This is a genomic window from Pseudomonas sp. AC252 (genome assembly GCF_979258105.1).
In genome coordinates this window covers 4,063,387-4,506,926 of sequence record NZ_OZ409837.1, presented here as the reverse complement: position 1 = coordinate 4,506,926, position 443,540 = coordinate 4,063,387, and the positions used below count along the sequence as shown (strand labels likewise).

Genomic DNA, 443,540 nt, shown 5'->3' with positions numbered 1-443,540 from the left:
ACTCCTTGATCCCCCGCGCATTGAGCAGGCCGATAGCCAGAAGAAAGACCAAGGCTGCATTCTGCGGCGATACGTCGACAAAGGCGTTCAAGTAATCACCGGCAAACGCCAGCGACAAACCCGCAGCGCTGGTGACCGCAGCCGCCAGCATGCAAAAACCGACCAGGAAGGAAATGAGCGATGATTTGAAGGCCTTTTCCGCGAACACCGAAGCCGCGCCGGCGTGGGGATATTTGGTCACCAGCTCTGCGTAGGAACCCGCCGTCAACATGGCGAAGAACAGCGCAATCAGCAGCGGCACCCAAATCGCGCCGCCCACCTCCCCTGCAATCGTTCCGGCGAGTGCGTAAACACCCGCGCCGAGTACATCGCCGAGAATAAACAGAAACAGCATCGGGAAAGTGATAGCCCGGCGCAGAGCAGGTTTATGAGTGGGAGCCGTCACGGTCATTCCTTGGTTCAGGTGGGTAGGAGCTGGAGGGTTGTCACCTCAAACAATGGAAATGGCGCCGAAAGCAAAGTTCAAAATGTGTGATGGGGCTTGTCGGCACGACGCTATAAACATTGCCAACTCGACACCTGTGGGAGCGAGCCTGCTCGCGAAGACCCCAGCCCGATCAACACAAAACCTCAGCCCAAACCAATTCCCTAAACACCTCGTTTAAAAGCGATACCCAGACTATGCCAGCAAGCTACAACGCCTTGCGCCATTGCCTACGACTACGCCAGAATCCGCCGGCTTGTGCGCCTCGGGCCGTGGTTCTATCGTTGGCCGGTCACTGAAAACAGTGATCGGGTTTGGTAGCCCGTGTATATGAGGTGCGCAATGACACCATTTGGCGAAGTCCTCGCCTGGCTTTCATGGTGGCCATGCGCAGGGCGCTTTCGAGCGCGCCGGTTTTCCTCGTGTCCCGGTCTACCAACCTGCGCATGGCCGCCACCCTTCGTTTGGTAGCGAACGGGTGATGGCTCCTTTTAAAGCGGCACGAGGAGAAAGATCATGTTCAAAGTCACGCCAAACCCGCCACAGTTAGACCCAACCTCCCCCTACGAATCCCTCGACTCAAAAAACTCCACGAAGCCGCCGACCGCGCCCTCGACCACTACCTCAAACCCAGCGACACCATCAAAACCACGCCCTACCAAACCAGCAGCATGTTCCTCGCCAACCCGAAAACCGCGACCGAAGAATTGCTGGTCAATGCCAGCGAATCGCTGGGCTCGGCCTCGGTGATGTTGAGTGATGTGATTGGAATGGTTGAAGGATCTGCGCGCAAGACACTGCAAGGTATCGCGCAGGTAGTGATGCTCGGGGAGCTGGCGGTTAATCAGGCGTTGGATAACGTCGTGCCGGTGGAGTAAACGAAGATGCCCTGTGACGGCTATGGACCGCGTCCCTGGACGCCAATCGCGTTAGCCGGCAGGGCAAATCATCGGCTCGACACCTCGACCGCCCTGCGCAGCCGCCAGGCGTCCTTCGCTGGTGGCATACCGAACAAGCGGGCGTAGTCTCGGCTGAACTGCGAGGGACCTTCGTAACCGACTGTATATCCCGCCTCTGCGGCATCTACTGCTTCGGTGACCATCAGTCGGCGTGCTTCCTGTAGCCGCAACTGATTACGAAATTCCAGCGGGCTCATTGAGGTAATCGCTTTGAAATGCACATGAAACGAGGAACGGCTCATCCCGGCGATACCGACGAGGTCATCTACCCGGCATGCTTCGTTGTAGTGACTGCGCAGCCAGGCAATAGCCTTCGCGATCTGGTTCAAGCGGCTGTCTGCTTGTGCCATCTGCCTGATGATGCTGTTGCCATTCTCGGTTAGAAGGCGATAAAGCATTTCGCGAATCACCAGCGGAGCGAGCGCTTCGATATCCCGTGGCCTGTCGAGCAGCCCGGCCAGCCGAACCGCAGCATCCAGCAGTTCTGGAGTCGTATCGTTGAGCGTAATGCCTGCCGGCGGTGCACTGACGCTCTCTTCTCTTAGCGGATGGCGCAGCGCAAGTTCACTCAATACAGCGGTATCGAGATCCAGCGCCAGGCACAGATAGGGAACAGCCTCACTCGCCTCGATGACCGAGCCCATCACCGGAAGGTCTACCGATGCAATCAGGTACTTGGCCGCATCGTAAACATAGGCGGTAGTGCCCAGCATCGCTTGTTTCCGTCCCTGAGCCACTAGGCAGAGTGTCGGCTCGTACACCACCGGCATAGGCATCGTGGGCGAAGCCGAACGAATCAGGCTGACACTCGGAATTGCGGTGCTGTGAATGCCGTCATTCTGGGCGTGACGACCAACGATATCGACAAGCTTTGAAAGGGAATTCAAACACAACTCCATAACGAGGGCATGCGGCGGTTCGACATCTGGTATCGGATGATCAAGCAAGAAATCAGGACGATCCTGCAACAGCCCTCCTCCGCTCATACGTCACACTTCAGATGAGGCCCAGAGATACTGCCGTCCACACCCGCGCCGATTCTTTGCCAATGCCTCATATAGAACAACGGGTGTGTGGAAACGCAACTAGCGGCTTACAGATAACAACAACGGCCCATCCAACTCGACGGGGCTCATCGGACAGATCAAGGAGCACAGCAAATGACGTTTGTTCAACGCCTCTCTACAGCGCTAGCACTAGTTCTCACCACACTCATTGCAGGGCCGGCGCCCGCCGTGGCCAGCGAACCGACTACGGAACGCAACCGCCAATTCATTGCGCAAGCGTTCAACCAGTGGGCTCAAGGCGGCCGGACGTTCTTCACAGATGTGCTGGCTCCCGATGTGATCTGGACAATCAAGGGGACGAGCCCTTGGGCAGGTACTTATCGGGGCCGAGACGACTTCCTGAAACGCGCAGTCCAACCCTTCGCAAAACGGCTCGCCTCGCCCGTTCGCCCGACGGTGACGGATATCTGGGCTGAAGGCGATGACGTCGTTGTCCACTGGGACGGCACCGCCACCGCAGCCGACGGCGCGCCTTATCGCAACAGCTACGTATGGATCATGCGCATGCAAAACTCGCAGGCAGCCGAAGTCACTGCCTTTCTCGACCTGGTGCCTTACGATGACGTTATCAGGCGGATTCCCCTTCAAGCTGGCGATGTGGAATAGATAAGCCCGCCAGGATCGCCTGAAGGATCTGCTTGCAAGAAGCTGCAAGATATACGGAGGGGCCAGCTACCGAATGTCGGGTTTCGGCCAATAGCCGCCATCCATGAGAGGCTACTTGCGTCTCAATGAGTTACGGCTCTTTGCTTGGGGAAGAACGCACTGTTATCTCACCGTAGTCATGGACTGATGTAGATACTTCGTAGCGTTTTCCATGCAGCGCTGTCAGATAAAAAGCTTTTAACGACTGGCTCTGGGTCGGCTCAAAATCTTCGCGTATAGGGTAGCCTTTAGGGTTGCGTTTACGCTTTAGCCACAGAGAAAAGAAATAGAATGCCGAGATCACTGGTATGAGTATGCCTAGGTATAGCATCGCTGATAGAGTTTTTGGTAGTTTGTCAGGCTGATGAAAAACTTCTGCCAATGTGTAGTCCTCGTATATCCACCATAATGCAAAAAAAGGCAGAACGGGCTACTAACGATCATCGCGAACGCAATCAAAGCAGTTAGTCTTTCATAAATAGTAGCCTTGGAATCATCAGTGGTTATAGCAAAATCTGAATGCTGTCCGAACACACGGCCAGTCCCTTTTATTACTGCTCTGGGATTGCCAGCCGTGTAAAAACCGATTTGCACCCATTCGTCTTGATTCAAACAGTCAAAACCAATTTGATATCTGTTCTGATCTACTAAATTGATGGAAAAATCCATCGCCTGATGAGGTTTAGTCACACGGGGTGGCCCAATAACTTTGATATCGTCACCCAAGTCAATCGTGATAGGTGCACTGGGTGAAATTTCATCGCCTCGCACTGCTTCTCGACCTCTATTCCACACGCGCACAACGATAAAGTAAACGTTGTCCAGCGGCTCACCAGCGAGATCGACAATCCGAAAAGGACAATATTCAGTGGCCTCTGCAACGATCTGGCGCCCTAAGACTTCCAATACCAAGTCTTTCTTTTTCTCGGTTTGTTTGGCGGCGATAAGACTGAGCAAATATCCGAGAACTCCCCTAGCCCCAGCAAAATCAAGTCCTTCGTATCAAGAAGGGTTATTGACTCTAAGATTTCTTGCATTTTTATCCTAAAAAAACATCGTATTTAAAATGGTGAGTCTTGATTAAAGCCGCGATGAGGCACTTTTATTCGAGTAGAGACTGTGCTCGGATCATCGGATCGCTCCAAAATCTGTAGGCATAATAAACGACAGCTCTTGGCCGAAAGCAGCCATCGAACTGTGCCCTACTTTTGACCGAAGCAGAGCTATAGCTATCGCTATTCAAGATCCAGAGTCAACTCTAGGCTCCTGATCCACTCCTCAGGTGCGGAATATCTTGCGTAATAAGCAGTTCTTTCTGCTGGACTTAGCGATGAAAAAAACGGAAAGAAATAGTTGTCGTTGTAAAAACCTTGTGCCCCCTGCATGTCACCTCCCCACCAAGACGCCTCGTATCCATCGAAGACCAACCACGGAGGAGGAGCCGCAATTTTTGTTTCGCTTAACCGGGACAATAGCTGAGAACTGTTGGTGACCAGCCGAATCGTAGCGCTATTGAATTCTTTATATGAAATAGACAATATAAGCTGCTCACCACTCAGCCGATGCTGAAAGCGAGTTACGACCAATCCATTGAACACTCTTTCATTGACGGGTGAGAACCGTTCGTTAATAAGGTTTTCAACACCAGCCACCTCAGCTTTGTCGATGACAAAACTTGAGTAATAGGCTTGTATTCCTGCAGGAGTCAACGCTGAGTAAACAGGGTAATTTCGATGCCCTGCTACAGCCTCAGTGATCGTGATTCCAAATATAGATTTTAACTCTACAACCGAATAACCAACGATTTGCTCCTCAGGGGTAGTCTTGAACACCTTCTTCATACGACCTAACCAGCTCATATACTTTTTCACTCTTGTAAGTAGTCAGCGAGCCAGGTCGCGCCCAGGTACCCTGCAGTGCCAAATATTATTCCACCGATTGCACCACTTACAAATGCACCAGGTCCGGTTTCTATACCAACCGCAGCACCTGCAACGAACCCTATCCTTGCACCGGCCATCGCGCCTCCCCAGCCGCCTGCTTGTTTCACCACTTCGACAGAAATAGGTTTAACGCTTTTCTGCTTAATTGATTCTTCTGTGGCTAATTTTAGGTCATACGCAGTAAATCCAATGGCGAAAACCCTTACGACTCTTGCACCCTTCATGAGCGTATTGGTCACTTGATAAGACCTTGGTGTGAAAATCGCATTAGCTGGTACTTTTTCTGCTTTCACCAGTACTTCTTTGTCGATATCTCTCACCCAGCTAGCAATCTGGTCGATTCTCGCCGAGTTCTTCGGAGCTACTTTTTTATAGTCTTCTAACGACTTAAGGATTTCCTCCGTCGTAACTAACTTTGCTCCAGCCGCCTTCGCTTTCTCAATGTCGATATAGACAACTTTACCGTCGAACCTTGGAGAGCCGCTGGGAAACTCGGAGCTTGTTGAAAGATAGCTTGATGGATATTTCCTGCTGCTGAATACATGTTCTGCTACGGTGGCATTTGAGTTCGGAGCGACGGGGCGCATACCATATTTTTCGGGCCAGACTTCGTGTTTCATCTGGAATTCCGGTAAATTTTTTGCAACAAGATGAGGATTGTCCGGAGACGAGTAAATTTTTCTAACTAAAAATCCATCCTTTCCGATTTCATCGACTGCGACGAAAAGATGAATATTCGCCGGCATCGCATAGCCTGGTACGTTACTTACCGAGCCGGCTTCCTTGTTTGTGGGTACTTTGCAAGAAAACTCCGTCATGCTTCACCCCACTTTTCAAGGGCCGCAACTCCTGTAGTAATTTCCAGAGTTTCTTGTTTGCTCGTAGCAATTCTCGGAGTACGTCCTGACTCATCCGAAAACCCGGTATAGACCATTCCTGACTCATCTTTGATGTGGTAGGGAACGTTAGCTAATGGCTGACCATCAGTACCAACGATACGAAACTGCTCATCGAACACCAGTGCCCAAAGCGGCATTGCGGAAGGAGGTGTGAAATCCGCTGGAGTATGCGAGTTACCAATTATTACGGTACTGGAGCCAGTGATGACGTTATTCCCATGGGCGCCAGTGCTACCAACGGTTGCTGCAGGTAACCCATTGATGAGCACCGTCGAAGCTACATCTCCGACGATAGGGCTGCCACATGCGCTCTTATCAGTTTGCCGAGCGGCAGCTAACCCATCGAAGAAAACGTCTGGAGACCCAGAGGCAATTGGATTAACGCCATGACCAGGCAGAGGGCAAGAGGTAGGATCGGTAACGCGAGCGGCAGGTTTGCCTGACATCTTTAACATCCTTGTAAAATTAGAATCGGAAGAATTCTGGCATAAAAGGAGGGTCGCCAACCATATGTACCCCAGATTGGGGCATTGGGGGTTTGATGCAGAGTTCAATTGAGGGGTGATTGGCCTTACGAAACAGCGCTTCAAACACCTGAACTCTCCGCAACCTGCCCTTCCCCCCGCAAAAAACCCACAAACGCCCTGAGCGGCGAAGGCATGTGGCGGCGGCCGTGGTAGTAAAGAAACGGGCCGTCGAAGGACTGCCACCAGTCCTCGAGAATCGGCACCAGTCGACCATCGGAGAGTGGCTCGCGCAGGAAGTCCTCGAAGGTATAGACGATGCCCAGTCCATTGATGGCAGAGCGAATTTTCAGATCGTGCGACGACGTCAGCAGTTGCCCCTGAGGCGGGAGACGCACGATACGGCCGTCTCGATGAAACTCGAATACGCCGACTTTGCCACTCTCGAACCGATGGCCAAGCAGGTCATGGCCCGGCAGTTCTTCGGGGTGAGTGGGCGTACCGCGTTCAGCCAGATAGCCCGGGGCGGCCGCCGCAACGAAACGCTGGCGACGCGGGCCGATGGGCACGGCGATCATGTCTTTGGCCAGGCTCTCTTCATAGCGCACGCCGGCGTCATACCCGCCAGCGTTGACGTCGACGAAGGTGTTGTCCATGACGACTTCGACACTGACCCCTGGATAAAGGCGCAGAAAACGCGCCAGCAGGTCGGGCAACAGAAAACGTGCCACCGGCACTGGCACATTGAGCTTCAGCGTGCCGACCGGGCGCTGAGCGTCGTCGTCCAGATCGTTGAAAGCGGCATCGATTTCTTGCAAGGCCGGGCGCAGGCGCTCGAGCAATCGCTCGCCGGCTGCCGTCGGCGTGACGCTGCGCGTGGTTCGATTGAGCAGGCGCACGCCCAGGTCGCTTTCCAGCCGACGCATGCAATCGCTCAGCGACGAGGCGGACAGACCGCGTATTTGCGCGGCAGCACGAAATCCCCCGCCTCGACCACCGCAGCAAATATCGACACATCGGTAAGGTTTGGTTTACGCATGGACGCTCCCTCCGCAAGCGACTGACTGTACGCCATACCGTACGGGCCATCCACCAATGCCCGACTTATCCTCGCGCACTCGTACACCGATACTGCTCACTCGCCCCGCCAAGCGGGAACCTGTCACGCGAATGAGAATCCCCCGATGAGCCATTCACCCGCTACGCCGAGCAATACCGCGACCCAACGCCTTCTCAAGGCCACCCGAATGCTGTTCGCCATTTCCGCGATGGCCGGCACACTGGCTGCGCAGGCGACTCCCCGAACGGAGCCGAAGCCGGACTGGTCAACCCACGACATGCCCAGCCAGAAAGGCCGCATCGTGCTGGTCACCGGGGGAACCAGCGGCATGGGCTATGAAGACGCGCTGGCCCTGACGCGCGCCGGTGCCGAGGTGATCATCGCCGCACGCAACGCCGAGCGCGGCCGCGAAGCAATCACGAAGATCAAGCAAGCCGTGCCCGACGCACGTGTGCAATTCGAAACGCTGGACCTTGCCAATCTGCAATCGGTGCGCGACCTCGCCAACCGTCTGCAAGGGCGCCTGCCGAGGCTCGACGTGCTGATCAACAACGCCGCGATCATGTCGCCGCCTGTTCGAGGCGTTTCGGCGGATGGCTACGAGATGCAGCTGGCGACCAATTACCTGGGGCATTTCGCCTTGACCGGCCTGCTGATGCCTCTGCTACGCAAAAGCGACGATGGTCGGGTGGTCAGCCTGTCGAGCATCGCCGCCGGGCGCGCAAGCCTGAACTTCGATGACCTGCAGGCTGAGCGCAGTTACGACCCTTTCGCCAGCTACAGCCAATCGAAACTGGCGGTTCTGAAGTGGAGTATTGAGCTGCAGCAGCGCAGCGATGCCGCCGGTTGGGGGATACGCAGCATCGCCGCTCACCCCGGCGTTGCCGTGACCGAACTGATCGCCCGTGGGCCTGGCCTGGACAGTCAATTCGGCAAACAATGGGCTGTAGAGCGGGACCTGTATCATTCCCCAGCGCAGGGCGCACTGCCCACGCTGTATGCAGCGACAGCACTGGAGGCGGTTGGCGGTGCCTACTATGGGCCCACCGGAGATAACGAAAAGCGCGGGCCGCTGGGCTTCGCCAAGATGCCGCCGGCCGCTGCCGATCGCTCGAATTCGGCCACGCTGTGGCAACTCTCCGAGCGACTGACCGGCGTCACCTACCGCTGAGCGCCCGGCACGGGCAGGCCCCGTGCCATTGCCTCGACCCTCCTACAGGAGCGCAACATGGATACGTCTCTTCTCGCCCACCGCGCCGGCGCCATCATCAATGCCGAGGCTCATGAGCTGCGCCCTGCGCTCAACGGTTTTCTGCTGTTCGTTTGCCTGTTCGCCGGCTATTTCATGCTCCGTCCGATCCGCGAATCGATGGGCATCACTGCCGGCGTCGAGAACTTGCAGTGGCTGTTCACCGCGACCTTCCTGGTCATGCTGGCGGCCGTTCCGCTGTTCGCCTGGCTCAGCGCACGCGTGCCGCGCCTGCATTTCGTGGACTGGGTGTACGGATTTTTCTGCACCAACCTGCTGTTGTTCGCTGCCGTGTTCCTTGGCGAGGAAAGCCCGTGGCTGGCGCGCGTGTTTTACGTGTGGATATCGGTCTACAACCTGTTTGTCGTATCGGTCGCCTGGAGCCTGATGGCCGATGTATTCGACAGTGCCCAGGCCAAACGCCTGTTCGCTTTCATCGCGGCGGGCGCCAGCGTCGGTGGCCTGAGTGGCCCTGCGCTGAGCGCCTTGCTGATCGGTCCGCTGGGCGAGTCCGGCCTGATGCTGCTGGCCGCTGTTCTGCTCGCCGCTGCGATGTGGTTCAAGCGCCAGCTGATGCGCTGGCGTGAACGGGGTGGCGCAGGACGCCCCGATGCCGCGCCGAGCGAAAGCCCTCGCAGGCCGTTGCCGGGCAATCCGTTCAGCGGTATGACGGCCGTTTTGAAATCATCCTATCTGCTCGGCATCTGCGGCTTTGTGGTGCTGCTGGCGACAGTCTCCACCTTCCTTTACTTCGAGCAGGCACGCGTCGTCGCCGAACACTTCCCGGATCGCGAGGCGCAGGTGCGCGTGTTCGGCATCATCGACTTTGTCGTGCAGGCGGGCGCCCTGCTCTGTCAACTGTTCATCACTGGACGCCTCGTCCAAAAACTAGGTGTCGGCGTGCTGTTGGCCATGGTGCCGCTGGTCATGTGCGCGGGGTTTATCGGGCTGATCTTCGCGCCCGGCTTCGGCCTGATCGCCGCGCTGATGATCGTGCGCCGGATCGGTGAGTACGCCCTCGTGCGCCCAGGTCGGGAAATGCTGTTTGCCCCGCTCGATGCCGAAAGCAAGTACAAGGCAAAGAACTTCATCGACACCGTGGTCTACCGCGCCGGCGACGCCATCAGTGCCTGGGCGAAAAGCGCGCTGGACGCCCTCAGCCAGGGAGCAGGCATGGCAGCGCTGGTCGGCGCGTTGTGTGCACTGCTGTGGGGGCTGCTGGGATGGCGGCTCGGCGAGCGAGCGGACCGCCGAGCCAGTGTGGCGGGAGTGCGGCAAACCCACGCATAGCGCAGTCGAATCGGGAGGCGGGGATTTTTCTCGCAAACGTTGACCATTCCAATGGCCAGGCTTTGCAGACCGACTGACGGCTGACCGCTCCACCAGGGAACTGCCGGTGCCAGGTATCGTCCGAGCTTAAGCGTTTAAGCAAACAGCTCGTCGCGAGGTTTCCGTTTGAAAGCTGCCATCGTCAAAAAATACCGTCTGATCATCAAGACCCTGGGTTACGTGGGCTGGTCTTTGTTCTGGTTGCTGCTCTGGGACATCGCCGTCACCGTCGACTTCATGCTGTTTCTCAACGCCAAGCTGAACCTGCCGCTGATGCCGCTGACCTTGCTCGGCTCGGCGTTGATCGTGTTGATCAGTTTTCGCAACAGCAGCGCTTACAACCGTTGGTGGGAAGCGCGAACGCTGTGGGGGTCGATGATCAACAATTCGCGTAGCTTTGCGCGGCAGGTGCTGACGCTGCTGGACGATGCCGGCGGCGAGGTGAATCCGGTCAAATCCACGCTGTTGCGCCGCCACGTGGCCTACGTGAATTGCCTCGCCGCGCACCTGCAAGGTCAGCCGTGTCCCGACGAGGTGCGGGCGTTTATTCCCGCCGATGAGTTCGCGCGCAGCGGCACGACTAACAACTTTGCCAACGATATTCTCACCGGCTCGGCGACTTTGCTCGCTCGCGAATACAAGGCCGGGCATCTGGACAGTATTCGCCTGGCGCGGCTTGAGTCGACGCTGGTGGACCTGTCCAACAGTCAGGGCGGCATGGAGCGGATCGCCAATACCCCGCTGCCCTACCCTTATGTGTATTTCCCACGGCTGTTCATTTCGCTGTTCTGCCTGATCGTCCCGATAGGTCTGGTCGAATCCCTCGGTTGGTTCACGCCGCTGGCGTCGACCGTGGTCGGGTTCATGCTGCTGGCCATCGAGCGCATCGGCACCGATCTGCAAAGCCCGTTCCGCCACAGCGAACACCAGATTCAGATGGAAGCGCTGTGCGAAACCATCGAAAAGAATTTACAGTCGATGCAGCGTGATTCGTTGGGGGATGTGCACAGGGTTGAAGAGCTCGCTTGAGGCGCTGCTTTAGCAGCAGCGCTTTTCCTCAGATGCGGAGCGGCTATTGACGAGTGTCCGCCGCCTCGGCGGGATAAAACTCGCCCTGCTTGCCCATTTCTTCCAGTCGTTCGCGCGCGATCGCCTCAACACGGGCCACTGCGTCTCGATCGTCAGGGTCAATCAACTGCAAGCACAGGCGTCGAACATTCTGATCATGTGTCCCCTCGCTAAGCATTTCGTGGGTGAAGACCTGTTCAGCACGCCATAGACATAACTGGGTATGAGTTCCGCCGAGCCATATCTCGTTGATTGATCCAAGATCAGTGGTTGCCAGTTGATCCGCGGTGATTGTCTTATCCATTGCGCCGTACCTTGAAAATGCTTGTACAGGTAAGACTGGCAGGCATAGCGAGTCGTTCAAGTCGTCGACAGTCCACCCACGCCTCACTTTCACTTATTCGGAAGATTTTTATGAAATCGCCAAAAATCGAAGATTACATCGCTCAATGGCCATTACTGGGCGTGGACTCCGCTGCCCCTTGGGCGGTGGTTGAGGATTGCGAGAGCCGGATTCTGAAATTGCTTGAAACGCTCGGCCCGGGATACCGGCGCCACAATAATTGTGCGATTCATGAAACCGCCATCGTTGAGCAAGGCGCTGTGCTGAAAGGCGCAATCATCATCGGCGAAGGCTGCTTCGTCGCGGCGGGGGCTTATCTACGGGGAGGTGTATACCTCGGCAAAAACTGCATCGTTGGCCCCAGCTGCGAGCTGAAAAGTACGTTCATGCTCGATGGCAGCAAGCTTGCCCACTTCAACTTCGTCGGCGACTCATTGATCGGCGAAGCGGTCAATATTGAAGCCGGCGCGATCATCGCCAATTACCGGAACGAACTGGACGGGGCCGATATCAAGATCCGCCATGAAGATCAGGTGATCGAAACAGGTGTCAGCAAGTTTGGAGCGCTAGTGGGTGATGGCTGCAAGATTGGCGCAAACGCCGTGATTGCTCCTGGCGCTTTGTTGCGGCCCCACACACGTGTTCCTCGCCTGGGACTGGTTGACCAGTTCGCCTACGATTAAAACGAAATGTCCCCTCCGGAACTGAATCGCTATCGCGCGGGGCTGCACCACTCAGCAAATTCCCATAAAAAAAGCCCGCAAAGCGGGCTTTTTCATGCGCAGATAAAAGCGCTGATCACCTGTTCCTCAATAGTACATACGTCTCACCGCCCTTGCGGTCGTGCTGAAGAATGAAGTTGTTGTCCTGAATACTCACCTTGGTCGGCACACGATCAGCAACCGGCGTTTGCGAATAAGTCTGCGCGGCACTCAGCAATTGCCGGGTCAGGCTGTTATCCGACTGACTATCAGTGGCGACGACGCACTCCTTTTCGGATAGTTGCACGGAGAGATTTTTGTCTGCGGTGAAGCCGATGCGTGTAAAGCCCATGTCCACAAGGTCGGTGATGCCATTGCTCTTGGCTGCTTCAGCCGAGCCGGCGAACGACGGGGCGGTCTTCAGACAAATGTCGATAAAAGCTTCAATGGCTTTGGAAGTGACAGGTGTCGGTGCGGTTGGCGTTGCAGTGGTGCAGCTGGCGAGCACGAACAGACTGGACAAAGCCAGTGTGCGGAACAACGTATTGGACATGACGCGGGAATCCTTCCATTGCAATTTGGTAATGCAGCCGTTGGGCTGAACGCCGCCGGAACAGGCGACGTGCGAATGGTAAATGAAAATGCGATATCAGGCGGGACACCATCGCAGCTTACTGTTCGCGTGTCAGATCACCTTGTAGTGCCCCGAGACCCGCCGGGCTTGAATAGAGGTTCTCCAGAGCCGATATCTCAGCCAGTTGCTGCGGCGTAAGTGTTTTCTCTTCTTTCTCAAGTTGCTCACGCATGGGGCCTGCAATATCGCTCGGCAACGTCTGTTTGAGCGCCACGCGCAACAATCCACAAGCCTTGAGCTTGTTACGGCTGACGCCCTGCCCATTATCGAAATGAACGGCGAGGGTAATCTGCGCCACAGCGTGACCTTGAACTGCCGCCTGCAACAGCCAGTGATTGGCAAGTGGATAGTTCACCGGTACATCCCCGCCACTGCTATAGAGATAGCCGAGGACGTACTGGGCGTTGACCCGGCCCTGATCGGCGGCACGGGTATACCAACGCAATGCGGCGCGTACGTCTTTAGGAGTACCAGTGCCTTGTAAAGTGACCGCCCCCAATAATTCAAATGCAAAGCTATCGCCAGCATTGGCCGCTTGGGTGAGCAATTTGACGGCGTGTTGAGGGTCGGCTGGAATTCCTTTACCGGAAAGATAGAGTGTGCCTAATAGCGTCAGAGCCTCGGCATCTCCATGATCGGCTGCCTTGCTAGCCCATTTGAACGCCTGTTGGTCGTTTGCCTCAACGCCGTAACCTTTGTCATAAAAGATAGCGAGTTGTCGTTGAGCCTTGGTATGACCTTGTTCTGCTGCCTTGCTGAACCATTGCGCGCCTTGGACAAAATCACTGGCCACCTCTCCACCCGCGATGCTTGCAACCCCCATGTAATATTGTGCGTCGGCGTATCCCTGATCGGCCGACTCCGTTATCCACTGCATACCTTTTGGTCGATCAACTTCGACGCCTCGACCGTAGTATTGAATGATGCCAATCTTGTATTGCGCCACAGGGTCGCCTTTTTCCGCAGCGCCCAAGTACCAGTCTGCGGCTTTGCCAGGGTTGCGGCTGACTATCAGCCCCTCCTCATAGGCTGAGGCGATCAAGACAGGAAGGCTATAAGGGCTCCGCCATAGTGCGATCACGAAGGTAACAAGAAAAAAGCCAAGAGGCTGAGGCATAGAGCAATCGAGAACTTGCGCAATTTTGAATCCGTTCATAAATGGGAGGACAACGTTCGGGGCCGGGTCGCCCGACAGGTTATCGCCAGTTTCATGATTAGCTTTATGACATCGCCTTTACAAAGTGCCAATTACTCTCGCCGACTGCCACTCTTCGTGTCAGATAAAAAACACCGAAGTCAATTTTTCCTCGCCCAACTCCCAAACATCACATCCCCAACATAGACGCCTGAAGAGACTGAACGCTCCTGATCCAGACGCGCCTGCAACGTTTCAATGTCGACCTCTTCTGCACTGGCCACCCCTAACGCAATGATTCGCGGCAAGCAGGCACGAACAATGGCACCAAGGTTGTAGGGCGCGTCAGGCGTTTGTACCAGGCACTCAGCGCGCACGCTTTCAACGGTCAAGCCTGCCTGGGTGAAAATGCCGTGCAGGTTGAATCCGATGTGCAAATCCGCCCCTTCGCGTCCGAAGGTACGACCTTCAATGCGCTGCTCAACGAGGCAAGGCGTCAAGTGGGGTTGCACTTACTGGCTGATACCAGTCTCGAGCTCAAAGAGGTTGCGTCTCTTTTAGGGTACGACGACGTTAACTCTTACTATCGGGCGTTCCGGCGATGGGAAAAGGTTTCGCCCAGTCAGTGGCGACGTTTCCGTGCCTGACGTATGGAGATGGCCATGCCGGGACTGAATTTTTTGCTTTCGGCCCCAGGCTACCAGTGGTAGCTCTAGTTGCTTCGACGCTTTTCAATGCACATCATGAAAACTCGACAAGGAGACGTCTCTCATGCCCGAACCAATACTGCACCTGATGGCAGGCAAGATTGCATCCGGCAAATCGACATTGGCCAAGTCCCTGGCATCCGATTGTTCGGCCATTCTGCTCAGTGAAGATCATTGGCTCTCACAGCTCTACCCTGATCAGGTCGAATCAGTGCTCGATTACGTACGGCTTTCGCGGCTGCTGGAGTTCCCCACTGTTTCCACTACATCGAACTGGATGATGAGACATGTCGGGCCACCTACTACAGCATTGGAAGCATTTGCGGATTGAACACGATCTCCCACAAGTGCCCATCCGGGTCAGCGAAATAGGCCGCATACCCTCCGTAGAACGTTTCTGCCGCCGGCTTGACAATCTGCGCTCCGGCTTTCCTCGCTTCTTCTAGAACCGTATCGACTTCATCCCTGGAAAAAACGTTGTGCCCTATGGTTGAGCAAACATTCCCGTCCAGAAGCGGTATTCCAGTATCCGAGGCAATGCTTTTCGTCGGCCACAAGGCGAGTTTGATTCCACCGTGCAGATCAAAAAATGCGACGGCACCGTTCTCGAACTCAGTACCAATAATGCCTTCCGTGACAAGGCCAAGCCCGTCGCGGTAGAACCTGACGGAGCGCTCAAGATCTTGTACACCGAGGGTAAGAACAGAAATTCTAGCTTGCATGACGTTCTCCAATTTAAAAGGACTGAACATCACCAATCGGGATCGCTGTGCAGTGGGACACACGACCACCATCCTGAGCCCGTAAAGTCAGGTGAAGGTCGCGGGGTTGGACTGATGCCAACGCAGAGCTCCCGAGGGAACGGCCGGACTAACCATACCGGCCCGTCTTTTTCGACAGCTGAATGCTACATCGCATTGAACACTTTGTCCGCTTTTGGCCGTTATCCGCCCTCTTTAGGTAATTTGCGTTCAATCAGATTGAGCGCCTCCTTCCAATATCTCAAACCCGTCATCAACGGGGGCATACCCGACAACTTTTCTGCTCTGATCAATAGAGAGACGCTTATATCGGTTATCTGAGACCCCATGGATAACGTGAAAACCCTTCAGCTCGGCTTCAACGCAATTATTGAGAAGTGCGACAACATCCCTAAAACTGATGAAGGCCGCAACGTCTCTGGGACTGTGGGTTTGCCCTTGTTGAAATTTGGCTACGTTGGCAATCCGGACTGCGATGGTCGTCATCTGTCCATCGTTTGCATACAGCGAAGCCAAAGCTTCTCCGAACGCCTTGCTGACTCCGTAGAGATTGCCTGGTTTAGGTGCCATGCATTCCTGGACCTGAACATCCGTTGGATATCCCTCAATCACTTGGGCACTGCTTGCAAATATGAAGCGCTTGCAACCTTGTGCCTTTGCGGCAAAAAGCATGTTGTAAGTGCCCACGATGTTCACTGGAAGCAGTGAGTCCATGAAATCGGCGTCTGGGTCAGGGTCAGCGGCAAGATGGATGACGGTATGGATACCTTCGCAAGCTCGAAGGCAACTGGCTTGATCCCGGACATCCAGAGCGAAACGCTGTGCCGAGTCCGGGAGTTGAGTTACGTCTAGATCGGCCAAACGCAAATCGGATTTATCGTCGCGCTCTTGCCAAAAAGCAGTGCCGATCTTTCCTGCCGCACCTGTGACGAGGATTTTCCTTGAGCTCATTTCGGCATGTCCTTATGGTAAATGTCACGCCAGCCTCCCAGCCTTGTGATCGGTTTACAACCACCGATATGAGCAATCGAGAATTCAGACAAGCGCTGTAGCTGGCAATGCTTTCGAGCTGACCAGGCCATTGACAAATTGAACGGCTCATACGTCACTCCCTGCAGTCGTTGAACTGTAGCCGAACGCTGGTCACTCTCCACCTGTCACCGAGGGCTCAGACGATTATTGCCAACAGAAGCTGTTTCGCCTCGGCATGGAGGCACAGAAGGAGATTTCTGAAGATTTTCGAGCGTTGGAGGCTACTTAGCGGTAGAGCTGTTCCCTTCTACCGGTCGACCATCAAGGGCAGGCAGCGGATCGGTTGAAATGCCAGTGAGTATGGACGCCCATGCTGCGTAAGCTTGCTTGTGGCGAGACACAGCTTCATCCCAGCGGTGTCCTGTCACTTCGTGCGCCACGACGAGCATCATTAGATGATTTGTGGCTGCATCCAGATCAAGCAAGAGGTGGTGGGCGTTGAAACGGAAATCGTCGGTCGCAGGCATAGGATCACGCATATTGTGAGTGAGTGGGTAAACGCATTGGCGCTCCCCACATGACATCATTATGACATTGGACTGTATAGTTAGTGCGGACACCCGGACGACCGGTGAAGTCGGTATCTCTGCTATCGATATAGCCCCTGCAACTCAACCGTATTGGCAAGAGGTAATTGGCAGACCTCGGCTCAGGCTGTGAGCGGCCACCTTAACTCGAGGCCGCGGTCTCATTGCGTCGAGCCGTCTGGAGTGGAAATCTGATAGACCCAAAGCTACCGTCTCGATGAATTCGGGAGGCGGTGCAACAACTCTTGGAGCTCCCCGCTCCTCTCCCGCAAAACCTGCGTCAGTTGCGCGATAACGGGCGCTTATTCAACGTCTTTCTGAACGCGAAAAATCGTCCAACCCGCGATCAAGATCAACAGCATTCCCGCCCATGTAAAGCCGTCTGGCACTTCGTGAAATAGTAGATTACCCCACAGGCAAGCGAAGGCCAGGTAAGCATAGTCAAAGGTGCCGACAAGTACGGGAGGTTCAATCTGGTAGGCCCTGGCGGTAGCTGTATTTATCAGAATCAGCATGCAGGCATAACAGGAAATGAAGGCTATCTCCTGCCAACCGAGTGTCTGCCATGGAGATAGTAAAAACGGAGCGCGAGCAACCGTTGCCTCGCTGACGTTCAGCGAGGCGATACCTCCCATGCAGGCGGCAAAAAGGAAAGCGACGTTCAATCCTAGCGCCAGTACGAGAGGATGTTCACTGCGACAATTTCGGCGCGTCACCACCATCGCGAGTGCGTAAAAGACAGCGCCGACGACAGGCAGCAACGTCGCAAGCGTGAAGATTTCCGAACCCGGGCGCAGCACCAAGGCTACGCCGGCAAAACCTGATCCCACTGCAGCCCACCCGGATGGAGACAAAGGCTCACCGCCATAGCAGGTGGAGAAAAGGGCTATAAAAATCGGTGTCGTGTAGATTGCAACGGCAGCGACCGATAGTGGGATTAACGGCAGTGCCGAGTAGTAAGTCACCCACATCAATAACAGCAGAAGACTCCTGGCCATTATCCACGGAACGGAAGTAATTCTGAGACGGCCTGTGCGGATGCGTCGGCCAAGCCAAGTGCCTAGGGCGGGAACCGAAAGGCAAGACACGATCAAGAATAGCTGCCACAGGGGCAGCTTCGCGCTGAAGTATTTGACTGCTGCATCGGCCAGGGCAAGCAAAAACACAGCGCCGACAATGAGTGCTATACCCTTGGGAGCGTTATCGATCCGAGTACCGTATTCGTTCATGAATTGCTTCCCTGCCCAATAAGCTCTAAGCCTACCCACTTCGTAAAACTTCACCAAGGCACGGGGTGCGGCCGATGGAGTAGGTGTCATGATGAGGATCGTAGCCGTGGCTGCCGAACCACGCTTCAATACGCTCGATTCCTCCTGGTTGAACACTGCGAATGACCCAGTCAGTGCTGTCGGGTTGGCCTTTTTTCCTATCCATGAATGCGTACGTTCCCGAGTCCGTTCGGTCGTGGTGATCTGTCTGCCGGGATATACAAGTGCGAGTATTGGCTGTCTGCTTTTGCCTGAAAGCAGTCCATGGCTCCAGTCTTGTCACTGAACCGTCACGCCTGCTCCTTAGGCTCTACCAGTCCCCGCCATCGCCCCAAGAGCCCGCATTCCAAAATGCTGCCCATCACCGCCACCTCCCCAACCCGCCAAAAAATCATCCTGCGCTCCGACAACCTCACCTCTTCCGACTTCGGCGCCCTGTTCTCCAGTGCTCTTCGGCAACCGCTACGCCGATACTCCGCCGCCGCCCTCCAACATCATCATCGGCGGGGTCTACGGGCGGCACGACGGGGTGAGTTTTCGGCGTATGCATTACCACGGCGACTTCAGCGTCACCCTCCCCGATCCGCAGAACGAAATCACCTTCGTCATCCCCACCGCTGGCAAGATCGTTTTCAACCACGCCACCGAGTCCATCGGCATGGCGCATGTCGGTCTGGCGATCGACAAGGCGGATATCCGTTCGATGCGCTTTGTTGATGATCACGCGCATCACGGCATCTCGATCAATCGTCAGCAGCTCACCGAGCGGTTGGCGGCGCTGCTGGAGAAGCCGATTGTCCAGAGGATCGTGTTTGAGCCCAGCGTTGATCTGAATGCGCCAGCTTTCAAGGGCCTCAAGGCGTTGATTGATCTGGCCACGGGCACTGAGTTCGATGCCTTGATCAACAGCGGTACGCTGATGCCGTCGCGCTTGCGCGAGATGTTGATCGATGCGGTGCTGGAGGCGTGGCCGCACAATTTCACCGAGGCGCTGCGCCAGCCGGCGCCATGTGTGGCGCCGCGACATGTGAAGGTGGCGATGGAGTTTATCCAGGCGCATCCGCAGCAGTTGGTCAGTGGTGTGGATCTGGCGCGGTTGAGCCATGTCAGCCAGCGCGCCTTGCAGGAAGGCTTTCGGCGTTTTGTCGGGATGACGATTGTGGCTTATCAGCGTCAGGTGCGTTTGCAGCGCGCCTATGAGGCGTTGGCGCGCGGGCATGCAGGGTCGGTGACGGAGGTGGCCTTGCGGTTTGGCTTCAGCAATGTCGGGCGCTTTTGTCAGTATTTTCAGAGTGCTTACGGCGTGAGCCCGGCGGAGTTGAAGGCCAGGCGTTGACCATTCGGTCCGGCGAAACCTGCATTTGATTGAACAGCAGAAATCTCAGGGCGACTAACCCCAGACAGGCCACTTGGCAAAAAGGGGGTTTTTATGACCGAGGATTTCATCGGCTTTTTCACAGCACACACGATTTTAGGCATTTCACTGGCGAACTGGGTACTGGCGTTTCTCGCCGCGACGCTTAGTTATCTGCTGACCACCACGGCGATCCGTTTCGTGTTCCGCAAGGTGCAGGCGCGGGCCAGCGCCGGCAATGGGCATCTGACCTACATGGCCAGCGAAGTGCTGGCGGCGACCAGCACCACGCTGCTGCTGTTGGCGTCGATTCTGGTCGGCATCGGTTTGCTGGATTTGCCGGAGCGCTGGCTCGGGCGGGTCAGCAGTTTATGGTTCGTGGTGGCGGCGTTGCAGGTCGGCCTGTGGACCAACCGCGCGCTGGCGCTGGGGTTGCATCGCTATTTCTCGCGGCATAACGCGACCGGCACTTTTCAGGCGAGCGCATTGGCGACCCTGAGCCTGTGGGGCGTCAAGGTGTTGCTGTGGGCAGTGATTCTGCTGGCGATGCTGTCGAACCTGGGCGTCAACATCACTGCGTTCGTCGCCAGCCTCGGTGTCGGCGGTATCGCTGTGGCGCTGGCGGTGCAGAACATTCTCGGCGACGTGTTCGCCTCGCTGTCGATTGCCGTCGATAAGCCGTTTGAGGTGGGCGATTTCATCGTCGTCGGCACGCTGGCCGGTACGGTCGAGCACGTCGGCCTGAAGACCACGCGCATCCGCAGTCTTGGCGGTGAGCAGATTGTCATGGCCAACGCCGACATGATCGGCAGCACCATTCAGAACTACAAACGCCTGCAGGAGCGTCGGGTGGTGTTCGAGTTTCGTCTGACTTACGAATGCACCACCGAACAGATTCGCCAAATCACCCAGCGCGTAGAAAGCATCATCAAGAATGAAAAACAGGCACGCTTCGACCGCTGCCATTTCCGCAGTTTTGGTGAAAGCGCGCTGGAATTCGAAACGGTGTACATCGTTCTGGACGCCAGCTACAACGTCTACATGGACGTGCAGCAACGCATCAATCTGGCAATCATGGAAGCGGTGGCCGAGCTGGACGCGACGTTCGCCTTCCCGGCGCGCACCGTGCATGTCGCCTCGCTGCCCGAACCCACCGCGCAGCCGGCACGCACACAGCAACCTTCGCGTGCGCAGCATGCTTGAACTGAAGAGCCCGGCAATTTGCCGGGCTCGCTGTGTTCAAAACGCGTAACTGGCCTTGAGTCCGCCATTGAAACCGTGGCTGTCACCGCCACCGTTGGCCCCGACCTCAGCGCCGACACTCAGGGCGCCGAGGTTTGCCATCAAGTTGGCGCCGCCACTGAACTGATCGCGGTTATCGAACGCCGCGCGCTGCTCGATATCCAGCCCCAGCAGGTGGCCTTCGCTGTCGACGTGCTGATCGCCGAGCGCACGTTCATAGCCCACGCGAACGCCCGGGACCAACTGCCACGCGCCCATGGCCACTGGGGCAAATGACACGTCGAGATTGGCAACCGCGCTGCGGCGGGTCTGCTCGATGCCATCGACGTCGAGTGCCAGCTCACTGCCCTTCTCTTTGAAACCTTGCAAGTCGAGATGACTGACGCGAAAGCCCAGACTCGGCTCGAGAATCACACTGCTGAGCGGCAGGCGATAACCCAACGCCACGGTCGCGCCAGTGAGATTGCCGTGAGTGTCGCCCTTGGCTGTGCCGAGGCCACCGCCGAGCTCGCGTTTGCTGTCGTAGTCGACGTAACCGGCGCTGGCGTTGGCATCGACAAACATACCGCGCTCAAGGCTGATGAGGCCGTAACGCGCACCAAGGTTGAGGAAGGTCAAGTCAGTCTCGGCCTCGCCACCCGCCCCGCCGACGCTGCCCTTGCTGTAGCCGAAACCGCCGCGCGCGCTGAGTTGTTCGTTGAAGCGCTGGGTGATGCCGAGCATCAGGCCCTGGCTGTGTTCGTTGCTGCTCTCAACATGGGCCGAGCCGTCAGTGCCGAGGTAGCTGGCGAGCGCGGTGCTCCAGAGGCGGTATTGGCCGGCTTTCAGATCGCTGCCGCTGGCGAACGCTGCGGCGGCCTGTTCGATCATCGCGTTCTGCCGCAGCAGGTAGCTGGCCGCATCAGCGTGGACCTGCCCGCCAACTTGAGACTCGACACCGCCCAGCGTGCCGGCGTCGATCGCGGATTGCAGGTAATAGTTGTAGGCGCTGTAAGTGCCGGACAGCTCGGAGTTCTGCAACTGCCGCAGCAACTCGGCGCCAGCAGCGGCGTTGCCGATCAGCCCGGCCTGCCCCGGCAAGCTGTTGTACTCGACCAGCTTGCCGCGCAGCACGTAAATGGTTTCCTGGGACAGACCGAGGCCCTGCTTGAGGTAATTGTCCATGCTGCCGTACTCGGCGGCGACCTGGTCGAGACCGGCCTGCAAGTAACTGGCCTGCACCCCGAGCAACGGCTCGTAGACAGCGGCCATGCTCGGCGGCAGCGCTTTCAAGGTCGCGGCGACACGGGCGGCGGTGTAGTCGTTGGTCGCCAGATAATTGGCCATGATCGTAGCCTCATCGACGCCAGCGATGCTCTGCAACACAGCGGCGGTCCAGCCGGTGCGATCCTTGCCGGCGGTGCAGTGGAACAGCTGCGCGGCGTCGACACTGGCCAGCTCATTGAACAACTGGCCGAACTGCCCGCGCATGCCGGCATCGCTGACGAAAGCGCGGTTGGTGTCCTCCATCATCGCCACCGCTTCGGCGGCGCTGTGGAACGAGATATTGGTGATGTTCGCACCCGAGGTGGTGCTGCCGATGATGTCGATGTTGCGATAGGCCGCGCCGCTGATCATCGTGTCAGGCGTGGCGGCAATTTCGCTGGGCGTGCGCAGGTCGTAAATGGCTTTGATGCCGAGACCATTGAGTGTCGCCAGATCCGCCGCCGATGGGGTCAGCGCGTTGGAGCGGTAGAACACGCCACTGCGCATCACGCCGTCGTGGGCGGTGGAGTACGCAGTAGTGATGCCGGCGATGTCGCGGAAGTTGTCGATGCCGGACAAGCGCGGCGTGTCGAGGGTGACAGGCTCGGCCGCATGGGCAGCGGCGATGGACAGGCTCAGAACGGACAGCGAACACAGAAGACGTTGGAACACAGTGCAGCCTCATGAAATCAGCGTTGGGCTGGTCACTATGGTCAGGCGAGTGGGAAGGAATATGACAGTTTCGGCTGGCTACAAAATGCCTGCGCGAATGGGCCGTGGGGTGCGTGATCGGTCCATCAATCCTGCTTGAATGTGTTGACGATCCCTGTGGCGGCGAGCCTGCTCATGAAAGCGGCGTGTCAGCCGATTATATTCAAACTGAAAAAAGCTTTCGCGAGCAGGCTCGCTCCCACAGGGTTTGGGAAAGTATCCGTTTTTTCAATTTGTCGCGCGCAATGCCAACCCCTTATAAGACTGCCATCACTTTCAAGAACAAGAGGCTGTACCCATGAGCAACGCCTGGAACGAAGGTTATTTCACCGACGAAGGCTACACCTACAGCTATAGCCGGGAGATCAATCCGGTGTTCCTGCGTTACTGCCTGTTGTTGCGTGGGTTCGCCACGCTGGAAAGCAACGACGGCGTGCACTGCGAACTGGGCTTCGGTCAGGGCGTGTCGATCAACATCCACGCCACGGCCAACCCGGGTTCGTTTGTCGGTACGGACTTTCACCCGGGTATGGCCGCCCATGCCATCGACCTCGCGACTGCCGCCAACAATGGCGCGCGTCTGTATGACGACAGTTTCGAACAGCTGCTGGCGCGCAATGACCTGCCGCAGTTCGACAGCATCAGCCTGCACGGTATCTGGACCTGGGTCAGCCGCGACAATCAAAAACTGATCGTCGAATTCGCCCGCCGTCACCTTAAACCGGGCGGTATGCTTTACGTCAGCTACAATTGCTTCCCCGGCTGGTCGCCGTCGGCGCCGCTGCGCAATCTGTTCAGCCTGCATGACCGATTCGCCAACGCCTCGGCGCGCTCCGATGAGCGCATCGACGCCGCACTGGAGTTTTCCGAAGCGCTGCTCGCGGCCAATCCGAAGTATGCCGCTGCGGCGCCGAGTCTCGGTGCGCGGCTGCAGAGCATCAAGGGCCAGGATCGTCACTACGTCGCCCACGAATATTTCAATCGCGACTGGAATTGCATGTACTTCGCCGACATGGTCGACGCGCTGGCCCCGGCCAAACTCGACTACGCCACCACGGCAGTGCCGCTGGACTCGGTCGACCCGCTCAACCTGAGCGCCGAAGGCATGGACTTTCTGGAAACCATCGAACACCCGATCATGCGCGAGCAAGCGCGGGACTACTTCGTCAACCAGCACTTCCGCCGCGACCTGTACGTGCGTGGCGCGACGCGCCTGTCCGCTGCCGAACGCCGGGCGAGGATGCTGCACAGCCGTTTCGCGTTGCTGCAACCCTGGAAACCGTGGCGGGCTCGGTCACCGGTCCTGCCGGCGAAGCGACCCTGCAAGCGGAAATCTACGGCCCGGTGCTCGATGCCTTGGCGGCGCAGAACTATGCGGCCAAATCAATGCGCCAATTGCTCTCCGAGACTGCGATGGCTTACGACGACCTCGAACAAGCCCTGGCCGTGCTGATCGGTATGGGCGCTGTCGCTCCGTGCCAGAGCGAGGCCGCCGAGTCGCAGGTCAGCGGTCGCTGCGCCGCGCTCAATCTGCAACTGTGCAAACGCTCGCTGTACGGCGCCAACATCCAGACCCTGGCCAGCCCGGTCACCGGTGGTGGCGTGACGGTCAGCCGCTTCCAGCAGCTGTTCCTGATCTCGATCAAGCAAGGCAAACAGCAGCCGGCCGAATGGGCGCAACTGGCGTGGGGGGTGATCAGCGAACAAGGTGAAGTGCTGATCGACAATGGCCAACCGCTGCTCACCGCTGAAGCCAATATCGCCGCACTGACCGCACAGGCGCAGGTGTTCGCCGAGCAAACGCTCCCTGTGCTCAAGGCGCTTAAAATCGCTTGATCGCAAACAGACCCATGTGGGAGTGAGCCTGCTCGCGAAAGCGCCAGGTCAGCCGCCAAATCGGTAACTGACGTACCGCATTCGCAAGCAGGCTCGCTCCCACGCTGCTCGTGAAACAGGGTCAAGCCAACCGTCCTGTTTTCGGAACTTTCCGCCCTCTGCCGTCCGTCCAGCCACCCTGCAATAAACGAAATTTCTGCTTCGCCGACTCCTCACAAACTATGCATGCGCTGACGCCCACACGGGCTGATGCGCGATAGCTGGTCTGAGGAGTTTTTGAATGTTCATACATAACAAGCGACTTCAGTACACCGTTCGAGTAGCCGAGCCCAATCCGGGCCTGGCCAATCTGCTGTTGGAACAATTCGGCGGTGCCAATGGCGAACTGGCCGCAGCAGCGCGCTATTTCACCCAAGCCTTGGCCGAGGAAGATCCGGGGCGCAAAGACCTTCTGCTGGACATTGCCACCGAAGAGTTGAGTCACCTAGAGGTGGTCGGCTCGATCATCGTGATGCTCAACAAGGGTGCCAAAGGTCAACTCGCCGAGGGCGTGCAGGAAGAAGGCGAGCTATACCGCGCGTTGAATGGCGCCGGTAATGACTCGCACATCACCAGCCTGCTCTATGGTGCCGGCGCACCTCTGGTCAATTCGGCTGGTGTGCCGTGGACGGCGGCCTACGTTGACTCGATCACCGAGCCGACCGCCGACTTCCGCTCCAACATCGCCGCCGAAGCACGGGCGAAAATCCTCTACGAACGCTTGATCAACATCACCGACGATCCGGGCGTGAAAGAGGCGCTTGGTTTCCTGATGACTCGGGAAATTGCCCATCAGCAGTCGTTCGAAAAAGCCCTGCATTCGATCCAGCCCAACTTCCCGCAAGGCAAGCTGCAGGGGATGCCCGAATTCACCAACAAGTACTTCAACATGTCCGGCGAGCCCAACGTTCGTGGCCCCTGGAACGAGGGCGGTGCGTGGGAGTACGTCGAGAACCCAGAACCTGCGGTCGATGGCGGCGATGGTCTGGCGACCGTCTCCCTTCCGGCTGAAGACGCACAAGTGCTTGAGGCGATGAAGACCCGCACGGCCTCCGACCCACTCAGCGAACCGGTGACCGGTGCTGATCTGGGCTCCGGTTACGTGCAAGGCAAAGATGTCTGAGTCCAGCCCGGCGGCCCCGATCCGGGGTCGCCACTTGCTCAAGGTGAACAACATGAAAAGCAGCAAAGTCTCGGCAATGACCACTGAACATTTTCAACGCTTGATGGAGCATGCATACGCGTGTTTTGAGCTCGACTGCAAACAGGCCTGTCGGGGGCTGAAAGTCAGCATGGCCGTCAATGTATTTGGCCTGGGTACGCTGCTGCCGAATAACTTCGCCGAGGAGACCACCGTCCCGCCAGCGGACGAACATCCAGCCGTCGACGACGCCTTGCCCACGATGCCGGTATTTGCCAAGCGCGCATTGGCATCGCGCAACCGTTCAATCGAGGTGGCTGAACCATTCCATCGGTAAGAGGAGCGCGACATGAGAACACGTAAAAATCCGGGTTTGCCCTCAAGGCCGATCATCGCCCCCGGCCTCCTGTTTCTGCTGGGCTGCGCGATATTCGCCGGCGGAACGCTGATCATGATGAGCGAGCTGGCGGGGAAAGTCGTTGCGATGTGAGCCTGTCGCTGATGCACATTCAAAACAGCACCGCAGCCGCTTCCCTCATGAAGATCTCAACGGTCTTCGGCCCTATCCCCTCGAACTCGGACAGGCGCTTCTCCAGCGCCTTGCGATCCGCGCTCGCTGCGACGATGTTACTGACCTTACCGGCGTACTCGCTGTTGAGCTTGCTGGCCAACGCGAGTAATCGCGACGCCGTACTCTCGTCATAGCGCACGTAACGCGCTTGCCCCAGCATGGACACCAGCTGCCGATGCGTACACTGCGCGAGTCTTTGCGGCGTGTCTTTCTGATGCTGCTCTACTATGACCTGATACGCCTTGGCGGCGATCGCGCCCTGTATCCTTTTGCCCATCAGAAAACTGGCCAGCAGCCATTTGAACAGGCCGGATTCGTTGGCGTTTCGCAGGTCGATGTTCAGGTCACCGGCCGTGATGATTTCACTCACAAGTCTCACCCCAAGGCGCGCGTTATTGCACATGTTGACCCGGCACGGCTTTGAACGATCCAATGGCCGCCGCCTGACCAGGGCAATAAATTGAATCCCCAGTGGAAAAGGATGGTCATCTTTCAGAGATGCGAGATGACAAGCATAAGGATCTTCAAATGCTCGGCCGCAAACTGCCCGACAGCCAAGGGCATGACGCTGCACAAACCGCTCCCGTCAAAGCTTCCAGCGAGATAGCCGCTTTCCGCCTGACCGTGATCTTCATGCTGACGGTGATTCTGGCGTTTCTGGGAGTGGAAGGATGGCGGACGTGGCGTGACTACCATTCGGCGTTTTCGTCCGCCCGGGATTCGGTCACCAACCTCGCGCGGGCAACGGCGCAGCACGCCGAAGACGCCATTCGCCAGGTCGACGTATTGACCGCCGCGCTGGGCGAGCGCGTCGAAGGCGATGGCTTGCAGAACATCGATGTGCCCCGGATTCACAAATTGCTGGTCCAGCAGGCCAGGCTGATGCCGCAGTTGCACGGCCTGTTCATCTACGGCCCGGACGGGCACTGGATCGTCACTGACAAGGAAATCATCCCGGACCCGGCGAACAACGCTGACCGCGATTATTTCCAGTATCACCGCACCCACACCGATCGCAACGTGCGCATCGGTGATGTCGTCAAAAGCAAATCCACGGACGACCTGATCATTCCGATTTCCCGCCGCTTGAACAACCCGGACGGCTCCTTCGCCGGCGTGCTGCTGGGGACGATCAAGGTCAGTTACTTCGTCGACTATTACGGCGATTTCAAGATCGACGACAAGGGCGCACTGGTACTGGCGTTGCGCAACGGAACGATTCTTGTACGTCGCCCCTTTATCGCCTCGGTGATCGGTCAGAGCCTCGCCGACAGCGAGGTTTTCAAGAACTACCTGCCCTATTCCAATCAAGGCATCGCCGAAGTCAGAGCCGTCGTCGACGGCACCCAGCGTCTGTATGGCTACAGGGCTTTGAGCACCTATCCGTTGGTGGTAGAAACCGGCCTTTCCCGCGAATCGATCATTGCGCCGTGGCGCTGGGACCTGATCAAAACCGGCTTCGTGTTGATGTCGGTGATCACCGCTTTCACGATCTTTGGGTGGATCGTCTTGAGGCAACTGCGCCAACGGATGGTCATGGAAAAGGACTTGCGCCGTGCACACCAGGCCATGAAGGACATGGCCCTGACCGACAGCCTGACCGGGCTGGCCAACCGCCGCCGCCTGGACACCGCGCTGGCTGACGAAATCCGTCTGGCCAGACGCCAGGGCTCCTCGATTTCACTGATCATGATTGATGTTGATCACTTCAAACTCTACAACGACACCTACGGACATGCGGCGGGCGACGATTGCCTGAGCGCTGTCGGCCAAGCGATTGCGCGAGCGGTCAAGCGACCGGGTGATCTGGCCGTGCGCTATGGCGGCGAGGAGTTTTCCGTGTTGCTGCCCAACACGGATATTCGAGGGGCGGCGCTTGTGGCAGAGGACATACTTGAGACCATTCGCTCATTGCAGATGGAGCACAGTGCTCACCCGCTGGGTCACGTCACTGCCAGCGCGGGCATTGCGGTTGGCCAGCCAGCCGAACAGGACGTGTCCCCCGCCGTGCTGATCGAATCGGCTGACAAGATGCTCTATGCGGCAAAGCAGCAAGGCCGGGACCGTTATTGCAGTGGCGGGGACAGTGGCCTGGAATGTGATGGACCGTGACGGTCAATTAGTCCGGCTGACCACCCGGATATGTGTAATCCCCACCCGCTCTGCCTGCTCGAGAATCTGCTCTGGAGTCGAATCCGCGGTGGGCATGACCAGGCTGTTTTCGGCATCGCCCAGGTGCAGTTCCAACAGATGCATCGCCGCGTCGTGCTCGGCCAGTTGCGCTTCCTTGAGCTCGAGCAGATAGGTACGGGGCTCGCCGTTGAATCGGTATTCGATGTGATAGGTGTACATGATGTCGTCCGCGTCGGTGGGAAAAGGCAGTGTTTATCCTGACGCAGCGGTCAGCTTTTAGTTCAACCTCACTGCCAAAATGCATTTGCAACAAACTTTTTGCGCAGCGAAGCGTCCTCTTCTTAACTCTCCATAACAGCTGATCACAGCTAAGGACCGGCAATGACCTTCTTCATCTTCCTCTTGGCCTGCGCGGCGGCGGCAACCACTGGCGTGATGTTCAAACCCGGCCCGTGGTACGAATCACTGACCAAACCCTCCTTCACCCCGCCCAACTGGGCCTTTCCGGTAGCGTGGACGATCATCTACCTGCTGCTGGCCTGGGCCGGTTATCGCCTGAGCCTGATCCCAGGCAGCCAAACGGTGCTGGCCTTGTGGGCCGCGCAAATCGCCCTGAACACGCTGTGGACGCCGGTGTTCTTCGGTGCGCATCAGGTGCTTGCGGCGCTGGTGATTCTGGCGGTGCTGTGGGTGGTGGTCGCAGTGATGGTGGTACTCGCGCTGCAACTGGACGTGGTCACCGGGCTGATTCTGTTCCCGTATCTGGCCTGGCTGTGCGTTGCGCTGGCGCTGAACTGCTCGATCCTGATGAAGAATCGCCTATGAGCGAATTTCCATGGCCACAAGGCGAGCGCGAACTGGCGCAGGTTCGCGCGTTCAACAAAAAGCTCGCCTGGCTGCCGCGTTTCAAGGTGCGCAATCGAGTCACCCCACGGCTGATTCAGGCGTTGCTGCGGGCGGGTCAGCTCGGCGGCGCCGGCAAGTTGCGCCAGCATGGGCTGACCGCCGAACGGAAGATCATCGACACGGTGCCGGTACGCATCATCCGTCCCAAGGGCAAAGCCAAAGGCGTGGTACTGGATTTCCATGGTGGCGGCTGGGTGATCGGCAATGCGCAGATGAACGACAACTTCAACATCGCCATCGTTAATACCTGCGACGTGGCGGTGGTGTCTGTGGATTATCGGTTGGCCGTGTCGACGCCAATCGAGGGCTTGCTGGAAGACTGTCTGCGCGCCACGCGCGGCATCTTGAACGATGCTGAATTTGCCGGATTGCCCGCAGTCGTCGTCGGTGAATCGGCCGGCGGGCATCTGGCGGCGGCCACCCTGCTCGCGCTCAAATCTTCGCCCGAACTGCTGCAACGGATCTGCGGCGCGCTGCTGTATTACGGCGTGTACGACCTGACCGGCACGCCCAGCGTGCGCACCGCACCCGCCGATACGCTGGTGCTCGACGGCCCCGGCATGGTCGACGCGTTACGCCTGCTCACGCCGGATATCAGCGACGAACAACGACGCCAGCCACCGCTGTCGCCGCTGCATGGCGATTTCAGCGGACTGCCACCAGCGCTGCTGTTTGCCGGCGACCTCGATCCGCTGCTGGATGACACGCGGCTGATTGCTGAGCGCTGGCACTACGCGGCGCCAGTGGAGATGTACGTGCTGCCAGAGTGTCCGCATGGCTTCATTCACTTCCCCACGGCCACTGCTGACCATGTGCTGGCTTACAGCAGGCAGTGGATCTCGGCGCGAGTGGCGAGCTACTCAGTGAAATCCGCCGAAATCAGCCCGGCACTTTCGTAGCTGCCGATCAACTCATCAAACAACGCAATATCCCCTCGGCTGCGCGCAATCAACTGCGCGCCAGCCACCGCCGCGTAAATCGCCCGCGCCCGCGCCTTGCAGCTGTCTTCGTCGGCAGATCCAGCAGCGATCAACACTTGGGTCAGCCATTCGATATTGACCTCTGCGAATTTCTTTACCTGATCCTTTACCGCATCTGGCAAATCTTGATATTCGGCAGCCATGAAGCTGACCAGGCACAGCCGATTACCGTTTTCCAGCGAAGTGCGGAAGATCGACGGGTACAGCTTCAGGGATTGTTGCGGCTCGGGATTGGCTTCACGAATGTTGTCCAGCGCCTTGGCCGCGTCTTGCCAGTAACGCTCGGCAACTGCCGCGCCGAGGTCGGCCTTGCTGGGAAAGTGGTAGTAGATGCTGGCGTTCTTGATACCCACCACTTCACCGATGCTACGGAAGTTGATGCCGTTGTAGCCGTGGGTCTGCGCCGCTGTTTTGGCGGCGTCCAGAATCGCTTCGCGCGCGTTCACGCTCATGTCTGTGTCCTTGATGACCATCGATCAATTGGGCGGAGTGTACCCGCGAAAGATTTACCTGCCAATTGGCAGGTAGGGGATTGACAGCAATAAATTCTGACCGCAATCTTTGCCTACCAACTGACAGGCAGGGAACTGAAATGACCGCTAACTCGACTCAAAACGACGCTCACTCCATTTCCGCATTGAAAATCTACGACTGGTACAACGGCCCCTACCCGGCCCGCGTACGCATCGCCCTGGCGGAAAAATCGCTATTGGCCCGCACCGAATTCATCCCGGTAAATCTGTGGAAAGGCGAACACAAGAACCCCGAGTTCTTGCGCTTGAACTACTCCGGAACGCTACCAGTGCTGGAGCTGGAAGACGGCACGCTGCTCGCCGAGTGCACCGCCATCACGCAATATCTTGACGTCCTCGACGGCAACCCTGTACTCACCGGCCGCACACCGATTGAGCAAGGACGAATCCACATGCTGACCAAACGTGCCGAGATCGAATTTCTCGATGCCGTCAGCGTGTATTTCCACCATGCAACCCCGGGACTTGGCCCGGAAGTGGAGCTGTACCAGAACGCCGAATGGGGCATGCGCATGCGGGACAAGGCTGTGCGCGGCATGCGCTATTTCGACAAATTGCTGCGTGATCAGCCGTTTGTGGCCGGCGCCAGTTTTTCCATGGCCGATATCGCCGTGTTGGGCGGGATGATCTTCTCGGCGCTGGTTGAGTTGGACGTCCCGGAAGATTGCACGGCACTGCGCGAATGGCACGCGCGCATGCAGCAACGTCCGAGCGTGCAGCAATGGCGCGCGATGGTTGAGCGCGGCGAACCGTAAACCTAGCGAAAGCAAAAGGCGCCCTTACCGGCGCCTTTTTTGTTTGCGCTGAACCCTGCGCGATCGTTCACCACATGCCGATTGTGATTCAAACCGTAAACAGTCTTTACCCGATCCGCGCCTGTTTCCCCCGCCAGCCGCCGCATAGAGTTTGTTCCAGCAGCACACTCAACCAGCAAAGGAAAATACTCATGAAAGTCTCAATGCTCGTCCTCGCACTCTTCGGCTTCAGCTCGGTGGTCATGGCTCAGGACTCGACTACCACGCCTCCCGTCGAGCAATACACCTACGCCAGTCATCTCGACGTCGCCAAAATCCTCTCGGAAGACCCCGTGCCGGATGTCTGCGCCGTAGTGCCGGTGCACATGACCTATCAGGATTCCCAAGGCAAGCAGCACATCCTGCAATACGAGGTCATGGGCAGCGGCTGCAGCAACGGCTGATCAGGTCAATACCTCGCACACCCATTGCGTCTCAGAGTTGGCTCGCTGAGACGCAAATGCCTCTACCGCTTCAATCGATAAGCGCCTGAGCAGTGCTCGCCAACTGCGCGCCGACCCGGGTTTTCAAGGTGTCGATGAATCGCGTGATCTTCGCATCGACAAACTGGCGAGACGTGTAGACCGCATAAACATTGCGCTCATAGGTGTGGTAATCAGGCAGCACTCGCACCAGCCTGCCGGCACGCAAATCGTCGATCGCCGTGAAGCCTGCCAACAGACCAATCCCCGCCCCTTCGCGAATGGCCACGGCCATTGCGTCCATATCGTTCACGCTGAAACTCGGCCCGCTCGGGATGAACGTCGCGTCGCCTGCCTTGCTTTTGAGCTGCCATTCATCGCGCACGTAATCGACGGTACCGAGCAGCAGGCATTGATGATCGCAAAGCTGCTCCGGCGTTTCGGGTGCGCCATGCCGCGCCAGGTATTGCGGAGAGGCCACCAGTACGCAGTGACTGACGCCGATCTTCTGGCTGACATACGCCGAATCCGGCAGCGTTCGCGCGATCAGAATGGACACGTCCAACTGATCCTCAAGCAGATTGGGCATGCGTTGGGAGAGCATCAAATCGACGGTCACTTCGGGAAACGCCTGGCGATATTCCAGCACCGCGCCGGTCACCAGTTGCCGGGCCAGTCCGGGCACGCAGTGCACCCGTAACGTCCCTCGTGGTTGCAAGGCGGCATTGCTCGCCTCGGCTTCGGCGCTTTCCAGGTCAGCGAGAATCTTCACGCAGCGCTCATAAAACCGCCGGCCCGCATCGGTCACCGAGAGACGCCGGGTCGAGCGCTGCAACAGGCGAGTGTCGAGCACGTTTTCCAACGCCGAGACCGCACGCGATACGTTACCGACGGTGGAGTCGAGATGGTTGGCCACGGCAGTGAAACTGCCCATCTCGACTACCTTGATGTACACCGACATGTTTGAAAGTTTGTCCATCCTGATCGTCCTGTAAACCTGCAGCCCACTGCGGATAACGTCGGATGCTACACGCTCGCTCCCGCGCTCGATATTACCTTCTGGGACAACAATGATTCCCTCGTGGCCGGCTAAATCAAACGGCACGCCTTCCATAGACTGGATTCCACGGGACGCCTGAACCACTGCGTACAAGGCGCCGAATGAATCCTCAACCATGAAGGCGACATCCATGAACACTCCTTACGATCCGCTCTATCTCTTCATCGGTGGTCAATGGCTCACCGCCCAAGACCGCGCGACCGCTGCCGTGGTCAACCCGGCAACCGGCGAGGAAATCGGTCAGGTGCCACTGGCCACCGCCGAAGACCTCGATCACGCCCTCGAAGTGGCCCGACTGAGCTTCGACCAATGGCGCCAGACCGTGCCGGACCAGCGCGCAAAAATCCTCAAGCGCGCCGCCGATCTGATCCTCGAACGCGCCCCGCACATCGCTGCGCAAATGACGCTGGAAGAAGGCAAGCCGCTGCGCGAAAGCCTCGATGAAGTGACCCGTGCGGCGGAATATTTCGAATGGTTCGCCGAAAGCGCACGACGCATCGACGGCCGTGTCGTACCGGCCAATCGTCCGGGTGTACTGCAACTAGTGAAACGTCAGGCGATCGGCCCTGTGGCAGCGTTCACACCGTGGAATTTCCCGGCCATCACCCCGGCGCGCAAGCTCTCGGCAGCGCTGGCCGCCGGTTGCAGCGTGGTACTCAAGCCCGGCGAGGAAAGCCCTTCCACCGCGCTGGCCCTGGCCCGTGCGCTGGACGATGCCGGCTTGCCCAAAGGCGTGCTGCAAGTGGTGTTCGGTGTGCCGGATCAAGTGTCCAGCTATTTGATTGCCTCACCGATCATTCGCAAAGTGACCTTCACCGGTTCGGTGCCGATCGGTCGGCTGCTCTCGGCCCGCGCTGCCGAAGGCGTCAAGCCGATCACTCTGGAACTGGGCGGCCACGGTCCGGTGCTGGTGTTTGCCGACGCCGACATCGAAAAGGCTGCCGTGGAAGGCGTTGCCAATCGCTTTCGCGGCACCGGTCAGGTGTGCATTTCCTCGACTCGTTTTCTTATCCAGCGTGAGGCCTACGCCGAGTTTGTCGAGCACTTCGTTGCGGCCACCGAGGCACTGAAAATCGGCGATGGCATGGATCCGCAAACCCAGGTCGGCCCTCTGGCGAACCCACGGCAGCTGGCGAAGATGGAGCAACTGATCGCCGACGCCGTCGAGAAAGGCGCACGGGTGCTGGCCGGTGGCGAGGCGTTGCCGGGCGCAGGCTTCTTCTTTCAGCCCACCGTTCTGGCCGATGTGCCGATGAGTGCGCGAATCATGCACGAAGAACCCTTTGGCCCCATCGCGATACTGATGCCTTTCGATGAGTTGAGCGACGGCCTGCAAGAAGCCAACCGCCTGCCCTACGGCCTCTCGGCCTACGCGTTCACTTCCAATGCGCGCACCGCGATCGACGTCGCCGATGGCCTGGAAGCCGGAATGATCGGCATCAACCAGTACCGCATCGTCGCCACCGAACTGCCCTTCGGCGGCATGAAGGAAAGCGGCCACGGTTCCGAAGGCGGCATCGAAGGCATCGAGCACTATCTCACCAACAAATTCATCAGCCAGGTTTAAGGGGATTTCCATGTCGACTATCGATTTCAGCAGCCCGCGTGAAGCCGCCCGCGCCTTCACCCCGAAACTGGCGCAATTCGTTGACTCAACGCTGTACCCGCAGATCTGGAGTGACCCCGCCTTGGCACCCCGCGAGCGCAGTCTGATCACTGTCGCCGCGCTGATTGCCGGCGGCCACTGTGAAGAATTGCCCGCGCACCTGCGCCGCGCTGTCAGCAATGGCGTGAGCCATGAAGAGTTGTCGGCGGCGATCACTCACCTGGCCTTTTACGTCGGTTTTCCGGGCGCCATCACCGCCTCGGCCATCGCCAATGCCACCCTTGCCGACACGGAGCAACGCTGAGATGAAAGCCATCAACCTGAAAGCATTCGGTTCGGCAGAAGTGCTGCAACTCGGCGAAGCGCCCAACCCTGAAGTGCGCCCGACCGACCTGCTGGTGCGGGTCTATGCGGCCGGCGTGAACCGTGCCGACCTGACCCACCGAACCGGCGGCTACGGCCATGCGAACTTCGGCGACTCGTTGATCATCGGTCTGGAGATTGCCGGGGAAGTGCTGGAGACCGGCAGCGAGGTGAGCGGATTTGCCGTCGGCGACCGGGTAATGGGCGTGGTCGGCGGCGGCGCCTACGCCGAACTGGCGCGCATCGACTACCGCATGGCCATGCCGATTCCGGCACAGCTCGACTATGTGCACGCCGCGGCGATTCCCGAAGTGTTCGTCACCGCCCACGAAGCGATGCTGCACCTGGCCCGACTCAAGTCAGGCGGCTCAGTGCTGATTCATGCCGCCGCCGGCGGCGTCGGCTCCGCTGCCGTGCAACTGGCCTACGCCACAGGCGCCACGGTGTACGCGACCACCGAAGGCAGCAAATTGTCGCGCGTCGAACACCTGGGCGCCGACGTGGCCATCGACTACAAGACCGAGGATTTCGCCGCAGTCATCGCCGACAAAACCAACGGGCGCGGCGTCGACGTGATCATCGACTTCATCGGCGCGCCCTACTTCGCCCGCAACATCGCCTCGCTGGCCCACGGTGGTCGCCTGGTGCAGGTCGGCATTCTTGGCGGCGGCGGCAAGGTCGACGTGGAGCTGGAGCACATCCTCTACCGGCACCTGCAAATCATCGGCACGGTGATGAAGTCGCGCACCCAGCCGGAGAAGCACGCGATGATCCAGCGCTTTCGCGACCACTGGCTGGAGCGCTTCGCCGGCGCCGCGAGTCTGGAACCGGTGGTGGACAGCACCTTCCCGCTATCCCGCGCAGCCGATGCCCATCGGAGGATGGAGTCTTCGCAGAATGTCGGGAAGATTATTCTGACGATGCAGCCCGAGGATTTGCGTTAAGGCCGGTCGATCAAATCTGGCCTTGCACCGTCCTGTTGCAAGGTCAGCGGCCAGCGCACTCAAGACTTAACACTGATCCCGCGAGCAGCAAAGACTTCACGCGCAGCCGTTATACCGTTCAAGGCACTGGGAAACCCTGCGTATACGGTCATTTGCAAGATCACATCGACCACCGCCTCCGGTGTGCACCCGACGTTCAGGGCTCCGCCGATATGCACTTTCAGTTGTGGCTGTGCGTTGCCCAGTGCGGTCAATGCCGCAACGGTTGCCAGCTCACGAGTGCAGTGGTCGAGGCCGGGGCGGGCGAAGACATCGCCGTAGGCAAAACTCAGAATCCAGTCCGCAAGCTCGGGAGCAGTATCCCTCAATGAATCAACCACTGCCTGACCAGGTCCGCCAGTAATCTGCGTCAGCGCGGCTTCTCCGCGCGCTCGACGATCAGTCATCTCCACGGGCGCTGCGACACTGGTCACACTGGCGCCGATCAATGTGGCGGACAGCAAGCGGTTGAAACCGGGAAATTTACGGATCATGGTGATGCTCCTTGTGCTCGAGTTGGTGATAGATCTGAATCTTGTTATCCAGAACCTCCAGGGACTGGCTCAACTGGCTGATCTGCGCTTGCACGTCCCGGCGATGCTGCTCGAGAAGTTCGCGGCGTTCTGCCAGGGTCGAGTCGCCTGATCGACGCAATTCGGCATACCGCAGCATTTGCTGGATCGGCATTCCGGTCGCCTTCAGCCGGAGCAGAAACTCGGCCCACAGCACATCCTTCTCGGTGTATACCCGGTGGCCATTGCCACCGCGCCCAACCGGATCGAACAGCCCGATGCGCTCGTAATAGCGGATCGTGTGAGCGCTCAAATCAAGGCGCTTGGCCAACTTTGAAATTGTCAGTTCTGGATTCATGTCATCACCGTAAAGGTTTGAGTGCGCTCTAAGTCAATGGCTATTTTCCATCAAGCAGAATCAGGCAAATCGCCGACAGTATCCGCCTAACGCCGACACCGCCCTGCCCCCTAATCTGAACCCATGCAGAACACACCACTGCAACGGGTTAACCAGAGACTGATCTGAACGACCCGGACCTCAATCGAAATTTGACCGGAGTCACCGCCATGAAAACTGTAAGCCAACTGATCGCCGTCGCCACCTTCGCCCTCAGCGCCAGCGCATTCGCCGTACCGAGCAATCAGGAAGATCGTTTCTTCATCCAGGTCAACGAACCACAGCAGACGCTTGCCGCCGACGGTTCTGACCGCACCCCACTGGGTGAGGCTCTCGCCGCTGATGGTTCGGACCGCACCCCGGGTCGTCGCGCAGCCTAAGCGCGTGCTGCCAAGACGAGGAATTGATAGGAACAGGCAATACTCGAATCCGATTCGGCATCGTCCGCCAGCGTTATCCGCCCTAGCATGACTTCTCTAATTGCCTGCTGGAGTACAGATTCATGAAGACCCTTTTCATCACCGGTGTCAGCAGCGGCTTCGGCCAGGCGCTGGCCAAGGAAGCGCTCGCTCAAGGTCACCGGATTATCGGCACAGTGCGCAGTGAATCCGCGCTGGCAGTTTTCGAAGCGCTGTCGCCCGAGCGCGCTCATGGGGTGCTGCTGGACGTTACCGATTTCGATGCCATCAATGGGGTGGTTGCGGCAGTGGAGGATCGTCACGGCCCGGTGGACGTGCTGGTCAACAACGCAGGTTATGGCCATGAGGGGATTTTCGAAGAGTCATCGCTGGAGGAAATGCGCCGCCAGTTCGACGTCAACGTGTTTGGCGCAGTGGCGGTGACCAAGGCTTTCGTCGCGTATTTCCGCCAGCGCCGCGCGGGGCATATCCTCAATATCACTTCGATGGGCGGCCATATCACCATGCCCGGGATCGCGTACTACTGCGGCAGCAAGTTTGCGCTTGAGGGCATCTCCGACACCTTGAGCAAAGAGCTTGCGCCCTTCAATATTTTTGTCACCGCTGTGGCGCCGGGGTCATTTCGCACCGACTGGGCAGGCCGCTCGATGCAGCGCACGCCGCGTAGCATCAGTGACTACGACGCAAGCTTCGATCCGGTGCGCAAGGCCCGGGAGGAGAAAAGCGGCCATCAGCTGGGCGATCCGCAGAAAGCTGCACGGGTCATGCTGACGATCATCGACAGTCCAAACCCGCCGGCTCACTTGCTGCTTGGCAGTGATGCGCTGGCGTTGGTGCGTGACAAGTTGCAGCTGACGGCGGAGAGTATTGAGCAATGGGCAGCGCTTAGCCACTCGACTGATGGCTGAGCAACGCGGAGAACCTCAATGCGGAAACCGAAAGACCCCATCACAGCGCGCATGGTCCAGCTAATGAGCCGGCTCGCCCCGCTGGAAGGTTACAACCTGAGCCCGCTGGACGATGTGCGTTTCCTGCGTTCCAACCGACCGCTGACCCGCACGCCGGTGTTGTACGAACCGGGCATCGTCATCCTTTGTCAGGGCCGTAAACGCGGCTATCTCGGCGATGAAATCTATGTCTACGACGCCCAGCACTATCTGGTGGTGTCGGTGCCGGTACCCTTCACCATGGAAACCGATGCCAGCGAAGCCGAGCCAATGCTCGCGGTGTACGTGCGTCTGGATTTCGCCTTGGCCGGCGAGCTGATTCAGCAGGTCGATGAACGGTGGGATTTCCCCAGATCCCAACCGATGGGCATGTACGCCTCGCCTCTCGACGAACCGCTACGCCGGTCAACCCTGCGTTTTCTCGAAGTGATGAGCAACGATGCCGACGCGCGAATCCTCGGCCCGGCGATGCTGCGCGAGCTCTACTACCGCATCCTCACCGGCGAACAAGGCGGCACCCTGCGCGCCGCCATCGCCCAACAGGGTCAGTTCGGCAAAGTGACCCGCGCCATTCACAAGATCCACAGTTGCTATCACCAGCATCTCGACGTAGAAACCCTGGCCGAGGAAGCGCAGATGAGCGTGCCGAATTTTCATCTGCACTTCCGCAAAGTTACCGACTCCTCGCCGATGCAATACCTGAAGTCGACGCGGCTGCACCAGGCGCGATTGCTGATGCTGCGTAACGACCTGACCGCGGCAAAATCGGCATTTCTGGTCGGTTACGAAAGCGCCTCGCAATTCAGCCGCGACTTCAAACGCCTATTCGGCCGCACACCGCTTGCGGAAGTGGCGTGGATGAAACAGGCCTATGCGTTGCCGGCACCGACGACTGCTTCGCCGTTTGTGTCTTCGCACTGACTTCACCCGCGTCTTGAACAAGCAGAAATCCACATTGAAGGGAAGAAAGTGAATCTGAGAGCTGAGATCGAAAACGCATTTGGACCCCAGGCATTCGCCCGCCCGCTTTTCTATTCCTGGCCGGGAGGATTGCGTTTCGAACTCTCCGAAACGGGCGGAATGATCGAGCAATTCCTGACCGCGATGCGCAAAGCCATAACCATCTGCGGCGACATTTTCCAAGGGGACGCATCGTTTGTCGCATGTCTGCGTATTCATTCCGGTCGCAATCGATTCGCCCACCGCAGCACTCTTCGCGCCCTTAAATCTGCTGGCATCGATACTCCATCAGAGCTGTGCATCTGGAGCGAAGAAATAGACAACGAGGAATGGTTCACCGAGGAAGAACCGGAATACTGGGTCAACGTCGCCTTCGAAGCGTCTATGGCGAGCATTCAAGCATTACTCTGGTGCGCATTGGCCAAGGATTTCGCCGATATCCAACCGCGTGCGAACTGTGCTGTCTACCTGTTCAATCTGCCCAAGCGAGTCATCGTCTTTCCCTATGACGACCGAGGCATGGACGTGGTTGGAGCCAACACCGAACTACTTTTGCAGCTTTATCAACGACATCATGCCTGGTTGCTCGACCATGACCGGGCAGCGATGGCAGCCACATTCGGCAGGCTTAAACGTTAGGTGAACGCTATCGTTTCAACTTCTTCGCCATGATGATCGTGCGCTCCGTCTGATGAAACTCATCTCTGATTTTCTCGAAGCCGAGCGAAGCATAGAAGCCTTCTGCGGTGACTGAGGAAGGAACGCGCAGCAGATTGAAACCTGTGTCCATGGCGAGTGATTGAATGCTCTTCATCAGCTGTCTTCCAACACCCATTCCTTGAAAGTCCGGGTCGACAAATACGCTTCGAACAATGTTTTGATCGAGACTTGCCGTTGCGACGATTTGACTGTCGAGCGTAGCGACCAGCACCTGACGCTCAGTCAAAAAACGAAGGATGTTCGAGGGCGAAAAACTTTCAATCACTCGATCAATGATATCGGGTGGATAGTCGCGAGCATTGCTCTCACGGAGCGTCTTGATGATCGTTTCACTGATAGCCGATGCATCCGCATCCCTCGCAATGTGAATTTGAATATCCACCCAGTAGCTCCTTGCTTGTCCGCTCCGTGTACAGCACTTATCGCAGCAAATTCCCCATGCGCATAGTGCTTGCCTCCTTCTGCGATTCCTCGCCCAATCACACAGGTCAGCCACCTGCATCAGGATGGGATCATGAACACCACGGCCATTCCCGAAGGTTTCACTCCATTCACCCGCAGCAGTCCGTTGCTGGATCTGCTCGGCCCGATCTACGCCAGAGGCCACGGCCTGCAATTGGAGTTGGGTTTACTGACCGACTCCCGCCACGCCAATGGTCGCGGCACTTTGCATGGTGGTGTATTGGCGACTTTGGCCGATGTCGGCATGGGCTACGCCATGGCTTTCTCCAGCGAACCGCCGCAGCCGTTGATCACGGCGAGCATGACCCTGGATTATCTCGGTGCGGTGCAAATCAACGAGTGGCTCGAAGTGCGTCTTGAACACTCCAAAAAGGGCCGCCAACTGGCGTTTGCTGGCGTCAGTCTGCACGTCGGTGAGCGAACGGTTGCGCGCGCCAGTGCCGTGTTCGCGGTGCCGCTGAGCTGAAGCGCGAAACCTCAGTCTGACGCTTCAGAATCATCCCGCGCTGGAACAGGAATTTGCCATGAGGGTTTCTTGCCGATCTGGCTATCGAACGTGCGTCGCGCTTGGCGGAAACCCTCGACGTTTTCCACCACCCAAGTCCAGATCGGCGACATCCGCACCAGCAAGCCCATGCCCAATGGCGTCAGCTCGTACTCGACGTGCGGCGGCACATGGTCGAGCTCGCGCCGGGTCAGCAGGCCGTCGCGTTCCAGCGCACGCAGGGTTTTGGTCAACATGCGCTGAGTCACGCCGGTCATCTGCCGTTTGATCTCGGCGTGACGCATCGTGCCGTACACCCCCAAGGCATGCAGGATGCCCAAAGACCAGCGACTACCGGCGTGCGCAAGCACTTCGCGGCGCACGCCATCATCGTCTCGTCTGAGCGTCTGGCAGATTGCTTCTGCCTCACTGAGCGCTTGCTGATCAGTCACTTCTTCACCTGGTATCACGCGTGTGCCTTCTTCTGAGTGCTGCCCGATCGTGCCAGCATTTGCCGATCTTACATGCAGATCTCAGGAGACATCATGACCGAATCGAACCACCCTTCCCCGCAATCCATTCTTGTCCTTGGCGCAGGCGAGCTCGGCCTGCCGGTTTTGCGCAACCTTGCGCGAGTGGCAAAGCGCTCGCCAGGCAGCACGATCAGCGTCCTGCTCAGGGCCTCGACGATCAATAGTCAGCTGCCGGAAAAGAAAGCCGAAATCGATGAACTGCGCAGTCTCGGCGTGCAGATGGTGGCGGCAGATCTGGTCAACGATTCAATCGACCAACTGGCCGAAGTCTTCGCACCGTTCGATACCGTCATTGGCTGCGCCGGCATGGTCGCTGGTCGCGAGACGCCGATGAAGCTGGCGACCGCCGCTCTCCAGTCCGGCATCAAACGCTACTTTCCCTGGCAGTTTGGCGTGGATTTCGAGGTGATCGGCCGGGGCAGTCCGCAGGATCTGTTCGATGCTCAACTCGACGTGCGCGAACTGCTGCGCGCGCAGGACAAAACCGAATGGGTGATCATCTCGACCGGCATGTTTACCAGCTTCCTGTTTGAGCCAGTATTTGAAGTCGTTGATTTCGACAACGCCACCGTTAACGCCTTGGGCAGCCTGGACACCAGTGTGACGCTCACGACCCCGGACGACATCGGCAAGCTGACCGCAGAAATCGTTTTCTTCGAACCGCGTTTTCGCAACGAGATCGTGTATCTGTCGGGCGACACGCTGACCTATGAACAGGTCGCGGGCCTTCTCGAACGCGTGCTCGGACGGCCCTTCAAGCGTAACGTCTGGACAGTGCCGCACCTGATGCAGGAACTGGAAAAAGACCCCACTCACCACATCAAAAAATACCGCGCGGTGTTTGCCCAAGGTCGAGGTGTGGCGTGGCCTAAAGCAGGCACGTTCAATGAGCAGCGGGCGATTCAGGTCACGACGGCTGAGCAGTGGGCGAGGGAAAATCTTGGGCTGTCTGCAACCTCGTAAAGCTTAGTAGCATGTGGCCACTTTTCGGTATCATCTGCTTCTGAAAAGTCCGATGGTATCCAGGAGCAGTACATGTACGGGAATGGCAGATTTGGTTTGACGCTTTTGGCTGGAGCATTGGCACTTAGCGGTTGTACTTCACTGTTTCAGGGTAAACAGTATCAATTTCCCCGGCAGGATGAACCCTCGGCGACGGTCAGGCTTAAATATGAAAGCGGCACTAACCTCGATGCGATGACCTTCAACGAATCGGGATGTTACGCAGGCTTCACGCCTTTGCCCTATACCGAGGGTTTTATCCAATCGCCGGTAGCTGTCGACAAAGAGCTGGTTTTGACTTACCGGCAAACAGTTGGTGGAAAGTTTTGCCAGATACCCTTCTCTTTCACCCCTCAGGCTGGGGCCAGCTATACGTTGAAGTCGGGCTACTGGACTGAACCCAAGGCTGGCCTTCTCCCGATCTTCACCTTCAATCAACAATACTGCGGCCTGGGCGTAGTCAAAAAAATCGGATCTCAGGAAAGCATCGAACCCATCAAGCAACTGCGTATTAAAACCGCTTTTGCATGCCTCAGATTCGTCGAGTGAAAACAACAACCTGTCTCGCTCAGCGCCCAGTAAAGAACATCCTGGTCCATCATTCTGCGGTGGCCCTTTGTAGCTGGGAGCCGACACTCGACAATACTTCGCTGGCGACCGTTTACTGGCTGGAAACACCTTGGCGCTTGGCATATTCCTGCGCGAGGCTCTGGGCGGTCTGTTGAGCATATTCAATACAGGGTTCAATTCTGCTTCGCACCCCAATCTCCTCGATAGCGGCTATATACGCACTCTCGGTCAGGCACTTTTCAACCAGGGCGCTCGCAAGCGGCAAAGACACTCCTGGCAACGTCGGAATAAATTCCCGGACAAAATCGGCAGCACTGGCAAGCCGGTTGGCATCGGTTGCAAAGGCCCACTCGCGCAGACTCACGTCATGCAGGTTGCCGCCTTGATCCCAGCCGTCGGCAAAACGGTCTGTTTTTCCGCAAGCGCCCAGCACGCCGCAAATCAATAAGAAAAGCAACCCATTCAGCGTTTTCACGAACATCGGTACTCACTGTATTCAGACTGAAAAATGAAGAGCTGCAAATGATAGCAATATGATCGCATTTGCGTGCACAGAATCAGATCCGATGAAAAGACGCCACCTCTTACATCCGATGCTGCTCCAGCAAAAAATCCACAAACAACCGCACCCGCACCGGCATCGCCGCGCCGCCGACGAACACCGCATGAATCGGTTCCTCATCGCCCGGGTTAAACGTTTGCAGCAGCGGGATCAGCGTGCCGCGCTGCAAATCTTCCCTGACGGTGAACTCGCCAATCCGCGCAATTCCGGCGCCGAGTCTGGCGAACTGGGCCAGTGCTTCGCCGCTGCTGCATTCGATGTTGCCGCTGACGTTCAGTGAGAACTCCTTGCCGTCGCGGATAAACGGCCAGTTGGCTTCGGCGCGGCGGAAGTTGAAGCGCAGGCAGTTGTGCTTGAGCAGGTCTTCGGGTTGCTGAGGCGTGCCATGACGTTGCAGGTAGTCGGGCGATGCCACCACGACCTGGCCGGTGTGGCCGAGCCGGCGCGCGGTGAGTGGGCTGTCGGGCAAATGGCCGAAGCGGATGGCGACGTCCGCCTGACCGGCGAGGATGTCGACGACTTCGTCGCCGAGGCTGAGGTCGACGACGATGTTCGGGTAACGGGCGGCGAACGCTGCGACCAGCGGCACAATGACCAGCCGTCCATGGCCAAGGGCGGCACTGACACGCAAGCGGCCCTTGGGTACGCCCTGATCGGTGATGGCCCCTTCCACCTCGTCCATGTCTGCCAGAATCCGCCGGGCACCGCGCAGGAAGGCCTCTCCCTCGGCGGTAAACGTCAGCGCGCGGGTGGTGCGTAGCAACAGACGAGTGCCGAGTCGCTGTTCGGCGCGGGCGATGATCCGACTGACCGCCGAAGGCGTCAGCCCCAACGCACGCGCAGCCGCTGAGAGGCTGCCCTCCTGCGCCACGGTGACGAACACGCTCATTTCCCCTGACCTGCCGTTGAAGTCCATTCGTGCCTCTTACGCAAAGGTGATTGCCAAAATCGCCATCTACCGCCTGAAAACGATGGATCGTAGCATTGGCGGCATAGATGAGGAGACTTTCCATGCGTATCAATCCACCACTTGTTGCACTCGCTGTCGGCGCCTTTGGCATCGGCGTCACCGAGTTCGCGCCGATGGGCATGTTGCCCGGCATCGCCGCCGATCTCGGCGTTTCCATTCCCGCTGCGGGGTTGCTGGTCAGTGCCTACGCCTTGGGCGTGCTGCTCGGCGCACCACTGATGACCCTGACCACTGGCAAGATCCCCCGGCGCTATCTGCTGATCGGGCTGATGGCGATTTTCACCTTGGGTAATCTGATGTCGGCGCTGGCCACCGACTACTACAGCCTGATGGTCGCCCGGGTGATCACCTCGCTCAACCACGGCGCATTCTTTGGGGTCGGCTCGGTGGTGGCCGCCAGCGTGGTCGCGCCGGAAAAACGTGCCGGCGCCGTGGCGGCGATGTTCATGGGCCTGACGTTGGCGACCATCGGCGGTGTGCCGCTGGCGGCGTGGTTTGGTGAGCTGTTCGGCTGGCGCACGGCGTTCTGGGGCATTACCGGTCTCGGCGTGCTGACCATGATCGCCTTGTGGTTCGCCCTGCCCAATCTGAAAGCAGAGCAAGGCGCGGGTGCGCTGGCGGAAATACGTGTATTGGGCCGCGGTCCGGTGTTGGCCGCGCTGGCCCTGACCGTGGTCGGTTCAAGTGCGATGTTCACCGTGTTCACCTACATCGCGCCGATTCTCAGCAGCGAAACCCACGCCTCCGCCGCGTTCATCACCGCCATGCTGGTGTTGTTCGGAATCGGTTTGACGCTGGGCAACGTGTGGGGCGGCAAGGCCGCCGACCGCTCGATCGACCGCACACTGATCGTGTCGCTGAGCGCATTGATCGTGGTGTTGCTCGCATTCACGGTGCTGATGCGCTGGCCGCTGCCGGCCGCCGTGGCCATTCTGATCTGGGGTATCGCCAGCTTCGCTCTGGTGCCGCCGCTGCAGATGCGCGTGATGGAAGCCGCCAAGGACGCGCCGAATCTGGCTTCGGCGGTGAACATCGGTGCGTTCAACTTCGGCAACGCGATCGGCGCGGCGCTGGGCGGTGCGGTGATCAATGCCGGGCTGGGTTATCCAGCGATTTCCCTGGCCGGCGCGGCGATGGCTGGTCTGGGCCTGCTGATGGTGCTGACGTTCGCCTGGCGCTCCAGAGCCAGTGCCGCTGCGCTGGCGTGAGCCATTCGCAGCACTACGCTCCGCCCTGCTGATATTCGCGGGGCGTGCAGCCGAACTCGCGACGGAACACCGTGTGCAGATATTGCGCAGACTTGAAGCCGCAGGCCTGGGCAATGTCGGCAATCGCCGCATCGGTGTTCTTCAAACCGCTGGTAGCCGCCGCCAGTTTGAAACGCAGAATCTCGTCATGCACGCTGCATCCGCGCTCGGCGCGAAAATGCGCTTCCAGCGATGAGCGCGACACGCCGACATACGCCGCGACTTGCGCGGTCTTGATGCCCTGACAGGCATATTGGCGAATGAACAGCAGCGCCTGCATGACGTAGGGATTGCCCAGTGGTTGGTGCAGGCTCGACACCTGCACGTTGACCGCGTCAGGCGGAATCAGGATTTGCGTACCGGTGGACGGCATGCCGTGGAGCATCTGGTGCAGCAATTGCGCAGCGGTGCGGCCCATGGTTTCGGTGCCCTGAATCACCGAACTCAGCGGCACACGGGTCAGGCTGCGGGTCAGCGGGTCGTTGTCGATGCCGATCAGCGCGACCTGCTCCGGCACGGCAATGCCGGCGGTCAGGCAGGCTTGCAGCAACTGGCGGGCGCGGGCGTCGCTGACGGCGATGATGCCGATCGGTTTGGGCAGGCTGTGCAGCCAGGCGATCAGCTTTTCGACGGCGCTGTCCCAGAGCGGCGCGCTGGTGCCCATGCCGCGATAGATCTCAGCGTAGAGGCCGTCGCGCTGCATCAGTTTGCGAAAGGCCTTTTCCCGCTCCTGCGCCCAGCGATTGGCTTGTGCCTCGGGCAGGCTGAAACAGGCAAAGCGCTGCAACCCCGCCTCGACCAGATGCGAGTAAGCCAGCGTGATCAATGCGTTGTTGTCAGTGGCAACGTAGGGAATCGCTTTCGGATAGGCGCGTGCATCCTCGTAGGAACCGCCCACCGCTACCACCGGCAAATGAATGTCGGCCAGCGCCTCGCCGATCAGCGGATCGTCGAAATCGGCAATGATCCCGTCACCCTGCCAGCGCTCGATGCCTTTCAAGCGGCAGAGAAAGTCCTCTTCCAGAAACAGGTCCCAGGAAGCGCGGGTGCTGCTCAGGTAGTTGCCGATACCGCTGATGATTCCACGGTCGTAGATCTTGCTGCCGTTGAACAACAGGGCGATGCGGTGCACGGGCGGTAGGCTCTTCATTGTTTTTAGACTGTTCCGGGTCGCTTCGTCGCGGCGACGATGGACACAGACTAGGCGTGCGAGCGTATAAGCTCAATACGCAAAATCGCACTCGCAGTTGAGGCTTTTCATAATCAGCGGGCACGGGGCCGTTGCTAGTATCGAGACACCGCCAAGAACAACAAGGACAAGGTCCATGCAGTATTTCCCCAATATCGAGCCGGTTCGCTACGAAGGCCCGAACAGTGATTCGCCCCTCGCTTTCCGCCACTACAACGCCGACAAGCTGATCCTCGGCAAACCCATGCGCGAACACCTGCGCATGGCCGCGTGCTACTGGCACACCTTCGTCTGGCCGGGTTCCGATGTGTTCGGTGCCGGCACCTTCAAACGCCCATGGCAACGCAGCGGCGAGCCGATGCAACTGGCCATTGGCAAGGCTGAAGCCGCGTTCGAATTCTTCAGTAAACTGGGCATCGATTACTACTGCTTTCACGACACGGACGTCGCCCCCGAAGGCAACTCGCTGAAGGAGTACCGCGAACACTTCGCGCAAATGGTCGACCGCCTTGAGCAACATCAGGAACAGAGCGGTATCAAGTTGCTCTGGGGCACCGCCAACTGCTTCAGCAATCCACGTTTTGCCGCCGGTGCCGCGAGCAATCCCGATCCGGAAGTGTTCGCCTGCGCCGCCGCGCAAGTGTTCAGCGCGATGAACGCCACCCATCGCCTCAAGGGTGCCAATTACGTGCTGTGGGGCGGTCGCGAAGGCTACGAAACCCTGCTCAACACCGACCTGAAACGCGAGCGCGAACAACTTGGGCGCTTCATGCGCATGGTGGTCGAGCACAAGCACAAGATCGGTTTCACCGGCGATCTGCTGATCGAACCCAAGCCGCAGGAGCCGACCAAGCACCAGTACGATTACGACAGCGCCACGGTGTTCGGCTTCCTCCAGCAGTACGGCCTGGAGAAGGAAATCAAGGTCAACATCGAAGCCAACCACGCGACCCTGGCCGGCCACAGCTTCCATCACGAAATTGCCACGGCTGCATCGCTGGGTATTTTCGGCAGCATCGACGCCAACCGTGGCGATCCACAAAACGGCTGGGACACCGACCAGTTCCCCAACAGCGTCGAAGAAATGACCCTGGCGACCTATGAAATCCTCAAGGCCGGCGGTTTCAAGAATGGCGGCTTCAACTTCGACTCCAAGGTGCGCCGGCAGAGTCTCGACGAGATCGACCTGTTCCACGGCCATGTCGGCGCCATGGACGTTCTCGCCCTGTCGCTGGAACGCGCCGCCGCGATGGTCGAGAACGATCAACTGCAAGTGCTCAAGGATCAACGCTACGCCGGTTGGCGTCAGCCGTTCGGGCAGGCGGTGATGGCGGGCGACTTCAATCTCGAGTCGCTGGCCGAGCACGCGTTCACCAACGAGCTGAACCCGCAAGCCGTCAGCGGCCGCCAGGAAATGCTCGAAAACATCGTCAACCGTTACCTGTATCGCTGATCGCCAAGGGAGGCTGCCGACGCAACGACGCTGTGACAATTGCACGACAATTCTGTGCCTGCTGCGTCGGCAGATTCTCTACAGTTCTACCAGCCCGATTCATCGTCAGGCCGTGTCTTTCCAACAAAAATAAAAGGACGCACCACCATGAACAACTTGAAACGTACGCTGTTGGCCAGTGCCCTGGCGTTGTTGGCCCTGCCGGTAATGGCCGACGCCACCCACCCGAAAATCGGTTTCTCCATTGACGACCTGCGTCTGGAACGCTGGTCGCGCGACCGCGATTACTTCGTCGCGGCGGCGGAAAAAATGGACGCCAAAGTCTTCGTGCAATCGGCGGACGCCAATGAGCAGAAGCAGATTTCACAGATCGAAAACCTCATCTCTCGCGGCGTCGATGTGATCGTCATCGTGCCGTTCAACGCGACAGTGCTGACCAACGCCGTGGCCGAGGCGAAGAAAGCCGGGATCAAAGTGGTGTCTTATGACCGGCTGATTCTCAACGCCGATGTCGACGCCTATATCTCCTTCGATAACGAAAAGGTCGGCGAGATGCAGGCCGGCGGCGTGCTGAAAGCAGCGCCCAAGGGCAATTACTTCTTGCTGGGTGGCGCGCCCACCGACAACAACGCCAAGATCCTCCGTGAAGGCCAGATGAAGGTGCTGCAACCGGCCATCGACAAGGGCGATATCAAGATCGTCGGCCAGCAGTGGGTCAAGGAATGGAACCCGACCGAAGCGCTGAGCATCGTTGAAAACGCCCTGACCCGTAACAACAACAAAATCGACGGCATCGTCGCCTCCAACGACGCTACCGCTGGCGGCGCTATCCAGGCATTGGCCGCGCAACAACTGGCCGGCAAGGTGCCGATTTCCGGTCAGGACGCCGACCTCGCAGCGGTCAAACGCGTGATCGCCGGCACGCAAACCATGACCGTGTATAAACCGCTGAAACTCATTGCGTCCGAAGCGGCCAAGCTCTCGGTTCAACTGGCACGCAACGAAAAACCGGCCTACACCTCGCAGTACGACAACGGCAGCAAAAAGGTCGACACCATCCTGCTCACGCCAACGCCGTTGACCAAGGACAACATCGACTTGCTCGAACAGGACGGCTTCTACACCAAGGCGCAGATTGCCGGGAAATAACCAGAGCCCAAATCTCAGTTATGCGAAGAACCCTGTGGGAGCGAGCTTGCTCGCGAAGGCGGTGTATCAGTCAGCGATGCATTGCTTGAACTGACGCTTTCGCGAGCAAGCTCGCTCCCACAAGGGCTTTGTGGTGTTCAGGTCCCTGGTATACGAGCCTTTTCCATGTCCGACTATCTGCTGCAAATGAACGGCATCGTCAAAACCTTCGGCGGTGTCAAAGCGCTCAACGGCATCGACATCAAGGTCCGGCCCGGTGAATGCGTGGGCCTGTGCGGCGAGAACGGCGCCGGCAAGTCGACGCTGATGAAGATCCTCTCGGCGGTCTATCCGCATGGCACCTGGGACGGCGAAATCCTCTGGGACGGGCAACCGCTCCGGGCGCAGTCGATCAGCGAAACCGAAGCCGCCGGCATCGTCATCATCCATCAGGAACTGACGTTGGTTCCCGATCTGTCGGTGGCGGAAAACATCTTCATGGGCCATGAGCTGACGCTGCCCGGCGGGCGCATGAACTACCCGGCGATGATCCACCGCGCCGAAGCGTTGATGCGTGAATTGAAAGTGCCGGACATGAACGTGTCGCTGCCGGTTTCGCAGTACGGCGGCGGTTATCAGCAACTGGTGGAAATCGCCAAGGCCCTGAACAAACAGGCGCGTCTGCTGATTCTCGACGAACCCTCCTCGGCCCTGAGCCGCTCGGAAATCGAAGTGCTGCTGGACATCATCCGCGACCTCAAAGCCAAGGGTGTCGCCTGCGTCTACATCTCGCACAAGCTCGATGAAGTCGCCGCCGTGTGCGACACCATTTCGGTGATCCGCGACGGCAAACACATCGCCACCACCGCCATGGCCGACATGGACATTCCGCAGATCATCACGCAGATGGTCGGCCGCGAAATGAGCAACCTCTATCCCAGCGAGCCGCATGAGATTGGCGAGGTGATTTTCGAGGCGCGCCACATCACTTGCTACGACGTCGACAACCCCAAGCGCAAACGAGTCGACGACATTTCCTTCAGCCTCAAGCGCGGCGAGATTCTTGGCATTGCCGGGCTGGTCGGCGCCGGCCGCACCGAACTGGTCACCGCACTGTTCGGCGCTTACCCCGGCCGCCACGAAGGCGAAGTCTGGCTGGACGGCCAGCCAATCGACACGCGCACGCCGCTGAAAGCGATCCGCGCCGGCCTGTGCCTGGTGCCCGAAGATCGCAAGCGCCAAGGCATCATTCCGGATCTCGGCGTCGGCCAGAACATCACCCTCGCCGTGCTCGAGAGTTATTCGAAAATGACCCGCATCGATGCCGAAGCCGAACTGGGCTGCATCGACCGGGAAATCTCCCGTCTGCATCTGAAGACCGCAAGTCCGTCCTTGCCGATCACCAGCCTGTCGGGCGGTAACCAGCAGAAAGCCGTGCTGGCCAAAATGCTGCTGGCCAAACCGCGCGTACTGATTCTCGACGAGCCGACCCGAGGCGTGGACGTCGGCGCCAAGTATGAGATCTACAAGTTGATGGGCGCGCTGGCCGCCGAAGGCGTGTCGATCATCATGGTTTCATCGGAACTGGCCGAAGTGCTCGGCGTCTCCGACCGCGTGCTGGTGATCGGCGAAGGCCAGTTGCGTGGAGACTTCGTCAACCATGAACTGACCCAGGAACAGGTACTCGCCGCCGCCCTCAGCCAGCCGGGCAGCCATAACAATAATGATCGGAAAACCGCGTAAATGAATCAGGTCAAACAACTGTTCACCCGCTACAAGATGCTCGCGCTGGTATTCGCCGTGGTGCTGATCTGGCTGTTCTTCAGCTGGCAGACCGAGGGCGGCTTCCTCACCCCGCGCAACCTTTCCAACCTGCTGCGGCAGATGTCGATCACCGGAATCCTCGCCTGCGGCATGGTGCTGGTGATCATCAGCGGCGAGATCGATTTGTCGGTGGGCTCATTGCTCGGCCTGCTGGGTGGCCTCGCGGCGATTCTCGACGTGGTTTATCACATTCCGCTGCTGACGAATCTCAGTCTGGTTGCCCTGTGCGGCCTGATGATCGGCCTCGCCAATGGCTACATGGCCGCCTACTTGCGCATCCCCTCATTTATCGTCGGCCTCGGTGGGATGTTGGCGTTTCGCGGGATTCTGCTAGGGATCACCGGCGGCACCACCATCGCCCCGGTATCGCCGGAGCTGGTTTACGTCGGCCAGGGTTATCTGCCCCACGCGATCGGCACTGGCCTGGGTGTGCTGCTGTTCGTGCTGACGATTTTTCTGACCTGGAAACAACGACGCAATCGCGCCCTGCATGGTCTGGCGGCGCATTCGCTGGTGCGTGATGTTGTGCGCGTGCTGGTGATCGGCGCGGTACTGGCCGGTTTCGTCCAGACCCTCAACAGTTACGACGGCATTCCCGTGCCGGTGCTGCTGTTGCTGATTCTGCTCGGTGTGTTCAGCTACGTCACCAGCCAGACCGTGTTCGGCCGCCGGGTCTATTCGGTCGGCAGCAACATGGAAGCGACGCGCCTGTCAGGCATCAATGTGCAAGCGGTCAAGCTGTGGATCTTCGGCATCATGGGCGTGATGTGCGCCCTCGCCGGCGTGGTCAACACCGCACGCCTCGCCGCCGGTTCGCCCTCGGCCGGCAGCATGGGCGAACTCGACGCTATCGCCGCCTGCTTCATCGGCGGCACCTCCATGCGCGGTGGCTCCGGCACCGTCTACGGCGCCCTCCTCGGCGCGCTGGTGATCACCAGTCTGGACAACGGCATGTCCATGCTCGACGTGGATAGTTACTGGCAGATGATCGTCAAGGGCAGCATTCTAGTGTTGGCGGTCTGGGTGGATGTGAGTACACGCACGGCGCGGCGTTAAATGAATGAACTGGCAAGTCAGATTGCACCAAGGAGCCGTGATGACATGGATTTCATTATTGATTTGCTGGCCCATCGCACAGGCGTCTTTGTACTGCGGTTATTGAGCGGCGGGCGGTTCAAGGGTGAGCGTGGCTTTGCCTGGGGTTGGGCAGTGGTGATTGGCGGTGCAGTTTTATTGGCGCCGTTCCTGGCGTTTTTCGCGTGGCTGATTAATCGAGGAGCTTGAACGCTGGTCAATAAAAACGGCAAACCAAAACTGGGGCATCGGCAGTCCGGCGCCCCGCTTTACTTGAAAGCCGACGACGACATCAGCGCTTCGCCGGTGGCTTGAACTGACGATCAATCACCAGCATCTTCGCGGCGCACAGGGCCAAACGCTCGTCGATCACCCGCTCCTGTTCGGTTTGGAGACAGGTCTCACAAAGCCCCGCATGGCCGGCGCTTGCCTTGTAACGCTCTGCTTGCGGCGAGGTTTTGTACAGCTTGTTGCAACTTGTACAAGTTTGACGCAGGTCGTCGTTTTCCATGGCCCTTCTTCCTGTCAAGGCACAATCGGGTCATCAACCATTACATGAGTCGACTCAAATCTGTACAAAAAAATCAATTTGTCGCTTCGTTTGCAAAGCTTCCTAATTAATAGAACCCGCAGACTTACTTGTACTTGCGTTCCAGCTTAGTTGTATCGGCTGCTAATTTGCAGAGTTGTGCGGAATAAACGCAGCGATATTCGTCGTAAAGACAAACAATATCTAAATGCTACCACTAGCCATGTTACTTCATTATATTCCGTCGTTCCGCTTAGTTTCTTTTCTCAAACTAGCTCAGTGAAAAACACGAGCTCCTTATACCGTAAGCGCGGTCTGTATAACTTATTTTCAACCGGTACGAACGCATGTCGAGATGTAGGAAAAATCTATGAATTTCCTGGCACGAGGAACATCCCTCTTTCATGAGCAACAGGAGAGCCTCATGAGCCAGACAGATTTGTACATGATCAAATACCGCCTTCACGGTGTGCCCAAATCCTTCATTATCCGCGCCAAATTGATGAACAACGCGGAAGCCTGGCAGTGGGCAAGTTGCGACGCCGGGTTGACGCCGATCCCCAAGCCCGGCCGGCCTCCGCTGAAGCGTTTCTCAAAGCCTATGGCCGAACGGTTCGGCGTTACCGACGTGCAATGGCACGAATCGAAGGCGGTGTGTTGGGACGAGGATCTGGCGATATGAAAAACCCGCGCCGCCCATCTGCCCCAGAGCAGCACAACGCGAGAAACGCCGGACTTGCGTGCCGTGCGCAAAGCTCTGCCGACCAGGAGATTTGCAATGTGTGAGTACATCGTTCAACACACCGCCCCGCAACAACTGGCGACTCTTCTGGTGACCGGCCAGATGGCAAACGTTGACGCACAAGCCGATACGGCCGGTGACGGCGCTTCCGGCAAATGGACACCTGACGGGCGCCACCTCATCAAACCGGGTATGCAGGTCAATGGCATCTGTCGCCGCGACGGTGCTCTGGACTGCTTGCCCGTGCGCTGGGGCTGGTCACCCACTTGGTCGATGGGCGCCCTGCCTCCGCTGACCCATTTGCCGTTGCATCTGGTCATGCGTTCGAAGGTATTTGACCGGGTCAAACACGACGGGCGCATGCTCGTCGCGGTGGAAGGCTGGTATGAGGCCCTCGACGCCGGAATGTTCATTCATTCGCGCAACCTTGCCTACACCACAGCCCGTGAGCCTTGTCCGATCTTTCTCGCCGCACTCGCTCAGGTCAGCGGAACCCGTAGCGGTTGTGATGGCCTGGCGCTGATCACCCATGAGGACACAAAAATGAAACGTCAGCGTTTGTTGGCGTTCACCGCAAAGGATGCGCTGGAATGGCTGCACCCTGATCTGGAGTGGGCGCAGGCGCATGTATTGGCCGCACACAAAGCCGTGCTCGAACCTCAGCTTGAACAGGTGCTGTCCTCGCAACGGACATCGCGCTTGCGCTGAATCGGGTAAAACATCTGCCCACTGAGCACTCCGCAGCGGGCAGTCGAAACGTGGCAATCGCGCGTTCAAACGTCGCCCACTGCCGGGTAATCCAAATACCCTTCCCAGCCTTGGCTGAACCACGTACTCATTTCGCTTTCCGCCAATGGCAACTGGCGGGCAAATCTAAGCGGCAGATCCGGATTGGCTATAAACGGCCGTCCAAACGCAATCGCATCGGCGAGCCCTGCGTCCAGTTGTGCTTGCGCCCGCGCAAATGCGTAGTCCGAATTGAGGATAAGCACGCCTTTGAATACATCGCGGATCACCCCGGCCAGCGGCGGTCGTTCAGACTTGCCAAAAGTGCCGTCCAGCGGTGGCTCGCGGACTTCCAGATGAGCAATGCCGATCGCTGACAGCACCTCGGCGGCGCGGATGAACAGCGCTTCGGGATCGCTGTCACGGATGCCCTGCTCGTAGCTGCTTGGGGTCAAGCGCACGCCGGTGCGGTCGGCGCCGATGACTTCGGCGACCGCCTCGGTCACTTCCTTGAGCAAGCGGATGCGGTTGTCGATCGAACCGCCATAGGCATCGCTGCGGAAATTGTCACTGTCGCGCAGAAACTGGTCGATCAGATAACCGTTGGCGGCGTGGATCTGCACGCCATCGAAACCCGCCTCGATTGCATTGCGGGTCGCCTGTCGAAAGTCTTCCAGCAATGCGGGGATTTCTTCCAGCGGTAACGCGCGCGCCGGGGTATACGGCTGCTTGCCGGCGTAGGTGTGCGCCTGCCCCGGCGCGGTGGTGACCGATGCGGAAACCGGCTGGCCGCCGCCAAGGAAACTCGGGTGCACGACCCGGCCCATGTGCCACAGCTGCGCGATGATCCGGCCACCAGCGCCATGCACTGCATCGGTGACCTTGCGCCAGCCGGCGACCTGTTCGGCCGACCAGATGCCCGTCGCGTACGGCCAGCCCAGACCTTGCTGGCTGATGCCGATCGCTTCGGAAATGATCAGGCCGGCGCTGGCGCGCTGGCGGTAATACTCGACCATCATCTCGGTCGGGACGTGTTCGCGAGTGCCGCGCGCGCGGGTCATCGGCGCCATCAGGATGCGGTTGGGCAAATCGAGCGCGCCGAGGCGCAGCGAATCGAATAACGAGGTCATGTTCAGGCTCTCAAAAAGGTGGGCTGGATCAAACCAGGCGTGCGCCGCCATCGATGTTGAGTACGGCGCCGTTCATGAAGTTATTGCTCATCAGGAACACCGCTGCCGCGCCCGCCTCTGCTGCTGTGCCGAGGCGATGCAGGGGCAGAACCTGCTCAAGGGAAGCAACGAATGCATCGCGCCCCTCGCCCAGTGCCTTGCCGAGAATCGGGGTGTTGATCGGGCCGGGCGACAGTGTGTTGACCCGCACGGGTGCCAATTCCAGAGCCAGACCGCGAGCCAGTGCTTCCATCGCTGCCGAGGCCGCAGCGAGCACAGCGGTGCCGTAGGCATTCGGGCGATCAGCCAACGAGCCGGAGATAAAAGTGATCGAGCCGTCTTTTGCCAGCCTGTCGCCGAGCACCCGAATCGCATTGATCGATGCCCAGATGCGTTCATCGAACGCGCGGTGCAGGTAAGCGAGATCAGCCGCGAGCACGGTGCCAGCGACAAAAGTGCCGGCGAGCAGAACGAGGTGGTCGACCTGAGGGATATCGGCCAATGCGGTTTCCATAGCCTGGTTGTCAGTCACGTCCGCTGCACGCCAGCCATCGAGGCCATGCTCGCTGGCGGCCTGCTCGGCACGTGCGGCGTTCGAGCCGATCACGATGACTTTGGCGCCAGCGGCCTTCGCTTGCACCGCAGCGGCCAGGCCGATGCCGGAGGTGCCGCCGAAAATGACCACGGTTTTTTTGGTGAGAGTGGAAGGCAGGGTTTGGCTGATGTTCATGCTGAGTCTCCGTCTGGAACACCTGAATGGCGTTCGATGGAAGAAGACTACGGCTTGAAAGCCACGTTGATAATTGGGGCAGAAGTCGCTTTACTAGTGCCATGAAGGCACAAATTGGATTGGATCGTTTAACCGGGCTCATTGCCTTTGCTCGTGCGGCGTCGCTGGGCAGCTATACGGCTGCCGCGCGAGCACTGTCGGTGTCGCCGTCTGCCATCAGCAAAAGCGTACAGCGGCTCGAAGAGCATTTCGGCCTGATGCTGTTCACCCGCACCACACGCTCGCTGGTGCTCACCCCGGAGGGCCGCGACCTGTACGAACGGGCGCTGCGGATTCTGCGTGAAGTCGAAGACATCGATCAGGCCGCCGTCGCCTCCCGTGCTGAGCCATCGGGCGTATTGAAGGTCACCGCACCGTTGCCGATTGGACTGAATATTCTCGCACCGGCCCTGCCGAGGTTTCGCGAGCAATATCCAAAGGTGACAATCGATCTGCGGCTCGGCGATCAGCATGCCGACCTCATCGAACAAGGCATCGACGTCGCGGTTCGGGTTGGCAATCTTGCGGATTCGCGACTGATTTCTCGCCAGCTTGGTCCACATCGAATCGGTGCGTTTGCCTCGCCGGACTATCTGCAGCGCAAGGGCACTCCACTTACCGCCGAGGATCTCGCCGAGCATGAGTGTGTGAATTTTCGCTATCAAAGCACCGGGCAGAGTTTGCGTTGGCCGTATCTGGCTGGTGACAAACAGTTGGAGCTGACACCCGACGCGGCCTTCACCGTCGATGCCAGCGATGCGGTCGCGGCGCTGGTGGCTGCCGGCGGCGGCATCGGCATTTCGCCGCACTACGTAGCGGCGGCGTATGTTCGTCGGGGCGAATTGGTCCCGGTGCTGCCGCAGTTCACCGTGGAACGCTTCGCCATTACCGCGTTGTGGCCGGAAAGCCGTCGCGGTAGCCCGAATGTCAAAGCGTTCACGGCGTTTCTGCTTGAGTTGTTCCCTGCAACGCCGCCTTGGGATCAGATCATCGAGAATGCGGTGAAACACTGAAGGGATCTCGCTCGGCTGGATGCATCGTGCCGGAGCTCAATGCGCGGATCAGCGTTCGACCTTTCGTTGGTGTTTTACCCTTTCTCGTCAATTCCCCGGCAAATCAGATATTTCTGCCTAGACTTGAACATGTCTCGGCACTTGAACGCGTTCAGCGCGTCGAGCGGTCATCACAATAAAAACAAGAGGAATCACCCAGATGCTCAGATCTCTGTTCAGCGCACTTGCCTGCGCTTTGGCGGTAAGCAGCATGAACCCGGCCATGGCGGCAGACCCGGTGATCATAAAGTTCTCGCATGTGGTCGCTGACCAGACGCCCAAGGGGCAAGGTGCGTTGCTGTTCAAGAAACTGGTCGAAGAACGCTTGCCGGGCAAAGTCAAGGTCGAGGTGTATCCCAACTCCTCGCTCTTTGGTGACGGCAAGGAAATGGAAGCTCTGTTGCTCGGCGATGTGCAGATGATTGCGCCGTCGCTGGCCAAGTTCGAGCAATACACCAAGACCGTCCAGCTGTTCGACCTGCCCTTTCTCTTCAATGACATCAACGCTGTCGACCGCTTTCAACTGAGCCCGCAAGGTCAGGGCCTGCTCAAATCCATGGAAAGCAAAAACATCACGGGACTGGCTTATTGGCACAACGGCATGAAGCAACTGTCGGCCAACAAGCCACTGCGTGTACCGGCTGATGCGCGCGGCCTGAAGTTCCGGGTGCAGGCCTCGGCCGTACTGGAGGAACAGTTCAAGGCGGTGCGCGCCAATCCGCGCAAGATGAGTTTTGCCGAGGTATATCAAGGCCTGCAGACCGGTGTGGTCAACGGCGCAGAGAATCCTTACTCGAACATCTACAGCCAGAAGATGCATGAAGTGCAGAAGTACATCACCGAATCCAACCACGGTGTACTGGACTATATGCTGATCACCAACACCAAATTCTGGAACGGCCTGCCGCCCGACGTGCGCAGCGAACTGGACAAAATCGTCGTGGAAGTCACCACCCACGTGAACAAGGAAGCCCAGCAACTGAACGAGGGTGACAAGCAGCGCATCCTTGCCGCCAAAACCACGGAAATCATCACGCTTAAGCCAGAAGAACGTGCGCAGTGGCGCGATGCGATGAAACCGGTCTGGAAGAAGTTCGAAGGCGAAATCGGCCCTGAGCTGATCTCTGCTGCCGAAGCCGCAAACCAGGCGCAATAATCGCAAGGCAGGCGCCGCTGCGTCGGCGCCTGCCCGTCTTCACTCGACGTGAGATGCCATCCATGAAAGCGCTTCGGCGAATCTGGGAACACTTCGAGGAAGGCTTCATCGTCTTCCTTCTGGCGGCCATGACCCTCGTCACGTTTGTCTACGTGATCCTCAACAATTTCTACAGTCTGTTTTACTGGCTCGCCGATCATTGGCCGGCAGCCAGTGTTCCGCTGTTCGCCGTTGGCGATCAGATCATGGGCATGGCGCAGGCCATGACCTGGAGCACTGCCCTGACCAAAGCGCTGTTCGGCTGGCTGATTTTTTTCGGCCTGGCCTATGGCGTGCGCACCGCCGGGCATATCGGTGTCGACGCACTGGTCAAACTGGCGCGCAGATCGGTACAGCGTTACATCGGCATCCTCGCCTGCCTGTGCTGTCTGGCCTACGCAGGGCTGCTCGCCGTCGCCAGCTTCGAATGGATTGAAACCTTGATGAACGCCGGTATCGGCGCCGAGGATCTCGGCCATTTCGGCGTCATGCAGTGGCATGTCGGGTTGATCGTGCCGCTGGGCTTCGCGCTGGTGTTCATCCGCTTCGCTGAAATTCTCCTGCGCATCCTGCTCAACCGTCAGACCGGCCTCGGCCTGGCCGATGAAGCGGCCGACGCGCTGAAACTTGCCGAACACGAGGATGACAAGCCATGACCATCGCCTTCCTGTTCGTGGCCCTGTTCGCCTTGATGTTCATCGGCGTGCCGATCGCCATCTCACTGGGCCTGGCCGGCTCCCTGACGATCATTTTCTTCAGTCCCGACTCGGTGCGCTCGCTGGCGATCAAACTGTTCGAGACCTCGGAACACTACACGCTGCTGGCCATTCCGTTTTTCCTGCTGGCCGGGGCCTTCATGACCACCGGTGGCGTCGCCCGCCGGCTGATCGACTTCGCCAACGCCTGTGTCGGGCATATTCGCGGCGGCCTGGCCATCGCGGCGGTGCTGGCCTGCATGCTGTTCGCCGCCCTCTCCGGTTCAAGTCCCGCCACGGTCGCTGCGGTGGGCTCGATTGCGATTGCCGGAATGGTCCGCTCGGGCTACCCGCAGGCCTTCGGTGCAGGGATCATCTGCAACGCCGGTACGCTGGGCATCCTGATCCCGCCGTCGATCGTGATGGTGGTTTACGCCGCCGCTACAGAAACTTCCGTCGGCAAGCTGTTCATGGCCGGCGTGGTGCCCGGCCTGCTGCTGGGCACGGCATTGATGGTGGCGATCTACATCGTCGCGGTGAAGAAAAATCTCCCCGCCTTGCCGCGTGCGACGCTTCGCGAGTTTCTGAGTACGGCACGCAAGGCAATATGGGGCCTGTTGCTGATGGTGATCATCCTCGGCGGCATCTATTCGGGCATGTTCACCCCGACCGAAGCTGCCGCAGTGGCAGCCGTCTATTCGGCCTTCATCGCTCTGTTCGTCTACAAGGATCTGACCTTTCGCGAGACACCCAAGGTTCTGCTCGACTCGGCCAAGCTGAGCATCATGCTGATGTTCATCATTGCCAATGCCATGCTGTTCGCCCACGTGCTGACCACCGAACAGTTACCTCAACAAATCACTGCCTGGGTGATCGAAGCCGGGCTGACGCCGGTGACGTTCCTGCTGATGGTCAACATTGTGCTGTTGGTTGCCGGCGCGTTCATGGAACCGTCAGCGATCATCCTGATCCTGGCGCCCATCCTCTTTCCTATCGCGATGAAACTGGGCATCGATCCGATTCACCTCGGCATCATCATGGTGGTCAACCTTGAGATCGGCCTGATCACGCCACCGGTGGGCCTGAACCTGTTCGTGACCTCGGCGGTGACCGGCATGTCCTTGCCCGCCACAGTCAAAGCCGCGATGCCCTGGTTGTCGATTCTGCTGCTGTTCCTGATCCTGATTACTTACGTGCCATGGATCTCACTGGTGCTGCCGAACTGGCTGGGGATGAACTGACGTCGTGACGATCACGTTCAGCCGGGACCGGCTAAAGTGCAATCACTCTGCTTACAACCATAACAAGACGGAGAAGTGCCCCCATGCGAGTCAAAACACGCTTTGCCCTGCTGGCCGCCGCCACGCTGACCCTTAGCAGTGCTGCGCAGGCCGCGCCCGTGTTCATCAATATCCTCACCGGCGGAACCAGCGGGGTTTACTACCCGATCGGCGTCGGCCTGTCGCAAATCTACAGCGACGGCATTGCCGGTTCGAAGACATCGGTGCAGGCCACCAAAGCGTCGGTGGAAAACCTCAATTTGCTACAGGCCGGTCGCGGCGAGTTGGCCCTGGCTTTGGGCGACTCAGTGGCCGACGCCAAAAACGGTGTCGAAGACGCCGGTTTCAAAGCACCGCTGACCAAATTGCGCGCCTTGGGCGGTGCCTATCCCAATTACATCCAAATCGTCGCCAGCCAGGAGTCGGGGATCAAAACCCTCGCCGATCTCAAGGGCAAGACCATTTCGGTCGGCGCCCCCAAATCCGGCACTGAATTGAATGCGCGGGCGATATTCAAAGCGGCCGGCCTGACCTACGAGGACATGGGCAAAGTGCAATATCTGCCGTTTGCCGAATCGGTGGAATTGATCAAGAACCGGCAACTGGATGCCACCCTGCAATCGTCGGGACTGGGCATGGCCGCCATTCGCGACCTGTCGTCGGTGATGCCGCTGAACTACGTGGCTATCCCGAGTGAAGTAGTGGCAAAAATCGGCAATCCGGCCTATCAGAGTGCGATGATCCCGGCCAACACTTACGACGGACAGGCCGAAGCCGTGCCTACCGTGGCAATTACCAATATTCTGGTGACCCGCGCCGACCTGCCGGATGACGTCGTCTATGACATGACCCGCCTGCTGTTCGACAACCTGGGGCGCTTGGGTAACTCCCATTCGGCGGCCAAGGACATCAAGCTGGAAGCAGCCGCGAAAAACCTGCCGATCGCGCTGCACCCCGGCGCCGAGCGCTACTACAAGGAAAAAGGCGCGTTATAAGCGCTTGTGCGCAGTGGCGTGACGGCCACTGCAGCGTCGATTCCTTTGCGTGGTCATGAGGAAGGCAGCCAATGAGTGACGAGCATCACGGTATCTCCGCGAACCCACGGGACTGGCCGAAAACCCTGTTTTACGTAGCGTTGCTGTTCTCGATTTTCCAGATCGTCACCGCAGCCTTTTCACCCTCTCCAGCCAGGTGCTGCGTGCGGTGCACGTCGGCTTCCTGCTGTGGGTGGTGTTTCTAAGTTATCCGGCACACGGCACAGACCGTCCGTGGCAACCGCTGGCGTGGCTGCTGAGCCTGGCCGCCATCGCTACCGCGCTGTATCAATGGGTGTTCGAGGCCGACCTGATCCAGCGCTCCGGTGATCTGACGTCGGCCGATCTGGTTATCGGCATCGTGTTGATTGCTCTGGTCTTCGAAGCCGCGCGACGGGTCATGGGCATTGCGCTGCCGGTGATTTGCGGGCTGTTCCTGGCGTACGGCCTGTTCGGGCAATACCTGCCCGGCGAACTCGCCCATCGCGGCTACGGCTTCGACCAGATCATCAATCAATTGTCCTTCGGCACCGAAGGGCTGTACGGCACGCCGACGTATGTGTCGGCGACCTACATTTTCCTGTTCATCCTGTTTGGCGCATTCCTCGAGCAGGCCGGCATGATCAAGTTGTTCACCGACTTCGCCATGGGCTTGTTCGGGCACAAGCTGGGAGGACCGGCGAAAGTGGCCGTGGCCTCGTCGGCATTGATGGGGACGATCACCGGCTCCGGGATCGCCAACGTCGTGACTACCGGGCAGTTCACCATTCCGCTGATGAAGCGCTTTGGCTATCGCGCCGCGTTCGCAGGCGGCGTGGAAGCCACCTCCAGCATGGGCAGCCAGATCATGCCTCCGGTGATGGGCGCGGTCGCGTTCATCATGGCTGAGACGATCAATGTGCCCTTTGTCGAAATCGCCAAGGCGGCGCTGATTCCGGCCCTGCTGTATTTCGGTTCGGTGTTCTGGATGGTCCATCTGGAAGCCAAGCGCTCCAACCTCAAGGGCCTGCCCAAAGACCAGTGCCCCAGCGCATGGGGCGCGGTGAAAGCCCGCTGGTATTTGCTGATTCCTCTGCTGGTTCTGGTGTACCTGCTGTTTTCCGGGCGCACACCGCTGTTCTCGGGCATGGTCGGTCTGGCATTGACCGCCATCGTGATTCTCGGCTCGGCGATCATTTTCCGGGTGCACAGCTTTGGCCTGCGTTGTGCGTTCTGGATTGCCTTGGGCGTGCTCTGCACAGGTTTTTTCCAGCTTGGCATCGCGGTGATTTTCGCGGTCATTGCCGCCCTGGTGCTGGTCTGCGCTGTCATCAAGGGCGGTCGCGACACGCTGCTGATCTGCCTGCACGCGCTGGTCGAGGGCGCCCGCCACGCGGTACCGGTGGGCATCGCCTGCGCACTGGTCGGCGTCATTATCGGCATCGTTTCGCTCACCGGCGTCGCTTCGACGTTTGCCGGCTACATCCTCGCCATCGGCCGCGACAACCTGCTGCTGTCGCTGATCCTGACGATGATCACCTGCCTGGTACTGGGGATGGGCATTCCGACCATTCCCAACTACATCATCACCAGCTCGATCGCCGCGCCCGCCCTGCTGGAGCTGGGCGTGCCACTGATCGTGTCGCACATGTTCGTGTTCTATTTCGGGATCCTCGCCGACCTGACCCCGCCGGTCGCCCTCGCCTGTTTTGCCGCTGCGCCGATCGCCAAGGAAAGCGGCTTCAAGATCAGCCTGTGGGCGGTGCGCATTGCGCTGGCCGGTTTCGTCATCCCGTTCATGGCGGTCTACAACCCGGCGCTAATGTTGCAAGGCGACAACTTGTGGGCGACTGCCTACATGCTGATCAAGACTCTTCTGGCGGTGGGTCTCTGGGGTATGGCGTCTACCGGTTTTCTGCAACAGAAAATGCTGGTTTGGGAACGGGTGCTGAGTCTTGCTGCGGGCGCTCTGCTGATCGTGGCACTGCCGGTGACCGATGAAATCGGCTTCGCACTCGGGATTCTGGTAATCGTGCAACACGTCTGGCGCTCGCGGCGCACCGCAGCGGCCAATGCATGATCGGTTTGTGCCTGGGTCTGGCCGGCAGTATCTGGGCACAATTGCCGGTAGCGAACTTCACCCTGGCATGGAACCACAGCATCGAAAAGATCCGCTGGGAGGAAGACTACCGCGTCACGGCCCAGGGGCTGGTTCTTGAGCAGGCCAGGGTTCGCGGCAACGGCGCTGGCATGGAGATACCCGACGATGCCCGGCTGGAGAACGGCAGTTGGCATTTCCGACGCCACTTGCCGCCGCTGCAACCACTGCAATTGGGCCGAACCCCGCAGGCCGGCGATTACCAGTTATGCATGGATGGCAACTGCGAGTTCATCAGCCGATGGGTTGGGCCGGCTAGTATCAGCCAGCCGTTTTTGCAGTTGTGGGGTTGCGAAATGACCAAGCTATCGCCAACGGATGAACCTCTACCTGGTACGCGGTAAAGGCCTGAGGTCTTACATCCAGCGCTTCGCAATCCACTGCTTGTATTGTCGGGTCCGAAAGTGCCTGGCGTCCTCAACGCTGAACCCGCCTCGTTGGAAGTCTGCGAATTGAGTTTGACAGCCACGGCAAAATCCCTGGAAACCACAGCCCTGAACGCGTTAACAATCTCGGCCAACAGGCGCGCACGATTGTCCAGCGAGCCGCCCCACTCGTCCGTTCTTAGATTGGTCACTGGCGAAAGAAACTGGCTCAACAGATAACCATGAGCTGCATGAATCTGCACACCACTGAACCCTGGGGATTTGTGGCGTGTCAGCACTGGCTGATTTTTGAGGTTGCCAAGGATCTGGGGGAATCATCTATCTACTGTGGGAGCGGGCTTGCTCGCGAAAGCGGTGTGTCAGGCGATGATGGTGTCGAATGTGCCGACGCCTTCGCGAGCAAGCCCGCTCCCACAGGTTTTTGGCATGGCTGGGGATTTGTGGTGTGACAACACAGGCTGGTTTTTGAGGTTGCCAAGGATCTGGGGGAATCATCTATCTACTGTGGGAGCGGGCTTGCTCGCGAAAGCGGTGTGTCAGGCGATGATGGTGTTGAATGTGCCGACGCCTTCGCGAGCAAGCTCGCTCCCACAGTTTTTTCGGCATGGCTGGGGATTTGTGGTGTGGCAATACAAGCTGGTTTTTGAGGTTGCCAAGGATCTGGGGGAATCATCTATCTACTGTGGGAGCGGGCTTGCTCGCGAAAGCGGTGTGTCAGGCGATGATGGTGTCGAATGTGCCGACGCCTTCGCGAGCAAGCCCGCTCCCACAGGTTTTCGGCATGGCTGGTGATTTGTGGTGTGGCAATACAAGCTGGTTTTTGAGGTTGCCAAGGATCTGGGGGAATCATCTATCTACTGTGGGAGCGGGCTTGCTCGCGAAAGCGGTGTGTCAGGCGATGATGGTGTCGAATGTGCCGACGCCTTCGCGAGCAGGCTCGCTCCCACAGTTTTTTCGGCATGGCTGGGGATTTGTGGTGTGGCAACACAAGCTGGTTTTTGAGGTTGCCGGGGATCTGGGGGGAATCATCTATCTACTGTGGGAGCGGGCTTGCTCGCGAAAGCGGTGTGTCAGGCGATGATCGTGTTGAATGTGCCGACGTCTTCGCGAGCAGGCTCGCTCCCACAGGTTTTTGGCATGGCTGGGGATTTGTGGTGTGACAACACAAGCTGGTTTTTGAGGTTGCCCAGGATCTGGCGGGAATCATCTATCTACTGTGGGAGCGGGCTTGCTCGCGAAAGCGGTGTGTCAGGCGATGATGGTGTCGAATGTGCCGACGCCTTCGCGAGCAGGCTCGCTCCCACAGGTTTTTCGGCATGGCTGGGGATTTGTGGTGTGGCAATACAAGCTGGTTTTTGAGGTTGCCAAGGATCTGGGGGAATCATCTATCTACTGTGGGAGCGGGCTTGCTCGCGAAAGCGGTGTGTCAGGCGATGATGCTGTTGAATGTGCCGACGCCTTCGCGAGCAAGCTCGCTCCCACAGTTTTTTCGGCATGGCTGGGGATTTGTGGTGTGGCAATACAAGCTGGTTATTGAGGTTGCCAAGGATCTGGGGGAATCATCTATCTACTGTGGGAGCGGGCTTGCTCGCGAAAGCGGTGTGTCAGGCGATGATGGTGTTGAATGTGCCGACGCCTTCGCGAGCAAGCTCGCTCCCACAGTTTTTTCGGCATGGCTGGGGATTTGTGGTGTGGCAGCACAAGCTGGTTTTTGAGGTTGCCAAGGATCTGGGGGAATCATCTATCTACTGTGGGAGCGGGCTTGCTCGCGAAAGCGGTGTGTCAGGCGATGATGGTGTTGAATGTGCCGACGCCTTCGCGAGCAAGTTCGCTCCCACAGTTTTTTCGGCATGGCTGGGGATTTGTGGTGTGGCAATACAAGCTGGTTTTTGAGGTTGCCAAGGATCTGGGGGAATCATCTATCTACTGTGGGAGCGGGCTTGCTCGCGAAAGCGGTGTGTCAGGCGATGATGGTGTCGAATGTGCCGACGCCTTCGCGAGCAGGCTCGCTCCCACAGTTTTTTCGGCATGGCTGGGGATTTGCGGTGTGGCAATACAAGCTGGTTTTTGAGGTTGCCAAGGATCTGGGGGAATCATCTATCTACTGTGGGAGCGGGCTTGCTCGCGAAAGCGGTGTGTCAGGCGATGATGCTGTTGAATGTGCCGACGCCTTCGCGAGCAGGCTCGCTCCCACAGTTTTTTCGGCATGGCTGGGGATTTGCGGTGTGGCAGCACAAGCTGGTTTTTGAGGTTGCCAAGGATCTGGGGGAATCATCTATCTACTGTGGGAGCGGGCTTGCTCGCGAAAGCGGTGTGTCAGGCGATGATGGTGTCGAATGTGCCGACGCCTTCGCGAGCAAGCTCGCTCCCACAGTTTTTTCGGCATGGCTGGGGATTTGTGGTGTGACAACACAGGCTGGTTTTTGAGATTGCCAAGGATCTGGGTGAATCATCTATCTACTGTGGGAGCGGGCTTGCTCGCGAAAGCGGTGTGTCAGGCGATGACGGTGTTGAATGTGCCGACGCCTTCGCGAGCAGGCTCGCTCCCACAGTTTTTTCGGCATGGCTGGGGATTTGCGGTGTGGCAGCACAAGCTGGTTTTTGAGGTTGCCAAGGATCTGGGGGAATCATCTATCTACTGTGGGAGCGGGCTTGCTCGCGAAAGCGGTGTGTCAGGCGATGATGCTGTTGAATGTGCCGACGCCTTCGCGAGCAAGCCCGCTCCCACAGGTTTTTGGCATGGCTGGGGATTTGTGGTGTGACAACACAGGCTGGTTTTTGAGATTGCCAAGGATCTGGGTGAATCATCTATCTACTGTGGGAGCGGGCTTGCTCGCGAAAGCGGTGTGTCAGGCGATGATCGTGTTGAATGTGCCGACGTCTTCGCGAGCAAGCTCGCTCCCACAGGTTTTTCGGCATGGCAATTGAGGTTGACTTTAAACCTGAAGGCGTCGGCTCGCTAATCAGGCAGTCATTTCCCGATTGATCGCAACCATCTGCTCGCGGGTGAACTCTGTGCCGGGCGCCATGAATCGGGCCATCAAAGCATCGCGGTTCAGCGGCGCGCGGGCTTTGTCCGCAGCTTCGAGCGCCTGTTTGAGTTCCGGCAGGGTCAGCTCGGTGCAGTAAGCGGGGGTCCCGGGTTGTTGACGCCATGAATCCTGAAGACCGCCGGCAGCGAGCGCGGTGAATCCGGTTTCTTCGACCAGATCCTGCGCGATCGCCTCAGCACGCACATCATCGCCGGCGACTGGCAAGGCGATGCGAGTTGCGGATTCGGCAGGTTGACCTTGATCGGCCAGCGTAGCAGCGAGTACGGCGTTCCACGCTTTGATCAGCGGGCGGCCGATCTGCTCGCTGACCCAGACGCTTTCAGGTTTGCCCTCGTCCACTTCCCTGATTGCCCCGTCACGCTGCGGGTAATAATTGGAGGTATCGATGACCACGACTTGCTCGGGAACCTGGCTCAGCATTTGTTTCAAATCAGGGTATCGGGCGAAGGGAATCGACAGGATAATCACGTCGACGTCGGCCACGGCCTGCTCTTTGGTCACCGCCTTGGCACCGACCTCGTCAGCGAGCGTCTGAATGCTTTGCGGGCCTTTCGAATTGGCCAGCTTGACGTTATGACCGCAGGCCGCCAGCTTGCGTGCCAGCGTCGCGCCGATGTGGCCGGCGCCGATAATTCCGATGTTCATTTCAATACCCTCTCTGGTACGTGTGCTATCGCCCGGTTGAGCGCGCGTTTGGATTGAGTCGTCAGCTCAGTCAGCCGCCGGATGGGCAAGCGCATCCAGGGTCAGACGAAGCGCCTCAATCCCCTGCTCATCGAGTTGGCAGGCAGATTTGATTTTGCCGGTGATGGCTCTGATGTCATTTTCCATGGCTCGGCTTTCAGGCGTCAGGTCGATCAGCACGCGGCGCTCGTCTGCCGGATCGCGCTTGCGCGTGACCAGTCCGGCGCTTTCCAAGCGTTTGAGTAGCGGCGTGATGGTTCCCGCATCCATGGCCAGGTAAGTGCCGAGTTCGCCCACCGACAGTGGCGCGCCATCGAGAAGTTGGAGGATCACCAGATATTGCGGAAAGGTTATGCCTAGGGGTTCCAGATACGGCTTGTGCAAACGCACGACCCGGTTGGCGGCGGCGTAGAGTGAAAACGACAGCTGCGTTCCCACGTGATTTCGGTTCGCACTCATTTCATAGTTCGCTATTGTATAGTGCACTATATGTTTCATGAGTACGATAGGAGTGTCAACCCAGGCAGCCCGTGCGGTGTCGATCAGCACCTCTTTCAGCGACCCGGATCGCCAACAGAGGTGCTGATCGCCACGCTTCGGGTTTACTTATGCGCCAGCAACGATTTACGTTCGGCCTTGGCGTGTTTCATGGCGGCGATTTCCCGCTCGCATGCTTCGACATCGAAGGAGTTGTCCCACTTGGCGATGGCAATGGTGCCGATGCCGTTGCCAATCAGGTTGGTTACCGCCCGCGCCTCATTGAGGAAGCGGTCGATGCCCAACAGCAACACCAGGCCCACCAGAGGTATGGAGTGAATGGTGGTGAGGGTCGCCGCAAGGGTCACGAACCCGGCACCCGCCACACCGGCCGAGCCTTTGGAGGTCAGCAGGAATACGCCGAGCAGGATCATCTGATCCATGAACGTCAGCGGCGTGTTGGTCGCCTGGGCGATGAAGATCGCCGCCATGGTCAGGTAGATGCAGGTGCCGTCTGCGTTGAAGGTGTAGCCCGTCGGCAGAACCATGCCGACTACGGATTTCTTGCAGCCGAGCTTTTCCAGTTTGACCATCATTCGCGGCAGCACCGCTTCGGTCGAACAGGTGCCCAGGGTGATCAGGATTTCATCTTTGAAATAACGCAGAAACTGCATCATCGGCATACCCGACCATCGCGCCACCGTGCCCAGTACGACGACGATGAAGATCAGCGTGGTGATGTACAGCGCGACCAGCAACTGCCCCAGCGACAGCAGAGTGCCAATGCCGTATTTGCCGATGGTGAATGCCATGCCGGCCCCCGCGCCCAACGGCGCCAGACGCATGACCATCGCGACGATTTTGAACAGGCCTTGCAGGAACAGATCGATGGTGTTGATCAGCGGTTTGCTGGTTTCGCCCATTTGCACCAAGGCGACGCCCATCAGCACCGACAACAGAATCACCTGCAGCATGACGCCATTGGAGAAGGCGCCGAGGAAGGTATGCGGAATGATATTGAGGAAAAATTCGACGAGGCCGTCCTGCTCGCTCGCCGCCTGGCTGTATTTGTTGACAGCACTGCCATCGAGAGTGCCGGCGTTGATGTTCATGCCGGCGCCGGGCTTGACCACGTTGACTACGATCAGGCCGACCACCAGAGCGATGGTGGACAGAATCTCGAAGTAGATCAGCGCTTTCACACCGATGCGACCGACCTCCTTGATGCTGCCCATCTTGGCGATACCGACCACTACCGTGCCGAAAATGATCGGCGCCAGGAGCATCTTGATCAGTTTGATGAAACCGTCGGCAAACGGCTGCAGCTTGGCGCCGATGTCCGGCACGAAGTACCCAATGGCAGCGCCGATGACGATGCCGATCAGCACTTGCACATAGAGCTGGCTGTACCAGCGTGATTTTGAAGTTTCCACGGAAGCACCTCATTTTATTGTTGTGGTGGGCATGTGGCTTTGGCGTCGAGATGACGCCTGAAAGTGCGGCCTCGGCGAACGAGGCCGCAGGTGAAACCGAATCAGCCCTCGCCCAGTTCGCGCATGACGGCATACAGCGCAGATTTGGCTTCGAAGCCGACGCCCGGGATATCCGGCAGCCCGACGTAGCCGTTCTCCACGCGGATGCCATCGGCAAAACCGCCGAATGGCTGGAACACGTCCGGGTACGATTCGTTGCCGCCCAGGTGCAGACCGGCGGCGATGTTCAGCGACATCTGGTGACCGCCATGCGGCACCACGCGGCGCGAAGACCAACCCAGCTCTTCCATCACTTTCAGGGTGCGCATGTACTCGACGAGACCGTAGGACAGCGCGCAGTCGAATTGCAGGTAGTCACGGTCCGGGCGCATGCCGCCGTGGCGCAACAGGTTGCGGGCGTCCTGGTGAGAGAAGAGGTTTTCGCCGGTGGCCATCGGCAGTTCGTAGTGATTGGCCAACTCGGCCTGGAGCGCATAATCCAGCGGGTCGCCGACTTCTTCGTACCAGAACAGGTTGTACTTCTTGATCGCTTCGGCGTAGGCGATACCGGTCTGCAGATCGAAGCGGCCGTTGGCGTCGACCGCAAGGCGCTGGCCGTCGCCCACCACTTCGAGCACCGCTTCGATGCGGCGGATATCTTCGTCCAGCGGCACCGCGCCAATCTTCATCTTGACTACGTCGTAGCCACGATCCAGGTAGCTCTGCATTTCCGCCTTGAGCTTGCTCTGGTCCTTGCCCGGGTAGTAATAACCACCGGCCGCATACACCCAGACTTTGTCATCGGCCACACCGTTGCGATAACGATCGGCAAGCAGGCGATACAGCGGCTTGCCTTCGATCTTCGCCACCGCGTCCCACACCGCCATATCGATGGTGCCGACCGCTACTGAACGCTCGCCATGCCCGCCCGGTTTTTCGTTGGTCATCAGGGTTTTCCAGATGGCGAACGGATCGAGGTTATTGTTCTCGTGATCGATCAGGGTTTCCGGGTCGGCTTCAGTGATCCGCGCCAGAAAGCGATCGCGCATCAACGCGCCCTGGCCGTAGCGACCGTTGGAGTTGAAGCCGTAACCGATGACCGGTTTGCCGTCGCGAATCACGTCGGTAATGACCGCGACGACCGAGCAGGTCATCTTTGAAAAATCGATGTAGGCATTGGCGATCGGGGAAGCAATTGAGACGGTTTTTTCACGGATATCGACGATACGCATGACGGGTTCCTCTTGTTGTGGTGACCCAACGTTATGCGTTGCGACGACACCCGCCCAATGCTATTAATGCCGCGCCCTATGCACAGGAGGCATTGCCCTTGGAACTGGTTTGGCTTGAGGATTTTTCAGCGCTGGCCGAGTACGGCAGCTTTGTCCGGGCCGCCGAAGCGCGCCATGTAACGCAGCCGGCGTTCAGTCGTCGGGTGCGTTCACTGGAGAACTGGATGGGTGTCGAATTGTTCGTGCGCACCCCGCAAGGCGCGACACTGACCGAGGCCGGCCGGCAGATTTTGCCCAGCGCCCAGGAAGCTGCCAGACGCCTTTACCGCATGCGCTCCGAGGCCCAGGAAGTGGCTGGAATGGCGGCGAAAACCTTGCAGTTCGCCGCCACTCATTCGCTGTCATTCACCTTCTTCCCACGCTGGCTGCGCAGCGCCGAAAATGGCGCACCCATCGACGCGGTTCGCCTGCACTCCGACAGCATGGCCGTGTGCGAACAGATGCTGATTCATGGTCAGGTGCAGTTCCTGCTGTGCCATCGCCACCCCGACGTTCCGCCGTTGCTGGCACCTGATCAGTTCATGGGCAAGAAGGTCGGCGAGGATGTACTCGTGCCGCTGGCGAGTGCTTCAGCGCAATTTGGCACATCGCCTGAAACCCTGCCCTATCTGGCCTACACCCACGAATCCGGCCTGGGCCGAATCGTCGCCCACAGGTTGCATGGCAAGGCTGATTATCTGCACCTGAAACCGCTATTCAGCAGCCACTTGGCCGCAGTGCTGATGTCGATGGCGCTGGAAAGCAAAGGCGTGGCCTGGCTGCCGAAAAGCCTGACCGAACAGGAAATGGCTGACGGGCGTCTGGTCAGGGCACTGGATGAAAGTTGGGATATTCCACTGGAGATTCATTTGACTCGCCCGACGGCACCGATCAGTCCGTCGGCGGAGGAATTCTGGGCGAAGCTGGGGGAGTGAGCGCCGCGATTGTGCGTTTTGCCGGAACCCTCAGCCCCTCACCCCAGCCCTCTCCCGAGGGAGAGGGAGCCGATCTAGGTGCTGTTCAAAACCTGAGTTCGACCCGGTATTTCAGGTCGGCGCATCTCTACTAAACACCTCGGTCAGTCCCCTCTCCCTCCGGGAGAGGGCTAGGGTGAGGGGGCTTTTGGCCTTAGACTCGATTTATGCCACCGTGAGCCCAGTCCATTGCTCCGAAACCGCCCAGAGTCGCTCCGCCAACTCGCCATCCGCCGCCCATTTCGCAACACCCTTGCGGCCGACTTCAGGTTGATTGATCGGCGCAACATTGCAGTCTTCGCAATACACGCCACCCAACTCCGCAAGCGCCGCACTGGTCGCACACCACAACCCCGTCGCGGCGCCCTGCTCCACCGTTTTCAGTCCGTTGTGGGCATCCAGCCGTGGCCGGCCCTGCTCATCCAGCGCATCGAATGTGGCAAGTTCCGCCGTGCTCAAGTGCCGTGCCAGGTCCGTCAGGATCTGCCCCGGATGCAATGAAAATGCGCGAACGCCATGGCTACGCCCACGCTGATCCAGTGCAATCGCGAACAAGGCGTTGGCCGTTTTCGACTGACCATAGGCGACCCATTTGTCATACGGCCGCTGCAAGAAATCGATGTCATCAAAGTCGACCCCGGCAATCTGATGCCCGCGCGAGGACACCGACAGCACCCGCGCCTGCCCAGCCTTGACCAGCGCCGGCCAAAGGCCGCAGGTCAGGCGATAGTGGCCCAAGTGATTGGTCGCGAACTGGCTTTCATGGCCATCGGCATCACGCAGCAATGGCGCGGCCATGATTCCGGCGCAGTTGATCAGCAATGACACTGGCTGACCCGCGCTGACCACGCTGTGGCTGAACGCCGCCACCGACTCGGCCTGCATGAGATCCATGGGCATCACGCTGACACCGTCAACACCCGCCAATGCTGCCTGAGCACGCGCCGTATCTCTGGCCGGCACAATGACTTGCGCGCCCGCCGCCGCGAGGCTTTTCACCGTCAGCAGACCCAGGCCGGAATAACCGCCGGTGACCACAGCGAGCTGCCCGCGCAGATCGATGCCGGCCATGACTTCAGCCGCTGTGCTGGCGGCGTTGAACGGTGATTGCACAGGTTGTTGAAGCGTGGCCATGGGCGTAATCCTGAGTGAGCTATCGAAGGCCTTCATTCTTGGCTAAGCTCTCGGGACGAACCAGTCTGATAAATCCAGGTTTCTGTCGTGATCATCCAAAGTCCTGCAGGCGACCCACTCTCTGCCGTATTGGCACTCTCGGAACTGCGCGCAGCCTGCTCGGTTCGCTTGCAAGCGGGAGGCGTCTGGGCGCTGCGTTTCCAACCCATCGAACTGAAATTCAACATGGTGCGACGAGGCGAATGCTGGCTGCGCATGCAAGGCATGCCGGCGCGCCTGTTGCAGACCGGCGACTGTTTTGTGGTGTCGCGCACGCCGTTCATTCTGGCCAGCGGCGTCGATGTCGAGGCGGTGAACGCTGCAGATGTTTTTGCCCTCGACGGCGCCTCCGCGACGTTCGGCGTCGGCGAGGATGTCGAGTTGCTGGGGGGCAGCGTGTCGCTGTCGGGTCCAGGCGCGACAGAGCTGCTTGAGGTGCTGCCGGCCTCGCTGATCATTCGTGCCGAAACCGCAGGCGCCTCGTCGTTTGGCTGGCTGCTGGATGAACTGGGCCGCGAGTGGCCGTCGCATCAGGCCGGCTCGCAGGCAATGTGCAACGACCTGCTGCGGCTGATCTTCATCCATGCGCTGCGCCATCACATCAACAGCGCCGATGCCGAACAACTGGCGTGGCTGGGCGGGCTGCGGGAACCGGCGATCGCTGGCGTCTTACGCGCCATTCATGCGGCTCCGGAAAAGCCCTGGCGCCTGACGCAAATGGCCGAGATTGCCTGTATGTCGCGATCCGGTTTCGCCGCGCTGTTCAAGACATGCATGGGTGTAGCGCCAGTCGAATACGCCACGCGCTGGCGGATGCGCGTGGCCGCGTTTCGCTTGCGCAATGGTCGAGACACTGTGGCGACTGTCGCCGCGTCACTGGGCTATCTGTCCGACGCGGCTTTTGGCGCTGCCTTCCGCCGCGTGCACGGAATATCGCCTGGGCACTACAGGCGAGATCCGCTCCTGTAGCCCAATGATCGAGGTTATGATCACGACAATCGCCGCCAAGGACATCCGCCGATGCCTGCCATGAAAACCCGCCCTACCCCCGCGCCACTGCTCAAGCCCGGCGAAACCGTGGTGCTGTTCGACGGCGTGTGCAAACTGTGCAACGGCTGGGCGCGTTTTCTGATTCGCCATGACCGCCAGCGCCGCGTGCGGCTGGCGACCGTGCAATCGCCCGAGGGCCAGGCATTGCTGGCGTGGGCCGGTTTGCCGCTGGACGAGTTCGACACCATGGCGGTGATCCGCGACCGGCATTATTGGGAGCGCTCGGATGCATTCCTGGAAGTGGTCGGGCAATTGCCGGGGCGCTGGCAGCCGCTGAAACTGTTGCGCATTGTCCCGCGTCGTCTGCGCGATTGGGCTTACGATCGCATCGCGCTGAACCGCTATCGCCTGTTCGGCAGGTACGACACTTGCCTGCTGCCAACAGCGGATCACGAAAGCCGTTTCCTAAAGGCCCACGGCTAAGTTGATCAGTTGCAGCGGCGTCATTTTCGTCACCATCATCAGCACGATGACAAACATCCCGGCGAACCCGGCGACGCCCATCCAGAACCACCAGCGGTACGTGCTCGCGTAGCGATCATCCAGCGGCTGGTCAGCCTCGCCCGCGCTCAGCGCCATGGTCTGCAAACGCTTTTGCAACACCAGCACCGGCAGCCACAACGCGCCCACACAGAAAAAAATGATCAGCGAAGTCAGCAGCCATTCGGTGCTCATCGCAAGCCCCGAGAGCCGCATCAGCAGATAGCCGGTAATGACCTGCACAAACCCGGCCGGCGTGGTGATCCACGTATCAAAGCGCACCACCATTCGTGCGACATGGGCGATCACTTGCAGGTTGCCGCTGCGGCTGGCGGCGATCAGGTAGAGGTAGGAGCCCATGCCGAAACCAAAGAGGGAAATCGCCGCAATGACGTGCAAGTACTTCAGGCAGAGATAGAGCATCTCAACGATGCCCTTCGGCGAACTGAACCGACAGGCTCAAGTTGGCCGGATCGTTGATCGCCGCCAGATATTCATCGACGCTGATTTCGCCAACACACGGCCGCGCGCCGGCCTGCGGTACATAACCCCGAGCCATTTTGGTTGCGAGAGCGACGGCGGCGCAGCTGGGAATTTCCGGGCCTTTGTCATTCAGTGCGGTGAGTTGCGCGGTCATGCTCAGCGGCTGGTCGTCAAGTCCGATGCCTTGAACATCGATGTACATCGCGCTTTTGCCATCACCGAAGCGTTCGAACCACGTGCCCAAGCGATGCAGACGCGCCGCCCAGCGCACATGATCGCGCACTAGACCAAAGCGCAAGGCTTGCGCGAGCAAGGCGTTGGCGACACCGCCGAGCTTCAGGCCGGCGCCAGCCTTGAAGCGCAGCGTCTGTGCGCCATAGCGGCGTGCGAAAATACCCATGTCCGGCACATCGACATTGGCCAGCACCCGCTTGCCCAGTTGCGGCATGCTGCGCAGGGTCAGATCGAGCCAGCCCAATACTTCGTGAACCTGGCCGTTTTTCAATTGTTTGATCGGTTTGCCGGCATAGGCGAGCACGCCCTCGACCGTGGACAGCCCCGGCATTTTTGCCGAGGAAGAAATGCCATGCTCGATCGAGTCGATTCGCGCAAAACGCGAGCGCTGCTGATCGATGATTGCCGAAGATAAGGTCGGCACCGAACTGCACCCGCTGAGCACTGCGACACCGGCCTGCCTGGCGCGGGCATCAAGCACATCAATGCCGTTGACGAAGGTGCGGCAGTCAGCCAGATCGCAGTAATTGACCCTGGCATCGATGCAGCTTTCAGCCACTGCGTAGGATTGCCCCTGAAACGGCCCGCCGGTGTGCACCACCAACTGGATATTGAGCTCGCGCAGCGCCGCCTGAAAATCTGCGCCCATTGCATCGCCGCACCAGCCTTCGCACGGGCGGCCCGACTGCGCTTGCAGCTCGTCAACCTTGCGCTGCAACTTGCGCGCATCGCGGCCCGACAGCAGCAGCTCAATCTCTGGCATCTGCGCCAGATGCCGACAGACGATGCTGCCGAAATTGCCGTAACCACCGACGACCATCACCCTGAATGCCATTGCCCTGTCCCTGTTCCAGCCCAAACGTGTGGCGCTGAGGATATAGGCCGCAGCGGCAATCAGACATCTATTTTGCAACCGGGTACCACTGCGTCCGCTTGTCCCGGGCAAAAAGAATGAACCCAACGCCCCGCTTGTCGCCTAACGCACAGACCATCAGGAGGTAAGCCTATGCAAATCGAAACCGTGTGGATCGTATTGGCGGTCATTCTCGTGCTGATCGAGCTTTGGGCCATCAACCGGGTGCGTAAAAGCGAGGGGAAATCGAGCAATAAAGGCGTGTGGATCGTGCTGATCGTGTTTGTGCCGCTGTTCGGCCTGATCGCCTGGGCACTGGCGGGGCCCAAGCATGTCGGTCGCATTTCGCCTTCCCAGGCGAACCGGTGAACCACGGGTGCAGGCCCGACTCAAGCACCACCACAGCCCGGCTTATGCCGGGCTTGTTATATGCAATGTCTGCTGCGCGGATATCTTGCAGGCTGCACGAAAGCATTGTGCCTGCTTCGATGCCAGCCCTTGATTTAGAAGGGTTGTGCTTGATCGGCGAGTTGGCATGATTCCTGCGATAGCCTCTTCCTGAATACACAGCAGCGTGAAAAAGAACGCTGTGCTCAATCCGTGAAAAGCAGAGGCCTTAAAAAAATGAATGCCATCGACCTTCTCAAAGCCGACCATGAAAAAGTAAAAGCCATCCTCAGCCAACTGAGTGAGTCCACCGACCGCGCGCTGAAAAAACGCGTCGAGTTGCTGGGCAAACTGGAAATGGAAATCACCATCCACACTCGCCTCGAAGAAGAAATTCTTTACCCTGCCTTCAAGGAAGCCGGCAGCAAGGAAGAAGACATCATGTACTACGAGGCCAAGGAAGAGCACCGCACCGTGGACTCGCTGGTGCTGCCTGATCTGAAAGAAACCGATCCGGGCACGCCGGAATTTGCCGGTCGGGTCAAAGTGGTCAAGGAGCTGCTGGAGCACCACATCGAAGAGGAAGAAGAGGAAATGTTCCCGAAAGCGCAGAAGCTTCTGGGCAAAGCCAAGCTCGAGGAACTGGGCGCGCAAATGGAAGCCTTGAAGGCGAGCCACAAAAGGAAATGGCGGCTAACAAGATCGCCGCGTGAAGCGCTGAAGACACCGAAGCCCGACAGCGATGCCGGGCTTTTTTGTGCGCTCAAAATGAATCTCCCTCTCACACTGGATTTGGGGGTGTTCAGGAATTTTTGAGCAACCACGAAAAATGTGGGAGTGGGCTTGCTCACGAAGGCGTCAGGTCAGCCAGATCATCTATGACTGACACTCCGCTATCGCGAGCAGGCTCACACCTACACTGGATTCGCGAGCGTTCAGGAATTTCCGGGCAAGCCAGGAAACCTGTGGGAGTGAGCTTGCTCACGAAGGCGTCAGGTCAACCAGATCATCTATGACTGACACTCCGCTTTCGCGAGCAGGCTCACTCCTACACCGGATTTGCGGGTGTTCAGGAATTTCCGGGCAAGCCACGAAACCTGTGGGAGTGGGCTTGCTCACGAAGGCGTCAGGTCAGCCAGATCATCTATGACTGACACTCCGCTTTCGCAAGCAGGCTCACTCCTACACTGGATTTGCGGGTGTTCAGGAATTTCCGGGCAAGCCACGAAACCTGTGGGAGTGGGCTTGCTCACGAAGGCGTCAGGTCAGCCAGATCATCTTTGACTGACACTCCGCTTTCGCAAGCAGGCTCACTCCTACACTGGATTTGCGGGTGTTCAGGAATTTCCGGGCAAGCCAGGAAACCTGTGGGAGTGGGCTTGCTCACGAAGGCGTCAGGTCAGCCAGATCATCTATGACTGACACTCCGCTTTCGCGAGCAAGCCCGCTCCCACACTGGATTTGCGAGTGTTCAGGAATTTTTGAGCGACCACGAAAAATGTGGGAGTGAGCTTGCTCACGAAGGCGTCAGGTCAGCCAGATCATCTATGACTGACACTCCGCTTTCGCGAGCAAGCCCGCTCCCACACTGGATTTGCGAGTGTTCAGGAATTTTTGAGCGACCACGAAAAATGTGGGAGTGGGCTTGCTCACGAAGGCGTCAGGTGAGCCAGATCATCTATGACTGACACTCCGCTATCGCGAGCAGGCTCACACCTACACTGGATTCGCGAGCGTTCAGGAATTTCCGGGCAAGCCAGGAAACCTGTGGGAGTGAGCTTGCTCACGAAGGCGTCAGGTCAGCCAGATCATCTATGACTGACACTCCGCTTTCGCGAGCAGGCTCACTCCTACACCGGATTTGCGGGTGTTCAGGAATTTCCGGGCAAGCCACGAAACCAGTGGGAGTGAGCTTGTTCACGAAGGCGTCAGGTCAATCAGATCATCTATGACTGACACTCCGCTTTCGCGAGCAAGCCCGCTCCCACACTGGATTTGCGGGCGTTCAGGAATTTCCAGGCAAGCCAGGAAACCTGTGGGAGTGAGCTTGCTCACGAAGGTGTCAGGTCAGCCAGATCATCTTTGACTGACACTCCGCTTTCGCGAGCAGACTCACTCCCACACTGGATTTGCGGGCGTTCAGGAATTTCCGGGTAAGCCAGGAAACCTGTGGGAGTGGGCTTGCTCACGAAGGCGTCAGGTCAGCCAGATCATCTATGACTGACACTCCGCTTTCGCGAGCAAGCCCGCTCCCACACTGGATTTGCGGGTGTTCAGGAATTTCCGGGCAAGCCAGGAAACCTGTGGGAGTGGGCTTGCTCACGAAGGCGTCAGGTCAGCCAGATCATCTATGACTGACACTCCGCTTTCGCAAGCAGGCTCACTCCTACACTGGATTCGCGAGCGTTCAGGAATTTGCGGGCAAGCCACAAAACTTGTGGGAGTGAGCTTGCTCACGAAGGCGTCAGGTCAGCCAGATCATCTATGACTGACACTCCGCTTTCGCGAGCAAGCCCGCTCCCACACTGGATTTGCGGGCGTCCAGGAATTTCCAGGCAAGCCAGGAAACCTGTGGGAGTGAGCTTGCTCACGAAGGTGTCAGGTCAGCCAGATCATCTATGACTGACACTCCGCTTTCGCGAGCAGGCTCGCTCCTACAGGGATGGTGGTGCCACTGGATGCTGGCTTTGGTCAAACCGCCCACGGCGCCGCCGGATCGAATTTCGCTTCGATCCACTCCTTGAACGCCACCACCGCCGCCGGCGGGAACCGCGACGACGGCCGGACCAGATAGACACCGCCCGCCGAATCCAGATGCCAGTCGGGCAGTACCTGGATCAACCGCCCTGCCGCCAGATCGCGGCTCATCAGCCAGTCGCCGGCGCCGAGTATGCCGGCGTCGGCGCGGGCGGCGGCGAGCAGGGATTCGCTGTCGCTGGCGGTCAGGTTGCCGTGTGGCGTAATGGTCTGCACTTCGTTGCCGCGATGCAGGCGCCACAGCGGGAACGACGCCAGCCCGCTGAAGCGCAGGCAATTGTGTTGCAGCAGATCCTGCGGGGTTTGCGGCATGCCGTGGGCCTCGATGTAGGCCGGCGATGCGCTGAGAATCCGGCGATGGTCACTGAGCTTTTTGCAATCAGGCGATTGTCATCAAGCTCGCCGATGCGAATAGCCGCGTCGAAGCCCTGCTCGATGATGTCGACCAGGCCTTCGCTGTAATCGGCCACCAGCGAAACCTGCGGATGGGCCTTGAGAAACTCCGGCAGCAGCGGCCCCAGCCATAACCGCCCCATCGCCGCCGGCAACGCCAGGCGCAGGGTGCCGCGTACTTCGCTGGCACCCTGCACCGCTTGCTGCTGCGCTTCGTTCATCAACTCGACGGCTGCGCGCAGGCGCTGTTCGAGTTGCAGGCCAGCCTCGGTGATACGCACATGTCGCGTCGAGCGTTCCACCAACCGCACGCCCAGTCGCTTTTCCATCGCCGCAAGGCGCTTGGAAACGATGGTCGGATGGCGCTGCAACAAACGCCCCGCCGCGACGAACGAGCCTTGCGCGGCGACGGCGAGGAAAGCAGCGATTTCATCGCTGTGCGGGTTGCTCAGAACATCCAGATTCATGGTTGTAAAATGATCGCCCCTGATGATCGGCCCGATTCAAGATCGGCGTGCGCTTGTGCCGCGTCAGCCAATGAATAACGCGCGCGGATTTGCGGCGTGATGATACCGGCGGCAACAGCGGCCAGCACATCTTGCGCGCGCTCCTGATATTCGGTTGTCGTGGACGTATGTGCCGCCAGCGACGGCCGGGTCAGGAACAGCGAACCCTTGGCGTTCAGCGTGGCCATTTCCACCGCTGCCGGTGCACCGGTCTGCGCGCCGAACGACACCATCAATCCGCGTGGGCGCAAGCTGTCCAGCGAGGCCTGAAAAGACACCCGGCCAATCGGGTCATACACCACGTCGACCTTGCGCCCCTCGGTGATACGCAACACGTCGGCGGCAAGTGTATCGGCATCGAACACCAGGACTTCGTCGCAGCCCGAAGCGCGCGCCTTGTCGACGCTGGCCTGTTTCGACACCACACCGATCACCGTCGCGCCAAGGTGTTTGGCCCACGGCACCATGATTTCCCCCAGACCACCCGCGACGCCATAAAGCAGCATCGTCGTGCCGGGCCCGACCGGGTAAGTTGCCTTCAGCAGGTACTGCGCGGTGATGCCTTTGAACAGCACCGCCGCTGCATCTTCGAACGACAGCTCATCGGGGATTTTTACCAAGCGCTCTGCCGGAAACAGCCGCGCCGAGGCGTAACCGCCCAACGGGCCAGTGGCATAAGCGACCCGATCGCCGACGCGGACATTGCTCACGCCAACACCGACAGCGGCCACCCGACCCGCGCCTTCCAGACCCAGCCCAGACGGCAACGCTACCGGCACCGCCCCTTTGCGCTGGGAGACATCGAGGTAATTGACGCCAACCGCGGCTTGCTCTAGCCAGACCTCGCCGGGCCCAGGGGTTTGCCCGCTGACACTCTGCAATTGCAGGACGTCCGGAGCGCCCGTTTCGGTGAAGCGGATTGCGTTGGCCATGGTCATCTCCATTCATTCGTTAACCGTTGAGCTCAGTCTGAAAGCTCAGCCTTCAACGAACAAGCCAGTCTGAATGCAGTTCGTTGCTGCACTTTATGCAGCTATGGGTACAAAAAAGAGCGGCACGTGCTGCCACTCCCTTTGAAAAATCAATCGAACGCGCCGTTGAGCACCTCGTAAATGAGCCCGGTGGTCAGCGCAACGAGAATCAGATCGGTGCCCACCTGTTGCCATTCGTAGCCGTCATAGTGCGGCAAATGGCCCAGCAGACGCCCGTCCAGCTTCTTGGCGATGCCCGGTGGCAGCGGTTTGCCCCGCGCCAGATTCTTTTGAATACCCGGCGGCAGCGGCGGTCCCGGATTCCAGTATTCGCCGCGATAGCCGCCGATGATGCCGAGAATATTGCCGCGATCAACGCTCGGACCACCGCCGCGATTGCCAGAGGATGGCTCGCCTTTGTTGCCATTACCCTGGCCACCCCCACCCTGTTTGCCGTGATCCTGCATGTTCTGCGGTTTGCCATTGCCATTGCCCTGGCCTCCCTGACCACCCTGGCCCTTGCCATTGCCGGGGTCGGCCAGCGCCGTAGTGCTGCCAACCACCAGCGCGAGGCAGGACAGCGCGGCAACCAATCTGCGAAGTTTTCTCATGGGCGGTTCCTCAGGTGTGCCGGGCTCTTGTGTCGAGCATTGTGCTCAGCTTAGTGGATTTCCCCTTGCTGACCACTCGGCCTTGCGTCAGGATTCCCACCCTCTCCACCCCTGATCGAAAACTCATGAATCGCCAAAAGAAGCTGCAGCAGTTATTCAAGGAAAAGGCCAAAAAGGCCAACGCCAAACTGGCGCCGAAAAAGCCCAAATACATCTGCAAGGCCGATCGCTTGAAGCTGGAAGCCGAAGCGGCGCAGGCGTCGGCCGAAAACACCGAAAGCTGATTCAGGCCGTCTGCCGCGACGTCAGCCAGGTCATCAGCGCCGCCAGCACGAGCAATGCCGCGCTGGCGAAAAAGGTCAGCCGATATCCGCTGCCGTCGAACAGCAAACCACCGACGGTAGAGCCCGAAGCGATCGACAACTGCACCACCGCCACCATCAACCCACCGCCCGCTTCGGCATCGTCGGGCAGCGTGCGCGCCAGCCACGACCACCAGCCCACCGGCGCCGCCGTGGCAATCAACCCCCACAAGCCCAGCAACACGAACGTTGCGACCAGCGAGCCGCCCAGCCCGATCAGCGCCACAGCAATCATTGCCATCAGCAGCGCAATGGCGATTATCACCCTGTACAGGCCTGACTTGAGCACCGAGCCGATGACCGCGGTGCCGATAAATCCGGCCACGCCAATCACCAGCAGAATCATCGACAACACTGAAACGTCGACCCGCGTCACGGTTTCCAGAAACGGTCGCAGGTAAGTGAACAGCACAAACTGCCCCATGAAGAACAAGCCGGCGCCGAACATGCCGAATGCCACCCGGCGGCTTTTCAACAACGCAAGGACATTGCCTGCGCTCACCTTGCGCGGCGCGGCGGGGAGCGCCGGCAAACTGATCCATTGCCAGAGCAGCGCAATCAGCGCGACCGGTATCAGACAGAAAAACGCCCCGCGCCAGCCAATCACGCTGCCCAGATAACTGCCCAACGGCGCCGCCACGACGGTCGCCAGCGCGTTGCCGCTGTTAAAAATGGCCAGCGCCTTGGGCACGCTGGCCGATGGCACCAGACGCATGGCCAGTGCCGCCGACATCGACCAGAAACCGCCGATCACCACGCCGATCAGCGCGCGGCCGATCATGTACACCGTGTAGTTGGGCGCCAGACCGACCACCAGACCGGAGGCGCACATCAGTGCCGTCAACAGCAGCAACAAGGTCTTGCGGTCCATCGAACCGGCGAGTCTGGCGATCGTCAGGCTGGTCAGCACGGCGAAGGCGCCCGAAATGGCGATGCCGTAACCGGCCAGGCCTTCGCTGATGTGCAGGTCTGTGGCCATCGGCGTGAGCAGACTGACCGGCATGAATTCGGAAGCGATCAGCGCGAAGACACACAAGGTCATCGCGAATACACCGCTCCAGTACGCCGGTTGCTCGCCGGTTGTGGACGCTTCCATGGGCTGGGCTGTCGGGGTGTTGATTACTTGAGCCGTCATGCGAAAACCTGCCTTGAAGAAGAAATCATCGAGGCACTTCTGCCCCGCTACTCAGGCTGCAAAGCTTGACGGATCGGGCTTAACTTGATTAGTAGCGGTAATCTTCATGTGCTTTTGAGAAAAATTCAGCAATGAGCAACGCCAAAGTCAACGACCTGCAGGCCTTTCTGGCGGTGGCGCAGGAGCAGAGCTTCACCAAAGCCGCCGCTCGCCTCGGCGTCACGCCCTCCGCGCTGAGCCATACCGTTCGCGCGCTGGAGCAGCGTCTGGGTATTCGCTTGCTCGCCCGCACCACGCGCAACGTTTCGCCGACCGAAGCGGGTGAGCGCTTGGTGCGTTCGATTGCACCGCTATTCGAGCAGATCAGCGCCGAGCTTGAAGCCCTCGGTGAACTGCGCGACAAGCCCAGCGGCACGATCCGGATTTCCTGCACGGACGATCAGATCGAGTTGTGCATCCGGCCGAAGCTTGCGCAGTTTTTGCGGGACTATCCGGACATCACGTTAGAGTTTTATGTCGATTACGGTTTCACCAACGTGGTCAAGGAACGCTTCGACGCCGGCATTCGACTAGGCGAATCGATCAGCAAAGACATGATCGCCGTGCGCATCGGCCCGGACTGGCGCCTGGCGGTGGTCGCCTCACCCGACTACTTCGCTCGCCATCCGGCACCGGCCACGCCCCACCAGTTGACGGAGCACAGGTGCATCAACATCCGCCACCAACCAGCTGGCGCGATTTATGCCTGGGAATTTGCGCACGAGGGTCAGGACTTCAGCGTGAAGGTCGACGGGCAACTGGTGTTCAACAGCATCATGCATGTGCTCAATGCCGCCGTAGATGGCATCGGCGTAGCGTACGTGCCCGAGCAATTGGTCGCGCCCTATCTGGCGGATGGGCGACTGGTGGAGGTGTTGAGTGACTGGTGCCCAACGTTCCAGGGCTATCATTTGTATTACCCGAACAGACGCCAGGGCTCGGCGGCGTTCGCGGCGTTTGTCGAAGCGCTGAAATACAACCGCTGACAAACGCAACTCTTCAATCAAACTCAAAACCCTGTGGGAGCGGGCTTGCTCGCGAAGGCGCCAGATCAGATACATCTACATTGAATGACACACCGCTTTCGCGAGCAAGCTCGCTCCCACAATGGTCCGGTGCAAGGCCACAATCTTCAGCGCAACCCAAATCCCTGTGGGAGCGGGCTTGCCCGCGAAGGCGTCGGCACATTCAACATCTGCATTGCCTGAACCACCGCTTTCGCGAGCAAGCTCGCTCCCACAATGATCCGGGGCACACCAACAATCTCCATCCCAACCAAAATCCCTGTGGGAGCGGGCTTGCCCGCGAAGGCGTCAGCACATTCAACATCTGCATTGCCTGACACACCGCTTTCGCGAGCAAGCTCGCTCCCACAATGATCCGGGGCACACCAACGATCTCCATCCCAACCAAAATCCCTGTGGGAGCGAGCCTGCTCGCGAAGGCGCCAGCACATTCAACATCTGCATGGCCTGAACCACCGCTTTCGCGAGCAGGCTCCCCCCACAATGATCCGGGGCACACCAAAAATCTCCATCCCAACCAAAATCCCTGTGGGAGCGGGCTTGCTCGCGAAGGCGTTGGCACATTCAACATCACCATCGCCTGAACCACCGCTTTCGCGAGCAAGCTCGCTCCCACAATGATTCGGGGCACACCAACGATCTCCATCCCAGACAAAATCCCTGTAGATACTCTGTTCACGGTCAAGCTTTTTGGACGTGTTTACCGCTAAAAAGCTTGGCCGTGTCGAAGTCTTCTCCGGCCTGCATGCAGGCCCATAGTCCGGTCAGGTATTTGCGCATGACTGCGACGATAGCTTGCATCTTCCTCTTTCCTCGGGCCACCAACGCTTCGTAAAACGCTTTCACGTTCGGGTCGCAACGTATGGCGGTCAGCGCAGGCATGTACATCGCTGAGCGCAAATAGGCATTGCCGCCCTTACTTATCCGGCCGGGTTTATCAATGCTGCTTCCTGATTGCGTGAGTCGGACATCGAGTCCGGCATGGCGGCTAACCTGCGCGGATTTAAGCGTCACCGGTAAGGTCGTCAGTTCAGCCAGCGCTGCAAATACTGAGATCTCACCCATGCCTGGAGCGGCAATCATGTGTCCAAACTGGGCGCTCAACATTGGGCAGTTGTCGATCAATGCCCGACCAGCGACACGGAAACGCTCGATTCGTTTGTCAAAGGCGTTGATGGCCTCTTCTTCATCCTCAATCAGCATCGGGAGTGTTGTTTGAGTAGCTTTTAGCGCATGCAGCTCGTTTTTGGCGCGGGTGCGGTGACCTGTCAAACGATTGATGTGGCGGCCGATAGCACGCAGCTCAAGCTGTATTGAAGTGGGCGGCGTCCACAACCTTGGGCTCATCCGTTCGCCGTATTCAGCTAATAATTGGGCATCGATTGCGTCCGTTTTGCTGTTTTTCAGCATCAGCTTTGCAAAGTTGTGAAAACTCTTCGGATTGATAACCGAGACTGGCAAACCCGCCGCAGCGAGCTCCATGGCCAAGTCCAGGTAGTAGATACCGGTGGCTTCCATCACCACAGATATCGGCTTGAGCTCAAGCAATTTGCCGACAGCAGCCTTGCGCCCCGCCGGCGTCTGGTCGATATTGCACTGACCTGCAAAGCGGCCGCCATTGCGCCAGCCCATCGCTGTAGTGCGAGATCCCACATCCAAACCGACGTGCATGTTCATGCTTTCAACTCCAAGAGAACTGAGTTAAAAATGCTTCCTGGTTCCCCTGACCTCGAACTTCATGCCACTGCAACCTTGTAATGCGAAGTCCGACTCGTCGGCTTCTCGATACTCTTCGTGGTGGGCAATGAGGCGGGGGGACCTCTCTACAGACAAGGTCAGGAGCAAGTCCTGCCTTAAGGAGCGATCGGTCTCCCCCAGAAACACATCTTCGTATGTCGCACCAGCGAGCTTAGATCTCATTCATGCTGGTGTCTGGGGAACATACAAGGAGCGGGCTTGCCCGCGAAGGCGCCGGCACATTCAACATCACCATCGCCTGAACCACCGCTTTCGCGAGCAAGCTCGCTCCCACAATGGTCCGGGGCACACCAACGATCTCCATCCCAACCAAAATCCTTGTGGGAGCGAGCCTGCTCGCGAAGGCGCCAGCACATTCAACATCTGCATCGCCTGAACTACCGCTTTCGCGAGCAGGCTCCCCCCACAATGATCCGGGGCACACCAAAAATCTCCATCCCAACCAAAATCCCTGTGGGAGCGGGCTTGCTCGCGAAGGCGCCGGCACATTCAACACCTGCATTACCTGAACCACCGCTTTCGCGAGCAAGCTCGCTCCCACAATGATCCGGGGCACACCAACGATCTCCATCCCAGGCAAAATCCCTGTGGGAACGGGCTTGCTCGCGAAGGCGTTGGCACATTCAACATCACCATCGCCTGAACCACCGCTTTCGCGAGCAGGCTCGCTCCCACAATGATCCGGGGCACACCAACAATCTTCATCCCAGACACAATCCCTGTGGGAGCGGGCTTGCTCGCGAAGGCGCCGGCACATTCAACATCTGCATTGCCTGAACCACCGCTTTCGCGAGCAAGCTCGCTCCCACAATGATCCCGGGGCACGCCAATGATCTCCATCCCAACCAAAATCCTGTGGGTCTGCATATGAATCAGCGGGCAAAAAACCATCTGAATTTTCCCGCCAATCTGCCCCCTAAAATTGTGGGCGGTCGATACACGTCCGCCGATGCAAGGAGGGTCAGCATGCATGTCGGATAATCAAACGCCTTCGCCGCGCGACACACAGGAATCCACCCAAACACTATTGAGCCGTTTGCTCATGGCACGCGGGCCCGGTGGTCAGGAGGATGAGGTCCGGGCGATCTGCCTGGAAGAACTGCGGCGCCATTGCGACGAGGTCTGGACCGATCGGGCCGGGAATGTCATCGGCCTGCTCAAGGGCCGCGAACCCGATCCCGATGGCCAGCACGCTGTGCGCATCATGGGCCACATGGATGAGATCGCCATGCTGGTCAAACGCGTCGAGCCGGACGGCACGTTGCGGGTGGTGGCGTTGGGTGGGGCGAATCCGGTCAACTTTGGTGCCTGCCCGGTGGATATTCTCGGCGACGCGCAAACCCTGCCCGGCGTTCTCTCGTTCGGTTCGATGCACGCCACCACAGGCTCGCCGCAGGGCAAGGATGTGATGAGCGGCGCGGTGGAATGGAAAGACGTGCACATCATCACCCGCCATGATCAGCAGACCCTGCAAGGCATGGGCGTGCGTCCGGGTACGCGGGTTGTGCTCAGCCAGCACTGGCGCACGCCGTTCCGGGTAGGTGATGCCACCGCCGCGCATTTTCTCGATGACCGCGCGCCTGTGGTCGCCATGCTCCAGGCCGCGGAGCAACTCCAGCGCAGCCGGACCGAATTGGCGCACGACACCTACTTCGTCTTCACCACCCTCGAGGAAGAAAGCAACGCCGGCGCAATGTACGCAGCCGCGCACTTGCCTGGCGATACCACAATCGCCGTGGAAGTCGGCCCGGTGATGAGCGAATACGCAACGCGATTGAGCGTCGATCCGATCATCGATACCGGCGACCAGAAAGGCTATTACTCGCGCGGCGTGGTCATGGCCTTGGCCGACGCAGCCAAGCGTTGCGGCTTCGATCCACAGTTCGCCCTGCTGGTGGATTTCGCCTCCGACGCCAGCGCGGTGATGAGCTCAGGCATCAGCGCCCAGGCCGGATGCATCGCAATCCCGACCGAGAATACCCACGGATTTGAACTGGTCGTGGATGGCGCGATTGAAGCGTGCGCGCAGACGTTGGTCGAATATTTGAAAGGCCTGCAGAATGAGGTATCGACCTGACCCGCAGTCCAATAAAAAGGGAGGCCCATTGCAGGCCTCCCTTGTTTTCACCATCAAGAAGTACCCAACCCCTGTGACAAATCGGAAGACGAAGGCCGCGCCGTTTCCGGCTTGGTCTCCACTTCGGTTTGTTCAGTGGTCCGGGTCACCGTGTCGCGCACGGCTTCGTACCCTTCTTGAGCTTTCTGCTTGGCTTTATCGACCATGCCCGCGCTGGTGCGCCCCATGTAGCGCTGTTCAGTAGACGTAGTCGGCAACGCCGCGCCGAGCAATGCACCGAGTGCGACCCCGGCGGCAGCCACCATCAGCGGTTGCTCCTTGAGCATGTGGCTGAATTGCTGGCCAAGCACTTGCGAATTACGCGACAGTCGATCACTGGCGTCGTGCATCGCATGGCTTAGATTTTCCTTCGCTGCACCGACGTTTTCCCCGAGGTGGCTGGCCTTGCCTTTCAGCGTCTGGTAGCCGTCCTTCAGTGAGTCAGTGGTCGAATGCAAATGCGCGCGGGCGCTGTCGATGCCGTCGGCCAAACCATCGGCCCATTCGCCGGCCTTGTCCTGATCCGGCCCGCTGCGATAGGTCGGTTGCGGCACGGGCGGGCGATTCTGGCTGATCATCAGCCAGAGCAGCCCCACGGAAGTCAGCACCGCTGGCACCGGGTTATTGCGCACGCTGGTGCCGAGGTTGGTGAAGAACGTCGAGCCGTTGCTCTGCATCATCCCCCAGGCCTGATCGATCATCTGTCCGGGGGTGAATTTGCTCTCGAGTTGATCGACGATGTTGCCGATGCTCGCGCGTTGCGCATCGATTTCGCGCTCGATCTGCTCCGGGCTTTTTTCCGCTTCGATATCCAGTTCGCTTTTCATGAGACTTTCCTCCGCAGCGCTTCCTGATCCTTGTTCAAGGCGTCGAGGGTGCGATCAGGTTTGAAGTGAGACGGCTCGAATTGTTTTTTCCCGGATTGCAGCATGACGAAACCAATGACCATCACCACCACGCCAACGATCAGCGCGGCCAGCCATGGCGCCATGAACATGCTCAGGCCATAGACCGCCGACATCAGCAGAATGATGAAGCCGGCGAGGAACACGATTGCGCCACCGGCCACCGCGCCGATGCCAGCTTTGAGCGTGCTGAGGCTGTTCTGCAGTTCGGCTTTGGCCAGCGCCAGTTCCTTGGTGAACAACGCCGGGACTTCGCGCGACAGTTGTCGCAGCAGACCGACCACCGAAGCGTCATCCGTTTGGCCGAGGGGCCTTGCCCCGCTCAGATCAGATTCATCTCTGTTCATCACAGTTCTCCTTTGGCGTCGGGTGCGTGCGGTACGGAAGCCGCGGCAAAATCTGAGGGGTGATCGCTGTCACTCGGCGAGGTCGGAGTGATGCCGGTGGCCAGTCCCGGACTCGGTTGGTTTGAAGACGGCATTGACAATTCATAAGGCCGCTGCGCGCCATAATCGGCTGGCGGTGGCGCGATGTCGTGCCTGCCGCCGGATCGTGTTCGGCGCTGACCGTCGCCGCAGCCGCCGTGCCCGCCTTGAGAAACCGCGACAGGCCGAAACCGATAGCAATGCTGCCGGCGATGAATAGCCCCGGATTGCTGCGCGCCAGATCGGCGGCATCGTGCAGCAACTGCTCGGCGCTCTTGCCGCGCAGATTGCCCGCCAGCCCGGTCATGGAGTCCGCCATATCCGTCAGGTAGTCGGACATGCCCAGCGTGTCCTTGTCCTGCAACTCCGAGACGAAGCTCTTTGCGCCTTGGGCCAGTGCTTCTATCTGTTCGGCCGCGGTGTCACGGTACTGTCCGAATTGCGCGTCAGCCTGTTGCCGCGCGCCGCCAATTGCTTCATTGACGTCGTCCTTCAAATGTTCAAAACCCTGTCCAGGCTTGCTGTTCGGATCACCTGATTCAAAGCCTGCCCTGCTGTCTTGAGTATTCATGTGGCCCCTCGCGTTCTGACTTGAAAACGGAAAATCGGAGCTACACGGCAACATTGCCTCGAGCCCCCACATAGAAGATGACGAAGCAGCTTGCGCGAGAGTTCAAAGAGGTTGATGAGCGTGCCGTGTCAGGTCTGGATCAGCGACGAAAGGTTGCGCTTGGCACGATTACGTTGAGCTTCTGCGCCTGGCTGCGGTCAAGACAAGGCACAAGCATTTATCTGCAACACGACGCTGAAACCCGCAACAACGCCGATAGATGGCAGAATCCCCACACCCTGATCACTTCGGAGACCGCAATGCTTCGCCTGTTTGAAGAAAGGCTCGACCCCTTCCCGCCCGACGAGGCGCCGCCACCGCCAGTCGGTCTGATGCGTTTCTTGTGGGCCTGCACCCGGGGCGCGCGCGGTTATATCTTCGCCTTTGCCCTCCTCAGCGCCAGCGTGTCGATCTATGAGGCGTGGTTGTTTTCCTTCCTCGGGCAAGTGGTGGACCTGCTCTCGACCTGGCAATCCGGCGGCGCCGCCGGTGATGAGGAAAGCCGCATGTTGTGGGGCATCGGCATCGTGCTGGTAGTCAGCATTGGTCTGGTGGCGCTGCGCACGATGGTTCAGCACCAGATCCTCGCGATCAATCTGCCGCTGCGCCTGCGCTGGGACTTTCACCGGTTGATGCTGCGGCAAAGTCTGTCGTTCTTCTCCGACGAGTTCTCCGGCCGGGTCACGACCAAGGTCATGCAGACTGCGTTGTCGGTGCGCGAGGTGCTGTTCACCTTGATCGAAATTCTCCCCGGCATCGGCGTGTACTTCATCGCGATCATCGCGCTGGCCGGTGGCTTTGCGCTGAAGCTGATGCTGCCGTTTCTGGCGTGGATCGTTCTGTTCGGGCTGGCGATGGTGTATTTCGTGCCGCGTCTGGGCAAGGTCGGCCAGGAACAGGCCGATGCACGCTCGTCGATGACCGGGCGGATTGCCGACGCCTACACCAACATCACCACAGTCAAACTGTTCTCGCACTCCAAGCGTGAAGCGCACTTTGCCCGTGCGGCAATGGAAGATTTCAAGCTCACCGGCTTCCGCCAGATGCGCCTGGTCAGTCAGTTCGAAATCGTCAATCAGGCGTTGGTGGTCGCGTTGATTCTCGGTGCCGGCGGTTACGCGCTGTGGCTGTGGCATCAGGGCGAAGTCGGCACCGGCGCCGTCGCGGCGATCACCGCCATGGCGTTGCGCATCAATGGCATGTCGCACTGGATCATGTGGCAGATGACTTCGTTGTTCGAAAACATCGGCACCGTCCAGGACGGCATGGCCACCCTGACCAGCGGCCCGAAAGTCCAGGACGCACCGGATGCCAAAGTGCTTGAGCCTGCCGGCGGCGAAGTGGTTTTCGACAATGTCAGCTTCAACTACAACGGCGAACGCCAAGTGCTCGACGGCTTGACCCTGCATATTCGCCCCGGCGAGAAAATCGGCCTGGTCGGCCGCTCCGGTGCGGGCAAGTCGACGCTGATCAACCTGCTGCTGCGCTTCTATGACGTTGATCGCGGCGAGATCCGCATCGATGGGCAGAACATCGCCGAGGTCACCCAGGACAGTCTGCGTAGCGTAATCGGCATGGTCACCCAGGACACGTCGCTGTTGCACCGTTCGATCCGCGACAACATTGCCTACGGTCGCCCGGACGCCACCGACGAGGACATCCACCGCGCTGCGGTGAACGCCCAGGCCGATGGTTTCATCAGTCAGTTGAGCGACAAGCAGGGCCACAGCGGTTACGACACGCTGGTCGGCGAACGCGGTATCAAGCTCTCCGGCGGGCAGCGCCAACGCATCGCCATCGCCCGGGTGATGCTGAAGAACGCACCGATCCTGTTGCTCGACGAAGCCACCAGCGCACTGGACTCGGAAGTCGAAGTGGCGATCCAGGAAAGCCTCGATGAAATGATGCAGGGCAAAACCGTGATCGCCATCGCCCACCGCTTGTCGACCATTGCGGCGATGGACCGGCTGATCGTCATGGACGAAGGCCGCATCATCGAGCAAGGGACCCACGCGCAATTGCTCGAGAAGAACGGCACCTATGCGCGGCTGTGGCAGCACCAGAGCGGCGGGTTCCTCGGTGAGGATCGCGGTTTGGTTGAGGTGATGGAGGAGTGATCAGGCTGGAGGGCCGGGGCCGGCCCTCCATCGATTGGCCTATATGGTGACGGGGCTTTCGGCATCAATCGGAAGCTTTACGCGAAACACGGTTCCGCCCTTCAGGTCAGAGCTGACTTCGATTGAGCCGGCATGCGAGGCGACGATTTCCGAGGCGATAAACAGGCCCAGCCCGAGGCCAGCGACGGGCCCGTGATCAACTACGGAGCGCTGCGAGAAGCGCCCCATCGGGTTGAAGATGAACGGCAACACGTCTTCCGGAATCGGCTCCCCGCCGTTGTGCACCGTGAACACCGCGCAATCCTCCCGAGCTTCCAGTGCAACCGTAACCGGAAACTGATTATCGCCGTGGGTCACCGCATTGCTGATGATGTTGGAAAAGACCTGTTCCATCCTGGCGCCATCGAACGCTCCCATCACCGCTTCCGTCGCATCGAAACGCATGTTGGCCTGCGGATGAAAGGCGCGGATTTCCTCGATCACCCGCTCGCACACAGGGCTGAGATCGATCAGGGATTTTTTCACCGGAATCCCCGGCCCCATCTGGCAGCGCGTCAGATCCAGCAGGTCGCCCACGATCTGGCTGGCGCGCTGCACGCTGGCGTAGATCTGCCCGGCCACTTTGCTGGTGCGCGGGTCGGTAGCTTCGGTACGACGCAACATATCCGCACCGAGCAGAATCGCCCCCAGCGGCGTGCGCAAGTCATGGCCGAGAATCCCTAGAAACACGTTGCGCGACGCCTCGACGGCGCGCGAGTAGCTGGCAATCGACTCGGCCAGCGCCTGATCGATGGCTTCGTGAAAGCGTGTCATGTCGTCGACATTCACCGATTTGCCATCCTTGACCTGACGCAGCCACTGGCTCAGCACACTGGTGCGCAGCGCGCGGTATTCCGACACCATCTGGTCGATGGTAAAACCGGCCATCAGCCGCGTCACCGCGTGGGTTTCCGCAGCTGTTTCTTCATCGTCGCGCGGCGCCTGGCCCTGGGCTTTGGCGATTTGTTCGCTCATGGTCTGCTTGGTCCGCAGATCGATGACGATGGCGCGCAACATCTGCTCGGCGTGATCGCGCAGCGCGACGTTATCGAGCTCCACCCCGGGCGTCTCGATGGTGCGGGCGAAATCTTCCCAGGCCTGCAGGATCGGCTCTAGGTTTTCGAGAATGAAATCTGGCAGGCGCATGGCTGTAGTCCGCAGGGAAATCCATCAACGCCAGCAATTGAGCCGGCGCAGATTTCGGAAAGGGGAATTCAGGAGTACAGAAAGTACGGCTGAGGGATGCAGCCTACCACCAAAGCGCGGGGCTAACGCGGGAGGAAAATCGGTGTGCTGAAGAGGTCGCGGTCCACGAGATGGCCGCTGCGCCCGCAACGAACGCCTCTGAAGCGACAACGCTTTCGGATCCTTGCGATGAGAGACGTTCGTTTCAAGAGGTTATCCGTTGAGAGTCTTCACTCCAGGCATCGCTTGGGCGTCAGTCGAGTTTGCTCGGTGTTCGGCACCTCAGCACTGACATCTGCCTGTTTACGGCTGCTGAATTCAATCGGATAAGGCCCGGTCTGCGCCAGAGCTGTCTGCACACGGCTGACAAAGGCCGCGTCGTCCAGGGTGTAGAAAACCCACATCTGACGCTTTCCGCCGGTGACCGTGCACCCCCACTTTGCGAACCCATCCGCCGTTACGGCCGCCTTAATCAGGCGGTCCACCTGCATCATCCGCGCGGATTCCTTCGAACTCGGCAGGTAGCGATCCGACACGTATTTCCAGCTGATGCGAGACTTGTAAGGAAATGCCTGGGTATCCTTGAGATTCAAGTCGGAAGACATGCGAAAACTCGCTGGCATTGGCTCGTCAGGAAAATCTGACGGTTGGAAATCGCTGTCGCCTGGCACGGCCACTTGTCGTTGCGGATTGTCAGCAGGATCATCACTGAGCAGTATTCTGAGCGCTTCAGCTTGGCGCTCTTTCCGCTCGCTCATGCATTTGGCGTAGGCCGTTGTATGCGCTGGACCGGCATCCAGACAAGGATCGCGCTCCACCGGTTTTGGAGAATGGGAGCGCGTGCAGCCGGTCGTGATCAGGCTTGCCAGCAGCAATAAAACAACGGCTGGCCAGATTTCAGGGCGCAGGGAAGCGTGGAGAGTGACTTTCAAGTGGCCTTCCTTGGATGAGCAGCAGTACAAGACATATGGAAAACGGCGCATTTTGCCTGCCACCCCTGCCCCATGAACAGGCCGAAGCGGAATTAATGTGGCAATTCATCACAAGCACGCTCGACCAGCCACAGCCGCGTGTGACGAACAGCCACATGCTCCCTCAGATGCCTAAGCTGGCACCGTTGTCCGGTACGCCAAAATCGCCACCCGGAAAAGCACCACCCTCAATGTGGTAGACCTTCGGTTCTGCGGAGAAATAATCCTGCAGCCCCAGCATGAAGCGCTGGTGGTCCTCGCTTTCTTCAAACCCCGGCGAGTGGTCCTCAAGTGACTGCCAGCGCACGATCAAGTTGAATTGCTCGGGGGTTTCAATACCTTGCGCCAGCAAGTGGCCGCCGTATCCCTTGGCGCGGGTGAGCAACGGTTCGACTTCGGCAAATGCCCGTCGAAAGGCTTCAGTCTGTTGCGGGTGAACGGGCAGCACAGCGATCTCGTAAACCATGATGTTTCTCCAAAATCAGTGAGCGGATTCAGACGATGAGCGAAGGCTCGACGGCGATGGCGATTTTTCCCAGCAGACCGTTGTTGGCGCTCTCCAGTCGGGCATGGGCGAGCGGGATGTCGGCGAGCGAATAGACCGCGCCAACGTGGGGCCGCAACTGGCCGCGCTCGACCAACGCGCTCAGTTCATCGAGCTTGCCGCGATTCTGCCGGGTGAAGACGAAGTGGTAGCTGGCGTTCTTGCCCCAGGCCTGAACGAGGTTTTGTGGCTGCGCGATGTCGACGATCGAGACGACACGGCCAAGCTGGGCGAGCGCGTCGGCACTGCGAGACAGGGTATCGCCGCCGATGGTGTCGAACACCACATCAACGCCATGCCCGGCGGTTTCGCGCATGATCGCTTCGACGTAATCCTCTTGGGTGTAATCGATCACCACATCAGCGCCCAGGCTGCGGACGAACTCGGCATTGGCCTCGCGAACGGTGGTAAAGACTCTCGCACCCATGGCCTTGGCCACCTGAATCGCCACATGGCCGACCCCGCCGGCGCCGCCGTGGATCAGAATGCTTTCGCCAACGCGGAGCACGGCGCGCACGGTCAGCGCTTCCCAAACCGTACCGCCGACCAGACTCAGACTGGCCGCCTCGAGGTGGCTCAGCGAGGCAGGCTTTCTGGCAATGATGCTTTCGGCTGCGACGTGGTACTCGGCATAACTGCCCTGCCCGTCGAATATCTGCGGGGTGTACCAAACCTCGTCGCCCGGCGCGAAAGCGCTGACGCCCGGCCCGATGGCTTCAACCACGCCCGACACGTCGTGACCGGTAATGGCTGGCAGCGGCACCAGGTCGGGATAGTCACCGCGCCGAACCTGATAATCCAGCGGATTGATGGAAGTAGCGTGCACTCGGACCAGCACTTGGCCCGCTTGCGGAACCGGTTTTGGAACGTCGCTGAGTTCGAACGAATCAGGACCGCCGAAGGATTTCAAAATCATCGCTTTCATGGCAAAACCTCGTATCGATAAAGAGGGATATCGAGAATTCTCGATATCATAGAGTAAAAAATTTACAGCTCTTTCCCTATGATCTCTGCAAGCGCGCTGATAGCAGCCTCATTGCGTTTGTAGTAGGTCCATTGACCGATGCGTCGCACTTCCACCAGCCCCACCCGCTGCAACGTGGCCAGGTAACTCGACACCGTCGACTGCGACAAGCCGATACCTTCCTGGATGCTGCTGACGCAGACACCCTCGACGAGAACGTCACCCTCATCCTGCGGGGGAAGTTCTTGACGGGATCCTTCAGGCCTTCAAGGATCTTGAGGCGCGTCGGGTTCGAGAGGGCTTTGAAGATTTCGATCAGTTCCATGCGCCGAGGATATCGAGATTTTTCGATATGTCAATGCCCGCGTGCAAAGCGTCCAGATAATAGTGAGCAGTCACACACCAGCCATCAGCAGTGACTACTCTATTTAGGACATGGGAAGCGCGCTGCCTTATCAGTCGAGACCAACGCGGTTCGCTAGTAAATTAAGAGGCCGTTAGCGTTAGGGCCAATCAGGCACTATTTACCATGATCGGTTGGAAGTCGCATCATCATTGACTCTGTAAGAAATATGAAAATTCGCTTTTTGAAACCGGTTTCGACTAACAGGTATGTGTCATTTACGTTCAAAAGCACATGAACCTGCCCTCGAAATCTCTCGCTCTCGAAATTAACCAAATCTTCAGTCATCATTTTGTCAAATCGCAGCATTCCTGTATAAAAACAAATTGCCACAACTGATCCAGCAAGCAAATAACTGTAGTCACGCATTAGCGACCTTCTAAGTGCGATTCTTTTTTTATCAAGGATTCGTTGAACCTGGGTTTTAGGGCGAATAAGTATACCGGACTTCAATATAGACGCTATGACCACACCAATGACACCCATCCATGTTAGTTGGCCGACAGTTGAAAAATCAAAATCCAGATATGCAAAATTGAACGTGACAGTGAATATCAAAAAAAGAAGACCCAGTAAATCAGCTTTTCTGCAATATTGGTTTCTCTGTGCATTTTTTTGGCAGGTTTAGCTAACCATTTGGGAAATCGTTTACTTGCCGCGATTGTTAACGCTGCTAGAGGAGCGAGTGCAGAATAGTAGAACTGAGAAATTGCAAAGGAAAAAACCTTACTAACCATATAGCAAAACATCACATAGAAGGTGAATGTCGCTACAAAGCTCGTAACAAACCTCAGCGAGGCTACTGATACTATCTCAAACGGCACCTCTATAAGAAACCCAATGTAATGAACCGTACCCAATGAGAGAAACGCCATTACTGCCTTTAGCATTGAGATGAAGGTTTTATTTTTCGGTAACTTTGCATGTGCCAAAATCTGTTTTAGCAATGGAAAATCTCTGCAGTCATGAACGTGGTAGGAAATTCGTTAAAAGCGTATTGGGGTTTTAAGCTTCCCTCAGTAGATAACCATTACAACATGGCCGCGCGGCCTTGAGCCATTACCTAGAGCGGTTGTTTTTCAACAGCGGTTGGGGTTGGGGGTTGCGCTACTGGCGGTTCCGCATGCGCCGCTTTACTTGCAGGAGGGCACCCTGGAAAGGGCTTTGCCGGATTGGAATGTCGGAGGCGGGCAGATTTTTTGTATTTTCTCCAGTCAGAAACTGTTACCGGCGAAGGCCCGGGCTTTGGTGCGTTTTCAGGGCAATATCCGGCGCCGTGAGATCAATCAGCAATGATTGCCACTCGGAAATCGCCGGATGCGCTTTCCGGTTTGAATTATCTGTGCAGAAACGGACTTAATACCGCACTTTGAATACTCATGACGAAGACCACGCTTATCGCCGTCTCCGCAACGGTCATGACCAAGACCATTCTAAACACCGCAAGCTTATGGTTTGACCAGGCATTGACTAGTAATGCCCATATCCGCTTGGCACCACCCAGGTCTTCCATAGCACCGATCACGCTTGCTTTGTACCTCTGAACTCCTCGAGCGACTCTTCGAGAAAAGTAGACAAGTTCGCAATTAGCGATATAAAGAATACCAAAAGGCACATCGCAAGTGGCAGCGTACGCTTTAAACCAGCGAGGCTGAGATCAAACTTTTCAAGATTTAATTTACTACCAGCTACTAATGCGATTTTGAGCATAATTATTTGCGACGTGAGATTCCGCAGAAAATCCAACAACGGTTTCCGACCAAGGCCAAAGAACATGAATTCTCCTTGAAAATAACTAGCCCATATTTCGAAAGATGGAACTCCATAAACCATCGATTTACCGTCAATCCTTTTTTTAGCTTTAGGACCGGACGATAAATTACGTCAAATATCGAAATCCAAACGCATATAAAATCGGGGATGAGCCAATGGAATACCCACACTTTGGCCAAGTCGATATCGCGTAAATATCAGGATTCGACAAACTCTTTTTCAATCATGCATGCAATCAACCACACCAACGCCGCAGGCAGGATCCAAGTGAGCACGACAAGGACCAGAATCACAGCAACTTCCAGCGGACTTTGGCTCTGAAAAGAGTTTGAATATGACGAAAACATAGTTGCAGCGAACACAAATAACCCCAAAACGACTTGAAAGAACAGAATTCCAAACGCGTTACCATGCTCCCGCAGATGTCTATATGAGTCCACGATACCCCCTTTCGCGCTCGATCGCTTGTTCGCCAGTTTTTCATAAAAGCCGTACAGGTCTGAGCTTCGCAAAAGACATTTGACTATTATAAAAAACTGCGCCAAAACCACAGCCACTGCCAGAAAAATCACGACAGCAAACCAAATTCTCAGCAGTGCACTCATTGCACTCAATGAGAGAAATGCAACTGGGATGATCAAGGTCAATCCCAGAAACCACACCATCGACTTGCTAGGGCGTTGCAATCGGAGCGTGTAGCGCTGAATAAGGAACCGGCCAGCGTGGAGAACTAAAATAGGTGCACTCGCCACATAAGAGAAAACCAACCCAGCCGCTAGGAAAATTCCGACCTGTATGAGATCGATGGGTTCTCCGGATTTAACGAACACAAGACTTGAAATCGGTTGACTTTGTTGAACGAGCAAAAACAGTATCAACCCGCCTAAAACGGCGCCTACGCTATACCTAAGAGCGTAGAACTCCCAGAATCGTGATGAGCTTTCATCTTTTTGGTCCATTTGTTCCTCCTTGATCAGTGAATACGTTCCAATAGCTCACAATAATGGCATTAAGCCTCTATACAGTAAACCCCCATGCGCACGGCGCTCTCCCAAGCAAGTGATTACGTATCAGCTCTAAAAAAGCGAAATGATAACGACAACAGTGAAGAACAGCCGCGCCTGTGCTCGCTAGCATTTTACGTAACATTCACGTTCATCATTTTGAGGCATCCAGCAACACCCACAACCGCACGATTTTTCCCGCTTTGATTTCTGCCACATCAACGCCACTGACGACTACCGGCCCAGCGCTCGGGCCCGCATGCCAGCGCAGGTAACCCAAGCCATGATGCCCAACCGCCGGCCCCTCGGGAACAAAAGCGAAGTCCGCCCCGAACTGATCCAGCAACGCACCGGCCACCTCTGAAATCGCCGCCCGCCCGGTGACGATGCCAGTCGGTTCGTACATCGTCGGTGTGTCTGCAAAAAGCTCCTGCAACGCCGCAATGCGCTTCTGTGCATCGCGCTCGTTGAACACGCGCTGCAGGTTGGCCCGCAGCAAGGCGTCGTAGTTTTCCACCTCATTGATATTTCGCGAATCTGAGCCAGACATTTTTGAATCCTCGATTGGTAGGTGAAGCCCGGTTGCCCGGGCTCAGCGGTCAACCATGTTTGACCAGGTTCAAGGCTGGCAGCGGTCCGCCCGGGAACTGCGCAAGCATTCCCTGCTGCACACCGCCCAGGTCGATGCCGTAAAAACCCAGTTGAGTAATCAGCTCTGCAACCCTGGTTTTGCTCGCGGCATCTTCACCGGAATAAAACAGTACACGCTTGCCGCCCTCGGCGGTGGGATCGGTCAGCAGAGCCGCGAGCAAATGGTTGAAGGCCTTGACCACGTGCGCACCGGGCAGCATCTGCGCCACCACTTGCGAAGACGGCTGGCCGCCCAGATCGAACGGTTTGAACAGTGGCGCCTCGATCGGGTTGTTGGTATCAATCACGATGCGCCCGTCCCAAGGCCCGAGATCGCGCACGGCATCGGGGATTTTCGACCAATTCACCGCCAGAAAAACGATGTCCGCCTGGCTGGCTTGCTGAGCGGTCACCGCTTGTGCGAGTGGACCCAATTCGTCGACCAAAGCGGCAAGGCTCTGCGGCCCACGGCTGTTGGCCAGACTGACCGGCTGGCCTGCGTTGACGAGCAACCGAGCGATGGCGGCGCCAATGGAGCCAGTACCAATGATGCTGATAGTCATGATGCTCTCCTTACGCGGTGAAGCCGCCGTCGACGATTAATTCTGCGCCGGTGACAAACCCTGCCTCTGCACTGGCCAGGTACGCCACCGCGCTGGCAACATCCTTGCCCTCGCCGTACCGCCCCATGGCGATGTTCGGGCGTAGGAAGTCCGCAATAGGCCCGTCGGCTGGGTTCATGTCGCTGTCGGTCGGGCCAGGATGGACGGTGTTCACAGTGATGCCGCGCGGCCCCAGATCGCGCACCAGTCCACGACTGAAACCGGTCAGCGCGCCTTTGCTCAGGGTGTAGACGGAGGCCGTAGCGAACGCAGCGTATTGCACCATCGAGCTGCCGATGTGAATGATGCGGCCGCCCTGCCCCATGTGTTTGAGCGCTTGCTGAGTGGCGACGAAGACGCCGGTCACGTTCACCGCAAGGATGCGTTGAAAGTCCTCGAAGGCGATGTCCTCCGGGGCACCGAGCACGCTGATGCCAGCGTTGTTCACCAGGATGTCGATCTTGCCGAAACGCTGTGCAACCTCGGCAATCGCTGCACGTACAGCCTCGGGATTGCCCGCATCGGCCGCCAGCGCCACAGCCTGGCCGCCCGCCGCAACGATTTCCTGCACCACCGCTTCGGCGCGATCTGGCGATGCGTTGTAGGTGATGGCGACGGTGGCGCCATCTGCCGCGAGTCGCTCGGCAATTGCTGCGCCGATGCTGCGTGAGCCACCGGTCACGATGGCGATTTTGCCGGTCAGTGGAAGCGTGGAAGTGTTCATGGTCGAGCCTCTGGGTGGTTGGAGTTGATGAGCCTATGAGACGCCTTTTGATCTTCCACCAGTAGTAGAAGCCACCTAGAATCACTTTCAATCATTCGTTGAAGGTGCGCCGATGGAAACGTTAGGCAATTTGCTCTCATTCGTGCGCAGCGCTGAGGCGGGAAGCTTCTCTGCGGCGGCGCGGCGCTTGGGCCTGACACCCGCGGCGGTCAGTCGCAATGTCGCGCAGCTGGAGGCCAACCTCGGCGTACGCTTGTTCCAGCGCAGCACGCGAAAACTCACACTGACGGAGGCGGGAGAGCGCTTTCTGGCCAACGTCGGCTCGGGACTGGAGAGCGTTCAGGCGGCGATCGCCGATGTGGCCGGCAATGCCGGAGAGCCTTCCGGGACTTTACGTCTAAGTGCGGCACCGGGCTTCGCCAAGGATTTTCTGCTGCCGCTGATGCCGGAATTTCTCAAACGTTACCCTTCGGTAACTCCCGAATGGCACGTCGACAATCGCCAGGTCGATCTCATCGCGGACGGGTTTGATGCGGCCATCGGCGGCGGCATCGAACTCGCGCAAGGTGTGGTCGCCAGAGCTATCGCGCCGGCGCATCTGATCCTGGTGGCATCGAAGGCATATCTCTCGGGACACAAGCGCATCCGGCACATCGAAGAACTGTCGACGCTGGATCATCTGGCCATGCGCTCGGTGCAGACCGGCAAGGTGCGCAGCTGGATGCTGCAAGGGCCCGATGGGCAACGAGCACCGCTGGAGTTGGCGCCGCGCCTGTTGGTCAACGACCCGCAAGCGCTGTGTCAGTGCGCGCGCTTGGGATTAGGGGTTGCGCTGTTGGCGGTTCCGGACGTGCTGCCGTATCTGCAGGACGGCACGCTGGAGAGGGTTCTGCCGGGCTGGCATGTCGATGCGGGGCAGATTTATTTGTACTTTTCCAGCCAGAAACTGTTGCCGGCAAAGACCCGGGCTTTTGTGGATTTTCTGGTCGGTCAGGCTCGAGAGGATGGGTGGGCGACTCGGCTTGATGCTCGAGCTTAGCCAACAAGTCATACGACCTCTGAAACTCAAGCAGCATCATGCCTAAGCGGATTATCCAGTCTTTCAAGCTTGCCGCCCCTGCTTGATTACGGTACAAATCGAGAAGTTGTACGACAACATAATAAAAACCTGAGCCGCCCTGAGTGGCTATTATTTTTGAGAACTGCCCATGTCCCGTCCTGAATTTGCCCCAACCGTACCGCCGCCCTTCCCCCGTTATCTCGCCGTGATCATTCTGTTGTGCATGGGTTGTGCCTTCGCCGGCAACCACGTCGCGGCACGGGTGGCTTTTGATGACGGCGCGGGTGTGCTGCTGGCAATTCTGATGCGCTCGGGCGGGACCTTGCTGGTGCTTGCCGTTCTCGTCCTATGGCAGCGGCAAAGCCTGCGTCTGCCGGCAGGCGCGTGGCGTTGGCAATTACTGTTGGGCCTGCTAATTACTGCGCAGAGCCTGTGTCTGTACTCCGCTGTCGCACGAGTGCCGGTCGCGCTGGCGCTGCTGGTGGCCAACGTGTTTCCGATCCTGCTCGCCTTGCTGACCTGGGCGCTGGGCGGCCCACGACCAAGCGCGCGCACCGCGATGTTGATGGGCTTGATTCTCGTGGGATTGGTGTTCGTACTGGACGTCCCCGGACGTCTGTCAGACAGCGCCAGCGTCGGTCCGGAATGGCTACTGGGCGTTGCACTCGCCTTCTGCGCCGCCAGCGTATTCGCCTGCGCGCTGTGGATCACTGATCACAAGCTGTCGCAAGTGCGCGGCTCGGTGCGCAGCCTGCTGACCATCTTCATCGTCTTCAGCAGCGTCAACCTTGCCGGCCTGACCGGCGCCCTCCCCGGCGGACTCAACCTCCCCGCCACCTCAACCGGCTGGCTGGCCCTTGCCACCCTTGTGGTGCTCTATGGAACCGGCTTCATTGTGTTGTTCATCTCCGTGCCCCGACTGGACATGCCCCGCAACGCCCCGGTGATGAACATCGAACCATTGGCGACGTTGTTGATGGGCTGGATTGTGCTGGATCAGATGCTCAGCAGAGGACAGATCATCGGTGGCGTGATTGTGGTGAGCGGGATTGTTTTGCTGACGTATCGGAAGGCTGCGGTGAAGGTTGGGGCGAAGGCTGAGGTTTGAGGGGGTGTGGTAGCGGGACTCTTGTTTGATGAGTCCTGCTTATCGCCCCCGGCTCGATACCGGATCAGCAGAATTGCAGGCTCTCGAGGTCTACCTTGGCATAGCTTCCTATTTCACCCTTGTAGAGATAAATCGCAGTTACCTTCAGCTCCGTTCGTAAAAATTCCGCCAGCGTTCTGAGTCCGGTGCTTGTGGTCATGACAGGGCGTGCAACCGTCGCGCTACCGGGTTGGTCATCGTAAGTTCTGACGAGAAACTCATCGACACCATCCAGAATCAGGTAATTGAAACCTCGATACTCATAGCCTGCGTCGTAGTCGACATCATCGAAACGGTCGACCTTTTCTATTCTCAAGACGCCGCCCCTAATTCAACTCAAATAACTGAAACGGTCTGGCGCCTGGAAAGTAGAAGGAGCTCCATCCACATCATTTACCAACTACCGTACGGGATGCCGAACTTATCAATGTATCGCTTGGCCTTTTCACTCACGGGATAAGCATAGCGCCCGCCATGCTTGCCCTGCTCAGGGCCGAGAGGTTCGAGTTCGCCTTGAGCATGGGAGACTTTTATCGGGCGGTGGCAGGAGTCCCTGACCCATGCTTGAAGCACTCCCCCGGGGCGAGCCCCACAAGCAGCGTTGCGGAGTAACGTGCGGTTCTTTCGGGAGTTTTTGGGCACCGCTGGTGTGTGGACTGCACCATCAGTTGCCTCGCTTCTTCTGGAATCTCTATGAAGCCTTTATAGGTTTTCTGCTCCGATATCGACTGCCAACGGACAAAAATCATTCGAGGAAGGTCAGCACCGGTTACCAAAACTCCAGAACCACCGACTGTTCCCCAACCGCGGGCAGACTCCGTCCCATCTTCTGGTTCGCCTCCGGGAGCAGATTTTCCACCGACTCTGAAAAACATTCTGTTATTGATATCCAGCACCGAGCTGTCCTCAACCCAGATCTTCATGTAATTCGGCTCAACGAATCCTATTTGCCACCAAGGAGACTTGGGGTCATCTTCTCCACTTTCGAAACCTCCTTTCTGGCAGCCCATTAACAATAAAGCGCCAAGCAGAACGATTACAGACTTCATTACCAGAGTTTCCAATCAGCTACGTGAGGGTGTTGTACACGGATCGCGTCTTCCGTCGGGGCGTTGATGTAAACAGCATCAATGCCGCTCCCATCTCTTCTTCCGAGGGGATGATTCCAGTTTGCAGAGGTATGAATGTACTTCAGCTTGAGCAAAGCCTCTTCTTCTGCAGTTGTTCTGTAGTTTCCTGTGAGAAATCGGTCACAAAGAGATTGGAGTTCTGCCGGCACGGAGTATTCGTCATCTTCGGGTATATCAATGAATTGAACACCCTTTTCTTTTGCCAGCTGATACATGACTCTTAAATAAACTCTCGAAAGTTTTCCACTCACCGGACGTTTCAATTGTAGAGCGGCATATACGCGCTTCTGCCCCGGTGAAAGCCTGTCTTGATGCTCCTGCGGAATTTCGAAGGAGGCCGGGGTGACAATATCCAGCAGATGCGCAGGCCATCCTTTAGCAATCCACTCGCTTTTTACACGCGCGGCGTCGTGATAAATCGACGTCGTTGAAACGTCTACGTACCGAGGCACAGCGAGAGTTTGCATAGGGCTGACGAGCACGCATTCTTCGACTTCATCGAGATAGCTGCCGCCAATATCCGAATGAACCCCAGGAAGAGTGTACTCAGGGTGCGCGGGTTTCACTCGGCTGAGGGCAAAATTAGCGCGACATTCATCACGCGCTACGAGATGTACGACATCCATGAAGTATTGACGGTCCAGGTAAAGCCTCACACCGGGAGCTATGGGACTTTTCACCCGGCCGAGATTGGTGAAGCCGGCAATCGAGGGCACCGTGTCAAAGAGCCCGATGAAACCCATTTTGATGCCGTTTCCGTATTTATTATCAAAGGTGCGACTGAAATCTGCGGCGTTCCGGTTTAGGATATCTCCTAAAGCTCCTTGCTTACCCCGCACCACTTCATTTGCGAAGTGCCGTGCAGCAGCAGCCCCACGGCTGAAGCCAAATGTATCGAACGTCAGGGACGCAATTTCACTGTCGGGATTCTTGCAGTGCCTCTTCGATAGCTTGTTTTATCTGCGTGAAGGACGCTTGTACGCGACTCGTAACACCAGTCTCACCTCGCCCCGTTCCAGCACCTACAGCGCTATCCATCTGATTGCTTTCAGTGCCTATACCTTCGACATATATTGGGCTTGAGACGTACTTAAGAAAGCCATCGCCTTCGGCTTTCTGGGTCTTTTTATACAGAGAAAACAATTTCTTGATATTCGTAGGCCCGGCACCATAACTACTATCCGGATCACTCATGTAAGGCATGCAGCTAGCCGGTATATCCTCCGGCGCAATCGGATGCTGGGCACCGCACAACAACCCCGCAGCAGAGTTGTTCGCATTGTTGCCTGTGCCATCAAAGAAAACCCCGATCCTCAACGCAATGCCTATTTTCTCAGGCTCGCGCGCGGGTTCTTTCCCGTGTTTCTCATACTCGGCCCAGTGCTGGGCGTGTATGTCGACGGGTTTGGCTTGTTCGTAGCGGTAGTTTTTCGGCGGGTTTGGAACGTAACCACTCAATCCTTGATTCCTTGTTCTGATCCTTGAAGAACGGCCCGAAGGGTGACAGTCGAGCCCGGGTGGTGCAAGCCGTGGCCGTGTGCCAGCCATCGTGCGCCCGGGGATTGCGACGAGGTTTTGCGCTCGTCGCATTGCGGGTCATTTGGCTATTTCGACTTTATCCAACGCCTGATTTACCGCGATTTCGCCGAGCATGACGACCTGGGCAATGCCCAGCAGCGTCTTGCGGCGCGGGTTGTCGAGCAGCGCGGCGAAGTCGTAGAGCATGGTGGTGGCCGAGCCGAGGGATTCGCTGGCGTTGGCCAGCAGGGATTCGGTGTCGTATTTCGGGTTGGCGAGGAACATCTGTTCCGGGGTGTTGGTGCTGGCCAGGATTTCAGCGGGGCCGAGATAGTGATCGAGGGCACGTTCGGCGGCTTCGTGGAGCTTTTTCGATGCGCTGGACTCGTAGGGCGATGCGGGGTCGGTGGTTGGGGGATTGGGTGTGACTTTGAACATGGTGAAACTCCTAGTTAGCTAAAAGGAGCCTTCACTTTCGCTACCAAACGAAGGTGGCGGCCATACGCGGGTTGGTAGACCGGTAACTAGGAACCGGCACACCCGAAGGTGTCCTGCGCATGGCCACCATTGAGCAGCAGACCTGAAGCAGGTCTGCGAACGGTGCGCGATGCGACTAGTTATGGCGGGCTACCAAACCCGATCACTGTTTTTCAGCGACCGACAGACGATAGAACCCGCGACCTAGACGCACAAGCCGGCGGATTCTGGCGTAGTCGTAGGGAATGACGCAAGACGTTGTAGCCGTTTGCTTGAGGCTGGAGCTACTGTTTAAACGGGCTGATGGTTTTCTGTTTATGTGGCGTGAATGGGCTGCCGTCATCGCGAGCAGGCTCAATCCTACAAGGGGATTGTGCTGAGGTTTCCGGCGATCCTTGCCTGTCATGATCCTGAAATTTCCCGTCTGATCTGAAGAGCAATCACAGCGAAACCTTTACCAGCGCCGCGCTGGGAAACTGCATGGTTCTGAATTGAAGTTACATCTTCCCATCGCTCTACAGTTTCCACGCACTGGTGATCACTGTCGGTGTCAATTTCAAAAGCTATGAACCGTTCTGCTTGGTTCAGGATCAAGCCATACAGCCGTGGCATGCCGGGGAAATCGACTTCCAGTTCAAGTATCACGCTGCCCGCCCAGTCGATGCCCTCGCTTTCGCCATAACCAACCAAGGCGACGGGAAGACCGGCGTTGCGCCAGAATTTTGCGGTCGTCACTAGCCGATGGGCCGTCACAACATTCTGTTCCTGCACATTCAACTGTCGCTTCTTGAGCAGGCGGTTGATTTCCATTTTGCTCCTCAGTCGTTTGCCGCTAGTTGTCCTTGGTACTTCAAAGCCTCAATCAAAAACCCCAGCGCTCGACGAAACACAGGATGGCAATCGCCATACGGCAATTCATCGAGTGAGGCCCAGAAAAACTCGAAGACATGCCCATGATCATCCAATGTCTGGTGAGACCATCGCTCTGGCAGTGGCTCACGCACCTCGCAACGTTGAAATGACCAGACTTGTCCGTGGTGGAAAGACTCCCAGCTGCCTAAATCTTCACAGATTGTCGCATTGTGGATACCGGACTCTTCCGCCAGTTCTCGCAAAGCGGCCTCGGCAGGTGATTCTCCGCGCTCAATGGTTCCTTTTACTAACTGCACCCCAGCCTGTGGATGTCGAAACAACAGGATTCGCGGGCGCTGTGCGAAACAAAGCACAACAGGACAGGCCTTGTCGGGATGCATAAGATTTCCTTATCGGTTTGAACGATCCATCGGGGTGGCATCAACCCTGCGTTACAAGCGTCAACTTCGGCCAGATCTCGAGCCATCTCTTGGACTGCACGCGCTCCACAAACACCGCATTTTTATCACTTTCAAATCGGGCGGTTGGCCGCACTTTCAGCGCAAACAAATCCTCCAGCCCCAACGGCGCCGAAACCTTTATCGCACCATGCCGATCAAGCCTGACCCCTACTGCCGTAGCGGTTTCCGGCCAGAACGTCATTGCATCGGCAGCCGCCCCATAAGGCGCATCGGCGTTCCGCTGGTGCATGCGTGCCTGGTTTTTCACCGACCAGTTCAAGCCACTGCACAGGGCTGCAAGCTCGACCTCCAAGGCCAAATCCGTTTGATGACCGGGACGTTTTCTGTCGAACCATATGACATCAATGTCCTCGGGCAACGGCGAAGGCTGGCGCTGATGCAGATGATCCCAAACCAGGCTGCGCACAAAACCTGCGGCAACCCAGCAGTCCGGCAAATTGAGATCCCTGACCATGCGCAGGATGTGCATACGGACGGGATCCTTATCAATCAGATCCCGCAGTTGCGCTTCCAGATTCATTTTTTCAGTCCATATCCGTTTGCTGCACGAGCCTACCAAAGGTTTCGGGCAAAGGTCGCTGGTGCTCAACATAACGTCACGTAATCAGACGAGCCTCACACCATCCGCCGCGAATCCCGCCGTACCGCCTGCGGCGGCACGCCAAAGCCGCGCATGAACACCTCGCGCATGTGCCGGCGGTCACGAAACCCGGTTTCCCTGGCGACTACATCCAGACTGTGACTGCTCTGCTCGATCAGCAACCGCGCTGCTTCCAGCCTTAGACTCTCAATCGCCTTGGCGGGTGACTGGCCGGTTTCGGCGGTGAACACGCGGGTGAATTGCCGCGGACTCAGGTGCACCACATCGGCCAGTTCTTCGACGCTCAGCGGGCGATTGAGGTGCTTGCGCGCGTAATCCAGTGCACTCTGAATGCGATCGGATTTGGGTGACAGCGACAGCAATTCCGAATGCTGCGACTGCCCGCCCGAGCGGCGCTGGTGCATCACCAGTCGATGGGCGACCGAGCGGGCGATTTCGCTGCCCAGATCCTTCTCGACCATACCCAGCGCCATGTCGACACCAGCGGTCATGCCCGCCGATGTCCACACCGGGCCGTCGATGATGAAGATGCGGTCGTCCTCGACATTCACCGACGGATGCATCCTGCGCAGCGCCGGGGCGAACGCCCAGTGCGTGGTCACGCGGCGGTTATCCAGCACACCGGCCTGCGCCAGTACGAACGAGCCGGTGCAGATGCCGGCGACGCGGCGTGCGCCGTCGGCGAGCCCGCGCACGCTGTGCAGCACGTCAGCATCGGGCGGCGTCAGCGGTGTCAGCGTGCCAGCCACCAGCCAACTGTCGGCCAGCCCCGCCTGCGTCAGTGGCAACGTATCGACGTGCAAGCCCAGCGAGGAGCTGACGATGCCGCCGGCCTGGGAAAAGTTCTGCACCTTGTACACGGCTTTGCCGGTGACGATGTTGGCGAACTCGAACACCGACTGGGTCGCCAGCGCCATGACCTGAAAACCTTCCGTGAGCAGATAGCCGACTCGATGCATGGTCGCGCTCCGTTTGTTGAATGTCCTGAAATACTACCACATACGTCATTCAGGTCGGAGCAGGTTTTCTCCATCATGGCTCACATACCAATCAATCCACTTGCGGGACGCAGCTCATGAAACTTGAAGCCAACACGATCTTCATCACCGGCGGCACTTCCGGCATCGGCCGCGCACTGGCCGAGGCCCTGCATCAGCGCGGCAACAAGGTCATCATCGCTGGCCGTCGCCAGGCCCTGCTGGCAGAGATTGCCCAAGCGAATCCGGGCATCGACACCGTGCAGCTGGACATCAACGATGCGCAGCAGATCAAGGACGTCGCCGCCGAAGTCATCCGCCGCCATCCGTCGTTGAACGTGATCATCAACAACGCCGGGATCATGCCCTTCGACAACGCGGGTTCCGGCGACTACGACGATGCGCAGGCTGTCGGTCTGTTGCAGACCAACCTGCTCGGCCCGGTGCGCGTCAGCGCCGCGTTCGTCGAACACCTCAAGCGCCAGTCCGAGGCCTACATCATCAACAACAGCTCGGTACTGGCCTACCTGCCGCTGGCGACCACGGCGCTGTATTCGGCGACCAAAGCGGCGATCCATTCCTACTCGCTGTCGCAGCGTTTCATGCTGCGCGACACCAGCGTCAAGGTCCTGGAAATCGCGCCACCTTGGGTCGATACCGACCTGATTCACAAGAGCGGCGACGAGCGCGCCATGCCGCTGGGCGAGTTCATCGAGGAAACCCTGATCAAGCTGGAAACCGCCACCACCGAAGTGCTGGTCGACCGAGTACTGCCGCTGCGAGCCAACCAGGGCGCGAACGAGCACGGGTTGATCGAGCAGTTCAACCTGTCGCTGCTGGAAAATCCTATTCCGGTGGCCTGAACTCACCGACAGAAACACCCGGGCTCAATGCCCGGGTAGCCTGGCTGTTGATCATGTTCATTCACAACGCGGCAACTCAAACACCACCCGCGCCCCCTCGGCTCATTGCGCTCGGCCCACAATTTGCCGCCATGTCCTTCAATGATCGTGCGGCAAATCGACAGGCCCATGCCCAGCCCGGTGGATTTGGTCGTGTAGAACGCCGTGAACACCTGCTCTGGCTGCTCGCAGGCAAAGCCCGGCCCCGAATCGCTCACGCTGATTTGCACGTTTTCGCCCAGCGCCTCACTGCGAATCAGCAGACGTCGCTGCCCCGCTGCCATGATCGTCATAGCTTCGAGGCTGTTGATGATCAGGTTGAGCAACACCTGTTGCAGTTCGACCCGGTCCGCCACTACGAAAGGCAAATCTGCCGCCAGCTCAACGCTGACCTCAGCGCCGTGTTTGAGCGCTTCACCCCGGCTGAAACCGACCATTTCTTCGATCAGCAGATTGAGGCTGACAGGCTGACGCTGCGGCGGGGTTTTGTGGATCAGCGCGCGGATGCGTCCGAGTACGTCGGCGGCGCGGTTGCCGTCGAGAATGATGTGCCGCAGGCCCTGCTCCACCTCGGCAACGTTCGGCGGTTGCGCACCCAGCCAGCGCAGGGCGGCGTTGGCATGGGTCACCGTGGCGGCGATCGGTTGATTGACTTCGTGGGCGATCGACGCGGCCAACTGACCCATGGTTGCCACGCGATTGGCGTGGGCCAGTTCCGTTTGCACCTGACGATACCGCCGCTCGCCTTCGCGCACTTGCTCTTCGGCGAGCTTGCGTTCGCTGATATCCAGGACGAAGGCCAGGCCCTGCTGCTGACTTGCTTCGAAGGCGGCCAGACCGACAATCACTGGCAGGCGACTGCCGTCCTTGCGGATGTATTCCTTCTCAAATGGCTGGGCGCGACCGGTGCGGATGGCCGTTGTCAGTGCCACGTCGCTGTTGGCGCGCATCGCCGGCGGCGTCATGTCACGCCAATGGACACTGCCCGAAAGCAACTCATCACGGGTGTAACCGACCATGCGCAGGAACGCGTCGTTGGCCTCGATGATTTCCCCTTCCACGCTCCAGACGATGATGCCGATGATGTTGGCATCGACCAGCCGACGGATTTTCGCTTCTCGCTCCGCGAGGTCGCGATACAGGCGCGCGTTGTCCAGCGAGATCGCTGCCTGCGACGCCACCAGGCGCAACACGGCGAGACGCGCCGGGCTGAACACCCCGGCCGACAGGTTGTTTTCCAGATACAGCGCCCCGACCACCCGCGCCTGATTCATCAATGCCAGGCACAGGATCGAGCGCGCGCCTCGTTGCTGAACGTATGGATCGGCGGCGAACAGCGGATCGGCAACCGCGTCGTCCAGGCACAGGTTTTCGCCGGTGCGCAGCGTCTGGTAGAGCACCGACTCAGCCAGCGCCACCGTGTGCAGCGGCGCGTTGCACAGCTGCGTGGCACCGTCGCCGATGCGGGTTTGCGCAGCGACATAGGGAATGTCGGCATCCAACAAAATGAGCAGGCCATGCTCGGCCCCGGCCTGTTCGATCGCGGTGCGCATCACCGTTTCGATCAAACGGTCCAGGACGATCTCCCCGGACACTGCTTGAGAGACCTTGAGCACCGTCGCCATGTCCAAGTGTTCAACAGGCGTAATGAGCGTGGTGGTCGGATTCGGCTGCGCCTCTTCGGCACGCAGAAAACGGTGACGTCGCTCCAGCTCCCGCACTTTGCCTGCGGCGCCCCAGCGCAGATAGGCGTAGCGTGCGTCGCGCAGGTAAACGCGGGATATCTTGGCCAGACCGCGAGCGCTGTAGAACCGTGCGGCCAGTTCGTTGGCCAGCGCTTCGATATGGAGCAAACCATTGTCCTGAGCCAATTGAATGGCTTGCTCGTACTGCAATTCGGCTTCGAGCAACTGCCCGGTGACGCGCGCCATTTCTGCGCCGACCAGCGCCACCTGACTGGCGAAGGTTTCCGCGCACAAACCCGCCCACACTTGCAATTGCGCATGGTGTTGACCCAGACGCTGTAGCGTATCGGCGTTGGTTTCGCCGTGAGCGGCCAAAGTCAGCGCCGCATAAAAATGATAGTCGGCCTCTTCGAAAAACGCCGAAATCACCCACAACAATCCCTGCGCCTGCGCCGCGCACTCAGCGGCCGCCGCGTAATCCCCCGCCAGGTAGCGCGCCTGCAACTTGCGCACCCAGTATTTGCCGCGCGCCAGCGCCAGATCCGCCGACGCGGCGAGATGCGCCTCGACAGCTGTTTCATCGAAACCGTCATGGTTGAAGCCGCCAAACGTCGGCGTCTGCCCGCGCAGCATCTTGATCAGCGCCAACTGGCAGCGCATGAAATCGGCCACCAGACCGAAACCGACCTTCTCGGCGTAAGCCAGGCCTGCTTCAGCTTGCGCCTGCACCTCGGCCAGCGGCTCGCCGATGAACAACAGATCGGAAATCAGGCTGTTGCCGGCAAACGCCGCATACGGCAGATCGCCGCTGCGATGGGCCGCGTTGAGCGCACGGCGCAGCAGTTCGCGGCACTCGCGCACAGGTCGCATCCAGCGCACCACGAAAATCGAAAAGCACAACCAGGTGCTCGCCTCGTAACGCGTCAGCCCACGTCGCTCAACCAGATCGCAGCCCAGACGGCCAAATCGATAGCCGGCGGCATAGTCGCCAAATCGCGGCCCCGATATGCGCCCGAAGTTGGCATAGAGCAAACAGGATGCATCGCAGTTGCCGTATTGCAGGCTGAGGCTGACCGCTTTGCAAATGGTCAGGCTGGCGAGGTTCAGATCCGACTGCACCGCCGGCGCGAAGAGTTTGCCCAGTGTATCGAGGGTGGCCCGCGCGGCTGGGTCCTCCATCAGCGGCAAGTCGATCATCCGCTCGATACTGCGCCCGCGCAGGCTGGTCCAGACCTGCTGATATTCGTCACGCACCTGAGCATCGCCCGGATGCGCTGACCAATCGATGCCGACCTGACGCAGATAGGCCAGACACACCGCCACCGCCCGGTCGCTGCGATCAAGCAGCAAGTAGACATCCATTTGCAGGCAGGCCACCGCCGCGCGCTCGACGGTGGTCACGGCGCGCTCGGCCAATGTCGCCAGACGCGTGTCGGCGAGCGCCAGTTGGCCGGTGAGAAATTCGCACTCGGCGCGGTTCAGCGCCAAAGCAAAACCCAGCTCATGCCGACTGTCATAACCCTGCTCGCCCAGCAGCTCTGCGCCGGCGCCCAAGTAAGTCAGTGCCGAGGTGTAAGCGGTCGAAGCCTTGGCGCGCTGGCCGGCAAGCAGGTTGAATTCGGCCAGTTGCTCGCGCTCGGCACGCAGGCTGATCAGATGCGCACCGCGATTGAGCTGGCCGACAATCTCGAAGATCGCCTCTTCGCGCCGCTCGCCCTGGGTTTGCAGCGCCAGCAAGCGGCCGATGCGCAGGTGCATTTGCGCCCGTTCGGTTTCAGCGATCAGCGAATACGCCGCTTCATGGATGCGGTCATGCACAAACCGGTAGGCACCGTCCTGACGCTCGACCAGCTCCAGCCGCACCGCTGGCCACAACGCGAGGTGAACGCGAGGGACCGGCACATCGAGGACGGTGGCCAGCGTGTCGAGCCGTGCAACGTTGCCCAGGCAAGCCAGTTGCTGCAGTGCCTGGCGGGTCTCCAGCGGCAGTCGCGCCAGCTTACAAACCATCAAATCGACGACGTTGTCGGTGTAGCCCTTGCCGTTGATCAGCTGCACATCCCAGCGCCAGCGATTGCGCTCAGGCTCGTATGTCAGCAGCTTCTCCTCGGCCAGGGCGTGGAGAAACTGGATGACGAAAAACGGATTGCCGGCAGTCTTGTCCAGCACCAGCCGCGCCAGCGCGACGATACTCGCCGGCGGGCAGCGCAGCGACTCGCTGATCAGTTGTTCAATGTGCGCGCCGGCCAGGGTGCGAGGCGAATCTCGTCAATCCGCACGCCAGCGCTACGCAGCGTGTTGAGGGTACGGCTGAGTGGATGATCCCCATCCACCTCGTTGTCGCGATACGCGCCAACCAGCAGCAGATGAGCAATTTCGGCACGGCTCAGCAAGTCTTCGAGCAGATCAAGGGTGGCCGCGTCGAGCCACTGCAGGTCGTCAAGGAACAGCGTCAGCGGATGCTCGGCCCGGGCGAACACGCCGATGAAGCGCTGCAAAACCTTTAGAAATCGCTGCTGCGCCTGCTGCGGTTCCAGCTCGGGCACGGCGGGCTGATCGCCGATGATCAATTTGAGCTCGGGAATCAGATCGGTGATCAGCCGCGCGTTCGCGTCCAGCGCCCGCAACAGTGCTTCGCGCCATCCCGCCAGCACGTCGGCGCGCTTGCCCAACAGCGTCCGCACCAGGCCCTGAAAGGCCTGGACCAATGTCGAATAGGGTACGTCGCGCTGGTACTGGTCGAACTTGCCGGCGGCGAACAAGCCACGGGTCGGCACCAGCACTTTGTGCAGTTCGCTGACCACCGACGATTTGCCGATGCCGGAATAACCCGAGACCAGCACCAGCGCCGGCGCACCTGTTTGCACTACATTGGCGAAGGCATCGATCAATGTTTGCACGTCGTGTTCGCGGCCGTAGAGTTTTTCCGGAATCAGCAAACGCTCGAGGGCGCCCTGCTCGTTCAGCGTAAACGTCTCGATCTGTCGCGCCCGTCGCCACTCGTCGAGGCAACGGCGCAAGTCATGCTCGACGCCGGCCGCGGTCTGATAGCGTTCCTCGGCAGTTTTCGCCAACAGTTTCATCACCACCCGCGAGAGCATCGGCGGCACCGTCGCCACCCGTTCGCACGCTGGCATCGGCAGCCGTGCGATGTGGCAATGCACCCATTCCATCGGATCATTGGCGCTGAACGGCAGCGAGCCGGTGAGCATCTGGTACAGCGTCACGCCAAAGGCATACAGGTCGCTGCGCGAATCGATCGAACGATTCATCCGCCCGGTTTGCTCCGGCGCCATGTAGGCCAGCGTGCCAGCGATGGTTTCCGGCGGCGTGGGCGCTTGCCGCTCGCGAGGCACGCGCGAGGCCAGGCCGAAGCCGGTCAACCGTGCCGCTCCATCATGGCAATGAACGAAGATGTGCTGCGGTTTCAGGTCTTTGTGCACCAGGCCGCGCTGATGCAGATGGCCCAGCGCCTTGGCAATATTGGCAGCCAAGCCCAGACAGGTTTCGATAGCCAGGGTGCGACCAGCAATCGCGACAACGGCTCGCCGCCCGGATCGTCGAGCAGCAGACGAACCCGAGTGCCCGTGCGCTCCAGGGATGTGGGCTGCAATGCCCAGGCAGGATCGAGATTGTCCCTGAGGCTGTATTCATGCGCGAGCCGCGCAAGGGTCGCCGGCAACGGCTGACCGAGCGCCGGACGCACCGCCAACACGCTGCCCTCGCCCGAACCGCGCTCGCGGGACAACACCCGCTCGCCGTCGTCCCACAAAATCTGTTTGTTGCTGGCCATCTGCGTCGACACTGCTCAAGGTTTTTCTGCCGTACCGGGTGTTCAGCGTTAGCAATGCTCAGGGGCCGCGCTGCACAGGCTCGATGCCCAACGCCTCAGCGATTCGTACCAGATCGGCCACTGAACGTGCGCCCAGTTTGCGCATGACCTGGCCGCGATGGACTTTGACCGTGACCTCGCTGAGCTTGAGTTGCCCGGCAATCTGCTTGTTCATCAGCCCGGCAATGACGTAGCCGAGCACCTCGCGCTCACGTGCGGTCAGCGTTTCGTAAGCCCGACGCAGGACGGCGCCGGAATGTTCGTCGGCGAGCCGCGCGCGGTCGCGGGCCAGCGCACTGGCCACGGCGTCGAGCATGTCCTGATCACGGAACGGCTTGGCCAGAAAATCCACCGCACCGGCCTTCATCGCCTTGACGCTCATGGCGATGTCGCCGTGGCCGGTCATGAACACCACGGGGATGCGCAAGCCGTTTTTCTCCATCTGCTCCTGAAATGTCAGGCCGCTTTCGCCGCGCAGACGCACGTCGAGCACCAGACAACCGGGCACCTCACGTTGCGCTTGCGCGAGAAAATCCGCGGCGCTGTCAAAGGTTCGCACCTGCAGGCCGATCGAGCGCAGCAAGCTGTCGAGCGCCTGGCGCATCGAGGCATCGTCGTCGACCACGTACACCACCGGCTCGCTGAGCGCAGCGGGACTTTGCGCAGGGCTGGAATGCGACCACAAGGTCATCGTGTCTCCTCGGCGAGATCGCAGCACGCATCGGGCTGGTCAATAAATCTAGTTCAGGATGGCGACCGCAGCCAGATACCCCGGGCGGTCAGCGATCAGGCTATCAGTCGACGCCATTGCCGACCGGCCAGAAACCCCTGAAAATCGGCCAGGCTGAGGCAGTCCCGCCGCCAGCGCTGCAAACAGGCAGGCCCGCGATGTCCACTCATCCCGCTTTTACAACGGCTCCGCGCGACGTGGTGTTCATCGCCTACCCACGCCTGAGCCTGCTCGACCTCAGCGGTGCGCAAACCGTGTTCTGGGCGGCGAGCAAAGCCTTGGCCGAGCGCGGGCAGCCCGGTTATCAACTGCACACCGCCAGCCTCAACGGCGGTTTGATCGAGACCGTCGAAGGGCTGGCCATCGACACCCAGGCGTTGACCACGCTCGAGAGCGCCGCGCTGGACACGCTGGTCGTGCCCGGCGCCCCTGACATTTGCGAGAGCCTCGACGAGCACCGCGAACTCACCGACTGGCTGCGCAGCCATGCTCACCTCGCCCGCCGCGTGGTTTCGGTGTGCAGTGGTGCGTTTCTGCTGGCTCAGGCCGGATTGCTCGATGGCCGCCGCGCCGCCACCCACTGGGCGATGTGCGACGCTTTGCGCAATCGCTTTCCGGCGATCGAGGTGGATGCCGATGCGATTTTCATTCAGCAGGACAAGATCTGGACCTCGGCCGGAGTCAGCGCCGGGATCGATCTGGCGCTGGCACTGGTCGAGGCCGATTGCGGCCGCGACGTGACGCTGCAGGTCGCGCGGGAACTGGTGGTGTACATCAAACGCCCCGGCGGCCAGGCGCAATACAGCACGCTGTTGCAATCGCAGGCGCAGGACGCTGCGATGTTCGATGATCTGCACCTGTGGCTGATGGAGCGCCTCGGCGATCCGAATCTGACGGTGGAGCGCCTCGCCGAGCAAGCCGCGATGAGCCTGCGCAACTTCACGCGGGTCTACAAAGCGCGCACCGGGCGCACACCGTCGAAAGCGCTGGAGCTGTTTCGCCTCGAAGCGGCCAAACGCCTGCTGGAAAACTCCCCGCATAAAATCGAACGAATCGCCCGCCTCTGCGGCTTCAGCGATGAAGAACGCCTGCGCGCCTGCTTCCAACGCCACCTGTCGATCTCCCCGCGCGACTACCGCAGTCGCTTCAGCCGCGATGGCTGAACCGCTATACCTACGTATAGTTTTGCCCGCTGGCCATCAGCGTATGGTGCAAGAACGACAGGAGTCACCAGCTCGGCCACCCGGCCCGGGAGCGTTATGCACAAGACGCATGTCATTGCAGTAGTGGACGACGACGAGGCCATGCGCACATCGCTGAGCAGCCTGCTGCGAGCGTCGGGTTATCGAGTGCTCGGCTATGCGGCGCCGGCGGATTACCTTGAATCGGATGGACCGGCGCAGACTGATTGTCTGATTTCCGATATGCAGATGCCGGGCATGAGTGGTTCGCAGATGCTGGATGCACTGCGGGCGCAAGGCTGGCGGATGCCGGTGATTTTCGTGTCGGCGCATCACGGAGATTTGCCTTGCGACAAGTCCCGAGCGACTGATGTCGTTGCCTGCCTGCGTAAACCCTTTGCGGCGGACGAGTTAGTTGCCTGGGTTGAGGTTGCACTGCGTACGCTCCAGGCTAGCGGAACTCAAAAAACTGACCCACCGCAGTTACCCTTGTGGGAGCGAGCTTGCTCGCGAAAGCGATCGCTTGATCAACGCCTCCCTTTGGCCATCTTCCTCTTTCCACGGCGCAACGGCCCTGAGATCGGCCTAAACAGATTCGGGTCTCCTACATTTTGAAAAGGTGAGATGAGCAGGCACGTACAGCGCATAAACACGACTTGGCAATCACGTTTAAATTACACCGACTGTTACTGCAAAAAGCCTACAACGCCTTGCGCCGCTGCCTACCGGTACTTCAGAATCCGCCGGCTTACACAGCTATCGGTTGGGCTATATCGTTTCCCTGTCACTGCAAAACAGTGATCGGGTTTGGTAGCCCGTTTCTTGATAGTTGTACGGCTTCCCCATATGCGGCCTCTATTTCGAGGCTCAGCTCTCTATGGTGGCCATGCGTGGGGCTCATTCGTGAGCGCCGGGGTTAACTATCTTGACCGGTCTACCAACCCGCGCGTGGCCGCCACCCATCGTTTGGTAGCGATAGTGACGGCTCTTCATTCCTTCAAGGTAGAGAGTCATTTATGTTCAAAGTAACGCCAAACCCGCCAGAAGCCGATTCGATCCCGTACGACCCCGCTCTGGAACCCCAGCGAATAAAAGACGCGGCCGCTCGTGCCATCAAGTTTTACCTCGACCCTCAGACGCTCAAAACCACCATCCCCAAGCGCCAGCCGGGCAGGATCTTTCTCATCGACCCCACGGTGGACGAGGAAACGTTGCTCGTCGAAGCCTGTGAATCACTGGCCGCCGCCAATGACATGGCCCGCGAAATCGGTGGCGTGATCGACCATCCACAGCGTCGATCGCTGCTGATGTTGCAGCAGGTGATCATGTTGAGTGAGCTGATCGTCAATCGCGTGCTCGACAGCCGACGCGTGTCGAGCTAGCCGGCAACCCAGGCAGGAGGGGGCATGCTCCCTCACTGCCAGCGGACGCGCCACAGCCGTGGCGCGGCATTCCCATACTCAGACGCTCAAGCGGCTCTCACCGGAGTTTCAGCTGATGTCACAGACACCGTCCCATCCGCCGGTCACCGACCCGGTATCGCCTTACGAATCCTTTCATTCAAAAAACTGCACGACGCCGCCGAGCGCGCGCTCGACCATTACCTCGCGCCGACCAATATCAACGCTACGCCCTACAGTCCCAACACCCTGTTTATGGTCAACCCGGAATCAGACACCGAATCGCTGCTGGTCAACGCCTGCGAATCCCTGGCCTCAGCCACGGTGATGCTCGGTGATTTCGCCGGGATGCTGGAGGGCTCACGGCGCAATACCCTGTTGGGCATCGCGCAGGTGGTCATGCTAGGAGAATTGGCCGTGAACAAAGCGTTGGATAACGTAGTGCCCACCGACTGAACAACGGCATCGGCCGTGCAGGCGTGCTGGCACCCTGCGCGGCGATGTTCGTTTCGAACAACACCTGGCCGGTATTCCCACCTCGCCCCCCATACCTTCGTATACCCCTCTTCCACCCATGCGTACCCCACGCACACCGATGGACAACTGCGCCCGCAGCCTCCCCGCCCTAGCATGGCTTTCGACAGCGAACGATTGAGCGCCAGGCAGTACGGCAACCAGTTGCGGCGGCCAGTGATCGTCACGCCAGAGTCCGCGTCGGGCTCAGGTGTCATCCATCCATCAGCGTCAGGGAGCACATTATGAAACAGCAATTATTGGTGATCGGTGCGGGGTTCGGCGGGCTGTGGAGTGCGCTGAGCGCTGCGCGTTTGCTGGATATGCATGACCGTCAGGATGTCGAGATCACCTTGCTCGCCCCGCAAGCCGAGTTGCGCATTCGCCCGCGCTTCTACGAGCCGGATGTGCACAGCATGTACGCGCCGCTCGACGCGCTGTTCGATGCGGTGGGTGTGCGTTTCGTCAAAGGCACCGCTGACAGCATCGACGCCGAGGCGCGCCGAATCGGTTACCGCGACGAGGCCGGGCGTCCGGGTCAACTGAGCTACGACCGGCTGGTTCTCGCCAGCGGCAGCCAGCTCGCACGGCCGCCGGTTCCGGGGCTCAAGGAGCATGCGTTCGATGTCGATCAGATCGAATCCTCGGCGCGTCTGGAACGCCATCTCATCGCCCTCGCCGACCAACCGGCCAGCGTTGCGCGCAACACCGTGGTGGTCGCCGGTGGTGGTTTCACCGGGATTGAAACCGCGACGGAAATGCCGGCGCGCCTGCGCGCGATTCTCGGTGAGGATCAAGATCTGCGCGTGATCATTGTCGATCGCAGCAAGGACATCGCCGCGACCATGGGCGACGGTATTCGTCCATCGATCATCGAGGCGTCCAATGAATTGGGTATCGAATGGATCGTCGACGCCAGCGTTGCTGCCGTGGATGCCAATGGCGTCACCCTCGCCGATGGCCGCCACATCGAAAGCCACACCGTGATCTGGACCGTAGGTTTCCGCGCCAGCCCGCTCACTGAACAACTCGACGCCGAACGCGATGGCCAAGGCCGCCTGCATGTCGACGGCAACCTCAAGGTGCAAGGCATCGATCATGTATTTGCCGCCGGTGATGTCGCTCGCGCCGCCACTGATGACCTCGGCAACTACGCGGCAATGTCTTGCCAGCATGCGATCAGCCTGGGCCGTTATGCCGGCAACAACGCCGCCGCCGATCTGCTCGGTGTTGCCCCGACAATGTACCGCCAGCCCAAGTACGTGACTTGCCTGGATCTGGGCGCCTGGGGCGCGGTGTACACCGAAGGCTGGGATCGTCAGTTGAAACTGGTCAAGGCTGAAGCCAAAGAGCTGAAGACGCAAATCAACACGGTGTGGATCTACCCGCCCGCCGCCGATCGTCGCGCTGCCCTCGCGGCCGCCGACCCGCTGATCCCGGTTGCCTGATTTCACCCTGCGTTTTAGCCCTGAGAACAAGGAGAACACCATGACCCTGCATCTGGATTCCTTCACCGCCAACCGCGCGGTAGCCCTGCAAAGCCCGAGCGAAGAACTGGTGCCGTCGCGCTACGCTCTGCGCCTGGGCGACATCGATGTGATGGTGATCAGCGATGGCGTGCTGCCGTTGCCGACCCAGACCATGTCGACCAACGCCGATCCCGCCGACCGTGCCGCCTGGTTCAAGGAAATGTACCTGGGCCCCGATGCGTTCGACTGGGCGCTCAACGTGCTGGTGGTGCGCAGCGGCGAGCAAGTCATCCTCGTCGACGCCGGTCTCGGTGGCCAGTTCCCCGGTTTCCCGCGCGCCGGGCAGTTTCCCAAGCGCCTGGCCGCTGCCGGGGTGGACCTCGCTGATATCACCGATATCGTCATCACCCACATGCACATGGACCACATCGGCGGCCTGCTGGTCGACTCGGTGAAAAGTCGTCTGCGTGAAGACGTGCGTATCCACGTCACCGCCGCCGAAGTGAATTTCTGGACCACGCCGGACTTCACCTACACCGACATGCCCGCGCCTGTGCCGGACGTCCTGCGCAGCACTGCCAACGCGTTCATCGATCACTATGAAAGCAAGCTGCAGATCTTTGAAGACGAATGCCAGGTTGCTCCCGGCGTAGTCGCCAAACTCACCGGCGGGCATACGCCTGGCCACTGCGTGGTCTACGTCAACTCCGGCGGCGAGCGCCTGACCTTCGCCGGTGATGCGCTGTTCCCGGTGGCGTTCGATCATCCTGATTGGCACAACGGTTTCGAACACGATCCGGCGAAATCGGTGGAAGTCCGAGTGCGCATGCTCAAGGAAGCCGCCGCCAGCGGCGAACTGTTCGTCGCCACGCATCTGGCCTTCCCATCGGTGGGCCGAGTGGCGGTCAATGGCGATGCGTTCCGCTGGATTCCGGCGATCTGGGATTACTGATTGCGGGTCTGAAAAGCGTCGCCCGGCCACTTGCCGGGCGAAGCTGTTGCGGGCGACCTGAAGTGACTGCGCCGGCAAGGTTTTCCAGATCCTGAGAATCCTTGGAGAACCGCGTTCCAGAGCGTTTCGTTTCGCTGATCACCTGATCAGAAAATCCTTTGAATTTTTTTGTCGGACAAAATCATTTACGTATGAGCGTAAGGAGGAACTCATGCGTAGCACCGATATTTTCGTCATCGAATACAAACTGCACGACCAGCCAAAATCATTCGTCATCCGCGCCAAGAGTATGCGCAACGCCGACGCTTGGCATTGGGCGAGCTGTGACGCCGGTATTGCGCCGATTCCAAAACCGGGCAAACCGCCGTTGAAAGTCGTTTCCAAACCCCAGGCCGAGCGCTACGGCATCACTGATGTGAAGTGGCGCGAAACCGCAGCACTGGACTGGACGGAGGCTTAAACAAACCGAGTCGCTTAACTGAGCTTGCATGTCAGCCAGGCGCCCCAGAACAGACTGCTGAAAAACCGCGTCGCGTCGCCGAACCCCGCGTCATGCAACAACGCCTGAACCGCCGCCTCCGAGTGCGGCGGATCAGCACCCTGCAAAATCTTCCCGAGTTTCACCTGCACCTCCTCGGCGGTGGCGCCCTGCTGTCGCCAGCGCTGGCTCCAGGCTTGCAGCAGCAACGGCTGACTTTCATAAGCGTAATGATTGCCAGCGACGATCAACGGCGCGCCAGGTTTGAGCCGGGCGTGAATGGATTGCAGGATCTGTTGCTTGGCCGTGTCGCCGGCCAAGTGATGCAGGACGCCGATCAGCGTCGCGGCATCGAAGGACGCGTCTGCCGGCAAGTCTTCGACATGGCCGAGATGTATTCGGGTTCTGTGCAGCAAATCATTAGCGCGCAAGTGCTCGGTGGCGGCATCCAGCATCGGCTCGGAAGGATCGACTGCAGTGAAATTCCAGCTTGGCTCCAGCGCGGCCATGGCGATGATTTCCTGCGCGGTGCCACCTGCGCCCACCACCAGCACTTTTGCCGGACGCGACGGGCCGAGGCTGGCGGCCAGCATGCAGGCGGAAAGATCGTGACAGGCATCGTAGCCGGCCAGGGCAATCCGGCTTTGCCTGGCGTATTCATTGGCTCTGGAGTTGTCGAATTTGCCGGCGGGATCGATGGCGGGTTGAGTCATGGTGATTCTCCTTGTCCTTCACGGGCACGCTACGCCATGAGCGAACAGAAGAAAAATCCAATGATTTCATGGGGGATATTCCGCTGGGGAATACGCCGGCCCGCCGTCGTCAGGTCTGCCGGGCCGCTCAGGTGCCTAACGTCAATCCATTGGCCGGCAAGGGCAGCGCAGTTTTGTAGCGCACCTGCTTGAGGGCAAAGCTCGAGCGAATGTTGGCGACGCCAGGCACCTTGGTCAGAAAATCCATCATGAAGCGTTCCAGCGACTGGATGCTCGGCACCAGCACGCGGATCAGATAATCCGGATCGCCGGCCATCAAGTAGCACTCCATCACCTCAGGCCGGTCAGAAATCGCTTCCTCGAAATGCTGCAGCGCCTCTTCCACCTGTTTCTCCAGGCTGACGTGAATGAACACGTTCACGTGCAGCCCCAGCAGATCGGCATCCAGCAGCGTGACCTGTTCGCGAATCAGGCCCAATTCTTCCATGGCCTTGACCCGGTTGAAGCATGGCGTCGGCGACAGGTTCACGGAGCGGGCGAGGTCGGCGTTGGTGATGCGCGCGTTCTCCTGAAGGCTGTTGAGAATGCCGATATCGGTACGGTCCAGTTTGCGCATGAGACAAAACCACCTGTTTTTTATGTTTATGCAGAATTTCTATCTGCAAATGGTCGCCAGCGCAACGAAACACAGAGAAATATTCTTCTTGGCCGCGCCTATGATTGTTGTAGGACAAGATTTCCTCTACCCAGGAATGACTGCCAGCTCACTACAAGAAATTCACAAGATCGAGCGTAGAAGCCATGACCCAAGCGTATGAACCGCTGCGCCTGCACGTCCCTGAACCCTCGGGCCGTCCCGGCTGTAAAACCGATTTTTCCTACCTGCATCTGACCGATGCCGGTACGGTGCGCAAACCTCCAATCGATGTAGAACCTGCCGACACCGCCGACCTGGCGCGAGGCCTGATTCGCGTGCTCGACGATCAGGGCAACGCCCTCGGCCCATGGGCTGAAAACGTGCCGGTCGAGATGCTGCGCAAAGGCATGCGCGCGATGCTCAAGACGCGCATCTACGACAACCGCATGGTCGTCGCCCAGCGCCAGAAAAAGATGTCGTTCTACATGCAGAGCCTCGGCGAAGAAGCCATCGGCAGCGCCCAGGCGTTGGCGCTGAACATTGATGACATGTGCTTCCCGACCTACCGCCAGCAAAGCATCCTGATGGCCCGCGATGTGCCGCTGGTCGACCTGATCTGCCAACTGCTGTCCAACGAGCGCGACCCGCTCAAGGGCCGCCAGTTGCCAATCATGTACTCGGTCAAGGACGCCGGTTTCTTTACCATTTCCGGCAACCTCGCCACCCAATTCATTCAGGGTGTCGGCTGGGGCATGGCTTCGGCGATCAAGGGCGACACCAAAATCGCCTCGGCGTGGATCGGTGACGGCGCCACCGCCGAATCCGACTTCCACACCGCCCTGACCTTCGCCCACGTATACCGCGCGCCGGTGATCCTCAACGTCGTCAACAACCAGTGGGCAATTTCCACCTTCCAGGCCATTGCTGGCGGTGAGGCTACGACTTTCGCCGGACGCGGCGTCGGTTGCGGCATCGCTTCGCTGCGTGTCGACGGCAATGACTTCTACGCGGTCTACGCCGCTTCCGCCTGGGCTGCCGAACGCGCCCGGCGCAATCTCGGCCCGACCATGATCGAATGGGTCACCTACCGCGCCGGCCCGCACTCGACTTCCGATGATCCTTCCAAATACCGCCCTGCCGATGACTGGAGCCACTTCCCTCTCGGCGATCCGATTGCGCGCCTGAAACAGCACCTGATCAAGGCCGGCCACTGGTCCGAAGAAGAGCACGCCGCCGTTAGCGCCGAACTCGAAGCCGAAGTGATCGCCGCGCAGAAACAGGCCGAACAGTACGGCACCCTCGCCGGCGGCCAGATTCCGAGCGCCGCGACCATGTTCGAAGACGTCTACAAAGAGATGCCGGAGCACTTGAAGCGCCAGCGTCAGCAGTTGGGGATCTGACATGAACGATCACAACAACAATATTCAGTTGGAAACCGCCATGACCACGACCACCATGACCATGATCCAGGCCCTGCGCTCGGCCATGGATGTGATGCTTGAGCGCGATGACAACGTCGTCGTCTTCGGTCAGGACGTCGGCTACTTCGGCGGCGTGTTCCGCTGCACCGAAGGCCTGCAGACCAAGTACGGCACCTCGCGGGTGTTCGACGCGCCGATCTCGGAAAGCGGCATCGTCGGCGTGGCCGTCGGCATGGGCGCCTACGGTTTGCGTCCGGTTGCGGAAATCCAGTTCGCCGACTACGTCTACCCCGCCTCCGACCAGATCATTTCCGAAGCGGCACGCCTGCGTTATCGCTCGGCCGGTGAGTTCACCGCGCCGATGACCCTGCGCATGCCGTGCGGCGGCGGCATCTACGGCGGCCAGACCCACAGCCAGAGCATTGAGGCGATGTTCACTCAGGTCTGCGGTCTGCGTACGGTGATGCCGTCCAACCCGTATGACGCCAAAGGCCTGCTGATTGCCTCCATCGAAAACGATGACCCGGTGATCTTCCTCGAGCCGAAACGCCTGTACAACGGCCCGTTCGATGGCCATCACGACCGTCCGGTAACCCCGTGGTCGAAACACCCTGCCGCGCAAGTGCCGGATGGGTATTACACCGTGCCGCTGGATGTCGCCGCGATCACTCGTCCGGGCAAAGATGTGACGGTGTTGACTTACGGCACCACCGTTTATGTGTCGCAAGTGGCTGCCGAAGAGTCCGGCGTGGATGCCGAGGTCATCGACCTGCGCAGCCTGTGGCCGCTGGACCTGGACACCATCGTCAAATCGGTGAAGAAAACCGGTCGTTGCGTGGTGGTTCACGAAGCCACGCGCACCTGCGGTTTCGGCGCCGAACTGGTGTCGCTGGTGCAAGAGCATTGCTTCCATCACCTGGAAGCGCCGATCGAACGCGTCACCGGTTGGGACACGCCCTACCCGCACGCGCAGGAGTGGGCGTATTTCCCAGGGCCGTCCCGAGTGGGTGCGGCGTTGAAACGGGTCATGGAGGTCTGAATGGGCACGCACGTTATCAAGATGCCGGACATCGGCGAAGGCATCGCAGAAGTAGAACTGTCGCAGTGGCACGTCAAGGTGGGCGATCTGGTGGTTGAAGACCAGGTGCTGGCGGATGTGATGACCGACAAGGCGATGGTCGATATTCCTTCGCCAGTGCACGGCAAAGTAATTGCGCTCGGTGGTCAGCCGGGTGAAGTGATGGCAGTCGGCAGTGTGCTGATCAGCATCGAAGTTGAAGGTGCAGGCAACCTTAAAGAGTCCGCCGCGCCTGTTGTTACGAAAGAGCCTGTTGCGCCGACAGTTGAAGCCGTCGTGGAGAGCAAACCTGTTGCAGCCGCGCCGCGCCCTGCCCCTGCTCCTGCCTGCCAAGGCCCGATGGTTGCTCGCGAACCAGACGAACGCCCGCTCGCCTCGCCGGCCGTGCGCAAACATGCGCTGGATTTGGGTATACAACTGCGGCTGGTTCGCGGCAGCGGCCCGGCCGGTCGTGTGTTGCACGAAGACCTCGAGGCTTATCTGGCGCAAGGTCAGTCGAACGCTTCGGCGCCGGCCGCTGCCGCTTACGCCCAACGCAACGACGAAGAACAGATTCAAGTGATCGGCATGCGCCGCAAGATCGCTCAGCGCATGCAGGACGCCACTCAGCGTGCCGCGCATTTCAGCTACGTCGAAGAAATCGACGTTACCGCGATAGAAGAACTGCGTGCGCATCTCAATGAAAAGCACGGCGCCAGCCGAGGCAAGTTGACCTTGCTGCCATTCCTGGTACGTGCACTGGTTGTCGCTCTGCGCGACTTCCCGCAGATGAACGCCCGTTACGACGACGAAGCGCAAGTCATCACCCGTCTCGGCGCGGTGCATGTCGGTGTCGCCACGCAAAGCGATGTCGGCCTGATGGTGCCCGTGGTGCGTCACGCCGAAGCGCGCAGCCTGTGGGACAGCGCCGCGGAAATTTCGCGTTTGGCCAATGCCGCACGCAATGGCAAGGCCAGCCGCGATGAGCTGTCCGGTTCGACCATTACGCTGACCAGCCTCGGCGCATTGGGCGGGATTGTCAGCACGCCGGTGCTGAATCTGCCGGAGGTGGCTATTGTCGGCGTGAACAAAATCGTCGAGCGGCCGATGGTCGTCAAAGGCCAAGTCGTAATCCGCAAGATGATGAACCTCTCCAGCTCCTTCGATCACCGCGTGGTCGATGGCATGGATGCGGCGCTCTTCATCCAGGCCATCCGTGGCTTGCTCGAACAACCTGCCACTCTGTTTGTGGAGTAAGCCTGCATGCAATCTCTGAACACGACGCTGCTGATCATCGGCGGCGGCCCTGGTGGTTACGTCGCCGCGATCCGCGCCGGACAACTGGGCATCCCGACCATTCTGGTCGAAGGCCAATCGTTAGGCGGCACCTGCCTGAATATCGGCTGCATTCCGTCAAAAGCGCTGATTCATGTCGCTGAGCAGTTTCACCAGACGCAGCATCACAGCCAGCATTCGGCGTTGGGCATCAACGTTGCCGCGCCGACCCTGGATATCAGCAAAAGCGTCGAGTGGAAGGACGGCATCGTTGATCGCCTGACCACTGGTGTCGCGACACTGCTGAAGAAGAACAAGGTCCAGGTTGTCAACGGCTGGGCGAAAATCATCGATGGCAAAACCGTGGAAGTCGGCGATACGCGCATCCAGTGCGAGCATCTGGTGCTGGCCACCGGTTCGACCAGCGTCAACCTGCCGATCCTGCCGATTGGCGGGCCGATCATCTCCTCCACCGAAGCGCTGGCGCCGACGTCCGTGCCAAAACGCCTGGTGGTGGTCGGCGGTGGTTACATCGGCCTGGAATTGGGCATTGCCTATCGCAAGCTCGGCGCCGACGTCAGCGTGGTCGAGGCACAGGATCGCATCTTGCCCGCTTACGATGCTGAGCTGACGCAACCGGTACATGAAGCGCTGAAGCAACTGGGCGTGAAGCTGTACCTCAAGCACAGCGTGCTGGGTTTCGATGGCACATTGCAGGTGCGCGATCCCGAGGGTGAAAGCTTGAACCTGGAAACCGATCAGGTGCTGGTCGCCGTCGGGCGCAAACCCAACACTCAAGGCTTCAATCTCGAAGCCCTGAACCTGGACATGAACGGTTCGGCGATCAGGATCGACAGCCGTTGCCAGACCAGCATGCGTAATGTCTACGCCATTGGCGATGTCAGCGGCGAACCGATGCTCGCGCACCGCGCCATGGCCCAAGGCGAGATGGTTGCCGAGCTGATCAGCGGCAAAACCCGTGAGTTCAACCCCACCGCCATCGCTGCCGTGTGCTTTACCGACCCGGAACTGGTGGTGGTCGGCAGAACTCCGGACGAAGCCAAGGCTGCCGGGCTGGACTGCATCGTTTCCAGTTTCCCGTTCGCCGCCAACGGCCGGGCGATGACCCTGGAATCGAAAAGCGGCTTCGTGCGCGTGGTTGCTCGTCGGGATAATCATGTGATTGTCGGTTGGCAAGCGGTGGGCGTTGGGGTTTCCGAGTTGTCGACGGCGTTTGCGCAAAGCCTGGAAATGGGCGCGCGGCTGGAAGACATCGGCGGCACCATTCATGCGCACCCAACCTTGGGCGAAGCGGTGCAGGAGGCGGCATTGCGTGCGCTGGGGCATGCGCTGCATCTGTGACAGATGCAGCCGAATGCCGCTGTGGCGAGGGGATTTATCCCCGCGGGGTTGCCCAGCAACCGCAAAATCGGCCACCGCCGAACGTCAGATATCTGAGCCAAAGGGGCCGCTTCGCAGCCCAGCGGGGATAAATCCCCTCGCCACAAGCTGCGAAACCGCTCAAGAATGAAGTATTGTTGTGCCCATCCAAAAAACGTCAGAAGCCTTGAACCGTTTCGGCGGTTGTTCAGTGATAGAGGGTGTCATGGGTAACGAAAGCATCAATTGGGACAAGCTGGGTTTTGACTACATCAAGACCGACAAGCGCTATCTGTCGTACTTTCGCGATGGCGAGTGGGACAAAGGCACCCTGACCGAAGATAACGTCCTGCACATCAGCGAAGGCTCCACTGCCCTTCACTATGGTCAGCAGTGCTTCGAAGGCATGAAGGCCTATCGCTGCAAGGACGGCTCGATCAACCTGTTCCGCCCGGACCAGAACGCCCTGCGCATGCAACGCAGCTGCGCGCGTCTGCTGATGCCGACGGTCGACACCGAGCAGTTCATCGAAGCCTGCAAAGCCGTGGTTCGCGCCAACGAGCGTTTCATCCCGCCGTACGGCACCGGCGGCGCGCTGTACCTGCGCCCGTTCGTGATCGGCGTCGGTGACAACATCGGCGTACGCACCGCGCCCGAATTCATTTTCTCGATCTTCTGCATACCGGTCGGCGCCTACTTCAAGGGCGGCCTGACCCCGCACAACTTCCAGATCTCCAGCTACGACCGCGCGGCCCCACAAGGCACCGGTGCGGCCAAGGTCGGCGGCAACTACGCCGCCAGCCTGATGCCGGGCTCGAAAGCCAAGAAAGCCAACTTCGCCGACGCGATCTACCTCGATCCGATGACCCACACCAAGATCGAGGAAGTCGGTTCGGCCAACTTCTTCGGAATCACCCACGACAACAAGTTCGTCACCCCGAACTCGCCATCGGTCCTGCCAGGCATCACCCGCCTGTCGCTGATCGAGCTGGCGAAATCGCGTCTGGGCCTGGAAGTGGTTGAAGGCGACGTGCTGATCGACAAACTGGCGGACTTCAAGGAAGCCGGTGCCTGCGGTACCGCTGCCGTGATCACGCCGATTGGTGGCATCAGCTACAACGATCATCTGCATGTATTCCATAGCGAAACCGAGGTAGGCCCGGTGACCCAGCAGCTCTACAAAGAGCTGACTGGCGTGCAGACCGGCGACATCGAAGCGCCAGCGGGCTGGATCGTCAAAGTTTGAATTGACGGTTATTGATGTTGGAAAGCCCTCCATTGAGTGATGAATGGAGGGCTTTTTGCTGGGCTACAGAAGACCAAAAATCAAAGACCGCAGCCTTCGGCAGCTCCTACACGGTCTCTGTGAGCTGCCGAAGGCTGCGATCTTTTGATCTTCTATTTCAAAGCAATCCGCTTTCCGGCTCGACTGGCAATCCCACTCGCCTGCCCATTCTGTTGCTTGCCCATTCGCGCCTGGGTGATCAATCCCGGTATCAACTCCCCCTCCGGCAGGTTCTTCCAGAACCGCACCGGCAAATGCCCTTGCATGACCTTCGGGTTCAACCGCGCCGGGTTGAAGATGTGGCTGTAGTAGGTCAACCACAAATCGCCGTGAGGGTCGTCGACGTTCTGTGCCAGTTGCTGCCATTCGATCGGGCACTGCCGTTCGTGAATCAATTGCTCGCCGTCGTAATAAACGCCGTCACGCGGCGTGGCGATCAACCAGCGATGCTGGCCCATGCGCCCGATGAAGTGCGCGCTGGCGCTGTGCAGAATGTCATGGGCCGGCTCGTGCCACGCCACGTATTGTGGACCGGGCTGATCCTTCGGCCGCTCGATAAAACGCACAAACGCATGCAGATGATGGCCCTCGCGGCTGACCTGTTTGATACGGCGCTGCAATTCGCTGCCGAGTTTATCGCCGGCCATCATCGCCGTGCGGTCGCCGTGACTGACGCGCCAGAGCACTTCATACAACAGGCTCCAGCGCTGTTCACCGCGATAGCGCGACGCTTGCTCGAGGGTGTCGAGCAGCGCACGGGGAATACGCGCCTGAAACGGCCCCTGCCCTTCCGGCACGTGATCATCACTGGCAAACAGATCGCCAACGCCTTCCGCCGCCCAGCTCACCAGACTTGGATCGATTTCATGGCTGAGCAACCAGCGCGCCTGCTGACGCCATGTGTCGAACAGATCGTCGCAATCGAGACTGATCATCCCCACAACCCCATCTGCTGCGGCATCGGCCGGTCGCGCAATTGCTGGTAGAGCATGTGGCTGGTGACTTCCGCCTGCTGCGGATGGTAGTCGCTGGTGATGATGAACGGCTTGGCCTTGGCCAGCACACAGCGCATCCGCGCTACGTCTTCGTAACGGATGCGGCGCTGGCGGCGCAGCTCGACCAGGCGCTCGGTGGTGCGCAAGCCAATGCCGGGGATGCGTGCGATCAATGACGCGTCGGCACGGTTGAGGTCCAGCGGGAACACTTCGCGATTTTCCAGGGCCCAGGCCAGCTTCGGGTCGATGTCGAGCGCCAGATTGCCCGGCCCCTTGAGTAATTCATCAGCGCTGTAGCCGTAGCTGCGCAGGAGGAAATCGGCCTGATACAAACGGTGCTCGCGCATCAGCGGCGGCGCGGCGAGCGGTACGCTTTTCGGGCTGTCGGGGATCGGGCTGAACGCCGAGTAATAAACCCGGCGCAGACGGAAGTTGCCATACAGGGACTGGGCGCTGTGCAGGATGGTGCTGTCATCGGTGTCATCGGCACCGACAATCAATTGCGTGCTCTGCCCGGCCGGGGCGAACTTGGCCGAGCGCGGCTCGTTCAACACCGTTTGCACGCCGGTGTAGATGGTGTTCATCGCTTGCTTGATCGAGGTGATGTCCTTCTCCGGCGCCAGCGTCTGCAGGCTGGCGTCGGTGGGCAGTTCGATGTTGACGCTGAGACGGTCGGCATAACGCCCGGCTTCTTCGATCAAGGCAGGATCGGCTTCGGGAATGGTCTTCAAATGGATGTAGCCGCGAAATTCGTGCTCTTCGCGGAGCAACTTGGCGACGCGCACCAGTTGCTCCATGGTGTAGTCCGCCGAACGAATGATCCCGGAACTGAGAAACAGGCCGCTGACGCAGTTGCGCCGGTAGAAATCCATGGTCAGCGTCACGACTTCTTCCGGGGTGAAGCGTGCACGCGGTACATCACTGGAACGGCGATTGACGCAGTACTGGCAATCGTAAAGGCAGAAGTTGGTCAGCAGGATTTTCAACAACGACACACAGCGCCCGTCCGGCGTGTAGCTATGGCAAATGCCCATGCCATCCGTCGAACCTAGCCCGCTCTTGCCCTCGGAGCTGCGTTTGGGCGCACCGCTGCTGGCGCAGGAGGCGTCGTACTTGGCGGCGTCGGCGAGGATGCTGAGCTTGTCGATGATTTGCATGGCACGGGCTCTTTACTGTGTGCATATACAGTATAGGCTCGACCGCCGCGAAACAAGTTGACGGATGACCCCTCGTCGGCTGGCCATCCAGTTTGCGGCGTGTGGGAGCGAGCCTGCTCGCGAAGAGGCCCTGCCAGTCACCGCAACTCAGTGATCAAACCGCCCACTGCAGGATCAACCAGCAATTCGCCCCGCTGATCAACACAAACAGCCCCCACGCCAGCACCCGCGTCGGCCAGCGATTGACGAACGGCCCCATCAATTGTCGGTCGTTGGTCATGCGGATCAACGGGTACAGGGCGAACGGCAGTTGCAGGCTGAGCACGACCTGGCTCAACACCAGCAACTTGCCGATCGCGCCGTCACCGAGCAGCCAGACGCCGATGAACGCCGGAATCAGCGCCAGGCCACGAGTGATCAGCCGCCGCTGCCAGCACGGGATGCGCAGGTTCAGATAGCCCTCCATGATCACCTGACCGGCGATGGTCCCAGTGAACGTCGAACTCTGCCCGGACGCCAGCAGTGCCACACCGAACAACACACTCGCCAGCGCACCGCCCACCAGCGGATCGAGCAAGTGATAGGCGTCCTGAATGTCGACCACATCGGTGTGTCCGGACTGGTGGAACGCCGCCGCGGCGAGAATCAGGATCGCCGCGTTGACCAACAACGCCAAGGCCAGCGAACCGATGGTGTCGATCCGCGCCAGTTTCACCGCGTCCTGCTTGCTCGCCAGATCCTTGCCGATCATCCGCGTCTGCACGATCGAGGTGTGCAGATAAAGGTTATGCGGCATCACCGTGGCACCGAGGATGCCGATGGCCAGATACAGCGGCGCAGCATCGCCAATAGCCGACAGCGACGGTTTGAAGCCCATCGCGACGTCTGGCCAGTAGGGTTTGATCAGCAACAGCTCAACGAAAAAACACACGCCGATAGTCGCGACCAGCACCAGCATGATCGCTTCGAGACGGCGGAAACCACGGTTTTGCAGGGCCAGCACCAGCAGCGTGTCGAACGCCGTCAAAGCGATGCCGAAGGTCAGCGAACAGCCGAGTAGCAGGTGAAATGCCAAGGCGCAGCCAAGCACTTCGGCGAGGTCGGTGGCGATGATCGAGATTTCCGCCAAGACCCACTGCAAACGCGCGGTCGGCGTGCTGTAGCGCTCACGGGACAGCTGCGCCAGATCGCGCCCGGTTGCGATGCCCAACCGCGAGCACAGGCACTGCACCACCATGCCGGCCAGACTCGCCAGCAACACCACGAACAACAGGCTGTAGCCAAAGCGCGAACCGGCCTCAATCGCGGTGGCCCAGTTGCCCGGGTCCATGTAGCCGATCGACACCAGCAAACCGGGGCCGGCAAAACGCAGCACACGTTTGAAGAAGGAAGCAGTCGGATCGACCGCGACGCTACCGGCGACTTCCGGCGGGCAAAACGGCGCGGTGGCGATTTTGGGCAAACTGAATTTCACGCACACATCCAGAAACAAACACGGGAGCCCGGCAGCTTAGTCGTTTCGCCCAAAGCCTTGAAGAGCAAAGATCGCAGCCTTCGGCAGCTCCTGCATGGGTAAGGCGATGTCCTGCAGGAGCAGCCGAAGGTTGCGATCCTCTGATCTCATCGGTTCCCGCCCAGTAACTGCTCGCGCAACTCGGGACTGCGCGTACGCGGGTCCAGCCAGATATCAAAAAACGCCTTGGCAAACTGCGGATCCTCGATCTCATGCTGGAGCTTCTGGCCGACAAAAAACCGCGCGCCCTGCCCCGGCAGATACACACCGGTAATCCGCGTGCCGGCCTGCACGTCGACAAACGATTGCTGCATTTGCGTCTGCCAGACGGCCAATTGCGCAGAAGTGACCCGAGGACCGGCAAGGCGTTTGATTTCTTCGACGCTGGTGCTGACCAGATCGTCTCGCGAGATTTTGCGCCGGTAGATCAGCTCCAGGGCAAACGGCTGGCCGTCCGCCAGAGGCCGCGCGGCACTCCACAAGCGCGCGCTGTAAACATCGAAGCCGAACACGCTGAAATCGCCGCTGCCAATGATTTGCGCCCCTGGCACTGCGTCCTGCCAATTGGCCCACGTCGGCGTCAGCAACAGTGCCCACAAGCCGATGCCACAACAGCCACGTACGAGCTTGGGTGTTCTGTTCATCGCCGTATCGTCTCCGCTGCGTGCTGATGAGCAAAGCATAGCTGGATTCGCACCTGATTTTTTGTATACAAAAGTTGCGAACATGAGCAGCAATCTTCAGTCGGCAGTGCTAACGTGGCTCATTCTGACCCGACGGAGACACCCGCGTGCTGATCCTCAAACTGCTGCTGATTCCCGGTTTTCTCCTGCTGATTTCCCTGGCGGGCAAACGCTGGGGGCCGAGCGTGGCCGGATGGCTGTCGGGATTGCCGGTGGTGGTCGGGCCGATTCTGTTCTTTCTGGCGATCGAACAAGGGCCGCAGTTTGCCGCGCAATCGGCGGTGGCGGCGCTGTCGGCAATGTTCGCGATGATTGCGTTCTGCATCACCTATGCGCAGGTGGCGCAGCGGGCCAATTGGCCATGGGCGTTGACGATTTCGCTGGCGGTTTGGGGCGTACTGGCGGCGGTGTTGTCGGTCATTCCGGCGTCCTTGCCGTTCTCGGTGATTGCGGCAGCGGTGGCACTGCTCGCTTCGCCTTATCTGTTCCCGGAGGTGCAGCCGGTATTGAACGGGCCAGCACCGAAGTCGGACAAACTGATCTGGCGAATGATTGCCGGCGCGGCGCTGACACTGGTGGTGACGATGCTCGCCAGCACTGTCGGCGAACGCTGGAGCGGGCTGCTGGCGGTGTTCCCGGTGCTGGGCAGTGTGATGGCGGTGTTCTCGCAACAAACTCGCGGTCCGGCCTTCACCGCTGCGTTATTACGCGCAACGGCGACCGGCATGTATTCGTTCTCGGCGTTCTGCCTGGTGTCGGCCTTGACGCTGCCGAGCATGGGCCTCAGCGGCTTCGTGGCAGGCGTAGCGGTGTCGGTAGCGATGCTCGGGGTGACCAGGCGTCTGCTGGCGCGGCCAGTGGCCAAGGCGCAAGCGCAATAACCGCCCGGACGAATCGCGCTGGAACGCCCGGTGTGCTCCGTGGGATGATCGCCCGCCTCGCGCGACCATTTCCCGGAGATTCAGATGTCATTGTTGAGCAAAAAAGCCGTCGTCCTGATGCTGGCGGCCGTCGCCGGTTTCGCCGCGATCAACGCACACGCCGCCAAGGAAAAAGTCAAAACCGAGAAGGTCTCGCTGCTTGACGGCAAGTTTGCCTTCGTCCTGCCCAAAGGCTTTGTCGCCGACCCGCTGCCCGCCAGCCCGAGCGGCGCCAAGGGCACGATGTACACCAACCAGACCTCCAAGACCGTGGTCATCGCCGCCGAAAACCAGATCCCGGCCGGGCAGAACGTCAAGGATAACGACGGTGAGTTTCTCGACGGCAGCGTATCGAGTTTCATCGACGATCAGCGCAAGGCCCTGCCGGACTTCAACAAGCTCAGCGAGAAAAGCCTGACCCAGAAAGGCACCGGTCTCGGCCTGCGCCAGGTTGACAGCACCGCCACCCAAGGCGGTGGCCAAACCCTGGACACCACGCTGCTGGCCGGCTCCGGAACGAAGATGGCGCTGGTGCAGGTGATTTCCCGCGCCAGCGACAAGAAAGGTCACGATGCCCTGGTCAAAGCCATCGTCAAGGATTGAGCCGCTGCAACCAGCCATTCAGATCGCGCAATTCGGCCGAACTGATGCTGTGGCCGACGCCCGGATACGCGTGAAACTCGGGCTTGTAATCGAGTTTCTGCAATAGCGCATTGGCCTCGGTGCCGTGACGGTAAGGCACCGGGTCATCGGCAGTGCCGTGGCCGATAAAGATGCTCAGCGGCAGCGGCGGTTGGCCAGGCTTGAGTTCGGCTTTGAGCACCGGCAACAAGCGCCCGCTCAACGCGGCAAAGCCGCCCACGGCCGCCGGGGCGCGCAGGCCGACTTCGTAGCTCATCATCGCGCCCTGGCTGAAGCCGATCAGGTAAACCTTGTCCGGCGCGGCGTGATATTTCCTCGCCGCCTGGGCGATAAAGTCGCGCAGTTTCTGACCGCTGACCTTCAGATCATCGGTCTCGCCGTTGTAGGCACCTTCGCCCTTCTTGCGAAACCACTGGTAACGTCCTTCACCCAACGTCATCGGCGCGCGCACGGAAAGGTAGTTGTACTGCGCCGGCAGCTGAAATTTCATGCCGATCAGATCGGCTTCGTTACTGCCGTAGCCGTGCAGAAAAATCACCAGCGGACGTGGTTCGGCGTCGGCGTGGACCAGTTCGAGGTACTTGAGTGGCAGATCGGATTGCAGGGTGGTTTGCGCGTGGACGGCGGTGGATGCGAGCAGGGTCAGCAGGGCGAATAGTTTCAACATAAAGCCTTCCTTCACAGAGTGTCGGGTTCGCGGGGAGCCTAACAATCCTCCGGCTGAGGATCCAAATTTTGTGGAGTGGCTGATGCCGCTATCGCTGGCAAGCCGGCTCCCACAAGAATTGCGGCGTCTCCAAATTTTGAGATCAACCGCAACCCTGTGGGAGCTGGCTTGCCAGCGATGGGGTCAGCAAATTCAGCGAAGAGCCATCAGTCGTTGGTCAGCTTCCCGGTTCTAAAAGGCACCCGCCCCGCCACTTTCGCCTGCCAGATCCCCGGCTCGGTATAACGCCCGCGATCAATCGCAAACAGCACCCCGCTGGTGCCGGCGCGCACGGTGGTCACGCGATCCTGCAACGGGTCAACAACCTCGAACAGCGCGTCGCCCTGCTCGACCCACTCGCCAGCATTGCGCAAGAAACTGACCACGCCGTGGTGCGGGGCGAACAGGTATTCGGTGCCTTCAAACGGCAGACCTTCACAACATTCGCTCGGCGCCGCCGGCCAGTCGCCGCTGATGAAGCCCTGCTCGGCGAGAAAGCCCAGAATCGCCTCACAGTTGGCCTGCGCCTGATCGACGCGGGTGTCGCCCATGCTGCCCAGCTCCAGCGTGGTCGCCAGGTTCGCCGGCGGAATCGCCGCATGAGGAAATGCTTTGGCCAGACGCAACCACGGTGTCGAGCACGATTCATCGAACGAGCTGCCGCCGGAATCCTCGCAGAGCAAAGCTACGCCGGCCTTTAGTCGCGCCGCAAGAGACTGCCACTGCGGCCAGTGTTGCGGCAGCGCGTAGAGGTGAATCGCAGCGTCGAAATCGCAATGCAGATCGAGGGTGATGTCGGCGTCGCAGGCGTGGCGCAGCAACAGGCGATGCAAGGCTTCCAGTTGCGAGGCCGGAGCCGGGAGTCCCTCGAAGACCTGAGCCATGGCCTGGCGAATCAGCGCGACATTGGCCTCGGCATCCGCGCCCAGACGCTCGCCAACCAGCGCCGCGACCGGGGCGCTGAGTTCGACGAATGCGCGGTTGAAATTCTTGCCGCTGCCGAGTTCGAAGCGGCCCATGTGATTGCCTTGCAGATGCTGATCCAGACCAATCGGATTGGCCACCGGCACCAGTTCGACAACGCCCTGCAAACGGCCCTGCTGCTCCAGTTCGTTCAAACGCAGCTTGAGTTCCCATGCGGTGCGCATGCCCGGCAGTTCATCGGCGTGCAGGCTGGCCTGGATATAGACTTTTCGGCTGCCAGCGCCGTAACGGAACACGCTGAGCGAGCGCTCACTGCCCAAATGGCTCCAGGGCAGAACATGGTCGATGCGTTGCATTGTTGACTCCTCATATCTGCATCACACAGGTCCCCTGTGGGAGCGGGCTTGCTCGCGAATGCAATGTGTCAGCCACTAAAGATGCTGAATGTTAAACCGCATTCGAAAGCAAGCTCGCTCCCCCAATGGATCTCTATCAGTACAACGAAAACATAAAAAAAATGGCCACCGCGCAAACGGGGCCACTTTTTTCACGGCGTATTAATGGCCGTACACGTCAAAGTCGAAGTACTTGTCCTGGACTTTCTTGTACTCGCCATTGGCGCGGATTTCGGTGATGGCTTTGTTGAACTGCTCAGCCAGCGCGGTATCGCCCTTGCGCACGGCAATGCCAGCACCGCCGCCGAAGTATTTGGCGTCTTCATAAGTCGGGCCGACGAATTCGAAGCCTTTGCCGGCGTCGGTTTTCAGGAAACCGTCGCTGAGGTTGACCGAGTCAGCGAGCATCGCGTCGATACGTCCGGAAACCATGTCGAGGTTGGCTTCCTGCTGCGAGCCGTAGCGCACCAGTTCGATCCCGGCCGGAACCAGCACTTCGGTCGCGTAACGGTCGTGAGTACTGGCGCGCAGCACACCGACTTTCTTGCCTTTGAGTTCGGTCAGCGGGTCTTTCACGCCCGAGCCTTCCTTCATCACGAAGCGCGCCGGGGTGTGGTAGTACTTGATGGTGAAATCGACGTTTTTCTTGCGATCGTCAGTGATGGTCATCGACGACAGGATCGCATCGATTTTCTTCACTTTCAGTGCCGGGATCAGGCCATCGAACTCTTGCTCGACCCACGTGCATTTGACCTTCATCTGCGCGCACAGCGCATCGCCGATGTCCACGTCAAAACCAGTGAGTTTGCCGTCAGGGGTTTTCATCGAGAATGGCGGGTAACCGGCTTCGATACCGATGCGGATCGGCTTGGCGTCTTCCGCCACAGCGGTCAGGGACAACATCGACAGTGCCAGGGCACCGAACATCACTAGCTTTTTCATTTATTACTCCCGTGCGGAGGCTTTTATTGGCAGCTTTCGATTCAGCATTCGGTCATGGCGTTCTAACGGCAAAAACCGAAGTGGCCGGCAGTCTATGGCGACGCGCACGGGGGCAATTGTTTTTAAGCGACAAATACTTACAGAACATCGGCGCACGCATTGACGAGGATCAACGCGTGCGCCGTGGCGGTGCGAAGGCTGTAGGACAAGACTGTTTGCAGAGCAAAAAATGTTGTTTCCCCTGCAGGCGCTGCCGAAGGCTGCGCCTACGGAGAGATCAGCATTCGCAGGCGACGGGTGTGTTGGCGACTGCCGCCGCGTTGAGGTTGAAACCTTCATCCAGCCATCCGGTGACGCCGCCGATCATCTCTTTGACTGGATAGCCCAACGCGGCAAATTTCACCGCAGCCTTGTTCGCGCCGTTGCAATGCGGTCCGGCGCAATAGACCACGAACAAAGTGTGTTTCGGGTAATCGGCCAAGCGCTCCGCCGTGAGCAAGCGGGTCGGGATATTGATCGCGCCGGGCACATGGCCGCGCTCGAACGCCAACGGGCCGCGCACGTCCACCAGAACAAAATCGACCTCCCCGGCCTCGTGGCTACTGAATACGTCGGAACAATCGGTTTCGAAGGTCAGACGATTGCTGAAATGCATCAGGGCAATCGCCGAAGGCGCGGCGGGAATTTCGCGAACCAGGCTGGTCATGCTGTGTTGCTCCTTTGTCTGTGGGGGATGAACGAACTTTATCGAGACGGCGGTTGCCGCTACAGTGGCGCGTAAGACACCGACCGGGAGTTTTCCGCCAAATGCCCACTCAGCCCAATCTGGTTGCCATTCTGGCTTACGATGGCCTCTGCACGTTCGAGTTCGGCATCGCCGTGGAGATCTTTGGCCTGGCGCGGCCAGAGTTCGACTTCCCTTGGTACGCGCATGCGATTGCCGCGGTCGATCAAGGCCCGATGCGCGCCATGGGCGGGATTCAGGTGCTGGCCGATGGTGGCCTGGAACTGCTCGCCGATGCACGCACCATCGTCATTCCCGGCTGGCGCGATCGCAACGCCGCGGTGCCGTCAGCGCTGATCGACGCATTGCGTCAGGCCCATGGCCGAGGCGCGCGGTTGCTGTCGATCTGCTCGGGCGTGTTCGTGCTCGCCGCCAGCGGTCTGCTCGACGGCCACCGCGCCACCACGCACTGGCGCTACACCGGTGAACTGGCGCAACGCTACCCGGCGATCGAGGTCGATCCAGACGTGCTCTACGTCGACGCCGGTCAACTGATCACCTCCGCCGGCAGCGCCGCCGGCATCGACGCCTGCCTGCACCTGGTAACCCGTGACTTCGGCACGCAGGTCGCCAACGCCGTCGCGCGGCGCCTGGTCATGTCGCCGCAACGCACCGGCGGCCAGGCCCAATTCATCCCCACCCCGGTCAGCCCGACGCCGCGCAGCGACCTGTCGCGCGTCATGCAATGGGCCCGCGAACGCCTGCACGAACCACTCGAAGTCCGTGATCTGGCCAGTGAAGCGGCGATGAGCGAGCGCACGTTTCTGCGGCGCTTCACCGAAGCCAGCGGCCAATCGCCGAAAGCCTGGCTGCAACATGAACGCTTGGCGCGGGCACGTGAGCTGCTCGAGAGCACCCACCAACACACCGAGCAGATCGCCCAACGCTGCGGCTATCGCTCGGTGGAGAGTTTTCGTGTGGCGTTTCGTAGCGTGGTGGGCGTACCGCCGTCGGTTTATAGGGAGCGGTTTGGGCGAAGCAACAAGCTTTCGCTCCATCCCACGGCGTTTTAAGCGCTGATGTTGACGGCGAGGACGGCGGAAACGCTCGGCGGGGAAAATTGTAAAACGGAAAAATGCGGCTTGCTTTATATTGGTTCTGATATAACCTGAAAATCAAACGTGGACGGGCATTTCTTGCAATACAACTCACCGTCGCCGCTTACGTTCAGCTATTACGCTTTTCCTTTTGACACAGGACTAGCCGATGCAGAAACACAAGGATGTGGTGTTCGTGGGGAGCGCGTTGAAAGATATCAAAGCGTTTCCGGTTGATGCCCGCAGGGCGGCGGGGTTTCAGCTGGACCTGTTGCAACAGGGTGATGACCCTCTCGATTGGCGCCCTATGAAAACCGTAGGACGCGGTGTCAACGAAATCAGGATCACTGAGGACTCAGGGGCGTTTCGCGTGTTTTATGTAGTCAATCGACCTGAAGCAATCTATGTGCTTCACGCCATGCACAAAACCACACGTAAAACGGAAATCAGAGATATCGAACTGGCCCGGGCCAGATATCAGGAAATAGGTTAAGCCATGAAGGAACATCAAGACTCATCCCAACAATTTTCCAGTGTATGGGATGCATTGGAGGACACGCCTCAGGAAGCTGCCAACATGCGTTTGCGAGCCAAGCTCATGCGTTCGCTTTGCGAGACCATTAGAGCGTGGGAGCTGCCTCAAAAGGACGCGGCACAAAGATTGGGAATCTCGCAGCCACGCCTTAATGATGTACTCAATGGGAAAATCGACAAATTCTCGCTCGATGCACTGGTCAACCTGTCAGCTGCTGCAAGGCTGGAGGTGGACATTTGCTTTCCTTCAGCCCCGTTGCAATGGGCCTGACAATGTCCACCCTAGCATCCGAGCGGGGAAATCGAGGGAGTTGAATAGCATTCAACTTCGTAGCTAACCATCGACATCATCCAGCTGCACAGGCGTTCCGCTGGATGATTCCTCCCCTTCAATCCTCCCGCGTCAAAACCTCCAGCAACTCGATCTCAAACACTAGATTCGAATTCGGCGGAATCTTGCCCATGGTCCGCTCGCCGTACCCCAGATGCGCCGGTACCAGCAGTTTGCGTGTGCCGCCGACCTGCATGCCCATCAGGCCCTGATCCCAGCCTTTGATCACGCGTCCAGTGCCGATCACGCACTGAAACGCTTTGCCCCGGCTCCAGGACGAGTCGAATTCAGTGCCGTCTTCCAGCCAACCGGTGTATTGGGTGGTAATCAGCGCGCCCTTCACCGCGGCTTTGCCGTCGCCCGGTTGCAGGTCGATGATTTGCAGTTCGTCTGTCATGTCGTTGGCTCTGTTGAGATATTTGCAGGCGGCGTTTTTCGCAGAATCCGTTGCCGATGGCAATCCATGGAACCGAAAACACGCCTTACCGCTCACATGTGTATCGACATCGTATGACGACAAGGATGCTTTGATGACCGACTCTCGATTGCTGCGCAGTTTCATCCCGCCCTACATCCTCAACCGAATCATTGCTCACGGTTCGGAGCCGCAGCGCAGCGCCGCGATGCAGACGCTCAACCACGTGCGCAGTCTGCTGCCCAATCCCGGCCGCCCTTCGCAGCCGCCGGCGCGCGCGATTCTGCCGGAGGCGACCAAGCCTGGCCTGGCCCGGCGCAGCGTGCATGATGCGCAGAACAAAATGCTCTTGCCGGGCATGCCGGTGCGTCTCGAGGGCCAGCCGGCGTCGGGCGATCCGGCGGTCGATGAGGCTTACGATGCGCTGGGCGCCAGCTATGATTTCTTCTGGAAAGTGCTCGGTCGCGACTCGATCGACAATCAAGGTTTCGCGCTGATCGGCAGCGTGCATTACGGCCAGGGCTACGAGAACGCATTCTGGAACGGTGCGCAGATGGTCTTCGGTGACGGCGATGGCGAAATCTTCCAGCGCTTCACCCGCTCGCTCGACGTCATCGGCCATGAACTGGCCCACGGCGTCACCGAAAGCGAAGCCGGGCTGATTTATGCCAACCAGTCCGGCGCGTTGAACGAGTCGCTGTCAGACGTGTTCGGTGTCTTGACCAAGCAATACACCCTCGGTCAAACCGCCGAGCAGGCCGACTGGTTGATCGGCGCCGACCTGCTGATGCCTAAGATCCAGGGCAAGGGCCTGCGCTCGATGTCGCACCCCGGCACGGCATATGACGACCCGCTGCTGGGCAAGGACCCGCAGCCGGACCATATGCGCAAGTTCGTCATCACCAGCGAAGACAATGGCGGCGTACACATCAACTCCGGCATTCCCAACCGCGCGTTTTACCTGGCAGCCCGAGCATTTGGCGGCTTTGCTTGGGAAAAAGCCGGACGCATCTGGTACGACACACTATGCGACAACCGCTTGAGCCAAGAGGCAACGTTCGACGCGTTTGCAAAATTGACCATCGACCACGCTGCTCAGCGCTTCGGCGCCGAAGCAGCCGGCTCAGTGCAGCAAGCCTGGGCACAGGTCGGCATCGAATAATCCGAGGAGACCGTATGAAAACGCTACCCGAGCTGGATGACGATTCCGTTTTGCGCGTATCTCGCCAGGGTGGCGTTGCAGCGATTCACAGCCTGAGCCGCCCACGGGAAATTGAATTCGCGCAATGCGACATCAGTCAGCGTTCAAGAATCTGCTCGGTGCTTGAGGGGTGCCTGCCGCTGGACAGCAGCGAATCCGGACGTGGTGATCAACGCTTTTATCAGATTGAGGTGCGCTATCAGTCCGGGGAAATGGTGTTGAAGGTGCCGGAGGACCGTGCACCGGGGGAGCTGGTGCATTTGTGGGACAAGGGGGAGCTGCTCTGATTCATGCTGGCGGTTCTTCTGCGTCGACAACTGACGATGTGCGCGGGCCAAAGCCCGCGGTCTGGCCGAATACGACACCGTTGAACGTGTGCGTACAGCACTCGCAGCTCGGCGTCATGTCCTGCGCCTTCAGTTTCGGATTGACCAGTTGCAGGAGATTTTGCTCGTCGACGTAAAGCCCGTTGAAATAACTGGACTCACCCAGTCGCACGACTTCTTCGCGATCCTTCTCATGGATGGCAACCATCCAGAACACCGGCGCTGATTGATCCAGTCGCGCCACAGCTTCGCTGAAAATGGCATCCCAAGAACCGCCAACCCGAGACAGCAGGAAGCGAAACAACGGCGTGTAATCTCGCCCGTATTGTTTGCCTGGGTGCATCGAACTTCGCATGCCTTCGTCACGGCTTGCAGCTTTGCTGTTGCGCTGATCGCGGTAATGCGCAACTGATTCGTGGCGACGAACACCCCACGTTCGAGTATTCACTTTGCGGTAAAGCGGTTTCTTGTCCAATCCCTTGTTCCTCATCCAGACGTCCGCTGTTTTACCGGAACGGCGTTCGAATGCAATCAGCCATCCGTGGCCAATTGTAAAGCCGAGGCTATTTCTCGACCGGCTGCATCTCGACAATCGTGCCATTGGTGATCATCACCATCACGTACTTGTCATTGATCTGCACCCACTGCGCCTGCTCGATCGGTGCTTTCAGACCTTTGGCTTTCCAGTTCTTCAGCGCCTTGTCTTCGCGCTGGTACATTTCCGGCGCGCGGTCGTTGACCTTCAGCTGGCGATCGCTGGTCGGCGATTGCACAGAGGGGTCGCTGGAGGTTTGCGCCGCTTGAACAATGGGCGTGATCCCGGCAATGCCGGCAACAAGGGCCAGGCTGGCGATTAGGGTTTTGCTGTTCATCGGTGAACCTCTTTCAGATAGGTAGTACCTGAACTCCGACTGTGCGGCGCGGGAAACATTCCTTGTTTTTTGCCAGAGATGGACACTAGAGGGCTTTGTCCATCAGACCGCCATCGCTGGCCAGCCAGCTCCCACAGGGATTGGTGTTTCACCAATTTTTTGACCGGAGCTCCGATCTCTGTAGGAGTGAGCCTGCTCGCGATAACCTTCGACTGGCAAACATCATTTTCGCCTGATACCGCTATCGCGAGCAGGCTCACTCCTACAAGAGCAAGAGCAAGAGCAAGAGCAAGAGCAAGAGCAAGATCAAAAGATCGCAGCCTTCGGCAGCTCCTACAGTTGGATTGGGCACGACCTCATGATCGGGTCGGCTGCCAGGCCGCCTTCGCGAGCTGGCCCGCTCCCACAGAAAAGCAAAGCAGCGCAGCTGCCCGCGGCGAAGCCGCCCCACTCAACAATGAGCGTTAGCTCGAGTGCTTTTGATCCACGGGCGACGTCGGAAGGCTAAGTGGAGGGATTGATCCGGGCGTGGGAGCGCAGCGACCGTCTGGCGCAGCCAGACACAGCGCAAGGAGGTGCAGCGAAGCAAACCGGAGCCGCTGCGCCCGGATCGATCCCGCAGCGAAGGAACCCGAGCCTGCGAGGGCCGAACGCAGGAGCAAGCCTTTTCGGTTACCTTTTCGGCGTTTGGAAAAGGTAACTCGCCGTAAGGGCGAAACCCTAAGCAGCCGTTACCGCAGCAACGGATATGTACCCGGTCAACCAGAACAATTATCGCTCGACAAAAAGCCTTCGCGGGCACGCACGCTCCCACATATGCCGCTAAGCACCGAAAGCATTGATCCGCCCCGCGCATCAATCCATGCCAACAATGCAATTAACAGATTGTTACATCTGCGCCACCATCCACCTCAATAAAAACCGTGCGCCGCTTCTCCGTAGCGCACGTCATAAAAGCGGTGGAGTACTTTTCCTATGACAGCCTCAATCCCTACCAACGGCTCGCGGGCCGGTGCCATCTTCCGGGTGACCTCGGGCAACTTCCTCGAACAGTTCGACTTCTTTCTGTTCGGCTTCTACGCCACGCAGATCGCGGCGGTGTTCTTCCCGGCGAGCAGCGAGTTCGCCTCCCTGATGATGACGTTCGCGGTGTTTGGCGCAGGCTTCCTGATGCGTCCGCTCGGCGCCATTGTGCTCGGTGCATACATCGATGATGTCGGTCGTCGCAAAGGTCTGATCGTCACCCTGTCGATCATGGCCAGCGGCACGATATTGATTGTGCTGGTGCCCGGATACGAAACCATTGGCCTGTTCGCTCCGGCGCTGGTGCTGATCGGCCGGCTGCTGCAAGGCTTCTCGGCCGGTGCGGAACTGGGTGGTGTGTCGGTGTATCTGTCCGAGATCGCCACGCCGGGCCGCAAAGGCTTTTTCACCGCTTGGCAGTCGGCCAGTCAGCAAGTGGCGATCATCGTCGCGGCCGCGCTGGGCTACGGTCTGAACCAGTGGATGGAGCCGCAAGTCGTGGCCGCGTGGGGCTGGCGCATTCCGTTTTTCGTCGGCTGCATGATCGTCCCGTTCATCTTCTTCCTGCGTCGTAATCTGGCGGAAACCGAAGAGTTCGCCGCGCGCAAACACCGTCCGAGCATGCGTGAAGTGTTCCGCACCCTCGGCCAGAACTGGGGCGTGGTACTTGGCGGGATGCTGATGGTCGCGCTGACCACCACCGCGTTCTACCTGATCACCGTGTACGCGCCGACCTTCGGTAAAACCGTGCTGCACCTGAGCACTTCCGACGCGCTGCTGGTGACGCTGCTGGTGGGTGTTTCGAACTTCTTCTGGCTGCCGATTGGCGGTGCGTTGTCCGACCGTATCGGCCGTCGTCCGGTACTGATCGGCATGGCCTTGCTGGCGCTGGCCACGACTTATCCGGCGCTGTCGTTCCTGGTGCAGGCGCCGAGCTTCACCAACATGCTGCTGTCGCTGCTGTGGCTGTCGTTCATCTACGGCTTGTACAACGGCGCGATGATTCCGGCGCTGACCGAAATCATGCCGGTGGAAGTGCGCGTCGCCGGCTTCTCCCTGGCCTACAGCCTGGCCACGGCGATCTTCGGCGGTTTCACCCCGGCGATGTCGACTTTCCTGATCCAGTACACCGGCGACAAAGCCGCGCCAGGTTACTGGATGAGCATCGGTGCCCTGTGCGCGCTGTGCGCCACGCTTTATCTGTACCGCCGTGCCGGTGGTCGTCTGCAACCTGTCGCGGCCTGAGGAAAACTCGCCATGAAAAAACTCTTTACTGTCACTGCCCTGCTCGCCGGTCTCGCTTTCAACTTCGCGGCCCAGGCCGAAGAACTCAGCGTGATGACCTCGGGTGGCTTCACTGCCGCTTATAAGATCCTCGGGCCGAAATTCGCTGCCGCCACCGGTAACACCCTGACCACCAGCCTCGGCCCGTCGATGGGCAAGGCGCCGGAAGCAATTCCCAATCGTCTGGCGCGCGGTGAGCACGCCGACGTGGTGATCATGGTCGGCTACGCCCTCGATGAGCTGATCAAACAAGGCAAAGTCGACCCGGCCTCCCGCGTTGAACTGGCGGATTCGCGGATCGGCATGGTGGTGCGTGAGGGCGCGGCGAAACCGGACATCAGCAATGTCGATGGTCTGAAGAAAGCCCTGCTTGATGCGCAGTCGGTGGCCTACTCCGACAGCGCCAGCGGCGTGTACATCGAGCAGCAGCTGTTCAAGAAACTCGGCATCGAAGACCAGCTGAAACCGAAAGCGAAAATGATCGCCAGGATCCCGGTCGGCTCGGTGGTCGCCACTGGCGACTATCAGTTGGGCTTCCAGCAGGTCAGTGAATTGCTGCCGGTGCCGGGCGTGAGCTTCGTCGCGAAGATTCCGGAATCGGTACAGTCGGTGACGCGTTTTGCCGCTGGCATTCCGGTCAAGGCCGAGCATCTGGAAGAAGCCAAGGCCCTGCTCGCTTACCTCGCTGCACCGGCCGCTCAGGCTGACGTGCAGGCCACCGGGCTGGATTCGGTCAAGCGCTGAGCGTTGGCGGCTGGACGCGCATTTCCACGACCAGCCGCTCCAGTTCCAGTGCCGCCGGGGTCAACGTGCGATCCCGGCGCTTGATGATGCCGACACTGCGCATCACCTGCGGCTCAATCAGTGGCACCCGCGTCAGGATCGGATGATCCGGCCCAGGCATCGCCATCAACGGCACCGCCGCCACGCCCAAGCCCGCCTCCACCAGCCCGATCATCGTCGTCACATGCCGCGTCTCGCAGATGCTCTGCCGCTGCGGCACTACTCCGCCCAAGGCCTGATCAAGCAGAAAGCGATTGCCCGAAGTCTTGTCCAGCGCGATGTAATCCTGCTGATAGAACTCGTCCCAGCTGACGCTGCTGCGCCCGGCCAGCGGATGATCGCGGCGACAGGCGACAACGTAGCACTCCTGCACAAGCGGTTCGAACTCGACTTTGGCATCCTGCGTGCCGAGAAAACTCAAACCGAAATCCGCCTCGCCATTGACCACCGCACTCAACACATCGTGGGCGCTGGAATCGAGGACTTTGACCTTGATCCGTGGAAACTGCTGGTGATAGCGCGCGACCACGCGGGGCATGAAGTAGTACGCCGCCGACGGCACGCAGGCGACGGTGACATGGCCCAGACGCGTCGAGGCGACTTCGCTGATGCCGAGCAAGGCAATGTCGAGATCATCCAGCAAGCGCTCGACGCTGGGCATGAAGCCGCGCCCGGCCTGGGTCAGGCTGACCTTGCGCGTGGTGCGCTCGAACAGTTTCACGCCGAGGGCATCTTCAAGCTTTTCGATGCGCCGGCTCAGCGCCGGTTGCGACAGGCGCACGGTCTCGGCAGCCTTGCGAAAACTGCCCTGCTCGACCACCGCACGAAAGGCTTGCAGGTCGTTGAGGTCGAAGTTGATGGCCATGGCGTTTCCGGAAATTGATGCGCAGGGGTTATAAATGTAACCATTTGATGCAAATTATTACAGGCCTGAAAGAGCTGCCCTTGTGGGAGCGAGCCTGCTCGCGAATGCAGGGCATCAGTCAATGCATAGGTGACTGACCCACCGCATTCGCGAGCAGGCTCGCTCCCACATTGGATCTCGAATGGTCTGGAGACCGCGTACCCCTTATCCTTGTCACCCTCGCCGTACCCGTAGTCAGGAGTCGTTTCAATGCCCCATGAAGGCAATCTGTTGCAAGCCGCTGTCGTGTTTCTGTTCGCGGCGGTGCTCACCGTGCCTTTGGCCAAACGCCTGCAACTGGGCGCTGTGCTGGGTTATCTGTTTGCGGGAGTGATCATCGGCCCATCGGTGCTGGGACTGATCGGTAATCCGCAAAGCGTTGCGCATATTTCCGAACTCGGCGTGGTGTTGTTGCTGTTCATCATCGGCCTCGAGCTGTCGCCGCGGCGCTTGTGGGTGATGCGCAAATCGGTGTTCGGTGTCGGCCTGGCGCAGGTGCTGCTGACCGCGTCCGTGATCGGCGGGCTGGCGCTGTCGGTGTTCGGCCAGCCGCTGAACAGTGCGATCGTGCTGGGCCTCGGTCTGGCGCTTTCATCTACCGCGTTTGGCCTGCAGAGCCTCGCCGAACGCAAGGAACTGACCAGCCCCCACGGGCGTCTCGCGTTTGCGATTCTGCTGTTCCAGGACATCGCCGCGATTCCATTGATCGCGCTGGTGCCGATGCTCGCCGGCGTCGATCACCACACCAGCACCGCCGACGATATTCGGCACAGCCTGCAGGTGCTCGGCGGCATTGCCGTGGTGGTGATCGGCGGGCGATATCTGCTGCGTCCGGTGTTCCGCGTGGTGGCGAAAACCGGTCTGCCCGAGGTATCTACTGCCACTGCGCTGCTGGTGGTGATCGGCACGGCGTGGCTGATGGATCTGGTCGGCGTGTCGATGGCGTTGGGTGCGTTTCTCGCCGGCCTGCTGCTGGCGGATTCGGAATATCGCCATGAACTGGAAGCGCAGATCGAACCGTTCAAAGGCCTGCTGCTCGGGCTGTTTTTCATCAGCGTCGGCATGGGCGCCAATCTCAGCCTGTTGTTGAGCGCGCCGATCACCGTGTTGGGCCTGACCCTGCTGCTGATCGGCCTGAAATTGCCGCTGCTGTTCGTGGTCGGGCGCTTGGCGGGAGGATTGAACAAGATCAGCGCAATCCGCCTCGGCATCGTCCTCGCTGCCGGCGGTGAGTTTGCCTTCGTGGTATTCAAGATCGGTCGCGATCAAGGCCTGTTCGAGCCGCGGCTGTACGACATGCTGGTGCTGACCATCACCCTGTCGATGGCGCTGACGCCGTTGCTGCTGTTGATCTGCGCACGGCTGGTCAGCCCGAAAGTGCAGCCGGTGGAAGTGCCGGAGAAATTCCGCGAAATCGACACCGAAGCGCCGCGCGTGGTGATTGCCGGCATGGGCCGGATGGGCCAGATCGTGGCGCGGATTCTGCGCGCGCAGAACATCAAGTTCGTTGCGCTGGACACCTCGGTGGAAACTATCGAACTGTCGCGCAGCTTCGGCGGTGTGCCGGTGTTCTATGGCGACCCGATGCGCCCGGAAATCCTTCACGCGGCAAAGGTTGGCGAAGCGGAGTATTTCGTCATTGCCACGGACGATCCGGAGACCAACATCAAGACTGCCGAAGTGGTGCACAAGCTCTATCCGCACATGAAAATCATCGCCCGCGCGCGTAACCGTCAGCACGTGCATCGCCTGGTTGATGTGGGCGCGGAGGCGATTCGTGAGACCTATTATTCAAGTCTGGAAATGAGCCGGCGCACGTTGGTCGGCCTCGGGCTGACCCAGGCCCAGGCCGATGCGCGGATCAAGCGTTTCAAGCATCACGACGAACAGGTACTGGAGGCGCAACACGCCGTTTACGACGACGCAGCCAAAGTCCTGCAGACCGCCCAGGAAGCCCGGGCGGAACTGGCCAAGTTGTTTGAATCGGATCAACTGGAAGAGCAAGCGCGCGACAGCTGAAAATCCGGCGCTGCTCAAGCCGCCATCGCGGGCAAGCCCGCTCCCACATTGGTCGAGTCGAACCGATATTTCGTGTGCGACATATAACCCTGTGGGAGCGGGCTTGCCCGCGAAGAGGCCGGCACATTCAACATCAATGCTGCCTGGGTCAGGCCAGTTCCAGCGCGGGCACCGGCTCGACGGCTGCAACTGCAAACCGCTCCGCCAGAAACGGCGTGATATCCAGCGGCAGCGGCTCGTCATTCACCAGTTTGTCCAGCAACACCCCGGTAATCGCCGACGTCAGAATGCCGGTGCGGAAGTGCCCGCAAGCATTCAGATAACCCTCGACCCCGCGCATCGGCCCGAGGATCGGCAATTCATCCGGTGAGCCCGGACGCAGTCCCGCCCAAGTGCGTTTCAGATTGACGTCCACAAGCTCCGGCAGACAGCGCACCGCGCCCTGCACCAGCCCGGCGATTTCCGGGTAGGTGGTGGTGACGTCGAAGCCTTTGTCTTCGGTGGTGCTGCCGATAAGGATTTCGCCGTTGTCCTTTTGCGCCACGTAGCAATCGCTGGTGGTCAGGCAGCCGTTGAGGATCTTCGGCATGCGCTCGGTCAGCAGGATCTGCCCTTTCACCGGTTTTACCGGAATGCGAATACCCGCCGCCCATTCGCTCAAATCCGCCGCCCAGGCGCCTGCGGCGTTGATCAGCGTCTTGCAGTGGAACACCCCCGCCTCCGCCGTCTGCACTCCCGTTACGCGAGTGCCGTGATGCAGCACGCCGGTGATGTTGGTGTTGACGAAGATGTCGACGCCGTTCTGCCGCGCGCCTTCCATGTAGGCATCCGCGAGGCGGAACGGGCTGACCTGATGATCACAAAGAAACTCCAGCGCCCCGCGAGCCTCATGACTGACACTCGGCTCCGCCGCGCGCAACGCCGCTTGATCGAGCCAGCGCACCTGATCGGCCAGATGCGGAATGCAGCCGACGATGTGCTCGGCATACAGCCGATCCTCGTTGTCATAAATCACGAATTTCAGCCCGGTTCTCTCGAACTTGCAATCCATGCCGTGGTTGTCTTTCAGCTCGCGGTGCAACGCCGGGTACAGCGCGTTGGACTGCAAGGCAAAATCGAAAAACGACTGCGGCAAAATGTGCGGCGTACTGGCGTCCACCGCCACCGCTGCGCCCTGGGTTTCGCGCTTGCGATTGGCCGACATCATGCGAAAAAAGATCACCCCACAACCGAGGCCGACCGACTCGCCGATCGCCCACAAACCGCCAGCCGACGCGCGGGTCGCGTTGCCGGGGCGCTTGGCGTCGATCAGCGCCACCTTGAGGTCTTTGCGTTTTGACAATTGGTAAGCGCAGGACGCGCCGATCACGCCGCCACCGGCAATGACCACGTCGTAGAACTTACTCATGGGAAGCGGCCTCCGTGCCGAAGGACTGAAACGCGGAAAACGGCACTGGATCAATCGGAAAGCGTGGGCGCAGCCAGCCGACATCCTGACGTCCGGAGGCCTGGCGCAAGCGATCGCTGCAATAGCCGACGCACATCCGCCCCTGGCAATCGCCCATGCTCACGCGGGTGCGCATTTTCAGGCTGGCGATGTCTTGCACGCCCTGCTCCAGGGCCAGGTCGATGTCGGCGCGGGTCGCATGTTCGCAGCGGCAGATCACCGTGTCGGCTGCGGGCAAAGCAGTCTGGCCGACGCCGCGCTCGGTGTAGCGATCCACCGCTGCGCGGAAGCGCACGATGGCTCTGAGCTTGCTCGCGTAACCGTCGCGCCGAACGCGGGCCAGTCCGGCGTCGAGTACGCCACGTTGCAGCAGAATCGAAGTGGCGGCGATCTTGCCGGCGAGCATCGCCGCTTCACCGCCGCGAATTCCGCCCATGTCACCGGCCAGATGCACATGCGCCACGCTGCTTTGCTGCCAGATATTGGCGTGGGCTCGCAGGTAGCCATCGTCGCTGAAGCCGTGATCAAGACCCATCTGCTGACTCAATTGCGTGCGCGGAATAAAACCGTACCCCACCGCCAACGTCTGCGCTTCGAAGCGTTCGACCCGCGACAGATCCGCCTCCCACGTCGACGAATACGGCGCGACGCTGACGCTCTTCAATTCGCCCTCGCCGTGGGCTTCGACCACCCCCCAACCGTAGTTCATCGGGATGCCGTGCAACTTGAGGTAAGCGAGCATGCTCAAGCCGTCGAGGAACAGCTGCGGTTTGTTCAATAGCGCCAGACTCTCGCGGGCGATCTTGCCGAACGCGCAAGCCTCGTAGACACCGGCGACGCGCACGCCAGCGGCATGCAATTGGGTCGCGACCAGCGGCAGCAGCGGCCCGGTACCGGCGATGATCACCGGCCCTTGCGGCTTGACCACGCCACTCTTGATCTGCAGTTGCAGGCCGCCGAGCAGGATGACTCCCGGCAACGTCCAGCCGGGAAACGGCACGCTGCGTTCATGACAACCGGCGGCCAGCAGCAGTTGCGGATAAGCGATCTCGTGCAGTTGCTCATCGCCGTCGAGCACCACCAACGCGCGGGTGCCTTCGGCGCCGACCACGCGATGGTTGAGGCGCACGTCGATCAGCCCCGACTGTTGCTGAAATTCACCATGCAGTTTGTCCAGTGCTTCGGAATAGCGCGGCCCGAGATAATCCAGTTGCACGCCATCACGCAACGGCCCGCGATAGACCACCCCGCCGAGGCGCGAAGCCTCTTCGAGCAAGGTGCTGCGCACGCCGTGGCGCGCCAGTTCGATGGCCGCCGCCATCCCCGCCGGCCCGCCGCCGACGATCAACGGTTGCAGGCTCATACGACCTCCTGCGCGACGACGCGGTTGACCTGAGTCTCAATCTGCATGCCGTCGCGCACCACGGTCTGGCAGGCCCGGCGTTTGTGGCGACCGTTGATTTTGACCAGACAGCACTGGCACACGCCCATGCCGCAATAGGCGCCGCTGATCTGATCGTGGTCGTTGCGTGCGATCTGGCGCACGCCGAGGGACTGGATGACGCTGAGGACAGTTTCGCCAATGGCGGCGCTGACCGTTTGGCCGTTGATGTGCACGGTCATGTCCGCCTGCACCAAGGGCTGGATATCGAAGGTTCTTTCTAGGCAGTTCATTACGGTATTCGTCCGTGAAGATTCAGTTGAGGTTGTGACAGCTCCTTGCTGCACTACGCCTCGTCGACGCTTTTTTGCTGTGTTTTCAACGTCGACGCGGATACTTCGTCAGCGCAACAAGGTGCGCGAGAAGCACTGTAGCTCATACCTCAGCAAAGGCCTGGGTCATTTACGGTAGGCGACATCGCCACGCGAAATATTGATCCAGGCCAGTGAAAATGGCGGGATGGTAACGATTAGTTGGAGAAGACGAACTGGCCTTTGATTTTCTTTGCGCCGAAGAAACCGAGGTCGGGGAACAGCAGGTTCTTCAACCACGCGACGTAGAAAATCATCGCCAGCGTGATTGCCACGCCGATCACCGTACCGGTCGGGTCATCTCCGTATTCCTTGAACATGCGCGGCACCTGGCTTATCGAGAGCACCACGTACACCGTGTAAGCGTGAGCTGCGTTGCGATAAAAACCCCAGGCAAAGAGCAAAGGCACGCCACCTGCAAACAAACCAAGTCCGATGGCAAAACCAGTGCTGATAGTCAGCCCGAGGAAATAGCCGCCCATCAGACCGATCAGCGCCTGAACATAGATCAGTCCGAGAAGGATTTTGATCTTGCCGGCGTGTCGTTCAATCAGATCCGGATCGGGGCGTGAGCCGATCAGGTAGGCCAGCGCCTTGTCTTTCAACGCACCACCGGAGAATGCCTGGAAAGTCTCGGTTTTCGAGCGACCGGCATCGAGCATTTCGCCGACCTGGCGTTTGGTTTCCTTCTTGTCCAACTGACTCATCCTTAAAGTGATAAAGCGGAACGCCCGCTTTGCGCAGGGATTTTCGCTTTTGGCACCGCAGAAAGCAAAAAGCCGCTTTTACCCGAAGGTAAAGCGGCAGAGGCATCCTGCCTCAGAGGGATCAGTGCACGAACAGGGCGATCAGGATGATGATCGGGATCGGTACGCCGAGGAAGAACAACAGTAATGAGCGCATGGTGACTCTCCTTTTTAACGGACCGGAGTGGTAGTGGTGTAGGTGTCGACTTCAACGTACTCGACCGCATCGCGACGACGACCGCCGAAGGTAGCTGCGAGGCTGGCGAAGAACGCACCGGCCAACAGCGCAACGAACATCCACAGCGAGGTGTAGGCAGCGACTTTGGCGGCGGTGTCGGCAGCTTGCTGGGCTTTCAGTTTGGCGTCAGCGATGGCTTTCTGGGTGTTGGCGTAGATCTCGTCGACACGACGTTCGGCATCGGCCTGGCTCAGGTTGGTGCGTTGCGACACCAGTTGCGCGAGGTAGGTACGGTCTTCTGCGCTGAGCTGACCGTTGGCCAGGCTCTGGGCAAAGATGCGGGTCACGGTGCCGCGTGCGGCATCATCGCTGACAGCAGCAGGACGATCATCGCGAAACAGGCTGTCGACGAAGTAACCGTACTGATCGCTGTCAGTGTTGGCAGCAGCCGAGCCGGCGGCCTGGCTCATCGCACCGGCAGCACCGCCAACGACGTTGGCACCGGCCTGCACGCCGCCACTGACGACGCTGCTGACCGAACCGACCACCAGCACAGCGGTGACCAAGGTGGCGACACACCAAGCAAGGAAACCATGGGCGGTGTCGCGGAAATACACTTCGTCACCGTGCATGTTGGCCCACTTCACACGCAGACGGCCGGCAATGTAGCCGCCCATACCGGAAGCAATAATCTGCGTCACAGCCAGCCAGACAATCGTCGAAATGCCCAGGCCCTTGGCGCTGACGCCCTCTCCGGCCCACGGTGAAACAGCCGAAAAGCCCAGGCCGAAACCGAGCAATACCAGAATCATCGACAGTGCAGCGGCAGCCGCAGCACCGGCGAAGATCGCGCCCCAGGACACGCCTGAAACACTGCTCGACTCTTCCACGGCAGAATAATAGCCATCAGGGGATCTATTCATTGTTGTGCTGCTCCAGGCATGAAAAATGGTGTTACAACTCGTCATGTGAGGAATTGCAGTGACCGTGCCAGGTACAGCGACTGAATAAATCTTTATTTTTCAACGGCTTATAAAATATAAACTTCTTAGGACCTTGCAAATTGCAACAGTTGCCAAATTACAGCGGGTTTTATGCATTGGCAGAGTCGATCATTTTCGCTTGTAACTCTTTTTACCGCTTGGCGTCAGGCAATACACGCCGCCGCGAGGCCCCGTGCAAAACGAGCCAGTACCGCAGGCGCAACCATCGTCGCCTTGCAGGAAGTTTTGCGGACGCATCTGCTGACGCTCGCCAAACATTGCCGCGCAGCTCTTCTTCGAACCGCTGATTGAGCCGTCATTGCACAGGAACAGGTCGCCGTCGCAGCGGTCTATTCCGCCTTTCTTGCCGGAACAAGGCGTATTGGCCGCAAAAGCGAGGCCGCTGGCAAACACCAGCAAGAGCAGGACGATCGGCCTCCAGCCAGAGCTCATCAATGTATTCACCGCGCCACTCCTGTTGGACTTTATGGCCAGATGATATCAATCTTTTGACAAGCAAAGCTTCCGTTCCGGTGAATGGCAGCGGCAACATGAAAGTTAATTTAAAGCGTCACGGCAATTTCTTGGCAAAATGCTGCCATTCCGTTTGAACCGATCAGCAGGCCTGCCTATGACTCGTATCTTGACCATCGAAGACGACGCCGTGACCGCGCGGGAAATCGTTGCCGAACTGAGCAGCCACGGGCTGGACGTCGACTGGGTCGACAATGGCCGCGAAGGCCTCGACCGCGCCGTCAGCGGCAACTACGACCTGATCACCCTCGACCGCATGCTGCCCGAGCTGGATGGTCTGGCCATCGTCACTACCCTGCGCACCATGGGCGTGGCGACGCCGATTCTGATGATCAGCGCCCTCTCCGATGTCGATGAGCGCGTGCGCGGTTTGCGCGCCGGTGGCGATGACTACCTGACCAAGCCGTTCGCCACCGATGAAATGGCCGCGCGGGTTGAAGTGTTGCTACGCCGGCAGAACAGCGTCGCCACCCAGGCCACGACGCTAAAAGTCGCCGACCTGGAACTGGACCTGATCAGCCACGAAGCCCGACGCGCCGAACAGGTGCTGACGCTGTTGCCGACTGAATACAAGCTGCTCGAGTTTCTGATGCGCAACAGCGGCCAGATTCTCTCGCGGATGATGATTTTCGAAGAGGTCTGGGGTTATCACTTCGACCCAGGCACCAACCTGATCGACGTGCACATCGGCCGACTGCGCAAGAAGATCGACGCAGCCGGCAACGTTCCGCTGATCCGCACGGTACGGGGCTCCGGCTATGTCATTGCCGAACCCGTCTGACGGCTGGCGCTCTTCCAGCAGCCGCCTGCTGGCGCTGTACAGTTCGCTGTTCGTGGCGTGGAGCGCGATCCTCATGGGGGTCATGTACTACGAGGTGTCCGGCTACCTCGACAAACTCGCCAAACATTCGTTGATGCAACGTCAGCACCTGTTTTCGCACTTTCGCGGCGAGCAACTGGAGGACGCCCTCGCCGCCAGCATGACCTTCGATATCCGCGGCATCGATGCCTACGGTCTATTCAGCGCGGACGGCGTTTACCTGGGCGGTGCACTCCAGCAAATCCCCGAGGGGCTGCCGCTGGATGGCAAGATCCACATGCTCGCCGAATGCGCCGATTCCGACGATCCGACCCTGCCGAGCGACAGCTGCGATGCGGTGGCCACGCAAACCCGCGACGGACGCTGGCTGGTGCTGCTGCGTGACAATGGCTCGCTGTTTGCGGTCACCCGGATCATTTTGCACGCGCTGTTCTGGGGCGTGTCGCTGACGATTATTCCCGGGATCGCCGGTTGGCATCTGTTGCGGCGTCGACCGTTGCAGCGCATTCGCGCGATCCAGAATAGCGCCCAGGCTATCGTCGCCGGCGACCTGACGCACCGCTTGCCGTTGTCCAATCGCCGCGATGAACTGGACATGCTCGCCGCGATCGTCAACGCCATGCTCGAGCGCATCGAACGTTTGATGAACGAGGTCAAAGGCGTCTGCGACAACATCGCCCACGATTTGCGCACTCCCTGACCCGCTTGCGCGCGCAGTTGTATCGCATGCAGCAACAGGCCGGCGAAGGTTCGCAGCAAGCAGCGCAACTGGATTTGGTCCTGGCCGAAGCGGACACGCTGATGGCGCGCTTTCGAGGGCTGCTGCGGATTTCCGAACTGGAGGATCGTCAGCGCCGTTCAGGCTTCGTCGAACTCGACCCCGCGCAGTTGCTGGAAGAATTGCACGAGTTCTATCTGCCACTGGCTGAGGAAGGCGATCTGCGTTTCCAGCTGAACATGCCGGAAACGCTGCCGCCGCTCAATGGCGACCGGGCGTTGTTGTTCGAAGCGCTGGCGAATCTGCTGAGCAACTCGATCAAATTCACCCCGCCCGGCGGTACGGTGATGTTGCGTGGAGTCAATGCGGGTGGGCAGACGCGGATCGAGGTTCACGATTCAGGGCCGGGGATTCCCGAGGCTGAACGTGAGGCGGTGTTTCAGCGTTTCTATCGCACTGAAGGTGGCCAGCCGCAGAGTGGTTTTGGACTGGGGCTGTCGATCGTCGCGGCGATTGTCAGCCTGCACGGCTTCAGCCTTGAGGTCGGCAGCAGTGATCTGGGCGGGGCGAAACTGGTGCTGGATTGTCGGCAGAGTTTGATCAGCCAGGCCTGACGTCTCGCGCCGATCGTTCCCACGCTCCGCGTGGGAATGCCTCAAGGGACGCTCCGCGTTCCGGCCTTCGAAATGGGACGCAGAGCGTCCCGGGCTGCATTCCCACGCGGAGCGTGGGAACGATCTGCGTCTCAGGTCGGGTAATTCGCCCGCAAGGCTTCGAGACCGCCCTGGTAGATGCCGTTGAACAACGCCACCACTTCCTCATCGCTCACACCCACCGCGTTGAAGCGTCCCGACCACGTCACCCGCGCGCCCTGCCCCTGGTCTTCAACCTTGATCGTCGCCAGGTAATCGCTGGCCGGGAACGGTGCCTGTTCGATCGAATAGCTGTAGGTTCTGGCCGCGTGATCGAAGGTCTGCAGACGTTCGATAATCACCCCGCCGTCAGCGGATTGCAGAGTGCGCACGCGCCCGCCTTCGCTCAGTTCACTGTTGGTAATCAACGGCAGCCACTCCGGCAGCGTGTTGAAGCCGCCGATCAATTGCCAGACCTGATCGGCCGAGGCCGGGATGTCGATGGTTGCAGATGCTGTTGGCATAAAACCTCTCTTTCGGAAATTCAGATTGTCAGGCTGTCGACCACACCGCCATCGACGCGCAACGCTGCGCCCGTGGTAGCCGAGGACAGCGGTGAAGCAATGTACGTGACCAGATGCGCCACTTCCGAAACATCCGCCACGCGCTGGATGATCGAGGTCGGACGGGCCTTGCGCACAAAGGCGTCGGCTTCGTCGCGCAGGTCGCGTCCGGACTTGGCGGCTGCGTCCTTGAGCATGTCCTGCAGGCCATCGGTGAAGGTCGGCCCCGGCAGGATCGCATTGACCGTGACCCCGGTGCCAGCCAGACGCTTGGCCAAGCCGTGGGACACCGCGAGGTTGGCGCTTTTGGTCACGCCGTAATTGAGCATGTCCGCCGGCGTCGCGACCCCGGATTCGGACGACAGGAAGATCACCCGGCCCCAACCCTGCTCAACCATCGCCGGCACATAATGCCGCGCCAGGCGCACGCCGGAAATCACGTTGACCTCATAGAAGCGTGTCCACTCGCTGTCGGGGGTTTCGAAGAAATCGACGTCGTTGAAGATGCCCAGGTTGTTCACCAGAATGTCCGCGCGCGGCTCGGCAGCGAAGAGCTTTTCCGCGCCCTCGGCCGTCCCGAGATCGGCGGTCAGACCACGCAACTGCGCGCTGGGCACGGCTTGGCGAATGCTCGCCAGCGCCTGTTCGACCTTGGCCGTGTCACGACCGATCACCACCACCGTCGCCCCGGCCTCGGCCAGCGACTGGCTGATGCCCAGGCCGATACCGGCGGTGCTGCCGCTGACGATGGCCAATTTCCCACTCAGATCAATCTTCATGCGTTTACCTCATCGATTGGCAAGGGCTCGCGCCGGACGGCCGATGCCTGTGCGGACTCGACCATGGCGGCGATTTCAGAAGCATGGATCAGCGTAGTTGCGATGTTGCATCTGTGAGAGAGCTGCCGACCGTTGACGTGGTTGAGCAACATCTTCTGATGCAGATCAGATTTGCGTCAGACGAAGCAAACCATCAGCGCCGACCCTGACGCTGATCGCATCGTAACTGGCCAACGTAGCATGCGCTGTTTCGATCGGATGCTGGTGCGTGGTGGTGATGATCATCAACGCCGCACCCGCCGCTTCGGCTGCTTGAATGCCAACCGCGGCGTCTTCAAAAATCAGACAATCCGCCGGTTCAACGCCAAGCTTTTTCGCCGCCAAAAGATAACCCGAAGGATCCGGCTTGCCGGCCTTCACATCTTCCGCCGTGATCATCACCGCTGGTTCGGGAATCCCCGCCGCCGCCATCCGGCGCAGGGCCAGGTCACGCGGCGCCGACGTCACCATCGCCCAACCATTTTTCGGCAGTGCGTTGAGAAACGCCGCCGCAGCCGGGATCTCGACAATGCCTTCAACGTCTTCGATTTCGGCAGCGGTGATAAACGCCGCTTGTTCCTCGGCATCCACGCCCGGAAGATTCAGGCGGGTGATGGTGTCGATCGCCCGCGCGCCATGGATGGTCGGCAAAAATGTTTCGACATCAACGCCATGGCGCACCGCCCACGCTGACCAGATGCGCTCGGCGGCGGCGATGGAGTTGAGGACGGTGCCGTCCATATCGAACAGGAACGCGGCGAATGCGCGATCAAAAACCGATGCTTGTGCAGACAAGAGAACAAATCCTCTGACAGATGGCCGGGGCAGACAGGCCCGGCAATGTAGCACTTGTCAGTGCAGCTGCGGGGCCTTGGATTTGAACGCGCTTTCCACACAATCGAGCAACTGACCGATCGCCCAGGGCTTCTTGATGAACGCCACCGAGTGCTTGACCCCAGAGGTCTCGGGCGTTTCATAGCCGGACATGACCATCACCGGTTTGTCCGGCCAGCGATCGCCGAACAGGTTGGCCAGATCGGCGCCGTTAAGCGTGCCGGGCATGGTGATGTCGGTCAGCAACAGCGCTACATCCGCTGCGTGTTTTTCCAGATACAAGGATGCGGCGTCGGCGCTGGTTTGCGGTTCGACCTTGAACCCTTCCTCCTGGAGAATTTCGCAAAGGAACTCCAGAATCAACGGATCGTCCTCGACAACCAGAATCAACCCGCCAGGAAGGTGCGCGCTCGACGTAGGTGTAGGGCACATGAACAGCACTCCCCCGAATTACATTTTCGAATAGCGGTTTTGAATCCGCTGCTTATCAGGTATGAGCAGCGCGCCCTGCAGAAATTCACTTTTGATACAGGAGATTTCGCCAAGGTGTTGTTTTTCGGGCTGCAGCTTCCGTCCAAAATGCTCATTTGTGGTTAAAATGCGCGCCCTTTGTCCGGCCGATCCTGATCCATGAACCCTGAAGCTCTCGCCACCCTCCACGCCCATTTGCTGCCCGCACTGGGGGCGGCACCCTGCGAAACCCGCCGGCTGTTCCACGGCCGCGGGCGCTGCTGGCCGGGACTCGAGCAGTTGACCGTGGACTGGTTGCAGGGCGTGGTGCTGGTGTCGTTGTTCAAGGAACCGGCGCCTGAGCAACTGCAGGATCTGCGAGATTTACTGCTGCACCTCGCCGCCTCGCCGGAATGGCAGCAGTCCGGTGCGCATACCCTGCTGATCCAGCACCGCTATCTGCCGCAGAGCACGGCCGAATGGCTGATCGGCGAGGAAATCGAGGAAATGACCATCGTCGAGGGTGGCTTGCAGTACCGCGTCGACTTGGGCCGCAAGCAGAACACCGGGCTGTTTCTCGACATGCGTTTCGGGCGCAACTGGGTGCGCGAACAAGCGGCGGGCAAACGCGTATTGAACCTGTTCGCCTACACCTGCGGTTTTTCCGTGGCGGCAATCGAGGGCGGCGCCAGCCATGTGGTCAATCTCGACATGTCCCGCGCAGCGCTGAGCCGTGGTCGCGACAATCATCGTTTGAACGGCCATGACTTGGGCAAGGTCAGCTTCCTCGGTCACGACCTGTTCAAATCCTGGGGCAAAGTGATCAACAGCGGCCCGTACGATCTGGTAATCATCGACCCGCCGTCGTTTCAGAAAGGCAGTTTTTTGCTGACCAAGGACTATCAACGCGTGTTGCGCCGCTTGCCGGAACTGCTGACCGCGCAAGGCACGGTGCTGGCGTGCATGAACGATCCGTCGTTCGGTTCGGACTTTCTCATTGATGGCGTGACCCAGGAAGCGCCGAGCCTGCGTTTCGATCACCGGCTGGACAATCCGCCGGAATTTCCGGATGTCGACCCGGAAAGCGGCCTGAAAGCCCTGGTTTTTCAGCGCAACACCTGACACATCAAATTCCCCTGTAGGAGTGAGCCTGCTCGCGATAGCGGTGTGTCAGTCAGCAAATGGTTAACTGACACACCGCTATCGCGAGCAGGCTCACTCCTACAGGGGGCTCAGCTTTCAGCGCGAACCGAGCGCCACGCCGCTTGTGCGAGCACCTCGCGATAATCCGTCGGACTGCCTTTGACCCGCCCCGCCAGCCAGGCTCGGCAATAACTGTCCGCCTGTCCGATGATCAGTGATGGCAGCAGCTCGGCAGGCAAATTCTGCAGCTCGGCAGCACGCCCCGACTCCGCAAGCCATTGGCGCAGACGCAGATTGCGCGTCTTGTTGCGCTCGGCCAGCTCTTCCTTGAACGGGCCTTTGGTCACGGCGAACCGCGCGTGATACTGAAAACGCGCCCACTGCGGCTGTTGCTCGACCCAGTCGACATAGCTGAAGACCAGCGCCTGCACGCCTGCTTCGGTGCTATCGACCGCGTCGAGATACGCATCACGCAAACGCCCCTGATCCTCCAGCGCGGTGAAAAACAGCGCCGCGACCAATCCTTCCTTGTTGCCGAAATGGTGGTAAATCGCGCCGACGCTGGTGTCGCATTCGGCGCGAATCATCTCGATGGTGGTCGCCTCGATTCCCTGCTCGTTGAACAGCTTCAAGGCCTTGCGAAAGATGTCGCGTTTGAGCTCGGCGCGGCGGCCGGGGTAGCTGCGTTCCAGTAGATCGGCGGTGTCCATGCTGCTTGAGGTCCGAAAAAGGTTTGAACAAGGCGAAGTTTGCCCGTGGAAATTGCGCCTAGGTTGACAGATTTGCCGTGAACAGAATACCGTTCCGTTACAGAACATTATTCTGTAACGGAACATCATTCTGCTAAACCACCAAATCGTGAGGCTTCCATGAGTCAATCTCTCAGCATGTTCAACAGCGTCGGTCCGGACGCTTTCAGCAAGATGGCCTGCCAGTTCGCCCCGTATTTCAGCAGCATCAACCCACTGATCAGCGAATTGCGCCCGAACGCCGCCACCGTTCAAGTGCCGTTTCGCAAGGAGATCACCAATCACCTCGGTACAGTGCACGCCATCGCAATGTGCAACGCGGCGGAACTGGCCGGCGGGATGATGACCGACGTCTCCATCCCGGCCGGCGCGCGCTGGATTCCGAGAGGCATGACCGTGGAATACCTGGCCAAAGCGAAAACCGACGTCACCGCCGTGGCCAGCGCTGAAGGCGTGGATTGGCAGAGCGATGGCGACAAGGTCGTCAATGTCGACATTCATGATACCGAGGGCAAAAAAGTCTTCACCGCACGCATCACCATGAACGTCAAACTGGGTTGAAATTGCACGCACAAAAAAGCCCTTGCTGCGCAATGCGCAGCAAGGGCTTTTGATTGGCCGGGTCAGTGCAAGGTCAGGCGCTGACGGACAAATTCTTCGACGTGACGGCTGGTCTGATCCAGATGACGGTCGCGTTGTTTTTCCGCATCGACCATCGCGCGCTTGCCGTTCTTCTGCAGCAGGTAGGTATGAATCTGCTGCACTTCCAGCGAGCGGTAGATCGGCGTGGTATCGATAAAGCCGCGCAAGCCGTTGCTGCGGTAATGCCGCGTGCTCATCAGCACCTGAGTCTCGCGCTGGCCGATCACTTCAAAACCCAACGCTTCGAAGTACGGCACCTTGCCAATGCTGCAGGCCAGTTCCGCATGCGGATAGCGTCCGACCATGTCCGCGAGCATCGCCCGCGCCACACCCTGACGCCGATGCCCTTCGCGCACCGCCATGTAGGCGACGCTGCACGCCTCCCAATCGCCCTGCACCGGCAGGTACAGCAGAAAGCCGATGACCTGTTCCGGATCTTCATTGTCAGTGGCCACCAGCAATTCCACCTCGGTGCCTTTCTGACCATTCAACGCCTCGAGGTACAGATGCACCTCGTAACCGACCGCGTACTGATAAACGTTGTACAGCAGATTGCTCGGGCCAAGTCCCACCGCACTGATGTCGGTCAGGTAGTCGACGACCATTTGCAGGATCTGACTGTTGACGCTCTCGGGGCATGGGGAGGTGTAGTGGGTGATGCGTGGCATGGACAAACTCCGGCGGTAAATAACGTTGCCGATGATCAGAGCCGTCGACGAACCGCGACATCATACCGCGCCGCGGTAGACCACCGTTTAAAGATCCGCTGTCGAAGGCCGATGTAACGATCACCTTTCATTTCACTACCAAGGACCGGGCCATGTATTACCCGCGCGAAGCCGCAAAAGATCATCTTTACAACCGAATCGTCATGCTCACTGTCGCCTGCTGCGTGGTCTTGCTCCTCGCCGGGATGGCGCGCCATCAAGGCATTCTGTATGCGCTGTTGAATTTCAATGGCGCGCAAACCAACGGCACTGTCACGCAGTTGGAAGAGATCCTCATGAACAAGAACGGCAAGATCATTCACTATCGCTATGCCGACGAGCAGGGTCAGCTTCATGAAGGTGATTTTGTCGACGAACGCTACGCCGAACACACCCAGTACGAAGTCAATGGACCGATTGCGCTATTGGTCTCGCCCTGGATGCCGGAAAAAAGCGCCATCGCCAGCCAGCTGCAAAGCTATCGCGCAGGTTTTTACATCATGGCCGGCGGCGTATCGCTCGCCCTGCTGTTCCTGCTGGTTTCCGGCCGGACGTTCTGGCAGATTCAGGCGATGAAGGAACAGGACCGGTACTACTGAACAGTCACTGTTGCGGCGCCACTACTCTGAATTTGATGTTGATGTCTCTGGACACCACGCTGTCAGCCCACTCCCCTGCGCCGAGGCCGAACGCCTCACGGTTGAGCACCAGCTCACCGTCGAAGATGCCGATGGCGTTGTCCGGTTTCAACTGCACCGGCACCTCGACCTCGCGAGTGATGCCCTTGAGTGTGAGCTGCCCGGCGATCTGGTAACGGTGTTCGGCCACCTGGGTGAAACGGCTGGATTCGAACACCGCGAGCGGGAATTTCTCAGTGTCGAACCAGGCCGGTTTTACCAGCTCTGCGTTGGCGTCTTCGCTGCCAGCATCGATGCTGCCGAGATCGATATGCAAAGTCGTACGGGCGTCGGCAAGGTTGTCGGTGTCAAAGTCCAGCGTTGCCTCGAACTTGCCGAAGGTGCCATACATTCGCGAGCCCATCTGCTGGTAGGTGAAGCTGATCTGGCTGGCACTGGTGTTGACGCGAGTGTATTCGGCGGCTTGAGCGACGGTCGAGGCATACAGGTACAACGCGGTAAACAGCAGCAATCGCATCGACATGGAATTCTCCGGGCGGCGCGTGCCGTCGAGGGCCTTGGTTCACTTAAGCAAACAACCCGCCGTCACGCCAGCACCTATATCAAGCGCTCGATCTTCTGGTGCTTCCAGACCAGTTTGTAATAGAGCGTCTGCAGTATCAGCATTCCCAGATAGGCAACCGGAAAAGCCATCCAGACGCCCTGCAAACCGAAGTGCCCGTCCAGCCAATACGCCGCAGGCAACTGCACGCCGACCACGCAGATAATCGAAATGACCACCGGCACCAGCACCGTGCCACTGGCGCGCATGATCCCGCCGATGATGGCCTGAAAGCCAAATACCAGCAGGCTCCAGAGCATGATGTGCAAGAGGTGCTCGGCCATGGCCCGGGTCGAGTCCTCGGTCAGGAACAAGCCCAGCAGCCAGTGCGACAGAAGATAACCCAGCACAATCAAGCCCCCGGTCAGGCACACGTTGATCAACAACCCGGTGCGCAGGATTGGACCCATTCGTTGCAGATGTCCGGCGCCAATCGCCTGTGCCCCGAGAATCGATGCGGTGATCGCAATCGACAGCGCCGGGAATTGCACGTAATTGACGATCTGCGTCACCGCGCCATAGGCCGCTGTTGCCTGAGAACCGTGCTGGTTGACCAGTGCCAGAATCACCAGCTCCGACAGCGACAGCACGATCATCTGCACTCCGGTCGGCAGGCCGATACGCAAAACCTTGCCGAGTATCACCCGGTCCAGTCGCAATGCGGCAAAGAACTCCCGGTCTGGCGCCAGCGGATGGCCCTTGCGGATCAGCCGCCAGGCCAGCCACGCCATTGCCGACAGATTCCCCGCCAGCCCGGCATAGGCCGCGCTCTGAATGCCCAATGGTGGCAAACCGAGCCAGCCGCGAATCAACGCCGGCGTCAGTGCCAGCCCCACCGCGGTGGAGACGATCAGCGCCAGCAACGGCGACAGCGTATCGCTGACCCCGCGCAGCAACTGGGTGAACAGCACGAAGACCAGCAGTGACGGCAGAATCCACAACATGACGTGGGCATAGTCCACCGCATCGTCGAGCACATCCGCCGGCGTGCCCAGCCCCGTCAGCGCCTGGCGCGCAAACACGGTACCGAGCACTGCGGCAACCAGGCCGATCAGCATACCCAGCAGCAACGTCGCTCCGGCAATCGCTTTGACCATGTGCGTTTCCCGCGCGCCCCACGCCTGACCGATCAACACGCTGGCACCCGCGCCAAGACCGATGACCAGGGCGATGAAAAAGAACACCACGGGAAACATGCCGGACACTGCCGCCAGCGCCTGAGTGCCTAGCATTTGACCGATGTAGATGCTGTTGACTGTCCCGGACATCGATTGCAGGAAGTTCGACAGCACCATCGGCGCGAGAAACAATAGATAGGTTTGCCAGAGCGGCTTGGCGAAGGTGGCGCTTTGCATTGAATGGAGGTCCATCTCGACGGCGGCAGGCCTGATTGACGATAGCTTCGGTGAGTTGCGTGCACGGTGCAATCAACATTTCCAATCGGCGTTGATTGTCAGTTTTGCATTTGTGTAAATGCCAGGCATCGCTTTGTGTCAGTGTTCGGCTGTGGTAAATCAGCGATTCTCTCGACACGTACTATTGAGGCTAGGTTCATGCGTAACGTTGCAAATTTTCTGCTCGGCTCCCTTTTCGTGCTGTTCGCGACCTGCGCTCAGGCAGCCGCACCTGCAGCGGCCCCTGATTCATTGAAACCGTTATTGGTCACGCTCAATGAACGCCTGAACATCGGTGATCTGGTTGCGCTGACCAAATGGGACAGCGGCAAACCGATCCAGGACAGCCCGCGTGAGGCGCAGGTGATTGCCAATGCGCGAACCCTGGCAGACGAAAACAAACTCGATCCGGATGACGTCGAACAGTTGATCGCCGCGCAAATGGAGGCCAACAAACTGGTGCAATACGGTTTGCTCGCACAATGGCAGGCGGCAGGTGCGGCACCGGATACACCGCGCCCGGACCTGGCGAAACAGATACGCCCGCGTCTGGATGAACTGCAAAAGCGCCTGTTACAACAGTACGCCGAGTTCTCCCACTATCGGCAAGACCCGAATTGCCCGTCATGGCTGACCACTGTCCGCAGCGGTCTGGCCGCCGATGCGCTGCATGATCTGGCGCTGATTCGTGCCAGCGGCGAGTTATGCATCCGGGCAAAACCGCTCTGAAGCGAGGGTATCGGCAATACATCATCGGCGTCGATGTTCACCATCGCGTCAATGAAGTTCTCATAAAAAAGCACGGCGTAACATCGGCTCCAGACAAACAAACAACTTTCTGGAGCACACGATCATGAAACGCCAAACCCTTCTCGGCATCGCTTTCTCGGTTTTCGCAGTTAACGCTTTTGCGGCAACCCCTGCTCACACCCTGGTCGCTGAAGGCGGCTCGGACAAGTTGATCGAAAGCCGTTTGGCTGAGGGTGGTTCGGATCGTCTGATCGAACGCCGCGTGGCCGAGGGTGGTTCGGATCGTCTGATCGAACGCCGCGTGGCCGAGGGTGGCGCGGATCGTCTGATGGAACGTCGTGTGGCCGAAGGTGGCGCGGATCGTCTGATCGAACGCCGCGTGGCCGAGGGTGGTTCGGATCGTCTGATCGAACGCCGCGTGGCCGAGGGTGGCGCGGATCGTCTGATGGAACGTCGTGTGGCCGAAGGTGGCGCGGATCGTCTGATCGAACGCCGCGTGGCCGAGGGTGGTTCGGATCGTCTGATCGAACGCCGCGTGGCATGAATCAAGTGCAGTACCGCAACCCCCATGAAAAAGCCCGGCCTGATCAGCCGGGCTTTTTGCATTCAGCCGACGCTTATTGCGCGGTTTTCAGCTTGACCACGTCGCCGGAGATGGTGGTGGTGTAGCCGGTCAGGACCCAGGCCCAGAACCAGTTTTCCTGCACTTGGGTGTTGATCAATGCATCGCCACCCTTGGCTTTGATCGCCGCGTCTTGCGCACGTACAAATCGGCTGTTCTGGCGGATCGGAATAATACCGAACAGCAGCAGGCCGGTGGCCGAGGCTTCGCTGTGGCCAACCACGGTGTACTGGTTGCTGTCGTAATGTGCGGATTTCATCGGGGCGCCGGTGCAACCTGCCAGAACCACACCGAACAGTGCGGCGGCGACTACTTTGCTGAGGTATTTCACAGTAAAACTCCATGGGGGAACGCCCGGGATCCATCTCTCGGGCGGCGCGCATTCTAACCAAAATGATGGCTCATTAGCATCAATGTTGTTCTTGTTTACATGAACTTGTTCGCTGGCCGGCCATCGGCGATGTCGCATACCATGGCGCCACTTTAACAAGACAGACACCGCCCCCCATGTTCAAAGCCAGTCTGCGTAGCCATCTCACCCTGTGGTTCGGCGGTTTGTCCCTGCTTACGCTATTGAGTGTGGGCTTTTATGTCGGTCACATCGCCACCGAGCAAATGAAGCAGGCCAGCGGCAATGCCTTGCTGAACACGGCGCGCTCGGCGGCGACGTTGTTGGGTGAGCAACTGCGCGAGCGGCAACTGGAGGTCTACCTGCTCAGTCGCGCTCCGCATCTGGAACGTGGTGATCTGGATAACCCCGCCATTCTCAAATCGATGCAACTGCGCACCCAGGCACGCGCCGAATACGCGTGGATGGGCGTCACCGACGCCGAAGGCAACGTCCGCCAGGCCGTCAACGATTTGCTGGTCGGCCAGTCAGTTCAAAAACGCCCGTGGTTCCAGACCGGCTTGCGCCGCCAGTACACCGGCGATCCCCACGAAGCGGTGTTGCTGGCGAAATTGTTGCCGGGCCTGCCCAATGGCGAGCCACTGCGCTTCATCGATTTCGCCGCACCGATCCATAACGCCGAAGGTCTGGTGATTGGCGTGCTGGGCGCACACGCGCACTGGAGCTGGGTGACCCGCATCGTCGAGTCGGCGACGTTTTCCCACAAGAACTCGGCACCGGATATCCAGGCGCTGATCGTCGACCACGATGGCAAGGTGCTCTACCCCGAAGCGCTGATGGGCCAACAGCTGGCGAGCAACGACCCGGTATTGCCGGGCTGGACGGCGGCCAACGGTTACCTGACCAGCATGGTCACCGTGCCGACCCCATCGGGCACGGCGCTGTCGTGGTCGATCGCCATCCGCCAGCCACTGGAGACCGCGCTGCAACCGGCGCGGACGCTGCAATACGAATTGCTGATCCTCGGCGTTTTCGCTGCCATCGTTTTCGGCCTGGTGGCTTATTACCTGGCGCTGTACCTGAGTCGCCCGATCGAACAACTCGCGCACTCGGCCAAACAGGTGCAGAACAACCAGTCCGGCGCGCAATTCCAGCTCCAGCATCCGGTACTGGAAATTGCCCAGCTCGGCCAGTCCATCGACGCGATGACGCAATCACTGCTCGGCAAGGAACGCGAACTGCAGGAAGCCAACGCCTCGCTGGAAGCCACCGTGGCGCAACGCACCGCCGCACTCACCGAAGCCAATGCCGAGCTGCTGAGCCTGGCCACCCACGACGGCCTGACCGGCGTTTACAACCGTCGCCGGTTTGACGAAAAAATCACTGAATACTCACTGCTGTCCCGGCGCACTGGACGCCCGTTTGCCCTGCTGCTGATTGATGCCGATTACTTCAAACGCATCAATGACAGCCACGGCCACGCGGTCGGTGACGAGGTCCTGCAACAACTGGCGACCTTGATCCAGAACAGCGTACGCAGCACCGATTTCGTCGCTCGCTACGGCGGCGAAGAATTCGCCGTACTGCTGCCGGAAGTGGCGCAACCCGACACCCCGGAAGTCGTCGCCGAGAAGATTCGCGCGGCGGTAGCCGAAGCGGAGTTTCCCGGCGTCGGCCACGTTACCGTGAGTATTGGTCTCGGCCTGGCAGATCCGGCAGACAACAACCACACGGCCCTGATCAAACGTGCCGATCAGCAGCTGTACCAGGCGAAGGCTGCGGGGCGCAATCAGGTTGCGTTTCATGCCCACTGACACCGGCGTAGACAGGTCGACTTGCCGGCCCCATCGCTGGCAAGCCAGCTCACACAGGGATTGAGTACACCTGCTATTCACCAGCGTTTTTGAGATACCTATCGCGAGCAGGCTCACTCCTACAAGAGCAAGAGCAAGAGCAAGAGCAAGAGATCGCAGCCTTCGGCAGCTCCTACAGTCCCACGTTCACCTATAGGCCGAGTGTCAGCTCGCCTGCTCTTGATCTTGATCCACCGGCGACGTCGGAAGGCTGAGTGGAGGGATTGATCCGGGCGTGGGAGCGCAGCGACCGTACGACGCAGTCGTACACAGCGGAAGGAGGTGCAGCGAAGCAAACCGTAGCCGCTGCGCCCGGATCGATCCCGGAGCGAAGGAACCCCGAGCCCCAGCGAGCGGGCCGAACGTCAGGGCGAAGACCTTTTGGTTCCTTTTGGGGCGTTCCCCCCGTGTCAGCCTACCTGTCACCTCTGTTGATTGACTCAACCATTCATGGGGGCGAAGGTGTCTAGCAATGCCGAAGCGTTATGACGATGACTTCAGAGACTGGGCTGTTCTTCAAATGATGCCGCCCTTAAACCGTTCCGTAGCAGAGCTCGCCGTTGCAATCGGCGTCACCCCACAGTCACTGCGAAACTGGAGGCAAATGGCTAGAGATAAAGGATTGATTGTTCCTGGGAATAATAAAACCAGCAATCAGTGGTCCAGCGCCGACAAATTCAACGCCGTTCTGGAAACCGCGCCGTTGAGCGAGGTAGAGCTTTCACAATATTGCCGAATCAAGGGCATTTATCCTGAGCAGATTCAGCAATGGCGCCAAGCTTGCCAGAATGCCAACACTGCGATGGAGCCTCAGCCCAACAAAAAACCGACCACCGAGCAAATACGGATAAAGGAGCTGGAGCGACAACTGCTTCGATCCGATGCTGATTGCAAGGAGGCGGTCGCTTTACTGGAACTCAGAAAAAAAGCCAATGCGATCTGGGGCAAGGACAAGGAAGGCTGATCAGCGCCCCTGATCGTGTGCAGGCTTTGGGCCTGATCGCTGAGGCAGTAGCAAGTGGTGCTCGTCGGTTTCGTGCATGCCAAGAGATAGGGCTGTGTTTGCGGACGGTTCAGCGTTGGCGACACTGCGAAGCCGACAAGCGCCAGATCATCAAGCGCGAAGCACCGTCCAACAAACTCAGCGTCGCAGAGCGTCAGGCTGTTTTGGATGCTGCTAATCAACCTGGCTACGCGAGTCTGACACCGCACCAGATTGTCCCGAAGTTAGCTGACGAAGGTATCTATCTGGCATCGGAATCAACATTCTATCGGGTGCTGAAAGAGGCAAATCAGAATAGCCGTCGAGGCCGAGCCAAAGCTCCGAAGCGCCGAGCTTTGACCACACATTGTGCTGATGCCCCAAATCGAGTTTGGTGTTGGGATATCACGTGGTTACCCACCACCGTTAAAGGTCGCTTTTACTACTGGTACATGGTCAAAGACATCTATAGCCGCAAATTAGTGACCAACGAAGTACACGAATCCGAACGCGCAGAACATGCATGCGTACTGCTTGAAAAAGGATGCTTACGAGAGCGTACGGCGGGTCGTCCGCTGGTACTGCACTCGGACAACGGTCACGTAATGAGAGGCTCGCTTCTTCGAGAAAGCATGATTGCATTGGGCGTCGAACCGTCGTTCAGCCGACCCCGAGTAAGCAATGACAACGCCTATGCCGAAGCGCTTTTTCGTACGGCTAAGTATTGCCCGCTGTGGCCCGAGCGGCCCTTCGACAACCTCACGGAAGCACGACTCTGGGTGCAGAAATTCGTTGAGTGGTACAACGACGAGCATCGTCATAGCGCCTTGAAATACGTGACGCCCAATGAGCGTCACGAAGGCAAGGCACCTGCGTTACTGCAGGCACGGGAGAATCTTTACAAGGCAGCCAAAGCAACTAACCCTAGCCGTTGGAGCGGCGAAGTACGTAATTGGAAACTCGCAAACGCTGTTTACCTGAATCCAGAGCGCCCTGAAACAAGGGCGTAATAGACTCCTAAAACAGCCGTGAAGCGACAGATACGTTGACACGCACCGTTTGTAAAAAAAGTGAGTCGCCGTAAGGGCGAAACCCTAAGCCGCCATTACCGCAGCAATGGATATGTACCCGGTCAAAACTACCAAAACGCCCTGGAACGGCGCGTTCCCGTAATTATTCAGCACTGAACTTCTGCAGATAAGCCAACAGATTCTCCAGCTTCTCCTCATCACTCAGCCCCCAGAAAATCATCCGCGTCCCCGGCACCACCCCTTTCGGATCCTCGAAATACGCCTTGAGCGTCGCCCGATCCCAGGTAATCCCCGAGTTCTTCATCGCATCGGAATAAACATAATTGGCCGAAGTCCCCGCAGCCCGGCCAATGATGCCGTTCAACTGCGGACCAAACCCCGGACGAGCCGACTCGCCAACCTGATGGCAACCGCCGCACAGACGCGGAAAGATTTTCGCCCCGGCCTCAGGATCGCCCTCAGCCTGAGCGCTGGTGCTGAAGAGCAAAGCGAGAAACAGTGTTGTGGTGAATTTCATTGAACAGTCCAAACTGGCTTTTCATGGCGTGGGCGCAGTTTACAGATAAGCGCCGACAATCGTCCTGACAGTGATCAACGCCTGACGCAACACCTGCATGTCCACCGACCCGAGCGCCAGACGAATCGCATGGGGCGTATTGGCAGACAGCGAAAACGGCTCTGCACTGGTAACGGAAATCTGCTGCCGCATAAGCTCGACAACGACCTGATCGGCGCGCACGTCTTCGGGCAACGGTAGCCACAGAAAATACGAGGCCGGATGAGCGATGTAGCGCAGCCCATTCAGCAACTCGGCCGCCAAGGCCTGTCGGGCCATGGCATCGTGGCGTTTCTGCTGTTCAAGCAGTGTCACTGTACCGTCATCGAGCCAGCCGCAGGCGATGGCGGTCATGACCCCGGGCGTGTTCCACGTCGTTGCGCGAATGATCCGCTCCAGTCCGGACACTTGAGGCAACGGCGCGGCAACGAAGCCGACCCGCAATCCGGTGGCAATGTTTTTCGACAGCCCCGATACGTAAAACGTCCGTTCCGGTGCCAGTTCAATCAGCGGACATGGCGGGTTCTCGACCAGAAACGCGTAGGCCGCGTCTTCAATGATCGTCAGATCGTGGCGACGCGCAATCGCGATCAATTGCTCGCGCTGTTCCAATGGCATGACCCAGCCCAGCGGATTGTGCAGCGTCGGCATGCAGTACACGGCGCGCACTGCACGCTGGCGACAGAGTCTGTCCAGTGCCGGCAAGTCCGGACCCTGTTGCGTCATCGGAATCGCCAGCACTTCCAGATGCAACGCGTCGGCCAGCACCTTGAACCCGGAATAGGTCAACGCATCGGCGGCGATCACATCGCCGGGTTTAAGCAGCGCCATCAGCGTTACCGCCAGGCCCTGCTGAGCGCCGTTGACAATCAGCACCTGCGCAGCTTCGACCGTCACGCCGCGTGCCGACAAATGTTGCGCGACTGCGGCGCGCTCGTGGGCACGCCCGGCGTGGGGCTGATAACGCAGCAGCGCTTCGAGATCACCGGACAACGCCAGTTGACGCAACGCAGTACGCAACAGCTCGGCCTGACCGGGCAACGATGGATAGTTGAAATTCAGGTCGATCATGCCGACCGCCACGTCCTTTTGATCGATGCCCTGCCCCGGCGCCAGCGACGTTTCCCGGACAAAAGTGCCACGCCCGGCTTCGCCGCTGACCAGGCCCATCGCCTCAAGCTCGGCGTAAACCCGTGATGCGGTCACCAGCGCCAGTCCTTCCTGCGCTGCCAGTTGCCGATGCGTTGGCAATCGCGTACCCGGCGCCAATCGTCCGCCACGAATGTCCGCCGCGTAACGGTCTACCAGAGTTTTGTAACGGGAACGGGGCATGTCGGCTGTATCCATGACAATTTTTTGATTGTGCTGATTCTCAGCCCTAGGATCACGGCGACACAAGCCACTTCTTGAGCGCGACCGACATGCACACAACATCCACTTCGGCCAACCCGGCGCTGGAAAAAACCAGCGGCTGGATCAACGGTTTTATCGGCGTGCTGATTTTCAGCGGTTCGCTGCCGGCGACACGTCTGGCGGTGCTGGAATTCGATCCGGTATTTCTGACCGTCGTGCGAGCAGCCATTGCGGGAGCGTTGGCGGTGGCGCTTTTGCTGATGTTCAAACAGCGGCGACCGGCGCGTCATCAGTGGCTGTCGCTGTTGATTGTGGCGCTGGGCGTGGTGTTGGGTTTTCCGCTGTTGACTGCGTTGGCATTGCAGCACGTAACGTCGGCGCATTCGATCGTGTTTGTAGGATTGCTCCCGCTGGCCACGGCGATGTTTGGAGTTTTGCGTGGGGGTGAGCGGCCACGACCGGTGTTTTGGATCTTCTCGATACTGGGCAGTGCGCTGGTGGTGGGCTTCGCCTTGTCTCAAGGGCTGAGCGCCTCGCCGACCGGGGACTTGCTGATGCTCGCGGCGATCCTGGCCTGCGGCCTTGGTTACGCCGAAGGCGCGAAACTGTCACGCAGCCTCGGCGGCTGGCAGGTGATCTGCTGGGCGCTGCTGTTGTCATTACCGCTGATGGCGCTGCTGAGCCTGTGGCTGGCGCCCGCCTCGTTTGCCAACATCAGCGTGTCGGCGTGGCTGTGCCTGGGATATGTGTCGTTGTTCAGCATGCTGATCGGCTTCGTGTTCTGGTACCGCGGCCTGGCTCAGGGCGGGATCGCCGCGGTCGGGCAGCTGCAGCTGCTGCAACCGTTTTTTGGTCTGGCACTGGCGGCGACATTGCTGCATGAGCAGGTCAGTGTCGGCATGCTCGGCGTCACACTGGGGGTGATTCTTTGCGTGGCCGGAGCGAAGAAATTCGCCAGGTAATGTTCAGTGTCCGGCTTTCCATTGCCGTGGACTGAGCCCGGTCTTGCGCCGAAACGCCCGGGCCAGCGCCGACGGACTTTCGTATCCAACCTCCTCGGCAATCAGTGCAATCGGGCGGCCTTCGCGCAGGCGTTTCTGCGCGAGGCTGACGCGCCAGCTCAACAGGTAATCGGCCGGCGTCTGCCCGACCACGCGGCGAAACTGCTCGGCGAAACCGGCGCGGGACTGGTTCGCTGCAGCGGCGAGGTCGGCAACGCTCCACGGTTTGTGGGGTTGCTCGTGAATCAGGTTCAAGGCGCGGGATAAACGTGCGTCAGCCAGCCCGGCCATCATGCCCGGCTGCTGATCGCGACTGCCAATCAGATGGCGCAGCAGCAAAATCACCAGCAATTCGAACAGGCGATCCATCACCGCCACCCGCCCACAGTGGCCCTCAAAGGCCTCGCTGAACAACCAGTCAAGGGTGCTGCGCAATTCCGGAATATCGGTGAGTTTCAGTACCAGATAGTCGGGTAACGCAGCGGCCAGGGCATTGCCCGAACCGCCGTCGAAGGTCAGCGAGGCGCACACCACTTGGCTGGCCATGGCTTCGTCGGCAGACATCCGGTGAGTGAAGGGCCGGGGAAAGAAAATCAGTGACGGTTCGTCCAGACGGATCTCCCGCTCGTTGCCCGGTTTGAGCAGCAACGCCCCGGCTTGCAGAACATGCACATGGCCGACCGGTTCGCCTTCGTGAATGCTCACGCCACAAAACGCGCCGCTATGGAAGGTGCCGGCGTTCACGCCGAAATGACTGAGTAATGTGGAAAGGCGATCCATGGCTGACTCCCGAAGGCATATCTGGACGATCTGCCGCATATCCTCGACGATTTGCCGCCAAAGCGCCATTGGCAGCCCCTAAGATCTCTCCATCGCCGCTGCACTTCGCTGCGGAATTTCGGAGAATCACCATGAGCCGCATCCCTGCAATCAGCCTCGACACCGCCACCGATGCCACCCGTCCTGCACTGGAAGGCGTGAAGAAAAAAATTGGTTTCCTGCCCAACGTTTTTACCACCCTCGCCCAGGCGCCGGTCGCCCTCGACACTTACCTGCAAGCCTCGGCCATCCTCGGCAAGACCTCGTTGAGCGGCAAAGAGAAAGAAGCCGTTTACCTCGCCACTTCGCAGGTCAACGGTTGCGACTATTGCCTGTCCGCACACACCGTGTTTGCCGGCAAGGCCGGGCTGTCGGCGGAGGACATCATCGCGGCCCGTCAAGGCGAACTGAATTCCTACGCCGCCCTTGCCCGCCAACTGACCGAAACCCGTGGCCACTTGAGCGATGAACAATTGGCCGCTGCCCGCGCTGCCGGTATCGATGACCGCAAGATCATCGAAGTGATTGCCCTGGTGGCCGTGCAGACATTGACCAACTACCTGAACAACACCGCGCTCACCGATATCGACTTCCCGGCAATCGATGCCTGAGCAGTGGTTCAAAAAACCGCGAAATAACCGCTGGCGAAGGGGCACCCACTTTCGCCAGCGCACATTTTTGCTGCCATCATGCATGTCCAGAGATCCTGTTGCGCAAACAAGTGCCTGCTGTGCTGAAACCAAACACCCTGCGCGAAGGTCTTTGTCTCAGACAGACGCCCGGAAAAGCACGAACCCCATGACAGACTGGTTGCAGGACAATGGCGAGATGGCCGGGCAGATTCGCCGTCACGACTGGGCGAATTCGCCCCTCGGCCCGTTGGAAAACTGGCCCGATGTACTCAAGACCACCGTCTCGCTCAGTCTCGCGTCGCATTTCCCTCAGGCGATCGTCTGGGGCCCACAACTGATCACCCTTTACAACGACGCCTTCGTACCGATTCTTGGCGACAAGCCGCACGCGTTGGGACGTCCTTTCAGCGACATCTGGAAGGAAGCCTGGCATGAGATCAGCCCGATCGCCGAGGCCGCGTATGCCGGCCAGGCCACTTACATCGAAAACTTCGCCCTGCAGATCGAGCGCGGCAAGGGGCCGGAGCAGGCGTTCTTCACTTTCTGCTACAGCCCGATTCGCGACTCCCACGGCAATGTCGTCGGCATGATCGACACCGTTACCGAAACCACCCAGACCGTTTATCTCAACCGCCGCCTGGCCGTCCTCGATGCCATTGGCAACGCGGTAACCAACGCTACGGATGCGCAAGCGATCCTGGCGGCGAGCACGCGGCTGATGGTCGAGCAATTGCAACTGTCCAACTGCGCCTACGCCGATATGGATGCCGACGAAGACGGTTTCACCATTCGTGGCGATTACGCGGCGCAGGGTTCACCGAGCATTGTCGGCCATTATCAATTGCGCGATTTCGGTGAGAAGGCAGTGCGTCTGCTGCGCGCCGGTGAACCGCTGGTCATTCACGACAACCGCAGCGAGTTGCCGCCGGAGGAATCGGCGACCTTCCAGGCCATCGGCATCACCTCCACCATTTGTGTGCCGCTGATCAAGCAAGGTCGCCTTACTGCGTTAATGGCCATCCACGACAAAGTACCGCGCATCTGGTCGGACTTCGAACAGGCGCTGCTCAACGAAGTCACCGAACGTTGCTGGGCGCATATCGAACGGGTGCGTGCCGACGCCAACGTGCGCGAAGGTTTACTGGCGCTGGCCGAACTGAATGCCACACTGGAACAGCGGGTCGAGGAACGCAGCCTGCGTCTGGCTCAGGCCGAATCGGCGTTGCGCCAGTCACAAAAGCTCGAAGCCATTGGTCAACTGACTGGCGGCGTTGCTCATGATTTCAACAATCTGCTGACGATCATTCGCTCGTCGGTGGACTTTCTGCGCCAGCCCAACCTCTCGGAAGAACGCCGCCAGCGCTATATGCGTGCGGTGTCCGACACGGTCGAGCGTGCCTCGAAACTGACCAGCCAACTGCTCGCCTTCGCCCGCCGCCAGCCGCTCAATCCGCAAGTGGTCGATGCCGGCGAACGTCTGGCCAATATCGGCGAGATGCTCGAATCGGTCACCGGCGCGCAGATACACGTGTGCGTCGAGCGCCCGGATCACCCCTGCTACATCCGTGTCGACCTCAGTCAGTTTGAAACCGCGTTGATCAACATCGCCCTGAACGCCCGCGACGCCATGGACGGTCAGGGTGAATTGAAGCTACGCCTGGAATGCCACAAACCGCTGCCGGCGATTCGCGGCCACGCCGGTTCCAACGGCCACTTCGTGTCGATTGCCCTGGCCGACACCGGTGCCGGCATCGACGCACACGCCCTGGAACATATTTTCGAGCCGTTCTTCACCACCAAAGCGGTCGGCAAGGGCACGGGGCTGGGGCTGTCGCAGGTGTTCGGCTTCGCCAAGCAATCCGGAGGTAACGTCGATGTCTCCAGCGTGCTCGGCCAAGGCACCGAGTTCACCTTGTATTTGCCGCAAGTGCCGGCGATCGAGGCAGAAGAGGATGAGGCAGAGGACAATGGCGAGGTGCAGCCGGCGTGCGAAAAACGCCGGGTGCTGGTGGTCGAGGACAATCTCGATGTCGGCCGTTTCGCCAATCAGATCCTCCAGGATCTGGGCTATGAAACCGCGTGGGCGACCAACGCCGAAGAAGCCCTGCAATTGGCCGGCAGCGATGCCATGGCGTTCGACGCGGTGTTTTCCGACGTGGTCATGCCGGGCATCACTGGTGTCGCTTTGGCCAAAGAACTGCGCCAGCGCCGCCCTGATCTGCCGGTGATTCTGACTTCCGGCTACAGCGAAGAGCTGGCTCGCAGTGGTTACGAAGGTTTCGAGTTTCTCGCCAAGCCCTACTCCGCCGAACAGGTCTCGCGAATTCTCGGCAAGACCTGGCTGAAGGACGCAACGCCAGCGGCGTCAGTCGTGATCGACGCCAGCGCGCTTGAGTAATTTCTTGCAGCGTTCCGACAGATGAAACACCTGTAAATGCTTGCCAGCCTTGGCGTAGCGTTCACGCAGGGTTTTCAACGCGGCGATCGCCGAATAATCGACAAAGCTCAGGTGTCGGCAGTCGAGAGTGACTTTGGCCGGGTCGTTGGCCGGATCGAACTGGTTGAGAAACGGCGTGGTCGAGGCGAAGAACAGCGTGCCGTGCAGGCGATAGAGTTTGCTGCCATCGGCCTCCAGATGTTCATCGGCGTACAGTTCGCGCGCCTGCTGCCAGGCAAAGTTGAGCGCGGCGATGATGATCCCGCACAGCACCGCCGTGGCCAGATCGGTGAACACCGTGATGGTGGTCACGGCGATAATCACCAGCACATCGTGCGCCGGCACCTTGTTGATCACGCGCAACGACGCCCAGGCGAAGGTCTGCTGCGACACTACGACCATCACGCCTACCAGCGCGGCCAGCGGAATACGCTCGATCAGCGGCGACAGAAACAGAATGAACAACAGGATCAGCACGCCAGCGACCACGCCTGACAAACGCCCGCGCCCGCCGGAGCTGAGGTTGATCACGGTCTGGCCGATCATTGCGCAACCACCCATGCCGCCGAACGCGCCGGACACCATGTTCGCCGCGCCGAGCGCCACACATTCACGATCCGGGTAGCCACGGGTTTCGGTGATTTCGTCGGTCAGGTTCAGTGTCAGTAAGGTTTCTAGCAGGCCGACCATCGCCATCAGAATCGCGTACGGGGCGATGATGCGCAGGGTTTCCAGGCTCCATGGAATGTCCGGCATGGCGAACGTCGGCAGACCGCCGGCAATGTGCGCCATGTCGCCGAGCGTGCGGGTCGGCAGGCCGAACAGGTAGACCAGCAGGCCGACACCAAGGATTGCCACCAGGGCCGGCGGCACCGCTTTGGTCAGGCGCGGCAGGATGTAAACGATGGCCATGGTCAGCAGTACCAACCCGGTCATCAGGTACAACGGCGTACCGCTGAGCCAGTGCTCGCCGCTCTTGAAATGCTCCAGTTGCGCCAGAGCAATGATGATCGCCAGGCCGTTGACGAAACCGAGCATCACCGGATGCGGCACCATGCGCACCAGTTTGCCCAGGCGCAACAGCCCGAACGCCATCATGATCAGACCGCCGAGCAGCACCGTCGCCAGCAAATACTGCACGCCGTGTTGCACCACCAGCGCGACGATCACCACCGCCATCGAACCCGCCGCACCGGAAACCATGCCTGGCCGGCCGCCGAACAATGCGGTCAGCGTACAAATGATGAACGCGCCGTACAGGCCCATCAGCGGGTTGAGATGCGCCACCAGCGCAAAAGCAATGCATTCGGGCAACAGGGCAAACGAGGTGGTGAGTCCGGCGAGGACATCGGCGCGCAGACGAATCGGTTTCATGGCTTACCTGACTGAGCGGCCGTCGGGCACGGCCGCTGTTTTCGCGAAAAAAGAGGGAGGCGAATGTTACGGAATTGTTCGGCCTCGGGCCAGTGAAACGCTGACACCGATTGGCGCGGGGCTTATCCTTGCCGACTTGCCCATTGAATCGAGTCGCAGCATGTCAGCGTTTTTGTCCGCCCGGGATGTGTGTCAGCGTTTGCGCGAAGTGGCGCTGGGCGTGCTTGCGTTCGAAGTCTGCGAGGTAATGTCCGAGTCCGGGCTGATTGCCGTTGATATCGAGGATTGGCATCTGCTGCTGGACTTCGCCGACGGACATTTGCATCACTGTGAATTCGCTCGCAACTGCGCCGGGGATGAAGCGACGCTGGACACGTGGCAGCGTTATGGCACAGACCCGGTGAGCTTGCTCAGCACGTGGGAACTGGCGCAGATCGAGCGGTTATTGCGTGAGGCGAATCGGCTCGACGTTCAGGGCACCATTTCCAGAATCGGTGAATGATTTTCCTGCATGCGGTCGTACCAGCCCTGCAGCACATCGGGCAAGCGATTCTTCCACTTCGTCACGTTGGTGTAGTACCGCAGATGTTCCTGGCCCTGGTCATCGTAGCTTTTGAAGATCAGCCAGACCTGCGCGTCGGCCGCGCTCATCAGGATGCCGATGCCGCCGAGACCGCGCATCCACATTTCCACGACCTGTGTATCAGGTACATCCTTTGAATCCTCGCCGACCTGCAAGGAACCCGAGGTCTCTACCAGCTTCTGGTAATCATTCTTGAGCAGCGAACGCAGTACCTGGTCTTCTGCGGGTGTGCGAGCCAGACCCAGGCTGAGCAGATCGTAATCCAGGGTCAGCGGTTGTTCGGAGGCGATATAGCGACCGGCGTAATACACGCCCATGCCACCGCCGCAGTCGGAATCCGCACCGGTTTGCGTGACGTTCAGTACGCCATTGATGGGCGTGAAGGTGAGTTTGCAGTCGTCCTCGGCATACACGGCTATCCCATCCTTGAGTATGGCAACGCCGGTCAAGTCTCCGGAGTTGGCGCCCTCGCCTGCCGAGATATCGATGGCGATATGCGTGGCATCACGAGGTTGGGTGACAAGGGTCGCCGAAGTCGAAGTGCCGGGCGGGATCAATTGCCAAGTAGCGTCCCAACTGAACGGTTTGACCGCATGTTCGAGTTCGGTGAGGCGCATCAGATATTCACGACGCAGACACGCGCTCTGGGTACCGCAAGCGTTGCGGTTTTTCAGCCATTGGCGTTGGTCGGTTTTCAGGGCTTTGGGATCGGTAACGTTGCCCAGCGTGGTCCGCCATTGTTCAGCGAGTTTGTCGTCGAGGCTCGAGAGGTACGGGTCGTTGCAAATGGCTGTTTCGGCTTTGCCGGCGGCGCTGGTGCAATCGAAACTGCTGGCGTGGGTGCTGCAGGCCAGCGCGAGCGTTGCCAGCGCCAGGGTGTTACGCAGGGAGATAGCGAACATCGAGAGATTCCATTCTTCGGATGGCGGGGAGTATGCCAGTGCTGCTGCCGTAAATCGCCGTTGTCGTAGAACACTCAGTCACCTTGGAGCGAGCCTGCTCGCGAAGGCGGTGTGTCAGCCACAAATAAATTGCCTGACCTGCCGCCTTCGTGAGCAAGCCCACTCCCACAGGATTACACGCTACACCCGCGATCCCCGGCAACCCACAAAACCAATGTGGGAGCGAGCTTGCTCGCGAAAGCAGTCTGTCAGCCACAAATAAATCGCCCGACCTGCCGCCTTCGTGAGCAAGCTCACTCCCACAGGATTTCGCGCTACACCCGCGATCCCCGGCAACCCACAAAACCAATGTGGGAGCGAGCTTGCTCGCGAAGGCGGCGTGTCAGCCACCGATAAAATGCCTGACCTGCCGCCTTCGTGAGCAAGCCCACTCCCACAGGATTTCGCGCTACACCCGCGATCCCCGGCAACCCACAAAACCAATGTGGGAGCGAGCCTGCTCGCGAAAGCGGTGTGTCAGCCACAGATAAATTGCCTGACCTGCCGCCTTCGTGAGCAAGCTCACTCCCACAGGATTTCGCGCTACACCCCCGATCCCCGGCAACCCACAAAACCAATGTGGGAGCGAGCTTGCTCGCGAAAGCGGTCTGTCAGCCACAAATAAATTGCCTGACCGGCCGCCTTCGTGAGCAAGCCCACTCCCACAGGATTTCGCGCTACACCCGCCATCCCCGGCAACCCACAAGGTGGGGTGTGTACGGTTAGAAAGTGATGTCGGCGGCCGGTTTGACATCGACTCGCGCTACGGAACCGGTGAGCGCAGCGAAGTCCTTGTTGTGTTGGGCAATGATGTCGTCGGCGCTCATGGTGCCGTTGTCGACTGTTGAATGCGCATCTCTCGCAACAACGACGTCGTAGCCCAGCTCATGCGCACTGCGAACTGTGGCGTTGACGCAGTAATCAGTCTGCAAGCCGCAGATGACCAGTCGCTCAAAATCTTCGCTGGGCAGCAGCTTGCCGAGATCGGTCTGGTAGAAAGAGTCCCCGGTGGTTTTGTCTACGTTCAGGTCTTTCGTCGAAGTCAGCAGATCTTTGGCCAGTTGCCAACCGTCAGCACCGCGCACAAACGGACCGTCCTTTTCTTCGTGTTGAATCAGCACCACCGGAACGCCGGCATCGCGGGCGCGTTGGCTCAGACCATTTATCGTGGCGATCACACGGTCGATTTCAAAACACTGATATTCACCAGCACACAGCGCCTGCTGGACATCGATGATCAGTAATGCGGTGGTCATGTCGAGCCTTCCTTGATCAATCCTTGAGAATGGGGCGGACCTGAGCCCGCCCCTTTTTACTCCGCTCAGTAACCCAATGACAAGCCGGTATTGCGCCGTGGATCGTTGGCGCCGTAGAAGCGATTCTTGCCAACCGGTTTGCCTCCCAGCGACGGCGCTCCCACCAGAATTGCAGCAATGTGGTTGGGGTCCTGCGGGCCGGCAAACTTGTGGCCCCAGCTCTCCAGGATCTTTTTCGTATCCGGGCTGGCGGCGAAGTCTTCGAGGTTGGTTTCTTCCGGCATCCATTGCTGATGGAAGCGCGGTGCGTCGACCGCTTCCTGCAAGCCCATGCCGTAGTCAATGACGTTGAGTATGGTCAGCAAGGTTGCGGTGATGATCCGGCTGCCACCCGGCGTGCCGACCACCATTACCACTTTGCCGTCCTTGGTGACGATGGTCGGACTCATCGACGACAGCGGCGCCTTGCCCGGTGCGATAGCGTTGGCCTCGCCTTGAACCAGCCCATACATGTTCGGCACGCCGACCTTGGAGGTGAAGTCGTCCATTTCGTCGTTGAGGATCACCCCGGTCTTGCTCGCCATCACGCCCGCGCCGAACCAGTCATTGAGGGTGTAAGTCACCGAAACGGCATTGCCCCACTTGTCGACAATTGAATAATGCGTCGTGTTGCTGCCTTCGTGGGGCGCGACGCCGGGCTTGAGCTCGGCCGAGATGCCGGCCTTTTGCGGCTGGATGGCGTTGCGCAGTTTGGTCGCGTAGTTCTTGTCCAGCAGATGCTCGATCGGGTTTTTCACGAAATCCGGATCGCCCAGATAGCTGTTGCGATCGACGTAGGCATGGCGCATGGCTTCGATCTGGTAATGCATGCCCTGAGCCGAATGAAAGCCCAGGTCCTTCATCGGATAGCCTTCGAGAATATTCATGATCTGGCAGATCACCACCCCGCCGGAGCTTGGCGGCGGCGCCGAGACCACGTGATAGCCGCGATAATCGCATTCCACCGGGGCCAGTTCGCGGGTTTTGTATTTGTCGAGGTCAGCCTGGGTGATGATGCCTTTGTTGGCCTGACTGGAGGTGACGATGGCATCGGCGACCCAGCCTTTGTAGAAGCCGTCGGCGCCCTTGTCGGAAATCGTTCGCAGGGTTTTCGCCAGATCCTTCTGCACCAGTTTCTGCCCCACCTGCATCGGCTCGCCGTTGCTGAGGAAGATCGAGCCGGAATCGCGCATGTCCTTCTTGAACACGTCGGTGGCGTACTCCAACAGTTCGACATCGCCCTGCTGCAGCTCGAAACCGTCTTCGGCCAGTTTGATCGCCGGGGCAATCATGTCCTTGCGCTGCTTGGTGCCGTATTTGCTCAGGGCCAGCTCCATGCCAGACACGGTGCCCGGCACGCCGACCGCCAGGTGACCGCGCGTGCTCAGGTCCGGAACGACATTACCGTCCTTGTCCAGATACATGTTCGCCGTCGCTGCCAGCGGGGCTTTCTCACGGAAATCGAGAAAGGTCTTGCGCCCGTCTGCCAGTTGGATGGTCATGAACCCGCCGCCGCCAAGGTTGCCCGCAGCCGGATAAACCACCGCCAGTGCATAGCCCACGGCCACCGCCGCATCCACGGCATTGCCGCCGTTTTTCAAAACGTCGACACCCACGTGGGTCGCCAGATGTTGCGCGGTGACCACCATGCCGTTTTCCGCCGCAACCGGCGCCACGGATGCCGCGTGAGCCATGAGACAGCTGAGCGCCAGGGAGGTCGCAATGAGCGATCTGGCCAAAGGTTCGTACTTCATGAGTCGATCTCTTTTTTGTTGTTGAGGACTGCGCCAAACGCAGGGCAACGCTTCAGGAGCAACAAGCAGTATGGTCGGCTTTGCGTATTGCGCCTCCCCGTTCAGCCAGTATGCTGGGCCGCATTAATGCCCAGCTCTGGAGTCGCCATCATGTCTTGCACGTTCATCACCCTGCCCTCGCCGGTCGGTGAGTTGAAGCTGGTCGCGAACGGCAGCCGACTCGCCGCCATCCTCTGGGAAAACGACAAACCGAACCGGGTGAGGCTGGGACCGATGAGCGAAGCCCCGGACAATCCGGTCCTCATGAAGACCGCGCGGCAACTCGATGAGTATTTCGCCGGCACGCGGAATCGCTTCGACCTGGAACTGGAATTTGTCGGCAGCGAATTCCAGAAAAAAGTCTGGGCCGCCCTCCTGACCATTCCGTTTGGCGAGACACGCACCTACAGCCAGATAGCGCTGCAAATCGGCCATCCGACGGCGGTCCGAGCGGTCGGTGCCGCCAACGGGCGCAATCCGATTTCCATTGTTGCGCCGTGTCATCGAGTGATCGGTGCTTCGGGAAAGCTGACGGGTTTCGCCGGTGGGCTGGAGAACAAAGAGCGGTTACTGATGCTCGAAGGTGGCCAATGGTCAACGTTCGGGAAAACAGGCGAGCTGTTCTGACTCAAGCAACGAAGAGGTTATTCATCGCTGCGTACTGCAACAACATGATGGTCTTCGCATCGCAGATCTCGCCGCGCTGAAACGCCGCCAGCGCCTCATCGAATCCCCACTCGAGCACTTCCAGTTCTTCGGTTTCCTCTTCCAGGCCGCCACCCTCGCTGACCTTGGAGGCGGCATCGTATTCAGCGACAAAAAAGTGCAGCTTCTCGGTCACTGAACCGGGGCTCATGTACGCCTCGAATACCTTCTTCACGTCATGCACGCGGTAACCGGTTTCCTCCTCGGCTTCGTCACGAATGCGCTGCTCAGGCGCGGCACCTTCCAGCAACCCCGCAGCCACCTCGATCAGCAATCCATCGTGACCATTGACGAAGACTGGCAAGCGGAACTGTCGGGTCAGCACTACCGTGCGCTTTTCGCGGTTGAACAGCAGAATCGCCGCGCCATTACCGCGGTCGTAGACCTCGCGGGTCTGACGTTGCCATTCGCCATTGTTGCGGTGGTAATCGAAGGTGATTTTCTTCAGCAGATACCAGTCGTGGGACAACACCTGAGTGTCGACGATGTTGACCCGTTCGGCTGTGTTGGACATCGCGTCTGATCCTGTCTTCATGAATGGACGGCCATGGTCGGACAATTGCGCTGACAAAAAAGCCCGGCAGCGCTACCGGGCTCGTTCAGCCGCCGCTGTTACTGGAAGTCGACGTCGAAGGCCTGATAGAACGCGTTGCCGGTGTTGGCAACGATCCACATCAGCACAATGACGTGGTGGCCCTTCTTGTTCGCCGGCAGTTGCACTTGGTGATCGACCTTCGCCTTCAATTCACCGGCATGGCTGTAATACGGCACCTGCGGGTAGAAATCCTCGAAGAACGGCTGGGTTTCCAGTTGTGCACGAGTGATGCGTTGCTGAGGATCCCAGCTGTCATTGGTGATCAGCCAGCGATAACCCCGAGTGGTGTGCGGCGCTGTGTAGGCCCAAGTGACTTTGAGCATCTGCCCCGGATCGACATTAAGCAGCGGCCAACTGAACGAACGACCGAGCTTCTTGCTCATCTCGTCGCTGGTGTAATTGACGCAATCGCGGGCATCGGTCTTGCCGCCGCTGAGAATGTAACCGTCGGCCGGCGGCGCGACGCTGGCGGAGTCTGTCTCGAAAGGTGACGGAAACGGTCCGACTTCCATGGCCGGAAAGTTCTTGCCACCCTCCATTTCATTGACTTGCCAGGCGCCGAGCAAGCCGAGGTCGATGGCGACCGCGCCGCGACTCGCTGGCGAGATGACGCGACCGTGTTTCAGTTGGGTTTGTGCAGTTGCCTGATTCATGTTTTTCACTCCGTTGATTTGAGAACTCTCCTTCCCGAGGAGAGGCCTTCAAGCTAACGGAGGTGGATTTTTGTCCATCGGCGCTTTTGTCGCAGCGCTACCGGAAGGAAGAATGAAATCCTGCAAACACTGAATGGATGAACAGTGCTCGACGAAACTTCGTACTCAACGCATAGCTGAACACCTACACGTCAAGTTGACGAAACGGCTGGAGGCCGATCAACGCAGTTGCGCCTGATACTCCTTTTCGTACTGTCCAGCGAGTTGGGTTTTCTGTTTATCGTCGAGCAACTTGCCGGCCATCTGGAAGAACTTATGCTCTTCTTCCTCGAGGTGGTGATGGACCTTGTCCGATAGCTTCTTTGCCGTTGCCAGCCAGGCCGGGCTGGACATCTCGGTCTCGTCGAGCTCTTCCATCATCTCGTCCATTTCATGGTGCTCGGCGATGGCGTGGCGGCTCAGGTCAACGCCTTCGTCAATTTCCATCAACGGGATGTAGAAGTGCCGCTCTTCGGCGGTTTCGTGCGCTTGCAGTTCGGCTTTCAGTTGTTTGTAAGCCTCGACCCGCTCAGGGCTGTCGCCGCTGGTCGCGATCAGAGCTTTGGCATAAGTGCGCTGGCGCTCGTGGCTTTCGCGCAGGGCTTCAAAAATATTCACGGGATGTCCTCATCAATCGCGCTCAGGGAAAGACGCGATAAAAGCCTAGACCGCAGCGCTGGTTTGACGGTTCCGCTTGTTTGATCGGAGGGTTGGAGGCACCTGTGTGGACGCGGTAGGCTGACCGCTCCATTACACAAGGAAGTCATGCATGAACTTGCGTATCGAGTTGACGCAGAACCCTACCGAAGAACAGCGCGCAGCGATTCTTGCGCCCTTGCGTGCACACAACGTTGCCAAGGCCGGGCCATCCACGTGGGAGCCGATTGCCTTGCTGGTGCGTAACGAAAACGACGAGATCCTCGGCGGCCTGTATGGCCACACGTTCTACCGCTGGTTGTTCATCGAATTGCTCGCGGTCCCGGAGCAAGGTCGTGGTCAGGGTATCGGCACAAAATTGATGCGCATGGCCGAGGACTTTGCCAGGGAGAAAAAATGCGTGGGCATTTGGCTCGACACCTTTTCTTTCCAGGCGCCGGCGTTTTACAGAAAGGTCGGATACAGCGAATGTGGCGAGATTGTCGATTATCCGCTGGGGCACAAGCGGCATTTTTTCCAGAAGCGGCTGATCGATTGACTGTGTCGCTCTTTTGCGCGAGCAGGCTCGCTCCCACACTGGAAAGCATTTCAACTTGTGGGAGCGAGCCTGCTCGCGAAAGCGCCAGCCGCCTCGACACACAGTCAGAGGCAGGTCGCCATCGCCGCCATCCGTCGCATCGCGACAAAATCACTCTGTTGTGCGTAGTAATTCAAAGTCGTACCCGAGGCTTCGGTAAGCACATCGACAAACGACTCTGCCGAACGCGTGTAGACCGTAGTGCCGCCGGACTCGCGCGGCTCCAGATAGGCCGCCGCGTCGACGCCAAACACCGCTTCGTCCTGCCAGGCGAATTGCACGCACCGGGCGACGTCTTTCTCCGGCTTGTCCGAGGTCAGGACCTTGTCCGGGCTCTTGGTGCGAGCCTCGTTCATCACCGAACCGGCACATCCGGCCAACAGGGCCGCCGCCAGCGCTACCATCAGCATTCGCATTGCATTCGCTCATCGAGAAAAAAGCGGACTGTAGCACTGCAAGGCAGCAAATCGTTCTGCTTTACTGTTTTTATGCGCGACACGCGCGAGCAGCTGCGGCACCCTGAGATCTTCAGCCACACAAGGAAATTACATGGCGCCTAGCGACCAGCGACATGAACAGGCTCTGAAACTGTTTCTCGATGCGCGACCCGAATTGCGGGAAACCCTCGATCACCTCAACCCGCTGCTGGCTCAGGCCAAGGGCGAAACTCAGGCACAGTATCGCGAAGAACGCCTGCATGAGGCATTCGAGGCCGAGGCGGAAAGCCAGGGATTATTTGCCTGGGAACTGACACTGCAATTGACGGCTGACTCGCCCGAGGACTATCAGGCGCAACGGCTTGAGGTGCATCGGGAGGTTGCGGAGATGGCCGGGATGGACTGGGTCGAGTATTGCGATCTTTACGGCATTACCCCTAATCGATGTAGGAGCAGCCGAAGGCTGCGATCTTTTGATCTTGATCTTGATCTTGAAGAGCAGAATCAAAAGATCGCAGCCTTCGGCAGCTACTACAAAGGAATCTGCGTAAAACTGGGGTTTCGCGGCTGCCGCAATAAAGCTTTATCATGGCCGCAGTTTCGCTGATCGAGTCCATCATGAAGTTCGCCATTGCGCTGTTTTCCGCCGCCCATGCGCCCTCCTCGCGCCGTGCCCTGCTGTTTGCCCAGGCCGCGCTGGCTGGCGGACATGAGATTGTCCGGCTGTTTTTCTATCAGGACGGCGTGTTCAACGCCTCCGATGCGGTGGTGACGCCGCAGGATGAACTGGACTTGCCCAAGCAATGGCGCGCCTTTATCAACGAAAAGCAACTCGACGGCGTGGTCTGCATCGCCGCCGCGTTGCGCCGTGGTGTGTTGAACGAAGAAGAAGCCAAACGTTACCAGCGAGAAGCGACTTCAGTGAGCGCGCCGTGGGAACTGTCCGGTCTTGGGCAATTGCACGATGCCGTGCAGGACGCTGACCGCCTGATCTGTTTCGGAGGCGCGTGAACATGGCCAAATCGCTGTTGATCATCAGCCGCCAGTCGCCCTGGTCTGGCCCCGGCGCACGGGAAGCGCTGGACATCGTGCTTGCCGGTGGCGCCTTCGATCTGCCGATCGGTTTACTGTTTCTCGATGACGGCGTGCTGCAACTGGCCGCCGGACAGAACGCCAAGGCCTTGCAGCAGAAAGACCTCAGCGCCAATCTGCAGGCGCTGCCGATGTTTGGTGTCGAAGAACTGTTTTATTGCGCACAAAGCGCCAGTGCTCGCGGCCTCGGCAACGTGTCGCTGGAAGAAGCGCAGCCGCTTGCCGCTGAGCAAATCACCGCCCTTATTGACCGTTACGATCAGGTGATCACTCTCTGATGTCGACTTTGCATGTGTTGTCTCATTCTCCGTTCGGCGACGATCGCCTGATCAGTTGCCTGCGCCTGCTCGGCAGCGCCGATGCTGTGTTGTTGTCCGGCGATGCGGTGTATGCGCTGCAACCGGGCACTGTGGCGTTTTCTGCTTTGCAAGAGCGAACCATCAAGCTGTTTGTATTGCTTGAGGACGCACAGGCGCGTGCGATCGACATTCCGGACTGGGCCGAGGCCATCGACTACCCGGCCTTCGTCGAACTGTCGATTCATCACGCCAAGGTCAACAGCTGGCTATGAACTCCCTTACCGTCGGCGCCCGCGCCATCGAACTGGACAAGGACGGCTTCCTCGTTGACCTCAGCGACTGGTCAGCCGAAGTCGCCAGCGCCCTCGCCGCTGCCGAAGACATCGAGTTGACCCCCGAACACTGGGAAGTCCTCGAGCTGCTGCGCAGTTTCTACGCCGAATTCCAGCTGTCGCCGGCGACGCGACCGCTGATCAAGTACACCGCATTGAAACTCGGCGCCGACAAAGGCAACAGCCTGCACCTGAACCGACTGTTCAAAGGCACCCCTGCCAAACTCGCCGCGAAACTGGCGGGCCTGCCCAAACCGACGAATTGCCTATGAACGACTTTTCTGCATTGACCCTCGAAACGCCTGCCGAGCACCCGTTCGCACAATTCGTGCGCATTCTCGGCAAAGGCAAGCGCGGCGCCCGCGACCTGACGCGCGAGGAAGCCCGCGAGGCCATGGGCATGGTGCTCGACGACAAGGTCGAAGATACGCAACTCGGTGCCTTCCTGATGTTGCTGCGGCACAAGGAAGAAAGCGCCGAGGAAATGGCCGGATTCACCGAAGCCCTGCGCGAACGCTTGCAGGCGCCGGCCTTGAATGTCGACCTGGACTGGCCGACCTATGCCGGCAAAAAACGCCATCTGCCGTGGTATCTGCTGGCAGCCAAGTGCCTGGCACTGAACGGCGTGCGCATCTTCATGCACGGCGGCGGCGCACACACGGCCGGGCGCCTGTACAGCGAACAACTACTGGGGGAACTGAACATTCCCCTGTGCCGCACCTGGCAACAAGTCGGCGCGGCGCTGGATAACGGCGGACTGGCTTTCATGCCGCTGATGGACTGGGCGCCGCAATTGCAGAAGATGATCGACCTGCGTAACACCTTGGGCCTGCGTTCGCCGATTCACTCGCTGGCGCGAATCCTCAATCCGCTCGGTGCACGTTGTGGCCTGCAGAGCATTTTCCATCCCGGCTACCAGGCGGTGCATCGCGATGCCAGCGGCTTGCTCGGCGACACGGCAATTGTGGTCAAGGGCGATGGCGGTGAAATCGAGATCAACCCCGATGCCACCAGTCATCTTTACGGCACCAGCGGTGGTCAGAGCTGGGACGAGGAATGGCCACAGCTGTCAGCGCAGCGCCACGTCAAACCCGCCTCGCTGGACATCGAACACTTGAAAGCCGTATGGCGCGGCGATGTGGTCGACAGTTATCCGCAAATGGCCCTGATTGCGACCATGGCCCTCGCCCTGCGCGGCCTTGGTCAAGATCGCGAGCAAGCCTTCGCCACGGCCGAGCAGTATTGGGCAGCGCGAAATACATCGATCTAACCGATCATTAGCGCCCGATCTTTGCGCTTTTTGTTCGAACTCATCGGAATAGACTCGACTCCAACGAATATTGGTTTTCAGGAGTCTTGATCATGGGTTTACTCGTCGACGGCCACTGGCAGGACAAGTGGTACGAAAGCAGCAAGGACGGCGCATTCCAGCGCGAACAAGCGCAACGCCGCAACTGGGTGACCGCCGATGGTCAGCCAGGCCCCAGCGGTGAAGGCGGTTTTGCTGCCGAAGCCGGGCGCTATCACCTCTACGTTTCCCTCGCCTGCCCATGGGCGCACCGCACGCTGATTCTGCGCAAACTCAAAGGTCTGGAAAGCCTGATCGACGTTTCGGTCGTCAGTTGGCTAATGCTGGAAAACGGCTGGACCTTCGACAAGGCGCTCGGTTCGACCGGCGACAAACTCGATGATTTCGATTTCATGCACCAGCGCTACACCGCTGATACCCCCGACTACACCGGGCGCGTGACGGTGCCAGTGCTGTGGGACAAGCAGCTCAAGCGCATCGTCAGCAATGAATCGGCAGAAATCATCCGCATGTTCAACAGCGCCTTCGACGGGCTCACCGGCAACGATCTGGACTTCTACCCGGCGCAGCTACGCAACGAGATCGACGCCCTGAACGAGCGGATCTATCCGGCGGTGAACAACGGTGTCTATCGCGCCGGGTTCGCCACGTCGCAGCAGGCCTACGAACAGGCATTCGATGAAGTATTCGCCGAACTGGATCATCTGGAGCAATTGCTGGGTGCCAATCGCTACCTGAGCGGCGAATACCTGACCGAAGCGGATGTGCGCCTGTTCACCACGATGATTCGCTTCGACGCCGTCTACCACGGGCACTTCAAGTGCAACCTGCGGCGGATTGCCGACTACCCGAACCTGTCGAACTGGCTGCGCGAGATGTATCAGTGGCCGGGGATCGCCGAGACCGTGGATTTCCAGCATATCAAGCATCACTACTATGGCAGCCACAAGACGATCAACCCGACCGGTGTGGTGCCGAAAGGTCCGAAGCAGGACTTCACCGGACCGCATGATCGGTCGCGCTTGAGCGGCAACGGCGTCTGGCGTCGAGGTTGATCGTCGACGAGCTTCTGTGGCGCGTGCTGCACTTGCACGCGGCCACAGGCGTTCGTACTGCCATCAGGATTCAGAGAGCCTTTTGAAACCGCCGAAGATCATCCGTTGGCCATCAAAACCCATCGGATTGACGTCGGGCCGCATGCGCGGGTCTTCCATCATTTTCGCCATACCTGCATCGCGGGTGGCCTTGTCTGGCCAGATCAGCCAACCGGACGAGACGGTTTCACCCTCCCTGAGTTTGACCGCCAGGGGGAACGACGTGAGCTTGCCCTCCGGTACGTCGTCACCCCAGCACTGGACGACATCCACGGCGCCATATTCCTTGAACAGCCTGGCGGCGATCTCACAGTGTTTTTTGTATTGCGCATGATTGGCGTCAGGCACCGGCGCCACGAAGATATCGATGTAAGCCATGTTCATTCTCCTTGCAGGTTGGGTTCGATCTGCTGACTGGTCGATTGCGGCGGGCGCCATTCGACGTGATTGTTTCCCAGCCCGACGGACGGCTCTGCGCCAGCGCTCAAATTGCCCTCGACCTGCCCGGCGATGTGCAACGTGCCCGCCATCACTCCTGTGGTCGGATTCTGCAGCAACTTCTGCCAGGCTTTGTCGAAGGTATTGCCGAGGCTGCTGCGGATCAGTGCTTCGCTGTCCGGACGGTCGTTGGCCTGGATGATTGCGCGGATGCCGGCCACACCGACGGAAATCATCGCCCCGGCCAGTTTCCCGGCGGCCGCCGCCACCGCACTGGCGGCGCCGCGTGGGGCCATTTCCGCTTCGATGCGCTGGCTGGCGCGCTTGGCCACCGGCGCCATCGCCGCGTCGGTGGAGGAAATGCCCTTGGCGCCGCCGTCGGTGTGGATCTTGTCGATCAGCGCGGCGTACGCCGGCAGGGTGTTCAGCGGCTCGGTGCTGATGACTTTGAACAATGAAGCATCCCGTGCCGGCGGTGGGCCGAGGGCAATGGCCGGGATCTGCTGCAAGCGTCCGTTGAGCTGTGCGATCGGCACGCCATGGCGCTGGGCGATGAGCGGCATCTGCTGCGCCATCAATTGCGCGTAGAACGCCGTGGACTGAGCCAGGATCGCGTCCGGATCAATCTCCACTGCCACCGGCGCAAGGACTTTTTCCTGATATTGCTCAAGTAGATACGCCGCCAGGCGTTTCGCCGAAGCGTCCTGCTCGCCGCCAGCACTGATCGTGTACCAGCTGACCTTCATCGACAGCCATTCCTGAGTCCAATAGCTGCTGAACCAAGGGATGAAATTTTCTTCAGTTTGCTGATAGATCCGCGTGCGCCAATGTTCCATCGAGCCACGAGCGAACAGCTTGACCTGCTCGGTGGCCTGCTGCGAGGCGCTGATGATTTCGCGGTCGATCTGCTGCCAGGTTTGCGCCGACACCACCACCGCCTGTGGCGCACTGACCGGTGCCCGGGCCGAGGTGGCGCAGCCAGCCAGCAGAAACAGTGCGGCGACGACCAGCGCGCGCGGGTTCACGGTGGTGGTGTCCTTTGGCTTGGGGAGGTGCAGGTTTGAGTATAGGCATGTGACTGCTTGGCTGATAACCAATGTGGGAGCGGGCTTGCTCGCGAAAGCGGTGCATCAGTCACCACATGTATCGACTGACACACCGCTCTCGCGGGCAAGCCCGCTCCCACAGGGGATCCTGTTCATCATCACTGTCGTCGATAACCACCATCGCCACGATTGCCTTCCGCCCACCCTTCATGAACGGCACGATTGGCACATCCGACACACAACGAGGCGTTCACATCATGACCCACACTCAAGTCACCCTCTCCGTGAGTTTCCCGGTGTTCGGCAGCAACTACTATCAACAGCACGTCGTGCCGCGCAAGGCGCAGACGCTGGTGTTCAACAAGGATTTCGACGATCTGCTGATGCCCGCCGCCAGCAACCACTTCAGCAATGAAGTGGTCGGCATCAACGATCAGTTCCGTTTTCTGAGCGACATCCTCGCCACCCATTTGCTCGATCACGAGGCCTCGGTGCCTGCGCGATCCCGCGTCCAGGCGAACGCTCGTTTTTTCAACTGAAGGCTGATGCACAAAGGGCGTTCCTTTAACGGGAACGCCCTCTTCATTCAATCAGTCGTCATCGCGATCACGGTAATAACGACGGCCATCGCGGCGGTCGTCATCGCGGTCATCCCAGCGTCGGTCGTGATCGTAATTGCGGCCATGGTCGCGGTCGTAATGCCGGCCGTGCCGGTGGTCATCATCAAAATCCGCAATACAGCCGCTGAGCAATACGGCGGCAGTCACAGTGAGCAGCATGGTTGTCGCTTGCTTCATTCAACACTTCCCTAAACCCAAGGTCTTGACGACGGAAATCGCCACGCTGCCCGCGTCTTCAGGACGCCGTGCGCGCAGCCGCAGATACGACCGGGCAAAAGCCTGTTGATTCAGTGGCCACTATCGACCGTTGGTCGGCCCGTTCGCTACGCCCGAACAGCGGCGTAATGCCACCTATACTGCTTGCAACCAACCCCCATGCAATGGATCTGCACCCTCAAATAACAACAAGCAGAGGTGGACCATGGTCTGGCAGCAAATCTATGACCCGTTCGGCAATCCGGTGCTTTCCACGCTGATGGCTGCGGTGCCGGTGGTGGTAATGCTCGCGGCGCTGGCGTTCTTTCACGTCAAGGCGCATCTGGCGGCGTTGCTGGCGCTCGCGTCCGCCCTGCTGATCTCGATTTTCGCCTTCGACATGCCAGCGGGCATGGCCGGTTCGGCGGCTCTGTTCGGCGCGGCGAACGGTTTGCTACCGATCGGCTGGATCGTCCTCAACATTATCTTTCTGCATCGCCTGACCACCGAGAACGGTTCGTTCAAAGTGCTGCAGGATTCCCTCGCGCGCATTACCGATGACCGGCGTTTGCAGCTGCTGCTGATCGCCTTCTGCTTTGGTGCGTTCTTCGAAGGCGCGGCGGGGTTCGGTACGCCAGTAGCGGTGACCGGCGCGATCCTGATCGGCCTGGGTTTTTCGCCGCTGGCCGCATCGGGCCTGGCGCTGATCGCCAACACCGCACCCGTGGCTTTCGGCGCCCTGGGCACGCCGATCATCACCCTGGCCAAAGTCACCGGGCTGGACGAAATGGAACTGTCGATGATGGTCGGCCGGCAGCTGCCGTTTTTCTCGGTGCTGGTGCCGTTCTGGTTGATCTGGGCGTTTGCCGGGTGGCGCAAGATGCTCGAGGTGTGGCCGGCGATTCTGGTGGCCGGGGTGAGTTTTGCCATTCCGCAATTTCTCGTGTCGAACTACCACGGGCCGATGCTGGTGGACGTGATCGCCGCGCTGATTTCCATGGCCTGTCTGACGCTGTTCCTCAAGGTGTGGAAACCGGCAACCATCCACACTTCGGCGGCGCTGTCCGGTCGCGTCGACAACTCCGGGGTCGAGGAAGAAAAAGTCACCGCCAGCGCCGCGTTCAGCGATCAGGCGCGCCCGGCCGTGATGCGTGCGTGGATGCCGTGGATCATTCTCACGGTGTTCGTGTTTGCCTGGGGCACGCAGGGCTTCAAGAACATGTTCGATACGCGCCCGGTGATTGATCCGGTCACGCAGTCGGCCAAAGTCGATGCGCAGGGCAAACCGGTGCGCGAGGCCAATCCGATCTTCGCCCCGGCGGTGACCTTCACCAGCCTGCATCTGCAGATCGAGAAAGTGCCGCCAGTGGTCGCCGCGCCGAAAGCCGAGGAAGCGATTTACAAGTTCACCTGGCTCACCGCGACCGGCAGCGGAATCTTGTTGGCAGCGATTGTCGGCGGTTTGCTGATGGGTTATTCGATCCCGCAGCTGATCAAGCAATACCTGCGCACGTTGTGGGTGGTGCGGTTTTCGTTGATCACCATTGCGGCGATGCTCGCGCTGGGCTTCCTCACGCGCTATTCGGGGCTCGATGCGACCATGGGCCTGGCGTTCGCGGCGACGGGGATTTTCTACCCCATGTTTGGCACCCTGCTCGGCTGGCTGGGGGTGGCGCTGACCGGCTCGGACACCGCTTCGAACGTGCTGTTTGGCGGCCTGCAACGAGTGACCTCGGAACAGCTGGGTATCAGTCCGGTGCTGATGGCGGCGGCGAACAGTTCCGGTGGGGTGATGGGCAAGATGGTCGATGCGCAGTCGATCGTCGTCGCCTCCACCGCGACCCGCTGGTACGGGCATGAGGGCGAGATCCTGCGTTACGTGTTCTTCCACTCGATCGTACTGGCGATCCTGGTCGGCGGGCTGGTGACGTTGCAGGCGTATGTCGCACCGTTTACCTCGATGGTTGTAGGTGGGCATTAGATTCAGAGTGAACGCGTCGGCCTCATCGCTGGCAAGCCAGCTCCCACAGGTTTTGATGTTGTGAATGCAATTGGATTAACAACTCGGAACCCTGTGGGAGCTGGCTGCCAGCGATAGCGGTGTGTCAGTCGAATCAGTATCAACTGACACACCGCTATCGCGAGCAGGCTCACTCCTACAGGTTTTTTGTGTGATCTGCAGATTGATGAGCCCAGCACATAACTCTTTAGCGCAAATCCGACAAAACCTTTTCCCTCCCGCTGCGGTCACTCCTTTTACGAGACTGGCATGCATGCCGGCGCGCCCGTTTGGGCCTTTTGCAATCCTGCCGCCCGATGAGAGACAAGGAATCGAACCATGCCGATTTCCCGACGCAATTTCATGATCCTCGGCGCCGTAACCGCGACGGCGTTCGCCATGCCCCCCTTTATCAGCCTCAAGGCCTACGCGGCCAGTCTGGAGCAACCGGCCATGAGTCAAGTAACCCTGCAAGTCAACGGCAAACCACAAACCCTCGAAGTCGACACCCGCACCACCCTGCTCGACGCCCTGCGCGAACACCTGCACCTGACCGGCACCAAAAAAGGCTGCGACCACGGCCAGTGCGGCGCCTGCACGGTGATCGCCGATGGTCGGCGGATCAACTCCTGCCTGACCCTGGCGGTGATGCACGCGGGCAGTGAGGTGACCACCATCGAAGGCCTCGGCATGCCGGACAAGCTGCACCCGATGCAGGCCGCGTTCATCAAGCACGACGGCTATCAGTGCGGCTACTGCACGCCGGGGCAGATCTGCTCGGCGGTCGCTGTGCTCAAGGAAATCCGCGACGGCATTCCCAGCCACGTCAGCCCGAGCCTGACCGAGCCGCCGAAGCTGATCGCCGCCGAACTGCAGGAGCGCATGAGCGGCAACATTTGCCGCTGCGGCGCTTACTCGAACATCATCGAAGCCATCACTGAAGTCGCGGAGGTGCCGGCATGAGAGCCTTCAATTACAGCCGCGCCGACTCGCCGGCGGCAGCCGCTTCCCGTGCTGCGCAAGTCGAGGGTGCCAAGTTCATCGCCGGCGGCACCAACCTGCTCGACCTGATGAAACTCGACATCGAAACCCCGGTGCACCTGATCGACATCAACCACCTCGGCCTGGACCAGATCGAAGCCACGCCCGAAGGGGGATTACGCATCGGCGCGCTGGTGCGCAACACCGATCTGGCCGCCGACGCGCGGGTGCGCAAGGACTACGCCCTGCTCTCCCGCGCCTTGCTCGCCGGGGCTTCCGGGCAGCTGCGCAACATGGCGACCACCGCTGGCAACCTGCTGCAACGCACCCGTTGCCCCTACTTTTACGACACCCACCAGGCCTGCAACAAACGCAACCCCGGCAGCGGTTGCGCGGCGATCGGCGGCGTCACCCGGCAACTGGGGATCATCGGCGTCAGCAACGCTTGCATCGCCACCCACCCGAGCGACATGGCCATCGCCATGCGCGCGCTGGATGCGCAGATCGAAACAGTGAAGCCTGACGGCAGCACCCGCAGCATCCCAATGGCCGATTTCCATCAGTTGCCGGGCAACACGCCGCACATCGAAACCAGCCTGACGCCCGGCGAATTCATCACCGCCGTGACCCTGCCCGCACCGGTCGGCGGTACGCACATTTATCACAAGGTTCGTGATCGCTCGTCTTATGCGTTTGCCTTGGTCTCGGTCGGTTTGATCCTGCAAAAGGACGGCACCGGCCGCGTCGCCGTGGGCGGCATTGCGCCGAAACCGTGGCGGGTCGAAGCCGCTGAAGCGCTGCTGCCCAAGGGTGCCAAAGCGGTCAGCGAACGCCTGCTTGAAGGCGCGACGCCCACCGAGGACAACCAATTCAAACTGACACTGGTCGAGCGCACGCTGGCTTCGGTGTTGGCGCAAGCGAGGGAAACCGCATGAAATTCGACACGCCCGCCACCACCAATCCCATCGACCGCCTGAAGGTCGTCGGCCAGCCCACCGCGCGCATTGAAGGCCCGTTGAAAACCAGCGGCCAGGCCACTTACGCCTATGAACAACATGAAGCGGCAGCCAATCAGGCCTACGGTTTCATGGTCGATTCGGCAATCGCCAAAGGGCGGATCAAAGCCATTCATCTCGACGAAGCCAAAGCCGCGCCCGGCGTACTCGCCATCGTCACTGCCGAGAATGCCGGCAAGCTCGATAAAGGTGATTACAACGCCGCGCATCTGCTCGCCGGTCCAGAAGTGCAGCATTACCAACAAGCCGTTGCACTGGTGGTTGCCGAGACCTTCGAACAGGCCCGCGCCGCTGCGCAATTGGTCAAGGTCGATTACGAAACCATTGAGGGCAAGTTTGATCTGGCCAGCGTCAAAGACCTCGGCGTCGAGCCGAAAGACGAGCTGCCGGACGTCAATCACGGTGACTTCGACAACGCTTTCGCCGCTGCACCGGTGCAGTTCGATCAGACCTACACCACGCCGGACCAGTCCCACGCGATGATGGAACCGCACGCCACATTGGCCGCATGGAAAGGCGATCAACTGACCGTTTGGACCTCGAACCAGATGGTCGCCTGGAGTGTCGGTGACATTGCGAAAACCCTCGGCCTGCCGAAGGAAAAAGTCCGTTTGGTCTCGCCGTACATCGGCGGTGGCTTCGGCGGCAAACTGTTCATCCGCGCCGACGTGATCCTCGCCGCTCTCGGCGCGCGCATGGCTGGACGGCCAGTGAAAGTCGCCCTCGCCCGCCCGCAGATGGCCAACAACACCACCCATCGCCCGGCGACGATTCAGCGCATCCGCATGGGCGCCACGGCCGATGGCAAGCTGACCGCCATCGCCCACGAAGGCTGGTCTGGCAACCTTGCCGACGGCAAGGTCGAACTCGCCGCGCAACCCAGTCAATTGCTGTACGCCGCCGAAAATCGCCGCGTCAGCATGCGCCTGGCCCCGCTTGACCTGCCCGAAGGCAACTCCATGCGCGCACCGGGTGAAGCGCCGGGGCTGATGGTGCTGGAAATCGCCATGGACGAAATGGCCGAACAGCTGAAGATGGACCCGGTGCTGTTCCGCATTGTCAACGACACTCAAGTCGATCCGGTGAAAACCGAGCGGCCGTTTTCTCAGCGTCAACTGGTGAAATGCCTGCAGATCGGCGCCGAGAAATTCGGTTGGGACCAGCGCAAGGCGCAGCCGGGCACACGGCGTGAGGGCCGCTGGCTGATCGGCATGGGCGTGGCGGCGGCGTTTCGCAACAACCTGCTGGTCAAGTCCGGCGCCCGCGTACGCCTGGAGCGCGACGGCAAGGTGGTTGTCGAAACGGACATGACCGACATCGGTACCGGCAGCTACACGATCATCGCGCAGACCGCTGCCGAGATGATGGGCGTCGGCCTCAAGGATGTCGTGGTGCGTCTGGGCGATTCGGACTTCCCTGTTTCGTCCGGTTCCGGAGGCCAATTCGGCGGCAACTGTTCGACCGCCGGTGTCTACGCCGCCTGCGTGAAACTGCGCGAAGCGGTGGCGGCCAAGCTCGGGCTGGCGGCGGATCAGGCTGAGTTTGTCGATGGCCAGGTCCGCGTCGGCAGCAAGACCCTGCCGCTGCGCAATGCGGCTGAAGGCGGCGCGCTGGTCGGCGAGGACAGCATCGAATTCGGCGATCTGGCCGAGAAGTATCAACAGTCGACGTTCGGCGCGCATTTCGCCGAAGTCGCCGTCGATGCCGCCACTGGCGAAGTCCGCGTGCGGCGCATGCTCGCGGTGTGCGCGGCGGGGCGAATTCTCAACCCGACGTCGGCGCGCAGTCAGGTGATCGGCGCAATGACCATGGGTGTCGGCGCGGCATTGATGGAAGAGCTGGCGGTGGACAAGCGCCTGGGCTTTTTCGTCAACCATGACCTGGCCGGGTACGAGGTGCCGGTGCACGCCGACATTCCGCATCAGGAAGTGATCTTCCTCGAAGAAACCGACCCGATTTCTTCGCCGATGAAGGCCAAGGGCGTGGGTGAATTGGGGATTTGCGGCGTGAGTGCAGCGGTGGCGAACGCGATCTACAACGCCACCGGCGCAAGGGTGCGGGAGTATCCGATTACGCTGGACAAGATTCTGGATTCGTTGCCGGAGATGATCTGAAGAAACGTCGACGTTAAAACACCCCTGTAGGAACTGCCGCAGGCTGTGATCTTCTGATCTCCAAAGCAAGATCAAAAGATCGCAGCCTCGTTGCACTCGACAGCGCCTACAGGGTGTTTTGCTTAACGCGGGTATTGCTCATCACTGACCTGCTCCATCCAGTCCACCACCTTGCCATCCAGCACTTCGGCAATCGCGATATGACTCATCGCCGTTGTCGGCGCCGCTCCGTGCCAATGCTTGGCGCCCGGGGCAATCCACACGCTATCGCCCGGGCGAATTTCACGAACCGGCTGGCCCCATTCCTGTACGAACCCAGCCCCCGAAGTCACGATCAACGTCTGCCCCAACGGGTGGGTATGCCATGCCGTCCTCGCACCCGGCTCGAACGTCACGGTCGCGCCGCTGACCCGCGCATCGTCGGTACCTTTGAACGGCGCATCCACGCGCACCGTGCCGGTAAACCAGTCAGCCGGCCCTTTGGCCGATGGTTGCGAGCCATTTGGCGTGACGGTGACGCGTGGGTTTTCAGTGGCTTGTACCTCACCGGCCAGCAGCGAGAGCGTCAGTGCAGATGCAGCGATCGGGTTCATGGCGGTTCCTCCGAATAAATAATGCAACCACTCTAGCGAATCGCACTCTTTGGATAATCGACTAGAATCCGAAAAAACTTATGCAGGACGATCATCAATGCTTCGCGAAAACGCCACCGACCTGCTCGCCTTTCTCGCCGTTGCCCGTGAACGCAGTTTCACCAAGGCCGCCGCCAGACTCGGCGTGTCGCAATCGGCGCTCAGCCACACCATTCGCAGCCTCGAGGCGCGTCTCGGCCTGCGCCTGCTGACCCGTACCACGCGTAGCGTGTCGCCGACCGAGGCAGGGGAACACTTGCTGCAAACCATCGGCCCGCGCTTCGAGGAAATCGAAGTGGAACTGGCGGCCTTGAGCAACCTGCGCGAAACCCCGGCGGGGAAGATCCGCATCAGCGCCACCGACCACTCGCTGAACTGGATCCTGCGTCCGGTGTTGCAGACATTCCTGCCGCAGTACCCGGACGTCGCCGTCGAGGTCTGCTGCGATTACGGCTTCGTCGATATCGCCGGCCAGGGCTTCGATGCCGGCGTGCGCCTGGGCGAAGACGTCGCTCAAGGCATGATCGCTACCCGCATTGGCCCGGACATGCGCATGGCCGTGGTCGGCTCGCCCGCCTACTTCGCCCGATGCGCTGCGCCGCAGACCCCGCGCGACCTGACCGACCACGCCTGCAACAACCTGCGCCTGCCAACCAATGGCGGACTGTACGCTTGGGAATTCGAAAAGGAGGGCGAAAGCCTGAAAGTTCGCGTCTCCGGCCAGGTCACCCTGAATGGCGTGTACCCGTTGCTCGACGCCGCGCTGGATGGTTTCGGGCTGAGCTACATCCCGGAAAATGTCGTTGCGCCATTTCTGGCCGACGGCCGCCTGATACAGGTGCTTGGGGACTGGTGCCCGGCATTCTCCGGTTATCACCTGTACTACCCGAGCCGACGCCAGGCAGCGCCGGCATTTGCGTTGTTGCTGGAGGCGTTGCGCTATCGCAGTTGAGTCACTTTTTATAGCAGCCGGCAGCCCCCACGCTGCCTTGGCTACCTGGTTCGCCTCCAATAAAGAATTTGCCCGCACGATTGCGATTTGGCCTCTCTGGCTTCCCATGCACACATACTCTGCGGTTTCGCCGATTACCTTGAGGGACGTCAATATCAGGCAGACGCCTGCCAGAAATCTCTGGTGTTTCACATTCATGACTGTTCGGCCGTTTGGCTGGAACCGCATGATTGGCTTCAGGCACAGCTCAGCCAACTGTCAGGGTTGACAGTTTTTTAGAACAATTTGCAATTAATCAGAAGAGCTTCGCGAATTTTAAAGGCTGATCAGCCCAGCAACGCAATCAACTGATGCCGCTGCGCATCGGTCAGCATCGGCCCAAAACCGGCTCCTGCGTTGTCAGCCATGTATCGCGGATTGCTGGTCCCGGGAATCACACAGGTCACCGCCGGATGCGCCAGGAGAAATTTCAGTGCCAGTTGCGGCCAGCTGTTGACCTGTACATCCGAGACCCAGGCCGGCAGCGGCTTGCCCTTGAGCCGGGCGAGCAAATCACCGCCGCCAAACGGCCGATTACAAATCACCGCGACCCCACGCTCGCGGCACAGCGGCAGGATGCGCTTCTCGACCGCACGATCATCCAGAGCGTAGTTGATTTGCAGAAAATCCAGCTTCTCGGCTTTCAGCACGGCCTCGACATCGTCATAGGCCGACGAGGTGTAATGGGTGATGCCGATGTAGCGAATCCGCCCCTGCTCCTGCCATTCGCGCAGGGTCGGCAAGTGGGTTTGCCAGTCGAGCAGGTTGTGAATCTGCATCAGGTCGATGCGCTCGGTTTGCAGCAGTCTGAACGACTGCTCCATCTGCGCGATGCCCTCCTCGCGCCCGCGCGTCCACACCTTGGTGGCTAGAAACGCCGGCGAGCGCGGTTCGTGGATCGACAGCAGTTCACCAGTGGTTTGCTCGGCGCGGCCGTACATGGGTGAGCTGTCGATCAGCGTGCCGCCCTTCCTGAACAGCTCATCGAGCACGGCGGGCAATTGCCTGTACACCGGATCACCGGGCGCGACGTCAAAACCGCGATACGTGCCCAATCCGACCACGGGCAGTGCTTCGGCGGAGCTGGAAGGGATGACGCGGGTCTGCATGGTCTGGTCTCCTGCCATATGCGGCGCAGTGAAGGTTGGTGGCACGCCGCTGGCCAACGCCCGATCAATGGTAAACAGCGCCGCAGCCTCGGCAGCCAGCGTGAGCAGGCGGCGACGGGAATAACCCTCAGTGTGGCGCATGCGGCTCCTCCTGCTGCGCGGATCTGTTGCATCGTGTGTGCGCCGGCTGTCAAGCGAAGTCGCTGAACTACACTGCCACAGCCAACCTTTCTCCCCGTTAAAAGTAGCCGAATGTCCCGAACCCTGATGTCACTCGTCGTTTTCATCGTTACCGTGTACCTGCTGGTGTGCGCCGCGCTGTTCCTGTTTCAGCGTTCGCTGATCTGGTTTCCCCAGCCTGCCGCGGTGGTTGCAGCGGATTCGCGATTGAAATTGTCGATGCCGGACGCCGAGGTCTGGGTGACCAGTCGAGAGCGCAGCGGATCGCGGGCGCTGATCTATTTCGGTGGCAATGCCGAGGACGTCTCGCGCAATCTGCCGGAATTCACTGAGGCGTTCCCTGACTATGCGCTGTATTTCCTGCACTACCGCGGCTTTGGCGGCAGCACTGGCTCGCCATCGGAAGCGGCGATTGCCGAAGATGCGCTGGCATTGTTCGATCAGGTCTATGCCAGCCATCCGCAAATTGCAGTCATCGGGCGCAGTCTCGGCTCGGGCGTGGCGGTGCGCCTGGCCAGTCAGCGACCGGTGCAGAATCTGATTCTGGTGACGCCATTCAACAGCCTTGCGGAAATCGCCGAACGGCAATATCCGTGGGTGCCGGTGAAGTGGTTGCTCAAGGATCGATTCGAATCGGGCAAGTATGCGGCGCATATCCGCGTGCCGACGTTACTGCTTGCGGCCAGTGATGACGAAGTGATTGGTCGCAGCAGCACGCAGCGGCTGTTCGAGAAATTTCCCGCGGGGGTGGCGACGCTGAAGGTGGTGCCGGAATCGGGGCATAACTCGATTTCCGAGCGAGGGGAGTATTTGTGGTGGATGGGGGATGTGTTGAATCGCTGAAGGATGCGGCGATCAAGCAGACGCCTTCGCGAGAAGGCTCGCTCCCACATGAGATTTTTTGTGTGGCCCGGATTTGAGTACAACCAAAAACCCTGTGGGAGTGGGCTTGCTCACGAAAGCGGCGGGTCAGGTGATTTAGCTGTGTCTGACACACTGCCTTCGCGAGCAAGCTCGCTCCCACATGAGATTTGTGGGGTTGCCGAGCTTTTGTGTACAACCAAAAACCCTGTGGGAGTGGGCTTGCTCACGAAAGCGGCGGGTCAGGTGATTTAGCTGTGTCTGACACACTGCCTTCGCGAGCAGGCTCGCTCCCACATCGGATTTGTGGAGTTGTCGGGCATTTGAGTACACCCGCAAACCCTGTGGGAGTGGGCTTGCTCACGAAGGCGGTGGGTCAGGTAATTTAGCTGTGTCTGACACACTGCCTTCGCGAGCAAGCTCGCTCCCACATGGGATTTGTGGGGTTGTCGGGCTTTTGTGTACAACCAAAAACTCCGTGGGAGTGGGCTTGCTCACGAAAGCGGTGGGTCAGGTAATTTAGCTGTGTCTGACACACTGCCTTCGCGAGCAAGCTCGCTCCCACATGGGATTTGTGGGGTTGTCGGGCTTTTGTGTACAACCAAAAACTCTGTGGGAGTGGGCTTGCTCACGAAAGCGGTGGGTCAGGCAAATTATCTGTGTCTGACACATTGCCATCGCGAGCAAACTCGCTCCCACATGAGCTAACGCTAGAGGCTAAGGCTGACTGCGGCTTCGGGCATTTTCATCGCCAGAGGTGGCCGGGCGCGGCATGACGTGTTGATGGCCGGTCGGGTCGTTGAGCTGCACGGCATTGCCCTTCTGCCACGCATCCGCTCCTGATGCGACAGGCGCCGGTTTGATCTCGGAACGGGCCTTTTTCTTCTCGGCACTGTCAATGCCCAGCCGCTGATCGCGCTGCCGGACCATTTGTGCATCCGCTTGACCATCAGCGGTGAAGCCCATCATCAACTGCGGCACGCCCAGCGGGAGTTGCTTGTCCTGGTCGGTGTGCCAGGTGTGCCAGGTCTTGCCGTAGGTATTGGCGAGTTTTTCCATCAAGCGCGTTTCTGCCACTTGCGGGATGCCCGGCGCGACCAGTTGGCCAGAACTGACTTCGTGAGCGTGGCTGTGCCACAGGGCTTTTTCTTTCGCTGGCAATTGCGTGAACAGGCGCTGACTGATGATGTATTCGACGCCCATCAGCTTGGCTTCAGCAGTGTTGCCGTCGTAGATCACGCACTGGAAGACTTCCTCGTTCAGCGCCGAGCAGTAGTGGTGCGCTTCCATCTGCGCGCCGGGGTGGCCGTTGTAAAAATGAAAGCCATCAAGGTACATGTTCAACGCGCGGATCGGCGGTTTGTCCTGCAACCACTGCGCGCCGACTTCGAGCATCTCGGTGTCGGAGGCCTTGGCCTGGCCGGGCGTCTGCACCGGCGAATCGGTATTGCTCATCGCGCAACCGGTCAACGCGGCGACCATCAAACCAACGGGAACCCAACGTCCCTGCGAGGTTGTCGTACGCATGTTTCACTCCTCGAACTTTCAGTGACGGGCGCATGCTGGCCCTGTTCTGCAACTGAAAGCAGGAGAACGGCAGAGTTCGAAAAAGCTGCGCGCGGATCAGACTGGAGAGATCGTCGCCAGCACGCCAATCAGAATGGTCAAGGTCAGGAAACCGCCGAGGAAAATCGCCATCTTGTACATGTTGCGCTCCTTGATGCTGAGTGTGCGGTGCACCGGACGCTGCGGGATGAGGTCGGAGGGTGATTGGCCGCACTGCCGGGGCATTCTGAGCCTGTCGCTGTACTGGATACAGAGGCAGATGAAACAGAAAAATACGGATCAGATACATATCTGATCCGCTTCGCGCATGAACCGGTATTCAGCCTCAAGCTTGAGGATCCGCTTTCTGCCCGGTTGATCTACAGTCATTGCCGACCAACAACAATAAAAACCGGAGTGACCATGCCCGACCTCGCCTTGCAGCCCAACGTCGCCGCGTCCCTTGAGCGCTGGCACGCGATGATCCGCAGCGGCAATCTCAAAGCCCTGCCCGAACTGCTCGATCCGCAAGCTGTGTTCCGCTCGCCCATGGCCCATACGCCCTACCCCGGCGCGCCGGTGGTGGCGATGATCCTCAACACCGTGTTCGAAGTCTTCGAAGATTTCGCCTATCACCGCGAGTTGGCGACGGCGGATGGCCTGAATGTGATTCTCGAATTCAGCGCCGTGGTCGGCAGCAAGGAACTCAAGGGCATCGACATGATTCGCTTCGATGAGCACGGCAAGATTGTCGAGTTCGAAGTGATGGTGCGGCCGCTGAGCGGGTTGCAGGCACTGGGCGAAGAAATGGGTCGGCGACTCGGTGCTTATCTCGCGTCTGCAAAAGCCTGAATCCACCCTGCATAAAAAAACCCACTGACCGTCGCCGGTTCAGTGGGTTTTGTGTGTCAGGGTTCTGCTTACAGAGCCATGTCACGTGCAGCGTTTTCCTTCGGCGCTACGGCTTTGTCAGCCGCAGGTGCCGCCGGAGCAGCTACCTGACCGATCACCGGAGGCGTCGGCAGTTCGAGGATCTTCGCGGTGTAAGCCCACTCGGCAGCCACTTTGGCCGGATCGCTGTTCAGCTGGGTGCCGTAGCTTGGCACGATCTGGTGCAGCTTGGTCTGCCACTCAGGGGATGCGACTTTGTCTTTGAAGACTTTCTGCAGCACGCTCAGCATGATCGGTGCAGCGGTCGACGCGCCTGGCGAGGCGCCCAGCAGGCCGGCGATCGAGCCGTCTTGCGAAGCAACGATCTCGGTGCCCAGTTTCAGCACGCCGCCAGCGGCTTCATCACGCTTGATGATTTGCACGCGCTGGCCGGCTTGCCACAGGCGCCAGTCTTCGGCTTTGGCGTTCGGGAAGTATTCCTTCAGCGCGTTCAGACGGTCTTCATCCGACAGCATCAACTGACCGGCAAGGTACTCGACCAGCGGGTATTCCTTGATGCCGACCTTGGTCATTGGCCAGATGTTGTGGGTGGTGGTGCTGGTCAGCAGGTCGAAGTACGAACCTTCCTTGAGGAACTTGGTGCTGAAGGTCGCGAACGGGCCAAACAGAATGACGCGCTTGCCATCCAGAACACGGGTGTCCAGGTGCGGAACGGACATCGGTGGCGCGCCAACCGAAGCTTTACCGTAGGCCTTGGCCAGGTGCTGCTCGGCAATCGTCGGGTTCTCGGTCACCAGGAACGAGCCACCAACCGGGAAGCCTGCGTATTCCTTGGCTTCAGGAATGCCCGACTTCTGCAGCAGGTGCAGGGCACCGCCGCCAGCGCCGATGAACACGAACTTGGCGTCGGTTTCGGTCTTGGTACCGTCTTTGAGGTTTTTGTAGCTGACACGCCAAGTGCCATCGGCGTTCTTGGTGATGTCTTCGACTTCGCTCGACAATTTCAGATCGAAGTTAGGCTTGGTCTGCAGGTGAGCGGCGAACTGGCGGGTGATTTCGCCGAAGTTCATGTCCGTACCCAGCGGGCTCCAGGTGGCCGCGATTTTCTGGTTCGGGTCGCGCCCTTCCATCATCAGCGGTACCCACTTCTTGATCACTGCCGGATCTTCGGAGTACTGCATGCCGGCGAACAACGGGCTCGCCTGCAACGCTTCGTAGCGCTTTTTCAGGAACTTGATGTTGTCATCGCCCCACACGAAGCTCATGTGCGGAGTGGTATTGATGAACGAGCGAGGATTCTTCAGCACGCCCTGCTGAACCTGCCAGGCCCAGAACTGACGGGAGACCTGGAACGCTTCGTTGATCTCGACGGCTTTCGGGATCGTCACGTTGCCCTTGTCATCTTCCGGGGTGTAGTTCAGCTCGGCGAGGGCCGAGTGACCGGTACCCGCGTTGTTCCAGCCGTTGGAGCTTTCCAGGGCGACGCCATCGAGGCGCTCGACCATTTCCATCGACCAGCTCGGTTCCAGCTCATTGATCCACACACCCAAGGTGGTGCTCATGATGCCGCCGCCGATCAGCAGGACGTCAACTTTCTTGGCTTCGGCAGCATTGGCGGACGACATCCCCATCGCCAAAGCCAGACCGAGCAAGGCTGTGTTCACTTTCTTAAACATCTGTTGCACCTATGATAAAACGCCTTCCGCCCGTCGTTGTTATCAGTCTGCGTTGCGCTTTGCTGACGCTCAGGCTGGCGTCGCGCAATCGGCACACTTCAATATTGACGGGTGGGCACACAAGGCCGACATGTGGCATCGACCTCAGTTAATGTCCCTTCTGAACTGACTTCTTATCATTATTGGCTTCAGCTGCTTGAGCGACAGGGATCCCGTCGGCCCGCCCGAAAGGCCGGCCAACCGAATTAGGTCAAAGCAAATTGGCGCGGAGAATATCACGTCAGGGCGAACTCGGGCGTCTGTTCCCGACTTGAAAGTCTTTTTCCGCTCAGGGACTTATCGGCCATCGCCGAGCAAACATGACTGCGATCAGGCATTGGTCTGCAAAGTTTTTGCGCGATGCGCATCGCAACTTGATAAATCAGTGCCAAACGCGCGTTGTTCATGCAGAAAATAACCTGCTAAGTTGTACGATGACTGACGAACTACACGCCAGTCATCACGATCTCAATAACAACAAGGAAACAACATGACCAAGTCCCGCCTTCTCATCGGCCTGTTTTGCGCCTTCAGTGCCTGCGCCATCGCCGCCCCTGCCCCAGCGGAAAAAGAAGTGGCCCAAGCGGTTGATCACCTGACCCAAGCGATGCTGCACAAAGACATCGCCGAACTGAACGCTCTAACCGCGCCGAACCTGACCTACGGCCACTCCAGCGGCAAGATCCAGGACAAGCAGGAGTTCATCGCCGATATCGAAACCGGCCGCAGCGCATTCAAGACTTTGGAGATGCAGAAGCAGACCATCACGATGTCCGGCGATACCGCATTGGTGCGCCACCACTTCTCTGCGCAGGCGTTGAAGGGGACCGAGGTGATTCCGACCGAGATCGAGAATTTTCAGATCTGGCAGAAACAGGGTGGGAAATGGTTGTTGGTCGGGCGACAGGCGTTCAGGTTCTGATTGAGATTTATCTGGCCTGAATGGATGTTGACTGGGCTGGCCTCTTCGCGAGCAAGCTCGCTCCCACAGGAGAATGCATGCCAATGTGGGAGCGAGCTTGCTCGCGAATACGACAGCCCGGCCTGCACAAATCCACTGACCTTACCGCTACAACCGAAACCGATCCACCGACCGCGCCAACTGCCCCGCCAGATTCGACAATTCATCGGTAGTCGTCGCCGTCTGCCCGATCACCCGGCTATTGCCCTCGCTCATCCCCGCAATCATCTCCACCTGATGGGCGATTTCGTTACTGGCCATGCTCTGCTCGCCAATCGTGCGCGTAATGTCATTGACCAGTTGCGTGGTGCTCAGCGTGGCATCAAGGATTTCGCGGATCGCCCGCTCGACTTCCGCCGTCACCGCCATCCCCTTGTCAACCTGCGCCACGCCCGCCTCCATGCTGCTGACCGCCTCGCGCGTGCTGTTCTGAATGCGCGCGACCATCGCTGCAATTTCCTGGGTCGAGGCGCTAGTGCGTGCAGCCAGACTGCGCACTTCATCGGCGACCACGGCAAAGCCACGGCCCTGCTCACCCGCCCGCGCCGCCTCGATCGCCGCGTTGAGAGCCAGCAGGTTGGTCTGGTCGGCGATGCTCTTGATCACCTGAATGATGTTAAAGATCGCCTCGGATTCCTGGTACAGCGTGCGGATCACCTGCGCTGACTGCTGCGCCGAACGGGCGATGTCGTCCATATCGCTGACCACCTGGTGGATCACCCCGCCCCCTCCTTGGCCAGGTTTTCGGCCCGATTGGCCATGCTCAGGGCACGTTCAGCGTGGCGGGTGATTTCTTCGATGCTGGCAGTCATTTGGCTGGCGGCGGCCGCCATGGTCCCCGCCGCGACGCTTTGCTGCTGGCTGCTGTCGGCGACCTGATGGCAGCCGTGGCTGAGCTGCTCGCTCATGCCGCTGACACCGTGGGCGTTGCGTCGAACCACGTCGATCATGTTGCGCAGGTCGCGCTGCATGGTCGCCAATGTACGGATCAAGACGCTGGCTTCGTCCTTGCCGCCGGGCTCGACAATCGGCTCGCTGAGATTGCCATGGGCAATGCTCTCGGCGATGCGGCTGGCAGACTTCAGCGGCCCGAGGATGCTGCGCATCACCCAGCGGCCCTGAACCAGCAGCAACAGCAAACTGGCGATCAGCACGACGCCGAGGGCGAGATTGGCATTGCGAATGGCCGCTTCGGTGCCTTCGCTGGTTTGCCGGGTGTTGGTTTCGATCAACTCGCTGAGCGCCGCCATTTGCTCTTCGAGCTGAGTAAAGGCGCTATTGAACGTGCCCAGCTGCTGTTGCGCGGCATCCGGATTTTCCAGTGCCACGCCGACGATCTGCTCGGCGGATTTGATGTAGGTATCGAGGCTCGGCTTGATCTGCTCCAGCGCCGTGCGCAACTGCGGGTTGATCGGCAGCTTCAGGTTGTCACCCAGCACTTCACGAAAATGCCCGGCGTGCTCAGTGAGCGAATCGCGCACCTCAGCCGCACTTCCGGTGCTTTTGCCCAGGCCGACCAGCATCGCCGAATAGACATCGGCGCGCAGGGCGTCGTGCATCATGTCGGCTTCCATGTGATTGCGCAGCGCGCTCATGCTCACCGTGTTATCGCCGACCGCCGTGGCCATCCGCAGATTGCCGACGTAACTGACCAGACTCACGATCAGCGCCGTCAGCAGGCTGGTCGCAATCAGCAACACCAAACGCAGTTTGATCGACACCGTGGAATCTCCCGTGGGCACGCTGGATTGCGCTTGTCGGATTTCAGTTAAGCCTATGTACAGGGAACTGCCGACACAGAGCGTATCGGCTGATGTCAGCGGCGACTTGAATCCGGCAAAACTTTTGCATCGAGCGGCCAGTCACACCTTGCAGCACCGCTGGATAACGCCTTCATCGCCGGTTAATCGCGGCAGGCTATCAATCCGGCGTCTCGAACATTCATGCAGCTGAAGGAAACGCTTATGAAACGCGCACTGTGGTTTGGTCTGCTCGGCACCCTGGCAATCGGCACCGCACAGGCGGCAACGGAGAAAGTCGCGATCAATCTGGTCAGCGCCGACGGTGCGCCGCAGGCGATCGGCTCGATCACTGTCAGCGAGACGCCGTACGGTCTGCTGTTCACCCCGGACTTGAAATCGTTGCCGGCCGGCATTCATGGTTTCCATGTTCATGAAAACGGCAGTTGCGAAGCGGGCATGAAGGATGGTGTCAAAGGCGCGGCGCTGGCCGCTGGCGGACACTTCGATCCGGCGAAAACCGGCAAGCACCTTGGCCCGTACGCCGATGGGCACCTGGGGGATCTGCCGGCGGTGTACGTGACGGCTGACGGTGTCGCCAATTATCCGGTGCTGGCGCCGCGTCTGAAGAAGCTGTCAGAGATCAAGGGCCACGCCCTGATGATTCACGCCGGCGGCGATAACCATTCCGACATGCCCAAGCCACTGGGCGGTGGCGGTGATCGCATGGCCTGCGGGGTGATCTGATCCCTCAGCGCGGCGTGCGACGCCAGCGCGTCAACACCAGCAAGGACAGCCCGGCGCCCAGCAGCGCCAGGGCCATGTCCTTCTGCGAATCCCACGGATCATTCTGCGCACCGACGAAAGCCTGGCCGGTGTCATCGCCCAGATAAGCGCCGCCCACCCACTCGATCAATTCGTACAACGCCGACGTCGCCAGCACCACATTCAAGGTCAACAGCGCCAGCCATGCGCCGCGCAACGGTGTCAGGCGCAGCAGCACTTCGCGCATCGGCCAGACCAGCAGCAATCCATAGCTCAGGTGCACCAACCGATCATAGTGATTGCGCTCCAGGCCCAGGACTTTGTTGACGCTGACGCCGGTCAACAGCGTGCTCCATTGATCGTAGGGCACGCGGGAATAGGTGTAATGCGCGCCGACTTCATGGATGCACAGGAAGGCGAAGATCATCCCCAGCGACAGTGTCGACAGGCGAAAACGCCGATGCGTCAATAGCAAGGTCAATACCAGCGCCAGCGCCAGGACATTTTCCAATAGCCAGTCGACACGGCTGCGTGGGGAGATGCCGAGCGCAAAGGTCAGGAAGACGAATCCGCCGAGCAATAGCGCTTCGATTCGCGTGCCTGCCGGGCGGGCTACATTGTCGCTGACGCTGACGAGCATGGGGTCGATTCTCAACAATACGGGCAAGCGGTAGACCTTTCCCGGTTTTGCCCGGTTCCTCGCCGCTGCGTTTTCGACGCTTACGGAACTCCGGTGCACGGCGCACCTCTGAGCTAATGTAGTCCCTTCCCTTTTTGCTTAGCGCTTGTGGAGGAACACGTCATGCGCAAGTTAGTCCTGATTTCTTCTCTTATGCTTTGCCTGCCGGTCGGTTCGGCACTGGCCCGCGTCGATGCGGGTGACGTCGCCACATCGGCAGGTGTTTCCGCGTCGCTGTACTCGACCTTCAAGGACGACAAAATGGTGATTCCGGCCCGTGACGACGTGTCTGCGTTTGTCGCCAGCGGCGGGGCCATTCGTGGGGTTTATCTTGAGTCGGTACTGCAACAGGTGCGTCAGGCCAACCCTGGCTTGAACGCCAGCGATGAAGACCTGGCCAACGCCATCCTGGTGCAATACGAAGGCGTACATCAGTAGTCACCAGGGACGCAGCGGCCGATGGATGGCCGCTGAGTGCGCATAGGCAAAACCGTCCGACGGCCTCTATGATGGAGGCCATGACGACGACCGTACCCTTGCGTTCCCCCTGCCCACCCGGCGCCTGCATCTGCGGGCGCGATCCGTTGCTGGAATCGCCCGGCGCGGATCTGCGCATCCTGCGCCTGACTCGCGCCGAGGAAAAAATCCTCCTCGCGCGCCTGGAACAACTCAAAGATCTCGACGACCTCAAACGCCTGCAACAGCGCATGTACGAGCAACTCGGCATCCGCGTCGACGTTGCCCCTGGTTTCAACGAAGTACGCACCATGCGCGGCATTGCCATTCAGATCGGCGAATTACCGGGTCTGTGTCGCAAGACCCGGGCGGCGATCCCGGCGGCGATTCGCAAGGGCTTGGAAAACCACCCGCAAATCGCCTTCGAACTGCTCAACGCCCACGACTTGCTGCGCGACACCTGATCACTTTTTCATGCCGACGCGTTTGCGCATCTCGGCGGTGATGGTCTGACGGGTTTTCTTCATGTCCGCCCAAGGTTCATCGCCGACCTCGGTCAGACGCTCGTGAACGTTGTAGATGTTCCAGTGATTACCGCCCTTGATTTCAGCGACTTCCTCTCGGTACAGCGGCACGGACACCGGCATGCCTTCCCTTGCCCGTGCGGCGTAGGCACAAATCGTGGTGGCGCCGAGGCCGTTGCGCAGGTAATCGATGAAAATCCGCCCGACACGGTTTTTCGGCCCGGACACTGCGGAAATACGATCCGGCAGCAATTTGGCCATGTGGCTGACGATCGCGTGACTAAAGTCCTTCACTTCGTCCCAGCCGTGCTTGCGGGTCAATGGCACCACCAGGTGAATGCCTTTGCCGCCGCTGGTTTTCAGGAAGGCTTTGAGGCCCAACTCATCGAGCACGGTGAGGGTCAGTGCGGTGGCTTCCACCATGCTTTTCCATGGCAGCGCCGGGTCCGGGTCGAGGTCGAGGACGAAGCGATCGGGCTTGTCCAGATCCACTTTCGTGGCATTCCAGGTGTGCAGCTCCACCGTGCTCATCTGCACCGCGCCCACCAGCGCTTCGGGATTGTTGATCATCATTACCGGCTGGCCGGTAACGTCCTTGTCCAGTGCGGTGATGCCGGGAATGGCCAGGCGGTCGGCGTTCTTCTGAAAGAACAATTCGCCAGCGATGCCGTCCGGCGCACGCACCAGTGCCACGGGGCGATCCTTGAGTTGCGGCAGGATGTACTCGGCGACGCTGGCGTAATACTGCGCCAGTTGCATTTTGGTCGTTCCGCTGACGGCGTCGATCACCCGATCCGGATGGGTGATGCGTACCTTGCCGCCGGCCAGTCCTGATTGCGACGGTGCGGTTTCGGCTTTTTTGCTGGCGGCGGTTTTCTTTGCCGGTTGCTTGTCGGCGGCTTTGGTCTTTTCGGTTTTTTCGGTCTTTTCGGACTTGGCAGCTTTCACAGGCTTCGCTCGCTCCTCTGTAATGTCCTTGGCCGGTTTGTCATCGCGCAAACCATGGAAGACGGCGTGGCGCACCGAACCGTCCTTGGTCATTTCGGCGAATGCCACCTCCGCCAACAATTTTGGTTTGAGCCAGTGCACGCCCTTGGCCTCGAAACCGCTGGGTGGATTGACCACTGCGGCGCTTTTGGTCTGCAACGGCTTGAGTTGGGCGAGGATGCTTTTCAATGTGGTTTCGTTGAACCCGGTGCCGACCTTGCCGGCATAGCGCAACTCGCCGCTGTCACGGTCGTGCAGGCCGAGCAGCAAGGCACCGAAAGCACTGCGCGCACCTTTCGGATCGGTGTAGCCGACGATGACGAATTCCTGGCGATGCTTGCATTTGAGCTTGATCCAGTCGCCGCTGCGCCGCGACACGTAAGGCGAGCCGAGACGCTTGCCGATCAGGCCTTCCATCTGCATCTGGCAGGCGCTGTTGAGCAGCGCGTCCGGGGTTTCCTCGAAAGCTTCGGAGAAGCGCAGCGTTGACGATTCTTTCTGCGCGCCGAGGATGGTGCTCAGCGCGGCACGGCGTTCTTCGACCGGTACGTCGCGCAGGTCGACGCCATTGAGATACGGCACGTCGAACAGGTAATAGACGATGTTGCCGCTGCGCCCGGCATCGAAGGCATTCTGCAGCGCCTGAAAGTCCGGAACGCCCTGCTCGTTGGCCACGACCATTTCGCCGTCCAGCCAGGCCGATTCCAGCCCCAGCGCCGCCAGTGCCTTGGCCTGCTGCGGCAGTTTGTGCGTCCAGTCATGGCCATTGCGGGTGAACAGTTGCACCTCATCGTGATCGATCCGCGCCATGATCCGGTAGCCGTCGAATTTGATCTCGTAGCTCCACTGCCCTTCAGGCGCGCTGTCGACCAACGTAGCCAGTTCCGGCTTGATCAGCGCCGGCAACTTGGCCTTGCGTGCGCCGGTAAGCTGCCCGGACGCCTGCTTGCGCGGCTTGGCCGGGGCTTTCTTCACGGGTTTGGCCTTATCGGCGGCTGTCGCCGATTTGCCGACAATCGTGCGCTCGCTGAGCACGCTGTCGGGCTCGGCGACCAGCACGTCGAAATCATCCTGCGGTCGCGCGGCGTTGTCCTGATGCTTGATCAGGAACCATTGCTCCTTCTTGCCCGGCATGTGCGTGCGCACCAGATTCCACACGCCGCCGAGCTTCTCGCCTTGCAGCTCGAACTTGAGCCGGCCCTTGGCGTAGGCCTTGTGCGGATCCTCGAGCGGAATCCACACGCCGCGATCCCAGACGATCACATCACCGGCCCCGTAATGCCCCTCGGGAATGCTGCCTTCGAACGTCGCATAATCGAGCGGATGATCCTCGACATGAATGGCCAGACGCTTGACCGAGGGATCCAGCGACGGCCCCTTCGGCACCGCCCAGCTCTTCAACGCGCCATCCAGCTCGAGGCGAAAGTCGTAATGCAGGTGCGAAGCGTCGTGCTTCTGGATGCAGAACTGCAACGCATGATCCTTGGCCGACTTACGGCCCGAGCGCTTGACCGCGGCCGGTTCCGAAGTCGCAGAAAAATCACGCATGCGGTTGTAATCGTCGAGGTTCCTGTTCATGAGCACACCGATGGCAGACGGGTTCTGTTATGCAGAAGAGCGACACGGCGGCGGAAAAATTCAATCGACATAAAAAAGCCCCGGACGGATGGAATGGCCGGGGCTGTTGATGTCCGGGATTTTTACAGCGGGTCAGGCTTGCCCTTTGGCCTGCTGTTCCAGATGGACCTGCAGATCCGGATCAATCTGTAAGGCCGCGGCCAGCTCATCGAGATAACTGCGTTCGGCGTCCTGTTGGTCGTCCACCAGCATGACGCTGGCAAGATACATTTCGGCGGCTACGGCCGGATCACCATTAGCCGATTGCGCCACTTCGCTGGGATCCAGCGGCTTGGCGACTTCGGCGTCGAGCCATTGCTGCAACTGCGGGTCGGCGGTGTGTTTGCCGATTTCGCTGCTGATCAAGTGTTTTTCCGCTTCATCGATGCGCCCGTCAGCCTTGGCCGCGGCGATCAGGGCGCGCAGCACCGCGTGGCTGTGGGTTTCGATTTGCGGGCCGGCGAGCAGGTCGGCGGTTTGTGGCAGTTCTTGCGGCGCTTTGCTGGCCTGGCTGCGTTGCCAGGCTTGATACGCCTGGTAAGCCATCATCCCCAGCGAAGCGAGTGCGGCGTAATTGGTGCCGCCGGTACGGCTTCGGCTACCGCCACCAAGAGCGCTTCCCAACCCGCCACCGCCGAGCAAGCCGCCGAGCAAACCACCCAGGCCGCCGAGGCCACCCGCAGCAGCCACGCTGCCCGCTCCGGTCTGACTGCCGCCGCCCAACAGGCCGCCAAGCAATCCGCCCAGGCCGTCGTCGGCTGAAGCCCCACGTTGTTGTCCCGCCGAGGCCTGGCCTCGCAGCAGTTGTTCGAGCAAATCGCTGGTGTTCATGACGTCATCCTCAAGGCCCCGGCCCGATTGCGTCAGGCAACAATAGACCGGCGCGGCCATAGCGCCAGCACCGTTGGGCTGACGCCCGATAATCGATAAATCGCCGCGCGAGAAATTTTCCGCGAGCCAGCTAAGATTCAAGGGTGGTGAACCTTATCCCGGCCAAACCGGTCGATAGCTGCAACCCGACCCGGTTTGCCGGCGCCCTTTCTGACGATGGGCGATACCCGGCTTGCTTCACTTTCTGGAGAACGCCCCCGTGATATCCACCGTACACATCGCCAGGCTCAAAGCATGGGGCGCCCATGGTTTTACCGCGACCGGCGTGGTCACAGCCTTTCTGGCGACCCTCGCCCTGCTGGAAAACCAGCCGATCCATTGCCTGATGTGGCTGGGCGTGGCGCTAATCGTCGACGGCCTCGACGGCGCACTGGCGCGCAAGGTCAACGTGCAATCGGTGCTGCCGAGTTTCGACGGTTCGATCCTTGATCTGGTTATCGATTACCTGACGTATGTTTTCATCCCGGCACTGTTTATCTACCGCTACATTCCCCTGCCCGACTACACCTTGCTGCTGACGGTGTCGGTGATTCTGGTGTCGTCGCTGTTCTGCTTCTGCAACGTCAACATGAAGAGCAAGGACAACTACTTTGTCGGCTTCCCGGCGGCCTGGAACGTGGTTGCGCTGTGCCTGTACATCATTGGCCCGGGGCCGTGGATCACCTTCCTCACCGTGATCGGTCTGGCATTGCTGACGGTGACACGGATGAAGTTCCTGCACCCGTTCCGCGTGCGTCGTTTCATGCCAATCAATATCGCGGTGACGGCGATCTGGCTGTTGTGCAGTCTGTCGCTGGTACTCAATCACCCAGTGATCAACCCGCTGGTGATGGGCTTGTGGTTGCTGATGTCGGCTTATTTCCTGGGGATCTGCATCTGGCGCACGGCGCTGGAGTGGTTTGATCGACCACAGCTGAAATAGGAACCTGGACTGAAATACATATCCTGTGGGAGCGGGCTTGCTCGCTCCCACATTCGATTGTCGTAGCCTGACGAATCGAATCGAACGTCAGCGCTTGGTAATCACCACTTCCAGATACTCACTCGGCACCACCAGTGACGTCTCTCCCGCTCGATTCGATCGGTTGAGCAACTCGGTCAGATCCTCCTCCAGCGCTTGCCCGGCCTCCGGCGACAGCACCGCAAATGCCTTGTGCACCGGCCCGTACCAGTGGCGGAAGATGTCAATGAAATGCGCCGCCGAGCGATAGCGGAAATTGAACTGGCTGCGGGTGACCCGAACAAGAAAATCGCGATCATCGAACTGCTTGTGCAGCCATGCATCCGAGCCCCAGTTCGATGGTGGCTGGGCAACCGCAGGCGGTGGCAGATGCTGGCCGAGAATTTTGAACATCTGCCCGACGAAGCCCTCCGGCGTCCAGTTCGCCATCCCGATCCGCCCGCCGCGACGACACACCCGCCCCAGCTCACTCGCAGCAGTCGCCTGATCGGGCGCAAACATTACACCAAACGTGGACAGTACGGCGTCGTAGCTCTCGTCGGGAAACGGCAGTGCCTCGGCATCGGCTACCTGAAAAATCACCTCGAGATGCTCGGCCCGCGCGCGGTCCTGACCACGCTCCAGCAGTGCGGCGACGTAATCGGTCGAAGTCACCACACAACCGCGCCGCGCCGCTGCCAGGGTTGCGTTGCCGTTACCGGCGGCGACATCCAGCACTTGCTCATCGCAGCGCAGATCGCAGGCCTCGGCGAGGCTTTCGCCGACGATTTGCAAGGTGGTACCGATCACGGCGTAGTCGCCACTGGCCCAAGCAACTTTCTGACGTTCCTTCAGGGCAGTGAGATCAATCGGGGTACTCATGACAGCGAGCTCCGTGGCAGAGAGAAAGCACAGGCTGCGACGCGGACCGTGCTTGCTCACTATCGCGCCGAGGCTGCCCGGCGTCCCTGTCAATCGTCCGGCGACCCCAGAAATAGGGCACTTTGCCGATGAGTGGCGCAAATCTGTCAAGCACCTGATACACCTTGCGCATTGCCAGCGTCGCGGGATTGGTTTCTGATGCCGGTTCGCCTCTGAAACGGATCTGACTGATGGCATTGCAACTGGATTGGCTCGCCGCACACATGCAGCACAGCGATCGCTATGCGGCGTGGATTCACCAACAATTTCATTACGAATACGCCGATCAACCTTTGGCTCGATGGCAACGAGAATTTGCCGAAGGCCAAAGCAATGGCGATTGGTCATGCCTGATTGCCCTCGACGGTGAGCGACTGCTCGGCGGTGCGGCACTGGCGCGGGATGACCTCGCTGATCGACCCGATCTCGGACCCTGGCTGGCCTGTGTCTTCGTGGATCCCGAGGCGCGGGGTCAAGGCCTGGCCGAGCGGTTGATTGAAGGGATATGCGAAGAGGCGAAAAAACGCGGGGTGGCGCGCCTGTATCTGCATACGCAGGACAAACACGACTACTACGGCAGACGCGGTTGGCAGTTTTTGGAGCGTTTCCGGGCGTGGGAGAAAACACAATGGCTCATGGTCCGCGACCTCTGAGCCATTGCGTTGCCTTGATCAGGCGGCCGGCGCCCTGGCCTCCTCCAGCAACTGCTTGATCATCTGCTCCTGCTCGGCATAGCGACCTTCTCCGAAGTGGCTGTAACGCACCTGGCCCTTGGCGTCGATGAGGTAATGCGCCGGCCAGTATTGATTGTCGAAGTGGCGCCAGATCGCGTAGTCGTTGTCGATCGCTACCGGGTAGGTGATGCCGAGCTTTTTCACCTGTTCCTTGACGTTGTCGATGATGCGCTCGTAGCCGTATTCAGGCGTATGCACGCCGATGACCACGAGGCCGTCCTTCTCGTATTTCTTCGCCCAGTCTTTGACGTACGGCAGGGTGTGCTGGCAGTTGATGCAGTCGTAGGTCCAGAAGTCGACCAGCACCACTTTGCCGCGCAGGGATTCAGCGTTGAGCTCCGGCGAGTTGAGCCACTGCACAGCGCCTGACAGCGACGGCATCGCGCCCTGGGCTTGGTCCAGCATCGAATCGGCGCGGACCTTGCTGACAAAGTAGTCGACCACTTTCGGCACGTTCTCCAGAACGTTTTTCTCGACGCTGGCCACGCCTTCCGAAGAGGTACTGGCGAGCAGGGTTTTGTCAGCGCCGGTCGAAATCACCGCGACCGTAGCAAGTACCGCAACCCCGGCCCCACGGCGCAACCAGCCACTGAACGGGATCGATGGTTTCAGCCGATTGACCAGACCGCGCCCGGCGAAAATCAACGTACCCAAGGACAAGGCACTGCCGACGCCATAAGCCAGCAACAACAGGCTGGTCTGCGCATTGGCGCCTTGCAGCATCGCGCCGGTGAGAATCACCCCAAGAATCGGCCCGGAACAAGGCGCCCACAACAGGCCAGTGGCGACACCGAGCATGATCGAGCCCATCGGCCCCGCTCGTTTGCGCGTGTCCTGATCGAGGCGATTGCCCAGCGCGACAAAGGGCCGGGTCAGCCAGTCACCAACCCGGGCCGAGATCAGCGACAGGGCGAACAATGCCATCACGAACAAGGCAATGTGGCGGCCGGTGTTGCTGGCCTGGATCACCCACTCGCTGCTGACCACGGCGAGGCTGGAGATCAGCGCAAAGGTCAATGCCATGCCGGCGAGGGTCAGCAAGATCGAGGAGCGTGTACGGTTGGCGCCAGCGAACAGAAACGGTACCACCGGCAGGATGCACGGACTGAGGACGGTGAGAAGACCGCCGAGAAATGCGATGAGGTACATAGGGGTCACCTTGAAATGGGGGCTGGGCGCGCAACCGGGCAGCGAGGGAAACGCCCCTCGCTAGCCTGCTTTATTTACGCCATGGCTCATGCGGTCTGGCCGTCGAGCAACTGCCCTTGCGGCGTGCGACTGGTACCGTTCTCCGCGACCAGTTGGCCCTGCGGCGTGCGGCTTGAGCCATCAGCGGCAAGCGTCTGTCCCTGCGGTGTACGGCTGGAACCATCAGCGGCAACCATCTGGCCTTGCGGCGTGCGGCTGGAGCCATCGGCTGCGATCAAGGCATCGCTGCCCTCCTTCGCTACCGTGGTCAGCTGGAAGCAGGTGCTGCTGGCGCAACTGCTTTGTTCTACAGCACTGTTGGCGTGAGCGGCGGCACCGGTGAAGGCGAAGGCGGCTGCGGTCAGAAAGCGCGAGACGTTGTTCATGGCAAAACTCCTTGCAGAAAAAGTGGGGGTGACTCAGTTCTGGTTGTTGCAGCCGTCAGCGAATTTGCTGTAATCCAGCTCGCGGGTTTTGCCGGCTGAATCGAGGTAGGTCATGCGCGCTTCGGTGATGCCGCAGGTCACCGAAGTGTCCTCGGTCATCGACAGCACTTTCTGGATATCCAGATGCGTGCCGTAGGTGTAGGTTTGCCGGCTGACGTCAGCTTCGGCGTGGGCCGACAGGGTGCAGATGTTCAGAGCGGCGAACAGGCAGGCGGCGAATACGGATTTGTTGTTCATGGTGTAGTCCTCAAGGCTTCAGTGGGTTTGAGCCGAGGCGGTCTGTGTGTGCCTCGATGGAGCCTATTTGAGGCCTTCGAGGTATCGCGTCTGTGTCAGGAAAGGACGAGAATCACTCGTTGTGTATCCATGCAGTGTGTAGATACACAGGGATACAAAACCCCGAAAAAATCGTGATTTTGCGTCGGTGTGTATCCGCCGTTGCGGCAGATACACTGCAATACAAAGGCAGGCAGGCGTGCGGTCTACGGCGCTATAGACTGCACGGAATTCCCCTTTTATAGAGGCTTGAACCGATGGAACATGTCGATCACATTCTCATTGTCGACGACGATCGCGAGATCCGTGAACTGGTAGGCAACTACCTGAAGAAAAACGGCCTGCGCACGACAGTCGTCGCCGATGGCCGGCAGATGCGCAGTTTTCTCGATGCCAATACCGTCGACCTGATCGTGCTCGACATCATGATGCCCGGCGACGATGGTCTGCAGCTGTGCCGCGAATTGCGCGTCGGCAAACACAAGGCGACGCCGGTGCTGATGCTCACCGCGCGCAACGATGAGACCGACCGCATCATCGGCCTGGAAATGGGCGCCGACGATTACCTGACCAAACCCTTCGCCGCCCGTGAACTGCTGGCGCGGATCAACGCTGTGTTGCGCCGCACACGCATGTTGCCGCCGAACCTGGTGGTCACCGAAGCCGGACGTCTGCTGGCGTTCGGTCGTTGGCAACTGGATACCTCGGCCCGGCACCTGCTCGACAGTGACGGCACCATGGTTGCTCTCAGTGGCGCCGAATATCGCCTGCTGCGGGTGTTCCTCGACCACCCGCAACGGGTGCTCAGCCGCGATCAACTGCTCAACCTGACCCAGGGCCGCGAGGCCGATCTGTTCGATCGTTCCATTGATCTGCTGGTGAGTCGTTTGCGTCAGCGGCTGCTCGACGATGCCCGTGAGCCGGCCTATATCAAGACCGTGCGCAGTGAAGGTTATGTGTTTTCGCTGCCGGTCGAACTGCTCGGGGCGTCGGCATGAAACTGAAGCTGCAATGGCCGCGTACCCTTGCCTCGCGCCTGTCGCTGATCTTTCTGATCGGGCTGATTCTGGCGCAGGGCCTGTCGTTCGGCGCGCAGTATTACGAGCGTTACCAGAGCGCGAAAAGCACCATGCTCGGCAACCTCGAAACCGACGTCTCGACCTCGATGGCGATCCTCGATCGCCTGCCCGCCGCCGAACGCGAAGCCTGGTTGCCGCGTCTGGCCCGGCGCAACTACGGCTACCTGCTCAATGAGGGGGAACCGGGCATGCCGGTGACCTCGGCTGAAAAGTCCGTCGCGATCGCCTCGATTACGGCCGCCATCGGCGACACTTATCCCATCGTGTTTACCGAAGTTCCCGGCGGTCCGAGACAACATTTCCAGGGCCACTTGCGCCTGAGCGACGGCAGCCCGGTGACCATCGATATCCGTCCGGCGATGGTGCCGTTGTCGCCCTGGTTGCCGGTGGTGCTGCTCGGCCAACTGGCGTTGCTGATCCTCTGCACCTGGCTCGCGGTGCGCATCGCCATCCGTCCTCTCACCCGCCTCGCAAACGCGGTGGAAACCCTCGACCCCAACGCCCACCCGATCAAACTCGACGAGCAAGGGCCGACCGAAGTGGTCCACGCCGCACGGGCCTTCAACGCAATGCAGACGCGCATCGCCGCCTACCTCAAAGAACGCATGCAACTGCTGGCGGCGATTTCCCATGACCTGCAAACGCCGATCACCCGGATGAAATTGCGCGCAGAGTTCATGGACGACTCGGTCGAGAAAGACAAACTGAGCAGCGATCTCGGCGAGATCGAGCATCTGGTGCGCGAAGGCGTGGCGTATGCCCGCAGCATTCATGGCGCCACCGAAGAAAGCCGCCGTACCGATCTCGACTCGTTCCTTGACAGCCTGGTCTTCGACTATCAGGACATGGGCAAGGACGTGCAGCTCGGCGGCAAAAGCAAAGCGGTAATCGAAACCCGTCCGCAGGCCCTGCGCCGGGTGCTGGTGAACCTGACCGACAACGCCCTGAAATTCGCCGGCGCCGCGCAATTGCAGGTCGAAGCGCAGGGCAACAGCCTGTCGGTGAAAGTCCTTGATCGCGGCCCGGGCATCGCCGAGGCCGAACTGGCGCAGGTGCTGGAACCGTTCTACCGCGTGGAAAACTCGCGCAATCGCGACACCGGCGGTACCGGGCTCGGATTGGCGATCGCCCAGCAATTGGCGATGGCGCTGGGTGGCTCGCTGCTGTTGAGCAATCGTGAAGGTGGCGGGTTGTGCGCTGAACTGAAGTTGCCGCTGCCGCGCTGAGGAAAAACACCGACTAGACTCATTCATTACCCAGTCGAGGGGGCCGCAGGACTTCTGCTGTGCCCTGCCCCTATCCGTGACCACCGCCCGGTGGCGCCTGCCTCGACATTCAACGCCGCCGGACGGTGATCCTGTTTCAGGAGCACACGTGATGAATGAGGCGAAGCTCAACGAATTCATGGGCAAACTGGTCAACGACATGGGCGGCGCGGCGATGCTGGCCAATGTCATCGTTGGCGAAGAGCTCGGTCTGTACCGGGCCATGGCCGACAGCCAACCGATCAGTCCTGAAGCCCTCGCAGCCAAAACCACCTGCAATCCGCGCCTGGTGCGCGAATGGCTCAGCGCCCATGCCGCATCGGGCTATATGGAACACCTTGGCGGTCAGTTTCGCTTGCCGGAAGAACAGGCGCTGGCGCTCGCCGTGGAAGATTCCCCCGTGTACGTCGCCGGTGGACTCGGCGTGGTGGCGTCGTTTTTCCATGATAAAGACAAACTGGTCAAAGCCATGCGCGGCAATGGTGGTCTGTCCTGGGGCGATCACCACCCCTGTATGTTCAGCGGCACCGAACGCTTCTTCCGCCCCGGCTACAAAGGTCATCTGATCGCTGAATGGCTACCGGCACTGGACGGTGTAGTGGCCAGACTGGAGCGCGGCGCCAAGGTTGCCGACGTCGGCTGCGGACACGGCGCCTCGACGGTGATCATGGCTCAGGCGTTTCCCAAATCGCAGTTTTTCGGCTTCGACTTCCACGCGCCGTCAGTCACGGTCGCCACGCAACGCGCCGAAGAAGGTGGTGTGGGCGACCGCGCCACATTTTTCGAGGGCACGGCAAAAAACTACCCCCGTGGCGACTACGACCTGATCTGCTTTTTCGACTGCCTGCACGACATGGGTGACCCGGTCGGTGCTGCTCGGCATGCTTACGCATCGCTGAAAGACGATGGCACGGTGTTGCTGGTCGAACCGTTCGCCAACGACAAACTGGACGACAATCTCAACGCGGTCGGGCGTCTGTTCTACGCCGCCTCGACATTTATCTGCACACCCAATTCGCTGTCTCAGGAAGTCGGCCTGGGGCTCGGTGCACAAGCCGGGGAAATGCGCTTGCGCAAGGTATTCACCGAGGCTGGGTTCAAGCAGTTCCGTCGCGCCACGCAGACACCGTTCAACCTGATTCTGGAGGCGCGCAAGTAACCGATGCGGATCGCGTGTTAACCTGCGGGCACTGCCCATTCTGGAGTGCTGAGCATGCTCGACAGCCCGATCCGCGAACACTTCGACACGCTATTGCAGGCCATGGCCGAGGATAATTTTCTGGTATTGACCGGCGCTGGCATCAGCACGCCTTCGGGGATTCCGGACTACCGCGACAGCGACGGCGTCCGTCGCGGGCGGCAGCCGATGATGTATCAGGAGTTTCTCGCCGCCCCGGAATCACGCCGGCGCTACTGGGCACGGGCGATGCTCGGCTGGCCGCGCGTGCGCCAGGCCCGGCCGAACGCCGCGCATGAGGCGCTGGCGACGCTGCAGCAGCGAGGCCGGATCAGCGCGTTGATCACGCAGAATGTCGACACCCTGCACGATCAGGCCGGTAGCCACGATGTCATCGAACTGCATGGCAGGCTGGATCGTGTGCTGTGTCTGGATTGCGGGCAGCGCAGCCAGCGCGATGTGATCCAGCAGCAGATGGAAGCACAGAACCCCTATTTGAGAGGCGTCGACGCGATGCAGGCGCCGGATGGCGATACCTTGCTGGATCCAGCATTTGAAGGGCGCTTTCAGGTGCCGCAGTGCCCCCATTGCGCAGGTGAGCGGATGAAGCCGGATGTAGTGTTTTTCGGCGAAAACGTGGCGCAACCGACGGCGGCACGGGCGATGGCGGCTGCCGAGAATGCAGCGGGGTTGCTGGTGGTGGGGTCGTCGTTGATGGCGTATTCGGCGTTTCGCCTGTGCCGGGTCATCGCCGAACGGGGCAAGCCGCTGATTGCGATCAACCTGGGCAAGACCCGCGCGGATGATCTGCTCGATTTGAAGATTGAAGGATCATGCGAAGCGCTGCTGCCGTTGCTGGCACAGCGTCTCGACGCCTGAAACTCTATTGCCAGGGAGATCATGGAAATAGACGTTCGCTCAGGTTTTCCTGCTGGAGAATATCGAACAAGGCCTGCGCCGCCGCCGACAGCTCATTGCCCGGTTCGGTCAACACACCAATTGCCCGCTCGACCGAATCATTCAAGGTCAGACAATGCGCGCCCAGCTCGCGCATTTGCCCCGCACACAACGCGGGCACCGCGCTGACTCCGAGCCCGCTGGCCACCATCCGCCCGACCGTTGCCAATTGGTGACTTTCGAATTCCACCGGCAATTTCATCCCACGCGCCTGCAGATGCTCTTCCAGCATGACCCGCACCGTCGATGGCCGCTGCAGGGTGATGAACGGTTCCTGCAGCAGGGTTTGCCAGTCGATATCAGCGCGCTCGGCCAGCGCTGAATCCGCTGGCACCACAGCGACAAAGCGGTCGACATACAACGGTGTGAAGTTCATCGAAGTGCTTTGCATCGGCGCGAACGCCACGCCAAGCTCGACCTGGCGATCGCGGACCATTTCCAGCACCTGCTCGTTGATCACGTCATTGACCGTCACGTTGACGTTTGGATAACGCGCGCGAAAAGTCTTGAGGATCGGCGGCAGCAGATTGCCGGCGAACGAAGGCATCGCCGCCAGCGTCACGCGCCCCCGTTGCAGGCTGAAACGCTGACGCATTTCGTCTTCGGCGTTGTCCCAGTCGGCAATCAACCGGCGCGCCAGCGGCAGCAGAGACTCGCCTTCCGGGGTCAGCGCGACATTCCGGGTGTTGCGGCTGAACAGTCGACCGCCGAGGCCCTCTTCCAGCGCTTTGATGGTCAGGCTGAGCGCCGATTGCGACAGGTGCAAGCGCTCGCAAGCCACGGCAAAGCTCAGGCTATGGGCGACGGCGAGAAAGGCACGGATCTGTTTGATGGTCATGGTCGCTTTGCTCCAGTTGCAAGCGTCAAGCTTTAAGCTGCAAGTCGTGATTACTGATCGTTCCCATGCTCTGCGTGGGAACGCAGCCCGTGACGCTCCACGTCACTGGACGCAGAGCGTCCCTAGAGGCATTCCCACGCAGAGCATGGGAACGATCATCTCAGCCACTGTTGAGGTCTATCAATCAATCAACCGTAAAAATCAACTTAACAAATATATCCCACAGAGCGACACTCCAGTCATTCGGCTAGCCAGCCGCCCGCAAATAATAAAAGAGGTGCCTATGGCAGGTTTCGACAAGCGTGTGTATTCCTACGAGGAAGCGATGGCCGGGCTGGAAGACGGCATGACCGTCATCGCCGGCGGCTTCGGCCTGTGCGGCATTCCGGAAAACCTGATCGCCGAGATCAAGCGCAAGGGCACCCGTGACCTCACCGTGGTTTCCAACAACTGCGGCGTCGACGGCTTCGGCCTCGGCGTGCTGCTCACCGACCGCCAAATCAGCAAAGTCATCGCCTCTTACGTCGGCGAAAACAAACTGTTCGAAGAGCAACTGCTCAAGGGCGACATCGAAGTCATCCTCACCCCGCAAGGCACCCTGGCCGAGAAGATGCGCGCGGGCGGTGCCGGCATTCCGGCGTTCTTCACTGCCACAGGCGTCGGCACCCCGGTTGCCGAAGGCAAGGAAGTGCGTGAATTCAAAGGGCGAAAGTACCTGATGGAAGAGTCCATCACCGGCGATTTCGCCATCGTCAAAGGCTGGAAGGCCGACCATTTCGGTAACGTCGTTTACCGCCACACCGCGCAAAACTTCAACCCGCTGGCCGCCACTGCCGGCAAGATCACCGTGGTCGAAGTCGAAGAAATCGTCGAACCCGGCGAACTCGACCCGACGCAAATCCATACCCCGGGCATCTACGTCGACCGGGTCATTTGCGGCACGTTCGAAAAACGCATCGAACAGCGCACCATCCGCAAATAATTCAGGCCTACGGAGAACAACAACATGGCACTCACCCGCGAACAAATGGCTCAGCGCGTCGCCCGCGAAATGCAGGACGGCTACTACGTCAACCTCGGCATCGGCATTCCGACCCTGGTCGCCAACTACATCCCCGAAGGCATGGAAGTCATGCTGCAATCGGAAAACGGCCTGCTCGGCATGGGCCCGTTCCCGACCGAAGAAACCATCGATGCCGACATGATCAACGCCGGCAAACAAACCGTGACTGCGCGAATCGGCGCGTCGATCTTCAATTCCGCCGAATCCTTCGCGATGATCCGCGGCGGCCATGTCGACCTGACCGTCCTTGGTGCCTTTGAAGTGGACGTCGAAGGCAACATCGCTTCGTGGATGATCCCGGGCAAGCTGGTCAAGGGCATGGGCGGCGCCATGGATCTGGTGGCCGGTGCCGACAACATCATTGTCATCATGACCCACGCATCGAAGGACGGTGAGTCCAAGCTGCTGGCCAAATGCAGCCTGCCGCTGACCGGCGCCGGTTGCATCAAACGCGTGCTGACTGACCTCGCCTATCTGGAAATCGAAAATGGCGCTTTTGTCCTCAAGGAACGCGCACCTGGCGTCAGCGTTGAAGAAATCGTCGCCAAAACCGCTGGTAAACTGATCGTCCCGGATCACGTACCGGAAATGCAGTTCGCTGCCGAGTGAGGAATTCGAAAATGCACGACGTTGTCATTGTTGCCGCCACGCGTACCGCGATCGGCAGTTTTCAGGGCTCCCTGGCCAATGTATCCGCAGTCGATCTGGGCGCGGCGGTGATCCGCCAGTTGCTCGAGCAGACCGGCCTCGACGGTGCGCAGGTCGATGAAGTGATCATGGGTCAGGTGCTGACCGCCGGTGCCGGGCAGAACCCGGCACGTCAGGCCGCGATCAAGGCTGGTCTGCCCCACGCGGTACCGGCGATGACCCTGAACAAGGTCTGCGGTTCGGGCCTGAAGGCGCTGCATCTGGGCGCGCAGGCGATCCGTTGCGGCGACGCCGAGGTGATCATTGCCGGCGGCCAGGAAAACATGAGCCTGTCCAACTACATCATGCCGGGCGCCCGCACCGGTCTGCGCATGGGCCACGCGCAAATCGTCGACACCATGATCAGCGATGGCCTGTGGGATGCGTTCAACGATTACCACATGGGCATCACCGCAGAAAATCTGGTCGACAAATACCAGATCAGCCGCGAACAGCAGGACGCCTTTGCTGCCGCGTCCCAGCAAAAAGCTGCGGCTGCGATCGAGGCCGGGCGCTTCGTTGATGAAATCACGCCGATCCTGATTCCCCAGCGCAAAGGCGATCCGGTGGCGTTCAAGGTCGATGAGCAGGCACGCGGCGATACCACCGCAGAATCCTTGGCGAAACTGCGCCCCGCGTTCAAAAAGGACGGCAGTGTCACCGCTGGCAACGCCTCATCGCTGAACGATGGCGCTGCTGCCGTGATTCTGATGAGTGCCGAGAAAGCCAAAGCGCTGGGCCTGCCGGTTCTGGCGAAAATCGCTGCCTACGCCAATGCTGGCGTCGACCCGGCGATCATGGGCATAGGCCCGGTATCGGCCACCCGCCGCTGCCTGGACAAGGCCGGCTGGAGCATCGATCAGCTCGACCTGATCGAGGCCAACGAAGCGTTCGCCGCGCAATCGCTGGCCGTGGCCAAGGACCTGCAATGGGATCTGGCCAAGGTCAACGTCAACGGCGGCGCCATCGCCCTCGGCCACCCGATCGGCGCATCGGGCTGCCGCGTGCTGGTGACATTGCTGCACGAAATGCTCAAACGCGATGCGAAAAAAGGTCTGGCGACCCTGTGCATCGGCGGCGGTCAGGGCGTGGCTTTGGCGCTGGAACGCGCCTGATACAGAGTTCAAGGTTGACGGCGGATCCACGACATCCGCTGTTGGCTGGCAACAAAAAACCCGGTGCGATTTGCGTTGCACCGGGTTTCTTTTGCCTGTCCCAAATCGGCGGTGAATGTTCTGGCCCCTTCGCGAGCAGGCTCGCTCCCACATTCTTCAACGCATTTCTCTGTGGGAGCGAGCCTGCTCGCGAAAGCGCTTGTTCAGCCGCCAACCACTCAAGGCTTGCGCAGCAGATAGGTATCCATGATCCACCCATGCTCCGCCCGCGCCGCTTTGCGCACCCGTTCGATCTCATCGGCCACATCCGCCAGCCTGCCGCGGATCAGTATCTCGTCTGGCGTGCCCAGGTAAGCGCCCCAGAAAATCTCGGTCTGCCGATCTGCCACCTGCTGATAGGAATCTTCGGCATCGAGCATCACCACCAGACTGTCCGTCTCACTCACCTGCCCCGCCGCCAAACGCCGGCCTGTGGTGATTTCTACCGAGCGACTAATCGTGTTCAAGGGTATTTTGTGCTGCGCAGCCAGGGCCTGAACGCTGGTGATCCCCGGTATCACCTCGTATTCAAACTCACGGCGGCCTGATGACTGGATCGCCTGAAGAATCCGCAACGTGCTGTCGTACAGCGCCGGATCGCCCCAGATCAGGAAACCGCCGCACTGGCCGTCAGACAATTCTTCATCGATCAGCCGCTCGAAGGTCTGTTGCTTGGCGCGGTTCAGTGTATCGACGCTCGCCGTGTAGTCGACATCGCCGCGCTCGCGCTCCGGACTGCTGGCTTCGACGAAGCGATAAGCGTGATCGGTGATGTAGCGCTCGCAGATCTCTCGGCGCAGATCGATCAGCGTCTGCTTGCTCTGGCCTTTATCCAGCAGGAAGAACACATCGACCCGATTCAGCGCTTTCACCGCCTGCATCGTGATGTAGTCCGGATTGCCGGCGCCGATGCCGATGACCAGCAGCTGTTTCATCAGAATTCCTCTTCGAGGGCCATGCCCGGCAAGCGTAGGCGCCACATGCCATTGAATCGCAGGTCGATCGTCGCCAGCGGCTCGATGTCGATCGCATTGAACGCCGCGCTTTGCAGCACCTGCGTCAGCGCTGCGCGCATGACGAACGGATGAGTGACTGCCACGACATGCCCGGGCGTTGCAGCGATTGTGTCCAGCCATGTCGCTACTCGCTCCGTCAGTTGCGAGACCGATTCGCCGCCATGGGGCGTCGCTTCTGGATCGGCCAGCCAGACCTGCAACGCGTCGGCGTGATTGGCCTGCAAATCCTTGATCGATTGGCCGTGCCAGTGTCCCCAATCGCAATCGCGCAGGTTCTGGTCGATTTCGGCATCGGCCCCCAACCACGCTGCTGTTTGCCGAGTCCGCAACTCCGGCCCGCAAATCAACCGCTGTGGCGGAGCGAACCGCGCCTTGAACACGTCAGACACCTCAGGCAAATCTTCAACAGGCTCATTCGTAGGAAAACGCGCCAGTTTCTGTGCGACGGTTCGTGCATGGCAAATCAATGTCAAACGGCTACTTGGCACAAGCAGGTTTCTCGGTTGAAAGTTGAAACAAGCGACGGCAGAGCCGATCCGCTAGTCATTGTGCCGCAAACCGGAGGCCCTGAGCGTGACCGCCTGCCAGGCGCTCACTCATCTATACGAAATGTCTGACACCGCCATCAGCAATGGACTACAACACTGAGCGACTCCGGCCTAAGCCTTATTAAACGGGCGCCTTGCACGCTTTTGGTGCTCGCTGAACCTGTACAAAAATTCGCTAGACATGTAGCGCACATTACATAAATACTCTTTTAACGGATTGTGAAACGAATTCGACACCCCATCCAGCAGGAGCCCGGATGCCCCCTCTCAGAGACCTGATCACCGACCCCGGCCTGGACTTGACGCCGTCAGAGCGCAAAGTCGTCCGCGCCCTGCTCGATCAGTATCCGCGCAACGGTCTAGGGCCTATGGCGCGGCTCGCCGAACATGCCGGTGTGAGCGACCCGACCATCGTGCGTCTGGTGAAAAAGCTCGGTTTCGGCGGTTATGCTGAATTCCAGGAAGCCTTGCTCAGCGACATGGACCATCGCCTGCGCTCGCCACGCACGCTGTTGCAGCCGCGTTCGCAGCAGAACAAGGACGATGCATGGGCGCACTATCTGGCCGACAGTCAACGCTTGCTGGTCGACACTCAAGCCCTGACCCAACCCGAAGACGTGCGCATCCTCGTGGAGTGGCTGCTCGATAGCCGCCATCAGGTGTACTGCTTCGGTGGCCGTTTCAGCATTCTGATGGCCAATTACCTGCTCAACCACCTGCGTCTGCTGCGTCCCGGCTGCTTCGCCCTCGAAGACAACGCCCTGCTGCCTGATCGTTTATACGATCTGCAACGCCAGGACGTGGTGCTGGTGTTCGACTACCGGCGTTACCAGACCCAAGCCCTGCGCGTTGCGCAGGCGGCGAAGAACAATAACGCGCGGGTGGTGCTGTTCACCGATGTCTACGCCTCGCCGCTGCGCGAATTGGCCGACTTGATCATCAGCGCGCCGGTGGAGTCGGCCTCGCCGTTCGACACCATGGTGCCGGCGCTGGCGCAGGTCGAGGCGCTGATCGCCTGCCTGACCTTGCGCGTGCCGGACCCGGCCGATCGCCTGGAGGGCATCGATGCCCTGCGCAATGACTTTGCGACTCACCTGATGGAGGAAAAATAAGGATGTTCAGCCTTCCCCACCGCTCGCCACGCGACCTGCCGTTTGCGTTCGACCACACCGCTTTGTTGCTGGTAGACATGCAGCGCGCCTGGCTCGAGCCGCAATTCGACCCGCACCTGAGCGGGCCGGAGGCCGAATATTTTCTCCACCGCGCGCGCAGCCAGGTGGTGCCCAACCAGCAACGTCTGCTCGGCGCCTTTCGCCAGGCGCGGCAAAACGTACTGCACACCATCATCGAAAGCCTGACCGCCGACGGTCGCGACCGTTCGCTGGATCACAAGCTGTCGGACATGCACCTGCCCAAGGGCAGCGCGCAAGCGCAGGTCATCGCTGAACTGACCCCGGCCGAGAACGAAATCGTGCTGCCGAAAACCTCCTCCGGGGTGTTCAATTCAACCAATATTGATTACGTGTTGCGCAATCTGCAGACCCGCCATCTGATCATCGCCGGTATTGTCACCGACCAATGCGTCGACATGGCTGTGCGCGACGCCGCCGACCGTGGCTATCTGGTCACGCTGGTGGAGGATGCCTGCGCCACTTACACAGTTGAACGCCATCACGCCTGCCTCAACGCGATCAAGGGTTACTGCTGGATCACCGACACCGACACCGTGCTCGGCCGTTTGCAGGAGATGCAGCCATGAGCCCGCGCCTGACGCCTTTGCCGATGACCACGCTGGTGACAACCGACCTGATCGGCATCACCCGTGGCCGCTCGTTTCCTACCGATGAACTGGAGCACTACCAGGCAGCAGGTTGCGGTTGGGTACCGGCCAACAGTGCGTTGACGCCGCAAGACATCATCGCCTCGAGCAGTCCTTGGGGCGCGTATGGCGACCTGCGGCTGATACCCGACCTGGACAGCCGCGTGACCGTCGGCAACGGCCCCGACGCCAATGCGCCGGTGCTGGATTTCATCCACGCCGATATTCGCGAGACCGACGGTCAAGCCTGGGGCGCCTGCCCACGTACGCTGTTGCGCGATGAAATCGAACGCTATCGCGATGAGCTGGGTTTGCAAGTCAACGCCGCCTTCGAACATGAGTTCAACCTGCACGCGGGCGTAGCCGAACATGCTGCGTTCTCTCTTGAAGCACAGCGTCAAGGCGCCGAGTTCGGCGGCTGGCTGCTCAGCGCCCTGCGCGCCGGCGGCGTCGAGCCGGAAATGTTCCTGCCGGAATACGGCAAGCACCAATACGAAATCACCTGCCGCCCGACCCTCGGCGTAGCGGCGGCCGATCGCGCGGTCAACGTGCGGGAAATCACCCGGGAAATCGCCCGGCAAATGGGCCTGGATCTGAGTTTTGCGCCGAAGATCGCCGCCGAAGCGGTGTGCAATGGTGTGCACCTGCACGTCAGCCTGCTCGATCTGGCCGGCCAGCCGATGCTGTACGAGGCTGGCACCAGCAACGGCCTGTCGAGCATCGGCCAGCACTGGGCTGCCGGCGTCCTGCATTATCTGCCGGCGCTGTGCGCCTTCACTGCGCCGACGCCGCTGTCGTACCAGCGATTGCAGCCGCACCACTGGAGCGCGTCGTACGCCTGCCTGGGGCAGCAGAACCGTGAAGCGGCGCTGCGCATCTGCCCGACTGTGACCTTGGGCGGCAAGTCTGCCGCGCAGCAGTTCAACCTGGAATTCCGCGCCATGGACGCCACTGCCTCGCCGCATCTGGCCATGGCTGCGCTGCTGATTGCCGGGCGGCTGGGCATCGAACAGCGTCTGGCGCTGAACGCGATCACCGATGAGATTCCCGATTCACTCAACGACGAGCAACGCAAGGCCCGGGGCATCGTCGCCCTGCCCGCCTCGCTGGCCCAGGCGCTGGATTGCCTGCGTGACAGTGCAGCCTTCAACGAATGGCTGCCCAAGCCGTTGCTCGACACTTATTACGCCCTGAAAACCGAGGAACTGGCGCTGACGGAACAGCTCTCGCCCGCTGACCTGTGTGAGCACTATGCACGCCTGTACTGAATCCGCCGAGCTGGGGTTGTACACCCGCCCGGTCTACAACCTGAGCCGCGAGGACTCGACGAATCCGTTGATCCTCGTGTGCGAGCACGCCAGTCGTTACATCCCCGAAGCCCTGAATAACCTGGGCCTGGACGAGGCGGCCGCGCGCGAACACATCGCTTGGGACATCGGCGCGCTGCAACTGGCTGAACAGTTGTCGCAACAGCTTGGCGCCACCCTGCTCAGCGCCAATTATTCACGGCTGTTGATCGACCTCAACCGACCGCGCCATGCGCCGGACAGCATCCCGCTGCAAAGCGAGATCTACCAGATACCCGGCAATCGCGATCTGGACGAAGCGGCCCGAGAGTACCGGCGCCAAACGCTGTTCAAACCGTTTCATGCGCGCTTGCAGACGTTGATCGACGAGCGCATTGCCCAAGGCCGGCCGGTGCGGGTGGTCGGCATTCACAGTTTCACCCCGGTGTATTACGGCCAGCGGCGACCACTGGAAGTCGGCGTATTGTTCGGCCAGGCCAAAGACTATGCCGAGCGTCTGCTCGACGGGCTGCAAGCGCACCCGCTGAAGGTGGCGGGCAACCAGCCGTACAGAATTGATCCCTTGGGCGACATGACCGTGCCGGTGCACGGCGACGCCCGCGGCCTTGAAGCAGTGCTGATCGAGGTGCGCAATGACTTGCTGCGCAGCCCCGAAGCCGTATCGCGCTGGGCCGGCTACCTCGCGCCTTTGCTGTAGGAATCGCGGTAAATGATGGACCGATAGAACAACTAAAACGACCGATGGCTGACAAGGAGTTGCGCTTCATGGAAATTGAAGAATTCGGCTACAAGCAAGAGTTGAAACGTAGCCTGACGCTGACCGATCTGGTGGTGTACGGGATGATTTTCATGATCCCCATCGCCCCGTTCGGTGTGTATGGCTACGTCAACGCCGAAGCACCGGGGATGGTGCCGCTGGCGTACATCATCGGCATGGTCGCGATGCTGTTCACCGCGCTGAGTTACGGCAGCATGGCCAAGGCCTTTCCGATAGCAGGCTCGGTGTATTCCTACGCGCAACGCGGCCTTAACCAACACGTCGGTTTCATCGCTGGCTGGCTGATGCTGCTCGATTACCTTTTGATTCCACCGCTGCTGTACCTGTATGCGGCGATGGCGCTCAACCACCTGTACCCGGACATCCCCAAGGTCGGCTTCATTCTGGCGTTCCTGGTCAGCGCGACATTCGTCAACCTGCGCGGCATCACCTTCACCGCGCGAATGAACATCCTGTTCCTGCTGGCACAACTGGTGGTGCTGGGCATCTTCCTGTTCTACGCCTGGAACGCCCTGCACAACGGTGGCGGTAACGGCGAGCTGACCATGGCGCCGCTGTATCACCCGGAAACCTTCAACTTCGCCCTGCTGATGCAAGCGGTGTCGATCGCCGTGCTGTCGTTCCTCGGCTTCGATGCGATCTCGACCCTCGCCGAAGAAATCAAGGAAGACCCCGGCCGCAGCGTCGGTAAGGCAGCGCTGATCACGCTGGCGGTGATGGGCACGATTTTCGTGGTACAGACGTGGATTGCCACCGATCTGGCGGCGGGCATGGGCTTCAAGTCCGCCGACACCGCCTTCTATGAAATCGCTGAAATCGCCGCCGGCAGCTGGCTGGCAACGCTGACTGCGGTGGCGACAGCACTGGCCTGGGGCGTCGCGGTGGCGATCACCTCGCAGGCTGCGGTGTCGCGTCTGCTGTTCGGCATGGCCCGCGACGGCAAACTGCCGAAGGTGCTGGCCAGGGTTCACCCGAAACACAACACGCCTTACCTGAGCATTTATCTGGTGGCGGTGCTGTCGCTGCTGATCTGCTACTTGTTCCTCAATGCGGTGGACATTCTCACCTCGCTGATCAACTTCGGCGCACTCAGCGGTTTCATGCTGCTGCACCTGACGGTGATCAACCACTACTGGCGTCGGCAGAAATCCGGGCGAGTTGTACGCCATCTGCTCTGCCCGGTGATCGGCTTCATCATCGTCGCCGCCATCATGTACAACATGGGCGTCGATGCGCAGAAACTCGGTCTGATCTGGATTGCCCTGGGCCTGGTGTACCTGTTCTTCCTCAACAAGCTCGGCGCTAGCACTGCGCTGCCCGATCCGAGCAAAGGCTGACAAGAAAAAGAGCGGCGTCTGACAACAAATCAGGCGACCGCCGATTCAACGCGTGGAAACCGACAGTGATAGTCAGGTTCGGCGAACGGGCCGAACCTTTTGATACAGGAGTACATCCATGCTGGTCTTACGCCCAGTCGAGCAGAATGATCTGCCCCAGCTACAGCGCCTGGCTCGCGAGAGCCTGATCGGCGTGACTTCGCTGCCGGATGACAGCGAACATCTGCGCGAGAAAATCGCCGCGTCGTGCGTGTCTTTCGACAGCGCCGCGGCAGCGCAGGGGCCGGAGAACTATTTCTTCGTGCTCGAAGATCTCGAACGCCAGCAACTGGTCGGCTGCTCGGAAATCCTTGCCACCGCCGGTTTCAAGGAGCCGTTCTACAGCCTGCGCAACCGCCATTTCACCAGCGCTTCGAGGGAATTGAACATCGAGCACGGCGTGCCGGCGTTGTCGCTGTGCCATGACCTTAGCGGGCATACCTTGCTGCGCGGTTTCCACATCGACGCCACGCTGGTGCGCACGCCGTTTTCCGAACTGCTGTCGCGGGCGCGCCTGCTGTTCATTGCCGCGCATGCGCAGCGGTTCTCCGAGGCGGTGATCACCGAGATCGTCGGCTACAGCGACGAACAGGGGCATTCGCCATTCTGGGATGCGCTGGGCAAGCATTTCTTCGACCTGCCCTACGCCGAAGCGGAGCGTCTGTGCGGTTTGCAGAGCCGCACGTTTCTCGCCGAACTGATGCCGCAATACCCGATCTATGTGCCGATGCTGCCGCAAGCGGCGCAGGACTGTATTGGCCGCGTGCATCCGGACGGCCAGGAAGCATTCGATATCCTTGAACGCGAGGGCTTCGAAACCAACAGCTACATCGACCTGTTCGACGCCGGCCCGACCCTCTATGCGCGCACCGCGAACATTCGCTCGATCGCTGACAGCCAGACCGCCGTCGTCCGCCAACAAGCAGCGACTGACGCCTGTGGCCGTTACCTGCTGAGCAACGACGCCCTGCATGGCTACCGAGCGATCGTCACCGAACTCGACTATCAGCCCGACCAACCGCTGCCACTGACGCCTGCCATCTGCTCGGCATTGAACGTCAGCGACGGCAGTTCGATACGGTTGGTCGCACTGTGAGCCGCGTTTGCCTTCCGTGCCTGCAAGGAGTTGGAGCATGATTGTCCGTCCGGTAAAAGTCAGCGACCTGCCTGCCTTGATGACCCTCGTCGAACAAGCCGGACCGGGTTTTACTACCCTCCCGGTCAACGAGGACCGCCTCGCGCATCGAGTGCGTTGGGCACAGCGCGCATTCGCCGAACAGGTGGAGCGCGCTGATGCCGATTACCTGTTTGTGCTTGAGGACGATGAACAGCGCGTGGTCGGTGTCAGCGCGATGGCTGGCGCCGTTGGCTTGCGCGAACCCTGGTACAACTACCGGCTCGGCGTAACCGTCAGTTCGGCGCCGGATCTGGGCATTCAGCGACAGATTCCGACGTTGTTCCTCAATAACGAACTGACCGGCCAATCCGAGCTGTGCTCGCTGTTCCTGCGCCATGACCAGCGCAACGGCAGCAATGGCCGCCTGTTGTCGCTGGGTCGTCTGCTGTTCGTCGCTGAATTTCCGCACCTGTTTGGCGAGAAGATGATCGCCGAACTGCGCGGCAGTGCCGATGAAAACGGTTGCTCGCCGTTCTGGGACAGCCTCGGCCGGCACTTTTTCCAGATGGATTTCACCCACGCCGATCACTTGTCGGGCCTGGGCAACAAAGCCTTTATTGCCGAACTGATGCCGCGCCAGCCACTGTATACCTGCCTATTGACCGAACAGGCGCAGGCCGCGATCGGCCAGACGCATCCGAACACTCAGCCAGCGCTGAAAATTCTTCAGGCCGAAGGCTTTGCGCACCAGGGCTACATCGATATTTTCGATGGTGGCCCGGTCATCGAAGCGCCGATCCGCAGCATCCGCACGGTGCGTGACAGTCTCGAACTGACACTTAGCCTCGGCACCCCGGACGAGCAGGCGCCGCTGTGGCTGATTCACAACCGCCGCCTGGAAAACTGCCGCATTACCGTGGCCCCCGGTCGACTGGTAGGCAACAGCCTGGTGGTTGATCGTCTCACCGCCAAACGCCTGCAACTTCAGCCGGGCAATTCGGTGCGTGCGGTGCTCCTGCCCCATCAACAGCAGCACGCCGTGGCGGCCTGATTTTTCCAGCGCAGGAGGTTAAACCTTTCAGCCGCCAGTCTCACTGAGCAAATTCGTCATGATTCTTGACCCATTCGCGTGATAGCCTTTTCATTCTTCGGCGTTGACACCTTTGCTCAAGCCTTTCCATTCCTTATGTATTGGTGGAACTCGTATGACCAGGCTTTCCCATCAAGATTTGCGCCGTAATTTCCGTCAGCTGCTGGCCTCCGACACCTGCTATCACACGGCTTCGGTGTTCGACCCGATGTCCGCCCGCATCGCCGCTGACCTGGGTTTTGAAGTGGGTATTCTCGGCGGTTCCGTGGCCTCGCTGCAGGTACTCGGCGCACCGGACTTCGCCCTGATCACCCTCAGCGAATTCGCCGAACAGGCCACGCGCATTGGCCGCGTCGCCCAATTGCCAGTGATCGCCGACGCTGATCACGGCTACGGCAACGCCCTCAATGTGATGCGCACCATCGTCGAACTGGAACGCGCCGGCGTTGCTGCACTGACCATCGAAGACACCCTGCTGCCCGCGCAATTCGGGCGCAAATCCACCGACCTGATCACCGTAGCCGAAGGCGTCGGCAAGATCCGCGCGGCGCTGGAAGCCCGGGTCGACACGGAAATGGCCATCATCGCCCGCACCAATGCCGGCATCCTGCCGAACCAGGAAATCATCAGCCGCACCCGCCAATATCAGGCGGCGGGCGCTGACGGTATCTGCATGGTCGGCGTGCAGGATTTTGACCAACTGGAACAAATCGCCGAGCACCTGACCGTGCCGCTGATGCTGGTCACCTACGGCAACCCGGCGCTGCGCGACGACAAACGCCTGGCCGAACTCGGTGTACGCGTGACCATCGACGGCCACGGCGCCTACTTCGCTGCGATCAAAGCGACTTACGACAGCCTGCGCGAACAGCGGCAGATCTTCACCCAGGCCGCCGACCTGAGCGCGACCGAATTGACGCACACCTATACCCAACCCGAGGAATACATTCTCTGGGCCAAGGAGTATATGAGCGTCAAGGAGTAAACGTTGGCTGGGCCAGCGCCATCGCTGGCAAGCCAGCTCCCACAGGGTTTGCGTTGAACCATCGATTGATGTTTAACGCGCAACCTGTGGAGCCTGGCTTGCCAGAGATGAGGGTAGCCGTCACAGCGCTGAACCGGCGTAAGTAACTGAGCAACGTCTCGGCTAATCGATCAATACCGATAAACCGCTGCCGCCCCCGTCTCAGTCGGCATCGAGCGTTCCGGCGGTACAACCACCACCTCACCGCCCTGGCGGATCACCGCCAGAATCAGTTCGTCGAGTACGTCCTTCGAATGAATTTTGCGGCTATCGGCAGCCTCGCGGTTCAGCGCATTGGCCGCAATGGTCCCGGCAATTTCACGTTCAGCCTCAACCAGCAACAAAGCTACCCTGCCCTCTACCGCTGCCTGGGCAATCTCCGACAAATGTTGCCCCACCGCTCCCTGACCGAGCGCCACGCCATAGCGATCGAATGCTTTGTTCAGCCCATCGTCATGACGCTTGCGCAACACAACCGCGCAGGCTGCCGCCAGTTGCGCGGGCTGAAGCGTCGCCGGATCCCGCTCGATGCCGTCGGGTAACAGAAACGGGTTATGGCTCACCGTACGGAAGACCGTCTGGTTCTCCGGCAGCGCAACGAGCACCAGCGGCAGGCTGGACCGGCGCGAGCAATGCTCGGTGACAGCTTTATCAACCGCGCGGAAAAACCGCTCTCGATCGAGGTTGATTTCATCCTGCTTACCGCCACCACCCGACTCGTGCATCATCGGATCACCACGCTCCCCCACCGCTGAAGCCATCGGGGTGGCCCTGCTGATCGCGTGGCGTGAGCTCGTTACCGAGCGCATCCGCCAGTCGGGTGGGCACCGCTTCGGGCAGCTCGACCTCCTGCATCTGCTGCCCCGTCCCTTGATACATCTGCACGCTGTCACGGGACAGGCACAGCACTTGGCAACGATCAATCACCGGCGCCAGGCGCAGCAACGGCTTGAGATACGGATGGCTGTTGACGATGACCGCTTCGCGAACCGCCTGATGCAGGCCGACCACGATGAAATACTCCTCGCCGCCGAAAACTGCGATGGACTCGGGGCAGGTGTTCCAGAAGGACTGATCGTCCAGCAGCTCATGAAATGGCGCGAGCACGATGTCCCTGGGCGACTCGGGAGAATGTTGTTCGAGCAAACTTTCGAGTTGCCTGACCAGATTCTTGAAACGGATCGGGTCTTGCGAGCGTTCCGGAAAGGTTCGATGCGCCGGCATGTACAGGCTGAGGTTGAGACGGTCATTCAGGGCCAACAGTGTGCTCAGCGTTTCGTGGGTAAAGGTTTGAATCCGGGCCATGGCGACACTCCCTACTCTTTTTCCAGGTCAGCTTGTCTGGCGAGAAACTCGTCTTCGAGCATGGCGTCGATTTCCGCTGGCGAATCCTCCCGGACCGGCGGTGCCGTCAGGCGTCCGGTCGATTCGACGCGCGGCGACAGGCGCCCCACCAGGTGCTCCAGCGCATGGACAATCTTTTTGCCGCTCCGGCGACGGCCAGCTCCAGACTTTCGGCATGATGGCTGGCCGACAGCGAGGTGTGCCCCTTGGGATGCGCCTCGATCTGGCAGCGCTTGTCTTGCGCACCGGATTTCTGTGCGTTGACGTCGCCAACGTGGATCTCCAATCGGGTCAGAAAAGACGAATAGCGGTCCAGTTCATCCACCACCGTACTGCCCACCCAGTCCTGCAGTTCGGCGCTGCCTTCGATATGGTTGCTGTCTACTTGTACTTGCATGGTGAAATACTCCGCGTGCTCTGGGCTTGAGGGGCAATCAGCAGCTTCCCGGCGGGATGCCGTCCTTGTTGAAGTCCTTCAGGTGCTCGCGCTCCTCTTCGGTGGAATGCGCAGGCATGGTGTCGTTCGGCTGATTGTTCGGCGGGTTGTTCGGTTGATCTTTTTTTCATCAGTCATGATGACGCTCCCGTTGGTTGATACACATGCGGCACCTTGCGGTCGCTGAGGCTGTTCGTCTTCGTGGCCTTTCGGTAGTCGAAGCGACGAGATTTTCAGACAATCGCGCTGCTCACGCGCGAGGCTCTCGAGGGTAAATTCACGCGCCTCATCCGCCGCGTTTATCAGCAACTGCCAATCGTCACGAGTGATCCATTCGTGCAGCAGCAATTCGTCGGCACGCTGGATCAGGGTGCGGTGATAATCCTCGGGGAAATCCAGGCGATAGGCGTCGTCCTCCAGCAACAGACGCCACGCTTTCAGTTCCATTTCAAGATCGGTTTCGCTCACGGCGGTGTCCTTCTCGGATCGGTGGTTGCACGTTGAACGCATCGTCGTCGAGCTTGCTGATCGGTTTGCCAGCGAGCTCTCGCCAAGTGAAAATCTGTTTGTCCAGCGGGGTGCCTTTGTTGTCCAGCAGAGTGTCAATTCTTGTCATCTGTCGCTCTCCTCTTCAGTCAACACGCAGCGCCTGTCGAGGCTCACCGTGCAAAGTCGACTGCGCCTATCGTGCGCTCATTCCTCTGCGTCGACGGACGGCGTGATACAGCGAAACGGCCGTATTGAAAGGGCTGCGGTCTCATGGAGATGACAAGCAAGCAATCAGGAAGCTTCGGTTTTTTTGCACTGAAAACCGATGAGCGGTGTGTAGCTTTAATGGGATTGAAGCGCAGCGAGGTTGGCAGAACCGGCACAATCTCAGCGCTTGTGCCGGTTTTCCAGTGCGCCCGGAACCGTCTCAAGCACAGGCGCAGCTCACTCGAGGAGCCGCGCTCTGTTTTTTACCGACTGGTGTTCTGATCGTGCCCACAATCAAGACACCCGTAGCTTCAACGCGGCTTGGCCAGTTCCATGATCATCCGCGACAACAGATAGATCCGCGGCGCCACGCTCGCCACTTCGGCATATTCTTCCGGGGTGTGAATATTGCCGCCGACGATCCCGAAACCATCCAGAGTCGGCGTGCCAACCCCTGCGGACAGACTGGCATCCGCCGCGCCACCACTGCCCTCCTCGGTCAGCTTGCGGCCAATCTCGCCGTAAATTCCCTGGGCCATGGCCATCAGGCGATCCGACTCGGCCGTTTGTGGCATCGGCGGTAAACCGCGCTGCAGGGACGTTTTCACTTCGGTATCGGCGATCAACTTTTCCTGCGAGACCCGCGCCAGATCCTTCTCGATGCGATCAAATTCCTCCGGCACTGCCGCGCGCACATCCGCCTTGGCCGTGGCCTGATCCGGAATCACGTTGGTGCGATCGCCGGCCTTGAGCACGGTGAAGTTGATGGTGGTCTTCTTCGCCTCGTCGCCGAGCTTGCCCAGTTGCAGAATCTGGTGCGCCGCTTCCATCGCCGCGTTCCGTCCCAACTCTGGCGCGACGCCGGCGTGGGCGGCTTTGCCTTTGACTTCGACCAGCGCCGTCGCACTGCCCTTGCGCCATACCACCAGGCCATCGGCCGGGCGGCCCGGTTCGAGGTTGAGGGTCACGTCGTGCTGTTTGGCGGTCTTCTTGATCAGGTCGGTAGCAACGTCCGAGCCGGTTTCTTCGCTGGCGTCGAGCAGAAAAGTGATCTGCGCGTAATCCTTGAAGTCGAGGTTCTTCAGCACTTTAAGCGCATAGATACCGGCGACGATGCCGCCCTTGTCGTCCATCACCCCCGGCCCGTACGCACGGCCGTCCTTGATGTGGAATGGCCGCTCGGCCGCGGAGCCTTCCTTGAACACCGTGTCCATGTGCGCCATCAGCAGGATTTTCGCCTTGCCGGTGCCTTTGAGCGTGGCCAGCACGTGGTTGGATTTTTCCGGGGTGTTCGGTACCAGTTCGATGGTGGCGCCGAGTTTTTTCAGCTCATCGATGACGATGTCGCTGACCTGTTTCATGCCCGGTTCATAACCGGAACCGGAGTCGATATTGACCAGTCGCTCCAGTAACTTCAGGGCTTCGGGCTGGTATTGCTCGGCATCGGCGAGCACTTGTTTATGCGGTTCGGCGCAAGCGTTTACGGCCGAGAACGCGAGGGACAGACCGAGGCTGGCGGCCAGCAGAGAGCGGGGAAATGAGAACGTCATGAAGCAGTCCTTGTTTCGTGTCGGAGGGATTCAACCGTAACCGACAATGGCGCAAGGCTCTATAGCGGAAGCGACACTGATCTAATCGACAACACATAACCCTGTGGGAGCGAGCCTGCTCGCGAAGGCGTCGTGGCAAACGATATTGATTCCGCCTGACCCATGGCTTTCGCGAGCAGGCTCGCTCCCACAGGTATCAGCCCGCCCGTCAGACCGAATCCAGCAGCACCTGCCTCGGTTTGTTGTCGCTATTGCAGATCACCCGATTGCGCCCACTGGCCTTGGCTTCGTACAACGCCTGATCGGCCTCATCCAGCCAACGCGTGGCGTCGGCATGGCCAGGGTCATACGCGGCCAGGCCAATGCTCAGACTGACCTTCAACGCCGGGTTCTGCTCGTAGCCCATCACCGCGAAACGCTCGCGCAAGGCTTCCATGGCCTGGGCGGCATTGAACAGCGGCAGTTCCGGCAGGATCACGCAGAACTCATCCCCGCCGTATCGTCCGGCCACGTCCGTGGCGCGCAGATTCTGTTTGAGCAGTTTGCTCAACTGGCGCAGGACAATATCGCCGGCGACGTGGCCGTAGGTGTCGTTGATCGCCTTGAAGTGATCGATGTCGATCAAGGCAATCGCCGCGCCCTGCTGCTGGCGGTTGCAGCGCTGGAATGCGAGGTTCAGTTGATCCTTCCACGCGCCGTGATTGAGCAGACCGGTGAGGCTGTCGGTACGACTCAACGCCAATAATTCACGCTTGTGCCGACCGAGGGTCGAGGCCTGACGAAAGCAGATCCAGCCCAGCGCCAGCGGATACAGCAACAGCAATGGCAAACAGGCGTAAAGCTGCAGCGCCGTTGTTTGCGGGATAAACGCCGGGGCAAACAGCACCAGGCCCACGCCCATTCCGAAAAGCTGCGCCGCCGACCCGGCGAGCAGAAACCGCCCACCGCCAATGGCGACGTTATTCATTGCCATCATCGAAATCGTGGTAGCACTGGGCAGCGGATTGAACTGCATGGCGGCGACCCAGAAGCCACCCATGAACGCGTCGATCAGCAAATTGCGGTGTTCGGCGCGAAACGGCACGCTCGAACGGCGCGCCCATTGAAAGGCCAGATGTGGCCAGACCAGGCCGTTGAACAGCATCAGACCCCACACCCACAGCGGCGGATCGAGCGCATGCATCGCCACACTGACACACATCAGCCCGAGCAGCAGCCCGAACACCCGCGACGTATACAGCCTCCTGGCCAGTGAAAGTCCCTTTCCTCGCGTATTTCCCATAAGGGCCTCGACCGCGCGATGCATGGTTACACCCAGACACGGTGTGTTCGGAGTCTATCAGGGCACCGTTAAATAGCCATCACCGGCCAGCAGCCTGAATAGAGCGCCATCAGCGCCGCACACGCGGCCCAGACTTGGCTATAAATGAAAGAGGGGAAATGGAAAAACAACTATAAAAAGGGGGCACATGCATACCTATGCTGCGTTGATCATCGGCAGCGGTTTCGGCGGCCAGTGCGCGGCGGTCAAGCTGCTCAAGGCCGGAATCGACGACTTTCGCATTCTCGAGCGACGCGACTTCTTCGGCGGCACCTGGTGTCAGAACACCTATCCCGGTGCAGCAGTGGACGTGCCGTCGCCGCTGTATTCGCTGTCATTTGCGCCCTACCGCTGGACGCAGATGTTCGCCGAACAGGCAGAATTGCAGCGCTATACCGAACAGGTGATAGAGCAGTTCGGTTTGCGCGAACGCGTAGAACTGGGGGCCGATGTCGAGCGCGTCGAATGGGACGATGCGGAAAAGCATTGGTTGGTGCACACCCGTGCCAAAGGTACTTTCCGAACCCAATTCCTCATCAACGCGTCCGGGCCGTTGAGTCAGCCGGTCATCCCACACTTTCCCGGGATGGATCGCTTTCAAGGCAAGACTTTTCACACAAATAATTGGGATCACAGCTACGACTATCGCGGTAAACGTGTGGCGATCGTCGGCAGTGGTGCCAGCGCCGCGCAGGTGATCCCGGCGATTGCACCCCAGGTCGAACATCTGCACGTGTTCCAGCGCACGCCGCATTGGGTGCTGCCGCGTGCCGATCGCAAATTCGGCCGGTTTCAGCGCTGGCTGCTTGGCCTGAAGCCGGCGTACAAGCTGCTGCGCTGGCTGATTTACTGGCAATTCGAAACCCGGGTGATCGCCTTCAAATACTCGAAACCGGCGATTCACCTGGTTCAGCAACATGCGCTGCGTTTTCTCAAACGCCAGGTTCCAGACCCGCTGCTGCGACGGAAACTCACCCCGGATTTCACCATCGGCTGCAAACGGGTGCTGGTGTCCAGCACGTATTATCCGGCGCTGAGCCGCGCCAACGTCACACTGCACAGCCGCGAGCATGGCATCGCTTCGATCGATGAAAGCGGGATCAACACCGTGGACGGCGAGCATCTCGATGTTGATCTGGTCGTCTGGTCGACCGGTTACGATGCCACGGACGGGGTGATTTCCTACCCGGTCAGCGGAAAAAACGCGGTGCAACTCAGAGACGTCTGGGCCGAATACCCGCGCGCCTACCTCGGCACCAGCCTGCCGGATTTCCCCAACCTGTTCATTGTCACCGGGCCGAACACCGGCATTGGCCACACCTCGGCGCTGTTCATCATCGAATCGCAGATGAACTACATCCTCGACTGCATCTGCACCGTGCAGGCCAAAGGCCTGCGCAGCATCGAAGTACGTCATGACGCGGAACGTACCTACACTGCAATGATCCACCGGGAAATGCAGCGCACGGTGTGGAAGTCCGGCGGCTGTCACAGTTGGTACCAGAGCAAGAGCGGTCATGTGATCGCGATGTTTCCCGGCTTCAGTTTCAGCTATCACCTGCTGACCCGGGCGCTGAAACCGGCCGACCATATTTTGTCCTGAACACGTAAAAGGAAGACGTCAATGCTTTTGCTGTTTGTCGCACTTGCGGTTTTCGTGGCCTGGAGCTGGTTGAGTTACCCGGCGGTCGGCCATTGGCTGTACAACCTGGCCATGGCCAGCGAGGCCAAGTTGTACAAACTGCACAAGATCGAAGTGCCGATCGCCGAAATGACCGTGTCGACCTGGCAAGGCGGGCCGTACGAGGCGTCCAGCGCGATCCTGATGCTGCACGGCTTCAGCGCCGATAAAAACCTCTGGCTGCGCTGCGCCCGGCACTTCGTCCGTCAGTATCGGGTGATCATTCCGGATCTGGCCGGCCACGGTGAGACGGGCTTCAAGGCTGGCGGAGGTTACGACATTGCGGTTCAGGCCAAACGCATGATTCAACTGCTCGACGTCTGCGGCGTGGAGAAAGTCCACGTCATCGGCAACTCCATGGGCGGCTACATTGCCGCGTGGCTGGCGGCGACCTATCCCGAGCGCATCGCCTCGCTGGCCTTGATCGACCCGGCCGGCGTCACCGCACCGGAGCCGAGCGACATGGAGCGCCACCTGGCGCGCGGGCACAATCCGTTCCTGATCAATTCCCGCGAAGAGTTTCAGCGCTTCTACGCGATGACCATGGAGTCGCCGCCATGGGTGCCGAAGCTGGTGCTGGACGCCGTCGCCCAGCGCTATGAGCAACAACGTGACGAGCTTGAAGAAATCTTCCGTGACTTCCGCGCCAGCCCGCCGATGGAGCCGAAACTGGCCGAGATCAAATGCCCGGCATTATTGTTGTGGGGGCGCAAGGATCGTCTGATCGACGTCAGCAGCGTGCCGGTGTGGAGCAAAGGCATCGCCAATCTCGAAGTGGATGTGTGGGATCACGTCGGGCATATGCCGATGGTCGAACAGCCGGGAAATACCGCGCGGCTGTACGGGGAATTTCTGGAACGACAGCGATGAACCTGGATATTCGCAATGCCCAAGGTTGCGCAACTGATCGTTCCCATGCTCTGCGTGGGAATGCCTCAAGGGACGCTCTGCGTCCAGTGACGCAGAGCGTCACGGGCTACATTCCCACGCAGAGCGTGGGAACGATCAGCGGAGACAGAAGGTTGGCGCTCCCATGAACATCCTTTACGACGAACGCCTCGACGGTCCGTTGCCCGAGGTGAACAAGGGCGAATTGCTCAAGGCCCTGCAACAAGCCCTGCCGGACCTGGACATCCTCTGGCGCGAGGATGAACTCAAACCCTATGAATGCGACGGCCTCTCCGCCTACCGCACCACGCCGATGCTGGTCGCCCTGCCCCGGCGTCTGGAGCAAGTGCAAACCCTGCTGAAACTCTGCCATCAGAACAACGTGCCCGTGGTCGCGCGGGGCGCCGGTACGGGATTGTCTGGCGGCGCGCTGCCGCTGGAAAAGGGCCTGTTGCTGGTGATGGCGCGGTTCAACAGCATCCTGCACATCGACCCCGCTGCACGTATCGCGCGGGTTCAACCGGGAGTGCGCAATCTCGCCATCTCCCAAGCGGCGGCCCCGTTCGGCTTGTATTACGCGCCGGATCCGTCATCGCAGATCGCCTGTTCGATCGGCGGCAACGTCGCGGAAAACGCTGGTGGCGTGCATTGCCTCAAGTACGGCCTGACCGTGCACAACGTGCTGAAAATCGAAGTGCTGACCATCGAGGGCGAACGCCTGACGCTGGGCTCCGAGGCGCTCGATTCAGCCGGTTTTGACCTGCTCGCCTTGTTCACCGGCTCCGAAGGCCTGCTGGGGATCATCACCGAAGTCACGGTGAAACTGCTGCCCAAACCGCAAGTCGCCAAGGTCCTGCTCGGCAGTTTCGATTCAGTGGAAAAAGCCGGCCGCGCGGTTGCCGAAATCATCGCAGCAGGGATCATTCCGGGTGGTCTGGAAATGATGGACAACCTCGCCATTCGCGCCGCCGAAGATTTTATCCACGCCGGCTATCCGGTCGACGCCGAGGCGATTCTGCTGTGCGAACTCGACGGCGTCGAAGCCGACGTGCACGACGATTGCCAGCGCGTACGGGAAGTCATGACAGCGGCCGGCGCCACCGAGGTGCGCCAAGCCCAGGACGAGGCTGAACGCGTGCGTTTCTGGGCCGGTCGTAAAAACGCGTTTCCGGCGATCGGCCGGTTGTCGCCGGATTATTACTGCATGGACGGCACCATCCCGCGCCGCGAATTGCCCACTGTCCTGCAAGGCATCTCGCGTCTTGGCGAAGAATACGGCTTGCGCGTGGCCAATGTGTTCCATGCCGGCGACGGCAACATGCATCCGCTGATCCTGTTCGATGCCAACCAGCCGGGGGAGCTGCATCGCGCCGAGGCACTGGGCGGCAAGATCCTCGAATTGTGCGTGAAAGTCGGCGGCAGCATCACCGGCGAGCACGGCGTCGGTCGCGAGAAAATCAATCAGATGTGCGCGCAGTTCAACAGCGACGAGTTACGGCTGTTTCATGCGGTGAAAGCCGCGTTCGATCCGCAGGGCTTGCTCAATCCTGGCAAGAACATTCCGACCCTGCATCGCTGCGCCGAATTCGGCGCCATGCACATTCACGCCGGGCAACTGCCCTTCCCCGAGCTGGAGCGATTCTGATGGCTGATTTCGATGCCGCCGAGGCCCTGCTCGATCAGGTCAACGCCGCGCGGGCCAATGCCACGCCGCTGAAGATTCAGGGCGGCAACAGCAAGGCCTTTCTCGGCCGCGAGGTGGCAGGCGAAGTGCTCGACACCCGTGCTCATCGCGGCGTCGTCCAGTACGACCCGACCGAACTGGTGGTCACCGCACGTGCCGGCACGCCGTTGTCCGAGCTGCTCGCGGCGCTGGATGACGCCGGGCAAATGTTGCCCTGCGAACCGCCGTCCTTTGCCGACAGCGCCACGGTCGGCGGCATGATCGCCACGGGACTGTCCGGACCTCGCCGGCCGTGGTCCGGCTCGGTGCGCGACTTCGTTCTCGGCACGCGGGTGATCACCGGCCTCGGTCAGCATCTGCGCTTCGGAGGCGAAGTGATGAAAAACGTCGCCGGTTATGACCTGTCGCGGCTGATGGCCGGCAGTTTCGGTTGCCTCGGAGTGCTCACCGAAGTGTCGTTGAAAGTCCTGCCGAAACCACGGCAGTGCCTGAGCATTCGCCTCGATATCGACTGCGCTCGGGCCTTGAGCAAACTTGCCGAATGGGGCCAGCAACCGCTGCCGATCAGCGCCGCGTGTCACGATGGCCAGAGTCTGTATCTGCGTCTGGAAGGTGGCGAAGGTTCGGTGACCGCTGCGCATCAACGCCTCGGTGGTGAGCCGTTGGACTCGGTTTTCTGGCGCGTTCTCAACGAACAGCGGCTGAGTTTTTTCGACGAAGGCTTGCCACTGTGGCGCCTGTCATTGCCAAACAATCTCGGCCCGCTCGAGTTGCCCGGCGAGCAACTGATCGACTGGGCCGGCGCGCAACGCTGGTTGAAGTCCGACAGCACTGAGATACACGCCCTCGCCCAATCGTTCGGCGGCCACGCGACATGCTTCACCCACGGCGCCGCGGATTCGCCGTTTCAACCCCTGGCGCCAACCCTGCTGCGCTACCACCGGCAACTCAAGGCGCAACTCGACCCGCAAGGGCTGTTCAACGCCGGGCGAATGTATGCGGAGGTCTAGCCATGCAAACCACCCTCAGCGAACAATCGCGGCAATTGCCCCGCGCTGGCGAAGCGGAAAAGATCCTGCGCACCTGCGTGCATTGCGGCTTCTGCAACGCGACATGCCCGACGTATCAAATGCTCGGCGATGAACTCGACGGGCCGCGCGGGCGCATTTATCTGATCAAGCAAGTGCTCGAAGGCGCACCGGCCACCGAACAGACGCAACTGCATCTGGATCGTTGTCTGTCGTGTCGCAACTGCGAAACCACCTGCCCGTCCGGCGTCGATTATCACATCCTGCTCGACATCGGCCGTGCGGTGGTCGACAGCGCGGTGCCACGCCCCGCCGCACAGCGCTTGCTGCGCGAAGGCTTGCGCGCGTTGGCTCCGAATTCGGGTTTGTTCAAAGGCTTGCTGCGCATGGGCGCGACCTTTCGGCCGCTGCTGCCGCGCCTGCTGGAAAGCAAACTGCCGCAGCGCTTGGGTGTTATGGGGTCGCGCCCTGCTCCTCGGCATACGCGCCGGGTGTTGTTGCTCGAAGGTTGCGTGCAACCGGGCCTGTCACCGAATACCAATGACGCGACGGCGCGGGTGCTCGATCGTTTGGGCATCAGCGTCACTCCGGTCAGCGAAGCCGGTTGCTGCGGTGCGCTCGACTATCACCTCGACGCCCAGGCCAAAGGCCTCGACCGCGCTCGACAGAACATCGATGCCTGGTGGCCGCATTTGCAGAACGGCGCCGAAGCCATCGTGCAGACGGCCAGCGGTTGTGGCGCGTTCATCAAGGATTACGGGCATATGCTCGCTGGCGATCCGGACTATGCCGGTAAGGCCCGGCAGATCAGCGAAATGACAAGGGACCTGGTGCAGGTCATCGCACAGGAACCGCTGGAACAAGTGTGCGCCGCCAGCGAACGACGCATCGCCGTGCATTGCCCGTGCACGTTGCAGCACGCGCTGAAACTCGGCGGCGCGGTGGAAGCAGTGCTGACCCGACTCGGCTTCAACCTCACGCCAGTGCCGGACGGCCATTTGTGCTGCGGCTCGGCGGGCACTTACTCGCTGACCCAACCGGTGCTGGCGCGGCAACTGCGTGACCAACGACTTAACGCCTTGGAAAGTGGCCGCCCTGAGTTGATCGTCACCTCCAATGTGGGCTGTCAGAGCCATTTGGCGAGCGCCGGGCGCACGCCGGTCAGACACTGGATCGAACTGGTGGATCAGTCGTTGGCAGAATGAAGTTCGTAGGTTTCTTCGTTTGCCCGCGTGGGCGAAGGCTGCGATCTTTTCCGGCATCCATTTCGTCACCGTGGCAGGAATTTTTTCATGACTGTGCAGCCGTTCGTCAGCCCTGACCTGATCCGCCAACGCTTTTCCCGAGCGATGTCTGACATGTATCGCGAAGAGGTGCCGCTGTACGGCGCGCTGATGGAACTGGTGGAGCAAACCAACCGCGACGTGCTGGCAGGTCAGCCAGACATCGCCGGGCAACTCAAGCGCACCGGCGAAATCGAGCGGCTGGACATGGAGCGCCACGGCGCCATTCGCGTCGGCACCGCGAGCGAACTGGCCACTCTCGCCCGCTTGTTCGCGGTGATGGGCATGCAACCGGTGGGTTATTACGACCTGACTCCGGCGGGCGTACCGGTGCATTCAACGGCGTTTCGTGCGGTGCATGAAGAGGCGCTGCAGGTCAGCCCGTTTCGCGTGTTTACCTCGCTGCTGCGCCTGGAGCTGATTGAAGATGCTGAACTGCGTTCGTTTGCCGAGTCGGTACTGGCCCGTCGTTCGATTTTTACTGAAGAGGCGTTGCGCCTGATTGAACAGGCGGAAACGGCAGGCGGACTGAATGACGCGGAGGCCGTGGAATTCGTCCGACAGGCTCTGGAGACTTTTCGCTGGCACCACAGCGCCACCGTTACTGCTGCGCAGTACCAGAAACTCAGCGCCCAGCACCGTTTGGTCGCCGACGTCGTTGCCTTCAAAGGTCCGCATATCAATCACCTGACCCCGCGCACGCTGGACATCGACACCGTGCAGCAACACATGCCCGCCCATGGCATCACGCCGAAAGCAGTGATCGAAGGCCCACCGCGCCGCAACTGCCCGATCCTGCTGCGCCAGACCAGCTTCAAAGCGCTGGACGAGCCGATCGCCTTCACCGATCAGCCCGAGACCCGTGGCAGCCACAGCGCGCGTTTCGGCGAGATCGAGCAACGCGGGGCGGCTCTCACGCCCAAGGGGCGCGCGCTGTATGACCGTTTGTTGAACGCCGCACGGGATGAACTGGGCGACTTCCCCAATGAAGCCAATGCCTCACGCTACGACGCGCTGATGATTCAGCACTTTGCCGAATTTCCTGACAGCGTAGAGGGCATGCGCGAACAGGGGCTGGCGTACTTTCGTTATTTCGTCACGGAAAAAGGTTTGGCCGCTGGAGGACTTGGTGAGTCGTCCCTGGAGGACTTGCTGCGCGATGGCTACGTGAAAGCGGAGCCGCTGGTGTACGAAGATTTCCTGCCGGTGAGCGCGGCGGGGATTTTTCAGTCGAACCTTGGCGATTCTGCGCAGACGCATTACGCCGAACATTCCAATCGCCAGGCTTTCGAACAGGCACTGGGGCGTTCGACTATTGATGAGCTGGGCTTGTATGCCGAGACGCAACGGCGGTCGATTGAGGAATGTGCCGAAACTTTGGGTATCAAGCTGACCTGACGTTTTCCCTTGTAGGAGTGAGCCTGCTCGCGATAGCGGAGTGTCAGTCACCCCATGCTCTGCCTGACCCGCCGCCTTCGCGAGCAAGCCCGCTCCCACATATTCCGGGGTGGGTTCAATATTGCGGGCAAACCACAGATCCCTTGCAGGAGTGAGCTTGCTCGCGAAAGCGGTGTGTCAGTCGCTGATGTTTTGCCTGAACAGACGCCTTCGCGAGCAGACTCGCTCCCACAGGTGTTGTGGTGGGCTCAAGATTGCGGCTAGCCAAAATCCCCTGTGGGAGCGAGCCTGCTCGCGAAGCAACCACCTCGGTCCCGGCAAATACCCAACTGCGCAAGAAGTTGCGCAGTTGGTCGTAATATTTCAGGGCCTAAATTCCCTGTAGCCCAAGCCGGGCAAGGCCTGCAGCCAAGTGCGCAAGAAGTTGCGCAGTACTGCGCAACTTCTTGCGCACTTTCTCCCGGTTATCGCGGTGAAAATCGCCGCGAATGATGACCAACTACCGCGCCGCCCCCGCCATCCGGGCATCGCACAAAACCTGGCACGCTCCTTGATAACAGTCAGCCACCCACCGGGCGATTTCGCCTCCGGGCACCCTAACTTTATCCGCAAGGAGAGCACCCCATGGCAACACCAGCGTACATGTCGGTTACCGGCGAAAAACAAGGCCTGATCACTGCCGGCGCTTTCACCGCCGACTCCGTTGGCAACACCTACCAGGAAGGCCACGAAGACCAGGTCATGGTTCAGGCTTTCACCCACGACGTGATCATCCCGCGTGACCCGCAATCCGGTCAGCCAACCGGTCAGCGCGTACACAAGCCAGTTGTGATCACCAAGGTCTACGACAAGGCTTCGCCACTGCTGCAAGCAGCTCTGACTTCCGGCGAGCGCATGAGCGAAATCGTTATCCAGTGGTACCGCACTTCGGCTCAAGGCACCCAAGAGCACTACTACACCACCAAACTGGAAGACGCGATCATCGTCGCCATCAACAACAAAATGCACAACTGCCAGGATCCAGGCAACGCGCACTTCACCCACCTGGAAGAAGTGCAGTTCACCTACCGCAAAATCACCTGGACCCACGAAGTATCCGGTACTTCGGGTTCCGATGACTGGCGTGCTCCAGTCGTTTAATTACGGCTGACCGTTACACGCATCGGCCAGCTCTGCTGGTCGATGTTGTTTACGCCCCTCCAGAATTTCGCGTACGTTGAGCCGCTTTTTTGCGGCCGTCGACGAGCGCCGCTGTACAGCACGAGGAACAAGGGATGTTCGCGCCGGCCAATGAAACCCACTTTGCCCTGACCATCGAAGGGCTTTCCGCCGATTTCCAGGTGTTTACCCTCACCGGTCGGGAAGCCATCAGCCAGCCTTTTGTCTTCGAGGTGGAGCTGGTCAGTGAGCAGCCGTCGCTGGACCTCGAAACCCTGCTGCACAAACCGGCCTTCCTGCAGCTGTCGCCCGACGGCAGCGGCATTCATGGCCTGATCTACCGCGCCGCGCAAGGCGATTCCGGCAAGCGCCTGACCCGTTATTCGGTGACCTTGCGCCCGCAACTGGCGTATCTGGCGCACCGCATCAACCAACGCATCTTCCAGAATCTCAGCGTGCCGAAAATCATCGGCATGGTGCTGGAAGAGCACGGCATCCAAGGCAACGCCTACGAATTCAAGACCGGCTCGATCTATCCCGAACGCATCTACTGCGTGCAATACGACGAGTCGGATCTGCACTTCATCCAGCGCCTGTGCGAAGAGGAAGGCATTCACTTTCACTTCCAGCACAGCGCCACGGCGCACAAGCTCGTTTTCGGCGATGACCAGACGGTGTTCCCGAAACTGGCCCCTGTGCCCTATCAGCAAGACTCGGGCATGGTCGCCAGCAACCCGGTGATCAAACGTTTCGACCTGCGCCTGGAAACCCGCACCAGCCGCACCACCCGCCGCGACTACGATTTCGAAAAACCGCGTCTGACCCTGGAAAGCGAAAACCGTGGCGACGCCCTGCCCGACCTCGAAGACTACGATTACCCAGGCCGTTTCATCGACCGCGAGCGCGGCAAGCACCTGGCCAAACGCGCCCTCGAACGCCACCGCAGCGACTTCCAGCTCGCCGAAGGCAAGAGCGATCAGCCGTTGCTGGTCAGCGGTCATTTCCTCGCCCTGACCGGACACCCGAAAGCCAAGTGGAACGACCTCTGGCTGCTCACCGAAGTCCTGCATGAAGGCAAGCAGCCGCAAGTGCTCGAGGAGTCGGTGACCAGCGACACCACCGCGCTGAAAGACGATTTCCACCAGGGCTACCGCAACCGCTTCCAGGCCACGCCGTGGGACGTACCCAACCGCCCGCCGCTGCGCCACCCGAAACCGCGCATCCTCGGCAGCCAGAGCGCAGTAGTCACCGGCCCGAAAGGCGAAGAAATCCACTGCGACGAATACGGCCGGGTCAAAGTCCAGTTCCACTGGGACCGCGAAGGTCAGGCCGACGACAAGACCAGTTGCTGGCTGCGCGTCTCCAGCGCCTGGGCCGGCGCCCAATACGGCGGCATCGCCATCCCGCGCATCGGCATGGAAGTGCTCGTCACCTTCCTTGAAGGCGACCCCGATCAACCGCTGATCAGCGGCTGCCTGTACCACAAGGAAAACACCGTCCCGTACGCCCTGCCGGCCAACAAGACCCGCAGCACCTTCAAGACCCTGAGCTCGATGGGCGGCGGTGGTTACAACGAACTGCGCATCGAAGACAAGAAAGGTCAGGAACAGATCTACCTGCACGCCCAGCGCGACTGGGACGAGAACATCGAGCACGACCAGAAAATCCGCGTCGGCAACGAACGCCACGACACCGTCGAGCAAAACAGCTACACCGAGTTCAAGGCCGAAGAACACCACACCGTCTACGCCGACCGCAAAGTCGAAACCCGCGCCAACGACCACCTCACCGTCGGCGTGAATCAGCACATCAAGATCGGCACCGGCCAGTTCATCGACGCAGGTCAGGAAATCCACCTGAGCAGCGGCATGAAAGTGGTGATGGAAGCCGGTTCGGAGCTGACCCTGGTCGGCGGCGGCAGCTTCATCAAGATCGACGCCGGCGGCGTGACCATGAGCGGGCCGGTGATCAACATGAACTCTGGTGGCAGCCCCGGCAGTGGGACTGGTGCTGCGCCGTTGATGCCGGGCGTGTTGAAACAGGCGGATGCCGACAAGGCTGGTCAGGTCCTGACCCCGGCGCAAATCAACACCCTCAAACGTAACGCGCCGTTCTGCGAAGAATGCGAAAAATGCAAGGCAGGTGCCTGTGCCATCTGAACGAATCACCCCCAAGGACTGGCTGGCGCAACAGCCGCTGCAAAGCGGCGAGCGCCTGTACCTGATCATCAGCGCCGCCAGCGACGCCGATGCGCTGAAAACCCTGTACCTCACCGAACCCACCGCCCAGCTCATCCCGATCTGGGGCGGCACGCCCTACTCCACCTGGCAACCGGTGATGCCCTACCTCACCGAACTCAAAGCCAACTCCGCCTTCCTGCCATGGATCGCCGAAACCGACGCCCTCGACTGGGGCTGGCTGGCGGTATCGCGTTCAGAACCGAACGAAGTGTTCGAACATCTGCGCAGCCTGACGCAGGTGAAAATGCCGGATGGCACCGAGGTGTTTTTCCGGTTTTGGGATGGACGGCATATTTATCCGATTCTGCGGGGACTTGGGGAGAAGGCTGGAGAAGTGCTGCCGGTGTTTGAGCGGTATCTGATTAATGGACAAGCGCTGGAAGTGGGCACGCGGGTGGTGCCGAAGGTGCGGGACTGGCCGTGGTGGGAGGTGCCGAAGGGGTTGTTGGAAGGATTGAGCAAGGACAATCCGGCGACGCTGGTCAGCAACCTGATGCAATGGCTGGAAGAAGACCGCCCGGACCTCTACACCGCGTGGCCCGAGAACAATTTGAAGCTGAAAATCACCCGCTTCGTGCGCCGCCCGGATGCGCCGCAAAATCTTAAAGAAGCATTGATAAACCACCTGATTCTGGAGCAAGGCTGATGGATCGCGTTGCCTTTGTTGACAACCAACTGAACACCTTCAAGGACAGTCTGAAGCTGTATCAGGAGCAAACCAAAACCTGGTATGCACAGGCCCTCGACAAGGGTAGCCGTGCCGCTGACATGCCGTCTTTGCTGGGCATGGAGCGTGTCATCAAGGCGGGCAACACCAGTAAAGCGGTGAGCATGACCGACGGTAGTTTTACGTCGAACGTGGCTCAATGTCCGCTCAAGGGACCGTTGCTGATCGAGAGCAAATTCGAATCGGTTTACGACATTCCCGTCGGCGATATCGAAGTCGAAATCGTGGCGGTGGACGGTGGTGCGATCAGCAAGGTAAAACTCGACGCCCAAGGCAAGGCCGCGTGGACCGGGGGTGTACCCGGCAAGTTCTACACGATTCGCGTCCATAACGAAGTGACCCCGGCGCAGATCGACGCCCTCTTCAGTTCCTACAGGGGTGTGACTGCGGACCTTGAAGGTTTCCTACGCAAGGAATGGGCCGGCTTCAAACCGCAATGGTCGAATCTCTCAACCTCCGGCACAGCCATGGCCATCGGCAACGGCATTCTTGAAGGTGGCTGGGAAGCGATCAAGGGCGTATGGGACGGCATCAGTCTCGTGCTCGACATCCTCCAGGACCCAGGAAAGTTTGCGAAGGATCTCGGCGCTGGCGCAGACGAACTGATCAAAGTCGCCAAAAGCTCGCCTGACATCATGAAAAAAGCCATGTTGCTGGCAAGTGACGAAGCTGCTTTGTTTTTGCTGGTACGCAGTGCGGTGATCTGGCTGGCGGGCTTGCCGCCGATGAAAATGGCAGGCGATGTAGCAAAGATGACCACGGCAATTGTGGTTGGCATTGCGATCGACATCGTGATCGGCGTGGTATTGACCATCGCGGCAGAAGGTACCGGCGTCATCTACCTTGCGGCCCGACTGAAGAAGTACGGAGAGCTTGTCATCAAGGCCGTGATCGGCTTCGTGAAGTCGGTGTTCAAGATCATCAACGGCTTTATGGAGTATGTCGCCAAGTACACCGCAGTGGCCGCCCGAGGGGTGACGGCGAAGGTCAGGAACGGGATTTCCGAGTTGCGTTTTGATGGGAAGAAAAACGCCAGACTTGCTGAAGGCAGAGTCGCTGATGATGTATCGACCCAGGCGACAAATCCCGCCGAAAAGAGCGCAGAACCTGCTGCAAAGACTTGCACTAGCGGCTGCCCTGTTTCGATGGTCACTGGCGAAGAGTTACTGACGTTAACTGATGGCCACCTCGACGGCCTGCTCCCATTTGAATGGACCCGCCTCTATCGCACCAGTGCTGTGGAAATCGACTGCGGTCTGGGCTATGGCTGGAGCCACGCGCTCGCTCATCGCATCGAGATCAACGGCGACGAAGTCATCTGGACCGACCAGGAAAACCGCTCCACGGTGTTTCCGCTTCCAAGTGAGCAGCGTCCGGCCATCACCAACAGCCTTTCACGTGCTGCCATTTTCCTGGGTGACGATCCAGCCGAATTGATTTTGGCTCAGGCAGGCAAGCGTCCATCGTTCTACCATTTCCGTCATGACAGCAAAGGCGCCAGCCTGATCGCCATCAGCGACAGCTATGGCAATCGGCTGCACGTCACCCGCGACATCCACGGCCGCATCAAGCGCCTCGACAACGGCGCCGGTCGCGCCTTGCTTCTGCGCTATGACCGCAAGCACATCATCGCCGTCGATTATCAGCAGTTTCTGCCCGCCGATAATCTGGAAGACGTCTGGACTACCGTGCAAACGCTGGTCACCTATAGCTACGACGCGCAATATCGCATGGTCGAGGCGAAGAACCCCGCCGGCGAAGCCGAACGCTATCGCTACAACGACCAGCATGTCATTCTCGAGCGGCAATTGGCAGGCGGCGCGGCGTTCTATTGGGAATGGGAAAACGAAGGCAAGCTGTCTCGCTGCACCCGTCACTGGGCCAACTTTTCGCAGATGGAAGCGCAGTACATCTGGGACGACAAAGGCAGCGTCACCGTAACCAACGCCGATGGCAGCGAAGAGGTCTACACCCACGACGATCAGGCCCGATTGATCCGCAAGATCGACCCGGACGGCGCCGAGCATCTCAAGGCCTACAACGACAAAGGCCAATTAATCGCCGAAAAGGATCCGTTGGGCGCCGTTACCGAATATCGCTATGACGATAACGGATTGATAACCGCGGTCATCCCGCCGGAAGACGAAGCCACCACTTACGAATACATCAATGGTTTCGTCAGCGACGTTCGTCGCGGCAAAGCCAGTTGGAAGTATCAACGCAACCGACAGGGTGATGTCACTGCGCAGATTGACCCGGACGGCAATGCCACCCATTACAGCTATGACCCGCAGGGTCGTCTGTTGGAAATCCGTCACCCGGACGGCAGCCGTCATCAACTCGGTTGGAACAATCTCGGTCAACTGCTTGAAGAACGTCTTCCCGACGGAGGTCAGCGCAAGTACCGTTACGATGCACTAGGCAGGCAGATCACTCGCCAGGAAGAGTCCGGCGCGATCACTCATTACCAATGGGATGCTGCCAATCGCCTTGCCCAAGTTACGCTGCCCGGCGGCGCCACTCGCGCATTCAGCTACAACGCCTATGGCAATGTCACTGCTGAACGTGACGAACTTGGCCGTATCACCCGCTATGAATATGCCGACAATCTTCACCTCGTCAGCCGCCGCATCAATCCCGACGGCAGCCAACTGCGCTACCGCTACGACAACTCGCGTCTGTTGCTCACTGAAATTGAAAACGAGCGCGGCGAGCACTATCACCTTGATTACTACGCCAACGGCCTGATTCAACAGGAAACCGGCTTCGATGGTCGTCGGACTGGCTACGAGTACGACCTCAACGGCCAACTGCTGAAGAAAACCGAGTTCGGCGACGACGGCAGCGAACTGGTCACCGAATATCAGCGTGATGCCGCAGGCCGGTTGCTTGCAAAAACGCTGCCCGACGGCGAAGAGATTCACTACAGCTACGACGCGCTTGGCCGCCTCGTTAACGTTGACGACGGCCACTGGCCGCTCGCCTACAAATACGACCTGCAAGACCGACTCATCGAGGAGCACCAAGGCTGGGGCACTCTGCGCTACGAATACGATAACGTCGGCCAGCTCAAGCACTGCCGCTTGCCCGATGGCAGCAAACTCGATTACCGCCACCAGCCTGGCGGGCAACTCACCAGCATCGACCTCAACGGTTCTCGCCTGACCTCTCATCAGTTCAACGCCGGTCGAGAGCAACAGCGCCAACAAGGTCTGCTGCTTAGCCAATACCAATACGATGAACAGGGACGTCTGCAAGCGCACAGCGTTAGCCAACGGGACAAGCACCTGTTCCAGCGTCGCTACAACTACGACGCCAACGGCAACCTCGCCGGAATCGACGACAGCCGCAAAGGCAACCGCAGCTTTCACTACGATCCGCTCGACCGATTGATTAGCGTGCGCGGCGCCATGCCAGAGAGCTTCGCCCATGACCCGGCAGGCAATCTGCTAGGACAAAATGACCTGCCCGTTGCGAATCTCGCCAACGTCAAAGGCAATCGCCTGCTCATGCAAGGCGACCGCCACTACGATTACGACGCCTATGGCAACCTGACCCGTGAAAGTCGCGGCACCGGACAAAAACTCGTCACCGAATACCGCTACGATTGCCAACACCGCTTGATTGGCGTCAGCCTCCCAGGCGGCAGCACCGCCACCTACAAATACGACGCCTTTGGCCGCCGCATCGAGAAAACCGTCGACGGCCATACCACTGAATTCCTCTGGCAAGGCGAACGATTGATCGCCGAAAGCGCACAAAATCGTTATCGCAGCTACATCTACGAACCGGGCACCTTCCGCCCGTTGGCAATGCTCGACGGCGAAGGCCCGCTAAAAGCGGCCCCGTTCTATTACCAACTCGACCACCTCGGCACACCGCAGGAACTGACCGACTACAGTGGCGAAATCATGTGGTCGGCGAAGTACCGCGCCTACGGCAATCTCGCAGCGCTGGATGTCAGTGAAATCGACAATCCGCTGCGCTTCCAAGGTCAGTATTTTGACGCCGAGACAGGCTTACATTACAACCGCCACCGCTACTACAATCCGGGTACTGGGCGGTTCTTGACGCCGGATCCGATCAAGCTTGCGGGCGGGTTGAATAGCTACCAGTACGTGCCTAACCCTACTGGGTGGGTGGATCCGTTGGGGTTGAGCAGCAATAACTGCCCTCCCAAGCGCGTTGATACTAGCGATTACCAGACGCGTAAAGATCTACGAACAGATATTTATGATGCGAAACGTCCAGAAGGTAGGCATGCGACAAAGCACACAAATGCACAATCGGCAGAACAAGCGAAATCGCTAAGTCTAGGCCAAGGCACCAGAGACGGAAAACCTGAGGCCTCCTATCTTCCCGATATCGCTAATAATGTGAGCGGATTTGAGAAACAAGCAGCGTACTCAGCAGTGCGCGATGGAAATGTGTTTGATCACGGCGGCTCAAGATATATGTTCTATAGATCAGAAACTCCAGTCGGCTACAACAATGGAGAACTGACAAACTGGGTCAGGATAGAGCTATCCAAAGCCGGCGAGCCTGTCATCCATAGTTTTCCAGCCGCCCCTGAACAGGTAAAAAAATATATGGGCAATGTGAAATGAGACCAAAACTAGAGCACAAGCTTCACCCTATACGCGTGCCAAGCGGTTGGACGATAACAATCAACAACCTATTTGAAGTCGAGCTTACACCTGATACAAGTGAATGGTTCTCCAGCTCGGTTTTGATTGGTGGAGTCCGCCGAAGCACTGGGCACTGTTTTGATTCTAGAGTGGAGCCGGAAGGTGATCCCGAAGGGTATTTTGTAATTGACTTTCTAACAATTGAATATGACCACAAAGGGAAACCGATAAAAAACTCAGAAATTTTCCTTGGAGAATTCAGAACCAAGAGCAAACTTGAATTTATCGAGAAGATCGAATCCTTTATGTTGGAAGTGTAAAAAATTTAGAAAAATGGAGGCAGATTTACTTTTTAAGCACTGAAATAAGTCTGTCCCCATTTGTCTGTGGTCAGCGAAGTACCGCGCCTACGGCAATCTCGCAGCGCTGGATGTCAGTGAAATCGACAATCCGCTGCGCTTCCAAGGTCAGTATTTCGACGCCGAGACAGGCTTACATTACAACCGCCACCGCTACTACAATCCGGGTACTGGGCGGTTCTTGACGCCGGATCCGATCAAGCTTGCGGGCGGGTTGAATAGCTACCAGTACGTGCCTAACCCTACTGGATGGGTGGATCCGTTGGGGTTGAGCAGCAATAACTGCCCTCCCAAGCGCGTTGATACTAGCGATTACCAGACGCGGAAAGAGTTAAGATCCGACGTCTATAACGCGCAGAGGCCAGGAGGCTTCCATAAAACGAAACATCTGAATGCGAAATCTGCCGACCAAGCCAGAGAATTGAGTTTGGGTAATGGATCACGTGGTGGTCAACCTGAAGCTTCTTATCTGCCCGACATCGCAAACAATGTTAAAGGATTCGAAAAACAAGCTGCATATGGGGCGATAAAAGATGGAAACGTATTCGACCACGGTGGCACTCGATTCATGTTTTACAGATCCGAACACCCTGTGGGCTACAACGAGGGACAACTTAAAAACTGGATAAGAATTGAACTAACTGATGGAGGAAATAAGCCTGTGATCCACAGCTTTCCGGCATCACCACAGCTAGTAAAAAAATACATGGGTAAAGCAAAATGAAAAAACTTGAATTCGAACTACAGCCACTCCGAGTGCCTAGCGACTGGACAATAACGATAAATAATTTGTACGAAATAGAACTAACACCGGAAACCGCGCACTGGTTTAGCAGTTCTATTTTATTAGGTGGTGCAAGACAAAGCACAGGCTATTGCTTCGATTCTAGAGTAGAACCTGAGGGAGACCCAAAGGGCGAGTTCGTGGTAGAGTTTCTTACAATTAAATACGATCGAAAAGGCGAACCAATCGGCGACTCTGCCAAAACCTTGGAAATATTCCGAACAACATGCAAAAAAAAATATATTGAGAAAATAGAGCGATACATGCGCGAAAATTGAAAACAACGAGCCAATCATTAATAAACTACGCATGCTATTTTTCATCAAAAACAAAACCAACCTCAACACTGTTACCTACAGAAGCTTTGGCTTCGGAGAGGCTTCAACCCCTACGAATTTAGGAATACAAACTAAATCATTCACGCAGATCAAATGAAAACTGTATAACCGCCAGCTGGCGGTCACCTGACTAGCATCGGCCTCAAGGTTCACGCCTCACGTCTCACCAATTCAACGCCGGTCGCGAGCAAGAGCGGCAGCAAGGCTTGCTGCTCAGCCAGTACCAATAACGATGAACAGGGCCGACTTCAAGCACACAGCGTCAGCCAGCGGGACAAACACCTGTTCCAGCGCCGCTACAACTACGATGCCAACGGCAACCTCGCCGGCATTAACGACAGCCGCAAAGGCAACAGCAGCTATCACTACGATCCACTGGATCGCCTGCTCAGCGTACGCGGCGCCATCCCAGAGAGCTTCGCTCACGACCCGGCAGGTAACCTGCTCAGCCAAAATCAACTGCCCGCAGCCAACCTCGCCAACGTCAAAGGTAATCGCCTGCTCATGCAGGGCGACCGCCACTACGACTACGACGCCTACGGCAACCTGATCCGCGAACGTCGCGGCACCGGCCAAAAGCTCGTCACCGAATACCGCTACGACTGCCAGCATCGCCTGATCGGCGTCAGCCTGCCGGGAGGCCGCACCGCAAGCTACAAATATGAAGCCTTCGGCCGCCGCATCGCGAAAAGCTTCGACGGCCACACCACTGAATTCCTCTGGCAAGGCGAACGCCTGATCGCAGAAAGCGCCGAGAACCGCTACCGCAGTTACATCTACGAACCGGGCAGCTTTCGCCCGTTGGCAATGTTCGACGGCGAAGGCCCGTTGAAAGCCGGCTCGTCTACTACCAACTCAAGCACCTCCGTTTCCCTCAAGGACTCGTCTGCTACACCGGCAAGATCATGTGGTCGTGAAGTACCCGGCCTACGATAATCTCGCGACGCTGCACTCAGCGAACTCGCTAGCATCGCCAGAAAAAATGAACCAGGGAATTTGAGACTGAAAACCCAAATGAATACCCGTCAGATAACGCTTGCAAATCGATGGACCGCAACCTTTCACAACATCGGTGAGTTTCGCATGGGCGTCGAGGGCTGGAGCTTGCTTCTACAGGGTCCGGATGACCAGACGATCAAATACTTCGCAGACCAGATTGTTCTAGCGAACGACGAGGACGGCAACCAGGCCAACACCTGCATTTTGCTCTCGGTCGATGGTGTTTTCGGCTATTTACGTACGGCCGTAGACGGCGACTGGGTGATCGATTTTGCGCGAGGGATGATTGCCCCTCATCGAGTAACGATTCGCCACCATCACGACGCTTACGACGAAAGCCTTGCACTATACGAACAGCCGGCCTTCAAACGTGCGCGCCAGTACATCAGTGTTGTCGGCAAACACATCTATCTGACTTTTCCGCTAACCAGAGATGAGGATTTTCCCAAGGTATGGGACGAATACCTGGCAATCCGCAAACGCCAACTGGATGAGCTTTACTTCGGAACCTGGCAAACGCATGGAGAGGTCCGGTAGTCATCTCCAACCATATACGTCGTCATATTCCCGCAGGTCCAACCCTCCCAAATTAAGCTTCACCTAAGCTTCCCCGCTAGCATCCCGGCTCATCAACCTGTCGTCTTGAGCCGTGGATGAGTCCCTCCGACATGAAAGCCTTCGATCTACCCTCCCAGCCGCAATCCAACTTCAGCCTCGTTCTGGTCAATTACAAAACCCCGGACATTACCCGCATGTGTCTGGAGCTGTTGCGCGAGCATGTCCAGGCGCAGGACATTCCAGTGTGGGTGGTGGACAACGATTCGGCGGATGCCAGCCTCGATTATTTGCGTTCGCTGGACTGGATCAATCTGATCGAGCGGCCGTCGCCGGGTAAGGAAATGGGGCATATTGCCCATGGCAAGGCGCTGGATCTGGCCTTGGCGAAAGTTGAGACCGATTACTTGTTTCTGCTGCACACCGACACCTTTGTCTACGACATGGAAGTGTTCGCGATGATGATGCGCGAATGCGCGAAAAGTGCGGACATGGCGGCGGTCGGTTGTGTTGAGCAGCTTGATCGTGGGTGGCTGCGAGATACCTGGCGGTTAACTTCGCGGTTCTGCAAACATCATGTTCGTCGACTCAAAGTTCGTCTTGGCCTGCGTTCGAAACCGCCACGTCCGTATAAAGAAACCCATCTGAAAAGTTTCTGCACGCTGTGGAATGCGCGTTTGATGAAGTCGCTGGGTTTGCACTTCTGTATGGATGAGGAGGTACCTGGTTACACGCTTCAGGATCGGATGGTCGAGTTGGGCTATGGCGTCAGGTTCCTCTCGCCGCGGAGGATCTTTCGCTATCTGGATCACATCCAGGCCGGCACCGTTGCGGCGGCGGGCACGTATGGCAAGGATCATCGCCGGACAAAAATGTACCAGCAGACCCTCAAACGCTTGCAGGCGCAGCACGGCAAAGCCGGCATGCAAGCTTCGACTTGATCGAAAGCAATAAAAAGGGCGACTGCAAAGTCGCCCTTTTTGTTCTGCAGATTCTGTATACAACTTTTGCAAGTAGTGGAGTTCGCCCAGTGTTACGGCCTGGCAATCCTTGCACCGGTAAAGAGCCCTGACACTGGGCGAACGCCGAGGATTTTAATTCAAACAAGTGGATATGTCGTCCTGGGGAAACATGAAATTTTTGAACTGAAAAGTTAAAAACTGTGTTTTACCGATTTTCCCCGAGAATTGTCTTACAAAAAACTTTACATGATTGCTCTCATACATAAAGCTGTACAAGAGCAATAAACTTGTAGAGCTACTACTCAACTATCGTGCTGACTGGTCACTTTCAAGATATCGGTATAAGTGACAATAACGCTCTGCCCTACTTTCAGATCCTTCAACTTGGCCTGAATCTCCGGCCTCTGCACATCGAGCGTCTTCGATTGTCCCGACGGATTTTCCAAGGTGACCTGATGGGTCTTCAAATCGATTTTGCTGATTTTCAACTGCACCTGAACCTGCCGATAAGCCTCACCGCCCGGGTTGTCGCTGCCCGGAGCCTTGCGCAGTTCGCCGGTACGTTCGGTGGTGCCTGGCAGACCTTTATCCACATCTGTATCGAGATAAGCGGCGACAGATCGCTGCACCTCGATCTTCACCAAGTCCCCTACTTTAAGATTGGCGAGGTTTTTCGCTTTGTCGCTGAGCTGAACGTGGACTTGTCGCCCCTCGGGGCCTTCCAGCACGACTTGATGATTGGCCGGGTCAACGGAGAGCACTTTGGTGGTAACGGAATCGGCCTCAACGGCGGCGGATAACGGAATGTCGGCAGCCAGAGCGCCGAAACTGGTGGCAGAAAGCAGCGTTGCGAGGGTGATGGCCTTGGCCAGAGCGTCGAGCTTCATATGCATTACTTTCCCTGTGATGAAATGGCGACGCCCGCTGCCGAATCGACTTCAGCGACGGGCGTGCCGGTGAGCATAGACGCTGTTCAGGGCTTGACTTGGGTTTGTGGGCCGCGGGTATGTGGCTCGGCGGTCTCTTGCGCCGTGGATTCGCCACTTGGCGTGCCTTTGCCGCTGTCCTGTCGCTGCTTGGGATCTGTCGGGCGTAGGGCGTCGTTATCGCGTTCGGTTTCGCCGGCCGGGCGCGGTTCGTCGGGGTTGTCGTTCTGGCTGATGGTGGTATTCATGGCAGGAGTCCTCAGGCTTCGGGATCGTCGAGTTCGCGGGCGAAGTTGACCTCGGGTGACTGCTTGTGCAGATCGTCGGCTTTGGCGCGTAGCAATTGCCATTGCTCAAGGTCGATCGCGCCTTGGCCGAGCAGGTCATCGGCGATGCGCTGCAAATCGAAATAGTGAGCGTCGGGCGATTGCTGCCAAAGAGTCTGATCGTCGAACAGGCGTTGCCAGGTGTTGAGGTCTGGGAGTTGCACGTCGTCGCTCATGGGTGAGTCCGAAAATGGCGGGTTTCTGGGTAGAGCGTATTGGCGAAGGGAGAGTTCCGAGCGGTTTGATTAGTGGTGACCTTGATGGCGCCATCGCTGGCAAGCCAGCTCCCACAGGGATTGGGGTTAAGCTGTAATTCATCGGTGTTTTTGAGATAGCTATCGCGAGCAGGCTCACTCCTACAAGAGCAAGAGCAAGAGCAAGAGCAAAAGATCGCAGCCTTCGGCAGCTGCTACAGTGATCGCGCCAACCATGAGGTCGAGTGTCAGCTCGCCTGCTCTTGGTCTTGATCCACCGGCGACGTCGGAAGGCTGAGTGGAGGGATTGATCCGGGCGTGGGAGCGCAGCGACCGTCTGGCGCGGCCAGACACAGCGGAAGGAGGTGCAGCGAAGCAAACCGTAGCCGCTGCGCCCGGATCGATCCCGCAGCGAAGGAACCCGAGCCTGCGAGGGCCGAACGTAGGAGATAGCGTTTTTTGCTTACTTTTTTAGGCGCTTGTAAAAAAAGTAAGTCGCCGTAAGGGCGAAACCCTAAGCAGCCGTTACCGCAGCAACGGATATGTACCCGGTCAAGCAGAACAAATCATCGCTCGACAAAAAGCCTTCGCGAGCAAGCTCGCTCCCGCAGGCAAACTGCACCTACCGTTAATACCCGGTCATTTCCAGATAGCCCTGGCCAGGATGGCTGCCATCAATCTTCACCGGACCTTCCCAGTAGGGAATACGCAAATCCATCCACGCATTGCGATTGAGCGCATCAACGCTGATATCGAGTTGCTTGTCAGGAATGCGGATCGACCATTTCACCGGCATCGGTCGATCAGCCACCTTGGCCGTGTCCTGCGGCGCAAGGCTGATCTGCTCGCTGCGCAATGTCTGAATCTGCCCGTCAGCTGCGATCCACGTGCCGGTCAGATAAGGTGCGCCGTCCTTCTGCCGCATGCGATAGAGCATCACATGTTCGCCGCTGTCCAGATGCAGCGAGAACCAGTCCCAGCCGGTCTGATTAGCGGTCAGCGGCTGACTGCTCCACTCGCGATCGAGCCACGCCGGGCCGCTGACGGTATAGGTCTGGCCGTCGATCTGCAGCGTGCCGCTGGCTTGAAAAAACGGCTGGCTGTAGTAATACGAGGCCTGACCTTCTTCAGATTTCTGGCTGAAACCCTGGTCGCCCTGCAGCACCAGCGGGCGGCTTGAGGTGAGGCGCAGTTGATAAGCGAAATTTTTGTCACGAGCACTGAGTTGCATGTCGCGCAACGGATCCTGCGCCTGGCTGGCAAACATCCAGTCGTCGATCCACGCCTCGAACGGCGCCAGCCGTACGCCGGCCTGCCCTACTCCGCCCCGGGCGTAGCGCTCGGCGGCGTGGTGCACCGAGCGCGAAGTAACCGCCGCATGGCCCAGCCAGATTGTTTGATTGCCCCACCCGGCTTGCTCGGCAACCGGTTTCAGGGCACTGCGAAACAGCGTCCATTGCACGCCGAAATCATTGCCTTGCTGATCCTTCAGATTGGCAGTGACGTACCACCACTCGATGCGAAAACCATCATGCGCGCCGTGATCGGCGGGAAAACTGAACACCCGACCGGGCACCACCGGGGTGAAGGATTGCGCCTGATCGCCCATGCCGGCAAAGCCCTTCTCCTCGGGTGCAGGCTGATCGCAGCCACCGAGCAGCAGCACCAGCATCAACACGACGCTGTTAATCCTCATGGGCAAAGGTCCTCAGCAAGTCCGCCGGTTGCGTGCGGTACAGCGAATACAGCGGCCATGCCGAAGCCAGTAAAGTCGCGAGCAAGGCCAGGCCCATCAATTGCAACAACTGCAACGGAAACACCCGCAACGGCAAGCGCCAGCCGAACGCCTGCACGTTGATCACAGCATCCAGGCACCACGCCAAGGCGATGCCCAGCGGCAGCGCCAACAGCAACGTCAATACGGCGAGCAGCCAGGTCTGGCCGAGGTTGAGCAGCATCAATTGTTTGCGCGTCACGCCCAGCGCCCACAGCGGTGCGAGTTGACTGAGCCGACTCTGGCTCTGGGTCAGCAGACTGATGAACAGGGCCACGCCGGCGACGGCCAAGGTCAGGCTGTTCAAGGCTGCCGTCGCGGCAAAGGTGCGTTCGAAGACTTGCACCGACCAGCCCTTGAGCCGGGCCTGATCGACGATGTGGTTGTCATCCAGCTCAAAGCGCGCCTGCAAGGCGTTGAGCAACGCCGGAATCTTTGGCGGATCGATGCGCAGATTGAAGCGGTTCGGCGTGAGCTGCGGCCAGCCGCGCAACAGGTGCTCGCTGCTGATCAGCACGTGCCCTTTCGGATTGCCATAGTCGGCGTAGATGCCGACGATGCGCGGCGACCACGTGCCGTTCGGTGTCGGAATACGCAGATGCTCGCCCGCCTTCACTCTCAGCCGTCGTGCCAGTTGTTCGCTGAGCATCACCGCATCATCCGTCGCCAGTTTGCCCCACGGATCGCTGCCACTGCTGTCGAGCAACGGCCAATGCTGGCGATAGTGCGGGTGGTCGATGATGCCGTAGACATCCGCCGGCCAGCCTTGCAGCGTCACCGAAACCTGCCAGTTGGGCAGCACAGCGGTGACCGTCGGCTGCTGCTTGAGCCAACTGTGCATCTCGCGGGCCTGCGCCGGGTTGGCCGGGTTGATGTACAACTCGGCGCTCAGGCGTTGTTCGAGCCAGTCGTTGAAGGTCTGGCGAAAACCGGCGGTCATGCTGCCAGCGCCGATGTTCGCCGCGAGCGCCAACAGCAGCGCCATCAGCGCCAGACTCAGGGCAGGCAGTTGCTGGCGGCAGTCGGCGAGAAACCACTGGCCGAGCACCGACCGACTGCGCCCCAGCAACGGGTTCAACAACGCGCTGAGCAGCACCGGCAAGGCCAGCGCGGCACCGAGCAACAGCCCGGCCATCAGCACGAAACCGCTGCTCAGGCTGTCGCCCCAGATCAGCGCCGCCAGCGCAATCGCCAGCAGTGCCGTCGCCAGCCAACCCTGCCGGCGCAACCAGCGCGAATATTGTTGATGCCACGCCTGCGGATCGGCCACCGCCAGCAACGGCAGGCGCGCCGCCCGCAGCAGACTGTTGGCCCCGGCCAGCAATGCGCCGAGCAAGCTCAGACCGATGCCGCTGAACCACCACCAGGGACTCAGACGCAACTGCCCCGCCACTTCCGCGCCATACAGACCGCGCAGGCTGGCGGCGACGTCCGGCAGCAGAACACTGGCCAGCCAGTAGCCGCTGATCACACCGAACAACCCACCGATCAGCGCCAGCACACCTAGTTCAACCACCAGACACGCGATCAGCATTCGCGCACTGACGCCGCAAGCACGCAATGTGCGCAGCAAGCCTCGGCGCTGTTCCAGAGCGAGGCCGATGGCGGCGTGGACGATGAACAAGCCGACCAGAAACGACAGAAATCCAAGCGCATCAAGATTGAGGTGAAAGCTCTCGGTCAGCCGCGCCAGATTGTTTTCTTCACCGCTGCTTTTGAGCTGCAAGCGTTCGTTGAAACTCGCTGGTAATTCCTGATGAAAATCCTTGGGCAACAGCAGTCGCGACAATTGCTCGGGTTGTTCGAGCAGGCGTTGCGCTACGCCGATGTCGACCAGCAACAACCCCGGCGCCATGTCCTTCTGCGCGAGCAGCGGCGGCAGGGTCTGGCCGTTCGCGGTTTGCGCTGTATCACCTTCGCGCAAGCCGAGCATTTGCAGGGTGTCCGGAGAAATCCAGGTGCTGCCCGGCGGGCTGAAAAATTCGACGATGCGCTCAATCGGCATCGCCTGCCCGGCCACTGCGGAATCCCCCGGCAACGACACCGGCTCGATGCCCATCACCTGAATCCGCTGGTCTTCGTGGCCCTTGAGCGTTAGCCGGCCCTGCAACACCGGCGACACCGGCCAGCCCTGACGGCGCAGCTCGATAAACCAACGCTGGGGAAATGGAGCACCATTTGGTGTGCTCAGGCTGGCTTGCGGTTCGCCGCCGATCATCTGGCTGGCCCGCGCGTAGCTGTCGCGGGCCTGGCTGTTCAGCGCCTCGACGCCAGTGAGCAGACTGGTGGCCAGCCACAACCCGGTCAGCACACTGAAAAACTGCACGGGATGGCGCCGCCAGTGGCTGAGCAGCGCACGCAGGGTTTGCCGCCAGATCATCAGGCCACCCGCCCGTTCGACAACACCACACGCTGGGCCAATCGCGCCGCGACGCGCTGGCTGTGAGTGACCATCAGCAGGGTCGTCGGCGTGTCATCGAGCAATTCCAGCAACAGCCGCAGCACTTCATCACTGGTCGCTTCATCGAGGCTGCCGGTGGGTTCATCGGCCAACAGCAATTTCGGCTGCGAGGCCAATGCTCGGCCCAATGCGACCCGCTGCTGCTGGCCGCCGGAAAGTTGTTCGGGATACCGCGAGAGCAGATCGCCCAGCCCCAGACGCTGCACCAGATGCGCCTGCCACCGCGGCTCATGGCGCCCAGCCAGGCGCGCCTGAAACGCAAGGTTGTCTTCCACGCGCAAACTGCCGATCAGGTTGAACTGCTGAAACACCAGACCGATTTCCGTGCGGCGCCAGTTCGCCAGTTGCCCTTCGCTCATGGATTCCAGGCGATGTCCGCCGCTGCGAATGCTGCCGCTGTCGACCTTGTCCAGCCCGGCCACCAGATGCAACAGCGTGCTTTTGCCACTGCCCGATTCACCCATCAGCGCGAGGCTGCCACCGGCCTCCAGCGTCAGGTCGACGCCTTGCAGTACCGGCAACGAACCCTGGGGCGTGGCATAGCTTTTGAAAACGTCGCGAACCTCAAGCATGAGCAAACCCGATCATTGAACCTGGGCCAAGGATAGCGGCCCGGAGCGGTATTTGTCCGCTGGTCATCTGTTTCATTGAACAACAGCTGAGAGTGTCGCTGCCTGTGCAGGCCTCTTCGCGAGCAGGCTCGCTCCCATAGGGAGATCGCGTTCCAATGTGGGAGCGAGCCTGTTCGCGAAGAGGCCCGCCCGAACAATTCAAAAACTCACTGCCCCGAAGCCACACTCGCCGGCGCCCGCTCAGGCGTCACGATGCTGCCCAGATCGATATGCTTCCACTCAGGCTTGGCCCCCAGCCGCGCATTGAAGCGGTAGTTGAAGGTGAACTCATCCGCCGTCGGCATGCTCAGCGGTTTGCCATACACCGCCTCAATCCCCGCCAGGTCGTAACCCATCACCTGCAACAGCGTCGGGAAAATGTTGTAGTGGCTGGAGCGGTCCTTGTTTGTCGGCAAATTCGCCGCCCAGTCCGGTGTCTGCAATCCTCGGCCCTGAATCACCACCAGCGGCACCAGCCCTTCCTCTTCCACCGGGTCGCCGCCGCAGTGGGTATTCAAGCCCGGGTTGCCGCGCTCATGCAGATCCTGACCATGATCGGAGGTGTAGATCAGCAGCGCGTTGTTGAGGTTGGCCTGGGCAAACACCCGGGCGAAAAATTCGCCAACGTTCCACAACAGCGTGTTCTTGTAGGCGTTGCGATACAGCACCCAGTCATCCGGCTGGCCATTGAAACCGGCGCGTTCGCCAGTGTCGGCGACTTCGGTGAACTGCCCGCGTGGCAGCGTTGGCCGGTAAGCCATGAACGCGTCCGGGTATTTGTCATGCACCGGAAAATGCGCGCCGACCTTGTTGATCACGATCAGCTCCGCGTGATCGTCGTTGAGCAATTCGATCAGCTTCGCCGCTGCCGCCATATCGCGGTCGCGCACGCTGGTCTGGTCGAATTGCACGAAACTGTCGATGTCGTTTTTCTCGGCAGCGGTCATCAGGTTCTGCAGATTGCCGGCGGTGCGCTGGGCGTCGATGTACACCGTGCCGAGCCCGGCCTTTTTCGCGTACTGCCAGATCGACGGCAGCGTGCTGTTGATGCGCCTGTAATCGGCGCGGGTGCCGCCGTAGCGCAAGGTGACGTTGGTGTCGGCGCTGCAATTGGCAATGGACGCGACATAACCGAAGTTGAAGACATCAACCCCGGCCGGTGCTTGCTTGAGGTTGCTGTGCACACCGAACGGCGCGTTGATATCGAGGTAATTGCCGGAAATGCTTTCGTCGATGATCAGCACGATGTCGTGGTCAATGGCAGGTGCGGAGCGTGTGAGCGTCACTGGTTCACGCGGGCCGACGGTGTCATGCAGCGCTTCGTAGGCAAACAGATTCAGGTAGGCCAGCGGCGTGTACATGATCGGCAGTCCACGCGCGCCCTCGCCCGCCCGTAAAAACAGCAATCCGCTGAGCACTAACACGCCGATGACCGGAGCCGCTACTCGCAACGTATTGGGGATGAACAGCGCATGACGCGGTTTGAGCCCGATGCCGAACAACAGCAACAAGCCACTGAGCACCGCGCGCAGGATCGCATCGCGGTACTGATACGCGGCTTCCTGAATGAAGCCGCCGGAGTACACCAGCGAGACAAAATCGCTGTACCTCAGGTAATCCGCGGTGACCCGGGTGTAAACATCAAAAAAACTGCTGCGGCAAACATCGTTAATGCGAATGCATGTCGAACGAGAGCCTGACGTATATACGCACTTAGATATAACGCGAAAGTAAGCGCCAAAAACATCGCGCCAAAAACAAGTGCATTGCGACCCCACCCGATAGCATTTAACCGATCCAGATAATAGTCGGAAAAGAGCAACAGATAGGCAACTAAGAGCAGTTCCTTGGCGTACTTGAACATGGCGATACCGGTGGTCGGAAAAGGGCAGATGTCAAAGGTTTGTCGGTCAGAACCTGACACTAGCACCCGGCCATCAAAGCGCAAGAAATGACTGATAGCCGGGCAAAGCGTCAAAAAAACGGTGACTCAAATCTGACACACCCTCAGCGCTTAAAGCCTTTAATTTCGGGGACTTAGACCGTCTGTCGGTTAAATTGAATCTGAACAAATCTGTAAAAAAACAACAAATCCAATCGCAGCAATGACTTGATGGCCAATCGCCAAAAACACCTCAAGTGTTATACCCGTGCAACATGTCATTTTGCTGACACGCTTTCCAAACGCTGCGCTATACCCCTTTAACCAACTTCTTCCGAACTTCTTCTTTTCGTTTTATCGAGGGTGCGCAGATGGACGTGAGCGTATTTGGCACTGGCTATGTCGGACTTATACAAGCCGCTGCACTTGCCGATGTCGGCCATCGGGTTTTATGCATTGATATTGATCCGAACAAGATCAAACAATTGCAACAAGCGGTTCCGCCCATTAGTGAGCCAGGCCTGTCCGCGACGCTTGAAGAAAACATCAAGGCCGGTCGCTTGTTGTTCAGCACTCAGGCCAGTGATGCGGTGACTCACGCCGAGCTGATTTTCATCGCTGTGGGCACCCCGGCGGACGAAGACGGCTCTGCCGACCTCAGCCATGTGCTCAATGTCGCCCGGCAGATTGCCGGCCTGATGGAGGCCGATCGCACGCTCATCATCAAATCCACGGTGCCGGTCGGCACTGCCGATCAGGTTCTGGCCACGGCCACCAGCGAATTGCTGTTGCGCGGCAAAACCGAGCTGCAGGTGCGCGTGGTATCCAACCCGGAATTTCTCAAGGAAGGCAGCGCCCTCGCCGACTGCATGCGCCCGGACCGGATCATCATCGGCACCCGCGACGACGCTGCCCGCGAGCAGATGAGCGAGCTGTACGCGCCGTTCTGCCGCAATCACGAAAAACTGATGTTCATGGACAACCGCAGCGCCGAGCTGACCAAGTACGCGGCCAACGCGATGCTCGCCACCCGCATCAGTTTCATGAACGAACTGGCCAACCTCACCGAGCTGCTCGGCGCCGACATCGAAGCGGTGCGTAAAGGCATCGGTTCCGACCCGCGCATCGGCTACCACTTCATTTATCCGGGCTGCGGCTTCGGTGGCTCGTGCTTTCCCAAGGATCTGCGGGCCTTGCTGCACACTGCCGAACACAACGGCATGCCGCTGAAATTGCTGCGCAGCGTCACCGATGTCAACGACAGCCAGCGGCACATCCTGTTCAGCAAATTGCGCGCGCAGTTTCCGCAAGGCCTGGCCGGCAAATCCATTGCGGTCTGGGGCCTGGCATTCAAACCGAACACCGACGATATGCGCGAAGCCCCGAGCCGTTATCTGATGGACGCGTTGTGGGCCGAAGGCGCCAGCGTGCAGGCCTACGATCCGGAAGCCATGTCCGAGTGTCGGCGCATCTACGGCTACCGCAACGACCTGCACCTGTGCGCGACCCGCGACGACACCCTCGAAGACGCCGACGCGCTGGTGATCTGCACCGAATGGAAGAACTTCCGCGTGGTCGATTTCGAGTTGCTCGCCGAGAAGCTGCGTTCGAAGGTGATCATCGACGGCCGCAACCTGTACAACCCGGAACAGGTCGCCGCCGCCGGCCTGCATTACAGCGGCATCGGTCTGCGCCACATCGCCCCCGAAGGGCTGCGGCCATGAAGATTCTGGTGACCGGTGCCGCCGGTTTCATTGGTGCCCATTGCGTGCTGCGTTTGCTGCGCGACGGGCATTCGGTGGTCGGCCTGGACAATTTCAACCACTACTACGACCCGCAGCTCAAGCACGACCGCGTGCAGTGGGTGCGCGAGCAGGTGGGCGATTTTCCGCTGGCCACGGTGGATCTGGCCCACGCTTCGGCGATCGACGCACTGTTTGCCCGCGAGCAGCCACAAGTGGTGATCCATTTGGCGGCGCAGGCCGGGGTGCGTTATTCGCTGGACAACCCACGGGCGTATCTGGACAGCAACCTCAACGGCTTTCTGAACATTCTCGAGAGCTGCCGGCATCACCCGGTCGAGCATCTGATCTACGCCTCGTCGAGTTCGGTGTACGGCGCCAATCAGCACACGCCTTACTCGGTCAAGGATGGGGTCAACCACCCGCTGTCGCTGTACGCCGCGACCAAAAAAGCCAACGAGCTGATGGCGCACAGCTACAGCCATCTGTTCGGCATTCCCTGCACCGGCCTGCGCTTTTTCACCGTGTACGGGCCTTGGGGCCGGCCGGACATGTCGCCGATCCAGTTCGCCCGGGCGATCAGCGAAGGCGAGCCGCTGAAGCTGTTCAATTACGGCGAGCACCAGCGCGACTTCACCTACATCGACGACATCATCGAAAGCATCGCCCGCCTCATCGATCAGCCACCGCAAGCCAATCCGCAGTGGGATCGCGAACAGCCCGACCCGGCCAGCAGCATGGCGCCGTGGCGCCTGTTCAACATTGGCGGACAGCAACCGGTTGCACTGAAAACCTACCTCGCGCTCATGGAAAAACACCTCGATCGCAAAGCCATCGTCGAGCTGCTGCCGCTGCAACCGGGCGACGTGCTCAACACCTGCGCCGAGGCCAGCGATCTGGCCCAGGCCACCGGATTCCAGCCCCGGATAGAACTGGATGAAGGACTGGGCCGCTTCATCGCCTGGTTCCGCAACTACTACCCCACTGCCCGTGCGCCGCTTGCGGCTGATTGAATGCGGAGGACGCCATGACTGGACATGAAAGAAGTGTGTCGATTGCACAGATGCGCCCTGACAAGCGCGTCGACCCGGAACATCGCATGCGCCTCGACGCGGCGATCCATCGTCAGGGTCGCGGCTGGCTGAGCGGCCGCGATGGCGGCCGCCCATGGCAGCTGTCGCGGACCAATCGCGTAGTCGCCTGCCTCGGCGCGCTGACGATTCTCGTGCTGATCTCGCCGGTGCTGCTGGGTCTGGCCCTGGCCATCAAGTTCACCAGCCCGGGGCCGGTGCTGTTCGTGCAGAAACGCACCGGTTATCGCGGGCGCAAGTTCGGCATGTTCAAGTTCCGCACCATGGTCAGCAACGCCGAAGAACTCAAAGAGTCGCTGCGCCACCTGAACAAGCACGGCGCGGACGCCATCGATTTCAAGATCGACAAGGACCCGCGCGTCACCGGCATCGGCAGCTTTCTGCGGCGTACCAGCCTCGACGAGCTGCCCAACCTGATCAACGTGGTGACCGGCGACATGCGCCTGGTCGGCCCTCGCCCGACCTCGTTCAACGCCTATCGCTACAAGGACAATCACCTCGCGCGTCTGGCGATCTACCCCGGCATGACCGGTCTGTGGCAGATCTCCGGACGCAGCAACATCGACTTCGACCAGCGCGTTGAGTTGGACCTCAGCTACATCGCCGAGCAGAGCCTTCTGCTTGATCTGAAGATTCTGTTGAAAACCCCCTTCAAAGTATTCAGCGGCCACGGAGCAAGCTAATGGACGGTTCAACCAATAAAAGCCTGAGTATCGCCAGCCCCAGCGAATCGAATCTGACGTCGACCGTGCTGGATCTCGACCTGCGCATTCTGTTCCTGACCGCCGCCAACCCCGGCGCCGGCACCACCACCAGCGCTGTGGCACTGGCCAGTCAACTGGCACAGATGAGCAGCGGCCAGGTGCTGCTGGTCGATGCCAGCCAGTCGGCGAACAACCTCACCCAGCAGATGAACCTCGGCAAGGAGCGCGGCCTGCGCGACCTGCTGTTCAACCCGGACAACCCGCCGCTGTTGCAGGACTGCGTGGTGCAGGTCTCGAGCCTGCCCTTTCATGTGCTGCCCAACGGCCGGCCGATCCGCACGCTGGAACACCTGACCGCCGAGCGCCTGAGCCCGTTGCTTGATCAGTTGGGCAGCCAGTACCGCTTCGTGGTGATCGACGGCGACGCGGTGTACTCCGCCGCCGACACCCTGGTCATCAGCACTCAGGTCGACGGCGTGGTGTTTGTCGTGCGCGCCGAAGACACCCGCTGGGAAGTCGCCCAGGCCGCTGTGCAACGCCTGACCCAGGCCGGGGCGAAAGTGGTCGGCAGCGTGTTCAACCGGCGCAAGTACTACATGCCCAAATGGCTTTACAAAAACCTGTAAGCGAACGCAAAGGATGACGCCATGAACGCCAGAATGCTTGTCCTGCTGTTGCTGCCGCTTGCGGGCTGCTCCAGCAATTCCGACACCCAAAACATGCCGGTGAATATTCTCACCGCCTCCCCGGCCAACGCCCAGGCGACCGATATGCCGAAGATCGAGCAGACCCTGCGCCCGCAGGATGTGCTGGACGTGATCTTCCATATCAGCACCAGCGGCTCGGACGCCTACCGCGTGCAATCGGGCGACCAGATCGGCCTGAATTTCACCGCCGCCAGCCAGCTCAACGGCAACCAGCTGGTGCTGCCCGACGGCACCATCGAGCTGCCCGGCGCCAACACCTCGGTGAAAATCGCCGGGTTGACCAGCGAAGAAGCGCGCCAGGAAATCCAGCGCGTCTATCAGCGCAAACAGCTGTTCCAGCCCAACCGCAACCAGCTCACCGTGCAGATCATCAGCCCGCTGAGCAATGAGCAGAACCTGAAAAGCGCCCTCAATCACCCGGCCACCGGCATGAGCCGCGAGATCACCGTCGGCACTGACGGCTACGCGAGTTTTCCGGAAATCGGCGCCGTGCCGCTGCAAGGCATGACCGTCAATCAACTGGAATCCTTCCTCAACAAAAAGTATGCGCAACTGCCGGGCCGCATGACCGTGGACGTGCTGCTCAAGTCCACCGCGGGCAACGAGATCTATGTGCTGGGTGAAGTCGCACAACCGGGCTCGTATCCGATCCGCCGGCCGGTGTCGGTGCTCGAGGCGCTGACTTTGGCGCGCGGTACCAACGTCAAGGCCCGGCTGGATTCGGTGGTGATCATGCGGCGCAACGGCAATCAGGTGAAAGCGGTGCGCTACGACGTCGAAAAAGCCCTGTCCGGCGATGCCCCGCAAATCGCTTACCTGCAACCGGACGACATGCTCTACGTGCCAAAAACCAAACTGGCCAGCGCCGGCGAACTCGCCCGCCAACTGGCTGATGTGGTGCTGTTCCAGGGCGTCGGTTTCAGCTTCGGCTACCGCGTCGACAACAAAGACAGTGACAACTAACTCACAGGTGACCGACATGAACCCAAAGGAAAACTACCTGCATGAGTTCTTCAGGATTTTCTTCGCCAACAAGCAACTGGTGAAGCGCGTCTTCCTGACCTTTGCAGTCATCGCCCTGCTCCTGCCACTGCTGCTCAAACAGAGCTTCGACATCACCGCGCAGGTCATCGTGCAGTCGAAAAAACTCTCTCAGGGCGACGCCACCACGTCGCTCACGGTGGACAACGCGACCTTCATTCCGCCGTCGCTGGCGGACATGGAAACCGAGAGCAACATCCTCCGCTCGCCAGCGCTGATCCGCCAGACCATCAGCGAACTGCGCGACAACGGTGAATACAGCCCGCCACCTGGGGCGTTCGCCAAATTGCTCGGCGAACCGTTCAAGCGCTATGTCTCGACACCGCTGCGCGAGTACGTGATCAACCCGTTGCGCAACGGGCTCGGCATGGAAACCGATCCGGTGCGTGACACCACCCTCGACGCCCTGACCCAGCAAGCCGTCGACAGCCTGAAAATCGAAACCCTGCCCGGCTCCAACGTGATCTCGATCACCTACAGCTTCCCGGATCCGCGCCAAGGCACGACGTTCGTCAGCGCCCTGCTGCAGAACTATCTGGTCAGCCGTCAGGCGTTGCAATCGATCGATTTGCCGCAGTCGTTCTACGAGACCAAAAAGCACCAGTACCAAGTGCGTCTCGATGGCCTGGAAGGTAACCGCCAAGCACTGCTGGAAAATGTTGGCGCGGCGGATCCGAAGGAAGAAATCACCTTCCGTCTCAATGCAATCAACACTGAAGAACAGGCGCTGAACCTGTATCAGGATCGTCTGCTGCAAAGCCAGCGTTGGCTCGAGTATCTGAAAACCGCGCTGGCCGCCGCCAGCAGCAGCAAGCTCAACGACTACACCTTTCCCTACACCTTCACCACCACCGTCGACAACGTGGCGTTCGAGGATCGGGAAATCAAACAGATGGGCGAGCAACTGACCAGCCAGGTCAGCCGTTACATGAACGATCTGGCGGTATTCCAGCCCGGCAGCGAGCCGATGCTGTTGACTCGCGAACAGATCGCCCGCACCCGTCAGCAGTTTCTCAAAGTGGTGAGCAACCGCATCCAGGAACGCACCGCCGACCTGGCCGTGGTCAAGCAGGTGATCGAGCAGAAAACCGCGCGCATCGCCGAGTTCAAGAGCCGCATCCGTGACCTGCAGCAGACTCAGAGCAAACTGCGTCAGATGGACACCGAGATCGATGCGCTGCACGCAGCGTTTTCGACCTATGCCCAGCGCTTCGCCGAAAGCAGCACCACGCGCTCGCTCAACGATGACCTGTCCAACGCCCGGGTGCTCAGCCCACCGTTCGAACCGACCGAGGCGGCGTTCCCGAAACCGCTGCTGATCATTCCGTTCGGGCTGTTCACCGGCCTGCTGCTGGCGATCGCCTTCGTCTACGTTCGTGAATTCTTCGATCACCGCTTCAAGCATCCGGCGCAAATCAGCCATGAGCTGGGCCTGCCAGTGCTGTTGGTGCTCAACGAAGAAACGTCGCAGCCGGGCAATCCGCACAAGAACTGGACCATGCCGAGCCTGGTTCACTGGGTGCGCAATTGAACGCGGTGTCCACCCCAATCGTCGCCCTGCCGATCATTCATTTGCTCAGCAGCGGCGGCTTCTACGGGGCCGAGCGGATGTTGCTGGATCATTGCCTGGCCACGCCGGGGCAGCACCAGGTGCTGTTCCTCGACGCACCGCCGGAACTGATCGCGCGCTTTCGTGAGGCTGGGGTGGACGCCCGTGGTTGTGCCGGGCTGGGGGAGCTGTTGCGGCACTTGCGTCAGCGCCGGGGCGACAAGCCGTTGCTCAATACGCACAACTTCAAAGGGCTGCTGTTCGGCTGGGTCGGCGCCACGCTGTTGCGCCTGCCGCTGGTGATCACTCAACACGGCTTCACGCCGCGCAGCCGCAAACAGAAGTTCTACACCTGGCTGAGCCTGCAACTGTGCCGCACGGCGTCGGTGAAACGGGTGGTCTGCGTGGCGCAAAGCATCGCCACGCTGCACCTCAAGGCCAACGTCCGGGCGGAGAAGTTGCAGGTGATTCCCAACGGTTTGCCAGCAGCACCGGCGATGCAGCCGGTGGCAGATCGGCAACGCTGGCTGGCCGGTTACGTCGGTCGGTTGAGCAGCGAGAAAGGCCCGGACCTGTTCCTCGATGTGCTGATTGCCCTTTGTCACCAGCATCCGCAACTGGACGCGGTGATGCTCGGCGACGGCCCGGAACACGAGGCCCTGCAAGCGCGCATCGATGCTGCGGGGCTGCAGCCGCGGATTCGCCTGCCGGGCTACCAGACGGCGATGCAAGGCTGGTGGCAGCAACTCGATGCGCTGGTGATCAGCTCGCGCACCGAGGGCACGCCGATGATTCTGCTCGAAGCGATGCAGGCCGGCGTGCCGGTGGTGGCGTTCGCGGTCGGCGGCATTCCCGATGTCTTGCAGGACCGCCACAACGGCCTGCTCGCCGCGCCGACGGACACCGCCGCCCTCGCCCGCCAGCTCGACACCTTGCTGGCCGAACCGAAGCTGGCCGCGCAGTTGCGCGACAACGCCAGACGCACCCAACAGGAGCGCTACGACCTCAAGGCTTTGGCCGAACGCTGGTCGCAGCTCTACATCCACACGGCACGGGAGACACGCGCATGATTTTCCCGCTCTCGATCGTCAGTCTGTTTGCTCTGGTCAGCTTGGGTTTGCTGGCCAGTCCCTGGCCTTATCTGGCTCCGGGAGCGGTGATTGGCCTGGTCGGTTTTACCGTCCTGTACCGCAAGCCGACCTGGGGCCTGCTCGGCATTGCCGCGCTGGTGCCGTTCGAAGGTTTCTTCAAGGACAGCTCGGTGTCGGGGAGCAAGTTGCTCGGCGCCTCGCTGGCGGTAATCGTGATGCTGCAACTGGCGCTGCATCAGATTCCGTCGCAACGCCTGCGCAGCAACCTCTGGCATTGCCTGATCGGCTTCATGGTTCTGTATTTTCTCAGCCTGCTCAATACCGATGACATGGGCATGTCGCTGGGACACCTGCGCGAACTCAGCGTCGGCCTCGTACTTTTTGTCATCACCCTGTTGATCGGCCGCGAACTGAACCTCGACCTGTTCGCCCGGCTGGTGACCCTTGCCGTCACCGCAACCTGCGCCATGGCGATGTTCTCGGCGAAGTTTCAGGATCAGGGGCGCGCCGCCGGCCTGCTCGAAGATCCCAACGCCTTCGCCATGCTCATCGCCTTCGCCATTCCTCTCGGACTGCTGCTGGTGATCCGCAGCCCGAACCTGCTGCACCGCTTGTTCTGGGGCGCTTGCTGCCTGTTGTTGCTGGGCGGCATGACCAAGACCGAATCGCGGTCCGGGCTGGTGGTATTGGCGTTGAGCCTGCTCATCGGCATCTGGCACTACCGCGCGCAACTGACCCACATCCGTCCACGGCACCTGGGCTTCGTCATGCTCGGTGCGGCCATCGTGATCCCGCTGGCGATCTACGCCATGCCGGCCGGTTACATGGCGCGGATCCAGTCATTGAGCATCCTCAGCGCCGGCTCCAAGGCGCAGGACGAATCCCTCGGCCGGCGTGCTTCCTACATCGTCGTCGGCAGCCAGATGATCCGCGAGCACCCGGTGCTCGGCTCCGGCCCCGGCACCTTTCCGCTGCATTACGCGACCACCGGTTACGCCAAGGCGTTTTCCGCCAACCGCAAGATCGGCGACCTGTACCGCCGCGCTCACAACACCTATCTGGAAATCTTCAGCGAACTGGGCGTGCCCGCCGGGCTGTTCTTCGTCGGCATGCTCGGGCTCGGTCTGTACAACCTGATCCGCGCGCGGGCGGCGTGGATGCTGCGCGGTGATGGACATCGGGCAGACATGATGACCCATTTGGGTGTGAGCTTTCTGTCGCTGACCCTGTTCCTGATGTTCCTCAGCGCGCCGAACCAGAAATACGTGTGGATCATGCTGGCACTGACCAGCGTGCTGCGCGTCAAGGCCGAGCAGGCGCCACTGACTACGGAGACGCAGGCATGAAGCGGATCAGCATCGTCATTCCGATGTACAACGAGGCGCGGCACATTGGCCGTACCCTGCTCGCCGCCCAAAAAGCTGCACACGCGGCCAACGTCGAGTGCGAGCTGATCGTGGTCGACAACGGCTCGAACGACCAGGGTCCGCACATTGCCCGGCAATTCGGCGCAACCGTGCTCAGTTTGCCGGGGCTGTTGATCGGCGCGCTGCGTAATCGCGGCACGGCGATCGCCAGTGGCGAATGGCTGGCGTTCATCGATGCCGACGTGGAAATGCCGGAAACCTGGTTGCAGCCGTTATTCGACATCGAAGCCAGTGGCCAGGCCGATGTGTTCGGCCTGGACCTGCACACCCCGGCCGAGGCGCCATGGTTCGCCACGGCCTGGCAGCGCCGCACTTCGCAAGCGTCGCACCGCGTCAGCCACAGCGTCGATTGGCTGCCCAGCTCCAATCTGCTGATGCGTCGCGAATGGTTCGACAAGGCCGGCGGTTTCAACGAGGCCCTGCGCACTGGCGAAGACAAGGAATTCACCCTGCGCTTGCACAAACAGGGCGCGCGCCTGCTGTCGGTCAACGACCTCGTCGCCCTGCACTGGGGTTACGAAATGAACTGGCGCGAATGGATGGGCAAAGAAATGTGGCGTCAGGGCAGCCACCTGCAACTGCTGCGCACCCATGGCATGAGTCTGCGCCTGCTGCGCTTCCCGATGCTGTCGCTGTTGGTCTGGCTGCTTGATTTCCTGGCAATTTCCGCGTTGTTCGACGGTTTTCCTCATCACGCTGCGGTGATGGTCGCGCTGACCGTGATTCCCGGTCTGATCCTCAGCGTTCGCCAGAGTCTCAAGCACCGTGATCCGCTTCTGACCCTGCAACTGTGGGGCCTGCACTGGCTGCGCCTGCACCTGGCCGGGGCCGCTTTCATCCTGAGTCTGTGTCAGTGGAACGCAAGGAGGCCTGCCCGTGGCTGAGTTCATTTTCTGGATGTGCCTGTTGCTGCCGGTCTACGCCTACGTCGGCTACCCGCTGTTGCTGACGATCCTCGCGCCGCTGTTTCCGGCGTGGCGACATACGCCGGCACCGCCACCGCACGTCAGCATCGTCATCGCTGCGCACAACGAGGCGCGGCATATCGAGCACAAGTTGCGCACGCTGCTGGCCCAGGATTATCAACCGGCGACGTTGCAGATCATTCTCGCCAGCGACGGCTCTACCGATGACACCGTGGCCTGCGCGCACAAAGTGATTGATCCGCGCATCACCGTGCTCGACCTGCCGCGTCAGGGCAAAGCGGCCACGTTGAATGCCGGCGCGGCCCTGAGCACCGGCGACATTCTGGTGTTCACCGATGCCGATAACCAATGGTCGCGCGACACTCTCGGCCACTTGCTTGCGCCGCTGAGCGACCCGCAGGTCGGTGCCTGTGCCGGGCACATGGTGATTCCGGTCACCGGTGGCGGCTTGAGCGTCGGCGACAGCCTCTATCGGCATTACGAAGGCTGGTTGCGCCGGGTCGAGAACCGCACCGGGTGCATGGTCTCGGCCGACGGCGCCCTGCTCGCCCTGCGTCGCGAGTTGTTCCAGAACGTACCGGCCGAAGTCAACGACGACTTCTTTATCAGTACCTGCGCACCGGTGGCCGGCAAGCGCATCGTCTACGTGCCCGAAGCGCAGGTTATCGACCATGGCGTCGACGAGGCGGACAAACAGTTTCGCCGCCGGCAGCGCGTCACCGTCGGCGGCCTGCAAAGCCTGGCTCAGCGCCGCGAGCTGCTCAATCCGCTCAAGCATGGCCTGTATTCCCTGGCGTTGATCAGCCACAAGCTGATCCGCCGCCTCGCGCCGGTGCTGCTGCTGCCGTTGCTGCTGAGCAATTGCTGGCTGTGGGACGAGCACGGCTTCTATCGCCTGAGCCTGATCGCGCAACTGTTCGGCTACAGCGTGGCGATTGCCGGGCTGCTGGATGGGCAACACCGCTTGCCGAAACCGTTCCGCCTCGCCGCGTTTCTGCTGGTCACCCTCGCCGGGATGAGTCTTGGCCTGTGGCAGTTCCTGCGCGGCCAGCGGTATGCCCAGTGGAATCCGGAACAGAACCGTTAAGAGGACCGAAGCCATGGCGATCAAACAACTGATAAAAAGCACCAGTGGCTGGCTCTATCTCAACTCGCCCGTGGGTCGTCAGCAGTTGCAAGGCGCGGGGGTGATTCTGATGCTGCACCGCGTGCTGTCCAACGACCGCGCCGCCGACCTGCCGCACCGCAATGAACTGTGCGTCGGACCGAAAGCGTTCGAGCACTTGCTGGTGTGGCTGCGCAAGCATTTCGACTGCGTGCCGCTGATGGAAATTCTCCAGCCCAACGCCCTGCGCAGCGAGCGCCCACGGGTGGCGCTGACTTTCGACGATGGCTGGCGTGACAACGCCGTCAACGCCTTCGCGCTGCTGCAAAAACATCAAGTGCCGGCGAGCATTTTCCTCTCTACCGATTTCATCGGCAGTCGCCAACGGTTCTGGTGGGAAAGCCTCGGCGAAACCCTCTGGGGCAGCCACGGTGAAAAGGCACGCATGCACCTGATCGAATGCCTGCATGCGCACAAACATCCGCTGCCAGTGCTGCTCGATGACATTGATGTCGAGCGCCGCAGTCTGGCGTTGCTGCATTACCTGCAAGGGCTGAAAAGCCTGGCCCCGCAGGAACTGGAACAGCTCACCGACGAATGCCCGAAGGACTCGCTGCCACAGGCACTGGACTGGCATCAGGTGCGTGCGATGGAAGCTTCCGGGCTGGTGCGGTTCGGCCCGCACGGCGCCAGCCACGCGATCCTCACCGGCCTCGACGATGTACGCCTGAGCGAAGAAATCCGCCGCAGCCGCGAGGCCTTGAACAACGGCTGCAACCGACCTCTACCGGTGTATTGCTACCCCAACGGCGACAACGATGAGCGCGTGCGCCAGCAGGTCGCCGATCACGATTATCCGTTTGCGCTGGGCACCGCCACCGGGATCTATCGCGGCGACGGCGACCCGCTGGACCTGCCGCGTTTTGGCGTCAGCCAGCGTACCGCGCGCCATCCGCAATTGCTGTCGTGGCGGATCTACCGGGGAGCGCGGCCATGAGCCGAGGCAACTACCTCAAGCACCTGGCGCTGAGCATGGGCACCAAACTGGCGATGATCGCCCTGCGTTTGCTGCGCAACGTGTTGCTTGCGCGGATTCTCGGGCCCAGCGAGCGCGGCTTGTTCGCCCTGCTCAGCACCCTGCCGGACCTGATCAGCGCCGCCACCAGCGGCGGTCTGAATTCGGCGGTCGGTTATCAGGCGGCGAAGCAGCGGCCGATGGGTTTGCTGCTCAGCCAGGTGCTGGTGTTCGGTTGTCTGCTGGCCGGTTTGCTGACTTTGCTGGTGGTCGCGCTGGTGCGCGAATTCGGCGCGCAACTGGACGTGACCATGCAACTGGGCCTGCTCGCCTGGCTGTTGCTGCTGGCGGTGCCGTTGACCGTGTTGAAAAGCGGCCTGCTGACGCTGCACAACGCCTCGGGTGGCGTGGTCGCGTTCAACGTCTTGCGCCTGATCGAATCGCTGGCGCCGCTGTTGCTGTTCGTCGCGCTGTTCTGGATGTGGCAGAGCGCAGCGCTGGAGGCGGCGCTGATCAGTTGGCTGGCCGGAATCAGTCTGGTGGTGCTCGCCGGTTGGGTCTGGCTGAAGCGGGCGCAGCCGTTGCAGCTGCAATGGGATCGCGCCAGCCAGAAGGAACTGCTGCGCTACAGCGCACGCAGCCATCCCGATCTGTTGTTCCAGCAAGTGATTCTGCGCTCCGATTACCTGTTCATCGGCGCCCTGCTCGGCAGCACCGCGCTGGGCCATTACGCCATGGCCAGCGCTGCTGCCGAATTGCTGTTGATCGTTCCCGAAGCGGTGACCACACCGCTGATGAAACGCCTGCTGCAACAGGATAAAGGCATGGACAAGGTCACTCCGCTGGCGCTGCGCCTGACCGCGACGGTAATGCTCGGCGCCTGCCTGAGCATGGCCGTGATCGGCGAATGGTTGATCGTCACTCTGTTTGGCGCTGCTTACCAACCGGCATATCCGGCGCTGCTGGCGTTGCTGCCGGGCCTGCTGGGTCTGTGTTACGCGAGCATTCTGCGCCTGGACTTGCTGGGCAAGAATCGCCCCGGCACGGTGTCGTTGTTGATGGGGTTGGGGGCGCTGCTCAATCTGGCGTTGAATCTGGTGCTGATTCCGGCCTACGGCATTGTTGGCGCCGCTGCCGCCTCATCGATCGCCTATCTGGCAGTCACCGTGGCCATGCTCGTGCTGTATTGCCGTTTGAGCGGCGTGCCGTTCTGGCAAACCCTGATCATCCTGCCCCGCGACGTGCTGCCGATGTGGTCGATGCTGCAGAGGAAGCCGGCATGAAAGGCTGGTACCTGCTGTTCGGTCTCGGCTTGTCGCTGGACGCTTTGGCGGCGTCGATGCGCTGGGGCGAGATTCGGGACGGCAGTCTGTTCCTGCAAACCGATCAGCCCGACAGCGTGACCGTGCGCTGGACCCCGGCGTGGCAAGCGGATGCCAACGAAGAGCAGTTGTACCTGCTCGACGGTCGCGGCAAATTGCTCGGCGAACGCTTGATCAAGGCCAGCGAAACCCGTGGCAGTCAGAGCTGGCCGCTGCTGCCCGGCGCGGCGAGTTATCGGCTGGAAATTCCTGGCTACAGCTTCCGCCACTACCGCATCGAACACGATGCGCGCACCGTCGCCCTGTTTGCCCCGGCCAAAGTGCACTTCAGTGCCGAAAGCAAAAATGGTGACGTGCTGTATTTCAAAGTCGCGGCCGGTGAGCACGCGGTGCTCGCCGGCAAATTCCATGGCGGCGTCACCGCACTGCAGGCGCAGCGGGTCGGCGACCACCAGGCGCTGTCCCTCGCATTGAAACCCTATCGAGCCTATTGGCAGTTCGATCAGGTGGCGTTGCCGGTCAGCCAGCGCGAGCAAGTCTGGCGTCTGCAGCTGCAAGGCAGCGGCAAAGCGGCGTTCTGGCTCGATGGCACGGCCAATCTGTTTGCGCAGAATCCGCAGCAACTGCAACCGCTGCGTGAAGAGGTCGGAGATGTGCGGCTGGTGCTGCATGACAAAGTTCTTGGGCGCACGCCGGATCTGGGCATTGCTCTGCCCTACGTGATGCCGCCCGCAGCCAGCCATGCGCTGCTCGATGCACTGAAACCGACGGCGGCGAGCTATTACAGTTTCGTCGACGTCACGGCGCAGAATCCGCAGTTCGAAGACGCGTTTCGCCGGGTCTATCAGCAACGCTTCGGCATCCGCAACGACATCACCCTGCTGGCCGGCAGTCAGCGTCAGGCCGATCTGCGCGCCGACGTGCAGAGCAACAGCGGCCTCGACGCCTGGCTGGCGAGCACTCGCGCCCTCGGCGGCAATGGCACGCATTACATCGGCTTTGCCGACGAGCCCAATCTCAACTACTCCAGCTATGAGCAATATCAAGCGATTTTCGCCAGCATGGCCCGTCAGGTGCGCAGCGACCCGGCGAATGCCCGCGCCGGTGTACGCATCGCCATGCCGGCCAGTTCGCGACTGATCAACGGCCCGTTCGCCGATAACGCGGCGGACAAGCGCGGGATCGATTGGGCGCGGCGCCTGCTCAGCGAGTCGGCCGATCAGGTCGATGCAATGGCCTGGCATGAATGGATGATTCGCGATCTGCTCGCCACCCGCGTCTACCGCGACAGCGTGCGCCGCGCCGCCGAACTGGTCGGCCTCGACGCCAATGGTCAGCCGCGCAAGGCCTTGCTGCTCGATCAGACTAACCTGTCGAGCGGCTCCAGCCTCAGCCCCTACGATCAGGAAACCCACTACACCTCGCTGTGGTGGGCGTCGGTGGTGATCAACGCCTCGCAGGACGGTTTGCTGAGCATGCTCAACTGGTTTCAGGCCGCCGATGAGCCGCAATACCCCAAAGGCATGTTGCGCATATTGGGCGAGGATCGCTTCGAGCTGAAACCGGTCGGTCTGGCCCAGCAATTCATCGCCCGCCACTGGCTGCGCCAAGTGCTGCAACTGGACAACGACGCCTTCGAGGTGGATGTGCTGGCGATGGCCGGCGAAGAGCAGCGCGCGTTGTTTGGAGTGAACAAAGGCACGCGCCTGCAACGCGTCGATCTGAGCGGCGCTCGCTGCCCGCTCAACCATGGCGCGCTGCGTTACTTCGGCGCCGACAATCGCAGCCGCGACGCACCGTTTGCCTGCGACAACGGGCGCGTGCGTTTCGAACTGCCGGGGCAAACCCTGTTTGCCCTGCGCTGGAGCGCTTCATGAGCCGCCCTTTGATGCCCTGCCGCGCGGTCTTGATGCCGCGCATGGCGCCCTCATCAGGAGAAGAGACCATGGATGTTTTGCAAAAACTCAGCGGACATATTCGTCGTAAAGGCCTGCGAGCGACCTTGGGCAAGATCCGCAAACTGTACCTGTATTCCCATCAGCAGCTGCTGTGGATGGAGCGCGACCTGGTCAGCCCGGTGCCGCCGCACCGCCTCAAACCCTATCCGCCACTGCGCGTGGTCAGGATCACTGCGGACAACGCCAGCGCGTTCGCGCGCTACTTTGGCGACCGTGTCGGCACGATGGCCGAACTGGCCAAAGAGGGCCACACCGGGCACATGCATGTCGACGAGCAAGGCGATGCCGTGGCGTTTATCTGGGGCACGCCGCGCGATTATTTCGACCGGCATTACTACGGCTGCCGGTTCCCGGTGAAACCCGGTGAGTTCTTCGAATTCGGCGGCGAACTGGCCCGGGCGTACTGGGGGACGGAGCTGTCGGTGGACCTGCAATTGCGCCTGTGGGAAGCCATGGCCGCCCAGGGCTGCCGCAAAGTGGTCGATGTCTGTGAGTCGACCAACATACCGGCGCTCAAGCTGCACCTGCGCATGAGCTATACCGAACAACAGCGGATCATGAATATCTACACGCTGTTCGGTCGCTGGCGCTTCTTTCGCGAAACCCGCTACAGCGGTTCGCGCCTGGCGGCGCTGGGTAAAACTTCCCGTCCACCTGTCAACGCAACGGCGGCCTGAACCTATGGTGATGCGATTCGAATGGCGCACGTCGCTGTGCGCCGCCGACTTCCCGGCAACCGCGTATGAAACGCTGCGCCTGGGCGTGACCGACCATACGCCGTTCAACAATCTCGGCTGGCTGTGCGCGGCGGAACAGGCCCTGCGCGAGGACCAGCGCCTGCACATTCTGCTCGGATGGGAAGCCGCAGAACTGCGTCTGTGCCTGCCGCTGGTGGCCAGCCGCGAACGCTTCGCCGGCGTGCCGTTTCGGGTCTTGCATCACTTGGGTTATCCGCTGGCCGATCGTCTGGCTTTGCTGTCGCTGCTCGGCGGCGAGGACATGCGCGAGGCGCTGGTGCTGATTCGCCAGCGCCTGCCCCATGCGCTGTTGCAACTCAATGAGCTGTCGGAACCGGCGGGTGAAGAAAGTACCATCACCGCATGGATGGCGCGCAGCTCCACGGCCGAACGGCGCCTGAGCTGCCGGGTGCCGGTGCATCTGATCAGCGAAGCCGACCATCAGGAAATCTCCGGCGACCCGCGCTACAAACTGCGTCGTGCACGCAAACGGATTGCCGCGTGCGGTGCGCAGATCCGCCGGATTACCCCGGATGCGCTGAGCATGGGTGCCTTGTTGCAGACCCTCAGCGAAGTCGAAGCGGTGAGCTGGAAAGGCGATGAAGGCGTCGGGATTTTCGCCACGCCGCGCAGTCGCCAATGGATCGAACGCGCCTTCACCGCCCTCGCCGGCCAAGGCTTGGTACGCGTGGTGATGCTTGAGCTGAACGGCCGCTGCATCAGCTATCGCCTGGGCCTGCTCGAACAGGGCCGGCTCTACGATTACAACCTCGCATTCCTGCCGCAATACGCCGACCTGGGCAGTGGCCGGGTGTTACTGGAGGAATGGATTCGCTGGGGCCTGGATGAACACTGGCGCTGGATAGATGCCTCGCGGGTCAGCCTGGAAAACTCCAGCCATCAACTGCACGAACGCATGACCGGGCAACTGGAACACTGGCGCTGGAGTTTCTATTCGTGGCGCCCAAGTGGGCTGGCGCTGGGGCTGGCGCTGCGCATCTGGTATCGCTGCAAGCCCGCCGCACAACAATGGCGTGCCAGGCGCGCAAACAAAAAACCTGCAGCGCTGGTGCAACCTGTCGCAATCACTCCGGAGGGCGGCCATGCCTCGCCAAGTCATAGTCAACGCTGATGACTTCGGTCTCAGCGCCAATGAAAACGCGGTCATTTTTGCTGCCTTTCAGGCCGGCCTGATCAGCTCGGCCACGGCCATGGCCAACATGCCGGCGTTCGAAGCTGCCTGCGCCATGGCTCGGCATCCGGCGCTGCAAGGGCGGATCGGCCTGCACTTCAACCTGACCTATGGGCGCCCATTGAGCCAGGCGATCCTGGGGCGGCAAACGTTCTGCGATGGCAACGGCGTGTTCGACCTCAACCTGCCCCGCCACAGCCTGTGGCTGGGTCGCGCAGACCGGGACGCGGTGCGCGCCGAATTGCAGGCGCAATGGCAACGCTGCGTCGATCACGGCATACGTCCGAGCCATATCGACTCGCACCAGCACGTCCACAACATCTGGCCGATCGGCGAAGTCGTCGCGAAGTTTGCCGCCGAGCAAGGCGTACCGATCCGGCTGGCGCGCAACCTCGGGCACAACCTCACGCTGCCCAAGCGCATATTCAAAGGTTTGCTCAATGGCCGTCTGCAGAATCTGGCACGGCTCACCGCCGATTACGTCTGCACCCCGGTGGATCTGCGCAACGCTAGCGTGCCCAGCGACGGCGTGCTGGAAATCGTGGCGCACCCGACCCGCCTCGGCGTCGATTTCGGCGATGCCTATCTCGACTCCGGCGAGTCTTTGAGCGAGGTCCTCGAACAGGGTTTGAGAGGCGTTGCGCGAGTCTCGTATGCCGGCCTCAATCGAGAAGAAACGCAGGGCGCCACGGCGCTCGAATGAATCACCGCTGTAACGACACTCACCACAACATCCGGGCCAAGACCCTGGAGGGGCATCATGAGCATCATCACCAAAGTGCAAGATCGCATCAGACAGAAAGGCCTGGGCCGCACCGTCGGTACGTTGTGGAAACGCTACGTGTTCTTCCACTGGGAACTGCTGTGGATGGAGCGCGACCTGGTCAGCCCGGTGCCACCGCACAAACTGCGCCCATATGAAGGCCTGCGCAAAGTCGACATCACCGCGCAGAATGCCGTGGCGTTCAGCAAACACTTCGGCGACCGCGTCGGCACCATGGCCGAACTGGCTGCCGAGGGCCACACCGGGCACATGTACCTGGACGCCGATGGCCACGCCGTGGGCTTTATCTGGGGCAGCATTCGCGACTATCACGACCGCCACTATTACGGCTGCACCTTCCCGGTCAAACCCGGTGAGTTTTTCGAATTCGGCGGCGAGATGACCCGAGCCTACTTCGGCAGCAGCCTGTCGGTGGACGTACAGGTTGCGCTGTGGCAAGCGATGGCGGCGCAAGGTTGCAACAAGGTGGTCGATGTCTGCGAAACCCACAACATCCCGGCGCTGAAACTGCATATCCGCATGGGCTATCAGGAACAGGGCCGGGTGACCCACGTCTACTGCCTGTTCGGCCGCTGGAAATTCTTCCGCGAAACCCGCTACGAAGGGTCACGCCTGGACCCGCTGCGCAAACCGGGACGGCCGGTGGTAAGTGCCGCGGCGAAGGCTTGATCCGATCTTGTGACATGTGGCGGTCGCAAGGCCGCCATCGCGAGCAGGCTCGCTCCCACAATGGAATGCGTTTCCCTGTGGGAGCGAGCCTGCTCGCGAAGAGGCCAGTAGCTGCACCCGCAGCTCTCACAAGCGATTGGCTGGTTGCCTACAAACTGTGACGACACTTCCAACATCCAGTAAAGACTTGGCCGGCTGTTTTTCCGTATCCACTTGGATACAGTCGAGCAATGACTTATCTTATCCAGCAAACCGCAATATTCCAGGCTTGGCACCGTTCGATTAGAGACTTGCGCGCCAAAGTGGCTATCGCCCGGCGTATTGATCGGGCGTCAACAGGCAATCTCGGCGACGCCAAATCGGTGGGCGATGGAGTCTCTGAGATGCGTCTGGATGTTGGCGCGGGCTACCGGGTGTATTTCACAATTCGCAATGGCGCAGTAATCATTCTGCTGGCCGGAGGCGACAAATCCTCACAAAGCGCAGACATCCGACGCGCACAAAAAATGGCAAAGGAGGTTTAACCATGAGCCAGACTTTGACGAATTTCGACATGGTCGCGCTGCTCGACAGTGATGAAGCCATCAGTGAGTACCTGTCACAGGTGCTTGCAGACGGAGACAGCGAAGAATTCCTTCGCGCAATCGGCTACGTGTTAAAGGCGCGAGGAATGACGCAGATCGCCAAGGATTCAGGCATGGGTCGTGAAAGTTTGTACAAAGCTTTTGCTCCCGGAGCGAAGCCGCGCTTTGACACAGTGTTGAAGGTGATTCATGCGCTGGGCATTGATCTTTATGCGCAGCCGGGGCACGCAGTCAATCACGCCGTTCCCTGAATTTTCTGGCGGTCGCAAGGCCGCCATCGCGAGCAGGCTCGCTCCCATATTGGGATGCGTTTCGCAGTGGGAGCGAGCAGGCTCGCGAAGAGGCCAGTCATCGCAATGAAGGTTCTCAGGCCTTGCTCGCCACCAGGCTAAAGCACATCGGCATCTGCGCCTGCTGGTTCAGGTAGCAGTCATACACCTCTTCCCGATTCGAATGCGCATACTCCTGAAAATCCGAAATGCTCAGCCCCACTCCAATGGCGCCGCTGAAAATCGCGCCCAGCGTATGCACGAACCAGTACGACTTTGTCGCCGACTGCTCGACTTTACCTACGTAAACGATCGGTTCTTCCTGCACAAACGGCTCGGCACGGAAGTACGAACTGGCGAGGCGCTAGGGATCTTCAGCCTGCGGATCAACCATCTCCAGAAACGGATGGGTTTCGTAGATCACCAGTTTGCCGCCCGTCTTCAGCACCTGCGCGACATGACGGAAGAATTCGCCGATGTCAGGCATCCAGTTGAGTACGCCAATGGTGATCAGGGCGACGTCGAAGCGGTTATGCAGCGATGCGGACAGATGATGGATGTCGCTCTCGACGAATTCGGCAGTGTGCGGCGAGCGGCTGTGCAGCTCGCGGGCCTGTGCGAGAAAGGCTGCGGATTGATCCACGCCGACCACGCTGCGCGCACCCAGCGCAAACAGCGACAGGCTCTCGCGACCGTTATTGCAGCCGAGTTGAATCACGTCTTTGCCGTCGACGTCCAGCAAGCCGCGCAAGGTGTCATCAAGGCAGCAAAACTCCGCCTGCACGACGTCGCTGAGCAATGCCTGCCAGTCCGGTGAGTCCTGATGATGGCGGGCGGAATCGTTCCACGCCTGTCGATTGCTCTCGACGGCGGTTTTGGGGTTGGGCACTTCCATGGCGCACTCCGGATGAGGCTCGTGATTGAGCGGATCCAAGTCTAGATCAGCCTGATCACTTCGGTTGTTGCAAACGTGTAAGGCAACCCGCGCCAGGGTTGCAGCAGGCTGCGATCTGCAGATGTTGAAAAGCAGGATCAACAGATCGCAGCCTTCGGCAGCTCCTGCGTGAATTTCGTCCGAGGCAGCTATAGTTAACAGCCTTGGGGAAAAACGCATTCGCAGGTGCCGCCATGCTAAAGCTCGATCGGCTGCTGTTGACTGGTTGTCTGCTCGCTGCCACTGAGGCGCAAGCGCTGGACAGCAATTTCAGTTATTACGGGCCCAATCAGCCCTTCGCCCACCCTGCTCCATACTCGCTGAGCGCTACGCCGCCCAGACCTTACGAGGACAACGCGCCGGCAGACTTCATCGTGCTGCCGGGAGGCCAGGAGTTTACCGATTCACAATTGCCGACCGTGGCGGATGCGACGGTGCGGGTGTTTATCCGCACCTACGATGCCGAGCGCGGGATTTACGTGAATGACGAAGTGCTGGATCCGAGTTGCGTGCTGGAGTGTCTGAGCCGGCAGCAACATTGAGGCCACACCTCTTGCAGACATCAGGCGCTGCGTCCGCTTTACCACGGCCGCTTGTCCGGACGGGCCAGGCCGAGTTTTTCGATGCGGTAACGCAGCATGTCGCGGCTCAGGCCCAGCAGGCGTGCGGACTTGGTGACGTTCCAGTCGGTTTTGTCGAGCATCTTGCGCACCATGTCGCGCTCGACTTCCGGCAGGTTCATCGACTCGGTATTGCTCGCCGGCCGCGGTTCGTAATGCAACGGCGCCTCATGCATATGCAACGGCGGCTCATCGACCAGGCTCATGCACACGTTCAACTGATGCGCGGCGATGGTATCGCTGGGTGCCAGCAGCACGGTTTGCTCAAGCATATTGCGCAGTTCCCGCACGTTGCCGGGCCAGGTGTAGCTCAGCAACAATTCCTCGGCCTGCTGACTGAAATGCAGATTCGGTTTGCCATACCGCTTGCCATGGCTGGCGAGGAAATGACGGGCCAACAGCAGGATGTCGTCGCCACGGGCGTACAGGCGCGGGACCTTGATCGAGATGATGCGCAAACGGAAAAACAGATCGCGCCGGAACTTGCCCTGCTGAACCATTTGTTCCAGATTGCAGTTGGTTGCGCTGATCACCCGCAGATTGACCTTGCGCTCTTTCACCGAGCCCACACGGCGAATCGTCCGGTCTTCGAGCAGTTTGAGAATCTTCGCCTGCAGCAATAAATCCATTTCGCCGATTTCATCGAGAAACAGCGTGCCGCCATCGGCCGCTTCGACCAGCCCGACCCGACGATCCTTGGCGTCAGTGAAGGCGCCCTTCTCATGCCCGAACAATTCCGACTCGACCAGATTCGACGGGATCGACGCGCAGTTGAATTCAATGAATGGCCCCTTGCTGCGCGGGCCGTCAAAGTGCAGCGCCCGGGCCACCAGTTCCTTGCCGGTGCCGGTCTCGCCTTCGACCAGGACCGGCGGCAGGTCGGTGTTGGCCATGCGCCGCTCGGCGTCGAGCAACTGTTCGATGGTGTGTTTCAGATACTGCATCGGCGACGAATCGCCGATCAGCGCCTGCACCCCGGATTTCTGCGCCTCGCGTTCCTGATAGAACGACAGCGTGCGTTCCAGCCGCTCGGTGGCCAGGGCTTTGTCGAGGAGCAATTTGAGTTCCTGCAGTGCGACCGGTTTGGTGACGTAATGAAAAGCGCCCTCCTTCATCGCCACTACGGCGTCTTCGACGTTGCCGTAACCGGTCATCATGATCACTTTCAGATCCGGTGCGCTGATGCGCAGCTTCTGGATCAGTTCGTGACCGCTCATGCCCGGCAACGAGTTGTCGGTCAGGACGATGTCCGGCATGAAGCTGCCCAGTTGTTCCAGCGCGTCTTCGGCCGTATGGCAGACAGTCACCTCGAAGTCCTTGCGCTCCAGGTAGGTCTGAATATTCTCGGCCAGCAGTTCGTCATCCTCGACCAGCAGAATGCTGTGTTCCATATTCCCCTCCCGATGCCACTTTGAAGTTGAGACTGACGCGGGTTCCCTCCTGCTCGCGACTGGTCAGGACGACCGAGCCCTGGAAACGCTCCATGATGCGTTTGACCAACGCCAGGCCAACCCCGAGGCCGCCCTGTTTGGTGGTGAAAAACGGTTTGAACACCGACAACTGCTGCTGTGCGCTCATGCCCTTGCCGGTGTCGCTGAGGGTCATGCGCACGCTGTCGGGCTGCGGCGTTTCGAATTCGATGCTGAGCACCCCGCCCTTGGGCATGGCTTCGAGGGCGTTGGCAAAAAGACTGTTGAGAATCTGCGTGAGTAGCACCTGCTGGCTGACGATCGCCGGACAGTGCTGCCGGCTGAATCGCACCTCGACGTTGCTGCGTTTGATCAACGCATCGAACGCGCCAATCGTATCCTCGACCGCCATGACCAGATCCACCGCTTCGCCGTCGTCACACATCGGCCGCAGCGACACCAGCAATTCGCGGACCCAGCGCGACATACGGTCGACCTGACTGATGATGTCGCCGATGTTGCGCTGCGCCGCAGGGCTGGCGATGTCCTGGGCCAGTTCGGCGCTGGAGCGGATAGTCGCCAGTGGGTTGCGCAGGCTGTGCGCGACCGCCGAGGACATCTCGCCCAGGGCGACAAAGGTTTCGTTGCTGATCAACTGTTGCTGTTGGCTCTGCAGCAGCTTCGCCGCCCGTCGCACAATCCAGAACAAAGCGAGAAAAATCGCTGCGCCACCGAAAAACGTGGCGGCCCAGATCGAGGCGAAACCGCGATCGATGCGATCGACCAGATCCGACGGTTCCTTGTACACCTCGACCATGGCGATGACTTTGCTTTTGTCGGCATTGAACATCGGGATGTAGTTTTCAATGAACAGGTATTTCGGCTCACGCAGCAGGCGCTGTTCCGGGCGCTCCTCGTCAATCTTGTGATAGCTCGAGGAGACCGGCACTTTCATTTCGAACGACTCGTCGAGTTCATCGTCATCCTCAATGTGCACGCCGATCAGCTCCGCATTGGTCGACCAGATCACCGTGCGATCGAGCGCGTAGACGGTAACGAGAAGGATGTCCGGCAGATGCTCGACATGATCGAGAAATTCAGTGCGGGCCGAGACATGTGCAGCCGGATCGACATCGGGATAGTGGTTGTCCTGACGGGGATCGAGCATCTCGCCCATGGTCCGCGCAGGAGCGATATTGGCGTGGCGCATTTCCGCCTCACCGATGGCCTGGATGAATTGCGCGGTCAGCAACGCGTCGCGCTCGACACTCTCGGTCACCACAAACCGCGTGGAGATATAGCCCAGGCCCAGCGCGACCGCAGCGATGATGGAAAAACTCGCGAGCGAAAACCAGCGCAGCAGATTGAACTGTTCGCGCCAGCCCTTGACGGTCGTTGCAGGCGCCTTTCGTGCTTCCAGTCGCTGCATGGGAATGCCCCGGGAGATTATCGCGAGTCGCTGACAACCATCAGTGTAGGTGGCTCTGACCGCGACACACGGCTCAGTGATTGTATTTTGCCGCTATTGCATACGACTGACGGCTGCGGCTCCAGCGCCAGCCGTCACAGCGTTGACGGACGGCTGCTGGCGCTCGGTTTCATCCGCAAGAAATTCGATGATCGATTGCACGGCCGATTCGTCGAGGCGCAGGTTGGGCATCGGGATTCGCTCGAATTGTTCGTAGAGTTGCAGGGCAATCGGATCTTTTTCAGCGAGCAGGCGATCCGGCTCGCGGATCCAGCGGTTGAGCCACTGCGGATCACGCTGGCGGGTCACACCCATCAGGTCCGGACCGATGCTGCGCATGCCAATGCCCTGGCCATCCATCGGCCCGAGGCTGTGACACGAGGCGCAGCGTGTGCGAAACAATTCTTCGCCACTGCTTGGCGGTCGAATATCCGGAGCGTTGACGTAGCTTTGCTCGGTACTCGGCTGTTTCCAGTTCTGCAGGGTGTTGGCCAGTTGATCGGCGAGGATCCATGGGTTTTCGAACGGCGAAGCCTTCATCCAGCGCCCGGTGCTCTGGTTGCCGACAATCAGGCTGAGGTTGTGATCCTTGCTGCGGCCGTTGTCGACGCCATCGATAAACAGGCCAAGCGTCTTGCGCAGCTCGGTGACGTCTGCCAATTCGCCAGTGAGAAACTTCCAGCCGGGGCCGACCTTGAAGCGTTGCGCGTAAGCCTTGAGCACATCGGGCGTATCGCTGAGAGGGTCGATGCTGATCGAATAGAAGAAGATGTCCTGGCCGACCCGATCACCAAGCAGCTTCTGTACCTGACGCAGGCGCGCGGTTTCCAGCGGGCAGGAATCGCTGCAGGAGGTGAAGATGAAATTGATCACCACCACTTTGTCTTTGATCAGGTCATCAAAAAACCGTAGCTGCCGACCATCCTGATCGGTCAGCAACGTGTCGGGAAAATAATCGCTGCCCCACGGTGTGGCGGTTTCGCTGGCCATTGTCGCCGCGCCGGAGCTGGCCTGGTGCGCCAGCAGCACGCGGCTGCCGAGCACGCAGGCCACCAGGATCAGCACCAGGTGCATGCCCAGCGCCCGGGAGCGCGGAGCATGCCAAGTCCGGTCAGCGTGCCGGCGGCTCATGGCTTGACCACCACTTGCGGGCCCATGCCATCGCCATTGCGGAAGGTCGGCAGCGCGGCGGAATTGACGTAACGCACGCCATCCCAGCTCGGCAGCGGTGTCGGCATCAGCTGCAACTGCCCGGGTTTCTCCAGGTCCCAGCGCAGCAACATCGAATTGTCCTCATGCTGGGTGTTGTGACAATGCTCCATGTAAGTGCCGGCAAACTCGCGGAAGTTGATCGCCATTTCCACACTGTCCAGTCCATCACGTTCCGAACCGATGCGATAGACATCCTTGCGCGCCCATTTTTCCCACTCTGGCGGCGCCTTGCCGCCGCGACTGAGGATGATCCCCTCTTCGAAATGCACGTGCACCGGATGGCTCCAGCCCGTGCCGCCGGCCTTGATGTTCCACACCTCCAGGGTGCCGAATCCGGTGGCGCCGGCATCGGTGGGGCCGCTGGAGAGCTGGGTCGAGGCATTCAGCCGACGCGGATCCATGTGGAAGCCGAAGCCGCCATCTGTTTTGACTGTCCAAGGTGCCTGATCGGTGCCGTCGGATCGGCCGAAAGTGAAGGTGCGATGCCGGGCGTTGGCCAGCAGCGCCTTGTCGGCAGCATTATCACGGTGAATTTTCAGCGGAATCATCACCAGCCCTTCGGCCTTGCCCGGTTTGGCCGGTTCATAGGCTGCCGGGTTCATCGCCAGATCCTGACCGGTATAAGCCTTGATGTTGAGCTGCAGAACCTTGCCCACTGCCGGATCGCCCCGATCCCATTGCGGCCCTTTACTGGTCTGTTTGATCACGGCCAGATATTTCTCGGAGAGGATGTCGGCCAGTGGAATGACGTCTTTCGGTCCTTTGCCGTCGTCATGGGCCTGCATATTGACGAAGAACAACTTGTCGCCCGGTTTGATGCCGTTTTTTGAAAAGTTGACGATGATATCGAAGCGCTCGGCGATACCCTGGGTCGGCAGAATCGCGTTGTGATTCTGCTTATCGCCGTCGGCATCGAGGTCCATGCTGCCATCGAATGGCACGCTGTGTTCCATGATGTTGCCGTCATTGGCAATCATGTGGAACGGCACGCGGCTATACGACACGCCGGCATTTTTCGGCCCCGCAAACTCGCCGCCACTGCCTTTGATTTCCCGCACCAGCGCCAGTTTGAAGTAGCGCGACACCGAACCGTTGAGCATGCGCAAGCGATAACTGCGCGCACGCACGTCGAGGCTTGGTTTCCATTGCCAGTTGACCAACACCTGATCGCCGAGGAAGCCATCGGTGTTGAACGGGTTGAACCACAGCTGGCCTTCCTGATCCCAGGCCTTGTCGGCGAACACCAGGTTGACGTCGTAGTCGCGGTTGCCCCATGGCAAGGCGCTGCCGCTGGGCAGACGCAGGTTGACGCCATCGTTCACCGACTCGTTACCGCGATCCAGGGCGCTGTAGTAGTTCATCATCGCCGCGTTGCCCTTGTAGACGTTTTGCGCGGTGAAATCGAGCATGTGGTCGTGGAACCAGTGGGTGCTCATGGTTTCACGCCAGTCGCCACGGATCTTGATGGTGCCGTTGTCACAGGTCTTTTTCGCCGGGGTGAGGTCGTTGACCCACAGGGTTTCCCCGGCGCGCAGGGGAACGCCGCGCGCGGATCTTCAGCCTTGGTATTGATGCTGTCGTAGCCGGCGAGCTGGATCGGCCAGCGATAGTCGTAGAACTGCCCCGGAAAGAAAAACGCATTGGCATAGCCGTCGCTCTCCGCCGGCGCGTGGCCGTTGTGTTCGTGGGTGCTGATGGTGTGCAGACCGAAGCCCCGATTGGCCGACGGATCGATCGGCAGGCCATTGTAATGGCGCATCAGCACAGGCTGGCCGTAGCGCACCATCAACAGTTTCGGCGGCAGTGTGCCGTCGAAGGTCCACACCGCATTGTGGTTTTGCACCGGCATGTTCGGGTGAAAACGAGGGTCGACACCTTTTGCAGTGCCGTCGGTCGCCGGTAGGCCGGCCACGTTGTGATACAGCCCGCCGGGGCCGAACTCGCCCAGCGCATAGCCGTGCATCTGCAGGCTGTCACGCAGGCCTCCATTGAGGCGCGCCCCGGTCTGCACGGTCTTATAGGCCGCTTGCGGATAAAACTCGTTCCAGCGCTGATGCGCCCAGCCTTTTCCCGGCGGGCGCCCTTCTGCCGATGAGCCGATGTGGCGGTTGAGGAAGACTTCGATCTGGGTTTGCCAGGGATTGCGGTCAACCACGTTGGAAAACTGGCTGGGAAACGGTGTCAGTCCGGGCTGGCGCAAAAAGGCATCGAGCGCACTGCCGGGCGGCGCGCTGCGGGCAACATTGTTCGGATCCTGCGCGGGCGCCGGGCCAATCGCGACCGACGGGAACGGCAATAATGCCGCCGGTGTGGCCGGGTCAAGCTTTTCCGGGCCGAACTCTTCGAACAAGGTCAGCTGTTGAGTAAACGGCTGCGCACCATACAGCGGACTGGGTTTGCCATTGGTGGGGTAATTGAAACTGGTCTGCACTGTCGGCGGCAGCACGTTCTCGATCCGCGTCGAATCACGCGAGCCTTTGACGCCGTCCGGCAGATCGAATGAGTCTTCGTTGGCCTCGGGCATGGTCAGGATGGCATTCAGCGCCCCGGCGCGATCAGCGGGCTCGTCGTAGTAGGCCGATGGATCAGAGATTTCCGGCTGTCGCTCGTCATCGATCGGACTGGCCCGAACGCCCCCGACCATGCCAAGCGTCACCAGCAAAAAGACGCTTATGGGCGTCGGCAGAAAGGTATTACTCGGATCACGCATTGCTCTGTCCATCACCAGCCACCTCAGCAAGGAAGGGGTGATGGAGTTCTGCAACGAGCGCGCCAATAAATCATTTCTTTTTGTAACAGTGACTTGGAAGGACTGAGTGATTCCCCATTCCCCAGCGACCGGGGCTTGACACCCATTAACGGGGGAGTTCATAAATATTCGTGATTTATATAAATCCCTTCGGCAGCTCCTACCTGGGAAACCCGTCAATCAGGGGACTGGCTGAAAAACCAGGCGAACGTTCGTGCCTTCGCCTTCGCAGCTGTCGAGTGTCACACCGCCGCCGAAGCGTTCCATGATGCGTTTGACCAGCACCAGACCGACACCCAGGCCACCGGTCTTGGTGGTAAAAAACGGTCGAAACGCCATGGTGCGCTGTTCTTCGTTCATGCCTTTGCCGGTATCGCTCAGCCTCACGCACACGCGTCGATCGTTGCTGGGTTCAAGCTGGACGGTCAAGGTACCACCCTTGTCCATGGACTCGAATGCATTGGCCAAAAGGCTGTTGAGGATCTGTGCCAGCTGCACCGGCTGGCTCAGTACCATGGGTGTGCTTTGCGGTTGAAACACTACGCGCACACCGGTTCGGGCGATCTGCTGTTCGAAAGCGACGAGGCATTCGTGCAGCGTCGCCACCAGGTTGACCGGCTCAGGGTCATCGCTGAGCGGACGCAGGGACTGCAGCAACTCGCGCACCCATTTCGACATGCGGTCGACCTGACCGATGATGTCGTGGATGTTTTTCTGCGCCGGGCCGCTGTCAAACTCCAGGGCCAGCTCGGCACTGGAGCGAATCGTCGCCAGCGGATTGCGCAAGCTGTGCGCTACGGCGGAAGACATCTCACCCAGCGCGACAAAGGTTTCATTGGCGATCAGCTGCTTCTGCTGGGCGGCGAGCAGAATCGCTGCGCGCCGCACGATCCAGTACAAGCCCAGATAGATCAAGCCACCGCCCAGCGCGGTCGCCAGCCAGATCAGCGCCAGGCCGCGCTCCATACGGGTAATCAGGTCTTTGGGTTCTTTATAGATCTCGACCATCGCCGTGACGTTCTTGCCGTCGGCGTCGAACAACGGAATGTAGTTTTCGATAAAGATGTAATCCGGCGGCGTAACGAATTTCTGCTCCTCTCGCGCCTTGTCGACGTTGTGGTAGCTGGCCGACACCGGGATCTTTTGATTGAAGGCACGATCGAGATCTTCATCGGCATGAATGTTGGTGCCGATCAGTGCTGGATTGGTCGACCAGATCACTTGCCGGTCTGGTGCGTAGATATTGGCCAGGATGACGTCCGGAAGATGCTCAATGTGGTCCAGGAACTCGGCGCGGGCAGCCGCACGGGCTTGCGGGTCGACGTCGGAAAAGGATCGGTCCTGACGCGGGTCGAGCAATTCGCCCATGGTTCGGACATTGGCAATGGAAACGTGGCGCACCTCGGCCGAGGCGATGGCCTGGATGAACTGCGCCGTGAGCAAGGCATCGCGCTGCACGCTTTCTTCGATCACGAACCTCGTCGAAACGGTGCCTAGCGCCACCGCTACGGTACCGATCACAGCCATGCTGATCAGCGAAAACCAGCGCAGCAGATTGAACGGCCGCTTGCGCGAGCCCGACTGCCGCTTGTCCTCCTGTAGCGCAAGCGAACTGGACTGCATGTTCATGGCGGCGATTCCCGAGGCGTCTCCATAGGTATAGCCCACGGTTGGGGGATTGCCCGGATGCGGGGACAGCGGTGCGTTCCCCCGAACACCATCCATCTCTGTGGGAGCGAGCCTGCTCGCGAAGGCGCGGTGGTTCAGTAGACATATGCCTCCCAGGATGTTCCTTTCGCGAGCAGGCTCGCTCCCACAAGGATCTACACCGACAGCCGTTCAGTGCTGATCCCCAGCGCCCCCAACTCTGGGGGCATTCGCCCTGTCCCCGCAAGCCACGAAGCTGATCATGTTGCCCGCCAGGCCCTCTATCCCGGCCATTTCCCGTCCATCCACCCCACCTTGGCATGGAAGGTGTACAGCCCCTGCAACTGACCCGTCCCCAAGGGGCAGGCACTTCGATAGAGGGCTTAACTCATGCACCCTTTACTGTCCAAAACCGCGACCGTCCTGGTCGTGAGCGCCTTGGCCCAGGGCATCGCCCAGGCCGCTCTGTTTGCTGTCGATCCCGGCCCGTATGCACCGGCGACCGGCGGTTTCGCCAGTTGGTATCAGGATTCCCATGGCCGCACCCTGGACCTGTGCCTGTCGAAGGCGCTCAGCTCCCGCGTACCGAGCGCTCCCGGCGCGCCGTCGTACATGTGCTCGCTGCTGCCGACCCCCGGTGTTTTCGACGACGCGCAACCGATCGTCTTCCCGACCAATTTCCCTGACGAAGCGTTCTGGTTCACTGGCGAGACCGCCATCGTCGACGCTGCGCGCGGAATCGATCTGGGGTATGTCAGCGCCATCGAAGCCGCGTTCGCTGCCGAGGAACCGGTAGAAGGTGATCAAGTCAGCTTCGCGCGGATCCGCATTCGGGTCGATGTACCCACCGCCGGCACCTACGTCATCACCCACCCCTACGGCGTCGACGTGTTCAATATCGATACCCCCGGGCGGCGCGCGATCAACATGACCCGCGACATTGGCATCGGCACGCCGAAAACCTACGACGGCGCGCTCAAGGGCGACATCGGCCCGTTCCTGCGCAGCGTCAACGGCCCGTACACCGAGACCAACCCGGTATCCGGTGCCGCCGAGCAATTCGTTGGCGATCCGAACCTCAACGAAGCCGTCACCGGCAGCCCGTTCAACACCAACTTCGTGCGCATCGAAGGGCCCAACGGCCTCGACCTGCGAACGACCACATTCGCCGTGTCGGGCAAATTATCAGCGGTGGTGCGGCCAACGCCGCTGATCACTCAGCGCAGCACTTATTCACGCAAGGCCGGCACCAGTGCACCCGTGGCGCAACAGGACGTTTTCGTCCTGGCGCCACCGGCCCCCGGCACCGCAGCAGTCACCAGCAGCACGCCGGTGCTGAACATGACCGAAGCCAATTCCACCGGCAGTTGGTATGCGCAATCGCCCGCCAACCCGACCTTGCCGACCACGCTGCAAGTGACCGCCGACAACCACCTGGCTATCGCCAGCAGCACCCCGACCACCCTGCCGATGACCCTCACCGATCTGGTGGTGATCCAGCGCGCCGAATACAGCCTGAGTTCCGGGCAGTTGACGCTGGTGGCATCGACCAGTGACGAAACCTCGCCGCCAGTGCTCACCGCCAGTTCCGTCAGCGGCGCCGCCATCGGTGCGTTGGGCGGCGACGGCGCGGTGAAAACCCTGGCCACCGGCATCTCGCCGATCCCACCGGCCAAGGTTCGCGTGACGTCGTCCAACGGCGGCAGCGATACCGAAGAAGTGGTCATCGTGCAATGAACGCTCACATGCCCAGATCCGCATCAGGAGGCATCATGAACAAGTGGCCACGCTTTGCGCTCAACGCGCTCGGGCTCGCTCTTTCGCTGACCGGCAGCGCTTATGCGCAACTGGCCGCCGTCGACCCCGGCCCCTACACCTTCGCCACCGGGAAATTCCCGATGTGGTATCAGGACAACAATCTGCTGTCGATGGAGCTCTGTCAGTCGCGCGCCGCCAGTTCGCGGGTGCCGGTGAGTACGCCGCCGGCCTACATGTGCATCCTGCTCGCCGAGCCGGGCATCTTTGATGATGCCCAACCGATGATTTTCCCGGACAACTGGCCGCCGGAGGCGTTCTGGTTCCTGGCCGAGACAGCGATCCCGCAGGTCGGCAACAGCGGTTACGAACTCGACGCCTACGTCGCCGGGATCGAAGCGGCGTTCGCTTCGGAGAACCCCATCGATGGCGATCAGGCCAGCTTCGCGCGCATCCGCATTCGCGTCTCGGTGCCGACCGCCGGCACCTATACCATTACCCACCCGTATGGCGTTGAAACGGTCAATGTCACCACGCCCGGTCGCCGCGCCATCAATATCACCCGCGACATCGGCATCGGTGCACCGGGCAATTTTACCGGTGCGATCAATGGTGACCTCGGTCCGTTCCTGCGCAGCGTCAACGGTCCCTACACCGAAGTGAACCCGGACACCGGCGCCACGGAAACTTTCATCGGCGACCCCAACCTCAACGAGGCGGTGACCGGCAGCCCGTTCAACACCAACTTCGTGCGCATCACCGGCCCGGCCGGGACGATCCAGTCGAACCTGTTCAGCCTGTCCGGCAAGGTGCTCGACAACCGTCAGCAGACCCAGGTCGACATCGACCGCGCCACCTATCGCCGCACCGCTGCAGGTGTGCGCGCCGAGGTCTTCGCCAAAGCAGACAGCAGTTCCTCACTGTGTTTCCGGGAAACCATCGCGCTGTTGCCTGGGCCGCCCGCCACGCCGTGCCAGACCAGTCTTCTGGGCGACAACAACGGTTTGTTCTTCGGCCAGCGTCTGGGCTCCGGCCCGGTACCTGCGGTGATCGTGGTCACCGCGACCAACCCGACCGGCACCACCCGGCCGACGGCGGTATCGAGCAAACTTACCGATGTGGTGAAAGTGCAGACCGCACGCTACAGCTGGGACAACCACAGCCTGCTGATCGAGGCGACATCGAGCGATGAAGTGGCGATTCCGGACATGGTTGCCCAAGGCTATGGACGCCTGTCGAAGAGCGGCACCCTGCAGCGCGTCACCGTCGCCGACCTGACCCAGCCTCCGGCTACCGTGACGGTGAAATCTGCTGCGGGCGGCAGTGACACCGAAGCCGTCGTCGTGGTCGGCACTGCGCCGGACACCGGTGAAAATCAGGCGCCGATCAGCAATGCGGACGGCGGCAGCACCAGTTTGGGTGTGCCGATCACCCTCAGCGTGCTGACCAACGACAGCGACCCCGACGGTAATACGCCGCTGGGCATCACCGCGCTGACGCAACCGCCAACCGGCCAGGGCAGCGTGGTATTGAGCGGCACGGCAGCGGTGGTTTATACCCCGCCAGCGGTAGTCAATGCACCCCTGACCACCAGCTTCACCTACAAGGCCCAGGACGCCAAAGGCCTGGCCTCGGTCAACCCGGCGACCGTGACGATCACCGTGGCTCCGAACCAGGCCCCGACCGCCGTCGCGGACAGCGTCGCCACCCTGGGCGTGGCAATCCCTATCAACGTGCTGGCCAACGACACCGATCCGGAAGGCAACGTGCCGCTGGGCGTCAACAGTCTGACCCAACCGGCAGCCGGCCGTGGCACGGTCAGCACCGACGGCACAGTGATCACCTACACCCCACCGGCCACCGTGACCACGGCGTTCACCACGACCTTCACCTACATCGCCCGGGACAGCTTCGGCGCCCTGTCGACGCCGGCCACGGTCACGGTGCAAGTGTCGCCACGGCCAGCGGCGGAAACGTTCACCGTCACCGCGTCCACGGTGCAGGCGCGTTCCGGCGGTCGCTTCAACTGGGACTTCACCGGCACCTCGTCAGTGACTACCGGCAACACCATCACGGTGCAGGTCAGCACGCCAACCGGCGTCGTTACGCTGGGCAGCACCACGGTACCGGTGACCGGACGCTGGCGGCTGACGCTGAACAACACGCTGGTGGTGCCATCGGCCAACCCGACTGCGACGATCCGTTCATCCCAGGGCACCGTGCGCACGGTGTCGGTGACCACGCTCTGAGCCTGCGCCCCGGCCGCTTGCGAGCGACCGCGGCGAGGTCTTGAAGGTTAACGCCTGAAAGGATTTACACCATGAACACGTCGACCGCCGCCCTGCTTTGCCTGCTTGTGCTGTGCAGCACAGCGGGCGCGCGTGCCGATGACTTGATGGAAAACGACGATCTGGCAGCCACCAGCTCTGACCTCGGCGAACTGCCCGCACCTGTGGGTCAGCAAGCCCTGATCGATCAACTCGGCCAGGCCAACGTCGCCCTGCTGCAACAGAACGGTCAGTCGCTGCTCGGGCAGATCGTGCAAGCGGGCAGCAATCAGGAGGCGTACATCCTGCAACAGGGCAGCGACCTGATGGCGCTGATCAACCAGAACGGTTCCGGCAACGCCGCCTACATCACGCAGAACGGCAGCCACAACCGCGCGCAGATTTCGCAAAACGGCAACAACAACGACGCCAGCATCGAGCAGGCCGGCACGGGGCTGCAAAGCGCCGTGACCCAGTCGGGCAACGGCATGAGCGTTTCGGTCAAGCAATATCGCTAAGCACTGCACTCATCGGAGAGTTCATCATGTTCAAACTGACGCCCCTCACCGCCGCCCTGCTGGTCATGATCAGTGCCCAGGCCATGGCCGACGACAGCCTGTCCAACCAGAGCCAGGCCGGTACGGCCAACATCGCAGATGTAAAACAGACCCAGGCCCCTCTCAGCAGCGCCACCCAGACCCAATTGGGCCAGGGCAACGACGCCGCCGCCGTGCAGGATCATGCCAGCAGCGTGATTACTCAGGACGCCGTCGGCGACTACAACGCGGCCTACGCCGAACAGCTTTACGAAGACAACGCCACCATCACCCAGCAACAGGTCGGCGCCTTCAACACCACCCACGCCAGCCAGTCGCTGGGTTTCGGCTCAGCGAACAGCGCGCTGCAACAGCAGCAAGGCACTGGCAACTTCTCCTTCGTCTACCAGGATTCGCAGAACGGCAGCGAGGCGAAAACCTTGCAGTTCGGCGACAGCAACGAAGCCAACATCGAACAACTCTACGAAGGGGTCGGCAACAGCTCGGTGATCACCCAATACGGCACCGCCAACTACGGCACCGCCGAACAGGTCACCCACAATGGCGGCCAGATCGGCATCAACCAGGCCGGCGAAAGCAACTACGCCTACGGCGATCAGCGCAACGGCACCGGTGGCAGCATCACCATCAACCAGTTCGGCGGCCTGAACGGCACCGAGATCTGGCAAGACGCGCAAACCGCCAGCCAGGCCACCGTCAACCAGTACGGCGACAGCAACGAAACCGTGGTCGACCAGAGCTTCGGCGAAAACAACGCCGCCGCCGTCACCCAGGTCGGCAATGCCAACGCGATCTACGCCGACCAGTTCGAGTCGGTCAACTCGACTTTGGCGCTGTATCAGGTGGGCAACGGCAACGTGCACTTCACCTACCAGAACGGCGACAGCCACGTGCTCAACGCCACCTCCGTGGGCAACGACAACAAGGTCTACGCCAGCAACTGGAAAGGCCCGCAATCGGGCGGTCAGTTCGGCAGCGGCCAGCGCGCCACCGTCACCCAGGCGGGCAATGGCAACATCGCCAGCTTCACTCAGGATGGCGTCGGCCATGTAATGACCACCAGTCAGACCGGGACGGGCAACAAAACCATGGTCAGTCAGGCCGAGTCGTATAACGAGCTGTACTTTGATCAGAATGGCAGTGACAACATTCTGATCTCGGATCAGCGCGGCACGGGCAACCTGGTGCAGGGCTCTTCGAATGGCACCGGCAACAGCGCATCGTTTGATCAATCAGGCTCGGGCAACCAGGCGTACACCGCGCAACTGTATGGCAGCGACAACATGATCACGGTTAAACAGGCAGATACGATGAACGTGGCGTATGTCACCCAGGGCGGGACGGGCAACATTGCCAATGTCGATCAGAGTGGGGTTACGCAGACGGCGAATATTCAGCAGTTCGGGTCGGCTAACCAGGCGACGGTTTTGCAGCAGTAGGTGTTGGGTGTTGATGGGCCGCGATTCTCTGGTGAGGGGGGTCGCGGTTTTTTGTGGGCCTTTGTAGGAGCTGCCGATCATGCCCCGAGCCTTCGGCAGCTCCTACTAAGCCCATCAATCTGGCATTGAACGAATGATGTCGGCCAGATCATCCTTGGTTAACTCGTTGGCCTTAATAGCGGCTGCGATATCTTTTTTGGAAAGCGGAAAACGCTTGAAAATTTCTTTCAAAGTATCCGCATCCACATTTGCCAGCCAGAGTGGATCAATAAAAGAACCACCATACTCAGGCTTCATGGGCACTTCTTCGTGAGCAATCACGCCCTTATGATTTAGATACACCACATAACGATCGTGACCTTCAGGAAAGCTTTTATCGTGGTAGAGCGTAGTGCCCAGAGGCAGGACATAGAAATTATCGTCGCCATTTGGACCTTCGATAAGCAACGGTTCTTTAGTTTTGATCATTTTCATATCGTGTCGATTTAAATAATCGCTACATACGATCAACGCCAACAACGCCGCATTCACCGATAGAACTGCCACCAAACCAAAACTGACTCGCCTGTTCGTAAAAAATTTCCCTTTCATTTTTTGCCTCGTTATTCCCTTCGAACACGGCTGGCAGATCAGCGGACGTGAAAACGCTACAGTGTATCGCTGCCTTCCTCGATTCGTGTGGAACTGAAACCCGCTTATGACGCAGAGCGTCAAGGGCTGCATTCCCACGCAGAGCGTGGGAACGATCAATTGGTGTGTTCAGTTCTTGAGTTCGACGTGATCAAGGGCTTGGTTGACGGCCAGTTCGCCCAGCATGACGACCTGCGCGATGCCCAGCGCGGTCTTGCGGTGCGAGGGATCCAGGGAGGCGGCGAAGTTGTTGAGCATTTCACTGGCCGAGCCGAGGGTTTCGGTGGCGTTGGCCAGCAGGGATTCGGTGTTGTACCTGGGATTGGCCAGGTACATGGGTTCCGGCTCGTTGGTGCTGGACATGATGTGGGCGGTGGGGTTGAGGTAGAAGTCGAGGGCGCGATCGGCGGCTTCGTGGAGTTTTTAATGTCGACTGAGGCGTAGGGTGATGTGGTGTTAGTGTCTGGTTCTGGGGGGTGGGTGCTGGTTTTTTCATGGTAATTCTCCGAAGCTGGCCCATTCGGTTTCCGAATGAATAGGTGGCAGCTGTACGCAGGCTGGAAACACGGGGAACGGAGAACCCGGTTGACCCGAAGGTCTCCCGCGCACAGCCGCCATAACGGAGTGCACACAATAAAGGTGCGCAAGCATGCGTCATGAAAAGCGCAAATGCGCTCGGTTCACGTCGGGGTTACCAATCCCGGTCACTGATTTGGCAGCGACGAACACAGGCTAGAGACCGGACGTCCGACGGACAACCTGAAAACCCTGTGGGAAGGTTCTGCAAAATCGAAACAACCTTTAAACATTCCGAATTGAAATACGCACGGGTAGGAGCTGCCGCAGGCTGCGATCTTTTGATCTTGATCTTAAAAAATCAAAGTCAAAAGATCGCAGCCTTCGGCAGCTCCTACAGTGAATGTGTGCAACCGGCGGGAATTGGTCGGCTCATAGATCGCCATCGCTGGCAAGTCGAATCGTCGCACCGCAGCTCCCACAAGGATTTGGGTGCATCCGCAATAGCAACTGAGTCTGAGAGATAGCTATCTCGAGCAGGCTCACTCCTACAATTGAATCGTATGTTGTCAGCAAGAGATTGGGGGCTGTCAGGCCGCCTTCGCGAGCAGGCTCGCTCCCACAGTTTTAATGTCGTACAACCCAAGCGGCAAAGCCGCCCCACTCAACAGGATGAGCGTTAGCTCGAGTGCTTTTGATCTTGCTTTTGATCCACCGGCGACGTCGGAAGGCTGAGTGGAGGGATTGATCCGGGCGTGGGAGCGCAGCGACCGTCTGGCGCAGCCAGACACAGCGGAAGGAGGTGCAGCGCAGCAAACCGTAGCCGCTGCGCCCGGATCGATCCGGAGCGAAGGGACCCGAGCTTGCGAGGGCCGAACGTAGGAGCAAGCCTTTTGGGTTACCTTTTTGGCGTTTGAAAAAGGTGACCCGCCGTAAGGGCGGAACCCTAAGTGGCCGTGACCGCAGCAACGGAGATGTACAAAGAACAAAAAATCAGCGCCTGAAAGAAAGCCATCGCCAGCAGGCTGGCTCCCACATTGGAACTGGGTACATCTGCCAGAGCCTGGTCGGCTGTAAGGCCGCCATCGCTGGCAAGTCGAATCGTCGCACCGCAGCTCCCACAAGGATTTGGGTACATCCGCAATAGCTACTGTGTCTGAGAAATAGCTATCGCGAGCAGGCTCACTCCTACAATTGAATCGCGTGTTGTCAGCAAGAGATTGGGGGCTGTCAGGCCGCCTTCGCGAGCAAGCTCGCTCCCACAGTTTTAATGTGCGTACAACCCAAGCGGCAAAGCCGCCCCACTCAACAGGATGAGCGTTAGCTCGAGTGCTTTTGATCTTGCTTTTGATCCACCGGCGACGTCGGAAGGCTGAGTGGAGGGATTGATCCGGGCGTGGGAGCGCAGCGACCGTCTGGCGCAGCCAGACACAGCGGAAGGAGGTGCAGCGCAGCAAACCGTAGCCGCTGCGCCCGGATCGATCCCGGATCGAAGGGACCCGAGCCTGCGAGGGCCGAACGTAGGAGCAAGCCTTTTGGGTTACCTTTTTGGCGTTTGAAAAAGGTGACCCGCCGTAAGGGCGGAACCCTAAGCGGCCGTGACCGCAGCAACGGATATGTACACAGAACAAAAAATCAGCGCCTGAGAGAAAGCCATCGCCAGCAGGCTGGCTCCCACATTGGAACTGGGTACGTCTGCCAGAGATTGGACGGCTGTGAGGCCGCCATCGCTGGCAAGCCAGCTCCCACAAGGTCTGAGTGCATTCGCGATATCGTCGATGCCCAATAGATAGCTATCGCGAGCAGGCTCACTCCTACAGGTTCAAACCGGGTTCAGCTAAAAGAGATTGGTCGGCCCGAAGGCCGCCACGTTCACTCGGCATCCGGGTCAATCCTGTTCTGGCTCAAATACCGATTCAACACATCATCCTGCCCAGGCACCGAACTGTCCCCCGCCACCTGCCATAACCGCCGCTCGATCCCCTGCGCCACCATATGCCCCACCGCCGCCTCGATCGCCGACAACACACAAAGCTGCGCCGGTTCATTGGTGGTATACCCCACCTCAGCCTCAAGCAACTTCTTGAACTCGATAAACTTGAAAATCCCGGCACTGCGCGCCACCGAATAAATCGTCTTGCTGGTCATCACATTCGCCAGCACCTGCCCACTGCGCACATCCACTGCGCGAAGATTCACGGTCACCTGATCCACCCGATACTCACGTTGCAAATCAATCCCCAGATACCGCGCCCCTTCCCCGCCGCTGCGCACATTGGTGTCATAGGCAATGATCCCGCCCTCAAGCATCATGTTCGCCGCCTGCAACGGCGGCAGCTCACCCTGGATATTCACCGGCGTATTCGGCTTCTTCTGCGAGGCGCGAATGATCTTGCGTTCGGTCAGCAGATTCTGCAGCCCTTCACGCTCCAGCACGACAAACCAGCCGCTGGCCTGCATCGCGTCCATCAACATCGACGCCGCGCCCTGGGTCACGCTGGTGGAAAACGAACTCGCCGGGGTCGGTTTGTATTGCCCGGTCTGGTCACGGAAACCGTACACCACCGCCATCAATCGCCCCTTGGGTCGCGGCATCTTCAGCAAGTCGTAATAGGTCGAGGCCCTGGGGGTCAGGGTCGGGGTTTCGGTGTCCTGCTCGGCCGACATCGGCTCACGCAGACTGCACCCTTGTAATGTCGCCAACAGCAGCCCTAGCGCGATGATCTTTTTCATGTCCGTCACTCCCCGGAACCGTCAGCCCGTCATGGGTTGAGGCCGTTCACCTGAATTTCCGAAACCTCACCGGTCGCTCGATCGGTCACTTCAATGCTCAGTGCCCCGGAGTCGTCGATGACGTTGACGATAAAAGAGTCGGTGGACAGGCTCCCCGTGTTGCCGGTGGAGATGTTGTCCAGCAACTGCCCTAGCAGCCGCGATTGCAATTGACTGGTGAAGCGCTCCAGTGCCGAAGTCCCGGCCACGGCCGAGCGGCTCTTGATGTCCGGGTCGTCGTGATCGTTTTGTGCCTGCGCGTTGTTGAGCAACCAGGTGCCGTTCAGCGGGTTGCCGCCGAACGACGGGTTGACCGGCGTATAGACCAGCTCGGTGGCCTGGACGGCGGCAGTGCCGGCAAGGCCGATCAACAACCCCGAGATCCAGAATCCGCTGCGCCGTGAGAACGTTGTGTTGTTCATAATTCGTCCTTCTCAAGGTCGGTGGTGTCCTGCAACAGTGCCTCCAGCTTGCGCTGGACAACCTGGCGGCGAACCCAGTCGGCGGCCGCGTAGGCCTCGTCCTTGAGCTCCACGGTGTTCGGCGGCAGGAAGCGCCGATAGACCAGGCGTTGCTGATATTCCACGGTCACCAGGCTGCCCCAGCGCGCGTCGGGGCGCTCGCGCACCACCAGGTTGAAATCCATCGGGCTGGTGTCGCGCAGGCGTTCGGTGAACGAGTAGTAAAAGTCGTGGCCGATGTGCGAGATCGTGTCGTCGACGACGAACCCCATCATTTCGTCTTCTTCAGCAGCGCACGCGCCGCCAGCCGCAAGCATCACGATCAGCGCGCACCACCAATGGCGAGTCATGGCTGCAATGCCTGGGGCTGCTTCGACTGCCCTTTCGCTGGGCCATTGGCGCCGTCGAGGAAGGCTTTTTCAGCAACGAACTGCCAGTCCGAATAACGCTGCATTCCTTGGAAATCCGACCATTGCGTCGGGAAGTCCGCCTGCTTCAACGGCACCTCGGTCGAGGCGCTGTTGAGACCGGTGATGCGTCCGTCAAAACCGCGTTGCAGCGCCCATTCACCCTGTCCGATCGGATCCGGATAGAGCTGACGCAGGTGATGTTTCGCCTCGGGAAAACGTTGATCGTCGAGCAGGTCGGCCAGTTCTTTCGGGTACTGCGCCAGCCCCGGCGAGCTGCGGTAGTAGCTGCGCAGCGCCTGCGCATACTGGGTCCCGACCCAGAGCAACTGGTGTTCACGGTCGCGACGCGCAGTGGTCGACCACAACTCGCCGGCACTGGCCAACCCCATACCCATCAGCACAATCAGCAACAGCACGCCCAGGTAGGTAAAACCACCTTGCTGCGCGCAGTTACCACTCGGAATACTGGCTGCCATCACGCGCCCTCCCGGTAGCACCGCTCTTGATATCGGCCACGCCACCGGCGACACCGTCCGGTGGCGCGATCACCACCCACTGGTCTTTGCGCTCGGTGATCGGGTCCAGTGGCGCATTACGCAGGTAACGTTGCTCGATCAATTGCTCGATGGAATCGGGATAGCGGCCGGTGTCGCCGTAGAAGTGATCCAGCGCTTCGCGCATGGCCGACAGGCTCTGGCGCAGCGTGGTTTCCTTCGACGCTTCGAGGCTGTTGAAGTAGCGCGGCAACGCAATGGTCATCAATGTCGCGATGATCGCCATCACCACCATCAGCTCCAGCAAGGTAAAACCTTTTTCCCGGCGCATGTGCTTCACCACTCGCGGTAGGCAATGCCGTTGAGGCCCTTGCCCCGCGCGTGGGAATAGACATCAAAGACGTCTTCGCCATCGCGCGGATTCTGAGCCGGACTGTCGTAGGCGCGCAGGCCCCAACCCCCTTCATCGTCACGTTTGGCCGGCACCAGCGGATCACGCGGGATGCGGCGTAAAAAGTAGAACTTGGCGCCCTTCGCGCTGCGTACATCGCGCACGCCCTCGACCAGCACTTTCAGGTTCGGCGGGTAGCCGCTGCTGTTCAGCGACTTCTCGATGTAACCGGCATCGAACGCACGTTTGTAGGCGTCGATGGCATCGCGAATCTGATACAGCGCATTGCGCAATTCCTGCTCCTTGCCGCGTCGAACCAGGGTCTCGGTCAGCGGCGCGGCCATACTCGCCAGCAGGCCGATCAGGGCCAGCGTCACCACCACTTCGATCAGCGTGAAACCGCGTTGGCAGGCGTTCATGATCAAGGCTTCTCGACGGTGACACGGGTAGTTGCCACGGCCGAGTCGCCGACTGCACGCGGCTGCGCGGCAGGTGACGGCACCACGTAGCTCTGCGAACGATCCGGGGCCTGAATGTGCATGCTGGTTTCGGTGCCGGTGGAGAATTCCATGTCCGACGGGCTCTGGTACGGCAGGTTGCGCACGACCCGAGGGGTAATCGACAACACCAGCTCGGATTTGCCGACAGTGTCCTTGTTGCTGCCAAAGAGCCGGCCCAAACCGGGAATGTCACCAAGGCCGGGAATCTTGTTGCCGGTGGCGCCGTGGTCATTGCGCATCAGTCCGGCGAGGATTTGCGTTTCGCCGTCATGCAAGCGCAGCGTGGTCTGCGCATTGCGTGTGTCGACCTGCACCGGGATCGTGCCCTGACGGGTCGGTTCCAGCGGCGTGGCGTTACTCACTTCGAGGGCAATCTTGATCGCCACTTCGTTGTTCAGATGCACTGTCGGTTGCACCTCGAGTTTCAAACCGACGTCGAGGTAAGTGACGCTTTCGGTGATCACCGGGCCTTGAGTCGACGGCACCGATGTGGCACTGATGATCGGCACCCGCTGGCCGATGTGAATCCGTGCCTGTTCACGGTTGCTCACGCGAATCACCGGGCTGGCGAGCGTGTTGATGTCGTTGTCCTGCGCATTGATCTTGGCCTGTGGCGAAGGCGAGATCGAGATGCGGCTGGAGTTGATCCCTTTGAGCTGATCGAGCAGGGTCACCGCCGAACCGTCGCTGTTGACCACGCCGAAGGTGTTCGGCCATTGCAGGCCGAGGTCGAGAATGCGCTGGGTGGCGACTTCCATCACTTCCACTTCAAGCACCACTTCCGGATTGGACTGGTCTTGCGACTGCAGGAGTTTTTCGGCCATGCGCACGGCGTCTTCGGTGTCGCGCATGGTCAGGGTGTTGAGGCGTTCGTCGACAAACACGTCGCGGGTCTTGAGCATGGTTTTCACCATGTTCAGGGCGGTGTTGGCGTCGATGCTGGTCAGGTAAAAGGTGCGCATCACCAGTTCCTGGTAATCCTTCACTTTCTGCGGCGAATCCGGGTAGATCAGCAAGGTGTTTTCGTTCACCACTTTCTGGTGCAACTGGTTCTGTTGCAGCAGCAGGGTCACCGCGTCTTCGATGCGCACGTCACGCACGAAGATGGTGGCTTTCATGTCCGGGCGCAGGTCCTTGTCGAAGATGAAATTCAGCCCGGCGACCTGCGACAGCACTTCGAAAATGGTCTTGAGATTGGCGTCGCGAAACTCCAGGGTCACCGGGCGATCAAGCTTGGTACGCAACTGCGGATAGACGATGACGTTGCGGCTTTGCACCAGACGGATATTGCCCTGCAGCTCCAGCGCGCCTTCGTTGTTCGGGTCGAGTTCGAGGATCTGTTTGACCTGGCGGTCGGCGCCGTAGATGTCGCCGCGACGCAGGTCACCACGGGCCAGTTCAAGCTTCTCGTCCATGCTGCGCAGATAGTCCATCTGCTTCAGGGCATCCTGGGCACGGCGGTTATTCGGTTCGATGGTCAACACGCGGTTGTAGGCGACCCGCGCGGAAGCAAAATCGCGCCGTGCGCGGTCGGTGTCGCCGGAGGTCAGCAATGCGGTGATTGCCTTGGCCCGGCCGCTGTTGAGCAGCAGGTGCAATTCGGTGTCACGCGGGTCTTCGCGCAACCCCTCCTCGATTCGGGCCAGCCCCGCCTCGTATTGCCCCTGTTCAATCAGGTCGGCGGCTTCCTTGTTGGCCACTTGTGCGGTGCTGCAGGCAGCCAGCCCGGCGCACAGGCCGACACTCATCAGCAAACGGGATCGGTTCATTGCGTGCTCCCCACAGACAGGGTCTGCGACAAATGCAAAGGCAGGTAGACCAGACTCAGTTCCAGATCGGAAATGCCGGTGATCTTCCAGGTGTCGTCGATCACATCCCCGTTGCGCACGACGTAGATTTTCTCACCGCTCTGCAAAAACACTTGCAGGTCGCTGCGGTCATGCAGCCTGCCGACGAATTGAAACGGCAGCGGTGGCAGGCTCGGGGCTTGCACCACCGGGGCGGGGTTGACGGCAATTTCAGTGACGGTGGCCAGGGTCGGCGCGGCTTTCCAGGTCTTCGCCGCGAACAGGTCGCCGGCCGGGCCGAGGTCCTTGATTGGCGCTGTCTTGACCCTGCCTGCCTGGGCGCCATGGCTGGCAGATTTCACCGGCGTGGCCACGGCCACTTCGGCCGATTCCGGGTCTTCGCCTGGCGAGAAGTACTCAGGCAACCAGGCCAGCGCCGCCGCCACACCGAAGAACCCCAGCCAACCGGTCACGCGCTTGGTATTCATCACGACCTCGACAGGTAGAGGGTCAAACGGATCCGCCCGTTGAGGTCGGTGTCACCAATCTTCTTGCGCTGCAGTTCGAGGTCTTCCACCACCACCGCCGGCAACTGCCCGAGCAAGGCATGCAGGAAGCGCCGCAGTTGCGGATAACTGCCACGCACCGGCAAGAGGATCTGATAGCGCGCCAAGTGGGTTTTCGGGTCGACGCCAAGGGCGTACTCGCCGCGCGCCAGGGTGATGTGTTCCTGCGCCGCGAGCGCATAGATGCGATCGATCGCCACGGTGGCCTGCGGTTGCGCCGGCAGCTTGTTGCGAAAGTCATCGAGCTGACGCTGCGGTACCACGGGCGGCGCAATGCTGCCGTCTTCGACCTGGGCCAGATAGTCGCTGGCCTCCTGCGTCTGTGACGTGAGTTGCTGCAACGACTGCCAGCCCGGCAGCAAGCCAGCGAGTGCCCAGGCCAGTGCAACCAGTAGCAGCGCCAGCCCGGCCAGGCCCGGAATACCGAGGCCCTGCAGGTATTCGTGGACGATCAGTCTAGGGATTCGCATCGCCTGTCTCCCAGGTCGCCGACAGGTTGAATTGCACCGGTTGTTCCGGCGATTTGACGACGATTTCGTGGCTGAGCAGCGACACGTCGGACAGTTCGTCACTGGCTTCCAGGCGCTTGTGGAAATCGAGCATGGCTTGCAGATCCCGCGCTTCGGCACTGATGCGCACCTGGCCCTTGCGCGCATCCGGGGTCAGGCTCAGTAGCGCGACGTCGTCACGGGGCAGCGCTTCGAGCATGGCGAACAGGCGTTCCCAGGGGCGCCGCAGTTGCTGGGAAACCTTGCGCATTTCGGCGAGGTTCTGCGCCTGCTCGCGGGTTTCTGCCGGGCTTAATGTGCTCTTGCTGCTGTTATCGCCAGTGAGCTGGCGCTGGGTTGTCTGCAAGTGACCTTGCTGTTGTTCGGATTGGCCATCGAGATGCTGTTGCACGCCCAGGCACAGCAGCGCCAGCACCACACCGCCGCCGAGCAGCCCCCAGCCCAGCGGGCCGGAACGTGGCCGTGGCTGAAAATCCAGATTGAGCGCGCGCATGTCAGGCCACCGCCCGGGACATGACGTACAAGCCGTCACGCACGTTCATCGACGCGTCTTCAAGGCTGCGCAATTGCACGCCCGGCAAGTCTGGCTGCGCATCGAGGCGCGCCGGCGCGTGCAGGTAAACGTTGAAGGCGCGCTCGCTGGTCGAGGCTTGCAGCTGCCGTTCGCGACCGATCAACGCACTCAGCGCGCCATCGCTGTCACTGCCGCCGACCGAGCGCACACTGGCCCAGCGCCCTTCCCTTGTGAGCAACAAGACGCTGCGTTGCGGCTCGGCCACCACGAACAGGAAATCGCCGGAATCCAGGCTTTTGTCGAAACGGTTGAACGCCGCCATCAAATACGGTTGCACCGAGCGCAGGCGCAGACCGCGAGCGCTGACCAGTGTGCGCAAGCGATCGAGCAAATCCTGCGGCAAGGCACTGGCGATGCGGTCGTAACCGGACGGTTCGGCGGACAGCACCAGACTCCACGCCTGAGTCGTCGCGCCGAACAAGTCTTCAAAACACAGTCGGGCAAAGCCGCGCAGTTCTTCAGGGCTGCTGATCTGCGCGCTCCACGGCACCAGGCAGAAACGGCTGAAGTGGCCGGAAATCACTACGCTGACTTCGGCGCCGGCGCGGGCGTGTTCACCGAGCAAGCGATCGAGGGTGTCGAGCGCCACCGCGTAGCTCTGGAAGCCTTCGTCGATGTAACCGACACTGCCCAGCCAGAGAGTGTCGCTACCGCGCCGCTGCCCCAGGCCAACACCGCTGGCGCCGAGCACGGCGATAAAACGCTCACGCGATAAAAGTGACACGATTGATCTCCTCCAGCGTGGTGCGGCCCTGCTCTACCAGCTCCAGCGCCGATTCGCGCAACAGGCGCAAACCACGGGCGCAGGCCAGAGCCTTGATTTGGGTGATCGGTTGACGCTCGACGATCATCTGCCGCAGTTCGTCGTCCAGGTGCAGCAACTCGGCAATCGCCGTACGCCCGCGATAACCGCTGCCCCGGCAGTGGCCGCAGCCCTTGCCATGGACGAAGTGGTAGTGCTCGACTTTTTGCGGATCGAGGCCCGAGGCGCGCAGCTCTTCATCGCTCGGCCTGACCGCTGCGCTGCAACTGGTGCAGACCAGACGGATCAGGCGCTGAGCAAGGATCGCGTTGAGCGCCGAGACCAGGCTGTAGGGGTCGATTTCCATTTGCGTGAAGCGGCCAATCACGTCGAAGACGTTGTTGGCGTGGATGGTGGTGAATACCAGGTGACCGGTGAGCGCCGATTGCACGGCGATCTGTGCGGTATCCGGGTCGCGGATTTCGCCGACCATGATCTTGTCCGGGTCATGGCGCAGGATCGAGCGCAGACCACGGGCGAAGGTCAGGCCTTTCTTCTCGTTGACCGGAATTTGCAACACCCCCGGCAGTTGATATTCGACCGGGTCTTCGATGGTGATGATCTTGTCCACGCCATGGTTGATCTCGGTGATCATCGCGTACAGCGTGGTGGTCTTGCCGCTGCCGGTCGGGCCGGTCACCAGCACCATGCCGTAGGGCTCGGCGGCGAGGCGGCGCAACTGGCGCAAGGTTTCGTCTTCAAAACCCAGCGCCTGCAGTTGCACGCCGCAGACCTTGTCGGCCAGATCCTGTTTGTCGAGCACCCGCAGCACCGCGTCTTCACCGAAAATGCTCGGCATGATCGACACACGAAAATCGATCTGCCGGCCACTGATGCCGATCTTGAAGCGGCCATCCTGCGGCACACGCTTTTCGCCGATGTCCAGCTCGGCCATGACCTTGACCCGCGAGATCACTTGCTCGGCGAACTCGCACCCCTGGACCTTGCTGATGTTGTTGAGCACGCCGTCAATGCGGTACTTGATCACCAGGCCATTGCCGGTGGTGCCGAGATGGATGTCGCTGGCGTGCATTTTCAGCGCGTCGTACAGGGTCGAGTTGACCAGTTTCACCACGCTGCTGGCGTCTTCGCTGATACTCGTCAGCGACAGGCTTTGCAGGGTGTCGATTTCGTGATGGGTGTCGCCCTGGGCATTCAGCGAGTCGACGGCGTGGAAGCTTTCTTCATGGCGGGCCAGATAGGCCTTGAGGTCATCGGCGTGCACCAGATACAGCGGCGCGCCGTGCAGGCAGTCGTCTATCCAGGCCAGCCGCGCCGACTCGAAGGGGTCGGCGAATACGCCAATGACTTCGTCGTTATGGCGCAGCAGGATGAATTCACGTTTGAGGCATTGCGCGAGGGTGACCCGGTCGAATACCGGCGTCGCTTGAAACAGGCTGTCGGTGGCCAGCACCGGGTAATGCAGGGTCGCGCCGAGGCAATCAATGAACGGCATCGGCGCCAATTCGCAGAGCACGGCGAGCGCATCGAGGACGCGTTCGCCCGAGGTGGCGGCCCGTGCCCGGGCCTGAGCCAGCTGTTCACAGGTAAACCGCTCTGCAGCGGTTAGCGCCTGCGGTGGTTCGACGACAACGGACAGACGTTCCATGGCTTGCTCTCCAACCGGGGCCTGAAGCCCTGTCGGCGCGGCAAACTCTGGCGGCTGGTGCCGGAACGTCTGATCGCGCCATTACTCCCCGGTGAGCATCTGATCGTCGTCCGGTGCCATGGCCGTCGCGCGACTTCGTCGCCGATCCGCCAACACCCAACTGCCATCGTACAACTGCAACGGGAAGCTCTCGGTCCTGCTCTGGCGTCGTTCGACAAACCCTTCGGAAGGGCTCGCACCGGGTTTCGCTTCACGCTTGATGCCTAACAGGTCGCAGACAGCTCGGGCCAATTCCGCCAAGGGAAACGGTTTGAACAGGATGTGGCTGACCCCCAGTTGCCGCGCCCGCTCACAGACTTCGGCGGTCGGGTGACCCGTTATCAGCACAAAATGGCACGTCCTGTTCTGGCGGACGGCGTCGAGCACCTCAAAACCTTCCATATCGGGCAAGCGGTAATCGAACACCAGTACATCGGGAGCAAACGCTTCGGCCAAACCGATACCCGTCGCTCCGTCATGTGCAATCCGGACGTCCAGCCCTTGCGCCGACAGATAATCCTGAAGGTTCTGTGCAAGCAGCTGTTCGTCTTCGACAACCAGTACTTTGTTAACCAAGGTCGACTCCTTGAAGCAGCAGATCCGGCAGATGAAACCTTGAGCCCGGGTCTGGTGGAGTGTGCCTTACTCTCGGTAACGCACACTTCATGCCAGGCGCAATGCCAGTATTTTTAAGTCTTCATGTCCTTGAATTCAATGATAATGCCCGCTCGTCCCGGTACCCCGTTCCCCAGAAACGGGGAAGCACCTGAATGGGCATCGAAGCCATTCCCCACTATTGGGGGGAAGCTTCAATCGTCGTCAATTCGTTCGATCCTGTTCTGCGCCCGCAATTGTGCGAGCACCTGACGACGAGCCTGGGCCTGTTGCTGTCGAGCGCGTTCATCCCCGACTGATTCCAGCCCTTGCATACGTGGGACATCGCTCGCCTCCCAGTGGTTCTCTAGATAGACCAGGTGCCAGCCGAATGGTGAGCGCACCGTTGCGCTGACGAAGCCTGCAGAGGCAATGATAGACGCTCGCATCTGTATCAAGCGTATCTGCGCTTGTGCCTGGGTGGTGGCATCGGCATTCGGCGCAACCTTGATCAGCAGTTGCTGAGTGCGGGTGAAACGCTGACGCAGCAATGCGGCAAACATTTGCTGCGCGGCCAGTTCACGAGCCAGGTAATCGCGGTACGACGCCTCGTCGAAGCCGGCGTCCTGTAACCGCCGACCGAAGCGCTCAGCGCCGCCGAGTGCAGTGCGTGTCTGATTGATCTGGTGGTGGAGCGTTTGCTCGTCGATGCGCACACCGCGCTTGCGTGACTCCTGCCACAGCAGCTCGCGGTCGATCAGCGCATCCAGCGCAGCCCGGCGCAGCTGCCTGTAGGCCTTGGGATTGCGAATGCTCGCCACGGCGCGGCCCTGATCTTCCAGGTATTCGGCGAAATAGCGCTCGAGACGAAACTGCGAAATTTCCTCGCCATTGACCCGCGCCGCCGCCGGCCCGTTGTCGGCCCACGCCGCCGGCAAACAGCAGATCAGCAGCCACATCAGGGTTATGAGCTTCATGAGCGGAGCCTCCGTCAGGGGCTGGCAACCATCGGTTTATACGGCGCGACCAGATAGAAGCGCTGATCGGGCAAATCCACGGTCACCACATGGGCGCCGTTCAAGCCCAGTGCGCCGCCCGGGACCGAAGTTCAGGCGCGGCGTCAGACCGGTGTCGAAATCATGCAGGCCTTCGAGCGCGGCGACGAGTTTTTCCCGGCTGGCATCCCGGCCGGCCTGCTTCATGCCTTCGCCGAGCAACAACATCGAGGCGTAGGCGCCGACTTGCAGCACCGCATGTTGCGCGCCCAGCCCTTGGCCCTCACGCAACGTCGACAACGCCATGCGCCCGCTTTGCGTCCAGTCGCTGGGCACGAAGGGATAAGCGAGAAACACGCGCCGGGAAAAGCCTTCCGGCACTTGCAGCAGATCGCCGGCGACCTGGCTCGAAGCGGCAAACAGATACGGCACCTGGCCGGCGTTACGCAGGCGCGTGGCCAAGCGACTGAAACCGCCGCCGCTGCCCAGATAGAACACCGAGCGCGACCCGAGGGGCAATTGCTCGGCCGCCGCGTCGTAGGCGTGCAAGCTGACTTTTTCCCAGCCATGCCCCTGCAGATATAGACCGAGGCTTTGCGCCGCTTGCGCCTGTACCGGGTCATCGGGATAGGCAATCAGGGTCGGCCCCTGCAACACCCGCAAGCTGCCCGTGGCGTAATCGGCCAAGGCCAGCAGCTGCTCGCGCAGCCCGGGCAACGGCGCGAAAATCTGCACGCTGGTCTGCAGGGCGCCAGGCATCGATAACGGACCGATCAGCGGTACGCCGGCCAGTTCCAGCAGCGTCGCCAATTCGCTGTCGAGGGCCGGCGCCAGCGGTGCGATCAAGGCGAACACCTGCTCCTGCTCGATCAATTGACGCAAGGCCAGTTCGGCACTGGCGCGATCCGGTCCGGGATCGATCACCGTCAAACGCACCTGCCGGCCATGAATGCCGCCCGCCTGATTGATCCGCGCGACACTGCCGTTGAGCACCGCTGCCACCGTCATGCCCTCCTCGGCCAACGGCCCCTGGCTGGGCAGCAAGGTCCCCAGGTGCAAGGTCTCGTTGTCGAGGCCGGGGTCGCGCTCGTCGGCGAGCCGCTTGAGGTACGCAGTGAGGTTGCGCTGGTCCTTCATCGACAGGACGAAGCGCGGCATGCTCGGGTCGAGGCGATTGCCTGCCGGATCGCGGCCCTGTTCGATGACCCTCGCCAGGCTGGTTTCGGTGTAGGCCGGGTAGCGCCGACCGTTGACCTGTTGCTGGCCGTAAATGCTGGTCAGCCGTGCCCAGTTCAGTGGTGGCGGACGCACACCGCCTTCAGGCCGTCCGAGGCCATCGGCGCCGTGGCAGTTGGCGCATGGCAGGCTGGTCGCCGGCAGCGCCACGTCCGCCGCGCCTACCCGCGCCATGACCGGCTCGCCGCTGTCCGACAGCCCTTCGCGGTACAAGCGCTTGCCGGCCGCCTCCTCAAGCGTCAGCGGCTGGGCTGTGGCGCCAAGGCTGATGCCAAGGAGCAGAATCAGCGCGAGCGAGCGGCCAGGGTTCATGGCGCAGGCTCAGCGGCCGGCCACGGGCATTGTCAGCAATTGCAAGCGCTGGGCAATGGCGGCGGCCGGGGCATCGGGGCGGATCTTGCTCCAGCGTTTGTTGGCGACGTCGCCGACGATCAGCTGGGTGGAGTGCTGCTCCGGGGTTGGCACGATCTGGCCGATGCGGCTCAGCACCAGGTCCATCTGCGCCTTGTCGCCGGTGAGAAAAAGCCAATGAGGGTCATCGGAACCCTGCTTCAAGGTGTAAGCCTTGAGCACCGCCGGCGTATCGCGCAGCGGATCACTGGTAAGGGAAATGAAAGTGATCGCGTCGGCCTGGTCGCCCAGCAGCTCGCGGACTTCCTTGAGCTTGCGCGTGATCAGCGGGCAGGCATCGTTGCAACTGGTGAAAATCACGTTGAGCAGGACCACGCGGTTCTGCAAGGCGTCGCTGTAGAAGCGCAAGGTCTGGCCGTTCTGGTCCAACAACGGCGTGTCGGTAAACCATGTCTGCGCGTCGTGAGTGCCTTTGGCCGGTGCGGCGACAACGCTCGTCGGGGCATCGGGCGCATGGCCTTCATGGGCAAACGCGACGTTGCTGAAAATCCAGAAACACACGCTCAGCGAAATCCAGTCGAGCATTCTCATGGCTGATGCTCCATGGCGATGGCGGTATGTCTGGCGTGGGTGCGCAGGCCGCTGAGCTTTTCCACTTCCTTGCTGAGCAGCGCCGGATCGGTGAAACCGTAGTAGCGCGTCCAGTGGCGGCTGTCGCCATCGCCGACCAGAATCAGCGGCTGGTGGCTTTTGAAATCGCCGCTGAAACTGCCGAGGCCTTTGAGGGTTTCATTGATCGACTGTGGCGAGCCGGTCAGCCAGCTCCACCCCGGCCCCTGCTGAAAGCTGCGGGCATATTCCTGCAGGCGCTTGGGGTCGTCGCGCTGGGGGTCGATGCTGATCGACACCAGTTGCACCTCATCGCCGACCCGTGCACCGAGTTGTTTCTGCACTTTGCCCATGATCGACGAGACCACCGGGCACACCGTGGTGCAGCTGGTATAGATGAAGCTCATGACGACAATCTTGCCCTGCACCAGATCCGGCTCAAGGCGTACGCTCTTACCGTCCTGATCAAGCAATGGCACGTTGGCAAACTTCACCTGGGCGTGCTCCTGACTGCTGCGTGGCGGCGCCGTATGCCCGGCATGTTCGTCTGCGGAATGGGCCTGGGCTTGTTGAATGCCGAGGCTCAACAGACACAGGGTCAGCACGCCACTGGATACAAATCGGTTCATGGTGAAACTCCTCTTCAGGGCGTCTGGCCCGGGGCGACCCGGACACTGGCAAACGTCTTGTCGTCGAAACCGGCCCCCAGCGACGCCGCGCGCACATGCAGATACCAGGCGCCACTGCGGTCGAGGGTGATCGGCGCTTCATACACGCCGGCGGAAACTTCCTGCGCGGCGACCTCACGCGGGTGAGAGGTGGGCGCCAGGTAATAGCGCAATTGCACGTCTTTCACACCGCTGCGCTGCAGTTTCTGTTTGCCCTGCACGATGCGAAAACGCACCACGTACGGGTCGTTGAGCGCAGCAGTGGTCTTGTCCAGAAGAAACTCGACTTGCGGCTGGCCGAAGTGTTTCGCCACCGCGCCATCGGCTTCGATCAGTGTGCTGAAGCAGTGAATGATGTTCGGTTGATTGAGCAGGAACGCTACATCGAAACGCCCGGCTGGCGGCAGTTTCACCCGGGCGCTGTAAAGCCCCGGCGAGACCTCGCGCAGGCTGCGGTCGATGACCATGGCCGCGCGGGCGATCTGGCCGCGATTGGGATAGCCGGACATCGGCGCGTTCATGCCTTCGGCGTAGAAGTAAGTGGTGTTGTCCACCGGGTTGACGACGAACACCGCGTTGTCGTCGCGCGATACCGCAAGGCTCGACGCGAGCGGCAGATCACCGGCCATGCGCGGTGGTTGCGGGCCGGCTTCGAAGCCCTGGATGATGGGCTGGCGACCCTCGCCCAACGAAGACAGATTGATCATGCTGACCTTGGGCGAGGCCAGTCCGCGCACGTAGGCATAGGCTTGGGTGAACACCAACTGGTAAGGCTCGGCGGAGACTTCGAGGTCATGGATAGCCGTGTCAGTGGCCGCGTCGATCACACTGGCGCGGTTCGCCAGGGTGTTGAGTACCACGCCGAAACGCCCGTCAGCGCTGAAACCCATCGGGCCGAGACCTTGCTGCAACGTGATCACCCGGCGCACGGCGTGGCTGTTGGCGTCGATCACCGTAACGGTGCCGTCCTTGCCGTCAGCCACGTACACCGCGCCGGACAATGCCGAATAGGCAACCGACAAAGGGTGGGAGCCGGTTCTGACCTGCTTGACGATGGCCAGGCTGGCGCTGTCGATCACGCTCAACGTGCCGTCGTCGCGGTTACTGACAAAGGCGAAACGGCTGTCCTTGCTGAAGCTGATTTCGTGATGACCGCGCCCGGTCGGCAAATGTTTCAGCGGCTTGAGGCTTTGGCTGTCAATGACCGTGACGCCGGAGTCTTCGCTTTTGCTGGCGTTATTGCCGACCCAGAGCAGGCGTTCATCCGGTTGCAGCGCGACGCGCACCGGTTGGCTGCCGGCCTTGATCGAATCGAGCACCTTGAACTGCTCGCTGTCGATCACCGCCACTTCGCCGGCGCTGGGCATCGACACGAATACACGTTTGTTGTCGGTCGGGGTGACCCAATCCATCGGCGGCTGTTTGAGCTCGATCCGCGCCAGGGTGCTGGTGATGCCGCCGACCGACACCGAGGGATCGACCACGGCGATGCTGGCGTCACGGTTCATGACCAGCAGGAAATAGCTGTTGAGGTCGAGCAGCGGGCGCGCGCCGATGTTGGATTTGAGGAACACACCGACGCGCGCCTTGCAGCTCTGATCGCGGCCCTGGGCCTGATCAGCGGCGACCGTTTGCGCATCGATCCACGCCCCCGGCGCCACACCGGACAAGACCTGCCCGGAAGCACTGTCGGTCACGCGAAACTGCACATCGGCGAATTCGCCTTCGCGCAGTTTGCCGTCAGCGGCAAGCGGTTTGAGGGCGAAGTCCACCGTCACGCCGTCCCTCTTGAGCGTCTGTTCGCCAGCGGTTTGCGCCACGGCAATCTCGCTCAGCGTCAGCACCGCCCCGACCATGGCCAGCGTGCAAATACCGATGATGTTGATGATCCTGTTCATCTGGCACTCCCCTACCTCTTCATCTGGCAAAACGCCGGCCCCTGTGGGAGCGAGCAAGCTCGCGAACGCGTCTTCAGCGCCACCCTCGAACCCGAATTGCCCCCATTCGCGAGCAAGCTCGCTCCCACAAGGGATTTGCATCCATCCCACTCTCTCACTGCCACCATTGCCCACTGTGGGAGCGGGCTTGCTCGCGAAGGCGTCTCCAGCGTCACCCTTAAAAAACCGAGCTGTCCCCATTCGCGAGCAAGCTCGCTCCCACAAGGGATTTGCATCCATCACACTCTCTCACTGCCACCATTGCCCACTGTGGGAGCGGGCTTGCTCGCGAAGGCGTCTCCAGCGTCACCCCTAAAAAACCGAGCTGCCCCCATTCGCGAGCAAGCTCGCTCCCACAAGGGATTTGCATCCATCCCACTCCCTCACTGCCACCATTGCCCACTGTGGGAGCGAGCTTGCTCGCGAAAGCGTCTGCAACCTCACCCTTAAAAACCGAGCTGCCCCCATTCGCGAGCAAGCTCGCTCCCACAGTTTTTTGCATTTACAGGCCTTGCGTTTGTGCCTACTGCCCCTGCGGTGCCGGTTCCGCTTCGTTGGTCACGCGCAGCAGTCCCCATAGCCCGGAGGTGTTGCCGTAGGCGCCGTAGTCGCGGAACAGGTAATCGCCCGGTATCGCGTTGCTGCCGCCGGCGCTGGGGATCATGAAGCTGAAGTGCGCCGCCGGGAGGATGCTTTCGTGGGCGCCGATGTACATCGACATCGGGTTGTAGCCGAAGCGCACCGAACCGACGCCCGGACTGCCCATCGGATAACCGCCGGTGTCGCTCTTCTCGGCCTGGAACGGGTTGACCGACCAGACATGTCCATCGAGCTGGAAGGTGCTGCCACGACTGCCGCCGCTGGGCATCAGAATATGCGTGCGCAACGGTTGTCCCGGTTTCGCGTAGAGCACCGGCGTTTGCGGATCGCCGCCGATCAGCGCATTGCTGTAAGCCATGTGCGCGTTGGCCATATCGCCGTAACCGGCGCCGTCGGCATGCCCGAACGGTGCGTCAGGCGCGAGGCCGAAGCGATACCACAGCGGTTCGGTTTTGTAGTTGATCGCCATGCTCGAGTTGTCCTGCGGATCGGTCGGCACACCCAAGCCTTCAGCCGCAATGCCCTCGACAGGCCGGCCATTGGCCCAACGGGTGTTCAACGCCTTGTGCCAGACCATCACAAAATCGCGGTAGCTGGTTTGCCCCGGCGCGGTGACCGTGGCGTTGACCTTGCGTACATCGTCAACCCAGGTCGCGCCGATCGGCAGGATGCTCATCGCTGCGCCAAGACCTTTTTGCGGCTGCTTGATCACGTCCGCCGGGGTGATGTTGAGCCCGCCGAACTCCACCGCCGTGGCGTTGATGTTGTCAACACTGCGGCCCAACTGCGTCACCGGTTTACCTTCACGCTCCAGATGCCCGGCGTAGTACTGATAGGTCCGGGTCGGATACGCGCCACTGTTGCCGACGCGCGGTGGCACGGTCTGGATCGGGTTGGCGCCGACGTTGGCACCGTCGGATTTGGTGATGTCGTAGGCCAACAGCTGCGCGTGCAGACCGACGTGGCTGGACGGCCGCATCAGGTTGTTGCTGAAGGTGGTCGAGCCCAGACCACTGTTGCGATCGCGCTTGACCATCCCCTGCATGACAGCGGTCTGAGTCAAATCAGGCATCACGCTCGGCAAACGGTTTTCCAGGGTGATATTGATGCAATCCCCCGCCGCTGCGCGCAGCACCAGCGGCTCGACCGGGATGCCGGGCTTGAGCTTGCCGCTGAGCGGATCCAGATCGGCTTTGCGCACATACAGAATCGCGGTCGGGTCGTGCAACGGCCCGCTCTGACCGCCAATGGTGATAGTTTCGCCGTCCTCCGGATCGGTCACCGTGACTTGTGGAATGCTCACCGTGCGCGAGTTCAGCACCAGGGTTCCACCGGCCGGATTCAGCGGCCCGCCGACATGCTGGCCGAGTCCTGCGGAATCGCCGATGGTCAGGCCCAGGGCATTGCCGAGAATGTCGTTGGCCAGCGCGGCGACCACTTCATAGTTGCGCTGCACAGTGGGTCGCGTGCCGATGCCGTTGGGGTTGGCGCTGATCCGCGGACAACTGCCCTCGAAAGCGACCGTGTTACGCATGCCCGCCGGGCTCGGGTTGTTGGGAATCGCAAAAAGGTCATTGCGCTTGGCGGTGTAGTTGCGCATCACGCCCCAGATACCGCTCCAGTAGCCTTCGATCGAAGCGTCCATCGAGTACAGATAGTCGCCCGTAGTCGCCGCTGAGCTGGAGAGCATCGACACCGGCGCAATGAAGCCCATCTGTTCGGAGATGCCGATCATCTGCGAGGCGCGCCAGCCGGAGTTGGAGCTGTTGCCGAAACCGGAACCGCTCTGCAGCCATTTCACGCCATGCAGGGTCACGTTGTGTTCCTCCTCATGGCCCCCGGCATGCACCCGCAGCCGCACGTTGTCACCGGTGTAGGTACGCAGCATCGGCGTGAACGGATCGCCCGGTTCGGCACCGCCCTTGTTGATGTGCGGCGGGAACAGCGTAGTGCCGCCGGTTGGCCCGGTGGCTGCGGTGAGCAGGTTCGGCGCCAGGTTCATCGCCGGGATCGCCCGGTCGGTGCGGCTTTGCATGGCGAACGACAGATCTCCGCCGAGGCCGTCGGCCTGCATGCCGCGCTTGCCATCCGGGCCGACTTTGTTCGGGTCGTACACGCGCAGGGCCAGCGGCTCGTTGCGGTAATTGACGACGAACATGCCCGGGTCATCCACCGAAATCGCCTGCGGACACGGCCGGCTCGGACAGCCCGGCACCTGACCGCCCTGCACTTCCAGCACGCCTTCAAGCAAAGTGCTGGCGTTGTTGCGCACTGGCGGATTGATCGCGTAGCGGAAGCTGTCGGCGGTGGCCGGGAACGCTTGCGCATTGGGCACGCCATTGGGTCCGGCACCGACGTAGACGCCGGCTTCATAGGCGTGCTGGAAGTCGCTGTATTCAAGGAAGAACTCGCGGAAGCTGTCGTTCTTGCCGTCGCCATCGAGGTCACCGGTGTTGATCACCGCTTGCCACGACGTCGGCCCGCCGTCCTGACGCGCGCCGCTGTACAACGGCTCGCCGGTCTCGGCGTGCAGCCAGGTCGAACCGGCCGGTTCCGCCAGCACCGTGGCGTACAGCCCGATCTGCTGGTGCGTCGATGGGCCGAGGTGGTCGTGGGTGAAGATCGTGCCGAGGCCGCGATCGACACCTTTGATGTTCACCACCGGGTCGACGAACCAGCGCTGCATCGCCGTGCGCGCGCCAACCCAGTCAGCCCGTCCGTACTGACCGAAGAACGGGTGTGCCTTGGCTTTCGGGCAGGCTTGAGTACCGTCGCGCGGGTCACTGCCCTCGCACTGGTTGAACGCACGGATGGCATGAATGCGTTCCTGCACAGCGCCCGGGGAAAGCACACCGTCCTCATAATTCCAGCCGTTGGACGAACCATCGGCGGAAGTCAGATCCCACTTTGGCAGGTGGATGTGCTGACCGATCACGTCGGTCGGTGTGCGCACCTGGTAATCGTCCATCTCGTACGTGGCCGGCACCAGGTTGGTTTGCTGGTACTGCACGCAGTCGAAGGTGTTCATGCGCATCACCAGCGGCTCTGGCGGACGCTGTTTGGTGATCACCGGCCAGGCGTCTTCCCACAGCGCGAGAATGCGCGCCTGCGGGAAGTGATAACCGACTTTGTTGTACACCGCGTCGAACTGAATGTTGGCAGCCTTGTAAATCCGTGGCCGGTCGGCGGTGAACGTCGAGGCACCGACAAACGACAGGCCATCGATGCGCTCGCCGCTGTTGAATTCACCGCTGCCGGCGCTGTTGGTCAAGCGTTTCTGCCGGTCGTCCATGCACGGTTCGTAGTAAGGCGCGCCGGCCATCGGCAAGGCGCCGTTGGTACGGAAAGCCTTGGCCACCACTTGATTGCCGGGCAGCAAGGCATAGCTCGGGTGATCCTTTTTCGCGTGGAAGGCCATTGCGGCCTGTTCGACCTCGGTGCCCTCCTCGGGCATGTAGATCGGTTTGGCCCGCACCACTTCCTTGGAGAAGTCCAGCGAAGTGGTCACCGTATGCGCCTCGCCTCCGGCCGCCACGCCGTCAAGAGTATGCCGTTGCAGGCCGCCGTCCCAGCCACCGGACTGCGCCGGGTCGAGGTTGGCCCACAGCGCCTTGCCGCTGGCCTTGAGCGCTTGCGCGGTGGCCGCGTCGAGCATGTCCAGTGGCGGGGTTGGCGGACGTTGGCCGACCGAGCTTTCCATGCCGCCGATCCAGAACGGATAGCCGGGGTTTTTCAGGCTGCCGTCAGCATTGCGGTTGGCTTCGCTGCGATCGACCAGCGCCAGGGAGCCGATGGCTTGACCACCAGCGTTGCCGCCATGGTGCTCACCGTCATCATCGCCCTCTTCTTCATCAACCTCGTCATCATGGCCGGCAATCAGGGTTTCACCGATTTTCGGCACTACCACGACTTTGCCCGGCATCGGCGCCATGGCTTTGCCGGGCAGCGGCACGATCGCCGGAATCGGTGTGCCGGCGACGATCTCGCCGTCCGGCAAGGCGCGCGCGCCGGCCGCCGGTTTGCCGCTGCGCAGGGCAAACGGTTCGCTGTGATAGCCGTCGGCGCCTTGCTGCGAAACGTCGAGCCGGGTGCCCTCTTCGAACACATCATGCACCCGCCACATTGCCCACATGCCCTGGGCAAAGTGCGGATAGAAGTGGCAGTGATAGATCGCATCGCCCGCTACCCGATTGCGGTTGCCTGAACCGCCATTGGCGATTTCATAGGTGTAACCGGCACCGGGACCGATGCCTTGGGCGTCGACGTAATCGGAGTTGTCGTCGTTGGGATTGAACAGCCACTGATGGCCGTGCAGGTGGAAGATGTGCTGCTCGTGACCGTTGTGGGTATTGCGAAATTTGACGAAGTCGCCGATGTAGCTGTGATTGACGTTCGACGGCTCCGACGGGAACAGCGCCATGGTCGCCTTCACGCCAATCTGATCGGCGTTCGGGGTCTGCCCGGGAGCGATGTTTTCCAGCCCGGCGTTGGCCGGTACGTCAACCAGCATGGCGACGTCGCCAACGGTGTGCGAGCTGAGGAAAAATTCCTCATAGGCACAGGACAGGCAATCGTGCATCGGCCCTACACCCAAGCGATTGGCGACGACTTCGGCGCCCATGCCGCCGGAGCCGTAATTGATCATGAACGAATCGCGGGTCGGTTCCAGCACATGGGCCATCACCGGGTCGGCCCAATAGGCGGGGAATGCCTGGGTGGCAGCGGTTTCATCCTGGAATTGCGAAGCGAAATCGCGGAACGGCTCCAAGCGATTCGGGATCGCCGGGTTGCGTTTGCCCACCGACTCCAGCGGATAGGTGCTGGGCGGGAAGCTGCCGTCGGCGTTGCTGCCCATCACGATCGCGTCACTTTCACTGGAGATGATTTCGTTGCCGTCGACCATGTTGATGATCGGCGTGCCGGCCTTGCCTTCGCGCAGCCACGGCTCGCGCTGCGGATAGCGTGCCTGGTAATCGACAATCGGCTGCCCGGCCGGCGTGCGCCCGCTGGTGGCCAGGCGCATTTCTTCTTCGCTCAGCGTGTTGCGGTAGCTGCGGCCGCCCTTGGGCAGCACGACCACTTGGCCGAACAGCCCGTTGGCGACGTTGCCCGCAGCGCCTTCGCCACCAAATGTGGCGCCTCGACTGCTCACGGCAAACGCGCCTTCGCGCTCGGCAAACAGGGTGTAGGAACGGCTGGCTCCCGGCACGATCAAGGTGTTGGGGTTACGCCCGGTGAACGATGAAATATCGTCGATACTGTTGACCGCTTGAAGGCCGTTGACCTGGAAACCGATGTGGCGGTCAGCCACTTGCTCATCGACCTTGAACGCGTCGATCGCGTTGGGGTTTTCCTCACCTTCCGCCCCTTCGACATGCTTGTTCGGGTTGGCCTGATAGTCGAGCAGGTTCTGCAGATTGATCGTCAGACAGTCCCCAGCCGCCACCCGCAATACCAAGGGCCGTGGACGCTTGTCAGGCCGCAACGCAACCTTGCCTGGCACCGCCGCGCCACCGTAAGCCAGCGACACGTCGTGCTCATCGACCACGTCGCGGCGCAGGGCGAACATCATGCCGTTGGCGTTTTGCGCACCGAGGCGGTTGAACATCAGCGGCTGATCGAACGCCACGACGTTGGCCACCAGGTTGCGCTCGCAACGTACCGCCGCGCCGGCCAGTTCGACGCTGAGCAGCGAGGCCATTATCAACAACCCGTTAATCAGGGATGGAACGTGAGGAAAGCCAGCCATGATCGGTAACCTCGTAGTGGGTGCTCTTTGGAACACTTCTGCACAAATGCCCCGGAGCAAGCCGCGTGCCACAAAAAATCCTTCGGCATATCAGTCAGTTAAAGCGCCGACCTGAGAATCCGGGGGATATTCCCCACCCGTTTGCCCCACTTTCCGGGCCTGCCCGGTTGGCCCCGAAAGTGGGGAATCGGGTAAAGGGCTCACAACGGCGCATCCATCGCCAAGCCCTGCAGACGCCGGTACTGGCGCAGCACATTCGGCACATAGCGCTGAGTTTCGGCGAACGGTGGAATCACCCGACCACGGCTGAGCACCGCATCCGGGCCGGCGTTGTAAGCCGCCACGGCGAGAGCGATGTCGTTGTTGAACAGGGTCATCAGGCGCTTGAGGTATCTGGCCCCGCCCTGGATGTTGGCCTTGGGGTCATAGACGTCGGTCACGCCCAGCTCGCGCGCGGTGTCGGGCATCAATTGCATCAGCCCACCCGCGCCTTTGGCTGAGGTGGCGCCGGGGTTGTAATGCGACTCGGCGTTGATCACCGCGTGCAACAGCGCCTCGGGCAACTGGTTGACTTTGGCCGCTGCGGAAACCAGCTCTGCGTAAGGCTGATTGGCGATCATCTGTGGCTGCTGGTCGAGGCTGGCCACTGCCGCGTCCGCCTCGTGAATGACTCGTTCGTAAGTGCGTCCGGGCCGATGCACGTTGGACAGCACGTAGCTGCCCTTGGCGTCCACGGAGATGAAGACATCGGCTTGCGCGGCGCCGCTGAGCAGCGCACATCCGAGCAATCCACTGGCGAGAAATTTCATGTCGGGCCTCCCCGGACCGGCCCCCGATAAATTGGGGGAAATGCCCCAGTGGCCGATCACGATCGAGCTCTACGCAAGCACTGTGCCGTTTTCTGCAAGGCCCGAATAACAAGGCCTCCAGCGCGGCAGATGGTTTCCTGCGGGGCTGAGCATGGCAATTGCATAGGCCCCTATGGCGACTCGATTGCCATCTACGGGAGATCATCATGAAGCGGCCCTTTCGTCCGCGTGGCCAACGCGGTTTTACCCTGCTTGAATTGCTCGTGGTGCTGGTGGTGCTCGGCCTGCTGGCCGGTATCGTCGCGCCGAAATACTTTGCCCAGCTCGGTCGCTCCGAGGTCAAGGTGGCCAAGGCGCAAATCGAAGGTCTGAGCAAAGCGCTGGATCTGTACCGCCTGGAAGTCGGCCATTACCCGTCGACCGAACAAGGCTTGCAGGCGCTGGTACTGGCACCCAGTGATGAGGCGAAATGGACCGGCCCATACCTGCAAAAAAGCTGCCGCAGGATCCATGGGGCCGTAATTACGCCTACCGCTACCCCGGCGAAAACAGCGAGTACGACTTGCTGTCGATGGGCAAGGACGGCCAGCCCGGCGGCGAAGGCGAGAACGCTGAAGTCACCAATTGGCAATGAGCGGAGCGCGGCCCCATGCGATTTCATCTCAAAGCGGTCGGCAAGGCCGGCGTGGTGTCGATGCGCGTCGAAGCGCCGGGAGACAGCGAAGCGCGGCGGATTGCCGAGGACCAGGGTCTGCGGGTGCTCAGTGTGCACGCCGACAAGCACTGGCGTGCGCTGAAACTGCGTCAGCGCGAGACCTTCAACCTGGTGCTGTTCAGCCAGGAACTGACCACCCTGCTCAACGCAGGCCTGCCGCTGATCGATGCGCTGGAAAGCCTCGCCGAAAAGGAAAGCGCCCCCGCTGCGCGCAAGACCCTCAGCGAATTGGTGCGCCTGCTTTACGAAGGCAAATCCTTCTCACAGGCGCTGGCGCAGTTGTCGGCAGTTTTTCCGCCGTTGTACGTGGCGCTGGTGCAGTCCAGCGAGAAGACTGGCGCGGTCGGCGATGCATTGGGGCGTTACGTCAGTTATCGCCAGCGCATGGACGAGGTGCGGCAGAAAATCATCAGTGCTTCGATCTACCCGATGCTCTTGCTGGTGGTCGGCGGTGGCGTGGTGTTGTTCCTGATGGGCTACGTGGTGCCGCGTTTCAGTCTGGTATTTGAAGGGCTGGGCAATAACCTGCCGTGGCTGTCGCAGGTATTGATGAGCAGCGGCATGTTTCTGCATGCGCACCAGGCGCAGTTCTTTGGCGCCTTGGCGGCGCTGGTCATTGCCCTCGCCGTGGCGCAGAAACAGCCGGCGTTTCGCCGTGGGCTGGATCGCCTGGTGGAGAAACTGCCGGCCGTGCATCAACGGATTTTCATGTATGAGCTGGCGCGGTTCTATCGCTCGCTGGGGATTCTGCTGCAGGGCGGAATTCCACTGGTGACGGCAATGGGCATGGTTCGAGGCTTGCTCACCGTGGCCTCGCGCACGCGCCTGGATCAAGCCTGCGAACGGGTCCGCGAGGGCCAGTCCTTGTCAGCCGCGCTGGAGCTCAATCACTTGGTGACGCCGGTATCGCTGCGTCTGCTGCGGGCAGGCGAGCAGTCCGGCAACCTCGGTCAGATGATGGAGCGCAGCGCCGACTTCTACGACGAGGAAATCAGCCGCTGGCTGGAATGGTTCGTGAAACTGTTCGAGCCATTGCTGATGACTTTCATCGGCCTGCTGATCGGCGTCATCGTGATCCTGATGTACATCCCGATTTTCGAGTTGGCCTCGAGTATTCACTGACCACGGGAACGGGTCGGATCCCGGCAGCAACGCACTGTGCGTTCCCAAACAAAACCATAAACACGGAGAACGATATGCAGATCAAAAAGCTCGTGCTGGCAATGGCCATCGGCGCCGTTCTGTCAGCGTCTACCGTAATGATTCCGGACAGTTTGTCCGGGGTGTCCAGTGCACATGCCAAAGATGGGGGGAGCGGTGGCGGGAGTGGTGGAAGCGGAGGTAGCGGGAGTGGAGGTGGAGGTGGCGGCAGTCATGGTGGCAATGGTGGCGGGAGTGGCGGTAACGGCAGTGGCGGAGGAAGCGGTGGCGGCGGCAGCCATGGCGGAGGCGGCAACAGCGGCAGCGGAGGTGGCGGCAACAGTGGCCACAGCGGCAGTGACCATGGCTCGGGCCACTCGGGCAACAGTGCGTCTTCCTCCTCCGGCCGCAGCGGCACCCACGCCGAACCTGGGGATGACCATGGCGTCCATCGCGCTGGCGAGGTAGGCGACGACCATGGTGTCCACCGAGCCGGTGAAGCAGGCGATGACCATGGCGTGCATGTCGGTGGCGAACCAGGCGATGACAAGCGCGCCAACTGAGCGGCCCTGAAACTGCCGACAAGTTACTGTGGGAGCGAGCCTGCTCGCGAAAGCGTTGGTTCAGTCAGCACCTCAGCGTCTGAATGATCGCCTTCGCGAGCAGGCTCGCTCCCACAGTTCGGTCGGCGTAGGGATCAAAGATTCACGTGGCTCTGATTAAGCTTCTCACGCAAAAACTCCACCAGCGCTTGCACCGGCCGCGAAGCCTGGCGATGCTGCGGATATACCGCTGACAAGGTCAGTGGCTCCGGGCGTAAATCATCCAGCACCGGCACCAGCCGCCCGTCCTTCAGCGCCGCACCGACGATGAAGGTCGGCAGATAGGTAATCCCCATCCCCTGCACCGCCGCGTCTCGCAGCAGTTCGCCGTTGTTGACGCGCATGCGCCCGGCGACGTTGATCAGTACCGGTTTGCCCGGCGCTTCGTTGAAGCGCCATTGCACCGAGCGTCCGTGACCGTACGGCAAGCAGTCATGGCTGTGCAGGTCTTCGGGTTTGAGCGGTGTGCCGCGCTCAGCGAGGTAGGCCGGGCTGGCGCAGTAGACCCGTTCGATGCTGGCAATGCGGCGGGCGATCAGTGTCGAGTCCTCCAGTACGCCGATGCGCAGGGCCAGGTCGTAGCCCTCGCCGAGCAGGTCGACCGGGCGATCGCTCAAATCGACCTCGACGGTGACTTCGCGATAACGCTGCAGGAACAACGGCAGCAGACAACCCAGATGCGCCACGGCGAACGACAGCGGCGCGCTCAGGCGAATCGTGCCGCGCGGCTCCGCGGTTTCGCCAGCGATGCCCTGCTCGACCTGCTCCACTTCTGCGAGCAAGCGCAACGCCGATTCGTAATAGCTCTGCCCCAGAGGCGTGACGTCGAGGCGGCGGGTCGAGCGATTCAACAAGCGCACACCGAGGCGCTCTTCGAGTTGCATCAAACGGCGGCTGACGAACTGCTTGGACAGGCCCAACTGGTCGGCCGCGGCGGTGAAGCTGCCGGAGTCCATGACCTGGCAAAAAATACGCATGTCTTCGAACGGGTTCATTGTCACTCTCTGGTGGACAGTTAAACGCTTTATAGCCGCTTTTTCGCTTTTCAGCAGCCCATTAATCTGTGCTCACGGTGTTGCTGAGGCCGCAAACCCAGTGCCACAGCAGCCCGCAACTCAGGCAAACAATCAAAATCATTCAAAAGGATTTCCACCATGAACATCGTAAAGAAAACCCTCGCCGCGTCCCTCCTCGCCCTCTCCGTCAGCAGCGCTTTCGCCGCCGGCAGCCCTGGCGTCGAACACAACACCCAAGCGTTCCTCGATGCCCTCGCCGCTGGCGGTGGTCGTCCGCTGGAGCAACTGAGCCCGAAAGACGCCCGTGCGGTGCTGACCGGTGCGCAGGCCTCGGTGAAGGTTGATCTGTCCGGTGTGGAAGTCAGCGACAAGGCGATCAAGGTCGATGGCCAGACCCTCAACCTGAAAGTGGTGCGTCCGGCCAAGGTCAAGGGCGAGTTGCCGGTGTTCATGTTCTTCCACGGTGGCGGCTGGGTGCTCGGTGACTTCCCGACGCATCAGCGCCTGATTCGTGATCTGGTGGTCGGCTCGGGCGCTGTTGCGGTGTATGTCGATTACACGCCATCGCCGGAAGCGCAGTACCCGACCGCAATCAACCAGGCTTACGCTGCGACCAGATGGGTGGCCGAGCACGGCAAGGACATCGGTGTCGATGGCAAGCGTCTGGCGGTGGCCGGCAATAGCGTCGGCGGCAACATGGCGGCGGTCGTAGCGTTGATGGCCAAAGAGCAGAAAGCCCCGGCGCTGCGCTTCCAGCTGTTGATGTGGCCGGTGACCAATGCGCAGTTCGACGACGGGTCGTACCAGCAATTTGCCGAGGGCCACTTCCTCACCAAAGGCATGATGCAGTGGTTCTGGGACAACTACACCACCAACCCGGCCGAACGTGCGCAGATCCATGCCTCGCCGCTCAACGCCAGCGCCGAACAGCTCAAGGGCCTGCCCGCTGCGCTGGTGCAGACCGCCGAGTTCGACGTGCTGCGTGACGAAGGCGAAGGCTATGCGCGGCACCTGGATGCGGCCGGCGTGCCGGTGACCTCGGTGCGCTACAACGGGATGATTCATGACTTCGGTCTGCTCAATCCGCTGAGCCAGATACCAGAGGTTAAGGCTGCGGTGCGCCAAGCGGCAGCCGAGCTGAAGACTCATCTGAATCCATAAAAGCAAAAGATCGCAGTCTGCGGCAGCGCCTACCCTGGAATACGATTCCCTGTAGGAGCCGCCGCAGGCTGCGATCTTTTTCTCACCAGCGTCGCGGAGTACCGGTCATGAGTCTTTTCTACGCCCACCTGCTGTCCTGGAGCGCTGTGCTGTTGCTGCTCGACGCCGCACTCTGGCATTTCTCGCCCTTCAGCCATCGCGCGCCGCGAGTCGGCGTACGTCTGGCACTGTTTCTGGCATTCAGCGCGCTGGTGATCAATGCCGGTGTCAGCCCGTTGCAGGCTCCATTGTTCGCCGATGATCGCGTGGCGCAGCTGGGTGCGACGGCGCTGGGGATTCTCTGGTGGTTGTACGCAGCACGGGTGCTGACCGAAGTGATCGGCCTGGCGCTGATGCGCCGCATCGGTCACAGCGGGCGCTTGCTGCAGGATGTCATCGGCGCGCTGGTGTTTCTGGTCGCGATTGTCGCGGCAGCCGGTTACGTGCTGGAGCTGCCGGTCAAAGGTCTGCTGGCCACTTCCGGGGTGGTCGCCATCGTGGTCGGTCTGGCGCTGCAAAGCACCCTCGCCGACGTGTTTTCCGGCATCGTCCTCAACACCACCAAGCCGTATCAGGTGGACGATCTGGTGATGATCGACGGCGTCGAAGGCAAGGTCTTCGATATCGACTGGCGCGCCACGCACCTGCTGACCAGCGCCGGCACCATGGCGGTTGTACCGAACTCGGTGGCGGCCAAGGCAAAAATCGTCAATCTCAGCCGACCGAACAACATGCACGGCGTCTCGATCAGTATCAAAGTGCCGAATCACATTCGTCCGCGGCGGGTATTGGATGCCCTTGATCGCACCTTGCAGGGCAGCAGTTCTCTGCTGCTCAGCCCGGCGCCGAAAGCCGTACTCAAAGAGGCCGGCGAAACCATGTCGGAATACGTTGCCAGCGGTTTCATCGCTGAGCTGGGCAAGAAGAGCGAAGTGCGCAATCAACTGTTCGACCTCGCCCACCGCCATCTCGAAGCGGCGGGTATTTCCCGGCATCCCGACGGCGTGATCGAACCGTCGAGCCGTGCTCGCGCATTGCTGGATGAGGTGAAGATTTTCCGCTCGCTGAGCAGTGAGGAACGTGATCGCCTCGCTGAGTCGATGGTCGCGCAGCAGTACACGGCGGGTCAGGTGGTACTGGATCTGGACGAGGTGCCGGACAGTCTGTTCGTGATTGCCACGGGCGTGGTCAGCGCGACGGTGCCGGACGGCAATGGCCAGACCGAGGCCGGGCGCATGGGGCCGAGCGAAGTCATGGGTGAGCAGAGCATTCTTGCCGATACACCGTCGCAAGCGACGTTCACGGCGCTGACGTCGAGCATCATCTATCGTCTCGACAAGCAGTTGACCCGTGAGTGCATGGACAAGCGCAGCGAAGTCGGCCGGGCCTTGAACAAGTTGCAGGCGGTGCGTCAGCAGAACAGTCGCCTCGCGTTGATGGCCAAACCGGTGGCGGTGAAAAAAGGTGGTTTTTGGGTTGGTTGCAAAAACGCTAACAGCAAAAGATCGCAGCCTTCGGCGGCTCCTACAGTGAAAATGCGTTCCCATGCAGGAGCTGCCGAAGGCTGCGATCTTTCGATTTTCTTACTTGGCGGTGAACTTGGTGTAGCTGTTGATCAGGTTGCGATAGTTAGGCAGACGCTCGGACAACAGATGCGCCAGGCCTTCCATGTCGTTGCGCCAGTCGCCCTGCAGCTCGCAGGCCACAGCGAACCAGTTCATCAGGTGTGCACCGGCGGCGGACATACGCGCCCACGCCGCTTGTTGCACGGTGGTGTTGAAGGTACCCGACGAGTCAGTCACGACGAACACTTCGAAGCCTTCAGCAATCGCCGACAGGGTCGGGAAAGCTACGCAAACGTCGGTCACTACACCGGCGATGATCAGTTGCTTGCGGCCGGTGGCCTTGATCGCTTTGACGAAGTCTTCGTTGTCCCAGGCGTTGATCTGGCCTGGACGCTGAATGAACGGCGCGTCAGGGAATTGCTCGAGCAGCTCAGGCACAATCGGGCCGTTGGGACCTGCGTCGAAGCTGGTGGTCAGAATGGTCGGCAGCTTGAAGAACTTGGCGATGTCGCCCAGTGCCAGCACGTTGTTCTTGAACTCGTTCGGCGAGAAATCCTGCACCAGCGAGATCAGACCGGTCTGGTGGTCGACCAGCAGGACGACGGCATCATCTTTGTTCAGACGCTTGTAAGGAACGCTCATGGCAAAACTCCTGGATGGATGGTTGTTGCGGGAAGCGCCGGCCCTGATGACCGACGCTTTTTTCAAACTCAGAACGCGAAGCAGGAACAGCCGAACGCGCCCCAGAAACCGGCGAAATCGCTGACCGGCGCATTCGACATACGCGCTTTTTCATGGCTGTGGGTGTGCACGGCGCAAGGCCCGCTGCACTGGTGAACCTGCGCCTGCAACGGCGAGTTCGGGCGCCAGTGGCCCGGCACCTTGACCACGGGCGACCAGTCCGGCAGCACCGGAATCGAACGCGGGCCGAGGTCTTCGAAATCGCCGGCGGCGTAGACGATCTTGCCGCCGACCACGGTCATCACCGACTCGATCCACTTGATCGCTTCTTCTTCAACGCTGAAGAAGTCCGCGCTCAGTGCCGCGAGGTCTGCCAGTTGACCAACGCGAATCTGACCCTTCTTGCCCTGCTCCGAGGAGAACCAGGCGCTGCCGTGGGTGAACAGTTCCAGCGCGGTGCTGCGTGGCAGACCTTCTTCGTACAGGGCCAGACCGCCAACGGTGCGGCCGCTGACCATCCAGTACAGCGAGGTCCACGGGTTGTAACTGGACACGCGCGTAGCGTCGGTGCCTGCACCAACCGGCACACCTTCAGCGAGCATGCGCTTGATCGGTGGCGTGGCTTCGGCGGCTTGTTTGCCGTAGCGATCGACGAAGTATTCGCCCTGGAACGCCATGCGATCCTGAATCGCAATGCCGCCGCCCAGCGCTTTCACACGTTCGATGTTTTGCGGGGTGATGGTTTCAGCGTGGTCGAAGAACCACGGCAGACCATTGAATGGAATGTCGCGGTTGACCTTCTCGAACACATCGAGCATGCGGCTGATCGACTCGTTGTACGTGGCGTGCAGACGGAACGGCCAGCGCTGCTCGACCAGGTGGCGCACCACCGGCTCCAGTTCCTGTTCCATGGTCTGCGGCAGGTCCGGACGCGGTTCGAGGAAGTCTTCGAAGTCGGCGGCGGAGAACACCAGCATTTCGCCGGCGCCGTTGTGGCGCAGGAAGTCATCGCCCTGATGCAACTTGACGCTGCCGGTCCAGTTCTGGAAATCGGTCAGCTCTTCTTTCGGCTTCTGGGTGAACAGGTTGTAGGCGATGCGCACGGTCAACTGGTCGTCTTTGGCCAATTGTTCGATCACTTGGTAATCGTCCGGATAATTCTGGAAACCACCGCCGGCGTCGATCGCACTGGTCAGGCCGAGGCGATTGAGTTCGCGCATGAACTGACGAGTAGAGTTGACCTGATATTCCAGCGGCAGCTTCGGCCCCTTGGCCAGAGTCGAGTAGAGAATCATCGCGTTCGGCCGAGCGACCAACATGCCGGTCGGGTTGCCATTGCTGTCGCGCACGATCTCGCCACCTGGTGGGTTCGGCGTGTCGCGGGTGTAGCCGGCCACACGCAGAGCGGCGCGGTTGAGCAAGGCGCGGTCATACAGGTGCAGGATGAACACCGGGGTGTCCGGCGCGGCCTGGTTGATTTCTTCCAGGGTCGGCATGCGCTTTTCGGCGAACTGGAATTCGTTCCAGCCACCGACCACGCGCACCCATTGCGGGGTTGGCGTGCGATCGGCCTGATCCTTGAGCATGCGCAGCGCGTCGGCGAGCGACGGCACGCCTTCCCAGCGCAGTTCGAGGTTGTAGTTCAAACCGCCGCGAATCAGGTGCAAGTGCGAGTCATTGAGACCAGGAATGACGCAACGGCCCTTCATGTCGACCACTTGTGTGGCGCTGCCTTTGAGGGCCATGGCCTCGGCGTCGTTGCCAACGGCGACGAAGCGGCCGTCCTTGATCGCCACGGCGCTGGCCAGTGGTTTTTCCCGGTCTACGGTATGAAATTGGCCATTGAATAAAATCAGATCGGCGCTCATCGCAGTTCCTCAAGCAAAAGTGAAAAGAAGCAAACCCCGCTCAACGCGGCGAGGTTTCTTGGGAATCGAGGTGTTCATGGGCCTGACTGGCTTCCAGCCACGGAGTAAACAAACGGGTAACCGGCGGCATCACCACGTAGACCACCGAGAGGACGATGGTCAGGGTGATCAGGAACGTGGCGACCACGTAGTTGGAAAGCAATGGATGCAGCGCCAGCAAAGGGCCCCAGATCAGCGGCACCAGCAAGGTGTGCGGCAGAATCACCAGCAGCGAGACCACCGCCTGCTTCCAACGCGGCGGCGGCGAAGCGGCATCGCCCGAGGGCGAGAACCAGAATTCGTTGACCGGGGCGACTTCGGTCTGATCACCGTCAGCCAGCATCGGCGCGGCTTCAGCCACCAGCGCCTGACGCTCGGAGGATTCCAGCCAGCCCTGCATCGCTTCGGTGGAGCTGAAGCGCAATACGCACGTGTAGAAATCCAGACGTCCGCGCTTGCCACGTACCACATCCACACCCAAATGCCCTGCGCGCTGGCCGGCGACGCGCACGATGTTGCGCAGCCACGCTTCATACGCCGATTCGAAACCGGCCTTGACCGAGTGTTTGATGATCAACGTGACGGTCTCATCGGCCCCCGGTGCTTGTTGATTAAGGACTTCAGGCATAACGCAGCACTCCGGGCAAACGAACAGGAATCGCCAGCCGTCCGGGCCCGGCGATCAATACAGTGGTGAAAAGAATCAACAGCAACCAGCCGAACTGCCCTTCGGCCACACTCCATTGCGGATGCACGACCAGCAACGCCACCAGCAGCACAAAGAGAATAGGCAAGCAGGCCAATCGCGCCAGCACACCGGCGACGATCAGTAGCGGGCAGAGAACTTCGGCGAAGATCGCCAGGCTCAGAGTCAGGTGGGCGCCGAGGTGGAACGGGTCTTCGATCAGTTGCAGTTGCGCCGTGAAGTCGAGCAACTTGGGCAAGCCGTGCACCCACAACAGAAACAACCCACCGCTGACCCGCAGGAACAGCAACCCGATGTCGCGCGCCTGTTCATCCCTCGTAGCAATCATGACCCGACCCTTTGAATGTCATTGACGGGAATCATGCCAATGCCGGGGCGGAAGAAATTGGATGGGTGTGCTTAGTTGCGTTTCAGACCACCGGACACTCTGCTGCCAACCACAAAACAATGTGGGAGTGGGCTTGCTCACGAAGGCGTCAGATCAGCCACATCCCTGTTGACTGGCATACCGCTTTCGCAAGCAGGCTCGCTCCCACAGGGATCTGCGGCGTGCATTCAATTGGCTGACCATCACAAAACAATGTGGGAGCGAGCTTGCTCGCGAAGGCGTCAGATCAGTCACATCCATGTTGACTGGCAAAGCGCTTTCGCGAGCAAGCTCGCTCCCACAGGATTGGCGGCGCGCATCCCATTTGCAGACCATCACAAAACAATGTGGGAGTGAGCTTGCTCGCGAAGGCGTCAGGTCAGTCACATCAATGTTGACTGGCAAAGCGCTTTCGCGAGCAAGCTCGCTCCCACAGGGATTGGCGGCGTGCATTCAGTTTGCAGACCATCACAAAACAATGTGGGAGTGGGCTTGCTCACGAAGGCGTCAGGTCAGTCACATCTATGTTGACCGGCATACCGCTTTCGCTAGCAAGCCCGCTCCCACAGGGATTCGCGGCGTGCATTCAATTGGCTGACCATCACAAAACAGTGTGGGAGTGGGCTTGCTCACGAAGGTGTCAGGTCAGTCACATCCATGTTGACTGGCATACCGCTTTCGCGAGCAAGCTCGCTCCCACAGGGATCTGCGGCGTGCATTCAATTGGCTGACCATCACAAAACAATGTGGGAGTGGGCTTGCTCACGAAGGCGTCAGGTCAGTCACATCTATGTTGACTGGCATACCGCTTTCGCGAGCAAGCCCGCTCCCACAGGGATTGGCGGCGTGCATTCAGTTTGCAGACTCACAAAACAGTGTGGGAGGGAGCTTGCTCGCGAAGGCGTCAGGTCGGTTACATCCATGTTGACTGGCATACCGCTTTCGCGAGCAAGCCCGCTCCCACAGGGATCTGCGGCGTGCATTCAATTGGCTGACCATCACAAAACAATGTGGGAGTGGGCTTGCTCGCGAAGGCGTCAGGTCGGTTACATCCCTGTTGACTGGCATACCGCTTTCGCGAGCAAGCCCGCTCCCACAGGGATCTGCGGCGTGCATTCAATTGGCTGACCATCACAAAACAATGTGGGAGTGGGCTTGCTCACGAAGGCGTCAGGTCAGTCACATCTATGTTGACCGGCATACCGCTTTTGCGAGCAAGCCCGCTCCCACAGGGATTGGCGGCGCGCATCCCATTTGCAGACCATCACAAAACAATGTGGGAGTGAGCTTGCTCACGAAGGCGTCAGGTCGGTTACATCTATGTTGACCGGCATACCGCTTTCGCGAGCAAGCCCGCTCCCACAGGGATCTGCGGCGTGCATTCAGTTTGCAGACCGCCACAAAACAATGTGGGAGTGAGCTTGCTCGCGAAGGCGTCAGGTCAGTCACATCTATGTTGACTGGCATACCGCTTTCGCGAGCAAGCCCGCTCCCACAGGGATCTGCGGCGTGCATTCAATTGGCTGACCATCACAAAACAATGTGGGAGTGAGCTTGCTCGCGAAGGCGTCAGGTCAGTCACATCTATGTTGACTGGCAAAGCGCTTTCGCGAGCAAGCTCGCTCCCACAGGGATTGGCGGCGTGCATTCAGTTTGCAGACCATCACAAAACAATGTGGGAGTGAGCTTGCTCGCGAAGGCGTGAGGTCAGCCACATCCACATTGCCTGACACACCGCTTTCGCGAGCAAGCCCGCTCCCACAGGAGAACTGCTTGTGTAATCGAGATGAGTTAAAGCGCTGGAATATCCAGCGGCGCCGCCATGAACTGACTGATGCGCGAGCGTAGCCACTTCTCCGCCGGGTCGTTGTCATGCACCCCGCTCCAGGCCATCGACAATTGCGCCGCATCAATCGGAAACGGTGGATCTTCGGCACGCAGGGCGCAGCCTTCGACCAAGGCACAGGCGGCGTAATCCGGCACCGTGGCGATCATCTCGGTACCGGCGAGCAAGGCGCGCAAGCCGCTGAACTGCGGCACACCGAGAACCACCCGGCGGCAGCGGCCGATCTTCGCCAGATCGAGGTCGATATTGCCACTCAGGTCACCGGAGAACGACACCATCGCGTGCGGACGCTCGCAATATTCATCGAGGGTCAGCGGCCCCGGACGATCATCGCCGCGCAGGACTTTGCAGGGAATATCACGCAGCTTCTTGCGCTTGGCGTTGGCCGGCAGATCTGTGGTGTAGCTGACACCCACGGAGATTTCTCCAGAGGCCAACAGCGCCGGCATCAATAGATAATTGGCGCGGCGCACTACCACGACAATCCCCGGCGCCTCCTGCTGAAGCTGGCGCAACAGCGGCGGAAACAGACCGAACTCGGCGTCGTCCGACAGACCGATGCGAAACACATCGCAACTGCTCGCCGGTTCGAATTCCTTGGCGCGGCTGACCGCACCGGAAATCACATCCATGGCCGGTTGCAGCTCCTTGAGGATCGCCAGCGCCCGCGCCGTCGGCTCCATGCCGCGACCATTGCGCAGCAACAACGGATCGTCGAACAGATCACGCAAGCGCCCCAGCGCAGCACTGACCGCCGGTTGGCCCATGAACAGTTTTTCGGCAACGCGGGTCAGGTTCTTTTCGAACATCAGCGCTTCGAAAATCACCAGCAGGTTCATGTCGACGCGGCGCAGATCGTTACGGTTCATGGGCGTGGTTTCCTTATCGGTGTCAGACGCTTTTTGCCACAGGCGCTGGGCACTTTACTCGATCAACGGCACTTTCGCCGCGCGTTTATACGGACCGTACTCCACCGGTACCCACTGAAAATGTTTGCCCTCGGCGGTGATGTGGCCGATGCCCGGGAACGGCAAATGCGCGGCCGTCACCCAGGTCTTGCTCGCGGCCGCAGCACGGAACACTGCCTGCCGACTGCTGATCGCTTGCTGACTGTTGACGTCGAAACCGATCGACACTTCCGGGTGCAGAAACTGCACCGCCAGGTTGTGCACCAGATCGCCCATGAACACGATGCTCTGCTGCTGCGAGGTGAAGCGATACGTAGTGCTGCCCGGCGTGTGCCCGGCTTCGAGGGTGGCTTCGACCAAGCCTGGCAACGGCGACTGCCCGGGGGCGAAAGTCTTGAAGCGACCGGCGGCAACGTAGGCCGCGGTGGAATTCTGGGCGATTTTGAAAAACTCTTTGGCGCCGGCGGGAGCCTTGGCCAGCGCTGCCGGATCGAGCCAGTAGTCGGCCTCGGCCTTGGCCGCATACACGGTGGCGTTGGCGAACAGCGGTTTTTTCTCTGCATCGACCAGACCACAGACGTGATCGAGGTGCAGGTGCGTCAAGAGAATCGTGTCGACCTGCTCAGGCTTGTAGCCGGCGGCCTGCATGTTGGCCGAAAGCTGCCCGGCGGTGGCGCCGATGCACTGCCCGGCGCCGGTATCTACCAGAATCAGCTGTTTGCCGGTGTTGACCAGGAACGCATTGAACGCGGTCTGCACCGCTGGGGTTTCAATCGAACGGCGTGCGAGCAGCGCGCGAATCTGGCTCTGGCTCATGCCCTGCAACAACTTCGGCGACAAATCGTTGTAGCCGTCGAACAATGCCGTGACTTCGTAATCGCCCACCGCCAAACGGAAATAACCCGGCGCCTGAGTGCCCACCTGCGGCGCCTGCGCCATCGCGCCAGACATTGCCAGCATCACCGCCACGGTCGTCGCTGCTTTAACCAAGACTTTCATTGCATTCCCCTTGAACCTGGCCGACGGCGGCCGTGCTTGGTCGACATCGTCGCGCAAAGCACCGGGCGCTGACTTGCAAGGATGTGCTGAGTTGCAGCCTCAGCAAGGAAATTAACAACGATTAACTCGTCAGCCTCACGCCCTCGCCCAACAATGAAGACCTCTGCGCAGCGTTGCTTTTTTGACCTGAGGGAATGCGCCGACCGTGTATTCCCCACCGACACGGACCTTGGCCATGGCTTATCTACAGCAAACCGTCGCCCTCGCCCCTGCCTGCGAACCGCGGAAAAACGCGACTGGCGGACTCAGTCCGCAGCGCGAACGTCAGATCAAACAGTTGATCCTCGATCGCCTGGGCGAAAGTCTCGAAGTGGCTGAACTCGCCCGTGCCTGTTCACTGTCACGCAGTCATTTCTCCCGCGCGTTCAAGTGCAGCACCGGCCTGTCCCCACAGGACTGGATTCGCGCCCAGCGTCTGGCCCGGGCCAAGTTGCTGATCCAGCACACTGACCTCAGTCTGACGCAAATCAGCCTGGAATGCGGCTTCTGCGATCAGGCGCACTTCTGCCACATGTTCACCCGCAGCGAGGGCATCAATCCCTTCGCCTGGCGCTGTCGGGTCATGGGCAAACCGAAAAACACCGCCGCGCAGCCTGTGTTTTGACTGCTGCCGTTACGCCACCCGTTGCACTGATGCCAAAACCTGAGGATTATGCCCGGACACCCCGGATCAGACGGCCTGCGCATGTGCCAGGCACTGGTTCGCCCTGTCCGTCGCATTACCGCAGGAGCGCGCTGTTGAGTTTTCCCCCGAATCAGGCCATTGCCTTTGGCCCCTATCGGATTCATCCCGGGCAACGACTGCTACTTGAAGGCCAACAGCCTTTGCGCCTGGGACGGCGGGCGATGGACATCCTCCTGATTTTGCTGGCCCACGCCGGTGAAGTGGTGAGCAAGCAGCAACTGATGGCCGGGGTCTGGCCAGACAGTGTCGTTGAAGACATCAACCTGCGCGTACACATGGCGGCGCTGCGCAAGGCGCTGGGCGACGGACAGAACGGTCAGCGCTACATCGTCACCGTGGCGCAGCGCGGCTACAGTTTTGTCGCCCCCACCCTCCTCGACAGCATCGAACAAAAACCGGCGATGCCCGTCGCCAGACACAACCTGCCGCTGCGCCGCACGCGAATGATCGGCCGCCAGCCGGTGGTCGATCACTTGATTGCGCAACTGCCGCGCCGACGCTGCATCACCCTGGTCGGCCCTGGCGGCATTGGCAAGACCACCGTCGCCCTGCGCGTCGCCGAACAGCTGATTGGCCAGTATCGCGACGGCATCCGCCTGGTGGACTTGGCGCCCATCGCCGATCCCGCGCTGATCGGCTCGCACTTGGCGACGCTGCTCGACTTGTCCGCCTCCGAAGGCGATGCACAGGTGGATCTGGTCGCTGGCCTGCATGAAAGGCAAATGCTGTTGGTCATCGACAACTGCGAGCACCTGATCGATGCGGTCGCGTCGCTCAGCGAGCAAATTCTGCGCGGCGCGCCCAAGGTGCATATCCTCGCCACCAGCCGCGAGAGCCTGCGTGCTGAGGGCGAGTTTGTGCAGCGTCTGGAGTCACTCGAATGCCCGTCCATGTCGACGCCGATGGACCCGGCCCAAGCGCTGGGCTTTGCTGCGCTGCAATTGTTTGTCGAACGCGCCACGGCTGCCCGGGAAAACTTTCAACTGAGTCACGCCGAACTGCCGCAAGCGATCGAGATCTGCCAGCGCCTGGACGGCATTCCGTTGGCACTGGAACTGGCCGCCGCTCAGGTCAGCGAATTGGGCATGGACGGACTGCTCAAGCAGTTGCGCGAAGGCTTGCCGCCATTGTCGGCCGGACACCACAGCAGCGCCGAGCGACACCTGACCCTGCGCGCGACGATGGACTGGAGTTTCAACCTGCTCAATGTCTGCGAGCAAACCTGTCTGCGGCGATTGGGCATTTTCCGTGGCAGCTTCAGCCTCGCCTCGGCAGCAGCAGTAGTAATCGGCCAGCAGATCGATCCCGGCGCGGTGTTCAGCGCCGTCACACAACTGGTGGCCAAATCCCTGCTGAGCGTCGAAGTGGGCGACGAAGATGTCTTCTACCGTTTGCTCGACACCACCCGCCACTACGCACTGGAAAGACTCGAACAGGCCGACGAGCTCAGCGCAACCCGCCAACGTCACGCCGAGCGTTGCCTGGCGCTGATGCAGCAGGCGCAAGCGGATTGGGATAACACCCCCACCGTGCTGTGGATGGAGCGTTATGCCCGGGGTCTGGAGGATTTGCGCGCGGCGCTGGACTGGAGCCTCAACGGGCCGGGACCCGATGAGCTGGGCGTGCAACTGGCTGCCGCTTCGGCACCGTTGTGGCAGGAGCTGTCGTTGCTGCGCGATTACAGCCGCTATGTGCGCCAGGCACTGAGCCTGCTGGAGCCTTCGCGAGCAGGCTCGCTCTCACAGCCCTGCCCTCGCCTGCAAATCGCCTTGAAACTGGCGCTCGGCAGCGCCAGCTATCACACCTGGGGCGGCACGCCACAAACCATCCAGGCGTTCGTCGACGCCTGCCGATTAGCCGAAGAACATGGCGATCTGGCCGGACAACTGCGTGCGATATCGGGGCACATGGCGGTCAACCTGAGCTGCGGACACTACCGCATGGCACTGGCGCAAAGTGAGCAGTTCGACCGCATCGGCGTGCACGGCGAGCCACTGCTATCACTGAGCACACATCGTTTGCGGGTGCTGGCCTTGCACTATGCCGGTGACCAACCGCAGGCTCGCGTGCATGCCGAGCAGGTATTGCAACGCATGGCCCACAGCGGCCATCTCAATCGCTTCACCCATGGTTTTGGCGTGCAGTACGACCAGAGTGTTGCTTCACTGACGGTACTGGCACGAGTGCTGTGGCTGCAGGGTCTGCCCGAGCAGGCTTGGCGCGCCGCACGGCAGGCGCTGGATATTGCCGTGCAGATCAACCACGGGACCTCGATCTGCTACACCCTGGCGCTGGCCAGTTGCCTGATCGCCCATTACAACGGTGACCGCGACAATGCCCGCGCCTTGCTGCAATTGTTGTTGGAACAATCACAGAAGCATTCGGTGCTGCTGTTCAATAACTGGGGGCGGCAGTATGCCCAAGTGATCGATCCAGACAATGCCGCGCCGGTATCGACGCAGAGCAGCGGTTTGATCCGGGAAGTGATGGTTACGCTGGATGAGCGCTTTGTCGATGAGGCAATGGTCGAGCGAGCACGCAATGGGGACGCGGGTTGGAGTACGGCGGAAATATTGCGGGCACGGGCGGCGGCATTGTTGAAGCATTCACAAACGCCGCTTCGCGAGCAGGCTCGCTCTCACAAGGGGTCGTCGTCGGGCGCAAATTCCGGGTTGTGCGCTGATTCCTGTGGGAGCGAGCCTGCTCGCGAATCGGCCCGCTCGGACACCGCTGCAACCCAAGCCGAACAAACCCTGCAACAAGCTCTCGACATTGCCAGAAACCAGGGCGCGCTGGCCTGGGAACTGCGTAGCGCCACGGATCTCGCTGAACTGTGGCACCGCCAATCGCGCCACCGCGAAGCACTGGATCTGCTCACGCCGATCTACCAGCGCTTTACCGAAGGCTACGCCACCCCGGACTTGCGCAAGGTGCGCGGGCTAATCGACAGCCTGCGCGACCAGTGCCCGGCCTGACATGTTGCGCGCTCGGCTGAGATAGCGCGCATGACGCTGTTCCAGTTCAAGCCACTCGTCGCTGCGCTCAAGCTGATCACGCGCATAGCGGCGCACGGTGTTGAGCATCCAATAGCGAACCTTTGCCTGGATGGGTTGCTGAATCAGCAACGATTTGCGCGCTAGGTCTTCGATGATTGAAGTCAACCTGGAGCCGGCCAGCTCCGCGCAGCTGACCACGCTCACTGCAGCTTCCAGGGTAAACCCGCTGCCGAACACTGACAGACGCAGCAGCACGCGCTGCTGCGTTTCCGTCAGGTACTGAAAGCTCCAATCGATGGCAGCCGCCATCGACTGATGGCGCGGTTCCGCGGTGCGCCGGCCTTGACCGAGCAACTGCAGACCGTTTTCAACCTGGGCCTGTAGACCGATCAAACCCAGCGCGTCGATCTGCGCTGCGGCGAGTTCGATCGCCAGCGGCAGACCGTCCAGTTGACGGCAGATCTCGCGCACACCCGGCAAATCCTGTTCACGCAAACTGAAGCCATGCTGCCGCGCTCGCGCCCGATTGACGAACAACTGCACCGCCGGATAGCCCAAGGCTTCTTCGACGGTGTTCAATGTCGAGCGCTTGGGGATCGCCAACAGCGGCACGAAATGCACGGTCTCGTGCGCGACATGCAAGGCTTCGCGACCGGTGACCAGAATCGACAAGCGAGGCGCCGCGTGCAACAGAGTTTCAGCCAGAGCCGCGCAGCTGTCGCGCTGGTGGTCGCAGTTGTCCAGTATCAACAAGGCGTGCCGGCCGGTCAGCGTGGAAAGGTCTGTCTTCAGGGCGTGCACCACGTAATCGAGCAGCGATTTTTCATCTTCGAGGTTGGCAAGGTCGATCCACCAGGCGCCATCGCGGAAATATTGCAGCAGCAGTTCTGCCACGCGCAGTGCCACCGTGGTTTTGCCAACACCTGGCGCACCGGTAATCGTCATCAAGCGGCACACCGGCATTTGTCGAACCAGACTGCCGACCAAAGCGTCGCGACCACTGACGGGTGTCAGTCGAGCCGGAAGATTGTGCAGCGGCTTGAGCCCGGCGGCGGGCATGGGCAGCGCATCATTTGGGTCCTGCTCCACCGGGGCGATAAAACTGTAGCCGCATTGCGCCACGTGAATGATGTAACGCTGGCCTTTGGTGCCATCGCCGAGTGCACGGCGCAGCGCCGCAATGTGCACCCGCAGATTGATCTCTTCGACAATCGACGTCGGCCAGACCTGAGCAATCAACTGCTCTTTGCTGACCACCCTTCCCGCGTGCTCGAGCAGCACCTGCAGAATGTCCATGGCGCGCCCGCCCATGCGCAGCGGTTGCTCTCCCTCGAGAACCAAGCGTTGGCGCACATGAAAGGTGTAGGGGCCAAAACGCAGCACCCGACCGTGGTTTGTGTCGTTGTGATTAGTCATGCCAGACATCTTGGCACCCTTGCGTGACGATACAACCGCCACAGCCGACGCGGTACGGACATCCGGCTGCGCCAGACGGACAGAACCGCTCTAGCTGAACTGTTCCCGGTATTGCAACGGTGTAAGACCAAGCTTTTCGGCGAACAGCGAGCGCATGTGCCGAACGCTGCCGAAGCCACTTTTATAAGCAATGGTCTTCAGGGGCAGATCGCTGGTTTCCAGCAGGCTGCGCGCGCAGTCGATGCGGGCATTCTGCAGAAACTCCATTGGAGTCATGTTGACGTCACGGGCGAACAGCCGAGCGAAGTGCCGTGCGCTCATATTCGCCAATCCGGCCATGCGCTCGACGGTAAAGGCTTCGTCCAAGTGTTCAAGCACGTAATTCTGTACGCGGGTGACAGGCGTCTCTTGCGGCGAGACTGCTGCCATCAAAGGGCTGAATTGCGCCTGCCCACCCTGGCGTTTCATCACCACCAACAAGACCTTGGCCACATCCTGGGCGATTTTCTTGCCGTGATCCCGGGCCACCACCGCCAGCGCCAGATCGATGCCAGCGGTCACGCCCCCCGACGTGATCAGATTGCGATCCTCAACGTAGATCTGGTCGGTGGTCACCGTAGTTTTTGGAAAAGCCTTGATCAGGCGCTCGGTGTAATTCCAGTGCGTGGTGACGCGATAGCCATCGAGCAGGCAGGCATGGCCGAGGATAAAAGCGCCAGTGCAAATCGAACCGTAGCGTTCGGCGCGCGGCACGGCGTTTCTCAACCAGGCGAACAGTTCGGGAAATCTCTGGTTGTAGGCGCCAGGGCCGCCGGGCACCAATAACAGATCATAGCGCTCGGCCGCTTCGTCGATGTGCAGATCAGCCTGGACCTGCACGCCATTGGAAGCCCTCAGCAAGCCGCGCTCCGTGCCTAACGTCGTCAGTTGATAGTGCAAATCAGATTTCAGATAACGGTTGGCGACTGAAAACACTTCCAGCGGCCCGGCCATGTCGAGCATCAGAAAGTCAGGAAACAGCACCATTGCCACGGTTTTCATGGAGGGCATCACACATTTCAAGGGCCAATATTTACGCTGCAGCCGGGGCATCAAGGCTGACTCCGGCGTGATCAGCATAATCGAATGGGTGAACCATAACGCAAAACTGTCAACCTGAACCGGACAGTCTTTCAATTTCCATCTACTTATTGCCTCGTCGGGTAACCAGTAACCTTCTCCTCACTCGGACGAATTCACGTCCCGCCAGGAGATTTCATCATGCTGACTCTTCGCAAAGCCTCCGATCGCGGCCTCGCCAATCACGGCTGGTTGAAGTCGTTTCACACCTTCTCTTTCGCCAATTACCGCAACCCGCGTGAACAGGGTTTCTCCGACCTGCTGGTGATCAACGACGACCGGGTCGCCGCCGGTAAAGGTTTTGGCCAGCATCCGCACCGCGACATGGAGATTTTCTCCTACGTGCTCGAGGGCGCGCTGGAACACAAGGACACTCTCGGTACTGGTTCGGTGATCCGCCCCGGCGATGTACAGTTGATGAGCGCCGGCAGCGGCGTGGCGCACAGTGAATTCAACCACTCGGCCACCAAGCCCGTGCACTTCCTGCAAATCTGGATTGTGCCGGACGTCAGCGGCGCCAAACCGCGCTACCAACAGGAACACTTCAGCGCGGAGAAAAAACGCGGTCGCCTGCAACTGATCATCTCGCCGGACGGCAACAACGGCTCTCTGAAAGTCCGTCAGGATGCGCGTGTCTATGCCGGGTTATTCGACGGCGAGGAAAGTGCCACGCTGAAATTGCCGGCCAATCGTTACGCGTACGTGCACGTTGCGCGTGGCAGTGTCGAACTCAACGGCCAAGCCTTGCAGGAAGGCGACGGCGTGCGGGTTCGTGAAGAACAGCTGCTTACCTTGAGCAACGGCGTCGATGCAGAGGTTCTGGTGTTCGACTTGCGCCCTCAGGAGTTGCCGGAAATGCCATGATCTGGCGCGATGCACAGCGGCCTTCCACTGAAGGCCGTTTTTTATTGCGGCGACGCCGTTGAGGGTCGTTCAACTGGTTTGGGGGCAGAGACCTCTTTGCCAATCTGAATCGCTGCCAGGGTGGTTTGTATCGTGGTCAACACCGCCGCCTGATTGGCGAAATGCGCGCCAACCAGCAAAGAGGCCACGCCGAGGAAATGCACGGTGGTGGCCGCCCAGTAATGGGCCTTTACCGTCGATGCCTGCCTGATCGCTTCCCGCGATTCGTCGGCAATTTTCTGCACGCCCATCCACATCACGTCATAACGTTTGTCCCGCTCCTGCAGGGCCTTATCCCGCTCTGCCTGAGCAGCCAGGAACCCGCGAATGTCGGCGCGCATTTCTGCCACGCGGCCGTCCATCCTCGTCTCGATGGTCTCTATCCTGGCATCGAATTCTTCGCGACTTATGCTGCTCATGGTTTGCCTTTTCTGACCTGCGTCCGATCTGTCCGTGCCTGCATATTGATTCACTTCCCTGATTTTCAATTCGACACCTTTATGGCTACCGAGGCCTTCCCTGGCTCTTCGTTTCGATGCGGGACCGAGGTCTGCATCCAACTGCAGTCACAATAGATTTCATCGCCCTCGGCGACAAGCCGGCCCATTCTGCCTCGGACGTAGGCTGTTTCGTCAGACGTTGTAGCCTCGGCAAAACCCTGAATCCACTATTGGTTTTCCAGCGCAAAAGCCTCAACGATTTGCTCGATGGCCGCACGTACTCGCGCGGTGTGACGCAGGTCGGCGTGAGTGACCAGCCACACTTCATACGGCAACGGCCGGGTCCGCTCCGGCCAGAGTCTGACCAGGCCGTCGCGTTCGCCCATGTACACAGGAATCTCCCCTACCCCGAGGCCGGCGGCAATGGAGCGACGCACCAAAAGGCTGGAACTGAGCGTGGCGACGATGCGCCCACGGCTTAACGGCTCGGACACTAGCGTGAGGTCTTTTTTGCTCTGCAAATACGGCTGATACACCACCAGATCGTGGCCCTCGAAAGCACTGCCGGGCTGCGGTTCGCCATGGCGGTCGACGTAGGCCCGCGCAGCGAAAAGTCCTACAGGCCAGCGGGCGATTCGCCGGGCGATGAGATCCGGGTTATCCGGCCGGGTATTGCGCACGGCGATATCGGCCTCGCGCTTGGCCAGACTGAGAATTTGCGTCGACGCATCCAACTGGATCTGCACATCCGGATGTTGATCATGCAGGCGCGCCATCGCAGGGATGATGAAGTCGATGGCCAGCGAGTCGGTGGTGCTGACCCGTACGTTACCGGTCAGCCGATCATCCAGCCCATGAATGTGCCGCTCCAGTTCCAGCGCCGAATGCTCCATTTTTTCCACACTTCTGAGTGCCGCCTCGCCGACGGCGGTCAGCGCGTAACCATCGGATGTGCGCAGGAACAGCGTCGCGCTCAACGACTTCTCCAGCGCGGTGACACGCCGTCCGACCGTGGCCTGGTCGACGCCCAGAACCCGCGCAGCCCCACGCAATGTCGACTCGCGACAGACCGCCAGAAACACTCGCGCATCATCCCAATTCATGCTGATCCTCTTAGAAGCATTTCTGCATCAGTGTGCCGCTTAATCGCTGCATATGCGCAGCAACGATAGCCGATAAGCTGAGGGCCATACACCTCTTGTGAGATCGCTATCATGCGTACTTCAGACTCTTCAGGTATCTGGCTGCCGATTTTCGCCGGACTCTGCGCCAGCCTGGTCAGCATTGGCCTGGCGCGTTTCGCTTACACGCCCTTGATCCCTTCGCTGATTCAGGCGCAGTGGTTTTCGGCCAACGATGTCGTCTATCTCGGCGCGGCCAATCTGGTCGGTTACTTGATTGGTGCCCTCCTCGGTCGGCCCATGGCTCATCGACTGGGTAACCGTAACGCCTTGCGGCTGATGATGCTGGCTGTCACGGCAGCGTTTTTTGCCTGTGCTTATCCGCTGTCGGTGAGCTGGTTCTTCGGTTGGCGCTTGCTGTCCGGCATTGCCGGTGGGGCGATCATGGTGCTGGTCGCGGCAACCGTGCTGCCTCACGTTCCGGCTTCTCGCAGAGGTTTGGCCAGTGGCGCAATCTTCCTTGGCATCGGCCTCGGGATTGCCGGTTCCGGAACCCTCGTGCCGCCGCTGTTGGCTCTTGGTTTGCAGGCAACCTGGCTGGGGCTGGGCGCGCTGGCGTTATTACTGACCGCGTTGAGCTGGTTCGGCTGGCCTGCCGATACCGCGCATACCGCGGCGGCGCACACGACGCTGGCCCATGAGCCGACACCGCCGGGCGTTTACCTGTTGTTCGCTCAATACGCGTTCATGGCTGCCGGGCTGGTGCCTGCCATGGTGTTTCTGGTGGATTACGTGGCCCGCGGACTCAGCGCGGGGGCGCATATCGGCGCACTGGTCTGGGTCATGTACGGCCTGGGGGCGATTGTCGGACCGGTCACGTACGGTTTTCTGGCCGACCAGCTTGGCGCCCGCGCTGGCATCCGTCTGGTGTTGGTGGTGCAAGCGGTTGCGTTGGGTCTGCTAACCGTCTCCGATTCGTTTCTGGCGCTGGCGTTACTCGCGGTGATCCTCGGCTCGTTCCCGCCGGGCATCGTACCGCTGGCGTTGGCGCGGGTGCATGAGCTGGTGCCGTCGCATCACCATCAGCAGATCGCCTGGAGCCGCGCAACCGTGTCGTTCGCTACCTTTCAGGCACTGGCGGGGTTTGCCTATTCGGCGCTGTTCAATGCTTCGGGCGGCCAGCATACGCTGCTGTTTGTGATCGCCGCCGGCGCGATCGTGATTGCCCTGCTGCTGGAGCAAGCCATGCGCTGGCTGCCCGCTGCGACTCAAACTCGTTGCGCGGCGAACTGAAGGGAATCATTGCGCGCTCGCAGCGCTCCCATCTACACGACCTTTTTCACAGGAATCGACAATGTCACTGCCCAATGAAATGACCCGTATTGAAATCACCGAACCCGGCGGCCCGGAAGTATTGCAAGCCAGACGCGTGCCTCTGCCAAGCGTTGCCGAAGGCCAAGTGCTGATCCACGTTCACGCCGCCGGTATCAATCGCCCGGACGCCCTGCAGCGTGCCGGCAAGTATCCGATGAAACCCGGCATGGACCCGATTCCCGGCCTGGAAGTGGCTGGTGAAGTGGTTGCACTGGGGGCCGGAGTAACTCGGTTCACAGTCGGCGATCGCGTCTGCGCGCTGACCAATGGCGGCGGTTACGCCGAATACTGCGCGGTTCCAGCCGGCCAGACTTTGCCTGTGCCGGACGGTGTCGACTGGATTCAGGCCGCCGCGATTCCGGAAACCTTTTTCACCGTATGGGCCAACCTGTTCGGCCTCGGCGGGGCCAAGGCCGGCCAGCGCGTGCTGATTCACGGCGGCACGAGCGGCATCGGCACCACCGCGCTGATGCTCTGTCGCGAATTCGGTATCGAGGCCTTCGCCACCGCAGGCAGCGCTGAAAAATGCGCTGCAATCAGCAAACTTCACGGGCAGCCGATCAACTATCGAGAAGAGGACTTCGCCAAGGTCATTGCCGAGAAGACCGCAGATCAAGGCGTGAACGTGATTCTCGACATCATGGGTGGCTCGTATCTGAACGGCAACATCAGCGCACTGGCGATGGACGGCCGACTGGTCATGCTCGGTTTCCTCGGCGGCGCCCGCGCCAATGACATCGATCTGCTGGCGATCCTTGGCAAACGCGCCGTCGTCACCGGTTCATTGCTGCGTGCACGCACCGCTGCGGAAAAAGCCGCCATCGCCGATCAACTGCTAGAACACGTGTGGCCTGCCCTCAGCGCCGGGCGCTGTCTGCCGATCATCGATAAAGTATATCCGCTGGCTGACGCGGCTCAGGCCCATGCCCGCATGGAGGGCGGCGATCATATCGGCAAGATCGTGCTGCAAGTGGCATGAGCGATTGCAGCATCTTGTAATCGTTGCGCATGCACGGTGGTCGAAAATAATCCCGCGCAGACCGAGGCATCTGGTAAAAAGCGTTCTTTGTCTGCGCAGTGGTGAAACGATTAATGTTCCTGTCTTTCCTGACTCGTCTGCGACGCCGCCGCCTGGCGTTCGCCATGATGGCCGCGCTGATTATTGGCGTGCCGACGAGTTGTGCCGTACTGGAACACACCGAGCGCAAGTTGCTTTTTCGCATCGAGCCGGGGACTGCCGGCTGGTATCGCGGTCTGCCGAACAGTGTTCAGGAACTCGATCTGCAACCGAAGAGCTTCAAGGCCGGGCAGAACATCCATGCCTGGTGGTGGCCTGCGGAACGTGCCAATGCCCCGGCAATCCTCTATTTGCATGGCGTGCGCTGGAACCTCACCGGGCAACTGTTTCGCATCGAACAGCTACGGGCGGCGGGTTATTCGGTGTTGGCTATCGATTATCGCGGGTTTGGCCAGAGCAAGGGCGATCTGCCGTCGGAGAGCAGCGTTTATGAAGATGCCCGCGTTGCGTGGGAACGCTTCCAACTGTTGCAACCGGATCCGAACAAACGCCTGATCTACGGTCATTCTCTCGGTGGCGCAGTGGCGATCGATCTGGCCGCTGAGCTCGGAAAGAACGCCGCGCGTAACCACACGCCTCTGCCGGTGCGCGGTCTGGTCATTGAGTCAACCTTCACTTCCCTGGCCGATGTGGCTGCCGCGGTGGCCAATACCTCGCTCCCGGTGCGCTGGCTGCTTTCACAGAAATTCGACTCCATCGACAAGATTGCCGACATTCACATGCCGCTGCTGGTGGTGCATGGCCTGGCTGATGCCTTCGTGCCGCCGCGCTTCAGCGAGCAGCTGTTCAATGCCGCTGAGCAGCCCAAACGCCTGCTGATGGTGCCCGGAGCGACGCACAACAACAGCATGGCGCTCGGTCGCCAGGGTTATCGCAAGGCTCTGGATGCGTTGATGCAAAGCAAACCGCTGCCCAAGGTTGCCGGACCAGCAGTGGCCAAAGGCTCTAGCGACTCCTGACCGACGTACTGGCATACTGGCGCCGCTTCCGACACCACAAAAAGGACTGAGTGTGTTAACCCGCCCCAACGCCCGATGGATTTATTACCCGATTTGCTGGCTAGCTGTACTTTCACTACTGCTGCACAGCGCTTTCTATGACTGGAATCTGCTGACCCCGATCGACGTCGGCGGTACCTTCATGGGCGGAATCGGTGGACAACTGTTCGCCAGTGGATGGGTCGCGGCCACTGTAGCTTTGTTGTTGGCCATGCTGGCGCGCATACCGGGAGCAATTAATGCCTGCATACTTGCGGGCCTTATGCCTTTGGCCATCGGCATGTGGTGGCAGATCAACTATCCCGACGACGCGGAACAGCGCATCTACAGCATCAGTCCTCACGAAATCGGTAGCGCGATGCTCATCGGCGCGTTGTTGTTGGGACTCGGCCTGTTTTTGCGTTCCAGACTGAGGAAGCAACGCGCGCCCTCGCTTTGGGCGATGATCGGGAGATCGGCCACGGCGATTCTCATATTGACGGTATTTATTGGCGTGCCCATTTATGTCGCCAGGCAAATGTCGCTGCCCCATTGTGCGTTCACCGAAGATGGTCAGCAGTTGACCATATGCTTGAGTGACGACGACAACGAACGTGTGATCGTCGACTGAATACATCACTAGCGCCCAGGCACCCAAAAGCCCAACCTGGTCAGGTCGGGCTTTCGCTTATCGCCTTGCCAATTCGTGGCGTACGCATTGCTCGTAATAGGTCTGCTTGACCGCTGCCGGTTTGAGCTTCGAACTGCTGTTGTAGGTCTGCTCGGTAATGCCCATCGCGGTCATGCGCATCCACGGCTGCTGGAAGCGGCGAACCTGCAGTTGCTTGCGCGCGCCATACAGCGAAACCCCTGACAGCTTGGATTGCTGCGCACCGGCAGCAATGTCCGAGCCCCAGGTACAGGCAAAGCGATGGCCTTTGCTTAACTCTCTTGCCTGCACTCCCGAGGCGATCAAAGCCAGGGAAAACGCCGCAACGGTGATGACAATCGTCCGCATATTGCCAGCCTAACCTTTTGAAAAGAGGCGATTTTGCCGGGGTGCATTGCGTCTGGGGGCCAGCAATTTGCCTGCTGTCGGGATTTTTTTATCGAAGGTGAATTCGCCGCTCGTCCAGTACCGCGCACCTTTGGCCGGCAGGCCTATCCAACGCAGCACATCCCACCGCGTAGAAGGCCAATGTGATGAACAAGAAAATGCTCGCCCTGTCGTTTTCCAGCCTGTGCCTGCTTGGCCCGCTTCACGCTTGGGCAGCCGAAACGACAGCGGGTGCCGCGACCCCTGCCACCGCCCTGCCCGGTGTCAATCATGCAGAAAGCTCTCGCGACCATGATGAGAAGGCGAACAAGAAAGGCGAAGAGTCGTCAGGCGCCAACGCAGGTTCACAGCCGCATGAGACAGAGAAGGATGCCGCGACGTCGAGCGACTCCAGCGACATAGATAAAAAACCCGCTCAGTAAGAGTGGTTTCGCTTTTAGTAACGAAAACCCGATGTCGAAACTAGCGCAGCACAGGGTGATATCAATATGATGCGCGCACTGGCGACCATAGAGGGTGGCCAGAGAAAAATACACCCAAGGAATGCAAATGAAAGATTTCGTCATCGGCGTCAACAACATCGTTCTCTACATCGCACTCGCAGTCATCCTGATCGTGTCTCTGTTCATGATGAGCCAGAGCTTTCTTTCGGGTCTCGGCATGTTCGTAGGCGGCACCCTGGGCTGGTGCATCGTCTCCGGCTTCTGGTTCGTGCAGTCGGCGACCTACGAAGAACTGCGCAAGCTGAACTCGAAAAACAGCTGATCTGCGCCGAGTATTCGTTATAGAGAAAAGGCCAATGTCATCGACATTGGCCTTTCTTTTTAGCGGCGAAGAGACTGGTTATTCATTGCTTGGTGCACTGAGCGCCCAGCCCCATGCCCATGGAACCCAGGGCAACCATCGGGCCGCTCGGCAGTTCGCACGTATATTCACCGCTTTCGGTTTGAGCGGTATAGAAAGTTGTATTGAAGTCGCTGCGGATGTTGGACACCTTGATTACAGGTTTGCCAATGGTGGTCTGTGCGCGATTCTTGAGATCACTCTCTCCCGGCTTTACGGTCTGGCATCCAGTAACTGCGAGCGCCAATGTTGCGAGTAAAGCGAGAACCGGGATAGTCCTTGATGAGTTCATGCAGATCGACCTTTTTGATTTTCATACCGGAAAAATTCTGGCAATTAGATGCCAAGCGAAAGGACTTTAAAGTCGAGCCGGAACAGGGGCAATTAGGTCGGATGTGCTAATGGCTGAAGGCTAGCGGCGCGCTCAGCGAAGCTTTGCGACTGCCTTCGGTATCGCAGGACGCTTAATCGGTTTGTAAAACGTCTATCTGCAAGCGATCGCCGCCCTCCTCTCGGCAATCGAAACGAACCGGCAAAAACATCTGAATGACTTCAATGTTGCTGCGTAAATGATCCGTCATGCGCGGCGTGGTGAACGATCCGCCACCGGCCAGCGCCATTGGCAGCAGCAACTGATCGGCCAGGTGCTCCGCGACCGCCGCATCACTGCGCAGCCAGTCCGCAGCCTGATTGATCGCGGCATCAGCGACCTTCTCGGCGCGCAAAGACACTTGGCCAAACGCACTGAACACCTCAGTGACATGTTCGAAAACATATTCCAGCAATAACACATTGCCCGGGCCGCGTTCCGGATCAATCGTCACCGGTTGCAGCGCCGCCGATGGCCAGTTCAAACGCTTGGCCACCTGACTCAGTTCTCGTTGAGCGACAGTGGGCGCAAGTCCGGCAGTCAGCGCCAGAGCCTGTTGTGAAAGCGCCTCGCCGCGCTCACACAGATCCAGACGCATCAGGCTCGAAGGCTGCACTCGCACTTCAACCTCACCACCGCCGGCCGGCGCAAAACCATGACGCACCAAGTCCAGTTCGACAACCCCGCCCATGCGTCGCAGCAGCGGTAGCCAACTGCGCGAGAGGAATTCAGTCGGGGGCGCCAGCGGATTGTGCGTGCCGCCAGAGATCGTCACTCGACTGGCCTGCGGCGCCCGCATCAGGGCTGGCAGCAAAGTCTGCAGAACCAGCGTGCAACTGCCCGCCGTGCCGATGGCGAACTTGAAATCACCTGCGCGGATTGCGCCCGGTTCGAAGCTCAAGGCCTGCGAGCCCAAATGCGCACCGCAGATCCGTGCACCACAAACCTCGGCCGCCGCCATCACGGCTGTCAGATGCTGACGCAGCAATCCAGGACGGCTGCGTCTGGCGCGAATCTGTTTAATGCGAAACGCCCGGCCTGTCACCATCGACAGGCTCAGCGCACTGCGCAACACCTGGCCGCCACCAATGGCGCCGTCCAGTTCAATCATTTCTTTCATTGCCAATCCTTATGCGTACGGCGCTACGGTGTTCCTGAGGTATCGATGCAGCCGTCGCAGGTATTACTGAGTTCTGAATAATGTCGGGATTTCGCGCTAGAGTTCAGCTGCGATGCACCAGTAACAGAGCCAGGCGACTTCGCAGGCGTTCTCGCCAGCACGGGTTGCTATCCCTTGACGCACACCACCTGACGCAAGGTGTGCAGCACTTCCACCAGCTCACGCTGGGCGTGCATGACTTTGTCGATGTCCTTGTAGGCCATCGGAATTTCGTCGATGACCGCTTCGTCCTTGCGGCACTCCACGTGGGCAGTGGCGCGAATCTGATCGGCGACGGTGAACGTATTTTTTGCCTTGGTACGGCTCATGGTGCGCCCAGCGCCATGACTGCAGGAATTGAACGACTCCTCGTTGCCCAGCCCGCGAACGATGAAGCTCTTGGCCCCCATCGAGCCCGGAATAATCCCCAGTTCACCCTTCTTCGCCGACACCGCGCCCTTGCGCGTGATCAGTACGTCTTGACCAAAATGCCGCTCCTTCTGCACATAGTTGTGATGGCAGTTCACCGCTTCGATCGCGACCTCGAAAGGCTTGCGAATGATCTGCCGCGTCGCCTGAATCACCGCACGCATCATCAGTTCGCGGTTCTGTCGGGCGAAATCCTGCGCCCAGCCCACAGCCTCCACATAGTCATCAAAATGTCGGCTGCCTTCTTCGAAATAGGCCAGGTCACGGTCCGGCAGGTTGGCGATGTGCTGGCGCATATCGGCTTGGGCCAATTGGATGAACAGGTTGCCGATGGCGTTGCCGACACCACGTGAGCCACTGTGCAACATGAACCAGACCCGGTTGGCTTCATCCAGGCACACTTCGACAAAGTGGTTGCCGCTGCCGAGCGTCCCCAGATGCCCACGATTGTTGGTGTTGGCCAATTTCGGATACTTGTCGGTGATCAGCTTGAAGCGCGGCTGCAACCCCGCCCAGGCCTGATCAGCCTGCTGAGGAATCTCGTCCCACGCGCCTTTGTCTCGCCCCGAACGATTGGAACTGCGGCCATGTGGCACCGCTTGTTCGATTGCAGTACGCAATCCATGCAGGTTGTCTGGCAGATCTGCAGCCGTCAGCGACGTACGCGCAGCGATCATGCCGCAACCGATGTCGACGCCCACCGCTGCCGGAATGATCGCGCCAACTGTCGGGATCACGCTGCCGATGGTCGATCCCTTGCCTAAATGCACGTCAGGCATGACCGCCAGATGCTTGAAGATGAATGGCATTTTTGCCGTGTTCATCAACTGTGCGCGGGCTTCGTTCTCAACTGGGACACCTTCGGTCCACAGTTTGATTGGCTTGCCGTTGGCGACTTCGAGGAGCTGGTAGCTTTGATCTTTCATAAATCGGTGTCCCTGTTTTTTTGCATGAGCGTTGCAGCCGCTGTGCCAGCTTCGCCGTCGCGCCTTACTATTTAATGCATCCACTTGATTCAGAAGGAATTATTAATTTTCTGAGTCGGTCTCGGCGAGCAATCGACGACAAAACCGCCTCAAAGAAATTATCATTGTCTATCGTCATTTATCTTCTGAGATAAGCATGTCTGAAAAACTCACGGTCGCTATCGGATTTATCGGAGCCACTCTCGATCGCGTCGGTAAGGGCGCAAACCGTTGGAGCCACTGGCGTCCCACAGTCGGCCTGTGCCAACAAGCCAATCTGCCGATCTATCGGCTTGAACTGATTCACGGCCTCGATGCGCGCGACGTCAGCCTCGCGGAGCGCGTTACTGTCGATATTCAGCAGACATCTCCAGGGACCGAAGTGCGCCTGCATCCGATGGCGCTGCGCAATCCCTGGGATTTCGAGGAGGTCTACGGCGCCCTGCACGATTTCACCACGGCTTACAACTTCGACACCGAGACCGAGGATTACCTCGTCCACATCACCACCGGCACCCACGTCGCGCAGATCTGCTGGTTCTTGCTTACCGAAGCGCGCTATCTGCCGGCCCGCCTGATCCAGACCTCCCCCGCCAAGCGCAACAGCGATAACGAGCCCGCCTGCGGTACGCATGCGCTGATCGATCTCGACCTGTCGCGTTATGATCGCATCGCCTCACGCTTCGCCAGCAAGCGCCTGGAAGGCCTGGAGTTTCTCAAGTCCGGCATCGCCACGCGCAACTCTGCATTTAACCGTTCCATTGAACAGATCGAACGCGTAGCGGTGCGCTCCAAAGCACCGATGCTGCTGATCGGTCCGACCGGCGCCGGCAAATCCTTCCTGGCCCGACGCATCTACGAACTCAAACGCAATCGCCATCAGATGCAGGGACGCTTTGTCGAAGTGAACTGCGCCACCCTGCGTGGCGACGGTGCGATGTCAACCCTGTTCGGTCACGTCAAAGGTGCCTTCACCGGTGCGCAAAACGCTCGCGATGGCCTGCTGCGCGCCGCCGATGGGGGAATGTTGTTTCTCGATGAAATCGGCGAGCTTGGCGCAGACGAACAAGCAATGCTGTTGAAGGCAATCGAAGAGAAACGCTTCTTCCCGCTGGGCTCGGACAAGGAAGTGGAGAGTGATTTCCTGATCATCGCTGGCACCCACCGCGACCTGCGCAGCCGGGTCGCCGAAGGCGCGTTTCGCGAGGACCTGTACGCTCGGATCAATCTATGGACGTTCGACCTGCCCGGCCTGGCCGGTCGCCGCGAGGATATCGAGCCAAATATCGATTTCGAACTGGAACGCCATGCTCGCGAGCATGGGCAGCGGGTGCGTTTCAATCTCGAAGCGCGCCGACGCTACCTGGCATTCGCCAGCTCACGCGAAGCAACCTGGCTGGGCAACTTTCGCGAACTGTCCGCATCGATTACGCGGATGGCGACGTTGGCCGACAGCGGGCGTATCGATGAAGCGCAGGTGGACGATGAGATCGATCGATTGCGGTATGCCTGGGGCTTGGCGCAACCCACTGCATTGTCAGCTGACTTGCCGGGAGATGGCGAGAGCATGGACTTGTTCGACCGCTTGCAACTGAAGGCGGTTATCGACGTATGTCGGCAGGCGGATAGTCTGTCAGATGCCGGTCGACAGCTGTTCGGTGTTTCCCGGCAGGCCAAGGCGCAGCCCAATGATGCCGATCGCTTGAGGAAGTATTTGAGGCGGTTCGGACTTGAATGGGCTGAGATCGCAGGCACGAGGTGAAGTGCAACGCCCCTGAACACATAGCCTCAATGATGACCGTAGAAAAAATGAATTAGCCGCCTGATCTCTCGGTCAAGAATTATGAACGCAGTAAATCTGACGAGGTGACAGCAATGACTATCCAGGCAGAGACACTCGTACAATTGACCGAAGCGCTTCAAGAGCGCGGCATGAAGATGGTCTCAGACGTCCATTTCACTCGTGCGCCTTACCGCTACAACCACCGCTGGATCTGCATCGTTGAGTGAACATGCTAGTTGCCGGCGCCTGGATCGAAACGTCCAGCGCCGGCGCCGTTTGGCTTCAATTATTCGAAGACGTTCCGCTCAAACCCAGATCACTGTCTCAGTGTTGATCTCGGCCACGTCCGTAGAATCAACCTGCCGCTGGCGATGCAGATCGTCGCGCATTTTTGCAAAATCGATTTTCTTGTTCCCAAGCTCTTTCAGGACCAAGCCTGAAATTCTGTAAATGCCGCAGTCCGCACATTCGATAAGTTCGCCGCCGTGAGCTTCTTCCGTTGCCCGCACCTCAAGCCCGCATAGATAACATTTCATCGCCGATCTCCTGTTTGCTGGTGCTCAAGAGATCGTCTTGTTGAGAAGGAAGTTTCAACTGAACGCGTCTTGTCCGGCGATTGTGTTCCCGCTGTTACTCCAAGGACGACGGCAATAAATAAACCCGGCGCAATGGCCGGGTTTTCTGAACGTTTGAGTTCATGACCCCTACTTCGCGCCGCCATTGTCGCGGCCCGTCTGGGCATCTTGATCGGAGCCAGGATTACCGGGTGGCGGATTCCAGTCTTCTGGTCGTTCGTCCGTACCCTGCTTTGGCTCAGACTCAGCTTGCTCCAGACCGGAATCATGACCCTCGCCAGAGTCAGGGGTTTGCTCGCCCGGGCCCGGATATGGCGCTTCTGGGCCGTTGTTGTCGTCGATCATCATTTTCTCCTGTCAGTGGCGCAGGGGGCTGCGCTTACTAGTGAGAGAAGATGCGCATACCTGGAGTGCGATCCGCTCGACGAGCGGACATAAAAAAGCCCCGCTCTACGACGGGGCTCAACTATCCGATAAATCACTTATTCCGTTGCAGCCAACCTATCAACATGAATGCCAAGCCAGGTATCAATAGCCCAGGCGCGATATATGCAAAGGTTCCGCTGACAAGAAGACCATTGAGGCCGAAAACCAAGCCGCATATTGCAAGTGGCAGCCCAACAACAAACATTGGCTGCTTGAACGCCTTGCCCATGACTCGACTCCTTTCAAGAATTTGGTATTAAACAACATGGCTGCGCGTGCATGGCGGAAAAGGATGCCTTGATCGATGCGTTTTCTACCGGCCTTCTGGCAACAGTAGGGGAGCCATCCTGGAGTTGAAGGCTTGATCGGAATCCAGAAGTCGCGCAAATCTTACGCCCATGAAAAAGGCCAATGCTTTGAACATTGGCCTAAGTCATTGAAAAATATGGTCGGGACGGAGTGATTCGAACACTCGACCCCTAGCACCCCATGCTGGTGACTATAGCCGCGCAAGTAATTGTTTTGTAATGACAATGCCCTGTTTTACGGCTAGCAAAACATCCGACTTTTTGTGCTTATGCAAACGAAAGCGCGCGGCTTCTAGAGGAGGTTTTGCGCAGCAAAAACAGCATAAAGCCGCGGTCTTAAAATGTTGAATACGTAAACCCGCCGCTACTGGAAATAAAACCAGTCTTTGCAGAGCCATGCTGCCGTGATATTTTCGCGCCACCATACCGAATGTCGGCGACTGCTCGTTAGAGCGTTCCGCGAAAGGTCCAGTTGGGCTGCTGTCGCCGCTCCTCGCTGGAAAAAGCCGGGCAACCGGACAAACTGGAAAGTAGACAGCATCAGTCTGAACCTCCCCGCCAACTGCAACATGAGACTGGGAGAACAGCTAGGGAGGATTACCTATGGGTATTTCTAAACAAGCTGGTTCAGCAGTTTTGCACAAGCGCATTCGTGCGTTCGGTAGCATGGCCATCGGCTTCGGTTTGATGGGCATTGATCCAGTGTCCGCTGTTGCACTGGCTCTTGGGGCTACTGTCGTCTTGGCGATGTTGTAAGGCTAGGGCGGCCACGGAACAAGGACGTGGCCACCCAAACCTATCCCTCGCCTCCATCCCAAACCCGCGCCTTCCTCCGTTGAGCTCGAAACAACGACCACCACCATGTCAAGGTGACCCCGAAACACGCGCAACCTATTGATGGACAAAGGAAACACACCTAAATTTGCAGGTTCGAAAACTGACGTTACCCGCTATAAGAATCAATAACTTAGCGCTGTATTTTCCTACAGTACTCTGCCATTCCCCGGCGTTCTGCCGATCAAATCTCCCTCTGCTATTCTGGGTTCTTCCATGGAGGACACCCAATGCCGAACTCAGATCTACTCCCTTCCCTGCTCGCCAAGATCAACGAAAACCAACTTGCCCTTGAAGCCGCCATCATGGAGCTCACCCTTTGGGTAGAGCAGCGCGGATCAGCCGATGTCGCCGAAAATGTCCGAAGCTCTCTGGCCGCGCTCGATCGGAATGAAGAATTCATCAAAATGACCTTGGCTGTTTTGATGACGCCCGACTGACAGCTCGTCGCCCCACCCTCGCCCGCCGGCACAGCCTCGATTACTGTATATGCAAACAGTATTCAGTAAGGCGTGCCCGTGGACCCCCTCTATATAGAAGACACCGACGATTGGCTCGGCAACCCGACCCCGCTCGAAACCTGCCGACACCAGCTCAGGATGTACGAGAACGAATTCGAAGCGCTCACCCTCAAGCTTGATCGAGCGTTGGCGAATATCGAAGGCCTGGTCAGAGACAATGATGCGCTCAGGCAGGAGATGGATTCTCTCAAGGCCAAGCTTCAGCACGCCGAAGGAGCTTTGCTGAGCGAGAGGCGAAGATTCGCCGACGTCGAACACAGCAGAAACCATCTGTTCAATGAAAACCAGCGCCTGTTCAGAGAAGCTCGAGATCGGGAGGAATTCGCAGGTCATTGCGAATGCTGCGCCGAAAAAGGTTTGTGACGAAGCCAGCCCTGACGGGTCTACGCTGAATCAGATCCATCCGAGGGCATGGCAATGTGCGGACGACTTTCCCAGTACAGCGGCATTCACGACTTCGTGGCGGCGCTCAGCATGCCGAACGCGCTCATCAACTCGACCGGCGAGCAGCCCTTTGAGCGGTACAACGCCGCGCCAACCACTCAGCTCGCCCTCTTCCACCGGGAAGGTGATTTTCTGCACGCGGACATGGTTCGCTGGGGATGGCGCCCGCACTGGGCGAAAGACCGCGCCGCGCCAATCAACGCCCGCGTGGAGAAAGTCGCTCATGGCCCGTTCTTCCGCGCGATCTGGCCGCACCGGGCAATCATCGCGATCAACAACTGGTTCGAGTGGGTCGATGAAGGGGAACCGAAGAAGCAGCCCTACCTGATCAGGCACCGGGACAAATCCCCAATCCTGTGCGCAGCGATCGGCCAATACCCGAACGAGGAGCACGGCCCCGGCGAGCACGACGGCTTTGTGATCATCACCGCCGACAGCGCCGGCGGCATGGTCGATGTTCACGACCGGCGCCCTGTTGTTCTGCCGCCAGAGCTTGCCCGGGAATGGCTGGACCCGGCCACGCCGAAAGAACGCGCCGAACAAATGGTGCTGCATGAGGGCGAGCCATCAGAGGCGTTCGAATGGTTCAAGGTCGACCGCGCCGTGGGCAATGTCCGCAATCAGGGCCCCGACCTTATCAAGCCGATTAAAGAAAACAGCCTGTTCTAAGCCGAACTCAGCGCGCGCAGGCGGTTCTCTGTCGCGTTGTCGAAGATCACGTAGAGCTTGTCGATGGTGGATTCGGTTAAGGCGCGCGCCGACTCCAGGCCATAGACGAAACCCTCAGCCCTAGCGCCTGCCTTGGCTGCGATTATCATCGAATCTGCACGCGCAATCTCAGCCAGAAGCTTGTCTGCAGCGCGCTCAATGTTCGGGCTCAGTTCTACACCTTCCATGTCGCCTCCTGCCTTGTTGGGATCAGCAACAGGATAGCGGCATCCGCCTCAGGGAACATCCTTAAAGAAGACGTGGTGACCGAGTTTCAGCGTCTGCTTGGCCTTCGCTACCCAGGCCGGCGCCTTGATGCTGGTGGCATAATAGTGCGTGGCGCCGCCGGTAGGATCCGGTACCTTGCCGTCAATGACCTGGTCAGCAGCAATCCGGCACTGGGCCAGCTCGCGGAACGGGATCTGCTTCACGCCAATCAGGAACTGATAGTTCGGGTCGGTCTTGTTCCAGCAGCTGAACTGGTACGGTTTCTGGCAGACGCCGGCATAGCCCTCACCCCACCACGACTTCTCCTTGCCGTCGAACACGCGGTTACGGATCGTCCATGCCACGGCAACCTGCCCGGCGGCCCCCTCCCCGCGAGCCTCTCCCCACAATGTACGGGCGAGGATGTCGCGGTCTTTTTCAGTGGCACTCATATTTTTCTCCAGGCAAAAAAATACCCGTTCAAGGCGGGTTCGGTTTCTTGTCGATATCAGATTGAAGGGGCGGCACGGGCCACGGTTGTCTCTTCGTTGTACGGCTCTGGCTGCTCAGGCCATGCAGGTTCAGTTGGCCAGATCGGCTGACCGGTCACGCGCCCAAGGAGAACGCGGTACTTTTTCCATTCGGCAAGCGCCGCAACTCGCGACGGTTTTTCATCAACCTCCTCAGGCAGCGCGTAGTCGCCGTCAATGGCATCGTTGATCGCGTCGATCCGGCTTTGCAGTGCGGTAATTTGCGCGGTTGCGAGCCGGGTCCGGAAATTGAGGTCCGCCGTCGTGACGCGCAACAACTCTTGCGCGGCTATCGCATCAATCAATTCCTGCGGGATCTCATCGACGTACGTTTCGCCTGCTAGCAACTCCATGTCGGGATTGATGGCACGCCAACCTGTTGCAGTAATTGCGTAGGGCATATTTCACCTGTCGAAGTAGTAGCCGATGCAGTACGCAGACGCTCTTGCTGCGCCGGCGGCCTGATACGTGATTGATCCGTCAGTAGCCGAGATAGCGCAACGCGCATTCAGAACAGGCCCAGCCTGAATAAAGATTGTCCAGCCTGCAGAGATCGATGTGGCCGCATCAGAGGGAGTGAACTGCGCGTAGCCTGTGCCTGGGTTCTGCCAAGCGCCTTCAAGCGTGTGCGCCGTGACCGGCGTACAGGATCTAGTGGAGAACGACGCAAGACCTGACGCTGCGCTGAGCAGTAGGAACGGAACGGTCTGTGGATCGGCATGCTTGTAGGAAATGTATCCCTGCTCCGGGTGGTGGTCGAACTTGTATACCTGGTTTGCGGTGGTCGACCGGACCAATAGTGAGCCGATATACCGACGGGTGCTATCGCTCGTCTTCTGGTGGGCTTGGTTGTAATAGCGAGTCGGGGCTGTCGAACTTTGCTCGATGGCGCCGGCAGAAGTCAGGTAAAGATGGATGAAGCTGCCGGCCGCCCCAGCCGGCGTAATGCTTCCGCCGGCATAAGCCACCACCTTTCCGACGGACGGAACGTAAGCGCTACCTGCCCCGATTGCGATTGAGGTTGCAGACGACCATGTCATCGTCAAACCTTCGATAAAGCCTTGAGCGCCGCCTATACCGCCCTGTTCTCGAGAGAGGGGCACTGTCAGGCCGGTGAATTCGGTGATGTCAGAGTTTGCGCCCTTGCCCGCCTTGCTGAACTGCAGCTTGGCCAACGCGGCAAGGATTGTGTCAGTTGCAACGACCGCCGACACAGCGCCTGGAAGCGTAAACCCTGTCAGCAGAGACGCACGAACCCGCGCTTCGGTGAAATACTTGTTCGTCGCCCCTTCTGCAAGACCGTCCGCAGTTGCCAGATTCAAGGATTCACGCACACCTGGCAGCGTCGGATCCTCGCCAAGCACTGCCAGTACTCCGCCGAACTGATTGACGAGCGCCCGCAGCGCGTCCGCCGATTCCTTCACATAGCCCTGCATCGGAGCGATCGCGTAGACACCGGCCGCGTTGGTCGCGCCTTGGTAGTTTGGCGAGATCGACATGGTGGTATCGCTGGCGATGTTGGTGATCTCGTACCAGCCGCCATCTGGCCCGCGAAACGCATCACCTACGCGCCCGTTGGACAGGAACGAAGTCCCGGTGCCGGTCACTGCGTTGGAATTTTGGACGACAGAAACCGTCCCGGTTTTGTACCAAGGCATAGAGTGTTTCCTTGAGTTCTTTTAGACAGCAGGCTTGGCAAACATGGCTGGCATCCAAAACGCATATGGATTGGATAACCCTATAGTTACGGCATATAAAATTTTATTCGAAAAGTCCCACCATGTGTTAACACTGCGCCCGAGGTTGTCAGCGTTATTCATCCGCATCGCGAAAGTATTACCGAGAAGATATTCATTCTCGGGAAAGTCAAATGGCACGGAGTAATAGTTTACATATTCACCCTGAGGCAACTGAGTGGAAGATATAAAGGTCCAGTTCTGAAACGCCCGAGTGAAAAGGAGGTTCGGCGTCCCTGAATCGAAAATGGGTTCTGCATTTTCGCAAAACAGCCTGAGCCCATAGTCCGCCACAGGCTTGGCGCCGAATGTCGCTACGATGTAGCGCCCATTCGGATAGTAGCCGACTTGGTCAAACATCCCGATGACTACCCCTGTCCAGTTGCCGGGGCTTCCCTGCACAGCGGAGGCGCCCCCCATTTTCAGAAGACCGTTTACAGTATCTGGTCTGAAAAAAATAAGTGGCGGTTCCGCTGTTGTTATCGGTGCAGGAAAGGTGACCAGTGACGAATAATTCCCCGGACCATAGTTCGGTGAATAGCGCCCACTGTAGATTATGCAAAGCCTTGCATACTCCGAGTCCAAAACTACCACATCATTACTGTTAGAGAAACTCAGCCCAAAGTTCATTATCGAAACCTCGACACAAATAAGCGCATAGTTCCGAATGACACAGAGCTTGCTTCAAACCCTCTTGTGTAGTTATAGACCCTCGCAACGCCGTCCAGCATTTCAGTTTCAAATTGTCTTTGATTGGAAGTAACAGGTCCGTTGGGAACAACGAATGCTACTGAGTTGCTAGCGTTGCAACCGGGTACAGAAAAATCCTGCGTGGTTTTCCCCGAGTTGAATGTCACCAGAGTGGATAAAACCAGTCTGAATGTGAACGAGTTTTCGTCAAGCTGGAGCGCCCCATCCGCGCCCCAGATTCTCATCCCATGGCTCATGCGGCGAGGTCCCCCAACTGAACACGTTTGACGCCATTCTGGTCGTAGACCTTGATCGCTCTGTTGGTCATTGTCAGGCGACCACCACCAGGAGCTGGGCCGTTAAACTCAAGATTCCCAGCTTTATCCAACCGCCAGCCCTGTACGCCAGCAATGTAGTTGTCAGATTGCAGGTACTGGCCAATCTTCAGCATCGTGATGCTGCCGTCTTGGATAAACGCCGAATTCATGAACACCTGGCCGCCCTGCACCGCAAACGGAACCGATATGGCTCCGCCGGCAATAGTGTTGACGATGGCGAACCGATCAGCGCTGACAAGGAACTGACTCTGCAACCCTGCTCCTGTGTTCTCGATGCCCAGGCCAATACCGGCCGCGATGTACTGACCCGTCCCTGAGTTGTACTGCATCTTCACCGACCAACTCGCAGAGACCTTGCCGTTCACGTCATTGACGATTGACGTGTTTTGCTCAATCGCTGTTTGCTGCGTTCCGACGGTGGTGCTGAGCTGAGTGATTGCCTGGGCGGTGGCTTCTTTGTCAGTGGCAACCACCTGGCGCAGATCCGTCACGTTCGCCTCGTTCTCGCCCACCTTGACATCCAGCGTGGTGATCTTCTGCGCACTGGCAAAGTTCTCAGAAGCCCTGACCTTGCTTTCAGATGCGACCGCTGCCGTGGTTGTCCACCCTTTGAGCGCGTCAGCAAGATCGCCCTCCCCGTCGTCATCGCGAAACGATGCGCGCAGAGCCTCGAAGGCTGTCGCCTGCGCCGTGACAACTCCGTCGAGCTCGGTGATCTCGGCGGTGTTGGTCGCGACCTGCTGGGCGAGGCCATTGGCAGTTTCCACTGTCTGCCCAACGTCGAGCCAGTAGAGCGGATTTGGCGGAGGCGTCTCGGTGGGCACGGGGCCGGTGGCCTGATAGATCCGTTTGCCCACCACGACTAGGTCATACTCCTCGTAGGTGTCGTCCGGGTTGTAAGTCTTCAGCCCATCCAGCGCATCGATCTGTGCCTGCAACCCCGGGATCTTGTCGATTTCGTCGAGGATGTCCTGCCCCAGCTCCGTGCGGCCGATCTCACCGGCGATCATTTCCAGAATTGCCGCGGCGTCAGCGCTCGATTGCCCCTGCACACCGGTGCCGATCGGAAACCACGGACCGATGTTCCCGATTTTGTCGACGATGCGACCCCAGAAATAGAAGGTCACACCGGCGCGCAGGCCAAGCATGGAGAAATCACTCTGCGGATATGCCAGGTCTGTCAGCTTGGTCGCGGAATCCAGCTCAGTCGTCGGCCCGTACCAGATCTCGGTGCGCTGGCTGTCCTCGGCGCCAGCAGGGAATCCCCACTTGAGGTAAATGCCGAACAGCAGCGGCGTGGCAGTCAGGAACGCCAGCGCCGGCGGCAGCCCCTGCTTACCGCTGAGGTTGGTCAGAATCGAGTTGCGCCACGGCGACGTAATGTCGAATGCGCTCACCGCGCGAACCCGCGCCACATAAGCGCCGGCGTAGATGCCGACCACGTCAACGTTGGTCATACCGGTGCGCTGCAGCTTGATCCAGTTTCCGCTGTCCTTGCGCCACTCCACGTCATAGCCGACGGCGCCATCCACGGCTGGCCAGCTGATGGTCATGGTGGCCACGGCCAGCCCCTGCACAACAGACGACGTCGACGAAAGCGACACGCTCGCCGGCGCCGGCACAACGGTGATCGGGATCACGCTGATCGGGCGTTCTTCCAATCGTGCACCGGTGTCGATGAAAGCGAACTTGCTCGGTTCGAACTGGAGCGCGCTGATTTCGTAGTCGCCCTCGGTGGTGCGCTTGGTGCGCAGCACGCGATACAGCGGGATTGCCAGATCGTCCGCGTCGAGCGCCCATTGCAATTGCGCCACCGGCGGTTCGCTGTAGGCAACCGTGACAGTGACGGCGCGGCCGTTGACGCTTTGCACTGTGCGACCTTCGGCGCGGCCGCCCGGGAGGTTGATGATCAGCCGGTCGCCGGCCTTGGCCTGGGTGTCGCGATCGAGCGTGATCACCCGCCCCGCCACCGCCGAGATCCGGCCGCCCACTTCACGGCCCGCCAGCAGCGAATCTGCCACTGGGATGATGCGCCCGGGCAGCGGGATAACGCCTTCCATGCCGGTCTTGAACGAAACGGTGCGGTCTTGGTTGTTGCTGAGGATCGCCCACTTGCCACGGCGCTGGGCCTCGGATGCGCGGGTACAGCCAATGGCGCTCAGCTCGGTCGGCCGGTCGCCGTAACGGCGTTGCAGATCCAGGTCAGCGAACGGGATGACGTCAGTGTCGTAGTTGTTCGCCGGGTTGTCGTAGCTGACCAGTGCCCGGGTGTAACGGGTCTTCGCAGATGCACTGCCATAGGAGAACTTGCCGTCGATCACGTTCGACCGAGTGAACACGTAGTCGAAGTCCTGAGCGCGCGGCATGTCCGCCTGCATCACCAGCTGTCCCTGCGCCCAGTACGTCATGCCCCGGTAGATCGCCGAGATATCGCGCAGCAGCGACCACGCATCAGCCTTGCCCTGCAGGTTCATGTCGCAGAGGAAGCGCGGTTCATGACCGCCCAGGCCGTTCGGCACCAGCTGGTCGCAGTATTGGGCGATGCGGTAAAGCTCCCACTTGTCGACCATGAACGGCTTGATGCGCTTGCCCAGGCCGAAACGGTCTTCGGTACAGATGCCGTAGGTGATCCACGCCGGGTTATTGGTCCAAGCCGACTTCATCGAGCCATCCCACGTCCCGGTGTAGATGCGCAGGATCGGGTCGTAGTTGCTCGGCACCATCCAGCGGCGGGCCTTGCACTTTACGGTAACCGCTGGAATGTTGGTGAACTGCTCGGCGTCGAATTCGATGTAGAGCAGAGCGGTGTTCGGGTAGCGCAGCTTAGCGTCGATGACTTCGGTGTAGCCTGCCACCAGCATGGTGTCGGCGATCTTGTTGGTGTTCTGGTTCGGCGTCAGGCGGCGCACGCGGATCTGCCAGCCACTGGTGGCGTCGGGCAGATCGATGCGGCGGGAGCGCTCGTAGCGCGTGGTGGTCTTGCCGTCGACTGCGTCCACCAGCACCTGCTGATAGGCGCCGCCGTCGGTGGCGACGTCGATTGCGTACTCGAGCCGGTAGCCGCCGACGTTGCCCTGGTCATCCGAGCGTTGCAGAGCCGGCCAGGCCAAACGCATGCGCACGGCGGAAAGCTGGGTGTTGGTGATCGAGCGCACCCACGGCGAATCGCTGCGCAGCTCAATGTTCAGCGACGTCTCATTCTCAACGGACGGAATGCCCGGGATGTACGTCTGATCCACCGAGCCCGGGCGCCAGTCCCACTTCACGTTCGGGAAATTGTAGTTGCCGCTGGCATCGCGGATCGGCGTGTTGTCCAGGTAGATGTCGTAATCGGTCGGGACGCTGTCGAACTCACCCTCGCCCACGGCGATCAGCAGCTTGGCCAGGTTGGTCGAGCGCAGGCTGTCGCTGGCTTCGCTCGGCGACTTCGGCTTGCTGCTGCCGCCCTTCTCGCCGCGGATATCGATCTGTACTGCTGCGCCCATGCTTTCCTCCAGGCATAAAAAAACCCGCCGAAGCGGGTTGGGTGGTGATCTGTGCGGTGGAGCTTATGAAACTGCTGGCAGATGGAGAAACTCTAAAGACAGGTCTTGGCGCTCGCGACGCGGCGATCGATTATCCATCCCATGCTGCCGCTAGTGTAGAACCGAACTACCGTTTGCCCTTTTTCGCCGATAACGTCCGCCATTTCTCTGTTTCCGGCGTTAACCACAGACTTCCCACCGCCTGGGCGAGGCTGAAGGCTCACCGCGTAGTGGACCCCCGCCAGCGATTGGTTTTGCCAGGCATAAAGGATGCATTCTGCGACCTGCTGCTCCGGCTTCTGGGTTGTGAAGGTCTTCTCAGGCCCCTCTGCCCGCATATCCTGGAGTGATGTGGTACAGCCGCCCAGAGCAACAGCACAACTAACTGCCGCGATTATCCTTTGCATCGTCTTCCCTCCAAAAAATGGCGACTGTATCACCGGCCGGTCCCAGGCCGTTAAGCTTTGTCTTCAGCCAGGATTGAGGCCGAGATGATCATCCCGCCCCACCGGCGTTCGCCGATGCAGATCGGTACCGGGTTGCCGCTGGCCGTGGTGTTCTTGGCGCTGCCGAAGGCGTAGGACGGAGAGTTCTCGGGGGATGCGCTTTGCTTCAGGCCTGAGGCCTGCGGACTGAGCATTTGGATGACACCGCCGGCAACGAGGGCAATGCCCACCGGGGCCAAAGCCTGAAACCCCGGAATAAACGACGCAGCAATCAGGACTGCGCCGATGATCGTTTGAAGCAGGCCAGCACGCTTGCTGCCGCCAACCACCGGCACGATGCGGATTTCCTGAGCGCCGCCCAGCGCGAAATCCTTCTCAGGCACGTTCTTTCTGTTCCGGAAAATGGCGAAGCGCAGACCGCGCCGCTCCAAGTCTTTGATCGCTGCGTCGAACCCCTCCAACGTGCACTTCAGCGCCTTGAACGCCTCCCCTACGGAACGACTGGCCAGTTCGCGGTAGTGAACTCGGCCGAACAGTTTAATCAGCGGACCCGATAGAAGAATGGTCGTCATCATTGGCCGGCAATGTGCAGTTGCTGTCACGGTTTTCTCCAGACATAAAAAAACCGCCTTTCGGCGTCTGTTTTTTGGGTGTTCAAAGGCAATCTTTTATCGCCTGCTTCATGTCTCCGCGGCCATAGCCCGGCGACCATGCCATGCGCTGATACAGCGTTACGGTGCTGCCCTTCGGTTCTTTGCGTATATCCAGCAGCTCGTCGGTCATATTGTTGCTCGCGACCAACAATCTGTATCCGTTTTCTGTCTCGGACATTGAGGCATCGCTTCTGGCGTCCTGCCATTTCGGGAAAACACACAGCGCATAACGCTTGGGATCTTTCGCGGTTGCTGCCTTGAAGCTCGGGTCATTTTTCTGAAGATCCCCAGGGGATACACACCCCGCCAACAGCGCTACCGCCAGCGCTCCTACGATCAATTTCATGCAGGTCACTCCTGTGGGAAAGCTGCAAGATATCACCCTGAGAGCTGTGTGGGCATCCAGCGTGGACGAAAGCCCAGTAACAGGGTTGGATCCCATCGTAGTAGCGTTGTGCCTCCCTTCACAGCGGTGAACCGACCATGCCGTATTTCACGAAAGAGACATCGCAATATTTTCTTGAAGAGCAGCCGACCCCCAGCTTGCTAGGCGGTGATCTATGGGGCACGACACACGCCATCGGATCTACGGTACCGGTATCAGGCATCTACCGTTGCACCGGTTGTGGCGATGAAATCACCTCGAATCAAGGCCAGCCATTCCCGCCACAAAACACCCATCAGCACAATTCTTCTACGGGTATTGGATGGAAACTCGTTGCCCGCACGAAGACGAAGTAATCGAACCCCAGTCCTTTGCCTGCAAGCCCAAGGACTGGGATTGCGCCAATTTCGGCGCGTTTATGACCTGGAGGTCAATGTGAGCGAACAGAAAACGGTAGATCAGCGCCTGGCTGAGTTGGAGCTAGCACTGAAAACGGCAATCGTGTTCAACCTGAACGCTGCAGCAGCACTTGGTCGACGCCTCGCCTTCGGAAACGATGCAATCGCAAACGTAATTTCTCAAGACCTCAAAAATTTGAAGTCAGAAAATTACGAAGGCATCGATAAAGCTCTGCACGATAGCTACCTTGATAACTTGTCTCAAGCTATCACTGGCCGAGCTTGATGCCCGCTGCGTAATACAGACCGGTTTGAGGGTGTTTGACCATCAACACCTTCCAGCCGGTACCGGACGGCGAAACTTCAGCAGTTTTACTTTCGGAACAATTCGCCACTTTATTATTCATGCTGCTCTCCCGCGGTCGCGCCGCATCATTTGGGTGATTGTGCATCTTTGTGCCTGAGAATCAGCCGTGTCCGGTCTAGCCACGGCCCGCCGAAGACAATGACCTCTGACGGCCTGCCGTACAGGTGGTGCAGCAGGAAAGGCCCGGGGCCGAAGGTTTCTGCGTCCTCGCCGGGCAGTGCCGGATCGGCGCCGAGGAAAATGCCCGCGTGGTTCGGGTAAACGGTGCGCCCCACTTCCATCACGATCATGTCGCCGCGCTGCGGCTGGTCGACGCGGTAGAAGCCGGCGGCCTCGTAGTTCGCTTCGTACAGGCTGGTGCTGTCCTTGCTTTCCCACCAGCCATCAGCGCGCTTGAAGGCCTCGAACTCCAGCCCCCACTCGCGCTTGTACCAATCGGCGCAGACCTGCCAGCAGTCCCAGGCGCCGTGCACGAAAGGTCGTTTCAGCAACGGCACTTCACCGGTGGGAACGATGGTGCGCAGGTCGCCTTCCGGCCAGCTCAGGATATGCCAAGGCAATGCGGTCGCTTCGCACATCGCAAGGTCGCGAGGTGAAGGCCTGCTGGTTGCGTCCGGATGTGAATGAATTACACCGATTACTTCGCCTTCGTCTTCGGCAGCTGCGTACTCCTCGGGGTCAATTCGAAACTCTTCGTTCGGCTCGGTCGAGACATTGATGCAGGGGAAGTACTGCTGCTTGCGCCCGATCGCCAACAGCAGCCCGCAGCACTCTTTCGGGTACTCGGCCGCCGCATGCGCCTGGATCGCATTCAAGATGTGCTTTCGCATGTCAGCTCCTTGCGATCAGGGAAACGGCGGGGAAGCCACCGTGCGGTAGCGGATTGTTTTCACCAAAGCGCGGCATGCACCCCTTGCCCAGCGTGGCGTCGCATTCGTCCAGTTCTGGGTTGTCGGTAATGACACCGTCCTTCGTCACGTAGGGCCCGGTGTAGCCACAGTTCGGCCCGCGATATCCGCCGGTAAGGCACCAGTGGCACAGCGTTGTGGCCTGCCGACCGATCGACTCGCCGCCTACATCGCCCGGGCTGGCGAGCTCCCAACTGACCGTCTCCCCATCCTCGTTGGTCTTCTGGTCGATGTACCAGACCTCAATCGTCTCCTGGGTTGGGTCTGCCGTTGGGTTGCCGGCCGGGAAGTTCGCCGCGTCGAGGTAGGAGCCGAGCGTGTGCCGCATCGTCAGCTTGAACTCAGCCAGGTCTTCGAACGCAAGGCAAAGCGCGGTGATTCGTCCGTTGACGTTGCCCACCGACAATGTCGGTCGAACCGCAGTGCCGTCACCGTTCGCCTCAAGTCCGTCAATCTGCATCGGCCAGGCGCTGTACTCGTTGCCCTGCCAGTAGATGGCCTTCGCCGGCAGTTGGTCGGCATCGGCGCCGGCGGCGATCAGTTCTGCCGGCGTGTGCGGTATCGCGTGCCCGTGGAAGCGCAGCACGTCCGCGCCATAGTCCGTGCCGTCCAATTCAAAGAGCAGCACTTCGCTGCCAGGCTCAAGCACCTGGATGTCACTGATCAGCGGCATGTTTGCCCCTTATGGATGGAATGCACGCTCGAACGTGGCGGTGAGTTTGAAAACGCCGCCGCCCATCGGTGTGGGAGCGGGATTTTTGCAGGTGAACAGCCCGAGCTCGCCGAGCGGCGTTGTCCACAGAAAAGCCTTTGCGCCGGCGTGCCGGTCAAGGAACCCCATGATCTCCTGCACCTTGGCCTTTCGACCGGAGCAGGTGATCGGATAGGAGTCCTCCTTGTTGTTCGGGCCGTCGCCAACATTCTGCGCGTAGCCACCGCCGAACTTAGATGTGCGCACCCGATAGGTGATTTCGGGTGTCTCACCGCGCTCGGTTGGCCAGGTGAATTTCTCGATGGCCATCAGGCCCTCCCATTTGCATTTCGGAAGCTCGTACCGCCAGCTCGCCAAGAGTCAGCGACGGCTTTCTCGGCCACGGCCTGCATTTGCGATTGAAGGTTTTTCGAGAGCGCTTGCTGGTCGATCTGCATGCCTTCAGACCCACGATCCTCAGTTACCAACGTGACCGGCGCGCTGATGCTGATCGTTGTCCCGGAACCGCCACCAGCAGCAAGAACGCCGAGCTTGCCGCTGGAAGTTCTGGTCAAAGGCATGATCGCCTCAGGCCCTGCCTCGCCCATTACACCGGCCCTGCCGCCGGCCATCCCGAAAGCTGTCGGCGTGCTGACGATGTTGTTGGTGAAGGCGCCGCCGTTGGCAAACATCTGCACACCCGACGACCAGGCACCGCCGAGCGCCTGAGGAAAGTAGCTGCCTGAGTACCCCGCCGAAGAAGCGCCTAGGTTCGACGACGTCGCACCGGCAGACCCCGCAGCCAGTCCATTGCCGCCCCCACCGCCAGTGAAGTAGCTGGTAGCCGCACCAACGAGACTGCTCAGCAGCGCTGAACTGGCCTGGCGCGTCGCGATCCTCGCCATGTCCGCCAAAATCGACTTGGTGAAGTCAGCAAACGACAGCTTCCCGGTCATGGCGAAGTTGACGACTGCGTCTTCCATCGAGCTGAAGGCGTTACCGAACAGAGTTTTCGTCTGGCCGGCGATGTTGCTCGCCGAGTCCAGGTAATTGGCCCAGGCCGACGTTGCGCCCTTGGTCCAGTCCCCTTGAGCTGTCTCGACATCGGCGTAGTTTTGCCGGATTTGATCGGTTGCGGCTTTATTCGCATCGGCGAGCGCTTGCGACTTGCGCGCGAATTCCTCTTCCGACATGTTGCGCGAAGGGTCAGATCGCTGGTTTTCGAGTTGCAGCGATTGCTGAGCAAACCGGTCCTGCTGACTGTTCAGTTCGCCGTTCAGTGCGTTCTGCCGATCACCCTGGCCAACGCCAACTACCGCCCGCTGCCCTGCCAGTTCCAGTGCTCTGTGCTGCTGGCTCAAGGCCTGAACGTAGGAGGAAATCGCTCGCTCCTGCTTCGCCAATCTTCCGGTTTCGCTGGTAGCAAGCACTTCGAGCTGGCTGTCCGCTTCCTTTTGGGCCTTGACCATGCCGGCGCGAGCATCGGCAATCTTTTGGTCCAGCTGGATGCTTTGCGCTGCAGAAGTCGTCTTCTTGGCTTTCGCGGCTTCCAGCGCAACGATCTCAGCCTCGTAGGCCGCGGTAACCTCGTCACGCTCGTTGCCGATCAGCGCTTCACGCTTCAGGGCGTAGTCGGCCTGAGAAACAAGTCCAGCCTTCTGCGCTGCGTCCAGTTCCTTCTGAGCATTTTTGTACTCAGCGCTGATAGCTGCTAGGTCGTTCTTGGCATTGTTGAAACTGGTCAGATCTGCCTGCGAGCCGGGCGCTTTCGAATCCTTGAACTGGTCGTTGATGTTCGCTAGGTTCTTGTCGATCGCGGCCTGATTTAGACGGGGGTCGTTGGGTGCGACCTTGCGGATATCTTCGAGCTGCCGCTTGTACTCCTTGATCGCGTCGGTGCGCTTTTGCTCATTCGTCCACGCCGACCTGGTGAGAGCGTCGACCTTCGCCATCGACGAGACGGCATCGCCTTGTGCCTTCGCCTGCTCACCCTGCCACTTGGCAATATCGGCTTCTGCGGCCTGCTGATCCTCCAGCATGTTGAGCCGATTTTGATAGAGGTCGATCATCTCCTGCTTGTTCTGGAACAGGCCTACGTCACCTGCCTGAGCGCCCGCCAAGTCACGGCGGGCTTGCTCGATATCAGCGCCGATATCGCTGCGCCCGAAGTTCTTCAATCCACCAGCAGCCCGAGCAACCGCGTTGTATCCCTTCTCCCAAAAGCTCAGATTCTCGAGGATCCGCGGCGTGCGCTCGTTGATCGCATCGGCGAACGACTCAGTAGCCAGCTTCACGGCGCCGGCATGGTCGCCCTGCTTCTCCAGTGCGGTGATCTGCGAGTAAACCGACGCGGTGAGATAGTGGTACTGCTCATTCAGCGCGGCAGATGCCTTGACCGGTTCGTCGGCGAGCTTGGCGAACTCTGCGACAGTCTCACTCACGGCTTTGCCGGTCGCTTCCTGCATCGACACCGCGGCTTGAGTGATGCCCGTAAAGCTCTCGCCAGCAATCTTTCCATTACCGGCCAGCAGCGCTAGAACCTCAGCGGCTTGCCCAGTTGTGCCGACAGTCGCGCTCACCTGACGCGCCATGTCACCGAGCTGTCCCGCACTCACACCGGCGTAGTTGCCGGTGAGGATCAGCGATTTGTTGTAGCTGTCCTGCTCCTCGCTGCCCTTGTAAAAAGCGTATGCAAGTCCGCCCACCGCAGCAGTGGCCAGCGCCAGCGGGCCGAGAATCGCCAGCAGGCCCGCCGCGCCCTCACCCGCTCCGGCGCCCAACTGAGCAACAGCACGAACGCCGCTTCCCCAGTCGCCCGACGACAGCGCATTCCCCAGCTGCACCACGTTTTCCTGCGCCTGGCGCGAGCCGAGCCGCAACTTTTCGAAGCCGGTCGCAGTTTTGTTGAGCTTGTCGTAGTCCTTGTCGATCTTGCCCAGGGCGGTGTTGTACTCGTCCTGGCTGATCCGGCCGGCATCCAAGTGTTTCCCCAGTTGCTCGACCTGAGTATCCAGCTTCGCCAGTGCAGCGCGGGCCGGGTCAATGGCGCCCAGCAGGCTATTCAGGGCCTTCTGCTCATCCATTGTCGACTTGGCCAGCGCCACCTGCTGCTTATCGAGCTGCGCAGAAATCTTGGCGGCCTCAGCCTCGCCATAGGCGCCGGTCTTGGTCAGTTTCGCCAATGCTTCCCGCTGTTTTGCGAGATCCTGCGTGGTCTTGGCGTTGGTGGAGAGCGATTTCTCCAGCGCCTGCATTTCGTTCATCAACGAAACGGCGGACTGCTCGGCGCGGCCGCCGGCCTTGGCCATTTCATCCAGGCTGGTTTTGGCCTGAATCGCATCGGCCGAGTCGATCTTTACGCCGAGTTCTGCAATGTTCATCGACTCACCTTGAATAGATGCCCGCGTTTACGGGCTGTTTTCCCTTTCCTCTGCCATGACGCGCAGGGCTTCGCCTTCCAGCACCTGAATGTCTGGGAAGATTTCAGCGAGTTTCTTTTTCTTGATGCCGAGGAATCCGGCCACGTCGCGGATGCTGTTGTAGTCGAGACCGATAGCGCCGCCGGCGCCGACACGCCACTGAGTGGACATCCTGTTGAACAGGAGGAAAGAAGGCCAAAGGCACGGCCAAACCTCAAATTCCTCTTCAATGTCCTCAGCGTCCAACCCGAATGCGGCAAGTTGCTCCGCATTCGGAGGAGGCTCATACATGGCGCGGGCGGCGCGAATCAGTTTCCCGTGCGGGCCTTGGCGTAGGCCGCCTGGTAGGCATTTACCACGGCCTCGGTTGCACCGTGGCAAGACGCCACCAGCGCCTTGATGCCCTCGTCGTCGAACTTGTCATCGAACTCCCAGCCAACGACCAGATCCTTGATCTGCTGCATTTGGTTTTCGGTGTCGACCGCAACAATTTGAGACATCGTAGGCTTGTCGCCGAACTGGTCGAGGCTTTGCTTTTGTCGCTGATTCCATCCATCGAACAGCGCGGCAAGTTCGATGCGGTCTCGATATTTGAAGGTGAATTCCACCTTCACTGGGTCTTGGCCAACTACCGGGACCATCACCGCACCGGTGAAAGTTGGCGCTTGCGCAATTTTGAACTTCGCCATGATCAGGCCCCGCCGCCAGCAGCAACCGGCGCGCGATACGCGGTGATTTCAGCGTTGATGGTAAAGCCAAAGGAAACGGCCGCACCTTCGTTGCGCACCAACGTCGGGGTTTTGTTGAACGATGCATAGCCTGCGTAGTAGATCGTTTTGCCGTTGGGCAGCGACATACGCAAGATGCGCACTTCTTTCTCTCGATCGGCTTTATCCAGTTCTTCATACCAGGCCAGGCTGTCATCGTCAGCCAGCTGGAAAGCGAACGCCTGCGCATTTTTGGTGGTCGGGATCTGCTTGTCACGGCGCGCTTCGAGCGGCGCGTAAGTCCAGTATTGCTGCTCGCCGCCGGACATAGAGTTGCCGATAACCTGGTTGACGGCTACCCAGCCGGTCACTTTCTTCGCGGTACCGCCACTGATGCCATCGGGAAAGAAAGCCACGTTGGAGGTGTCGATGCCTTCCAGGGTGAATGCGCCCGCCGCCGCGTTGGATACACGCACGGCGCGCTCGTTGATGTCCTCCCAGCCGGAGGTGACCAGAACGATGTCGCCATTGGCAAAGCCATTTGCGGCGCTGGTAGCTACACCCGGGTTGGCGTTGCTGATTGCCGAAATCAGCTTTGCGGCGGCGAATCCGCTGGAAATGGAAAGCGTCGCCCCGTTGGGGAAGTAAACAGACATGGGTTTTCCTCTTTGCAGAAATGACAAAACCCGCTCAGAGGCGGGTTCAGGATTTGCCCAACGGGCGGGTTATGGCGTGGTGTCGGACCGGTATGAAAACGACAGCGGGACGGTGTAGGTTGAATCGCCTGTGATCCCTGGGCCGACATCTACAGGCGTCATGGGCGTTACGACGAAACCATTCTTCACGTCGCGCACATAAAGCGGAAATAACGCGATGATCTCGGCGGCAATGGGGTTGGCTTTTGCTTTACCTGTGCCCGCCGGGCAAACAATGCTGACCTGGAACACGCCGGTATACAGCCGGTGGTCTCCGCCGAGCGTGTTGCTCGCCGTGTCGCCCGGAATGGTGAACGCCCGCAGGTAAGTCTCGCCCGCTGTGGGTGTGTAGGGCATGTTCTCAAAAACGATTTTCAGCTTCTCCGGCCTGACATTGTTCCAGGCGATCAGCTTTGCCTCGTAGATCGAGGCGATGATGGCGTGACTCATATCTGGTTGTTCCTGATGGCCTCCAACACGATTTGCTGGAAGCGAGCCACGGTTACCCGAACCATTCCGCCGGGGGCCAGGGTCGAATGGCCGAACTCCAGCGGAATCGCATAGGGCAAATTGTTGATGATGTAAGCCATCTGGCCGGCGGTGAAATCGCTCATTGCCGCGACCAGCGCGGCGGTGGTTTCCGCCCCGCTCGGGTCAACCTCATCAAAAGTGACACTCTCCACCACGCCGAGTGAAATGTGCCAGTTCGCACGGAACCGGCCGCCGACGTAGCCTTCTGGCGCCTTGATCTCCATGCCGTCGTTGAGCTTGCGGCCTTTCTTGAGCCGGCCACCCTTGGTCAGGTTGGCCGGGTCGCTGCGCAGCGCAGTGTTGTGTTCGTCGACAGCCTTGTTGTACTCGGTCGCCACTGCGTTCTGCGCCCAGATCTCCGGGTTGCCCACGGGAGACATGCGGATCAGGCTGCTACCGACCTCGATGATTATCTCGCGCACACTGGCGTCGATGGCTTCGCTGGTCTGAGCGGCGAACTCGGCCAAGCTCAGGGCGAAGCTGCCGGATTGAGCGGCCATGTCATTTCCTCAGTTGCGCCGTCCACGTTGCATCAGCAGGGTCCGCAGACACGTTCATCACCCGCAACCCGTTGATCGTGTCGCCAATGACCGGCGCTGCAAGTACCGCCGTCGGCACACCGCCCTCTGACACGAACAGTTCGTTTTGCAACACCAGCAGTTTTTTATCGGTGGTCTGGATGAGAGAGCCATCGATTTCCTTGGACAGGTAGCTACCCAAGACGCCGCGCCCCACGTACGTGACGGTTGTTTCCGGCGTCTCGCCGCCCAGGTCGGGGTCATACTCGCCCGCAACCTTGCGTCCGCCCTCCACCGGCTGGACCGCGTCGGCCAAGCCGTCGGGATCATCGAACGCCTCAGCCATTTCAGCCTGAATCTCTTCGCGCATGCCCATGATCAGATCCTTTTCAGCATCATCACGCCGGAGCGCTTGATCCAAGGCTCCAGCAGCGCCAGGGCGAAGTTCACACCCGCCGACTGATCAGTAGATCCGGCCACGTAGGTCTTGCTCACAGACGTGCCGGACTGAGCCGAAACCGTCTTGCTCTGCACTTCCTTCTGTGTGGCCGTGTACAACTTGCCCGCTGCCGCTTCTTTGGCGACCTGGGCGCCGGCTGTCTTGATCTCGGTAGGAACCGGATCTGGAACAACCCGCTTGATCTTGGCCGTGAGCCAGGCGTTGGCCATGGTCACAGCAAGGACCGGATCACCGGCGCCGGCCCAGCCAGGACCCAGCGAAGCGTCAACATCGGCAACGGTGATGAAGTCGGTCATGTGCTTGTCCTTATTCCGCTGGCACCAAGGCCTGCAGGTCTTCTTTCTTGGCGGCTGGGTCGAAGGCGATGCCCTTCGCCGTCAGCCAGTCTTTCAGCTCGGGGACCTTCATTTTCAGAGGGTCGGTTTCAGCATTTTCTGGCTCCTTGCCGTCCGAAACTTTGATGCCCGCCGCTTCGTATGCATCGTAAATTTCAGGCGCATCACCCTCGATGACCACCTCAGTGGCAGTGCCAATGACGCCGAAGAATTCGCTCAGCAGGCGGTAGCAAACGCCGCGCTCTTTGCCAGGTTTGTCCGTATAGATAACTTTCATGAGTCACCTCAAATGCAGCCCGGCGCCCATGCAGACGCCAGGGTAAGTGAAGGCCGGATTACGGCGTGGTGGTACCGCTGATGACGGCGGCGAATGGGACCTGCTTGCGGCTGAACACGCGTTCCCAGTTGGCAGCAGCGGCATACTGGGTCGCGGTCGGGCTGAGGTTCTGAGCTTCGGAACCTTTCCAGCTGAAGCCAGCAGGCTGGAGGATGTACGTCTTCCGCTCCCACAGCACCTCTGCGCCACCGCCGTTACCGCCGCCCGGTTTGCGCTCGATCTCCACCGGCACCTTCGGCGTGCCTTCACCGTAGCCGAACGCGCCTTGGCCGAAGAACACCGACAGGTACTTGCCAGCGCCGTACACGAGGCCATCGTCCATGAACACCGGCTTACCCAGGTAGGTGGCCAGGATGATCTTGCCGTCGGAGTCGCGCAGATACTCGATGAGGTCCTGCTTGACCATCTGGTTCATCACCACCGAGTGCACGCCGATCGCGCCGAACTGGTCGGCAGCATCGCCGGCGGTAAACGCTGCGTCTTGGAAGGCGTTCGCACTGATGGTCGCGCCTGCGTCGATCACCATGTCACCGCCGTTGTTGGCAATGTTCGAGGCGATGATGCCGCGCGCTGCGCCGAGAGCGTAACGCTGCCACTGGCGCGTCCAGTAGGTGCCGAAGCGGTTGCGGATCTGCTGCTGAGGCTCGCTGTTTGCCAGTTCAGCGGTCAGGTCGGCCACGCCATAACCTTTGTTGAGGTACAGGACGCGAGCACGCATGCTGTCCTGAGTAACTTTCCCGACTTCGCCCTGGTCATTCGGGTCATCGTTGCTGATGTTCGGGGCTTCATCAGCGTTGAGATCCTGCCAGTAGCTGATCTCGGCGGTGCCTTGGCTGCCGGAGGCGATCGCGTCCAGAACGGGCGAGCGGGTCACGATGCCCGACTCGTAAACAGCGGTTTTTTCCGGACTATTTACCGGTTCCAGCGAGGCGTAGTAGTCACCGACGAAGATGTCGGTCAGTTGGGTAGTTGCCATGAATTAGGTTCCTTTGGTGGCCTGGATTTTCTTGAACAGCTCGGGGTTGTCACGGGCGATCGCAGCGCGCTCGGTTTCCGTGTACTCGCCCCATTTTTTCGTGGCCTTGCCACCTTGATCGCCGGTCGGACCGGCACCCTGAGCCCTTGGCCACAGGTGTGTTGCTGTTTCACGCAGCGACTCCGCCCATTCGAGCGGCGACAGCGGTGTTTTCCCGTCCTTTCCGTAAACGACCTCGCCGTCACGGTCGGTGGCAATCGCCTCGCCGTCTTCACTGAGTTTGAAAGTGCCCCGGGCGCGCAAGATGATGTCTTCGGCAGCCTCGGGTAGCGCGCCGGCCTTGATGGCAGCAGCGCGGATGGAGTCAGCCAGCACTTTGTCGCTGTATTTGGCAGCGAATTGCTCGGCCTTGTCGGCACGCGCTTTTTCGGCGGCCAGCTTGGTGTCGTAGTCGGTGCGCAGGCGCTCGGTACGACGGGTAATGACCTCGTCCAACTTGCCTTCGGCAATCAGCTTGGTTTCTTCGTCCTGGCCAACCTTGGTCAGCAGTCCTTTCACGGCGGCGATATCCAAACCTTCGAACTGGGACTTGAATCCGTCCAGCTCAGTTTTGGTGGTCCGGAGCGAGCCAAGCAGCTCGGTGTTTTTGTTCTTGAGTCCCAGGGTTGCAGCCTCAACAGCTGCTGCAATGGCGGTCTGAACTGCCGGGTCTTCAAGATCAATCTGGTTTTCGTCTGCCACTTGGTGCACCCCTTGGGTTTGGTCAGCCCGCTTTGCAGGCATAAAAAAACCGCCCATTGGGCGGTTGGTGTGAGTTCTGATTTATTGGACTATCGAAAGCCCGCGCATGACCAGATAGTCGGCAAACTGAGTCCTGCTCGGTGCATACGGTGGAGGCCGAAGCATCGCTCCGGGATTGCTCCGGAGCAACGTCACGCGTTCTCCGTCATTCTCGGTGCCGAAGGCAGGCTCAGGTATGCCGAACCCGTTATCCGCAGCGTAAAGCTCTACTGCCAGCCTGAGCTGACCCCATTCAATTTCGAACGGGACAAACGTTTCCGACAGAATTTCCATTCCGACCTTGCACTGGCGCCTTGGCCAAGCCAACGCCTGCGTATCTCGCGTCTTGCGGCCCTTCCATTCCATGGAGTTCATGGTGGCGGCAGCGCGCAACAGCAGAGCCCTTTGCTCGTTCTCGGTAGCAGGGAGCGGGAAGCCGTAATAATTTCGGTAGAAGACCAGTTTCTCCAACGGCACAAAGCTGTTGGCATCTGGTCTCCCTGTTCCATCCTCGACAATGACAAGCATAGGTGTGCTCAGCCTGATTGAGCGCCGAGTGTAACGCCTGCCCGGCTGAACATGTCAGGCTCAAGATCCTTGAGTTGAGCAAGGGTCAGAGGCTTGAACGACTTGTCGAGCTGCAGCTTGGCGAACTTCTCAGGCGTCAGCCCCCCATCGCGGAACAACCTAGCGCGCACAGGCCCGAGCGCATGATCCTGAAAGCTCGCCGGCTGCGTTGCCAGCCACTCGTAATAGTTCAGCCTCGCATCGACCTGCGCACCGCCATTGCCTCCCACCGAAGCGCGCGTGGCGTCCTTGGCAAACGTCTCCGAAAGCCTGGTGGTCGGCACCGTAGTTGACCGGCAGTTAATGTGCGCCGGCGGAAGCGGCCCTTTGCCCAAGTCGAAGCGCATGCCATCCAAGCCCTTGCACTGCTGCGAAGTCTTGCGGTCGAGCGTCGATACCCAGCGATAGCCCAGCACCACGTCGCTGTTGGCTTTCAGCGTCTCCATTCGTGCCGTCGTGGCCACATGCTGGATTGCGGTCTGCACCACAGCAGCAGCGTTGCGATTGCTCACCGCGAGGATGCCGTCCGTGAAGTTCTGCGCCGCGGTTCCGCGAATCGCCCGAATGATCTGGGCGTTCGTTTGACCCTGGCCGAAGCCAAGCCTGATGGTGTTCGTCACGCGCATCGTCTCCGTGCGCGTCCAGCCACTGACGAAACTCTTCAGCAGCTTGCCGCCGTCGATGCCTTTCACCTGTAGTGGATAGGAAAACACCGCCGCGCGGATCACTGTGTTGCTCGGCACCACCGCATCGATGGACAGCGCATTGCTCAGGCTGTTGGCCTCAAAGGTCGACTCGTACAGAGCGATATCGACCAGATCGGCCTGTACCAGGTCGCCGTAGGCGTTGTAGATCTCCAGCAGCTTGCCGTCCACACGAGCCAGGAACTGCTCAAGGCGGTCCCGGCTGTAGGTGGTCAGCTCCTTGCGGGTCAACTGCACCCGCACAAGCGTGTCGATCTGGCGAAGGTACTTCTCGAACTTCTTAACCTCGCCGGCTTTAAGACGCTCCAGCATTACCGAGTGGCGCGTCGTCTGCTCCAGCAGTTGGCTGTCCGCCTGCGCCAGGTTTGTCGATGGCATCGTCTTTATCCAGGTTGATGCCGGCCGACTCGCGCTCATCGCTGATCAGGTCGGCTTCGTCTTCGTATGGGCGATCCGGCAGTTTGGCAGTGGTGAGGTACTGCCAGTAGGTGTCGGCGCTGATCGTGCCAGCCATCACGCCCTTGAGCAGCTCGGCAAGCACTTGGGCATCGACCACTGGGGTCACAAACTCAGGGCTCACCTTGAACTTGACCTGCTTGGGGTCGTAGCTCTTCCACTCAGCCGCGTACCGCAGACCCTGCTCCACTGCCTCTGCCACCGTGACGACAATGCTGTGCAACGTGGCGTGCTGGTCGTTCTGACGGGTTTTGCGCGCCTCGCCCGACTCGGTGCCGCCCACGTCCATGACCTTGGCGCCCGCTTCAAGGGCGGCGTTCTTCTGGTCATCCATTGCCTTGCGGACGGCTTCAATTCCGGCGCCTTGAAACTCAAGGTAGCCACATTGGCCGGCTGGACCGAGATCCCATGCCGCAGATGGCCCGGTCACACTCAGCTCTACTGAATCGTCGAGGCCCGACACCCAAGGTTGCGGGTGGCTGGTCTGGTGTAGCGCAGTGAAGTAGTCAGCGCTCAGTTGATAGGACTTCAGCGCGGCGCGCGCCATTGTGAGCAGCGGCACCTCGTCCACTTCCGGCGAGTTGTCGGTCGAGCCGCAATAGATCACCGGCAGGTAGGACAGGCCTTTGACCAGTCGGTTGTCGGTGCCAGTGGTGCCTAGGGGCTTCTCCTCCTCGACGATCTCACCACCTTCGTTCCGTACAGCGGTGTAACAGGTCTCGCCCTGCATGAAGAACTCGCGAAACACCGTGTCGCAGTCGTGGCTGTAGCGGTCGCCGCCCTTCTTGCGGAACTCCCGGAACACCGAAAGGACCAGGTCTTGGCGACCGCCTTGATCAGCGGTGTCCCAGTTGATGGCGTTGCGAGTGGCGTATGTCGAGAAGTACGGTTCGCCGCGCTCATCGATGTTCACCACCAGAGGGACGCGGCCGTGTGAAATAGCCTGGCGTACCATCCGGAAGAACAGTTGCTTCAGGCCGAAGCCGTCAGAAGTGGCATTGTCCTCGACCCCCTTCAGGCCGGCGGGCAGCTCAATCTCCGGAATAAGCCGGGAAACCAGACCCATCATCGATCGCAGCGAGTCGCGCACCCAATGCTCGTACTGAGCACGGTTCGTGTAGTTCTCGTAGAGGTACTTGTTGCCGGTGGCGTCGAGCTTCTCAGCTTCGACCATGCCGCTCGGCTTGGGCAGGTTGCGCTCGTTACGCTTGACGGCGCACTCACCCTCGAGCGCGTCATCCATCATTTCCCACTCGGCGATGTGCGCGTCGTAGTCAGGGTTTGTCGATTGCACTGGCATCAGGCCAAGCCTCCAATTCGGCGTGTTCCGCCTGTGCGTGTTTTGATCGGGTACCGCTTGGCAATGAAGTAGCCAGGGGCATCCACCAGGTGGTCATAGCCAGCTTTCTTATCGGGCTCGCCCTTGTCCGTGTAAATCTGGCGCTCCAGGCACTGCGTGTATTTCGGACACTGGTCGACGTTGACCAGATATCGATGCTCGCCGTAGGTATTGGCGAACATCGCGCACATGGCGTTGACCCGATCCTTCACAGCGGGGTTGGTCGAATCCACCACTACGGTAAATCCCGCCTTTTTCAGCAGTGACAGATCAGATTCGCTTGCGCTCTTGCTGCTTGTGTTCTGGCCGCTGGCGTCCGGGTAGATCGCAATGCTGTGGTCAGGAAAGCGGAGCTTGATCTTCTCGATCATCTCGGGCGTGTCCCGCACATCTGAAAACTCGCTGAGCGCCAATGGCAGGTCATCGCGAATGACGTGCACGACTGCCGCCATCTTCATGACGTTGAAGTCCATGCCGATGTGCAAGGCCTCGCCGCGCTTGATGGTTTCGCTGGTGCGGTTCGCCTCACGATTGAACGTGTAGTAGACAACACCTGCGTAATTCTCAAAGCTGGCCTCGTATTCCTGTCGAAAGGTTCGAGGGTCCATCTTGCGGCGCGCCGCATCCAGCTCTTCAGCCGGAACGTTGCCGCCATCGAGCGATGTGTAGAGCCAGCTCTTGTGATCAGGCTCATGCCCCGGCCGGCCGTCTTGGAACGTGTCGTAGCAGTGATTGAATCCCTTGGGTGTGCCGATGCGTAGCGCGTGCCCCCCTTCCGCATGCCAATGCCCGGTATCGAGTATTGGCAGGTCGAGAGCATCGGGCGCAGAACTTCTTCCCATGCTTCCCATGGGCAGTCCGCCCATTCATCCACCAGGACGAAGAACAGACCGGAGCCCCGCAAGTTGTCGTAGTTGTCGAGCCCCACCACGCGCATGACGTGGCCAGACTTGAGCGTGATCGAGCATTCCGTCTCATTCGGGCGATGTGCACGCCAGGCCTCAGGGATCGCCTGCTTCAGCCGTCGCCAGAACACACGCTTGGCCTGCTTGAAGGTCGGCGCGCCGTACCAGATCTCATCTTCGACGCTCACGCCCCACTCAGCAGCCAGCCGAGCAGCTCGGCGCATCTCAGCTTTGCCCAAGAATGTCTTGCCGAACCGTCGACCACACACAGCATCGCGGAAGCGCGCCTGAGGCTGGAAGCCCCAGCAGTAGATGTTCGCCTGTTTCGGCGTCAGCTTTACCGGCGGGTCATAGGTACGGGGTAGCGGGGACATTCTCATCAGGCTCCAGGGTGTACTCAGCAACGGCGTGCTGCTGGTCCGCTTGGGAGCCCAGAGGTTTTTCAGGTTCGAGGCGACGATTCACGTAAACGTCGCCCACTTCTTTGGCTGCCTGCTCCAGCAACTGGGCAGTCAGCGCCATGTTCTTCATGTTCTCGGCCTTCTCTGCCATGCGCCCCAAGGTGCGAAGTCGATACGCTCGGTTGGCGATCGGGATCTCGGCCGTCTCTTCGCGAAACCTCTTGCGGGTGTCGTTGAACAACTCGACCCACTTCGCCCCAAGCCCTCGGCCAGCGAACTTTGTTGGGTCGTGGGATTCACACTGCTGCCGACTGAGCTCGATGCCGAACTCTTTCTTGACCGACTCGACTACCTGGGATGGCGTATCAAAGCAGGCTAGAGCCTGAACGATGAAGGCTTTGACCTCGCTTCGTAGTGCTGCCATATGGTTGTCATCCGTCAAAACCTGTCAGAAGTTCAGGCCGACTTGAGCAGACAGGTTCCGCAGGCCCTCGATATGTTCAATTTCCCCACCTCAGCAGGATTGTTTGCAGCGTCCACCAGCTCTTGCACTTGAGCGCTTGTCCCATACCGACGCACCACACCGACGAACTCTTCAACGTCGTGTCCGCGCATCTCAAGCTTGGGCAATCCTTCCTGGGTGAACTTGGGTGCGCCGTACTGATCGGTCGCCTGGGCGATGTGGTACAACTCATGCTCTACCAGTGCGCAGAAGTCAGCGTCCGAGCAATCAGCGCAGTAGTCGGCAGCCAGCGTGATGATGTAAGCCGGCACGTCGCCGAACCAATCCAGCATCTGCTGTTCCATGCGAGCCTTCTGCCACCCACCAGCGCGGAACGCTACCTGTTCGGCCTGGCCTACCACCGTGCGCCCCTTCTTCGTGAAGGCAGCAGACGCCCACATGACTCTCACGTCCGCATCGACCAGATGGGCATGGTCTTCGTTGTGGATGCTGCCGGTGTCGGCGAGGATTTCGGTTTGGAGCCATTCCCATACTTCGGGTGCTGGTCGCAATCTGAGTGAAGGCAAGTCAAGGAGATCGGCTGGGGGAGATGGCCTGTGCATAAACCACCTGATAAGCAAGGCTTCCTTTCCAGAAGCAGATTGAGGCCGATCTGAGAGAAGTTTGCTCCAGATCGGCGCGTACTGAGCTGTCTATTCAGCGACTACGGAATATTGAGTGCTCGTCCCGAAAGCAAAGATTACGGACAGCCCAACCGCTATAACGGCGTCCGAGTTCTCGCTGTCGTATAGACTGTTTAGTTCCGCCAGCTTTGTTCCATCCTCAGATGTCACTAAGCCGCTTGCGTGAATCCTGATTTCTGCAAGCTTCACATATTCAGATGCCCCACTGACATCGCCTACAAACTTCTCAAAAATGTAACGGATATGCGCGCCGTCGTCTGCGAGCGCATTTACGGCTACAGCCCGTCCTCTTCCAAAGGGAGTAAGAACTTCTGCGCCCAGCCCTTTCTCATTTGGCACAAAGGACACTGCCAACAGATCGCGCGCTCGTGGATCAGCGAAGTAATCGCGCAAAATGCTTTGCGCCTCCACTGCATAATCAAATGCCTGCTGTAATGACTTTTTACTTCGCATCAACGCGCTGTGCTGATCTTCTGTCAATCGCTTTATCATTCGTCACCTCCAATGTAGGGAGAGTGATTATGGCTCAGCGCGCTTCATAAGCCAGTCGCACTCCTGCGAACACAGTTGGGTTGTTTGGTTGTCATGGGGAATCCTTGATTATTGGAACCAGCCAGTGGCCTCTTTGCCACAACCTCGGCAGAACACAGCGCCGTTCGCTTGGGTGCTCCGACGCATGATGAAGAAGTCGTCGGAGCCACAGTTGCACTGGTAGCCCTCCTCTCCCTCGCTCGGACCATACGGCCACTTGAATACTCCGCGGTGAGAGCTGCAGGACGGGCATTCGAGATTGCGACATCCAGCGGGCGCTACAGCGACCCACTCATGCTTACAGTTCGAGCAGATGGCCTCGCCGGCCGAATGCGGCGCCTCCTGCGGCTTGAACTCGAGAATCTTTCCGGTCATGCCCTTCTCCAGTGTCGCGACACAATTTGCACTCTCGCGAAACGTGTCGCGACCTACTTGCTCTGACTGCGCTTGATCTGCGCGTCTACCTGATCTGCGCAAGTGTCGAGCAGGTTGATGGCTTGGTTCTTCAGTTCCCACAGCTGGCCATTGTCGGCGAGGTCTTCATCCGGTACCCGCTCACATGGCACCAGTTCAGGGGGCTCGACTCTTACTGCCGCTGTCTTTGTTACCACTGACGGCTTTCCCGCGCAGGCCGTCAGGAATAGGCTGAGCAGCCCAATCACGAACAGGCTTGCTGTTGCGCTTGAGGTCTTCAAAGTCCTTCTCCGCTTTTCTGGCCTTGGCCCGACTGGCCTCTAGCCGCTTGTTCAGGTCTCTCTGATAATCGGCGTTGCGCCCGGCTTCGGCGCGCAGCGTGGTGATCGTGGCCTGGCTTTCGAGGTTGGCGTCGACCGCCTTCTTCTTCTCGCTGGCTTCGAATGCCACCTCCCCGCGAAGGGCGACAACACGCGACTGCTGAATCCCAATGAGGAGCAGGCCGACCAGGGCGATGATGATTGCTGCAGCGAAAGTCTTCATGCGGCATCCGCCTTGCGACCGAGGAAACGGGTCACCAGTTCGCGTATGGCTGTCACGCCAAGAAAGCCGATCGTGCCACCGGCAGCGACCGACAGACTGGAAGGCCAGGCCATCCACTCAATAATGCTCGACGCGACCAAGCTCAGCGATCCGCAGATCAGCGCCTCGAAAACGATGCGGCGCTTACTGGTTTCCTTCGCGTCGTACATGACTCGAAGCAACGATACGGTGATGGACATGATCACGCCCTGCCAGAGCGGATTGCTCAACGCCAGCCAGATCTTGGCCCATGTGTCTGGCTTGTCAGGCATGTTTGGCATCCGGGTTGCCTCCCCCTTGGGGAGATTGATAAATCCGGCGTCCGCTGCACTCCCAGCTCGGAGCAATGGGTGTGGGGAGCCGAAAACGAAAAGGCCCCTGCGAATGCAGAGGCCTGTAGTTATTCTGGAAGTGGATCTATCGCCCTGACTTGCCCGCGCCACCAATAGCTTAGCGATAATTATGAAGTAACCGATCTAGCCATTGCGCTTCGAGGGTAGCTAAGCGCTTAGGATCAACACCTTTTGTGGAGAAGTTTTGACGATATTCGGCATGGCGCAAAAAGTTCCTCAACCGCCGCCCCCGGCGGAATGCTGTTACACCATTTAAGCGTTTGAATTCGCCACAGAGCCTATTCCTGTTGTCTTTTCCGCTCCCTTTTTTGGCATCAGCTGCGCTTTTAAGCTCCGACGGAGGCAAGTCCTCAAGTCGAGCAGCCTCAGCCCACAACAAATCAATCAGGATAAGACATCTGCGACGAATGCCATCGTGGTATATGAGCCATTCCTGCACATGTCCGCGCAGGTAGTCATGCTTGCGCACATGATCGGGATCATCGCAAAGCCCATAACCACCGTGCTTGTAGTCAACGTCCAAAAGTATGCGGAATGCTCTGCTGTGTCGCAGTAACTCAGTTCCAAAAATTGGGTACACATCGCTCACGTGTAGCTGACCTTGAAGGATGCGTAAAGATACGTCACTAAGCATAGAAGTTACTGAACGCACTGCATCAGAAACCCAAGCATCGCGGCTACAGCCGTCATACTGCGCGACTGCTTTTTCAAGCACCTTTACGGTTTCTCGATCTCCAACCTGATAAAACTCGCCAGCAGCACGACCAATAAATACAAGGCCTGCCCAGTCTTTACGACACTCAGCCCATCGGCGACGGTAAGTCTCCGCAAGGTCCAGACGTAGCTGTCTGCGCTGCCCTACTAAAATTACGACTTGCGCTATGCCAACAAGAACTAATAGCCCCGTGGCAATCGCGGTGATCATAGCGTCACCCATTACGAACCTCCCAAATCAAATGGGATCCATAATGCCATCACACAAGGAGAAACAATAAGCTAGATTCTTTAAAACGAGAAAACCCGGCACATGGCCGGGTTTCGTGTGCGTTTCGCGTTACTCGTGCACTATGGGAAAAGTACGCTCAAAACGCCGTCATGTCAACACTATTATGCCGCCTCTTGATCATTTTCTAATTGAATCACCTGCCACAATGGCTGTTGCGCTTGAATATCCACTTCTGTAATGACTTCCTTCAGAGACTCCCACAAGCCGAGCCAATCGCGCTTCCAATTCTTTGGATCGATCGTGACGCCGAAGAAGTTTTGCATCTCGGCAGCCACGCGCGCCGGCCCCCATTCAGCCGCCCCGTGCACTTCCCCCTTGTACGATTGCAGGGCCAGCGTGACCAGATACTGCGCCTTCACGCGCTTGGCAGAGGTCAAATCCAGCAGCGCCGCTTTCGCCGTGACCAGCAGCACTGCGTTCAGCAGATGTCGCATGGTCATTGCTGGGTGATACAGGTAGTGCCCGAACTGCTGCACCTGGAATGGCAACGTGTCGATGGCGCGCAGCACCTTCCCGATCGTGGCCAGGTGCGCAGCGCGGGCGGTGGACCGACCTACAGGTGTGCGCCGCGTTTCGCTGATGCTGATCCGCTGGCGGACGATCTCGATGCGCTCTTCCTTGTCCTCGCCCAGCGCCGCAAACACCGCCTCGTGCCGGCGCATCCGCGCGCCCTTCTTCACCGGTGCCGATGCACCGCGCTCAATGGCCGCAGCGCTGATCGACGCGTTCGATTCGTGCTGAGCCTCAGTCCACACCTGCCTTGCGTTGATCAGTTTCATGCTGCTTCCTTTTTCAGTTCTTTGGACTTCGCCCGGTAGTCGGCTTTGATGGATTTGATTTCTTCAACGGTGTATTTGCGGGCCGGATGAGGCCCCTCGAGCCATGCGACTGTTTCGGCGCCGATGAGCTGCTCGAGCGCGATCCGGTAATTCACCAAATTGCCGGACAGGTGCGTGTTGCATGGCGCGCACTGCTTCCACACGTTGAGCGGTTCGAATCGCAGCTCGGGGTTCGCTCCCACAGAGCGATAGTGTCCAGCGTGGTATTGGCCTTCATGGTGGCGACCGCAGCTCACGCAAGGGCGATCGGAATCACGCAGCCGGACCCACTCGTTAAACGCGGCCTGGGCTTCGCGCATGTGCTCCGCCCTGCTCTTCAGCTTCTCCTTGCGCACCTGGATCTCGCGGCGGTCGCGCTGGGCGATTGCCTTGCGGGCTTTCTCGGTGTTCGCCGGCGCCATGGCCAGCGCGCACTTCGGACTGCATACCGCCTGACCCAAGCGCTGCGGCGGGAAGCTGATGCCGCACGCTGGGTTCTTGCACTTCTTCGGCTTCGGGGCCTTCCGTTCCTTGATGGCGGTTCGCATCAATACCGCCCTCCCCACTTGTCCTGCTCAGTCCAGCGGACACCATGCTCGGCGCCGAAGGCATGCATCAGTTCGAACAGATCGCTGAACCACTTCTGCGACTGCTTGCGTGTCGATACGGCCATCACGACAAAGCCACCGTCGAGGCCAGGCTCCGCGCGCTGCTTCTCCAGCGAGGCACTGAAAAGGCACTTCCAGTCCTCACTGGTCAGCTTCTTGCCGTGCCAGACCACCTGCTCGGATACGTCCTTGAGCATTGCCCACATCTTGCGGTTGCAGACGTCGGGGCGCTTCTCGTCCTTGATGACCACGATCTTGGGTTTGGTGAAGTCGGTTGCGTGCAGGACGCCCATGAGGCGGTTGATATCGCTTCGGTCGCGGATTGTGTATTCGGGATTCATGGGTTCTCGCTCCTACAGGCAGAGCGCTCTGGAACGGGCGTTTCAGCCGAAGTGGACCCTTGCTCGCTCCCACAGGTGAGCGGCCGCTCGTTGCTCATAGCCGTCGCGGCATTCCAGACCTTGCACCAGGCGCATTCGGTTCCAGACTTTGCGCCGTTACCTTGATCCCAAACTCCGGGGATGGCGTGACAGTGCCCGGGCGCGTTGCCATTGCGGATGGTCTGGTTAGGTATCTCGTTCACTACGCAAGCCATCACGCTTCGCAGCGCCTCGTTCTCGGCCTTGAGTTGCTCAATCTCCTTGAGCGTCCCAGCCTTGGCATCCGCTGCTGCAGCGTCGGCGATCCCCTTGACCGCTTCGGTTACAGCGGCGCGGATGATCTGGCGCTCCGGCGATGCAGAAAGCCGATCGTTCTCGGCCAGCAGCTCCAGCGCCACCTCCTCCACGGTCTTCTCCCCGAGGAATTCCTGCAGCGCCTCGGTGTTGCGCTTCCAGTCTGCGCAGTCGGCACGGAAGGACGCGGCTTCGGCCCACAGCAGCTTCTGGAGTTTTTGTTTATCAATGCTCATTGAGCCGCACTCCTTGCTTCCAATTGTTCGACCTGCTGAATGAGCAGCGCCCGGCGATCCGCCAGCTCATTGGCTGCCTGAATTCGCATTTCTGTTTTTTCCTCGGCTGATGCTTTGCGCATGGCGAGCATCGAACCCTTCACCGCGGCGAGCCTCTCGCGCAGTTTTGGCGAAGGCCGCGCAACCTCACCGGTGAGCAGTGCAACGACGGCCCGACCGTCTTCAGTGACCGGCACGACACTCAAGTCGGCCAGGTACTGCTGAGCTCGCTCCTGCGGGATCCGCTGCATCTGCACAGCCTTGGTGATCGCCTGGGTACGGCGGTTGGCGTCGAAACCGACCGACACGTGCCAATTGACGTGTTTGTTGTCCTCACGAGCCTGACCCACCAAACGCTCGTAAGCGCTGTTGAACGCCATGCGCGCACCGACCTTGTCGCCGGCATCGAGTACAGGTTTCGCGGCTGCCAGCGCGAGCTGGATTTCATCGGTCAGCACCACGGTTTCGAACTCGTCGTTCGTAGTCATGGCGATTGCCCAAGCTTCGTCCTTGCCCGGGCGACCATCTGCAACCTGAACTCGCTGGAGGATGTCAGCCATGGCCAACTTGCCTTTCACTTCGAAGCGGCAAGCCTTCAGCGCGGCCTTCACCACCTGCACCGGGTAAGCACAGAGATCTTCGGCCATGATCGCCGCGGTACCTGGGTTCATTTCCTGACCCATGGCCTCGGCGGTGGCGCAGATCGCTGCAGCAAGCCCGGCAACCTGCTGATCGTTCATTTCAAAGGTACTCATTGCGCTCTCCCGCTTGGCGCTTAGCCAAGACCATTTGCGCGGCTTGCTCGGCAGCGGATACGTTCGCCTCGGTGCGTTCCATCTGGCGCGCGGTTGTTCCGTTGATGCGCTGACCCGTCACCCACTGGGTGTGATAGCTCTCGGCGTTGGCCAGCAGTTCGTTGAGGCTGTGGCACTTGCGCAGAACGGCGGCATCGCTGGTTTTCAGGAAGTGAGCTGCGACGTGATGAGCGACATCGGCGCCGAGGCGGTCGACGAGTTGACCGAGCTGGCCACCGACCTTGGCGTTCCACACGGGCCAGGTGCTGTAGCGCTTGCGGTAGGCCATCGCGTAGTTCGCCCAGACCTTGAAGGTTTTGCAGGACTGGTCTTTTGGGCCCGGCATGTCAGCGGGAATCTCAACCCGTGGCGCATCGGTGCGATCAACCACCAGAACCAGATTGCGGGCCGGCTTGTCCGGGCTGCCATGCAATTTCTGACTGGTATCCTGATTGGTACCCTGATGATTGGTATCCTGATTTGTCGGAGATTTTTCCGACCCTTGCTCGGATTTTTCTCCGAGCTTGTTCGGATTTTTCTCCGAGGTAGATCGGATTTTTTTCCGACTCTCGTTCTTTGGTGGGGGCGGATATTTTTCCGACCCGTCGAGCTTCTGGTTCCACTCGATCGCCTTCTCGGTCAAGCGAAACAGGGTGATGTTCGCGGTGCTTGAAAGCTCAATCAAACCTGCCTCTTGCAGGGCCTTCAACATGCGGTAAGCAGTGTCTGGCTTGTCGGTGAGCAGCGGCAGCTCCTCGATGATCTTGGCCTTGCTCAGCGCGAAGAAGATCCCGTCGTCGGTCTTGATTGGCTTGGTCCAGCTCGGGCAGCCGTAGACGAAGGCGAACAGCAGGGCCTGCTGAGAGTTCAGCCCCCACTCCAACGCCTTCACCTGATTGATCGTGACGGTGAATTGCATATCAGGCCTTCCCGACCAGTTTGGCCAGTTCGAGGAAGCGATCGACGTACCAGTGAGGCTGTGTTTCGCGGGGGCATTGAGGGCTGGTGAGGTTCTTGCCGTAGGCCAGCCCCTTGTCAGTCACCGACCAGAAGTCGACCATCTCTTGTTTGGAGTTTTTGCGCTGAAGGACTTTGAGAAAGCCGTGAGCTTCCAGTGCAATGTTGAAAGTGCGTGCGGTACTGGCGATACAGTGATCTTTGATCAGCGCGGTTATGGCCTTGGTTGGCATCGAGCTGCCGCCTGAGGCATCTGGCGCGGCATCAATCGCGTAGGCCGGCAGGAAGCTCGACTCCAGACCGTTGTTGGTGGCGATCTTCGCCAGCATCATCACCTGGCTTGAGGGCGACGGCTTTAGGAGGCGCGTATAGCACTCCATTAGCGCCAATTCCCCGACAACCTTCGAGCTGCTAGGGCTGGAGGCTTCGAACTTCCCGGTTTTGCGAATGCTTGGCAGCACCTCGCCAACCACCCATTCTTCGAAGCGCTCGGCGCCGACAAGCTTGGAGCGCATCACCAGTCGGTAGACATCGCGCTCAGGAATAACCGTCATGAATCCACCACCCTGTTTCGGGGTAGTGGTCGCGGCCTTGCAGTGACGGGAGATAGCGTTCTCTGGCTTTGCATAACCCAGGGCGTCGGCTACGTCACGGGCAACGAACCACGGATCGCCGAGCCCGTCGGTGATAACGCGGATGGCGCCACCATCGAAGTCGAAAGGAATTACTGATGAGGTGCGCGACACGTTTTGCGATTTGTTAAAACGTGTCGCGACATTGTTAGGGGTATTGCTGGAATTTGGCTGGCTCTGCATAATCGGGCCTCTCTAGTTTTGCGAATCAGCCGACCTTCTCCGTCGGCTCTTTTGTGCCCGGGATTCAGGCGGCCTTCACCGAGGCATCCATCACATCAAGGCTTTGCCGGACGTGGTTGATTTCCTGACGGATCAGATTTTTCTCGAAAGCGCTGACGTGGTTGTCATCTAGTGCTTGGTGCACCGCAATCGTCAGATCGGCTACTTCCTTGCCGACATTGATTAGTGACTTGGTCAGCGCTTGTGGCGCGGGCGCGGTTTTCGTAACGAGGTCGAAACCGAACTCGTTCGCCAGTGCCGCCAGAGGCCGCATATCACCGGTGTGCAACAAAATTCCGAATAGGTGCTCCACCGTCAGGTGGTGAGCATCGTTGTCCGGATTGGCGCGCTGAAGCAGGCCAACGTGTGGAACGCCCATCTTTGCAGCAAGGGTCTTGGCTTCGTTATCCAGGACAGCGCTCTGGCAGGCCCGCAGAAAATCTTCCATTCGTAAAACCTCTAATTTGTTTCCGTGGCGCTCTGCCAGTGCGTGGGCGATCATTTGTTTAGGCAGCAAGCAATGACTGCCTCAGGCTGCTGTGCGCTTTGGGCGCGCCGGGATCGGACGAATCTCATTCGCCTCAATACGGCCGTCGCCATAAAGGGTGATTTCGATGCTTCTACCGGCTCTAACCATTTGCGAGATCGCGCTCTGGTTCACGCCGAGAGCAGCAGCAAGCGCGGCTTGGGTGCCGTGCTCTTCTAGGTATTTGCTCAAAGGGATCTTTTTCATGGAATTTCCACGGCTTGATATCTGCCATGGATAGTAGCAGCGCTGCTTTTTATCAGCAACAAAATACTAGCAGCGCTGTTTGCTTGGATATCAGCTCTGCTAATACTCTTATTCGTATGAAAATACGTCGCCCCCTAACCACCGAAGAAGTCGCCGAGAGCGCCAGGCTCAAGGCCATCTACGAACAGCGGAAGTCAGCTGCAAAAGCTGCCGGGCGCAGCCTGACGCAGGCGGACGTTGCCGAAGCGTGCGGATGGTCTGGGCAAAGCGCATTCAGCCAATACGCCACCGGGAAGGTGCCACTAAATGTGGAAGCGCTGCTGAAGCTCGCAAAGGCGCTCAACTTCGACGCAAGCGAGGTCAGCTCTCGACTGTTATCCACTGTTGCCAGCGTGCAGCAGGACCGCGTACAGCCAAGCGTAAAATTAGGAAGCATCGAGACTTGGGACGACGAAACCCCGCTCGATGACGATGAGGTCTACGTCCCCTTCCTTCATGAAGTCGAACTGGCGGCCGGATCTGGCAGGTTTGCGATTGAGGAAAGCGCCAACTCACGCTTGCGCTTCAACAAGAAGGACCTGCGCCACAACGGCGTTCAGTTCAGCAATGCGAAGTGCGTGAAGGTCGGTGGCAACAGCATGGTGCCTGTGCTGCGCGACGGCGCCACCGTCGGCGTGAACGTGGGGAAAAACTCCCTGAGCGATATCGTCGACGGCGAGATGTACGCAATAAACCACAACGGCCAGCTTCGCGTGAAGCAGGTCTATCGCATCCCTACTGGTCTTCGCCTGCGTAGCTTCAACCGTGACGAGCATCCGGATGAGGACTACACATTCCAGCAGATCCAGGAGCAGCAGATATCGATCCTTGGACATGTTTTTTGGTGGGCGATGTACTCGCGATAGAGGCATTTTCCATAAATTGACACTTCCGCCGTTGAATCTTCGCAACCGTCGAGTATCCAGTATTTTTCAATATATTGACCACCAACAATATAGGCTTAATTGCCCGGTACCCCCCAGCTCCAGCCGCTGATGCCGTTGTGCGAAACGCGGAAAGCCATGCACCATGCATCCTTGTAAGAGATCTCTTACACCGATACACGGTCATGGCGCACATCGGATTCCATCGGAAAAAAAATAAACTGCCGTATGATCATTGTGTGTGACGTTTTCCAAAAAGCTTAACGTCTAACGACTGATCCGGAGTTTTCTCGCTGCGAAGCGACATCCGGTTGTTTTTAAATTTGGAGATCCTCATCGTGGATTATCGCGCAGCATCACAGATGATGGTTGCAGCTCTCGCTTTGATGGGTAGCTACTCCGAAGCCGCAACACATCAGAGCCCGCCCCCTCGCTTGGAGGTGGAATGCAACCATCTGGAGCTTGCGGAAATGCGGAAAGAGCTAAAGGAATTAGCTGAAGGTTGGTCTGCGCTCGATGGAATATTTGCGAGCGCTTTGAGGGCTTGCCTCAAACGTGACAACATTGCTCATCAGGAATTTTCTCGAGTAGCAGAGCTGCTAAACGCAACTCGAGCTTTAGAGTCGGCTCTTAAGAGTGCGCAGCCACCGGTGCAGTTGGCCGCTGACCACCTGAAATTTCGACGTGTTGTAGCCGGAACTCGCGCCAGGCTTGCTGAGCTAGACAGCCTCTATCGTCAAGCTACTCGCATGCCTGAATACATAGATACAGAAGTAAATTTCAATGGATTGAAAGAGCTGGCAAGTTTCACGAATGCCCGCTTGGCGCATATCGCCTAAGGGAGAAAATGGCTTCTGTAAGCTTCCACGAGGCGACGTTCGCAGAGTTTTTCGAGCCGATTGATAAAAAATATCCAGGTTTATCCGCGAAAATTGCTTCTGACTTTCTGGCTTACATGGAATCGAGACAAACCAGAACGCCCTTGTATTTTGGCAGAGACGCCCCCTATACCCAGCCGCAGGCAGCGCTCAACGCTCACCTATCTCATATCCACATCAAGCTTCCGCCGGGCAGGTTTCGCCAGGACTGCGCTCAATATTACCGGGTGTGCGACTTTAAGAAGCCTCACGAGGACGCAGCATTGGTTTACGTGCAGGGGGAGCTTGAGGAAGATCACTATTTGATTCTTGCATTCTTCTGGCCGGACGCTCACGAACAAGCAAGAAACAACGTAGTTATGCGATATTTGGCTCACCTAGCAAAAGAGTGGCGCGAACAGAACTGATGCCCGGCTAGCGCCGGGCTTCTTCATTCCCCCTCCTCCCTCCCAGTCAATGGTGGCGTACCGCCACGAATGGTAAAATACGCGCCCCACCCCCTTCAATGGATCAGGTTTTACGATATGGATAGTGGAAGTCCTATGGCTGGCTTTTTGTTTCTGGTGGTCGGCTTCGTCATCTATTTCCTTCCCACATTCATTGCCTCGAATCGGAAGCACCTCAACGGAACGTCCATTTTCCTAGTCAATCTTTTCCTTGGATGGACGTTTCTAGGCTGGGTCGTAGCATTGGTCTGGGCCTCCTCCGCAAACACAAAGGAACCGAAAAGCAATTCGGCGGTAGCATCCGGTGCGGCCGCCGAGCGGGCCTGCCCTTTCTGCGCCGAAACGATCAAGAGCGCAGCCATCAAGTGCAAGCACTGCGGCGCTGATGTTGATGCTATTCAGGTGCCGCGCCTTAAGAACGGGTGGGTTGCGTCTGTGCCGTGCAAGGCTGGTGAAGAGCAGTTAAGCACCATCGAGGCGATCAAGTCGCTCGGACTTCCTGTGGTTCCAATGATTGGCGCGGCAATTGGAGCCGGCCCTTTTGAAACGAAGGACGAAGCCAAACAAGCCTCAGCGCTCCTACGGAATGAGCCGAGGCTTTTCAGTGAAATCATGTACCGGGATTCCGTAAGCGGGAAATACCCGCCAATTCTCGACTGAACCCCGCTTTTCCCAAGCCCGCCATGTGCGGGCTTTTTTACGCCCAAAGAATTTATTATTAGCAGCGCTATTTACTTTGAATAGCAGCACTGCTACTTTTATTCGCAAGCCATGACAGCAACGGCCCAGCAGTGAAAGCCGCGCCGCTCTTTAACAACCAGCGCCATGAACGACTACCCGGCCAGTCCGGTTAGGTCACTCCCGGCTCCATCGGTGGGAGGTCAGTAAACCGATGAACAAAACCGCACTTGCCTCTACCGGCGACCGGCGATCCGACAGGCCCGAAAGCCTGCCCACGCGCAGCCCACTGCGACGGCGGACGAGGTGTTGACCGAACTGAGTGAATGACCTGGTAAGCGGGTGCGGAGAAACACGGAATTTTTCACTGATGCACCTGGTGACGGGTGTATTGGGAAAACAACCGGAGAAATTCGATGTTCACCAGCAACCCGCAGCGCCCAGAAAAACAGACGCGATTCGAAACCAGAAGCCGTCGCAAAGGTATCAAGGCCAAGAAATTGAAAGCGCTGTGCCTTTCTGCCTTCCTCAAATAGGACAACCAGCGCCACGACAGCCTGTCGTTAACTGCCCGATCCTCTCTATGAGAGCGAATCGGGGTGTGATCTACAGCGGAGCAAGGCACCTGACTCGTAATCAGGCCAGCCACTGAGCACCGTCGACAAAGCGCGGCGGCAGGCAAAGCCAGAGGTGACGACCTCGCGTAGATCACACCCCGATGCGGACGAAACTGCGGCCTATAACCGCCCACCTGCATCACTCGGCGAATAGCTCAACCCGCATTGCGCAGGGTCAGCGCCAACCTGGTATTGGCGAGCTACCTTGATCTGGCACAAGCGCCGCGACAGCCGGGAAAGACCGGCAACCCATTCGATAGGTGGCCACTGCCTGCCCAGTGAGCGAGCCATAGGAGGATGACCATCATGTAACAGTGACCGATTCACCTGCGCGGCGCGGCAAGCCTGAAGGCCGGCGCCCATCACTCATACAGGCAGCGGACAGTAGGCCGTCGATGTCACCGCGCATCGGCCGAATGAGGTAGGCCACCCCAGCGCACGAAGACAACTTGACGCTGCAAACCCGGTCTGTCGCCAGCAGCGAGACCGGGCCACCCTCCCCCGACCAACCCCGAATGCACTCCCCTCCGCGCCCAACGGCAACCAGCGGAGCGGCTGAGTGCATCCGAGTTTTGTTGGATCAACACCCGCCACCACGGAGGCGACCATGGCAACCAGCTATGCAGACAGTGCGCAGGCCCGAGAGTGGGATCGGCGCTTTGATGAATGGGGCCGGCCCAAAGCGCCGCAGGTTGAAGACTTCCACGACTACGAAGCCGCAGCGCAAGAACTCACACAGCGTCAGGCGCTGATGGCCGCTCAAGAGTTGGTCGACCGCAAGGCGCGGGCCAAGCGAGTCGCGGCAGCAGTGGTCGCCTATGGCGAATTCTGGGGGCTCAAATGAACATCCAGCAGCGTGACCATCAAACGGCGGTGACGTGGATCGAGGGCGAGATCAGCAACATGATCCGCGACCTCGGCAAGCCCAACGCCAGCGCCGCAGCGACATCCTGCATCATCCTGGCCTTCATGCTTCGTGCCATTGATGACAACGAGCACCGCCACTACCGCGCTCGCATCGACCAGATTTACGCCTCCTACAACGCCTCCACCTCGCAAGGAGCTGCAGCATGACAACCGCACCGGTAAAAACGCTTCTCGATGAGCAGCTGGAGGAAATTGAACGCAGCCTCGCGGTTGTCGGCGCTGGTATCCCTCGTGAGCTTCCTGTTTCGGCGCTCCCTCCTCCGCTGGTGGCGGCCATCAAACAAGGCCGCATCGCTGTGAGGGCTCGGTCATGAAAATCATGTTCTGGTGTCTTGCCGCTGGCCTGTTGGTGGTTATGGCTGCTTACAGCGCGGCTCAATATTCGTCCGGCGTGTGCCAGATGCCGCGCTCCACCTCCTACAACGTGTTCCGATGACCAGCCTTCAGCGTGCACGCCGCATCCTGATTCGGCGCGGCTCGTTTCGAGTCCTCTCGATTTACACCTTCCTGATGCTGCTCAGCGCCCTCGCCGATCGCATCACTCAATAAACAACACCACCACAAGCTGCGCTCGGCGCGGCAAGGAACCGTCATGTCCGCAAAAGCCCAACAAGCACCTTTGCAAGAGTCCATCGAAATGACCGCTGTAGCGCCAAAAGTAGCTGTCACCGATATCGCCGAATATCGGCCGCATGAAGAGCAAATCGTCCGATTGGAAACGACCTACGCGAACCTCGTTGTCGACTGCTCTACAAGTGAGGGCTTGGCGAATGCGAAGGAAGTTCGCGTTGATATTCGCGATGTCCGCTACGCCTTGGCCAATACCACGAAAACGGCGCTGATTCCCTATCAACAGGCGGTTAAAGACGCCCAGGCTCGCGTCAACCAAGTGAAGGAATTCGGTGAGGCGTTGAAGGATCGCGTACTTGCGATCGAAGCGCCTGTCGACGAAGCCATCAAGGCCGAAGAAAAGCGCGCAGCTGACGCCAAGGCCGAACGCGAGCGCATCGAAGCTGAGCGCATCGAAGCCATTCGAGCAAAAATCACCCGATTCAGCTCAGTCGCCGCTGCATATGCAAGCCGTAGCGCTGCCGATGTTGCCAACGTCCTTCTGAGCGTCAAAGAGTCGGTAATCCTGCCAGACGAATACGCCGAGTTCGAAGCGGAAGCCACCATTGCCCGCGACAACGCTATTGATCAGCTTGAAGTACTGCAAAGGGCTGCTGTTGACCGCGAAGAGGCGGCAACCAAGCTGCTGGCACAACAAAAAGAGCTGGATGAACTGCGTGAGAAGCAACGCATCGCCGATGCTGAAGCAGAAGAGTTGCGCAAGCAGCGCGCCGAGGAAGATCGCCTGCGTTTGAAGAAGCAGCAGGATGAACTCGACCAGCAGCGCCGCGATATGGAAGCGCAACAACGCCAGCAACGTGAGCAGCAAGAAGAACAGCAACGCCAGCAGCGCGAACGCGATGCGCAGTATCAGCGCGACCAAGAAGAGTTGGCTCGCCTGCGCGCACTGGCTGCAGCGCCCGCTGCGGTTGCAGACGTAATCACGACACCCGACGTTACCGACACATCGTCAACAACTGCAGCGGGAGCTGATCCGGTTCCAGTGGCTGACGAAGTCGCTGACTCGAACATGCCGAGCGCCAGCGAAGTGGTCGAGGTCGTGGCCATGGCCTTCTGCGTCACCAATGACGAGGCATCGGCCTGGCTGCGCGCCCTGTCGTTCTAACAAACCCTGAAATCACCCCGGAGGCCGGCCAAAGTCGTCGGCTATGGAGTTAGGAATGAACGCTCAAACCCAGATCGCTACTGTACCAATGGACACCAGCCCGACAGGGCTGATCCTCAATCGCGACAGCATGCAATCGATGACTGAACTCGCGGGCATCATGGCAGGCGGCAAAACCACCCTGCCGAAGCATTTCCACGGCAACACTGCCGACTGCATGGCAGTGATCATGCAGTCTATGCAATGGGGCATGAACCCCTTCCAGGTGGCGCAGAAGACATTCATCGTCAATGGCGGCCAGCTCAGCTATGAAGCACAGCTCGTCAACGCGGTGATTACCACGAGAGCGCCGACCCTTGATCGAATCCATTATGAGTGGTTCGGCGACTGGGACAAGATCATTGGCAACTTCCGTGAAATCGAAAGCAAAAAGCAAATGGATGATCACGGACAGCCGAAGAAATACCGCGTCCCAAACTGGAACATAAACGACGAGAAAGGCCTCGGCGTCCGCGTTTGGGCTACGTTCGTTGGCGAAGACGCTCCACGCGAACTGACCACCTTGATGACTCAGGCGCGAACCCGGAACTCTACGCTATGGGCGGACGATCCGAAGCAGCAGATCGCGTATCTGGCGCTTAAAAAATGGGCTCGTCTATATTGCCCCGACGTGATTCTGGGCGTGTACACCCGTGACGAGCTGGACGACGGCTACGCGCTTCCGGAAACGGATGTTACCCCACGATCTACCAACGAAAAACCAGCAGATGTTGGAGCTGCGTCGGTTCCTCAGGGCGACGCAACCGACGCAACTGCGGACCTGTTCGAGCAGCTGAAAAAGATCGCTCAAGAACAAGGGATTGATGGCTACGAAAAGGCCTGGAAGGCGTTGAAGCCGCAGCAGCGCGGCGCTATTGGCGTGACACGTCACGGTGAGCTGAAGTCGATTGCACAGACAATTGAGGCAGAGTTCACAACCCTCAACGAAAGCGCAAACGGCAATGCAAGCGACGATGTTCAGGGCGGCGAGCAATGAACGCCTCAGTAGACCTTCAACGCACCGAGCAGTGGCATCAAGAACGCAGCGGGCGCCTAACGGCAAGCAGGTTCAAGGATGTGATTGCTTGGGGTGATCGTGACAAGCACGGAAAGCGCAAGCCGCTCGCGGCTCGCACCACTTACATGCGCGAGCTGGCCTTCGAGAGACTGGCCAACCGATCAAAGCATTCGGTCAGCAGCAAGTCGATGGCCTGGGGGACTGAAGTTGAGCAGTCGAGTCACGACTTTTACGAAATCCTGACCGGCAATACCGTCATCAAGTCGGGCTTCTTGGTTCATCCAAAATACGACTGGTTGGGCTGCTCGCCGGACGGCTTGATTGGCGAGGACGGTGGCATTGAGTCGAAGTGTCCATTCAATGAAGCCGTCCACGTCCGTACCTGGCTCGAAGGCATGCCCGACGAACACAAGCCGCAGGTTCAGGGCTGCATGTTCGTCACGGGCAGGGAGTGGTGGGATTTCCTGTCGTTCGATCCGCGCCAAGACGAAGACTGCCGCCTATACATCGAGACCATCAAGCGCGATGACGAGTACATCGCAATGCTTCATCAAGAGCTGGTTCAGTTCAATCTGGAACTCGGCAGGATGGTTGATGAAGTCGCCGACAGAGCGCGGGCGCAAGCCCATCGATTAGGAGCCTGAGCATGATCAGCAACCACCTAAACCTCGTCGAGCAGCACCGACCGGACGCCGAGTCGATCGCTGAACGAATCGCGCAGTATCTGGCCGCCGGCGGACGGATCGACCAGTTGAAAAGCCCGCCGCGCAATCCGCTGCCGCCGCCCCGCTCGAAGAAAATAGACCCTGAAACGGTCCTCAAGCGCCGGCCGAAGCCGATATCGGCGGCCGAACGCAAGGCGCTGCGCAAAATGGCGGACTCGCTATGAAGTCGAAACGCAAACCCAACAACGGTTTCGCCCGGGCTGAACGCAGTTGCCGGGCGCTGCTGCGCACCAACCACGTCGCGGTCGTGAACATCGACCCCAGCGGAAGCCAGATCATGGCGAACTGGAAAAGCTGCAAGCAGATCCGCAGTCTGGCGATCGCCAACGCAATCTTCGATTTCTCCTACCGCTGGACGATCTACATCGCCGCCATGTGTCGCGACGAGCGCGGCGCCGAGTACATCAAGTCGGTGGAAATCTCGCCCGAGGGCATCTACAAGGTCGAGCGCCTTACCGATGCCATCGAGCATTACTACCTGGAGCTGCGCAACAGCGCGAACCCGAATCATCTGGTCGCGTCAGGCTGGATTGCGATTCCCGACGAGATCTCGATGGATGAAGCCGAAGCCGCGAAGCTGTTCTACGCCGCCGGCGCCTGGCATCAGGTGAAGGTCGCAGCGTGAGACGTTTTCGCACCCAACAACGCAAACGACAGACCTGGCTGGACTTGCCGGCCAGCGGAATTGAAGAGGTAGGCCATGGCCAAGAGCAATGCGCAATTGCAGAAGGACAAGCGAGCCAAGGAGAAGGCGCTGCTCGATCGGATCGGCGCCGAGAAGCGATCGCTGATTGTTTCGAAAGCGCTCGATGATGCCCTGCTGATTCTCGGCGAGCGCCACGGCTTCGAGGAATGGCAGGAGACGGTGTCGACGTTCATCATCAATCTGGCCGCAGCGCCGGCCGAAGAGTCAGAGCGCTTCGTCAGCATGTCGCGACCGGAATTGGTAATTAAGGAGAAGTGGTCGAGACAGCTTGAAGACTTTGCGAAAACAGGCACCGACAGCTTTCAGTGAAATCCACTCGGTGCCAATCAACTGGATTACCGTGGGCCGGGCATCGAACTTGGTTTGCTTTTCGAGTCGAGCTGATCAGCTGCAGCAATGGCTGAATCAAGATCATAAATCCAAGTTGAGTCTGCGCCAGGGCCAATCAACTGATAGCCCACAACCTCTCTCGTATTGTCGAGGTGAATCATCACCCTTTCGTAAACGGTGAATTTCCCTTTTGTGTAAACCGCAGCGCCTCGTTGCATTTCTTGCTCCTTGATCCGGCCCCATGCCGGTCACTCGTAATACCCCAACCCAAACCAAATTGCCACCACCGGTCCCGGAAGGCAGTGCCGGCATTGGAGAGCACCATATTCAAGAGGGCCTGATTTTATTTGCAATACGTTTGGTATAACGTGAATACCATTCAAAAATTAGAATTGCATGAACGAGGCTATCGATTCATTACCTTAGAAAAGATCGCACCTTCATTTTCATTTCTTTATTACTACAAAACCTGTAGAGCGTATTGATTCTTTCTTCTGCGCAGTCAAGTTTCTCTATCGCATAGTGAGAAAGCCCCTCCAACATTACCCGATCATTCTCCGCGGCAAACCGCATGAGTTGAGTTCTACAGTTATCCACATCCGCAAGAGCTTCGTATGTCTCATTCGCGACTGAAAAAAACTTACTATCAAGAACAGCGAGATCAACGATCGACTTATCGAAAAAAGCAGTATAAACCAATGGCAGTGAGCCACCGCCGCCACCCCCGTCCAGCCTACGACAAACCACTGAAATAAAACCGCTTTCATATTTTGTTATTATTAGCTCGGAAAAACTTTCATCTAAGACCGCACGAAAGTATCCCTTTATTGTTCTTACCGTAAAAGCATTCTTCATGAGTTCTTCAGCCAATAACAACTTGTATGCGGCTAGTTTCCTTTTCTTTTCTCCACTCCTTTTTTAAGCTCAATTACTTCCTTTGTGACAAACAAAGTGATCGCACATAACGCAGTTATAGGGAGAATCGACTCCACCAAATTAACGAGCTCGCTCATTTTCATCTCATTGAAATATAGGAAATACAGCAACCTCATGGGAATTGTAAGCGCATCCGTCCTATACCCTAGGGCGGAAAACAAATACCGCAACGGTCGGAGATACGCCAGCTCAGACGAAATTCGGCGGCTCAACGATTGGATGCGCCGACTCCTTGTAGCTGGCCAGGTCGATCACTTCGCGAAGGAACACGACCATCTCCAGCCTCACCGCGTCGTCGGGCAGCCCTATCCGTTTCAGCATCGCTTTAGCGTCTTCTTCGATAGCCGCTAGCGCATCTACATCGCTCTGCAACCTCATGTCGGCCTCCTGCCATTGTGAGATTGCAGATAAATAACCCACTTCAACGAATCACGCCAGCCGGCGAGGCAATCGGCTGTCTGGAGCAATTATGAATCCCTACCTGATCACCGGACCGGCGCAGATCGGCATCAGTGGTGGTCGCACAAGCGGGCACATGGTCTACAAGATCCTCGAAGCACACGGCGGCACCCTCCCGCCTGATGTGCACCTGTTCTTTCAGAACACCGGCAAAGAACGCGAGGAAACACTGGTCTTCATCGACCAAATCGCGAAGCGCTGGAACGTGAACATAGTCTGGATGGAATGGTGCCGCGAGTACGGCCAGCCGGATGATGCTCCCTGGTACAGGCTGGTGGACTTCGAAACGGCCAGCCGCAACGGCGAGCCATTCACCATGATGCTCGAGTATTACGCGGCGTATCGCAAGGCAGAAAAGGGGCTCCAACCGGTCCTGCCAAATTTCTCCAACAACATGTGCACCGCCTACCTGAAGATCAAGATTGGCGAGAAACACATGCGTTCGCTGGGTTACGACGAGTGGGACTGCGTGATCGGCATCCGCAAGGACGAAGCTGGACGCTACCAGCGGATGATGGCCGCCAATGCAAAGGGCGGCACCCGATGGGACAACGTCTGCCCTTCCTATACCGCTGGAATCACAAAGGAGGATGTCGCCGAATTCTGGCAAAAACAAGAGTTTGATCTGGGCATGGATTCTGACCTCGGAAACTGCGACCTGTGCTGGAAGAAAGGTGAGGACAAGTTGTTCAAGGCAATCCAGGCTGAGCCAGATCGCGTCATCTTTTGGTCTGGCGCTGAGGAACGCTTCAACCAGGTATTCCGAATGGACCGCCCAAAGTATGCCCACCTGGCCTGGTATGCGGAAAACTACAAGGGCCAGATGGATGCGTTTGGCTATTCAGAGGATATCGACTGCTTCTGTGGCGACTGATCACTTAAATGCGGAGACAAGCCCTGTCAGGGAGCCGATTAGTCCTACGGCGATGCCGAACCAGTACAGCACCATTTCCCGCCGATGCTTCTGTGCCTCACGGATTGCTGCAATTGCTGCGTATTCGCCGGCGGTCGTCAGGCACATCGCAGTGTCTTGAGAAATGCCGCTCTCAACTTCTTCCCACAATTTTTGGTCGTTAGGATCAACCATTGGGACTCCCAGTTTCTCCAAACGATATCGGTAGATCTTCGTAAGCAATGTCCTTCGCCATTGATATAGATCGGTGCTTTCGCAGTAATACATATGAAGCGCACCACTTTCGTACGCGGCTTGGGTATTTGGCGGCCTAGCCTTTTCGACTAAGTCTTCTGATTTTCTGCATCTGCGCAAATCCATTCTGTACTGCCAAATCATAGGCAGCATGGCTTTAAGCCGATTGGTCAGCTTCATAGTTCAATCCATCGGATCTTCAATCCCAGCAATATACCGCCCGGGCATGCCCCGGCAAGGATTCTCTATGTCCTCACAACAGAAATTGCCTCAGTTCATCCATGGCCAGCCAAGCATGGGCCTGCCGTTCGAAAAAGAACTGGTGGTTGACCTGTTCGCCGGCGGTGGCGGCGCCAGCACCGGCATCGCCCGGGCATACCGGGAGCCGGACGTGGCGGTGAACCACAATCCAATCGCCCTGGCTGTGCACCGCGCCAACCACCCCACAACAGCGCACTACGTCGCGGACGTTTTCGAGGTAGATCCTCGTGAGGCCACCGGCGGCCAGCCAGTCGCAATCATCTGGGCATCGCCGGATTGCCGACACCACAGCAAGGCCAAAGGCGGCGCGCCACGCGATCGTGGTGTTCGAGGGCTGGCTTGGGTTGTGATCCGCTGGCTGTTCGTCACGAAGTCGCGCCTGCTCTTCCTCGAAAACGTTGAAGAGTTCTGCGACTGGGGTCCTATCGACGATGACGGACAGCCGATCAAGTCTGAACGCGGCCGCACCTTTAAAGCGTTTATTGCCGCGATCAGCACCGGCCTGCCCGCTGACCATCCGGATATGCCGGAGATCATCGAGGCGATCGGAGAGTTCGTGCCGGTGGAGGCTCTGGTGCGAGGGCTGGGCTACAACGCTGAGTGGCGGGAGCGCATCGCGGCGAACGCCGGCACCCCGACCATCCGCAAGCGCCTGTACCTGGTTGCGCGCAGCGACGGGAAGCCGATCGTCTGGCCAGCGCCAAAGCGCCACAAGCGGCCAGCGGCGAAACAATTGCCGTGGCGCTCGGCGGCAGAGTGCATCGACTGGAGCAACCTCGGTCGCACGATCTTCCGCGACAAGCCGATGGCCGAGAACACGATGCGCCGCGTGGCGAAGGGCTGCTGGCGTCATGTCCTGACCAGTGCGAAGCCTTTCATCGTTCCAATGCGCGGCACCTCATCGGCGCACACCAGCAAGCACGGTACCGACGAAGCACTTTCCACGATCAGCGCGGGCGGCACCCATCACGCACTGGTGCAGCCGGTTGCAGCGCCCTTCCTCACCGAGTGCGCCAACGGATCAGCGCAGCGCAACTTCGACGTGCAGGAGCCGCTGCGCACTCAAGTCGCCCAGGTCAAAGGCGGCCACTTCGCGATGGCAGCAGCACACATGACCGCATTCGGGCAGAACGCAGCAGGCAGCTCACCTGACGACCCAACGCAAACAGTTCTGGCCGGTGCCGCACGCCACGGCATCGTTACAGCGTTCTTCGAACAGGCGAATGGCGGCTTCTACAAGGGAGACGGCCGATCGGCCTACGATCCGATCTCGACCATCTGCCAGTCCGGCGCCAACCAGCGGCTGGTGAGCGCGTACCTAGTGAAGTATTACGGCAACGAGAAGGACGGAATTTCGCTCAATGAGCCGATGCACACGCTGCCGACGAAAGACCGCGTTGCGGTTGTCGAGACGGTGCAGGTGCCGGACACGCTGACGCCCGAGCAGATGGAAGGCGCACGCCGCTGCGCTGCGTTCATGCACCAGTACCTGCCGGAGCACTTCAAAGACCCGGCGGAAATGGTGATGGTCGGCGGCTATGTGCTGATCGATATCACGCTGCGCATGCTGCAACCGCCTGAGCTGAAGGCCGCCCAAGGCTTCGACAAGGACTACATCATCGATCGTGGGCTGTTCGTCGACCCGGTCACCGGTGCTGAAGAATGGCGCGACATCAAGAAGGTGGACCAGGTGCGGCTGATCGGCAACAGCGTCTGTCCCGACGAAGCCGAGGCACTGGTCGCCGCAAACGCCGCAGACATCATCGAGCTTTATCAGCGGCTCGCCGCGTAGCTCAACCGAACCACACCTGCCATGGCATTGTGTTTAACCATTCGAGGAGTCGAGCCAAAAGGCTCACCAATTGATCAGCCACAAGCTGTAACAGCAGGTCTTCGAGAAGTCGAAACATCATCGCATTTAGCCTATCAGCAAGCCGGTATTACCAGCGACCGCCGATGTTAATTCAGCCCGCTAACCAGCGCGCGAAATGTGCGTAATCAGTTGTGGAAATCCCCTCGCCACCCTCCACCGGCCGGGCATGCCCCGGCATGGGACGCCCCATGTACCCCACCGCAAGTAGTCAATCCTAGAAATAGCACTGCACCTCCAGAGGCTTAAACAAAAGCACCTTGCCTTTTATTTATCTTTACAATCCAACTGTGTCGCTGATCGCCCTCTACAATCCCGAAAGGAAATATCTTTTCCTTAAAATCCTCCAATCCATTCAAATAGGAAACCCTCAACAGCCCTCCACATATTGTGTGCCTTCCGTCAAACTGAACCTGAAATGACAAGCCTTTAGCTGAGCTGAGTATTGGCACATGGGACAAAATTAAGTCTTCGTGGCGAACCTCTAGATCAGTTACTGAATGCCCGCCATTGTTTAGAGTAAACTCAAAGCTGAACCGCGCATTGCTTTGGCTATAAAATCGACCTGAGAGTACAAACTTTGGCTCTACCGAAGATGCGAGGCGCCTGCTCTCCATCAAGGAGTTCTCTTTAGCCATCTGCAATTGGTCAGTAGATATACCCACTAGTTGCTTTTGTTGATCAACTGAATTTCTTAGTTCGGAAGCTTGGATAATTAGAGCTTCTGAACTTATGCGCAACTCACGCCCTTGTTGTAAATAACCTAAAATTAACCATAGAAAGGCAACCGGGCCAAACACGCCCGCTAACAAGTCACCCACCTCATTCAGCTTGAGGGCCACCAATTCATCGAATTTGGCCCCCATGATCATGATGGCTCCGCCGACATAGACAGCAGTTGCATGCGCCGCCCACCACTCTAGGCTCCGGCAGCACCACCAATTTATTTGAGCAACCCAGTACGCGCGATAGCGATTCAATAGATTCTTCCTTGTGAAAATCAGCAATCCACTTTAGCAAAAAATACTTGCTCGTAACTCTTACGTAGCAACACAGCCCCCTTCAAAGTCAGCCGCTATAGCGGCAAGGACGAAGTCATGCCTGAAGAAAAGTTGATTGGCCCTGTCGAAGTCGTGCGCGATGAGCACGGTTACTGGTATCACCCCGACATTCCGGATTTTGACGAGGACGCAGAAGCATGGAAGGCGTGGCTGGCCACCCAAGGATTGACAGTGGTCGGATGGCACATGGATTCCGACTTGGACTCTCATCCCTACTGGGAAGATGGCGAGGCTCACTGCCACGGCTGGGAGCCAGAAACGCCACCAGCATACGACTGGTTTCTGCTCGGAATTTTCGACACTGATGACGGCCCGTATGTGCAATGGGCGACCCGCGAGGTGCAGCTATGACCGCTATCAAGGAGCGGCCGATCCATTTCTCGGCGCCGATGGTGCGCGCCATTCTGGATGGCCGGAAGACGGTAACGCGCCTAACCATGTCGGTCCAGCCCGAACTGGACGGCGCCTTTGGAAAGTTTACGGCGCAGGATGGGGTGCTGGAATTTCCAGCGTACCCGCAATGCCGGGGCATAGCCTCGCAGCGAACTGCCCCATCGGCATGGCCGGCGAAAGATTGTGGGTGCAGGAAGCTTGGGCGATTGCTGGAGGCATGCCCCACGATCCCGGTTACGTCGTGCTGCGATCAGAGTTCGACGGCGATTACGACGACTGTGGAAACCCGATAGACCGGTGGCGCCCGGCAGAAACGATGGATCGGGATGATTGCCGGGTCGAACTGGAGATCACAGCCGTCAGCATTGAGCGGTTGTGGGCCGGCGAAGGCGAGACCGCTTTCGAAAGCCGTTACGTTGCCGAGGGCATCAACCGAATTCACCAGGGCGACGGCGAGTACGCATTTCACCCATTCAAAAGCGAACCGGGGCCGGGAAGCTGGACTGACCCGTTCGCCGCCTGGCGCGAGTTGTGGGTGTCGGTGAACGGCGCCGATTCGTGGAACGCAAACCCGTGGGTCTGGGTCGTTGAGTTCAAGCGGGTGACGCCATGATCGCCCTCGCCTGGTTCGCCTACGTGTACTGCTACAAGGGGCCGCGGTGATGATTAGCTCAATGAAATCATTTTATCCAAACAACCTCGGCGACCCCTGAGGGCAATACCACAGAGCACGCCTCTTTGCTTTGCCAAAAGAATCTGTACTCCTGTTGCCATGCGTCATCTTGAGATTTTAAAAAATGACCGCGCTGGTGATCACGCGTGTACTTGCAATCTCCAAACTTAGATCTACGGCCAAGCTTCCTATCTAAGTGCTTTCGCAACCTGTCGATGTCGTAGATGCGCACACATGCGGCCTTCCCAAATCGCTCCCCAATTTCAGGATCCAAGACGTTACAGAATGACTGAATCAAGCCGTCTTCAGTATAGAAGTTAGCGTTATGAACGTCAGGCAAGCGGACGCCATTGTAGTAATTTCCTTTGCCGGTGAATCCCCGAATGCTTGGTGTTTCACCAAATGAGATCGCCGGGCTAAGAACCCTTAAGTCGACACTCGATTCATGGATCAGGTTTTCATCGGGCGTAAAGATCCCGTCCCGATCCATGCGCTTGTATGTGCTGGCTAAAGATAGAGGAATGGCCCCGCCATTGACCCATGCGTCGGCCCACTGTACCTGCGTCAAATAAAGAAATTTGTGCATCTCCCCTCCTGAGATTACTCGCTGCTCCAGGTGAAGCTAACTCTTGGACTAGCGAATAGCCACCCTCCCCCAACTCAACAGCCTGCCGGTGTACGGCGGGCGAGGAATTCGTATGCCCGAATTAACGTACGACCAGAAGCTCGTGGATTACGCGACGGCGCCGAAAGCATCGGCCGGCATCATCTGCCAGATCGAGAACGGTGACTTCGTGAAGCACTGGTGCGGCAAGCTGCGCGGCAAGTTCATCCAAGTCGGCCCCACCTGGAAGGCCGCCAACAAACAGCAAGCAATCGAAAAAGCTCGAGAGTTTCGAGAACAGTGCCGGACAGAAGCAAAAGCGAAAGGCTTGCTGCCTGCATAACCGATCACCACCTTCTGCCGCCACGCGCGGCATGGAGCATCACATGAAAAAAGAGCTGATCAAGATCAGTGAATTCCAGCGCCGGCGCTGGGGTGAAAACGGCACACCACCCTGCCCCCAGGCGATCCGCAACTACATCCGCAACGGCCAGGTGCCCGGCGAGCAAATCGGCAAACTCTGGTACGTTGACTGGACAGCCTTCAGCCGCTCGGATGGCAATGACCTGGTCGCGATGGTATTGAAAGGAGCTGCATGATGGTCCCACGGCCGCGCAACAAGGCGAACAAGAGCCTACCGCAGAACCTGTATTTCGATTCGCGGCGCTCGACCTATCGCTACCGCCGGCCCACCGACGGTAAGTGGTTCCAGTTCGGATCTGACCGGATCAAGGCGATCGATGCCGCGAAGCAGTTGAATCTGGAGTTCATGCGCGGCGCTGACTTGGTCGGCGCCGTAATGGGCAGCACATCGGAATCGTTCGCCGGCTTCTTGGACGCATACGAACGCGACGTGCTGCCGCCGAGGGAGCTCGCAAAAGGAACCTTGGGCCTGTACGCCGTGCACTTCCGCCGTTTTCGGAAACAATTTGAGGGCAAAGCCGTCGATCAGATCACGATCCGCATGCTGGCGGAGATGCTGGACGCCCTCACCCCGCGCACTGCCAACCAATGCCGCGCACTGCTGATCGACATCTTCAACCACGCAGCGGCCAAGGGCCTGTGCCCCGATAACCCGGCCGCCAGCACCATCAACCGAATCGAGAAAAAGCAACGCAAGCGACACACCGTCGAGGGCCTGAAGGCCATCCGGGAGAAATCACCGTTCTGGCTGCAGAATGCAATCGACCTCGCGCTCATTACTGCGCAGCGCCGGACTGACATATTGAATATGCGGTTCGATGGTGTTCGGGAAGGTTTTTTGTATGTGGTTCAGCAGAAGACGGCCAAGGCCAGCGACGCGGCGTGGATCCGGTTTAAAGTGACCGAAGAACTCCAGGCGGTGATCAGCCGGTGCCGGGATGACATCGTCTCGCCCTACCTGATCCATCGCCGCCCAGACCGCAAAAAGCAGAAGCAGGCGCAGACGAAGGACCACTGGACGCAGGTCGAAGAGCGATATTTGACGCGAGCCTTCAAGGAGGCCCGGAATGCGGCGGGTTGTTACAAGGGATGGAAGGAAGAGGAAATGCCGGGCTTCCATGAAGTGCGAGCGCTATCGCTGCACCTGTATCAGAAAGCCGGGAAGGACGGTCAGAAGATTGCCGGCCACGCCAGCGAGACCATGACGAAGAACTACCAGAAGGACCATGCCGAGATCGTCTGGTCAGAGGCAATTCCTGATCTGAATATCAGCGAAATCACCGGGTAGTTTTGCGCAAGTTTTGCGCGGGTTTTGCGCAGGCACAAAAAAGCCGATCCATCTGATCGGCTTAAGTGTCTGATTCTAATCTGGAATAATGGTCGGGACGGAGTGATTCGAACACTCGACCCCTAGCACCCCATGCTAGTGCGCTACCGGACTGCGCTACGCCCCGACTGATGTTGCGTTGCGTTCTTCACCTCGAAGAACGCTCAAGAATATATCGCAAGCGTTTGAAAACTGGAAGTATTCAAACGCAGCTTTTTATTTCTTGAGCACCACCAGCACGTCTTCCAATTCCGCAATCATCTGCCGGATCATCTGCTTGTACTGGGTGGTGTCGTCTTTGGCTTCGTCGCCGGACAGGCGCAGACGTGCGCCGCCGATGGTGAAACCCTGATCGTAAAGGAGCGCACGGATCTGCCGGATCATCAGCACGTCCTGGCGCTGATAATACCGGCGGTTTCCGCGGCGTTTGACGGGGTTGAGCTGAGGAAACTCCTGCTCCCAGTAGCGCAGCACGTGTGGCTTTACGGCACACAGCTCGCTGACTTCACCGATGGTGAAGTAGCGTTTGCCCGGGATGACGGGTAGTTCGTCGTTATGACTTGGTTCCAGCATAAGCCTCAACTCGGGCCTTCAACTTCTGCCCTGGACGAAAGGTGACCACACGGCGAGCCGTGATCGGGATTTCTTCCCCCGTTTTCGGGTTGCGGCCAGGCCGCTGGCGTTTGTCCCGAAGGTCAAAATTGCCGAAACCGGACAATTTGACCTGCTCGTTGTCTTCAAGAGCGTGCCTGATTTCCTCGAAAAACAGTTCTACCAATTCCTTGGCTTCCCGCTTGTTCAGGCCCAGCTCTTCATACAGACGTTCCGCCATCTCAGCTTTCGTCAAAGCCCCCATACGTCACTTCCTTAACGTGGCGTTCAACCTTTGTTCGAGCGAGGTGAGGATATTTTGCGTCGTCGAATTCACCTCATCGTCATTAAGAGTGCGCGATGGATGCTGCCAGGTCAAGCCGACTGCAAGGCTTTTTCTATCAGGATCAATACCTTTACCCTGATATACGTCAAACAGCCTGAGCTCTGTGAGCCATTCGCCTGCATTTTCACGGATTACGTCCAGCACAGCCGAGGCCGCGACGTCTTTATGTGCGATCAGTGCAAGGTCACGACGCACCTCAGGAAAGCGCGACAACTCGTGGAATTTCGGCATTTTACCGAGCGCCACTTCCGCCAGCACCAGCTCGAAGACGAACACCGGACGATCCAGACCCAGCGTTTTCGAGAGCTCAGGGTGAATGGCACCGATGAAGCCCACTTCACGACCCTCACGCTCTATCCGCGCGGTCTGACCTGGATGCAGCGCCGGGTGTTTACCCGGAGCAAAGGTGAACGAATCCAGGGCGCCAGCGAAACCCAGTACTGCTTCCACGTCAGCCTTGACGTCGAAGAAGTCGACGGTATCGCGACCCTGCGCCCAGCCTTCCGGCAAGCGGCTGCCGCAGACAACCCCGGACAGCATTGGCTCTTGCTTCAAGCCGTCAAGCTGACCCACGAAACGCAGTCCGCTCTCGAACAGACGCACGCGATCCTGCTGACGGTTGAGGTTGTGCTGCAGCGCTTTGACCAGACCCGGCCACAGCGACGAACGCATGGCCGCCATGTCGTTGGAGATCGGATTGGCCAGCAACAGCGGCTCGACGCCCGGACTGAACAGTTCGAACTGACGAGGATCGATGAAGCTGTAAGTGATCGCTTCCTGATAACCACGAGCAACCAGCAGACGACGCAGCTCAGGCAGATCACTACGCGCTTCGGCTTTGGCTTGTGGCGCCAGACGCGCTTGCGGGTAGCGAACCGGCAGACGGTTGTAACCGTAAAGACGAGCCAGCTCTTCGATCAGGTCGACTTCCAGACTGATATCGAAGCGGTGGCTTGGCACTTCAACGCGCCACTGCCCTTCCCCTTCAGCGGTAATGTTCAGGCCCAGGGCGCTGAGCAGACGCTCGACCTGTGCCGAATCCATTTCCATGCCGAGCATCTGAGTGATGCGCTGGCCACGCAGGGTGATCGGCGCAATCGACGGCAGATGTTGCTCGCTGACGGTTTCGATAACCGGACCAGCTTCGCCACCAGTGATTTCCAGCAGCAGGCCCGTGGCGCGCTCCATGGCTTCACGGGCCAGCTGCCAGTCAACGCCACGCTCGTAGCGATGCGAAGCGTCGGTGTGCAAGCCGTAAGAACGCGCCTTACCGGCAACAGCGATCTGATCGAAGAACGCAGATTCAAGGAACACATCGCGCGTGGTCGCGGAAACGCCGCTGTGCTCGCCACCCATGACGCCGGCGATCGCCAGTGCACGAGTGTGGTCGGCGATGACCAGCGTATCGCTACGCAGGCTGACTTCCTGACCATCGAGCAGAACCAGCTTCTCGCCCTCTTCAGCCATCCGCACACGAATGCCGCCATTGATTTCGGCAAGATCGAAAGCGTGCAGCGGCTGACCCAGCTCGAGCATCACGTAGTTGGTGATGTCGACCGCAGCGTCGATGCTGCGCACGTCGGCGCGGCGCAGACGTTCAACCATCCACAGCGGCGTAGGCTTGGACAGGTCGACGTTACGGATGACCCGGCCCAGATAACGTGGGCAGGCTGCGGGCGCCAGCACCTCGACCGAACGCACTTCGTCGTGTACCGCTGCAACCGCAGCCACTACAGGGCGAGTCACCGGCACGGCGTACAGGGCACCGACTTCCCGGGCCAGACCGGCCAGGGACAGGCAGTCGCCACGGTTCGGGGTCAGGTCAACCTCGATGCTGGCGTCTTCCAGATCCAGATACACGCGGAAATCTTCGCCCACCGGCGCATCGGCCGGCAGCTCCATCAGACCGTCGTTGCCTTCACCGACTTGCAACTCGGCTTGCGAGCACAGCATGCCGTTCGACTCGACGCCGCGCAGCTTGGCCTTCTTGATCTTGAAGTCGCCCGGCAGTTCCGCGCCGATCATGGCGAACGGAATCTTCAGGCCCGGGCGCACGTTTGGCGCTCCGCACACGACCTGGAAAGTTTCCGTACCATTGCTGACCTGGCACACGCGCAATTTGTCGGCGTCCGGATGCTGCTCGGTGCTCAGCACCTCACCCACCACCACACCACTGAATACACCGGCGGCCGGCGTAACGCTATCGACCTCAAGACCGGCCATCGACAGACGAGCAACCAGCTCATCGCGATCTACCTGCGGGCTAACCCAGCCGCGCAGCCATTGTTCACTGAATTTCATCCTGCTCTCCTAAGAATTCGTTACGACTAGCGAAATTGCGCAAGGAACCGCAAGTCGTTGTCGAAGAACAGACGCAAGTCGTTCACGCCGTAACGGAGCATGGCCAGACGCTCGACGCCCATGCCGAAGGCAAAGCCTGAGAACTCCTCCGGGTCGATGCCGGACATGCGCAGCACGTTCGGGTGAACCATGCCGCAGCCCATCACTTCCAGCCAGCCAGTCTGCTTGCAGACACGGCAGCCTTTGCCGCTACACATCACGCATTCCATATCGACTTCGGCGGATGGCTCGGTGAACGGGAAGTACGAAGGACGGAAACGCACGGCCAGTTCTTTTTCGAAGAACACCCGCAGGAATTCTTCGATGGTGCCTTTGAGATCGGCAAAATTGATATCGCGATCGACCAGCAGGCCTTCGACCTGGTGGAACATCGGCGAGTGGGTGATATCGGAGTCGCTGCGATACACGCGGCCTGGGCAGACGATGCGGATCGGCGGCTGCTTCGATTCCATGGTGCGGACCTGTACCGGCGAGGTATGGGTGCGCAGCAACATGTTGGCATTGAAATAGAAGGTGTCATGCATCGACCGGGCGGGGTGATGGCCTGGGATGTTGAGCGCTTCAAAGTTGTGATAGTCGTCCTCGACCTCAGGGCCTTCGGCGATGCCGTAGCCAATGCGGGTGAAGAACTGCTCGACGCGCTCCAGAGTCCGGGTGACCGGATGCAGGCCGCCAGAGGTCTGACCACGGCCCGGCAATGTCACGTCGATGGATTCGGCAGACAGTTTGGCAGCCAGTTCGGCTTCTTCAAACAATGCCATGCGCGCATTGAGAACGCCTGTAACACGCTCCTTGGCAACGTTGATCAGCGCGCCGACTTGCGGACGCTCTTCTGCCGGCAGATTCCCCAGGGTCTTCATCACCTGAGTCAATTCACCCTTCTTGCCAAGGTATTGAACCCGGATTTGCTCCAGGGCATTGATATCTTCAGCGCTTTGCACAGCCTCTAGTGCTTGAGAGACCAGCGCATCCAGGTTTTCCATGTACAGACTCCAGATACAAAATAGGGGAAGAGCTTGAAGGCTCTTCCCCTATTTATGACGTTTAACACCTGGCCCCACAGAGGTGAGGCCGGGTGACTGTCGGGGGTACTTAAGCCAAGGTGGCTTTAGCTTTCTCGACAATCGCAGCAAACGCCGCTTTTTCGTTCACTGCCAGATCAGCCAGAACCTTGCGGTCGATCTCGATGGACGCTTTTTTCAGGCCAGCGATGAAACGGCTGTAGGACAGACCGTTAACACGAGCACCAGCGTTGATACGAGCGATCCACAGAGCGCGGAACTGACGTTTTTTCTGACGACGGTCACGGTAGGCGTATTGGCCTGCCTTGATTACCGCTTGCTTGGCAACACGGAATACGCGGGAGCGTGCGCCGTAGTAGCCTTTAGCAAGTTTCAGAATTTTTTTGTGACGCTTACGGGCAATGACGCCACGCTTTACACGAGCCATGAGTTACTTCCTCTATTCTTGACTAAATTAACGAAGGCGCAGCATGCGCTCGACTTTTGCCACGTCAGACGGATGCAGCAAGCTGCTACCGCGCAGTTGACGCTTACGCTTGGTCGACATTTTAGTCAGGATGTGGCTCTTGAAAGCGTGCTTGTGCTTGATGCCGTTAGCAGTTTTCAGAAACCGCTTGGCAGCACCACTTTTGGTTTTCATTTTTGGCATGTTCGGATACTCCGCATTCAGTTGATAAACATAATCAGAAGGCCTGCCGTGCCCTGTTGATTACTTCTTCTTTTTCGGGGCGATGACCATGATCAGCTGGCGTCCTTCCATCTTAGGATGCTGTTCGACCGAACCGTACTCGAGCAGGTCTTGTTCAACCCGCTTGAGGAGTTCCATCCCCAGCTCCTGGTGGGCCATCTCACGGCCGCGGAATCGCAAGGATACCTTGGCCCTGTCCCCGTCACTCAGGAAACGTACCAGGTTGCGCAGTTTTACCTGGTAATCCCCTTCCTCCGTCCCTGGACGAAACTTGATTTCTTTAACCTGAATCTGCTTCTGGTTTTTCTTCGCCGCGGCAATCTGCTTCTTCTTTTCGAAGATCGACTTACCGTAGTCCATCACCCGGCAAACAGGTGGGACTGCATCTGCGGAAATTTCCACCAGATCAAGCTTTGCTTCTTCAGCGATACGAAGCGCTTCATCAATCGAGACGATGCCAATCTGCTCGCCATCAGCGCCAATTAACCGAACCTCGCGTGCCGAGATATTCTCGTTGATCGGGGCTTTCGGTGCAGCTCGTTTATCTTGTCTCATTTCACGCTTAATAATAATTACTCCGAATCTGGGCGACCACGCCGGGAAACCGCTTGCGCGAGAAACTCAGCGAACTGGGCGACGGGCATCGAGCCCAGGTCAGCACCTTCACGAGTACGCACAGCGACAGTCTGCATCTCGACTTCCTTATCTCCGATAACCAAAAGATAGGGAACCTTGAGCAAAGTATGCTCGCGGATTTTAAAGCCGATCTTTTCATTTCTCAAGTCGGACTTGGCACGAAATCCGCTTTCGTTGAGAGTTTTTTCAACCTCTGCAACAAAATCTGCCTGTTTATCAGTGATATTCATGATCACCGCCTGGGTCGGCGCTAGCCACGCAGGGAACGCACCTTCGTAGTGCTCGATCAGAATCCCGACGAAACGCTCGAACGAACCGAGGATCGCACGGTGCAACATCACAGGGTGTTTGCGGCTGTTGTCTTCAGAGACGTATTCAGCGCCCAAACGGACAGGCAGGTTAAAATCGAGCTGCAAGGTACCACACTGCCAGACGCGACCGAGACAATCTTTCAGCGAGAACTCGATCTTCGGCCCGTAGAAGGCACCCTCGCCCGGCTGCAGATCGTACGGCAGGCCAGCAGAATCAAGGGCTGCAGCCAATGCTGCTTCAGCGCGATCCCAGAGTTCATCGGAGCCGACGCGTTTTTCCGGACGAGTGGACAGTTTCATCTCGACTTCGGTAAAGCCGAAATCGCGATAGACATCCATGGTCAGCTTGATGAACGCAGCGGACTCGGCCTGCATCTGCTCTTCGGTGCAGAAGATGTGCGCGTCGTCCTGAGTGAACGCTCGCACGCGCATGATGCCGTGCAGCGCACCCGACGGCTCGTTACGGTGGCACGCACCGAACTCGGCCAGACGCATCGGCAGCTCGCGGTAGCTCTTCAGGCCCTGATTGAACACCTGCACGTGACACGGGCAGTTCATCGGCTTGATGGCGTAGTCGCGGTTTTCCGATTGAGTGGTGAACATGTTGTCGGCGTAGTTGGCCCAGTGCCCGGACTTTTCCCACAGGCTGCGGTCGACAACTTGAGGAGTCTTGATCTCAAGATAGCCGTTGTCGCGCTGGATCTTGCGCATGTACTGCTCGAGCACCTGGTAAAGCGTCCAGCCGTTCGGGTGCCAGAACACCATACCCGGGGATTCCTCCTGGGTGTGGAACAGGCCCAGGCGCTTGCCGATCTTGCGGTGATCGCGCTTCTCGGCCTCTTCGATGCGCTGGATGTACGCCGCCAGCTGCTTCTTGTCAGCCCAGGCGGTGCCGTAAACGCGCTGCAATTGCTCGTTCTTGGCGTCGCCGCGCCAGTAGGCGCCCGACAGCTTGGTCAGCTTGAAGGATTTCAGAAAGCGTGTGTTCGGCACGTGCGGGCCGCGGCACATGTCGACATATTCTTCGTGATAGTACAGACCCATGGTCTGCTCGTTCGGCATGTCTTCGACAAGGCGAAGCTTGTAGTCTTCACCGCGAGCCTTGAACACTTCGATCACTTCAGCGCGCGGAGTGACTTTCTTGATGACATCGTAATCTTTCTCGATCAGCTGCTGCATGCGCTGTTCGATGGCCGCCATGTCTTCCGGCGTGAAAGGACGCTCGTAGGCGATGTCGTAATAGAAGCCTTCGTCGATGACCGGGCCAATGACCATCTTCGCGGTCGGGTACAGCTGTTTGACCGCGTGGCCAACCAGGTGCGCGCAAGAGTGGCGAATGATCTCCAGCCCCTCTTCATCCTTTGGCGTAATGATTTGAAGGGTCGCGTCGCTGCTGATGATGTCGCTGGCGTCGACCAGTTGGCCATTGACCTTGCCGGCGAGTGTGGCCTTGGCCAGACCTGCACCAATGGATGCGGCGACCTCGGCTACGGAAACCGGGTGATCGAATGAACGTTGACTGCCGTCGGGAAGAGTAATAGTTGGCATGGCGCCTCCTCTCCTAGTGGTGACCCCTACCAAAGGTCACGTGGGTTGGGATGAGCCAGTACAAGATCCGATCCAGGCCATTCAATGACGAACGCCTGCCTTACAGCGGCAGGAGCCTTGCGGCCAACCGGAAAACCGGACCAGAGTGACTGGGATTCAAATCGAAAAATTCGCACGCCGACCGCTTCGGGACTGAAGGTCATCCGAAGCCTGAGAACGCTTGAGCCCGGCATGCTAGCACAGATGAGCGGTCGCCCACGCCTTGATTTGGCAGAAGGCGAAATGTCCGTTTTTATGCCAGAGTGCTGAACTTGATCGGCCCTCGCGCCCTCAGATAACAAGACATTGACCCACAAGGAGCATCCTCGCATGCGTCTGAAAAGCTTATTCGCCCTCGTCGCCCCCGTCGTTCTGCTGTTGCCACTGAGCGCCCATGCCGACTGGCCAAAAGGCGAGCGCGAGAAGTACATGGCCCAGTGCACTCAGGCTGCGACCCAGCAAATCGGTGCTGCCGCGGCGAAATCCCACTGTGCTTGCGGTGCCGACGCCATCAAGTCCTATCCGGCCAGCGATATTCAGGCACTGATGGACAACAAGGCGACTCCTGAACTGCAACAGAAAGCCCTCGGCCAGATCGCCAAATGCAAGGCAAATCCTCCGGCGAAAAAATAATAAAACCGCGCATTCTGGTCGGCTGAAAGGCGGAAAAAAGTGCTGGAAATGAAGCTTTTCAGACGATTTATGCAGGTTTTACAGGTTTTTTTATCGTCTTTACGTTTCGCTGCAAGCCTTTCAAACCGGGGCTTTCAGCAGAAACAGGCGGTAAAGAAAACACGACTGATTGGCAAACAGCACGTCCGGGGGCTCCCAAAGCGAACATTTCGACTATGATACCCGGGTGTGCCCAGTTGGCCTGAGCAGCACAGTACTACTGAAAATATATGTTTCTTGGAGATACACCATGTCTAATCGCCAAACCGGCACCGTTAAATGGTTCAACGATGAAAAAGGCTTCGGCTTCATCACTCCTCAAGGTGGCGGTGACGACCTGTTCGTACACTTCAAAGCTATCGAAAGCGACGGTTTCAAAAGCCTGAAAGAAGGCCAGACTGTTTCCTTCGTGGCTGAGAAAGGCCAAAAGGGTATGCAAGCTGCACAAGTTCGCCCAGAGTAATTTCTCGGCGCATTAAAAAAACCCCGTCCTGGTGACGGGGTTTTTTATGCCTGAAAAAAAGACTTAGCCGCAGTTGACGCGGGTGACCACCAGGTTGTTGTCGGTGTTCAGGTTCAGGCGGTCGGAGCGGTATTCCAGGGTGATCATGTCGTTCGGCTTGAGGAAGCGCGCATTTTGCGCCCCAGCCTTGGCACGTGCCTGATCCAGCAATTCAGGGGATGCCTTCTTGCCGATGGCGAATTGCGCTGCCGATGCTTCGCAGCGGCTGTTTCCCGATTCAGCAGCCACGGGTTCCTTTGCCGACTCGCTGGAGGTTGTGCTGCAACCAGCCAACAGCGTAGCGGCCATCAGTGCACCCAGTGTCGCGAACTTCAAAGGCATGAAGCCTCCTTGTTTTCAAATGTTTAAGCAGAGATCGTGCGACCGCCAATGCGGCGTTTGGTTTCAAGGCGCAAGCCATGCCCTGCCCCACGAGCGGAAAAATGCCGAGTTTGCCTGAGCTGCGCGCGGCGACTCAGCAAACAATCGTGACTGAATATTAACGACGCTCAATAAACGTCGATGTAGTCATACGGCGGATTCGGCCAGTTGTCCCTGAGGGCGTTGAAAATCTGCGTCACCCAGACTTCATCGCTGGCTGCGACGTTACCTACATAGCCCGAGCCCTTTGCCCAGGTTTCCAGGCGAAACCGCAGACCGTCAATATCCTGCCCGCCGGTCACGGTGGACAGATAGGCGATGCCATCTTTGCTCACGCGCAACTGGTTGTGTACGTCGTCACCGGCCGAGGCGAGCAATTGGCGCACTGCTTCGAGCGTGAGGCCGTCAGGGCTATTCAGATCGATTTGCACAACAAGGTCCTTGGAAGCCGGAAAAGACCAAGTGTCGCATAGCGCCCCGCTCATGCCTAAGTCGCAGTGCCAAACACCGCGCAAAATGGTTAACTCGAAAAACCGACATCCTGACCTTTCGAGCCTTCTCATGACCAGCCTCAGCATCGACGCCGACATCAAAGCCAAATGGGCGGACGGCCACAGCTCTTACAGCCCCGGCACGACGGAGGAGCTGGCGCTGATCGGCATTGATCTATTGGTCAAGGAGCTGGGAATCGAGGCGGCGCAGCAATTCATCAACCAGGTATTCGAACGCTACCGCATCGTAGCGGCCGAACACACGCAGTGAAAACCCGCAGGCAGTGACCTGCGGATCAGAGGGCTTATTTAAGGCGTTTCAGGCGCTCGGTCAGCAAATCGAAGAAACCCTGCGCGTCGCCATTTTCAACCCAGAATGCATTTTTCGGCGCTTTCAAACCGTCGTACCAGTCAACGATGGTCTGACCAAATGTCGGCCCTTCCCGGCTGTCCACCACGACGTTGACTGCCCGACCGGTGAACAGCTCAGGCTTGAGCAGATACGCCACAACAGTCGCGTCATGCACCGGGCCACCGGGAATGCCGTAATGCTCCATATCGCCCTTGATGTATTCGTTGAGAATGTCGCCGACGATCTTGCTGGCATTGTTGTTCAGCGCGGCAATCTGCTTCAGGCGCGCGTCACTGGTCAAAATCTTGTGGGTCACATCGAGCGGCAGATAGGTGAGTTTCACCCCGCTCTTGAGCACCACCTCGGCAGCCTGCGGATCAGCGAACAGGTTGAATTCAGCCACAGGGGTGATGTTGCCACCGTTGAAATGCGCCCCGCCCATGATCACCACTTCCTTGATGCCCTGAACGATCTCCGGCTCTTGGATCAACGCCAGCGCCAGGTTGGTCTGCGGGCCGAGCATGGCGATGGTGACGCTGTGCGGTTTGGCCGATTTAAGCGTGTCGATCAGATAATTGACCGCATTTCCTTTCGCCAGGCCTTTCTTCGCCTCGTGGACCGTCACGCCCGACAAGCCTTCCTTGCCATGAATATTCTCGGCGTAGATCGGCGTACGCATCAGCGGTTTCGGCGCACCGGCGTAAACCGGTACATCTTCGCGCCCTGCCCATTCGCGAGCCAGCCGTGCGTTACGCGAAGTCTTGTCCAGGCGCACGTTGCCGGCAACGGTGGTCAGGGCACGGATGTTCAATTCATCCGGCGACGCCAGAGCGAAGAGCAAGGCGACCACGTCGTCAGCGCCGGGATCGGTATCGATGATCAAGTCGATCTTTTCCGCCGCCTGGGCGCCGGTCGCAGTTATCACGGACAAAAGCAGCAGGCTCCGGATCAGTTGGTGAATTTTCTCAGCATAGCGTTGCATGGCGCATTCCTTGTGCAGGTGAAATCGGAAATCAGAATGTAACCCCGGCGACCAGAACGATGTTGCAGTACGGCTGACATTCTCCTGTACGAATGATCGCCCTGGCCTGTCGGCTAAGCACCTTGAACTGCTCGTGGGTGAGCAGATCCCTACGGCCCAGCGCGCCCTCTTCGTTCATCGCGTCCAGATCGGCCAGCGCGGAGGGCCGCTTATCGAAGATCTCTCTGGCCAGCACATGGCTTTCTACCTGCATTTCGCTGAGCACGACTTTCAGGGTGCTGACGAAGTCAGGGATACCATGGGTCAGCGCCAGATCGATCAACTCGACGCCCGGCGGCACCGGCAAACCGGCGTCGCCAATCACCACCATGTCACCGTGGCCAAGAGACGCGATCAGTCGCGACAGCGCGACGTTAAGCAAAGGAGTCTTTTTCATGCGGGTCTGAACGCCTGTACTTCGGACATGGTTGGAATCGACGGTTGCGCACCGGCGCGGGTAACCGACAGTGCAGCGGCGACCTGACCGTAGCGAATCGCCTCGGCCTCGGACTTGCCGCTGGCCAGGGCTGCGGCGAAACCACCAACAAACGTGTCGCCTGCCGCCGTGGTATCGACCGCCTTCACGGTCGGCGCGGGGAAATGTTCGAAGCCTTTGCCATCGGCGAACAACGAGCCCTGCGCGCCCAAGGTGACGATGACTTTGCTGGCGCCCATGGCAATCAATTGGTTGGCAGCCGTTTCTGCCGACTGCAGCGAGTCGACCGCGATCCCGCTCAATGCGGCCGCTTCGCTCTCGTTGGGAATCAGATAATCGATCGCCGCGAACCAGTCTGCCGGCAAAGGACGGCTGGCCGGGGCCGGGTTGAGGATGACGGTTTTACCCAGTTCACGCGCACGCTTGAGCGCATGACCGACTGTCGCATCGGGAATCTCGAGCTGACAGATCACCACATCGGCGGCTTGCAAAACCGCATCAAAACGGTCAATAACTGCTTCCGTCATTGCGCCGTTGGCACCGGCGACAATGACGATGGCGTTCTGGCTGTGGTCATCCACCACAATCAGCGCCACGCCACTGGAATCCTCGACGACACTGACAGCCTGGCAGTCGATGTGCTCGGCGAGCAAGGCATCGCGCAATCGCACACCGTAGTCGTCATTTCCGACGCAACCGAGCATCGCCACCTGCGCGCCCAGACGAGCAGCGGCAACCGCCTGATTGGCGCCCTTGCCTCCCGACACGGTGGCAAAGGAATGTCCGATCAGCGTTTCACCGCCGCGCGGCAGCCTTGGCGCCCGGGTGACCAGGTCCATGTTCAGACTGCCTATTACCACTACATTTGCTGGCATACATCACTACTCATCAATTCGGTTTCAGCGATATTCGGTGAACACGCCGGACAGCGGCGCGGTCGATTCGCGCAGGACAATGCTCGGGGTCACGATGCGTTGATCGGTGCCGGAATCCGGCACAGCAATCCTGCGCAACAGCACCTCGGCGGCCATCTCGCCCAATTGCAGGATCGACTGGCCGACCGTGGTCAGCGCCGGATAGACATAACGGCTCATCTGAATGTCATCGAAGCCGATCACCGACAATTCGGCCGGCACTCGCACGTTACGTTCGGCCGCCGCACGCAGCACACCGATACCAATCATGTCGTTGCCAGCAAAAATCGCACTCGGCGGATTGCTTTCAAGCAAGCGGGCAGCGGCGTTGTAACCTCCGGTGCTGGTGAAGTCGCTTTCCAGCATGCGCTCTTCGCGCACTTCTATTCCTGCCTCTTGCAGCGCTCGGCAATAACCGGCCTGACGCATTTGCGCCACGCTAGTACTGGCCGGGCCTCCAATCGTGGCGATGTCGCGATGACCCAACTCGAGCAGGTGACGGGTTGCCAGATAAGCGCCGTACTCGTGGTCAATGCGCACCAGATCGGCATTCACACCCTCCAGGCCGCGGTCGACAATGACCATCGGCGTTTTCACACCCGCCAGCCCTTCGGCCAGACCACTGTCACCGCCGGCGGAGGCGACGATCAAACCGTCGATGCGCTTTTCCAGCAACACACGCAAATAACTGCGCTGCTTGTCCGGGTTGTCGTCGGAGTTGCAGAGGATCACGCAGTAGCCGTTACGCTCGCAGTAATCCTCGATTCCCCGCGCCAGTTCGGCGAAGTACGGGTTGAGACTGTTCGGTACCAGCAAACCGATGGTCGCGGTGGTCTTGGCTTTCAGCGAGCGCGCCACGGCACTGGGCACGTAGTCGAGACTTTTGATAGCCGCCTCGACTTTGCGCCGCACTTCCTGACTGACCGGACGGGTATTGTTCACCACGTGCGACACAGTCGTGTAGGAAATGCCCGCGAGCGCCGCTACATCCTTGATCGTTGCCATGGTTCAGCCCCGGCGACTGGCGCGTTGACTGCGATAGGTGTCGAGCACCACAGCGATAACGATTACCGCACCGGTGATGATCCGCTTGGTCGGCTCCGTCGCACCAATCTGCGCGAGTCCGGCCGCGAGCACGGAAATGATCAACACGCCGAAGAACGTACTGATCACCGAACCGCGCCCGCCCATCAGGCTGGTGCCGCCGATAACCACCGCTGCGATCACTTGCAGTTCCAGGCCAGAGCCTGCGTTCGGGTCAGCCGCTTCCAGACGCGAAATCTGAAACAGCGCAGCGATACCCGCCAGCAAACCCATCAGGCTGAACACCAGAACCTTGTAGGGTTTGGGATTGATCCCGGCCAGACGCACCGCCTCTTCGTTGGTACCGATGCCGATCAGGTAGCGGCCGAAAACAGTGCGGGTCAAAACTGCCTGCGCGATAAAGATCACCAGCAAAGCAATGATGAACGACGGGGAAATGCCGAACGCGATCGGATTCGACAGCCAGGCAAACGCATCGCCAATGTAAGCAGTGCGCGACCCGGTCATCTGATAGGCCAAGCCACGGGCCATTTCCAGCACGCCGAGGGAGACGATGAACGATGGAATCCGCCAGGCCACGGTGATCGAGCCGGTAATAGTGCCGGCCAGAGCCGCCACCGCCATGCCGAGCAACGCCGCTGGCAAAACGCTCCAGCCCCAGCCGAGAATCGCAACGCTGACTGTTGACGCGGCCAGGGCCAGCACCGAGCCGACCGAAAGGTCGATGCCGCCGATGATCAACACAAAGGTCATGCCCACCGCCAGCACCATCAGGTCGGGAATCTGGTTGGCCAGGGTGCTGAAAGTGTTGTACGAGAGGAAGTGGCTGCTCAGAACCGAGAACAGCGCAATCATCGCCAGCAAGGCACCGGCCAGACCGAGATAAGTACCCAGGCCGAAGAAATTGCCACTACGTTTACTGGCAGGAGATGCAGTTTTCATGGGAGATCCCTAGGCGCCGCTTCATTGAGCAACGCATCACGTTTTTGGTAGCCGGCGAATGCGGCGGCAAGCAAATCATCCTGGGTCCAGCTGTCGCGCTCGAAAGTGTCGATCAGGCGCCCTGCCGAAAGCACGCCGATCCGGTCACAGATCAGCATCAACTCGCGCAAGTCACTGGACACCACCACCAACGCCTTGCCCTGCCGGGTCAATTCGCCGAGCAGACCATAGATGTCGAACTTGGCGCCGACATCGATTCCGCGAGTAGGCTCGTCGAACAGCAGTACCGAACAGTCGCGCTCCAGCCAGCGGCCGATCACGACCTTCTGCTGATTGCCGCCGGACAGTTCCGAGACCAATTGCGTCGGGCTCGAACTGCGGATGCGCATGGCCTCGATCTGACGCTGCGCCAGGGAAATTTCGTCGCCGTTGTTGACGAAGCCGCCACTGGAGATTTCCGGCATGTTGCCCAAGGCGATATTGGCGCTGATCGACTGACTGAGCAGCAGCCCTTCGCCCTTGCGATCCTCGGTGATCAACGCGATGCCATTGCGTACGGCATCGACAGGCGAGCGAACACTCACGACTTTGGCCGGCGAGCCAAGCGCGATGGTGCCGCTGTCGGCGGCATCGGCACCGAAGATCAGCCGCAGCAACTCTGTGCGCCCTGCCCCGATCAATCCGGAAATGCCGAAAATCTCCCCGGCACGCACTTCGAAGGAGACGTCGCGGACTTTGTCCGAACGCGTCAGGCCTTTGACCGTCAACGCCGGAGCGCCGATCTTGCGCGGCCCCATATCGATGTGTTCGCCCAATTCGCGACCGACCATCAAGGTGACCAGTTGCTCGCTGTTGTAGTTGGCCATCGGCTCGACGCAGACCAGATTGCCGTCACGCAGCACAGCAATACGCTGGGCCACCCGCGCCAGTTCTTCGAGGCGATGGGAAATATAAATGATGGAAACACCACGGGCCTGCAATCGGGTGATCTGCTCGAAGAGCATTTCGACTTCGCGCGCCGTGAGCATCGCGGTCGGCTCATCAAGGATCAGCACGTGGCAATCGCCAATCAGGTTGCGCGCGATTTCGACCATCTGTTGATGACCGATACCCAACTCGCCAACCAGTGTGTCCGGGTCGATCGCATCGAGGCCGACCTGCGCCATGGCTTCGATCGCCGCCTTGCGCAACTGCTTGCGACTGATCCAGCCAGCGCTGCTCGGCAGATTATCCAGAAACAGGTTTTCCGCCACCGACAGCGTCGGCAACAGATTGAGTTCTTGCATGACCATGCGCACGCCAAGCTCTTCAGCCTGGGTACGGCTGCCCGGACGATAGTCCTTGCCGTGGAATTGCATCTGGCCGGTGGTCGGCGTGACCAGACCACCAATGATCTTTGACAGGGTACTTTTGCCGGCACCATTTTCGCCGGTCAGCGCCAGTACTTCACCGCGCATCAGCGTCAGATCGATGCCAGTGAGCACCGGTTGCGCATAGGTCTTGCCGATACCGCTGACCGAGAGGACAGCGTTCGGGGCGGAAACTGACATAGAAATCTCCATGCGCTCGCCCGGACGGACGAGCGCCGTTGTGTCGCCAGATGACTTACTGGGTGACCAGCTCGACCGGTGTTTCGATTACGCCGTTGGCACCGCTGTCGACTTTCTCGCCCTTGATGATCTTCAATGCGGTTTCGATGCCGAACACTGCTTGTTTCGCAGCAAACTGGTCAGCTGTCGCCAGCACGCGGCCGTCCTTGAGCATCGGCTTGATCGCATTGATGTTGTCGTAACCGACGACTTTTACCTGCCCTGCCTTGGCGGCAGCACGGACTGCGGAAACGGCGCCGACCGCCATGCTGTCGTTACCGGCCAGCAGCGCTTTGACGTCCGGGTATTCACTGAGGATCGAAGCGGCAACCTTGTTGCCCTTGTCGATTTCCCAGTCACCGGATTGCAGCGAGACTACTTTGATCTGTGCAGCGTCCATCGCGTCCTTGAAACCGGCCGTGCGTGCCTGCGCGTTGGTGGTGGTGGACACGCCTTCGATGATGCCGACCTGGTCGCCCGCCTTGAGTTGCTTGGCCAGGTATTCGCCGACCAGACGAGCACCCTTGCGGTTGTCCGGACCTACGAACGGGACGTTGATGTTTTTGCTTTTGACCACGGCAGGATCGAGCTGGTTATCAATGTTGATCACCGTGATACCGGCGTCTACGGCCTTCTTGATCACTGGCACCATGGCTTTGGAGTCTGAAGGTGCGATCACGAGCGCGTTCACCTTGGCCAGGATCATTTGTTCGACGATGCGGGTCTGCCCGGCGGTGTCGGTTTCGTCTTTGATACCGTTGGAAATCAGATCGAAATCGGCGGAGTGTTCTTTCTGGTAGGCCTTGGCGCCGTCTTCCATGGTCAGGAAGAATTCGTTGGCCAAAGATTTCATGACCAGCGCGACTTTGGGTTTTTCTGCGGATTCGGCGAACGCCGAGGAGACGGGTAGTGCGGCGGCTGTGGCAGCCAGCATAGCGACAGCAAGAAGACGTGCGGCGAAGGGCAGCTTCATGGGTTCACTCCGATCTTATGATTATTGTGAGCAACGTTTGCGCTGACGTAAGCTACGTCACAGCTCCGGGAGAAAATGCCCTTCCAAGCCGCGCAAACGTTTGCGTAGACCGAACTATGAGAATCCCGCCGACATTTGTCAACAATCACAAATCGTCATCTGTTGTAGGGCGAATCGCTGACTCGCCCAATCGACAGATCAAGCAGTGGTGTTGACCAGCCCACCACTGGCGCCCTTGGACATTTCCTTGACCAGCGCGCCCGCGACTTCGGTCATTGCCGCGCTGGTCTGCGCGATCTGTCCCTGGATGGACATGATCGCCTGGGACTTGGCTTCTGGAGTTGGATAGCTCGCAGCCTGCGCTGCTGCCAATTGCTGTTGCTGTTCCTGAAGCTGCTTCTGCAACTCCTGCATACGCTTGAGCAATGTCTTGACGGTGATGCTCTGATTGCCGCCGCTCTCGGCCTTGCTGTCTTCCTGCACAGGCCCGCCGCCGGTCCTGACCTGATTTGTTTCGGTTTTCTCAGTACCCAGCGCCTGCGCCGATGCCTCATTGGTCGCATCGTTCAGGGTGTTGATTGTCGCTGCAGTTTTACCGCCGATGGTGACTGCAGCGGGATTGGCAAAACCGACCGTCAGTGACATGTGAACTCCTAAGATTTGGTTTCCTTGAGGACGCATCGGCCCGGGCGCGCATTTCTTTAGCGGGTATTTGCTATTCAGCAGGCGTTTAGCGGTTGCCCATCGGTGAGCCGAACACGAATCCGTCCGTTGTTCGGGATACCGGATGGAACGGTCTGCAAGAATGTTCTGACTCCAGACAAATGTTGATTTAAATCATCGAGTTAAACATTTTCCGCAGGCACATTACGCATGGTATGAATCCTGCTCCCTTCGTTGCACCTCAAGCATTCAGATCGGCTTGGGGCGCATCTAGATGAACCTGCATCAGCACCGTCTACGACTAGAGAGAAAAATAATGAAATCTGCTTTCAATACCTTGGTTCCGGGCGCATTGGCCCTCCTCCTGCTCCTGCCCACCGCCCTTCAGGCAAAAGAAGTCGAAACCCAGACCAAACTGGCCAACGTCGTTGTACTGGCAACGGGCGGCACCATCGCCGGCGCCGGGGCAAGTGCTGCCAACAGTGCCACCTATCAAGCGGCCAAGGTCGGCATCGAACAACTGATCGCCGGCATTCCCGAGCTGAGCAAACTGGCCAACGTGCGTGGCGAGCAAGTCATGCAGATCGCTTCGGAAAGCATCACTAATGACAACCTGCTGCAATTGGGTCGTCGAGTTTCCGAGCTGGCAGACAGCAAGGACGTCGATGGTATCGTCATTACCCACGGTACAGACACACTGGAAGAAACCGCGTA

449 protein-coding genes, 1 tRNA gene and 28 pseudogenes (2 of these 478 only partly in view) are annotated in these 443,540 nt (G+C 59.6%); 221 read left to right on the top strand and 257 right to left on the bottom strand.

Annotated features, from left to right (window positions below):
- Positions 1-451, bottom strand: the 5' end (the start) of a protein-coding gene (locus tag ACZZZ4_RS20800) for an APC family permease (protein WP_463548632.1). Its footprint begins 875 nt before the window's first position; the window shows 451 of its 1,326 coding nt (coding positions 1-451); it begins with the start codon at positions 449-451; its stop codon lies beyond the left edge, outside the window.
- 549 nt (positions 452-1,000) lie between these two features.
- On the opposite strand from ACZZZ4_RS20800, the pseudogene ACZZZ4_RS20795 reads away from it, so the two are divergent.
- Positions 1,001-1,362 (top strand): annotated as a pseudogene (locus tag ACZZZ4_RS20795) (DUF6124 family protein).
- Positions 1,363-1,430: 68 nt separating this feature from the next.
- Here the strand turns inward: ACZZZ4_RS20795 and ACZZZ4_RS20790 are convergent.
- Complete coding sequence (locus tag ACZZZ4_RS20790) at positions 1,431-2,411, bottom strand: AraC family transcriptional regulator (protein WP_463548631.1); 981 nt, start codon at positions 2,409-2,411, stop codon at positions 1,431-1,433.
- Positions 2,412-2,603: 192 nt separating this feature from the next.
- On the opposite strand from ACZZZ4_RS20790, the gene ACZZZ4_RS20785 reads away from it, so the two are divergent.
- Positions 2,604-3,116 (top strand): nuclear transport factor 2 family protein, encoded by a 513-nt coding sequence (locus ACZZZ4_RS20785; protein ID WP_463548630.1) that lies wholly within the window; start codon positions 2,604-2,606, stop codon positions 3,114-3,116.
- A 357-nt stretch (positions 3,117-3,473) separates the two neighbouring features.
- Here the strand turns inward: ACZZZ4_RS20785 and ACZZZ4_RS20780 are convergent, their stop codons facing one another.
- From ACZZZ4_RS20780 to ACZZZ4_RS20760, 5 genes and pseudogenes are all read right to left on the bottom strand, one after another.
- Positions 3,474-4,112, bottom strand: a complete 639-nt coding sequence (locus ACZZZ4_RS20780; protein WP_463548629.1) for a hypothetical protein — start codon at positions 4,110-4,112, stop codon at positions 3,474-3,476.
- Positions 4,113-4,390: 278 nt separating this feature from the next.
- Positions 4,391-4,996 carry a hypothetical protein gene (locus ACZZZ4_RS20775; RefSeq protein WP_129998504.1) on the bottom strand — a complete coding sequence of 202 codons (606 nt, stop codon included), beginning with the start codon at positions 4,994-4,996 and terminating at the stop codon, positions 4,391-4,393.
- A gap of 26 nt (positions 4,997-5,022) precedes the next feature.
- Positions 5,023-5,916, bottom strand: coding sequence for a glycine zipper family protein (locus tag ACZZZ4_RS20770; RefSeq protein WP_463548628.1), 894 nt, complete (start codon positions 5,914-5,916; stop codon positions 5,023-5,025).
- Positions 5,913-6,443: a PAAR domain-containing protein gene (locus tag ACZZZ4_RS20765; RefSeq protein WP_080769371.1), complete on the bottom strand. Its 531-nt coding sequence runs from the start codon at positions 6,441-6,443 to the stop codon at positions 5,913-5,915. The genes ACZZZ4_RS20770 and ACZZZ4_RS20765 overlap by 4 nt, the downstream gene beginning before the upstream one ends.
- Positions 6,444-6,583: 140 nt before the next feature.
- A pseudogene (locus ACZZZ4_RS20760) lies at positions 6,584-7,500 on the bottom strand (LysR family transcriptional regulator).
- A gap of 145 nt (positions 7,501-7,645) precedes the next feature.
- Between ACZZZ4_RS20760 and ACZZZ4_RS20755 the strand changes: the two are divergent.
- The 3 genes from ACZZZ4_RS20755 (at position 7,646) to ACZZZ4_RS20745 (ending at position 11,128) form a co-directional block, all read left to right on the top strand.
- Positions 7,646-8,692: an SDR family oxidoreductase gene (locus ACZZZ4_RS20755; protein ID WP_463548627.1), complete on the top strand. Its 1,047-nt coding sequence runs from the start codon at positions 7,646-7,648 to the stop codon at positions 8,690-8,692.
- Between the two features lie 57 nt (positions 8,693-8,749).
- On the top strand, positions 8,750-10,060 hold the full coding sequence (locus tag ACZZZ4_RS20750) for an NTP/NDP exchange transporter (protein WP_463548626.1): 1,311 nt from the start codon (positions 8,750-8,752) through the stop codon (positions 10,058-10,060).
- 165 nt (positions 10,061-10,225) lie between these two features.
- Positions 10,226-11,128, top strand: coding sequence for a bestrophin family protein (locus tag ACZZZ4_RS20745; RefSeq protein WP_463548625.1), 903 nt, complete (start codon positions 10,226-10,228; stop codon positions 11,126-11,128).
- 43 nt (positions 11,129-11,171) lie between these two features.
- Here the strand turns inward: ACZZZ4_RS20745 and ACZZZ4_RS20740 are convergent, their stop codons facing one another.
- Positions 11,172-11,471, bottom strand: a complete 300-nt coding sequence (locus ACZZZ4_RS20740; RefSeq protein WP_463548624.1) for a hypothetical protein — start codon at positions 11,469-11,471, stop codon at positions 11,172-11,174.
- A gap of 110 nt (positions 11,472-11,581) precedes the next feature.
- Between ACZZZ4_RS20740 and ACZZZ4_RS20735 the strand changes: the two genes are divergently transcribed.
- Positions 11,582-12,193, top strand: a complete 612-nt coding sequence (locus ACZZZ4_RS20735) for a DapH/DapD/GlmU-related protein (RefSeq protein WP_463548623.1) — start codon at positions 11,582-11,584, stop codon at positions 12,191-12,193.
- Positions 12,194-12,308: 115 nt separating this feature from the next.
- Here the strand turns inward: ACZZZ4_RS20735 and ACZZZ4_RS20730 are convergent, their stop codons facing one another.
- The 3 genes from ACZZZ4_RS20730 to ACZZZ4_RS20720 all read right to left on the bottom strand — a co-directional run bounded on the left by ACZZZ4_RS20730 (position 12,309) and on the right by ACZZZ4_RS20720 (position 14,480).
- Positions 12,309-12,764, bottom strand: coding sequence for a hypothetical protein (locus ACZZZ4_RS20730; protein ID WP_463548622.1), 456 nt, complete (start codon positions 12,762-12,764; stop codon positions 12,309-12,311).
- Between the two features lie 118 nt (positions 12,765-12,882).
- Positions 12,883-14,001: a tetratricopeptide repeat protein gene (locus ACZZZ4_RS20725; protein ID WP_463548621.1), complete on the bottom strand. Its 1,119-nt coding sequence runs from the start codon at positions 13,999-14,001 to the stop codon at positions 12,883-12,885.
- A 140-nt stretch (positions 14,002-14,141) separates the two neighbouring features.
- Positions 14,142-14,480 (bottom strand): hypothetical protein, encoded by a 339-nt coding sequence (locus tag ACZZZ4_RS20720; protein WP_463549320.1) that lies wholly within the window; start codon positions 14,478-14,480, stop codon positions 14,142-14,144.
- Here ACZZZ4_RS20720 and ACZZZ4_RS20715 point away from each other — a divergent pair.
- The gene (locus ACZZZ4_RS20715) at positions 14,394-14,627 is read left to right on the top strand and encodes a helix-turn-helix domain-containing protein (protein ID WP_463549297.1); all 234 of its coding nucleotides are present in this window, start codon (positions 14,394-14,396) and stop codon (positions 14,625-14,627) included. The genes ACZZZ4_RS20720 and ACZZZ4_RS20715 overlap by 87 nt on opposite strands.
- A 124-nt stretch (positions 14,628-14,751) precedes the next feature.
- Positions 14,752-14,922: pseudogene (locus ACZZZ4_RS20710) on the top strand (P-loop nucleotide/nucleoside kinase family protein); the annotation flags it as partial.
- A gap of 67 nt (positions 14,923-14,989) precedes the next feature.
- On the opposite strand, the gene ACZZZ4_RS20705 reads toward ACZZZ4_RS20710, so the two are convergent.
- From ACZZZ4_RS20705 to ACZZZ4_RS20690, 4 genes and pseudogenes are all read right to left on the bottom strand, one after another.
- Positions 14,990-15,409, bottom strand: coding sequence for a VOC family protein (locus ACZZZ4_RS20705; RefSeq protein WP_463548620.1), 420 nt, complete (start codon positions 15,407-15,409; stop codon positions 14,990-14,992).
- 249 nt (positions 15,410-15,658) lie between these two features.
- On the bottom strand, positions 15,659-16,399 hold the full coding sequence (locus ACZZZ4_RS20700) for an NAD-dependent epimerase/dehydratase family protein (RefSeq protein WP_415762785.1): 741 nt from the start codon (positions 16,397-16,399) through the stop codon (positions 15,659-15,661).
- A gap of 910 nt (positions 16,400-17,309) precedes the next feature.
- Positions 17,310-18,236: a DMT family transporter gene (locus ACZZZ4_RS20695; RefSeq protein WP_463548619.1), complete on the bottom strand. Its 927-nt coding sequence runs from the start codon at positions 18,234-18,236 to the stop codon at positions 17,310-17,312.
- Between the two features lie 64 nt (positions 18,237-18,300).
- A pseudogene (locus ACZZZ4_RS20690) lies at positions 18,301-18,441 on the bottom strand (AraC family transcriptional regulator); the annotation flags it as partial.
- A 185-nt stretch (positions 18,442-18,626) separates the two neighbouring features.
- Here ACZZZ4_RS20690 and ACZZZ4_RS20685 point away from each other — a divergent pair.
- Positions 18,627-19,611 (top strand): annotated as a pseudogene (locus tag ACZZZ4_RS20685) (helix-turn-helix transcriptional regulator).
- Between the two features lie 93 nt (positions 19,612-19,704).
- On the top strand, positions 19,705-20,832 hold the full coding sequence (locus ACZZZ4_RS20680) for a mechanosensitive ion channel family protein (protein WP_129998496.1): 1,128 nt from the start codon (positions 19,705-19,707) through the stop codon (positions 20,830-20,832).
- Positions 20,833-20,868: 36 nt separating this feature from the next.
- Here ACZZZ4_RS20680 and ACZZZ4_RS20675 read toward each other — a convergent pair whose 3' ends face one another.
- Entirely contained in the window at positions 20,869-22,788 is a 1,920-nt protein-coding gene (locus ACZZZ4_RS20675) for a tyrosine-protein phosphatase (RefSeq protein WP_463548618.1), read from the bottom strand.
- 337 nt (positions 22,789-23,125) lie between these two features.
- Between ACZZZ4_RS20675 and ACZZZ4_RS20670 the strand changes: the two are divergent.
- From ACZZZ4_RS20670 to ACZZZ4_RS20655, 4 genes and pseudogenes are all read left to right on the top strand, one after another.
- A pseudogene (locus tag ACZZZ4_RS20670) lies at positions 23,126-24,663 on the top strand (methyltransferase regulatory domain-containing protein).
- 280 nt (positions 24,664-24,943) lie between these two features.
- The gene (locus ACZZZ4_RS20665) at positions 24,944-25,825 is read left to right on the top strand and encodes a manganese catalase family protein (protein ID WP_039758880.1); all 882 of its coding nucleotides are present in this window, start codon (positions 24,944-24,946) and stop codon (positions 25,823-25,825) included.
- 52 nt (positions 25,826-25,877) lie between these two features.
- Positions 25,878-26,180, top strand: a complete 303-nt coding sequence (locus ACZZZ4_RS20660) for a hypothetical protein (protein WP_463548617.1) — start codon at positions 25,878-25,880, stop codon at positions 26,178-26,180.
- A 12-nt stretch (positions 26,181-26,192) separates the two neighbouring features.
- On the top strand, positions 26,193-26,333 hold the full coding sequence (locus tag ACZZZ4_RS20655; RefSeq protein WP_463548616.1) for a hypothetical protein: 141 nt from the start codon (positions 26,193-26,195) through the stop codon (positions 26,331-26,333).
- Positions 26,334-26,352: 19 nt separating this feature from the next.
- On the opposite strand, the gene ACZZZ4_RS20650 is transcribed toward ACZZZ4_RS20655, so the two are convergent.
- Positions 26,353-26,817, bottom strand: coding sequence for an HhH-GDP family DNA glycosylase (locus ACZZZ4_RS20650; RefSeq protein WP_463549296.1), 465 nt, complete (start codon positions 26,815-26,817; stop codon positions 26,353-26,355).
- A gap of 125 nt (positions 26,818-26,942) precedes the next feature.
- Here ACZZZ4_RS20650 and ACZZZ4_RS20645 point away from each other — a divergent pair, with 125 nt between their 5' ends.
- Positions 26,943-28,526 carry a sensor domain-containing diguanylate cyclase gene (locus ACZZZ4_RS20645; protein ID WP_463548615.1) on the top strand — a complete coding sequence of 528 codons (1,584 nt, stop codon included), beginning with the start codon at positions 26,943-26,945 and terminating at the stop codon, positions 28,524-28,526.
- Positions 28,527-28,529: 3 nt separating this feature from the next.
- On the opposite strand, the gene ACZZZ4_RS20640 is transcribed toward ACZZZ4_RS20645, so the two are convergent.
- Positions 28,530-28,766, bottom strand: a complete 237-nt coding sequence (locus ACZZZ4_RS20640) for a hypothetical protein (protein ID WP_016774354.1) — start codon at positions 28,764-28,766, stop codon at positions 28,530-28,532.
- Between the two features lie 162 nt (positions 28,767-28,928).
- Between ACZZZ4_RS20640 and tspO the strand changes: the two genes are divergently transcribed.
- Both tspO and ACZZZ4_RS20630 read left to right on the top strand, forming a co-directional pair.
- Entirely contained in the window at positions 28,929-29,372 is a 444-nt protein-coding gene (gene tspO / locus ACZZZ4_RS20635) for a tryptophan-rich sensory protein TspO (RefSeq protein WP_039758892.1), read from the top strand.
- Positions 29,369-30,352 (top strand): alpha/beta hydrolase fold domain-containing protein, encoded by a 984-nt coding sequence (locus tag ACZZZ4_RS20630; protein ID WP_463548614.1) that lies wholly within the window; start codon positions 29,369-29,371, stop codon positions 30,350-30,352. Before tspO ends, ACZZZ4_RS20630 begins: the two co-directional genes overlap by 4 nt.
- Here ACZZZ4_RS20630 and ACZZZ4_RS20625 read toward each other — a convergent pair.
- Positions 30,310-30,885, bottom strand: a complete 576-nt coding sequence (locus ACZZZ4_RS20625; RefSeq protein ID WP_463548613.1) for a TetR/AcrR family transcriptional regulator — start codon at positions 30,883-30,885, stop codon at positions 30,310-30,312. The genes ACZZZ4_RS20630 and ACZZZ4_RS20625 overlap by 43 nt on opposite strands.
- Before the next feature lie 140 nt (positions 30,886-31,025).
- On the opposite strand from ACZZZ4_RS20625, the gene ACZZZ4_RS20620 reads away from it, so the two are divergent.
- Positions 31,026-31,721: a glutathione S-transferase gene (locus ACZZZ4_RS20620; RefSeq protein ID WP_463548612.1), complete on the top strand. Its 696-nt coding sequence runs from the start codon at positions 31,026-31,028 to the stop codon at positions 31,719-31,721.
- A gap of 191 nt (positions 31,722-31,912) precedes the next feature.
- Positions 31,913-32,164, top strand: coding sequence for a DUF2790 domain-containing protein (locus tag ACZZZ4_RS20615; RefSeq protein WP_463548611.1), 252 nt, complete (start codon positions 31,913-31,915; stop codon positions 32,162-32,164).
- 70 nt (positions 32,165-32,234) lie between these two features.
- Here ACZZZ4_RS20615 and ACZZZ4_RS20610 read toward each other — a convergent pair whose 3' ends face one another.
- The gene (locus tag ACZZZ4_RS20610; RefSeq protein ID WP_252869271.1) at positions 32,235-33,161 is read right to left on the bottom strand and encodes a LysR family transcriptional regulator; all 927 of its coding nucleotides are present in this window, start codon (positions 33,159-33,161) and stop codon (positions 32,235-32,237) included.
- A 211-nt stretch (positions 33,162-33,372) separates the two neighbouring features.
- On the opposite strand from ACZZZ4_RS20610, the gene ACZZZ4_RS20605 reads away from it, so the two are divergent.
- Genes ACZZZ4_RS20605 through ACZZZ4_RS20595 form a run of 3 tightly spaced genes read left to right on the top strand, consistent with a single transcriptional unit; the run spans position 33,373 to position 36,155 of the window.
- The gene (locus ACZZZ4_RS20605) at positions 33,373-34,809 is read left to right on the top strand and encodes an NAD-dependent succinate-semialdehyde dehydrogenase (protein WP_463548610.1); all 1,437 of its coding nucleotides are present in this window, start codon (positions 33,373-33,375) and stop codon (positions 34,807-34,809) included.
- 10 nt (positions 34,810-34,819) lie between these two features.
- Positions 34,820-35,152 (top strand): carboxymuconolactone decarboxylase family protein, encoded by a 333-nt coding sequence (locus ACZZZ4_RS20600; protein ID WP_064361883.1) that lies wholly within the window; start codon positions 34,820-34,822, stop codon positions 35,150-35,152.
- A 1-nt stretch (position 35,153) separates the two neighbouring features.
- Positions 35,154-36,155, top strand: a complete 1,002-nt coding sequence (locus ACZZZ4_RS20595; protein WP_463548609.1) for an NAD(P)H-quinone oxidoreductase — start codon at positions 35,154-35,156, stop codon at positions 36,153-36,155.
- 59 nt (positions 36,156-36,214) lie between these two features.
- Here ACZZZ4_RS20595 and ACZZZ4_RS20590 read toward each other — a convergent pair whose 3' ends face one another.
- Together ACZZZ4_RS20590 and ACZZZ4_RS20585 are read right to left on the bottom strand one after the other, a co-directional pair.
- Positions 36,215-36,607, bottom strand: coding sequence for a carboxymuconolactone decarboxylase family protein (locus ACZZZ4_RS20590; RefSeq protein WP_405045570.1), 393 nt, complete (start codon positions 36,605-36,607; stop codon positions 36,215-36,217).
- A gap of 70 nt (positions 36,608-36,677) precedes the next feature.
- Positions 36,678-37,064, bottom strand: a complete 387-nt coding sequence (locus tag ACZZZ4_RS20585; protein ID WP_415762801.1) for a MerR family transcriptional regulator — start codon at positions 37,062-37,064, stop codon at positions 36,678-36,680.
- A gap of 209 nt (positions 37,065-37,273) precedes the next feature.
- Between ACZZZ4_RS20585 and ACZZZ4_RS20580 the strand changes: the two genes are divergently transcribed.
- The 4 genes from ACZZZ4_RS20580 to ACZZZ4_RS20565 all read left to right on the top strand — a co-directional run bounded on the left by ACZZZ4_RS20580 (position 37,274) and on the right by ACZZZ4_RS20565 (position 40,068).
- Positions 37,274-37,483, top strand: coding sequence for a hypothetical protein (locus ACZZZ4_RS20580; protein ID WP_415762802.1), 210 nt, complete (start codon positions 37,274-37,276; stop codon positions 37,481-37,483).
- Positions 37,484-37,605: 122 nt separating this feature from the next.
- Complete coding sequence (locus tag ACZZZ4_RS20575) at positions 37,606-38,430, top strand: oxidoreductase (protein ID WP_463548608.1); 825 nt, start codon at positions 37,606-37,608, stop codon at positions 38,428-38,430.
- 18 nt (positions 38,431-38,448) lie between these two features.
- Positions 38,449-39,390 carry an AraC family transcriptional regulator gene (locus tag ACZZZ4_RS20570; RefSeq protein WP_463548607.1) on the top strand — a complete coding sequence of 314 codons (942 nt, stop codon included), beginning with the start codon at positions 38,449-38,451 and terminating at the stop codon, positions 39,388-39,390.
- 48 nt (positions 39,391-39,438) lie between these two features.
- Positions 39,439-40,068 (top strand): DUF3885 domain-containing protein, encoded by a 630-nt coding sequence (locus ACZZZ4_RS20565; protein ID WP_463548606.1) that lies wholly within the window; start codon positions 39,439-39,441, stop codon positions 40,066-40,068.
- A gap of 7 nt (positions 40,069-40,075) precedes the next feature.
- Here the strand turns inward: ACZZZ4_RS20565 and ACZZZ4_RS20560 are convergent, their stop codons facing one another.
- Positions 40,076-40,531, bottom strand: coding sequence for an N-acetyltransferase family protein (locus ACZZZ4_RS20560; protein ID WP_463548605.1), 456 nt, complete (start codon positions 40,529-40,531; stop codon positions 40,076-40,078).
- 132 nt (positions 40,532-40,663) lie between these two features.
- Between ACZZZ4_RS20560 and ACZZZ4_RS20555 the strand changes: the two genes are divergently transcribed.
- Positions 40,664-41,077, top strand: coding sequence for a PaaI family thioesterase (locus ACZZZ4_RS20555; RefSeq protein WP_463548604.1), 414 nt, complete (start codon positions 40,664-40,666; stop codon positions 41,075-41,077).
- Between the two features lie 11 nt (positions 41,078-41,088).
- Here ACZZZ4_RS20555 and ACZZZ4_RS20550 read toward each other — a convergent pair whose 3' ends face one another.
- A complete protein-coding gene (locus ACZZZ4_RS20550) occupies positions 41,089-41,547 on the bottom strand; it encodes a winged helix-turn-helix transcriptional regulator (RefSeq protein WP_039758937.1) in 459 nt (152 codons plus the stop codon).
- Positions 41,548-41,640: 93 nt separating this feature from the next.
- Here ACZZZ4_RS20550 and ACZZZ4_RS20545 point away from each other — a divergent pair, with 93 nt between their 5' ends.
- Entirely contained in the window at positions 41,641-42,591 is a 951-nt protein-coding gene (locus tag ACZZZ4_RS20545; RefSeq protein ID WP_463549295.1) for an aromatic alcohol reductase, read from the top strand.
- Positions 42,592-42,663: 72 nt separating this feature from the next.
- Positions 42,664-43,179 carry a hypothetical protein gene (locus tag ACZZZ4_RS20540; RefSeq protein WP_039759025.1) on the top strand — a complete coding sequence of 172 codons (516 nt, stop codon included), beginning with the start codon at positions 42,664-42,666 and terminating at the stop codon, positions 43,177-43,179.
- Positions 43,180-43,291: 112 nt separating this feature from the next.
- Here ACZZZ4_RS20540 and ACZZZ4_RS20535 read toward each other — a convergent pair whose 3' ends face one another.
- Both ACZZZ4_RS20535 and ACZZZ4_RS20530 read right to left on the bottom strand, forming a co-directional pair.
- Positions 43,292-43,681, bottom strand: coding sequence for a hypothetical protein (locus ACZZZ4_RS20535; protein WP_463548603.1), 390 nt, complete (start codon positions 43,679-43,681; stop codon positions 43,292-43,294).
- Positions 43,682-43,784: 103 nt separating this feature from the next.
- A complete protein-coding gene (locus tag ACZZZ4_RS20530; protein ID WP_463548602.1) occupies positions 43,785-44,678 on the bottom strand; it encodes a LysR family transcriptional regulator in 894 nt (297 codons plus the stop codon).
- 95 nt (positions 44,679-44,773) lie between these two features.
- On the opposite strand from ACZZZ4_RS20530, the gene ACZZZ4_RS20525 reads away from it, so the two are divergent.
- The gene (locus ACZZZ4_RS20525; RefSeq protein WP_463548601.1) at positions 44,774-45,940 is read left to right on the top strand and encodes an MFS transporter; all 1,167 of its coding nucleotides are present in this window, start codon (positions 44,774-44,776) and stop codon (positions 45,938-45,940) included.
- 13 nt (positions 45,941-45,953) lie between these two features.
- Here the strand turns inward: ACZZZ4_RS20525 and ACZZZ4_RS20520 are convergent, their stop codons facing one another.
- Complete coding sequence (locus tag ACZZZ4_RS20520) at positions 45,954-47,129, bottom strand: XylR family transcriptional regulator (RefSeq protein ID WP_463548600.1); 1,176 nt, start codon at positions 47,127-47,129, stop codon at positions 45,954-45,956.
- A gap of 175 nt (positions 47,130-47,304) precedes the next feature.
- On the opposite strand from ACZZZ4_RS20520, the gene xylA reads away from it, so the two are divergent.
- The 5 genes from xylA (at position 47,305) to ACZZZ4_RS20495 (ending at position 52,857) form a co-directional block, all read left to right on the top strand.
- Positions 47,305-48,621 carry a xylose isomerase gene (gene xylA, locus ACZZZ4_RS20515; protein ID WP_463548599.1) on the top strand — a complete coding sequence of 439 codons (1,317 nt, stop codon included), beginning with the start codon at positions 47,305-47,307 and terminating at the stop codon, positions 48,619-48,621.
- A 147-nt stretch (positions 48,622-48,768) separates the two neighbouring features.
- Positions 48,769-49,770 (top strand): D-xylose ABC transporter substrate-binding protein, encoded by a 1,002-nt coding sequence (xylF, locus tag ACZZZ4_RS20510; RefSeq protein ID WP_415762817.1) that lies wholly within the window; start codon positions 48,769-48,771, stop codon positions 49,768-49,770.
- Between the two features lie 165 nt (positions 49,771-49,935).
- On the top strand, positions 49,936-51,492 hold the full coding sequence (gene xylG / locus ACZZZ4_RS20505; protein ID WP_039758957.1) for a D-xylose ABC transporter ATP-binding protein: 1,557 nt from the start codon (positions 49,936-49,938) through the stop codon (positions 51,490-51,492).
- Positions 51,493-52,629, top strand: a complete 1,137-nt coding sequence (locus ACZZZ4_RS20500) for a sugar ABC transporter permease (RefSeq protein WP_463548598.1) — start codon at positions 51,493-51,495, stop codon at positions 52,627-52,629.
- Positions 52,630-52,674: 45 nt separating this feature from the next.
- Complete coding sequence (locus tag ACZZZ4_RS20495) at positions 52,675-52,857, top strand: hypothetical protein (RefSeq protein WP_039758963.1); 183 nt, start codon at positions 52,675-52,677, stop codon at positions 52,855-52,857.
- An 82-nt stretch (positions 52,858-52,939) separates the two neighbouring features.
- On the opposite strand, the gene ACZZZ4_RS20490 is transcribed toward ACZZZ4_RS20495, so the two are convergent.
- A complete protein-coding gene (locus ACZZZ4_RS20490; protein ID WP_415762819.1) occupies positions 52,940-53,158 on the bottom strand; it encodes a hypothetical protein in 219 nt (72 codons plus the stop codon).
- 442 nt (positions 53,159-53,600) lie between these two features.
- Here ACZZZ4_RS20490 and ACZZZ4_RS20485 point away from each other — a divergent pair, with 442 nt between their 5' ends.
- Both ACZZZ4_RS20485 and ACZZZ4_RS20480 read left to right on the top strand, forming a co-directional pair.
- A complete protein-coding gene (locus tag ACZZZ4_RS20485; RefSeq protein WP_039758965.1) occupies positions 53,601-53,858 on the top strand; it encodes a DUF6555 family protein in 258 nt (85 codons plus the stop codon).
- A 96-nt stretch (positions 53,859-53,954) separates the two neighbouring features.
- Positions 53,955-54,626 (top strand): SOS response-associated peptidase family protein, encoded by a 672-nt coding sequence (locus ACZZZ4_RS20480; protein ID WP_463548597.1) that lies wholly within the window; start codon positions 53,955-53,957, stop codon positions 54,624-54,626.
- A gap of 65 nt (positions 54,627-54,691) precedes the next feature.
- Here ACZZZ4_RS20480 and ACZZZ4_RS20475 read toward each other — a convergent pair whose 3' ends face one another.
- Together ACZZZ4_RS20475 and ACZZZ4_RS20470 are read right to left on the bottom strand one after the other, a co-directional pair.
- On the bottom strand, positions 54,692-55,774 hold the full coding sequence (locus ACZZZ4_RS20475) for an alkene reductase (protein WP_463548596.1): 1,083 nt from the start codon (positions 55,772-55,774) through the stop codon (positions 54,692-54,694).
- Positions 55,775-55,802: 28 nt separating this feature from the next.
- Positions 55,803-56,543, bottom strand: a complete 741-nt coding sequence (locus ACZZZ4_RS20470) for an SDR family oxidoreductase (RefSeq protein ID WP_463548595.1) — start codon at positions 56,541-56,543, stop codon at positions 55,803-55,805.
- Positions 56,544-56,569: 26 nt separating this feature from the next.
- On the opposite strand from ACZZZ4_RS20470, the gene ACZZZ4_RS20465 reads away from it, so the two are divergent.
- From ACZZZ4_RS20465 to ACZZZ4_RS20435, 7 genes and pseudogenes are all read left to right on the top strand, one after another.
- On the top strand, positions 56,570-57,595 hold the full coding sequence (locus ACZZZ4_RS20465; protein ID WP_463548594.1) for a LysR family transcriptional regulator: 1,026 nt from the start codon (positions 56,570-56,572) through the stop codon (positions 57,593-57,595).
- A 199-nt stretch (positions 57,596-57,794) separates the two neighbouring features.
- Entirely contained in the window at positions 57,795-58,790 is a 996-nt protein-coding gene (gene dctP / locus ACZZZ4_RS20460) for a C4-dicarboxylate TRAP substrate-binding protein DctP (protein WP_415762824.1), read from the top strand.
- Positions 58,791-58,852: 62 nt separating this feature from the next.
- A complete protein-coding gene (locus ACZZZ4_RS20455) occupies positions 58,853-59,485 on the top strand; it encodes a TRAP transporter small permease (RefSeq protein ID WP_415762825.1) in 633 nt (210 codons plus the stop codon).
- Positions 59,482-60,765, top strand: coding sequence for a C4-dicarboxylate TRAP transporter large permease protein DctM (gene dctM / locus ACZZZ4_RS20450; protein WP_415762826.1), 1,284 nt, complete (start codon positions 59,482-59,484; stop codon positions 60,763-60,765). The genes ACZZZ4_RS20455 and dctM overlap by 4 nt, the downstream gene beginning before the upstream one ends.
- Before the next feature lie 83 nt (positions 60,766-60,848).
- Positions 60,849-61,799, top strand: coding sequence for a TAXI family TRAP transporter solute-binding subunit (locus ACZZZ4_RS20445; protein WP_110599139.1), 951 nt, complete (start codon positions 60,849-60,851; stop codon positions 61,797-61,799).
- A 71-nt stretch (positions 61,800-61,870) separates the two neighbouring features.
- Positions 61,871-63,897: pseudogene (locus tag ACZZZ4_RS20440) on the top strand (TRAP transporter permease).
- Positions 63,894-64,319, top strand: coding sequence for a DUF1850 domain-containing protein (locus ACZZZ4_RS20435; RefSeq protein ID WP_463548593.1), 426 nt, complete (start codon positions 63,894-63,896; stop codon positions 64,317-64,319). The pseudogene ACZZZ4_RS20440 and the gene ACZZZ4_RS20435 overlap by 4 nt, the downstream one beginning before the upstream one ends.
- Before the next feature lie 63 nt (positions 64,320-64,382).
- Here ACZZZ4_RS20435 and ACZZZ4_RS20430 read toward each other — a convergent pair.
- Positions 64,383-64,615, bottom strand: a pseudogene (locus ACZZZ4_RS20430) (oxidoreductase); the annotation flags it as partial.
- On the opposite strand from ACZZZ4_RS20430, the gene ACZZZ4_RS20425 reads away from it, so the two are divergent.
- The 5 genes from ACZZZ4_RS20425 to ACZZZ4_RS20405 all read left to right on the top strand — a co-directional run bounded on the left by ACZZZ4_RS20425 (position 64,592) and on the right by ACZZZ4_RS20405 (position 67,123).
- Positions 64,592-64,810: a hypothetical protein gene (locus ACZZZ4_RS20425; protein ID WP_463549319.1), complete on the top strand. Its 219-nt coding sequence runs from the start codon at positions 64,592-64,594 to the stop codon at positions 64,808-64,810. The pseudogene ACZZZ4_RS20430 and the gene ACZZZ4_RS20425 sit on opposite strands and share 24 nt — an antisense overlap.
- Positions 64,811-65,767: 957 nt before the next feature.
- Positions 65,768-66,076 carry a hypothetical protein gene (locus ACZZZ4_RS20420; protein WP_463548592.1) on the top strand — a complete coding sequence of 103 codons (309 nt, stop codon included), beginning with the start codon at positions 65,768-65,770 and terminating at the stop codon, positions 66,074-66,076.
- Between the two features lie 47 nt (positions 66,077-66,123).
- Positions 66,124-66,432 carry a hypothetical protein gene (locus ACZZZ4_RS20415; protein ID WP_463548591.1) on the top strand — a complete coding sequence of 103 codons (309 nt, stop codon included), beginning with the start codon at positions 66,124-66,126 and terminating at the stop codon, positions 66,430-66,432.
- A gap of 47 nt (positions 66,433-66,479) precedes the next feature.
- Positions 66,480-66,788 carry a hypothetical protein gene (locus ACZZZ4_RS20410; RefSeq protein ID WP_463548590.1) on the top strand — a complete coding sequence of 103 codons (309 nt, stop codon included), beginning with the start codon at positions 66,480-66,482 and terminating at the stop codon, positions 66,786-66,788.
- Between the two features lie 47 nt (positions 66,789-66,835).
- On the top strand, positions 66,836-67,123 hold the full coding sequence (locus ACZZZ4_RS20405; RefSeq protein ID WP_463548589.1) for a hypothetical protein: 288 nt from the start codon (positions 66,836-66,838) through the stop codon (positions 67,121-67,123).
- A 201-nt stretch (positions 67,124-67,324) separates the two neighbouring features.
- Here ACZZZ4_RS20405 and ACZZZ4_RS20400 read toward each other — a convergent pair whose 3' ends face one another.
- The 4 genes from ACZZZ4_RS20400 to ACZZZ4_RS20385 all read right to left on the bottom strand — a co-directional run bounded on the left by ACZZZ4_RS20400 (position 67,325) and on the right by ACZZZ4_RS20385 (position 71,279).
- The gene (locus ACZZZ4_RS20400) at positions 67,325-68,113 is read right to left on the bottom strand and encodes an NADPH-dependent F420 reductase (RefSeq protein ID WP_463549294.1); all 789 of its coding nucleotides are present in this window, start codon (positions 68,111-68,113) and stop codon (positions 67,325-67,327) included.
- Positions 68,114-68,125: 12 nt separating this feature from the next.
- Positions 68,126-68,557, bottom strand: a complete 432-nt coding sequence (locus ACZZZ4_RS20395; RefSeq protein WP_463548588.1) for a MarR family winged helix-turn-helix transcriptional regulator — start codon at positions 68,555-68,557, stop codon at positions 68,126-68,128.
- Positions 68,558-68,700: 143 nt separating this feature from the next.
- Positions 68,701-70,008 (bottom strand): C4-dicarboxylate transporter DctA, encoded by a 1,308-nt coding sequence (gene dctA / locus ACZZZ4_RS20390; RefSeq protein ID WP_463548587.1) that lies wholly within the window; start codon positions 70,006-70,008, stop codon positions 68,701-68,703.
- Between the two features lie 101 nt (positions 70,009-70,109).
- Entirely contained in the window at positions 70,110-71,279 is a 1,170-nt protein-coding gene (locus ACZZZ4_RS20385; RefSeq protein WP_024012582.1) for a mandelate racemase/muconate lactonizing enzyme family protein, read from the bottom strand.
- 98 nt (positions 71,280-71,377) lie between these two features.
- Here ACZZZ4_RS20385 and ACZZZ4_RS20380 point away from each other — a divergent pair, with 98 nt between their 5' ends.
- Positions 71,378-72,253: a LysR family transcriptional regulator gene (locus ACZZZ4_RS20380; RefSeq protein WP_039764113.1), complete on the top strand. Its 876-nt coding sequence runs from the start codon at positions 71,378-71,380 to the stop codon at positions 72,251-72,253.
- A 204-nt stretch (positions 72,254-72,457) separates the two neighbouring features.
- On the opposite strand, the gene ACZZZ4_RS20375 is transcribed toward ACZZZ4_RS20380, so the two are convergent.
- Positions 72,458-73,426, bottom strand: a complete 969-nt coding sequence (locus ACZZZ4_RS20375) for an oxidoreductase (RefSeq protein WP_415762840.1) — start codon at positions 73,424-73,426, stop codon at positions 72,458-72,460.
- An 87-nt stretch (positions 73,427-73,513) separates the two neighbouring features.
- Between ACZZZ4_RS20375 and ACZZZ4_RS20370 the strand changes: the two genes are divergently transcribed.
- Together ACZZZ4_RS20370 and ACZZZ4_RS20365 are read left to right on the top strand one after the other, a co-directional pair.
- Positions 73,514-74,434 carry an AraC family transcriptional regulator gene (locus tag ACZZZ4_RS20370; protein WP_463548586.1) on the top strand — a complete coding sequence of 307 codons (921 nt, stop codon included), beginning with the start codon at positions 73,514-73,516 and terminating at the stop codon, positions 74,432-74,434.
- 51 nt (positions 74,435-74,485) lie between these two features.
- Complete coding sequence (locus tag ACZZZ4_RS20365; protein WP_039764116.1) at positions 74,486-74,938, top strand: thiol-disulfide oxidoreductase DCC family protein; 453 nt, start codon at positions 74,486-74,488, stop codon at positions 74,936-74,938.
- Here the strand turns inward: ACZZZ4_RS20365 and ACZZZ4_RS20360 are convergent.
- Complete coding sequence (locus ACZZZ4_RS20360; RefSeq protein WP_463548585.1) at positions 74,921-75,418, bottom strand: DUF2269 family protein; 498 nt, start codon at positions 75,416-75,418, stop codon at positions 74,921-74,923. The genes ACZZZ4_RS20365 and ACZZZ4_RS20360 overlap by 18 nt on opposite strands.
- 1 nt (position 75,419) lies before the next feature.
- On the bottom strand, positions 75,420-76,547 hold the full coding sequence (locus tag ACZZZ4_RS20355; RefSeq protein ID WP_463548584.1) for a saccharopine dehydrogenase family protein: 1,128 nt from the start codon (positions 76,545-76,547) through the stop codon (positions 75,420-75,422).
- A 171-nt stretch (positions 76,548-76,718) separates the two neighbouring features.
- Here ACZZZ4_RS20355 and ACZZZ4_RS20350 point away from each other — a divergent pair, with 171 nt between their 5' ends.
- Both ACZZZ4_RS20350 and ACZZZ4_RS20345 read left to right on the top strand, forming a co-directional pair.
- Positions 76,719-76,934, top strand: coding sequence for a PLD nuclease N-terminal domain-containing protein (locus tag ACZZZ4_RS20350; protein WP_039764119.1), 216 nt, complete (start codon positions 76,719-76,721; stop codon positions 76,932-76,934).
- Positions 76,935-77,189: 255 nt separating this feature from the next.
- Positions 77,190-77,639: pseudogene (locus tag ACZZZ4_RS20345) on the top strand (hemerythrin domain-containing protein); the annotation flags it as partial.
- A 2,004-nt stretch (positions 77,640-79,643) separates the two neighbouring features.
- Here the strand turns inward: ACZZZ4_RS20345 and ACZZZ4_RS20340 are convergent.
- From ACZZZ4_RS20340 to ACZZZ4_RS20330, 3 genes and pseudogenes are all read right to left on the bottom strand, one after another.
- A pseudogene (locus ACZZZ4_RS20340) lies at positions 79,644-80,569 on the bottom strand (LysR family transcriptional regulator).
- On the bottom strand, positions 80,566-81,540 hold the full coding sequence (locus ACZZZ4_RS20335) for a quinone oxidoreductase family protein (RefSeq protein WP_463548583.1): 975 nt from the start codon (positions 81,538-81,540) through the stop codon (positions 80,566-80,568). The pseudogene ACZZZ4_RS20340 and the gene ACZZZ4_RS20335 overlap by 4 nt, the downstream one beginning before the upstream one ends.
- A 149-nt stretch (positions 81,541-81,689) precedes the next feature.
- Complete coding sequence (locus ACZZZ4_RS20330) at positions 81,690-82,190, bottom strand: anti-virulence regulator CigR family protein (RefSeq protein ID WP_463548582.1); 501 nt, start codon at positions 82,188-82,190, stop codon at positions 81,690-81,692.
- Between the two features lie 125 nt (positions 82,191-82,315).
- On the opposite strand from ACZZZ4_RS20330, the gene ACZZZ4_RS20325 reads away from it, so the two are divergent.
- Positions 82,316-82,474: a DUF2986 domain-containing protein gene (locus tag ACZZZ4_RS20325; RefSeq protein ID WP_080769419.1), complete on the top strand. Its 159-nt coding sequence runs from the start codon at positions 82,316-82,318 to the stop codon at positions 82,472-82,474.
- 1 nt (position 82,475) lies between these two features.
- Here ACZZZ4_RS20325 and ACZZZ4_RS20320 read toward each other — a convergent pair whose 3' ends face one another.
- The gene (locus ACZZZ4_RS20320; protein ID WP_463548581.1) at positions 82,476-83,687 is read right to left on the bottom strand and encodes an MFS transporter; all 1,212 of its coding nucleotides are present in this window, start codon (positions 83,685-83,687) and stop codon (positions 82,476-82,478) included.
- 131 nt (positions 83,688-83,818) lie between these two features.
- Between ACZZZ4_RS20320 and ACZZZ4_RS20315 the strand changes: the two genes are divergently transcribed.
- Entirely contained in the window at positions 83,819-84,712 is an 894-nt protein-coding gene (locus ACZZZ4_RS20315) for a LysR family transcriptional regulator (protein WP_463548580.1), read from the top strand.
- A gap of 720 nt (positions 84,713-85,432) precedes the next feature.
- Here the strand turns inward: ACZZZ4_RS20315 and ACZZZ4_RS20310 are convergent.
- Complete coding sequence (locus ACZZZ4_RS20310) at positions 85,433-86,428, bottom strand: IS110 family RNA-guided transposase (RefSeq protein WP_310408833.1); 996 nt, start codon at positions 86,426-86,428, stop codon at positions 85,433-85,435.
- Positions 86,429-87,479: 1,051 nt separating this feature from the next.
- On the opposite strand from ACZZZ4_RS20310, the gene ACZZZ4_RS20305 reads away from it, so the two are divergent.
- Entirely contained in the window at positions 87,480-88,586 is a 1,107-nt protein-coding gene (locus tag ACZZZ4_RS20305) for a M20/M25/M40 family metallo-hydrolase (RefSeq protein WP_463548579.1), read from the top strand.
- Positions 88,587-88,639: 53 nt separating this feature from the next.
- Here ACZZZ4_RS20305 and ACZZZ4_RS20300 read toward each other — a convergent pair whose 3' ends face one another.
- From ACZZZ4_RS20300 to ACZZZ4_RS20290, 3 genes are read right to left on the bottom strand one after another with little or no spacing between them, the layout of a single operon-like run.
- Positions 88,640-89,452: a DUF3618 domain-containing protein gene (locus ACZZZ4_RS20300; RefSeq protein WP_016774297.1), complete on the bottom strand. Its 813-nt coding sequence runs from the start codon at positions 89,450-89,452 to the stop codon at positions 88,640-88,642.
- The gene (locus ACZZZ4_RS20295) at positions 89,449-89,877 is read right to left on the bottom strand and encodes a phage holin family protein (RefSeq protein WP_052269127.1); all 429 of its coding nucleotides are present in this window, start codon (positions 89,875-89,877) and stop codon (positions 89,449-89,451) included. The genes ACZZZ4_RS20300 and ACZZZ4_RS20295 overlap by 4 nt, the downstream gene beginning before the upstream one ends.
- A complete protein-coding gene (locus tag ACZZZ4_RS20290; RefSeq protein ID WP_463548578.1) occupies positions 89,864-90,526 on the bottom strand; it encodes a hypothetical protein in 663 nt (220 codons plus the stop codon). The genes ACZZZ4_RS20295 and ACZZZ4_RS20290 overlap by 14 nt, the downstream gene beginning before the upstream one ends.
- Positions 90,527-90,825: 299 nt before the next feature.
- On the opposite strand from ACZZZ4_RS20290, the gene ACZZZ4_RS20285 reads away from it, so the two are divergent.
- Positions 90,826-92,682 (top strand): ABC transporter ATP-binding protein, encoded by a 1,857-nt coding sequence (locus ACZZZ4_RS20285; protein ID WP_463548577.1) that lies wholly within the window; start codon positions 90,826-90,828, stop codon positions 92,680-92,682.
- A 39-nt stretch (positions 92,683-92,721) separates the two neighbouring features.
- Here the strand turns inward: ACZZZ4_RS20285 and ACZZZ4_RS20280 are convergent, their stop codons facing one another.
- The 11 genes and pseudogenes from ACZZZ4_RS20280 to ACZZZ4_RS20230 form a co-directional block, all read right to left on the bottom strand.
- Positions 92,722-93,867: an ATP-binding protein gene (locus tag ACZZZ4_RS20280; RefSeq protein WP_463548576.1), complete on the bottom strand. Its 1,146-nt coding sequence runs from the start codon at positions 93,865-93,867 to the stop codon at positions 92,722-92,724.
- Between the two features lie 269 nt (positions 93,868-94,136).
- The gene (locus ACZZZ4_RS20275) at positions 94,137-94,838 is read right to left on the bottom strand and encodes a DUF695 domain-containing protein (RefSeq protein WP_463548575.1); all 702 of its coding nucleotides are present in this window, start codon (positions 94,836-94,838) and stop codon (positions 94,137-94,139) included.
- A 163-nt stretch (positions 94,839-95,001) separates the two neighbouring features.
- Positions 95,002-95,343: an antibiotic biosynthesis monooxygenase family protein gene (locus tag ACZZZ4_RS20270; RefSeq protein ID WP_039762159.1), complete on the bottom strand. Its 342-nt coding sequence runs from the start codon at positions 95,341-95,343 to the stop codon at positions 95,002-95,004.
- A 28-nt stretch (positions 95,344-95,371) separates the two neighbouring features.
- The gene (locus ACZZZ4_RS20265; RefSeq protein ID WP_463548574.1) at positions 95,372-96,346 is read right to left on the bottom strand and encodes a zinc-dependent alcohol dehydrogenase family protein; all 975 of its coding nucleotides are present in this window, start codon (positions 96,344-96,346) and stop codon (positions 95,372-95,374) included.
- 62 nt (positions 96,347-96,408) lie between these two features.
- A pseudogene (locus ACZZZ4_RS20260) lies at positions 96,409-96,710 on the bottom strand (ArsR/SmtB family transcription factor).
- Positions 96,711-97,342: 632 nt separating this feature from the next.
- Positions 97,343-97,735 carry a hypothetical protein gene (locus tag ACZZZ4_RS20255; protein ID WP_463548573.1) on the bottom strand — a complete coding sequence of 131 codons (393 nt, stop codon included), beginning with the start codon at positions 97,733-97,735 and terminating at the stop codon, positions 97,343-97,345.
- Between the two features lie 574 nt (positions 97,736-98,309).
- Positions 98,310-98,564, bottom strand: a complete 255-nt coding sequence (locus ACZZZ4_RS20250; protein WP_463548572.1) for a hypothetical protein — start codon at positions 98,562-98,564, stop codon at positions 98,310-98,312.
- A 194-nt stretch (positions 98,565-98,758) separates the two neighbouring features.
- On the bottom strand, positions 98,759-99,520 hold the full coding sequence (locus ACZZZ4_RS20245) for a hypothetical protein (protein WP_463548571.1): 762 nt from the start codon (positions 99,518-99,520) through the stop codon (positions 98,759-98,761).
- A gap of 199 nt (positions 99,521-99,719) precedes the next feature.
- Positions 99,720-100,082, bottom strand: coding sequence for a nuclear transport factor 2 family protein (locus ACZZZ4_RS20240; RefSeq protein WP_463548570.1), 363 nt, complete (start codon positions 100,080-100,082; stop codon positions 99,720-99,722).
- A gap of 82 nt (positions 100,083-100,164) precedes the next feature.
- A complete protein-coding gene (locus tag ACZZZ4_RS20235; RefSeq protein WP_463549293.1) occupies positions 100,165-100,761 on the bottom strand; it encodes an NADPH-dependent F420 reductase in 597 nt (198 codons plus the stop codon).
- Between the two features lie 7 nt (positions 100,762-100,768).
- Positions 100,769-101,521 carry a 3-oxoacyl-ACP reductase family protein gene (locus tag ACZZZ4_RS20230; RefSeq protein ID WP_463548569.1) on the bottom strand — a complete coding sequence of 251 codons (753 nt, stop codon included), beginning with the start codon at positions 101,519-101,521 and terminating at the stop codon, positions 100,769-100,771.
- Between the two features lie 112 nt (positions 101,522-101,633).
- Here ACZZZ4_RS20230 and ACZZZ4_RS20225 point away from each other — a divergent pair, with 112 nt between their 5' ends.
- The gene (locus ACZZZ4_RS20225) at positions 101,634-102,560 is read left to right on the top strand and encodes a LysR family transcriptional regulator (RefSeq protein WP_039762165.1); all 927 of its coding nucleotides are present in this window, start codon (positions 101,634-101,636) and stop codon (positions 102,558-102,560) included.
- Positions 102,561-102,729: 169 nt separating this feature from the next.
- The gene (locus ACZZZ4_RS20220; protein WP_129998447.1) at positions 102,730-103,689 is read left to right on the top strand and encodes an EamA family transporter; all 960 of its coding nucleotides are present in this window, start codon (positions 102,730-102,732) and stop codon (positions 103,687-103,689) included.
- Between the two features lie 64 nt (positions 103,690-103,753).
- Here the strand turns inward: ACZZZ4_RS20220 and ACZZZ4_RS20215 are convergent, their stop codons facing one another.
- The 8 genes and pseudogenes from ACZZZ4_RS20215 to ACZZZ4_RS20180 all read right to left on the bottom strand — a co-directional run bounded on the left by ACZZZ4_RS20215 (position 103,754) and on the right by ACZZZ4_RS20180 (position 109,747).
- Positions 103,754-104,044, bottom strand: a complete 291-nt coding sequence (locus ACZZZ4_RS20215; protein WP_463548568.1) for a hypothetical protein — start codon at positions 104,042-104,044, stop codon at positions 103,754-103,756.
- Between the two features lie 77 nt (positions 104,045-104,121).
- A pseudogene (locus tag ACZZZ4_RS20210) lies at positions 104,122-104,777 on the bottom strand (DUF2931 family protein).
- Positions 104,777-106,316: pseudogene (locus ACZZZ4_RS20205) on the bottom strand (T6SS phospholipase effector Tle1-like catalytic domain-containing protein). Before ACZZZ4_RS20205 ends, ACZZZ4_RS20210 begins: the two co-directional pseudogenes overlap by 1 nt.
- Positions 106,317-106,454: 138 nt before the next feature.
- Positions 106,455-106,814, bottom strand: coding sequence for a DUF6124 family protein (locus tag ACZZZ4_RS20200; protein ID WP_186569274.1), 360 nt, complete (start codon positions 106,812-106,814; stop codon positions 106,455-106,457).
- A gap of 441 nt (positions 106,815-107,255) precedes the next feature.
- Complete coding sequence (locus ACZZZ4_RS20195; RefSeq protein ID WP_463548567.1) at positions 107,256-107,663, bottom strand: hypothetical protein; 408 nt, start codon at positions 107,661-107,663, stop codon at positions 107,256-107,258.
- Between the two features lie 8 nt (positions 107,664-107,671).
- On the bottom strand, positions 107,672-108,106 hold the full coding sequence (locus ACZZZ4_RS20190) for an NUDIX hydrolase (protein ID WP_463548566.1): 435 nt from the start codon (positions 108,104-108,106) through the stop codon (positions 107,672-107,674).
- A 40-nt stretch (positions 108,107-108,146) separates the two neighbouring features.
- Positions 108,147-108,707 carry a nucleotidyltransferase family protein gene (locus tag ACZZZ4_RS20185; RefSeq protein ID WP_415762863.1) on the bottom strand — a complete coding sequence of 187 codons (561 nt, stop codon included), beginning with the start codon at positions 108,705-108,707 and terminating at the stop codon, positions 108,147-108,149.
- 95 nt (positions 108,708-108,802) lie between these two features.
- On the bottom strand, positions 108,803-109,747 hold the full coding sequence (locus ACZZZ4_RS20180; RefSeq protein WP_415762864.1) for a GlxA family transcriptional regulator: 945 nt from the start codon (positions 109,745-109,747) through the stop codon (positions 108,803-108,805).
- A gap of 116 nt (positions 109,748-109,863) precedes the next feature.
- On the opposite strand from ACZZZ4_RS20180, the gene ACZZZ4_RS20175 reads away from it, so the two are divergent.
- Positions 109,864-110,628 carry an SDR family oxidoreductase gene (locus ACZZZ4_RS20175; RefSeq protein ID WP_415762865.1) on the top strand — a complete coding sequence of 255 codons (765 nt, stop codon included), beginning with the start codon at positions 109,864-109,866 and terminating at the stop codon, positions 110,626-110,628.
- Positions 110,629-110,630: 2 nt separating this feature from the next.
- On the opposite strand, the pseudogene ACZZZ4_RS20170 reads toward ACZZZ4_RS20175, so the two are convergent.
- Together ACZZZ4_RS20170 and ACZZZ4_RS20165 are read right to left on the bottom strand one after the other, a co-directional pair.
- Positions 110,631-116,145, bottom strand: a pseudogene (locus ACZZZ4_RS20170) (trifunctional serine/threonine-protein kinase/ATP-binding protein/sensor histidine kinase).
- A gap of 58 nt (positions 116,146-116,203) precedes the next feature.
- On the bottom strand, positions 116,204-116,875 hold the full coding sequence (locus ACZZZ4_RS20165) for a response regulator transcription factor (RefSeq protein ID WP_415762869.1): 672 nt from the start codon (positions 116,873-116,875) through the stop codon (positions 116,204-116,206).
- A gap of 197 nt (positions 116,876-117,072) precedes the next feature.
- Between ACZZZ4_RS20165 and ACZZZ4_RS20160 the strand changes: the two genes are divergently transcribed.
- The 7 genes and pseudogenes from ACZZZ4_RS20160 (at position 117,073) to ACZZZ4_RS20130 (ending at position 122,889) form a co-directional block, all read left to right on the top strand.
- Positions 117,073-118,077 (top strand): GlxA family transcriptional regulator, encoded by a 1,005-nt coding sequence (locus ACZZZ4_RS20160; protein ID WP_463548565.1) that lies wholly within the window; start codon positions 117,073-117,075, stop codon positions 118,075-118,077.
- A 96-nt stretch (positions 118,078-118,173) separates the two neighbouring features.
- A complete protein-coding gene (locus tag ACZZZ4_RS20155) occupies positions 118,174-118,710 on the top strand; it encodes a response regulator transcription factor (RefSeq protein ID WP_463548564.1) in 537 nt (178 codons plus the stop codon).
- 401 nt (positions 118,711-119,111) lie between these two features.
- Positions 119,112-119,477, top strand: coding sequence for a DUF6124 family protein (locus ACZZZ4_RS20150; RefSeq protein ID WP_463548563.1), 366 nt, complete (start codon positions 119,112-119,114; stop codon positions 119,475-119,477).
- Positions 119,478-119,592: 115 nt separating this feature from the next.
- Positions 119,593-119,951, top strand: a pseudogene (locus ACZZZ4_RS20145) (DUF6124 family protein).
- A 302-nt stretch (positions 119,952-120,253) separates the two neighbouring features.
- Positions 120,254-121,456: an NAD(P)/FAD-dependent oxidoreductase gene (locus tag ACZZZ4_RS20140; RefSeq protein ID WP_434768570.1), complete on the top strand. Its 1,203-nt coding sequence runs from the start codon at positions 120,254-120,256 to the stop codon at positions 121,454-121,456.
- Between the two features lie 40 nt (positions 121,457-121,496).
- On the top strand, positions 121,497-122,429 hold the full coding sequence (locus tag ACZZZ4_RS20135) for an MBL fold metallo-hydrolase (protein WP_039762195.1): 933 nt from the start codon (positions 121,497-121,499) through the stop codon (positions 122,427-122,429).
- 211 nt (positions 122,430-122,640) lie between these two features.
- On the top strand, positions 122,641-122,889 hold the full coding sequence (locus ACZZZ4_RS20130) for a DUF6555 family protein (RefSeq protein WP_039762197.1): 249 nt from the start codon (positions 122,641-122,643) through the stop codon (positions 122,887-122,889).
- Positions 122,890-122,903: 14 nt separating this feature from the next.
- Here the strand turns inward: ACZZZ4_RS20130 and ACZZZ4_RS20125 are convergent, their stop codons facing one another.
- Both ACZZZ4_RS20125 and bkdR read right to left on the bottom strand, forming a co-directional pair.
- Complete coding sequence (locus ACZZZ4_RS20125; protein WP_463548562.1) at positions 122,904-123,620, bottom strand: class I SAM-dependent methyltransferase; 717 nt, start codon at positions 123,618-123,620, stop codon at positions 122,904-122,906.
- Positions 123,621-123,747: 127 nt separating this feature from the next.
- Positions 123,748-124,236: a Bkd operon transcriptional regulator BkdR gene (gene bkdR / locus ACZZZ4_RS20120; protein WP_039762201.1), complete on the bottom strand. Its 489-nt coding sequence runs from the start codon at positions 124,234-124,236 to the stop codon at positions 123,748-123,750.
- Between the two features lie 185 nt (positions 124,237-124,421).
- Here bkdR and ACZZZ4_RS20115 point away from each other — a divergent pair, with 185 nt between their 5' ends.
- From ACZZZ4_RS20115 to ACZZZ4_RS20095, 5 genes are all read left to right on the top strand, one after another.
- Positions 124,422-125,657, top strand: coding sequence for a thiamine pyrophosphate-dependent enzyme (locus ACZZZ4_RS20115; protein WP_463548561.1), 1,236 nt, complete (start codon positions 124,422-124,424; stop codon positions 125,655-125,657).
- Position 125,658: 1 nt separating this feature from the next.
- Positions 125,659-126,717 (top strand): alpha-ketoacid dehydrogenase subunit beta, encoded by a 1,059-nt coding sequence (locus ACZZZ4_RS20110; protein WP_039762207.1) that lies wholly within the window; start codon positions 125,659-125,661, stop codon positions 126,715-126,717.
- A complete protein-coding gene (locus tag ACZZZ4_RS20105) occupies positions 126,718-127,992 on the top strand; it encodes a dihydrolipoamide acetyltransferase family protein (RefSeq protein ID WP_463548560.1) in 1,275 nt (424 codons plus the stop codon).
- 6 nt (positions 127,993-127,998) lie between these two features.
- Entirely contained in the window at positions 127,999-129,372 is a 1,374-nt protein-coding gene (lpdA, locus tag ACZZZ4_RS20100) for a dihydrolipoyl dehydrogenase (protein ID WP_463548559.1), read from the top strand.
- A 244-nt stretch (positions 129,373-129,616) separates the two neighbouring features.
- Complete coding sequence (locus tag ACZZZ4_RS20095; RefSeq protein WP_039762213.1) at positions 129,617-130,636, top strand: branched-chain amino acid aminotransferase; 1,020 nt, start codon at positions 129,617-129,619, stop codon at positions 130,634-130,636.
- Positions 130,637-130,788: 152 nt separating this feature from the next.
- Here ACZZZ4_RS20095 and ACZZZ4_RS20090 read toward each other — a convergent pair whose 3' ends face one another.
- The 4 genes from ACZZZ4_RS20090 to ACZZZ4_RS20075 all read right to left on the bottom strand — a co-directional run bounded on the left by ACZZZ4_RS20090 (position 130,789) and on the right by ACZZZ4_RS20075 (position 134,984).
- Positions 130,789-131,610, bottom strand: coding sequence for a TIGR03915 family putative DNA repair protein (locus ACZZZ4_RS20090; RefSeq protein WP_463548558.1), 822 nt, complete (start codon positions 131,608-131,610; stop codon positions 130,789-130,791).
- Complete coding sequence (locus ACZZZ4_RS20085) at positions 131,607-132,827, bottom strand: putative DNA modification/repair radical SAM protein (RefSeq protein WP_039762216.1); 1,221 nt, start codon at positions 132,825-132,827, stop codon at positions 131,607-131,609. The genes ACZZZ4_RS20090 and ACZZZ4_RS20085 overlap by 4 nt, the downstream gene beginning before the upstream one ends.
- Positions 132,828-132,981: 154 nt before the next feature.
- On the bottom strand, positions 132,982-134,301 hold the full coding sequence (locus ACZZZ4_RS20080; RefSeq protein ID WP_039762218.1) for an Nramp family divalent metal transporter: 1,320 nt from the start codon (positions 134,299-134,301) through the stop codon (positions 132,982-132,984).
- Positions 134,302-134,447: 146 nt separating this feature from the next.
- Positions 134,448-134,984, bottom strand: coding sequence for a chalcone isomerase family protein (locus ACZZZ4_RS20075; RefSeq protein WP_463548557.1), 537 nt, complete (start codon positions 134,982-134,984; stop codon positions 134,448-134,450).
- A gap of 146 nt (positions 134,985-135,130) precedes the next feature.
- Here ACZZZ4_RS20075 and ACZZZ4_RS20070 point away from each other — a divergent pair, with 146 nt between their 5' ends.
- Together ACZZZ4_RS20070 and ACZZZ4_RS20065 are read left to right on the top strand one after the other, a co-directional pair.
- Positions 135,131-135,904, top strand: a complete 774-nt coding sequence (locus ACZZZ4_RS20070; RefSeq protein ID WP_310409227.1) for a hypothetical protein — start codon at positions 135,131-135,133, stop codon at positions 135,902-135,904.
- Positions 135,905-135,988: 84 nt separating this feature from the next.
- Entirely contained in the window at positions 135,989-136,546 is a 558-nt protein-coding gene (locus ACZZZ4_RS20065) for a DcrB/PsbP domain-containing protein (RefSeq protein WP_463548556.1), read from the top strand.
- On the opposite strand, the gene ACZZZ4_RS20060 is transcribed toward ACZZZ4_RS20065, so the two are convergent.
- The 4 genes from ACZZZ4_RS20060 to ACZZZ4_RS20045 form a co-directional block, all read right to left on the bottom strand.
- A complete protein-coding gene (locus tag ACZZZ4_RS20060; protein WP_463548555.1) occupies positions 136,536-137,252 on the bottom strand; it encodes an alpha/beta hydrolase in 717 nt (238 codons plus the stop codon). The genes ACZZZ4_RS20065 and ACZZZ4_RS20060 overlap by 11 nt on opposite strands.
- A 206-nt stretch (positions 137,253-137,458) precedes the next feature.
- Positions 137,459-138,571: a succinylglutamate desuccinylase/aspartoacylase family protein gene (locus ACZZZ4_RS20055; RefSeq protein WP_463548554.1), complete on the bottom strand. Its 1,113-nt coding sequence runs from the start codon at positions 138,569-138,571 to the stop codon at positions 137,459-137,461.
- Between the two features lie 201 nt (positions 138,572-138,772).
- Positions 138,773-139,552: an ABC transporter substrate-binding protein gene (locus tag ACZZZ4_RS20050; protein WP_024013359.1), complete on the bottom strand. Its 780-nt coding sequence runs from the start codon at positions 139,550-139,552 to the stop codon at positions 138,773-138,775.
- A 277-nt stretch (positions 139,553-139,829) separates the two neighbouring features.
- Positions 139,830-140,258 carry a rhodanese-like domain-containing protein gene (locus ACZZZ4_RS20045; RefSeq protein WP_463548553.1) on the bottom strand — a complete coding sequence of 143 codons (429 nt, stop codon included), beginning with the start codon at positions 140,256-140,258 and terminating at the stop codon, positions 139,830-139,832.
- Between the two features lie 101 nt (positions 140,259-140,359).
- Here ACZZZ4_RS20045 and ftrA point away from each other — a divergent pair, with 101 nt between their 5' ends.
- The 3 genes from ftrA (at position 140,360) to ACZZZ4_RS20030 (ending at position 142,178) form a co-directional block, all read left to right on the top strand.
- Positions 140,360-141,349 carry a transcriptional regulator FtrA gene (ftrA, locus tag ACZZZ4_RS20040; protein ID WP_463548552.1) on the top strand — a complete coding sequence of 330 codons (990 nt, stop codon included), beginning with the start codon at positions 140,360-140,362 and terminating at the stop codon, positions 141,347-141,349.
- Between the two features lie 193 nt (positions 141,350-141,542).
- Positions 141,543-141,866, top strand: a complete 324-nt coding sequence (locus ACZZZ4_RS20035; protein WP_415762895.1) for a type II toxin-antitoxin system RelE/ParE family toxin — start codon at positions 141,543-141,545, stop codon at positions 141,864-141,866.
- A 3-nt stretch (positions 141,867-141,869) separates the two neighbouring features.
- The gene (locus ACZZZ4_RS20030) at positions 141,870-142,178 is read left to right on the top strand and encodes a helix-turn-helix domain-containing protein (protein WP_415762897.1); all 309 of its coding nucleotides are present in this window, start codon (positions 141,870-141,872) and stop codon (positions 142,176-142,178) included.
- A 118-nt stretch (positions 142,179-142,296) separates the two neighbouring features.
- Here the strand turns inward: ACZZZ4_RS20030 and ACZZZ4_RS20025 are convergent, their stop codons facing one another.
- Positions 142,297-142,635: an FKBP-type peptidyl-prolyl cis-trans isomerase gene (locus ACZZZ4_RS20025; RefSeq protein WP_463548551.1), complete on the bottom strand. Its 339-nt coding sequence runs from the start codon at positions 142,633-142,635 to the stop codon at positions 142,297-142,299.
- Positions 142,636-142,768: 133 nt separating this feature from the next.
- Between ACZZZ4_RS20025 and ACZZZ4_RS20020 the strand changes: the two genes are divergently transcribed.
- Together ACZZZ4_RS20020 and ACZZZ4_RS20015 are read left to right on the top strand one after the other, a co-directional pair.
- Positions 142,769-143,815 (top strand): M4 family metallopeptidase, encoded by a 1,047-nt coding sequence (locus tag ACZZZ4_RS20020; RefSeq protein ID WP_039762235.1) that lies wholly within the window; start codon positions 142,769-142,771, stop codon positions 143,813-143,815.
- Between the two features lie 14 nt (positions 143,816-143,829).
- Positions 143,830-144,141, top strand: a complete 312-nt coding sequence (locus tag ACZZZ4_RS20015; protein ID WP_039762237.1) for a protealysin inhibitor emfourin — start codon at positions 143,830-143,832, stop codon at positions 144,139-144,141.
- A 1-nt stretch (position 144,142) separates the two neighbouring features.
- Here the strand turns inward: ACZZZ4_RS20015 and ACZZZ4_RS20010 are convergent, their stop codons facing one another.
- Both ACZZZ4_RS20010 and ACZZZ4_RS20005 read right to left on the bottom strand, forming a co-directional pair.
- Positions 144,143-144,655, bottom strand: a complete 513-nt coding sequence (locus ACZZZ4_RS20010) for a hypothetical protein (protein WP_052269133.1) — start codon at positions 144,653-144,655, stop codon at positions 144,143-144,145.
- An 88-nt stretch (positions 144,656-144,743) separates the two neighbouring features.
- A complete protein-coding gene (locus ACZZZ4_RS20005; RefSeq protein WP_039762238.1) occupies positions 144,744-145,052 on the bottom strand; it encodes an RcnB family protein in 309 nt (102 codons plus the stop codon).
- A 975-nt stretch (positions 145,053-146,027) separates the two neighbouring features.
- On the opposite strand from ACZZZ4_RS20005, the gene tcuC reads away from it, so the two are divergent.
- Positions 146,028-147,320, top strand: coding sequence for a tricarballylate/proton symporter TcuC (gene tcuC, locus ACZZZ4_RS20000; RefSeq protein WP_463537978.1), 1,293 nt, complete (start codon positions 146,028-146,030; stop codon positions 147,318-147,320).
- Between the two features lie 12 nt (positions 147,321-147,332).
- Positions 147,333-148,103, top strand: a complete 771-nt coding sequence (locus tag ACZZZ4_RS19995; RefSeq protein WP_463548550.1) for a substrate-binding domain-containing protein — start codon at positions 147,333-147,335, stop codon at positions 148,101-148,103.
- On the opposite strand, the gene ACZZZ4_RS19990 is transcribed toward ACZZZ4_RS19995, so the two are convergent.
- Complete coding sequence (locus tag ACZZZ4_RS19990; protein ID WP_129998422.1) at positions 148,093-149,007, bottom strand: LysR family transcriptional regulator; 915 nt, start codon at positions 149,005-149,007, stop codon at positions 148,093-148,095. The genes ACZZZ4_RS19995 and ACZZZ4_RS19990 overlap by 11 nt on opposite strands.
- Before the next feature lie 249 nt (positions 149,008-149,256).
- Here ACZZZ4_RS19990 and ACZZZ4_RS19985 point away from each other — a divergent pair, with 249 nt between their 5' ends.
- Positions 149,257-151,065 carry a monovalent cation:proton antiporter-2 (CPA2) family protein gene (locus tag ACZZZ4_RS19985; RefSeq protein ID WP_129998421.1) on the top strand — a complete coding sequence of 603 codons (1,809 nt, stop codon included), beginning with the start codon at positions 149,257-149,259 and terminating at the stop codon, positions 151,063-151,065.
- A 148-nt stretch (positions 151,066-151,213) separates the two neighbouring features.
- Here the strand turns inward: ACZZZ4_RS19985 and hcnC are convergent, their stop codons facing one another.
- The 6 genes from hcnC to ACZZZ4_RS19955 all read right to left on the bottom strand — a co-directional run bounded on the left by hcnC (position 151,214) and on the right by ACZZZ4_RS19955 (position 156,624).
- The gene (hcnC, locus tag ACZZZ4_RS19980; RefSeq protein WP_463548549.1) at positions 151,214-152,473 is read right to left on the bottom strand and encodes a cyanide-forming glycine dehydrogenase subunit HcnC; all 1,260 of its coding nucleotides are present in this window, start codon (positions 152,471-152,473) and stop codon (positions 151,214-151,216) included.
- Entirely contained in the window at positions 152,466-153,875 is a 1,410-nt protein-coding gene (hcnB, locus tag ACZZZ4_RS19975) for a cyanide-forming glycine dehydrogenase subunit HcnB (RefSeq protein ID WP_463548548.1), read from the bottom strand. Before hcnB ends, hcnC begins: the two co-directional genes overlap by 8 nt.
- Positions 153,872-154,186: a (2Fe-2S)-binding protein gene (locus tag ACZZZ4_RS19970; protein WP_039762246.1), complete on the bottom strand. Its 315-nt coding sequence runs from the start codon at positions 154,184-154,186 to the stop codon at positions 153,872-153,874. Before ACZZZ4_RS19970 ends, hcnB begins: the two co-directional genes overlap by 4 nt.
- A 236-nt stretch (positions 154,187-154,422) precedes the next feature.
- The gene (locus ACZZZ4_RS19965) at positions 154,423-154,971 is read right to left on the bottom strand and encodes a hypothetical protein (protein ID WP_463548547.1); all 549 of its coding nucleotides are present in this window, start codon (positions 154,969-154,971) and stop codon (positions 154,423-154,425) included.
- A gap of 210 nt (positions 154,972-155,181) precedes the next feature.
- Entirely contained in the window at positions 155,182-156,111 is a 930-nt protein-coding gene (locus ACZZZ4_RS19960; protein ID WP_039762248.1) for a hypothetical protein, read from the bottom strand.
- A 189-nt stretch (positions 156,112-156,300) separates the two neighbouring features.
- Complete coding sequence (locus ACZZZ4_RS19955; RefSeq protein WP_415763953.1) at positions 156,301-156,624, bottom strand: YdcA family protein; 324 nt, start codon at positions 156,622-156,624, stop codon at positions 156,301-156,303.
- A gap of 178 nt (positions 156,625-156,802) precedes the next feature.
- Between ACZZZ4_RS19955 and ACZZZ4_RS19950 the strand changes: the two genes are divergently transcribed.
- Complete coding sequence (locus tag ACZZZ4_RS19950; RefSeq protein WP_056788996.1) at positions 156,803-157,486, top strand: response regulator transcription factor; 684 nt, start codon at positions 156,803-156,805, stop codon at positions 157,484-157,486.
- Positions 157,464-158,857: pseudogene (locus ACZZZ4_RS19945) on the top strand (sensor histidine kinase). Before ACZZZ4_RS19950 ends, ACZZZ4_RS19945 begins: the two are co-directional and overlap by 23 nt.
- Before the next feature lie 131 nt (positions 158,858-158,988).
- Here the strand turns inward: ACZZZ4_RS19945 and ACZZZ4_RS19940 are convergent.
- The 4 genes from ACZZZ4_RS19940 to ACZZZ4_RS19925 all read right to left on the bottom strand — a co-directional run bounded on the left by ACZZZ4_RS19940 (position 158,989) and on the right by ACZZZ4_RS19925 (position 161,522).
- Positions 158,989-159,399 carry an SRPBCC family protein gene (locus ACZZZ4_RS19940; RefSeq protein ID WP_463548546.1) on the bottom strand — a complete coding sequence of 137 codons (411 nt, stop codon included), beginning with the start codon at positions 159,397-159,399 and terminating at the stop codon, positions 158,989-158,991.
- Between the two features lie 20 nt (positions 159,400-159,419).
- On the bottom strand, positions 159,420-160,217 hold the full coding sequence (locus tag ACZZZ4_RS19935) for an SDR family NAD(P)-dependent oxidoreductase (protein WP_463548545.1): 798 nt from the start codon (positions 160,215-160,217) through the stop codon (positions 159,420-159,422).
- Positions 160,218-160,382: 165 nt separating this feature from the next.
- The gene (locus ACZZZ4_RS19930) at positions 160,383-161,051 is read right to left on the bottom strand and encodes an HAD-IA family hydrolase (RefSeq protein ID WP_129998416.1); all 669 of its coding nucleotides are present in this window, start codon (positions 161,049-161,051) and stop codon (positions 160,383-160,385) included.
- A gap of 57 nt (positions 161,052-161,108) precedes the next feature.
- On the bottom strand, positions 161,109-161,522 hold the full coding sequence (locus tag ACZZZ4_RS19925; RefSeq protein WP_129998415.1) for a response regulator: 414 nt from the start codon (positions 161,520-161,522) through the stop codon (positions 161,109-161,111).
- Positions 161,523-161,720: 198 nt separating this feature from the next.
- Here ACZZZ4_RS19925 and ACZZZ4_RS19920 point away from each other — a divergent pair, with 198 nt between their 5' ends.
- A complete protein-coding gene (locus ACZZZ4_RS19920; protein WP_039762257.1) occupies positions 161,721-162,662 on the top strand; it encodes a class I SAM-dependent methyltransferase in 942 nt (313 codons plus the stop codon).
- Between the two features lie 110 nt (positions 162,663-162,772).
- Here the strand turns inward: ACZZZ4_RS19920 and ACZZZ4_RS19915 are convergent, their stop codons facing one another.
- Entirely contained in the window at positions 162,773-163,393 is a 621-nt protein-coding gene (locus tag ACZZZ4_RS19915) for a TetR/AcrR family transcriptional regulator (RefSeq protein ID WP_039762258.1), read from the bottom strand.
- A gap of 159 nt (positions 163,394-163,552) precedes the next feature.
- On the opposite strand from ACZZZ4_RS19915, the gene ACZZZ4_RS19910 reads away from it, so the two are divergent.
- Positions 163,553-163,993, top strand: a complete 441-nt coding sequence (locus ACZZZ4_RS19910) for a hotdog fold domain-containing protein (RefSeq protein WP_039762259.1) — start codon at positions 163,553-163,555, stop codon at positions 163,991-163,993.
- Positions 163,994-164,055: 62 nt separating this feature from the next.
- Here the strand turns inward: ACZZZ4_RS19910 and ACZZZ4_RS19905 are convergent, their stop codons facing one another.
- Positions 164,056-164,742 carry a GNAT family N-acetyltransferase gene (locus ACZZZ4_RS19905; RefSeq protein WP_310409186.1) on the bottom strand — a complete coding sequence of 229 codons (687 nt, stop codon included), beginning with the start codon at positions 164,740-164,742 and terminating at the stop codon, positions 164,056-164,058.
- A 152-nt stretch (positions 164,743-164,894) separates the two neighbouring features.
- Here ACZZZ4_RS19905 and ACZZZ4_RS19900 point away from each other — a divergent pair, with 152 nt between their 5' ends.
- Positions 164,895-165,380: a DUF3592 domain-containing protein gene (locus ACZZZ4_RS19900; protein WP_039762262.1), complete on the top strand. Its 486-nt coding sequence runs from the start codon at positions 164,895-164,897 to the stop codon at positions 165,378-165,380.
- A 4-nt stretch (positions 165,381-165,384) separates the two neighbouring features.
- Here ACZZZ4_RS19900 and ACZZZ4_RS19895 read toward each other — a convergent pair whose 3' ends face one another.
- A complete protein-coding gene (locus tag ACZZZ4_RS19895) occupies positions 165,385-165,942 on the bottom strand; it encodes a YceI family protein (protein ID WP_463548544.1) in 558 nt (185 codons plus the stop codon).
- Positions 165,943-166,016: 74 nt separating this feature from the next.
- Positions 166,017-167,375, bottom strand: a complete 1,359-nt coding sequence (locus ACZZZ4_RS19890) for an MATE family efflux transporter (protein WP_463548543.1) — start codon at positions 167,373-167,375, stop codon at positions 166,017-166,019.
- A 198-nt stretch (positions 167,376-167,573) separates the two neighbouring features.
- Here ACZZZ4_RS19890 and ACZZZ4_RS19885 point away from each other — a divergent pair, with 198 nt between their 5' ends.
- Together ACZZZ4_RS19885 and ACZZZ4_RS19880 are read left to right on the top strand one after the other, a co-directional pair.
- Entirely contained in the window at positions 167,574-168,143 is a 570-nt protein-coding gene (locus ACZZZ4_RS19885) for a chorismate mutase (protein ID WP_310409179.1), read from the top strand.
- Positions 168,144-168,267: 124 nt separating this feature from the next.
- Complete coding sequence (locus tag ACZZZ4_RS19880) at positions 168,268-168,708, top strand: phage infection protein (RefSeq protein WP_463548542.1); 441 nt, start codon at positions 168,268-168,270, stop codon at positions 168,706-168,708.
- A 73-nt stretch (positions 168,709-168,781) separates the two neighbouring features.
- Here the strand turns inward: ACZZZ4_RS19880 and ACZZZ4_RS19875 are convergent, their stop codons facing one another.
- Positions 168,782-169,117 (bottom strand): hypothetical protein, encoded by a 336-nt coding sequence (locus ACZZZ4_RS19875; protein ID WP_039762268.1) that lies wholly within the window; start codon positions 169,115-169,117, stop codon positions 168,782-168,784.
- 176 nt (positions 169,118-169,293) lie between these two features.
- Here ACZZZ4_RS19875 and ACZZZ4_RS19870 point away from each other — a divergent pair, with 176 nt between their 5' ends.
- Both ACZZZ4_RS19870 and ACZZZ4_RS19865 read left to right on the top strand, forming a co-directional pair.
- A complete protein-coding gene (locus ACZZZ4_RS19870; protein ID WP_463548541.1) occupies positions 169,294-170,949 on the top strand; it encodes a sensor domain-containing diguanylate cyclase in 1,656 nt (551 codons plus the stop codon).
- A 511-nt stretch (positions 170,950-171,460) separates the two neighbouring features.
- A protein-coding gene (locus ACZZZ4_RS19865; RefSeq protein ID WP_463548540.1) for an IS3 family transposase occupies positions 171,461-172,980 on the top strand; the annotation gives its coding sequence in 2 pieces (ribosomal slippage) (positions 171,461-171,902 and positions 171,902-172,980; 1,521 coding nt in all).
- Between the two features lie 163 nt (positions 172,981-173,143).
- On the opposite strand, the gene ACZZZ4_RS19860 is transcribed toward ACZZZ4_RS19865, so the two are convergent.
- Positions 173,144-173,518, bottom strand: coding sequence for a c-type cytochrome (locus tag ACZZZ4_RS19860; RefSeq protein ID WP_463548539.1), 375 nt, complete (start codon positions 173,516-173,518; stop codon positions 173,144-173,146).
- Positions 173,519-173,557: 39 nt separating this feature from the next.
- Positions 173,558-174,889, bottom strand: coding sequence for an aminotransferase-like domain-containing protein (locus ACZZZ4_RS19855; protein WP_463548538.1), 1,332 nt, complete (start codon positions 174,887-174,889; stop codon positions 173,558-173,560).
- 89 nt (positions 174,890-174,978) lie between these two features.
- Here ACZZZ4_RS19855 and ACZZZ4_RS19850 point away from each other — a divergent pair, with 89 nt between their 5' ends.
- Entirely contained in the window at positions 174,979-175,872 is an 894-nt protein-coding gene (locus ACZZZ4_RS19850) for a DMT family transporter (RefSeq protein WP_463548537.1), read from the top strand.
- A gap of 3 nt (positions 175,873-175,875) precedes the next feature.
- On the opposite strand, the gene ACZZZ4_RS19845 is transcribed toward ACZZZ4_RS19850, so the two are convergent.
- Entirely contained in the window at positions 175,876-176,691 is an 816-nt protein-coding gene (locus ACZZZ4_RS19845; protein ID WP_039762273.1) for an AraC family transcriptional regulator, read from the bottom strand.
- A 131-nt stretch (positions 176,692-176,822) separates the two neighbouring features.
- Here ACZZZ4_RS19845 and ACZZZ4_RS19840 point away from each other — a divergent pair, with 131 nt between their 5' ends.
- Both ACZZZ4_RS19840 and ACZZZ4_RS19835 read left to right on the top strand, forming a co-directional pair.
- Positions 176,823-177,341 carry a carboxymuconolactone decarboxylase family protein gene (locus ACZZZ4_RS19840; RefSeq protein ID WP_130000214.1) on the top strand — a complete coding sequence of 173 codons (519 nt, stop codon included), beginning with the start codon at positions 176,823-176,825 and terminating at the stop codon, positions 177,339-177,341.
- A 187-nt stretch (positions 177,342-177,528) separates the two neighbouring features.
- On the top strand, positions 177,529-179,760 hold the full coding sequence (locus ACZZZ4_RS19835; RefSeq protein ID WP_463548536.1) for a response regulator: 2,232 nt from the start codon (positions 177,529-177,531) through the stop codon (positions 179,758-179,760).
- Here ACZZZ4_RS19835 and ACZZZ4_RS19830 read toward each other — a convergent pair.
- On the bottom strand, positions 179,728-181,173 hold the full coding sequence (locus ACZZZ4_RS19830; protein WP_463548535.1) for a SulP family inorganic anion transporter: 1,446 nt from the start codon (positions 181,171-181,173) through the stop codon (positions 179,728-179,730). The two genes, ACZZZ4_RS19835 and ACZZZ4_RS19830, sit on opposite strands and share 33 nt — an antisense overlap.
- A 160-nt stretch (positions 181,174-181,333) precedes the next feature.
- Between ACZZZ4_RS19830 and ACZZZ4_RS19825 the strand changes: the two genes are divergently transcribed.
- On the top strand, positions 181,334-181,675 hold the full coding sequence (locus ACZZZ4_RS19825; RefSeq protein WP_463548534.1) for a DUF7693 family protein: 342 nt from the start codon (positions 181,334-181,336) through the stop codon (positions 181,673-181,675).
- Here the strand turns inward: ACZZZ4_RS19825 and ACZZZ4_RS19820 are convergent.
- The 3 genes from ACZZZ4_RS19820 to ggt form a co-directional block, all read right to left on the bottom strand.
- Positions 181,645-182,658 carry a lysozyme inhibitor LprI family protein gene (locus tag ACZZZ4_RS19820; RefSeq protein ID WP_463548533.1) on the bottom strand — a complete coding sequence of 338 codons (1,014 nt, stop codon included), beginning with the start codon at positions 182,656-182,658 and terminating at the stop codon, positions 181,645-181,647. The two genes, ACZZZ4_RS19825 and ACZZZ4_RS19820, sit on opposite strands and share 31 nt — an antisense overlap.
- Positions 182,659-183,419: 761 nt before the next feature.
- Positions 183,420-183,953, bottom strand: coding sequence for a cysteine hydrolase family protein (locus ACZZZ4_RS19815; protein ID WP_130000164.1), 534 nt, complete (start codon positions 183,951-183,953; stop codon positions 183,420-183,422).
- A 65-nt stretch (positions 183,954-184,018) separates the two neighbouring features.
- Entirely contained in the window at positions 184,019-185,746 is a 1,728-nt protein-coding gene (gene ggt, locus ACZZZ4_RS19810) for a gamma-glutamyltransferase (RefSeq protein ID WP_463548532.1), read from the bottom strand.
- 150 nt (positions 185,747-185,896) lie between these two features.
- Here ggt and ACZZZ4_RS19805 point away from each other — a divergent pair, with 150 nt between their 5' ends.
- Complete coding sequence (locus ACZZZ4_RS19805; RefSeq protein WP_463548531.1) at positions 185,897-186,412, top strand: methylated-DNA--[protein]-cysteine S-methyltransferase; 516 nt, start codon at positions 185,897-185,899, stop codon at positions 186,410-186,412.
- A gap of 1 nt (position 186,413) precedes the next feature.
- On the opposite strand, the gene ACZZZ4_RS19800 is transcribed toward ACZZZ4_RS19805, so the two are convergent.
- The 3 genes from ACZZZ4_RS19800 to ACZZZ4_RS19790 all read right to left on the bottom strand — a co-directional run bounded on the left by ACZZZ4_RS19800 (position 186,414) and on the right by ACZZZ4_RS19790 (position 188,395).
- A complete protein-coding gene (locus ACZZZ4_RS19800; protein WP_039762389.1) occupies positions 186,414-187,004 on the bottom strand; it encodes an NUDIX domain-containing protein in 591 nt (196 codons plus the stop codon).
- A gap of 98 nt (positions 187,005-187,102) precedes the next feature.
- A complete protein-coding gene (locus tag ACZZZ4_RS19795; protein WP_463548530.1) occupies positions 187,103-187,738 on the bottom strand; it encodes a lytic polysaccharide monooxygenase auxiliary activity family 9 protein in 636 nt (211 codons plus the stop codon).
- 219 nt (positions 187,739-187,957) lie between these two features.
- The gene (locus tag ACZZZ4_RS19790) at positions 187,958-188,395 is read right to left on the bottom strand and encodes a hemerythrin domain-containing protein (protein WP_039762387.1); all 438 of its coding nucleotides are present in this window, start codon (positions 188,393-188,395) and stop codon (positions 187,958-187,960) included.
- A gap of 151 nt (positions 188,396-188,546) precedes the next feature.
- On the opposite strand from ACZZZ4_RS19790, the gene ACZZZ4_RS19785 reads away from it, so the two are divergent.
- Positions 188,547-188,972, top strand: coding sequence for a GNAT family N-acetyltransferase (locus tag ACZZZ4_RS19785; protein WP_463548529.1), 426 nt, complete (start codon positions 188,547-188,549; stop codon positions 188,970-188,972).
- Positions 188,973-189,076: 104 nt separating this feature from the next.
- Here the strand turns inward: ACZZZ4_RS19785 and ACZZZ4_RS19780 are convergent, their stop codons facing one another.
- Positions 189,077-189,427 (bottom strand): hypothetical protein, encoded by a 351-nt coding sequence (locus ACZZZ4_RS19780; protein WP_039762384.1) that lies wholly within the window; start codon positions 189,425-189,427, stop codon positions 189,077-189,079.
- Between the two features lie 133 nt (positions 189,428-189,560).
- Between ACZZZ4_RS19780 and ACZZZ4_RS19775 the strand changes: the two are divergent.
- The 7 genes and pseudogenes from ACZZZ4_RS19775 to ACZZZ4_RS19745 all read left to right on the top strand — a co-directional run.
- Positions 189,561-189,887: pseudogene (locus ACZZZ4_RS19775) on the top strand (DUF6388 family protein); the annotation flags it as partial.
- A gap of 179 nt (positions 189,888-190,066) precedes the next feature.
- On the top strand, positions 190,067-190,459 hold the full coding sequence (gene tusD / locus ACZZZ4_RS19770) for a sulfurtransferase complex subunit TusD (RefSeq protein WP_039762396.1): 393 nt from the start codon (positions 190,067-190,069) through the stop codon (positions 190,457-190,459).
- Between the two features lie 2 nt (positions 190,460-190,461).
- The gene (gene tusC, locus ACZZZ4_RS19765) at positions 190,462-190,818 is read left to right on the top strand and encodes a sulfurtransferase complex subunit TusC (protein ID WP_039762381.1); all 357 of its coding nucleotides are present in this window, start codon (positions 190,462-190,464) and stop codon (positions 190,816-190,818) included.
- Positions 190,818-191,111: a sulfurtransferase complex subunit TusB gene (tusB, locus tag ACZZZ4_RS19760; RefSeq protein ID WP_039762379.1), complete on the top strand. Its 294-nt coding sequence runs from the start codon at positions 190,818-190,820 to the stop codon at positions 191,109-191,111. The genes tusC and tusB overlap by 1 nt, the downstream gene beginning before the upstream one ends.
- A complete protein-coding gene (locus ACZZZ4_RS19755; RefSeq protein WP_463548528.1) occupies positions 191,108-191,443 on the top strand; it encodes a TusE/DsrC/DsvC family sulfur relay protein in 336 nt (111 codons plus the stop codon). Before tusB ends, ACZZZ4_RS19755 begins: the two co-directional genes overlap by 4 nt.
- On the top strand, positions 191,440-192,441 hold the full coding sequence (locus ACZZZ4_RS19750) for a glycosyl transferase family protein (protein WP_463548527.1): 1,002 nt from the start codon (positions 191,440-191,442) through the stop codon (positions 192,439-192,441). The genes ACZZZ4_RS19755 and ACZZZ4_RS19750 overlap by 4 nt, the downstream gene beginning before the upstream one ends.
- A 92-nt stretch (positions 192,442-192,533) precedes the next feature.
- A complete protein-coding gene (locus tag ACZZZ4_RS19745; RefSeq protein WP_463548526.1) occupies positions 192,534-193,535 on the top strand; it encodes a glutathione S-transferase family protein in 1,002 nt (333 codons plus the stop codon).
- Positions 193,536-193,598: 63 nt separating this feature from the next.
- On the opposite strand, the gene ACZZZ4_RS19740 is transcribed toward ACZZZ4_RS19745, so the two are convergent.
- Together ACZZZ4_RS19740 and ACZZZ4_RS19735 are read right to left on the bottom strand one after the other, a co-directional pair.
- Positions 193,599-193,952, bottom strand: coding sequence for a DUF1428 domain-containing protein (locus ACZZZ4_RS19740; protein WP_415762936.1), 354 nt, complete (start codon positions 193,950-193,952; stop codon positions 193,599-193,601).
- Between the two features lie 2 nt (positions 193,953-193,954).
- Positions 193,955-195,037: a hypothetical protein gene (locus tag ACZZZ4_RS19735; protein ID WP_463548525.1), complete on the bottom strand. Its 1,083-nt coding sequence runs from the start codon at positions 195,035-195,037 to the stop codon at positions 193,955-193,957.
- A 278-nt stretch (positions 195,038-195,315) separates the two neighbouring features.
- Between ACZZZ4_RS19735 and ACZZZ4_RS19730 the strand changes: the two genes are divergently transcribed.
- Positions 195,316-195,597, top strand: coding sequence for a hypothetical protein (locus ACZZZ4_RS19730; RefSeq protein WP_463537960.1), 282 nt, complete (start codon positions 195,316-195,318; stop codon positions 195,595-195,597).
- A 51-nt stretch (positions 195,598-195,648) separates the two neighbouring features.
- Here the strand turns inward: ACZZZ4_RS19730 and ACZZZ4_RS19725 are convergent, their stop codons facing one another.
- The gene (locus tag ACZZZ4_RS19725) at positions 195,649-195,855 is read right to left on the bottom strand and encodes a hypothetical protein (RefSeq protein WP_130000157.1); all 207 of its coding nucleotides are present in this window, start codon (positions 195,853-195,855) and stop codon (positions 195,649-195,651) included.
- Between the two features lie 244 nt (positions 195,856-196,099).
- On the opposite strand from ACZZZ4_RS19725, the gene ACZZZ4_RS19720 reads away from it, so the two are divergent.
- The 4 genes from ACZZZ4_RS19720 to paoC all read left to right on the top strand — a co-directional run bounded on the left by ACZZZ4_RS19720 (position 196,100) and on the right by paoC (position 201,983).
- Positions 196,100-197,854: an L-lactate permease gene (locus ACZZZ4_RS19720; protein WP_463548524.1), complete on the top strand. Its 1,755-nt coding sequence runs from the start codon at positions 196,100-196,102 to the stop codon at positions 197,852-197,854.
- 357 nt (positions 197,855-198,211) lie between these two features.
- Positions 198,212-198,835, top strand: a complete 624-nt coding sequence (gene paoA, locus ACZZZ4_RS19715) for an aldehyde dehydrogenase iron-sulfur subunit PaoA (RefSeq protein WP_463548523.1) — start codon at positions 198,212-198,214, stop codon at positions 198,833-198,835.
- Positions 198,832-199,788, top strand: coding sequence for an FAD binding domain-containing protein (locus tag ACZZZ4_RS19710; RefSeq protein ID WP_463548522.1), 957 nt, complete (start codon positions 198,832-198,834; stop codon positions 199,786-199,788). The genes paoA and ACZZZ4_RS19710 overlap by 4 nt, the downstream gene beginning before the upstream one ends.
- On the top strand, positions 199,785-201,983 hold the full coding sequence (paoC, locus tag ACZZZ4_RS19705; RefSeq protein WP_463548521.1) for an aldehyde oxidoreductase molybdenum-binding subunit PaoC: 2,199 nt from the start codon (positions 199,785-199,787) through the stop codon (positions 201,981-201,983). Before ACZZZ4_RS19710 ends, paoC begins: the two co-directional genes overlap by 4 nt.
- A 122-nt stretch (positions 201,984-202,105) precedes the next feature.
- On the opposite strand, the gene ACZZZ4_RS19700 is transcribed toward paoC, so the two are convergent.
- Positions 202,106-202,576: a (R)-mandelonitrile lyase gene (locus ACZZZ4_RS19700; RefSeq protein WP_463548520.1), complete on the bottom strand. Its 471-nt coding sequence runs from the start codon at positions 202,574-202,576 to the stop codon at positions 202,106-202,108.
- 97 nt (positions 202,577-202,673) lie between these two features.
- On the opposite strand from ACZZZ4_RS19700, the gene ACZZZ4_RS19695 reads away from it, so the two are divergent.
- Positions 202,674-203,567, top strand: a complete 894-nt coding sequence (locus ACZZZ4_RS19695; RefSeq protein WP_463548519.1) for a LysR family transcriptional regulator — start codon at positions 202,674-202,676, stop codon at positions 203,565-203,567.
- Between the two features lie 326 nt (positions 203,568-203,893).
- Here the strand turns inward: ACZZZ4_RS19695 and ACZZZ4_RS19690 are convergent, their stop codons facing one another.
- Positions 203,894-204,856 carry an aldo/keto reductase gene (locus ACZZZ4_RS19690; RefSeq protein ID WP_463548518.1) on the bottom strand — a complete coding sequence of 321 codons (963 nt, stop codon included), beginning with the start codon at positions 204,854-204,856 and terminating at the stop codon, positions 203,894-203,896.
- Between the two features lie 111 nt (positions 204,857-204,967).
- On the opposite strand from ACZZZ4_RS19690, the gene ACZZZ4_RS19685 reads away from it, so the two are divergent.
- A complete protein-coding gene (locus ACZZZ4_RS19685; RefSeq protein ID WP_463548517.1) occupies positions 204,968-205,738 on the top strand; it encodes an alpha/beta hydrolase in 771 nt (256 codons plus the stop codon).
- 735 nt (positions 205,739-206,473) lie between these two features.
- Here ACZZZ4_RS19685 and ACZZZ4_RS19680 read toward each other — a convergent pair.
- Together ACZZZ4_RS19680 and ACZZZ4_RS19675 are read right to left on the bottom strand one after the other, a co-directional pair.
- Positions 206,474-207,283, bottom strand: coding sequence for an OBAP family protein (locus tag ACZZZ4_RS19680; RefSeq protein WP_463548516.1), 810 nt, complete (start codon positions 207,281-207,283; stop codon positions 206,474-206,476).
- Positions 207,284-207,379: 96 nt separating this feature from the next.
- On the bottom strand, positions 207,380-207,547 hold the full coding sequence (locus tag ACZZZ4_RS19675; protein ID WP_463537955.1) for a hypothetical protein: 168 nt from the start codon (positions 207,545-207,547) through the stop codon (positions 207,380-207,382).
- Between the two features lie 177 nt (positions 207,548-207,724).
- Here ACZZZ4_RS19675 and ACZZZ4_RS19670 point away from each other — a divergent pair, with 177 nt between their 5' ends.
- Positions 207,725-208,153: a nuclear transport factor 2 family protein gene (locus tag ACZZZ4_RS19670; RefSeq protein ID WP_463548515.1), complete on the top strand. Its 429-nt coding sequence runs from the start codon at positions 207,725-207,727 to the stop codon at positions 208,151-208,153.
- Positions 208,154-208,221: 68 nt separating this feature from the next.
- Here ACZZZ4_RS19670 and mqo read toward each other — a convergent pair whose 3' ends face one another.
- Together mqo and ACZZZ4_RS19660 are read right to left on the bottom strand one after the other, a co-directional pair.
- Positions 208,222-209,868, bottom strand: a complete 1,647-nt coding sequence (gene mqo, locus ACZZZ4_RS19665) for a malate dehydrogenase (quinone) (protein WP_463548514.1) — start codon at positions 209,866-209,868, stop codon at positions 208,222-208,224.
- Positions 209,869-210,143: 275 nt separating this feature from the next.
- The gene (locus ACZZZ4_RS19660; RefSeq protein WP_463548513.1) at positions 210,144-210,314 is read right to left on the bottom strand and encodes a hypothetical protein; all 171 of its coding nucleotides are present in this window, start codon (positions 210,312-210,314) and stop codon (positions 210,144-210,146) included.
- Positions 210,315-210,397: 83 nt separating this feature from the next.
- Here ACZZZ4_RS19660 and ACZZZ4_RS19655 point away from each other — a divergent pair, with 83 nt between their 5' ends.
- On the top strand, positions 210,398-210,829 hold the full coding sequence (locus tag ACZZZ4_RS19655) for a nuclear transport factor 2 family protein (RefSeq protein ID WP_133336616.1): 432 nt from the start codon (positions 210,398-210,400) through the stop codon (positions 210,827-210,829).
- A 147-nt stretch (positions 210,830-210,976) separates the two neighbouring features.
- Here the strand turns inward: ACZZZ4_RS19655 and ACZZZ4_RS19650 are convergent, their stop codons facing one another.
- Both ACZZZ4_RS19650 and ACZZZ4_RS19645 read right to left on the bottom strand, forming a co-directional pair.
- Positions 210,977-211,564: a methyl-accepting chemotaxis protein gene (locus tag ACZZZ4_RS19650; RefSeq protein WP_463549292.1), complete on the bottom strand. Its 588-nt coding sequence runs from the start codon at positions 211,562-211,564 to the stop codon at positions 210,977-210,979.
- 20 nt (positions 211,565-211,584) lie between these two features.
- Positions 211,585-212,589, bottom strand: coding sequence for a HAMP domain-containing protein (locus ACZZZ4_RS19645; protein ID WP_463548512.1), 1,005 nt, complete (start codon positions 212,587-212,589; stop codon positions 211,585-211,587).
- A gap of 243 nt (positions 212,590-212,832) precedes the next feature.
- Here ACZZZ4_RS19645 and sodC point away from each other — a divergent pair, with 243 nt between their 5' ends.
- Positions 212,833-213,354, top strand: a complete 522-nt coding sequence (sodC, locus tag ACZZZ4_RS19640; protein WP_130000146.1) for a superoxide dismutase family protein — start codon at positions 212,833-212,835, stop codon at positions 213,352-213,354.
- A gap of 4 nt (positions 213,355-213,358) precedes the next feature.
- Here sodC and ACZZZ4_RS19635 read toward each other — a convergent pair whose 3' ends face one another.
- On the bottom strand, positions 213,359-214,012 hold the full coding sequence (locus tag ACZZZ4_RS19635) for a DUF2238 domain-containing protein (RefSeq protein ID WP_463548511.1): 654 nt from the start codon (positions 214,010-214,012) through the stop codon (positions 213,359-213,361).
- Between the two features lie 162 nt (positions 214,013-214,174).
- On the opposite strand from ACZZZ4_RS19635, the gene ACZZZ4_RS19630 reads away from it, so the two are divergent.
- Positions 214,175-214,489 (top strand): DUF2388 domain-containing protein, encoded by a 315-nt coding sequence (locus ACZZZ4_RS19630; protein WP_039762352.1) that lies wholly within the window; start codon positions 214,175-214,177, stop codon positions 214,487-214,489.
- 80 nt (positions 214,490-214,569) lie between these two features.
- Positions 214,570-214,971: a hypothetical protein gene (locus tag ACZZZ4_RS19625; protein WP_165368441.1), complete on the top strand. Its 402-nt coding sequence runs from the start codon at positions 214,570-214,572 to the stop codon at positions 214,969-214,971.
- On the opposite strand, the gene ligD is transcribed toward ACZZZ4_RS19625, so the two are convergent.
- Both ligD and ACZZZ4_RS19615 read right to left on the bottom strand, forming a co-directional pair.
- Entirely contained in the window at positions 214,972-217,596 is a 2,625-nt protein-coding gene (gene ligD / locus ACZZZ4_RS19620; RefSeq protein WP_130000144.1) for a DNA ligase D, read from the bottom strand.
- A 132-nt stretch (positions 217,597-217,728) separates the two neighbouring features.
- A complete protein-coding gene (locus ACZZZ4_RS19615) occupies positions 217,729-218,466 on the bottom strand; it encodes a tellurite resistance TerB family protein (protein WP_463548510.1) in 738 nt (245 codons plus the stop codon).
- 259 nt (positions 218,467-218,725) lie between these two features.
- Here ACZZZ4_RS19615 and pcsA point away from each other — a divergent pair, with 259 nt between their 5' ends.
- The gene (gene pcsA, locus ACZZZ4_RS19610) at positions 218,726-219,448 is read left to right on the top strand and encodes a phosphatidylcholine synthase (RefSeq protein WP_463548509.1); all 723 of its coding nucleotides are present in this window, start codon (positions 218,726-218,728) and stop codon (positions 219,446-219,448) included.
- Between the two features lie 87 nt (positions 219,449-219,535).
- Here the strand turns inward: pcsA and ACZZZ4_RS19605 are convergent, their stop codons facing one another.
- Complete coding sequence (locus tag ACZZZ4_RS19605) at positions 219,536-220,348, bottom strand: class I SAM-dependent methyltransferase (RefSeq protein WP_130000141.1); 813 nt, start codon at positions 220,346-220,348, stop codon at positions 219,536-219,538.
- 230 nt (positions 220,349-220,578) lie between these two features.
- Between ACZZZ4_RS19605 and ACZZZ4_RS19600 the strand changes: the two genes are divergently transcribed.
- A complete protein-coding gene (locus ACZZZ4_RS19600; protein ID WP_415762961.1) occupies positions 220,579-221,040 on the top strand; it encodes a GNAT family N-acetyltransferase in 462 nt (153 codons plus the stop codon).
- 18 nt (positions 221,041-221,058) lie between these two features.
- Here the strand turns inward: ACZZZ4_RS19600 and ACZZZ4_RS19595 are convergent, their stop codons facing one another.
- The 3 genes from ACZZZ4_RS19595 to ACZZZ4_RS19585 form a co-directional block, all read right to left on the bottom strand.
- A complete protein-coding gene (locus ACZZZ4_RS19595; RefSeq protein WP_463548508.1) occupies positions 221,059-222,270 on the bottom strand; it encodes a cytochrome c biogenesis protein DipZ in 1,212 nt (403 codons plus the stop codon).
- 86 nt (positions 222,271-222,356) lie between these two features.
- Entirely contained in the window at positions 222,357-222,695 is a 339-nt protein-coding gene (locus ACZZZ4_RS19590) for a hypothetical protein (protein ID WP_463548507.1), read from the bottom strand.
- Between the two features lie 33 nt (positions 222,696-222,728).
- Positions 222,729-222,992: a DUF2790 domain-containing protein gene (locus tag ACZZZ4_RS19585; RefSeq protein ID WP_016775158.1), complete on the bottom strand. Its 264-nt coding sequence runs from the start codon at positions 222,990-222,992 to the stop codon at positions 222,729-222,731.
- Positions 222,993-223,288: 296 nt separating this feature from the next.
- On the opposite strand from ACZZZ4_RS19585, the gene ACZZZ4_RS19580 reads away from it, so the two are divergent.
- The 4 genes from ACZZZ4_RS19580 to ACZZZ4_RS19565 all read left to right on the top strand — a co-directional run bounded on the left by ACZZZ4_RS19580 (position 223,289) and on the right by ACZZZ4_RS19565 (position 227,431).
- Complete coding sequence (locus tag ACZZZ4_RS19580; protein WP_039762337.1) at positions 223,289-224,029, top strand: response regulator; 741 nt, start codon at positions 223,289-223,291, stop codon at positions 224,027-224,029.
- Positions 224,026-225,336 (top strand): ATP-binding protein, encoded by a 1,311-nt coding sequence (locus tag ACZZZ4_RS19575; RefSeq protein ID WP_463548506.1) that lies wholly within the window; start codon positions 224,026-224,028, stop codon positions 225,334-225,336. Before ACZZZ4_RS19580 ends, ACZZZ4_RS19575 begins: the two co-directional genes overlap by 4 nt.
- Positions 225,337-225,487: 151 nt before the next feature.
- Positions 225,488-226,534: a class I SAM-dependent methyltransferase gene (locus tag ACZZZ4_RS19570; RefSeq protein WP_463548505.1), complete on the top strand. Its 1,047-nt coding sequence runs from the start codon at positions 225,488-225,490 to the stop codon at positions 226,532-226,534.
- 54 nt (positions 226,535-226,588) lie between these two features.
- Entirely contained in the window at positions 226,589-227,431 is an 843-nt protein-coding gene (locus ACZZZ4_RS19565; protein WP_463548504.1) for an NAD-dependent protein deacetylase, read from the top strand.
- A gap of 19 nt (positions 227,432-227,450) precedes the next feature.
- Here ACZZZ4_RS19565 and ACZZZ4_RS19560 read toward each other — a convergent pair whose 3' ends face one another.
- Positions 227,451-228,347, bottom strand: a complete 897-nt coding sequence (locus tag ACZZZ4_RS19560) for a LysR substrate-binding domain-containing protein (protein ID WP_463548503.1) — start codon at positions 228,345-228,347, stop codon at positions 227,451-227,453.
- Positions 228,348-228,630: 283 nt separating this feature from the next.
- Between ACZZZ4_RS19560 and ACZZZ4_RS19555 the strand changes: the two genes are divergently transcribed.
- The 3 genes from ACZZZ4_RS19555 to ACZZZ4_RS19545 are packed head-to-tail and all read left to right on the top strand — an operon-like array spanning position 228,631 to position 231,212.
- Entirely contained in the window at positions 228,631-229,329 is a 699-nt protein-coding gene (locus ACZZZ4_RS19555; RefSeq protein ID WP_076567492.1) for a CoA transferase subunit A, read from the top strand.
- 24 nt (positions 229,330-229,353) lie between these two features.
- On the top strand, positions 229,354-230,019 hold the full coding sequence (locus ACZZZ4_RS19550) for a CoA transferase subunit B (protein ID WP_039762320.1): 666 nt from the start codon (positions 229,354-229,356) through the stop codon (positions 230,017-230,019).
- Between the two features lie 11 nt (positions 230,020-230,030).
- Positions 230,031-231,212, top strand: a complete 1,182-nt coding sequence (locus ACZZZ4_RS19545; RefSeq protein WP_463548502.1) for an acetyl-CoA C-acetyltransferase — start codon at positions 230,031-230,033, stop codon at positions 231,210-231,212.
- Between the two features lie 218 nt (positions 231,213-231,430).
- Here ACZZZ4_RS19545 and cobF read toward each other — a convergent pair whose 3' ends face one another.
- Together cobF and ACZZZ4_RS19535 are read right to left on the bottom strand one after the other, a co-directional pair.
- Positions 231,431-232,186 carry a precorrin-6A synthase (deacetylating) gene (gene cobF, locus ACZZZ4_RS19540; protein WP_463548501.1) on the bottom strand — a complete coding sequence of 252 codons (756 nt, stop codon included), beginning with the start codon at positions 232,184-232,186 and terminating at the stop codon, positions 231,431-231,433.
- Complete coding sequence (locus ACZZZ4_RS19535) at positions 232,186-232,755, bottom strand: histidine phosphatase family protein (RefSeq protein ID WP_463548500.1); 570 nt, start codon at positions 232,753-232,755, stop codon at positions 232,186-232,188. Before ACZZZ4_RS19535 ends, cobF begins: the two co-directional genes overlap by 1 nt.
- 317 nt (positions 232,756-233,072) lie before the next feature.
- Between ACZZZ4_RS19535 and ACZZZ4_RS19530 the strand changes: the two genes are divergently transcribed.
- The 8 genes from ACZZZ4_RS19530 (at position 233,073) to ACZZZ4_RS19495 (ending at position 241,287) form a co-directional block, all read left to right on the top strand.
- Positions 233,073-233,927 (top strand): MurR/RpiR family transcriptional regulator, encoded by an 855-nt coding sequence (locus ACZZZ4_RS19530; protein ID WP_130000178.1) that lies wholly within the window; start codon positions 233,073-233,075, stop codon positions 233,925-233,927.
- A gap of 2 nt (positions 233,928-233,929) precedes the next feature.
- Positions 233,930-234,574, top strand: coding sequence for a cysteine hydrolase family protein (locus ACZZZ4_RS19525; protein WP_039762314.1), 645 nt, complete (start codon positions 233,930-233,932; stop codon positions 234,572-234,574).
- Positions 234,571-235,902, top strand: coding sequence for a type I glutamate--ammonia ligase (locus ACZZZ4_RS19520; RefSeq protein WP_463548499.1), 1,332 nt, complete (start codon positions 234,571-234,573; stop codon positions 235,900-235,902). The genes ACZZZ4_RS19525 and ACZZZ4_RS19520 overlap by 4 nt, the downstream gene beginning before the upstream one ends.
- The gene (locus ACZZZ4_RS19515) at positions 235,886-236,638 is read left to right on the top strand and encodes an N-formylglutamate amidohydrolase (protein ID WP_463549291.1); all 753 of its coding nucleotides are present in this window, start codon (positions 235,886-235,888) and stop codon (positions 236,636-236,638) included. The genes ACZZZ4_RS19520 and ACZZZ4_RS19515 overlap by 17 nt, the downstream gene beginning before the upstream one ends.
- 68 nt (positions 236,639-236,706) lie before the next feature.
- Positions 236,707-238,056, top strand: a complete 1,350-nt coding sequence (locus ACZZZ4_RS19510; RefSeq protein ID WP_039762310.1) for an APC family permease — start codon at positions 236,707-236,709, stop codon at positions 238,054-238,056.
- A gap of 118 nt (positions 238,057-238,174) precedes the next feature.
- Complete coding sequence (locus ACZZZ4_RS19505; protein ID WP_463548498.1) at positions 238,175-239,191, top strand: arginine N-succinyltransferase; 1,017 nt, start codon at positions 238,175-238,177, stop codon at positions 239,189-239,191.
- Between the two features lie 37 nt (positions 239,192-239,228).
- Positions 239,229-240,263, top strand: coding sequence for an arginine N-succinyltransferase (astA, locus tag ACZZZ4_RS19500; RefSeq protein ID WP_039762308.1), 1,035 nt, complete (start codon positions 239,229-239,231; stop codon positions 240,261-240,263).
- Positions 240,264-240,417: 154 nt separating this feature from the next.
- The gene (locus ACZZZ4_RS19495; RefSeq protein ID WP_024012471.1) at positions 240,418-241,287 is read left to right on the top strand and encodes an isocitrate lyase/PEP mutase family protein; all 870 of its coding nucleotides are present in this window, start codon (positions 240,418-240,420) and stop codon (positions 241,285-241,287) included.
- 170 nt (positions 241,288-241,457) lie between these two features.
- Here the strand turns inward: ACZZZ4_RS19495 and ACZZZ4_RS19490 are convergent, their stop codons facing one another.
- The 7 genes and pseudogenes from ACZZZ4_RS19490 to ACZZZ4_RS19460 form a co-directional block, all read right to left on the bottom strand.
- Positions 241,458-242,087, bottom strand: coding sequence for a baeRF3 domain-containing protein (locus tag ACZZZ4_RS19490; RefSeq protein WP_463548497.1), 630 nt, complete (start codon positions 242,085-242,087; stop codon positions 241,458-241,460).
- On the bottom strand, positions 242,059-242,631 hold the full coding sequence (locus tag ACZZZ4_RS19485) for a baeRF6 domain-containing protein (RefSeq protein ID WP_463548496.1): 573 nt from the start codon (positions 242,629-242,631) through the stop codon (positions 242,059-242,061). The genes ACZZZ4_RS19490 and ACZZZ4_RS19485 overlap by 29 nt, the downstream gene beginning before the upstream one ends.
- Before the next feature lie 11 nt (positions 242,632-242,642).
- Positions 242,643-243,067 (bottom strand): annotated as a pseudogene (locus ACZZZ4_RS19480) (HPF/RaiA family ribosome-associated protein).
- A gap of 78 nt (positions 243,068-243,145) precedes the next feature.
- On the bottom strand, positions 243,146-243,574 hold the full coding sequence (locus tag ACZZZ4_RS19475) for a hypothetical protein (RefSeq protein WP_463548495.1): 429 nt from the start codon (positions 243,572-243,574) through the stop codon (positions 243,146-243,148).
- Positions 243,555-243,722 carry a hypothetical protein gene (locus tag ACZZZ4_RS19470; RefSeq protein WP_463549318.1) on the bottom strand — a complete coding sequence of 56 codons (168 nt, stop codon included), beginning with the start codon at positions 243,720-243,722 and terminating at the stop codon, positions 243,555-243,557. Before ACZZZ4_RS19470 ends, ACZZZ4_RS19475 begins: the two co-directional genes overlap by 20 nt.
- Positions 243,723-244,113: 391 nt before the next feature.
- Positions 244,114-245,352: a M20/M25/M40 family metallo-hydrolase gene (locus ACZZZ4_RS19465; RefSeq protein ID WP_463548494.1), complete on the bottom strand. Its 1,239-nt coding sequence runs from the start codon at positions 245,350-245,352 to the stop codon at positions 244,114-244,116.
- A 208-nt stretch (positions 245,353-245,560) separates the two neighbouring features.
- Positions 245,561-246,634 (bottom strand): diguanylate cyclase, encoded by a 1,074-nt coding sequence (locus ACZZZ4_RS19460; protein ID WP_463548493.1) that lies wholly within the window; start codon positions 246,632-246,634, stop codon positions 245,561-245,563.
- A gap of 187 nt (positions 246,635-246,821) precedes the next feature.
- Here ACZZZ4_RS19460 and ACZZZ4_RS19455 point away from each other — a divergent pair, with 187 nt between their 5' ends.
- The 17 genes and pseudogenes from ACZZZ4_RS19455 to ACZZZ4_RS19375 all read left to right on the top strand — a co-directional run bounded on the left by ACZZZ4_RS19455 (position 246,822) and on the right by ACZZZ4_RS19375 (position 267,364).
- Positions 246,822-248,276: a flavin-containing monooxygenase gene (locus ACZZZ4_RS19455; protein ID WP_463548492.1), complete on the top strand. Its 1,455-nt coding sequence runs from the start codon at positions 246,822-246,824 to the stop codon at positions 248,274-248,276.
- Positions 248,277-248,297: 21 nt separating this feature from the next.
- A complete protein-coding gene (locus tag ACZZZ4_RS19450) occupies positions 248,298-249,224 on the top strand; it encodes an alpha/beta fold hydrolase (protein ID WP_041478617.1) in 927 nt (308 codons plus the stop codon).
- 163 nt (positions 249,225-249,387) lie between these two features.
- Positions 249,388-250,887, top strand: a complete 1,500-nt coding sequence (gene glcD / locus ACZZZ4_RS19445; RefSeq protein ID WP_463548491.1) for a glycolate oxidase subunit GlcD — start codon at positions 249,388-249,390, stop codon at positions 250,885-250,887.
- Positions 250,887-251,936, top strand: coding sequence for a glycolate oxidase subunit GlcE (gene glcE, locus ACZZZ4_RS19440; protein ID WP_463548490.1), 1,050 nt, complete (start codon positions 250,887-250,889; stop codon positions 251,934-251,936). Before glcD ends, glcE begins: the two co-directional genes overlap by 1 nt.
- A gap of 2 nt (positions 251,937-251,938) precedes the next feature.
- The gene (gene glcF / locus ACZZZ4_RS19435; RefSeq protein WP_463548489.1) at positions 251,939-253,159 is read left to right on the top strand and encodes a glycolate oxidase subunit GlcF; all 1,221 of its coding nucleotides are present in this window, start codon (positions 251,939-251,941) and stop codon (positions 253,157-253,159) included.
- 87 nt (positions 253,160-253,246) lie between these two features.
- A complete protein-coding gene (gene hglS / locus ACZZZ4_RS19430; RefSeq protein WP_463548488.1) occupies positions 253,247-254,635 on the top strand; it encodes a 2-oxoadipate dioxygenase/decarboxylase HglS in 1,389 nt (462 codons plus the stop codon).
- A 624-nt stretch (positions 254,636-255,259) separates the two neighbouring features.
- The gene (locus tag ACZZZ4_RS19425; RefSeq protein ID WP_007949952.1) at positions 255,260-255,775 is read left to right on the top strand and encodes an Hcp family type VI secretion system effector; all 516 of its coding nucleotides are present in this window, start codon (positions 255,260-255,262) and stop codon (positions 255,773-255,775) included.
- Positions 255,776-255,909: 134 nt separating this feature from the next.
- Positions 255,910-257,952, top strand: coding sequence for a type VI secretion system Vgr family protein (locus tag ACZZZ4_RS19420; RefSeq protein WP_463548487.1), 2,043 nt, complete (start codon positions 255,910-255,912; stop codon positions 257,950-257,952).
- On the top strand, positions 257,942-258,679 hold the full coding sequence (locus ACZZZ4_RS19415) for a DUF4123 domain-containing protein (protein ID WP_129999826.1): 738 nt from the start codon (positions 257,942-257,944) through the stop codon (positions 258,677-258,679). Before ACZZZ4_RS19420 ends, ACZZZ4_RS19415 begins: the two co-directional genes overlap by 11 nt.
- Positions 258,679-263,367: an RHS repeat-associated core domain-containing protein gene (locus ACZZZ4_RS19410; protein ID WP_415763003.1), complete on the top strand. Its 4,689-nt coding sequence runs from the start codon at positions 258,679-258,681 to the stop codon at positions 263,365-263,367. Before ACZZZ4_RS19415 ends, ACZZZ4_RS19410 begins: the two co-directional genes overlap by 1 nt.
- On the top strand, positions 263,364-263,708 hold the full coding sequence (locus tag ACZZZ4_RS19405; RefSeq protein ID WP_167351290.1) for a hypothetical protein: 345 nt from the start codon (positions 263,364-263,366) through the stop codon (positions 263,706-263,708). Before ACZZZ4_RS19410 ends, ACZZZ4_RS19405 begins: the two co-directional genes overlap by 4 nt.
- Before the next feature lie 64 nt (positions 263,709-263,772).
- A pseudogene (locus ACZZZ4_RS19400) lies at positions 263,773-264,037 on the top strand (RHS repeat-associated core domain-containing protein); the annotation flags it as partial.
- Positions 264,016-264,471, top strand: coding sequence for a hypothetical protein (locus tag ACZZZ4_RS19395; protein WP_463548486.1), 456 nt, complete (start codon positions 264,016-264,018; stop codon positions 264,469-264,471). The pseudogene ACZZZ4_RS19400 and the gene ACZZZ4_RS19395, both read left to right, overlap by 22 nt.
- Positions 264,468-264,809 carry a hypothetical protein gene (locus tag ACZZZ4_RS19390; protein WP_415763007.1) on the top strand — a complete coding sequence of 114 codons (342 nt, stop codon included), beginning with the start codon at positions 264,468-264,470 and terminating at the stop codon, positions 264,807-264,809. Before ACZZZ4_RS19395 ends, ACZZZ4_RS19390 begins: the two co-directional genes overlap by 4 nt.
- 177 nt (positions 264,810-264,986) lie before the next feature.
- Positions 264,987-265,827: pseudogene (locus ACZZZ4_RS19385) on the top strand (RHS repeat domain-containing protein); the annotation flags it as partial.
- Between the two features lie 56 nt (positions 265,828-265,883).
- Positions 265,884-266,405 (top strand): hypothetical protein, encoded by a 522-nt coding sequence (locus tag ACZZZ4_RS19380; RefSeq protein WP_463548485.1) that lies wholly within the window; start codon positions 265,884-265,886, stop codon positions 266,403-266,405.
- Positions 266,406-266,536: 131 nt separating this feature from the next.
- Positions 266,537-267,364 carry a glycosyltransferase family 2 protein gene (locus tag ACZZZ4_RS19375; protein ID WP_463549290.1) on the top strand — a complete coding sequence of 276 codons (828 nt, stop codon included), beginning with the start codon at positions 266,537-266,539 and terminating at the stop codon, positions 267,362-267,364.
- A gap of 323 nt (positions 267,365-267,687) precedes the next feature.
- Here the strand turns inward: ACZZZ4_RS19375 and ACZZZ4_RS19370 are convergent, their stop codons facing one another.
- The 7 genes and pseudogenes from ACZZZ4_RS19370 to ACZZZ4_RS19340 all read right to left on the bottom strand — a co-directional run bounded on the left by ACZZZ4_RS19370 (position 267,688) and on the right by ACZZZ4_RS19340 (position 275,541).
- Entirely contained in the window at positions 267,688-268,272 is a 585-nt protein-coding gene (locus tag ACZZZ4_RS19370) for a hypothetical protein (protein ID WP_415763011.1), read from the bottom strand.
- A gap of 86 nt (positions 268,273-268,358) precedes the next feature.
- Positions 268,359-268,559 (bottom strand): hypothetical protein, encoded by a 201-nt coding sequence (locus ACZZZ4_RS19365; protein ID WP_463548484.1) that lies wholly within the window; start codon positions 268,557-268,559, stop codon positions 268,359-268,361.
- 11 nt (positions 268,560-268,570) lie between these two features.
- Positions 268,571-268,813 (bottom strand): hypothetical protein, encoded by a 243-nt coding sequence (locus ACZZZ4_RS19360; protein WP_463548483.1) that lies wholly within the window; start codon positions 268,811-268,813, stop codon positions 268,571-268,573.
- A 646-nt stretch (positions 268,814-269,459) separates the two neighbouring features.
- A complete protein-coding gene (locus tag ACZZZ4_RS19355) occupies positions 269,460-270,527 on the bottom strand; it encodes a lipocalin-like domain-containing protein (RefSeq protein WP_463548482.1) in 1,068 nt (355 codons plus the stop codon).
- Positions 270,517-272,985, bottom strand: coding sequence for an ABC transporter permease (locus ACZZZ4_RS19350; protein WP_463548481.1), 2,469 nt, complete (start codon positions 272,983-272,985; stop codon positions 270,517-270,519). Before ACZZZ4_RS19350 ends, ACZZZ4_RS19355 begins: the two co-directional genes overlap by 11 nt.
- Positions 272,985-273,638 carry an ABC transporter ATP-binding protein gene (locus tag ACZZZ4_RS19345; RefSeq protein ID WP_415763018.1) on the bottom strand — a complete coding sequence of 218 codons (654 nt, stop codon included), beginning with the start codon at positions 273,636-273,638 and terminating at the stop codon, positions 272,985-272,987. The genes ACZZZ4_RS19350 and ACZZZ4_RS19345 overlap by 1 nt, the downstream gene beginning before the upstream one ends.
- Before the next feature lie 206 nt (positions 273,639-273,844).
- Positions 273,845-275,541, bottom strand: a pseudogene (locus ACZZZ4_RS19340) (sulfatase-like hydrolase/transferase).
- 389 nt (positions 275,542-275,930) lie between these two features.
- Here ACZZZ4_RS19340 and ACZZZ4_RS19335 point away from each other — a divergent pair.
- The 19 genes from ACZZZ4_RS19335 (at position 275,931) to ACZZZ4_RS19245 (ending at position 295,454) form a co-directional block, all read left to right on the top strand.
- Positions 275,931-277,283 carry a UDP-glucose dehydrogenase family protein gene (locus ACZZZ4_RS19335; RefSeq protein ID WP_016774103.1) on the top strand — a complete coding sequence of 451 codons (1,353 nt, stop codon included), beginning with the start codon at positions 275,931-275,933 and terminating at the stop codon, positions 277,281-277,283.
- Positions 277,280-278,314, top strand: a complete 1,035-nt coding sequence (locus ACZZZ4_RS19330; RefSeq protein ID WP_310408808.1) for an NAD-dependent epimerase — start codon at positions 277,280-277,282, stop codon at positions 278,312-278,314. The genes ACZZZ4_RS19335 and ACZZZ4_RS19330 overlap by 4 nt, the downstream gene beginning before the upstream one ends.
- Positions 278,315-278,328: 14 nt before the next feature.
- Positions 278,329-279,075 carry a sugar transferase gene (locus ACZZZ4_RS19325; protein WP_110646483.1) on the top strand — a complete coding sequence of 249 codons (747 nt, stop codon included), beginning with the start codon at positions 278,329-278,331 and terminating at the stop codon, positions 279,073-279,075.
- Positions 279,075-279,722 (top strand): CpsD/CapB family tyrosine-protein kinase, encoded by a 648-nt coding sequence (locus ACZZZ4_RS19320; protein ID WP_039762796.1) that lies wholly within the window; start codon positions 279,075-279,077, stop codon positions 279,720-279,722. The genes ACZZZ4_RS19325 and ACZZZ4_RS19320 overlap by 1 nt, the downstream gene beginning before the upstream one ends.
- A gap of 21 nt (positions 279,723-279,743) precedes the next feature.
- Positions 279,744-280,766: a polysaccharide biosynthesis/export family protein gene (locus tag ACZZZ4_RS19315; RefSeq protein WP_129999083.1), complete on the top strand. Its 1,023-nt coding sequence runs from the start codon at positions 279,744-279,746 to the stop codon at positions 280,764-280,766.
- Between the two features lie 16 nt (positions 280,767-280,782).
- On the top strand, positions 280,783-282,375 hold the full coding sequence (locus ACZZZ4_RS19310; RefSeq protein ID WP_463548480.1) for a GumC family protein: 1,593 nt from the start codon (positions 280,783-280,785) through the stop codon (positions 282,373-282,375).
- A complete protein-coding gene (locus tag ACZZZ4_RS19305) occupies positions 282,372-283,463 on the top strand; it encodes a glycosyltransferase family 4 protein (protein WP_463548479.1) in 1,092 nt (363 codons plus the stop codon). Before ACZZZ4_RS19310 ends, ACZZZ4_RS19305 begins: the two co-directional genes overlap by 4 nt.
- Positions 283,460-284,830 carry an O-antigen ligase family protein gene (locus ACZZZ4_RS19300; RefSeq protein WP_415763027.1) on the top strand — a complete coding sequence of 457 codons (1,371 nt, stop codon included), beginning with the start codon at positions 283,460-283,462 and terminating at the stop codon, positions 284,828-284,830. The genes ACZZZ4_RS19305 and ACZZZ4_RS19300 overlap by 4 nt, the downstream gene beginning before the upstream one ends.
- Positions 284,827-285,795, top strand: a complete 969-nt coding sequence (locus tag ACZZZ4_RS19295) for a glycosyltransferase family 2 protein (RefSeq protein ID WP_463548478.1) — start codon at positions 284,827-284,829, stop codon at positions 285,793-285,795. Before ACZZZ4_RS19300 ends, ACZZZ4_RS19295 begins: the two co-directional genes overlap by 4 nt.
- Positions 285,788-286,924, top strand: coding sequence for a glycosyltransferase family 2 protein (locus ACZZZ4_RS19290; protein WP_463548477.1), 1,137 nt, complete (start codon positions 285,788-285,790; stop codon positions 286,922-286,924). Before ACZZZ4_RS19295 ends, ACZZZ4_RS19290 begins: the two co-directional genes overlap by 8 nt.
- A gap of 13 nt (positions 286,925-286,937) precedes the next feature.
- Positions 286,938-287,939 carry a polysaccharide deacetylase family protein gene (locus tag ACZZZ4_RS19285; RefSeq protein ID WP_310408799.1) on the top strand — a complete coding sequence of 334 codons (1,002 nt, stop codon included), beginning with the start codon at positions 286,938-286,940 and terminating at the stop codon, positions 287,937-287,939.
- Complete coding sequence (locus tag ACZZZ4_RS19280) at positions 287,936-289,240, top strand: oligosaccharide flippase family protein (RefSeq protein WP_463548476.1); 1,305 nt, start codon at positions 287,936-287,938, stop codon at positions 289,238-289,240. The genes ACZZZ4_RS19285 and ACZZZ4_RS19280 overlap by 4 nt, the downstream gene beginning before the upstream one ends.
- Complete coding sequence (locus ACZZZ4_RS19275; protein WP_463548475.1) at positions 289,237-291,156, top strand: hypothetical protein; 1,920 nt, start codon at positions 289,237-289,239, stop codon at positions 291,154-291,156. Before ACZZZ4_RS19280 ends, ACZZZ4_RS19275 begins: the two co-directional genes overlap by 4 nt.
- Positions 291,157-291,224: 68 nt before the next feature.
- Positions 291,225-291,914 (top strand): GNAT family N-acetyltransferase, encoded by a 690-nt coding sequence (locus ACZZZ4_RS19270; protein ID WP_415763035.1) that lies wholly within the window; start codon positions 291,225-291,227, stop codon positions 291,912-291,914.
- Between the two features lie 4 nt (positions 291,915-291,918).
- A complete protein-coding gene (locus ACZZZ4_RS19265; RefSeq protein WP_463548474.1) occupies positions 291,919-293,106 on the top strand; it encodes a GNAT family N-acetyltransferase in 1,188 nt (395 codons plus the stop codon).
- Positions 293,078-293,869, top strand: a complete 792-nt coding sequence (locus tag ACZZZ4_RS19260) for a ChbG/HpnK family deacetylase (RefSeq protein ID WP_463548473.1) — start codon at positions 293,078-293,080, stop codon at positions 293,867-293,869. Before ACZZZ4_RS19265 ends, ACZZZ4_RS19260 begins: the two co-directional genes overlap by 29 nt.
- Positions 293,870-293,926: 57 nt before the next feature.
- The gene (locus ACZZZ4_RS19255; RefSeq protein ID WP_463548472.1) at positions 293,927-294,619 is read left to right on the top strand and encodes an N-acetyltransferase family protein; all 693 of its coding nucleotides are present in this window, start codon (positions 293,927-293,929) and stop codon (positions 294,617-294,619) included.
- A 230-nt stretch (positions 294,620-294,849) separates the two neighbouring features.
- The gene (locus tag ACZZZ4_RS19250) at positions 294,850-295,143 is read left to right on the top strand and encodes a type II toxin-antitoxin system RelE/ParE family toxin (protein WP_076567390.1); all 294 of its coding nucleotides are present in this window, start codon (positions 294,850-294,852) and stop codon (positions 295,141-295,143) included.
- 2 nt (positions 295,144-295,145) lie between these two features.
- Positions 295,146-295,454 (top strand): addiction module antidote protein, encoded by a 309-nt coding sequence (locus tag ACZZZ4_RS19245; protein ID WP_076567387.1) that lies wholly within the window; start codon positions 295,146-295,148, stop codon positions 295,452-295,454.
- A gap of 115 nt (positions 295,455-295,569) precedes the next feature.
- On the opposite strand, the pseudogene ACZZZ4_RS19240 reads toward ACZZZ4_RS19245, so the two are convergent.
- A pseudogene (locus ACZZZ4_RS19240) lies at positions 295,570-296,367 on the bottom strand (class I SAM-dependent methyltransferase).
- A 233-nt stretch (positions 296,368-296,600) separates the two neighbouring features.
- On the opposite strand from ACZZZ4_RS19240, the gene ACZZZ4_RS19235 reads away from it, so the two are divergent.
- A complete protein-coding gene (locus ACZZZ4_RS19235) occupies positions 296,601-296,948 on the top strand; it encodes a hypothetical protein (RefSeq protein ID WP_463548471.1) in 348 nt (115 codons plus the stop codon).
- 38 nt (positions 296,949-296,986) lie between these two features.
- On the opposite strand, the gene ACZZZ4_RS19230 is transcribed toward ACZZZ4_RS19235, so the two are convergent.
- From ACZZZ4_RS19230 to ACZZZ4_RS19210, 5 genes and pseudogenes are all read right to left on the bottom strand, one after another.
- Positions 296,987-298,417: a sigma-54-dependent transcriptional regulator gene (locus ACZZZ4_RS19230; protein ID WP_122610248.1), complete on the bottom strand. Its 1,431-nt coding sequence runs from the start codon at positions 298,415-298,417 to the stop codon at positions 296,987-296,989.
- On the bottom strand, positions 298,386-299,864 hold the full coding sequence (locus tag ACZZZ4_RS19225; RefSeq protein ID WP_463548470.1) for a sensor histidine kinase: 1,479 nt from the start codon (positions 299,862-299,864) through the stop codon (positions 298,386-298,388). Before ACZZZ4_RS19225 ends, ACZZZ4_RS19230 begins: the two co-directional genes overlap by 32 nt.
- A gap of 93 nt (positions 299,865-299,957) precedes the next feature.
- Positions 299,958-301,034: an SCO family protein gene (locus ACZZZ4_RS19220; protein ID WP_463548469.1), complete on the bottom strand. Its 1,077-nt coding sequence runs from the start codon at positions 301,032-301,034 to the stop codon at positions 299,958-299,960.
- Positions 301,031-303,837, bottom strand: a pseudogene (locus tag ACZZZ4_RS19215) (multicopper oxidase domain-containing protein). The gene ACZZZ4_RS19220 and the pseudogene ACZZZ4_RS19215 overlap by 4 nt, the downstream one beginning before the upstream one ends.
- Before the next feature lie 207 nt (positions 303,838-304,044).
- Positions 304,045-305,493: an ATP-binding protein gene (locus ACZZZ4_RS19210; protein ID WP_463548468.1), complete on the bottom strand. Its 1,449-nt coding sequence runs from the start codon at positions 305,491-305,493 to the stop codon at positions 304,045-304,047.
- A gap of 408 nt (positions 305,494-305,901) precedes the next feature.
- Between ACZZZ4_RS19210 and ACZZZ4_RS19205 the strand changes: the two genes are divergently transcribed.
- From ACZZZ4_RS19205 to ACZZZ4_RS19190, 4 genes are all read left to right on the top strand, one after another.
- Complete coding sequence (locus tag ACZZZ4_RS19205) at positions 305,902-307,248, top strand: hypothetical protein (RefSeq protein WP_463548467.1); 1,347 nt, start codon at positions 305,902-305,904, stop codon at positions 307,246-307,248.
- Between the two features lie 35 nt (positions 307,249-307,283).
- Entirely contained in the window at positions 307,284-309,515 is a 2,232-nt protein-coding gene (locus ACZZZ4_RS19200; protein ID WP_463548466.1) for an Ig-like domain-containing protein, read from the top strand.
- 71 nt (positions 309,516-309,586) lie between these two features.
- Entirely contained in the window at positions 309,587-310,051 is a 465-nt protein-coding gene (locus tag ACZZZ4_RS19195) for a curlin (protein ID WP_415763056.1), read from the top strand.
- A gap of 26 nt (positions 310,052-310,077) precedes the next feature.
- On the top strand, positions 310,078-311,529 hold the full coding sequence (locus ACZZZ4_RS19190) for a curlin (protein ID WP_463548465.1): 1,452 nt from the start codon (positions 310,078-310,080) through the stop codon (positions 311,527-311,529).
- 114 nt (positions 311,530-311,643) lie between these two features.
- On the opposite strand, the gene ACZZZ4_RS19185 is transcribed toward ACZZZ4_RS19190, so the two are convergent.
- From ACZZZ4_RS19185 to ACZZZ4_RS19080, 22 genes and pseudogenes are all read right to left on the bottom strand, one after another.
- The gene (locus ACZZZ4_RS19185) at positions 311,644-312,120 is read right to left on the bottom strand and encodes a magnesium and cobalt transport protein CorA (RefSeq protein ID WP_415763059.1); all 477 of its coding nucleotides are present in this window, start codon (positions 312,118-312,120) and stop codon (positions 311,644-311,646) included.
- A 168-nt stretch (positions 312,121-312,288) separates the two neighbouring features.
- Positions 312,289-312,655: pseudogene (locus ACZZZ4_RS19180) on the bottom strand (DUF6124 family protein).
- A gap of 1,892 nt (positions 312,656-314,547) precedes the next feature.
- Positions 314,548-315,408, bottom strand: coding sequence for a CsgG/HfaB family protein (locus tag ACZZZ4_RS19175; RefSeq protein WP_463548464.1), 861 nt, complete (start codon positions 315,406-315,408; stop codon positions 314,548-314,550).
- 29 nt (positions 315,409-315,437) lie between these two features.
- Positions 315,438-315,869 (bottom strand): curli assembly protein CsgF, encoded by a 432-nt coding sequence (locus ACZZZ4_RS19170; protein WP_415763062.1) that lies wholly within the window; start codon positions 315,867-315,869, stop codon positions 315,438-315,440.
- Positions 315,866-316,258, bottom strand: coding sequence for a curli production assembly/transport protein CsgE (gene csgE, locus ACZZZ4_RS19165; protein WP_415763063.1), 393 nt, complete (start codon positions 316,256-316,258; stop codon positions 315,866-315,868). The genes ACZZZ4_RS19170 and csgE overlap by 4 nt, the downstream gene beginning before the upstream one ends.
- Positions 316,255-316,794, bottom strand: a complete 540-nt coding sequence (locus tag ACZZZ4_RS19160) for a type II secretion system protein (protein WP_463548463.1) — start codon at positions 316,792-316,794, stop codon at positions 316,255-316,257. The genes csgE and ACZZZ4_RS19160 overlap by 4 nt, the downstream gene beginning before the upstream one ends.
- The gene (locus tag ACZZZ4_RS19155; protein WP_463548462.1) at positions 316,769-317,143 is read right to left on the bottom strand and encodes a type II secretion system protein; all 375 of its coding nucleotides are present in this window, start codon (positions 317,141-317,143) and stop codon (positions 316,769-316,771) included. The genes ACZZZ4_RS19160 and ACZZZ4_RS19155 overlap by 26 nt, the downstream gene beginning before the upstream one ends.
- A 5-nt stretch (positions 317,144-317,148) precedes the next feature.
- Complete coding sequence (locus ACZZZ4_RS19150; protein WP_415763066.1) at positions 317,149-317,622, bottom strand: type II secretion system protein; 474 nt, start codon at positions 317,620-317,622, stop codon at positions 317,149-317,151.
- A gap of 2 nt (positions 317,623-317,624) precedes the next feature.
- Positions 317,625-319,472: a secretin N-terminal domain-containing protein gene (locus ACZZZ4_RS19145; RefSeq protein WP_463548461.1), complete on the bottom strand. Its 1,848-nt coding sequence runs from the start codon at positions 319,470-319,472 to the stop codon at positions 317,625-317,627.
- Positions 319,469-319,978 carry a hypothetical protein gene (locus ACZZZ4_RS19140; protein ID WP_463548460.1) on the bottom strand — a complete coding sequence of 170 codons (510 nt, stop codon included), beginning with the start codon at positions 319,976-319,978 and terminating at the stop codon, positions 319,469-319,471. Before ACZZZ4_RS19140 ends, ACZZZ4_RS19145 begins: the two co-directional genes overlap by 4 nt.
- Positions 319,978-320,526: a GspMb/PilO family protein gene (locus tag ACZZZ4_RS19135; RefSeq protein ID WP_150741543.1), complete on the bottom strand. Its 549-nt coding sequence runs from the start codon at positions 320,524-320,526 to the stop codon at positions 319,978-319,980. The genes ACZZZ4_RS19140 and ACZZZ4_RS19135 overlap by 1 nt, the downstream gene beginning before the upstream one ends.
- Positions 320,513-321,058 carry a PilN domain-containing protein gene (locus ACZZZ4_RS19130; RefSeq protein ID WP_415763070.1) on the bottom strand — a complete coding sequence of 182 codons (546 nt, stop codon included), beginning with the start codon at positions 321,056-321,058 and terminating at the stop codon, positions 320,513-320,515. The genes ACZZZ4_RS19135 and ACZZZ4_RS19130 overlap by 14 nt, the downstream gene beginning before the upstream one ends.
- 1 nt (position 321,059) lies before the next feature.
- Positions 321,060-321,863, bottom strand: coding sequence for a hypothetical protein (locus tag ACZZZ4_RS19125; RefSeq protein WP_463548459.1), 804 nt, complete (start codon positions 321,861-321,863; stop codon positions 321,060-321,062).
- A complete protein-coding gene (locus ACZZZ4_RS19120; protein ID WP_463548458.1) occupies positions 321,844-323,550 on the bottom strand; it encodes a GspE/PulE family protein in 1,707 nt (568 codons plus the stop codon). The genes ACZZZ4_RS19125 and ACZZZ4_RS19120 overlap by 20 nt, the downstream gene beginning before the upstream one ends.
- A gap of 81 nt (positions 323,551-323,631) precedes the next feature.
- Complete coding sequence (locus ACZZZ4_RS19115) at positions 323,632-324,165, bottom strand: response regulator (protein WP_122700545.1); 534 nt, start codon at positions 324,163-324,165, stop codon at positions 323,632-323,634.
- A 233-nt stretch (positions 324,166-324,398) separates the two neighbouring features.
- Entirely contained in the window at positions 324,399-325,160 is a 762-nt protein-coding gene (locus ACZZZ4_RS19110) for a SurA N-terminal domain-containing protein (RefSeq protein WP_463548457.1), read from the bottom strand.
- Between the two features lie 14 nt (positions 325,161-325,174).
- Positions 325,175-326,726: pseudogene (locus tag ACZZZ4_RS19105) on the bottom strand (cytochrome c/ABC transporter substrate-binding protein).
- 9 nt (positions 326,727-326,735) lie between these two features.
- Positions 326,736-327,356: an SCO family protein gene (locus ACZZZ4_RS19100; protein ID WP_434768421.1), complete on the bottom strand. Its 621-nt coding sequence runs from the start codon at positions 327,354-327,356 to the stop codon at positions 326,736-326,738.
- Positions 327,353-328,003 (bottom strand): SCO family protein, encoded by a 651-nt coding sequence (locus ACZZZ4_RS19095; RefSeq protein WP_463548456.1) that lies wholly within the window; start codon positions 328,001-328,003, stop codon positions 327,353-327,355. Before ACZZZ4_RS19095 ends, ACZZZ4_RS19100 begins: the two co-directional genes overlap by 4 nt.
- 14 nt (positions 328,004-328,017) lie before the next feature.
- Entirely contained in the window at positions 328,018-329,940 is a 1,923-nt protein-coding gene (locus ACZZZ4_RS19090; protein ID WP_463548455.1) for a YncE family protein, read from the bottom strand.
- A gap of 562 nt (positions 329,941-330,502) precedes the next feature.
- On the bottom strand, positions 330,503-336,328 hold the full coding sequence (gene mnxG / locus ACZZZ4_RS19085) for a manganese-oxidizing multicopper oxidase MnxG (protein ID WP_463548454.1): 5,826 nt from the start codon (positions 336,326-336,328) through the stop codon (positions 330,503-330,505).
- Positions 336,329-336,528: 200 nt separating this feature from the next.
- Entirely contained in the window at positions 336,529-337,137 is a 609-nt protein-coding gene (locus ACZZZ4_RS19080; protein ID WP_415763080.1) for a lytic transglycosylase domain-containing protein, read from the bottom strand.
- 206 nt (positions 337,138-337,343) lie between these two features.
- Here ACZZZ4_RS19080 and gspG point away from each other — a divergent pair.
- The 3 genes and pseudogenes from gspG (at position 337,344) to ACZZZ4_RS19065 (ending at position 339,555) form a co-directional block, all read left to right on the top strand.
- Positions 337,344-337,771: pseudogene (gene gspG, locus ACZZZ4_RS19075) on the top strand (type II secretion system major pseudopilin GspG).
- A 15-nt stretch (positions 337,772-337,786) separates the two neighbouring features.
- On the top strand, positions 337,787-338,974 hold the full coding sequence (locus ACZZZ4_RS19070) for a type II secretion system F family protein (protein WP_460118098.1): 1,188 nt from the start codon (positions 337,787-337,789) through the stop codon (positions 338,972-338,974).
- A gap of 74 nt (positions 338,975-339,048) precedes the next feature.
- Complete coding sequence (locus ACZZZ4_RS19065) at positions 339,049-339,555, top strand: hypothetical protein (RefSeq protein ID WP_463548453.1); 507 nt, start codon at positions 339,049-339,051, stop codon at positions 339,553-339,555.
- 134 nt (positions 339,556-339,689) lie between these two features.
- Here the strand turns inward: ACZZZ4_RS19065 and ACZZZ4_RS19060 are convergent, their stop codons facing one another.
- Positions 339,690-340,589, bottom strand: a complete 900-nt coding sequence (locus tag ACZZZ4_RS19060; RefSeq protein ID WP_463548452.1) for a LysR family transcriptional regulator — start codon at positions 340,587-340,589, stop codon at positions 339,690-339,692.
- A gap of 159 nt (positions 340,590-340,748) precedes the next feature.
- On the opposite strand from ACZZZ4_RS19060, the gene ACZZZ4_RS19055 reads away from it, so the two are divergent.
- A complete protein-coding gene (locus ACZZZ4_RS19055; protein ID WP_463548451.1) occupies positions 340,749-341,771 on the top strand; it encodes an alpha/beta hydrolase in 1,023 nt (340 codons plus the stop codon).
- Between the two features lie 107 nt (positions 341,772-341,878).
- Positions 341,879-343,305 (top strand): annotated as a pseudogene (locus ACZZZ4_RS19050) (mechanosensitive ion channel domain-containing protein).
- A gap of 88 nt (positions 343,306-343,393) precedes the next feature.
- On the opposite strand, the gene ycaC reads toward ACZZZ4_RS19050, so the two are convergent.
- From ycaC to ACZZZ4_RS19020, 6 genes are all read right to left on the bottom strand, one after another.
- A complete protein-coding gene (gene ycaC, locus ACZZZ4_RS19045) occupies positions 343,394-344,017 on the bottom strand; it encodes an isochorismate family cysteine hydrolase YcaC (protein ID WP_016774080.1) in 624 nt (207 codons plus the stop codon).
- Positions 344,018-344,085: 68 nt separating this feature from the next.
- Complete coding sequence (locus ACZZZ4_RS19040) at positions 344,086-345,924, bottom strand: amidohydrolase (protein ID WP_101159884.1); 1,839 nt, start codon at positions 345,922-345,924, stop codon at positions 344,086-344,088.
- Positions 345,925-345,964: 40 nt separating this feature from the next.
- Positions 345,965-346,591, bottom strand: coding sequence for an antibiotic biosynthesis monooxygenase (locus tag ACZZZ4_RS19035; RefSeq protein WP_463548450.1), 627 nt, complete (start codon positions 346,589-346,591; stop codon positions 345,965-345,967).
- A complete protein-coding gene (locus ACZZZ4_RS19030; RefSeq protein ID WP_039762826.1) occupies positions 346,584-346,997 on the bottom strand; it encodes a DoxX family protein in 414 nt (137 codons plus the stop codon). Before ACZZZ4_RS19030 ends, ACZZZ4_RS19035 begins: the two co-directional genes overlap by 8 nt.
- 1,830 nt (positions 346,998-348,827) lie before the next feature.
- Positions 348,828-349,751: a LysR family transcriptional regulator gene (locus ACZZZ4_RS19025; RefSeq protein ID WP_039762138.1), complete on the bottom strand. Its 924-nt coding sequence runs from the start codon at positions 349,749-349,751 to the stop codon at positions 348,828-348,830.
- Positions 349,752-349,805: 54 nt separating this feature from the next.
- Positions 349,806-350,789 (bottom strand): MBL fold metallo-hydrolase, encoded by a 984-nt coding sequence (locus tag ACZZZ4_RS19020; protein ID WP_463548449.1) that lies wholly within the window; start codon positions 350,787-350,789, stop codon positions 349,806-349,808.
- 235 nt (positions 350,790-351,024) lie between these two features.
- On the opposite strand from ACZZZ4_RS19020, the gene ACZZZ4_RS19015 reads away from it, so the two are divergent.
- Positions 351,025-351,453: a helix-turn-helix domain-containing protein gene (locus ACZZZ4_RS19015; protein ID WP_129999099.1), complete on the top strand. Its 429-nt coding sequence runs from the start codon at positions 351,025-351,027 to the stop codon at positions 351,451-351,453.
- A gap of 134 nt (positions 351,454-351,587) precedes the next feature.
- Entirely contained in the window at positions 351,588-354,509 is a 2,922-nt protein-coding gene (locus ACZZZ4_RS19010) for an ATP-binding protein (protein ID WP_463548448.1), read from the top strand.
- Here ACZZZ4_RS19010 and ACZZZ4_RS19005 read toward each other — a convergent pair.
- Together ACZZZ4_RS19005 and ACZZZ4_RS19000 are read right to left on the bottom strand one after the other, a co-directional pair.
- Complete coding sequence (locus tag ACZZZ4_RS19005; RefSeq protein ID WP_463548447.1) at positions 354,474-355,946, bottom strand: ATP-binding protein; 1,473 nt, start codon at positions 355,944-355,946, stop codon at positions 354,474-354,476. The genes ACZZZ4_RS19010 and ACZZZ4_RS19005 overlap by 36 nt on opposite strands.
- A gap of 90 nt (positions 355,947-356,036) precedes the next feature.
- The gene (locus ACZZZ4_RS19000) at positions 356,037-356,987 is read right to left on the bottom strand and encodes a GlxA family transcriptional regulator (RefSeq protein ID WP_039762128.1); all 951 of its coding nucleotides are present in this window, start codon (positions 356,985-356,987) and stop codon (positions 356,037-356,039) included.
- A 219-nt stretch (positions 356,988-357,206) separates the two neighbouring features.
- On the opposite strand from ACZZZ4_RS19000, the gene ACZZZ4_RS18995 reads away from it, so the two are divergent.
- The gene (locus tag ACZZZ4_RS18995; RefSeq protein ID WP_039762127.1) at positions 357,207-357,929 is read left to right on the top strand and encodes a pirin family protein; all 723 of its coding nucleotides are present in this window, start codon (positions 357,207-357,209) and stop codon (positions 357,927-357,929) included.
- Between the two features lie 41 nt (positions 357,930-357,970).
- Here the strand turns inward: ACZZZ4_RS18995 and ACZZZ4_RS18990 are convergent, their stop codons facing one another.
- Positions 357,971-358,456 carry a hypothetical protein gene (locus ACZZZ4_RS18990; RefSeq protein WP_463548446.1) on the bottom strand — a complete coding sequence of 162 codons (486 nt, stop codon included), beginning with the start codon at positions 358,454-358,456 and terminating at the stop codon, positions 357,971-357,973.
- Positions 358,457-358,635: 179 nt separating this feature from the next.
- Complete coding sequence (locus ACZZZ4_RS18985; RefSeq protein ID WP_463548445.1) at positions 358,636-359,511, bottom strand: LysR family transcriptional regulator; 876 nt, start codon at positions 359,509-359,511, stop codon at positions 358,636-358,638.
- Positions 359,512-359,622: 111 nt separating this feature from the next.
- On the opposite strand from ACZZZ4_RS18985, the gene ACZZZ4_RS18980 reads away from it, so the two are divergent.
- The 4 genes from ACZZZ4_RS18980 (at position 359,623) to ACZZZ4_RS18965 (ending at position 363,589) form a co-directional block, all read left to right on the top strand.
- Positions 359,623-360,822 (top strand): YbfB/YjiJ family MFS transporter, encoded by a 1,200-nt coding sequence (locus tag ACZZZ4_RS18980; protein ID WP_463548444.1) that lies wholly within the window; start codon positions 359,623-359,625, stop codon positions 360,820-360,822.
- A 61-nt stretch (positions 360,823-360,883) separates the two neighbouring features.
- Positions 360,884-361,882, top strand: coding sequence for an NAD(P)H-quinone oxidoreductase (locus ACZZZ4_RS18975; RefSeq protein ID WP_129999104.1), 999 nt, complete (start codon positions 360,884-360,886; stop codon positions 361,880-361,882).
- Between the two features lie 113 nt (positions 361,883-361,995).
- Positions 361,996-362,940, top strand: a complete 945-nt coding sequence (locus tag ACZZZ4_RS18970) for an alpha/beta hydrolase (RefSeq protein ID WP_463548443.1) — start codon at positions 361,996-361,998, stop codon at positions 362,938-362,940.
- Positions 362,941-362,992: 52 nt separating this feature from the next.
- Positions 362,993-363,589, top strand: a complete 597-nt coding sequence (locus tag ACZZZ4_RS18965; RefSeq protein ID WP_240783216.1) for a hypothetical protein — start codon at positions 362,993-362,995, stop codon at positions 363,587-363,589.
- Between the two features lie 57 nt (positions 363,590-363,646).
- Here the strand turns inward: ACZZZ4_RS18965 and ACZZZ4_RS18960 are convergent, their stop codons facing one another.
- Positions 363,647-363,976 carry a hypothetical protein gene (locus ACZZZ4_RS18960; protein WP_039762119.1) on the bottom strand — a complete coding sequence of 110 codons (330 nt, stop codon included), beginning with the start codon at positions 363,974-363,976 and terminating at the stop codon, positions 363,647-363,649.
- A 185-nt stretch (positions 363,977-364,161) separates the two neighbouring features.
- Here ACZZZ4_RS18960 and ACZZZ4_RS18955 point away from each other — a divergent pair, with 185 nt between their 5' ends.
- The gene (locus ACZZZ4_RS18955) at positions 364,162-364,437 is read left to right on the top strand and encodes a hypothetical protein (RefSeq protein ID WP_415763097.1); all 276 of its coding nucleotides are present in this window, start codon (positions 364,162-364,164) and stop codon (positions 364,435-364,437) included.
- Positions 364,438-364,564: 127 nt separating this feature from the next.
- A complete protein-coding gene (locus ACZZZ4_RS18950; protein WP_039762117.1) occupies positions 364,565-364,780 on the top strand; it encodes a hypothetical protein in 216 nt (71 codons plus the stop codon).
- 82 nt (positions 364,781-364,862) lie between these two features.
- On the opposite strand, the gene ACZZZ4_RS18945 is transcribed toward ACZZZ4_RS18950, so the two are convergent.
- From ACZZZ4_RS18945 to ACZZZ4_RS18935, 3 genes are all read right to left on the bottom strand, one after another.
- On the bottom strand, positions 364,863-365,150 hold the full coding sequence (locus ACZZZ4_RS18945) for a hypothetical protein (protein ID WP_129999108.1): 288 nt from the start codon (positions 365,148-365,150) through the stop codon (positions 364,863-364,865).
- Positions 365,151-365,322: 172 nt separating this feature from the next.
- Positions 365,323-366,348, bottom strand: coding sequence for an RNA 3'-terminal phosphate cyclase (gene rtcA / locus ACZZZ4_RS18940; RefSeq protein WP_463548442.1), 1,026 nt, complete (start codon positions 366,346-366,348; stop codon positions 365,323-365,325).
- A gap of 167 nt (positions 366,349-366,515) precedes the next feature.
- Positions 366,516-367,742 carry an RtcB family protein gene (locus ACZZZ4_RS18935; protein WP_415763100.1) on the bottom strand — a complete coding sequence of 409 codons (1,227 nt, stop codon included), beginning with the start codon at positions 367,740-367,742 and terminating at the stop codon, positions 366,516-366,518.
- Positions 367,743-367,938: 196 nt separating this feature from the next.
- Here ACZZZ4_RS18935 and rtcR point away from each other — a divergent pair, with 196 nt between their 5' ends.
- Positions 367,939-369,543, top strand: coding sequence for an RNA repair transcriptional activator RtcR (gene rtcR, locus ACZZZ4_RS18930; protein ID WP_463548441.1), 1,605 nt, complete (start codon positions 367,939-367,941; stop codon positions 369,541-369,543).
- Between the two features lie 326 nt (positions 369,544-369,869).
- On the opposite strand, the gene ACZZZ4_RS18925 is transcribed toward rtcR, so the two are convergent.
- The 3 genes from ACZZZ4_RS18925 to ACZZZ4_RS18915 form a co-directional block, all read right to left on the bottom strand.
- Entirely contained in the window at positions 369,870-370,100 is a 231-nt protein-coding gene (locus ACZZZ4_RS18925) for a hypothetical protein (protein WP_463548440.1), read from the bottom strand.
- Positions 370,101-370,268: 168 nt separating this feature from the next.
- Positions 370,269-370,484 carry a hypothetical protein gene (locus tag ACZZZ4_RS18920; protein ID WP_039762109.1) on the bottom strand — a complete coding sequence of 72 codons (216 nt, stop codon included), beginning with the start codon at positions 370,482-370,484 and terminating at the stop codon, positions 370,269-370,271.
- Between the two features lie 133 nt (positions 370,485-370,617).
- On the bottom strand, positions 370,618-370,794 hold the full coding sequence (locus ACZZZ4_RS18915) for a hypothetical protein (RefSeq protein ID WP_415763103.1): 177 nt from the start codon (positions 370,792-370,794) through the stop codon (positions 370,618-370,620).
- A 682-nt stretch (positions 370,795-371,476) separates the two neighbouring features.
- Here ACZZZ4_RS18915 and ACZZZ4_RS18910 point away from each other — a divergent pair.
- The 4 genes from ACZZZ4_RS18910 to ACZZZ4_RS18895 all read left to right on the top strand — a co-directional run bounded on the left by ACZZZ4_RS18910 (position 371,477) and on the right by ACZZZ4_RS18895 (position 373,341).
- Positions 371,477-371,629, top strand: a complete 153-nt coding sequence (locus ACZZZ4_RS18910; RefSeq protein ID WP_463548439.1) for a hypothetical protein — start codon at positions 371,477-371,479, stop codon at positions 371,627-371,629.
- A 308-nt stretch (positions 371,630-371,937) separates the two neighbouring features.
- Positions 371,938-372,147, top strand: a complete 210-nt coding sequence (locus tag ACZZZ4_RS18905) for a hypothetical protein (RefSeq protein WP_186565496.1) — start codon at positions 371,938-371,940, stop codon at positions 372,145-372,147.
- A 78-nt stretch (positions 372,148-372,225) separates the two neighbouring features.
- On the top strand, positions 372,226-372,591 hold the full coding sequence (locus ACZZZ4_RS18900) for a hypothetical protein (protein WP_463548438.1): 366 nt from the start codon (positions 372,226-372,228) through the stop codon (positions 372,589-372,591).
- A 54-nt stretch (positions 372,592-372,645) separates the two neighbouring features.
- On the top strand, positions 372,646-373,341 hold the full coding sequence (locus ACZZZ4_RS18895) for an SOS response-associated peptidase family protein (protein WP_463548437.1): 696 nt from the start codon (positions 372,646-372,648) through the stop codon (positions 373,339-373,341).
- Here the strand turns inward: ACZZZ4_RS18895 and ACZZZ4_RS18890 are convergent.
- The 7 genes from ACZZZ4_RS18890 to ACZZZ4_RS18860 are packed head-to-tail and all read right to left on the bottom strand — an operon-like array spanning position 373,338 to position 380,366.
- Positions 373,338-373,568 (bottom strand): hypothetical protein, encoded by a 231-nt coding sequence (locus tag ACZZZ4_RS18890; protein ID WP_463537916.1) that lies wholly within the window; start codon positions 373,566-373,568, stop codon positions 373,338-373,340. The two genes, ACZZZ4_RS18895 and ACZZZ4_RS18890, sit on opposite strands and share 4 nt — an antisense overlap.
- A 48-nt stretch (positions 373,569-373,616) precedes the next feature.
- On the bottom strand, positions 373,617-374,039 hold the full coding sequence (locus ACZZZ4_RS18885; protein WP_463548436.1) for a cell wall hydrolase: 423 nt from the start codon (positions 374,037-374,039) through the stop codon (positions 373,617-373,619).
- A gap of 56 nt (positions 374,040-374,095) precedes the next feature.
- Positions 374,096-374,518 (bottom strand): tail fiber assembly protein, encoded by a 423-nt coding sequence (locus tag ACZZZ4_RS18880; protein WP_463537914.1) that lies wholly within the window; start codon positions 374,516-374,518, stop codon positions 374,096-374,098.
- Between the two features lie 3 nt (positions 374,519-374,521).
- Positions 374,522-375,775, bottom strand: a complete 1,254-nt coding sequence (locus tag ACZZZ4_RS18875; protein ID WP_463548435.1) for a hypothetical protein — start codon at positions 375,773-375,775, stop codon at positions 374,522-374,524.
- Positions 375,776-375,796: 21 nt separating this feature from the next.
- The gene (locus ACZZZ4_RS18870; RefSeq protein ID WP_463548434.1) at positions 375,797-376,483 is read right to left on the bottom strand and encodes a hypothetical protein; all 687 of its coding nucleotides are present in this window, start codon (positions 376,481-376,483) and stop codon (positions 375,797-375,799) included.
- A complete protein-coding gene (locus tag ACZZZ4_RS18865) occupies positions 376,483-376,788 on the bottom strand; it encodes a hypothetical protein (RefSeq protein ID WP_463549289.1) in 306 nt (101 codons plus the stop codon). Before ACZZZ4_RS18865 ends, ACZZZ4_RS18870 begins: the two co-directional genes overlap by 1 nt.
- Positions 376,789-376,796: 8 nt before the next feature.
- Entirely contained in the window at positions 376,797-380,366 is a 3,570-nt protein-coding gene (locus ACZZZ4_RS18860) for a TipJ family phage tail tip protein (protein WP_463548433.1), read from the bottom strand.
- A gap of 65 nt (positions 380,367-380,431) precedes the next feature.
- Here ACZZZ4_RS18860 and ACZZZ4_RS18855 point away from each other — a divergent pair, with 65 nt between their 5' ends.
- On the top strand, positions 380,432-380,755 hold the full coding sequence (locus tag ACZZZ4_RS18855) for a hypothetical protein (RefSeq protein ID WP_463548432.1): 324 nt from the start codon (positions 380,432-380,434) through the stop codon (positions 380,753-380,755).
- A gap of 107 nt (positions 380,756-380,862) precedes the next feature.
- Here the strand turns inward: ACZZZ4_RS18855 and ACZZZ4_RS18850 are convergent, their stop codons facing one another.
- Together ACZZZ4_RS18850 and ACZZZ4_RS18845 are read right to left on the bottom strand one after the other, a co-directional pair.
- Positions 380,863-381,426 (bottom strand): tail assembly protein, encoded by a 564-nt coding sequence (locus tag ACZZZ4_RS18850; RefSeq protein ID WP_463549288.1) that lies wholly within the window; start codon positions 381,424-381,426, stop codon positions 380,863-380,865.
- Between the two features lie 79 nt (positions 381,427-381,505).
- On the bottom strand, positions 381,506-381,850 hold the full coding sequence (locus ACZZZ4_RS18845; RefSeq protein ID WP_463548431.1) for a hypothetical protein: 345 nt from the start codon (positions 381,848-381,850) through the stop codon (positions 381,506-381,508).
- Between the two features lie 474 nt (positions 381,851-382,324).
- Here ACZZZ4_RS18845 and ACZZZ4_RS18840 point away from each other — a divergent pair, with 474 nt between their 5' ends.
- Positions 382,325-382,573, top strand: coding sequence for a hypothetical protein (locus ACZZZ4_RS18840; RefSeq protein ID WP_463548430.1), 249 nt, complete (start codon positions 382,325-382,327; stop codon positions 382,571-382,573).
- On the opposite strand, the gene ACZZZ4_RS18835 is transcribed toward ACZZZ4_RS18840, so the two are convergent.
- The 35 genes from ACZZZ4_RS18835 to ACZZZ4_RS18665 form a co-directional block, all read right to left on the bottom strand.
- The gene (locus ACZZZ4_RS18835) at positions 382,557-382,694 is read right to left on the bottom strand and encodes a hypothetical protein (protein WP_463548429.1); all 138 of its coding nucleotides are present in this window, start codon (positions 382,692-382,694) and stop codon (positions 382,557-382,559) included. The two genes, ACZZZ4_RS18840 and ACZZZ4_RS18835, sit on opposite strands and share 17 nt — an antisense overlap.
- Positions 382,695-382,719: 25 nt before the next feature.
- Positions 382,720-383,484, bottom strand: coding sequence for a C40 family peptidase (locus ACZZZ4_RS18830; protein WP_463548428.1), 765 nt, complete (start codon positions 383,482-383,484; stop codon positions 382,720-382,722).
- Position 383,485: 1 nt separating this feature from the next.
- Positions 383,486-384,235: a phage minor tail protein L gene (locus ACZZZ4_RS18825; protein WP_463548427.1), complete on the bottom strand. Its 750-nt coding sequence runs from the start codon at positions 384,233-384,235 to the stop codon at positions 383,486-383,488.
- A gap of 9 nt (positions 384,236-384,244) precedes the next feature.
- Complete coding sequence (locus ACZZZ4_RS18820) at positions 384,245-384,583, bottom strand: phage tail protein (RefSeq protein ID WP_463548426.1); 339 nt, start codon at positions 384,581-384,583, stop codon at positions 384,245-384,247.
- Entirely contained in the window at positions 384,583-387,633 is a 3,051-nt protein-coding gene (locus ACZZZ4_RS18815) for a phage tail tape measure protein (RefSeq protein WP_463548425.1), read from the bottom strand. The genes ACZZZ4_RS18820 and ACZZZ4_RS18815 overlap by 1 nt, the downstream gene beginning before the upstream one ends.
- Positions 387,634-387,660: 27 nt before the next feature.
- Positions 387,661-387,963: a DUF1799 domain-containing protein gene (locus tag ACZZZ4_RS18810; protein WP_056785423.1), complete on the bottom strand. Its 303-nt coding sequence runs from the start codon at positions 387,961-387,963 to the stop codon at positions 387,661-387,663.
- Positions 387,964-387,980: 17 nt separating this feature from the next.
- Entirely contained in the window at positions 387,981-388,361 is a 381-nt protein-coding gene (locus ACZZZ4_RS18805; protein WP_463548424.1) for a phage tail assembly chaperone, read from the bottom strand.
- A 2-nt stretch (positions 388,362-388,363) separates the two neighbouring features.
- The gene (locus ACZZZ4_RS18800; protein ID WP_191622359.1) at positions 388,364-389,062 is read right to left on the bottom strand and encodes a phage tail tube protein; all 699 of its coding nucleotides are present in this window, start codon (positions 389,060-389,062) and stop codon (positions 388,364-388,366) included.
- A gap of 42 nt (positions 389,063-389,104) precedes the next feature.
- A complete protein-coding gene (locus tag ACZZZ4_RS18795) occupies positions 389,105-389,524 on the bottom strand; it encodes a phage tail terminator-like protein (RefSeq protein ID WP_463548423.1) in 420 nt (139 codons plus the stop codon).
- Complete coding sequence (locus ACZZZ4_RS18790; RefSeq protein ID WP_463548422.1) at positions 389,521-390,105, bottom strand: hypothetical protein; 585 nt, start codon at positions 390,103-390,105, stop codon at positions 389,521-389,523. The genes ACZZZ4_RS18795 and ACZZZ4_RS18790 overlap by 4 nt, the downstream gene beginning before the upstream one ends.
- 1 nt (position 390,106) lies before the next feature.
- Positions 390,107-390,499, bottom strand: a complete 393-nt coding sequence (locus ACZZZ4_RS18785) for a hypothetical protein (protein ID WP_463548421.1) — start codon at positions 390,497-390,499, stop codon at positions 390,107-390,109.
- A gap of 2 nt (positions 390,500-390,501) precedes the next feature.
- The gene (locus tag ACZZZ4_RS18780; RefSeq protein ID WP_252881665.1) at positions 390,502-390,879 is read right to left on the bottom strand and encodes a hypothetical protein; all 378 of its coding nucleotides are present in this window, start codon (positions 390,877-390,879) and stop codon (positions 390,502-390,504) included.
- Between the two features lie 10 nt (positions 390,880-390,889).
- The gene (locus tag ACZZZ4_RS18775) at positions 390,890-391,195 is read right to left on the bottom strand and encodes a HeH/LEM domain-containing protein (RefSeq protein WP_252881664.1); all 306 of its coding nucleotides are present in this window, start codon (positions 391,193-391,195) and stop codon (positions 390,890-390,892) included.
- Positions 391,196-391,253: 58 nt separating this feature from the next.
- Positions 391,254-392,231, bottom strand: coding sequence for a major capsid protein (locus ACZZZ4_RS18770; protein WP_073474183.1), 978 nt, complete (start codon positions 392,229-392,231; stop codon positions 391,254-391,256).
- A 3-nt stretch (positions 392,232-392,234) separates the two neighbouring features.
- Entirely contained in the window at positions 392,235-392,972 is a 738-nt protein-coding gene (locus ACZZZ4_RS18765; protein ID WP_134326528.1) for a hypothetical protein, read from the bottom strand.
- 81 nt (positions 392,973-393,053) lie between these two features.
- The gene (locus ACZZZ4_RS18760) at positions 393,054-393,539 is read right to left on the bottom strand and encodes a DnaT-like ssDNA-binding protein (protein WP_463548420.1); all 486 of its coding nucleotides are present in this window, start codon (positions 393,537-393,539) and stop codon (positions 393,054-393,056) included.
- Between the two features lie 8 nt (positions 393,540-393,547).
- Entirely contained in the window at positions 393,548-394,660 is a 1,113-nt protein-coding gene (locus ACZZZ4_RS18755) for a minor capsid protein (protein ID WP_463548419.1), read from the bottom strand.
- Complete coding sequence (locus tag ACZZZ4_RS18750; RefSeq protein ID WP_463548418.1) at positions 394,578-396,038, bottom strand: DUF4055 domain-containing protein; 1,461 nt, start codon at positions 396,036-396,038, stop codon at positions 394,578-394,580. Before ACZZZ4_RS18750 ends, ACZZZ4_RS18755 begins: the two co-directional genes overlap by 83 nt.
- A complete protein-coding gene (locus tag ACZZZ4_RS18745) occupies positions 396,038-396,943 on the bottom strand; it encodes a phage terminase large subunit family protein (RefSeq protein WP_463548417.1) in 906 nt (301 codons plus the stop codon). Before ACZZZ4_RS18745 ends, ACZZZ4_RS18750 begins: the two co-directional genes overlap by 1 nt.
- A 387-nt stretch (positions 396,944-397,330) precedes the next feature.
- The gene (locus ACZZZ4_RS18740) at positions 397,331-397,807 is read right to left on the bottom strand and encodes a DUF2280 domain-containing protein (protein ID WP_463548416.1); all 477 of its coding nucleotides are present in this window, start codon (positions 397,805-397,807) and stop codon (positions 397,331-397,333) included.
- Between the two features lie 32 nt (positions 397,808-397,839).
- Positions 397,840-398,448, bottom strand: a complete 609-nt coding sequence (locus ACZZZ4_RS18735; RefSeq protein WP_463548415.1) for a putative metallopeptidase — start codon at positions 398,446-398,448, stop codon at positions 397,840-397,842.
- 90 nt (positions 398,449-398,538) lie between these two features.
- Positions 398,539-399,021 carry a hypothetical protein gene (locus ACZZZ4_RS18730; protein ID WP_463548414.1) on the bottom strand — a complete coding sequence of 161 codons (483 nt, stop codon included), beginning with the start codon at positions 399,019-399,021 and terminating at the stop codon, positions 398,539-398,541.
- Positions 399,022-399,488: 467 nt separating this feature from the next.
- Positions 399,489-399,671, bottom strand: a complete 183-nt coding sequence (locus tag ACZZZ4_RS18725; protein ID WP_463548413.1) for a hypothetical protein — start codon at positions 399,669-399,671, stop codon at positions 399,489-399,491.
- The gene (locus tag ACZZZ4_RS18720; protein WP_463548412.1) at positions 399,631-400,017 is read right to left on the bottom strand and encodes a hypothetical protein; all 387 of its coding nucleotides are present in this window, start codon (positions 400,015-400,017) and stop codon (positions 399,631-399,633) included. Before ACZZZ4_RS18720 ends, ACZZZ4_RS18725 begins: the two co-directional genes overlap by 41 nt.
- A complete protein-coding gene (locus ACZZZ4_RS18715; RefSeq protein WP_162276419.1) occupies positions 400,014-400,328 on the bottom strand; it encodes a phage holin, lambda family in 315 nt (104 codons plus the stop codon). The genes ACZZZ4_RS18720 and ACZZZ4_RS18715 overlap by 4 nt, the downstream gene beginning before the upstream one ends.
- Positions 400,329-400,506: 178 nt before the next feature.
- Positions 400,507-401,346: a hypothetical protein gene (locus ACZZZ4_RS18710; protein ID WP_463548411.1), complete on the bottom strand. Its 840-nt coding sequence runs from the start codon at positions 401,344-401,346 to the stop codon at positions 400,507-400,509.
- A gap of 170 nt (positions 401,347-401,516) precedes the next feature.
- On the bottom strand, positions 401,517-402,194 hold the full coding sequence (locus ACZZZ4_RS18705; RefSeq protein WP_463548410.1) for a hypothetical protein: 678 nt from the start codon (positions 402,192-402,194) through the stop codon (positions 401,517-401,519).
- On the bottom strand, positions 402,191-402,781 hold the full coding sequence (locus ACZZZ4_RS18700) for a recombination protein NinG (protein WP_463548409.1): 591 nt from the start codon (positions 402,779-402,781) through the stop codon (positions 402,191-402,193). Before ACZZZ4_RS18700 ends, ACZZZ4_RS18705 begins: the two co-directional genes overlap by 4 nt.
- Positions 402,781-403,182, bottom strand: a complete 402-nt coding sequence (locus ACZZZ4_RS18695; RefSeq protein WP_463548408.1) for a recombination protein NinB — start codon at positions 403,180-403,182, stop codon at positions 402,781-402,783. The genes ACZZZ4_RS18700 and ACZZZ4_RS18695 overlap by 1 nt, the downstream gene beginning before the upstream one ends.
- Positions 403,179-403,751 (bottom strand): hypothetical protein, encoded by a 573-nt coding sequence (locus ACZZZ4_RS18690; RefSeq protein WP_463548407.1) that lies wholly within the window; start codon positions 403,749-403,751, stop codon positions 403,179-403,181. The genes ACZZZ4_RS18695 and ACZZZ4_RS18690 overlap by 4 nt, the downstream gene beginning before the upstream one ends.
- Complete coding sequence (locus ACZZZ4_RS18685) at positions 403,748-404,545, bottom strand: hypothetical protein (protein ID WP_463548406.1); 798 nt, start codon at positions 404,543-404,545, stop codon at positions 403,748-403,750. Before ACZZZ4_RS18685 ends, ACZZZ4_RS18690 begins: the two co-directional genes overlap by 4 nt.
- On the bottom strand, positions 404,532-405,503 hold the full coding sequence (locus ACZZZ4_RS18680; RefSeq protein ID WP_463548405.1) for a phage replication protein: 972 nt from the start codon (positions 405,501-405,503) through the stop codon (positions 404,532-404,534). The genes ACZZZ4_RS18685 and ACZZZ4_RS18680 overlap by 14 nt, the downstream gene beginning before the upstream one ends.
- Before the next feature lies 1 nt (position 405,504).
- A complete protein-coding gene (locus tag ACZZZ4_RS18675; RefSeq protein ID WP_186565575.1) occupies positions 405,505-406,356 on the bottom strand; it encodes a BRO-N domain-containing protein in 852 nt (283 codons plus the stop codon).
- Positions 406,357-406,420: 64 nt separating this feature from the next.
- Positions 406,421-406,843, bottom strand: a complete 423-nt coding sequence (locus tag ACZZZ4_RS18670) for a phage regulatory CII family protein (RefSeq protein WP_186565577.1) — start codon at positions 406,841-406,843, stop codon at positions 406,421-406,423.
- Between the two features lie 81 nt (positions 406,844-406,924).
- Positions 406,925-407,128, bottom strand: coding sequence for a Cro/CI family transcriptional regulator (locus ACZZZ4_RS18665; protein WP_186565579.1), 204 nt, complete (start codon positions 407,126-407,128; stop codon positions 406,925-406,927).
- A 116-nt stretch (positions 407,129-407,244) separates the two neighbouring features.
- Here ACZZZ4_RS18665 and ACZZZ4_RS18660 point away from each other — a divergent pair, with 116 nt between their 5' ends.
- From ACZZZ4_RS18660 to ACZZZ4_RS18595, 14 genes are all read left to right on the top strand, one after another.
- A complete protein-coding gene (locus tag ACZZZ4_RS18660) occupies positions 407,245-408,033 on the top strand; it encodes a LexA family transcriptional regulator (RefSeq protein ID WP_186566059.1) in 789 nt (262 codons plus the stop codon).
- A 356-nt stretch (positions 408,034-408,389) separates the two neighbouring features.
- Positions 408,390-408,890, top strand: a complete 501-nt coding sequence (locus ACZZZ4_RS18655; RefSeq protein WP_186565581.1) for a hypothetical protein — start codon at positions 408,390-408,392, stop codon at positions 408,888-408,890.
- An 8-nt stretch (positions 408,891-408,898) separates the two neighbouring features.
- Complete coding sequence (locus ACZZZ4_RS18650) at positions 408,899-409,336, top strand: type II toxin-antitoxin system YafO family toxin (protein WP_186565584.1); 438 nt, start codon at positions 408,899-408,901, stop codon at positions 409,334-409,336.
- Positions 409,337-409,471: 135 nt separating this feature from the next.
- Positions 409,472-410,035, top strand: coding sequence for a superinfection immunity protein (locus ACZZZ4_RS18645; RefSeq protein WP_225927676.1), 564 nt, complete (start codon positions 409,472-409,474; stop codon positions 410,033-410,035).
- A 1,242-nt stretch (positions 410,036-411,277) separates the two neighbouring features.
- Positions 411,278-411,514, top strand: a complete 237-nt coding sequence (locus ACZZZ4_RS18640) for a hypothetical protein (protein WP_150635493.1) — start codon at positions 411,278-411,280, stop codon at positions 411,512-411,514.
- Positions 411,511-411,744, top strand: a complete 234-nt coding sequence (locus tag ACZZZ4_RS18635) for a hypothetical protein (RefSeq protein ID WP_463548404.1) — start codon at positions 411,511-411,513, stop codon at positions 411,742-411,744. Before ACZZZ4_RS18640 ends, ACZZZ4_RS18635 begins: the two co-directional genes overlap by 4 nt.
- Complete coding sequence (locus ACZZZ4_RS18630) at positions 411,741-411,911, top strand: hypothetical protein (protein WP_186565589.1); 171 nt, start codon at positions 411,741-411,743, stop codon at positions 411,909-411,911. Before ACZZZ4_RS18635 ends, ACZZZ4_RS18630 begins: the two co-directional genes overlap by 4 nt.
- Positions 411,908-412,033, top strand: a complete 126-nt coding sequence (locus tag ACZZZ4_RS18625) for a hypothetical protein (protein WP_264082174.1) — start codon at positions 411,908-411,910, stop codon at positions 412,031-412,033. The genes ACZZZ4_RS18630 and ACZZZ4_RS18625 overlap by 4 nt, the downstream gene beginning before the upstream one ends.
- Positions 412,034-412,189: 156 nt before the next feature.
- On the top strand, positions 412,190-413,332 hold the full coding sequence (locus ACZZZ4_RS18620) for a hypothetical protein (RefSeq protein ID WP_225927675.1): 1,143 nt from the start codon (positions 412,190-412,192) through the stop codon (positions 413,330-413,332).
- 55 nt (positions 413,333-413,387) lie between these two features.
- Positions 413,388-414,368, top strand: coding sequence for a RecT family recombinase (locus ACZZZ4_RS18615; protein WP_186565591.1), 981 nt, complete (start codon positions 413,388-413,390; stop codon positions 414,366-414,368).
- A complete protein-coding gene (locus ACZZZ4_RS18610) occupies positions 414,365-415,033 on the top strand; it encodes a lambda exonuclease family protein (protein ID WP_186565593.1) in 669 nt (222 codons plus the stop codon). Before ACZZZ4_RS18615 ends, ACZZZ4_RS18610 begins: the two co-directional genes overlap by 4 nt.
- Before the next feature lie 2 nt (positions 415,034-415,035).
- Positions 415,036-415,278, top strand: coding sequence for a hypothetical protein (locus tag ACZZZ4_RS18605; RefSeq protein ID WP_090283103.1), 243 nt, complete (start codon positions 415,036-415,038; stop codon positions 415,276-415,278).
- Positions 415,275-415,739: a hypothetical protein gene (locus tag ACZZZ4_RS18600; protein ID WP_463548403.1), complete on the top strand. Its 465-nt coding sequence runs from the start codon at positions 415,275-415,277 to the stop codon at positions 415,737-415,739. The genes ACZZZ4_RS18605 and ACZZZ4_RS18600 overlap by 4 nt, the downstream gene beginning before the upstream one ends.
- A gap of 75 nt (positions 415,740-415,814) precedes the next feature.
- Positions 415,815-416,129, top strand: a complete 315-nt coding sequence (locus ACZZZ4_RS18595) for a hypothetical protein (protein ID WP_463548402.1) — start codon at positions 415,815-415,817, stop codon at positions 416,127-416,129.
- A gap of 26 nt (positions 416,130-416,155) precedes the next feature.
- On the opposite strand, the gene ACZZZ4_RS18590 is transcribed toward ACZZZ4_RS18595, so the two are convergent.
- The 3 genes from ACZZZ4_RS18590 to ACZZZ4_RS18580 all read right to left on the bottom strand — a co-directional run bounded on the left by ACZZZ4_RS18590 (position 416,156) and on the right by ACZZZ4_RS18580 (position 417,464).
- The gene (locus ACZZZ4_RS18590; protein ID WP_463548401.1) at positions 416,156-416,368 is read right to left on the bottom strand and encodes a hypothetical protein; all 213 of its coding nucleotides are present in this window, start codon (positions 416,366-416,368) and stop codon (positions 416,156-416,158) included.
- Between the two features lie 199 nt (positions 416,369-416,567).
- Complete coding sequence (locus tag ACZZZ4_RS18585) at positions 416,568-417,020, bottom strand: hypothetical protein (RefSeq protein ID WP_463548400.1); 453 nt, start codon at positions 417,018-417,020, stop codon at positions 416,568-416,570.
- A gap of 255 nt (positions 417,021-417,275) precedes the next feature.
- Complete coding sequence (locus ACZZZ4_RS18580) at positions 417,276-417,464, bottom strand: hypothetical protein (RefSeq protein ID WP_463548399.1); 189 nt, start codon at positions 417,462-417,464, stop codon at positions 417,276-417,278.
- Between the two features lie 91 nt (positions 417,465-417,555).
- On the opposite strand from ACZZZ4_RS18580, the gene ACZZZ4_RS18575 reads away from it, so the two are divergent.
- Positions 417,556-418,419: an adenine nucleotide alpha hydrolase family protein gene (locus tag ACZZZ4_RS18575; RefSeq protein WP_463548398.1), complete on the top strand. Its 864-nt coding sequence runs from the start codon at positions 417,556-417,558 to the stop codon at positions 418,417-418,419.
- Here the strand turns inward: ACZZZ4_RS18575 and ACZZZ4_RS18570 are convergent, their stop codons facing one another.
- On the bottom strand, positions 418,420-418,872 hold the full coding sequence (locus tag ACZZZ4_RS18570; RefSeq protein WP_463548397.1) for a hypothetical protein: 453 nt from the start codon (positions 418,870-418,872) through the stop codon (positions 418,420-418,422).
- A gap of 67 nt (positions 418,873-418,939) precedes the next feature.
- On the opposite strand from ACZZZ4_RS18570, the gene ACZZZ4_RS18565 reads away from it, so the two are divergent.
- Positions 418,940-420,745 carry a DNA cytosine methyltransferase gene (locus ACZZZ4_RS18565; RefSeq protein WP_463548396.1) on the top strand — a complete coding sequence of 602 codons (1,806 nt, stop codon included), beginning with the start codon at positions 418,940-418,942 and terminating at the stop codon, positions 420,743-420,745.
- A gap of 323 nt (positions 420,746-421,068) precedes the next feature.
- Here ACZZZ4_RS18565 and ACZZZ4_RS18560 read toward each other — a convergent pair whose 3' ends face one another.
- Entirely contained in the window at positions 421,069-421,803 is a 735-nt protein-coding gene (locus ACZZZ4_RS18560; RefSeq protein ID WP_463548395.1) for a hypothetical protein, read from the bottom strand.
- Between the two features lie 117 nt (positions 421,804-421,920).
- Between ACZZZ4_RS18560 and ACZZZ4_RS18555 the strand changes: the two genes are divergently transcribed.
- Together ACZZZ4_RS18555 and ACZZZ4_RS18550 are read left to right on the top strand one after the other, a co-directional pair.
- Positions 421,921-422,235, top strand: a complete 315-nt coding sequence (locus ACZZZ4_RS18555) for a hypothetical protein (protein ID WP_463548394.1) — start codon at positions 421,921-421,923, stop codon at positions 422,233-422,235.
- Positions 422,232-422,890, top strand: a pseudogene (locus tag ACZZZ4_RS18550) (hypothetical protein). Before ACZZZ4_RS18555 ends, ACZZZ4_RS18550 begins: the two are co-directional and overlap by 4 nt.
- 67 nt (positions 422,891-422,957) lie before the next feature.
- Here the strand turns inward: ACZZZ4_RS18550 and ACZZZ4_RS18545 are convergent.
- The gene (locus tag ACZZZ4_RS18545; RefSeq protein ID WP_463548393.1) at positions 422,958-423,536 is read right to left on the bottom strand and encodes a hypothetical protein; all 579 of its coding nucleotides are present in this window, start codon (positions 423,534-423,536) and stop codon (positions 422,958-422,960) included.
- A gap of 112 nt (positions 423,537-423,648) precedes the next feature.
- On the opposite strand from ACZZZ4_RS18545, the gene ACZZZ4_RS18540 reads away from it, so the two are divergent.
- The 3 genes from ACZZZ4_RS18540 to ACZZZ4_RS18530 are packed head-to-tail and all read left to right on the top strand — an operon-like array spanning position 423,649 to position 425,265.
- The gene (locus tag ACZZZ4_RS18540) at positions 423,649-423,897 is read left to right on the top strand and encodes a hypothetical protein (RefSeq protein WP_336341206.1); all 249 of its coding nucleotides are present in this window, start codon (positions 423,649-423,651) and stop codon (positions 423,895-423,897) included.
- 43 nt (positions 423,898-423,940) lie between these two features.
- Positions 423,941-424,153: a hypothetical protein gene (locus ACZZZ4_RS18535; RefSeq protein ID WP_083368497.1), complete on the top strand. Its 213-nt coding sequence runs from the start codon at positions 423,941-423,943 to the stop codon at positions 424,151-424,153.
- On the top strand, positions 424,153-425,265 hold the full coding sequence (locus ACZZZ4_RS18530; RefSeq protein WP_463549287.1) for a tyrosine-type recombinase/integrase: 1,113 nt from the start codon (positions 424,153-424,155) through the stop codon (positions 425,263-425,265). The genes ACZZZ4_RS18535 and ACZZZ4_RS18530 overlap by 1 nt, the downstream gene beginning before the upstream one ends.
- Before the next feature lie 89 nt (positions 425,266-425,354).
- Here the strand turns inward: ACZZZ4_RS18530 and ACZZZ4_RS18525 are convergent.
- The 9 genes from ACZZZ4_RS18525 to thrS all read right to left on the bottom strand — a co-directional run bounded on the left by ACZZZ4_RS18525 (position 425,355) and on the right by thrS (position 432,807).
- A tRNA-Pro gene (locus ACZZZ4_RS18525) sits at positions 425,355-425,431 on the bottom strand.
- An 89-nt stretch (positions 425,432-425,520) separates the two neighbouring features.
- Positions 425,521-425,877 (bottom strand): MerR family transcriptional regulator, encoded by a 357-nt coding sequence (locus ACZZZ4_RS18520; RefSeq protein ID WP_003179985.1) that lies wholly within the window; start codon positions 425,875-425,877, stop codon positions 425,521-425,523.
- Positions 425,858-426,160, bottom strand: a complete 303-nt coding sequence (ihfA, locus tag ACZZZ4_RS18515) for an integration host factor subunit alpha (protein WP_002553164.1) — start codon at positions 426,158-426,160, stop codon at positions 425,858-425,860. Before ihfA ends, ACZZZ4_RS18520 begins: the two co-directional genes overlap by 20 nt.
- 3 nt (positions 426,161-426,163) lie before the next feature.
- A complete protein-coding gene (gene pheT / locus ACZZZ4_RS18510; RefSeq protein ID WP_463548392.1) occupies positions 426,164-428,542 on the bottom strand; it encodes a phenylalanine--tRNA ligase subunit beta in 2,379 nt (792 codons plus the stop codon).
- 26 nt (positions 428,543-428,568) lie between these two features.
- Entirely contained in the window at positions 428,569-429,585 is a 1,017-nt protein-coding gene (gene pheS, locus ACZZZ4_RS18505) for a phenylalanine--tRNA ligase subunit alpha (protein ID WP_003226365.1), read from the bottom strand.
- A 109-nt stretch (positions 429,586-429,694) separates the two neighbouring features.
- Entirely contained in the window at positions 429,695-430,051 is a 357-nt protein-coding gene (gene rplT, locus ACZZZ4_RS18500) for a 50S ribosomal protein L20 (RefSeq protein ID WP_002553161.1), read from the bottom strand.
- Positions 430,052-430,078: 27 nt separating this feature from the next.
- Entirely contained in the window at positions 430,079-430,273 is a 195-nt protein-coding gene (rpmI, locus tag ACZZZ4_RS18495) for a 50S ribosomal protein L35 (protein ID WP_002553160.1), read from the bottom strand.
- A 60-nt stretch (positions 430,274-430,333) separates the two neighbouring features.
- Positions 430,334-430,885 carry a translation initiation factor IF-3 gene (gene infC / locus ACZZZ4_RS18490; protein WP_169432615.1) on the bottom strand — a complete coding sequence of 184 codons (552 nt, stop codon included), beginning with the start codon at positions 430,883-430,885 and terminating at the stop codon, positions 430,334-430,336.
- The gene (thrS, locus tag ACZZZ4_RS18485) at positions 430,885-432,807 is read right to left on the bottom strand and encodes a threonine--tRNA ligase (protein ID WP_039762094.1); all 1,923 of its coding nucleotides are present in this window, start codon (positions 432,805-432,807) and stop codon (positions 430,885-430,887) included. Before thrS ends, infC begins: the two co-directional genes overlap by 1 nt.
- Positions 432,808-433,176: 369 nt before the next feature.
- On the opposite strand from thrS, the gene ACZZZ4_RS18480 reads away from it, so the two are divergent.
- Positions 433,177-433,479 (top strand): hypothetical protein, encoded by a 303-nt coding sequence (locus tag ACZZZ4_RS18480; protein ID WP_039762092.1) that lies wholly within the window; start codon positions 433,177-433,179, stop codon positions 433,477-433,479.
- Positions 433,480-433,768: 289 nt separating this feature from the next.
- Entirely contained in the window at positions 433,769-433,981 is a 213-nt protein-coding gene (locus ACZZZ4_RS18475) for a cold-shock protein (protein ID WP_003179963.1), read from the top strand.
- 63 nt (positions 433,982-434,044) lie between these two features.
- Here the strand turns inward: ACZZZ4_RS18475 and ACZZZ4_RS18470 are convergent, their stop codons facing one another.
- Together ACZZZ4_RS18470 and ACZZZ4_RS18465 are read right to left on the bottom strand one after the other, a co-directional pair.
- Entirely contained in the window at positions 434,045-434,362 is a 318-nt protein-coding gene (locus ACZZZ4_RS18470; RefSeq protein WP_039762089.1) for an I78 family peptidase inhibitor, read from the bottom strand.
- Between the two features lie 167 nt (positions 434,363-434,529).
- Positions 434,530-434,832 carry a hypothetical protein gene (locus ACZZZ4_RS18465; protein ID WP_463548391.1) on the bottom strand — a complete coding sequence of 101 codons (303 nt, stop codon included), beginning with the start codon at positions 434,830-434,832 and terminating at the stop codon, positions 434,530-434,532.
- Positions 434,833-434,962: 130 nt separating this feature from the next.
- On the opposite strand from ACZZZ4_RS18465, the gene ACZZZ4_RS18460 reads away from it, so the two are divergent.
- Complete coding sequence (locus ACZZZ4_RS18460; RefSeq protein ID WP_039762086.1) at positions 434,963-435,163, top strand: hypothetical protein; 201 nt, start codon at positions 434,963-434,965, stop codon at positions 435,161-435,163.
- Positions 435,164-435,197: 34 nt separating this feature from the next.
- Here ACZZZ4_RS18460 and ACZZZ4_RS18455 read toward each other — a convergent pair whose 3' ends face one another.
- The 8 genes from ACZZZ4_RS18455 to ACZZZ4_RS18420 form a co-directional block, all read right to left on the bottom strand.
- On the bottom strand, positions 435,198-436,226 hold the full coding sequence (locus tag ACZZZ4_RS18455) for a nucleoside hydrolase (protein WP_463548390.1): 1,029 nt from the start codon (positions 436,224-436,226) through the stop codon (positions 435,198-435,200).
- Between the two features lie 31 nt (positions 436,227-436,257).
- Entirely contained in the window at positions 436,258-436,662 is a 405-nt protein-coding gene (gene rbsD, locus ACZZZ4_RS18450) for a D-ribose pyranase (protein ID WP_039762084.1), read from the bottom strand.
- Positions 436,659-437,576 (bottom strand): ribokinase, encoded by a 918-nt coding sequence (gene rbsK, locus ACZZZ4_RS18445; RefSeq protein WP_415763106.1) that lies wholly within the window; start codon positions 437,574-437,576, stop codon positions 436,659-436,661. The genes rbsD and rbsK overlap by 4 nt, the downstream gene beginning before the upstream one ends.
- A 24-nt stretch (positions 437,577-437,600) precedes the next feature.
- Positions 437,601-438,620 carry a LacI family DNA-binding transcriptional regulator gene (locus ACZZZ4_RS18440; RefSeq protein WP_039762082.1) on the bottom strand — a complete coding sequence of 340 codons (1,020 nt, stop codon included), beginning with the start codon at positions 438,618-438,620 and terminating at the stop codon, positions 437,601-437,603.
- Positions 438,621-438,623: 3 nt separating this feature from the next.
- Complete coding sequence (locus ACZZZ4_RS18435) at positions 438,624-439,601, bottom strand: ABC transporter permease (RefSeq protein ID WP_129999117.1); 978 nt, start codon at positions 439,599-439,601, stop codon at positions 438,624-438,626.
- Positions 439,598-441,151, bottom strand: a complete 1,554-nt coding sequence (locus tag ACZZZ4_RS18430; RefSeq protein ID WP_039762077.1) for a sugar ABC transporter ATP-binding protein — start codon at positions 441,149-441,151, stop codon at positions 439,598-439,600. Before ACZZZ4_RS18430 ends, ACZZZ4_RS18435 begins: the two co-directional genes overlap by 4 nt.
- A gap of 55 nt (positions 441,152-441,206) precedes the next feature.
- Entirely contained in the window at positions 441,207-442,163 is a 957-nt protein-coding gene (locus ACZZZ4_RS18425) for a substrate-binding domain-containing protein (protein ID WP_463548389.1), read from the bottom strand.
- A gap of 198 nt (positions 442,164-442,361) precedes the next feature.
- Positions 442,362-442,808 (bottom strand): hypothetical protein, encoded by a 447-nt coding sequence (locus ACZZZ4_RS18420; protein WP_434768381.1) that lies wholly within the window; start codon positions 442,806-442,808, stop codon positions 442,362-442,364.
- A 334-nt stretch (positions 442,809-443,142) separates the two neighbouring features.
- Here ACZZZ4_RS18420 and ACZZZ4_RS18415 point away from each other — a divergent pair, with 334 nt between their 5' ends.
- On the top strand, positions 443,143-443,540 hold the 5' portion of the coding sequence (locus ACZZZ4_RS18415; RefSeq protein ID WP_039762072.1) for an asparaginase. 691 nt of this gene lie beyond the right edge of the window; the window shows 398 of its 1,089 coding nt (coding positions 1-398); it begins with the start codon at positions 443,143-443,145; its stop codon lies beyond the right edge, outside the window.

Coding starts and splice junctions, on each gene's coding strand:
- ACZZZ4_RS20490 (WP_415762819.1), bottom strand. CDS start 53,158: ATGGAAAACGACGACCTGCGTCAAACTTGTACAAGTTGCAACAAGCTG.
- ACZZZ4_RS19805 (WP_463548531.1), top strand. CDS start 185,897: ATGTCTTGCACGTTCATCACCCTGCCCTCGCCGGTCGGTGAGTTGAAG.
- ACZZZ4_RS20595 (WP_463548609.1), top strand. CDS start 35,154: ATGAAAGCCATCAACCTGAAAGCATTCGGTTCGGCAGAAGTGCTGCAA.
- cobF (WP_463548501.1), bottom strand. CDS start 232,186: ATGAAACAGCTGCTGGTCATCGGCATCGGCGCCGGCAATCCGGACTAC.
- ACZZZ4_RS20580 (WP_415762802.1), top strand. CDS start 37,274: ATGAAAACTGTAAGCCAACTGATCGCCGTCGCCACCTTCGCCCTCAGC.
- ACZZZ4_RS18705 (WP_463548410.1), bottom strand. CDS start 402,194: ATGAAACTGATCAACGCAAGGCAGGTGTGGACTGAGGCTCAGCACGAA.
- ACZZZ4_RS18685 (WP_463548406.1), bottom strand. CDS start 404,545: ATGAGTACCTTTGAAATGAACGATCAGCAGGTTGCCGGGCTTGCTGCA.
- ACZZZ4_RS19950 (WP_056788996.1), top strand. CDS start 156,803: ATGACTCGTATCTTGACCATCGAAGACGACGCCGTGACCGCGCGGGAA.
- ligD (WP_130000144.1), bottom strand. CDS start 217,596: ATGAACAGGAACCTCGACGATTACAACCGCATGCGTGATTTTTCTGCG.
- ACZZZ4_RS20095 (WP_039762213.1), top strand. CDS start 129,617: ATGGGTAACGAAAGCATCAATTGGGACAAGCTGGGTTTTGACTACATC.
- ACZZZ4_RS19195 (WP_415763056.1), top strand. CDS start 309,587: ATGAACACGTCGACCGCCGCCCTGCTTTGCCTGCTTGTGCTGTGCAGC.
- ACZZZ4_RS19990 (WP_129998422.1), bottom strand. CDS start 149,007: ATGGCCATCAACTTCGACCTCAACGACCTGCAAGCCTTTCGTGCGGTG.
- ACZZZ4_RS19485 (WP_463548496.1), bottom strand. CDS start 242,631: ATGGCCCGGATTCAAACCTTTACCCACGAAACGCTGAGCACACTGTTG.
- ACZZZ4_RS19135 (WP_150741543.1), bottom strand. CDS start 320,526: ATGCGAATCCCTAGACTGATCGTCCACGAATACCTGCAGGGCCTCGGT.
- ACZZZ4_RS19495 (WP_024012471.1), top strand. CDS start 240,418: ATGACCAGGCTTTCCCATCAAGATTTGCGCCGTAATTTCCGTCAGCTG.
- tspO (WP_039758892.1), top strand. CDS start 28,929: ATGACCTTCTTCATCTTCCTCTTGGCCTGCGCGGCGGCGGCAACCACT.
- ACZZZ4_RS18735 (WP_463548415.1), bottom strand. CDS start 398,448: ATGCACAGGCCATCTCCCCCAGCCGATCTCCTTGACTTGCCTTCACTC.
- ACZZZ4_RS20775 (WP_129998504.1), bottom strand. CDS start 4,996: ATGAAGAAGGTGTTCAAGACTACCCCTGAGGAGCAAATCGTTGGTTAT.
- ACZZZ4_RS18910 (WP_463548439.1), top strand. CDS start 371,477: ATGGGTATTTCTAAACAAGCTGGTTCAGCAGTTTTGCACAAGCGCATT.
- ACZZZ4_RS20425 (WP_463549319.1), top strand. CDS start 64,592: ATGAATCTGCACACCACTGAACCCTGGGGATTTGTGGCGTGTCAGCAC.
- ACZZZ4_RS18580 (WP_463548399.1), bottom strand. CDS start 417,464: ATGAGGTTGCAGAGCGATGTAGATGCGCTAGCGGCTATCGAAGAAGAC.
- ACZZZ4_RS19600 (WP_415762961.1), top strand. CDS start 220,579: ATGGCATTGCAACTGGATTGGCTCGCCGCACACATGCAGCACAGCGAT.
- ACZZZ4_RS19030 (WP_039762826.1), bottom strand. CDS start 346,997: ATGATTGCTACGAGGGATGAACAGGCGCGCGACATCGGGTTGCTGTTC.
- ACZZZ4_RS18820 (WP_463548426.1), bottom strand. CDS start 384,583: ATGGCCATCGAGAAATTCACCTGGCCAACCGAGCGCGGTGAGACACCC.
- ACZZZ4_RS19550 (WP_039762320.1), top strand. CDS start 229,354: ATGGCACTCACCCGCGAACAAATGGCTCAGCGCGTCGCCCGCGAAATG.
- ACZZZ4_RS20075 (WP_463548557.1), bottom strand. CDS start 134,984: ATGAACAGAACACCCAAGCTCGTACGTGGCTGTTGTGGCATCGGCTTG.
- ACZZZ4_RS19015 (WP_129999099.1), top strand. CDS start 351,025: ATGGCTTATCTACAGCAAACCGTCGCCCTCGCCCCTGCCTGCGAACCG.
- ACZZZ4_RS20770 (WP_463548628.1), bottom strand. CDS start 5,916: ATGACGGAGTTTTCTTGCAAAGTACCCACAAACAAGGAAGCCGGCTCG.
- ACZZZ4_RS18700 (WP_463548409.1), bottom strand. CDS start 402,781: ATGCGAACCGCCATCAAGGAACGGAAGGCCCCGAAGCCGAAGAAGTGC.
- ACZZZ4_RS20540 (WP_039759025.1), top strand. CDS start 42,664: ATGTACGGGAATGGCAGATTTGGTTTGACGCTTTTGGCTGGAGCATTG.
- ACZZZ4_RS18600 (WP_463548403.1), top strand. CDS start 415,275: ATGAAGTCGAAACGCAAACCCAACAACGGTTTCGCCCGGGCTGAACGC.
- ACZZZ4_RS19555 (WP_076567492.1), top strand. CDS start 228,631: ATGGCAGGTTTCGACAAGCGTGTGTATTCCTACGAGGAAGCGATGGCC.
- ACZZZ4_RS18865 (WP_463549289.1), bottom strand. CDS start 376,788: ATGAGAATCTGGGGCGCGGATGGGGCGCTCCAGCTTGACGAAAACTCG.
- ACZZZ4_RS19955 (WP_415763953.1), bottom strand. CDS start 156,624: ATGAGCTCTGGCTGGAGGCCGATCGTCCTGCTCTTGCTGGTGTTTGCC.
- ACZZZ4_RS20725 (WP_463548621.1), bottom strand. CDS start 14,001: ATGAACGGATTCAAAATTGCGCAAGTTCTCGATTGCTCTATGCCTCAG.
- ACZZZ4_RS20365 (WP_039764116.1), top strand. CDS start 74,486: ATGCCTGCCATGAAAACCCGCCCTACCCCCGCGCCACTGCTCAAGCCC.
- ACZZZ4_RS19935 (WP_463548545.1), bottom strand. CDS start 160,217: ATGAAGATTGATCTGAGTGGGAAATTGGCCATCGTCAGCGGCAGCACC.
- ACZZZ4_RS18795 (WP_463548423.1), bottom strand. CDS start 389,524: ATGAGTCACGCCATCATCGCCTCGATCTACGAGGCAAAGCTGATCGCC.
- ACZZZ4_RS19525 (WP_039762314.1), top strand. CDS start 233,930: ATGTTCAGCCTTCCCCACCGCTCGCCACGCGACCTGCCGTTTGCGTTC.
- ACZZZ4_RS19270 (WP_415763035.1), top strand. CDS start 291,225: ATGGATGTTTTGCAAAAACTCAGCGGACATATTCGTCGTAAAGGCCTG.
- ACZZZ4_RS18460 (WP_039762086.1), top strand. CDS start 434,963: ATGACCAGCCTCAGCATCGACGCCGACATCAAAGCCAAATGGGCGGAC.
- ACZZZ4_RS19655 (WP_133336616.1), top strand. CDS start 210,398: ATGACCAAGTCCCGCCTTCTCATCGGCCTGTTTTGCGCCTTCAGTGCC.
- ACZZZ4_RS20700 (WP_415762785.1), bottom strand. CDS start 16,399: ATGAGCTCAAGGAAAATCCTCGTCACAGGTGCGGCAGGAAAGATCGGC.
- ACZZZ4_RS19675 (WP_463537955.1), bottom strand. CDS start 207,547: ATGCCCCGGCAGTGCGGCCAATCACCCTCCGACCTCATCCCGCAGCGT.
- ACZZZ4_RS19965 (WP_463548547.1), bottom strand. CDS start 154,971: ATGAGTCAGTTGGACAAGAAGGAAACCAAACGCCAGGTCGGCGAAATG.
- ACZZZ4_RS19725 (WP_130000157.1), bottom strand. CDS start 195,855: ATGAAGCAAGCGACAACCATGCTGCTCACTGTGACTGCCGCCGTATTG.
- ACZZZ4_RS20325 (WP_080769419.1), top strand. CDS start 82,316: ATGAATCGCCAAAAGAAGCTGCAGCAGTTATTCAAGGAAAAGGCCAAA.
- ACZZZ4_RS19515 (WP_463549291.1), top strand. CDS start 235,886: ATGCACGCCTGTACTGAATCCGCCGAGCTGGGGTTGTACACCCGCCCG.
- ACZZZ4_RS18875 (WP_463548435.1), bottom strand. CDS start 375,775: ATGCCTTGGTACAAAACCGGGACGGTTTCTGTCGTCCAAAATTCCAAC.
- ACZZZ4_RS20050 (WP_024013359.1), bottom strand. CDS start 139,552: ATGAAAAAGCTAGTGATGTTCGGTGCCCTGGCACTGTCGATGTTGTCC.
- ACZZZ4_RS19255 (WP_463548472.1), top strand. CDS start 293,927: ATGAGCATCATCACCAAAGTGCAAGATCGCATCAGACAGAAAGGCCTG.
- ACZZZ4_RS18730 (WP_463548414.1), bottom strand. CDS start 399,021: ATGATAAAGCGATTGACAGAAGATCAGCACAGCGCGTTGATGCGAAGT.
- ACZZZ4_RS19425 (WP_007949952.1), top strand. CDS start 255,260: ATGGCAACACCAGCGTACATGTCGGTTACCGGCGAAAAACAAGGCCTG.
- ACZZZ4_RS19265 (WP_463548474.1), top strand. CDS start 291,919: ATGGTGATGCGATTCGAATGGCGCACGTCGCTGTGCGCCGCCGACTTC.
- ACZZZ4_RS18945 (WP_129999108.1), bottom strand. CDS start 365,150: ATGAACTCATCAAGGACTATCCCGGTTCTCGCTTTACTCGCAACATTG.
- hglS (WP_463548488.1), top strand. CDS start 253,247: ATGACTGTGCAGCCGTTCGTCAGCCCTGACCTGATCCGCCAACGCTTT.
- ACZZZ4_RS18660 (WP_186566059.1), top strand. CDS start 407,245: ATGAAAATACGTCGCCCCCTAACCACCGAAGAAGTCGCCGAGAGCGCC.
- ACZZZ4_RS19670 (WP_463548515.1), top strand. CDS start 207,725: ATGCCCGACCTCGCCTTGCAGCCCAACGTCGCCGCGTCCCTTGAGCGC.
- ACZZZ4_RS20280 (WP_463548576.1), bottom strand. CDS start 93,867: ATGCGCCTGCCAGATTTCATTCTCGAAAACCTAGAGCCGATCCTGCAG.
- ACZZZ4_RS19335 (WP_016774103.1), top strand. CDS start 275,931: ATGGACGTGAGCGTATTTGGCACTGGCTATGTCGGACTTATACAAGCC.
- ACZZZ4_RS19870 (WP_463548541.1), top strand. CDS start 169,294: ATGTTCAAAGCCAGTCTGCGTAGCCATCTCACCCTGTGGTTCGGCGGT.
- ACZZZ4_RS20310 (WP_310408833.1), bottom strand. CDS start 86,428: ATGAACATGCACGTCGGTTTGGATGTGGGATCTCGCACTACAGCGATG.
- ACZZZ4_RS18625 (WP_264082174.1), top strand. CDS start 411,908: ATGAAAATCATGTTCTGGTGTCTTGCCGCTGGCCTGTTGGTGGTTATG.
- ACZZZ4_RS20360 (WP_463548585.1), bottom strand. CDS start 75,418: ATGCTCTATCTCTGCCTGAAGTACTTGCACGTCATTGCGGCGATTTCC.
- ACZZZ4_RS20655 (WP_463548616.1), top strand. CDS start 26,193: ATGAGAACACGTAAAAATCCGGGTTTGCCCTCAAGGCCGATCATCGCC.
- ACZZZ4_RS20140 (WP_434768570.1), top strand. CDS start 120,254: ATGAAACAGCAATTATTGGTGATCGGTGCGGGGTTCGGCGGGCTGTGG.
- ACZZZ4_RS20055 (WP_463548554.1), bottom strand. CDS start 138,571: ATGCAACGCATCGACCATGTTCTGCCCTGGAGCCATTTGGGCAGTGAG.
- ACZZZ4_RS19680 (WP_463548516.1), bottom strand. CDS start 207,283: ATGCGTACGACAACCTCGCAGGGACGTTGGGTTCCCGTTGGTTTGATG.
- ACZZZ4_RS20680 (WP_129998496.1), top strand. CDS start 19,705: ATGACCGAGGATTTCATCGGCTTTTTCACAGCACACACGATTTTAGGC.
- ACZZZ4_RS20355 (WP_463548584.1), bottom strand. CDS start 76,547: ATGGCATTCAGGGTGATGGTCGTCGGTGGTTACGGCAATTTCGGCAGC.
- rpmI (WP_002553160.1), bottom strand. CDS start 430,273: ATGCCAAAAATGAAAACCAAAAGTGGTGCTGCCAAGCGGTTTCTGAAA.
- hcnB (WP_463548548.1), bottom strand. CDS start 153,875: ATGAGCCTGCAACCGTTGATCGTCGGCGGCGGGCCGGCGGGGATGGCG.
- ACZZZ4_RS19080 (WP_415763080.1), bottom strand. CDS start 337,137: ATGAAATTTCTCGCCAGTGGATTGCTCGGATGTGCGCTGCTCAGCGGC.
- ACZZZ4_RS18635 (WP_463548404.1), top strand. CDS start 411,511: ATGAACATCCAGCAGCGTGACCATCAAACGGCGGTGACGTGGATCGAG.
- ACZZZ4_RS18480 (WP_039762092.1), top strand. CDS start 433,177: ATGCGTCTGAAAAGCTTATTCGCCCTCGTCGCCCCCGTCGTTCTGCTG.
- dctP (WP_415762824.1), top strand. CDS start 57,795: ATGCTCAGATCTCTGTTCAGCGCACTTGCCTGCGCTTTGGCGGTAAGC.
- ACZZZ4_RS19755 (WP_463548528.1), top strand. CDS start 191,108: ATGAACTCCCTTACCGTCGGCGCCCGCGCCATCGAACTGGACAAGGAC.
- ACZZZ4_RS20765 (WP_080769371.1), bottom strand. CDS start 6,443: ATGTCAGGCAAACCTGCCGCTCGCGTTACCGATCCTACCTCTTGCCCT.
- ACZZZ4_RS18555 (WP_463548394.1), top strand. CDS start 421,921: ATGCCTGAAGAAAAGTTGATTGGCCCTGTCGAAGTCGTGCGCGATGAG.
- ACZZZ4_RS20605 (WP_463548610.1), top strand. CDS start 33,373: ATGAACACTCCTTACGATCCGCTCTATCTCTTCATCGGTGGTCAATGG.
- ACZZZ4_RS18620 (WP_225927675.1), top strand. CDS start 412,190: ATGTCCGCAAAAGCCCAACAAGCACCTTTGCAAGAGTCCATCGAAATG.
- ACZZZ4_RS19910 (WP_039762259.1), top strand. CDS start 163,553: ATGAGTCAATCTCTCAGCATGTTCAACAGCGTCGGTCCGGACGCTTTC.
- ACZZZ4_RS19465 (WP_463548494.1), bottom strand. CDS start 245,352: ATGACGTTCTCATTTCCCCGCTCTCTGCTGGCCGCCAGCCTCGGTCTG.
- ACZZZ4_RS19205 (WP_463548467.1), top strand. CDS start 305,902: ATGCACCCTTTACTGTCCAAAACCGCGACCGTCCTGGTCGTGAGCGCC.
- ACZZZ4_RS19095 (WP_463548456.1), bottom strand. CDS start 328,003: ATGAACCGATTTGTATCCAGTGGCGTGCTGACCCTGTGTCTGTTGAGC.
- ACZZZ4_RS20625 (WP_463548613.1), bottom strand. CDS start 30,885: ATGAGCGTGAACGCGCGCGAAGCGATTCTGGACGCCGCCAAAACAGCG.
- ACZZZ4_RS20570 (WP_463548607.1), top strand. CDS start 38,449: ATGCGGAAACCGAAAGACCCCATCACAGCGCGCATGGTCCAGCTAATG.
- ACZZZ4_RS20220 (WP_129998447.1), top strand. CDS start 102,730: ATGTCCCGTCCTGAATTTGCCCCAACCGTACCGCCGCCCTTCCCCCGT.
- ACZZZ4_RS19505 (WP_463548498.1), top strand. CDS start 238,175: ATGCTGGTCTTACGCCCAGTCGAGCAGAATGATCTGCCCCAGCTACAG.
- ACZZZ4_RS20300 (WP_016774297.1), bottom strand. CDS start 89,452: ATGAAAAGCGAACTGGATATCGAAGCGGAAAAAAGCCCGGAGCAGATC.
- ACZZZ4_RS19210 (WP_463548468.1), bottom strand. CDS start 305,493: ATGAACATGCAGTCCAGTTCGCTTGCGCTACAGGAGGACAAGCGGCAG.
- ACZZZ4_RS18720 (WP_463548412.1), bottom strand. CDS start 400,017: ATGAAGACTTTCGCTGCAGCAATCATCATCGCCCTGGTCGGCCTGCTC.
- pheT (WP_463548392.1), bottom strand. CDS start 428,542: ATGAAATTCAGTGAACAATGGCTGCGCGGCTGGGTTAGCCCGCAGGTA.
- ACZZZ4_RS20750 (WP_463548626.1), top strand. CDS start 8,750: ATGGATACGTCTCTTCTCGCCCACCGCGCCGGCGCCATCATCAATGCC.
- ACZZZ4_RS19035 (WP_463548450.1), bottom strand. CDS start 346,591: ATGCCTGAAGTCCTTAATCAACAAGCACCGGGGGCCGATGAGACCGTC.
- ACZZZ4_RS18650 (WP_186565584.1), top strand. CDS start 408,899: ATGGCTTCTGTAAGCTTCCACGAGGCGACGTTCGCAGAGTTTTTCGAG.
- ACZZZ4_RS19595 (WP_463548508.1), bottom strand. CDS start 222,270: ATGTACCTCATCGCATTTCTCGGCGGTCTTCTCACCGTCCTCAGTCCG.
- ACZZZ4_RS19310 (WP_463548480.1), top strand. CDS start 280,783: ATGAACCCAAAGGAAAACTACCTGCATGAGTTCTTCAGGATTTTCTTC.
- tusC (WP_039762381.1), top strand. CDS start 190,462: ATGGCCAAATCGCTGTTGATCATCAGCCGCCAGTCGCCCTGGTCTGGC.
- ACZZZ4_RS19170 (WP_415763062.1), bottom strand. CDS start 315,869: ATGAACAACACAACGTTCTCACGGCGCAGCGGATTCTGGATCTCGGGG.
- ACZZZ4_RS20470 (WP_463548595.1), bottom strand. CDS start 56,543: ATGAACATCAGCCAAACCCTGCCTTCCACTCTCACCAAAAAAACCGTG.
- ACZZZ4_RS18545 (WP_463548393.1), bottom strand. CDS start 423,536: ATGCACAAATTTCTTTATTTGACGCAGGTACAGTGGGCCGACGCATGG.
- ACZZZ4_RS19960 (WP_039762248.1), bottom strand. CDS start 156,111: ATGAATAGATCCCCTGATGGCTATTATTCTGCCGTGGAAGAGTCGAGC.
- ACZZZ4_RS20035 (WP_415762895.1), top strand. CDS start 141,543: ATGCAGAAACACAAGGATGTGGTGTTCGTGGGGAGCGCGTTGAAAGAT.
- ACZZZ4_RS20230 (WP_463548569.1), bottom strand. CDS start 101,521: ATGAACACTTCCACGCTTCCACTGACCGGCAAAATCGCCATCGTGACC.
- ACZZZ4_RS18845 (WP_463548431.1), bottom strand. CDS start 381,850: ATGAAATTGATCGTAGGAGCGCTGGCGGTAGCGCTGTTGGCGGGGTGT.
- ACZZZ4_RS20435 (WP_463548593.1), top strand. CDS start 63,894: ATGATCGGTTTGTGCCTGGGTCTGGCCGGCAGTATCTGGGCACAATTG.
- ACZZZ4_RS19185 (WP_415763059.1), bottom strand. CDS start 312,120: ATGAAAGGGAAATTTTTTACGAACAGGCGAGTCAGTTTTGGTTTGGTG.
- ACZZZ4_RS19300 (WP_415763027.1), top strand. CDS start 283,460: ATGATTTTCCCGCTCTCGATCGTCAGTCTGTTTGCTCTGGTCAGCTTG.
- ACZZZ4_RS18980 (WP_463548444.1), top strand. CDS start 359,623: ATGCGTACTTCAGACTCTTCAGGTATCTGGCTGCCGATTTTCGCCGGA.
- glcD (WP_463548491.1), top strand. CDS start 249,388: ATGAACATCCTTTACGACGAACGCCTCGACGGTCCGTTGCCCGAGGTG.
- ACZZZ4_RS18775 (WP_252881664.1), bottom strand. CDS start 391,195: ATGAAAGTTATCTATACGGACAAACCTGGCAAAGAGCGCGGCGTTTGC.
- ACZZZ4_RS20125 (WP_463548562.1), bottom strand. CDS start 123,620: ATGACTCAACCCGCCATCGATCCCGCCGGCAAATTCGACAACTCCAGA.
- ACZZZ4_RS18760 (WP_463548420.1), bottom strand. CDS start 393,539: ATGCTTGTCATTGTCGAGGATGGAACAGGGAGACCAGATGCCAACAGC.
- ACZZZ4_RS19520 (WP_463548499.1), top strand. CDS start 234,571: ATGAGCCCGCGCCTGACGCCTTTGCCGATGACCACGCTGGTGACAACC.
- ACZZZ4_RS18890 (WP_463537916.1), bottom strand. CDS start 373,568: ATGGAAGGTGTAGAACTGAGCCCGAACATTGAGCGCGCTGCAGACAAG.
- ACZZZ4_RS19005 (WP_463548447.1), bottom strand. CDS start 355,946: ATGACTAATCACAACGACACAAACCACGGTCGGGTGCTGCGTTTTGGC.
- ACZZZ4_RS20730 (WP_463548622.1), bottom strand. CDS start 12,764: ATGTCCAATACGTTGTTCCGCACACTGGCTTTGTCCAGTCTGTTCGTG.
- ACZZZ4_RS19470 (WP_463549318.1), bottom strand. CDS start 243,722: ATGACAAGAATTGACACTCTGCTGGACAACAAAGGCACCCCGCTGGAC.
- ACZZZ4_RS19855 (WP_463548538.1), bottom strand. CDS start 174,889: ATGCCCCGTTCCCGTTACAAAACTCTGGTAGACCGTTACGCGGCGGAC.
- ACZZZ4_RS18440 (WP_039762082.1), bottom strand. CDS start 438,620: ATGGCAACGATCAAGGATGTAGCGGCGCTCGCGGGCATTTCCTACACG.
- ACZZZ4_RS19055 (WP_463548451.1), top strand. CDS start 340,749: ATGAACATCGTAAAGAAAACCCTCGCCGCGTCCCTCCTCGCCCTCTCC.
- ACZZZ4_RS19565 (WP_463548504.1), top strand. CDS start 226,589: ATGCTCGACAGCCCGATCCGCGAACACTTCGACACGCTATTGCAGGCC.
- ACZZZ4_RS20005 (WP_039762238.1), bottom strand. CDS start 145,052: ATGAACAGCAAAACCCTAATCGCCAGCCTGGCCCTTGTTGCCGGCATT.
- ACZZZ4_RS19920 (WP_039762257.1), top strand. CDS start 161,721: ATGAACCCTGAAGCTCTCGCCACCCTCCACGCCCATTTGCTGCCCGCA.
- ACZZZ4_RS19410 (WP_415763003.1), top strand. CDS start 258,679: ATGGATCGCGTTGCCTTTGTTGACAACCAACTGAACACCTTCAAGGAC.
- ACZZZ4_RS18770 (WP_073474183.1), bottom strand. CDS start 392,231: ATGGCAACTACCCAACTGACCGACATCTTCGTCGGTGACTACTACGCC.
- ACZZZ4_RS19175 (WP_463548464.1), bottom strand. CDS start 315,408: ATGAAAAAGATCATCGCGCTAGGGCTGCTGTTGGCGACATTACAAGGG.
- ACZZZ4_RS20640 (WP_016774354.1), bottom strand. CDS start 28,766: ATGTACACCTATCACATCGAATACCGATTCAACGGCGAGCCCCGTACC.
- ACZZZ4_RS20250 (WP_463548572.1), bottom strand. CDS start 98,564: ATGTTCTTTGGCCTTGGTCGGAAACCGTTGTTGGATTTTCTGCGGAAT.
- ACZZZ4_RS19895 (WP_463548544.1), bottom strand. CDS start 165,942: ATGTCGATGCGATTGCTGCTGTTTACCGCGTTGTACCTGTATGCCTCG.
- ACZZZ4_RS20225 (WP_039762165.1), top strand. CDS start 101,634: ATGGAAACGTTAGGCAATTTGCTCTCATTCGTGCGCAGCGCTGAGGCG.
- ACZZZ4_RS18920 (WP_039762109.1), bottom strand. CDS start 370,484: ATGATCGACGACAACAACGGCCCAGAAGCGCCATATCCGGGCCCGGGC.
- ACZZZ4_RS19375 (WP_463549290.1), top strand. CDS start 266,537: ATGAAAGCCTTCGATCTACCCTCCCAGCCGCAATCCAACTTCAGCCTC.
- ACZZZ4_RS18885 (WP_463548436.1), bottom strand. CDS start 374,039: ATGAGTGCCACTGAAAAAGACCGCGACATCCTCGCCCGTACATTGTGG.
- ACZZZ4_RS18575 (WP_463548398.1), top strand. CDS start 417,556: ATGAATCCCTACCTGATCACCGGACCGGCGCAGATCGGCATCAGTGGT.
- ACZZZ4_RS20265 (WP_463548574.1), bottom strand. CDS start 96,346: ATGAAAGCGATGATTTTGAAATCCTTCGGCGGTCCTGATTCGTTCGAA.
- ACZZZ4_RS20520 (WP_463548600.1), bottom strand. CDS start 47,129: ATGAAGAGCCTACCGCCCGTGCACCGCATCGCCCTGTTGTTCAACGGC.
- ACZZZ4_RS19605 (WP_130000141.1), bottom strand. CDS start 220,348: ATGAGTACCCCGATTGATCTCACTGCCCTGAAGGAACGTCAGAAAGTT.
- ACZZZ4_RS20330 (WP_463548582.1), bottom strand. CDS start 82,190: ATGAGAAAACTTCGCAGATTGGTTGCCGCGCTGTCCTGCCTCGCGCTG.
- ACZZZ4_RS19650 (WP_463549292.1), bottom strand. CDS start 211,564: ATGGACGACATCGCCCGTTCGGCGCAGCAGTCAGCGCAGGTGATCCGC.
- ACZZZ4_RS19295 (WP_463548478.1), top strand. CDS start 284,827: ATGAAGCGGATCAGCATCGTCATTCCGATGTACAACGAGGCGCGGCAC.
- ACZZZ4_RS18675 (WP_186565575.1), bottom strand. CDS start 406,356: ATGCAGAGCCAGCCAAATTCCAGCAATACCCCTAACAATGTCGCGACA.
- ACZZZ4_RS19110 (WP_463548457.1), bottom strand. CDS start 325,160: ATGAAGCTCATAACCCTGATGTGGCTGCTGATCTGCTGTTTGCCGGCG.
- rtcA (WP_463548442.1), bottom strand. CDS start 366,348: ATGAAAGAAATGATTGAACTGGACGGCGCCATTGGTGGCGGCCAGGTG.
- ACZZZ4_RS19850 (WP_463548537.1), top strand. CDS start 174,979: ATGCACACAACATCCACTTCGGCCAACCCGGCGCTGGAAAAAACCAGC.
- ACZZZ4_RS19815 (WP_130000164.1), bottom strand. CDS start 183,953: ATGACCACCGCATTACTGATCATCGATGTCCAGCAGGCGCTGTGTGCT.
- ACZZZ4_RS18590 (WP_463548401.1), bottom strand. CDS start 416,368: ATGCAACGAGGCGCTGCGGTTTACACAAAAGGGAAATTCACCGTTTAC.
- ACZZZ4_RS18925 (WP_463548440.1), bottom strand. CDS start 370,100: ATGAAATGTTATCTATGCGGGCTTGAGGTGCGGGCAACGGAAGAAGCT.
- ACZZZ4_RS18570 (WP_463548397.1), bottom strand. CDS start 418,872: ATGAAGCTGACCAATCGGCTTAAAGCCATGCTGCCTATGATTTGGCAG.
- ACZZZ4_RS19590 (WP_463548507.1), bottom strand. CDS start 222,695: ATGAACAACGTCTCGCGCTTTCTGACCGCAGCCGCCTTCGCCTTCACC.
- ACZZZ4_RS20525 (WP_463548601.1), top strand. CDS start 44,774: ATGCGTATCAATCCACCACTTGTTGCACTCGCTGTCGGCGCCTTTGGC.
- ACZZZ4_RS19160 (WP_463548463.1), bottom strand. CDS start 316,794: ATGGCAGCCAGTATTCCGAGTGGTAACTGCGCGCAGCAAGGTGGTTTT.
- ACZZZ4_RS18950 (WP_039762117.1), top strand. CDS start 364,565: ATGAAAGATTTCGTCATCGGCGTCAACAACATCGTTCTCTACATCGCA.
- ACZZZ4_RS19285 (WP_310408799.1), top strand. CDS start 286,938: ATGGCGATCAAACAACTGATAAAAAGCACCAGTGGCTGGCTCTATCTC.
- ACZZZ4_RS20620 (WP_463548612.1), top strand. CDS start 31,026: ATGACCGCTAACTCGACTCAAAACGACGCTCACTCCATTTCCGCATTG.
- ACZZZ4_RS18825 (WP_463548427.1), bottom strand. CDS start 384,235: ATGCCGCTGATCAGTGACATCCAGGTGCTTGAGCCTGGCAGCGAAGTG.
- ACZZZ4_RS19345 (WP_415763018.1), bottom strand. CDS start 273,638: ATGCTTGAGGTTCGCGACGTTTTCAAAAGCTATGCCACGCCCCAGGGT.
- ACZZZ4_RS19245 (WP_076567387.1), top strand. CDS start 295,146: ATGAGCCAGACTTTGACGAATTTCGACATGGTCGCGCTGCTCGACAGT.
- ACZZZ4_RS18855 (WP_463548432.1), top strand. CDS start 380,432: ATGAAACTGCTGGCAGATGGAGAAACTCTAAAGACAGGTCTTGGCGCT.
- glcF (WP_463548489.1), top strand. CDS start 251,939: ATGCAAACCACCCTCAGCGAACAATCGCGGCAATTGCCCCGCGCTGGC.
- ACZZZ4_RS18815 (WP_463548425.1), bottom strand. CDS start 387,633: ATGAACATTGCAGAACTCGGCGTAAAGATCGACTCGGCCGATGCGATT.
- ACZZZ4_RS19150 (WP_415763066.1), bottom strand. CDS start 317,622: ATGAACGCCTGCCAACGCGGTTTCACGCTGATCGAAGTGGTGGTGACG.
- ACZZZ4_RS19940 (WP_463548546.1), bottom strand. CDS start 159,399: ATGCCAACAGCATCTGCAACCATCGACATCCCGGCCTCGGCCGATCAG.
- glcE (WP_463548490.1), top strand. CDS start 250,887: ATGGCTGATTTCGATGCCGCCGAGGCCCTGCTCGATCAGGTCAACGCC.
- ACZZZ4_RS18955 (WP_415763097.1), top strand. CDS start 364,162: ATGAACAAGAAAATGCTCGCCCTGTCGTTTTCCAGCCTGTGCCTGCTT.
- ACZZZ4_RS18835 (WP_463548429.1), bottom strand. CDS start 382,694: ATGAATAATAAAGTGGCGAATTGTTCCGAAAGTAAAACTGCTGAAGTT.
- ACZZZ4_RS19020 (WP_463548449.1), bottom strand. CDS start 350,789: ATGAAAGTCTTGGTTAAAGCAGCGACGACCGTGGCGGTGATGCTGGCA.
- ACZZZ4_RS18860 (WP_463548433.1), bottom strand. CDS start 380,366: ATGGGCGCAGCAGTACAGATCGATATCCGCGGCGAGAAGGGCGGCAGC.
- csgE (WP_415763063.1), bottom strand. CDS start 316,258: ATGACTCGCCATTGGTGGTGCGCGCTGATCGTGATGCTTGCGGCTGGC.
- ACZZZ4_RS18740 (WP_463548416.1), bottom strand. CDS start 397,807: ATGGCAGCACTACGAAGCGAGGTCAAAGCCTTCATCGTTCAGGCTCTA.
- ACZZZ4_RS20375 (WP_415762840.1), bottom strand. CDS start 73,426: ATGGCCACGCTTCAACAACCTGTGCAATCACCGTTCAACGCCGCCAGC.
- ACZZZ4_RS18970 (WP_463548443.1), top strand. CDS start 361,996: ATGTTCCTGTCTTTCCTGACTCGTCTGCGACGCCGCCGCCTGGCGTTC.
- ACZZZ4_RS19615 (WP_463548510.1), bottom strand. CDS start 218,466: ATGAACACCAGCGATTTGCTCGAACAACTGCTGCGAGGCCAGGCCTCG.
- ACZZZ4_RS20645 (WP_463548615.1), top strand. CDS start 26,943: ATGCTCGGCCGCAAACTGCCCGACAGCCAAGGGCATGACGCTGCACAA.
- ACZZZ4_RS19720 (WP_463548524.1), top strand. CDS start 196,100: ATGGTCTGGCAGCAAATCTATGACCCGTTCGGCAATCCGGTGCTTTCC.
- ACZZZ4_RS19905 (WP_310409186.1), bottom strand. CDS start 164,742: ATGCCACGCATCACCCACTACACCTCCCCATGCCCCGAGAGCGTCAAC.
- tusD (WP_039762396.1), top strand. CDS start 190,067: ATGAAGTTCGCCATTGCGCTGTTTTCCGCCGCCCATGCGCCCTCCTCG.
- ACZZZ4_RS19060 (WP_463548452.1), bottom strand. CDS start 340,589: ATGAACCCGTTCGAAGACATGCGTATTTTTTGCCAGGTCATGGACTCC.
- ACZZZ4_RS20585 (WP_415762801.1), bottom strand. CDS start 37,064: ATGAATCCAGAACTGACAATTTCAAAGTTGGCCAAGCGCCTTGATTTG.
- bkdR (WP_039762201.1), bottom strand. CDS start 124,236: ATGCGCAAACTGGACCGTACCGATATCGGCATTCTCAACAGCCTTCAG.
- ACZZZ4_RS19350 (WP_463548481.1), bottom strand. CDS start 272,985: ATGATCTGGCGGCAAACCCTGCGTGCGCTGCTCAGCCACTGGCGGCGC.
- sodC (WP_130000146.1), top strand. CDS start 212,833: ATGAAACGCGCACTGTGGTTTGGTCTGCTCGGCACCCTGGCAATCGGC.
- ACZZZ4_RS19690 (WP_463548518.1), bottom strand. CDS start 204,856: ATGCGCCACACTGAGGGTTATTCCCGTCGCCGCCTGCTCACGCTGGCT.
- ACZZZ4_RS19370 (WP_415763011.1), bottom strand. CDS start 268,272: ATGAAGCTCGACGCTCTGGCCAAGGCCATCACCCTCGCAACGCTGCTT.
- ACZZZ4_RS20305 (WP_463548579.1), top strand. CDS start 87,480: ATGTCGGATAATCAAACGCCTTCGCCGCGCGACACACAGGAATCCACC.
- ACZZZ4_RS19090 (WP_463548455.1), bottom strand. CDS start 329,940: ATGAACAGGATCATCAACATCATCGGTATTTGCACGCTGGCCATGGTC.
- ACZZZ4_RS19390 (WP_415763007.1), top strand. CDS start 264,468: ATGAAAAAACTTGAATTCGAACTACAGCCACTCCGAGTGCCTAGCGAC.
- ACZZZ4_RS20630 (WP_463548614.1), top strand. CDS start 29,369: ATGAGCGAATTTCCATGGCCACAAGGCGAGCGCGAACTGGCGCAGGTT.
- mqo (WP_463548514.1), bottom strand. CDS start 209,868: ATGTTTAAGAAAGTGAACACAGCCTTGCTCGGTCTGGCTTTGGCGATG.
- ACZZZ4_RS18935 (WP_415763100.1), bottom strand. CDS start 367,742: ATGAAAGATCAAAGCTACCAGCTCCTCGAAGTCGCCAACGGCAAGCCA.
- ACZZZ4_RS18895 (WP_463548437.1), top strand. CDS start 372,646: ATGTGCGGACGACTTTCCCAGTACAGCGGCATTCACGACTTCGTGGCG.
- ACZZZ4_RS20090 (WP_463548558.1), bottom strand. CDS start 131,610: ATGATCAGTCTCGATTGCGACGATCTGTTCGACACATGGCGTCAGCAG.
- ACZZZ4_RS19750 (WP_463548527.1), top strand. CDS start 191,440: ATGAACGACTTTTCTGCATTGACCCTCGAAACGCCTGCCGAGCACCCG.
- ACZZZ4_RS19845 (WP_039762273.1), bottom strand. CDS start 176,691: ATGGATCGCCTTTCCACATTACTCAGTCATTTCGGCGTGAACGCCGGC.
- ACZZZ4_RS19635 (WP_463548511.1), bottom strand. CDS start 214,012: ATGCTCGTCAGCGTCAGCGACAATGTAGCCCGCCCGGCAGGCACGCGA.
- ACZZZ4_RS19660 (WP_463548513.1), bottom strand. CDS start 210,314: ATGAACAACGCGCGTTTGGCACTGATTTATCAAGTTGCGATGCGCATC.
- ACZZZ4_RS19155 (WP_463548462.1), bottom strand. CDS start 317,143: ATGCGCCGGGAAAAAGGTTTTACCTTGCTGGAGCTGATGGTGGTGATG.
- ACZZZ4_RS18830 (WP_463548428.1), bottom strand. CDS start 383,484: ATGCGAAAGCACATCTTGAATGCGATCCAGGCGCATGCGGCGGCCGAG.
- ACZZZ4_RS20045 (WP_463548553.1), bottom strand. CDS start 140,258: ATGACCAGCCTGGTTCGCGAAATTCCCGCCGCGCCTTCGGCGATTGCC.
- ACZZZ4_RS20660 (WP_463548617.1), top strand. CDS start 25,878: ATGAAAAGCAGCAAAGTCTCGGCAATGACCACTGAACATTTTCAACGC.
- ACZZZ4_RS19315 (WP_129999083.1), top strand. CDS start 279,744: ATGAACGCCAGAATGCTTGTCCTGCTGTTGCTGCCGCTTGCGGGCTGC.
- ACZZZ4_RS19365 (WP_463548484.1), bottom strand. CDS start 268,559: ATGAATACCACCATCAGCCAGAACGACAACCCCGACGAACCGCGCCCG.
- ACZZZ4_RS19710 (WP_463548522.1), top strand. CDS start 198,832: ATGAGAGCCTTCAATTACAGCCGCGCCGACTCGCCGGCGGCAGCCGCT.
- ACZZZ4_RS18905 (WP_186565496.1), top strand. CDS start 371,938: ATGCCGAACTCAGATCTACTCCCTTCCCTGCTCGCCAAGATCAACGAA.
- ACZZZ4_RS19140 (WP_463548460.1), bottom strand. CDS start 319,978: ATGAATACCAAGCGCGTGACCGGTTGGCTGGGGTTCTTCGGTGTGGCG.
- ACZZZ4_RS19900 (WP_039762262.1), top strand. CDS start 164,895: ATGTATTACCCGCGCGAAGCCGCAAAAGATCATCTTTACAACCGAATC.
- ACZZZ4_RS19695 (WP_463548519.1), top strand. CDS start 202,674: ATGCTTCGCGAAAACGCCACCGACCTGCTCGCCTTTCTCGCCGTTGCC.
- ACZZZ4_RS18535 (WP_083368497.1), top strand. CDS start 423,941: ATGAAAAAAGAGCTGATCAAGATCAGTGAATTCCAGCGCCGGCGCTGG.
- ACZZZ4_RS20150 (WP_463548563.1), top strand. CDS start 119,112: ATGTTCAAAGTAACGCCAAACCCGCCAGAAGCCGATTCGATCCCGTAC.
- xylF (WP_415762817.1), top strand. CDS start 48,769: ATGAACAACTTGAAACGTACGCTGTTGGCCAGTGCCCTGGCGTTGTTG.
- ACZZZ4_RS20385 (WP_024012582.1), bottom strand. CDS start 71,279: ATGCGTATCGTCGATATCCGTGAAAAAACCGTCTCAATTGCTTCCCCG.
- ACZZZ4_RS20270 (WP_039762159.1), bottom strand. CDS start 95,343: ATGGTTTACGAGATCGCTGTGCTGCCCGTTCACCCGCAACAGACTGAA.
- ACZZZ4_RS20445 (WP_110599139.1), top strand. CDS start 60,849: ATGCGAGTCAAAACACGCTTTGCCCTGCTGGCCGCCGCCACGCTGACC.
- ACZZZ4_RS20160 (WP_463548565.1), top strand. CDS start 117,073: ATGTCCACTCATCCCGCTTTTACAACGGCTCCGCGCGACGTGGTGTTC.
- ACZZZ4_RS19585 (WP_016775158.1), bottom strand. CDS start 222,992: ATGAACAACAAATCCGTATTCGCCGCCTGCCTGTTCGCCGCTCTGAAC.
- ACZZZ4_RS19145 (WP_463548461.1), bottom strand. CDS start 319,472: ATGAACCGATCCCGTTTGCTGATGAGTGTCGGCCTGTGCGCCGGGCTG.
- ACZZZ4_RS18805 (WP_463548424.1), bottom strand. CDS start 388,361: ATGGCGAAGTTCAAAATTGCGCAAGCGCCAACTTTCACCGGTGCGGTG.
- ACZZZ4_RS18455 (WP_463548390.1), bottom strand. CDS start 436,226: ATGCAACGCTATGCTGAGAAAATTCACCAACTGATCCGGAGCCTGCTG.
- ACZZZ4_RS19120 (WP_463548458.1), bottom strand. CDS start 323,550: ATGGAACGTCTGTCCGTTGTCGTCGAACCACCGCAGGCGCTAACCGCT.
- ACZZZ4_RS20060 (WP_463548555.1), bottom strand. CDS start 137,252: ATGTTGAAACTATTCGCCCTGCTGACCCTGCTCGCATCCACCGCCGTC.
- ACZZZ4_RS19490 (WP_463548497.1), bottom strand. CDS start 242,087: ATGGCTTCAGCGGTGGGGGAGCGTGGTGATCCGATGATGCACGAGTCG.
- ycaC (WP_016774080.1), bottom strand. CDS start 344,017: ATGAGCGTTCCTTACAAGCGTCTGAACAAAGATGATGCCGTCGTCCTG.
- ACZZZ4_RS19825 (WP_463548534.1), top strand. CDS start 181,334: ATGTCAGCGTTTTTGTCCGCCCGGGATGTGTGTCAGCGTTTGCGCGAA.
- ACZZZ4_RS20650 (WP_463549296.1), bottom strand. CDS start 26,817: ATGTGCAATAACGCGCGCCTTGGGGTGAGACTTGTGAGTGAAATCATC.
- ACZZZ4_RS20740 (WP_463548624.1), bottom strand. CDS start 11,471: ATGGATAAGACAATCACCGCGGATCAACTGGCAACCACTGATCTTGGA.
- ACZZZ4_RS19130 (WP_415763070.1), bottom strand. CDS start 321,058: ATGCGCGCGCTCAATCTGGATTTTCAGCCACGGCCACGTTCCGGCCCG.
- ACZZZ4_RS18430 (WP_039762077.1), bottom strand. CDS start 441,151: ATGTCAGTTTCCGCCCCGAACGCTGTCCTCTCGGTCAGCGGTATCGGC.
- ACZZZ4_RS18680 (WP_463548405.1), bottom strand. CDS start 405,503: ATGCAATTCACCGTCACGATCAATCAGGTGAAGGCGTTGGAGTGGGGG.
- ACZZZ4_RS19405 (WP_167351290.1), top strand. CDS start 263,364: ATGAGACCAAAACTAGAGCACAAGCTTCACCCTATACGCGTGCCAAGC.
- ACZZZ4_RS19740 (WP_415762936.1), bottom strand. CDS start 193,952: ATGGCTTACATCGATATCTTCGTGGCGCCGGTGCCTGACGCCAATCAT.
- ACZZZ4_RS20395 (WP_463548588.1), bottom strand. CDS start 68,557: ATGAGTGCGAACCGAAATCACGTGGGAACGCAGCTGTCGTTTTCACTC.
- ACZZZ4_RS19510 (WP_039762310.1), top strand. CDS start 236,707: ATGGAAATTGAAGAATTCGGCTACAAGCAAGAGTTGAAACGTAGCCTG.
- ACZZZ4_RS19450 (WP_041478617.1), top strand. CDS start 248,298: ATGCTTTTGCTGTTTGTCGCACTTGCGGTTTTCGTGGCCTGGAGCTGG.
- ACZZZ4_RS19840 (WP_130000214.1), top strand. CDS start 176,823: ATGAGCCGCATCCCTGCAATCAGCCTCGACACCGCCACCGATGCCACC.
- ACZZZ4_RS19780 (WP_039762384.1), bottom strand. CDS start 189,427: ATGCGAATGCTGATGGTAGCGCTGGCGGCGGCCCTGTTGGCCGGATGT.
- ACZZZ4_RS20065 (WP_463548556.1), top strand. CDS start 135,989: ATGTCATTGTTGAGCAAAAAAGCCGTCGTCCTGATGCTGGCGGCCGTC.
- ACZZZ4_RS20295 (WP_052269127.1), bottom strand. CDS start 89,877: ATGAACAGAGATGAATCTGATCTGAGCGGGGCAAGGCCCCTCGGCCAA.
- ACZZZ4_RS19800 (WP_039762389.1), bottom strand. CDS start 187,004: ATGTCCAACACAGCCGAACGGGTCAACATCGTCGACACTCAGGTGTTG.
- paoC (WP_463548521.1), top strand. CDS start 199,785: ATGAAATTCGACACGCCCGCCACCACCAATCCCATCGACCGCCTGAAG.
- ACZZZ4_RS18435 (WP_129999117.1), bottom strand. CDS start 439,601: ATGAAAACTGCATCTCCTGCCAGTAAACGTAGTGGCAATTTCTTCGGC.
- ACZZZ4_RS18780 (WP_252881665.1), bottom strand. CDS start 390,879: ATGACCGACTTCATCACCGTTGCCGATGTTGACGCTTCGCTGGGTCCT.
- ACZZZ4_RS20480 (WP_463548597.1), top strand. CDS start 53,955: ATGTGTGAGTACATCGTTCAACACACCGCCCCGCAACAACTGGCGACT.
- ACZZZ4_RS19320 (WP_039762796.1), top strand. CDS start 279,075: ATGGACGGTTCAACCAATAAAAGCCTGAGTATCGCCAGCCCCAGCGAA.
- ACZZZ4_RS19730 (WP_463537960.1), top strand. CDS start 195,316: ATGACCCACACTCAAGTCACCCTCTCCGTGAGTTTCCCGGTGTTCGGC.
- ACZZZ4_RS19065 (WP_463548453.1), top strand. CDS start 339,049: ATGCAGATCAAAAAGCTCGTGCTGGCAATGGCCATCGGCGCCGTTCTG.
- ACZZZ4_RS19360 (WP_463548483.1), bottom strand. CDS start 268,813: ATGAGCGACGACGTGCAACTCCCAGACCTCAACACCTGGCAACGCCTG.
- ACZZZ4_RS20085 (WP_039762216.1), bottom strand. CDS start 132,827: ATGCAAATCATCGACAAGCTCAGCATCCTCGCCGACGCCGCCAAGTAC.
- ACZZZ4_RS18610 (WP_186565593.1), top strand. CDS start 414,365: ATGAACGCCTCAGTAGACCTTCAACGCACCGAGCAGTGGCATCAAGAA.
- hcnC (WP_463548549.1), bottom strand. CDS start 152,473: ATGAGTAAGTTCTACGACGTGGTCATTGCCGGTGGCGGCGTGATCGGC.
- ACZZZ4_RS18530 (WP_463549287.1), top strand. CDS start 424,153: ATGGTCCCACGGCCGCGCAACAAGGCGAACAAGAGCCTACCGCAGAAC.
- ACZZZ4_RS18520 (WP_003179985.1), bottom strand. CDS start 425,877: ATGCTGGAACCAAGTCATAACGACGAACTACCCGTCATCCCGGGCAAA.
- ACZZZ4_RS18710 (WP_463548411.1), bottom strand. CDS start 401,346: ATGGGTGACGCTATGATCACCGCGATTGCCACGGGGCTATTAGTTCTT.
- ACZZZ4_RS20665 (WP_039758880.1), top strand. CDS start 24,944: ATGTTCATACATAACAAGCGACTTCAGTACACCGTTCGAGTAGCCGAG.
- ACZZZ4_RS20350 (WP_039764119.1), top strand. CDS start 76,719: ATGCAAATCGAAACCGTGTGGATCGTATTGGCGGTCATTCTCGTGCTG.
- ACZZZ4_RS19795 (WP_463548530.1), bottom strand. CDS start 187,738: ATGAATCAGGCAACTGCACAAACCCAACTGAAACACGGTCGCGTCATC.
- ACZZZ4_RS18755 (WP_463548419.1), bottom strand. CDS start 394,660: ATGCCATCGACAAACCTGGCGCAGGCGGACAGCCAACTGCTGGAGCAG.
- ACZZZ4_RS20755 (WP_463548627.1), top strand. CDS start 7,646: ATGAGCCATTCACCCGCTACGCCGAGCAATACCGCGACCCAACGCCTT.
- ACZZZ4_RS20180 (WP_415762864.1), bottom strand. CDS start 109,747: ATGCATCGAGTCGGCTATCTGCTCACGGAAGGTTTTCAGGTCATGGCG.
- ACZZZ4_RS20020 (WP_039762235.1), top strand. CDS start 142,769: ATGACCGACTCTCGATTGCTGCGCAGTTTCATCCCGCCCTACATCCTC.
- ACZZZ4_RS18665 (WP_186565579.1), bottom strand. CDS start 407,128: ATGAAAAAGATCCCTTTGAGCAAATACCTAGAAGAGCACGGCACCCAA.
- ACZZZ4_RS20735 (WP_463548623.1), top strand. CDS start 11,582: ATGAAATCGCCAAAAATCGAAGATTACATCGCTCAATGGCCATTACTG.
- lpdA (WP_463548559.1), top strand. CDS start 127,999: ATGCAATCTCTGAACACGACGCTGCTGATCATCGGCGGCGGCCCTGGT.
- ACZZZ4_RS18785 (WP_463548421.1), bottom strand. CDS start 390,499: ATGGGCATGCGCGAAGAGATTCAGGCTGAAATGGCTGAGGCGTTCGAT.
- ACZZZ4_RS20175 (WP_415762865.1), top strand. CDS start 109,864: ATGAAACTTGAAGCCAACACGATCTTCATCACCGGCGGCACTTCCGGC.
- ACZZZ4_RS19280 (WP_463548476.1), top strand. CDS start 287,936: ATGAGCCGAGGCAACTACCTCAAGCACCTGGCGCTGAGCATGGGCACC.
- ACZZZ4_RS20195 (WP_463548567.1), bottom strand. CDS start 107,663: ATGGAAATCAACCGCCTGCTCAAGAAGCGACAGTTGAATGTGCAGGAA.
- ACZZZ4_RS20290 (WP_463548578.1), bottom strand. CDS start 90,526: ATGAATACTCAAGACAGCAGGGCAGGCTTTGAATCAGGTGATCCGAAC.
- ACZZZ4_RS20285 (WP_463548577.1), top strand. CDS start 90,826: ATGCTTCGCCTGTTTGAAGAAAGGCTCGACCCCTTCCCGCCCGACGAG.
- ACZZZ4_RS19040 (WP_101159884.1), bottom strand. CDS start 345,924: ATGAGCGCCGATCTGATTTTATTCAATGGCCAATTTCATACCGTAGAC.
- ACZZZ4_RS18810 (WP_056785423.1), bottom strand. CDS start 387,963: ATGTATGAGCCTCCTCCGAATGCGGAGCAACTTGCCGCATTCGGGTTG.
- ACZZZ4_RS18985 (WP_463548445.1), bottom strand. CDS start 359,511: ATGAATTGGGATGATGCGCGAGTGTTTCTGGCGGTCTGTCGCGAGTCG.
- ACZZZ4_RS19330 (WP_310408808.1), top strand. CDS start 277,280: ATGAAGATTCTGGTGACCGGTGCCGCCGGTTTCATTGGTGCCCATTGC.
- ACZZZ4_RS19275 (WP_463548475.1), top strand. CDS start 289,237: ATGAAAGGCTGGTACCTGCTGTTCGGTCTCGGCTTGTCGCTGGACGCT.
- ACZZZ4_RS18565 (WP_463548396.1), top strand. CDS start 418,940: ATGTCCTCACAACAGAAATTGCCTCAGTTCATCCATGGCCAGCCAAGC.
- ACZZZ4_RS19820 (WP_463548533.1), bottom strand. CDS start 182,658: ATGTTCGCTATCTCCCTGCGTAACACCCTGGCGCTGGCAACGCTCGCG.
- ACZZZ4_RS19460 (WP_463548493.1), bottom strand. CDS start 246,634: ATGGGAAATACGCGAGGAAAGGGACTTTCACTGGCCAGGAGGCTGTAT.
- ACZZZ4_RS20135 (WP_039762195.1), top strand. CDS start 121,497: ATGACCCTGCATCTGGATTCCTTCACCGCCAACCGCGCGGTAGCCCTG.
- ACZZZ4_RS20615 (WP_463548611.1), top strand. CDS start 31,913: ATGAAAGTCTCAATGCTCGTCCTCGCACTCTTCGGCTTCAGCTCGGTG.
- ACZZZ4_RS18470 (WP_039762089.1), bottom strand. CDS start 434,362: ATGCCTTTGAAGTTCGCGACACTGGGTGCACTGATGGCCGCTACGCTG.
- ACZZZ4_RS20695 (WP_463548619.1), bottom strand. CDS start 18,236: ATGAACGAATACGGTACTCGGATCGATAACGCTCCCAAGGGTATAGCA.
- ACZZZ4_RS18595 (WP_463548402.1), top strand. CDS start 415,815: ATGGCCAAGAGCAATGCGCAATTGCAGAAGGACAAGCGAGCCAAGGAG.
- ACZZZ4_RS19230 (WP_122610248.1), bottom strand. CDS start 298,417: ATGGAACACAGCATTCTGCTGGTCGAGGATGACGAACTGCTGGCCGAG.
- ACZZZ4_RS20030 (WP_415762897.1), top strand. CDS start 141,870: ATGAAGGAACATCAAGACTCATCCCAACAATTTTCCAGTGTATGGGAT.
- ACZZZ4_RS20785 (WP_463548630.1), top strand. CDS start 2,604: ATGACGTTTGTTCAACGCCTCTCTACAGCGCTAGCACTAGTTCTCACC.
- ACZZZ4_RS18605 (WP_090283103.1), top strand. CDS start 415,036: ATGATCAGCAACCACCTAAACCTCGTCGAGCAGCACCGACCGGACGCC.
- ACZZZ4_RS19575 (WP_463548506.1), top strand. CDS start 224,026: ATGAAACTGAAGCTGCAATGGCCGCGTACCCTTGCCTCGCGCCTGTCG.
- ACZZZ4_RS20545 (WP_463549295.1), top strand. CDS start 41,641: ATGACCGAATCGAACCACCCTTCCCCGCAATCCATTCTTGTCCTTGGC.
- ACZZZ4_RS20705 (WP_463548620.1), bottom strand. CDS start 15,409: ATGCAAGCTAGAATTTCTGTTCTTACCCTCGGTGTACAAGATCTTGAG.
- ACZZZ4_RS19070 (WP_460118098.1), top strand. CDS start 337,787: ATGCGATTTCATCTCAAAGCGGTCGGCAAGGCCGGCGTGGTGTCGATG.
- ACZZZ4_RS20335 (WP_463548583.1), bottom strand. CDS start 81,540: ATGGCCAACGCAATCCGCTTCACCGAAACGGGCGCTCCGGACGTCCTG.
- rtcR (WP_463548441.1), top strand. CDS start 367,939: ATGTCTGAAAAACTCACGGTCGCTATCGGATTTATCGGAGCCACTCTC.
- ACZZZ4_RS20455 (WP_415762825.1), top strand. CDS start 58,853: ATGAAAGCGCTTCGGCGAATCTGGGAACACTTCGAGGAAGGCTTCATC.
- ACZZZ4_RS19190 (WP_463548465.1), top strand. CDS start 310,078: ATGTTCAAACTGACGCCCCTCACCGCCGCCCTGCTGGTCATGATCAGT.
- ACZZZ4_RS19100 (WP_434768421.1), bottom strand. CDS start 327,356: ATGAGAATGCTCGACTGGATTTCGCTGAGCGTGTGTTTCTGGATTTTC.
- ACZZZ4_RS19355 (WP_463548482.1), bottom strand. CDS start 270,527: ATGAGGATTAACAGCGTCGTGTTGATGCTGGTGCTGCTGCTCGGTGGC.
- rbsD (WP_039762084.1), bottom strand. CDS start 436,662: ATGAAAAAGACTCCTTTGCTTAACGTCGCGCTGTCGCGACTGATCGCG.
- ACZZZ4_RS19260 (WP_463548473.1), top strand. CDS start 293,078: ATGCCTCGCCAAGTCATAGTCAACGCTGATGACTTCGGTCTCAGCGCC.
- ACZZZ4_RS18750 (WP_463548418.1), bottom strand. CDS start 396,038: ATGCCAGTGCAATCGACAAACCCTGACTACGACGCGCACATCGCCGAG.
- ACZZZ4_RS19380 (WP_463548485.1), top strand. CDS start 265,884: ATGAATACCCGTCAGATAACGCTTGCAAATCGATGGACCGCAACCTTT.
- ACZZZ4_RS19025 (WP_039762138.1), bottom strand. CDS start 349,751: ATGAACCGTAACGATCTGCGCCGCGTCGACATGAACCTGCTGGTGATT.
- ACZZZ4_RS19785 (WP_463548529.1), top strand. CDS start 188,547: ATGAACTTGCGTATCGAGTTGACGCAGAACCCTACCGAAGAACAGCGC.
- xylA (WP_463548599.1), top strand. CDS start 47,305: ATGCAGTATTTCCCCAATATCGAGCCGGTTCGCTACGAAGGCCCGAAC.
- ACZZZ4_RS19915 (WP_039762258.1), bottom strand. CDS start 163,393: ATGGACACCGCCGATCTACTGGAACGCAGCTACCCCGGCCGCCGCGCC.
- ACZZZ4_RS19545 (WP_463548502.1), top strand. CDS start 230,031: ATGCACGACGTTGTCATTGTTGCCGCCACGCGTACCGCGATCGGCAGT.
- ACZZZ4_RS20485 (WP_039758965.1), top strand. CDS start 53,601: ATGAGCCAGACAGATTTGTACATGATCAAATACCGCCTTCACGGTGTG.
- ACZZZ4_RS18695 (WP_463548408.1), bottom strand. CDS start 403,182: ATGAATCCCGAATACACAATCCGCGACCGAAGCGATATCAACCGCCTC.
- ACZZZ4_RS18425 (WP_463548389.1), bottom strand. CDS start 442,163: ATGAAGCTGCCCTTCGCCGCACGTCTTCTTGCTGTCGCTATGCTGGCT.
- ACZZZ4_RS20025 (WP_463548551.1), bottom strand. CDS start 142,635: ATGACAGACGAACTGCAAATCATCGACCTGCAACCGGGCGACGGCAAA.
- ACZZZ4_RS18880 (WP_463537914.1), bottom strand. CDS start 374,518: ATGCCCTACGCAATTACTGCAACAGGTTGGCGTGCCATCAATCCCGAC.
- ACZZZ4_RS18995 (WP_039762127.1), top strand. CDS start 357,207: ATGCTGACTCTTCGCAAAGCCTCCGATCGCGGCCTCGCCAATCACGGC.
- ACZZZ4_RS19625 (WP_165368441.1), top strand. CDS start 214,570: ATGACGACGACCGTACCCTTGCGTTCCCCCTGCCCACCCGGCGCCTGC.
- paoA (WP_463548523.1), top strand. CDS start 198,212: ATGCCGATTTCCCGACGCAATTTCATGATCCTCGGCGCCGTAACCGCG.
- ACZZZ4_RS20610 (WP_252869271.1), bottom strand. CDS start 33,161: ATGGACAAACTTTCAAACATGTCGGTGTACATCAAGGTAGTCGAGATG.
- ACZZZ4_RS19830 (WP_463548535.1), bottom strand. CDS start 181,173: ATGAAACCGATTCGTCTGCGCGCCGATGTCCTCGCCGGACTCACCACC.
- ACZZZ4_RS19200 (WP_463548466.1), top strand. CDS start 307,284: ATGAACAAGTGGCCACGCTTTGCGCTCAACGCGCTCGGGCTCGCTCTT.
- tusB (WP_039762379.1), top strand. CDS start 190,818: ATGTCGACTTTGCATGTGTTGTCTCATTCTCCGTTCGGCGACGATCGC.
- ACZZZ4_RS20600 (WP_064361883.1), top strand. CDS start 34,820: ATGTCGACTATCGATTTCAGCAGCCCGCGTGAAGCCGCCCGCGCCTTC.
- ACZZZ4_RS18420 (WP_434768381.1), bottom strand. CDS start 442,808: ATGTCACTGACGGTCGGTTTTGCCAATCCCGCTGCAGTCACCATCGGC.
- rplT (WP_002553161.1), bottom strand. CDS start 430,051: ATGGCTCGTGTAAAGCGTGGCGTCATTGCCCGTAAGCGTCACAAAAAA.
- ACZZZ4_RS20500 (WP_463548598.1), top strand. CDS start 51,493: ATGAATCAGGTCAAACAACTGTTCACCCGCTACAAGATGCTCGCGCTG.
- ACZZZ4_RS18690 (WP_463548407.1), bottom strand. CDS start 403,751: ATGAGCATTGATAAACAAAAACTCCAGAAGCTGCTGTGGGCCGAAGCC.
- xylG (WP_039758957.1), top strand. CDS start 49,936: ATGTCCGACTATCTGCTGCAAATGAACGGCATCGTCAAAACCTTCGGC.
- ACZZZ4_RS19220 (WP_463548469.1), bottom strand. CDS start 301,034: ATGAGCCGCCGGCACGCTGACCGGACTTGGCATGCTCCGCGCTCCCGG.
- tcuC (WP_463537978.1), top strand. CDS start 146,028: ATGACAGCCTCAATCCCTACCAACGGCTCGCGGGCCGGTGCCATCTTC.
- ACZZZ4_RS19925 (WP_129998415.1), bottom strand. CDS start 161,522: ATGTGCCCTACACCTACGTCGAGCGCGCACCTTCCTGGCGGGTTGATT.
- ggt (WP_463548532.1), bottom strand. CDS start 185,746: ATGAAGTACGAACCTTTGGCCAGATCGCTCATTGCGACCTCCCTGGCG.
- ACZZZ4_RS19890 (WP_463548543.1), bottom strand. CDS start 167,375: ATGCAAAGCGCCACCTTCGCCAAGCCGCTCTGGCAAACCTATCTATTG.
- ACZZZ4_RS19860 (WP_463548539.1), bottom strand. CDS start 173,518: ATGAAATTCACCACAACACTGTTTCTCGCTTTGCTCTTCAGCACCAGC.
- ACZZZ4_RS19745 (WP_463548526.1), top strand. CDS start 192,534: ATGGGTTTACTCGTCGACGGCCACTGGCAGGACAAGTGGTACGAAAGC.
- ACZZZ4_RS18475 (WP_003179963.1), top strand. CDS start 433,769: ATGTCTAATCGCCAAACCGGCACCGTTAAATGGTTCAACGATGAAAAA.
- dctM (WP_415762826.1), top strand. CDS start 59,482: ATGACCATCGCCTTCCTGTTCGTGGCCCTGTTCGCCTTGATGTTCATC.
- ACZZZ4_RS19235 (WP_463548471.1), top strand. CDS start 296,601: ATGCTAAAGCTCGATCGGCTGCTGTTGACTGGTTGTCTGCTCGCTGCC.
- ACZZZ4_RS18975 (WP_129999104.1), top strand. CDS start 360,884: ATGTCACTGCCCAATGAAATGACCCGTATTGAAATCACCGAACCCGGC.
- ACZZZ4_RS18960 (WP_039762119.1), bottom strand. CDS start 363,976: ATGCGGACGATTGTCATCACCGTTGCGGCGTTTTCCCTGGCTTTGATC.
- ACZZZ4_RS18850 (WP_463549288.1), bottom strand. CDS start 381,426: ATGATGACGACCATTCTTCTATCGGGTCCGCTGATTAAACTGTTCGGC.
- ACZZZ4_RS20555 (WP_463548604.1), top strand. CDS start 40,664: ATGAACACCACGGCCATTCCCGAAGGTTTCACTCCATTCACCCGCAGC.
- ACZZZ4_RS18715 (WP_162276419.1), bottom strand. CDS start 400,328: ATGCCTGACAAGCCAGACACATGGGCCAAGATCTGGCTGGCGTTGAGC.
- ACZZZ4_RS19000 (WP_039762128.1), bottom strand. CDS start 356,987: ATGAAAACCGTGGCAATGGTGCTGTTTCCTGACTTTCTGATGCTCGAC.
- ACZZZ4_RS20535 (WP_463548603.1), bottom strand. CDS start 43,681: ATGTTCGTGAAAACGCTGAATGGGTTGCTTTTCTTATTGATTTGCGGC.
- ACZZZ4_RS19570 (WP_463548505.1), top strand. CDS start 225,488: ATGAATGAGGCGAAGCTCAACGAATTCATGGGCAAACTGGTCAACGAC.
- ACZZZ4_RS20155 (WP_463548564.1), top strand. CDS start 118,174: ATGCACAAGACGCATGTCATTGCAGTAGTGGACGACGACGAGGCCATG.
- ACZZZ4_RS20320 (WP_463548581.1), bottom strand. CDS start 83,687: ATGACGGCTCAAGTAATCAACACCCCGACAGCCCAGCCCATGGAAGCG.
- ACZZZ4_RS19985 (WP_129998421.1), top strand. CDS start 149,257: ATGCCCCATGAAGGCAATCTGTTGCAAGCCGCTGTCGTGTTTCTGTTC.
- ACZZZ4_RS20015 (WP_039762237.1), top strand. CDS start 143,830: ATGAAAACGCTACCCGAGCTGGATGACGATTCCGTTTTGCGCGTATCT.
- ftrA (WP_463548552.1), top strand. CDS start 140,360: ATGCCCACTCAGCCCAATCTGGTTGCCATTCTGGCTTACGATGGCCTC.
- ACZZZ4_RS20185 (WP_415762863.1), bottom strand. CDS start 108,707: ATGAATCTGGAAGCGCAACTGCGGGATCTGATTGATAAGGATCCCGTC.
- mnxG (WP_463548454.1), bottom strand. CDS start 336,328: ATGGCTGGCTTTCCTCACGTTCCATCCCTGATTAACGGGTTGTTGATA.
- ACZZZ4_RS20475 (WP_463548596.1), bottom strand. CDS start 55,774: ATGACCTCGTTATTCGATTCGCTGCGCCTCGGCGCGCTCGATTTGCCC.
- ACZZZ4_RS18615 (WP_186565591.1), top strand. CDS start 413,388: ATGAACGCTCAAACCCAGATCGCTACTGTACCAATGGACACCAGCCCG.
- ACZZZ4_RS18630 (WP_186565589.1), top strand. CDS start 411,741: ATGACAACCGCACCGGTAAAAACGCTTCTCGATGAGCAGCTGGAGGAA.
- ACZZZ4_RS19835 (WP_463548536.1), top strand. CDS start 177,529: ATGACAGACTGGTTGCAGGACAATGGCGAGATGGCCGGGCAGATTCGC.
- ACZZZ4_RS18670 (WP_186565577.1), bottom strand. CDS start 406,843: ATGGAAGATTTTCTGCGGGCCTGCCAGAGCGCTGTCCTGGATAACGAA.
- ACZZZ4_RS20495 (WP_039758963.1), top strand. CDS start 52,675: ATGGATTTCATTATTGATTTGCTGGCCCATCGCACAGGCGTCTTTGTA.
- ACZZZ4_RS18790 (WP_463548422.1), bottom strand. CDS start 390,105: ATGGCCGCTCAATCCGGCAGCTTCGCCCTGAGCTTGGCCGAGTTCGCC.
- ACZZZ4_RS19700 (WP_463548520.1), bottom strand. CDS start 202,576: ATGAACCCGATCGCTGCATCTGCACTGACGCTCTCGCTGCTGGCCGGT.
- ACZZZ4_RS20115 (WP_463548561.1), top strand. CDS start 124,422: ATGACCCAAGCGTATGAACCGCTGCGCCTGCACGTCCCTGAACCCTCG.
- ACZZZ4_RS19995 (WP_463548550.1), top strand. CDS start 147,333: ATGAAAAAACTCTTTACTGTCACTGCCCTGCTCGCCGGTCTCGCTTTC.
- ihfA (WP_002553164.1), bottom strand. CDS start 426,160: ATGGGGGCTTTGACGAAAGCTGAGATGGCGGAACGTCTGTATGAAGAG.
- astA (WP_039762308.1), top strand. CDS start 239,229: ATGATTGTCCGTCCGGTAAAAGTCAGCGACCTGCCTGCCTTGATGACC.
- ACZZZ4_RS19560 (WP_463548503.1), bottom strand. CDS start 228,347: ATGACCATCAAACAGATCCGTGCCTTTCTCGCCGTCGCCCATAGCCTG.
- ACZZZ4_RS19885 (WP_310409179.1), top strand. CDS start 167,574: ATGCGTAACGTTGCAAATTTTCTGCTCGGCTCCCTTTTCGTGCTGTTC.
- ACZZZ4_RS20165 (WP_415762869.1), bottom strand. CDS start 116,875: ATGACCTTGTGGTCGCATTCCAGCCCTGCGCAAAGTCCCGCTGCGCTC.
- ACZZZ4_RS20105 (WP_463548560.1), top strand. CDS start 126,718: ATGGGCACGCACGTTATCAAGATGCCGGACATCGGCGAAGGCATCGCA.
- ACZZZ4_RS20530 (WP_463548602.1), bottom strand. CDS start 44,678: ATGGACTTCAACGGCAGGTCAGGGGAAATGAGCGTGTTCGTCACCGTG.
- ACZZZ4_RS19325 (WP_110646483.1), top strand. CDS start 278,329: ATGACTGGACATGAAAGAAGTGTGTCGATTGCACAGATGCGCCCTGAC.
- ACZZZ4_RS19455 (WP_463548492.1), top strand. CDS start 246,822: ATGCATACCTATGCTGCGTTGATCATCGGCAGCGGTTTCGGCGGCCAG.
- ACZZZ4_RS18745 (WP_463548417.1), bottom strand. CDS start 396,943: ATGGGCGGACTGCCCATGGGAAGCATGGGAAGAAGTTCTGCGCCCGAT.
- ACZZZ4_RS20110 (WP_039762207.1), top strand. CDS start 125,659: ATGAACGATCACAACAACAATATTCAGTTGGAAACCGCCATGACCACG.
- ACZZZ4_RS19250 (WP_076567390.1), top strand. CDS start 294,850: ATGACTTATCTTATCCAGCAAACCGCAATATTCCAGGCTTGGCACCGT.
- ACZZZ4_RS19630 (WP_039762352.1), top strand. CDS start 214,175: ATGCGCAAGTTAGTCCTGATTTCTTCTCTTATGCTTTGCCTGCCGGTC.
- ACZZZ4_RS19685 (WP_463548517.1), top strand. CDS start 204,968: ATGTCCCGAACCCTGATGTCACTCGTCGTTTTCATCGTTACCGTGTAC.
- ACZZZ4_RS19880 (WP_463548542.1), top strand. CDS start 168,268: ATGAAACGCCAAACCCTTCTCGGCATCGCTTTCTCGGTTTTCGCAGTT.
- ACZZZ4_RS18915 (WP_415763103.1), bottom strand. CDS start 370,794: ATGGGCAAGGCGTTCAAGCAGCCAATGTTTGTTGTTGGGCTGCCACTT.
- ACZZZ4_RS19420 (WP_463548487.1), top strand. CDS start 255,910: ATGTTCGCGCCGGCCAATGAAACCCACTTTGCCCTGACCATCGAAGGG.
- ACZZZ4_RS20465 (WP_463548594.1), top strand. CDS start 56,570: ATGGCGTTCGATGGAAGAAGACTACGGCTTGAAAGCCACGTTGATAAT.
- ACZZZ4_RS20245 (WP_463548571.1), bottom strand. CDS start 99,520: ATGGACCAAAAAGATGAAAGCTCATCACGATTCTGGGAGTTCTACGCT.
- ACZZZ4_RS19580 (WP_039762337.1), top strand. CDS start 223,289: ATGGAACATGTCGATCACATTCTCATTGTCGACGACGATCGCGAGATC.
- ACZZZ4_RS19530 (WP_130000178.1), top strand. CDS start 233,073: ATGCCCCCTCTCAGAGACCTGATCACCGACCCCGGCCTGGACTTGACG.
- ACZZZ4_RS18870 (WP_463548434.1), bottom strand. CDS start 376,483: ATGAACTTTGGGCTGAGTTTCTCTAACAGTAATGATGTGGTAGTTTTG.
- ACZZZ4_RS18640 (WP_150635493.1), top strand. CDS start 411,278: ATGGCAACCAGCTATGCAGACAGTGCGCAGGCCCGAGAGTGGGATCGG.
- thrS (WP_039762094.1), bottom strand. CDS start 432,807: ATGCCAACTATTACTCTTCCCGACGGCAGTCAACGTTCATTCGATCAC.
- pheS (WP_003226365.1), bottom strand. CDS start 429,585: ATGGAAAACCTGGATGCGCTGGTCTCTCAAGCACTAGAGGCTGTGCAA.
- ACZZZ4_RS20190 (WP_463548566.1), bottom strand. CDS start 108,106: ATGCATCCCGACAAGGCCTGTCCTGTTGTGCTTTGTTTCGCACAGCGC.
- ACZZZ4_RS20200 (WP_186569274.1), bottom strand. CDS start 106,814: ATGTTCAAAGTCACACCCAATCCCCCAACCACCGACCCCGCATCGCCC.
- ACZZZ4_RS20575 (WP_463548608.1), top strand. CDS start 37,606: ATGAAGACCCTTTTCATCACCGGTGTCAGCAGCGGCTTCGGCCAGGCG.
- ACZZZ4_RS20315 (WP_463548580.1), top strand. CDS start 83,819: ATGAGCAACGCCAAAGTCAACGACCTGCAGGCCTTTCTGGCGGTGGCG.
- rbsK (WP_415763106.1), bottom strand. CDS start 437,576: ATGCCAGCAAATGTAGTGGTAATAGGCAGTCTGAACATGGACCTGGTC.
- ACZZZ4_RS19225 (WP_463548470.1), bottom strand. CDS start 299,864: ATGCAGCGACTGGAAGCACGAAAGGCGCCTGCAACGACCGTCAAGGGC.
- ACZZZ4_RS20130 (WP_039762197.1), top strand. CDS start 122,641: ATGCGTAGCACCGATATTTTCGTCATCGAATACAAACTGCACGACCAG.
- ACZZZ4_RS18540 (WP_336341206.1), top strand. CDS start 423,649: ATGCCCGAATTAACGTACGACCAGAAGCTCGTGGATTACGCGACGGCG.
- ACZZZ4_RS19970 (WP_039762246.1), bottom strand. CDS start 154,186: ATGAACTGCCTAGAAAGAACCTTCGATATCCAGCCCTTGGTGCAGGCG.
- ACZZZ4_RS18645 (WP_225927676.1), top strand. CDS start 409,472: ATGGCTGGCTTTTTGTTTCTGGTGGTCGGCTTCGTCATCTATTTCCTT.